The 461,373-nt window shown below is 34.4% G+C and carries 433 protein-coding genes, 3 tRNA genes, 3 pseudogenes and 2 riboswitches (2 of these 441 running past the window's edge); of the genes and pseudogenes, 222 read left to right on the top strand and 217 right to left on the bottom strand.

Going from position 1 to position 461,373, the window contains the following annotated elements:
• From smc to PMOB_RS06880, 9 genes are all read left to right on the top strand, one after another.
• On the top strand, window positions 1-643 hold the final stretch of the coding sequence (smc, locus tag PMOB_RS06920; RefSeq protein ID WP_012209153.1) for a chromosome segregation protein SMC. 2,882 nt of this gene lie to the left of the window's left edge; only the last 643 of its 3,525 coding nucleotides appear in the window; its start codon lies off the left edge, out of view; its stop codon occupies window positions 641-643.
• Window positions 640-1,251 (top strand): methylated-DNA--[protein]-cysteine S-methyltransferase, encoded by a 612-nt coding sequence (locus tag PMOB_RS10275; RefSeq protein ID WP_012209152.1) that lies wholly within the window; start codon window positions 640-642, stop codon window positions 1,249-1,251. Before smc ends, PMOB_RS10275 begins: the two co-directional genes overlap by 4 nt.
• The gene (locus PMOB_RS06910) at window positions 1,232-2,542 is read left to right on the top strand and encodes a nicotinate phosphoribosyltransferase (protein WP_012209151.1); all 1,311 of its coding nucleotides are present in this window, start codon (window positions 1,232-1,234) and stop codon (window positions 2,540-2,542) included. Before PMOB_RS10275 ends, PMOB_RS06910 begins: the two co-directional genes overlap by 20 nt.
• Before the next feature lie 12 nt (window positions 2,543-2,554).
• Window positions 2,555-3,178: a hypothetical protein gene (locus PMOB_RS06905; protein ID WP_012209150.1), complete on the top strand. Its 624-nt coding sequence runs from the start codon at window positions 2,555-2,557 to the stop codon at window positions 3,176-3,178.
• 15 nt (window positions 3,179-3,193) lie between these two features.
• On the top strand, window positions 3,194-4,135 hold the full coding sequence (locus tag PMOB_RS06900; RefSeq protein ID WP_012209149.1) for an enolase C-terminal domain-like protein: 942 nt from the start codon (window positions 3,194-3,196) through the stop codon (window positions 4,133-4,135).
• Between the two features lie 132 nt (window positions 4,136-4,267).
• Window positions 4,268-5,638 (top strand): ATP-binding protein, encoded by a 1,371-nt coding sequence (locus PMOB_RS06895; RefSeq protein WP_012209148.1) that lies wholly within the window; start codon window positions 4,268-4,270, stop codon window positions 5,636-5,638.
• A 426-nt stretch (window positions 5,639-6,064) separates the two neighbouring features.
• Window positions 6,065-6,562, top strand: coding sequence for a MarR family winged helix-turn-helix transcriptional regulator (locus tag PMOB_RS06890; protein ID WP_012209147.1), 498 nt, complete (start codon window positions 6,065-6,067; stop codon window positions 6,560-6,562).
• A complete protein-coding gene (locus tag PMOB_RS06885; protein WP_012209146.1) occupies window positions 6,559-8,292 on the top strand; it encodes an ABC transporter ATP-binding protein in 1,734 nt (577 codons plus the stop codon). Before PMOB_RS06890 ends, PMOB_RS06885 begins: the two co-directional genes overlap by 4 nt.
• Entirely contained in the window at window positions 8,289-10,304 is a 2,016-nt protein-coding gene (locus PMOB_RS06880; RefSeq protein WP_012209145.1) for an ABC transporter ATP-binding protein, read from the top strand. Before PMOB_RS06885 ends, PMOB_RS06880 begins: the two co-directional genes overlap by 4 nt.
• A 92-nt stretch (window positions 10,305-10,396) precedes the next feature.
• Here PMOB_RS06880 and PMOB_RS06875 read toward each other — a convergent pair whose 3' ends face one another.
• Window positions 10,397-12,121 carry a hypothetical protein gene (locus PMOB_RS06875; protein WP_012209144.1) on the bottom strand — a complete coding sequence of 575 codons (1,725 nt, stop codon included), beginning with the start codon at window positions 12,119-12,121 and terminating at the stop codon, window positions 10,397-10,399.
• Between the two features lie 368 nt (window positions 12,122-12,489).
• Here PMOB_RS06875 and PMOB_RS10670 point away from each other — a divergent pair, with 368 nt between their 5' ends.
• From PMOB_RS10670 to PMOB_RS06840, 10 genes are all read left to right on the top strand, one after another.
• Window positions 12,490-12,633 carry a hypothetical protein gene (locus PMOB_RS10670; RefSeq protein WP_155811084.1) on the top strand — a complete coding sequence of 48 codons (144 nt, stop codon included), beginning with the start codon at window positions 12,490-12,492 and terminating at the stop codon, window positions 12,631-12,633.
• 106 nt (window positions 12,634-12,739) lie between these two features.
• Window positions 12,740-12,901 (top strand): hypothetical protein, encoded by a 162-nt coding sequence (locus PMOB_RS10665; protein WP_155811083.1) that lies wholly within the window; start codon window positions 12,740-12,742, stop codon window positions 12,899-12,901.
• 114 nt (window positions 12,902-13,015) lie between these two features.
• Complete coding sequence (locus tag PMOB_RS06870) at window positions 13,016-14,419, top strand: radical SAM/SPASM domain-containing protein (RefSeq protein ID WP_012209143.1); 1,404 nt, start codon at window positions 13,016-13,018, stop codon at window positions 14,417-14,419.
• A gap of 2 nt (window positions 14,420-14,421) precedes the next feature.
• A complete protein-coding gene (locus tag PMOB_RS06865) occupies window positions 14,422-16,140 on the top strand; it encodes an ABC transporter ATP-binding protein (RefSeq protein WP_012209142.1) in 1,719 nt (572 codons plus the stop codon).
• Between the two features lie 195 nt (window positions 16,141-16,335).
• The gene (locus PMOB_RS06860) at window positions 16,336-17,385 is read left to right on the top strand and encodes a hypothetical protein (RefSeq protein ID WP_041534109.1); all 1,050 of its coding nucleotides are present in this window, start codon (window positions 16,336-16,338) and stop codon (window positions 17,383-17,385) included.
• Between the two features lie 294 nt (window positions 17,386-17,679).
• Complete coding sequence (locus tag PMOB_RS06855) at window positions 17,680-17,889, top strand: hypothetical protein (RefSeq protein ID WP_041534108.1); 210 nt, start codon at window positions 17,680-17,682, stop codon at window positions 17,887-17,889.
• Between the two features lie 78 nt (window positions 17,890-17,967).
• Window positions 17,968-19,026, top strand: a complete 1,059-nt coding sequence (locus PMOB_RS06850; RefSeq protein ID WP_012209140.1) for a DUF5700 domain-containing putative Zn-dependent protease — start codon at window positions 17,968-17,970, stop codon at window positions 19,024-19,026.
• Window positions 19,027-19,167: 141 nt separating this feature from the next.
• Window positions 19,168-19,305, top strand: coding sequence for a hypothetical protein (locus tag PMOB_RS10660; RefSeq protein ID WP_155811082.1), 138 nt, complete (start codon window positions 19,168-19,170; stop codon window positions 19,303-19,305).
• Between the two features lie 224 nt (window positions 19,306-19,529).
• Entirely contained in the window at window positions 19,530-20,291 is a 762-nt protein-coding gene (locus PMOB_RS06845; RefSeq protein WP_012209139.1) for an ABC transporter permease, read from the top strand.
• Between the two features lie 15 nt (window positions 20,292-20,306).
• Window positions 20,307-21,257: an ABC transporter ATP-binding protein gene (locus tag PMOB_RS06840; protein ID WP_012209138.1), complete on the top strand. Its 951-nt coding sequence runs from the start codon at window positions 20,307-20,309 to the stop codon at window positions 21,255-21,257.
• A gap of 19 nt (window positions 21,258-21,276) precedes the next feature.
• Here the strand turns inward: PMOB_RS06840 and PMOB_RS06835 are convergent, their stop codons facing one another.
• The 14 genes from PMOB_RS06835 to PMOB_RS06775 all read right to left on the bottom strand — a co-directional run bounded on the left by PMOB_RS06835 (window position 21,277) and on the right by PMOB_RS06775 (window position 38,789).
• Window positions 21,277-22,212 carry an ABC transporter permease gene (locus PMOB_RS06835; RefSeq protein WP_012209137.1) on the bottom strand — a complete coding sequence of 312 codons (936 nt, stop codon included), beginning with the start codon at window positions 22,210-22,212 and terminating at the stop codon, window positions 21,277-21,279.
• Window positions 22,213-22,280: 68 nt separating this feature from the next.
• Entirely contained in the window at window positions 22,281-23,312 is a 1,032-nt protein-coding gene (locus PMOB_RS06830; RefSeq protein WP_012209136.1) for an ABC transporter ATP-binding protein, read from the bottom strand.
• The gene (locus PMOB_RS06825; RefSeq protein WP_012209135.1) at window positions 23,305-24,276 is read right to left on the bottom strand and encodes an ABC transporter ATP-binding protein; all 972 of its coding nucleotides are present in this window, start codon (window positions 24,274-24,276) and stop codon (window positions 23,305-23,307) included. Before PMOB_RS06825 ends, PMOB_RS06830 begins: the two co-directional genes overlap by 8 nt.
• Before the next feature lie 6 nt (window positions 24,277-24,282).
• Window positions 24,283-25,674: an ABC transporter permease gene (locus PMOB_RS06820; protein WP_012209134.1), complete on the bottom strand. Its 1,392-nt coding sequence runs from the start codon at window positions 25,672-25,674 to the stop codon at window positions 24,283-24,285.
• Complete coding sequence (locus tag PMOB_RS06815) at window positions 25,671-26,720, bottom strand: ABC transporter permease (protein WP_012209133.1); 1,050 nt, start codon at window positions 26,718-26,720, stop codon at window positions 25,671-25,673. The genes PMOB_RS06820 and PMOB_RS06815 overlap by 4 nt, the downstream gene beginning before the upstream one ends.
• A gap of 91 nt (window positions 26,721-26,811) precedes the next feature.
• Window positions 26,812-29,115, bottom strand: coding sequence for an ABC transporter substrate-binding protein (locus PMOB_RS06810; RefSeq protein WP_196793021.1), 2,304 nt, complete (start codon window positions 29,113-29,115; stop codon window positions 26,812-26,814).
• Window positions 29,116-29,319: a hypothetical protein gene (locus PMOB_RS10855; RefSeq protein ID WP_196793020.1), complete on the bottom strand. Its 204-nt coding sequence runs from the start codon at window positions 29,317-29,319 to the stop codon at window positions 29,116-29,118.
• Between the two features lie 330 nt (window positions 29,320-29,649).
• Window positions 29,650-31,326, bottom strand: a complete 1,677-nt coding sequence (locus PMOB_RS06805) for an ABC transporter permease (protein ID WP_012209132.1) — start codon at window positions 31,324-31,326, stop codon at window positions 29,650-29,652.
• 17 nt (window positions 31,327-31,343) lie between these two features.
• Window positions 31,344-32,318: an ABC transporter permease gene (locus PMOB_RS06800; RefSeq protein WP_041534107.1), complete on the bottom strand. Its 975-nt coding sequence runs from the start codon at window positions 32,316-32,318 to the stop codon at window positions 31,344-31,346.
• A 76-nt stretch (window positions 32,319-32,394) separates the two neighbouring features.
• A complete protein-coding gene (locus PMOB_RS06795; RefSeq protein WP_012209130.1) occupies window positions 32,395-34,158 on the bottom strand; it encodes an ABC transporter substrate-binding protein in 1,764 nt (587 codons plus the stop codon).
• 18 nt (window positions 34,159-34,176) lie between these two features.
• Window positions 34,177-35,385, bottom strand: a complete 1,209-nt coding sequence (locus PMOB_RS06790; protein ID WP_012209129.1) for an ABC transporter ATP-binding protein — start codon at window positions 35,383-35,385, stop codon at window positions 34,177-34,179.
• Window positions 35,385-36,410, bottom strand: coding sequence for an ABC transporter ATP-binding protein (locus PMOB_RS06785; protein WP_041534368.1), 1,026 nt, complete (start codon window positions 36,408-36,410; stop codon window positions 35,385-35,387). Before PMOB_RS06785 ends, PMOB_RS06790 begins: the two co-directional genes overlap by 1 nt.
• 227 nt (window positions 36,411-36,637) lie before the next feature.
• Window positions 36,638-37,873 (bottom strand): replication-associated recombination protein A, encoded by a 1,236-nt coding sequence (locus PMOB_RS06780; protein ID WP_012209127.1) that lies wholly within the window; start codon window positions 37,871-37,873, stop codon window positions 36,638-36,640.
• Entirely contained in the window at window positions 37,848-38,789 is a 942-nt protein-coding gene (locus PMOB_RS06775; RefSeq protein WP_012209126.1) for an NAD-dependent epimerase/dehydratase family protein, read from the bottom strand. Before PMOB_RS06775 ends, PMOB_RS06780 begins: the two co-directional genes overlap by 26 nt.
• Window positions 38,790-39,238: 449 nt before the next feature.
• Between PMOB_RS06775 and hflK the strand changes: the two genes are divergently transcribed.
• The 13 genes from hflK to PMOB_RS06705 all read left to right on the top strand — a co-directional run bounded on the left by hflK (window position 39,239) and on the right by PMOB_RS06705 (window position 54,248).
• Window positions 39,239-40,234 (top strand): FtsH protease activity modulator HflK, encoded by a 996-nt coding sequence (gene hflK / locus PMOB_RS06770; RefSeq protein ID WP_012209125.1) that lies wholly within the window; start codon window positions 39,239-39,241, stop codon window positions 40,232-40,234.
• Window positions 40,231-41,091 (top strand): protease modulator HflC, encoded by an 861-nt coding sequence (hflC, locus tag PMOB_RS06765; RefSeq protein ID WP_012209124.1) that lies wholly within the window; start codon window positions 40,231-40,233, stop codon window positions 41,089-41,091. Before hflK ends, hflC begins: the two co-directional genes overlap by 4 nt.
• Window positions 41,092-41,093: 2 nt before the next feature.
• Window positions 41,094-43,016: a hypothetical protein gene (locus tag PMOB_RS06760; protein WP_012209123.1), complete on the top strand. Its 1,923-nt coding sequence runs from the start codon at window positions 41,094-41,096 to the stop codon at window positions 43,014-43,016.
• A gap of 505 nt (window positions 43,017-43,521) precedes the next feature.
• Window positions 43,522-44,220 (top strand): tRNA1(Val) (adenine(37)-N6)-methyltransferase, encoded by a 699-nt coding sequence (locus PMOB_RS06755; protein ID WP_012209122.1) that lies wholly within the window; start codon window positions 43,522-43,524, stop codon window positions 44,218-44,220.
• A gap of 441 nt (window positions 44,221-44,661) precedes the next feature.
• Window positions 44,662-45,654 (top strand): DNA-processing protein DprA, encoded by a 993-nt coding sequence (dprA, locus tag PMOB_RS06750; RefSeq protein ID WP_012209121.1) that lies wholly within the window; start codon window positions 44,662-44,664, stop codon window positions 45,652-45,654.
• An 18-nt stretch (window positions 45,655-45,672) separates the two neighbouring features.
• The gene (gene glgB, locus PMOB_RS06745) at window positions 45,673-47,859 is read left to right on the top strand and encodes a 1,4-alpha-glucan branching protein GlgB (protein ID WP_012209120.1); all 2,187 of its coding nucleotides are present in this window, start codon (window positions 45,673-45,675) and stop codon (window positions 47,857-47,859) included.
• A 463-nt stretch (window positions 47,860-48,322) separates the two neighbouring features.
• On the top strand, window positions 48,323-49,333 hold the full coding sequence (locus tag PMOB_RS06735) for a mannose-1-phosphate guanylyltransferase (RefSeq protein WP_012209119.1): 1,011 nt from the start codon (window positions 48,323-48,325) through the stop codon (window positions 49,331-49,333).
• A gap of 34 nt (window positions 49,334-49,367) precedes the next feature.
• A complete protein-coding gene (locus PMOB_RS06730) occupies window positions 49,368-49,640 on the top strand; it encodes a LysO family transporter (protein WP_012209118.1) in 273 nt (90 codons plus the stop codon).
• Window positions 49,637-50,209, top strand: a complete 573-nt coding sequence (locus PMOB_RS06725; protein ID WP_012209117.1) for a lysine exporter LysO family protein — start codon at window positions 49,637-49,639, stop codon at window positions 50,207-50,209. The genes PMOB_RS06730 and PMOB_RS06725 overlap by 4 nt, the downstream gene beginning before the upstream one ends.
• A gap of 670 nt (window positions 50,210-50,879) precedes the next feature.
• Window positions 50,880-51,332 carry a nucleotidyltransferase domain-containing protein gene (locus PMOB_RS06720; RefSeq protein WP_041534364.1) on the top strand — a complete coding sequence of 151 codons (453 nt, stop codon included), beginning with the start codon at window positions 50,880-50,882 and terminating at the stop codon, window positions 51,330-51,332.
• 3 nt (window positions 51,333-51,335) lie between these two features.
• Window positions 51,336-51,761 (top strand): type VII toxin-antitoxin system HepT family RNase toxin, encoded by a 426-nt coding sequence (gene hepT, locus PMOB_RS06715; protein WP_012209115.1) that lies wholly within the window; start codon window positions 51,336-51,338, stop codon window positions 51,759-51,761.
• 330 nt (window positions 51,762-52,091) lie between these two features.
• Complete coding sequence (locus tag PMOB_RS06710) at window positions 52,092-52,970, top strand: DegV family protein (RefSeq protein ID WP_012209114.1); 879 nt, start codon at window positions 52,092-52,094, stop codon at window positions 52,968-52,970.
• 291 nt (window positions 52,971-53,261) lie between these two features.
• On the top strand, window positions 53,262-54,248 hold the full coding sequence (locus PMOB_RS06705) for an Rpn family recombination-promoting nuclease/putative transposase (protein ID WP_012209113.1): 987 nt from the start codon (window positions 53,262-53,264) through the stop codon (window positions 54,246-54,248).
• Window positions 54,249-54,431: 183 nt separating this feature from the next.
• On the opposite strand, the gene PMOB_RS06700 is transcribed toward PMOB_RS06705, so the two are convergent.
• The 7 genes from PMOB_RS06700 to PMOB_RS06670 form a co-directional block, all read right to left on the bottom strand.
• On the bottom strand, window positions 54,432-54,659 hold the full coding sequence (locus PMOB_RS06700; protein WP_012209112.1) for a type II toxin-antitoxin system HicB family antitoxin: 228 nt from the start codon (window positions 54,657-54,659) through the stop codon (window positions 54,432-54,434).
• 4 nt (window positions 54,660-54,663) lie between these two features.
• Window positions 54,664-56,115: a lipopolysaccharide biosynthesis protein gene (locus PMOB_RS06695; RefSeq protein WP_012209111.1), complete on the bottom strand. Its 1,452-nt coding sequence runs from the start codon at window positions 56,113-56,115 to the stop codon at window positions 54,664-54,666.
• Window positions 56,108-57,319 (bottom strand): glycosyltransferase, encoded by a 1,212-nt coding sequence (locus PMOB_RS06690; protein WP_012209110.1) that lies wholly within the window; start codon window positions 57,317-57,319, stop codon window positions 56,108-56,110. Before PMOB_RS06690 ends, PMOB_RS06695 begins: the two co-directional genes overlap by 8 nt.
• Window positions 57,320-57,524: 205 nt before the next feature.
• Window positions 57,525-58,097, bottom strand: a complete 573-nt coding sequence (locus PMOB_RS06685; protein ID WP_012209109.1) for a hypothetical protein — start codon at window positions 58,095-58,097, stop codon at window positions 57,525-57,527.
• A 723-nt stretch (window positions 58,098-58,820) separates the two neighbouring features.
• Complete coding sequence (locus PMOB_RS06680; protein WP_012209108.1) at window positions 58,821-59,513, bottom strand: hypothetical protein; 693 nt, start codon at window positions 59,511-59,513, stop codon at window positions 58,821-58,823.
• Window positions 59,514-59,957: 444 nt separating this feature from the next.
• Window positions 59,958-60,185 carry a hypothetical protein gene (locus PMOB_RS06675; protein WP_041534104.1) on the bottom strand — a complete coding sequence of 76 codons (228 nt, stop codon included), beginning with the start codon at window positions 60,183-60,185 and terminating at the stop codon, window positions 59,958-59,960.
• 900 nt (window positions 60,186-61,085) lie between these two features.
• Window positions 61,086-62,537, bottom strand: a complete 1,452-nt coding sequence (locus PMOB_RS06670) for a lipopolysaccharide biosynthesis protein (RefSeq protein WP_012209107.1) — start codon at window positions 62,535-62,537, stop codon at window positions 61,086-61,088.
• Between PMOB_RS06670 and PMOB_RS11170 the strand changes: the two genes are divergently transcribed.
• Window positions 62,499-62,771: a transposase gene (locus PMOB_RS11170; protein WP_407946569.1), complete on the top strand. Its 273-nt coding sequence runs from the start codon at window positions 62,499-62,501 to the stop codon at window positions 62,769-62,771. The two genes, PMOB_RS06670 and PMOB_RS11170, sit on opposite strands and share 39 nt — an antisense overlap.
• Window positions 62,772-63,255: 484 nt before the next feature.
• Here the strand turns inward: PMOB_RS11170 and PMOB_RS10650 are convergent, their stop codons facing one another.
• From PMOB_RS10650 to PMOB_RS10840, 4 genes are all read right to left on the bottom strand, one after another.
• Window positions 63,256-64,407 carry a hypothetical protein gene (locus PMOB_RS10650; protein ID WP_012209106.1) on the bottom strand — a complete coding sequence of 384 codons (1,152 nt, stop codon included), beginning with the start codon at window positions 64,405-64,407 and terminating at the stop codon, window positions 63,256-63,258.
• 331 nt (window positions 64,408-64,738) lie between these two features.
• Window positions 64,739-65,443, bottom strand: a complete 705-nt coding sequence (locus tag PMOB_RS10850; RefSeq protein ID WP_196793066.1) for a reverse transcriptase domain-containing protein — start codon at window positions 65,441-65,443, stop codon at window positions 64,739-64,741.
• Window positions 65,401-65,802 carry a reverse transcriptase domain-containing protein gene (locus PMOB_RS11070; RefSeq protein WP_196793019.1) on the bottom strand — a complete coding sequence of 134 codons (402 nt, stop codon included), beginning with the start codon at window positions 65,800-65,802 and terminating at the stop codon, window positions 65,401-65,403. The genes PMOB_RS10850 and PMOB_RS11070 overlap by 43 nt, the downstream gene beginning before the upstream one ends.
• Entirely contained in the window at window positions 65,702-66,127 is a 426-nt protein-coding gene (locus PMOB_RS10840; protein ID WP_196793018.1) for a hypothetical protein, read from the bottom strand. The genes PMOB_RS11070 and PMOB_RS10840 overlap by 101 nt, the downstream gene beginning before the upstream one ends.
• 408 nt (window positions 66,128-66,535) lie before the next feature.
• Here PMOB_RS10840 and PMOB_RS06650 point away from each other — a divergent pair, with 408 nt between their 5' ends.
• The gene (locus tag PMOB_RS06650) at window positions 66,536-66,772 is read left to right on the top strand and encodes a hypothetical protein (RefSeq protein ID WP_041534102.1); all 237 of its coding nucleotides are present in this window, start codon (window positions 66,536-66,538) and stop codon (window positions 66,770-66,772) included.
• Window positions 66,772-67,365 (top strand): hypothetical protein, encoded by a 594-nt coding sequence (locus PMOB_RS06645; protein WP_012209105.1) that lies wholly within the window; start codon window positions 66,772-66,774, stop codon window positions 67,363-67,365. Before PMOB_RS06650 ends, PMOB_RS06645 begins: the two co-directional genes overlap by 1 nt.
• A gap of 348 nt (window positions 67,366-67,713) precedes the next feature.
• On the opposite strand, the gene wecB (PMOB_RS06640) is transcribed toward PMOB_RS06645, so the two are convergent.
• The 7 genes from wecB (PMOB_RS06640) to PMOB_RS06610 form a co-directional block, all read right to left on the bottom strand.
• On the bottom strand, window positions 67,714-68,823 hold the full coding sequence (gene wecB / locus PMOB_RS06640) for a non-hydrolyzing UDP-N-acetylglucosamine 2-epimerase (RefSeq protein ID WP_012209104.1): 1,110 nt from the start codon (window positions 68,821-68,823) through the stop codon (window positions 67,714-67,716).
• 391 nt (window positions 68,824-69,214) lie between these two features.
• Window positions 69,215-70,438, bottom strand: a complete 1,224-nt coding sequence (locus PMOB_RS06635) for a glycosyltransferase family 4 protein (RefSeq protein ID WP_012209103.1) — start codon at window positions 70,436-70,438, stop codon at window positions 69,215-69,217.
• 322 nt (window positions 70,439-70,760) lie between these two features.
• Window positions 70,761-71,273: a winged helix-turn-helix transcriptional regulator gene (locus PMOB_RS10270; RefSeq protein WP_012209102.1), complete on the bottom strand. Its 513-nt coding sequence runs from the start codon at window positions 71,271-71,273 to the stop codon at window positions 70,761-70,763.
• Between the two features lie 148 nt (window positions 71,274-71,421).
• Complete coding sequence (locus PMOB_RS06625; protein WP_012209101.1) at window positions 71,422-72,711, bottom strand: ISL3 family transposase; 1,290 nt, start codon at window positions 72,709-72,711, stop codon at window positions 71,422-71,424.
• 201 nt (window positions 72,712-72,912) lie between these two features.
• A complete protein-coding gene (locus tag PMOB_RS06620) occupies window positions 72,913-74,097 on the bottom strand; it encodes a hypothetical protein (protein WP_012209100.1) in 1,185 nt (394 codons plus the stop codon).
• 49 nt (window positions 74,098-74,146) lie between these two features.
• Window positions 74,147-75,220: a non-hydrolyzing UDP-N-acetylglucosamine 2-epimerase gene (wecB, locus tag PMOB_RS06615; protein WP_012209099.1), complete on the bottom strand. Its 1,074-nt coding sequence runs from the start codon at window positions 75,218-75,220 to the stop codon at window positions 74,147-74,149.
• A 34-nt stretch (window positions 75,221-75,254) separates the two neighbouring features.
• Complete coding sequence (locus tag PMOB_RS06610; RefSeq protein WP_012209098.1) at window positions 75,255-76,550, bottom strand: glycosyltransferase family protein; 1,296 nt, start codon at window positions 76,548-76,550, stop codon at window positions 75,255-75,257.
• Between the two features lie 83 nt (window positions 76,551-76,633).
• On the opposite strand from PMOB_RS06610, the gene PMOB_RS10645 reads away from it, so the two are divergent.
• Window positions 76,634-76,819, top strand: coding sequence for a hypothetical protein (locus PMOB_RS10645; RefSeq protein WP_155811079.1), 186 nt, complete (start codon window positions 76,634-76,636; stop codon window positions 76,817-76,819).
• A gap of 307 nt (window positions 76,820-77,126) precedes the next feature.
• Here the strand turns inward: PMOB_RS10645 and PMOB_RS06605 are convergent, their stop codons facing one another.
• The 10 genes from PMOB_RS06605 to PMOB_RS06560 all read right to left on the bottom strand — a co-directional run bounded on the left by PMOB_RS06605 (window position 77,127) and on the right by PMOB_RS06560 (window position 85,747).
• The gene (locus PMOB_RS06605) at window positions 77,127-77,963 is read right to left on the bottom strand and encodes an SDR family oxidoreductase (protein ID WP_269207901.1); all 837 of its coding nucleotides are present in this window, start codon (window positions 77,961-77,963) and stop codon (window positions 77,127-77,129) included.
• 28 nt (window positions 77,964-77,991) lie between these two features.
• Window positions 77,992-79,119: a non-hydrolyzing UDP-N-acetylglucosamine 2-epimerase gene (wecB, locus tag PMOB_RS06600; RefSeq protein WP_012209096.1), complete on the bottom strand. Its 1,128-nt coding sequence runs from the start codon at window positions 79,117-79,119 to the stop codon at window positions 77,992-77,994.
• Between the two features lie 50 nt (window positions 79,120-79,169).
• Complete coding sequence (locus PMOB_RS06595; RefSeq protein ID WP_012209095.1) at window positions 79,170-80,222, bottom strand: polysaccharide biosynthesis protein; 1,053 nt, start codon at window positions 80,220-80,222, stop codon at window positions 79,170-79,172.
• A 24-nt stretch (window positions 80,223-80,246) separates the two neighbouring features.
• Window positions 80,247-81,473 carry a glycosyltransferase family 4 protein gene (locus PMOB_RS06590; protein WP_012209094.1) on the bottom strand — a complete coding sequence of 409 codons (1,227 nt, stop codon included), beginning with the start codon at window positions 81,471-81,473 and terminating at the stop codon, window positions 80,247-80,249.
• Between the two features lie 503 nt (window positions 81,474-81,976).
• Entirely contained in the window at window positions 81,977-83,257 is a 1,281-nt protein-coding gene (locus tag PMOB_RS06585; protein ID WP_012209093.1) for an exopolysaccharide biosynthesis polyprenyl glycosylphosphotransferase, read from the bottom strand.
• A gap of 88 nt (window positions 83,258-83,345) precedes the next feature.
• Window positions 83,346-83,996: a CpsB/CapC family capsule biosynthesis tyrosine phosphatase gene (locus PMOB_RS06580; RefSeq protein WP_012209092.1), complete on the bottom strand. Its 651-nt coding sequence runs from the start codon at window positions 83,994-83,996 to the stop codon at window positions 83,346-83,348.
• Between the two features lie 566 nt (window positions 83,997-84,562).
• Complete coding sequence (locus tag PMOB_RS10640; RefSeq protein WP_012209091.1) at window positions 84,563-84,709, bottom strand: hypothetical protein; 147 nt, start codon at window positions 84,707-84,709, stop codon at window positions 84,563-84,565.
• A 331-nt stretch (window positions 84,710-85,040) separates the two neighbouring features.
• Window positions 85,041-85,250 carry a DUF2922 domain-containing protein gene (locus PMOB_RS06570; protein ID WP_012209090.1) on the bottom strand — a complete coding sequence of 70 codons (210 nt, stop codon included), beginning with the start codon at window positions 85,248-85,250 and terminating at the stop codon, window positions 85,041-85,043.
• Between the two features lie 17 nt (window positions 85,251-85,267).
• Window positions 85,268-85,468, bottom strand: coding sequence for a hypothetical protein (locus PMOB_RS06565; RefSeq protein ID WP_012209089.1), 201 nt, complete (start codon window positions 85,466-85,468; stop codon window positions 85,268-85,270).
• A 72-nt stretch (window positions 85,469-85,540) separates the two neighbouring features.
• The gene (locus PMOB_RS06560) at window positions 85,541-85,747 is read right to left on the bottom strand and encodes a hypothetical protein (protein WP_012209088.1); all 207 of its coding nucleotides are present in this window, start codon (window positions 85,745-85,747) and stop codon (window positions 85,541-85,543) included.
• 678 nt (window positions 85,748-86,425) lie between these two features.
• Here PMOB_RS06560 and PMOB_RS10835 point away from each other — a divergent pair.
• From PMOB_RS10835 to PMOB_RS06545, 3 genes are all read left to right on the top strand, one after another.
• Window positions 86,426-86,923 carry a helix-turn-helix domain-containing protein gene (locus tag PMOB_RS10835; RefSeq protein WP_012209087.1) on the top strand — a complete coding sequence of 166 codons (498 nt, stop codon included), beginning with the start codon at window positions 86,426-86,428 and terminating at the stop codon, window positions 86,921-86,923.
• Between the two features lie 79 nt (window positions 86,924-87,002).
• Window positions 87,003-87,599, top strand: a complete 597-nt coding sequence (locus tag PMOB_RS06550) for a P-loop NTPase family protein (RefSeq protein ID WP_196793017.1) — start codon at window positions 87,003-87,005, stop codon at window positions 87,597-87,599.
• Window positions 87,583-90,960, top strand: a complete 3,378-nt coding sequence (locus PMOB_RS06545) for an Eco57I restriction-modification methylase domain-containing protein (protein ID WP_012209085.1) — start codon at window positions 87,583-87,585, stop codon at window positions 90,958-90,960. Before PMOB_RS06550 ends, PMOB_RS06545 begins: the two co-directional genes overlap by 17 nt.
• Window positions 90,961-91,053: 93 nt before the next feature.
• On the opposite strand, the gene PMOB_RS06540 is transcribed toward PMOB_RS06545, so the two are convergent.
• From PMOB_RS06540 to PMOB_RS06530, 3 genes are read right to left on the bottom strand one after another with little or no spacing between them, the layout of a single operon-like run.
• Window positions 91,054-91,494, bottom strand: a complete 441-nt coding sequence (locus tag PMOB_RS06540) for a hypothetical protein (protein WP_041534098.1) — start codon at window positions 91,492-91,494, stop codon at window positions 91,054-91,056.
• Complete coding sequence (locus PMOB_RS06535; protein WP_012209083.1) at window positions 91,463-92,032, bottom strand: hypothetical protein; 570 nt, start codon at window positions 92,030-92,032, stop codon at window positions 91,463-91,465. The genes PMOB_RS06540 and PMOB_RS06535 overlap by 32 nt, the downstream gene beginning before the upstream one ends.
• Window positions 92,033-92,044: 12 nt before the next feature.
• A complete protein-coding gene (locus tag PMOB_RS06530) occupies window positions 92,045-92,443 on the bottom strand; it encodes a type II toxin-antitoxin system RelE/ParE family toxin (RefSeq protein ID WP_012209082.1) in 399 nt (132 codons plus the stop codon).
• Window positions 92,444-92,869: 426 nt separating this feature from the next.
• Here PMOB_RS06530 and PMOB_RS10635 point away from each other — a divergent pair, with 426 nt between their 5' ends.
• Both PMOB_RS10635 and ltrA (PMOB_RS06525) read left to right on the top strand, forming a co-directional pair.
• Window positions 92,870-93,028 (top strand): hypothetical protein, encoded by a 159-nt coding sequence (locus tag PMOB_RS10635; protein WP_155811076.1) that lies wholly within the window; start codon window positions 92,870-92,872, stop codon window positions 93,026-93,028.
• A gap of 75 nt (window positions 93,029-93,103) precedes the next feature.
• Window positions 93,104-94,522: a group II intron reverse transcriptase/maturase gene (gene ltrA / locus PMOB_RS06525; RefSeq protein WP_012209081.1), complete on the top strand. Its 1,419-nt coding sequence runs from the start codon at window positions 93,104-93,106 to the stop codon at window positions 94,520-94,522.
• A 60-nt stretch (window positions 94,523-94,582) separates the two neighbouring features.
• Here the strand turns inward: ltrA (PMOB_RS06525) and PMOB_RS06520 are convergent, their stop codons facing one another.
• The gene (locus PMOB_RS06520) at window positions 94,583-94,870 is read right to left on the bottom strand and encodes a thioredoxin family protein (protein ID WP_012209080.1); all 288 of its coding nucleotides are present in this window, start codon (window positions 94,868-94,870) and stop codon (window positions 94,583-94,585) included.
• A gap of 364 nt (window positions 94,871-95,234) precedes the next feature.
• On the opposite strand from PMOB_RS06520, the gene PMOB_RS10450 reads away from it, so the two are divergent.
• The gene (locus tag PMOB_RS10450; RefSeq protein ID WP_012209079.1) at window positions 95,235-96,059 is read left to right on the top strand and encodes a transposase; all 825 of its coding nucleotides are present in this window, start codon (window positions 95,235-95,237) and stop codon (window positions 96,057-96,059) included.
• 9 nt (window positions 96,060-96,068) lie between these two features.
• Here PMOB_RS10450 and PMOB_RS11030 read toward each other — a convergent pair whose 3' ends face one another.
• Window positions 96,069-96,197, bottom strand: a complete 129-nt coding sequence (locus PMOB_RS11030; protein ID WP_269207884.1) for a hypothetical protein — start codon at window positions 96,195-96,197, stop codon at window positions 96,069-96,071.
• A gap of 97 nt (window positions 96,198-96,294) precedes the next feature.
• On the opposite strand from PMOB_RS11030, the gene PMOB_RS06505 reads away from it, so the two are divergent.
• Window positions 96,295-96,561: a hypothetical protein gene (locus PMOB_RS06505; protein ID WP_041534095.1), complete on the top strand. Its 267-nt coding sequence runs from the start codon at window positions 96,295-96,297 to the stop codon at window positions 96,559-96,561.
• Between the two features lie 126 nt (window positions 96,562-96,687).
• Here PMOB_RS06505 and PMOB_RS06500 read toward each other — a convergent pair whose 3' ends face one another.
• From PMOB_RS06500 to PMOB_RS06480, 5 genes are all read right to left on the bottom strand, one after another.
• The gene (locus tag PMOB_RS06500; RefSeq protein WP_012209078.1) at window positions 96,688-98,079 is read right to left on the bottom strand and encodes a glycoside hydrolase family 13 protein; all 1,392 of its coding nucleotides are present in this window, start codon (window positions 98,077-98,079) and stop codon (window positions 96,688-96,690) included.
• Complete coding sequence (locus tag PMOB_RS06495) at window positions 98,076-98,906, bottom strand: sugar ABC transporter permease (protein ID WP_012209077.1); 831 nt, start codon at window positions 98,904-98,906, stop codon at window positions 98,076-98,078. Before PMOB_RS06495 ends, PMOB_RS06500 begins: the two co-directional genes overlap by 4 nt.
• Window position 98,907: 1 nt before the next feature.
• Window positions 98,908-99,837 (bottom strand): carbohydrate ABC transporter permease, encoded by a 930-nt coding sequence (locus PMOB_RS06490; protein ID WP_012209076.1) that lies wholly within the window; start codon window positions 99,835-99,837, stop codon window positions 98,908-98,910.
• Between the two features lie 94 nt (window positions 99,838-99,931).
• Window positions 99,932-101,158: a sugar ABC transporter substrate-binding protein gene (locus PMOB_RS06485; RefSeq protein WP_012209075.1), complete on the bottom strand. Its 1,227-nt coding sequence runs from the start codon at window positions 101,156-101,158 to the stop codon at window positions 99,932-99,934.
• A 56-nt stretch (window positions 101,159-101,214) separates the two neighbouring features.
• On the bottom strand, window positions 101,215-102,210 hold the full coding sequence (locus PMOB_RS06480; RefSeq protein ID WP_012209074.1) for a LacI family DNA-binding transcriptional regulator: 996 nt from the start codon (window positions 102,208-102,210) through the stop codon (window positions 101,215-101,217).
• Between the two features lie 84 nt (window positions 102,211-102,294).
• Between PMOB_RS06480 and PMOB_RS11165 the strand changes: the two genes are divergently transcribed.
• Window positions 102,295-102,720, top strand: coding sequence for a transposase (locus PMOB_RS11165; protein ID WP_081429261.1), 426 nt, complete (start codon window positions 102,295-102,297; stop codon window positions 102,718-102,720).
• Here the strand turns inward: PMOB_RS11165 and PMOB_RS06475 are convergent.
• Window positions 102,633-102,827, bottom strand: coding sequence for a hypothetical protein (locus PMOB_RS06475; protein WP_012209073.1), 195 nt, complete (start codon window positions 102,825-102,827; stop codon window positions 102,633-102,635). The genes PMOB_RS11165 and PMOB_RS06475 overlap by 88 nt on opposite strands.
• 93 nt (window positions 102,828-102,920) lie before the next feature.
• Here PMOB_RS06475 and PMOB_RS06470 point away from each other — a divergent pair, with 93 nt between their 5' ends.
• Together PMOB_RS06470 and PMOB_RS06465 are read left to right on the top strand one after the other, a co-directional pair.
• Window positions 102,921-104,183: an IS110 family RNA-guided transposase gene (locus PMOB_RS06470; protein ID WP_012208365.1), complete on the top strand. Its 1,263-nt coding sequence runs from the start codon at window positions 102,921-102,923 to the stop codon at window positions 104,181-104,183.
• Between the two features lie 103 nt (window positions 104,184-104,286).
• Window positions 104,287-104,598, top strand: coding sequence for a hypothetical protein (locus PMOB_RS06465; RefSeq protein WP_041534093.1), 312 nt, complete (start codon window positions 104,287-104,289; stop codon window positions 104,596-104,598).
• A 25-nt stretch (window positions 104,599-104,623) separates the two neighbouring features.
• Here PMOB_RS06465 and PMOB_RS11025 read toward each other — a convergent pair whose 3' ends face one another.
• Both PMOB_RS11025 and istB read right to left on the bottom strand, forming a co-directional pair.
• Complete coding sequence (locus tag PMOB_RS11025) at window positions 104,624-104,752, bottom strand: hypothetical protein (RefSeq protein WP_269207883.1); 129 nt, start codon at window positions 104,750-104,752, stop codon at window positions 104,624-104,626.
• A 313-nt stretch (window positions 104,753-105,065) separates the two neighbouring features.
• Window positions 105,066-105,704, bottom strand: coding sequence for an IS21-like element helper ATPase IstB (istB, locus tag PMOB_RS10830; RefSeq protein ID WP_269207900.1), 639 nt, complete (start codon window positions 105,702-105,704; stop codon window positions 105,066-105,068).
• 849 nt (window positions 105,705-106,553) lie between these two features.
• Between istB and wrbA (PMOB_RS06450) the strand changes: the two genes are divergently transcribed.
• The 5 genes and pseudogenes from wrbA (PMOB_RS06450) to PMOB_RS06435 form a co-directional block, all read left to right on the top strand.
• The gene (gene wrbA, locus PMOB_RS06450; protein WP_012209071.1) at window positions 106,554-107,168 is read left to right on the top strand and encodes an NAD(P)H:quinone oxidoreductase; all 615 of its coding nucleotides are present in this window, start codon (window positions 106,554-106,556) and stop codon (window positions 107,166-107,168) included.
• Window positions 107,169-107,398: 230 nt separating this feature from the next.
• Window positions 107,399-107,542 carry an arginase gene (locus PMOB_RS10625; protein ID WP_155811075.1) on the top strand — a complete coding sequence of 48 codons (144 nt, stop codon included), beginning with the start codon at window positions 107,399-107,401 and terminating at the stop codon, window positions 107,540-107,542.
• Between the two features lie 75 nt (window positions 107,543-107,617).
• On the top strand, window positions 107,618-109,036 hold the full coding sequence (gene ltrA / locus PMOB_RS06445) for a group II intron reverse transcriptase/maturase (RefSeq protein ID WP_012209070.1): 1,419 nt from the start codon (window positions 107,618-107,620) through the stop codon (window positions 109,034-109,036).
• Between the two features lie 281 nt (window positions 109,037-109,317).
• Entirely contained in the window at window positions 109,318-110,454 is a 1,137-nt protein-coding gene (locus PMOB_RS06440; RefSeq protein WP_012209069.1) for an RNA-guided endonuclease InsQ/TnpB family protein, read from the top strand.
• A gap of 132 nt (window positions 110,455-110,586) precedes the next feature.
• A pseudogene (locus PMOB_RS06435) lies at window positions 110,587-111,606 on the top strand (alkaline phosphatase); the annotation flags it as partial.
• 33 nt (window positions 111,607-111,639) lie between these two features.
• On the opposite strand, the gene PMOB_RS10620 reads toward PMOB_RS06435, so the two are convergent.
• The gene (locus tag PMOB_RS10620; RefSeq protein ID WP_155811074.1) at window positions 111,640-111,810 is read right to left on the bottom strand and encodes a hypothetical protein; all 171 of its coding nucleotides are present in this window, start codon (window positions 111,808-111,810) and stop codon (window positions 111,640-111,642) included.
• A 124-nt stretch (window positions 111,811-111,934) separates the two neighbouring features.
• Between PMOB_RS10620 and PMOB_RS06430 the strand changes: the two genes are divergently transcribed.
• The 3 genes from PMOB_RS06430 to PMOB_RS06415 all read left to right on the top strand — a co-directional run bounded on the left by PMOB_RS06430 (window position 111,935) and on the right by PMOB_RS06415 (window position 114,397).
• Window positions 111,935-112,011 (top strand) — tRNA-Ile (locus PMOB_RS06430).
• Window positions 112,012-112,314: 303 nt separating this feature from the next.
• Window positions 112,315-112,902: an RpnC/YadD family protein gene (locus PMOB_RS06425; protein WP_041534092.1), complete on the top strand. Its 588-nt coding sequence runs from the start codon at window positions 112,315-112,317 to the stop codon at window positions 112,900-112,902.
• A 499-nt stretch (window positions 112,903-113,401) separates the two neighbouring features.
• On the top strand, window positions 113,402-114,397 hold the full coding sequence (locus PMOB_RS06415; protein ID WP_012209066.1) for an Rpn family recombination-promoting nuclease/putative transposase: 996 nt from the start codon (window positions 113,402-113,404) through the stop codon (window positions 114,395-114,397).
• A 254-nt stretch (window positions 114,398-114,651) separates the two neighbouring features.
• Here PMOB_RS06415 and PMOB_RS06410 read toward each other — a convergent pair whose 3' ends face one another.
• Window positions 114,652-115,221, bottom strand: coding sequence for an ATP-binding protein (locus PMOB_RS06410; protein WP_012209065.1), 570 nt, complete (start codon window positions 115,219-115,221; stop codon window positions 114,652-114,654).
• Window positions 115,222-115,517: 296 nt separating this feature from the next.
• Between PMOB_RS06410 and PMOB_RS10825 the strand changes: the two genes are divergently transcribed.
• The 5 genes from PMOB_RS10825 (at window position 115,518) to PMOB_RS06385 (ending at window position 119,023) form a co-directional block, all read left to right on the top strand.
• Window positions 115,518-116,093, top strand: coding sequence for an RpnC/YadD family protein (locus PMOB_RS10825; protein ID WP_012209064.1), 576 nt, complete (start codon window positions 115,518-115,520; stop codon window positions 116,091-116,093).
• Between the two features lie 296 nt (window positions 116,094-116,389).
• Entirely contained in the window at window positions 116,390-117,400 is a 1,011-nt protein-coding gene (locus tag PMOB_RS06400) for an Rpn family recombination-promoting nuclease/putative transposase (RefSeq protein WP_012209063.1), read from the top strand.
• 176 nt (window positions 117,401-117,576) lie between these two features.
• The gene (locus PMOB_RS06395; RefSeq protein WP_041534090.1) at window positions 117,577-117,762 is read left to right on the top strand and encodes a hypothetical protein; all 186 of its coding nucleotides are present in this window, start codon (window positions 117,577-117,579) and stop codon (window positions 117,760-117,762) included.
• Window positions 117,763-117,809: 47 nt separating this feature from the next.
• Window positions 117,810-118,037 carry a UPF0175 family protein gene (locus tag PMOB_RS06390; protein WP_041534089.1) on the top strand — a complete coding sequence of 76 codons (228 nt, stop codon included), beginning with the start codon at window positions 117,810-117,812 and terminating at the stop codon, window positions 118,035-118,037.
• Window positions 118,038-118,189: 152 nt separating this feature from the next.
• A complete protein-coding gene (locus PMOB_RS06385) occupies window positions 118,190-119,023 on the top strand; it encodes a DUF4351 domain-containing protein (RefSeq protein ID WP_012209061.1) in 834 nt (277 codons plus the stop codon).
• Between the two features lie 137 nt (window positions 119,024-119,160).
• On the opposite strand, the gene PMOB_RS10930 is transcribed toward PMOB_RS06385, so the two are convergent.
• The 3 genes from PMOB_RS10930 to PMOB_RS06370 form a co-directional block, all read right to left on the bottom strand.
• Entirely contained in the window at window positions 119,161-120,549 is a 1,389-nt protein-coding gene (locus PMOB_RS10930; protein WP_231282460.1) for an ATP-binding protein, read from the bottom strand.
• Complete coding sequence (locus PMOB_RS06375; protein WP_012209059.1) at window positions 120,509-122,740, bottom strand: hypothetical protein; 2,232 nt, start codon at window positions 122,738-122,740, stop codon at window positions 120,509-120,511. Before PMOB_RS06375 ends, PMOB_RS10930 begins: the two co-directional genes overlap by 41 nt.
• Before the next feature lie 587 nt (window positions 122,741-123,327).
• A complete protein-coding gene (locus PMOB_RS06370; RefSeq protein ID WP_012209058.1) occupies window positions 123,328-125,076 on the bottom strand; it encodes a proline--tRNA ligase in 1,749 nt (582 codons plus the stop codon).
• Window positions 125,077-125,257: 181 nt separating this feature from the next.
• Here PMOB_RS06370 and PMOB_RS06365 point away from each other — a divergent pair, with 181 nt between their 5' ends.
• The 23 genes from PMOB_RS06365 (at window position 125,258) to PMOB_RS06255 (ending at window position 150,027) form a co-directional block, all read left to right on the top strand.
• Entirely contained in the window at window positions 125,258-125,464 is a 207-nt protein-coding gene (locus tag PMOB_RS06365; RefSeq protein ID WP_041534088.1) for a type II toxin-antitoxin system HicB family antitoxin, read from the top strand.
• Window positions 125,464-125,688, top strand: a complete 225-nt coding sequence (locus PMOB_RS06360) for a type II toxin-antitoxin system HicA family toxin (RefSeq protein ID WP_012209056.1) — start codon at window positions 125,464-125,466, stop codon at window positions 125,686-125,688. The genes PMOB_RS06365 and PMOB_RS06360 overlap by 1 nt, the downstream gene beginning before the upstream one ends.
• A 472-nt stretch (window positions 125,689-126,160) precedes the next feature.
• The gene (gene metG, locus PMOB_RS06355; RefSeq protein WP_012209055.1) at window positions 126,161-128,098 is read left to right on the top strand and encodes a methionine--tRNA ligase; all 1,938 of its coding nucleotides are present in this window, start codon (window positions 126,161-126,163) and stop codon (window positions 128,096-128,098) included.
• A 29-nt stretch (window positions 128,099-128,127) separates the two neighbouring features.
• Window positions 128,128-130,569, top strand: a complete 2,442-nt coding sequence (gene gyrA, locus PMOB_RS06350; RefSeq protein WP_012209054.1) for a DNA gyrase subunit A — start codon at window positions 128,128-128,130, stop codon at window positions 130,567-130,569.
• A 44-nt stretch (window positions 130,570-130,613) separates the two neighbouring features.
• Entirely contained in the window at window positions 130,614-131,231 is a 618-nt protein-coding gene (lexA, locus tag PMOB_RS06345) for a transcriptional repressor LexA (protein WP_012209053.1), read from the top strand.
• 16 nt (window positions 131,232-131,247) lie between these two features.
• A complete protein-coding gene (rpiB, locus tag PMOB_RS06340; protein WP_012209052.1) occupies window positions 131,248-131,682 on the top strand; it encodes a ribose 5-phosphate isomerase B in 435 nt (144 codons plus the stop codon).
• Between the two features lie 13 nt (window positions 131,683-131,695).
• A complete protein-coding gene (locus PMOB_RS06335; RefSeq protein ID WP_012209051.1) occupies window positions 131,696-132,685 on the top strand; it encodes a dehydroquinate synthase/iron-containing alcohol dehydrogenase family protein in 990 nt (329 codons plus the stop codon).
• A gap of 3 nt (window positions 132,686-132,688) precedes the next feature.
• The gene (locus PMOB_RS06330; RefSeq protein ID WP_012209050.1) at window positions 132,689-133,453 is read left to right on the top strand and encodes a hypothetical protein; all 765 of its coding nucleotides are present in this window, start codon (window positions 132,689-132,691) and stop codon (window positions 133,451-133,453) included.
• Window positions 133,450-133,965, top strand: a complete 516-nt coding sequence (locus PMOB_RS06325; RefSeq protein WP_012209049.1) for a ComEA family DNA-binding protein — start codon at window positions 133,450-133,452, stop codon at window positions 133,963-133,965. Before PMOB_RS06330 ends, PMOB_RS06325 begins: the two co-directional genes overlap by 4 nt.
• Complete coding sequence (locus PMOB_RS06320) at window positions 133,962-134,768, top strand: epoxyqueuosine reductase QueH (RefSeq protein ID WP_012209048.1); 807 nt, start codon at window positions 133,962-133,964, stop codon at window positions 134,766-134,768. Before PMOB_RS06325 ends, PMOB_RS06320 begins: the two co-directional genes overlap by 4 nt.
• Window positions 134,769-134,785: 17 nt before the next feature.
• Complete coding sequence (locus PMOB_RS06315; RefSeq protein ID WP_012209047.1) at window positions 134,786-136,174, top strand: DUF342 domain-containing protein; 1,389 nt, start codon at window positions 134,786-134,788, stop codon at window positions 136,172-136,174.
• 269 nt (window positions 136,175-136,443) lie between these two features.
• Window positions 136,444-137,649 (top strand): tetratricopeptide repeat protein, encoded by a 1,206-nt coding sequence (locus PMOB_RS06310; protein ID WP_012209046.1) that lies wholly within the window; start codon window positions 136,444-136,446, stop codon window positions 137,647-137,649.
• Window positions 137,650-137,729: 80 nt separating this feature from the next.
• On the top strand, window positions 137,730-138,431 hold the full coding sequence (gene thyX / locus PMOB_RS06305) for an FAD-dependent thymidylate synthase (RefSeq protein ID WP_041534349.1): 702 nt from the start codon (window positions 137,730-137,732) through the stop codon (window positions 138,429-138,431).
• 410 nt (window positions 138,432-138,841) lie between these two features.
• The gene (locus PMOB_RS06300) at window positions 138,842-141,103 is read left to right on the top strand and encodes a POTRA domain-containing protein (protein WP_012209044.1); all 2,262 of its coding nucleotides are present in this window, start codon (window positions 138,842-138,844) and stop codon (window positions 141,101-141,103) included.
• Window positions 141,104-141,132: 29 nt separating this feature from the next.
• Window positions 141,133-141,618 (top strand): HPP family protein, encoded by a 486-nt coding sequence (locus PMOB_RS06295; protein WP_012209043.1) that lies wholly within the window; start codon window positions 141,133-141,135, stop codon window positions 141,616-141,618.
• A gap of 72 nt (window positions 141,619-141,690) precedes the next feature.
• Window positions 141,691-141,870: riboswitch (Lysine riboswitch) on the top strand.
• 72 nt (window positions 141,871-141,942) lie between these two features.
• Entirely contained in the window at window positions 141,943-142,914 is a 972-nt protein-coding gene (locus PMOB_RS06290; RefSeq protein WP_012209042.1) for an aspartate-semialdehyde dehydrogenase, read from the top strand.
• 1 nt (window position 142,915) lies between these two features.
• A complete protein-coding gene (lysA, locus tag PMOB_RS06285; RefSeq protein ID WP_012209041.1) occupies window positions 142,916-144,157 on the top strand; it encodes a diaminopimelate decarboxylase in 1,242 nt (413 codons plus the stop codon).
• A gap of 165 nt (window positions 144,158-144,322) precedes the next feature.
• Window positions 144,323-145,201, top strand: coding sequence for a 4-hydroxy-tetrahydrodipicolinate synthase (dapA, locus tag PMOB_RS06280; protein WP_012209040.1), 879 nt, complete (start codon window positions 144,323-144,325; stop codon window positions 145,199-145,201).
• Window positions 145,198-145,836 (top strand): 4-hydroxy-tetrahydrodipicolinate reductase, encoded by a 639-nt coding sequence (locus PMOB_RS06275; protein WP_012209039.1) that lies wholly within the window; start codon window positions 145,198-145,200, stop codon window positions 145,834-145,836. Before dapA ends, PMOB_RS06275 begins: the two co-directional genes overlap by 4 nt.
• A gap of 13 nt (window positions 145,837-145,849) precedes the next feature.
• Entirely contained in the window at window positions 145,850-146,551 is a 702-nt protein-coding gene (dapD, locus tag PMOB_RS06270; protein WP_012209038.1) for a 2,3,4,5-tetrahydropyridine-2,6-dicarboxylate N-acetyltransferase, read from the top strand.
• Between the two features lie 34 nt (window positions 146,552-146,585).
• On the top strand, window positions 146,586-147,785 hold the full coding sequence (locus PMOB_RS06265; RefSeq protein ID WP_012209037.1) for an aspartate kinase: 1,200 nt from the start codon (window positions 146,586-146,588) through the stop codon (window positions 147,783-147,785).
• Complete coding sequence (locus tag PMOB_RS06260; protein ID WP_012209036.1) at window positions 147,782-148,921, top strand: aspartate aminotransferase family protein; 1,140 nt, start codon at window positions 147,782-147,784, stop codon at window positions 148,919-148,921. The genes PMOB_RS06265 and PMOB_RS06260 overlap by 4 nt, the downstream gene beginning before the upstream one ends.
• Window positions 148,918-150,027, top strand: a complete 1,110-nt coding sequence (locus PMOB_RS06255) for an amidohydrolase (protein WP_012209035.1) — start codon at window positions 148,918-148,920, stop codon at window positions 150,025-150,027. The genes PMOB_RS06260 and PMOB_RS06255 overlap by 4 nt, the downstream gene beginning before the upstream one ends.
• Here PMOB_RS06255 and ispD read toward each other — a convergent pair.
• The gene (gene ispD / locus PMOB_RS06250; protein WP_012209034.1) at window positions 150,024-150,707 is read right to left on the bottom strand and encodes a 2-C-methyl-D-erythritol 4-phosphate cytidylyltransferase; all 684 of its coding nucleotides are present in this window, start codon (window positions 150,705-150,707) and stop codon (window positions 150,024-150,026) included. The two genes, PMOB_RS06255 and ispD, sit on opposite strands and share 4 nt — an antisense overlap.
• A 272-nt stretch (window positions 150,708-150,979) precedes the next feature.
• Between ispD and PMOB_RS06245 the strand changes: the two genes are divergently transcribed.
• Window positions 150,980-151,930 carry an ROK family protein gene (locus PMOB_RS06245; protein ID WP_012209033.1) on the top strand — a complete coding sequence of 317 codons (951 nt, stop codon included), beginning with the start codon at window positions 150,980-150,982 and terminating at the stop codon, window positions 151,928-151,930.
• 147 nt (window positions 151,931-152,077) lie between these two features.
• Here the strand turns inward: PMOB_RS06245 and PMOB_RS06240 are convergent, their stop codons facing one another.
• Together PMOB_RS06240 and PMOB_RS06235 are read right to left on the bottom strand one after the other, a co-directional pair.
• On the bottom strand, window positions 152,078-152,914 hold the full coding sequence (locus PMOB_RS06240; protein ID WP_012209032.1) for a DegV family protein: 837 nt from the start codon (window positions 152,912-152,914) through the stop codon (window positions 152,078-152,080).
• A 431-nt stretch (window positions 152,915-153,345) separates the two neighbouring features.
• The gene (locus PMOB_RS06235) at window positions 153,346-154,443 is read right to left on the bottom strand and encodes a type II TA system antitoxin MqsA family protein (protein ID WP_231282459.1); all 1,098 of its coding nucleotides are present in this window, start codon (window positions 154,441-154,443) and stop codon (window positions 153,346-153,348) included.
• Between the two features lie 613 nt (window positions 154,444-155,056).
• Between PMOB_RS06235 and PMOB_RS10610 the strand changes: the two genes are divergently transcribed.
• The 8 genes from PMOB_RS10610 to trpA all read left to right on the top strand — a co-directional run bounded on the left by PMOB_RS10610 (window position 155,057) and on the right by trpA (window position 162,585).
• A complete protein-coding gene (locus PMOB_RS10610) occupies window positions 155,057-155,218 on the top strand; it encodes an Rpn family recombination-promoting nuclease/putative transposase (protein ID WP_231282497.1) in 162 nt (53 codons plus the stop codon).
• A 447-nt stretch (window positions 155,219-155,665) separates the two neighbouring features.
• Complete coding sequence (locus PMOB_RS06230) at window positions 155,666-157,144, top strand: anthranilate synthase component I family protein (RefSeq protein WP_012209030.1); 1,479 nt, start codon at window positions 155,666-155,668, stop codon at window positions 157,142-157,144.
• Window position 157,145: 1 nt separating this feature from the next.
• A complete protein-coding gene (locus PMOB_RS06225) occupies window positions 157,146-157,736 on the top strand; it encodes an anthranilate synthase component II (RefSeq protein WP_012209029.1) in 591 nt (196 codons plus the stop codon).
• Entirely contained in the window at window positions 157,729-158,763 is a 1,035-nt protein-coding gene (trpD, locus tag PMOB_RS06220) for an anthranilate phosphoribosyltransferase (protein ID WP_012209028.1), read from the top strand. Before PMOB_RS06225 ends, trpD begins: the two co-directional genes overlap by 8 nt.
• Before the next feature lie 13 nt (window positions 158,764-158,776).
• A complete protein-coding gene (gene trpC, locus PMOB_RS06215; protein WP_012209027.1) occupies window positions 158,777-159,538 on the top strand; it encodes an indole-3-glycerol phosphate synthase TrpC in 762 nt (253 codons plus the stop codon).
• Window positions 159,535-160,158: a phosphoribosylanthranilate isomerase gene (locus PMOB_RS06210; protein ID WP_012209026.1), complete on the top strand. Its 624-nt coding sequence runs from the start codon at window positions 159,535-159,537 to the stop codon at window positions 160,156-160,158. Before trpC ends, PMOB_RS06210 begins: the two co-directional genes overlap by 4 nt.
• A 472-nt stretch (window positions 160,159-160,630) precedes the next feature.
• Window positions 160,631-161,812 (top strand): tryptophan synthase subunit beta, encoded by a 1,182-nt coding sequence (gene trpB, locus PMOB_RS06205; RefSeq protein WP_012209025.1) that lies wholly within the window; start codon window positions 160,631-160,633, stop codon window positions 161,810-161,812.
• Window positions 161,809-162,585, top strand: coding sequence for a tryptophan synthase subunit alpha (trpA, locus tag PMOB_RS06200; RefSeq protein WP_012209024.1), 777 nt, complete (start codon window positions 161,809-161,811; stop codon window positions 162,583-162,585). The genes trpB and trpA overlap by 4 nt, the downstream gene beginning before the upstream one ends.
• A 32-nt stretch (window positions 162,586-162,617) precedes the next feature.
• Here the strand turns inward: trpA and PMOB_RS06195 are convergent, their stop codons facing one another.
• Both PMOB_RS06195 and PMOB_RS06190 read right to left on the bottom strand, forming a co-directional pair.
• Window positions 162,618-162,887 (bottom strand): acylphosphatase, encoded by a 270-nt coding sequence (locus PMOB_RS06195; protein WP_012209023.1) that lies wholly within the window; start codon window positions 162,885-162,887, stop codon window positions 162,618-162,620.
• 12 nt (window positions 162,888-162,899) lie between these two features.
• Window positions 162,900-163,571 (bottom strand): zinc metallopeptidase, encoded by a 672-nt coding sequence (locus tag PMOB_RS06190; protein ID WP_012209022.1) that lies wholly within the window; start codon window positions 163,569-163,571, stop codon window positions 162,900-162,902.
• Window positions 163,572-164,018: 447 nt separating this feature from the next.
• On the opposite strand from PMOB_RS06190, the gene aroF reads away from it, so the two are divergent.
• The 9 genes from aroF to PMOB_RS06145 all read left to right on the top strand — a co-directional run bounded on the left by aroF (window position 164,019) and on the right by PMOB_RS06145 (window position 172,892).
• On the top strand, window positions 164,019-165,038 hold the full coding sequence (gene aroF / locus PMOB_RS06185; RefSeq protein ID WP_012209021.1) for a 3-deoxy-7-phosphoheptulonate synthase: 1,020 nt from the start codon (window positions 164,019-164,021) through the stop codon (window positions 165,036-165,038).
• A gap of 35 nt (window positions 165,039-165,073) precedes the next feature.
• On the top strand, window positions 165,074-165,916 hold the full coding sequence (locus PMOB_RS06180) for a prephenate dehydrogenase (protein WP_012209020.1): 843 nt from the start codon (window positions 165,074-165,076) through the stop codon (window positions 165,914-165,916).
• Between the two features lie 179 nt (window positions 165,917-166,095).
• The gene (gene aroA, locus PMOB_RS06175; RefSeq protein ID WP_012209019.1) at window positions 166,096-167,394 is read left to right on the top strand and encodes a 3-phosphoshikimate 1-carboxyvinyltransferase; all 1,299 of its coding nucleotides are present in this window, start codon (window positions 166,096-166,098) and stop codon (window positions 167,392-167,394) included.
• Window positions 167,391-168,179, top strand: a complete 789-nt coding sequence (locus PMOB_RS06170) for a shikimate dehydrogenase family protein (RefSeq protein WP_155811073.1) — start codon at window positions 167,391-167,393, stop codon at window positions 168,177-168,179. The genes aroA and PMOB_RS06170 overlap by 4 nt, the downstream gene beginning before the upstream one ends.
• A gap of 1 nt (window position 168,180) precedes the next feature.
• Window positions 168,181-169,287, top strand: coding sequence for a chorismate synthase (gene aroC, locus PMOB_RS06165; protein ID WP_012209017.1), 1,107 nt, complete (start codon window positions 168,181-168,183; stop codon window positions 169,285-169,287).
• Window positions 169,288-169,298: 11 nt separating this feature from the next.
• Complete coding sequence (gene aroB / locus PMOB_RS06160; RefSeq protein WP_012209016.1) at window positions 169,299-170,786, top strand: bifunctional shikimate kinase AroK/3-dehydroquinate synthase AroB; 1,488 nt, start codon at window positions 169,299-169,301, stop codon at window positions 170,784-170,786.
• Window positions 170,783-171,208: a type II 3-dehydroquinate dehydratase gene (gene aroQ, locus PMOB_RS06155; RefSeq protein WP_012209015.1), complete on the top strand. Its 426-nt coding sequence runs from the start codon at window positions 170,783-170,785 to the stop codon at window positions 171,206-171,208. Before aroB ends, aroQ begins: the two co-directional genes overlap by 4 nt.
• 171 nt (window positions 171,209-171,379) lie before the next feature.
• Window positions 171,380-172,123, top strand: a complete 744-nt coding sequence (locus tag PMOB_RS06150) for an undecaprenyl-diphosphate phosphatase (protein ID WP_012209014.1) — start codon at window positions 171,380-171,382, stop codon at window positions 172,121-172,123.
• Between the two features lie 139 nt (window positions 172,124-172,262).
• Window positions 172,263-172,892 carry a lipid-binding SYLF domain-containing protein gene (locus tag PMOB_RS06145; protein WP_012209013.1) on the top strand — a complete coding sequence of 210 codons (630 nt, stop codon included), beginning with the start codon at window positions 172,263-172,265 and terminating at the stop codon, window positions 172,890-172,892.
• Window positions 172,893-172,970: 78 nt separating this feature from the next.
• On the opposite strand, the gene PMOB_RS06140 is transcribed toward PMOB_RS06145, so the two are convergent.
• The gene (locus tag PMOB_RS06140) at window positions 172,971-174,233 is read right to left on the bottom strand and encodes an IS110 family RNA-guided transposase (RefSeq protein WP_012208365.1); all 1,263 of its coding nucleotides are present in this window, start codon (window positions 174,231-174,233) and stop codon (window positions 172,971-172,973) included.
• Between the two features lie 93 nt (window positions 174,234-174,326).
• Here PMOB_RS06140 and PMOB_RS06135 point away from each other — a divergent pair, with 93 nt between their 5' ends.
• The 3 genes and pseudogenes from PMOB_RS06135 to PMOB_RS11155 all read left to right on the top strand — a co-directional run.
• The gene (locus tag PMOB_RS06135; protein WP_012209012.1) at window positions 174,327-174,557 is read left to right on the top strand and encodes a hypothetical protein; all 231 of its coding nucleotides are present in this window, start codon (window positions 174,327-174,329) and stop codon (window positions 174,555-174,557) included.
• Window positions 174,558-174,739: 182 nt separating this feature from the next.
• Window positions 174,740-175,672: an iron-containing alcohol dehydrogenase gene (locus tag PMOB_RS06130; protein ID WP_012209011.1), complete on the top strand. Its 933-nt coding sequence runs from the start codon at window positions 174,740-174,742 to the stop codon at window positions 175,670-175,672.
• Window positions 175,673-175,864: 192 nt separating this feature from the next.
• Window positions 175,865-176,041: pseudogene (locus PMOB_RS11155) on the top strand (MarR family winged helix-turn-helix transcriptional regulator); the annotation flags it as partial.
• Between the two features lie 20 nt (window positions 176,042-176,061).
• On the opposite strand, the gene PMOB_RS10925 reads toward PMOB_RS11155, so the two are convergent.
• Complete coding sequence (locus tag PMOB_RS10925; protein ID WP_012209009.1) at window positions 176,062-178,122, bottom strand: YcdB/YcdC domain-containing protein; 2,061 nt, start codon at window positions 178,120-178,122, stop codon at window positions 176,062-176,064.
• 1,133 nt (window positions 178,123-179,255) lie between these two features.
• Here PMOB_RS10925 and PMOB_RS06120 point away from each other — a divergent pair.
• The 6 genes from PMOB_RS06120 (at window position 179,256) to PMOB_RS06095 (ending at window position 182,732) form a co-directional block, all read left to right on the top strand.
• Window positions 179,256-179,462, top strand: a complete 207-nt coding sequence (locus PMOB_RS06120) for a hypothetical protein (RefSeq protein WP_012209008.1) — start codon at window positions 179,256-179,258, stop codon at window positions 179,460-179,462.
• Between the two features lie 71 nt (window positions 179,463-179,533).
• Window positions 179,534-179,734: a hypothetical protein gene (locus PMOB_RS06115; protein WP_012209007.1), complete on the top strand. Its 201-nt coding sequence runs from the start codon at window positions 179,534-179,536 to the stop codon at window positions 179,732-179,734.
• A gap of 17 nt (window positions 179,735-179,751) precedes the next feature.
• On the top strand, window positions 179,752-179,961 hold the full coding sequence (locus PMOB_RS06110) for a DUF2922 domain-containing protein (protein WP_012209006.1): 210 nt from the start codon (window positions 179,752-179,754) through the stop codon (window positions 179,959-179,961).
• A gap of 531 nt (window positions 179,962-180,492) precedes the next feature.
• Window positions 180,493-180,735 carry an RpnC/YadD family protein gene (locus PMOB_RS06105; RefSeq protein WP_231282458.1) on the top strand — a complete coding sequence of 81 codons (243 nt, stop codon included), beginning with the start codon at window positions 180,493-180,495 and terminating at the stop codon, window positions 180,733-180,735.
• A gap of 330 nt (window positions 180,736-181,065) precedes the next feature.
• On the top strand, window positions 181,066-181,929 hold the full coding sequence (locus tag PMOB_RS06100) for an ABC transporter ATP-binding protein (protein WP_231282496.1): 864 nt from the start codon (window positions 181,066-181,068) through the stop codon (window positions 181,927-181,929).
• On the top strand, window positions 181,926-182,732 hold the full coding sequence (locus PMOB_RS06095; protein ID WP_012209004.1) for an ABC transporter permease subunit: 807 nt from the start codon (window positions 181,926-181,928) through the stop codon (window positions 182,730-182,732). Before PMOB_RS06100 ends, PMOB_RS06095 begins: the two co-directional genes overlap by 4 nt.
• A gap of 5 nt (window positions 182,733-182,737) precedes the next feature.
• Here PMOB_RS06095 and PMOB_RS10435 read toward each other — a convergent pair whose 3' ends face one another.
• Together PMOB_RS10435 and PMOB_RS06085 are read right to left on the bottom strand one after the other, a co-directional pair.
• Window positions 182,738-183,172 (bottom strand): IS3 family transposase, encoded by a 435-nt coding sequence (locus tag PMOB_RS10435; RefSeq protein ID WP_081429255.1) that lies wholly within the window; start codon window positions 183,170-183,172, stop codon window positions 182,738-182,740.
• Window positions 183,169-183,567 (bottom strand): transposase, encoded by a 399-nt coding sequence (locus tag PMOB_RS06085; protein WP_012209002.1) that lies wholly within the window; start codon window positions 183,565-183,567, stop codon window positions 183,169-183,171. The genes PMOB_RS10435 and PMOB_RS06085 overlap by 4 nt, the downstream gene beginning before the upstream one ends.
• 234 nt (window positions 183,568-183,801) lie before the next feature.
• Here PMOB_RS06085 and PMOB_RS06080 point away from each other — a divergent pair, with 234 nt between their 5' ends.
• The 4 genes from PMOB_RS06080 to PMOB_RS06065 all read left to right on the top strand — a co-directional run bounded on the left by PMOB_RS06080 (window position 183,802) and on the right by PMOB_RS06065 (window position 189,551).
• Window positions 183,802-184,872 (top strand): aldose epimerase family protein, encoded by a 1,071-nt coding sequence (locus PMOB_RS06080; protein WP_012209001.1) that lies wholly within the window; start codon window positions 183,802-183,804, stop codon window positions 184,870-184,872.
• Between the two features lie 57 nt (window positions 184,873-184,929).
• Window positions 184,930-187,092, top strand: coding sequence for a Tex family protein (locus tag PMOB_RS06075; RefSeq protein ID WP_012209000.1), 2,163 nt, complete (start codon window positions 184,930-184,932; stop codon window positions 187,090-187,092).
• A 180-nt stretch (window positions 187,093-187,272) separates the two neighbouring features.
• Window positions 187,273-188,640 (top strand): MATE family efflux transporter, encoded by a 1,368-nt coding sequence (locus PMOB_RS06070; protein WP_012208999.1) that lies wholly within the window; start codon window positions 187,273-187,275, stop codon window positions 188,638-188,640.
• Window positions 188,641-188,666: 26 nt separating this feature from the next.
• Entirely contained in the window at window positions 188,667-189,551 is an 885-nt protein-coding gene (locus PMOB_RS06065) for a bifunctional enoyl-CoA hydratase/phosphate acetyltransferase (protein WP_012208998.1), read from the top strand.
• Window positions 189,552-189,554: 3 nt separating this feature from the next.
• On the opposite strand, the gene trhA is transcribed toward PMOB_RS06065, so the two are convergent.
• The 16 genes from trhA to hcp form a co-directional block, all read right to left on the bottom strand.
• Window positions 189,555-190,202 (bottom strand): PAQR family membrane homeostasis protein TrhA, encoded by a 648-nt coding sequence (gene trhA, locus PMOB_RS06060; RefSeq protein ID WP_012208997.1) that lies wholly within the window; start codon window positions 190,200-190,202, stop codon window positions 189,555-189,557.
• Entirely contained in the window at window positions 190,199-190,768 is a 570-nt protein-coding gene (locus tag PMOB_RS06055; protein ID WP_012208996.1) for a GNAT family N-acetyltransferase, read from the bottom strand. Before PMOB_RS06055 ends, trhA begins: the two co-directional genes overlap by 4 nt.
• A gap of 52 nt (window positions 190,769-190,820) precedes the next feature.
• A complete protein-coding gene (locus PMOB_RS06050; RefSeq protein ID WP_012208995.1) occupies window positions 190,821-191,669 on the bottom strand; it encodes a thermonuclease family protein in 849 nt (282 codons plus the stop codon).
• Window positions 191,666-193,165, bottom strand: coding sequence for a YifB family Mg chelatase-like AAA ATPase (locus PMOB_RS06045; RefSeq protein WP_012208994.1), 1,500 nt, complete (start codon window positions 193,163-193,165; stop codon window positions 191,666-191,668). Before PMOB_RS06045 ends, PMOB_RS06050 begins: the two co-directional genes overlap by 4 nt.
• A 29-nt stretch (window positions 193,166-193,194) precedes the next feature.
• On the bottom strand, window positions 193,195-194,334 hold the full coding sequence (locus PMOB_RS06040) for an MFS transporter (RefSeq protein WP_012208993.1): 1,140 nt from the start codon (window positions 194,332-194,334) through the stop codon (window positions 193,195-193,197).
• Between the two features lie 5 nt (window positions 194,335-194,339).
• A complete protein-coding gene (gene nfi, locus PMOB_RS06035) occupies window positions 194,340-195,005 on the bottom strand; it encodes an endonuclease V (protein WP_012208992.1) in 666 nt (221 codons plus the stop codon).
• On the bottom strand, window positions 194,995-195,483 hold the full coding sequence (ispF, locus tag PMOB_RS06030) for a 2-C-methyl-D-erythritol 2,4-cyclodiphosphate synthase (protein ID WP_012208991.1): 489 nt from the start codon (window positions 195,481-195,483) through the stop codon (window positions 194,995-194,997). The genes nfi and ispF overlap by 11 nt, the downstream gene beginning before the upstream one ends.
• A gap of 3 nt (window positions 195,484-195,486) precedes the next feature.
• Window positions 195,487-196,599 carry a DNA polymerase III subunit beta gene (gene dnaN / locus PMOB_RS06025; protein ID WP_012208990.1) on the bottom strand — a complete coding sequence of 371 codons (1,113 nt, stop codon included), beginning with the start codon at window positions 196,597-196,599 and terminating at the stop codon, window positions 195,487-195,489.
• Between the two features lie 90 nt (window positions 196,600-196,689).
• On the bottom strand, window positions 196,690-198,888 hold the full coding sequence (oraE, locus tag PMOB_RS06020) for a D-ornithine 4,5-aminomutase subunit OraE (RefSeq protein ID WP_012208989.1): 2,199 nt from the start codon (window positions 198,886-198,888) through the stop codon (window positions 196,690-196,692).
• The gene (locus tag PMOB_RS06015) at window positions 198,869-199,255 is read right to left on the bottom strand and encodes an ornithine aminomutase subunit alpha (protein WP_012208988.1); all 387 of its coding nucleotides are present in this window, start codon (window positions 199,253-199,255) and stop codon (window positions 198,869-198,871) included. The genes oraE and PMOB_RS06015 overlap by 20 nt, the downstream gene beginning before the upstream one ends.
• Window positions 199,252-200,670: a 2-amino-4-oxopentanoate thiolase subunit OrtB gene (gene ortB / locus PMOB_RS06010; RefSeq protein WP_012208987.1), complete on the bottom strand. Its 1,419-nt coding sequence runs from the start codon at window positions 200,668-200,670 to the stop codon at window positions 199,252-199,254. The genes PMOB_RS06015 and ortB overlap by 4 nt, the downstream gene beginning before the upstream one ends.
• On the bottom strand, window positions 200,663-200,965 hold the full coding sequence (ortA, locus tag PMOB_RS06005) for a 2-amino-4-oxopentanoate thiolase subunit OrtA (RefSeq protein WP_012208986.1): 303 nt from the start codon (window positions 200,963-200,965) through the stop codon (window positions 200,663-200,665). The genes ortB and ortA overlap by 8 nt, the downstream gene beginning before the upstream one ends.
• Window positions 200,966-200,979: 14 nt before the next feature.
• Window positions 200,980-201,996: a 2,4-diaminopentanoate dehydrogenase gene (gene ord / locus PMOB_RS06000; protein WP_012208985.1), complete on the bottom strand. Its 1,017-nt coding sequence runs from the start codon at window positions 201,994-201,996 to the stop codon at window positions 200,980-200,982.
• A 183-nt stretch (window positions 201,997-202,179) separates the two neighbouring features.
• The gene (locus PMOB_RS05995; protein ID WP_012208984.1) at window positions 202,180-203,514 is read right to left on the bottom strand and encodes a TldD/PmbA family protein; all 1,335 of its coding nucleotides are present in this window, start codon (window positions 203,512-203,514) and stop codon (window positions 202,180-202,182) included.
• On the bottom strand, window positions 203,514-204,926 hold the full coding sequence (locus PMOB_RS05990) for a TldD/PmbA family protein (protein WP_012208983.1): 1,413 nt from the start codon (window positions 204,924-204,926) through the stop codon (window positions 203,514-203,516). Before PMOB_RS05990 ends, PMOB_RS05995 begins: the two co-directional genes overlap by 1 nt.
• Before the next feature lie 158 nt (window positions 204,927-205,084).
• A complete protein-coding gene (hcp, locus tag PMOB_RS05985; RefSeq protein WP_012208982.1) occupies window positions 205,085-206,716 on the bottom strand; it encodes a hydroxylamine reductase in 1,632 nt (543 codons plus the stop codon).
• 164 nt (window positions 206,717-206,880) lie between these two features.
• On the opposite strand from hcp, the gene PMOB_RS05980 reads away from it, so the two are divergent.
• Both PMOB_RS05980 and fsa read left to right on the top strand, forming a co-directional pair.
• Window positions 206,881-207,543, top strand: a complete 663-nt coding sequence (locus PMOB_RS05980; protein ID WP_012208981.1) for a Crp/Fnr family transcriptional regulator — start codon at window positions 206,881-206,883, stop codon at window positions 207,541-207,543.
• Between the two features lie 50 nt (window positions 207,544-207,593).
• On the top strand, window positions 207,594-208,259 hold the full coding sequence (fsa, locus tag PMOB_RS05975; RefSeq protein WP_012208980.1) for a fructose-6-phosphate aldolase: 666 nt from the start codon (window positions 207,594-207,596) through the stop codon (window positions 208,257-208,259).
• A 1-nt stretch (window position 208,260) separates the two neighbouring features.
• Here the strand turns inward: fsa and PMOB_RS10265 are convergent, their stop codons facing one another.
• The 6 genes from PMOB_RS10265 to PMOB_RS05945 all read right to left on the bottom strand — a co-directional run bounded on the left by PMOB_RS10265 (window position 208,261) and on the right by PMOB_RS05945 (window position 214,236).
• A complete protein-coding gene (locus tag PMOB_RS10265; protein WP_012208979.1) occupies window positions 208,261-208,878 on the bottom strand; it encodes a phosphatase PAP2 family protein in 618 nt (205 codons plus the stop codon).
• 21 nt (window positions 208,879-208,899) lie between these two features.
• Window positions 208,900-210,078, bottom strand: coding sequence for a DUF401 family protein (locus PMOB_RS05965; RefSeq protein WP_369973672.1), 1,179 nt, complete (start codon window positions 210,076-210,078; stop codon window positions 208,900-208,902).
• 92 nt (window positions 210,079-210,170) lie between these two features.
• Window positions 210,171-211,793 carry a chaperonin GroEL gene (gene groL, locus PMOB_RS05960; protein ID WP_012208977.1) on the bottom strand — a complete coding sequence of 541 codons (1,623 nt, stop codon included), beginning with the start codon at window positions 211,791-211,793 and terminating at the stop codon, window positions 210,171-210,173.
• 23 nt (window positions 211,794-211,816) lie between these two features.
• Window positions 211,817-212,086 (bottom strand): co-chaperone GroES, encoded by a 270-nt coding sequence (groES, locus tag PMOB_RS05955; protein WP_012208976.1) that lies wholly within the window; start codon window positions 212,084-212,086, stop codon window positions 211,817-211,819.
• Window positions 212,087-212,508: 422 nt separating this feature from the next.
• Window positions 212,509-213,777: an RNA-guided endonuclease IscB gene (iscB, locus tag PMOB_RS05950; RefSeq protein ID WP_012208975.1), complete on the bottom strand. Its 1,269-nt coding sequence runs from the start codon at window positions 213,775-213,777 to the stop codon at window positions 212,509-212,511.
• A 261-nt stretch (window positions 213,778-214,038) separates the two neighbouring features.
• A complete protein-coding gene (locus PMOB_RS05945; protein ID WP_041534081.1) occupies window positions 214,039-214,236 on the bottom strand; it encodes a hypothetical protein in 198 nt (65 codons plus the stop codon).
• 161 nt (window positions 214,237-214,397) lie between these two features.
• On the opposite strand from PMOB_RS05945, the gene PMOB_RS05940 reads away from it, so the two are divergent.
• The 10 genes from PMOB_RS05940 to PMOB_RS05895 all read left to right on the top strand — a co-directional run bounded on the left by PMOB_RS05940 (window position 214,398) and on the right by PMOB_RS05895 (window position 225,555).
• Window positions 214,398-215,333: an aldo/keto reductase gene (locus tag PMOB_RS05940; RefSeq protein ID WP_012208974.1), complete on the top strand. Its 936-nt coding sequence runs from the start codon at window positions 214,398-214,400 to the stop codon at window positions 215,331-215,333.
• A gap of 10 nt (window positions 215,334-215,343) precedes the next feature.
• Entirely contained in the window at window positions 215,344-216,303 is a 960-nt protein-coding gene (locus PMOB_RS05935) for a carbohydrate kinase family protein (protein WP_012208973.1), read from the top strand.
• A gap of 427 nt (window positions 216,304-216,730) precedes the next feature.
• On the top strand, window positions 216,731-218,026 hold the full coding sequence (locus PMOB_RS05930; RefSeq protein WP_012208972.1) for a homoserine dehydrogenase: 1,296 nt from the start codon (window positions 216,731-216,733) through the stop codon (window positions 218,024-218,026).
• Window positions 218,013-219,077, top strand: coding sequence for a threonine synthase (thrC, locus tag PMOB_RS05925; protein WP_012208971.1), 1,065 nt, complete (start codon window positions 218,013-218,015; stop codon window positions 219,075-219,077). The genes PMOB_RS05930 and thrC overlap by 14 nt, the downstream gene beginning before the upstream one ends.
• A 565-nt stretch (window positions 219,078-219,642) precedes the next feature.
• A complete protein-coding gene (locus PMOB_RS05920) occupies window positions 219,643-220,062 on the top strand; it encodes an NADH-quinone oxidoreductase subunit NuoE family protein (protein WP_041534079.1) in 420 nt (139 codons plus the stop codon).
• An 11-nt stretch (window positions 220,063-220,073) separates the two neighbouring features.
• Window positions 220,074-221,288 carry a complex I 51 kDa subunit family protein gene (locus tag PMOB_RS05915; protein ID WP_012208969.1) on the top strand — a complete coding sequence of 405 codons (1,215 nt, stop codon included), beginning with the start codon at window positions 220,074-220,076 and terminating at the stop codon, window positions 221,286-221,288.
• Window positions 221,285-222,994: an NADH-dependent [FeFe] hydrogenase, group A6 gene (locus PMOB_RS05910; RefSeq protein WP_012208968.1), complete on the top strand. Its 1,710-nt coding sequence runs from the start codon at window positions 221,285-221,287 to the stop codon at window positions 222,992-222,994. The genes PMOB_RS05915 and PMOB_RS05910 overlap by 4 nt, the downstream gene beginning before the upstream one ends.
• A 205-nt stretch (window positions 222,995-223,199) precedes the next feature.
• Window positions 223,200-224,126, top strand: a complete 927-nt coding sequence (locus tag PMOB_RS05905) for an ABC transporter substrate-binding protein (RefSeq protein WP_012208967.1) — start codon at window positions 223,200-223,202, stop codon at window positions 224,124-224,126.
• The gene (locus PMOB_RS05900; protein WP_012208966.1) at window positions 224,123-224,857 is read left to right on the top strand and encodes an ABC transporter permease; all 735 of its coding nucleotides are present in this window, start codon (window positions 224,123-224,125) and stop codon (window positions 224,855-224,857) included. The genes PMOB_RS05905 and PMOB_RS05900 overlap by 4 nt, the downstream gene beginning before the upstream one ends.
• Window positions 224,842-225,555, top strand: coding sequence for an ABC transporter ATP-binding protein (locus PMOB_RS05895; protein ID WP_012208965.1), 714 nt, complete (start codon window positions 224,842-224,844; stop codon window positions 225,553-225,555). Before PMOB_RS05900 ends, PMOB_RS05895 begins: the two co-directional genes overlap by 16 nt.
• 74 nt (window positions 225,556-225,629) lie before the next feature.
• Here the strand turns inward: PMOB_RS05895 and PMOB_RS10430 are convergent, their stop codons facing one another.
• The 6 genes from PMOB_RS10430 to PMOB_RS05865 form a co-directional block, all read right to left on the bottom strand.
• Window positions 225,630-226,085 (bottom strand): RNase H family protein, encoded by a 456-nt coding sequence (locus PMOB_RS10430; protein WP_255408276.1) that lies wholly within the window; start codon window positions 226,083-226,085, stop codon window positions 225,630-225,632.
• Between the two features lie 13 nt (window positions 226,086-226,098).
• Window positions 226,099-226,359, bottom strand: coding sequence for a DUF3783 domain-containing protein (locus PMOB_RS05885; RefSeq protein ID WP_012208964.1), 261 nt, complete (start codon window positions 226,357-226,359; stop codon window positions 226,099-226,101).
• Window positions 226,360-226,574: 215 nt separating this feature from the next.
• The gene (locus PMOB_RS05880; protein ID WP_012208963.1) at window positions 226,575-228,092 is read right to left on the bottom strand and encodes a mannosylglucosyl-3-phosphoglycerate synthase; all 1,518 of its coding nucleotides are present in this window, start codon (window positions 228,090-228,092) and stop codon (window positions 226,575-226,577) included.
• Window positions 228,089-229,066 carry a glucosyl-3-phosphoglycerate synthase gene (locus PMOB_RS05875; RefSeq protein WP_012208962.1) on the bottom strand — a complete coding sequence of 326 codons (978 nt, stop codon included), beginning with the start codon at window positions 229,064-229,066 and terminating at the stop codon, window positions 228,089-228,091. The genes PMOB_RS05880 and PMOB_RS05875 overlap by 4 nt, the downstream gene beginning before the upstream one ends.
• 19 nt (window positions 229,067-229,085) lie before the next feature.
• Complete coding sequence (locus PMOB_RS05870; RefSeq protein WP_012208961.1) at window positions 229,086-230,228, bottom strand: zinc-binding metallopeptidase family protein; 1,143 nt, start codon at window positions 230,226-230,228, stop codon at window positions 229,086-229,088.
• A 208-nt stretch (window positions 230,229-230,436) separates the two neighbouring features.
• Window positions 230,437-231,129, bottom strand: a complete 693-nt coding sequence (locus tag PMOB_RS05865) for a DUF554 domain-containing protein (RefSeq protein WP_012208960.1) — start codon at window positions 231,127-231,129, stop codon at window positions 230,437-230,439.
• Window positions 231,130-231,404: 275 nt separating this feature from the next.
• Between PMOB_RS05865 and PMOB_RS05860 the strand changes: the two genes are divergently transcribed.
• From PMOB_RS05860 to PMOB_RS10260, 5 genes are all read left to right on the top strand, one after another.
• Window positions 231,405-232,955, top strand: a complete 1,551-nt coding sequence (locus PMOB_RS05860; protein ID WP_012208959.1) for an alpha-amylase — start codon at window positions 231,405-231,407, stop codon at window positions 232,953-232,955.
• Window positions 232,956-233,004: 49 nt separating this feature from the next.
• Complete coding sequence (locus PMOB_RS05855; protein WP_012208958.1) at window positions 233,005-233,790, top strand: hypothetical protein; 786 nt, start codon at window positions 233,005-233,007, stop codon at window positions 233,788-233,790.
• Between the two features lie 68 nt (window positions 233,791-233,858).
• Window positions 233,859-234,578 carry a hypothetical protein gene (locus PMOB_RS05850; RefSeq protein ID WP_012208957.1) on the top strand — a complete coding sequence of 240 codons (720 nt, stop codon included), beginning with the start codon at window positions 233,859-233,861 and terminating at the stop codon, window positions 234,576-234,578.
• Between the two features lie 10 nt (window positions 234,579-234,588).
• Window positions 234,589-235,971: a hypothetical protein gene (locus PMOB_RS05845; protein ID WP_012208956.1), complete on the top strand. Its 1,383-nt coding sequence runs from the start codon at window positions 234,589-234,591 to the stop codon at window positions 235,969-235,971.
• A 28-nt stretch (window positions 235,972-235,999) separates the two neighbouring features.
• Window positions 236,000-237,280, top strand: a complete 1,281-nt coding sequence (locus tag PMOB_RS10260) for a glycogen-binding domain-containing protein (RefSeq protein WP_012208955.1) — start codon at window positions 236,000-236,002, stop codon at window positions 237,278-237,280.
• 79 nt (window positions 237,281-237,359) lie between these two features.
• Here the strand turns inward: PMOB_RS10260 and pgl are convergent, their stop codons facing one another.
• Together pgl and zwf are read right to left on the bottom strand one after the other, a co-directional pair.
• Window positions 237,360-238,058, bottom strand: coding sequence for a 6-phosphogluconolactonase (gene pgl, locus PMOB_RS05835; RefSeq protein ID WP_012208954.1), 699 nt, complete (start codon window positions 238,056-238,058; stop codon window positions 237,360-237,362).
• Window positions 238,039-239,601, bottom strand: coding sequence for a glucose-6-phosphate dehydrogenase (gene zwf / locus PMOB_RS05830; protein ID WP_012208953.1), 1,563 nt, complete (start codon window positions 239,599-239,601; stop codon window positions 238,039-238,041). Before zwf ends, pgl begins: the two co-directional genes overlap by 20 nt.
• A gap of 489 nt (window positions 239,602-240,090) precedes the next feature.
• Between zwf and PMOB_RS05825 the strand changes: the two genes are divergently transcribed.
• The 4 genes from PMOB_RS05825 to PMOB_RS05810 all read left to right on the top strand — a co-directional run bounded on the left by PMOB_RS05825 (window position 240,091) and on the right by PMOB_RS05810 (window position 244,111).
• Window positions 240,091-241,290: an FprA family A-type flavoprotein gene (locus PMOB_RS05825; protein WP_012208952.1), complete on the top strand. Its 1,200-nt coding sequence runs from the start codon at window positions 240,091-240,093 to the stop codon at window positions 241,288-241,290.
• A 48-nt stretch (window positions 241,291-241,338) separates the two neighbouring features.
• Window positions 241,339-241,450: riboswitch (SAM riboswitch) on the top strand.
• 161 nt (window positions 241,451-241,611) lie between these two features.
• The gene (locus tag PMOB_RS05820) at window positions 241,612-242,439 is read left to right on the top strand and encodes a MetQ/NlpA family ABC transporter substrate-binding protein (RefSeq protein WP_012208951.1); all 828 of its coding nucleotides are present in this window, start codon (window positions 241,612-241,614) and stop codon (window positions 242,437-242,439) included.
• 34 nt (window positions 242,440-242,473) lie between these two features.
• The gene (locus tag PMOB_RS05815) at window positions 242,474-243,472 is read left to right on the top strand and encodes a methionine ABC transporter ATP-binding protein (protein ID WP_012208950.1); all 999 of its coding nucleotides are present in this window, start codon (window positions 242,474-242,476) and stop codon (window positions 243,470-243,472) included.
• Window positions 243,473-244,111: a methionine ABC transporter permease gene (locus PMOB_RS05810; protein ID WP_012208949.1), complete on the top strand. Its 639-nt coding sequence runs from the start codon at window positions 243,473-243,475 to the stop codon at window positions 244,109-244,111.
• Window positions 244,112-244,151: 40 nt separating this feature from the next.
• Here PMOB_RS05810 and PMOB_RS05805 read toward each other — a convergent pair whose 3' ends face one another.
• From PMOB_RS05805 to PMOB_RS05790, 4 genes are read right to left on the bottom strand one after another with little or no spacing between them, the layout of a single operon-like run.
• The gene (locus PMOB_RS05805; protein ID WP_231282494.1) at window positions 244,152-245,045 is read right to left on the bottom strand and encodes a glycine betaine ABC transporter substrate-binding protein; all 894 of its coding nucleotides are present in this window, start codon (window positions 245,043-245,045) and stop codon (window positions 244,152-244,154) included.
• Window positions 245,046-245,066: 21 nt separating this feature from the next.
• Window positions 245,067-245,717, bottom strand: coding sequence for an ABC transporter permease (locus tag PMOB_RS05800; RefSeq protein ID WP_012208947.1), 651 nt, complete (start codon window positions 245,715-245,717; stop codon window positions 245,067-245,069).
• Window positions 245,718-245,732: 15 nt separating this feature from the next.
• A complete protein-coding gene (locus PMOB_RS05795) occupies window positions 245,733-246,836 on the bottom strand; it encodes a betaine/proline/choline family ABC transporter ATP-binding protein (protein WP_012208946.1) in 1,104 nt (367 codons plus the stop codon).
• 27 nt (window positions 246,837-246,863) lie between these two features.
• Entirely contained in the window at window positions 246,864-247,520 is a 657-nt protein-coding gene (locus tag PMOB_RS05790) for an ABC transporter permease (RefSeq protein ID WP_012208945.1), read from the bottom strand.
• A 290-nt stretch (window positions 247,521-247,810) separates the two neighbouring features.
• On the opposite strand from PMOB_RS05790, the gene PMOB_RS05785 reads away from it, so the two are divergent.
• Window positions 247,811-248,128, top strand: coding sequence for a helix-turn-helix domain-containing protein (locus tag PMOB_RS05785; protein ID WP_012208944.1), 318 nt, complete (start codon window positions 247,811-247,813; stop codon window positions 248,126-248,128).
• 54 nt (window positions 248,129-248,182) lie between these two features.
• Entirely contained in the window at window positions 248,183-248,632 is a 450-nt protein-coding gene (locus PMOB_RS05780) for a hypothetical protein (protein WP_012208943.1), read from the top strand.
• Here PMOB_RS05780 and mgsA read toward each other — a convergent pair.
• The 5 genes from mgsA to PMOB_RS05755 all read right to left on the bottom strand — a co-directional run bounded on the left by mgsA (window position 248,629) and on the right by PMOB_RS05755 (window position 252,817).
• Window positions 248,629-249,009 (bottom strand): methylglyoxal synthase, encoded by a 381-nt coding sequence (gene mgsA / locus PMOB_RS05775; protein WP_012208942.1) that lies wholly within the window; start codon window positions 249,007-249,009, stop codon window positions 248,629-248,631. The two genes, PMOB_RS05780 and mgsA, sit on opposite strands and share 4 nt — an antisense overlap.
• 32 nt (window positions 249,010-249,041) lie before the next feature.
• The gene (locus PMOB_RS05770; RefSeq protein ID WP_012208941.1) at window positions 249,042-250,046 is read right to left on the bottom strand and encodes a M42 family metallopeptidase; all 1,005 of its coding nucleotides are present in this window, start codon (window positions 250,044-250,046) and stop codon (window positions 249,042-249,044) included.
• A gap of 17 nt (window positions 250,047-250,063) precedes the next feature.
• Window positions 250,064-251,086 (bottom strand): M42 family metallopeptidase, encoded by a 1,023-nt coding sequence (locus tag PMOB_RS05765; protein ID WP_012208940.1) that lies wholly within the window; start codon window positions 251,084-251,086, stop codon window positions 250,064-250,066.
• Window positions 251,083-252,123: a M28 family peptidase gene (locus PMOB_RS05760; RefSeq protein ID WP_012208939.1), complete on the bottom strand. Its 1,041-nt coding sequence runs from the start codon at window positions 252,121-252,123 to the stop codon at window positions 251,083-251,085. Before PMOB_RS05760 ends, PMOB_RS05765 begins: the two co-directional genes overlap by 4 nt.
• A gap of 91 nt (window positions 252,124-252,214) precedes the next feature.
• On the bottom strand, window positions 252,215-252,817 hold the full coding sequence (locus tag PMOB_RS05755) for a septum site-determining protein MinC (protein WP_012208938.1): 603 nt from the start codon (window positions 252,815-252,817) through the stop codon (window positions 252,215-252,217).
• 244 nt (window positions 252,818-253,061) lie between these two features.
• On the opposite strand from PMOB_RS05755, the gene yajC reads away from it, so the two are divergent.
• The 3 genes from yajC to secF are packed head-to-tail and all read left to right on the top strand — an operon-like array spanning window position 253,062 to window position 255,850.
• Window positions 253,062-253,487 (top strand): preprotein translocase subunit YajC, encoded by a 426-nt coding sequence (gene yajC / locus PMOB_RS05750; RefSeq protein WP_012208937.1) that lies wholly within the window; start codon window positions 253,062-253,064, stop codon window positions 253,485-253,487.
• A 36-nt stretch (window positions 253,488-253,523) separates the two neighbouring features.
• On the top strand, window positions 253,524-254,942 hold the full coding sequence (secD, locus tag PMOB_RS05745; RefSeq protein ID WP_012208936.1) for a protein translocase subunit SecD: 1,419 nt from the start codon (window positions 253,524-253,526) through the stop codon (window positions 254,940-254,942).
• On the top strand, window positions 254,942-255,850 hold the full coding sequence (gene secF, locus PMOB_RS05740) for a protein translocase subunit SecF (RefSeq protein WP_012208935.1): 909 nt from the start codon (window positions 254,942-254,944) through the stop codon (window positions 255,848-255,850). The genes secD and secF overlap by 1 nt, the downstream gene beginning before the upstream one ends.
• A gap of 46 nt (window positions 255,851-255,896) precedes the next feature.
• Here secF and PMOB_RS05735 read toward each other — a convergent pair whose 3' ends face one another.
• Window positions 255,897-258,287 carry a WD40 repeat domain-containing protein gene (locus PMOB_RS05735; protein ID WP_041534077.1) on the bottom strand — a complete coding sequence of 797 codons (2,391 nt, stop codon included), beginning with the start codon at window positions 258,285-258,287 and terminating at the stop codon, window positions 255,897-255,899.
• Window positions 258,288-258,464: 177 nt separating this feature from the next.
• Between PMOB_RS05735 and PMOB_RS05730 the strand changes: the two genes are divergently transcribed.
• Window positions 258,465-259,574 (top strand): alanyl-tRNA editing protein, encoded by a 1,110-nt coding sequence (locus PMOB_RS05730; RefSeq protein ID WP_012208933.1) that lies wholly within the window; start codon window positions 258,465-258,467, stop codon window positions 259,572-259,574.
• Between the two features lie 34 nt (window positions 259,575-259,608).
• Here PMOB_RS05730 and PMOB_RS05725 read toward each other — a convergent pair whose 3' ends face one another.
• Both PMOB_RS05725 and PMOB_RS05720 read right to left on the bottom strand, forming a co-directional pair.
• The gene (locus PMOB_RS05725) at window positions 259,609-260,292 is read right to left on the bottom strand and encodes a thioredoxin family protein (protein WP_012208932.1); all 684 of its coding nucleotides are present in this window, start codon (window positions 260,290-260,292) and stop codon (window positions 259,609-259,611) included.
• A 16-nt stretch (window positions 260,293-260,308) separates the two neighbouring features.
• Window positions 260,309-261,136, bottom strand: a complete 828-nt coding sequence (locus PMOB_RS05720; protein WP_196793015.1) for a cytochrome c biogenesis CcdA family protein — start codon at window positions 261,134-261,136, stop codon at window positions 260,309-260,311.
• Between the two features lie 226 nt (window positions 261,137-261,362).
• Here PMOB_RS05720 and PMOB_RS05715 point away from each other — a divergent pair, with 226 nt between their 5' ends.
• Both PMOB_RS05715 and PMOB_RS05710 read left to right on the top strand, forming a co-directional pair.
• Window positions 261,363-261,605, top strand: a complete 243-nt coding sequence (locus PMOB_RS05715) for an SHOCT domain-containing protein (protein WP_012208930.1) — start codon at window positions 261,363-261,365, stop codon at window positions 261,603-261,605.
• A gap of 85 nt (window positions 261,606-261,690) precedes the next feature.
• On the top strand, window positions 261,691-261,918 hold the full coding sequence (locus tag PMOB_RS05710; RefSeq protein ID WP_012208929.1) for an SHOCT domain-containing protein: 228 nt from the start codon (window positions 261,691-261,693) through the stop codon (window positions 261,916-261,918).
• Window positions 261,919-262,105: 187 nt separating this feature from the next.
• On the opposite strand, the gene PMOB_RS05705 is transcribed toward PMOB_RS05710, so the two are convergent.
• The 34 genes from PMOB_RS05705 to PMOB_RS05540 all read right to left on the bottom strand — a co-directional run bounded on the left by PMOB_RS05705 (window position 262,106) and on the right by PMOB_RS05540 (window position 302,682).
• The gene (locus PMOB_RS05705) at window positions 262,106-264,292 is read right to left on the bottom strand and encodes a TIM-barrel domain-containing protein (protein ID WP_012208928.1); all 2,187 of its coding nucleotides are present in this window, start codon (window positions 264,290-264,292) and stop codon (window positions 262,106-262,108) included.
• A gap of 72 nt (window positions 264,293-264,364) precedes the next feature.
• Window positions 264,365-266,095 carry a DUF4910 domain-containing protein gene (locus PMOB_RS05700; protein WP_012208927.1) on the bottom strand — a complete coding sequence of 577 codons (1,731 nt, stop codon included), beginning with the start codon at window positions 266,093-266,095 and terminating at the stop codon, window positions 264,365-264,367.
• Between the two features lie 17 nt (window positions 266,096-266,112).
• A complete protein-coding gene (gene galT / locus PMOB_RS05695; RefSeq protein WP_012208926.1) occupies window positions 266,113-267,123 on the bottom strand; it encodes a galactose-1-phosphate uridylyltransferase in 1,011 nt (336 codons plus the stop codon).
• A gap of 1 nt (window position 267,124) precedes the next feature.
• Window positions 267,125-268,576, bottom strand: coding sequence for a glycogen synthase (locus PMOB_RS05690; protein ID WP_012208925.1), 1,452 nt, complete (start codon window positions 268,574-268,576; stop codon window positions 267,125-267,127).
• Between the two features lie 182 nt (window positions 268,577-268,758).
• On the bottom strand, window positions 268,759-269,385 hold the full coding sequence (locus PMOB_RS05685) for a CBS domain-containing protein (RefSeq protein WP_081429248.1): 627 nt from the start codon (window positions 269,383-269,385) through the stop codon (window positions 268,759-268,761).
• Between the two features lie 38 nt (window positions 269,386-269,423).
• Window positions 269,424-270,647, bottom strand: coding sequence for a M20 family metallo-hydrolase (locus PMOB_RS05680; RefSeq protein ID WP_012208923.1), 1,224 nt, complete (start codon window positions 270,645-270,647; stop codon window positions 269,424-269,426).
• Between the two features lie 30 nt (window positions 270,648-270,677).
• Window positions 270,678-271,733, bottom strand: coding sequence for a magnesium/cobalt transporter CorA (gene corA, locus PMOB_RS05675; protein WP_012208922.1), 1,056 nt, complete (start codon window positions 271,731-271,733; stop codon window positions 270,678-270,680).
• Window positions 271,720-274,917 (bottom strand): UvrD-helicase domain-containing protein, encoded by a 3,198-nt coding sequence (locus PMOB_RS05670; RefSeq protein WP_012208921.1) that lies wholly within the window; start codon window positions 274,915-274,917, stop codon window positions 271,720-271,722. The genes corA and PMOB_RS05670 overlap by 14 nt, the downstream gene beginning before the upstream one ends.
• A 132-nt stretch (window positions 274,918-275,049) precedes the next feature.
• Window positions 275,050-275,778, bottom strand: coding sequence for an ABC transporter ATP-binding protein (locus PMOB_RS05665; RefSeq protein WP_012208920.1), 729 nt, complete (start codon window positions 275,776-275,778; stop codon window positions 275,050-275,052).
• The gene (locus tag PMOB_RS05660) at window positions 275,751-276,740 is read right to left on the bottom strand and encodes an ABC transporter permease (RefSeq protein WP_012208919.1); all 990 of its coding nucleotides are present in this window, start codon (window positions 276,738-276,740) and stop codon (window positions 275,751-275,753) included. Before PMOB_RS05660 ends, PMOB_RS05665 begins: the two co-directional genes overlap by 28 nt.
• Window positions 276,741-276,767: 27 nt before the next feature.
• Window positions 276,768-277,709, bottom strand: a complete 942-nt coding sequence (locus tag PMOB_RS05655; protein ID WP_012208918.1) for an ABC transporter substrate-binding protein — start codon at window positions 277,707-277,709, stop codon at window positions 276,768-276,770.
• Between the two features lie 308 nt (window positions 277,710-278,017).
• Complete coding sequence (gene cls, locus PMOB_RS05650) at window positions 278,018-279,478, bottom strand: cardiolipin synthase (protein WP_012208917.1); 1,461 nt, start codon at window positions 279,476-279,478, stop codon at window positions 278,018-278,020.
• 1 nt (window position 279,479) lies between these two features.
• Entirely contained in the window at window positions 279,480-280,178 is a 699-nt protein-coding gene (gene tmk / locus PMOB_RS05645; protein ID WP_012208916.1) for a dTMP kinase, read from the bottom strand.
• A 58-nt stretch (window positions 280,179-280,236) separates the two neighbouring features.
• Window positions 280,237-280,800, bottom strand: coding sequence for a chromate transporter (locus PMOB_RS05640; RefSeq protein ID WP_012208915.1), 564 nt, complete (start codon window positions 280,798-280,800; stop codon window positions 280,237-280,239).
• Entirely contained in the window at window positions 280,797-281,366 is a 570-nt protein-coding gene (locus tag PMOB_RS05635; RefSeq protein ID WP_012208914.1) for a chromate transporter, read from the bottom strand. The genes PMOB_RS05640 and PMOB_RS05635 overlap by 4 nt, the downstream gene beginning before the upstream one ends.
• Before the next feature lie 119 nt (window positions 281,367-281,485).
• Window positions 281,486-282,586: a TM0106 family RecB-like putative nuclease gene (locus tag PMOB_RS05630; protein WP_012208913.1), complete on the bottom strand. Its 1,101-nt coding sequence runs from the start codon at window positions 282,584-282,586 to the stop codon at window positions 281,486-281,488.
• A gap of 26 nt (window positions 282,587-282,612) precedes the next feature.
• The gene (gene glyS, locus PMOB_RS05625) at window positions 282,613-284,682 is read right to left on the bottom strand and encodes a glycine--tRNA ligase subunit beta (protein ID WP_012208912.1); all 2,070 of its coding nucleotides are present in this window, start codon (window positions 284,680-284,682) and stop codon (window positions 282,613-282,615) included.
• Window positions 284,672-285,535 (bottom strand): glycine--tRNA ligase subunit alpha, encoded by an 864-nt coding sequence (locus tag PMOB_RS05620; protein WP_012208911.1) that lies wholly within the window; start codon window positions 285,533-285,535, stop codon window positions 284,672-284,674. Before PMOB_RS05620 ends, glyS begins: the two co-directional genes overlap by 11 nt.
• A 52-nt stretch (window positions 285,536-285,587) precedes the next feature.
• Window positions 285,588-287,255 (bottom strand): DAK2 domain-containing protein, encoded by a 1,668-nt coding sequence (locus tag PMOB_RS05615; RefSeq protein ID WP_012208910.1) that lies wholly within the window; start codon window positions 287,253-287,255, stop codon window positions 285,588-285,590.
• A 17-nt stretch (window positions 287,256-287,272) separates the two neighbouring features.
• Entirely contained in the window at window positions 287,273-287,617 is a 345-nt protein-coding gene (locus tag PMOB_RS05610) for an Asp23/Gls24 family envelope stress response protein (RefSeq protein WP_012208909.1), read from the bottom strand.
• A 21-nt stretch (window positions 287,618-287,638) separates the two neighbouring features.
• Window positions 287,639-288,463: an AmmeMemoRadiSam system protein B gene (gene amrB / locus PMOB_RS05605; RefSeq protein WP_012208908.1), complete on the bottom strand. Its 825-nt coding sequence runs from the start codon at window positions 288,461-288,463 to the stop codon at window positions 287,639-287,641.
• A 31-nt stretch (window positions 288,464-288,494) separates the two neighbouring features.
• The gene (locus PMOB_RS05600) at window positions 288,495-290,579 is read right to left on the bottom strand and encodes a hypothetical protein (RefSeq protein ID WP_012208907.1); all 2,085 of its coding nucleotides are present in this window, start codon (window positions 290,577-290,579) and stop codon (window positions 288,495-288,497) included.
• A 129-nt stretch (window positions 290,580-290,708) separates the two neighbouring features.
• Complete coding sequence (gene htpG / locus PMOB_RS05595; RefSeq protein ID WP_012208906.1) at window positions 290,709-292,580, bottom strand: molecular chaperone HtpG; 1,872 nt, start codon at window positions 292,578-292,580, stop codon at window positions 290,709-290,711.
• A gap of 115 nt (window positions 292,581-292,695) precedes the next feature.
• Complete coding sequence (kamE, locus tag PMOB_RS05590) at window positions 292,696-293,493, bottom strand: lysine 5,6-aminomutase subunit beta (protein ID WP_012208905.1); 798 nt, start codon at window positions 293,491-293,493, stop codon at window positions 292,696-292,698.
• The gene (kamD, locus tag PMOB_RS05585) at window positions 293,490-295,046 is read right to left on the bottom strand and encodes a lysine 5,6-aminomutase subunit alpha (RefSeq protein WP_012208904.1); all 1,557 of its coding nucleotides are present in this window, start codon (window positions 295,044-295,046) and stop codon (window positions 293,490-293,492) included. Before kamD ends, kamE begins: the two co-directional genes overlap by 4 nt.
• Window positions 295,043-296,386, bottom strand: coding sequence for a lysine 5,6-aminomutase reactivase ATPase KamC (gene kamC, locus PMOB_RS05580; RefSeq protein ID WP_012208903.1), 1,344 nt, complete (start codon window positions 296,384-296,386; stop codon window positions 295,043-295,045). The genes kamD and kamC overlap by 4 nt, the downstream gene beginning before the upstream one ends.
• Window positions 296,374-297,348, bottom strand: a complete 975-nt coding sequence (gene kamB / locus PMOB_RS05575; protein WP_012208902.1) for a lysine 5,6-aminomutase reactivase subunit KamB — start codon at window positions 297,346-297,348, stop codon at window positions 296,374-296,376. The genes kamC and kamB overlap by 13 nt, the downstream gene beginning before the upstream one ends.
• Before the next feature lie 23 nt (window positions 297,349-297,371).
• On the bottom strand, window positions 297,372-297,779 hold the full coding sequence (locus tag PMOB_RS05570; RefSeq protein WP_012208901.1) for a MaoC family dehydratase: 408 nt from the start codon (window positions 297,777-297,779) through the stop codon (window positions 297,372-297,374).
• Entirely contained in the window at window positions 297,754-299,064 is a 1,311-nt protein-coding gene (gene kamA, locus PMOB_RS05565; RefSeq protein ID WP_012208900.1) for a lysine 2,3-aminomutase, read from the bottom strand. Before kamA ends, PMOB_RS05570 begins: the two co-directional genes overlap by 26 nt.
• A gap of 13 nt (window positions 299,065-299,077) precedes the next feature.
• Window positions 299,078-300,112 carry an L-erythro-3,5-diaminohexanoate dehydrogenase gene (gene kdd / locus PMOB_RS05560; RefSeq protein WP_012208899.1) on the bottom strand — a complete coding sequence of 345 codons (1,035 nt, stop codon included), beginning with the start codon at window positions 300,110-300,112 and terminating at the stop codon, window positions 299,078-299,080.
• Window positions 300,109-300,930: a 3-keto-5-aminohexanoate cleavage enzyme gene (gene kce, locus PMOB_RS05555; protein WP_012208898.1), complete on the bottom strand. Its 822-nt coding sequence runs from the start codon at window positions 300,928-300,930 to the stop codon at window positions 300,109-300,111. The genes kdd and kce overlap by 4 nt, the downstream gene beginning before the upstream one ends.
• 4 nt (window positions 300,931-300,934) lie before the next feature.
• Window positions 300,935-301,318 (bottom strand): 3-aminobutyryl-CoA ammonia lyase, encoded by a 384-nt coding sequence (gene kal, locus PMOB_RS05550; RefSeq protein ID WP_012208897.1) that lies wholly within the window; start codon window positions 301,316-301,318, stop codon window positions 300,935-300,937.
• Between the two features lie 60 nt (window positions 301,319-301,378).
• Window positions 301,379-302,029 (bottom strand): 3-oxoacid CoA-transferase subunit B, encoded by a 651-nt coding sequence (locus tag PMOB_RS05545; protein ID WP_012208896.1) that lies wholly within the window; start codon window positions 302,027-302,029, stop codon window positions 301,379-301,381.
• The gene (locus PMOB_RS05540) at window positions 302,026-302,682 is read right to left on the bottom strand and encodes a CoA transferase subunit A (protein WP_012208895.1); all 657 of its coding nucleotides are present in this window, start codon (window positions 302,680-302,682) and stop codon (window positions 302,026-302,028) included. Before PMOB_RS05540 ends, PMOB_RS05545 begins: the two co-directional genes overlap by 4 nt.
• Window positions 302,683-303,014: 332 nt before the next feature.
• Here PMOB_RS05540 and PMOB_RS05535 point away from each other — a divergent pair, with 332 nt between their 5' ends.
• The 7 genes from PMOB_RS05535 (at window position 303,015) to PMOB_RS05505 (ending at window position 314,315) form a co-directional block, all read left to right on the top strand.
• A complete protein-coding gene (locus PMOB_RS05535) occupies window positions 303,015-305,567 on the top strand; it encodes an ABC transporter permease (protein WP_155811067.1) in 2,553 nt (850 codons plus the stop codon).
• On the top strand, window positions 305,567-306,262 hold the full coding sequence (locus tag PMOB_RS05530) for an ABC transporter ATP-binding protein (protein WP_012208893.1): 696 nt from the start codon (window positions 305,567-305,569) through the stop codon (window positions 306,260-306,262). The genes PMOB_RS05535 and PMOB_RS05530 overlap by 1 nt, the downstream gene beginning before the upstream one ends.
• A 34-nt stretch (window positions 306,263-306,296) precedes the next feature.
• Window positions 306,297-306,371, top strand: a tRNA-Ala gene (locus tag PMOB_RS05525).
• A gap of 357 nt (window positions 306,372-306,728) precedes the next feature.
• Window positions 306,729-309,176 (top strand): type I restriction-modification system subunit M, encoded by a 2,448-nt coding sequence (locus PMOB_RS05520; RefSeq protein ID WP_012208892.1) that lies wholly within the window; start codon window positions 306,729-306,731, stop codon window positions 309,174-309,176.
• Window positions 309,163-310,452 carry a restriction endonuclease subunit S gene (locus PMOB_RS05515; protein ID WP_012208891.1) on the top strand — a complete coding sequence of 430 codons (1,290 nt, stop codon included), beginning with the start codon at window positions 309,163-309,165 and terminating at the stop codon, window positions 310,450-310,452. The genes PMOB_RS05520 and PMOB_RS05515 overlap by 14 nt, the downstream gene beginning before the upstream one ends.
• Window positions 310,436-313,639, top strand: coding sequence for a type I restriction endonuclease subunit R (locus PMOB_RS05510; RefSeq protein WP_012208890.1), 3,204 nt, complete (start codon window positions 310,436-310,438; stop codon window positions 313,637-313,639). The genes PMOB_RS05515 and PMOB_RS05510 overlap by 17 nt, the downstream gene beginning before the upstream one ends.
• 4 nt (window positions 313,640-313,643) lie before the next feature.
• Window positions 313,644-314,315, top strand: a complete 672-nt coding sequence (locus PMOB_RS05505; RefSeq protein ID WP_012208889.1) for a M48 family metallopeptidase — start codon at window positions 313,644-313,646, stop codon at window positions 314,313-314,315.
• 207 nt (window positions 314,316-314,522) lie between these two features.
• Here PMOB_RS05505 and PMOB_RS05500 read toward each other — a convergent pair whose 3' ends face one another.
• The 10 genes and pseudogenes from PMOB_RS05500 to PMOB_RS05455 all read right to left on the bottom strand — a co-directional run bounded on the left by PMOB_RS05500 (window position 314,523) and on the right by PMOB_RS05455 (window position 324,059).
• Window positions 314,523-315,812, bottom strand: a complete 1,290-nt coding sequence (locus tag PMOB_RS05500) for an ABC transporter substrate-binding protein (protein WP_012208888.1) — start codon at window positions 315,810-315,812, stop codon at window positions 314,523-314,525.
• A 13-nt stretch (window positions 315,813-315,825) separates the two neighbouring features.
• A complete protein-coding gene (gene coaE / locus PMOB_RS05495) occupies window positions 315,826-316,407 on the bottom strand; it encodes a dephospho-CoA kinase (protein WP_012208887.1) in 582 nt (193 codons plus the stop codon).
• Window positions 316,408-316,410: 3 nt separating this feature from the next.
• Window positions 316,411-317,784, bottom strand: a complete 1,374-nt coding sequence (locus PMOB_RS05490) for a glucose-6-phosphate isomerase (RefSeq protein WP_012208886.1) — start codon at window positions 317,782-317,784, stop codon at window positions 316,411-316,413.
• 34 nt (window positions 317,785-317,818) lie between these two features.
• Window positions 317,819-318,340, bottom strand: a complete 522-nt coding sequence (locus PMOB_RS05485; protein WP_012208885.1) for an adenine phosphoribosyltransferase — start codon at window positions 318,338-318,340, stop codon at window positions 317,819-317,821.
• 3 nt (window positions 318,341-318,343) lie between these two features.
• A complete protein-coding gene (galE, locus tag PMOB_RS05480; protein WP_012208884.1) occupies window positions 318,344-319,330 on the bottom strand; it encodes a UDP-glucose 4-epimerase GalE in 987 nt (328 codons plus the stop codon).
• Window positions 319,331-319,346: 16 nt separating this feature from the next.
• On the bottom strand, window positions 319,347-320,429 hold the full coding sequence (locus PMOB_RS05475; protein ID WP_012208883.1) for a DUF933 domain-containing protein: 1,083 nt from the start codon (window positions 320,427-320,429) through the stop codon (window positions 319,347-319,349).
• 7 nt (window positions 320,430-320,436) lie between these two features.
• Window positions 320,437-320,793: pseudogene (locus tag PMOB_RS05470) on the bottom strand (MazG nucleotide pyrophosphohydrolase domain-containing protein); the annotation flags it as partial.
• 69 nt (window positions 320,794-320,862) lie between these two features.
• Entirely contained in the window at window positions 320,863-322,173 is a 1,311-nt protein-coding gene (iscB, locus tag PMOB_RS05465) for an RNA-guided endonuclease IscB (protein WP_012208881.1), read from the bottom strand.
• 365 nt (window positions 322,174-322,538) lie between these two features.
• Window positions 322,539-323,693, bottom strand: a complete 1,155-nt coding sequence (locus PMOB_RS05460; protein WP_012208880.1) for a tetratricopeptide repeat protein — start codon at window positions 323,691-323,693, stop codon at window positions 322,539-322,541.
• Window positions 323,694-323,816: 123 nt separating this feature from the next.
• On the bottom strand, window positions 323,817-324,059 hold the full coding sequence (locus PMOB_RS05455; protein ID WP_012208879.1) for a hypothetical protein: 243 nt from the start codon (window positions 324,057-324,059) through the stop codon (window positions 323,817-323,819).
• A gap of 365 nt (window positions 324,060-324,424) precedes the next feature.
• On the opposite strand from PMOB_RS05455, the gene PMOB_RS10605 reads away from it, so the two are divergent.
• The 9 genes from PMOB_RS10605 (at window position 324,425) to PMOB_RS10915 (ending at window position 333,373) form a co-directional block, all read left to right on the top strand.
• The gene (locus PMOB_RS10605; RefSeq protein ID WP_155811066.1) at window positions 324,425-324,568 is read left to right on the top strand and encodes a hypothetical protein; all 144 of its coding nucleotides are present in this window, start codon (window positions 324,425-324,427) and stop codon (window positions 324,566-324,568) included.
• A 179-nt stretch (window positions 324,569-324,747) separates the two neighbouring features.
• On the top strand, window positions 324,748-326,115 hold the full coding sequence (locus tag PMOB_RS05450) for a radical SAM/SPASM domain-containing protein (RefSeq protein ID WP_012208878.1): 1,368 nt from the start codon (window positions 324,748-324,750) through the stop codon (window positions 326,113-326,115).
• A gap of 108 nt (window positions 326,116-326,223) precedes the next feature.
• Complete coding sequence (locus PMOB_RS05445; protein WP_049755288.1) at window positions 326,224-326,526, top strand: transposase; 303 nt, start codon at window positions 326,224-326,226, stop codon at window positions 326,524-326,526.
• On the top strand, window positions 326,527-327,213 hold the full coding sequence (locus PMOB_RS05440; RefSeq protein ID WP_041534075.1) for an ISL3 family transposase: 687 nt from the start codon (window positions 326,527-326,529) through the stop codon (window positions 327,211-327,213).
• A 637-nt stretch (window positions 327,214-327,850) separates the two neighbouring features.
• On the top strand, window positions 327,851-327,994 hold the full coding sequence (locus PMOB_RS10600) for a hypothetical protein (protein WP_155811065.1): 144 nt from the start codon (window positions 327,851-327,853) through the stop codon (window positions 327,992-327,994).
• Between the two features lie 655 nt (window positions 327,995-328,649).
• Window positions 328,650-329,591: an IS110 family RNA-guided transposase gene (locus PMOB_RS05435; protein ID WP_331270672.1), complete on the top strand. Its 942-nt coding sequence runs from the start codon at window positions 328,650-328,652 to the stop codon at window positions 329,589-329,591.
• A 52-nt stretch (window positions 329,592-329,643) separates the two neighbouring features.
• Entirely contained in the window at window positions 329,644-331,392 is a 1,749-nt protein-coding gene (locus PMOB_RS05430) for an ATP-binding cassette domain-containing protein (protein WP_012208876.1), read from the top strand.
• Window positions 331,393-332,054: 662 nt separating this feature from the next.
• A complete protein-coding gene (locus tag PMOB_RS10920) occupies window positions 332,055-332,708 on the top strand; it encodes an ABC transporter ATP-binding protein (RefSeq protein WP_012208875.1) in 654 nt (217 codons plus the stop codon).
• 2 nt (window positions 332,709-332,710) lie between these two features.
• Window positions 332,711-333,373: an ATP-binding cassette domain-containing protein gene (locus tag PMOB_RS10915; RefSeq protein WP_012208874.1), complete on the top strand. Its 663-nt coding sequence runs from the start codon at window positions 332,711-332,713 to the stop codon at window positions 333,371-333,373.
• A 70-nt stretch (window positions 333,374-333,443) separates the two neighbouring features.
• Here the strand turns inward: PMOB_RS10915 and PMOB_RS05420 are convergent, their stop codons facing one another.
• Entirely contained in the window at window positions 333,444-335,168 is a 1,725-nt protein-coding gene (locus tag PMOB_RS05420) for a hypothetical protein (protein ID WP_012208873.1), read from the bottom strand.
• Between the two features lie 366 nt (window positions 335,169-335,534).
• Between PMOB_RS05420 and PMOB_RS10590 the strand changes: the two genes are divergently transcribed.
• From PMOB_RS10590 to PMOB_RS10575, 5 genes are all read left to right on the top strand, one after another.
• Entirely contained in the window at window positions 335,535-335,678 is a 144-nt protein-coding gene (locus PMOB_RS10590) for a hypothetical protein (RefSeq protein ID WP_155811064.1), read from the top strand.
• Window positions 335,679-335,782: 104 nt separating this feature from the next.
• Window positions 335,783-335,938 carry a hypothetical protein gene (locus tag PMOB_RS10585; protein WP_155811063.1) on the top strand — a complete coding sequence of 52 codons (156 nt, stop codon included), beginning with the start codon at window positions 335,783-335,785 and terminating at the stop codon, window positions 335,936-335,938.
• Window positions 335,939-335,998: 60 nt separating this feature from the next.
• Window positions 335,999-336,451 carry a hypothetical protein gene (locus PMOB_RS05415; RefSeq protein WP_012208872.1) on the top strand — a complete coding sequence of 151 codons (453 nt, stop codon included), beginning with the start codon at window positions 335,999-336,001 and terminating at the stop codon, window positions 336,449-336,451.
• Between the two features lie 100 nt (window positions 336,452-336,551).
• Window positions 336,552-336,692 carry a hypothetical protein gene (locus PMOB_RS10580; protein WP_155811062.1) on the top strand — a complete coding sequence of 47 codons (141 nt, stop codon included), beginning with the start codon at window positions 336,552-336,554 and terminating at the stop codon, window positions 336,690-336,692.
• Between the two features lie 58 nt (window positions 336,693-336,750).
• Window positions 336,751-336,891 (top strand): hypothetical protein, encoded by a 141-nt coding sequence (locus tag PMOB_RS10575; protein ID WP_155811061.1) that lies wholly within the window; start codon window positions 336,751-336,753, stop codon window positions 336,889-336,891.
• A 110-nt stretch (window positions 336,892-337,001) separates the two neighbouring features.
• Here PMOB_RS10575 and PMOB_RS05410 read toward each other — a convergent pair whose 3' ends face one another.
• On the bottom strand, window positions 337,002-338,264 hold the full coding sequence (locus PMOB_RS05410; protein WP_012208365.1) for an IS110 family RNA-guided transposase: 1,263 nt from the start codon (window positions 338,262-338,264) through the stop codon (window positions 337,002-337,004).
• 93 nt (window positions 338,265-338,357) lie between these two features.
• Here PMOB_RS05410 and PMOB_RS10810 point away from each other — a divergent pair, with 93 nt between their 5' ends.
• The 4 genes from PMOB_RS10810 to PMOB_RS11020 all read left to right on the top strand — a co-directional run bounded on the left by PMOB_RS10810 (window position 338,358) and on the right by PMOB_RS11020 (window position 342,002).
• Complete coding sequence (locus PMOB_RS10810) at window positions 338,358-338,501, top strand: hypothetical protein (RefSeq protein WP_012208871.1); 144 nt, start codon at window positions 338,358-338,360, stop codon at window positions 338,499-338,501.
• A 90-nt stretch (window positions 338,502-338,591) separates the two neighbouring features.
• Entirely contained in the window at window positions 338,592-339,998 is a 1,407-nt protein-coding gene (locus PMOB_RS05405) for a radical SAM protein (protein ID WP_012208870.1), read from the top strand.
• Entirely contained in the window at window positions 339,985-341,649 is a 1,665-nt protein-coding gene (locus PMOB_RS05400; RefSeq protein WP_012208869.1) for an ABC transporter ATP-binding protein, read from the top strand. The genes PMOB_RS05405 and PMOB_RS05400 overlap by 14 nt, the downstream gene beginning before the upstream one ends.
• Window positions 341,650-341,867: 218 nt before the next feature.
• Window positions 341,868-342,002: a hypothetical protein gene (locus PMOB_RS11020; RefSeq protein ID WP_269207882.1), complete on the top strand. Its 135-nt coding sequence runs from the start codon at window positions 341,868-341,870 to the stop codon at window positions 342,000-342,002.
• Window positions 342,003-342,112: 110 nt separating this feature from the next.
• On the opposite strand, the gene PMOB_RS05395 is transcribed toward PMOB_RS11020, so the two are convergent.
• Window positions 342,113-343,375: an IS110 family RNA-guided transposase gene (locus tag PMOB_RS05395; RefSeq protein WP_012208365.1), complete on the bottom strand. Its 1,263-nt coding sequence runs from the start codon at window positions 343,373-343,375 to the stop codon at window positions 342,113-342,115.
• Window positions 343,376-343,468: 93 nt separating this feature from the next.
• Between PMOB_RS05395 and PMOB_RS10805 the strand changes: the two genes are divergently transcribed.
• From PMOB_RS10805 to PMOB_RS05340, 12 genes are all read left to right on the top strand, one after another.
• Complete coding sequence (locus PMOB_RS10805; protein WP_012208868.1) at window positions 343,469-343,612, top strand: hypothetical protein; 144 nt, start codon at window positions 343,469-343,471, stop codon at window positions 343,610-343,612.
• An 89-nt stretch (window positions 343,613-343,701) separates the two neighbouring features.
• Entirely contained in the window at window positions 343,702-344,694 is a 993-nt protein-coding gene (locus PMOB_RS05390; protein WP_041534074.1) for a hypothetical protein, read from the top strand.
• 59 nt (window positions 344,695-344,753) lie between these two features.
• Window positions 344,754-345,806: an NHL repeat-containing protein gene (locus PMOB_RS05385; RefSeq protein ID WP_012208866.1), complete on the top strand. Its 1,053-nt coding sequence runs from the start codon at window positions 344,754-344,756 to the stop codon at window positions 345,804-345,806.
• A gap of 109 nt (window positions 345,807-345,915) precedes the next feature.
• Complete coding sequence (locus PMOB_RS05380; RefSeq protein WP_012208865.1) at window positions 345,916-346,338, top strand: hypothetical protein; 423 nt, start codon at window positions 345,916-345,918, stop codon at window positions 346,336-346,338.
• A gap of 13 nt (window positions 346,339-346,351) precedes the next feature.
• Window positions 346,352-346,885 (top strand): hypothetical protein, encoded by a 534-nt coding sequence (locus PMOB_RS05375; RefSeq protein ID WP_012208864.1) that lies wholly within the window; start codon window positions 346,352-346,354, stop codon window positions 346,883-346,885.
• Window positions 346,886-347,182: 297 nt separating this feature from the next.
• The gene (locus tag PMOB_RS05370; protein WP_012208863.1) at window positions 347,183-347,824 is read left to right on the top strand and encodes a TetR/AcrR family transcriptional regulator; all 642 of its coding nucleotides are present in this window, start codon (window positions 347,183-347,185) and stop codon (window positions 347,822-347,824) included.
• 60 nt (window positions 347,825-347,884) lie between these two features.
• The gene (gene fabF, locus PMOB_RS05365; RefSeq protein ID WP_012208862.1) at window positions 347,885-349,117 is read left to right on the top strand and encodes a beta-ketoacyl-ACP synthase II; all 1,233 of its coding nucleotides are present in this window, start codon (window positions 347,885-347,887) and stop codon (window positions 349,115-349,117) included.
• Window positions 349,118-349,131: 14 nt separating this feature from the next.
• A complete protein-coding gene (locus PMOB_RS05360) occupies window positions 349,132-349,980 on the top strand; it encodes a DegV family protein (RefSeq protein WP_012208861.1) in 849 nt (282 codons plus the stop codon).
• Between the two features lie 5 nt (window positions 349,981-349,985).
• Window positions 349,986-350,405, top strand: a complete 420-nt coding sequence (gene fabZ, locus PMOB_RS05355; protein WP_012208860.1) for a 3-hydroxyacyl-ACP dehydratase FabZ — start codon at window positions 349,986-349,988, stop codon at window positions 350,403-350,405.
• A gap of 16 nt (window positions 350,406-350,421) precedes the next feature.
• On the top strand, window positions 350,422-351,375 hold the full coding sequence (locus tag PMOB_RS05350) for a nitronate monooxygenase (protein WP_012208859.1): 954 nt from the start codon (window positions 350,422-350,424) through the stop codon (window positions 351,373-351,375).
• A 3-nt stretch (window positions 351,376-351,378) separates the two neighbouring features.
• Window positions 351,379-352,254, top strand: coding sequence for an ACP S-malonyltransferase (gene fabD, locus PMOB_RS05345; protein WP_012208858.1), 876 nt, complete (start codon window positions 351,379-351,381; stop codon window positions 352,252-352,254).
• An 18-nt stretch (window positions 352,255-352,272) separates the two neighbouring features.
• Window positions 352,273-353,019, top strand: a complete 747-nt coding sequence (locus PMOB_RS05340; RefSeq protein ID WP_012208857.1) for a beta-ketoacyl-ACP reductase — start codon at window positions 352,273-352,275, stop codon at window positions 353,017-353,019.
• Between the two features lie 55 nt (window positions 353,020-353,074).
• Here PMOB_RS05340 and PMOB_RS05335 read toward each other — a convergent pair whose 3' ends face one another.
• Window positions 353,075-355,300, bottom strand: coding sequence for a sodium-translocating pyrophosphatase (locus tag PMOB_RS05335; protein WP_049755287.1), 2,226 nt, complete (start codon window positions 355,298-355,300; stop codon window positions 353,075-353,077).
• A 223-nt stretch (window positions 355,301-355,523) separates the two neighbouring features.
• Here PMOB_RS05335 and PMOB_RS05330 point away from each other — a divergent pair, with 223 nt between their 5' ends.
• Window positions 355,524-356,141, top strand: coding sequence for a cyclodeaminase/cyclohydrolase family protein (locus tag PMOB_RS05330; protein WP_012208855.1), 618 nt, complete (start codon window positions 355,524-355,526; stop codon window positions 356,139-356,141).
• 26 nt (window positions 356,142-356,167) lie between these two features.
• Window positions 356,168-356,353 (top strand): hypothetical protein, encoded by a 186-nt coding sequence (locus PMOB_RS05325; protein ID WP_012208854.1) that lies wholly within the window; start codon window positions 356,168-356,170, stop codon window positions 356,351-356,353.
• 63 nt (window positions 356,354-356,416) lie between these two features.
• Here the strand turns inward: PMOB_RS05325 and PMOB_RS05320 are convergent, their stop codons facing one another.
• From PMOB_RS05320 to PMOB_RS05305, 4 genes are read right to left on the bottom strand one after another with little or no spacing between them, the layout of a single operon-like run.
• The gene (locus tag PMOB_RS05320; protein WP_012208853.1) at window positions 356,417-357,175 is read right to left on the bottom strand and encodes an N-acetyltransferase; all 759 of its coding nucleotides are present in this window, start codon (window positions 357,173-357,175) and stop codon (window positions 356,417-356,419) included.
• A gap of 32 nt (window positions 357,176-357,207) precedes the next feature.
• Window positions 357,208-357,762: a nicotinate (nicotinamide) nucleotide adenylyltransferase gene (gene nadD, locus PMOB_RS05315; RefSeq protein ID WP_012208852.1), complete on the bottom strand. Its 555-nt coding sequence runs from the start codon at window positions 357,760-357,762 to the stop codon at window positions 357,208-357,210.
• Window positions 357,763-357,777: 15 nt separating this feature from the next.
• Window positions 357,778-359,100, bottom strand: coding sequence for a GTPase ObgE (gene obgE / locus PMOB_RS05310; RefSeq protein WP_012208851.1), 1,323 nt, complete (start codon window positions 359,098-359,100; stop codon window positions 357,778-357,780).
• A gap of 16 nt (window positions 359,101-359,116) precedes the next feature.
• Complete coding sequence (locus tag PMOB_RS05305) at window positions 359,117-360,088, bottom strand: cation diffusion facilitator family transporter (protein WP_012208850.1); 972 nt, start codon at window positions 360,086-360,088, stop codon at window positions 359,117-359,119.
• Between the two features lie 221 nt (window positions 360,089-360,309).
• On the opposite strand from PMOB_RS05305, the gene PMOB_RS05300 reads away from it, so the two are divergent.
• Both PMOB_RS05300 and PMOB_RS05295 read left to right on the top strand, forming a co-directional pair.
• Window positions 360,310-361,410, top strand: coding sequence for an NAD(P)H-dependent flavin oxidoreductase (locus PMOB_RS05300; protein WP_012208849.1), 1,101 nt, complete (start codon window positions 360,310-360,312; stop codon window positions 361,408-361,410).
• 127 nt (window positions 361,411-361,537) lie between these two features.
• A complete protein-coding gene (locus PMOB_RS05295; RefSeq protein ID WP_012208848.1) occupies window positions 361,538-362,704 on the top strand; it encodes an iron-containing alcohol dehydrogenase in 1,167 nt (388 codons plus the stop codon).
• Window positions 362,705-362,753: 49 nt separating this feature from the next.
• On the opposite strand, the gene hisC is transcribed toward PMOB_RS05295, so the two are convergent.
• The 14 genes from hisC to acpP all read right to left on the bottom strand — a co-directional run bounded on the left by hisC (window position 362,754) and on the right by acpP (window position 374,048).
• Entirely contained in the window at window positions 362,754-363,860 is a 1,107-nt protein-coding gene (hisC, locus tag PMOB_RS05290; protein WP_012208847.1) for a histidinol-phosphate transaminase, read from the bottom strand.
• Window positions 363,857-364,513, bottom strand: a complete 657-nt coding sequence (hisIE, locus tag PMOB_RS05285) for a bifunctional phosphoribosyl-AMP cyclohydrolase/phosphoribosyl-ATP diphosphatase HisIE (protein ID WP_012208846.1) — start codon at window positions 364,511-364,513, stop codon at window positions 363,857-363,859. Before hisIE ends, hisC begins: the two co-directional genes overlap by 4 nt.
• The gene (gene hisF / locus PMOB_RS05280) at window positions 364,500-365,258 is read right to left on the bottom strand and encodes an imidazole glycerol phosphate synthase subunit HisF (RefSeq protein ID WP_012208845.1); all 759 of its coding nucleotides are present in this window, start codon (window positions 365,256-365,258) and stop codon (window positions 364,500-364,502) included. The genes hisIE and hisF overlap by 14 nt, the downstream gene beginning before the upstream one ends.
• Window positions 365,258-365,962, bottom strand: coding sequence for a 1-(5-phosphoribosyl)-5-((5-phosphoribosylamino)methylideneamino)imidazole-4-carboxamide isomerase (gene hisA / locus PMOB_RS05275; protein ID WP_012208844.1), 705 nt, complete (start codon window positions 365,960-365,962; stop codon window positions 365,258-365,260). The genes hisF and hisA overlap by 1 nt, the downstream gene beginning before the upstream one ends.
• 4 nt (window positions 365,963-365,966) lie before the next feature.
• Window positions 365,967-366,557, bottom strand: coding sequence for an imidazole glycerol phosphate synthase subunit HisH (hisH, locus tag PMOB_RS05270; protein WP_012208843.1), 591 nt, complete (start codon window positions 366,555-366,557; stop codon window positions 365,967-365,969).
• Between the two features lie 11 nt (window positions 366,558-366,568).
• Window positions 366,569-367,105: an imidazoleglycerol-phosphate dehydratase HisB gene (gene hisB, locus PMOB_RS05265; protein ID WP_012208842.1), complete on the bottom strand. Its 537-nt coding sequence runs from the start codon at window positions 367,103-367,105 to the stop codon at window positions 366,569-366,571.
• Window positions 367,102-368,232, bottom strand: coding sequence for a histidinol dehydrogenase (gene hisD / locus PMOB_RS05260; RefSeq protein WP_331270671.1), 1,131 nt, complete (start codon window positions 368,230-368,232; stop codon window positions 367,102-367,104). The genes hisB and hisD overlap by 4 nt, the downstream gene beginning before the upstream one ends.
• A 51-nt stretch (window positions 368,233-368,283) precedes the next feature.
• Window positions 368,284-368,907: an ATP phosphoribosyltransferase gene (gene hisG, locus PMOB_RS05255; RefSeq protein WP_407946568.1), complete on the bottom strand. Its 624-nt coding sequence runs from the start codon at window positions 368,905-368,907 to the stop codon at window positions 368,284-368,286.
• A 5-nt stretch (window positions 368,908-368,912) separates the two neighbouring features.
• Window positions 368,913-369,698, bottom strand: coding sequence for an ATP phosphoribosyltransferase regulatory subunit (locus PMOB_RS05250; RefSeq protein ID WP_012208839.1), 786 nt, complete (start codon window positions 369,696-369,698; stop codon window positions 368,913-368,915).
• Between the two features lie 311 nt (window positions 369,699-370,009).
• The gene (locus tag PMOB_RS05245; protein ID WP_012208838.1) at window positions 370,010-370,618 is read right to left on the bottom strand and encodes a transglycosylase SLT domain-containing protein; all 609 of its coding nucleotides are present in this window, start codon (window positions 370,616-370,618) and stop codon (window positions 370,010-370,012) included.
• Window positions 370,619-370,655: 37 nt separating this feature from the next.
• The gene (locus tag PMOB_RS05240; protein WP_269207899.1) at window positions 370,656-371,828 is read right to left on the bottom strand and encodes an alpha-amylase family glycosyl hydrolase; all 1,173 of its coding nucleotides are present in this window, start codon (window positions 371,826-371,828) and stop codon (window positions 370,656-370,658) included.
• Between the two features lie 19 nt (window positions 371,829-371,847).
• Window positions 371,848-372,102, bottom strand: coding sequence for an alpha-amylase family glycosyl hydrolase (locus tag PMOB_RS11015; protein ID WP_049755282.1), 255 nt, complete (start codon window positions 372,100-372,102; stop codon window positions 371,848-371,850).
• Between the two features lie 19 nt (window positions 372,103-372,121).
• Complete coding sequence (locus PMOB_RS05235; RefSeq protein ID WP_012208837.1) at window positions 372,122-373,705, bottom strand: CTP synthase; 1,584 nt, start codon at window positions 373,703-373,705, stop codon at window positions 372,122-372,124.
• Between the two features lie 85 nt (window positions 373,706-373,790).
• Window positions 373,791-374,048 carry an acyl carrier protein gene (gene acpP, locus PMOB_RS05230; RefSeq protein WP_012208836.1) on the bottom strand — a complete coding sequence of 86 codons (258 nt, stop codon included), beginning with the start codon at window positions 374,046-374,048 and terminating at the stop codon, window positions 373,791-373,793.
• 260 nt (window positions 374,049-374,308) lie between these two features.
• Between acpP and PMOB_RS05225 the strand changes: the two genes are divergently transcribed.
• The 17 genes from PMOB_RS05225 (at window position 374,309) to PMOB_RS05145 (ending at window position 393,656) form a co-directional block, all read left to right on the top strand.
• Complete coding sequence (locus tag PMOB_RS05225; protein WP_012208835.1) at window positions 374,309-374,851, top strand: hypothetical protein; 543 nt, start codon at window positions 374,309-374,311, stop codon at window positions 374,849-374,851.
• Window positions 374,852-374,860: 9 nt separating this feature from the next.
• Window positions 374,861-375,541 carry a 16S rRNA (cytidine(1402)-2'-O)-methyltransferase gene (rsmI, locus tag PMOB_RS05220; RefSeq protein ID WP_012208834.1) on the top strand — a complete coding sequence of 227 codons (681 nt, stop codon included), beginning with the start codon at window positions 374,861-374,863 and terminating at the stop codon, window positions 375,539-375,541.
• The gene (locus tag PMOB_RS05215) at window positions 375,513-376,916 is read left to right on the top strand and encodes an exodeoxyribonuclease VII large subunit (protein WP_012208833.1); all 1,404 of its coding nucleotides are present in this window, start codon (window positions 375,513-375,515) and stop codon (window positions 376,914-376,916) included. The genes rsmI and PMOB_RS05215 overlap by 29 nt, the downstream gene beginning before the upstream one ends.
• Window positions 376,917-377,015: 99 nt before the next feature.
• On the top strand, window positions 377,016-377,288 hold the full coding sequence (locus tag PMOB_RS05210; RefSeq protein WP_012208832.1) for a hypothetical protein: 273 nt from the start codon (window positions 377,016-377,018) through the stop codon (window positions 377,286-377,288).
• 80 nt (window positions 377,289-377,368) lie between these two features.
• A complete protein-coding gene (locus PMOB_RS10570; protein ID WP_012208831.1) occupies window positions 377,369-377,674 on the top strand; it encodes an extracellular matrix/biofilm biosynthesis regulator RemA family protein in 306 nt (101 codons plus the stop codon).
• A gap of 3 nt (window positions 377,675-377,677) precedes the next feature.
• Entirely contained in the window at window positions 377,678-378,295 is a 618-nt protein-coding gene (gene clpP / locus PMOB_RS05200) for an ATP-dependent Clp endopeptidase proteolytic subunit ClpP (protein WP_012208830.1), read from the top strand.
• A gap of 165 nt (window positions 378,296-378,460) precedes the next feature.
• Window positions 378,461-380,914, top strand: a complete 2,454-nt coding sequence (mutS, locus tag PMOB_RS05195; RefSeq protein ID WP_012208829.1) for a DNA mismatch repair protein MutS — start codon at window positions 378,461-378,463, stop codon at window positions 380,912-380,914.
• A 54-nt stretch (window positions 380,915-380,968) separates the two neighbouring features.
• Window positions 380,969-381,421, top strand: a complete 453-nt coding sequence (locus tag PMOB_RS05190) for an Asp23/Gls24 family envelope stress response protein (protein ID WP_012208828.1) — start codon at window positions 380,969-380,971, stop codon at window positions 381,419-381,421.
• On the top strand, window positions 381,393-381,848 hold the full coding sequence (nusB, locus tag PMOB_RS05185) for a transcription antitermination factor NusB (RefSeq protein ID WP_012208827.1): 456 nt from the start codon (window positions 381,393-381,395) through the stop codon (window positions 381,846-381,848). The genes PMOB_RS05190 and nusB overlap by 29 nt, the downstream gene beginning before the upstream one ends.
• A gap of 61 nt (window positions 381,849-381,909) precedes the next feature.
• Window positions 381,910-383,754, top strand: coding sequence for a 1-deoxy-D-xylulose-5-phosphate synthase (gene dxs, locus PMOB_RS05180; protein ID WP_012208826.1), 1,845 nt, complete (start codon window positions 381,910-381,912; stop codon window positions 383,752-383,754).
• A 16-nt stretch (window positions 383,755-383,770) separates the two neighbouring features.
• Entirely contained in the window at window positions 383,771-384,292 is a 522-nt protein-coding gene (locus PMOB_RS05175; protein ID WP_012208825.1) for a hypothetical protein, read from the top strand.
• Entirely contained in the window at window positions 384,286-386,619 is a 2,334-nt protein-coding gene (locus PMOB_RS05170) for an endonuclease MutS2 (RefSeq protein ID WP_155811060.1), read from the top strand. The genes PMOB_RS05175 and PMOB_RS05170 overlap by 7 nt, the downstream gene beginning before the upstream one ends.
• A gap of 17 nt (window positions 386,620-386,636) precedes the next feature.
• Window positions 386,637-388,724, top strand: coding sequence for a cell division FtsA domain-containing protein (locus tag PMOB_RS05165; RefSeq protein WP_012208823.1), 2,088 nt, complete (start codon window positions 386,637-386,639; stop codon window positions 388,722-388,724).
• Window positions 388,702-389,061, top strand: a complete 360-nt coding sequence (gene acpS / locus PMOB_RS05160; protein ID WP_012208822.1) for a holo-ACP synthase — start codon at window positions 388,702-388,704, stop codon at window positions 389,059-389,061. The genes PMOB_RS05165 and acpS overlap by 23 nt, the downstream gene beginning before the upstream one ends.
• A 14-nt stretch (window positions 389,062-389,075) precedes the next feature.
• Window positions 389,076-391,082, top strand: a complete 2,007-nt coding sequence (ligA, locus tag PMOB_RS05155) for an NAD-dependent DNA ligase LigA (RefSeq protein ID WP_012208821.1) — start codon at window positions 389,076-389,078, stop codon at window positions 391,080-391,082.
• Window positions 391,069-392,199 (top strand): hypothetical protein, encoded by a 1,131-nt coding sequence (locus PMOB_RS10245; protein WP_012208820.1) that lies wholly within the window; start codon window positions 391,069-391,071, stop codon window positions 392,197-392,199. Before ligA ends, PMOB_RS10245 begins: the two co-directional genes overlap by 14 nt.
• A gap of 86 nt (window positions 392,200-392,285) precedes the next feature.
• Window positions 392,286-393,656 (top strand): cryptochrome/photolyase family protein, encoded by a 1,371-nt coding sequence (locus PMOB_RS05145; RefSeq protein ID WP_196793054.1) that lies wholly within the window; start codon window positions 392,286-392,288, stop codon window positions 393,654-393,656.
• A gap of 83 nt (window positions 393,657-393,739) precedes the next feature.
• Here the strand turns inward: PMOB_RS05145 and PMOB_RS05140 are convergent, their stop codons facing one another.
• The 3 genes from PMOB_RS05140 to PMOB_RS05130 all read right to left on the bottom strand — a co-directional run bounded on the left by PMOB_RS05140 (window position 393,740) and on the right by PMOB_RS05130 (window position 399,918).
• Window positions 393,740-394,756 (bottom strand): 6-phosphofructokinase, encoded by a 1,017-nt coding sequence (locus PMOB_RS05140; RefSeq protein ID WP_012208818.1) that lies wholly within the window; start codon window positions 394,754-394,756, stop codon window positions 393,740-393,742.
• A gap of 437 nt (window positions 394,757-395,193) precedes the next feature.
• Complete coding sequence (locus tag PMOB_RS05135) at window positions 395,194-397,176, bottom strand: sodium-translocating pyrophosphatase (RefSeq protein WP_012208817.1); 1,983 nt, start codon at window positions 397,174-397,176, stop codon at window positions 395,194-395,196.
• Window positions 397,177-397,254: 78 nt separating this feature from the next.
• On the bottom strand, window positions 397,255-399,918 hold the full coding sequence (locus PMOB_RS05130; RefSeq protein WP_012208816.1) for a calcium-transporting P-type ATPase, PMR1-type: 2,664 nt from the start codon (window positions 399,916-399,918) through the stop codon (window positions 397,255-397,257).
• Between the two features lie 341 nt (window positions 399,919-400,259).
• Between PMOB_RS05130 and PMOB_RS05125 the strand changes: the two genes are divergently transcribed.
• Genes PMOB_RS05125 through PMOB_RS05110 form a run of 4 tightly spaced genes read left to right on the top strand, consistent with a single transcriptional unit; the run spans window position 400,260 to window position 403,147 of the window.
• Window positions 400,260-400,661, top strand: a complete 402-nt coding sequence (locus PMOB_RS05125) for a Fur family transcriptional regulator (protein ID WP_012208815.1) — start codon at window positions 400,260-400,262, stop codon at window positions 400,659-400,661.
• A 48-nt stretch (window positions 400,662-400,709) separates the two neighbouring features.
• The gene (locus tag PMOB_RS05120) at window positions 400,710-401,597 is read left to right on the top strand and encodes a metal ABC transporter substrate-binding protein (protein WP_012208814.1); all 888 of its coding nucleotides are present in this window, start codon (window positions 400,710-400,712) and stop codon (window positions 401,595-401,597) included.
• Window positions 401,587-402,336, top strand: coding sequence for a metal ABC transporter ATP-binding protein (locus PMOB_RS05115; RefSeq protein ID WP_012208813.1), 750 nt, complete (start codon window positions 401,587-401,589; stop codon window positions 402,334-402,336). Before PMOB_RS05120 ends, PMOB_RS05115 begins: the two co-directional genes overlap by 11 nt.
• The gene (locus PMOB_RS05110) at window positions 402,329-403,147 is read left to right on the top strand and encodes a metal ABC transporter permease (protein WP_012208812.1); all 819 of its coding nucleotides are present in this window, start codon (window positions 402,329-402,331) and stop codon (window positions 403,145-403,147) included. The genes PMOB_RS05115 and PMOB_RS05110 overlap by 8 nt, the downstream gene beginning before the upstream one ends.
• Window positions 403,148-403,253: 106 nt before the next feature.
• Here the strand turns inward: PMOB_RS05110 and PMOB_RS05105 are convergent, their stop codons facing one another.
• The 4 genes from PMOB_RS05105 to PMOB_RS05090 all read right to left on the bottom strand — a co-directional run bounded on the left by PMOB_RS05105 (window position 403,254) and on the right by PMOB_RS05090 (window position 407,370).
• Window positions 403,254-403,445 (bottom strand): hypothetical protein, encoded by a 192-nt coding sequence (locus PMOB_RS05105; RefSeq protein WP_041534071.1) that lies wholly within the window; start codon window positions 403,443-403,445, stop codon window positions 403,254-403,256.
• 65 nt (window positions 403,446-403,510) lie between these two features.
• Window positions 403,511-404,629 (bottom strand): type I restriction endonuclease, encoded by a 1,119-nt coding sequence (locus PMOB_RS05100; RefSeq protein WP_012208811.1) that lies wholly within the window; start codon window positions 404,627-404,629, stop codon window positions 403,511-403,513.
• A 36-nt stretch (window positions 404,630-404,665) separates the two neighbouring features.
• The gene (locus tag PMOB_RS05095; RefSeq protein ID WP_012208810.1) at window positions 404,666-406,288 is read right to left on the bottom strand and encodes a cobalamin-dependent protein; all 1,623 of its coding nucleotides are present in this window, start codon (window positions 406,286-406,288) and stop codon (window positions 404,666-404,668) included.
• On the bottom strand, window positions 406,285-407,370 hold the full coding sequence (locus tag PMOB_RS05090) for an NAD/NADP-dependent octopine/nopaline dehydrogenase family protein (protein ID WP_012208809.1): 1,086 nt from the start codon (window positions 407,368-407,370) through the stop codon (window positions 406,285-406,287). Before PMOB_RS05090 ends, PMOB_RS05095 begins: the two co-directional genes overlap by 4 nt.
• Window positions 407,371-407,673: 303 nt before the next feature.
• Here PMOB_RS05090 and PMOB_RS05085 point away from each other — a divergent pair, with 303 nt between their 5' ends.
• Window positions 407,674-408,414, top strand: coding sequence for a sulfite exporter TauE/SafE family protein (locus tag PMOB_RS05085; RefSeq protein ID WP_012208808.1), 741 nt, complete (start codon window positions 407,674-407,676; stop codon window positions 408,412-408,414).
• A 3-nt stretch (window positions 408,415-408,417) separates the two neighbouring features.
• On the opposite strand, the gene PMOB_RS05080 is transcribed toward PMOB_RS05085, so the two are convergent.
• A complete protein-coding gene (locus PMOB_RS05080) occupies window positions 408,418-409,755 on the bottom strand; it encodes an alkaline phosphatase family protein (protein WP_012208807.1) in 1,338 nt (445 codons plus the stop codon).
• A 129-nt stretch (window positions 409,756-409,884) separates the two neighbouring features.
• Between PMOB_RS05080 and PMOB_RS05075 the strand changes: the two genes are divergently transcribed.
• Window positions 409,885-410,133 (top strand): DUF5320 domain-containing protein, encoded by a 249-nt coding sequence (locus tag PMOB_RS05075; protein ID WP_041534070.1) that lies wholly within the window; start codon window positions 409,885-409,887, stop codon window positions 410,131-410,133.
• Between the two features lie 25 nt (window positions 410,134-410,158).
• Here the strand turns inward: PMOB_RS05075 and PMOB_RS05070 are convergent, their stop codons facing one another.
• Genes PMOB_RS05070 through PMOB_RS05060 form a run of 3 tightly spaced genes read right to left on the bottom strand, consistent with a single transcriptional unit; the run spans window position 410,159 to window position 413,504 of the window.
• A complete protein-coding gene (locus PMOB_RS05070) occupies window positions 410,159-410,929 on the bottom strand; it encodes a fumarylacetoacetate hydrolase family protein (protein ID WP_012208805.1) in 771 nt (256 codons plus the stop codon).
• A 44-nt stretch (window positions 410,930-410,973) separates the two neighbouring features.
• A complete protein-coding gene (locus PMOB_RS05065) occupies window positions 410,974-411,615 on the bottom strand; it encodes an anaerobic ribonucleoside-triphosphate reductase activating protein (RefSeq protein WP_012208804.1) in 642 nt (213 codons plus the stop codon).
• Window positions 411,612-413,504 (bottom strand): ribonucleoside triphosphate reductase, encoded by a 1,893-nt coding sequence (locus PMOB_RS05060; protein WP_012208803.1) that lies wholly within the window; start codon window positions 413,502-413,504, stop codon window positions 411,612-411,614. The genes PMOB_RS05065 and PMOB_RS05060 overlap by 4 nt, the downstream gene beginning before the upstream one ends.
• A gap of 253 nt (window positions 413,505-413,757) precedes the next feature.
• On the opposite strand from PMOB_RS05060, the gene PMOB_RS05055 reads away from it, so the two are divergent.
• The 4 genes from PMOB_RS05055 to murB all read left to right on the top strand — a co-directional run bounded on the left by PMOB_RS05055 (window position 413,758) and on the right by murB (window position 417,933).
• Entirely contained in the window at window positions 413,758-415,335 is a 1,578-nt protein-coding gene (locus PMOB_RS05055; RefSeq protein WP_012208802.1) for a bifunctional aspartate carbamoyltransferase catalytic subunit/aspartate carbamoyltransferase regulatory subunit, read from the top strand.
• Window positions 415,336-415,431: 96 nt separating this feature from the next.
• Window positions 415,432-416,028, top strand: a complete 597-nt coding sequence (locus PMOB_RS05050) for an HAD family hydrolase (RefSeq protein ID WP_012208801.1) — start codon at window positions 415,432-415,434, stop codon at window positions 416,026-416,028.
• 20 nt (window positions 416,029-416,048) lie between these two features.
• Window positions 416,049-416,996, top strand: a complete 948-nt coding sequence (locus tag PMOB_RS05045; RefSeq protein WP_041534069.1) for a sulfotransferase — start codon at window positions 416,049-416,051, stop codon at window positions 416,994-416,996.
• Window positions 416,997-417,012: 16 nt separating this feature from the next.
• Window positions 417,013-417,933, top strand: coding sequence for a UDP-N-acetylmuramate dehydrogenase (murB, locus tag PMOB_RS05040; RefSeq protein ID WP_012208799.1), 921 nt, complete (start codon window positions 417,013-417,015; stop codon window positions 417,931-417,933).
• 1 nt (window position 417,934) lies between these two features.
• Here murB and rnr read toward each other — a convergent pair whose 3' ends face one another.
• From rnr to PMOB_RS04985, 11 genes are all read right to left on the bottom strand, one after another.
• A complete protein-coding gene (gene rnr / locus PMOB_RS05035; RefSeq protein ID WP_012208798.1) occupies window positions 417,935-420,148 on the bottom strand; it encodes a ribonuclease R in 2,214 nt (737 codons plus the stop codon).
• Between the two features lie 97 nt (window positions 420,149-420,245).
• Entirely contained in the window at window positions 420,246-421,616 is a 1,371-nt protein-coding gene (dnaB, locus tag PMOB_RS05030) for a replicative DNA helicase (RefSeq protein ID WP_012208797.1), read from the bottom strand.
• 15 nt (window positions 421,617-421,631) lie between these two features.
• Window positions 421,632-421,841, bottom strand: a complete 210-nt coding sequence (locus PMOB_RS05025) for a hypothetical protein (protein ID WP_041534068.1) — start codon at window positions 421,839-421,841, stop codon at window positions 421,632-421,634.
• A complete protein-coding gene (locus PMOB_RS05020; protein WP_012208796.1) occupies window positions 421,841-422,905 on the bottom strand; it encodes an alanine/ornithine racemase family PLP-dependent enzyme in 1,065 nt (354 codons plus the stop codon). The genes PMOB_RS05025 and PMOB_RS05020 overlap by 1 nt, the downstream gene beginning before the upstream one ends.
• Window positions 422,906-422,966: 61 nt before the next feature.
• Window positions 422,967-423,206: a hypothetical protein gene (locus PMOB_RS05015; protein ID WP_012208795.1), complete on the bottom strand. Its 240-nt coding sequence runs from the start codon at window positions 423,204-423,206 to the stop codon at window positions 422,967-422,969.
• A gap of 15 nt (window positions 423,207-423,221) precedes the next feature.
• Window positions 423,222-423,578 (bottom strand): RnfABCDGE type electron transport complex subunit B, encoded by a 357-nt coding sequence (locus PMOB_RS05010; RefSeq protein WP_012208794.1) that lies wholly within the window; start codon window positions 423,576-423,578, stop codon window positions 423,222-423,224.
• A gap of 61 nt (window positions 423,579-423,639) precedes the next feature.
• Window positions 423,640-424,080: a GatB/YqeY domain-containing protein gene (locus tag PMOB_RS05005; RefSeq protein WP_012208793.1), complete on the bottom strand. Its 441-nt coding sequence runs from the start codon at window positions 424,078-424,080 to the stop codon at window positions 423,640-423,642.
• A 6-nt stretch (window positions 424,081-424,086) separates the two neighbouring features.
• Window positions 424,087-424,458, bottom strand: a complete 372-nt coding sequence (locus tag PMOB_RS05000) for a hypothetical protein (RefSeq protein ID WP_012208792.1) — start codon at window positions 424,456-424,458, stop codon at window positions 424,087-424,089.
• Window positions 424,455-426,464, bottom strand: coding sequence for a ferrous iron transport protein B (feoB, locus tag PMOB_RS04995; RefSeq protein WP_012208791.1), 2,010 nt, complete (start codon window positions 426,462-426,464; stop codon window positions 424,455-424,457). The genes PMOB_RS05000 and feoB overlap by 4 nt, the downstream gene beginning before the upstream one ends.
• A gap of 36 nt (window positions 426,465-426,500) precedes the next feature.
• Entirely contained in the window at window positions 426,501-426,734 is a 234-nt protein-coding gene (locus tag PMOB_RS04990) for a hypothetical protein (protein WP_041534067.1), read from the bottom strand.
• A 3-nt stretch (window positions 426,735-426,737) separates the two neighbouring features.
• Window positions 426,738-427,196 (bottom strand): FeoA family protein, encoded by a 459-nt coding sequence (locus tag PMOB_RS04985; RefSeq protein ID WP_012208790.1) that lies wholly within the window; start codon window positions 427,194-427,196, stop codon window positions 426,738-426,740.
• A 240-nt stretch (window positions 427,197-427,436) separates the two neighbouring features.
• Between PMOB_RS04985 and PMOB_RS04980 the strand changes: the two genes are divergently transcribed.
• The 3 genes from PMOB_RS04980 (at window position 427,437) to PMOB_RS04970 (ending at window position 429,897) form a co-directional block, all read left to right on the top strand.
• Window positions 427,437-427,512, top strand: a tRNA-Pro gene (locus PMOB_RS04980).
• A gap of 164 nt (window positions 427,513-427,676) precedes the next feature.
• On the top strand, window positions 427,677-428,807 hold the full coding sequence (gene iadA / locus PMOB_RS04975) for a beta-aspartyl-peptidase (RefSeq protein ID WP_012208789.1): 1,131 nt from the start codon (window positions 427,677-427,679) through the stop codon (window positions 428,805-428,807).
• Window positions 428,808-428,829: 22 nt separating this feature from the next.
• The gene (locus PMOB_RS04970; protein ID WP_012208788.1) at window positions 428,830-429,897 is read left to right on the top strand and encodes a mandelate racemase/muconate lactonizing enzyme family protein; all 1,068 of its coding nucleotides are present in this window, start codon (window positions 428,830-428,832) and stop codon (window positions 429,895-429,897) included.
• A 45-nt stretch (window positions 429,898-429,942) separates the two neighbouring features.
• Here the strand turns inward: PMOB_RS04970 and PMOB_RS04965 are convergent, their stop codons facing one another.
• The 11 genes from PMOB_RS04965 to PMOB_RS04915 form a co-directional block, all read right to left on the bottom strand.
• A complete protein-coding gene (locus PMOB_RS04965) occupies window positions 429,943-431,016 on the bottom strand; it encodes a Gfo/Idh/MocA family protein (protein ID WP_012208787.1) in 1,074 nt (357 codons plus the stop codon).
• Window positions 431,017-431,041: 25 nt separating this feature from the next.
• Window positions 431,042-432,349, bottom strand: coding sequence for a nucleotide sugar dehydrogenase (locus PMOB_RS04960; RefSeq protein ID WP_012208786.1), 1,308 nt, complete (start codon window positions 432,347-432,349; stop codon window positions 431,042-431,044).
• A gap of 50 nt (window positions 432,350-432,399) precedes the next feature.
• Window positions 432,400-433,566, bottom strand: a complete 1,167-nt coding sequence (locus tag PMOB_RS04955; RefSeq protein ID WP_012208785.1) for a DegT/DnrJ/EryC1/StrS family aminotransferase — start codon at window positions 433,564-433,566, stop codon at window positions 432,400-432,402.
• Window position 433,567: 1 nt separating this feature from the next.
• Complete coding sequence (locus PMOB_RS04950) at window positions 433,568-434,215, bottom strand: winged helix-turn-helix transcriptional regulator (protein WP_012208784.1); 648 nt, start codon at window positions 434,213-434,215, stop codon at window positions 433,568-433,570.
• Window positions 434,216-434,400: 185 nt separating this feature from the next.
• Window positions 434,401-435,015 (bottom strand): NAD(P)H:quinone oxidoreductase, encoded by a 615-nt coding sequence (wrbA, locus tag PMOB_RS04945; RefSeq protein WP_012208783.1) that lies wholly within the window; start codon window positions 435,013-435,015, stop codon window positions 434,401-434,403.
• Between the two features lie 190 nt (window positions 435,016-435,205).
• Window positions 435,206-436,003, bottom strand: coding sequence for an alpha/beta hydrolase (locus tag PMOB_RS04940; protein WP_012208782.1), 798 nt, complete (start codon window positions 436,001-436,003; stop codon window positions 435,206-435,208).
• Between the two features lie 213 nt (window positions 436,004-436,216).
• Window positions 436,217-437,050 carry a carbohydrate ABC transporter permease gene (locus PMOB_RS04935; protein ID WP_012208781.1) on the bottom strand — a complete coding sequence of 278 codons (834 nt, stop codon included), beginning with the start codon at window positions 437,048-437,050 and terminating at the stop codon, window positions 436,217-436,219.
• Between the two features lie 26 nt (window positions 437,051-437,076).
• Window positions 437,077-437,952: a carbohydrate ABC transporter permease gene (locus PMOB_RS04930; protein WP_012208780.1), complete on the bottom strand. Its 876-nt coding sequence runs from the start codon at window positions 437,950-437,952 to the stop codon at window positions 437,077-437,079.
• Window positions 437,953-438,028: 76 nt separating this feature from the next.
• On the bottom strand, window positions 438,029-439,228 hold the full coding sequence (locus PMOB_RS04925) for a sugar ABC transporter substrate-binding protein (protein WP_012208779.1): 1,200 nt from the start codon (window positions 439,226-439,228) through the stop codon (window positions 438,029-438,031).
• A gap of 120 nt (window positions 439,229-439,348) precedes the next feature.
• Complete coding sequence (locus PMOB_RS04920) at window positions 439,349-441,709, bottom strand: GH36-type glycosyl hydrolase domain-containing protein (protein ID WP_012208778.1); 2,361 nt, start codon at window positions 441,707-441,709, stop codon at window positions 439,349-439,351.
• Window positions 441,710-441,947: 238 nt separating this feature from the next.
• A complete protein-coding gene (locus PMOB_RS04915) occupies window positions 441,948-442,973 on the bottom strand; it encodes a LacI family DNA-binding transcriptional regulator (protein WP_012208777.1) in 1,026 nt (341 codons plus the stop codon).
• A gap of 278 nt (window positions 442,974-443,251) precedes the next feature.
• Here PMOB_RS04915 and PMOB_RS04910 point away from each other — a divergent pair, with 278 nt between their 5' ends.
• Genes PMOB_RS04910 through PMOB_RS04900 form a run of 3 tightly spaced genes read left to right on the top strand, consistent with a single transcriptional unit; the run spans window position 443,252 to window position 445,716 of the window.
• The gene (locus PMOB_RS04910; RefSeq protein ID WP_041534313.1) at window positions 443,252-444,073 is read left to right on the top strand and encodes a fumarate hydratase; all 822 of its coding nucleotides are present in this window, start codon (window positions 443,252-443,254) and stop codon (window positions 444,071-444,073) included.
• A complete protein-coding gene (locus tag PMOB_RS04905) occupies window positions 444,060-444,557 on the top strand; it encodes a FumA C-terminus/TtdB family hydratase beta subunit (RefSeq protein ID WP_012208775.1) in 498 nt (165 codons plus the stop codon). The genes PMOB_RS04910 and PMOB_RS04905 overlap by 14 nt, the downstream gene beginning before the upstream one ends.
• Window positions 444,558-444,576: 19 nt before the next feature.
• Window positions 444,577-445,716: an NAD(P)-dependent malic enzyme gene (locus tag PMOB_RS04900; protein WP_012208774.1), complete on the top strand. Its 1,140-nt coding sequence runs from the start codon at window positions 444,577-444,579 to the stop codon at window positions 445,714-445,716.
• A 32-nt stretch (window positions 445,717-445,748) separates the two neighbouring features.
• On the opposite strand, the gene PMOB_RS04895 is transcribed toward PMOB_RS04900, so the two are convergent.
• Window positions 445,749-447,341 carry a DEAD/DEAH box helicase gene (locus PMOB_RS04895; protein WP_012208773.1) on the bottom strand — a complete coding sequence of 531 codons (1,593 nt, stop codon included), beginning with the start codon at window positions 447,339-447,341 and terminating at the stop codon, window positions 445,749-445,751.
• Between the two features lie 190 nt (window positions 447,342-447,531).
• Between PMOB_RS04895 and PMOB_RS04890 the strand changes: the two genes are divergently transcribed.
• From PMOB_RS04890 to PMOB_RS10240, 6 genes are all read left to right on the top strand, one after another.
• Window positions 447,532-447,981 carry a hypothetical protein gene (locus PMOB_RS04890; protein WP_012208772.1) on the top strand — a complete coding sequence of 150 codons (450 nt, stop codon included), beginning with the start codon at window positions 447,532-447,534 and terminating at the stop codon, window positions 447,979-447,981.
• A 5-nt stretch (window positions 447,982-447,986) separates the two neighbouring features.
• Window positions 447,987-451,232: a PD-(D/E)XK nuclease family protein gene (locus PMOB_RS04885; protein WP_012208771.1), complete on the top strand. Its 3,246-nt coding sequence runs from the start codon at window positions 447,987-447,989 to the stop codon at window positions 451,230-451,232.
• Between the two features lie 114 nt (window positions 451,233-451,346).
• Window positions 451,347-453,224 carry a GumC family protein gene (locus PMOB_RS04880; RefSeq protein WP_012208770.1) on the top strand — a complete coding sequence of 626 codons (1,878 nt, stop codon included), beginning with the start codon at window positions 451,347-451,349 and terminating at the stop codon, window positions 453,222-453,224.
• Window positions 453,225-453,323: 99 nt separating this feature from the next.
• Window positions 453,324-455,486 carry a GumC family protein gene (locus PMOB_RS04875; protein ID WP_012208769.1) on the top strand — a complete coding sequence of 721 codons (2,163 nt, stop codon included), beginning with the start codon at window positions 453,324-453,326 and terminating at the stop codon, window positions 455,484-455,486.
• Window positions 455,487-455,510: 24 nt separating this feature from the next.
• On the top strand, window positions 455,511-456,149 hold the full coding sequence (locus PMOB_RS04870; protein ID WP_012208768.1) for a CpsB/CapC family capsule biosynthesis tyrosine phosphatase: 639 nt from the start codon (window positions 455,511-455,513) through the stop codon (window positions 456,147-456,149).
• A gap of 112 nt (window positions 456,150-456,261) precedes the next feature.
• On the top strand, window positions 456,262-456,837 hold the full coding sequence (locus PMOB_RS10240) for a GNAT family N-acetyltransferase (protein WP_012208767.1): 576 nt from the start codon (window positions 456,262-456,264) through the stop codon (window positions 456,835-456,837).
• A 35-nt stretch (window positions 456,838-456,872) separates the two neighbouring features.
• Here PMOB_RS10240 and PMOB_RS04860 read toward each other — a convergent pair whose 3' ends face one another.
• From PMOB_RS04860 to PMOB_RS04845, 5 genes are all read right to left on the bottom strand, one after another.
• A complete protein-coding gene (locus PMOB_RS04860; protein WP_012208766.1) occupies window positions 456,873-458,324 on the bottom strand; it encodes a lipopolysaccharide biosynthesis protein in 1,452 nt (483 codons plus the stop codon).
• Window positions 458,317-458,490, bottom strand: a complete 174-nt coding sequence (locus PMOB_RS10565; RefSeq protein WP_155811055.1) for a hypothetical protein — start codon at window positions 458,488-458,490, stop codon at window positions 458,317-458,319. Before PMOB_RS10565 ends, PMOB_RS04860 begins: the two co-directional genes overlap by 8 nt.
• 130 nt (window positions 458,491-458,620) lie before the next feature.
• The gene (rfbB, locus tag PMOB_RS04855; RefSeq protein ID WP_012208765.1) at window positions 458,621-459,667 is read right to left on the bottom strand and encodes a dTDP-glucose 4,6-dehydratase; all 1,047 of its coding nucleotides are present in this window, start codon (window positions 459,665-459,667) and stop codon (window positions 458,621-458,623) included.
• A complete protein-coding gene (rfbA, locus tag PMOB_RS04850; RefSeq protein WP_012208764.1) occupies window positions 459,664-460,536 on the bottom strand; it encodes a glucose-1-phosphate thymidylyltransferase RfbA in 873 nt (290 codons plus the stop codon). Before rfbA ends, rfbB begins: the two co-directional genes overlap by 4 nt.
• Before the next feature lie 13 nt (window positions 460,537-460,549).
• Window positions 460,550-461,373: the 3' portion of a DegT/DnrJ/EryC1/StrS family aminotransferase gene (locus PMOB_RS04845; RefSeq protein WP_012208763.1), read on the bottom strand. Its footprint extends 274 nt past the window's final position; the window shows 824 of its 1,098 coding nt (coding positions 275-1,098); its start codon lies beyond the right edge, outside the window — the gene reads right to left on this strand; its stop codon occupies window positions 460,550-460,552.

Here is a 461,373-nt window from a genome sequence, read left to right as displayed (position 1 = left end):
TGGGAACAAACAAAAAGAATTGGAAAGTTCATTAAAAAAGCTAGGTTCGGTTGATTTAACTGTTTTAGACGAATACGAAGAAGTAGAAAAAGAATACCAAGAAAATCTAAAAAACAAAGAAGACATAATGAAATCCATAAATTCTCTTAAACAAAGTATAAAAAATCTAGACGAAGAAGCTCAACGACAATTCAACACATTTTTTAACAATCTGAACAAAGAATTCTCATTCTTCATCTCAAAACTTTTTCCAAATGGATACGGTGAACTCAGGTTAATTGGTGAGGGCAAAGAGTTTGAAAAAGGGATCCAAATATCTGTAAAAAAATCTGGGATGAACTTTCAAAAGCTCTCTCTCTTTTCAGGAGGAGAAAAAGCTCTCATAGCTATAGCTTTTCTCTTCTCACTCATGAATCTAAACCCGAGTCCTTTTTATATACTAGATGAAATCGATGCCCCTTTGGATGACCTAAACGCTGCCAAAATATCAGACTTAATATTAGAGAACTCTAAAAAGTCTCAATTTTTGATAATAACCCACAATAAAATAGTGATGGAAATTGCCGAGCTTTTTTACGGAATAACCATGAGGGAAGGAACTACGTACATAGTTCCCGTTGATTTCAAGGAGTTGGAAAGATGAAAGCCGTAATAGGAACTCCTATCGGTAGTGTGATAATCTATGTCAAAAATGACAAGATAACTAAGATAAGGCTAACCTTTCAAAAAGAAGGGTGGGCTGCAAGACAAAAGAATAAAGATTTTCCTTCCTTAGACGGGTCGGCTGCAAGACAAAAGAATAAAGATTTTCCTTCCTTAGACGGGTGGGCTGCGGGGCGAAGGGGCGTTAATAAAAATGAGAATTATTACAACTCGAAAACAAAGAAACATTTTGATATAATATATGCATATCTATATGGAGATCTCCAAAAAATCCCAAAAGAAATATTCGACTTCCCCGGTGAAACAGCTTTTGTAAAAAGGGTTTACGAAACTCTGTATAACACAAAAAAGGGAAGTGTAATTACCTACAAAGAATTGGCATCAAAGGCTGGAAATCCAAAAGCGTACAGAACTGTAGGAAATTTGATGAAGAAAAACCCTTTACCCATAATTATCCCGTGCCACAGGGTAATAAAAAGCGATGGTAGTATAGGAAAATTCACTCCAACTATCAAGTGGAAAAAATATCTACTCGATTTAGAAAAAAATTTATCAGAAGGTGGAAAAAATGGATTTAAACGATACTAATAAAAGATTACATCCAAAACTCTTTAAAGTACCCATCGACAAAATAAGAATGGGCTATTACACCGACAAATATTTCACAAGGTATGTAGAAGTCCTAAAAAAAGACAAGAGAAAAGTAAATGTAACCTATCAATTCTTCCCAAGGGCAGACTGTGTAGTAGTTGGACTAGACGAAGCGTTAGCTCTTTTAACTTACGGAACAGGTTACTACAAAGATGAAGAAAAGGCAAAAGAGATCTTTGATGAAATTTTAACCATAGAAAGAGCAATACAAGACGCCTCTACACGAATGGACAAAGAAGAACTTCTAAATTGCACAAATAAAAAATGGGACCTAAGAATGTTATTAAACAGTTTATGGGTAGATAAATGGGACGAAATAGAAGTATTAGCTTTAAACGATGGAGACGAAGCGAAGAGTATGGAACCTGTTTTCGTAATCGAGGGTAATCCTGTTTATTTTGGGTATTTGGAAACGCTTCTTTTAGGGGTAATGGCAAGGGCTTCTAGTACGGCTACCGCTGTAAAGAAAGTTGTCAATGCTGCCAAAGGAAAACCGATTTTATTTTTCAGTGCAAGATTCGACCATTTTTGGGTTCAAACAACCGACGGTTATGCAGCTTTGAAAGCTGGAGCCTTTGGGGTATCTACCGATGCAAACGCTGATTATTGGGGGGTTGAATCTCTAGGAACAATACCTCATGCCTTAATTGCCGCTTACAATGGTAACACCTCAGACGCAGCTATAGCTTTCAACAAATACGTAGATGGTCACGTAAATAGAATGGTGTTAGTAGACTGGGACAACGACGTTATCGGAACGACCATCAAAGTAGCAAAAGACTTTTACGAACACATATACGGTGAAAAACCCAATATTGACAGGGGAGACTTGTCTAAGATAATTGGTGAAGGAAAAGACAAAATTTGGGCAGTTAGATTCGACACATCCGGATCCTTAAGGGACAAATCCGTTATTCCAAAAGACAAATCATCTTTAGGAGTTAACCCGGAGATGGTCTGGCGGGCGAGGAGAAAATTCGATGAACTAGGAATGAACAATTTAAAAATAATGGTCTCAGGGGGATTCAACCAAGAAAAAATTGATTTATTTGAAACCCTTGAAGTTCCCGTAGATCTCTACGGTGTTGGATCATCGTTACTGAAACAAAAAGTTGACTTCACAGCCGATATAGTAGAAGTCGATGGTAGGCCTTGTGCGAAAGTAGGAAGAAAAAAAGGAGACTTCTCAAGATTAAAAGTCGTCGAAAAAAATTATTGGGAATACTAATGGAGGTATACTATGTTTTCAATGACACTCTTTCTAAGTCATTTTGTATCTGATTTTGCCTTTACCAACGTTTATTCTGATAAATTCTTGGATAAATCCAGTTATTATAAACATCTAATCTGGGTCTTATTGGTCTTTTTGGCTTTCAATTTTGATATGTTAACAGGATGGATGCTTTTAATAGTTTCACTTTCTGTCCTTCTTCACATAGGTATAGACTTATTAAGAATAAAAAACAAAAACACCAACATTTACTTCGAAATCATATTTTTAGGGGCTTTTTTTCTTTGGTCATACCTATTCAGAAACTTTTTTCAAGATTCCTTCTTATCCAATGTTTTTCAATTCTATATTGTAGGAATGATCGTAACAACAAGTTTTGGAAGCTTCTTATTCAGAACTTTCAACCTATTCGAAAAAGAAAGAAAAGACACAATCGGCGCATCGGAAAGGTTAGCGATATTCATTTTTATGATGGCTCAAAACTACCTATGGTCTATTATAGCACTAGGTGCTGGGTTGGCATACAAACTTATCTTTGTAAAAGAAAAGAATATAAAAGAGCTAATCTTATCGCCAACCTATGCAATATTAGTTTCCTTATTTTGGTTTTTACTCATGGAAAATATATACTAAGAAGGCTGAAAATTCATGAAAGAAAGAAAAAGAGACGTATATTACTGGCAAGAAAGAACAATCTTAAAAAATTTAAATATGGAATGGCAAGAGCATGCGATATTTAAATTCATAGACAAACAAGGAATTCAGGGGGTTGGGGCAGCCACCCCCAATTACTATTTTGGCGAAACATTTAAAACTACTATGGCGATATTGGAATTGATTAGAGACCTATTTGAAATGGAAGATGATATTGAAAATATCCCCAATATCGAAGAAAAATTCAATGAAAAGATAAAAAGAGACAACTCTTCAAAAACCGCTGTTTTTTTAGCCATTTTTGACTACCTAACAAACAAATACAATTACGACCCTATAAACTTACTCTTCCCCACTAAAAAAGGTATCTCACAAGAATCTCTCTTTAGGATTTTTTGGAAAAAAGACACCAATATCTTTGATTTACTTCCTGAAATTCAAAAAGATGAAGAAATTGTAAAGATGGAGTTCTTAGAAAAACCGTTGCTCTCAGAGTTTAAAAAAATATTGAAACTCTTCAAAAATAAAAAACTATGGATCGACCTGAGAGGATTATTCCCCCAACATGAAATCAGACTCATTCTAAAACTTCTAAAAACCTCGGAAATAATGGCTTTAGAGCAGCCAACACCAAAGTATAAAGAAAATACTTTAAGCAACCTAGATATAAACTACCCGATTTTTTGGGATGAATCCATCGAACAACCTGAGGATATTATCAGAGTATCAAATATTGCTTCAGGGGTCGTCTTAGACATCACCAAAGTTGGTGGATTAACCAACTTAAAAAAGCACTATGACTTAGCCAATACCCTCAACTTGGAAACAGTCATCTCCACAAGAATAGAACACCTCATAAACCTAAACTGGTCTAACAAAATAAAAAACGCATTCGATATAATAGATTTGAATATAGATCATTATATTGTGATATAATATACTGACGAGTAATATACTGATCAGTAATATACTCACCAGTATATTACTGATCAGTATATAAAAGTCGTGCGTCATGAACTTTTATGATTGGGCTTGCCCCCTTAACGTATCGGCGAAGGAGCGCTATAAATGAACTTTTATGATAGAGAAAAAGAATTAGAAGCTCTTACCAAAATCCTAAACTCTGAAGAAAAAAGATTCACGGTTTTATACGGAAGAAGAAGAATAGGAAAGACTTCTCTCATTAAAAAAGCCTATGAAAATCGTGAGAATTTTTTATATTTTTTTGTTGAAGTAAAAAGAGAAGAGGCACTGTTAAAAGAACTGAGTAGTCTTTTTTCTAAGGCAATTTACACAAATTGGTACGACCTTTTTACGGATCTTTTTGAAAGATTTGATCACATAATTTTTGATGAATTCCAAAATTTCTTTTTGGTAAATAGCGATATACTTTATTCTTTGCAACATGCTTGGGATGAAACAAAATACAACACAAAGCTTACGGTTTTGGGTTCATACACAGGACTCATCAAAAAAATATTTATGGAAGAAAAAATGCCCTTATTTGGAAGAGTGAATAACTTTATTAATCTCAAAAAGTTCAACTTAAAAAGCGGACTAGAGATGTTATTCGACTTTGGTTACGACACTGAAGAAGCTTTAGAAATCTATAGCCTTGTAGGTGGTGTTCCCAAATATTTGTGGGGCTTTAAAGACAAAGATAATTTAAAAAACAAGATATACGACTTATTCATCGCCGATTTTTCACCTTTCAAAGAAGAGTCTAAAAACATTTTAATTTTAGAATTTGGTTCTGAACATAGATCCTATTTTTCAATATTGGAAGCAATCGGGGGAGGCAATAAAACTCTCAAGGAGATAGAAGACATTTCAAAAATCCCTTCTACTTCCCTTTCAAAATATTTAAACGAACTAGTGAATAATTATGAGATTTTAAAAAAAGAAAACAGCATATTAGACAGAAAAAGAAGAAACGCAAGATATTCTATAAACGATGAATTTTTTGACTTTTACTTTAACCTCTTGGGTAGATACCTTTCAGAAATAGAATTCAATCCTAAAAGCGCATTAGAAAAAATATACCAACAATTGCCCACTCATATTGGCCATCAGTTTGAAAATATCTGCATACAATTTTTAAAAGAAAAACCCAATTATCCTGGTTTTCTCATTAATAATATAGGAAAAAGCTGGGGAAAGGTCCCTTATTCAAAAAACTTATCGTATGATATAGACATAGTAGCATATAACGACGACAACATCCTCTTTGGTGAATGCAAGTGGACTAATAAAAAGATGGGAATAAAAGATTTGGAGACACTGAAACTGAGAAGTAACTATGTAAACTTTGAAAACAAGCAAACAAAATACATCTTCTTTTCCAAATCTGGTTTTACACCAGAGTTACTCAAATTTCAAACTGACGACTTGTTTCTTTTAACTCCTGATAAAATGGTATCTGAATTATTTAAGGATTAATTGATCTTATGATACATTTGTTTAGTATTATAAATTTATCTTCTCGTCAACACTTCTCATAATGTTTTTAGCGCCCTTTCGCCAGGTAACTCACTCAAAAGATTAAGAGATGTATTCAAAAGATATAAACTATTAATCAAAATTTCAAATAAAACCTTGATATTTCAAAAAAAGATAGTATACTAATTATTAGTATGCTAATAGTTAGTGAGTTAATTATTAGCATACTAATAGAAGATTGACGCAGTCTTTGAAACTACAGATCTTTTCCTTAAATGGGTGGGGGCGGGGGAAGGGCGCTAATAAAGACTCTTTTCCTCACGGGTGGGGAGCGGGGTGAAAGGGCGCTAATAAAGACTCTTTTCCTCACGGGTGGGGAGCGGGGTGAAAGGGCGCTAACAATTATGAAATGAGAGGAGAAATGAAATGAAAGACAAAACACTTTGCACAGAAGATTTCCCTTTTGATGAACTTGATCCCTCAACGATCAACGTTGTCCAACAATTCTTTCAAGTAATGAACCTGCAAAGACAGTTAAATTTTAAAATCATGGCAGAAAAAGATGTCTATCCGGGGCAAGGAGTTTGCTTATGGCACATTTCGAAAAATCCTGGAATAAGTCAAATACATCTTGCAAAACTCATGAATGTAGCTCCTCCAACTGTTTCTTTGATTCTCAAAAGGCTGGAGAAAATGGGGCTCATACTCCGCCAATCTGATCCTAACGACATGCGTACTCTTCAGATCCATTTAACTGAAAAAGGAGAAGAAGAAATAAAAAATTTAAAAACATCCTTTTCAAAGATCGTGAGATACAGCTTTGAAGGGTTATCAGATGAAGAACTCAACACATTTAACGAGTTACTAAAAAAAATATCCAACAACCTATCAAAACATTTGCAAAAAGGAGAAGATCAAGGATGAGAACCATACTAAGCAAGTATTTAAAACAGTATTATAAAGAAGTAATTTTGGCATTGGTGTTACTCACCGTCCAAGCTGTCTCAAACTTATACCTACCAAACTTAAATGCAGACATTATCAACAACGGTGTTGCCAAAGGAGACCTCAATTACATCATGCAAGCCGGAGGAAAGATGTTGTTATTTTCCCTATTACTCGTTGGTGCTGCTGTAGGGGCGACATTTTTTGCCTCAAGAATCTCTGCAAAATTTGCCCAGGACTTACGCAGAGATCTTTATTATAAGGTAATGAGTTTCTCTCAAAACGATATAGACAAGTTTGGAACCGCCTCGTTGATAACGAGAAACACGAATGATGTATACCAAATTCAAATGTTGGTATTAATAATGTTAAACGTTATGATTCTTGCACCCATAATGGCAATAGGTGGTGCTATTATGGCTATACGTCAAGACGTTGTCCTTTCTACTTCGCTTTTAGTGATAATACCACTGATGGGAATTGTTGTATTCTTTCTAATGCGTAAGGCAATTCCACTATTTAGAAGCATGCAAGTAAAGCTTGATAACGTCAACCGTGTTCTACGTGAAAAATTAATGGGTGTACGTGTTATCAGGGCTTTTGTGAAAGAGAAAAGTGAAGAAAAAAGATTCGATAATGTTAATGACGACTTAACTCAAACCGCTATAAAAGTAAACAGATTATTAGCATTAGGTATGCCTCTTCTAATGCTTATTATGAACCTTTCAACCGTAAGTATTCTCTGGTTCGGTTCGATGCGAATAGACAGTGGAGCAATGCCAATAGGCAACTTGACAGCCTTCTTAACCTATATCATGGAAATACTCATATCAATAATGATGGCAATGATGATGTTTGTCATGTGGCCTCGTGCAGAAGCATCTGCCGATCGTATCAAAGAGGTATTAGAAACAGAGCCTACAATTACTGAATCAGACAATCCAGTTATTTTGAAAAGTAAAAAAGGCACTGTATCCTTCAAAAATGTAACGTTTAGGTACGAAGAGGCTGAGAGACCTGTATTAAGAAATATTTCTTTTGAGGCTAAACCAGGCAAAACTACCGCAATTGTAGGTAGTACCGGAAGCGGTAAAAGCACTCTTATAAACTTGATCCCACGCTTTTACGAAGTCACCGATGGGAAAATAGAAATCGACGGTGTAGATATTAGAGAACTGTCGATGGAAGATCTTAGAGACTCCTTAGGTTTTGTACCTCAAAAAGCTTATCTATTCAGTGGAACGATAGCTTCCAACTTAGCATATGGTAAGAAAGATGCAACAGAAGAAGAAATGTGGCATGCCTTAGAAATAGCCCAAGCGAAAGATTTTGTAGAAGAATTACCTGATAAACTACAAGCTCCTGTTGATCAAGGAGGAACGAACTTCTCCGGGGGTCAAAGGCAACGTTTATCAATTGCAAGGGCAATCGTCAAAAAGCCTAAGATCTATATATTCGACGATAGCTTCTCAGCTTTGGATAACCGAACCGATGCGAACCTTCGTGAAGCTTTAAAAGAAGAAACTAAAAATGCCACAGTTATAATAGTAGCTCAAAGGGTAAGTACTATACTTAATGCAGATTTAATAATCGTTCTAAACGATGATGGAACGATAGCAGGACAAGGAAAACATTCAGAACTTATGCGATCATGTGAAGTATATAGAGAGCTTGTAAAATCCCAGTTACCAGAGGAGGAAACAGCATGAGTCCCAATAACACAAAAACTTCTACAAGTTCAACTAACCAACCCAGGGGAATGGGAATGGGCAGACGAGGAGCAACCCCTGGGGAAAAACCAAAAAATTTCTGGGGTTCCTTAAAAAGATTACTTGGATATTTAAAACCTCAATTAGTACCTATTTTATTCGTTGTTTCTTTTGCCGTTTTGGCTACCGTTTTTATGATAACAGCCCCTAAGATAATAGGTAACGCCACCAATGTGTTATTCGAAGGTATAATAAGTAAAAATATGCCAGAAAATATGACAAAAGAACAAGCTATACAAATGCTTAAGCTCTCAGGGAACGATCAAATTGCGGAAATGATTGGACCAATGAATATAGTCCCAGGTCAGGGAGTCGATTACAACAAACTCGTACAAATCTTATTAACCCTATTAGTAATTTACGGTTTATCAGCCCTGTTCAATTGGCTACAGCAATATATGATGGCTGGTGTCTCTCAAAAATCCATCTATAGTCTCAGAAAAGAAGTTGATAACAAATTAGCAAAACTTCCACTTAAATATTTTGATAGTCATTCCCACGGTGATATTCTCAGTAGAGTGACCAACGATATTGATAATATAGGAAGGACGCTTCAACAAACGTTAATACAGATCATAACAGCTACTGTTACTATAATCGGTGTAATCGTTATGATGTTAACGATAAGTCCCTTGCTCACATTGATAGCGTTGACGTTGATTCCTTTATCTCTAATTGTCACAATGTTCATCGTAAAAAAATCTCAGAAACAGTTTGAAACACAGTGGGACAGCACGGGAAAACTCAACGGTCATGTAGAAGAAACATATTCAGGTCATAACATTGTAAAAGTTTTTAACAAACAAAAAGAAGCTAAAGAAACATTCGACAACGAAAATGCCAGATTATACCAAGCAAGTTTCAAATCTCAATTCATATCAGGCATAATAAGACCTGCAATAGCCTTTCTAAACAATCTTAACTATGTAGCCGTTAGTGTTATCGGCGGACTTAGAGTAGCAAACGGTCTAATGACACTTGGAGATGTCCAGGCGTTCATCCAATATTCAAGAATGTTCACCCAACCAATAGTTCAAACAGCTAATATTATAAATATTTTGCAATCTACTATCGCTTCTGCTGAAAGAGTATTCGAATTCCTTGATGAAGAGGACGAGGTTCCTGATCCAATCGATCCTGTAGAATTACCTGAAGTAGAAGGAAGAATAGCGTTCGAAAACGTATCTTTCAGTTATGATCCGAAAAACCCTTTGATAGAAGGCTTAAACTTAGTTGTTCATCCTGGAGAAAATGTAGCGATAGTTGGACCAACAGGTGCAGGAAAAACAACACTTGTAAACCTTTTAATGAGATTCTATGATGTCACAGATGGAAGAATCACCTTGGACGGTGTTGACATTAGGCAAATGAGAAGATCAGACCTCAGAAAAAACTTTGGTATGGTGCTTCAAGACACTTGGCTTTTTGGAGGCACGATTAAAGAAAATATCGCATACGGCAAAGAAGATGCCTCTGATGAAGAGATCATCGAAGCTGCTAAAGCAGCGTATGTGGATCATTTTGTTAGAACATTACCCCATGGTTACGACACAATAATAGATGAAGAAGCCTCAAACCTATCACAAGGTCAAAGACAATTGATAACCATTGCAAGGGCTTTCCTTGCAGACCCTAAAATTTTGATTTTGGATGAGGCAACGAGCTCTGTTGACACACGTACGGAAACATTAATACAACAAGCTATGGAAAAATTGATGAGAGGACGTACAAGCTTTATCATTGCTCATAGATTATCTACAATCAGGAATGCCGACACAATCTTAGTAATGGATCACGGTTCCATTGTAGAAACTGGAAATCACGAAGAACTAATGAAAAATGAAGGCTTTTACTACAATCTCTATATGAGTCAATTTTTAGGAATTGATTTAAAAAAACCAAGTAAAGAACCAAAAACATCACAAGAAAATATAGCATCTATCGAAAATTAAGACTTTCTCTCCCCAACTAAGTTGGGATGGAGAATGGATGAAAATAATAAAACAATTTCTGAAAAGGCGCCCAAAAAAGGGCGTTTTTTTAATTAAAAATTGCCAATAATTTCCACAAACTCTTCTCTATCTTCACCTTCAAAAACATAAAAAGAAAGAGCCAAAGGTTTTCTTTTCAACGTATATTTTTTCACGAATGGATTAATCTCTTCTGGCACTTTCGGTGTGAATTCTTTGGGGATATCCTTTAAATCATAGTACCTACCGTAATTCATTATGAACTTTTCTATCGTCTTTTTTTGTGTTGTATCAAGACCAATGTAATTTTCTATGAACTCTTTTAAATTCTTTTTATTTAAGTCTTTCATAAACCTTTTTACAACTTCTTTCCTTCCCAAATAAAAAGGATGTTCGTTGAAGGTTATATTTTTGTTTGTGTAGATTCTTTGTTTTTGAACGTTTGTTAGTAAAGAATTAAACTCTATCTTTGGATTTCTTTCAAAGATAGAGTTTATTAACTCTTTCGTGTAGTAATCACATCTTTCTTCAATTAAACTGTCATCTTCTATCTCTTTAATTACCTTTTTTAGATCAATCTCTCCTTTGTAGTAATGAATGAGGTAAGAGGTAAAGAATTCTGATATTTGTCTTCCTTTCGGAAGGTTTTTAAACTTTTCAAGGTTTATCTCAAACTTCTTATCTATATCCTTCTTTTTCAATTCTTTGATTATACATATAGGTGTGGATGTATCGATTTCAAACTCAAGAGCATCTATTATGTTTCTCAAGATACTTGGTTGAATGTACTGTGTCTCTTCAAATAAAAACTCTTTTAATGTTCTTTCAGAAATGTTTATTGAATCTATGGATATCTTTTCTTTTCCTATCTCTTTCCTTATGAAAGTCCTCAAGGTTTTTGTGTTTAAGTAATTTCTATTTCTATTTCTAATATTCAAAACAAAACATCTGACATCGTGAATGGTATATTCAAACTCATTCCAGATTATTTTTTTCTTATCACCACTCAACGACGAAACTAAACGTGAAAAAATGAAGGCGGTCTCATAAACCAAAGGATCTTTATTATTCTTCTGTACTTGAAATATAGTATCAAGTGAATTGAAAACATTAAAGTTATTATCATGAAAATAGTAACCAAGATAGAATCCTAATGGAAAAGAAAAAGCTAAAGCTTTTTCTTTGTTTGTATCTTTCAACCACCAAGATATATTATTTAAAGCTTGTACCATACCAGAAGGATGTGGAATGGTTTTTAAAATCTTAAATGCTTCGATGTTTAAAGAAACTGCTTCATCGTATCTTTCTTCGTTCTTTTTCTCTCTTGCTTTCGATAGTAATATGAAGCCTTTGGTGGCAGGAGTATTTTCATAACTTTCACTCCAATATCTTATCTTTTCCATATTTTCATCGGATTCATAATACAATTCATGTAGATTTTTTAGAGTTTCTACAACAAGTCTTCTGAGATAAACAGGTATATTATCAAAATTATCCTTTAGTTCCTCGAATACTTTTTTAACGTCCTCTTTCTGTTTAATTCTATTCAATATATAAATTTTTTGATCCAAAAAAAGATAATATAAACCACCTTTCTTCAACCCCTGTAACTCTCCATCTATTATCTCAAGGGCTTCATCGTATTTAACATCCCATTTTAATTTCAAAACGTTTATGTAATTGACGATGCTTTTATTTTTATCTGGTCTATCACTTTCTAAGTAATGAATAACATAATTTAAAATTGGTCTTATGAACTGCCCTTTACTCACAATTTCAATTAAAGATCGAAGATTCATTCTAAGAACCTCCCTGTCCTCATGAAATATTTACACAGCGTTATAATAATAGAATATTCGTTTACTTCTATTCAACATAGAAATTTTCTAAAAATAGATCGAAACCATTCAAACATAATTGTACCACGATACAGATAAAAAAAGAAAAAGAAAATATAAGTAATTTAAAGATAACAAAAATTATCGAGTTTGATTGTAACATAAGTATTTTTTTGACTGATCTCTGTAATACTTTATCAATAAATATTTGAAGTCGATTAAAAAAACAGTTGAAAATCATATGGAAAAGGGTATGATTAAAATGAGGGATTGAATTATTTGGGATATTAGTTTTAAATTAAAAGAATAATTCAAGGGGGTGAAAGAGGATGAAGAAATTTTTTGTTGCTTTGTTGATCACTGTTCTGGTGTTAGGGGGTATCTTTGTTTTTGGAGGAGATAATGATGGAGTAAATGAGACAAATGGTATAGAACCTCCAGAGATTGTAAATGTAGTGGAAGAAGTAGAGTAAATGCTTGTTTAGGTCAGTTACTCTAGACAAAAAACAACGCTTGAAAAAGCTTAGAAGATTTAAGAAAGTATCTAGATAAGTTTTTGAAGGAAAAGATTGTGAGGTTATGAATTATTTGCCGGCAAGAAGTAACCCTGCAGGGAAAGTAGAAAAAAGTAAAAATGAAAGGAGGTGGATAATAATGATAAAATTAAACACTACGAGCAGAGACGTCCCCGCTTGTGGATGTTTAATTGGTTCTTGTGGTAATCAACCTGCTCCTAAATAAAGCGGATTAGCAAATAAGATGGTAAGTAAGATCAAGGATTCCTTAAAAAAGGAATCCTTGATACATGATATAAGTTTAATTAATTAAAATCAAACTCGAAAGGATGTGAATTAATTGAACAAAGCACTCGATTTGATAATCACAAAAAGGGAACGGCTACAAGATCTTTTCTTGTTCCAAAAAAATGGAGCCACTGTTTTATGGGATAAATCAACTTTAAACGCATATTCATTAGATAAAAAGCATATGGAATTCTTTGACAAACTTCTAAAAATAGAGAATCAAGAAGAAATAAAAAAATTCGTTATAAAAGAAATAAATAAATCTCCTGAATTAGAAAATGAATTAATAGAGTTATTTCGAGATTTAAATTTTAAAAAAGAAAGTAAAAACTTACGTCGGCTCAATCTCTTAATATCCCAAAAATGCTTGTTAGGTTGCCTTTATTGCTATGCAAAAAAAGGAACATATGGTCACCCTTCTTTTATGAAACCTCTAATTGTAAAAAACAGCTTGGAATCTTTTCTTTCAATTTTTGATAATATAGGGATGATCCAGTTTTTTGGTGGAGAACCTTTATTAAATTTGGAACTAATAGAGTACACAATTAAATTAATACAAGAATTAGTTTCCGAAAAAATTATTCAGAAGAAACCAGATTTCCTTGTAGAAAGTGGATTAGGCGTACCTGAAGAAATAGTGAAAAAGTTTGCAAAACTATTACAAGATTATCCGGAAATACGATTGACAGTTAGCTGTGATGGACCTTCTGAAATTCAAAATATTTTAAGACCTTTTAAGAATGGTAAACCATCTTATAACTCCGTGATTGGTAATCTCAATTATTTAAAAAAATACGGTCAACCTCATGCGATCGAAGTTACTTATACAAAGATCCATTTTGACAAAGGAATATTACCATCAGATTTAATAAATTATTTTAAAGAAGAATTAGGATTAAAGGATTCATTGGTTTTTGTAATTCCTGTAATCTCTAAAGATCCTTCTTTGGCTTTGCCAAGAAACGTTGAAATAGAAATGTTGCATGAATATGATGTTAAAATGTTAAAGTCCTTAAAAAACATAACCTCTTATCCAAGATATAATATAGATGAGTTCAAAGAACATGTTGAAAATACTGTTCTAAATTATGCCCCCACTAAATATTTCTGTGATGGGGGAATAGAGAGTTATGCAGTAGACACATTTGGAGACATTTATTCCTGTCATATGTTAGTGGGAATGGAAAAATTTAGGATAGGAAATGTTGGGGAAAATATAGAAAAGTTAAAAATGAATTTAGAAACCTTTGCGATTAAGCAAAAAGCAATGGTTGAAAAGGCAAGATACGATAAATGTAAAAACTGTTATTTAGAAAATTATTGTTCTAGTTGCCCCTCCGCAAATTATCTGCAAAGGGGGAATATGGTTCCTTCTTTCTCTGATTGCGAAATTCGAAAACAAATTGTAAAAGAGTTGCTATTAGAATATGCCAAAAACACATCTCAGGAGGTATAAAATTGAAAAAAGAAAATAATCGAAGTTTGAGAAAATTGTTAAAATACTCCAAAAAATACTTAAAGTATCAGAAAACTCCTCTGATTCTTACACCATTATTGTTACTGGTTTCTATTCTAAGTCCCTTTTTAATCAAATATCTTATTGATGATATAATTGGTAACCATGAATTTTCGCAAATATTACCATTTGTTATCCTTTTTACCATCGTAATATTATCTGAAAGGTTAATTTCCTTTATTGTCAATTATGGCTATTACAAATCTACCAATTTAGCTGCAAGAGATGAACAAATTTATATGTTTAAAAAAATATTAACGATCCCTATAAAAGAGTTTTCCTATAACAAAATTGGTGATTTCATGTCAAGAGTGCTTTCCGATACGTTGGAAGTTTCTTTTTTCCTTGGAGCAGGAATCTCAGTAATCACCTATAATATTATACAACTCATCGTTGTTTCTTTGGTTTTGTTATATCTAAATTGGCAACTTGCTGTTATTACCTTCATCATGGTTCCTTTTTATTATTTTTCACTTCGAGCATTTGATAAAAATCTTCAAAAAAGTTCTGAGTTAGAAAGGATCGCTTACAGTGATCTTACTGAGGAATTGAGAGAAAAAATAGAAGGTCTTATGCCTATAAAATCTTTTTGTAAAGAAAATTTTTTTTCAAAACAATTCTCCTATATATCATGGATTTGGGTTAAGAAGAAAAACAGGCTAAATATGCTTAATCAATCTGCTGAAGATTTCATGTCTTTTATATATGAATTGATTCCTGTTTTGATACTTGGTTACGGTGCATATCTAATATTAAAAGGAAATGCTACTCTTGGAACCCTAATGGGGTTTTATGCATACCTGGGTTGGATATTTACTCCTATAAGAAATCTTAGCAGTTTCTATATTCAAATGCAAAGAGTCCGACAAGTTTCAGAACGTATCTTTGAAATACATGATTTCCCTGAAGAAAACATGAGAGAAGGAAAATCTTTTCCTAATAATGATTACCCTATTACCTATGAGAACGTTTGTTTTAAATATAAAGACAGCACTGTCTTGCATGATATAAACTTAACCATTGGGACAAAAGAAAAAGTCGCAATTGTTGGAACAAGTGGTGCAGGTAAATCCTCTTTTGTTAATCTAATCCCAAGATTCTACGAACCCGCTACAGGAAAAGTGATGATCAACGGTATAGATGTTAAAAAATATAATCTGAAGCAATTAAGAAAAAATATTACCATTGTTAGGCAAGATGATTATTTATTCAACATGACGGTCAAAGAAAACATAATGCTGGATGATGAATTCACCCAAGAAGAATTCATGAAGGCGGTAAAGAAAGCGAAGGTAGATAAATTCATAGGGCTTTTAGATGAAGGATACGACACGGTAGTGGGAGAAAGGGGAAGTAAGTTATCGGATGGGCAAAGGCAGAGAGTAGCGATAGCAAGAGCATTGATAAGGGAACCAAAGGTATTGATACTGGATGAAGCAACGTCAGGGGTAGATTCTCAAACAGAAGAAGAAATATTCGATGAATTGAAAGAGTACGAGATGACTTTGATAATAATATCCCACAGATTATCAACGATAAGAAAAGCAGACAAGGTGATACTGTTGAAAGATGGAGAGATAAGAGGAGAAGGAATGCACGAAGAGTTATTAAAAAATGCCCCCATTTACAAAGAAATAATAGAAAGTCAGTTGGTTGTATGAAAGATTAATTAGCCATTATGTTCGTGATAGAGTCAACCTTTAAAAAAACAGTTGAAAATCATATGGAAAAGGGTATAATAAAAGTAGGAAAGATGAAAATTGCTTGTAACAAGTGCTTTTTAAACAAAGATTAAATCAAAAGATGGGACTAGAACGTTGTTGGATGAGAAAGATTAAATACGAGAAGTAGGTTTAATGAAAATGATTATCAAAAAGAGGATGATGTTATTTGTTCTTTTATTTGTGTTTACCGCTTTTGGTGTTAGCAGTTTATTTGCTAACGAAACAAAGGAGAATATGTTTATGAATATTTCTCTATCTTCTACTTTATCTTTTGCTCCGGCCGGTGATAATTCTTCCCCAATTACTGATGCATTTTCTTTTTTCGATAATAAGTTTTATGTTTACTCAGATCCAGATAACCTCCTTGTGGAAAATTTTATCGAAATCTACTCAGTTCTCAAACCTGATAATTATGAACCACACAGTATTGCTCACACATTTCCGAAAGAAGAATATCAAGATTACGAATTAAGTAACTTAATCTTTGTAAAATTAGGATGGATACCAGGTGAAGGTTCAGAGTACTTTGTTGGTTATTCGGAAAAAATAAAGGAAGTAGTTGTTTTCTCTTTAGAAGGTGATTTAGTCAATACAATAGACGTAGGAATTGATTCAAAGAATGACTTATTACTTTCCCCGCCTACTAATGTATTTATTCAAAATGGGTCTTTCAAGAAAGAAGATTTTTGGTTTATCGATAAAAAGAAAAATGAAATTATCAGGATGACGATCTCAGGTGAGATTCTTTCTTCATTTCCTGCAACGGCAGGAATAAAATACGTAGGTATAGATGCCCAACAATTTGAAGAAGCCTTAACTTTTGAAAGAAGTTTATTTGTTAGAGATTCTTCAAACCATATTTTTCAATACACTTACCCCCAAGGATTTTTTGAGGTAATATTTGTCGAAGAATTGAAAGATGATGAGATTATCAGTTTTGCGATCGACTCATTAGGAAATATCTTCATACTTTACCATTCTATATCGGATAACAAGCTCAAAATGGCTGTACTTGTTGAAGAAGATGATGGGAAATATACAGCTAAAATATTTAACGAGGAACCATTTACAGAGAAACCGATAAAATTATTGGCGCACAGAGGATTTTTAATATTAGTTACCAAAGAAAACTACCAGATATATCAAACTTTACCAATAATAGAAAAATTAAAAGATGAATAAAAAAATATAAGAAACAAAAAAGCTTATAATAAAGGTTACCAGCTGTATCTTAAACATCTCAAGTAGTTTTTCTGTTGGAATATCTTTCAAAAAACGAAGGTAGAAAAATTAGATATTTATGTATTAGGTGATAAATAATTGTCATTAAAATAAGGAATTGGTTCTATTGTATTTATGTCTATGAGTTAACAAGCCTTTTTCATAGACACCTAATATGATCGAATGTGGGAAATGAAATTGACAAACAATTTAGTAGGGGAATTTCTATATTCAAGGAAAAGGGGGAAATTGTAGATGGTATCAAAAAACAAAGGGACACTTATCTCTGTTAAAACTTTAACAAAAGAACTTGGTGGTAACAAAATACCAAAAGGTATACCCTTCGATAAGAAAAAAGTATATTCTACACCTCACAGTAGTAGCGGAAAAAAAGATAACAAAAGAAACTGTAGTATTAACGATTCCAGATTAAAGGAATTTGAGGATAAAGTTCCTAATGTGTAGGGAGCGGGGTAAAGAAGTGGTAAAGAAGGGTTAGAGATTCTGAAGTCAGCAATAAATATCATATGAGGAGTGTGGATTATGAGTGTGAATTTTATTTACGATCAAGTAGAATGTGTCCTGAAAATATTAGGAAAAATGCATAATAACGAGACTATCACACAATCTGATTGGGAAGATTTATTTTTAAGCAAAGGATATCAGTGGTTAGCAAAAAGAGATGATGATATGTATGAAAAATTAAAGATAAAAGAAACTAATGAAAGTGATTTTAAGTCTTTTTTGCTGGGTGAGGGTCAAGTTAGTAAATACGAAAATTTTTTGAGATCTATGGGGATCTCCAAATCCAGTGATATGGAAAGTTTTATACTTGAAAGACCTCTGAAAGATTACGAAAATTTCTTGAGAGCTTATAAGTTACTCAAATCAATCGATATAGAACGTATTATTCTTGATACCAAAAATTATCTTCCGAAAGAGGCAAAAATTGAAACCTATATTATTCCTGTTATAAAACCTTTAAATAATAGCTTCGTACATACAATTGAAAATACGTTAGTTTTGTTTTTAAATTTAACACCGGATATCTCAAAAGAAAAATTGGAAAATACTTTGATACATGAACTACATCATATTGGTTTTTCTGACGTTCATAAACCTGAAAAATATAAATATCTATCAAAGCAAGCACAAATGCTAATAGAATGGACGACTGCATTTGCCGAAGGATTTGCAATGTTGGCGGCTGCTCGCGGCCCTGATAATCATCCAAACAAGTATTACAAAGACCTAAAAGAAATATGGGATGTTAATATAAAAAGATTTAATGAAGATTTCTCTAAAATAGAGAATTTTTTGTTAAAGATATTAAATGAAGAGTTTCCTGATAATGAGGAATTATATAAGGAAGGTTTTGAATTAATGACAAATAATGGGGGTCAAGGTTCTTGGTACACAGTTGGTTGGAAAGTTTCTGTAGTAATAGAAAAGGTTGAAGGAAAAGAAAGATTACTTGAATGTATGTCAGATTTAACCAAGTTATATTCAACGTACAACGAAGCCGTAATTACGTATAGCAAGAAATATAATGAAGAATTGAAAAGTTGGTCCAAAAAAATTATAGATGCTTTAAAAATGTGACTGTATTCTAATAAAACAAAGGTAAAAAATTGTAAGTACCTATGTAGTAATGTACATAAAATAATACGTGGAGATACATATACATTCTGATGGAACACAAAAGCTACATCGAATCGAAAGTAGGGAAGGGGTGAAATATTTATGACAATAGCTGAAAAGTTGAGAAATGAAGGAAAATTAGAAGGAAAACTTGTAAAAATTGTTGCTAATTTTAACAAACTCTTCTCTTTCTTCCCCTTCAAAAACATAAAAAGAAAGAGCAGAAGGTTCTCTCCATAATACTTTATCAATACATCTTTGAAGCCAATAAAAAAAACAATTGAAAACCATATGGGAAAGGGTATAATGAAATTAAAAAGTATAAAAATTAATTTTAGCAAGTGCTATTTAAACAAAGATTAAATCAAAGGATGGCCTTGAAACATTAGTAGATATTTGTTATTATCAAAAAATATATAAACAAAAGTGAGTTATTATTTTATTTTTAAATGGAGGGATGAAGGATGGTAAATGCTTTTGTTGCAAATTTCAGGAAAACTTTTATTGAAATGAAGAGATATTTTTTTGACACAGTTTCTTCATTCATAATACTTTTCATCATTTTCTATCTTATATTTTTTGGCTTTAAGATAGCAAGTGGGCCTGATTTTGGAGATACCATTGATGGAATCATTGTGAGTTATTTCATGTGGATAATGTTTTTAGCTTCGTTCCAAGGTGTTTCATACTGGATAATTCAAGAGGCAGAAAGAGGAACTTTGGAACAACTGTTTATGTCTCCAGTAAAATTTGAGTTTCAAATGATTTTTCATGTGATAAGTGATTTTTGTATAAACGTTCTAATGATAGTACCTTTAATGTATTTAGCAGCTTTTACAACAGGAAGAACTTTGAATTTTGACCTTGTTACTCTTCTCTATTTAATTATTCTTGGTTCAATTAGTGCCGTTGGTGTTGGTTTAATTCTGGGAGGAATGGCTTTGATATTTAAAAAGATTTCTTCATTCATTCAAATATGTACTTTTGCTTTCCTTGCAATTTTGATGTTTGAAGTTGATGCGCTTTGGTTTGAACTTTTGCCAATGGTAAAAGCAACGGGGATGATGAGAAGAATGGCGGTTACAGGGACAAAGTTTTATCAGTTCCCGATTCAAGACCACGTTATTTTGTGGATAGCTGCAGCGTTATTTCTTTTGGTTGGAATAGTTATATTCAGGGGTTTTGAAAAACGTGCCATGGTTAAAGGAACTCTGGGACAATATTAAAGGGTGGTGAAATAGATGAACGTTATTGAAGTTAATGACTTACTAAAAAGATACCCTCAAAGAACTTCAAAAGAAATGCTTACAGCGGTAGATAAGATTTCATTTCACGTGAAAGAAGGAGAGATCTTCGCACTCCTTGGCCCAAATGGTGCGGGAAAAACAACTACCATCAAAAGTATATGTGGCCTTCTTGTTTTCGATGAAGGAAAGATAAAAATAAAAGATTATGATTTGAAAACAGAGAGGTCTAAAGCTCTTAAACAGATAAGTGTAGTTTTGGAAGGGAGTAGGAACCTTTATCACAGGCTAACCCCAATTGAAAATATACAGTATTTTGTTGGAATCAGGGGAAAAAAGATATCGAAAAATGAAGCCTTAGATATTTTAGATTTTTTGGGAATTAAAGAAAAAGCCAACGAAGTGGTTTATACCCTTTCAAGGGGAATGCAGCAAAAAACAGCCCTTGCTGTTTGTTTAGCAGCGGATACTGATGTTCTCCTATTGGATGAACCTACTCTTGGGCTCGACGTAATTTCTAATGTAGAATTTAGAAAATTGTTAACAAACGTGAAACAAAAAGGAAAAAGTATTCTACTTTCTACCCATGATATGGCATTAGTTGAAGAAATAGCGGATAGAGTTGCAATAATAAACAATGGGAAAATAGTTGTGTGTGAAGATAAGAAAAAGCTAATGGATGTATTCAGTGCAACGGGTTATAAGATAAAAGTAAGATCAGAAGATACCTTAGAGAGAGAGCTTGATAAAATTGGCATTACAGAATTGACAAAAGAGGGTAACGTTTACGACCTTACAGTTGACTTCAAAACATCTTCAGAATTATATGAGGTTATGGATTTTTTCAAATCACGTAATGTAGAAATAGTAAGCATAGAAAAGCAAATGGTGAATTTCGAAAAGATATTCATTTCATATACTAATGGGGATAGGGGAAGACAAAACTAAACTCTTGGCGGGATTTTATTCACTCTTTCCCGCCAACTTTTATTCTAGGGTCAAGCACCCCGTAAATTAAGTCTAAAATTACAATACCGCAGATGTATAAAAGAGTTGTAAAAGACAAATTACCCAAAAGAACTGGAATATCATCTTGTTGAATAGCAGCCCAAAAAAGGTTCCCCATTCCAGGCCAATTAAAAATACCTTCGATGATCAATGCCCCAGAAAAAGAATCGAGCACAGATAAAACCGACATTGTTAAGATTGGAGGAGCAGAAGCTCTTAAAGCGTGCCCAAACAAAACTTTTCTTTCAGGAATGCCCCTAGCCCTTGCGGATATTATGAAATCATTCTGCAAATTTGCTAACACGATATTTCTTGATAAATATGCTCTACCCCAAAAACGAAAAAAAACAAGCGTAGTTAAAGGTAGAATTAAATGATACACAATATCTGCAAATCTTTTTATAAACCCCACAGGAGGCGGGATGCTAAATATACCACCAGAAGGAAATAAAGGCATTTTGAAAGAAAAAAACATGATCATTACCAGTCCAACCCACCATGTTGGAAGGCCGTAAAAAATCATGGTAAGTATGGAGGTTGTTTTGTCCATGAATCCCCCTGCTTTTTGAGCCTTTTTTATGCCCAAATACACCCCCAAGAAAATATCTATGATAATAGCCATAGTAAAAAGAAGCATGGTATTAGGTACTCTTTCTAAGATAATTTTAATGACGTCAGTTTCTCCTTTAAAAGATCTTATATACATAGATTGACCATAATTAAAAGTGATCGTATCGAACCAATCAGAGAAAATCTCGGGTAATATTGGTCCTTCCAAAAGGTAGCTATAGTGAAGTTTAAACATGACGTTGAAAAGTACAGCATACACAAAAATAATAACAAAATAAATCATAACACCCATTAACACCCTTTTAAAAGCATATCTCCAATACATCGACGTAACCACCTTAATATCTATTTATTTTCATCAAAATTAAAAAACCCCACATTTGTGGGGATTTTTCAAACCTTTTCTACTTCCTGATCTATCTCTTTGTACCTGTAACAGGCAACGTAGTGACCGTTTGAATCTTCTACCAACTCTGGATCATCCACATTCTCAAAACATTCAGGCTGTGCATAAATACACCTTGGATGGAATCTACATCCTTTTGGTATATTTGCTGCAGATGGGATCTCTCCTTTTATTGGTAATTCTTTTATTACGTTTTCTTTTCCAGGTAAAGGTTCTGGTACTGCTTCTATCAAAGCTTTGGTGTATGGATGTAGAGGTCTTTCAATTATTTCGTCAGCATCGCCTAACTCAACTATTCTTCCAAGATACATAACAGCAATCCTGTCGCAAAAATATCTCGCGGTTGATAAGTCATGAGTTATGTATAGATACGTAAGCCCTAAATCTTGCTGAACATCTTTCATCATGTGGAGAATTTCTGCCCTAGTTGATAAATCGATCATAGAAACGGGTTCATCCGCTATTATGAAATCCGGAGAAAGAACTAAGGTCCTTGCCGTTGCAACTCTTTGCCTTTGCCCTCCGCTGAGCATGTGAGGATATCTATCCATAAACTCTTCAGGAGGCGTCAATTTAACTTCATTTAGAACATTCTTTGCTATCTCTTCAATTTCATTAGGATCTTTGGTTTTGTTATGAATGATCAAAGGTTCTGCCAAAACATCTCTAACTCTAAACCTTGGATTCATCGAAGAGTAAGGGTCCTGAAAAATCATTTGTACATCTTCTTTATACTTCTTAATTTCCTCAGTGGAAGACAAAAAAGTAACATCTTCACCCTTAAATATTATTTGGCCCTCTGTGGGTTCTTCTAATTTCATCAATAATCTACCTGTAGTAGATTTTCCGCAACCAGATTCTCCAATTAAGCCAAATATCTCTCCCTTTCTTATATCAAAACTTACATTATCCACCGCTCTAACCCATCTTCGTTTGCCTTGAAATATTTCTGAAATGGTTCTTCGCAAGGGAAACCATTTTTTCAAATTTTTTACAGTCATTATAATTTCATCATTCATCAAAACACCTCCAACAAGCTGCAAAATGACCGGGTTCAATTTCCTTCAAAGGTGGTTCTTCTACTTTGCATCTATCGAAAGCAACCGGACAACGCTCATGGAATCGACAGCCACTGGGTGGATTGAGTAAATCAGGTGGTACACCTGGTATAAAAGCTAGTTCTTCAACTTTTTTATGTAAAAGAGGTGTAGCTCCCAGCAAACCTTTTGTATATGGATGTGCCGGTCCCTGAGGGCCATAAATATGATGATTCTCTCCTATTTCAGCTATCTTACCTGCATACATCACCATTATCCTGTCTGCTACTTCTGCCTCGGTAGCTAAATCATGGGTTATAAAGATAAAAGACAAATTAAGATCCTTTTTTAACCTTTTCAGAAGATTTATTATTTGAGCTTGAACGACAACATCTAAGGCTGTAGTAGGTTCATCGGCAATAATCACTTTGGGCTCTAAAAACAACGCTGTGGCGATTACAATACGTTGTTTCATCCCTCCCGATAATTCGTGAGGGTATCTCTTCAAAATATCCTCTGATAACCCCACTTGATTTAAATATTTTTTAATTATAGCCATAGCCTTTTCTTCTTCCATTTCCCTATGAGTTTGAAGCGTTTCCATCATCTGTTTTTTAATGGTGTAAACTGGCGTCAAACTATTCATAGCTCCCTGAAAAACCATGGAAATCTTTTCCCATCTGACTCTCTTACGTAAAACAGATTCTTTTAAAGGGACTATATTTTCACCATCTATATTAATCTCTCCACTTACGATTTTGCCTGGAGGACTTGGCATTCTCAAAAGACCCATGCCCAACGTTGTTTTACCACATCCAGACTCTCCAACAAGCCCTAAGGTTTCCCCTTCTCTCAGGGAAAAACTCACATCGTCCAATCCTTTTACAACACCTTTTCTTGTATAATAATACACTTTTAAATTTTTAACATTTAAAATCTCATTCATTCATATCTACCTCGTTCTCAATTTTGGATTTAAGATGGTGTCCATTGCAAAACCTAAAAAGGCAAAAGTCATACCTACTAAAGCAATAGCAATTCCAGGAGGTACAACCCACCACCAAAGACCGTTTGTTACGGCTCCTCCGTTCATGGCATCGTGGAGAATTTGCCCCCAGGTGACTATGGTGGCATCTCCTAAACCAAGCAAACTAACGGTTGCCTCGTAAAGAATGGCGCTCGGAACATTAAGTGCCATACTTGCAAAGGCGTATGGAATCAAGATCGGAACCATATGTCTGAAAATTATTCTTCTATGCGAAGCACCTAAAGCTTTTGCAGCTTCAACATAGGTTTCCTCTTTTATTTGCAAAGCCATACTTCTTACTGTTTTAACAGGGCCTACCCAAAAAAACAAACTCATCATAAGAATAAGGCTCCAAATAGAGGGCTTAAATATTGCTGATAAAACAATTAAAACAGGAAGAAGTGGTATGTTGATAAAAATTTCCCAGATTCTTTGCATTATAGAATCGACTATACCGCCATAATACGCAGAAACAACTCCATAAACCACGCCTACCGATACCGAAATAGCAGATGTCATAAGCCCTATGAACAAAGCCCATTTAATGCCTGCTACCAATCCACTCCATACATCTCTTTTAGAGTTATCCGTACCTAGTAAACCAGAAACACTTCCAGAAACAACTAACCTTGTATCTTGTATAGCAGTGTCCTCGGTCATTTTTATTAGATTAATATTTAGCTTGTAAGTTCCATTTAATGGAGTTGGATTTGAAAAAAGCTCATCGTTGGCTTGTGAAAAAAGCACGGTATTTACATCAACTCTTGGCGGTAAATTTTGCACATATCTCCTTGCAAAGCTTTGAACATTGTTATTTGCTTCATTAATAATTGATATTCTGAAGTCTTTTTCAGTGTTCGAACTAAAACTTTTGTTTACCAAGTTGATTTTATTACCATCAGGACGTTCCAAAACAATATTCATACTAAAGTTACCTTTAAAGGTCCCTCTATATATTAGATCAACGGGTGGAACGTCATAACCGTACTCATACTCTATAACTGAACTTAACATAGTTATTGGACCTGAAATGTTCTGTTCAGTATATTCTAAATCTTCAATATATTCAGTCGGTGTGTAATCTTTTTGAGAAAACCAATTTATCCAAACAGGGGGAACGCTTCGAGGGTTATCTTCCCAATAGGTAATATCCCTCCACCTTGTAGAAGCTTCAGGAAATGGGATTAAAAATTGTTCAAAAACCACTAAAATTACAAAAAGGATTAAAAGAATTATACCAGCTATACCAAATTTAACTTGCTTAAACTCATCCCAAAAATCTTTTAATTGCTTGGCAACACGATTTGTTTTATTCACGCTTTCCCACCAACTTTTATTCTAGGGTCTAAAAAGCCGTATATCAAATCCAAAACTACGATACCAGAAATGTATATAAGTGTTGTTATGGAAAGGTTACCCAAAAGAACAGGGATATCGTTCATCTGAACCGCTGCCCAATAAAGGTTACCCATTCCAGGCCAACTAAATATACCTTCAAACACCAACGCACCAGAAAAAGAAGCTAACAACGATAAAAGCGACATTGTTAAAATAGGAGGAGCAGAGGTTCTTAGAGCATGACCATATAAAACAGACCTTTCAGGAATCCCTCTTGCCCTTGCGGACATTATGAAATCTTCTTGAAGATTTCCTAAAACTATATTCCTTGTTAAATAAGCCCTTCCCCAAAAACCTATGAACACTAAAGTAATTACAGGTAAAGCCATATGGTATAAAGTATCAAGGAATCTTCCAAAAAAGGTTGTTGGAGGAGGGACACTGTTCATACCTCCTGATGGGAAAATAGGTATTGCAAACGCAAACAACATAATCATAACCATTCCAAACCACCAAGATGGCAGACCGTACACCCCCATGGTGATTATAGAAGTAGTCTTATCCATTAACTTTCCAGCTTTCTGAGCTTTTCTTATACCCAACCATACACCTATAAAAATATCGATAATTATCGCAGTAGTAAACAACATCAAGGTGTTGGGAATTCTTTCTAGAACTATTTTAATAACGTCTGTTTCACCTTCAAAAGATCTCATTACAGTTGAGTTCCCATAATTGAATGTTAACGTATCGATAGCTCTCCAAAAAATCCTGGAAAGTATGGGATCATCTAAGTGATACAATTGACGAAGCTCACTGATTCGCCTCTCTCTGTATTCTACCAAATATTCAGGATCTGTTCCAACCTGTGACATTTTCATCATTTCACCGTTTACTTGTTCAACTATTTGACTATTTAACGTCTGATCCATCACCGTGTTAAACAAGGCAGAATAAATGAAAATGACCACAACGTAAATAACAACACCCATTAATATTCTTCGAACAGCATATCTCCAATACATACGGTTAATCACCTCTGTATATAGTTCAACTTTTCTAAAAATAGGCTCCCATAAGGGAGCCCTTAAACTCTAAAATGACTTTTTTAGAAGATTAATACACAACGATTGTTGTTGAATAAGTGGATGGAATTGCTCCTTCCGACCTTGCAGTTACTACAACCGCATAAGTACCAGGTTCTAATGTATTAAGCACGTCTCCAGGTATAGTTGCTACAAATGTTCCAGCTGTTTCTACTTCAGCCTTGAAAGTTTTTGGACCCTCCGGTGTGATCAAGGAAACTTCCACGTCCCCTTGAGGAGCTGGGGAATATGTATCGTATGGGTAAAGAACTTCAGATACATAGATCGTAACCGGCAGGTCTAACCCTCTTATAGCAGCAAAAGCAAGCTCTATACTATCAACATTAAGTCTGACGGTTTCAAAGTACTCATTCCAGTATCCACGTTCGAATGGGTACCTCTCATCTCTAACAGCAGTTAATTCAACAAAACGTGCAGTTGGATCATATTGGGTCATCTTGAAAGGACCGTTACCTATATAAGCATGGTTGTATTCATTAACAAAATCAAGTGCCGTTTGATATCTTTCAACAGCTTCGTAAGGTGTGGTCATATCTTCAATGTAGACTGGCACGTACCTTTCATCGATCATCTTTTGTAGTTCTGCTTTAATATCGCTAACCGTGACAGGCTCAAGAACATCCACTTCGTAGACGTTTCCGCCTGCGGCTGTTGATGAGAATGTATACTCTCTTCCTGACACTCCTCCATGTTCAACCAATCTTGTCAAAGCTTCAACAATTTCCCATGAAACGCCTATTGGTTGCCCAGACATTGAAACTGACCAGCCAGGGGCTCCCCAAGAAGCTAAGTACATATCATCAACTGGGAAGTTGTAATCAAACCATACCGTTATTGAACCGTCTTCATTTACTTTTCTTGCAACCTCAACTTCCAATCCAGGCATTGCTGAAGCTGAATAAGTTGCATCGTACCTTGAATCGCCTTGTCCAGAATCAACCGAAAGGTCCCATACATATGCAGGAGCATACAAATAATCCACCAAGCTTTCAGAGATCCCATGGTTCCAAACACCGTATATTATATCGTAAGTAGCAACACTGATAGATGTAACACCTGGTCCTACAGGTACCCATTTTTTACTGTCTGGATCAACTCTAAGAGCATCTTCTGGGACCGGTATTAAACCAACCATCTCACCGTTTTCATCAATTTCAAATTTGGTATCCAACGTATCCATCCTTGGAACAACTTTTGCAGGAGTAAGATCAGCTGAAGCTGGACTTTCAAACATCCCGTAGTCGTACATGTTCGATGCAACGTTTATGGAATACATATCGTTGAATCCATCTGTTCCTATTGGATCCCAGGCACCCATGAACAAAGATCCTTGGGCAGAGAATTGAGTGACCCTCAAAACTCGATCTACCGTATCAGCTGTTAAAATGGACCACTGATTGAGTCCATCTCCAAGCCCATATACCATTCGCCTGTTGAATCTATCTTTGTTAGCAACATAGAAGTCTTCTTGATAAGTCAGATATATTCTAACGGAATCTCTTATACCCAGTTCAGTTGCCCTCAGAATCATATCCCAATACTCTTCTTCTGTTGCAAAATTCCCTGAATAAACCTTTTGAGTTAGTTCATCGATCTCATCTTGTTCATAATTCCAAAATGTTGGCTCTTGACCTCCTGGCATATTAGCATACCAAGGTGCATACATTTGAGCAACAATATGGTGCCAGTACTTTCTGGTAGCACCTGCACCCCAGCCTTCTGTGTACATATGCCATTGTAAGTCTGCAGGGTTTGAGTAATAAGCGATATCCACTGCTGCATATCTATCTATTTCTAATCTTTCAACCATTATACCAGCTTTTTCAATTTGATCGGCTATGTATCTACCTGCGGGCAACCTTCCTGTAGGATCATCTACACGAATTAAGAACTTTAACGTGACTGGTTGTCCATCAAAAGTCCACCATTGACCGTCTTTTACCAACCTTCCCTTATTTTCAGGCAAATTGGCAGCCTCATTCATAGCGTTTTCTATCATTTCAAGGGCTAGCTCTTGGTTACCTTCTGGAGTAAAACCCATATTTGCAGTTATATCAATGTAAGGTTGGGTCCCAGGTTGTCCGGGGGTTGCCATCGTATACATTACTCCACCTGCACCTTGAAGAATCTCGTCGACTAAATACTGTCGATTAATTAGGAAGTTCAAAGCAAACCTTACTTCTTGAATCGCCAACGGGTTAAAATACTCAACACCATCGACATTCACCGTATACGGAGGTTCGTTTGGTATAGGATTGAGCAATAAAGACCAAGAACCCGATGGAATGTTGTAAATATCTAAGTTTTCAAGCACTTATTGGGGCAGAGAATTAATCACTGGAGCCCCCACACCGTATAAAAAGACATCTACGTTTCCAGCTGCGACATCTTGTATTGCGACGTCTTGTTGCATTCTCACATCGAAATACACCTTATCCGGCATAGGTCCCTGTTCTGCTAAGGCAAAAGCAGAAATCAAAACAAACGTAACCACCAAAAAAGTCGCTACTTTTCTCATATTACCCCTCCTTTAAGATTTATAAAATCCTAATTGAAACCAACTTACCAACAACAAAACCAAAACTTAAAATAATATTATTACTACTTAACAATATTTTCTTTAGCATATATAATTATAGTCAAGTTTACAGAGTTTGTCAAGTTAGAAAAAACTAATTAACAATAATCTAAGGTATTTATTGCCGATTATTCCCGAATAATGAAAAAAATTTCATTAATGATAACTTTTTCAAATTTTCACTAAATTTCTTGGCTTTTACAAAAATATAAACCAAATACCATAATAAAAAGCCCCACAAAATACGTGGGGTTTATATTAATTATAGAATTACAAGCCTAAAGCTCGTGGATCCAATGCATCCCTTATGGCATCTCCAAACAAATTGAAGGCAAGAACCGTTATAATGATAAACAATCCTGGTAAAAGTACCCAAGGGTAACTGGTTAAAACTTGTATATCTTGAGCCTGGGAAAGCATCAAGCCCCACGAGGCTCCAGGTTCAGTTACTCCCACACCCAAGAAACTGAGACTAGCCTCACCTAAAATATATCCCGGTATAGATAACGTAGCGGAAACGATTACGTAAGTATAAGTGTTCGGTAACAAATGGTTCCAGATCACTTTTCTTGGAGGATATCCTAGGGCTATAGCAGCTTGAACAAACTCTGTTTGTTTCAATCCCATAGTCATCCCTCTTATGACCCTTGTCATTCCGGGCCAGCCAATAAAAGACAAAATCACAACTATCAGAAGATACCTAATCTCTGGCGATATACCTGTAGGCAAAACAGCACTTAAAGTTAATATCAAATAAAGGCTAGGAATGGACATCAATATTTCCGTAAACCTCATAGTCACTTCGTCTACCCATCCTCCAAAATATCCAGCCAAACCGCCTAAAAAAATACCTATTGTAAAAGTTAATAATATTCCAATCAACCCTATAGAAAGGGAAATTCGGGAAGCAAAGAATATCCTACTGAAAATATCCCTTCCATATTGGTCTGATCCCCATACATACAGTATCCCATCGTTTGAAAAATAATCAGATAATGAAGGTAATTTTGGTTTTTCGACTCCAAATAAATGTAAATTGCTAGGGAAAAGGCCTAAAAGCTTGTAATCCCAAGAATGAATGAAAAATTCAATAGGATAATTCTTTAAATTAACCGCTTGTAAATCTGAAGGGGTTAATACAACTGGTAAAAAGTCAAAATAAACATATATTTCTTCCAAAGTAGCAAAAGTATCTATGCTGATAATTTCTTGATTCATTATTTTAGGAGCGTATCTATAATCACTTTTGTAAGTATTAATTGCCATACTTCTGTTATCTTCTTTGACAACAATATCTTCTCCCATCAAAAGCTTTGAAAAATTAACGTCATAAAGACCATCTTCATATGAAGCTGGACCATTTAAGTTTTCTTCTTTTGTAAAATAAGATAAAGGTATCAGGGTCTGATCGTATTTACGATTGGTTGATAATTCAATGTACTCCCCATCTGCAGTTTTAGCCATGATAGTATTCTTAAAGGTATATGTAATGTCTGAAACTGTTGCATTGTAGGTTGGATTGTATGCACCTAATTCAAAGGTTATTAAATCACCTGTTTCGGGATCCCTTGCCCTAATTACATCCAAATGGGTTGCTTCTACATAATCACTCTGGTATGTTATTGGATCTCTTTCACTCATATACAGATAAGTGTGAGGTCCAACTCTATCTCCTGTGAATAAATCCTTTCTATAAATCGTAGACGGAGGAGCAAATCTATACTGAATATGGTTATTAAATGGATTCATTGGAGAGACGAAATCTGCAAATATAGCAAGTAAATATAAAATGATCAACACAACAAGTGATATCATTCCCAATTTGTGCCTTCTTAATGCCCTCCAAATAAGTGCAGGGGTTGACATGAATTCTCGCTCAAAAAGTTCTTCATCGTTTTGTGTGTTTTGGGGTGTGTTCTTCAAATTGTCCTTCTGCTTTTTTCTCACTTAAAAATCCCTCCAATTTAAGCACTCATTCTTAATCTGACACGAGGATCAGATGCAGCAAGTAAGATATCAGCGATCAAATTACCAGTAATTAATAGAATACCTTGCAAAAACAAATTAGCCATTACTAAATAAATATCTTGCTGGAAGATCGCATCTCTCATCAAAGTTCCTAAACCTGGCCATGAAAACACATATTCCGTTATCAACGCACCACCCAATATCGAAGATAAACTGAATCCCAATGAGGTAATTACAGGGTTTATAGCGTTTCTCAACGTATGCTTGTATATGACAACGTCTGAAGGCATTCCCTTTGCTCTTGCAAACTCTGCATAATCTTGGTTCATCTCATCTAAGATCTGTCCTCTCATAACACGCATAGTTCCAGCAAGAGATGCTGTCCCCAATGTAACTACAGGACCAGCCACATGCCAGAAGAAATCACCTATCTGTTTATACCAGGGAAGATTAGCAAATTCGCGTGATAGCATCCCCCCGATGGGAAATATTCCAGTATTTGCAGACCACATTAACCATAATAACGCAAAAAAGAAGTTCGGAATTGAAAGACCTATCAACCCAAGAGTTGAAAGAGCTTGGTCAGTAAATTTGTATTGGTGAAGCGCTGCTGTTATTCCTAAAGGTATACCAATCCCCCAGGTAAATATAAAAGTTGTCACTCCCAATAAAAGTGTGGCTTCAAGTCTTCTCAGCATCACTTGCCAAACATCTATTTTATAAACAAAAGAGTAACCCCAATCTCCCTTCATAATGTTTCCTAACCACAAGAAATACTGGGTTACAGGATTTTTATCCAATCCATACAATCTTTCTAATTCTTGAATCTGTTCGCGACTGATATTGGGGTTTATTCTATATGTATCCAAAAAGTCACCAGGTGCCAACTGCATTACAAAAAACGAGATAACCGATACTCCTAACAACACAGGTATAGCAAGAATAAGCCTTCTAATTATATATTTGAGCAAGATCACGAAGCCTCCCTACTATGATTTTAAAAAGGCAGAAGGTTTCCCTTCCGCCCTTTTTTAATAAACCTAACAATTACTGTTCTTTCCAGGCGTACTCAATTTTCCACAAACCTGGTGAGTAGGAATAACCGTAAGGGTTGATCGTTCCATATTTTTCTACAGGATACAAATGTAAAGTATTTTTATGCATGTTCAAGTAATTCTGTGAAATTGTGTAAACTAAGATCTGATTTTCCGCAACCAACATTTGCCATTCGTCCCAAAGCTCTTGGAGCTCATCTTTATCTAAAATCGAACGCTGAACTCTCATAATCTCATCAATTCTTTGCTCAGCAGGGTGTGCCCAATATTCATCTGGATCAACCCATTCCATAACTTCAGGAGACCAGTTCCAGAAATGTAACCCACCATCTAACAACCAAACGTTTGTACCCCATCCAGGATCGTCTCCCCCAACTAATCCAATGATAATTGCATCCCAGTTAGCTGAGTACATTTTTTGAACCACTGCGTTGAATTGCATTGGCCTGTAATTAACTTTGATTCCAAGTTTCCCTAGGGCATCCACTAAAATAACAGAAATTTCATTCCTCATCACGTTTTCACCATTGGTGTTCAATTCAAACTCAACAACATTTCCATCCCAATCGACTAACTCGCCTTTCTCATTCCAACTAAAACCTGCTTCTCTTAACAGTCTCTGTGCTGTAACAAGAGAATATCTGAATCCTAACTCCTCAATTTCAGGATTGTAGAAAGCTGAAGAATTAGTTCTTGGACCATAACAAGGTACGGCTAAACCGTTGTACAGCGTGTCTATGATAGTTTGTTTATCAAAGGCATATGCTACAGCTTTTCTGAAATTATCGTTTCTGAACCATGCCCTATGAACAGGATCGGCTGCGTTGAAATTGAAAGCTATAAAGTTTGACCCGGCGGTTGCTGGACCTACTATTACATTCCAACCTTTTTCCTCGGCTTGAGCTCTCAAAGCTGGGAAATCTTTAGCTGCAGGGCCATGCATATCTGTTTCTCCTGCCTCGAATCTTAATCTTTCAACATTAGTATCTGTCACTATTTCGAAGACAATTCTATCTAAGTAAGGAAGTTGGACCCCGTCTTTTGACTTTTCAAAGTAGTATGGGTTTCTTTCCAAAACTACCCTGACTCCTTCAGTGTACTCTGTAACTTTAAAAGGTCCACCAACTACTATTTGATCAACTTGTTCTACCGTCCAAGTGGACTGGAAGGTTTCTGCATCCGTTACTTTATCCTCTAAAGCGTGTTTCGGCATTATGGCGAATCCACCGACGGTTTCAAGCCCAAATCTGAATACTGTAGGATATTTGAACATTATTCTATTACCTTCGACAGTCAATTCTGGAAGATTACCTTCAGCGTCCATATAAACATCGTTACCATCTGCGGTTAAATCTGGGACTATTATCTTCTCCCATGTGAATACTACATCGTCGACGGTTAGTGGGTGACCATCGGACCATTTAACCCCTTCTCTCATCTCAAACCAGTAAAGTGTGCCTCCATCTGCTGTACGCTCAACACCCCAATCCTTTGCAAGCGATGGTTGTGTTGGTTGGCCATAAAAATCTCTGCTGAGTAACGATACACCACCTTGATTGATGATGATAGAAGATGATGTCTCTTGAGCCCAGTAAGTATTTAGAGTTTTTGGGCCAGAAGTTGTTGCAAGGTATAAGGTTCCACCCTTTTGACCACCTTCTACATCGGCGATAAGCCACTCGGGGTTGTAAGCTTCTTGCGCAAAAATCGTCAAAGCGCTTAAAGCTACTACTAAAAGTACCAACAACTTTCTCATGTGAATCCCTCCTTTAAGTTATTTTACCAACTTACCCTCTTTTTCTTGTGATAAACCTCTATCTCTATCCTCTTTGTATAAGAAACAAGCAACATAATGGTTTTCGTTTATTTTATAGTATTCAGGGTAATCTTTTTTACATATATCCATAGCGTAGGGACATCTTGGGTTGAAAAAGCATCCCTTAGGCCTATTAACTGGACTTGGTACTTGACCTTTAACCAAAAACTTTTTTCTATCTCTTCGTTTTCTTGGATCTGGAAGAGGAGCGGCATTTAGCAAAGCTTGTGAATATGGATGTAAGGTTCTATCAAATATTTCTGAACCGTCTCCAAACTCAACTAATCTTCCAAGGTACATTACCCCAACATGGTTTGAAATGAACCTAACAACCCCTAAATCATGAGAAATAAAGAGATATCCAACGTTGAACTCACTCTGTAAAGTCTTTAAAAGATTTATTATCTGTGCCTGTACTGAAACATCTAACGCAGAAGTAGGTTCATCCAAGATAATCAACTTTGGGTCTAAAATAATCGCACGTGCTACGGCAATCCTCTGTCTTTGCCCACCAGAAAATTGATGAGGATATCTGTCAGCATGGTAAGGTTTCAAACCAACTTTTTTCAACATATCAAGGGCGATATTTTTTGCCTCTATTTTATTTTTTGCCATCTTGTGAAACAACAGTGGTTCAATTAACGTCTGTCCTACAGTCATTCTTGGATTCAAAGAAGATGTAGGATCCTGAAACACTATTTGAACATTTCTTCTGAAATCTGCTCTTTTTCTATCTATATCTTTAAACATATAATCCAAAAATTTTTCTTTTCCATTATCATAGTAATATTGTATATACTTTCTCTCTTCTTCTTCAAGACTTTCAAGAACCTTCTCTTTGCTCCCTAACTCTTTTTCTAGTTCATGAGCGTATTCGATGTATTCCCTTTCCAAATACTTTGCTCCAGCTCTTTTATTCATAAAATAATGAGAAGTTTCTTCTCCGTTTAAAAAAATCTTCCCCGAAGTAGGATCTTCCAATCTCAAAATCGTTTTACCAATCGTGGTCTTTCCACAACCTGACTCTCCAACCAATCCATAAGTCTCATTTATATCTAAGTCCAAATTGACCCCATCCACTGCTTTAATGTACCCGACCGTTCTATCTATCAAAAACCCCTGTTTAATTGGAAAATACTTTTTCAGATTACGGATTTTTAAAAGCATCAAAGAGCCTCCTTCTTATCTATCACATCGTCATAATGAACAGGAGTAGTATCAGATATAGGATTGAAACATCTTATGTAATGATTTTCTTCAACTTCTGTTAACTCGGGCCATTCTTTCCTACACTTATCAGTGGCATATGGACATCTTGGCAAAAAAGGACACAATGGTGGAGGATCCAGCATAACAGGAGGTTGACCTTTTATAGGGTTTAATAGATCTACCTTTATATCGTGCCTGGGTATACAGGAAAGCAGAGCATGGGTATATGGATGCCTAGGTTTTTCAAAAAGTGTATAAATATCTGTCATTTCCATCTGTGTTCCACCATACATTACAATAACCTTATCGGCAACTTCAGCTATTACAGAGAGGTCATGAGTTATGTATATCATTCCCATATCATACTCTTTTTGCAAATCTTTCATCAACTCTAAAATTTGGGCTTGAATAGTAACATCCAAAGCGGTGGTAGGTTCATCGGCGATTAAAATTTCTGGATTGCAAGAAAGCCCTATCGCTATTACTACCCTTTGCCTTTGACCACCTGAAAACTGGAAGGGAAAGTCATCGATCCTTTCAGCTGGATTGGCAATCCCTACATCATCTAAAAGTTTTATAGCCCTTTCCCTTGCTTCTTCTATGGACACATTTTGGTGAAAAACAATAGTTTCAATCATTTGATCAGCTATTGTAAACATTGGGTTCAAAGAAGACATTGGGTCCTGAAAGACCATCCCAATATGTTTTCCTCTTATCCTTGTAAAATCTTTCTGTTTTAATTTTGCCAGATCAACGAACTCTTCCTTACCGTCTTTACTGAATTCGTTTGTTTTAAATAATATTTGACTCTCTTTGGTAATATAACCAGGGCTTTTAATCATCCCCATTACAGACTTCATGGCTACACTTTTTCCCGATCCTGTTTCACCAACGATTCCTAAAGTTTCATTTTTACTCAAAGTGAAAGAAAGTTGATTAACAGCTTTAACCGTTCCTTCAGCTACGGGAAAGTGAGTACTCATGTTTCTAACGTCTAAGATGATATCATTCAATATATTCACCTCATAGCATAATTAATCTTTAATTCTATTTCATATTATAATAAATATTAACCTTGATTGTCAAGTAGAAAAAAACTAATTAACAATAGTCTACAGGATTTATTGCAGATTATTCCCGAATAATGAAAAAAATTTCAATAATGCTAACTTATCTAAATTTTTGTGCAAAAAGTTTCATGACTCGTTGTTCAATAATTCTTCTTATCTTTCCAGAGATCTTTTAATCGTTCTTTTATGCGTTTTTCAATACCGATTTCCTTTGGCGTGAAAAATTGGGTACTTTCAAAACCTTCTGGCATGTAACTTTCTCTAACGAAACCTCCGTAATCGTGAGGATACTTGTACCCTTCTCCAAAGCCTTGTTTTTCCATTCTTTTATTCAAAGGATTTATCAATTTAGGGGGAATCTCGAAATTATTTTGGCTTATAAACTCTTTGGCTTTAGCGTAGGCTAGGTATGCTGAATTGGATTTTGGCGATGAACACAGATACATTGTAGCTTCAGATAACGGAAGGTAACATTCGGGGTAACCAACATGTTCAGTAGCTATCATAGCTGATACAGCTATATTTAAGGCGTTAGGATCAGCCAAACCAACATCCTCGGCAGATAAAATAACCATCCTTCTTGCTATATACATCGGGTCCTCACCGCTTTCAAGCATATAAGCAAGGTATAACAAAGCCGCATCCACATCGCTACCCCTCATACTTTTTATATATGCAGAAATGAAGCTGTATTTTGCGTTTTTATCGTAAGTTAGCCGATATCCGGTAAAATCTTTCAGAAATTCCAAATCAATTGAATTTATCCCAGCTTCATTTGCAGTCTCTATTAGATTCATTATCCTTCGGATGTCATTTCCAGCATATTCTATGAGTGCTTTGCGTGCTTCTTTTGTAATTTTTAAATCTTTGTAGTAATCTTCTATTTGTTGGAATAATTTTTCATAATCGTCAGTAATCAGTTCTTTAGTTTTAAAAACCAATACTCTTGATAACAAAGCAGGGTTGACACTAATAGCTGGATTTTCTGTTGTCGCCCCTATGAGAGTTAATTCTCCCGTTTCAACACTTAAAAGTAAGGTATCTTGCTCGGCTTTATTCAATCGATGTATTTCGTCGACAAATAATAATTTGGGTTTTGTAAAAAGATTATTTTTTTGCTCTATTATATCCTTTATTTTTTTCTTTCCTTCTATTGCCCCTGAAATAGAAAAAACATCGTAATAATCTTTTATTTCGTTTATTAAAGCCCTTACAATCGTAGACTTACCACTTCCAGGTTCCCCATATATAATGAAAGATCTAACCTTTTTATTTTTTATCCAGGTTTTAAGAATTTCTTTCAACTTTTCGTTACCCAATACCTCATCAACCTTTTTCGGTCTAATTATCTCATAAAGAGGTTGTGTACCACTCAATAGTGTTTTCCACCCCTTTTTCTAAATCGTAATTAGGCTCCCATCCTAAAATACTTTTTGCCTTCGCATTCGAAAGTAAGCTTATCTTCACATCCCCATCTCTTTCTGGCTTATAAACTGGGGCATTCTCATACCCTGTTTTCCTTTTCATCACTTCAAAAAGTTCGTTTACAGTTGTCTTCTTATTGGTTGAGATATTTATCGTCTCTTTATCAGCTTTATTTATTGATAAAAAATTGGCTTCAACGACATCAAAAACATGTACGAAATCCCGCACTTGTTCTCCATCACCGTAAATAACTATCTCTTTTTTTTCAAGCATATTTTGTGTAAAGATTGCTACTACCCCGGCTTCTCCTTTTGGAGTTTGTTTGGGACCATATACGTTCGCATATCTCAATATAGTGTAATTAAGATCATATTGGAGTGAATAAAATTCGATGTATTTTTCGCAAGCAAGTTTTGAAATGGCATACGGACTAATAGGATGTGGACAATAATCTTCTGAAGTGGGAATAGGAGCGTTATCACCGTAAATAGCCCCGCCTGTAGAAGAAAATATGAACTTTTTTATGTCATACTTAACGGATAATTTCAATAAATTCAAAGTACCCATCACATTGATTTCTGCGTCCCAGTTTGGGTCTTTAACAGAATCGGGAACAGAGATCTGCGCCGCCAAATGAAAAACATAATCAAACTTGTGGGTTTCAAATATTTTCTCCAAAACATTATAATCTCTAATATCTTGTTGATAAAAAAGAGCCATAGGTGACAAGAATTCTACATTTCCTGTGGAAAGATTATCGATAACAACTACGGAATGGCCTTCTTTCATCAATCTATCAACTAAGTTTGAACCTATGAAACCTGCACCTCCAGTAACGAGGATTCGATATTTGTTTTTATCAGCCATATTTTGCCTCCAAAAGTAATAATGATTTAGCGCCCCTTCGCCCCGCAGCCCGCCCATAAGGAAAGAAGTTGGTGGCTTTGCCCTGTGACCTTGTGTTATATTTATTATAACACTCTATAACCTCAAATGTATTTTTGAAATTTAAATAGATTAGATTAAAAAAGCTTCTAACATATGCAACTTTTATGTTATAATTAATTTTAGCCCTTTTGCTGATTTTTGCAAAAAGCTTTTTGCTGATCTGTGCAAAACAGTCTTTTTCGTAATGCTTTTGAGTAACTCTCCTAATCTCATTCGCTTTGCAAATGATGTATTGAATTTAGGGTTTTTAAGGGGGTACCCCTTAACGTCTGGGTTTAAAGGACCGCAGGTCCTTCCTCAGAAGGGTGGGCTGCGGGGGTAGGGCGCTAACACATAGTATCCCATACTTTTAAAAGAGGTGAGTAATTTTGGCTGAATATGAGATCTTCAATCCCAACGAAGAATTTAACGACGAAGGTAACAATCATGAAGGTCATAGATGGCGCAATATAATCATTATTGCCGTTATCATAGCGATTGGTATTTACCTTTTAACCGGTGTTTATCAGGTAGGACCTTCTGAAGTAGCATTAGTCAAAACGTTCGGTGAATACAAATCCACCGCAGGACCAGGCTTACACATTCATCTACCCTACCCTATTCAATCGCATGTTATAGTGGATGTAAGAACAATAAATAAAGTTGAACTAGGCTTTAGAACTACCAGCACCGGAAGAACCCCCACATACAGCACATACACTGATGAAGCAGAGATGATCACTGGAGATCAAAATATAATTAGTATAGAAGCGGTGGTTCAGTATAGGGTAAACGATCCTGTAGCGTATGCCTTCAATGTAATTCAGGGGTACGACTTAGTTAAATCTACCTCTGAAAGTGTACTTAGAGAACGTGTTGCACTGTCAGATTTAGAAAATGTCTTGACTACAGAGAGAGATCAAATAGCTATGGAAACAGCTGAAAGAGTTCAGTCCATACTGGACAGTTACAACTCCGGTATTCTCATACAAAACGTTTATCTCCAAGCAGTAACCCCACCAGAACCTGTGGTTCCTGCTTTCGATGATGTGAACAACGCACGTCAAGACCAACAAACAGCAATAAACGAAGCTCAAAGGTACGGCAATGACATCATTCCAAGAGCCGAAGGAGAAGCCCAAAGAATCTTAAACGATGCACAAGCTTACGCATATGAACAAGTTGCAAAGGCAACAGGAGAAGCGGAAAGGTTCAAAGCTTTACTGGAAGAATACCAAAACTCAGAAGACATTACTAGAAAAAGGTTAATATTAGACTCTGTACAACAAATGATTAAAAATTCAAAGATACAAGTAGTATCTGAAGAAGGAAACACCTTGAACTTCTTGGATTTAAGCGAAATTATTGGTGGTGATACACTTTGAAAAATACAACGCTATGGGCAGTAGTTATAATCGTAGCTTTTTTTGTAATTCTATTTAGTTTTACGGCTTTCTACATCGTTGATCAAACTCAACAGGCAATAGTACTTAGATTTGGGAATATTATAAGCATAAAAACAGAACCAGGGATTTACGTAAAAACTCCCTTTATAGACAACGTAGTAAAATTGGAGAAAAGAATCATGATCTATGACATACCTGTGGAAAGAGTAATAACTTCCGACAGAAGAACTATTTTAGCCGATACATATGCAATTTGGAGGATAGAAGATCCTCAAAAGTTCATTGAAACACTGAGGACCGTAGAAGTTGCGAAGACAAGAATCGACGACATAGTTTATTCTCATGCAAGAGATGTTATAGGAAATTACACATTCCCTGAGGTTCTTTCAATCGAAAGGCTTGCAATCTTGGAGGAAATTAAAAACCGCAGTGAGGCATCGCTGGAAGATTTTGGAATAAATGTAGTAGACGTAAGGCTCAAAAGAACCGATCTTCCTCAAGAGAACACCGAAGCTGTATACGAAAGAATGAAAAGCGAAAGATACGCTATGGCTGCTCAATTAAGAGCTGAAGGAGAAAAAGAAGCCCAAAGAATGAAAGCCGAAGCAGATAGAGAAGCAAGTAGAATTAGGTCAGATGCCCAAAGAGAAGCTGATATCATAAGAGGAACAGGTGAGGCAAGCGCAATAAACATTTACTCAGAAGCTTATTCCTTGGATCAAGATTTCTTTGAACTCCAAAAAATAACAGACATTTACAAAGACTCTTTCAACAACAGCGTATTAGTAATACCCAACGATTCACCTTTACTTGAACTTTTCTATGAGGTGGAATAGTCTTGAAGCTAGTTTCTAAGATGTTGTTATTCTCGATGTTAATAATATTACTCTTTGGTTGCCAATATGATGGTAATTCTAATATTAATTTTGAAATCGAAATTCCAACAAAAATTTCCCCAAATATCCCGTTAACGATAAAAACAAATTTTGACTATGATAATGTAGAAATAATTATCGATGGAGAGGAGGCTCCCTCCTCCCTCTTTTTGGATGAAGAGGGAACTTCTTCTTCACCTCTTTTGGGTGAATATGGAACTTCTTCTTCCTTCCTTATGGATGAAGAAAACGCTTCCTCCTCTATCCTTATAGATGAAGGGGGAACCCCTTCTTCTTCCTTCCTTATGGGTGGGGAGCGGGGCGAAGGGGCGCTAACAGAGAACCTTTTCCTCACGGGTGGGGAGCGGGGCGAAGGGGCGCTATACGACATCAGCGACGGCCCTCACAAAATCAACATCAAATTTTTAGATGACAAAAACAGAATTATCACCGAATATGCCACAAACATAACTTTTGATTCCACTCCACCAAAACCATCATATCTCAACCAAGAACTATCGGCAGGTAATTTAAATTTAGAATACAAAGTAGATGAAGAAGACTTTTCTAAAGTCTCCTTATACTACAACGAAACAGAATTAGCCTCTTCGACTTCATTACAAGACATTTTCTCAATAAAAATAACCAAAGATTCCGGAATTAAAAATTACGTTCTCCGGTTCAAAGATGATGTCGAAAACACTTACTATCACACGATCGAAATAGACACAAATATTGACAAACCGCCGGTTATAAATTCAGATATTGTAAGCGTTAATCTTTTTTCAGAAATAGACATGAAGATTTCTGACGACTGGGATGATAATTTTTTGGTCCTCATAGACGATGGAAATGAGATTAAATACACATCAGAATTGTTACTAAAGCCAACAACTGAAGCAACAATGATTGTTTTTGACTCCAACAAAAATAAAACCGAAAAATTTATAAATTTTAACGTTGACGATCAAATCCCTACCCCACCTGAAATTACTGCCAGACTAATCTCTGAAGACATGGATTATATATCCTGGCGATATGATCCAAACTATCAAAATTTCGTTGTTGAAAGCTATGATGAAATATTGGGATGGAAAAAAGTTTTTGAATTAAAAAATACGTTCCTTGAAAACCCAAATTATGATATTATTTTTGTAAGAAAAGTTACCAACAATGGAACACATGGGTTTCCTTCTGATCCAGTAATCACTCTCTCAGAGGCTCTTGTTCCATATGCCTCTGGTACGATAAACAAAGTAGACAAAAACCTTTTCTTGCCACAAATTAACACGCCTTTTGTTATAGATACTGATATACTCATACCAGAAGGAAAAACATTCTTGGTAGAATCTGGAAACGAGATCAGATTATATAACGGTGCGACTGTGGTTGTTGAAGGGCTAATGTTTTTAATGCCAGGATTTGATAAAACTCATATATTTGGGGAAGGGGAAATAGCGCTCAACGGTGGAACAATAATCGCCTATGACACAGACTTTGAAAACATCAAATTTACAGGCAAAGGAAGATTATTATTTCTTAAAAACTCAACCCTTGATAATTACAGCTCAATTGACACAAAAAGTATAGGTAGAGTTTGTCTTTACGACTCATCCTTATCTGACTACGTTAAAATAACAAACTCATCAGGTGTTTACATCGATAACACTTACTTAAAAGAAATATCGTTGAACAACGTGGCAGAATCACTATTTAAAAACTCAACAATAGACCTTTTCAACTCCTCTATTAACAGTAGAACAATAATGGAAACTTCTACTATAAAACTAATGAACATTGAAACATTCTCATTCATGAACAGCATCGATTCAAAAATAGAAAGACTAAATGTGGAAGAATATTCAATATTCCTACAAAGAGAATAAAAAGCGGACCCAATAGGGCTAGATACCGCAGGTCCTTTCCTTAATGATAGAGAGCTGGATATAAAGGACCGGAGGTCCTTCCTTAGATGGGTGGGCTGCGGGGCGAAGGGGCGCAAATAAAGACTAAGCGCAGCTTACAAAAAAACAACAAAATCATTAGTGTGTAAACTATGTTTTTAAATGATTTCGACCTTAATTTAGGGTTTTTAAGGGGAATCCCTTAATATTCGGGTTTAAGGGACCGCAGGTCCCTTCCTTAGATGGGTGGGGAGCGGGGTGAAAGGGCGCAAATAAAGACCCTTTTCCTCACGGGTGGGGAGCGGGGCGAAGGGGCGCAAATAGGGACTAAGCGCAGCTTACAAAAAAACTTATAATCAATCAACTCACAAAAAACGTTCCACTTTTAAAAAGGTTCACAGGGCGAAGCCATCATTCCAGTAGAGTTTAAGGGACCACAGGTCCCTTCCTAAAAAGGGTGGGGAGCGGGGTGAAAGGGCGCTAACACATGGACACAACCACCAAAATCCATCAAATAGACCAAATCTACAGATCACTAAAACTAAAAACAGCCAACAAACATCATCTACCAACACACGCAAGTGTACTATTATTAGCCACTCATCCGGCTAAAAACAACTCGACCATCGTCGAACTCGGAAGTGGCATAGGACACGTCAGCCTTGTAATTGGAAAAATGCTAACAAACAGTAAAATAATAGGCATAGAAATACAAAAAGAACTATATGAATACTCCTTACAAAACAAAGAAATAAACGAAATAAACAACGTAGAATTCCTCAATACAGAAGTAAAAAACGTCAAAAACTATTTTGACGCAGAATCTATAGACTATATAATCTCAAATCCTCCACACTACTTTGATGGATTAAAAAGTCAAATCAGCGATAGAAAAATCGCCAGATCAGCGGAAGACTTAAAAGTATTAGAAGATTTTATCTATGCTTCAAAATACCTTTTAAAAAACAAAGGATTAGGCTGTTTTATAATTCATCCTTACGTTCTTTCAGACGTATTAATAATCTTAGAAAAGAATAATTTAGAACCTCAACACATATATATCGCCTACGGAAACAAAGAAAAAGACGCCCAACTAATCTCGTTGACATTCAGAAAAAACGGAGGTAGAAATCTGCTCATTCACCCTCCAATCTTCCTCTCAGAATGGGGCGCGGAGCGCAGTTAAAGGAAAGCCCTCTCTTCCTTAAATGGGCGGGCTGCGGGGCGAAGGGGCGCAAATAATGACTAAGCGTAGCTTACAAAAAAACTTATAATCAATCAACTCACAAAAAACGCTCCACTTTTAAAAAAGTCTCAGGGCGAAGCCCTCATCCCAGCAGAGTTTAAGGGACCGCAGGTCCCTTCCTAAAAAGGGAGGGCTGCGGGGCGAAGGGCGCTAAATAAAGACCTCTTTTCCTTATGGGTGCGGACGGAGCCCTTAAGGGGTTTACCCTTCAATGTTTGGGTTAAAGGGACCGTAGGTCCCTTCCTTAAATGGGTGGGCTGCGGGGCGAAGGGGCGCAAATAAAGACTAAGCACAGCTTACAAAAAAACAATAAAAATCATTCCACAAAAACAAGAAATTGATTCTAGAGGGAACCAGGGAGGAAGGAGGCTTTCACAATCATTGAACATACTAGACATCATAACCCTCAAAGAAGTATATAAAAAATCCAACAAAGAACTCTTAGAATACACAGAAACAGACACATCACCCACTCTATTCAAAGAAGAGTTCGAAGAAAACAAAAGAAAAATCGTTCAAAGCTTAGACAAAATAAAAGATTTAGGCATAATCACTTACTGGGACGAAGAATATCCAGATCTCTTAAAAAACATCAACGACCCCCCAGTAATTCTTTACTATTTTGGTGATCCATCACTTTTAAAAAGCAAAACCGTCTCGATTGTTGGAACAAGAAAAACCACAGATTACGGAAAATCTATATGTATTGAAATCACCAAAGCCCTGAGCAGCTACACAGTAGTAAGCGGAATGGCATATGGAATCGACTCGATAGCTCAAAGAAACGCCAAAAAAACGATCGCCGTCTTAGGGAACGGGATTGACATAATATATCCAAAATCAAACGAATCACTCTACAACAAAATAAAAGAAGAAGGTCTAATAATATCAGAATATTTTCCAGGTACCAGGGCAACAAAGTACACATTCCCTTACAGAAACCGCATAATTGCAGCTCTATCAGAAAAAACCATAGTCGTTGAAGCAGCTAAAAAGAGCGGATCATTGATAACCGCAAGATACGCACTCGATTACGGAAGAGAAGTATTAGCCGTACCAGGGGATATAACAAGGTTAAACTCATACGGAACGAATTATCTAATCTACTCTGGTGCCACCCCCATAATATCTATACAACACCTCAAAGAGTTATTTGGAATAACTAACTTAGAAGTAGAAAACTACGATGAAAATCCTGAAGAAATGGAGTTAAAAGAAAAAATATTAAAACTAATAAACGAAGGGAATAATAATTTAGACTCGCTATGTGAAACCTTAAAAGAAGACGTCTCAGCAATTTTATCCACTATAATGCAACTAGAAATAGATGGGAAACTCTCACAAGAAAACGGCACATACTTTACCCTAAATTAAAAAAGGAGGTGGCAACACATGCCAATACTAACGGAAAAAGAAATAAATATGCTTGTTAATGCCGAATGTCACGACCCCTTTATCTATCTAGGCTTAAGAGAACTCGATAAAGAAAACTTAGTCATAAGGGTTCTACAACCCTTTGCAAAAGAAGCATATTTGATTTCTAAAAACACCACTATAAAACTCGATAAAATCCACAAAACTGGACTCTTTGAAAAAAAGATTCCAGGTTCACAAATATTTGAATACGAAATAAAATGCACAGACTACAACGCCAACACCTGGACTTACAAAGACCCCTACTCTTTTTTACCAGTCATATCTGAATACGACAGATATCTCTTCAATGAAGGGAACCATTACAAAATATACGAAAAACTAGGCGCGCACCCCATGAAAATAAACGGAATCGAAGGGGTTTTATTCTCAACGTGGGCACCAAACGCTAAAAGAGTCAGCGTGGTTGGAAATTTCAACAATTGGGATGGAAGAATTCATCAAATGAGGGTCTTAGGTCAATCAGGAATATGGGAAATCTTCGTTCCCGGTGTTGTTGAAGGAGACTTATACAAATTTGAAATCAAAACTCAAAATGGAGACATCTTGCTAAAAACAGACCCTTACGGAACTTACTTTGAAGTAAGGCCCAAAACAGCCGCCATTGTATACGACAAACAAAACAAACACACGTGGAACGACTCCAAATGGATGGAGGAAAGAAAAAATAAAAATTGGATAAAAGAACCGATGTCTATCTATGAAGTCCATCTAGGCTCCTGGGCAAGAAAAGAAGAAAATCAATTTCTAAATTATAGGGAACTAGCGGAAAAACTTTCAGCATACCTTAAAGAAAACCATTTTACTCACATAGAACTATTACCGGTAAGCGAACACCCCTTAGACATCTCTTGGGGATACCAGGTAACAGGTTACTATGCTCCAACAAGCAGGTTTGGAAAACCGGAAGATTTCATGTACTTTGTAGATAAAATGCATCAAGAAGGTATAGGCGTCATCGTTGATTGGGTGCCTGGACACTTCCCAAAAGACGCACATGCTTTGGGAAGATTCGATGGCACAGCCCTTTACGAACACCTCGACAGCAGATTGGGAGAACACAAAGACTGGGGAACTTACATATTCAATTACGGAAGAACCGAAGTTAAAAACTTTCTATTGGCAAACGCACTATTTTGGTTGGATAAATACCACATCGACGGCTTAAGGGTAGACGCTGTAGCTTCAATGCTATACTTAGACTACAGCAGACAAGATGGAGAATGGATTCCCAACAAATACGGTGGGCGAGAAAATCTCGAAGCCATTGATTTCATCAAACAACTCAACACCGTCGCCTATCAATACTTCCCTGGGATTGTAACCGTTGCAGAAGAATCTACGGCGTTTCCAGGAGTAACTACGCCGGTACACGAGGGCGGTTTAGGCTTTGAATTCAAATGGAATATGGGTTGGATGAACGACACATTAAGATACTTTAGCAAAGACCCAATATTTAGAAGATACCATCAAAACGACCTCACATTTTCCCTAGTATACGCTTTTTCCGAAAACTTTATCTTATCCATTTCTCATGACGAAGTCGTACATGGCAAAAGGTCCCTTTTGGAAAAAATGCCAGGTGATGATTGGCAAAAATTCGCCAACTTAAGGCTCTTTTACTCCTACATGTATGCCCATCCTGGCAAAAATTTACTCTTTATGGGAAGTGAAATAGCCCAAAGAAAAGAATGGGACTGCTCTAACAGTTTAGACTGGCACCTATTACAATACGAACCTCACAAAAAAACACAACTATTTTTAAAAGACTTAAATATACTGTACAAAAATCATCCCGCATTATTTGAAATTGATCACCGTTATGAAGGCTTCGAATGGATAGACTTCAACGATGCGGACAACAGTGTAATATCTTTTATAAGAAAATCAGAAAATGAAGATGAAATTATCGTCTGCGTCTTCAATTTCACACCAGTGCCAAGGGATAACTATAGAATAGGCGTACCAAAAAAAGGCGTATACCAAGAAATACTCAACACAGACTGGACACAATACTACGGAAGTGGAGTCGACAATCCAAAAGAAGTATACTCTCAAGACATACCCATGCATGGAAGAGAACAATCCATAATACTCACACTACCACCTCTAGGTGGTCTATATTTCAAATTCCTAATAAAATAAAGGTCCCTTCCTTATGGACGGGCTGCTAGGCGAAAGGAAAAGAACACGTTTCCTTAGATGGGTGGGGAGCGGGGGAAGGGCGCTAACAAAGAACCTCTTCCTTACGGGTGAAAAACAGGGTCTAAGGGACCGTAGGTCCCTCTTCCACATGGGTGGGCTGCCGGGCGAAGGGGCGCAAATAATGACTAAGCGCAGTTCACAAAAAATGCACTTTTTTAAAAAGGTTACAGGGCGAAGCCCTCCACCCCCCGGGTCTAAGGGGCCGTAGGCCCCTCTTCCACATGGGTGGGCTGCGGGGCGAAGGGGCGCAAATAAAGACTAAGCGCAGCTTACAAAAAACGCTCTACTTTTAAAAGGGTTACAGGGCGAAGCCCTCCACCCCCCGGGTCTAAGGGACCGCAGGTCCCTCTTCCACCTGGGTGGGCTGCGGGGTGAAAGGGCGCTATCACAAAAGGAGGTAATTATGAAGGCAATAATCCTTGCAGGAGGCTCAGGAGAAAGATTTTGGCCTCTATCAAACTCAAAAACACCAAAACAATTCCTAAAACTTTTCTCAGACAAAACCCTCATAAGAGAAACCTATGAAAGAATGCGCTACAAAATGGAACCCAAAGACATCTTTATCATTACATCAGAAAAATATCAACAACTAACTATGAAAGAAATTCCAGAAATACCCAAAGAAAACATCATCTTAGAACCAATTCCAAGAAACACCGCACCAGCCTGCATGATAGGAACTCTAGCAGCCCAAGATGATGAGATAGTAACAATACTCCCTGCCGACCATTACATACCTGACAAATCAAAATTTTGGGACACTCTATCAAAGGCAATACAAGGCGCCCAAGAATTCAACGGACTATTCACTTTCGGAATAACACCAACCAGGCCAGAAACTGGTTACGGCTATATAGAAGCAGGAAAACCAATAAGCAACTCAACATACAAAGTCAATTCATTCAAAGAAAAACCAGACCCTGAAACAGCTAAAACCTTTCTATCAAAAGGCAACTTCTATTGGAACAGCGGGATCTTTGTATGGAAAAAAAGCACATTCTTAAAACAAATGAAAAAACATTCTTCTGACATCTATAACAAACTCATAAACATCTCTCCATGGGACACAGAGAGCTTAAGAAAAATCATGCCCACTATCGAAAAAATAAGCATCGATTACGCCCTATTAGAGCGATCTGATAAAGTCTATGTAGTAAAAGCCGATTTTACATGGTCTGATGTAGGGCACTGGGTATCTGTAAGGGAACTGCAAGGATACTCAGACAACGACGAAAATGTTGAAGTCATAAATGGGAAAAATGTGTTCGTTAAATCCGATAAATTTGTAGGAATAGTTGGATTATCAAATATTATAGTGGTTGAAGGAGAAAACGGTATCTTAATCACAAAAGAAGAAAACTCACAAGACGTAAGAAAAATATCTGAAAAGCTGAAAAAAATGGGGAAATTTTAAAAATTATAAAGGCAGGGTGTGAGGTGGTTCCATTATGATGGTGGGAATACTTATAGCTTTTTCAATTGGCCTTTTCATGGGATTAAAAGGATGGCTTAAATGGTTGAAAAAAATTAAACCCGTTTTATGGTCAACGGTTTTGTTACTCTTTTTCATGGGTTATGAAATTGGCAACGATGACGTCTTGATTTCTCAAATTAAAGAAATTGGAATCACAGCTTTATACATAGCTGTTTTTTCCATTATTGGAAGCGTTCTTTTCACTTCCATTTACGAAAAGTTCTTTAAAAAGGAGAAAACTAAATGATATTGCTATTATCTGCAGTCGTTGCTGGAATAATATCTGGTATCTATTTTAACTTTAATATCCCTAGCAATTTAACAACTATTTTATTAATGTTTTTAGTTTTTAGTGTTGGGGTTGATATTGGCAGTGAAGAAAAAATACTCTCAAAATTAAAAGTCAACATGAAAAATATACTCTTTCAATCAATTTTAACTATATTAGGAAGTCTTATCTTTGGATCATTAGCAATATTTTTCACGAATTTAAATTTAAAAGAATCACTAGGCGCATCTGCAGGATTCGGTTGGTATTCACTTTCAGGGGTTATGATCAGCAATCTCTACTCTCCTGTTCTAGGAGCAATTTCTTTCACTGCAAATGTAATTAGAGAAATTTTAGCGATAGTTTTAATTCCTTTAGTTGCTAAATGGTCACCTTTAGGAGCAGCATCAATTGGAGGAGCCACTTCAATGGACACCATGCTTGGAGTAATATCAAAAAGCACTGATAAAGAAACTACTCTAATAGCCTTTGGACAAGGAGTAATACTTTCTCTTTCCGTCCCTATTCTTATAACACTAATTTTTTAAAAAAGTAAAGATTTCCTTCCTTAAAGGGGTGGGCAACGCTCTTCCTTAGATGGGCGGGCTGCGGGGCGAAGGGTGATCCCTCTTCCTTAAACGGGTGGGCTGCGGGGCGAAGGGGCGCAAATAACGACTAAGCGCAGCTTACAAAAAACACTCTACTTTTAAAAAGGTTACAGGGCGAAGCCCTTCACCCCCCGTGGGTTTAAGGGACCGCAAGTCCCTCTTTCCTTATGGGTGGGGAGCGGGGCGAAGGGGTGCAAATAATGACTAAGCGCAGCTCACAAAAACGCACTTTTTTAAAAGGGTCACAGGGCGAAGCCCTTCACCCCCTTGGGTTTAAGGGACCGCAGGTCCCTCTTCCTTTTGGGTGGGGAGCGGGGAAGGGCGCTATAAAACTTATTATACGGAAGTATATGATAAAATAACTCACCTTCAAAAAGATATGATATAATTAAAATAGCAAAAATCAATTTAATCCTCATATGGACGGGCTGCAGGGGAAGGGGTGCAAATATTGATCCTTTTCCTTATGGGTGAAAAACAGGGTTTAAGGGACCGCAGGTCCCTCCTCCTTTTGGGTGGGGAGCTGGGGAAGGGGCGCTGCATCTATCTTTTTAAAGTTTCCCAAGACAGTATAAGATTTAAATACAAAAGAATTAAGCAGGTGAACAACATGGTTCAGAACAAATTAGAATTTATAAAAGATTTGTGTAAAAAATATAAAATAGGGTTAGTTTATTTGTTTGGCTCGCAGAAAGAAAAGGCTTATCAGTTACTAAAAAACAATGATAATAACGATATAAAAATAGATGATCCCCTCACTGACATAGATGTGGGAATAGTATTTTTGTTTGATTTGGATAATATAAAGCATAGATACAAGCTTTATGCAAGTATATACAATGAATTAGAAGAATTATTCAAACCTTACAAATTGGATCTGGTTTTTTTGCAAGAAACTCATTCTGTATTCCAAACCGAAGCGTTAAAAGGCATATGCGTATATAGCGAATCAGAAAGTTTTAAAGATGAATATGAAATGATGATATTAAGGCGGGCTGCGGATTTTAAATATGTACTCGATTTATACACCAAGGAAGTATTAGAAAAGTACGAGGAGAAATGAAAGATGATAAATAAAGAGCTTATTAGAGATAGATTGATATTCATCAATGACTATCTAATTCAATTAGAAATACTATCTCACTTATCAAAAGAAGAATTTCTACGAGATAGAAGAAACCCTGCAGCCGCTGAAAGCTTTCTCCGAAGGTCTTTAGAAGCAATCTTTGATATTGGAAGGCATATATTAGCTAAGACAGGTAGCATAGACATGTCCACTGAGTATAAAGCTATTGCTTTGGGGCTTGGAGAAAAAGATATTATAAACAAGAATTTGAGCCAGAAATTGATTCAAATGGCTGGTTATCGGAATAGATTGGTCCATATGTATCACATGATCTCTGAAGAAGAGCTGTACGACATAATAACAGAAAATTTGGATGACATTAGACAATTCATTAAAAGTATAGAAAAATTCATCGAAAATAACTGATCAGATGGAGCCCTTTTCCTTATGGGCGGGGAGCGGGGTAAAAAGGAACAAATCCTTTTCCTTATGGGTGAAAAACAGGGAAAGGGTGCAAATAAAAATCCTTTTCCTTATGGGTGAAAAACAGGGAAAGGGTGCAAATAAAAATCCTTTTCCTTATGGGTGAAAAACAGGGTTTAAGGGACCGCAGGTCCCTCTTCCTTATGGGTGGGGAGCGGGGCGAAGGGGCGCTATAAAGCTCGTTTGCAAAAGTTATGTGATAGGGTGGTATATTTTTATTTATTAATTGATATATAATTATAATTGAAAAAACTATTTAAGGGAGGATTTTTTATGCCTAAAATAGCACAGATAGTTGATGCTGCAAGCAATTTACCATCAGAAATTCTTGAAAAATATAATATCGTAAAAATCCCTTTTTACATAACCTTTGATGAGAAAGAGTATCTTGTTCAAGGCAAAGATTATTCCGATGAAGAATTTTATAAGAAAATGGCTGAAAATCCAGACAAAGCTCCAAAAACTGCAGCACCAAATCCAGAAGATTGGTTCAACGCTTTTAAAGAAACATATGATAAAGGTTTCAAAGAGATAATAGTCACAACAATATCAAGCGATTTATCTGCAAGCTATCAAAATGCCAATATAGCAAAAAATGATTTCACCGAGAAATACCAAGACTCAAAAATAACCTTAATAGACACAAGAACCTGTACATGTGGTCAGGCTGCTTTGGAAATAAAAGTCGCTCAAATAATTAAAAGTGGGAAAAAATATTTTGAAGAAATCTCTAAAATAGCCAAAGAATCGATCAAAAAAACTAGTACAATATTCACTGTAAAAACCTTGAAATACATGAAAGCCGGTGGAAGAATAGGTGGCGCCACACAGTTCGTCGGTACTCTATTAAATATAAAACCGATAATGGAATTTGTGAATGGAGTAGTAAAACCGATAAAAGCAGTTAGATCAAGAAGAAAATCATTGGAAGAAATGGTTAATATAATTTCAGATAGAATAAAAGATCCTAAAAAAGCAATTATCTGTACAAGAAACGCCATATGTAAAGAAGACGAAGAATACATGATAGAAAAACTCAAAGAAAAACTAAACTATGAAGGTGAAATATACTCAGGTACGTTGGGAGCAGTAATTGGAGCTCACTCTGGGCCTGGGGCAATAGGAATAGGCTTCACAGAATTAGAAGAATAAAACAAAAAGATGTAGGGCAGGCTGCGGGGTGAAAAAAACAGACCCTTTTCCTTATGGGTGGGGAGCGGGGCGAAGGGGCGCTAAACAAAGAACCTCTTCTTTGTGGGCGGGCAGCGGGGGAAGGGCGCTATAAAACTCATTATACAAGAGTTACACGATAAGACAGCTCACCTTCAAAAAGATATGGTATAATTAAGTTGACAAAGAAAACACTTCACTAATTTTATGGGGTGGGCAGCGGGGCGAAGGGGCGCTAAACACAACAAAAAATAAACCAAAAAGGAGAAGCTTATGTCTAATCCAATAAAAGATTCGATATTCAAAGAATTATTTGAAGACAGAACCGTATTCTATGACTTTCTAAAAGCCTTTCTACCAAGAGAGATAACAAAACAAATAAAAGAAACAGATTTAAAACGTGAACAAACTGAACTAATAGGCAAAGACTTCTCCATAAAAAGATCAGACATACTATACAAGATAGAAAAAAGAAACGGTCAAGATGTATACATATACTTATTGTTGGAGCATCAAAGTAGAGTTGACCAACTGATGGCATTCAGGATGTTGGCATACAAAGTAAGAATATGGGAACAATATGTAAAAAGTCACAAAAAAGAATCAGAGCAAAAAGGATTCAAACTACCAGTCATAATAGGGATGGTCTTTTACGATGGAAAAGCGAAATGGACATCACCAATGGATGTAAAAGACAAGATAACAGAGATAAAAAACATGGAAGAATACTTAATAAAAGCAAATTATGAACTAATAAATTTAAGTAATATAAAAGAAGAAACGATAATAAACATGAAGAAGGCACTAGGGGTAATCTTATTAACGGACAAACCAAACGTAAGGATAAAAAACGCAGAAGAGTTGCTAAAGATTATAAATAAAGATATAATATCGAAGTTGCCACAAGAAGAAAAAGAAAAGTTTGATAAACACAGAAACGCATTCATAGAACTGTTCGGAAAGAGGACAGATTACGAAGAGATAGAAGAAAGGTTCGAAGAGCTAAAAGAAATGGAGGTGCCAAAAATGTTTAACACATTAGAAGAGATAGCAAAAAGAGACAGAGAAAAGGCTAAATTAGAAGGTGAAAGAGAAGGGAAACTTGAATTTGCAATTAGAATATTAAGCAAAAGATTTGGTAACCAACTAACTGAAGAAATAAAAGATAAGATAAGAAAAGCAGATGAGAAGACGATAGATTACATAGGAGATAACTTGTTGGAAATAACCATAGAAGAACTAAAAGAGTTATTGAAATAGTTTCTGAAAAGACGCCCGACGTGGGCGTTTTTTCGAATAAAAATTGCTGCTAATTTTAATGAACATTTTCAATTGCTAACTACTTTTCTTTCACTATGTGCATTTAACCCTATCTAACACAAAACCTTGCTTTTCAAGAATTTTGATAACTTGCTGAGGGGTAAGGTTTGGTAGTTTCGACATTTAAATTTCCACCGTTAATGTATACTCCATAGTTTCTTCTTCAGAAGGTATCTCCTCTCCGTGTTCTTGCAGGCTTTCTATGTATAATTGAATAGCTTCTTTCGCCATTTTTATTGCTTCTTCCATTGTATCTCCGTATGTAACACATCCTGGAAGAAGAGGGACTATAACGGTATAACCTCCTTCAGCTTCTTTCTTAAGTAAGATTCTATAACTTAGAATTTTCATAATTTCACCTACTAACTACCCTCTCCTTCACTTCCCTCACTAAACCAACCCCCAAATTAAACACATATTTTACCTGATCTCTATACACAAGCATCACAACAACCAAACCCAAAACAGCAGATACAACCTGAAAAACTATATTAGGAACAAAAGTGTTTATAAAAGCAACGACCACAAAAACAAACGTACTAATAAAAAATTTACCCAAATGATATTTCACAGGAAACAATCTTTTAGATATAAACGTCCTCATACAAAAGAAAACTATATACGACACCCCAGTAGAAAATGCTGCACCTTTTGCACCATATACAGGAACAAGCATCAAATTCCCAAACACGTTAACCCCTGCTGCCACAGTTGCTATCAACATATGCCAATATGTTTTTTTCTTAAAATTGATACCAACAACCGTCGTTTCAGAAACAGTATACATAATAGGCATCAAAATCAAAAAAGAGCTAATTCCAGCCGCCTGCCTATAAGAACTCTCTAAAAGCAAAAATATCACATCTTTAAACACAACTAATAGCAATCCAAACACAAACATCGCAGCGGCTATAAACACAGAGGTCTTCTCAAAAATCCCCTTACTCTCAGGTTCTTTTTCGTAGCTTTCATAAGAAACGGGAGTCCAAAACGTAGTAAAACCAGCTTGAATTAAGCTCATCACTGAAACTACTTTGAAAGCAGCAGAATACAAACCTATCTCCGTGAAATCAGAATAATTTCTTAACGACAACCTATCTATCGATTGAAAAAGCCAAGTAATTAAAAAAGTAGGAACAAAAGGGAGACCGTACCTAACAATCGCTTTTATAGATTTAAAATCAACTTTGAACTTACCAAACCACAATTCTCTTTCAAAAAAGATCGCTAATAAAGCGGTAACTATATGAGAAAAAAACAAACCAATGATAACAGCATAAAAACTTCTTGAAACAAAAAGGGCGTATAAAATTGTAAAAACCGCATTTGTTACTCCGTTTACTACCCTCAACGTAGAAAAAGCGATACCTCTTTTTTTCATCCGAACAGCCAAAGTGGAAAATCTCTCTAAAATACCGATTAATATGGTAACGCCCAACAAAAAAATCGGAAGAAAATGATTATAATCTCCAAAAAGAATGAAAGACAACTCTTTCCAAAAGATACCAATGACAACAAAAACAACAACGCCTATACTCAAACTCGGCAACAAAGAATCCCAAAGTAAATCCCTTCTCTTATCCTCAGACCTTTCATAAAACATACGAACAAAGCTCTGATCCGCTCCAAGAAGTGCAACGTTGAGAAGTAAATTGAAAGCCAAAGTAAACATCGATGCCTTACCAAACTCCTCTGGGATTATAAGCCAAGTGGTAATAGGAGTAGTGATGAAGGAAATCAAAGCAGCTATCCATTGACCCATTGAAAACTGAAAAAAAGATTTAATAAATTCTCTCTCTTTAGGCATTACTTCCTCCAAATCTATTTAAAGCTTCGTTATACACCTCTATTTCCTTTTCTACAATACTCTCCCACGAAAACCCCAAAGCCCTTTTTCTTAAATAACTACCATCAATTGGATTTTCTAACAACTTTACAACCGATTGAGCAAACCTTTTTTCAAAATCTTCTCCTTCTTCTACAACTATTCCTCCATCTCCAATTGCCTCAGGTATACCTCCGTTGCCGCTACCAACAACAGCTACCCCACATCCCTGTGCTTCCAATACAACGCACGGCCAGCCTTCATTCCTACTCGGAAGTATCATTACATCCATAGCATTCATATAATAAGGTACATCTTCATGAGAAACACTTCCAACAAACTTAACATGCAACTTTCTTTTCTTACATTCATTTTCAATATCTTTTCTTAACTCACCATCTCCAACAACTAAAAACTCAGCATCGTAGATTGAAGAAATGTAAGAAAAAATTTCGGGCAATTTATCTGCCCTTTTTACTTTCTTCAATCCACCTACAAACCCAACAACCTTTTTAGACAGCCCCTGTTCTTCTTTTATCTTTTCTTTATCCAAAGGTTTAAAGATATCTGGTTCGATTCCATTGGGAATAACAACAGAATTCTCACCAGCATATCCAAATGATTTAGCTTTGTTCAATAAGGCATTACTTACAAAGATAACCTTTGCAGCATTTTCTAAAACATCAACGTACAATTCTTTTGCCTTAGGCATCGCTAAGTTTATATCGCTACCATGGCAAGTAACTACATATGGAACACTTAACTTTTGCGATAACAGTTTCGCAACTAATCCAGCAGGTGCGTCATACATCCCATGGGCATGGATTATATCAAACTCATTATGCTTAATTTTATCAAATAGATCCTCTGCAACTTCTTTTGAATCTTTAATTTGATTATTTTTCTTCAATACTCTCGAATTAAAGACATCACCTAAACTTCTACTAAAAGACGCATATTTGTATTTTACACCATCGACTTCATAAAATGAATCAGTAGAATTTACGCTTGGTATAGAAAGAATCTTTTTTAAAAATTTTACTCCAAAAGAATCTTTAGAAGTAATACCATAAACATCGAAGTTTATATCAAAACTTTGCATAGTTTTAAGCCTATTTGTTATGAAAATCCCACGTGCAGGATTATGAGAAAATGGCAACAAATTTGTTATGAACAGTACCTTCACTATTTATCAACTCCGAATGTAATTTCAGTTTTAACATCAAAAAATCAGAATGCTTTTCGTTTATTAAATGCAAATGCCTTGACTATTATTCTGATTTTATTATTGTCCTTTTGATATTTCTGTGAATCCTCCATCGAATATAGCAACTTTAAAAATGTTTTTTTGAAAAGATCACCATCAATAAGGTCGGGATTCAGTATAAAACTTAGTTTTTTATTTCTTTGTTATTTTGATCTTCTGTATCTATTTCTGGTGTTTCTTCCAAATTCAAATCTTCCAAAACTGCTTCTAACAAATCTGTATCATCCCAATCTGTTTCTGCTATTTCTTCCAAATCTACTAATTCCGAATCTGTTTCTGTTAAATCCATATTTATAAGATCTGGTTCCTCTATTTCTTCCAAACCTTTCTCGGTTACTTCTAATAAAACTTCTACCCAATATAGGTACTGGCCTTTTGATAAAATACTGAAGCCATCTTGCGCCCCTAGTTCTTTTACTGCGCCTTCCAAGAAATAGATTCTACCAGGTTCTTCTAAATACCATTCTAACAGTCCTCTTGCAAAGACATTAGTCAAACTTTCTGCACAATCTTCCGGTTCGGCTTGTACATATCTTAATTGGTCTTCAATTTCTTCAATAGGTATTTCCGCTTCATCTGCTATATCTAAAATTTTGTCTAAAGCTTTTTTGTAATCCGCCATGCTTGCCCGACTGCCATTCTGGATGTTCAATTGTAAATTATCTAAAACTGTTTTTTTGAAGTCTCCAGCTTTCATTACTGTTACCTCCTTAATAATTTATTTTTACTGTCTTCAGAAACTCTAAAACATGCATTGCAACTAACTTTTAATACCTTCAATATTATGCTTTTTAACTCCTCACTGTATAATTTATTTGATACCATATCTTTATTGTTTCAACTGTACTTCGATTTCGTCTACTCTGATTATATGAAAGAACATTCTGAATTTAAGTATCTTCTCGATTTAATCGATATGATCGATTGGTCCGTTGTCCCAGATTTCAATAATAAGATGGGCAGAACAGGTACTCCCTTCGGGCTTTGCTTAGAGCTATCTTTGTTCAGAAGGTCAAGGATTTGGTTTCTTTTTTTAAGTTTTTCAAAGAGCGCTTAGGATAATTTCCTAATATTTTAGCTCTTTTTCTTATTGCCTTTACTTATTTTACCTTTTTTTAGTTGTACTTTCTACCTATTTCTGAAGAGGGTATTTTGTGTTTGTTAAAATACAAAAATCGTAAAATTCTTTTTTCAAATCGTCTGCTCTTTAATTTTTTAATCATTGCTTTTATATTTATTTCTTATTCTTTCTAATTCTTTATCATGTTCATCTCTTAGAGAATATCTATCTTCCCCTATCTTTGTTAATCTATTATATAGCACATCAAAAGAATTATTTGGATTATGTAAAAATAGGCTATATGTATTATCCAACTCAGGTAAATATGTTTCTTCATTTTCTATTATTCTATAAAGAATATCATGATCGATAATTTTTAAAAGATTTGTAAGGATGATATTTTTTCAGTTTTCTAACTTCACCATGATATTCTCTAGAAAATAAAGTATTATCTGAAATTAAATATAACAAACTCGCTAATGTCAAAAAAAAGTCATTTGCACTATAATTTTTTGGCAAAATAAAAAAATCAATCCTAGAAAAAACATCTTTTTTTACATTAATGATATTGTCCTTGGGTATTCCATCTTGAATTTTTTGAAATTTTATTGAATTATCAAAAAAATTTTTAGGAATATATAAGCTACAAATTGGAAATGGAAACAATTTATCGTTTTTAATTTTACCTTCATGTCTTATTTCTAAATCTTTTTGATTTTTTTGGTTTTTGAGATTTATAACTGGCATTTTTATATTTCCATTTTGATTATAACTAAATCCATGCCAAGATACCTTATAAATCGATTTTTTGAACTTTTCTTTGTGATTATCTTTTTGAAAATACAAATTATCAAAAGGATGATTTTTAATTCCATCCATCATTATATCTAATTCTCCGTCATAAGAATCATATTTGTCTTTATCTGGTTCTTTAATTTTTAATCGAAAAAGTATTTTATTATCTCTCACAACATAAATTTTATTATGGTCAGAATTCTTTATTGAAAATACCAAATCAGCATCCATATTATCACCACTAACAACTAATTCCATGTTCCTCTAGATAAACCATTTTTGTTATCTATAGTGCATCCTATCCAAATAGATTGATGTTTATATTTTATTGGGTTAAACCTTATCCTATTAGAATTTGCAAAATTCAAGGCACCGATACTTGATGGACCTTTCAAGGCCGTATTAGTAGGGAACGCCCTAGAAGAGGTCTAAGGATTAAGGCAGATCCTCAAACAATACTAAAGCGAGGTGAAACAATATGATCCTAACTATCATTACAAAGTACAAAATCAAGAACTGAGAGCTCATGGCAATTATACACGAAAAAATATTAAAAAGAAAAAGAACACATTAGTTAATATTAGATGTCCGTGAAAAAGATTGGTTAGATCATAATTCGATGTCTTTTAATTTTGCTTCATATTTTTATGATCTTCAATTATTATTTCAATGCATTCATCATTTCTATACATTTTCATAAAACTAAAGGATATCCCTTACGATAATTCCATATCTATTAATACTATAAATAGTTCCTCCACTATTTAAATTTGAATTACCCCCATCGATTCCTCTATTTTCTATAAAGCCATAACTAAACAAACTTTCGAGAACATCTTTATCAGCAATAGAATCACCCGTAGAAATAGTATCTTGATTTGAAAAACTTTTTAGCGCAAATAAATCTTTATAATAACTCCTATTAATCAAATAACTAATTCTAAAAAAATCTCTTTCATTTAGTTTTTCCTCATTCTTTATTGTTTTATCAACACATTTAAATTATAACTTATAGGGAAGCTACCTTTTTAAAAGCCAATAACAAAAATTAAAAGAAGAGTTCAAATAATATGGCTCAGTTCAAAAGACTCTTCATCGCTATACTTATGTGTCTACCCTTGTTTCCTTTATCCTTCTTTTTGATTGATACCAAGTTTCTCCTCTATCTCCCTTGCTTAATAGCTCTTTTAACCGTCGCTCTGTGTATCCCCATTTCTTTTGCTATCGCTCTTTGACTTTTGTGTTTGTTAAAATACAAAAATCGTACATTTTTTTTTACCAAATTCATTATACAGGATTTGTGTGATAGGGTGGTACACTTTTCGAGAAAAAGCTAGTAACTTAAAAATTAGAAAAATAGATAAATTTGTGAGTGGTTTAAAAAGAGATATGTAAGCGGTTAGAAATGCTATTGTATATGAATACAACAATGGGCTAGCAGAAAGTTCTGTGAATAAACTGAAAGTTATTAAAAGGATAATGTATAGAAGAAACAAATTTGAGATGCTGAGACAGAAAGTTCTTTTTCTAGAAAATAATGGATAGGATTAAACAATCAGTGGAAAGAACCCGTATTCGGTTAGGCATAGCACATAAAATCACCTGTTTTATTCTATTTAACAGAACCACCTCAAATCATTGCCTTAAAATAAGCTAAGTAATCTTACATAGGCAGATAAAAGACTCAACCAATAAAAAAGACGCCTTATTTAGATGCCTTGTATATTTTCAACAATCTAATATTTTATCTAATAATTAACTAAATCATTTACCCATATAGTATTCCATTAGTATTTCTGCGACCTCGGTAAAGCCCTACCAACTCCCCCTTCACCTGCTAGCAACCCTCTCCTTCACTTCCCTCATCAAATCAACCCCCAAATCAAACACATATTTCACCTGATCTCTATACACAAACATTACAACGATCAAACCCAAAACAGCAGACACAACCTGAAAAACCATATTAATAACAAAAGTGTTTATAAAAGCAACGACCACAAAAACAAAGGTACTAATAAAAAATTTACCCAAATGGTAATTAACAGGGAACAAACTCCTAGATATAAACGTCCTCATACAAAAGAAAACTATATACGACACCCCAGTAGAAAATGCTGCACCTTTTGCACCATATACAGGAACAAGCATCAAATTCCCAAACACGTTAACCCCTGCTGCCACAGTTGCTATCAACATATGCCAATATGTTTTTTTCTTAAAATTGATACCAACAACCGTCGTTTCAGAAACAGTATACATAATAGGCATCAAAATCAAAAAAGAGCTAATTCCAGCCGCCTGCCTATAAGAACTCTCTAAAAGCAAAAATATCACATCTTTAAACACAACTAATAGCAATCCAAACACAAACATCGCAGCGGCTATAAACACAGAGGTCTTCTCAAAAATCCCCTTACTCTCAGGTTCTTTTTCGTAGCTTTCATAAGAAACGGGAGTCCAAAACGTAGTAAAACCAGCTTGAATTAAGCTCATCACTGAAACTACTTTGAAAGCAGCAGAATACAAACCTATCTCCGTGAAATCAGAATAATTTCTTAACGACAACCTATCTATCGATTGAAAAAGCCAAGTAATTAAAAAAGTAGGAACAAAAGGGAGACCGTACCTAACAATCGCTTTTATAGATTTAAAATCAACTTTGAACTTACCAAACCACAATTCTCTTTCAAAAAAGATCGCTAATAAAGCGGTAACTATATGAGAAAAAAACAAACCAATGATAACAGCATAAAAACTTCTTGAAACAAAAAGGGCGTATAAAATTGTAAAAACCGCATTTGTTACTCCGTTTACTACCCTCAACGTAGAAAAAGCGATACCTCTTTTTTTCATCCGAACAGCCAAAGTGGAAAATCTCTCTAAAATACCGATTAATATGGTAACGCCCAACAAAAAAATCGGAAGAAAATGATTATAATCTCCAAAAAGAATGAAAGACAACTCTTTCCAAAAGATACCAATGACAACAAAAACAACAACGCCTATACTCAAACTCGGCAACAAAGAATCCCAAAGTAAATCCCTTCTCTTATCCTCAGACCTTTCATAAAACATACGAACAAAGCTCTGATCCGCTCCAAGAAGTGCAACGTTGAGAAGTAAATTGAAAGCCAAAGTAAACATCGATGCCTTACCAAACTCCTCTGGGATTATAAGCCAAGTGGTAATAGGAGTAGTGATGAAGGAAATCAAAGCAGCTATCCATTGACCCATTGAAAACTGAAAAAAAGATTTAATAAATTCTCTCTCTTTAGGCATTACTTCCTCCAAATCTATTTAAGACTTCGTTATACACCTCTACTTCCTTTTCTACAATACTCTCCCACGAAAACTTCAAAGCCTTTTTTCTTAAATAACTCAAACGGTAAAATAGAAGGTATGAACTCTAAACTTAGAGGATTTTCTAAAAGGGCTTTTGGTTTTAAAACATTAAAGAATTTAAAAATCACTATCTTTATTGCCCTTGGTAAACTTAATTTAATTCCAGCTTAATTACCCGCTATTTTCGTGATAGAACCCACTTTTTCATTTAAAAATTTTGTTTGCAACACTTTTGTTAATACGCTATATATTCCCCCTCGCTTTTTTGGAAGTGTAGACTTCCTTACTCAAAAATAATCAGAAAGTCCCTCTAAAACATCATCAGTAAATGAATCTAATACTTCTGCTATTATTAAAGCAACTTTAGTCATATTTTTTGTATTATCAATCTTTTTTGTAGTATCTTCAAGTTTATCTTGAAGTTTCTTCTTTACACTCGTAGCTGAAGATAATTTTAATGCTTTCAGGTATGTTTTTTTGCTTTCAAATTATCTTCTTCAAAGTATAATCCATCTCCCAAAACTTCAAGTATTGCTGAATTTTCCCCATGAACATTTAAATAATTTTCAGCTACTTTTTTAGCTAAGGACGCTGAGAGAGAAGTGAAGCTTATATAATGTAAATAATTTTTATATTCTCAATGACCGTTATATTATCAACAATTATTTAGACCTTCTTGGCGCCTGCAGAAAATGAAAAAATCAGCGGAAGACTCCTCAGGATATTTGTTTTTTATCTTACGAAATAATTCCCATTCTGGTGCGTTCTTTTCAATCCAATCAGTAAATCTTCTGTGTTTGATGTGAGGGGGGGTTCCTTTTGGGTTTTTATCTGTGTTTGAAGAATAGACGATAACAAATTTTTCTGCAGATAGGAATAAGTTTTGCATATATAAATCAAAATGCAAATCCTCAACCAGGTGGTAAATCACATCCAATGACAACGACATCTCAGCCTTAAAAAGAGATTTGTTGCTTTCTACCTCTTCTGGATTATATAAGAAAAAACTTTTTGTTTTTTCTTTCATAAAACGTTCTCTACACAAATTAACAGCAGTCTCTGAAACATCCAAACCAATATACTTTGGAAAGTCAAACAAAGATACTTGATTCCCATCTCCACAGCCAAATTCTACAATCGAATTAATTCTTTTCTCCTTTACAAAAGAATTTATTACTTCTGCTTTGAATTCTGCTAATTTTCCATAAGAACCTTGTCCTGAATTACCTCCTGTTTTGTATCTTTCTTCCCAATATTTTTTGCTTCCTGGAAAATATTTTCTGCTTCCTGGAAATCTAAAGATGTTACCAATGTAAGTTAGCCTGAGATCAAGTATCTGATAAATAATATTTTGAATTTTATTTTTATTTTTATTTTTACTTAATGAGATATAATCTGGTAAAATTATTTGTTTAGTAAAGTGGTTATACCAAATATTTTGCAATGCTAATTGTTGTCCCTTTTTATTTTTTACTATAAATTCAATAAGGCTAACCTCATCTGTTATTTCTTCTACCTTTCCAATTCTAATTCTAGAACCTTCAAAATCGAAAGAATCGATGTATTTGTCTGTGTATGGGGTAAATTCCATAAACTTGGAGACTATATTATCTAAAAATAAATCATACTGATCTTCGGCAACTTTTTTAGTTATTTTCTTATTGGCTTTTTCGATTTCTTTTTTGTTGAAGTGTATTAGTCCTTTTAAGTTGTATTTTTTCGGATCATCATCGGATATTTTTTCTATTTGTTCTTGAGCTTTGTTTATTTCTCCTGTGTTTATCATTTCAAAGATTTCTTCGTACATGGAATTTCCTCCTTTGCTTTTGAAGTTTAGTGTCTTCAGAAACTATAAAATACCCATTGTAACCAACTTTTAATACCTTCAATATTATACTTCTACCTCCTCACTGTATAATTTATTTGATACCATATCTTTATTATCTCGTAAGGAGGTCATTCAATTGTCATTGTCGAGTAGAGCAGTTGCGTAGTGGCCTTAGATTCTCCTTGGCTGTATCCACCGTTTCCAGTTTCGTGCCCGTTTAGGTTTACCTTAACCCTATTTCCACTGCCCCCTCACAGAACCGTACGTGCGGATTTCCCGCATACGGCTCTTCAGTAGTGCATCACTGTCTTCAGGACAGAGTGTAAGTTAAGTGATATATCTTTGGTACAGGCAAAGGATTAAAGTGGAGAAACTGCTGAAATTGTTCCCAGTTGTAACTCCTCTTCTGACTGCGTCTGTTTATCCACTTAAAAGCCAATCTTACGGTTTGTTTGTGGAACGCCCGTATCTTTCGCATGTTTCCGCTTATCCCATAGTAGCGAAAATGTCCTATTAACTTCAGTTTTAACACTTTCCACCATTCTTTCAACTCTACTTGGTTACGGACATCCTTTAACCACTGGTTCATTTCCTTTATTCCCTGTCTAAACTTTGCCTTTGAAGTCTTCCGTCCTAACTTAAAATAGCCTTTTCTTGTCTTTGTACAGTAATGGGTAAAACCAAGAAAATCAAAGGTCGCTAACTTCTTACCTTTCTTTCGTGCCCAGTAGTATGGGTAACGACCAAAGCAAATTATTCGGCTTTTCTCTTTCGATATTTTCAACCCAACTTTGTTTAGCCGTTCCCTCAACTCTTTTCCAAATGCTCTTGCATCATCAACCCTTTGAAAGCAGGCAACAAAGTCATCAGCATACCGGATAAGCTGAGAAAACCCCTTACTTTGTCTTTTTACTACCTTCTCAAACCAGTGGTCTAAACTGAAGTGAAGATAAATATTAGCTAGAAGGGGACTTAACACCCCACCTTGCGGCGTGCCCTGTCTATTTGGTAATATTTGCCTTCTTCCATTACCCCTGCCTTTAAGAAGCGTCCTATCAACCTTAAAGTGCCTGAGTCAGCTATCCGCATCCGCAGAAACTTCATCAACCATTTGTGGTTTACGTTATCGAAAAATTTCTCGATGTTCATATCCACTATATAGTTGACGGGCTTAGTCATTACCGCCTTGTCCAGAATATCCAGAGCTTGATGGCAGCTTCTTTTAGGACGAAAGCCATAAGATACATCAAGAAAGTCAACCTCATAGATTGCCTCAAGGATTTTCTTCAACGCCATCTGGACTAACTTGTCTTCCACGGTGGGGATGCCCAGCGGCCTTTTTCCTCCCCTGGACTTTGGGATATATATCCTCATCTGCCGTGAGGCTGTCTATCCTCCTTACAGGCTGAGGTTTATAACGTTTTGCCCTTAACTTCTCCACTAACTCCTTAAGGTTCTTCTCTAAGGTGACTTCGTACTCCTTAACTGTTACTCCATCTACTCCAGGAGCTTTATCTTTCTTAAGCTCCTCGAAGCACTCTTTGAGAAAGTCCACGGTGAGCAGATGAGCTAATGAGGTAAATTTCATCTGTGGATTTTCCCGAGCTAAAGCAGTTAGGGACGAGAGTTTTGTTGACTTCCTTTGTCCGTCTCTGTGTGCGGAGAAAGTGTCCCTTTCGTCCCAAGGCACTGCTGCCAACGCCTTCCCTCCACCCCCCATTACGGGGTTTCTTAGGTACTATGCATTGGTCCGACTCCCACAACGTCAACTGGACAACCTTGCCGTCTATAGGCTTGGCAGCCCATACCCTTTCACCAGGAACGTTGCGGGTCTCCCGAGTTCCCAGCTTGTCCCTTTGATACCGTGCCACGGCCTCGGACCCCGTCGGGTTCTCACTGCCTCGCTTATCGCCAGTAAGACTGCTGTCTTCCACCCTACATACAGCGTCGACCTCCGACACAATGGTTATTTCGGGGCTCAATACCTTCACTTGCGTTGCAGCCCGGTACCTTGTTCCCTCTGGCTTCATAGGTTCGTTACCTCCCACTATGCAGAGTTCCCTACTGAGGTGGTTGCTAACCTTTCCTCAGACCAGACTTTCACTGGTTGGACACGCTGAATTTTGCTCGGCACACATACGGTAACTCTTCTCAACTGTACTTCGATTTCGTCTACTCTGATTATATGAAAGAACATTCTGAATTTAAGTATCTTCTCGATTTAATCGATATGATCGATTGGTCCGTTGTTCCAGATTTCAATAATAAGATGGGCAGAACAGGGTACTCCCGCCGGGCTTTACTTAAAGCTATCTTCGTTCAGAAAGTTAAGGGTTTACAGTAATGGAGTTGATTCACTTCCTTAAGAGTAACCCTTCTTTTGCTAAATGCATCGGTTTCGATCCTATTATCAATTACGTTCCTTCTGAAGCTACTTTCTCTTCCTTTAAGAAGGAGTTTGGTCCTTCTTATTTGGATAAGGTTATCGTTTTTACCGTTCTTAAAGGTATCAAAGAGGGGATCTTTGATATCAGCTATCTTGTTGCTGATTCTTACCCCATTGTCTTTAATTCTTTCTTCAACAACAAGAAGAGTCACGGTAAATTCAAAGATTACAAAGAGTACTATCGTTCTCCTTTAGAAGCAAATTTTGGTGTTAAACCTGTTTCTAATTCTAAACCTATCTACGATAAGTACGGTAACCCAAAGAACGCTATGTCTTATCTTGGTTACAAGGCTCATACTATCACTTTCCTAAACGTCCCTATCTTCACCGTGGTTTCCCCTGCTTCTGCCAATGACAAGAATTATGCTTTGGAAGTCGAATGCAACCTTTCTAACCTTTTCCTTATCGCTTCTGCTCTCTTAGCTCACAAGATGGGTAGAGACGATTTATTGTCTTCTCCTAAAACACTTATGTATGAAACAGCTTCTTAGCTTGTTCCTTTAGAAGGTTTAAATCCTTTTCAATACTTCCCAAATGGACAGTTATTCAATAACTGTGCTTCTTTTATGCGTGTTTTTCCTAAAAAATTCTTCAATTCTAGTTACTTTTCAATTTTTTAAGAATTATCTCGATTTTCAAAGAGCATTTTGGATAATTATCCAATATTTTAGTTCTTTTTCTTCTTGCCTTAACTTACTTTACCTTTCGTTAATCGTTGGTTCTACCTGTTTCTGAAATGGGTAATAATCTCAACAATTTCGAATTTAAGATTAACTCTTTTTTTACTTGTAGGCTTAATAGTTAAACATTCACAGTAAAGAGTATTAATAGTACTTTTATTAAATATTAAATAGAATTGTTCCTTTCAAAAATTCAACGATTCTTTGAGATGCCTTCCCATCTCCAAAAGGATTGCTTGCTTTGCTCATTTGTGCATATTTTTCTGTTTCTAGTTCTTTCATGGCTTGATACACTTGTTCTTCTTGCGTTCCTATTAATTTTGCTGTTCCTGCTTCTATAGCTTCGGGTCTTTCCGTTGTTTCTCTTAACACCAACGTTGGTTTGCCCAATGTGGGTGCTTCTTCTTGTATCCCTCCTGAATCTGTCATTATGTAATGGCTTTCGTCCATTAACGCTATGAATTCTAAGTATTCTACTGGGTCTATCAGTATAGCTTTTTCTTCATTCCCAAGTATTCTATACACACTTTCTCTCACTATCGGATTTAAGTGAACTGGAAATACTATGTGCATCTCTTCGTTTTCATGTAGATACCTTTTTATCGCTTTCATTACGTTTTCTATCGGTTTTCCCCAGTTCTCTCTTCTATGCATGGTTATTAAGATAAACTTTTTGTTCTTTATGTTGTACTTTTCTTTTATCTTTTCTATATCTTTGTTTTTATTTTCTTTTACCCATAGTAATGCATCTATAACCGTGTTCCCTGTTACTATTATGTTTTTTTCTTCTACACCTTCTTTTAGTAGGTTATCTTTTGCCTTTTGGGTAGAAGCAAAGTGATGCTTTGCAATTGTACCTGTTAGTCTTCTGTTCATTTCTTCTGGGAAGGGGTTGTATATGTCGTTCGTTCTTAAACCCGCTTCCACGTGCCCAACAAATATTTTGTTGTAAAAAGCAGCGAGACTTCCAACAAAAGTGGAGGTTGTATCCCCTTGTACTAGTATGTAATCGAATGGTTCAATTTTTAGTATTTTATCTATCTCTGTAACTAGTTTTGAAGTTAGTTGTGGTAGAGTTTGATTTTTTGTCATTATATTTAAGTCGTAGTCTGGTTTTATTTCGAAAAGATTCAACACTTGATCGAGCATTTCTCTGTGTTGAGCGGTTGCTATTACTTTTACCTCCATATTTTCTTCTTTCATCTTTTTGTATAGCGGTGCCATTTTTATTGCTTCTGGCCGTGTTCCAAATATCATCGCTGTTTTCATTTGGAGAGCTCCTTAAAATGTAATTCTTGTAGTGAATTTTTCTTTTATATATAAACAATTTCGTTAACCACAAATTTTCAATTACGAGATTTAGAAACTAGAATTTATTAAATTACTATAATTAATTCTATCACGAAAATAGTGGGTAATTAAGCTGGAATTAAATTAAGTTTACCAAGGGCAATAAAGAAAAACAGAAAATACTTAACCTCATAAGAAAGTCCTTTGTAATTGAATGTCTTTTTGAACTTAGGTACCGTTGGGTAATGTCTGAGCTACATCAATATCCTGCTATCATCAACATATTGAGCTTAGCTTTCTCTTTTAACGGCAATTAATTATGATCTAAACTGTGTTTCATTTTTTCCTACTCACACTTTTCGAAAAAGAATCATATTTTATTTTTATGTGTTATATAATACTCTATAACCATATTTTTGAGAAAGTCAGGAGCTATTTCTTTAAAAACGTAATATACAGCTTTTTTTAATTCCTTATTTTCATTAGTTTTTATTTTATTTTCTATTTCTTTTTTCGTTAATATATTCAAAAGCTTGACTTGTTCAAAAATATCGTTCAATTTCGAAAAGTTTTTATATACGTTTAAGTTATTTTCTGCGCTTTCTCGAGCTTTTTTAGAAAAATAATCTAAATCTTTTTTATTTTCTATATAATATTTCATTTTTTCCGCTAAATCAGTTTCATCGACTATAGACAACGGCCAATAATAACCATCTGCTCTAGCAATAAGTTTCTTAACTTTTATTAACTTTCCGTTCATATCATTTACAAATTCATTCATTGGTGGCGAATTAGTTGTAATAACAGGCAAACCAGAAGCTAAAGCTTCCATAATAGTTAATCCTATTCCTTCTAACTTAGTGGGATAAACATAAACATCACCTAAATAATAGAGTCCAGGAGCGGTAACTGTTTTGTTAATTATTTGAATATTGAATCTTTCTAAATTCTTATACTTTATTCCTGTAATGCTATTTAAATTGTTTTGAGTATGTATCAATAACTTCGAACTTTGATATAAATTATTTTCAATAAAGGCATTAATTAAAACTTCTGTTCCTTTTCTATTTGACATCCCTTGAGAATGGAAGAATGTGATTCGTTCATTTTTAACTTTTTTTGAACTATTAAATAAAATTATATCAGTTCCCCACGGCACATAAAAACATTGAGGATGCCATGAAAAAACTTCATAATGCCTCTTTGTATTACATATTAAAAAGTCGAATACTTTGAAATTTTCAATTGTATCTAATTTATAATAGTCTATGTAAGAACCTAATATCAAATGAGGATATTTCTTTTTAATCTTATATACAGGGGTAAAATCTCGCTGCTCATTAAAAAAAATTATATCTAGCGAATTTTTTTCTATCCATTTTGAAATATCTGATAATGATATTTCCATCCCCATGCCAACTCTTTTACCCCATGTGACGTAAGGCAAATCCCAATTTGGGTCGTTTTTAGCGTAGGCTTCACCTCCTCTTGCATATACGTATATATTATGCTTTTCTTTCAAAAAATTAATATATGTTTTAGTTACATAAGCCGCTCCTCTTTCAAACCAGGTCGAAACAAATCCAATATTCATATTATCGTCCCCGTTCGGTTTTATTATATTTTGTCCAATTCTTTTTTTTCTACTGAATGTTGAATTTTCTTGATTCTTCTAGAGAAAAAAGAACTATCTATTTCAATATCTCGAATTTGTTACTTCTATTTATAACTTTCAGTTTTATTCACAGAAACTTCTGTCACTCTATTGATGCATTCATATATAATAACATTTCAAACCGCTTGTATATCTCTTTTTAAACCTGTTCACAAATCTCTCTACCTTTTTGATTCTTAGATTACTAGTTATTTCTATCCATTCTTCAACTTTTTCAACATTCTTTAATTTCATTATTTGTTTAAATACGATCCATCAAAAACCCACACTTTAACCCTTCGAGCTTCTCTCTATCCTCAACATTCCAGTATAGTACAACGTTAGTACTTTCTATTTTTTCAACTTCGTTTTCTGTTTTGTATTTAACTCTCAACTCTTTCAATATCCCTTCAATTATTTCCTTCATCTCTTTATCTTTCCCAAATAGAACGTAAGTTCTATTTCTTCCATATCTTTGTATTATTCTTTCTATGTTTTGTTTTATCAGCAATGTTCTTCTGTAGTATATTTTCATATACTCTATTGTTTTTTTACTCTTTTCTTTGAACCCTTCTGGGGTTAATATGTACCTGAAACTCTTGCTGTTCAACCTTTCTAATTTGACAAATCCTTTTTTAATGAACTTTTTTAAGAGTATGTTCACCATTCCCAAGGATAACCCTGTTTTTTCTGAAAGGTCTCTTTGAGTTATATTAGAGTTCTTTTCCAATTCTTCTAAAATGAGTATTTCATTATCTTGTATGATATTCAACACCTTCGTTCAATTTTTGAACAATACAAAAAGATTATAGCAACTATTTTAGTATTTGTCAAATGTTTAAGGCTCCTTGTCAAATATGGTTGATAGAATAGACTGAAGAGATGATGAAAAAGGTATTACAGAGATTTTTTGTTGAGTAATTTCAGCTCAGAAAGGATAACTGTTTACAATATGTTGTTCCTTCTGTGATGAAATTTGGTAGTTTTATGAATCTTTCTGGCATCACTCCTAATAGAACTTTTTTGGTATATCTCAAAACTTCCTTGAATCCAAAACTTATTCTTTTTATTAATTTTATGTGCGTATGACGTCCTTCTACTTTAACCGTCGTTGTTCTATTAACGAAATATTGGAGTATTTCTTTTTCCCACCTTATATATGTTTTGGCCCATCTCCATACCTGAGGATCTTCACTTTCTTCCATCTTCCCTATCAATATGTGTAATCTTCTTTTCCCTTCTTCATACGTTTCTGCTTTATACATCCATTTCAACATTAGTAGGTATCTATAATACTCTTTTAGATATGGATGTTCCTTCAATGTTTTGTATAATTTCTTTACCTTTTTCTTCTCTTTTAATAATTTCTTTCCATTCAAAAAGAACAATTTTACAGGTATCTTTTTATTGTTATTCGTTACTTCTTCTTCTATCTTTATACTTTCTCTTAGCTTTTTCTGTGCGTCTTTTACTACATGAAAATGGTCCGCTACTACTTTCACTCCAAGTAATTCTTCTTTGACTGCATTCTTAAAAGAGGTTCTCATATCGATAGCCGCTTCTGTTATCTTTTGTTTTATTTTATACGGTATTTTATTTAAAAATCCTTTCAACTCTTCTTTTTTGTCTGATTTTAATATCGCTATCGTGTTTGATGTGTTCAATTCTACTATCGTCGTCACCATCTTAAACCCTCTAAATGAGTGTTCATCTATCCCTAACTTTATATCTTTCATATCTTGAAATTTCGTCCAATCTACCTTTACTTCAATCGAATCTAATAAATTACTCACAGTTCTCACACTTACACCGTGCTCTTTCGCGATTGCCGATATGCTCATCTTACGCAAATTCTTTACAAGGTTTTCTGTCTCTGCTCTTGTTATTCTTTGCCATCTATAACTTATCTTCTCATTTCTGAAGCTTTTCCCTGTTTTTTTACACATGTATCTTTGTGGTCTATGTATCAGATATATTCTTTGTGTCCCAACTTTTCCGGCTTTGATAATCCTTTCTTTTGCTTTACCGTTACGTACTATGTATTCTCGCTTGTCTTTACATCCTTTACATTTATACGGACATTCTGGTATCCCTACCTTTTTCGAATATCTCACTTCAAAATAAATCTCTCCATCTTTTCTCAAATCTTTTCTCTCTTTTAACTTAAAACCTTTGTCAATACCCAGTATTTGTGCTATAATTTTGTTGCTCATGATATCACTCCTCTCTCTCTTTTTATTTTTTTGTTTTTTGTTCTATGAGGAGTGATATCTTTTTTTACCCCTTTTGTCAAGTATCTCATCAACCATTTTTATTATACAGCCATGTTTAGTAATTTCACTATCTTTTCCCCTGTTTTTCCGTTTCTATATATATTGCAATAATTTTCTTCCAAATTTTCTTAAAATATGATTTTATGAAAGCGCGCTTTTAGCCTTCGTCTCTTCTCTATCACTTTGACCAATTAAAGAAGCTAAAAAGAAAAATGCAAAAATCGCAGTGATTAATTGAATTCGAGCCACAAAAAAACCCAGCATAGCAGAATGCAAAATCACGATATAAAAACCGATTACTAAAAAAAGAAAAAGCCATTTTTTTTGTTCAAAAGACAATCTTTCGTTTTTGTATACAATTTTAATTGCCCATATTAAATATATAAGAAGATAAAATGCAACAAAAAAATAATTAGCATAATCTTCGATATTAGGAAGAAAGTTATAAATGTTCCCTTCAGGTACTATTTTCCCAGTAACTAACCATAATGATAAACCCGAAAAATTCTGAACGAATCTTTGAGGAAATTCTGATATAAATCTTTCTAAACCATACTGATTGTAGAGTAAAACAAGAATGATTATTAAAGTAAAAGTTGTAAAAATAATCGAACTGAATAATTTTTTCTTTTTTTGATTAGACATAAAAAAATGGATCATCATAAGCAAATGAGGAACTACCATATAAGCTCTTATAAACATTTGTAAAATGGTTACTATTAACCATCCAAAAAAGTTTTTGTTTTTTGAGAAAATCAATGAAAATAATAAAAGATCAATTATTAACAAATCTCTTAGCCACGATGCAGCTAATTGAAGAACAGGAGGAGAAAGGCCCAAAAACAACGTTAAAATAAATGCCTTACTTGAATTACAACCAATAATTTTGATTAAAATATAATATATTAATATTATAAACACAATATAATACGTAAATCCTGTAAACCAAAATAAGATCTGCCATTTAATACCTAATATATCCGTCAGAAAATAAATGAAGTAACCATAAAGATTTATATTAATTAATTGTTTGTCGTAGAATAAAATCTCATATCTATTTAAAAGTGCTTCTGAAAAGCTTTCGTAAGGAATAAAATTAAAATAGGTTAATTCATCAGTATAAAAAGGAGCATTACGATATTTCAACATATCGTAGCTTACAGTGAAATTTGGTGTCATACCTGCTTTGTTTGCTATTTCTATTCTTAAATAAATTAATAAAGATACAACTAAAACACACAAAAACACTAAACTAAACAATAAAGCCCAGTTTATGTCGATCTTCTTCTTATTTTTAATCAGATTTGATTTGCTAAAAGAGATCATAGAAAATTTAAAAGCCTCCTAACTCTTTCTTACGTTTTTCACAATTTTTTTACTTTACAATATTACTTTCTAGGTAGGTTACAACCTTTTCCCCTGCTTTCCCGTCTCCATATATATTTTCTACATTTGAAGATATTTCGTTGCTCATTATATGATGAAACTTATTTTTGATTTCATTAGGTTCACTTAGTACATTCCAACTTGCTTGTGTTAATTCTCTCCAACCTGTGTCTGGCATAACAACTATTGCTTTTTTCCCTGCAAAGTATGCTTCTTTTTGCAATCCTCCACTGTCTGTTATTACAAGATGGCTCTTTTGTACCAATCCCATCATACTTAAGTAATCTAGAGGTTCTATCAATAAGATATTTTTTGTGTATTCATTAAAATTAAATTCACCTATTCTCTTTTTGGTTCTTGGATGTATGGGAAAAACAACCTTTATTTCTTTTGTTATTTTGTCTAACTCTTTCAATATACTCTCTAGTTTTTCTTTACTGTCTGTGTTGAAATCCCTATGAATCGTAGTGACTATGTATTTATTTTCTTCCAAATTCAATTCGTCTATAATATCTTCTTTGAAATATGGCTTCATCTTTAAAAAGAGATCGTACATTATATCTCCTGTGAAATACACTCCTTCAGTAATACCTTCTTTTTTTAAGTTATTTACAGCTAGTTCAGAAGGACAAAATAGGTATTTTGATATACGATCCGTTAATACTCTATTTATCTCTTCAGGCATGTCTTTTGGTTCTTGCCTTATCCCTGCTTCCACATGGGCAACAGGGATCTTTAATTTTGCTCCAACTATTGCTCCCGCTAATGTAGTATTTGTGTCCCCATACACTAATATAATATCAGGATGTTCTTTTAATACAACCTTTTCAAACTCTATCATTGTTTTAGCCGTCATTTGGGCATGCGTTGCTGAACCTACCCCTAAATTGTAATCAGCTTTTCTTATGTTTAAAACTTTAAAGAACACATCTGACATATTGAAGTCGTAATGCTGACCAGAATGAACCAAGATTTCTTTTATTCCTTTTTTCTCAAATTCTTTATTTAGAATCGCTTCTTTGATTATCTGTGGACGAGCTCCTATTAAACTGAGTAGTTTCATGTAAATTCTCCTCGTCTTTTATAATTTGGGAAGTTCATTTGTTAATAAATGGAATTAGCTTGTTGTTTTGATATTCTCTTGAGAATTTATAAATATCTATATCCGAATTTCGAATAAGTCTATTTTTATGTTTTAAAATTAAATCTAAAGCTTTTTTAATTTCCTCTTTTTCATTTCTAGTTGTAAACCCAAGGTCGTATTTTTTTATCATTTTGTTAAACAAGACATTATCATCTCCAATTCCTAAAATTATTCTTCCACTTCTAATATAGTCAAAAAACTTGCCCGTATATACATATTTATTGGCGTTACTTTTTTCTGTGTGTAACAACAATAAAATATCACTTTGTAACATGTATTCAAAAGATTTTTGTTGATCTACTCTTTCAATAAATTCTATTTTTTCTCCCAATAATTTTTTATAAGAATTAGTATATTTATCTCTATCTACACCTATAAACCTAATTAAAAATTCATAGTTTTTTTCGTAATTATAAAAAGCTTTTAAAAATTCTGTTGGATTTCTATATCCACTATCTTTAAAGCCTATGGAACCAATATGAGATATTATAATTTTATCATTTGAGGTTTCCTTATTAATTTTAATATTTTTCCAGCTTTCTTCAGAATATCCGTTTCTTATGGTAATAATTTTTTTTCTTAAAGAACTTAAAGAAAATGAATCATTTAAATCCTTAGTTAAATTTTCATTAGGTGAGATAATTTTATCAGTGAAACGTAAGTACTTTTTTTCTCTATTTGTAGTTATTTTATTATTTAAATTATTCCAAAAATTCCAAGGATCTCTATAATCAAGAATTATTTCAATATTGGGAAACCTCTTTTTTATAATTTTTACTATATGAAAAATTGAAAAAGGAGGGCCGCTTATTAAAACCTTATTTATATTGTTTTGCTCTATTATTTGAAATACTTTATTTTTTATTTTTCTTGTCCATATAAAGGCTATAAAACCAATCCCTGGATTAGGTTCGTTAAATAAGAATTTATCAATTTTTTTATATATGTTTCCTAAAGAGTTTAAAAGTTTTTCTATGAGCTTCCTGCCTTTATTTTTATTATAATGAAAATAACTATTAGTTTTCTTTTCTCTATAAAATGTTTCAATATAATTTTCAATATAATAGATTTCAAAAGGAATCTCTTGTCCAAAATCACCATAATAATTTTTTTTCGCACTAATCATAAATACATTATTTGTTTTACTTAATTCTTTAGCAAAATAATAAACTCTTTGACATCCTCCCCAATTAGGAGAGTAAGGTATCATGTTATAAGTTATAATTAATATATTATTTATCTTGTTCATAATTCCCCCTCGTATAATATGCATGGATGTAAAACTCAAAAAATGCTACTAAAATATGTTTTTCGAAAGGCGGTTCTCAGTTTTTGGTTTTACAAAGACTTACACGCCATAGGTTCCATTTAGTTCAAACACATGTTTCTGAAAAGAATTGGATGCTTTCCAACATTTATCTGAAATTCAGTGAATTGGCTGTGAATAATAGGGATAAGCCCTTTTCCAATATATATGGTGCTACATCTTGGGCTGCTTTGACTGAGTTCTACTCTTAACTTCCTTTCATTCTCATGATCGTTTGGCTAAGTTTGCAAAACTAACATTAGGAAAACGTCAATCAGGGAGTTATTCCGCTTTTTCTTTTTTTCAAGTCTATTTTGTGTTTTTCTGAAAGTATGAGTATTGTCAGTTACGTTAATTTTTAACAAATTTTCTGATTTTTACTTCTTGACATATCATCGATTAGCTTATGTATTTTGTGTTTTCTTACATGATAACAGATTATTTTATCTTTTGTTCACAATTCATTTTTTCTACCCACATTACCCACACTTTTTGGAAGAGAACCAGATTCAGTTTTTTTTAATATTTGTATAAGTCAGCATGTTTGTCTATCCACTTTTTCATTTCTTCGATCATTTCTTTGTAATCAGGAACATTATAACTAAAATCTTTTCGTGTATTAATCAAGCTTTTATCGACAACGTAGTCCTCTTGTGGTAGTATAGTTATTTTTTTATCAAAAACTTCATTAAGGATATTTAATAGATCAAATTTACTAATTTTTGTATTAGGGACAAAATGGTATAAACCTGTTACGTTGTTTTGTACAAGAGCCTCAATCCCTTTAGCAAGTTCGATAGTTGTTACACCTGTCCAAAAGGCATTCTTATAACCATATATGCTATTTTTTTGCTTCATAAACCAATGGAAAAGTCCGATGCCATTTTCATTAATATCTGGACCTATAATAGAAGTTCTTATGGTCAGATCTTTTTCGTTATCTATCTCTCCCAGGGCTTTGGTCCTTGCATATATAGTTTCTCCATCTTTGAAAGAGTCTTCTCGATAATTTCCAGTTTTACCAGAAAAAACACAATCAGTGCTTATTTGAATTATTTTGGTCTTTGCATCTGAATATTTTTTTTCTAAGAATCTAGGTAGATAGCTGTTTAAAAGAATAGCTTTATCGGGATTTTGTTCAGCGGCTTGATTTAATATGCCTATACAATTAATTATAACATCTAAGTTTAATTCTTTTAAATAGTTATCGAATTCATAAAAATTGGTTACATCCATTAATTTTGTTTTTTCGTTGACTTTTATTCTGCGGGAAAGGTTGTATACGTTATAGTTTTTCTCTTCAAAATAATTTACTACAACATGGCCTAACATCCCCGAAGAGCCTAAAACTAATATATTTTTCGTTAGTATTCACCTCCACATTTTATGTGTGCTTAAACCATACTGTTCTGTTGACGTATTCTATATAACTGACGATTATTCTTATCACTTTCTGTGAAACATTTTTTGATTCGTAATCTGAGACTGTTTTTAACTCAAAGCCTTCTTTTGCCTGGTTTGTTACGATATTAATAGCGTTTATTATACTGTCAGAGTTAATTTCTGTCATTATTAATGTTCCTTCATCCATTCCTTCGGGCCTTTCATGAGCCTGCCTTAAGGTAACGGCAGGAAATTTCAAAATAGAAGCTTCTTCTGTTATAGTTCCACTATCAGATAATACACAAAAAGAGTTGGTTTCTAATTTAACATAATCAAAAAAACCAAAGGGCTTTAAAAAACTTATATTATCATCTTTGAAAAAAGTTGCATTTTGTTCAATCTTTTTTCTTGTCCTTGGATGAGTAGAAATAATTATTTTTTTATCATAGTATTTTTGAATATTCGACAGGGATTTTAGAAAATTATCGAAGTTTCTGGGATTATCAACATTCTCTTCCCTGTGAAGACTGATTACTATGTAATCCTTTTCTTTTAATCCTAATTCGTTCAAAATGTTTGAATTTTGTATCTTAGATTTGAAGTGCTCAAAAATTTCTACTAAGGAAGAACCAACCTTGATTATAGTTTCAGGGTTTATTCCTTCTCGAATAAGGTATCGCCGTGCATGTTCTGTCAGAACCATATTTATATCCGATAAATGATCTATGATTTTCCGATTTAATTCTTCTGGGACTCTCTGATCAAAGCATCTATTTCCTGCTTCCATATGAAAAATAGGTATTTTTCTCCTTTTAGCAGGAATAACTGATAAGCAACTGTTTGTATCCCCATATATTAAAATAGCTTCTGGTTTTTCTATTTCCATAACTTCATCTGATTTTTCTATTATTTTTGCAATGGTTTTTGCAAGATTTTCTTCTGCGACATTTAAGTAGTAATTTGGCTTTCTAATTTCTAAATCTTTAAAAAAAATCTGATTTAATTCATAATCATAATTTTGCCCTGTGTGGACTAATATATGGTTCGTGTGTTTATCAAGTTCCTTAATTACTAAACTCAGTTTTATTAATTCAGGCCTTGTACCAACTATTGTCATTATTTTATTCATTCATATTCTTCCTTTAATTTGTATTTTTTAAAGTTAATTTTAACTTTTAACTAAAACCCTTCACTCACTATTGGCTTAGTTCCGCCATTTTTGTAGTCTTCTAGTTCCTTTTGTATATAATCTAAAGAAAGAAGCTTCTCTTTTGTTTGTTCAACGCTTAGAATAATTGTGTTATCAGACCTATAATCAACATACTTTGATAAATCAGATGTCCCTTTTTCAAAGTATTTTTCGTAATTTAAATCTCTTGTGTCCGCTGGAATTCTGTAGAAATCTCCTAAATCCTCAGAAACAAGATGTTCTTCCTTTGTAAGAAGTGTTTCATGCATCTTTTCTCCATGACGTGTGCCAATTATTTTTATTTCGTTTTCCACTTCAAAGATCTCTTTCATTGCTTGGGCTAAGTCTCCTATTTTTGCGGAAGGTGATTTTTTAACAAATCTATCTCCTTGATTACCGTTTTGAAAAGCGTATAAAACCAGATCAACAGCTTCTTCTATGCTCATTAAAAATCTCGTCATGTCAGGATTCGTTACTGTAAGGGGTTTGCCATTTTTAATTTGTTGCACAAACAGTGGGATAACTGAACCTCGGGAAGCCATAACGTTTCCATATCTTGTGCCACAAATTAATGTCTTATCTGGTTCGACAGTTCGAGACTTTGCAACGAATATCTTCTCCATGAGAGCTTTAGACATCCCCATTGCGTTTATTGGATAAACCGCTTTATCCGTTGATAAACAAACTACTTTTTTAACACCAAATTCAATGGCAGCTGTTAGCACATTTTCTGTTCCTAAGATATTCGTTTTAACAGCTTCCAATGGGAAGAACTCACATGAAGGCACTTGTTTCAATGCGGCAGCTTGAAAGACGTAATCTACCCCATACATGGCGTTTCGAACGCTTTGAATGTCACGTACATCGCCTATGAAAAACTTTAATTTATCGTTTTTATAGAATCTTCTCATATCGTCTTGCTTTTTCTCATCACGAGAAAAGATACGGATTTCTTTAATATCTGTATTCAAAAACCTTCTAACTACTGCGTTACCAAAAGTCCCTGTTCCTCCTGTAACTAATAGAGTTTTATCCTTCAACATGTTAAAGCTCCTTTCTATAACTAATCAAAGTAAATTTTCAACAACTCGTAAATAACTTTCTAAAGCGACTTCTTTTGAATATTTATCTTCAAAAGCTTTTCGAGCATTTTTGGATAATTCTTTGTAATATTCTTTATTATTTTTTAGCATTAATATGTTTTCAATCGCCTCTTCCTCATTTAATTTGGTTATATTAATTCCAACATTGTTTTCTCGTAGCAAAATATCAACTTCTGAATTTACTGGAACATCAGCTAAAATCGGTTTTCCCCCACTTAAATAATAATAAGTTTTACTTGGAACAGACATCCCTTTAGATTCATCTCTCATTGATACAAGGCAACAATCAGAAAAATATATTAAATTTTGATAATCAGAAAAATCGTATACGTAATCAAAAAAATATACATTACTTGTTTCTTTTGCCATATTTATTAAGTAATCTTTCCTTCTTCCTTGGCCCACCAATATTAAATTAATAGAATTAGCGACTAACTTTTCATTTTTCATCAATTTAATAACTTTTTCCAAGCTTTTTACTTGTGCCTCTCCAATATTCCCTGCATATAGAACATTGAATCCTGGTTTATAATATTTTTCTTTTATAGAATCATTTTTTATAAAACTTTCTTTTAAATCTTTTGCCCAATTAGGAATAAATTCGATTTTCTCATTGCTAACACCATAATTTTCTTTTACATATTCTATCTGATCTCTACCTACAAAAATTGTTTTATCTGAATTTCGAAAAATGTAATTATTATATTTTTTCAATAATATTACTAATGGATTGTTTGGTGAAACTCGTTTCCATTTTACGAGTGAATCTGGATATAAATCGTGAAGTAAGAAAATAAATTTCTTCCCTTTTTTCTTAGTAACTTTTAATGTTTTATATGCAACAAAAAAAGGAGGTAAAATAGCCATTGCAACTTTGTAATTCAATTTTTTCAGAAATCTCTTTGCTTTAGTTGAAAATAGGTAAAAAAGTAAAATTTTTTGAAGGGCATTATTTTTATCGAGTTTAGGAACTTTTATTCTATGTACATGTATATCATCTATTATTTCGAATTCTGGATATCTTAGATTAGGTCGTTCAAAAGACCTATTTGGGGTAACTATCAGAACTTTTTTCCCCTTTTTTACCAGAAATTCCGCTAAGTCTGTCATCAGTTTTGCAGTTGCATCAACATCAGGATAAAAAGTTTGCGGAAATAAAACCAAGTCGTATTCTTCTTCATAATGCATCATCCAAGCCTCCGAATATTTCATAACTAATGTGATTTAACAATTTTTCTTCATTTTAAAGATTTGATGGCAAGTAAACCAGGTCCTTGTTTTTTATTTTAATATAGCCTTTTTCGAATATCTGTGAATTTAAAATATAGGATATATTACTTTAGATATTATTCTGATCATATCAATTTCATCGATATAATGAAATACTATCTTAAATTTTAGTTTCCATATTTTTTCTGTTATAAAAATTAAAACTTTGTGATCTTTAACTCCCTTTTTCCAAAATATCATAAACTTTATCTATTCGAATCTTGAACTTATAAAAGGCAATCACCTTTTAATATATCATAGAACTGGAATGTCTCATATAGTCTTATTGAAAGAATAATTTTACCTATTTTTATTATTCTTTACCTTATATTTGTTATTTACGAAGTTGCTTTGATTTTTCTATTTCTTCTATTTAGTTATTATACGCAACGATGGAAGCCGTAATTTGATATAATTTATTTGGTTTACCTTGTCCCCCTCATTCCTAACATTGTTTCAACTGTTTTGAGCATTATTTTAATATCTAGAAATATGTTCCTGTTTTTTATGTAATACAGATCGTATTCTGTTTTTTTTATGTAGTCTTCAAGGGTTGATGTGTGCTTGTAGTGTATCTGTGCCCACCCAGTTATTCCTGGGTTTAGTTTGAGTCTGTAATTGTAGAAGGGAATTTGATTTGACATCATGTTATGAAACTCCAGCATTTCTGGCCTAGGACCTACAATAGACATATTTCCTTTTATTATATTCAAAAACTGGGGCAGTTCGTCAAGTCTTAACTTTCTTATTGTTTTCCCACTTTTTAAAACACGTTTTTCTATATCTTTGTTTGGATCATTTGGATCTATTTCTGCTTCTTTCAAAGATCTAAACTTGTTTATAATGAATATTTGTTCGTCTTTTCCCATTCTTTTTTGTTTGTAAATAATGGGTTTGCCGTCTTCGATCAATATAGCTAGGCTTATTATCAACATAAACGGGGAGAATAGTATTAAAAGTAAAGTTCCAAAGAACTTGTCTATTATCTGTTGTGATGGAGATGGTTGAACGTTTTGAAACACCACCTCGTAATATTCTTTGAATTTTTGAGCGACTTCTATTGGTATGCGTTTTAAGTATTTTTCTACCATGTTCGGTAAGTATTGAATCTCTAAACCTTCTGCTTTGTAGTTTTGTATTTGTGGTTTTACCTTTTCTTCTAGTTCTGGGTCTGTTATTACTATGCCGTGTATTGTTTGGGTTAATGTTTTTTGTGTGTTTTGTTTTATTATTTCATCAAGTGTTACTGGGTTTGGGTTTATGTATTGTGTGAACTTTATTTTGTTGAGCGCTTTTTCTGAGATTTCTTCCATTATGTTGCCTATTTCTTCTTTTCTGCCTATTACGAGGTAATTTTTTACAGGCATGTGTTTTTCGTAGATATTGTATTCTATTTTGTGTATTATTGGTAAGAGGGCTATTGTGTACAATAGGTTGGTAAGGAAAAAGTATCTGTTGAAGTACTTACTTAGGAAGAAGTAGATAATTAGTATGACGATGAAACTCACAAGAGTTCCAACGGTGGTTTTTATTAGAGATTCTGTGTAACTTTTCATTGTTTCTGTGTCGTATGTTCTGAAGGAGTATATCCCGAGGTATATTATTAGAGATGAGATTATTGAGATGGTTATTGGTAGGTTCATTAAGAAGGCGTTCATAATGAATATGAGCGCTATGTCTAATAAGTGAACCGCTGCTTTTCGCATCTTCGAGTCTAACCCCCTGATTTGTTTTTCGAGATTTATTATAACATTATCTTAATGTTTAAATATTAAACGAATATTAAAAATTGTTTTATTCTGGTACATTGCTTATGTTCAATATGTCAAAGGCTTTTTCAGTTATTGGTGAGTATTTTTTAAACAGACTTAAGTTGATTTCTTTTTCGTTGTTGTTGGCTTTGTTGTTCGTTGCCAAAAAATCTAAACAATGTTTGTCTCGATAGAATTTTGCTGCTTTTGAGTTTAAGCCATTAAAGCTCAAACAGAAATAAACGTCCATTTCTTTTAGTCTGTGAAGGACGTCTTTCATTTCGAGTAGCCAATCGTATTTTTCAACTTGTAGTAGTACGATATCGTATCCATCCAACTGTAATTGAAAGATTGAGTCAAGGAGAAATATTGGGAAAGCTTCTGTTGGTAGGGTTATAAAAACAAAGTGATCGTTGAATGGAATGAATTCGTTATATTGTGGTGTTAGGTATAATTCAGATGCTAAATAGGTTTTTACACCGGTGTTGTATTCTATTGTTTCTTTAACTTCGGCGTATTTTTCCTTTATTTTTGTTATATCTGTTTTTATGGTTGGATGGTTTATGTGTGGGGTGAAGATAACATGAGTTATATCATGTTGTTTGTAATTGTTTAATTCTCTTAACGTTTCTTCAAGAGTTTGTGAGCCGTTATCAACATTGGGTAGAAGATGGGTGTTGATGTCGATATACATAGGGAGCCCCTCCCCCGAGAGATTTTGCTTAAATGAAAAAACGTTTTCATTGTTGTTATTATAACATAATTTTTTATGAAAACAAAATTTTTATTATAATTTCATTACATTTTGATTGAGGTTGTTGTTATTTTATATAACGGCCATTTTAAGCAAGGGACCTGCGGTCCCTTAAACCCGGGGGGAGGGCTTCGCCCTGTGACCCTTTTAAAAGTAAATTTTTATTTTTGTGAATTAATTTTTGTGTTTTTTTATTTAAGTTGTGCTTAGTCTTTGTTAGCGCCCTTCCCCCGCTCCCCACCCATGTGGAAGAGGGACCTGCGGTCCCTTAAACTGGCTGGGGGAGGGCTTCGCCCTGTGACCCTTTTTAAAAGCAGATTTTTACTTTTGTGAATTAATTTTTGAGTTTTTTTATGTAAGCTGTGCTTAGTCTTTGTTAGCGCCCTTCCCCCGCTCCCCACCCATGTGGAAGAGGGCCCTCCGTCCCTTTAATCCCCTAGTTCGATCATAAGGAAGGAAATCTTTATTTCTTTATTCTGAAGCCCGCCCTTTTATGGAAGGGAAATTTATTCATAATGAGCTAGGTCTTCTTCCACGATCATTACTTCTTCTAAGTTTCTTAGGTAAAAGGGGTACTCTTTTGGTACATAGGGCATTTTTGCTTTTCTTTTTCCAATGTCGTTTTTTATTTTTAGTTGTACAAATTTTTTCATGTATCCTGTGAAATTTCCTTTGAGATTGAAGTTGTCTATTGCACATAGGAAGAGGTAGGTTAAACTTCCAAAGCTGTCTTCAAAGTCTATCCCGCAACTTTGGGTGAGTTTGTTTGCTTCGTTGACAAGGAAGCCTTTGTATTTGGTGAATAGGGTTTCTTTTGATTTTTTGTCGCCTTTTTTGGAGAGTGATACTAGTTCTTGGTCCGTTAGTTTGGTGTAGTTTTGATGTTTTATAGTGGTTTCCCCCTTTTTTACAAGTATATTATACGTGCGTATACTAATATATCAAAAAAACTCATGCCCCGTCAAGAGGCATGAGTGTGTTTCTTTATTGAATGAGGTTGAATACTTCATTTGTCGTTGTTTCAACGATTTCTGCTTCGTCTACTTGTGCGGTTGTTGGTACTAATACACCTATCAAGCTTTGCATTATTGGTTCTATTTCTGCTTGCGTTAGTGTTTCTAATACTCCATCAACTGATAGGGTTTTGCTTTTTCCTTCTGCTGAGTCATAGAATTTCATTCTTAATCTTCTCATTCGCTATTTCCTCCTTTTTAGATTATTTCGTAACTTTCATCGAAGTAATAGACAGCGTTGGTGTTTTCACAGAGTGAGACTAATCCTTGTAAGGCGGTTTTTATGTCTGCTTCTACGTCGGTGAATAAATCATAGGTTTTATACTTTTTTTCTTCTTTTCCGTCTACTAGGCTTATCCAGACGATCTTTCCCTTTCTTGACTCTAAGTTCATTGCCATGTGTTACCACCTCCTGTGTGTTTTTGTTTTTCTTTGGTTTGTGTTGCCTTGCTTCCCCGGGGAGAAATCATTTTATGCTTTTTCTGGTTTTGGAAATAGTAATGCTACTACTCCGTCGATGAGTATGGAGATTATTAGGTCCATGATCGGAGAGTATTTGCCGATGGATTTTAGGAATTCTCTTACCGCGTTTAGGACGATTTCTTTTTTCTTTTTGCCGTTGCCAGGTACTTCCACCATTTTTACAAGGTCAGGTATTAGTCCTACTATTTCTTTCATTTTCTCACCTCCACTAATAGTATCCGTAAGAATACTTAAATTGTGGTAAATAATTGTTTACTGTTTTATCTATTCCCGCCCACCACCCCTAGTGGATGAAGGGGCTTCGCCCCTTATGATTCCTAAGCATTAAGGGGTTTTGCCCCATGTGATCCCTTTTTTTTCAAAGCTAATCAAGCTTTGGGGAGAGTTAAAGGGCTGCGCCCTTTGTGATACTGCTGAAGGCTAGGTAGCCTTAAAGGCTTGAGAGTATTTAAAAAAATTTTTATTATCTATTCCCGCCCCCCGCCCCTAGTGGAAGGGGCTTTGCCCCTTATGAACACTTTTTTAAAGGCTTTGACTTTAAGATTTATTATCTATTCCCACCCACCACCCTCAGAGGATAAATTTTTGATCCACCTGGGTCAAAAAATGGGACAGTTTTGGGTCAAATTTTGACCCAGGTGTGGGTCAATTTTTGGGACAGCCTATAAGGTATTATGTTATTAATATAAATATATTTAAAAATATATAATATATTTTTTCTCATTTTGTAGGGAGAAAACAAAGGTGAGTCGATTTTTTATTATCTTTTCCCGCCCCCCACCCCTTAAGGATTTCTTTTATTTTTTGAAAATTTATTTTTTTGCAGATATTACTATTGGGAAGAAAAAATTTTTGGAATGCTGAGGTGATTTTGTGAATGTTTTTAGTCTTTTGAACAATTTTTTCAGGGAAAATGAGAGGGAGAAGGTTTCTTCTTCTGCCACAAAGCTTTATTTCTTTTTGATTTATGAGGCTAATAAGAGTTATTGGGAGGGACCTTTGATGTTTTCTGAGCGAAAGCTTTCTTCACTTCTTTCTTTTAGCAAGAATACGGTGTCTAAGTGTTTGAGTGAGCTTGAGGATAGGGGATTGATTACGTGCTATCCGCGAAGAGTTAACAGCCTTACGGCGAACAAGGAAGACGGCCTGACGGCAAATGTGGAGGGCAAAGAGGCTTTTTCTAGTACTTTTTGGTTTGCTGATTTGCAATTAAGAGAGACAGCATCACGGCAAATAAGGAAGGAGAAAAAAGAGGTTTACAATAAGGGAGTGCGGTATAATGTTCACAGAGGAGAGAACAGCCTTGCGGCACATAAGGAAAACAGCCTCACGGCAAATAAGGGAGGTAGCAAGTATGCCAAATTCTTCTGAGAGGGATTGTTTTTGTAAGGATCCTGAGAATTGCCCGAGTCGCGGGATTTTAGATAATAAATATATGTGTTCGATTTTCATGAATTATTTGAATGGGAGTAGAAATTACAGAGATATTTCCCCAAAGATTTATCTTGATGCATCGTTTGATAATTTTCTTGCACTGAATGAGCATTTGAAGAAGGGTTTGCTAAAATGCCGTTACTTTGTTGAGGAGAAGTTGTGGGAAAAGGGTGTTGGTTTGATACTACATGGAGGCTACGGTACGGGGAAGAGTAGGTTAGGTTTTACTGTGTTGAAAGAGGCCGCTGTTATGGGTTGTTCTATTGGTGTCTTGGATATATTGAGGGATTTTGAGAATTTTGAAGGTGCCGATGCCGCTATTGAGAGAGCGTTTGAATCTGATTTGATTTTTATAGACGATCTTGGTGCCAAGAGTTATGAATGGATAGGGCAGAAGATAAGAATCGTTATAGACGAGGTCAATAGAAACCAAAAAAGCGTTATAATTTCTACGAACTTGAATCCAAAAGAGCTGGTTAATTTTTTGGATGATAGAACCGTTTCAAGGTTGATAGAGATCGTTCCAAAAGAAGGTTTGATTTATTTGGGCGAAGAGGATTTTAGGGTGAAAAAGAGAGAAGAGAAGGTGGCTTATTTTGAACAGATCCGTTAAAAAAATGGCTTTGGAGCTTAAGAGCATCCTGCAAAAAGAGGTCATAAATGAGGAAGACAGCCTCAAGCGCCCCGAAAGGGGTTCAAGGAAAGACAGCCTCACGGCAGGTGAGGGGAGAGTTTTGTTGGATGTTTTTTTGAGTTTTATTGTCCTAAGAGTTTTACAGGCAAAGGGAAACAGCCTCAAACGCCCCGAAGGGGGTTCAAGGAAAGACAGCCTCACCGCAAATATGGAGGGAGATTTACAACTTTTTGGAAAGAGTGGTTCAGATTCGAATCTGTTGGGTAGTTATCTTTCTGGGGTGCAATTTCTGAATAGAAATTTTGATTGTTGTTATTTAGTCGATGATATTAAAAGCAGAATTACTAGCCAAACAATAGAAAAAGTCAGAGATTTGTTTCAGAGTGTGAAAGATGAAGATTGGAAGAAAGAGGAAATTATTTCTTGGTCTTACGAGTATTTCAACGAAGCCAGCCTCAAGAGCCCCAAAGGAGGTTCAAGCAAAGACAGCCTCATGGCAGGTAAGGATTTAAAGGGTAAAAATGGTGTTATTTCACAGTTTTATACCCCAAAATGGATAGTGGATTATTTGGTGGAAAATACGTTGGGGAAGTATTACGGAAGAAACGGCCTCACGGCACATAAGGAAGACAGCCTCACGGCAGGTGATGATAAGGGAGTAGACCTTGAGGATGTTAAGATTATTGACCCTGCTTGTGGATGTGGGAACTTTGTTATAGGGGTTTACGATAAGTTGAGAGAGATGTATCAAAATAAAGGTTACGATGATGCTTTGATTCCAAAACTTATAATTACTAAGAATTTATACGGTATAGATATCGATGAGAACGCTGTTGAAATTACGAATTTGTTGTTGAGATTGAAGGCTTTAGAAGATGGAGCATATGAGAGGATTGAAACAAACATAGTAGCTGTTCCGAAAGAGAACAGCCTCAAGCGCCCCGAAGGGGGTTCAAGGAAAGGCAGCCTCACGACAAATGAAGAAGGGCAGAATGAGTATTTGAAGAAGTTTGAAAAGATTGGGAGCTTGATGAGAACAGAGGATGTTTTAAGTTTAAAGGAGTCAGGTATAAACGATGAACCATTGAAGAAAGCTTTAGATATTCTTTCTTTGAAGTACGATGTTGTTTTAACCAACCCTCCTTATTTGGATTCCTCTGATTATGATTTTGAATTGAAGAGGTACATAAACGAGGATTATAGTGAGTTTAAAAAAAATCTGTACGCCTGCTTTATTAAAAAGAGTTGCGAATTGGTGAAGATGGATGGATTTGTTGGTATGATTACCCCTCAAACCTTTATGTTTATTGGGAGCTATGAGAAGACAAGAAGGTTCATATTAGATAACTTTCAGATAGAGAGATTGGTTCATTTTGGCCTTGGAGGGGTGTTTGATAACGCTTTAGTGGACACAGCGATGTTTGTTTTGAGGAAAAGTAAAAACAGCCTCACGGCACATAAGGAAAACAGCCTCAAGCGCCCCGAAGGGGGTTCAAGGAAAGACAGCCTCACGGCAAGTGAGGAGAAAAGTTTGGGTGAATATATAAACTTGACCTCTTTTAACGGAAAAGATTCTAAGAAACGTGCTTTATTTTCTATTTGGAAAGACAGCCTCACGGCAAGTGAGGAAAAGAAGAGAGAGAATTATCTTTCTAAGTATGTTTTCAAGGTTGATAAGAGGGTTTTTACAAAGGTTCCGAGGTTTCCTTTCATTTATTGGGTGGATTCAGACGTTGTACGTACCTTTGAAAACGAACCTTTGGAGAAGTTTGCTGATGCACGACAGGGGATAGCTACCGGGAATAACAACAGGTTTTTGAGGTACTTTTGGGAAGTTAGAAGAGAGGATATTAAAGATGGAAAGAAATGGGTCCCATATGCCAAAGGTGGACCTTACAATAAATGGTATGGTAATTTGTGGTGGGTTATAGCCTTCGATGAAGAGAATTATAATCTATTGTCAAAAATGGGGAACTATCTTCCAAATAGAAAGTATTATTTTAAAAAGGGTATAACTTACACGATGACAACCTCGAAAGGGGCAACTTTTAGATATCTCCCCTCAGGATTCTTGTTCGATTGTAAGGGTAGTAGTTTGTTCTTTTCAAAAGATGAAGATATCTTTAGGTTTTTGGGCTTACTCAATAGTAGTTTGTTTTCTTATTTGGAGAGTTTTATTGCAGGAAGCGTGGATTTGGAAGTTGGGGATTTGAAAAAGCTTCCCGTTCCACAAGGTTTGTTTGAGGGTTCTTCTGAGACTCAGGCGTTAGAAACGCTTGCTAGATTGAACGTGGCAATTAAAAAGCAGAATACCGAGATATATCCAAACGAACTGCATTTCAACGAGGAGAGTATCGATGGCGTTTCTAAGTTTTATGGTTTCATAGAGAGTAAAAACGCTCTTGATACGTATATGCTTCTTTCTGAAGGTTTGATAGATATACTGGTGATGGAGTTGTACAGTTTGAAAGAAAGAAATTTTGAGGAGATTTATAAAACAGTGGGGATTCCTACGGCCTTTTTCCCTTTTTCTACCGATAAAGGTATAAAGGGTTTGCCCCCATTGAAAGAACTGTTGAAAAACCAGTATCTTTATGAATTTGGTTTGAATGAAGCTCAACTTACCAAAATAGAAAATTTTATTAAAGAGGCTTATAATAATAAAATCAGGTCTTTAATTTCCATTATTCCTTTTGATGAAGGTGTAACCAACTATCATCGAAGAGAGCCATACGATAACTATGTGGAAAGAAAAGCAGAAGAAAGTTTTCAAAGTCCTATTTCCGTTTACAACAGTATGAGTAACCAAGATCAGATTTTAGCAAAATTAGCTTTTGTAAGAATAGATAATGGGATCCAAAGGTATCTTTTGAATTGCGAAGATGGTTTTATCCCTTTTGGGTTTTCAGTTGAAGAAGAAAATAAACTGTTATCCTCAATATTCAAGGAGCGTTCTGAATTAGAGAGTATTGTGAAGAAAGATTTGAGGGATTATATCTTTAAAGATTACCTAAAACTTCATGAAAAGTTTTATAAAGATAGGCCTATTGTTTGGAAGTTGGGAAAGAGAGATTGTGGTTTTTTAGTTCATTATCATAACTTGAACGAAAAAACAAAGATCAATATCTTGAGCTTTTTGAGAAATAGGATCAAAGAAACGGCCTCACGGCAAATAAGGAAGACAGCCTCAAGCGCCCCGAAGGGGGTTCAAGGAAAGACAGCCTCACGGCAAAGAAGGAACGAGAACAAAAGTGTCAGGGATTTAATGAAGATGATAGAGTCGAAGAATTTTGAGGTGAATATAGACGATGGAGTATTGAAAAATAGAGAAATTTTTTAGTAATTCTTTATAATTCTTATGCGCCTTTAACCCTTTTAAAATCGAAATCTTATTTTTGAAAATCTTTTAAAAAAAGCTGTTTTTCAACAGCTTTTATTGGTTTGTTATTTTAGCTTTTTCTAATTCTTTTTCTACTAGTTCGTTAATGTTCAACATCGGAAGATATATTGGAGGAACAAACCCAAAATTTGCGGATATTGATATTATTTTTGCTCTTGATATCTGCAATAAGCTCATTATTCCAGATTTTATTACTAGTTCTTTGAATTCGTTTTCCTTTATTTTGGGGTTGCCATAAAATCCTGCTTCTGTTTCAAGTTCTAATTTTAATACTATTTTTTTTGATTCTTTCAAATGAAATTTTATTTTTAATCCTAATGTCCCAAAGTATTCTTTTTCTTTTGGTTGGAAATTTTGTGTAACCGAAATGTCTATATTTGGTGTTAGTTTTTTGTTGTTTAGACTTTCGTCTTTTAATTCATAATTTAATTTTTTAATTATGTCATAGCGCATTTGAATATTGCTCATTTTCATCTTTTTCACATCCTTTGTTAGGCAATGATAAGGTTATGCTTTGATTCCTGTGTGGCATCGATTCTAAAAATTGGTATAAATTTCGTTGCATGGCTATTTCTTCTTTTACTTCTCTTTTATCTCCAAATATTCTTATTGTATTGATTTCTTGATTTTTCAAAGAGGGGGTTAGTTTTTTTTGTATAAAATAATAGTTATTAAATTCTTTTAGGTCATAATATAATGGTTTTCTTCCAGGATTAATTGGGCTTATATTGTTTTCTGTGATAATTCTTTGGATATTTCTTATTGATTGTCCTGTCATTGTTGCTAAATCTTTTTGTGTGAAATATAATTTTTGTTCTTTTTCTTCAATGTCGTCAAATTCTTCATCATAATATAACAAGTCTTCTTTCATTTCTTTCAATATCTGTATAAACTCTTCAATTTCTTCTTTGTCTTCATATGTTTTAGGATTTGCTAAGAAATTATACAAAACTTCTTTATTTTTTGGCTTTAAATCAGAGAAAATATTTAATAATTCATGTATTTTAAGCATTGTTTTCCCTCCTTATATCCCTTTTTCATTTATTTGTTTTAATACAGATTTTCTTGATTGAAAGTATTTTTTTAAATTATCATAACTATCTTCTCTTTTCATTATATCTATATAAGTTATTATTATTTTCCCATCATTTACTACGTAATACGATAACCGGTAAGATACGCTATCATGTATGAATTTGTACGCCCTGATTCCTCTTAAATTTCCTGTTTTCATTTCACCTATTGTGTAATCATAATTTATTTCCAAGACTGATTCCAATATTTTTAATAGAAGGTTCCTATTGTTTATGTTTTTCAATGAGCGTTTGAAGATTGGGAAGGGTTGATTTTCAAGAGCTTTTATTATTTCCTCCTTTAGCTGTTTTGGGGATAATTCTTGCAAATTTTCTTCTCTTTCTCCCATTCTCTACACCTCATTATATCATTTTATTATTAAAATTCTATTAATTTTTACAACTTGTCGTTTTTTGTCGTTATTATACCTATCCTTACAGTCTATTTTACCATATAATAGATGCAAAGTGGTTTTTTAGTTTCTTAGGGTATTGAAAAATAGAGAAATTTTTTAGTAATTCTTTATATATTTTAAGCGCCTTTTACCCTTTTAAAATCGAAATCTTATTTTTGAAAATCTTTTAAAAAAAGCTGTTTTTCAACAGCTTTTATTTGGTGCGCCCAGCATGGGCAATAGCTAAGCGGTGAAAGCCCGTTGTGGGCCAGGTAGCGGGAACCACTAGTCGAAGGCAAGGGTGTCCATCGTGAGGTGGAATCTGAAGGAAGCCCAAGGCAAAGTCTCGGTCCGATGAACAAGAACCAGATACAAGGCTAAGTGAAGTGGACGAGTTTGCATTACAAAACGAAGTCCAACAGCTATCCAGAACTTCACAGAGTAAATCTGGCGGATAGATGGGATGAAAGTTATTGCACTTACCTGGGGAGATCTCAAGAACATGCTGATAAGGCAACCCATGCAGCAATGTATGGCTGAATCTTGAGAAGTCAGCAGAGGTCATAGTACTCATTGAAAGATGGGGAAGGACTGAACAACAGGAGGTTTCGAATCTTGAAAGATGCGAAGAGACACGGAAAAAGCATACAACTTCGATTAGAAGGTTTCCTACATGAAGATAAGGGAGAGCCTGAAAATAATGTAGAAGCGCCTAGTGTAACTTCTACGTCTGAAAGAGGAAGAAACGATGATAAAGGATACAGTGAAGGGATGCTTGAAAAGATATTATCCAAGGATAATATGAATAAAGCATATAAGAAGGTAAAGGCCAACAAAGGAGCCCCTGGAATAGACGGGATGGAAGTAGAAGAACTCTTTGAATATCTCAAACAACATGGAGAAGAATTAAGGCAAGAGCTCCTTGAAGGAAGGTACACCCCGAACCCGGTAAGGAGGAAAGAGATACCGAAACCGGATGGAGGGAAAAGACTACTAGGCATACCAACAGCAATAGACAGAGTAATCCAACAATCCATAGCCCAGGAACTGATACCGATTTATGAAAAGAAATTTGTAGATAACAGCTATGGATTTAGGCCATTACGAGATGCAAAACAAGCCATACGGAAAAGCAAAGAATACCTAAACGAAGGACACACGTGGGTAGTGGACATAGATTTAGAACGATACTTTGACACAGTCAACCATGACAAACTGATGAGGATAATATCAAAAGACGTAAAAGATGGCAGAGTGATATCCCTGATAAGGAAATACCTCAAGAGTGGGGTAATGGTAAATGGGGTAGTAATAGAAACAGAAGAAGGGACTCCGCAAGGGGGACCGCTATCCCCATTACTAAGCAACATAATGCTCCACGAACTTGACGTAGAACTAACGAAAAGGGGACACAAGTTTTGCAGGTATGCAGACGATTGCAACATATACGTGAAAAGCGAGAAATCCGCATATAGGGTGATGGAAAGTATAACAAAATACATAGAGAAGAAATTAAAGTTAAAAGTGAACAGGAAGAAAAGCAAAGTAGTCAAGCCTTTGGACCTCAAATACTTAGGGTTCTCCTTCTACGGGAAAGAAGAGCAATACGAAATCAGAGTGCATGAGAAATCCATCAAAGAATTTAAAAAGAAGTTAAAAGAAGAAACGAAAAGAAGCAGTGGAAGGAGCATGACATACAGGCTGTCAAAGATAAAACAAATAATAACAGGATGGATAAACTACTATGGAATAGCAAACATGAAATCGGCAGCGGAAAGTCTTGATGGATGGCTTAGAAGGAGAATTAGGATGTGTATCTGGAAGGAATGGAAGAAAATCAAAACAAGGTATAAAAACTTAGTCAAATTAGGACTAAACACATACAAAGCATGGGAATATGCAAACACAAGAAAAGGCCATTGGAGGATCTCCAACAGCCCGATACTTTCAAGAACACTAACTAATAAGCACCTTAAGGAAATTGGATTAACTTCGATCCTGGAAACATATAACCTAAAACATCAATTCTGTTGAACCGCCGTATACCGAACGGTACGTACGGTGGTGTGGGAGGACGGTAGATAAACTAATTATCTACCTCCTACCCGATTTTTGATCTAATATAGTAAAATATCTATCCAAAAAATTTCTTATCTCATTTGTACCAAAATATTGGGCAAATCTTTTTACTTCTTTACCTTCTTCATCAAGAAAAATAATCGTTGGAACTGTGAAAACGAGAAGTTGTGCAGATTTTTCTTGATTTTCAGTAACTTCGACAATTTCGTAAGGGATATTATATTCATAACAAATTTCTAGAAATTTTGGAAAAAATGCTTTACAAACAGAACAACTTTTATTTTTAAAGTAAAATGCTTTCATCTCTTGTACCTCCTGAATTATAATTCTTTACTGTCTTCAGAAATTCTAAAACACAGAATTTAACTAACTTTTAATACCTTGTGTTTGAAGTGGTTACCTCCCTACGTTATAATGTATTTTCTACCACAAATTTATTATCCCGTAAGGAGGTCAACCAGATGTCTCTTCATTCTGAATCCAATCAATTGTATTTCGATTTCGTTTATTCCGATTATTTTAATAAACATTCTGAGTTTAAATATTTAATCGATTTGATAAATCAAATAGATTGGTCTGCTGTTCCTGAATTTAACAATCCTCATGCTGGTAGAACTGGTTATTCTCGTCATTCTTTACTTAAGGCTTTGTTCGTTCAAAAGGTTAAATGTACACTTTTCGTTCCTTTTTCAACAATAAGAAGAGCCACGGTAAGTTTAAATATTGTAATGAGTATTATAACTCTCCACTTGATGCTGATTTCGGAGTTAAACCTGTTTCTAATTCTAAACCTGTTTACGATAAACACGGTAACCAGAAAAACTCTATCTCTTATCTTGGTTACAAGGTTCATACCCTTTCTTTTTTAAATGTTCCACTGTTTAGCGTTGTTTCTCCTGCTAGCCACCACGATAAGAATTATGCTTTCCCTTTATTGAATAAAGCTAAAGAACTTTTGAATCTTCGTGGGTTTAATTTCTTGGCTGATGCCGCTTACGATTCTTCTGACCTTTACGATTTTGTTCATTTGAAGAGTGAGTCTACCGCTTTTATTCCTCTTAGAACTTCATCTAAAAAACCTTTAGTGGGTGATTGTGGTAACCCTCTTTCTCTTCATTCTCACTATCGTGAGACTAAAAGGAATATCCTTAGAAATAAATACGTTTGTGATGATCCTTCCAATTGTCCTTTAAACAAAAATAATTGTTATGCCTATAGAAACTTTTCTAAAGATGATTTCCGTCGTTTTCTCAACAGAGATTCTTCTTCTTTCAAAAAGGTTTACAAAAAGCGTACCCTTATTGAGTCTATCTTTTCTAAGTTGGCTGATATGACTAATTCTACTTCTTTGAGATGTAAAAATGCAGTTGAAGTTGAATGTAACCTTTCTAACCTTTATCTTATTGCTTCAGCTTTCTTGGCTCATAGTATGGGTAGAGATGATTTATTAGCTTCTCCTAAGACTTTGATGTATGAGACTGCTGTTTGCTGATTCGTTATCTTAGTTATAATCAATACTTTCCAACAACCAGTTACTGACTAACTGAAGTCTTTTTATTTCTGTTTTTTCTTCAAAATGAGTACTTACTTGTATCTTTTTATCTTTCTTTAAGTTTTTTGACTTTTTCAAAGAACATTTTTCCTTGAAATTCAATATTTTAGTTCTTCTTTCCCTTTATTTAATCTTTTTTACCTCAGATTAACCATTATTTTTTGCTATTTCTAAAGTGGGTATAATATTTGAATATCCTGTATACAAAAAGGATATTACACCTTTAGGCTTTGAAATTGTTTCTCTTGGAAACAAAGTCAAACTTACAAATGGTTTATACAAAGTGAACCTAGATACCATAATTAAAGCAAAAGAACAGATTCTTGAAATTCTTTTTGATATTCATAAAGCAATAGAAAGTGTTCAAAAGAATTTTGAGTTAGGAAGAAAATATTTTTCCTACGATATGTTAGAGAAAAAACTGAGATATCAGATAAAATAAAAAAATGAAAAAAGATAAACCAATGATAATGCATTATTAATCAATAGTAGGGAAAAATTACTTAGTACATTATTTGAAAATAAAGTTAGATATTTCAGTAAAATTAATTATCTACCTTAATTCTTTTTAATAGATCCTTTTGTAAGGAGTGTATTTTGAAGTTTCTCTTTCGATATGTGGCATAAATATAGAAAATGAATTTGGAGAAATTTGACCAATAATTTTAGAATTCTCAACTTGTGCAATATTGTTACTAAAACAATCTTTTAAGATTGTTTTATTCATAAGAGAAGATTCTTGAGTATATAAAAGATAATTTTGGCGTTGTGAAGTAGGATTGGCAATAACAAGTCTAAGGTCTTCTATACTGTCGGTTGTTCTCAAAAAAGAAACAATATTCTCATTGTTAGAAAAAACAGCCTTTAGCGATCCTTCTTGTAATGCTTTTGAGTTTTCAAAAAATTTGATCATTTTTTTGTAAAAATTATAGGATTCATAATTCTCTTCAGACCAAGAATTCCATTTCATAGGAGTTCTACAATAAGGATCTCCTTCTGCCTCTAAGCCTATTTCTTCTCCGTAATATATTAATGGACTTCCCGGAAGCATGAATTGCAATGCAACTGCAATTTTCCAGTTTTTGCCATATCTTGTTCTTATTCTAGAAGTATCATGAGATGACAAAATGTTCCAACTTTTTAGGAGTTTGTTCCCACAAGAAACATAGAGCTTTTCAACAATTTGGGTAAATAATGTACCATCAATTTTCTGGTCAATAATGTTATCAATAAGATCTTTATAATAATAATTCATTATTCCATCTAAAACGCCTTCTTGAATCCATTTTTCGGGATAAGACCATATTTCTCCTATGAGAGAAATATGAAATGATTCTTTTAAAGAAGTATATATTTTATTTAAAATATCTTGACCCAATTCATAAGCACAATCTAATCTCCAACCTGCAATTCCAAACTTACTCCAGTATTTCATAGCAGAATTATTTCCGTCCCAGAGGATGGATTGCAATTCTAAATTTTCTAAGTTGAGTTCTACCAATTTTTCAACATTTGCCCAGTGGGTGAATTCTCCGCCTTTTATTCGAAAGTAATTATGTTCATTATTATTTGCCTTAGCTTTTTGAAACCATATACTATCAGAACCCATGTGATTTAGAGCAATGTCTAAGAATAATTTAATATTCTTTTGGGCAAGATTTTTACATAAAAGTTCTAGGTTTTGTTCATTTCCAATTAAGGGATCGATTCTAAAATAATTCGTACAATCATATCTATGATTTGTTTTTGCTTCGAATATTGGAGTTAAGTAAATAAAATCTATTCCAAGGTCGTAAAGATAGTCTATTTTTTCAGTAATCCCTAAAAGGTCGCCCCCATAAAAATCGTATTCTTGTTTTTCCTGTCCCTTAATTTTACTATCCCAAGGTATTGTATGATTTTTTTCCTGAGAGGAAAAAAATCTATCTACAAATATTTCATATCCAATTTCTGATCTCATTCCTTAACAGCTCCTTGAGTTAAACCTTTGGCAATATATTTTTGAAGCAATAGAAAAATTATCATTATTGGTAGTGAACCAATAATTGATGCAGCACAAAAAATAGTCCAGTTTACAGAATAGTTTCCTGAAAGGAAAGATTTTACCCCTACTCCTAGAGGATACTTCATTGGATCAAAGAGAAATAAAACAGAAAGCATATATTCGTTGTATACTCCAATAAAAGTTAATATAAATTGGGTAGCCAAAATAGGAAACATTAAAGGAAAAATAATTTTCCAAAATATTTTCCAGTGCGATGCTCCATCAATATAAGCAGCTTCATCTAAATTTCTTGGGATTGAAATTAAATAATTTCTCATTATCCAAATTCCAAAAGCAACATTGCCAAATCCTAGAATTAATATTAAACCAGTTAGTGTGTTAAGCAGTCCGAAAAATTGTAACATCTTAAAATAGGCAACCATGGCTACGGAAGTAGGAAGCATTTGAATTATTAGTAAGAGCAGAATACCATATTTTTTACCGGGGAACCTCAATCTACTAAAAGCATACCCACCAAACATTGTTATTATTACAGAGATAATTGCTGCAGAAATTCCCATTATCACTGAATTTTTCATCCATATCAAAAAATTGGTTTCGGAAAAAAGTTTTTTATAATTTTGAAAGGTAAATTCCTCTGGAAATATTGATGATGTGTAAAAAGATTGTCCCAACTTAAAAGATGTTAATAACACGTACACAAAAGGAAATAAAATTATTATAGTAAGTAGTATTGCAATAATTCTAGCAAATAATAGATTTTTTTTCTCTCTAGAATTCATTTTAAAACTCCTCCTTTAAACCCTTAATGAGAAAAGTTGACAAAATTAGAATAAAAACAGTCATTATAAAAGTAATAACTCCGTAAGCTGCCGTTAATCCATATCTCTGGACCTCTCTCATAATGTTGAATGTATAACTTACTAAAATATCAGTGGCTCCAAAATATTCTCCTAATGATTCTCTTGGGCCACCTCCAGTTAATAGATAGATCAAATTGAAATTATTAAATTGAAATGCAAATTGAGTAACCAAGAGAGGAGCTAAAATTCTGTTCAACAAAGGAAAAGTTATCTTTCTAAATCTCTGAGAGTTAGTAGCTCCATCTACTTTAGCTGATTCGTAAATTTCGGTAGGAATACTTTGTAAAGCAGCATTTGTAATAGTCATAAAATATGGAAAAGAAAGCCATACATTAACAGCAATTACCCAAAATCTAGCCCAAAAAACTTCATTTAACCAATTAATTGGAGAGAGACCTACTTTTGCCAAAATTTGATTAAATACTCCATTCATACTTAACATTCCATGCCACATTTGAATAGAAATAACTCCGGGAAGTGCCCAAGGTATAATCAGTAAAGTTCGATATATATTTCGTTCTTTAAGGTTTGGATTATTTAGCAATAAAGCTATGAACATACCTGAAAAATAGTTTAACAATGTACTAGCCACAGTCCATATTATTGTCCAGATTAAAACAGAAAAAAAAGGACTGTTCATGGATAATATTTCCTTATAATTACTCAGACCTATGAATTCGTATTCAAAATAGTGGTATAGTCCATAATTTGTAAAAGATATATAAATGTTGTAAATTGATGGAATGAGAGTTGCTAAAGTTATAGCTATCAAAGCTGGCAAAAGAAAAAAGTACGCAATCCTTGCTTCTTTTTTTAGATATCTGTTGTAATAATGAGCTCCATTTTTCATTTTCAAATCCTCCCTTTACATATTTTTTAACAAATAATACATGCGTAAAATCTACGCATGTATTATTTGATTAGTCATTTAAGTTGTATGGTATTTATTCTTGAAGGATTAGGATTTTTTCTCTAATAATTTCTACCAAATCATTTAAAGTTTCTTCAATCGGTTGTTTTCCTGAATACATTAAAGGCAAAGCATCTGCCCAAGCAGTCCAAACTACATTCATTTCAGGTATATTTGGCATAGGTTCTGCAACCATTGCCTGTTCAGCCCATGCTTTAATAATTTCGTTGGATTGAATTGCAGGATCGTTAATTACATCGATTCTTGCTGGGACACGATCTGTTGATAAAGAGAAATCTATCATCTTTTCTTTAGACGTTAAAAAGAGTGCAAAATCTAGTGCTTCTTTTTTATTTTTACTAAAGTTGTTTATTCCAACAAATTGAATTCCTAGAAAAGGTTTTGGATCTTGTCCATTCGGTAATACAGGTATTTTACTAACCCCATAATTAATTCCTCTTTCTTTTAGACCTGGAAGAACCCAAGGGCCATTCAATTGAATAGCAGCTTTTCCTTCTTCAAATGAACCTGTTGTTAAAGAATGTGTAGCTGTTCTATCCATTAATTCTATAGGCAGTATTCCATCATCAAATAATTTTTTAATAAATTTGATGGCCTCTATAGTTCCTTCATTGTTTAATCCAATATCATCAATTACATATTCTCCGTTTTCCCAGAAAAAAATGTATCCACCAAAACCTCTTATGATTGCGTACGAATGATATGGCTCTACAGCAGGAAAAACTATACCATAGAGACCTTCGGATTTTAGATTTTTAGACAACTCAATTATTTCATTCCAATCTTTTGGAGGAGTGCTGATTAGTTCTTTGTTGTACACCATTCCTATACTTTCTACACATAAAGGAAATCCATATATATCTCCTTTATAAGTTACTCCTTGAATTGAAGATGAGGTAAAATTGTTTAAAATTTCTTCATCGACTTGCCCATCCAATTTCATCAGAAGTTGCATTTCCGCCCATCTTCCTATTTGGTCATGTGGTGCAGTAGCAATAATATCAGGACCGTAGCCGGAAGGAGCGGCTATTCTTAGTTTTGTATCGAAATCGGTAAGATCTGTAACTGGAACGATATCGATGTTTATTTTGGTCTTAGAGGTATATTCTTTAGTATATTCAACCAGTTTCTTATATTCACTGGTTGTTTCTCCAAAGATAGTCCATAACGTTAATGTTTCTGAAAAAGAAAATACAGATAACAATAACACAAATACAATAACAGCTAAATCCCTTTTCATACTATTTCCTCCTTTTTTTGTTAAAATAAACTAACATACGTTAGTTTTAAACCTTTTTAATTCGTATTTCTTTCAATAAATTCTGGGATAAGAGACTTATGAATTTTATCTTCAAATTTATTATTAATTTTTTTTAATAAAAGTTCTGCAGATACTTTGCCTAGTTCTTCAATAGGTTGCCTTACTGTACTTAATTCAATATTTTCAGAATATGACAAATCATCGTAACCAATAATTGAATAGTTATCAGGAGGTTTTATTCCTAAAGTTTTCATTCCCTCAATGAAGCCAAAAGCTATAATATCAGAAAGTGCAAAAACACTAAATTTATGTCTTTGGTTTGGTGTAAATTTTTTTCCAAATTCATAACTTTCTTTCAAGCTTAGCCCCACTTTCATAATTACTATATTCTTTCTATTGAAACCTCTATTGTTAACTAGTTCGTCGATAAAACCAATAATTCTTTCACTAAACACACCGCTACTAAAAGCTTCATCTGGCTCATAGCCACCTAAAATATAAACTTTAGAATTCTCATATAACTTTATATTTTGACCAACTAATTTGCCTCCATAATAATTATCAATAAATGCGCAATCATTCAATGCATCTCTTGTATCCACCAAAATATAAGGTTTAGAAGTAGGAAGTGTTTTATTTTCAAACATTTTAGTTAAAGAAAGAGAAGATACGATTAGTCCATCAGTCTGATACAAGAAATGTGAAGGGTTTGAGAATCTTTTCAATCTTTCTCTTGATAGAAGAGAAAAAAATATGCTATCGTAACCATTTTCAGACAAAATTTGATCAATTGAAGAGACTAATCTTTCATGAAATTCATCACCTAACGTTGAAGACACTATTGAAATCATCTTTGTTTTTCTAGAAGACAAACTTTTTGCATAAATATTAGGAACGTAGTTTAATTGCTTGATAGTTTTTAATACTTTCTCACGGTTTTTTTGCTTGACCGTTGGATCATTATTCAAAACCTTAGAAACGGTACCTACACTGACATTTGCTAATTTAGCTACATCTTTTACGCTGGGCATTTGCATACCTCCTTTAATTATGAATCGATTCATATCCACTTCAGAAATTCTAAAACACAGAATTTAACTAACTTTTAATACCTTGTGTTTGAAGTGGTTACCTCCCTGCGTTATAATCTATTTGGTACCACAAGTTTATTATCCCGTAAGGAGGTCAACCATATATCTCTTCATTCTGAATCCAATCAACTGTATTTCAATTTTGTTTATTCCGATTATTTTAATAAATATTCTGAGTTTAAATATTTACTCGATTTGATAAATCAAATAAATTGGTCATTTGTTCCTGAATTTAACAATCCTCATGTTGGTAGAACTGGTTATTCCCGTCACTCTTTACTTAAAGCTTTGTTCGTTCAAAAGGTTAAAGGGTTTAATACTAGAGAGTTGATTCATTTCCTTAGATCATATCCTTTTTTCTCTCAAGCTATTGGCTTTAACCCTGTTGCTAACTTTGTCCCTTCTGAGTCTACCTTTTCTTCTTCTATGATATTTGATGATACAATATAAGCATAAACAACTATTTTCTTTAAAAAATGAGTGGGTAGTAGAACGCTTATTCTTTCTGAACTTTTAAGTTCGTTTAAAAGTTTGTTCGCTACCCACTTTCCGCCCATAAATCCGATACTTGATTGACCTTTCAAGGCCGTATTAGAAGGATGATTGCAAAAGGCGGATCCTCAAACAATACTAAAGCGAGGTGAAAAAATATGTATTTTGTAGGTATTGATATTTCTAAAAACTCTTTTCATTACTACATCTCCGATTCAGGTAGGACCAAAATCGATAGTGGTAAATTCAAACAGAATATGAGTGGTTTCACCACTTTCGACAAAATTCTTAAAAAGTTCAACAAAAGAGAGATTATAATTGGTATGGAATCCACTTCTATTTACCATCAACATTTGTTTTCTTATTTACTTAAACACGATTATGATGTCCATATCATTAATCCCCTTTTGTTGAAAGAATTCAGAAAAAGTGAAACTCTTCGCCATTCTAAAAACGACAACATTGATTCCAAGCTGATCTCCATTTGGCTGAAAGAAAAGTATCCAGACAACATCCCTTCTTCTAAGGAGATAGATAATTTCACTCAATACTCTCGCGAGATCATTAACCTTTCTGAGGAGATTTCAAGGGTTAAGAATGAAATCAAACGTTATGTCTACCTTTTGTTCCCTGAATTGGAATCTTTTCAATCTAATATCTTTATCAAGAGTTTAATGAATTTATTGTATAACTTCCCTTCTGCAAGGAAGATCGCTACAACCAACAAAAAACAGCTTATTGATGCGATGAAGATAGATAATCAATTGTATTTCGATGAAAATAAGTTGGACCAAATCATTGAACTTTCTAAAAATTCAATAGCAAGTGGCAACGATGCGCATGAGTTAGCTCTTCAAAAAAGAATAGAATTGTTGTTCAAACTTGAATCAGATCAAAAGCTCTTCAAAGAAAAATTGAAAGAAACTTTGAACAATTCATCAAACGATGTAATTAAAAACCAGGTAGAATTAATACAATCTCTTGATGGTTTCAATGAAACAGCTTTAAATATTGTAGCAGAAACAGGAGATATTAACCGATTCTATTCTGCTTCTGCCCTGGTGGCTTTCGTTGGCATCGATCCTCGTACAGAGGAATCAGGTCAAATGAAAAAAGGCTGGTTCATCAATAGAAAAGGTAACAGATACCTAAGAAAAGCTGTTTACATCGCTGCCATCGTTGCTATTCAAAACAATGAATACTTCAAGAATTATTACATGAAACTACGTACTCGAGGTAAATCACATACTGTTGCTGTGTTAGCCGTAGCGGGAAAATTGTTGAGAATAATATATTCACTGGTAAAGAGTGGGAAAAAATATGATTCTGACTATCATTACAAATTACAAAATCAAGAACTGAGAGCTCATGGCAATTATACAGCAAAAAAATTAAAAAGGAAAAGAGAAATAGTAACCTGAATAAACAACAACTGCTACTTTCAACCTAGAAGTATGACTGAATGAGGATTTTTTAAATAGAAAATATTTAAAATTTTTTTAATTAAATAGGGGACTATCATACTTGACTTTTAAGAAGTCTTTTGATACTTCTTTACTCGATGATATTATCGCTTCTACCGTTAAAAGAGGTATCGATATGGGTGTCTTTGATCCTAATAACCTTTGTAGTGAGTCTACCGCTTTTATTCCTCTTAGAACTTCTTCCAAGAAACCTTTAGTGGGTGATTGCGGTAAACCTCTTTCTCTTCATTCTCACTATCGTGAGACTAAAAGGAATATCCTTAGAAATAAATATGTTTGTGATAATCCTTCCAATTGTCCTTTAAACAAATACAATTGTTATGCCTATAGAAACTTTTCTAAAGATGTATGAGACTGCTGTTTGCTGATTTGTCATCTTAGTTATAATCAATACTTTCTAACAACAAGTTATTGACTAACTGGAGTGTTTTTATTCCTGTTTTTTCTTCAAAATGAGTACTTTCTTGTATCTTTTTATCTTTCTTTAAGTTTTTTGACTTTTTCAAAGAGCATTTTCCTTGGAATTCAATATTTTAGTTCTTCTTTCCTTTTATTTAATCTTTTTTACCTCAGCTTAACCCCTATTATTTGCTATTTCTGAAGTGGGTATTATGAATCGATTCATTTTAATGATATCATTATATTTTTTCCTAGTCAAGGCTGATTATTGAAAATTAGGAGCAATTAGAATCGTTCTAATCTAAATAATCATCTTTATGATTCAATTTCTTACTTTTAAAATAATTATATTTTTTATATTGACAAATACGTTCGATTTTCTTATGTAAAAGTCAATACTCGGATGTACAAAAAATAGAATTAAGAATTAGAAACATTTGAAAATAAATCAAGTTTTTCTTTTAGTCTGTAAGATTCGCCTTTTATTGAAATCACATGCGAATGATGCAAAAGTCTGTCTAAAATAGCTTGAGCTAACATTGGAGTACCAAATATCTCTTGCCAATCAGAAAACGGTGTATTTGTTGTTATTATGGTACTATGTTTTTCGTACCTCTCTGAAATCAATTGAAAAAACAAATTAGAACTGTCATTATCTATTGGTAAATAACCTATTACATCTATCACAAGTACTTTGTATTTTGCAAAATGTTTCAATCTTATCTCTAGCCTATTTTCCAACAACGCTTTTTTTAGTTGTGACATTAAGTCATAGAAATTGATAAAATAAGTCGAATATCTGTGTTTTGCTGCTTCTATTGCTATTGAAACTGCTAAGTGTGTCTTGCCTACTCCAGGTGTTCCTACAAACAATATATTTTCTTTGTTCTCTACAAATCTCAAACTTTTTAAATCCAATATCTCCTGTTTATTTATTGCTGGTTGAAAGTCAAAATCTTCCGTTCCTTTCAAGAAAGGAAAGTTTGCCACCCTTGCAAATGACCTCATTTTATTGTTTATCTTTCTAGCAGTTCCGTTGATGTCAACAACCGTTCCCATATTGTCAAACAATATCTCTTTTGGAACACCTCCCGTTTGCTTAAATGCCGATATTAAACATTCAAATACATCTTGTTGTGTCTTTTCTTTCCTGTATTCAAAGTAACAGTATCTCGAGTATCCTAACTTGTAGCTAAATACATTGAATTCAAATTTTCCTCCTGTTTTCGAATATAGTTTTATATCTTCTTTCCAATCTACCTGTGCTTGTAATCCTTCTAATGTTTCAAACCTTGGATGCCCTTTCACTGATTTCTCTGGTTTCATCTCCTTCCTTTTTACATATTTACTGAAATTAGAATATGTCCCTACGTCTAATCCGTCATCTTTCATCTTTTCATATACAGCTCTTATCGTAACCCCTTTTATTGAAAGTTTTAACTTGATTTCATCGTAATACTTATCTAATTTGCTCGGTTTATTCCTTTTCTTAGCTTTCCCTTCGTATCCTTCGTAATACTTTTTCACTGTCCTTCTATCTACTGAGTATATCCTTGCTAATTCAGAAAAATTCGGTTTCATTCCCATCACCTTTATTATTTCTATCTGCTTTTTCATCTCTTTCATCTCGATATCCTTCTCCTCCTTTTCCTAATTCAAATACTAAGAGAAGGATACCATTTTTATGTACATTTTTGTACATTTTTATTTGCAACTTTTCCTACATTTTTCTTTTACCATTTACATTTTAGAAAATTCTCATTTCTAAAGTCCCTATATAATCCTTAGTTTTAATCTATCCATTTAAAGATAAAATTAATCAATAAAAGTTATATCATTCAAATATTATTAATATATTACTGATATAATAAATACGACTAAATTTGTCGTAATAAAGGAGGATTTTTCATGGCTAAAGTAAATATTATTTTTTACAGTATGTATGGACATATTTATAGAATGGCAGAAGCTGAAGCCCAAGGAGCAAAAGAAGTTCCAGGAACAGATGTTAAAATATATAAAGTACCGGAAACAATTCCTGAAGACATTTTAATAAAATCTGGAGCTAAAAAAGTTCAGGAGACCTTCAGACATATACCAATAGCAACCTTAGATTCCCTAACGGAAGCTGATGCAATTATTTTTGGTTCTCCTACAAGGTTTGGAATGATGGCTGCTCAAATGAGACAGTTTTTGGATACAACAGGACCTCTTTGGGCTGGAGGAAGTTTAGTGGGGAAAATAGGTAGTGTATTCACAGCATCAAGTACTCAACACGGAGGTCAGGAATCAACGATCCTTAGCTTTCATACTACTCTTTTACATCATGGTATGATTATTGTTGGGGTGCCTTTTACCGAACCAAATTTAAGTGATTCTTCAAATATACATGGAGGTACTCCTTATGGAGCATCTGCTATAATTCCACAAGATGATGAGAATAGACCTAATAGCATAGAACTCGATATTGCAAGAATTCAAGGTAAAAGAGTAGCTGAACTGGCAAAAAAGCTTTTCGGATGAAAATATAAAAAGCAAAAAAATAAAAATTGACGCTCATAAAGAGCGTCTTTTTTATGTGCGCCCAGCATGGGCAATAGCTAAGCGGTGAAAGTCCGTTGTGGGCCAGGTAGCGGGAACCACTAGTCGAAGGCAAGGGTGTCCATCGTGAGGTGGAATCTGAAGGAAGCCCAAGGCAAAGTCCCGGTCCGATGAACAAGAACCAGATACAAGGCTAAGTGGAGTGGACAAGTTTGCATAACAAAACGAAGTCCAACAGCTATCCAGAACTTCACGGAGTAAATCTGGCGGATAGATGGGATGAAAGTTATTGCACTTACCTGGGGAGATCTCAAGAATACGCTGTTAAGGCAACCCATGCAGCAATGTATGGCTGAATCTTGAGAAGTCAGCAGAAGTCATAGTACTCATTGGAAGATGAGGAAGGACTGAACAACAGGAGGTTTCGAATCTTGAAAGATGCGAAGGGACACGGAAAAAGCATACAACTTCGATTAGAAGGTTTCCTACATGAAGATAAGGGAGAGCCTGAAAATAATGTAGAAGCGCCTAGTATAACTTCTACGTCTGAAAGAGGAAGAAACGATGATAAGGGATGCAGTGAAGGGATGCTTGAAAAGATATTATCCAAGGATAATATGAATAAAGCATACAAGAAGGTAAAGGCCAACAAAGGAGCCCCTGGGATAGACGGGATGAAAGTAGAAGAACTCTTTGGATATCTCAGACAACACGGAGAAGAATTAAGGCAAGAGCTCCTTGAAGGAAGGTACACCCCGAAGTCGGTAAGGAGGAAAGAAATACCGAAACCGGATGGAGGGAAAAGACTACTAGGCATACCAACATCAATTGACAGAGTAATCCAGCAATCCATAGCCCAGGTGTTGACACCTATTTACGAAAAGAAATTTGTAGATAACAGTTATGGATTCAGGCCATTACGGGATGCAAAACAAGCCATACGAAAAAGCAAAGAATACCTAAACAAAGGGCATACATGGGTAGTGGACATAGACTTAGAACGCTACTTTGACACAGTCAACCATGACAAACTGATGAGGATAATATCAAAAGACGTAAAAGATGGCAGAGTGATATCCCTGATAAGGAAATACCTCAAGAGTGGGGTAATGGTAAATGGGGTAGTAATAGAAACTGAAGAAGGGACTCCACAAGGGGGACCGCTATCCCCATTACTAAGCAACATAATGCTCCACGAACTTGACGTAGAACTAACGAAAAGGGGACACAAGTTTTGCAGGTATGCAGACGATTGCAACATATACGTGAAAAGCGAGAAATCCGCATATAGGGTGATGGAAAGTATAACAAAATACATAGAGAAGAAATTAAAGCTAAAAGTGAATAGCAAGAAAAGCAAAGTAGTCAGACCTTGGGACCTCAAATACTTAGGGTTCTCCTTCTACGTGAAAGAAGAGAAGTACGAAATTAGAGTCCATGGAAAATCCATTAAAGAATTCAAAAAGAAGTTAAAAGGAGAAACGAAGAGAAGCAGTGGAAGAAGCATGGCATACAGGCTGTCAAGGATAAAACAAATAATAACAGGATGGACAAACTACTATGGAATAGCAAACATGAAATCGGTAGCGGGAAGTCTTGATGGATGGCTCAGAAGGAGAATTAGGATGTGTATCTGGAAGGAATGGAAGAAAATCAAAACAAAACATGAAAACTTAGTCAAATTAGGACTAAACACCTACAAAGCATGGGAATATGCAAACACAAGAAAAGGCTATTGGAGGATCTCCAACAGCCCGATACTTTCAATGACACTAACTAATAAACGCCTTAAGGAAATGGGGTTAACTTCGATCCTGGAAACGTATAACCTAAAACATCAATTCTGTTGAACCGCCGTATTCCGAACGGTACGTACGGTGGTGTGGGAGGACGGTAGATAAATTAATTATCTACCTCCTACCCGATTAGTTATTTTAGCTTTTTCTAATTCTTTTTCTACTAGCTCATTAATGTTCAACATAGGAAGATATATTGGAGGAACAAACCCAAAATTTTGTGTTTTCAAACACGAGATGAATTCGATGTGCAAAAATTATATACATAGAGACTATATTAATTCGTTGTGTGATATAATTATAGTATACAATTATCTAACAAAGGAGAATTTAGGATGTTAAAAACATACAAGTTTAGGTTATATCTAACAAACGAACAAGTTGAGAAATTTAGCCAACATTTCGGACATACTCGATTTATATACAATTTATTCCTAGAATTCTCCAGTAATGCATATAAAAATACTAAAACGTCTATGGTTAACTACAACACATGGTGTAAAATATTGACAGTTCTTAAAAGATCTGAAAAATATCATTGGTTAAACGATGCTAACTCTCAATCATTACAACAGTCCATAAAGGATTTGGAGACTAGTTATAAACGTTTCTTCAAGAAACAAGCTAAGCACCCTAAATTTAAAAAGAAATCAAGTAGGCAATCGTTTAGAGTTCCTCAACATATACAACTATATGAAAATGAGGGTAATGATAAATACGGTATTCTTTTCGTACCAAAGTTTAAAGAAGGTATTAAAGTAAGAGTCCATAGAAAAATAGATCCAAATGCAAAGATAAAAAATTGTACATTCGTTAAAACTCCAACAGACAAATACTTTGTGTCAATAACCTTTGAAGTAGAAGGTTCTTACCCAGAAAGAGATATAGATTACGAAAACTCAATCGGTATGGATATGGGATTGAAAGATTTTGTTGTATTATCCGATGGAACAAAGTATCCAGCTCTTAAAGTTTTGTCTAAGTACGAAAGGAGACTAAAACATGCATATAAAATTTTTTCAAGCAAAGAACAAGGTTCTAAGAATTGGGACAAAGCAAAATTAGAAGTTGCTAGAATACATGAGAAAATAAAAAATACACGAGAGGATTTTCTGCATAAACTAACGAAAGAAATCAGCGAGAACCAAGCTGATCTCTTTGTTGTAGAAACTCTCAATATAAGAGGCATGTTAAAGAATCACCACTTAGCTAAAAGTATCTCAGATTCAGGATGGTATCAATTCAAAACGTTCCTAAAATACAAAGCAGAGAGACTAGGTAAGAAAGTAATTGAGATAGGAATGTTCGAACCTTCGTCTAAGGTTTGTAGTGTATGTGGGTATAAGAATGAAGGTTTAAAACTCTCTGATAGGGAATGGGTATGTCCTGAATGTGGAACTAAACATGATAGAGATGTAAATGCTGCCGTTAATATTAGGCAGTGTGGGATAAAACAGCTAGTCGCTGTATAAACTGACTCTACCCCAGGAACTGGGGGAAGTAAAGCCTTTGGAGACTGTGTAAGACGGGCATTCGTTGCTGCAATGGTCTATGAATTAGGAAGCTTACCTCTTTAGCGGTGAGTAGTTCACAAAACGGACAACGGGTTTATCGGAATGCTTCCAGAAGGTGAAGTCGTGCCAACAATAGCGGAAGTTTTAGCTGAGCAAGGCTACAAAACGGGTGTAGTTGCAACTTCAAGGATAACCCACGCCACACCAGCGGCTTATTATGGACATACGAACGATAGAGATGCCGAACAAGTATTAGCTGAACAGTTGGTTAATAGTAACCTCACCGTTGCTTTAGGAGGCGGTTGGAGATATTTTGATCCTACACAAAGATCCGATGGAAAAGATCTTATCTCTGTTGCAAAGGAAAATGGGTTCGATTATATTACAACCAAGCAAGAATTGATGGCATACTCTGGAGATAAAGTTTTGGGATTATTCTCTTCAAGTCATATGAATAGCGTTACAGAAAGAACACCTGCTGAGCCATTGTTACCCGAGATGACCGCCAAAGCCTTAGAGATTTTATCAAAAGATGATGCTCCTTTCTTTGTGATGATTGAAGGTTCTCAAATCGATTGGGAAGCTCACGATAACGATGTTTTTGGAATTTGGAAAGAAACGGTTGAATTTGATGAAGCAGTGAAGGTTGCTCTAGATTTTGCCAAAGAAAATCCTGATACCTTGGTAATTGTCACTGCTGACCACGAAACCGGAGGTTTGGGTTTGTCATCAGGTGGATACACGATGGATTTGGAAATGGTTAGAGATTATCAAAAAACTACGGATTGGGTTGTAGCTAATTCTCAAGATATGGAAGAACTAAAATCCAACGTGAAAGAGTATTATGGCTTTGATTTGTCAGAAGAAGAAGTCGCTTATTTGGAATCCGCCAAAAACAAAGTGGATGCTTTAGGAGAGATTACAAGCGCAAGAGCAAGTATTGGCTGGACAACACATGATCATACTGGTGCGTTAGTACCTGTATTTGCTTTTGGACCTGGAGCTGAGGAATTTGTAGGTATTATGGATAACACAGACCTTCCTAGAAAAATAGCCAGTTTGGTGGGAGTTGAGCTTTCTTACCCTTTAGTGAATGTACCAAATAATTAAAATTAAAATTAAAGGGCTGATCTAATCAGCCCTTTAATTTTTTAATAGCTTGATGACTTCGTTTTCTAAACTTTCGAGATCTATATTTTCTTCGTTGTCTAAGAGATTGAAGACCGCCTTTAGTACTATAATTCTTGGATATTTTTGTATTAGCGTTTTAACAGGGTCATCTTGGTTTTTTAGGCTTTCAACGTTGTTGCTCATTTCACAAATTGCTCCTTTAAGAAGTATTTATCCCTCCAAAAACCACAATAACATATGAAAATTGTCTTTGTTAGAAAAAGTATTGACAAATGTTTTTTTAAATGCTATAATAATCTACGTAAACGGGCTCGTAGCTCAGTTGGTTAGAGCTTCCGGCTCATAACCGGGTGGTCGGTGGTTCGAATCCACCCGAGCCCACCAATAAAAGCCAAGGGTTCCTTGGCTTTTATTTTTTTATACACTTCAATTTTACTATTTTTAACAGCTTTTGTCAACTTTTTTCACAAACTTATCTTCCAAAAGAAATGGTATAATTAAGTTAACAGAGAAAACACTTCACTAATCTTATGGGCTGGCTGCAGGGTGAAAAGACAAAAGAATCTTTTCCTTATGGTTGAAAAGCTGGGAAAGGACCGCAGGTCCCTCTTCCTTGTGGGCGGGCAGCGGGGGAAGGGCACTATAAAGCTCATTATACTTAATTTAGAAGAAATGGGGGTGTTAAGAATGGAAACATTAGAAGAAATATCAAAAAGGGAAAGAGAAGAAGCTAGATTGGAAGGTGAGAAAGAAGGAAGAATCATAGGAAGAATTGAAGGCGAAATGGTAGGTATTCAAATAGGAAAACTTCGAGAAAGAAAGGAATTTGTAATTAGAATATTAAGTAAAAGATTCAGTAACCGGTTGAACGAAGAGTTAAAAGACGAGATAAGAAAAGCCGGTGAAAAAACGATAAGCAACATAGAAAACAACTTATTAGAAATAACAATAAAAGAACTAGAAAAAATTAAGATCACAAATGTATTTGACACATTAGAAAAAATGATTAAAATGGGCAAAGAAAAGGCTAGATTAGAAGGTAAAATAGAAGGTTTTAAAAAAGGAAGAATCGAAGGCGAAGAAGAAGGCATTGAAAAAGCTAAACTTGAAGAAAGAAAAGAATGTGAAATTAGATTGCTAAGCAAACGATTCGGTAGAAGATTAACTAAAGAGTTAAAAGCTAAGATAAGAGAAGCAGATGAAAAGACGATAGATTACATAGGGGATAACTTGTTAGAGATAACCATAGAAGAACTAAAAGATTTAGTAAAGTAGTTGTAGAAAGGCAATTCTATACCAATCTCAAGAATTCGAGATATAATTCTGTTCTTAAAAAATATCACTCCTTTGTTGTGATTGTTTCAATGAGGAGTGATATTTTTTTGCCTCCTGACATTAGCTGTTATGACAAAATATTTATTCATGCCTGTTTTAGAATTCTTACGTTTTTGTAACTGTCAAATTTGCCTATTGGCTCTTTTTTGGCTCAATTGGCTCATTATTGGCTTTTTTTTGGCTCAATTGATAATATATTTGTCTTTTAGCTTCCCCCTGAATTATAACTATTCCTTTCTCAACAAGATTGCGAAGGCCTCTTGTCGCTGTTGGTTTTGATGTTTTATTTAACTCTTGATACGGACGCGGACGGACTGCGAGGCAAAGGGACGCTATAAAATTCATTATACGAGAGTTATATGATAAGATAACACACCTTCAAAAAGATATGGTATAATTAAATTGACAAACAAAATCTAACAAAAAAGAGAGGCCAGACATGAATGAATTAGTGCACAATCCTCACGATCGATTCTTCAAACTAATTTTCAGTGACAAAGAGATAGCTCGAGATTTCTTACAAAATTACTTACCTCAAGAAGCTGTAGAAATAGTAGACCTAGATTATTTAATTCCTGAAAACAACAGTCATGTTGATGAAAACCTAAGAGAAAGCCTCTCGGATATGTTGTATAAAACAAAGATAAAAGGACAAGATGGCTATATATACATTCTGATGGAACACAAAAGCTACATTGAAGGGAAAGTAATCTTTCAACTGTTGAGATATATTACGAGCATCTGGGAAGAAAAATACGATCCCAAAACAAAAAAGGTACCAATAATAATACCGATGGTAATATACCATGGGAGAGAAATCTGGAACGTAGAAACGAATTTATTAAATATGGTGCAAGGGATAGAAGATTTACCAAATGAACTAAAAACATACTTACCTACATACCGATATGAAATATGTGATTTCTCGATCAAAAGGAAAAAAAGGATAATAGGATTAACAGCGATGAAAGTTGCAATAGAAGCAATGAGAGCAGGAACGGCAATGACCAAAGAAGAATTTAAAGAAAGATTAAGAAGGGTATTCGCATACATAAAACAACTACCAAAAGAACAGGTACATGAATGGTTTGAAGAGTGTATGATCTACTTACTAAACGTAAGGGAAGATGTAACGATAGAGGAGATATTAAAAGTACAAAAAGAAATAATGCCTGGAAGGGGTGAAATAGTTATGACAATAGCTGAAAAGTTAAGAAACGAAGGAATGGAAAAAGGGAAAATTGAAGGTGAAAGGAAAGGAAAACTTGAAGGAGAAAGAGAGTTCGCAATTAGAATATTAAGCAAAAGATTCGGTAACCAATTAACCGAAGAAATAAAAGATAGGATAAGAGAAGCAGACGAAAAAACGATAGATTATATAGGAGATAACTTGTTAGAGATAACCATAGAAGAACTAAAAGATTTAGTAAAGTAGTCGTAGAAAGGTAATTCTATACCAATCTCAAGAATTTGAGATATAATTGTGCTTTTAAAAAATATCACTCCTTAGTTGTGATTGTTTCAATGAGGAGTGATATTTTTTTATGTCCTGTCGTTGATTGCCGGAACAGAACATTTATTCATGCCTGTTTTAGAATTCTTACGTTTTTGTAACTGTCAAATTTGCCTATCGGCTCTTTTTTGGCTCAATTGACTCATTATTGGCTCTTTTTTGGCTCAATTGGCTCATTATTGGCTCTTTTTTGGCTCAATTGGCTCATTATTGGCTCTTTTTTGGCTCAATTGATAATATATTTCTCTTTTAGCTTCCCCTTGCATTATAACTATTCCTTTATCAACAAGATTGCGAAGATCCCTTGTCGCTGTTGGTTTTGATGTTTTATTTAACTCTTGATATTCCTTATTAGTAATCTTTCCCTTTTCTTTTACATACTTTACTGCCTTGATTTGCCTTTCATTTAACCCAATTTTTCTTAAATTATCTTCTGTATAAATGTCTTTATAGAAATAAACTGCAAAACCGCCAAACTCCTCTTTAAATTCTGGTTCCGGTAATCCTGCTTTTTTACATTCATCAATAATTTTTATGGTTCCTCTACCCCAGGCCTCTATTAATCCAGCTTTGAAAAATACATCTGCCAACAATTCATTTCGAAGTGCACTACCTTTTAAACGAGGTGATAAGTTATTAAGTTCGATGGCATTAAATTTAAAAGAATAATTTATGCGATTCTCTACCAAAAAGTGTCTGCTTAACTTTCTCAAAAATGCAAAAAAGTAACATAAATAAAATATCATAACTTTGTTAAATTTTTATTAATTTCTTTATATGCAACAACATTATTGGTACCTATTCAGTCTAACGCTGCCAAGGATGGCTTGAGAAAAATGTTGACAAACTGCAACAATTGAAAGGACGGTAGATTTAGTTAAGGAAAGTTTTTTGAGTTATAATATCTGTATATAAGTACGTCCTTATGGACGAGCTGCTGGGTTAAATGGACAGGAGGTTTCTTCCTTAGAAGGGTGGGGAGCGTGGCAAAGGGGCGCTATAAAACTTATTATACTTGAGTTAGAAGAAATGGGGTGCCAAGATGGACACATTAGAAGAGATAGCAAAAAGGGAAAGAGAAGAAGCTAGATTGGAAGGTGAAAGAAAAGGGATACTTGAAGAAAGAAAAAGATTTATTGAATTCATTATGAAAAGCCTAAAAAAAACATTAGATAACCATTTAACCGAAGAATTAAAAAATAACCAATTAACCGAAGAGTTAAAAGATGAGATAAGAAAAGTGGATGAAGAAACGATAAACTACATAGAAGATAATTTATTAAAAATGACAATAGAGGATGTAGAAAAAATTAAGATCTCCAATGTATTTGAAATATTAGAAAAAATGGTTATAATGGACAGTGGAATAGCTAAATTAGATGGTTTACGAGAAGGTTTTAAACAAGGAATAATCGAAGGCGAAAGAAAAGGTATTAAAAAAGGAAAACTTGAAGAAAGAAAAGAAATAGCTATAAAGTTATTAAGTAAACGATTTGAAAAAGATTTTACAAAAGAGATGAAAGAAAAGATAAAAGAAGCTGAAGAAGGAAGAGTAAACCAAATAATCGACAATATATTTGAAATAACTATAGAAGAACTAAAAGAGTTATTGAAGTAGTTGTAAGTAGACGAAACCCTCCCCTCTTCCTTAATAGTAAGGAAGTGAGATCTAAGGAGCTGCAGGTCTCTTCCTTAAATGTGCGGGCTGTTTTAGGTGAAGCCCTTTTCCTACTTCTTTAGAAGGGTGGGTTACACCTTCAAAAACATATGGTATAATTAAATTGACAAAGAAAACACTTCACCAATTTTATAGGCTGTCAGCGGGGTGAAGGACAAAAGAATCTTTTCCTTGTGGGCGGGGAGCGGGGGAAGGGCGCTAAAAACAAACAAAAAATAAACCAAAAGGAGAAGCTTATGTCTAATCCAATAAAAGACTCCATATTCAAAGAATTATTTGAAGACAGAACCGTATTCTATGACTTCCTAAAAGCCTTTCTACCAAAAGAGACAACAAAACAAATAAAAGAAACAGATTTAAAACGTGAACAAACTGAACTAATAGGCAAAGACTTCTCCATCAAAAGATCAGACATACTATATAAGATAGAAAAAAGAAACGGTCAAGATGTATACATATACTTATTGTTGGAGCATCAAAGTAAAGTTGACCAATTGATGGCATTCAGGATGTTGGCATACAAAGTAAGAATATGGGAACAATATGTGAATAGTCACAAAAAAGAATCAGAACAAAAAGGATTCAAACTACCAGTCATAATAGGGATGGTCTTTTACGATGGAAAAGCAAAATGGACATCACCAATGGATGTAAAAGAGAAGATAACAGAGATAAAAAACATGGAAGAATACTTAATAAAAGCAAATTATGAACTAATAAATTTAAGTAATATAAAAGAAGAAACGATAATAAACATGAAGAAGGCACTAGGGGTAATCTTATTAACAGACAAACCAAACGTAAGGGTAAAAAACGCGGAAGAGTTGTTAAAGATTATAAATAAAGATATATTATTGAAATTGTCGGAAGAAGAACAAGAGAAATTTAATAAACACAGAAACGCATTCATAGAACTGTTCGGAAAGAGGACAGATTACGAAGAGATAAAAGAAAGGTTCGAAGAGCTAAAAGAAATGGAGGTGCCAAAAATGTTTAACACATTAGAAGAGATAGCAAAAAGAGACAGAGAAAAAGCTAAATTGGAAGGTAAAGCGGAAGGAAAAGTAGAAGGAAAACTTGAAGAAAGAAGAGAATTAATCATAGAAATTCTAAACCAAAGGTTTGGAGAAGATTTTGATAAAAGTTTAGAAGAAAAGATCAGAAATGCAAATGAAGAAACCATAAACCAAATAAAGAAAAATATTCTTAGTATTACATTAGAAGACCTAAAAGAAATATTGAAGTAGTTGTAGAAGGGTAATTCTATACCAATCTCAAGAATTCGAGATATAATTCTGCTTTTAAAAAATATCACTCCTTTGTTGTGATTGTTTCAATGAGGAGTGATATTTTTTTGCCTCCTGACATTGGCTGTTATGACAGAACATGATGTGATAAAATTATTTCGAAAGGAGCAAAAAGTATGATGGAAATTAAATACACTCCCATTGAGATAGTTCATTCCCCATTTAAAGAAACAAAAGGTACACCTATACAGCCTAACGCTGCCAAGGATGGCTTGAGAAAAATGTTCACAAACTGCAACAATCAAAAGACGACGGTAGATTTAGTTAAGGAAAGTTTTTTGAGTTATAATATCTGTATATAAGTATATCCTTATGGGTGGGGAGCGAAATATTATATGAAGAGCCTTTTATGAAAACTATATCTGTAAATCTTCCAGATTTTATCGATTTAAATGAAAAAGAAATTAAATTGTTGATAGCCTCAAAATTATATGAAGAAGGCAAGTTATCCTTAGGAGAAGCTGCACAACTAGCAGAACTTTCCAAGAGAGCTTTTATTGAAATATTGGGTGGTTTCGATATCTCGCTATTTAATTACAACACTGAAGAATTAAGAAATGATGTAAAAAGAGCCTAATTACAAATCTGACACAAGTTGTCTAATTGTTTTAGCGTGAGAAATAAGAGGTATAGTTTGGAATGAATGTATTTATGTTTAAGATCTAAAGCGATTTTCAAAAACATATGATGCAATTTAAATACTTCAACAAACTATCGAGGGGGGAAACAATGAAAGACACAAACAGAACGGGTGACATTCACAAAGACGAACCCGCTGAATATCATGAACTCAACTTTCCAAAGATAATTTCAGTAAAACCAATAGACATACCAGTAATCAACGTATCAAACCAAAACCCGGATTTTGTATTTGAACTAGAAGACAACTCACTGTTACACTTAGAATTTCAAACTACATGGAAAAAAGCAGACTTACTAAGATTTGCACAATACGATATAGCGTTATACCAAAAAGAAAGAAGAAGGATAAACACGGTGGTAATGTACTCAGGAAAATACGAAAGTGCAGAAAGTGAATTGGACATGGGTTCAAATAAATACAAAGTACAACAAATATTCATGATAAAGTACGATGGAATAAAAAGGTATGAAGAGATAAAAGAAAAGATAGAAAAAGAAGAAGAACTAACGGATAAAGATCTAATGGATTTAGTATTCTTGCCCTTGATGAGAAACGAAAAAAGTGAAGAAGAAGTGACAAAAGATGTCTTTGAGTTAGCGATCAAAATACCAGATGAAGACAAAAAAGAAGCGGTAATAGGATCGTTATTAGGGTTCTCTGATAATTATGTAAGGGATGAATACATAAACGAACTGAAAGAGGTGATACGAATGACAAAGATCGGAACTTCATTATTTGAAGAAGGCGTTGAAGAAGGAGAAAAAGAATTGACAATTAAAATATTAAACAAAAGATTTGGTAGACGATTAACCGAAGAAATAAAAGATAGGATAAGAGAAGCAGACAAAAAGACAATAGATTATATAGGAGATAACTTGTTAGAGATAACTATAGAAGAACTAAAAGGAATACTGAAGTAGTTGTAGAAGGCTGATACTAATGCCAAGTATAAGGTTTATAATTCTGTTCTTAAAAAATATCACTCCTTTGTTGTGATTGTTTCAATGAGGAGTGATATATTTTTGCCTATTGGCTCTTTTTTGGCTCAATTGGCTCATTATTGGCTCTTTTTTGGCTCAATTGGCTCATTATTGGCTCTTTTTTGGCTCAATTGATAATATATTTGTCTTTTAGCTTCCCCCTGCATTATAACTATTCCTTTATCAACAAGATTGCGAAGATCCCTTGTCGCTGTTGGTTTTGATGTTTTGTTTAACTCTTGATATTCCTTATTCGTAATCTTTCCCTTTTCTTTTACATACTTTACAGCTTTTATTTGCCTTTCATTTAACCCCATTTTTCTTAAATTATCTTCTGTATAAATGTCTTTATAGAAATAAACTGCAAAACCGCCAAACTCTTCTTTAAATTCTGGTTCTGGCAGTCCAGCTTTTTTACATTCATCTGTAATTTTTATTGTTCCTCTGCCCCAAGCCTCTATTAGTCCAGCTTTGAAAAATACATCTGCCAATAACTCATTTCTTGGATAAGATGAATGGTTTTTCTTTAATTCATCAACCTTGATTTCTTTTGGAAGTGTGCCAACATTCCAAAGAATTATTTTATCAGGATAAATTTTTAACTGGGTATGTGGACCGATATAATCTCTATGTATAACCGAATTAATTATGGCTTCTCTCAATGCTTCTTCTGGATATTCAAGTTCTTCTTTACGATAAATTCCTTCAAATCTTATTTCAGATATAAGATATTTAGTCCGCAATAACTCCATTGTTTTTTCAACCTGTTCAAAGAGATTTCCTTCAATATCATCAGAACTTATAATATCAGTATCCGTTAAGAATTTACCCACTTTTATATAGGAGCTTGTCCAGAATCTTTTTGGATTTTTACCGAATAGTAAAAGGGCAGCCCTTGTTAATTTACCATTTTTAATCAAATTTAATTTCTCAAGCACCTTTATCGGCTCATTTTCATCTTTCACAAGTGGAATTCTTTTTATCGCGATTTGTTTGAGTTTTTCAATTGTCTCATTATTTATATCCTCAATAGAAGCATTTTCCTCAATATACTCTTCCCAGTGCTTGCCTGAGTTGGATATTAGAAACCTGGTCAGGTCCTTGCCTTTTAGTTCCTGAATTGTGCTTCCGCTTCTAACATAAAATCTCCCATGATATGAAATTGGTACATAGGAATGCTCAACTTCTATTATAATTATTTCCTTACCGTTTTCCTTTTCTAATCGGACACTTGGTATAATGCCAAGGGTATCTCTTAATTTATTGGGTAAATCCTCAAGTAATTTCTTAGAGTCTTCGACGCCAACAGGCTTACCATTATCATCAACTCCGATAAGCAATCTTCCGCCATCGGTATTTGCAAAGGCACAAATCCATTTTAGATATTCGTCCCGCCATGAGGACTTGAATTCGGTTGTATGAGATTCAACTGATTCTAAATCCATATTTCTTTTCTCTTTTTTCAAAGGCTATCTGACCTCCCTCCAGGACTTCACAAACATGTTGGCGGATACCCTTCCTGAATAATATAGCTTTTTGTTTAGCTTCTGGCAACTCAAAGGAGTTTTCTAAGGCTCCTGAAATATACTCAAACTTGAACTTTTTATTATCTCGCCCTTTTTCCTGTCCTTCTTGATTTGCGACGATAACTTGTTCAGCGTCTGCTTTTGACTCAAGCTTTTTCTTTTCAAGGTCTATTTTGTTTAACTTGTTCTGCTCATCACTTATGGCCTTATTCTTCTTTTTCAACTCATCCTGTAATTTAACCTTTGCCATAAACGGAATAAGATCATTTTTGATTTTTTCTAACTCTTTTTGGTAGGCTACAATACTTGAATTGACAAATTTTATTACTACATCAGTGGCTGTTAAAAGGTCGGTTTTCAATTGTCTAATTTTAGCAAATTCTTTTGTGAATTCTTTTTTGATTTCATCATTACCCAGATAAGACGACTGTTCATTGTACAATTTCTCTAAACTTTCTAACTGCTGCATTAGATTTTGTTTGAAAGACACGAGACTCTTTTTATCGTCAGATAAAACAGTAATGCTTGTGGTTGTTTCTTTCTCTTTTTCAAGTAATGCCTCATAATCTGTTATTTCTTGATTGGATAGCCCAGATTTACTTTTGATGTCCTCAGCTTCTTTTTTCAATTGGACGATGTATGTTTTTATACCATTCTCTTCACCAAATTTCTTAATGTTTTCTTCTACCTCTTTAATTTCCTGTTTTATTTGATAAAGATCTGCAACATTGGTAGGTATTAATTTAGTTAATCCCTTAATTCTCGTAAGATTGTTTTCATAATTTTCTCGGACAGTTTCATCTTGCAGAAGAACATCTTTGACGAACTTGTTTATAGTATCGCGACTTCCAGTGTTTTCCTCCGAAAGTCTGTTAAGGTAATTTTGGGGTATATACAAAATTTTTCTTTCGTCCGAACCATTGCTGCCTTCCGTGTTTTTAAGATACATTCTAGCACCATCTGACCAAACCACTTCAAAATTAAAATCAGCTGATTTATCAAAATCATATTGGGAAGCTTCGGAAAGGTCGGCAAACCTGGTTTCTACTTCTTTTCTGTCAATTGTTTTAGCTATGTAGTAAAGAAGTAATGACTTCCCCGTTGATTTTCCGCCAATTATGGTTACCAAATTTTGGTTTATTTCAATAGCATCAGAGGAAAAGTTGTCTTGTCCAGTATTATCAAGAAATCGCACTTTATCGATAAGATAGTAAGGCCTTTTGAGTTCCGGTTTTTCGAAACCAAAAGCAACCCGATCAAATGGTTCAAAAATAATCTGTCTCAAGCCCTCAAAGTTTGGATCGGCTTTTATCCAGCTAAAACCGTATCTTTCAAGGTCTTTCCCCTCATTGTTTGGTACTGGATATTTTTTCCCTAATCTATTCTTGCAATCCTCAAGAGTATGGCAATCAGAAATAGAAACAACCGGTTTCGCCTTTGCTTTTAAGCTTTTATTCTCATATCTACTTTCGTTTAGATAATATTCTCTATTTTCCTCACAGCCAAAAAATAAATCGCAAAAATCATCGAAAATATCCGATAATTCCTTTTTGATGTTTGAATTGGCAATTGCTCTATTACTGCCCATACCACTGGCTACACCAGCGATTAAGAATGGGCGATCATTTCCAAAAGAACCTTTTAAAGATTCTTCAAGTTTTTCTTTCGTTATACTAATTTTATCGTAACCGCCACAGGCTGTAATGTCATCCTCAGTACAATAAGCAACAGCACCGTTTGGCATTTTATTCTTCAGAGGAAGATGAGCGAGAAAATCCTTTATTTTGTTAATATCGTAATTACTATCAAAAATTAAATGGCATTGTAATTGCTCTGAATCTATATTAACGTTGATATCCAGTCGAAGTTCGACGCAAGGAAAAAACTGCTTATTTTTCAGTTCTTCAATATTTTTGATTTTATCTCGAAATGTCTCATAACCAGCAACAGAATAATAATCCGTAATACCAAAAACAGATATATCAGAATTTTTGATATATTCAATAAATTTTTCCCAAACATCATTACCTTTTTTTGTGCTGTACTGGTCTGCATGTTTAGATCCTGGAACGTGAATTTGTAAATCCCATTTTCTCCATTCTGAACCTTTTGGAAAGTTGAAGTTACTCATATCCTTTCTACCCCCCAATCAATGGTTTAATAAGTTTGTAATCCAAGTTTTTTATTAATTTCTTTTCCACCATCAAATTTCAATGCTACTCCAGCGACTTTCTAACCATTTATCAATATTCATTAGATCATATTAGGTGTTCATGAAAAAATTGGTTAGATCATAATTCGATGTCTTTGAAAGGTTGTTATAATAATAAATAAAACACACAAAAGTTTGAATATGGTAAAATAAAGCGAAGAAATAAAAGTTCTTATGAATAAATTATATAACATTCATTTAACGAAAAACAAATCAATTTCAAAGACATGAATACAATCTAAACATCACCCTATTTCGATGACAATTAATTATGATCTAAAGCGGATGAGAAGACAATAGATTATATAGGAGATAACTTGTTAGAGATAACCATAGAAGAACTAAAAGAAATATTGAAGTAGTTGTTGCAGGTAGATTTTTGAGTATTTTTAAGTGAATTGTGGTAGTAATAGAGATATCACTCCTCATAAAACTAAAAAGAGGAGTGATATTTTTTAATAATTTTATTAGCGCCCTTCCCCCGCTGCCCGCCCATAAGGAATGTGTTAGATTGTTAAATTTTGAGTTGGATCATAGTTTTCTAATTTTTCTTTTACTTTATCGTATAACTCTTTTACATTTTTGAACTCTATCAATGTGCCTTCTTCTTTATCTCTTTGTTTTAACTCAATTTTTCCTTCTTTTAAACGTTTGCCGATAATAATTTTTATCGGTACTCCGATTAGATCTATATCTTTGAACTTAAATCCAGCGGAGACTTCTCTATCGTCTATAATGACGTCGATTCCTTCTTTTAAAAAGTAATCGTAGATCTCTTGCGATGTGCTTACAATTGCTTCGTCGTTCATGGCAACCGGTATTATTGCCACTTCAAAAGGCGCAACGCTTTTTGGCCAGATTATTCCGTTTTCATCGTTTAATTGTTCGACTATTGCCCCTAAGGTTCTTGATACCCCCCATCCATAGCATCCCATTATGTAAGGTTTTTGTTCTCCATTTTCATCGGTGAAGACTGCGTTCATTTTTGAAGAGTATTTGTCTCCTAATTCAAAAATTTGACCAACTTCTATGCCTCTTGTTCGTTTGAGTGTAGAATTACATCCTTGGGTTGGACATTTTTCGCCTTCTTTTACGTATCTAATGTCTGCAAATAAATTTATTCTGAAATCTCTTTCGGCGTTTGCATTGATGTAATGGGCTTTTTCTTCCATAGCCCCTATAACCCCATTTTTTATGGATTTTACACTTAGATCTGCAATAATCTTGACATTTTCAGGTATGTTTATTGGGCCTATAAATCCAACGTTTACACCAAATTCTTTAAGAACGTCTTGCGGATCGGCTAGTTCTAAGCTTTGATCTTGAAGAACCGATCTGACCTTTGCGAGGTTTATCTCATAATCTCCTCTAATTAGTGCCATCACCCATCCTTTGCTGGATCTTAGCAGTATAGATTTTATCAACTTCTTTTCAGAAACATTCAGGAATTTGGCGACTTCTTCGATGGTTTTGGCGTGTTGGGTGTCTACTTTTTCCATTTCTTTGAAGGCTTCATTTTCGTCTACTGAAAAATCTTCACCCGATCTTGCCTTTTCATCACTGGCTGCATAACCACATTTTTCACAGTAAAATATTTCTCCCTCGCCATTTTGCGCCAATACATGAAATTCATGAGAAAAAGATCCACCAATTGCACCGGTATCCGCTTCTACAACGACATATTTTAAACCTATTCTTTTTATGATGTTTTCATAGGCATTATAGAAATGTTGATAAGATTCATGCAATGAGTTGTAGTCGGTATGAAAGGTGTAGGCGTCTTTCATGATGAATTCTCTTGCCCTTAGCACCCCAAACCTTGGCCTTATTTCATCTCTAAACTTAGTGGCTATTTGGAAAAGGTTGACCGGGAACTGTTTGTACGATCTAAGCTCATTTTTCATCAAAAATGTGACTATTTCTTCATGTGTGGGACCTAAAGTAAACTCTCTATCGTGTCTGTCCTTAAGTTTCATCAATTCTGGTCCGTAATCTTCCCATCTTCCGGTCATTTTCCACAACTCTGCTGGATGTATTATGGGTAGCATGATCTCTTGAGAACCTATCTTTTCCATTTCTTCTCTGACTATCTGTTCGATTTTTCTTATGACCTTCCATCCAAGGGGAAGATAACTGTAAACACCTGATGAGATCTTTCTAATAAACCCTCCTCTGATCAATAACTCGTAACTTTTTATATCAGAATCAGATGGTGTTTCTTTTAAAGTAGGAGCATATAGTTTGGAAAATCTCAAGATTATCCCTCCGATTTTTTTAGCATATTTAATTTTTTGTACTTTGAGAAATTATATCATAGAAATATTGTTAAGTTAAATTTTTACTGTAATAAAATATATTGAGTCTTTTGGTATAATTAAAATAATAAATAAAAAGATCCTTTTATACGAGAACCTTTTGTACGAGGAGGGATAAACTATGAAATTTATCGTAACAATTGATCGGGATGAGGATGGCATGTTCGTAGTAGAATGTCCTTCTATCCCTGGATGTGTAAGTCAAGGAAAAACCGAACAAGAAGCGATTGAGAATATCAAAGATGCAATAAAGCAGTGCCTTGAGGTGCGAGCCGAAAGAGGTATGCCTCTCACCGTTAGTATGCGTGAAGTAGAGGTATCGGTTTAATGGAAAAACTTCCACTTTTAAGCGGGCGTGAAGTTGTAAAAGTTTTTGAACGTCTTGGATGGGAAGTAGCAAGGCAACGAGGTAGTCATATTATTCTTGTGAAGGGGAAACACATTGCCACACTATCTGTCCCTGATCATCGTGAAGTTGCAAGAGGAACTTTGAGGTCACTCATTGCTCGTGCTGGTATAACAGTTGAAGAGTTTTTGTCTGCGATGAAATGAGAAAGAAAGCCCAAAATTGCCTAACAGCGGATAAAAGGCTGCGTTTCTTTTCGCCCAATTTGCTGGTGGTAGATTTTTTTATCCGCACAACGTCAAGCGACATGCTCTAAATATTTTCACAAAGGGGCTAAAAATGCCAATTTTCCTAAGATAATCCCAGTAAAACCAATAGAACTACCAATAATAAACTTATCAAACCAAAACACGGATATAGAAGAACTAAAAGAAATATTGAAGTAATGGTAGTAGAGAGATTCTTGAGTTTTTAAAATAGATATCACTCCTATATCTTTTATGAGGGGTGATATCTTTTTAATGATTTGATTAGTGTCCTTTCACTTTGAAGTTTGCTGAAAGCTTAAACTTCTAGAGAATATATGAGAATACCAAAACAATCTCAATGTGATATAATAGGATAGGCTTCACAATTCGACAAAGGAAAGAAGGTAGAACAGTTTTGGAGGTGCCATTGATGGATAAGTTTTACGTCACTACACCGATTTACTACGTTAACAGTGAACCACATATTGGTTCAGCGTATACGACGATAGTTGCGGATATAGTAGCGAGATTTAAGAGAATGATGGGGTACGATGTTTTCTTTTTGACTGGAACGGATGAACATGGGCAAAAGGTGTTACAGGCAGCAAAAGAGAAGAATATACCTCCACAGGAGTATGTTGATTCGCTTTCTTCAAAATTTAAAAATTTATGGGATGAAATGGGGATTAGTTACGATCATTTTGTTAGAACAACAGATGCTTATCATGTAAAGACCGTGCAGATGTTTGTTGATAAGATGATGGAGAATGGAGACGTTTACAAAGGAAAGTACGCCGGTTGGTATTGCATACACGATGAATCCTTTTGGGATGAATCTGAGATAGTCACGCAAGATGGCGTTAAGCTTTGCCCTGAATGTAATAGAGAATTGAAATGGGTAGAGGAAGAGAATTACTTTTTTAAACTTTCCAAATATACCGAACCATTGTTGAAGCATTATGAAAATAATCCGGACTTTGTGGAACCATCTTTTAGAAGAAATGAGATGTTGCAAATTTTGAATGATGGGTTAAAAGATCTCAGCATCACTAGGACTACCTTCGATTGGGGAATACCTTTAAAGAGTGATCCAAAACATGTGGTGTATGTTTGGGTGGATGCGTTAATTAATTATGTAAGTGCGATAGGCTATTCTGACGATCAACAGAAATTCAACAGGTACTGGCCTGCAGATTTACACCTTATTGGAAAAGAAATAAATAGGTTCCATTCGCTAATTTGGCCCGCTATGTTGATGTCAGTGGGGTTGCCTTTGCCGAAGAAGGTATTCGCACATGGGTGGCTAACGGTCAATGGACAAAAGATTTCAAAATCTTTGGGGAACGCCGTTGATCCAAGGATTCTGATGGACGCATATGGTAGAGATGTTATAAGGTATTATTTGTTGAGAGATATCGCCTTTGGTAGGGATGGAGATTTTTCGGAAGAAAACTTAATTACTAGGTACAACGCTGATTTGGTCAATGATTTAAGTAATTTAGTGCATAGAACACTCACGATGGTTGAAAAGTATTTTAATGGTGTCATACCAAAACCTGAAAGAAAAGACAAGGTGGATGAAGAACTCTTAGAACTCCTAGAGAGTAAGAAAAACGCTTATTTGAATTTGATGGAGCGGTATCAGTTTACACAAGCCCTTGAAAATCTATGGGAAGTCATACGTTTTTCTAATAAATACATCGATTTAACTGAGCCTTGGATCTTGGGGAACGATCCAAATGAAAAAGATAGATTGTCCACCGTTTTGTACAATCTGCTCGACGTTATTCGAATTATTTCTATTTTGATTTATCCAATTATGCCAGATACTTCTGAAACGATGTTAAAAAAGATAGGTTATGGTTTGGAAATTTTAAATCGAGAGAACCTTGAAAAGGGCCTTTTACACAGTGGAGTTAAAGTTGTGAAAGGTGATCCTATATTCCAAAGAATCGATGTGAAGAGTTGGAAAAGAATAATTAAAACGGTAAATATCAACAAGGAGGACGAAGTAATGCCAGAAAATGAAAACGTTCAAAATATAGTAGAAATAGAGGATTTTAAAAAGATAGATTTAAGAGTTGCCAAAGTGGTAAAGGCAGAAAATATCGAAAAGTCTAACAAACTACTGCGATTACATCTTGATTTAGGGCAGATGGGTGAAAGGCAAGTGATCGCAGGCATCAAGAGCTTTTATTCACCTGAAGATTTAGTTGATAAGAAGATAATAATCATTGCTAATCTAAAACCCGCCAAATTGATGGGGGAATTATCCGAAGGTATGCTTTTAGCCGCTAAAGATGGAAACGGTAATTTGAGTGTACTGACGGTAGATAAAGATGTTGAACCTGGTTCAAAGATTTCTTAAAAGATTTTTAATGGAGGTAATACTAATAAATGGACGATAAAATATTTATCAAAGATTTTACTGAAGAATTAAAAACTTCTTACTTACTTTATTCATTAAGCGTTATTGTAAGCAGGGCTATACCCGATGTTAGAGATGGGTTGAAACCTGTTCAGAGAAGAATACTTTACTCAATGAGCGAATTGGGGTTGAAACATAACTCTTCATTCAAAAAAAATGCCCGTATCGTTGGTGAAGTGATGGGTAAGTATCACCCACACGGAGATGCGGCTATTTATGATGCCTTAGTTAGAATGGGGCAACCTTTTACTATGAGGTATCCTTTGGTTGAGGCACAAGGAAATTTTGGCTCGATTGATGGTGATCCTCCTGCGGCTATGAGGTACACAGAAGCCCGTATGCCTGAACTTGGAGAGTATATGCTCAAGGATATCGAGAAAGAAACTGTAGATTTTAGGGAGAATTTCGATGGTTCTCTGAGTGAGCCCGTTGTTTTACCTACAATGGTGCCTAATCTTTTGATGAACGGAGCAAGCGGGATAGCCGTGGGAATGACTACCAATATCCCGCCTCATAATTTAAACGAACTTGTAGCAGCTTTGAAATTGTTAATAGAAAAACCCGAATCTGAAGTAGCGGATCTGTTGAAGCATATTAAAGGACCTGATTTCCCAACAGGTGGCCAAGTTGTGGACGGAGAAGGGTTGAAAGAACTCTATGAAACAGGTAGAGGGAAGATAACGATTAGAGGAAAGTACAGAATAGAGGACGAAGGTAAAGGAACCTCTATCGTTTTTGATGAGATTCCCTACAACGTTTCTAAAGCCGATATCATCGAACAAATTGTAAGATACGTGGTTAAGGCTAAGGAACAAAAGAAAGATGTCGGGATAAAAGACGTTAGAGATGAGAGTGATAAAGAGGGAATAAGACTGGTAATAGAGCTGAGAAAAAACGCTAACGTTAAGAAATTGATCAACGATTTGTTCAAGCACACAAATCTTCAATCCTATTTTTACGTTCAAATGAATGTAATCGATAACGAAAAGCCCTCTTTGATGAATTTGAAGGGGCTTTTACAGAGCTTCTTGGATCACAGGGTTAACGTCATAACAAGAAGAACAAAGTACGAGTTAGAGAAGGCAAGGAAAAGGGCTCATATAGTTGAAGGGCTTATCAAAGCGGTTCAAGGTATTGATACGGTGGTTGAGATCATACGAAACTCAGAAAATCCTCAGGAAGCTTTGAAAAATCTTCAAGAAACAATAGGTGTGAGTGAAGAACAGGCAAAAGCTATCGCAGACATGAGATTGATCAGTCTTTCAAAACTTGAAAGTACCAATTTGAGTGAAGAATTGAAGAACCTATACAAAGATATAGAAAATGCCATGGATATTCTGCAGAAAAAAGAAAGACTGTTAGGAGTTATTAAAGAAGAGCTGGACGAAGTAGCAAACAAGTTTGGTGATAAAAGAAGAACGGAGATACTGTATAACAAAGGGGATTTAGCCGAAGAGGTTGAAATGATTCAAGATGAAGATGTGGTAATAGTTTTGACCAAGTGGGGATATCTCAAAGCCATTCCTTCTTCGGAATACAAGGTTCAAGGGAGAGGCGGAAAAGGAGTAAAAGGATTAAAAATTTCTGATGAAGATGACGTAAAAGAGGTCATATACACTAACAAATTATCCAAATTAATGTTATTTAGTTCCGCTGGTAAAGCGTATCAAATAAACGCATACGAGATAGAGACTACTTTGAAAAATACAAAAGGCAAGCATATCGCTAACTTCATCAGTTTAGATGAAGGGGAAGAGATAAAAAGCATCGTTGCCATATCTTTAGACGGTGATTACGATAAGGATATTCTCATTTTTACAAAACAAGGCAAGGTGAAGAGAACCTCTTTGAGAGAGTTCAGCAGTGCACGAGCTTCCGGTATTAGAGCAATCAATCTGGTTGATAAAGACGTAGTTGTGGATGTAGTTTTGCTTGACGGATCAGATAGAGATTTGTTAATTGTGACAAAGCTAGGGATGTCGTTAATGTTTAACTCTTCCCAGGTACGTACGATGGGAAGAACCGCAATGGGTGTCAACTCAATTAAATTGCGCGAAGGCGATGAAGTGATCAACGTGGTAAAGGTCGACGAAGGTAAAAAACTTTTGTTGATCACTGAAAGGGGTTATGGGAAGAGAGTTTCTTTCCATTCTTACAAACCGCAGAATCGTGGAGGAATTGGTGTAAAAACGGTACGAGATATATCTAGAATAGGTCCAATAGTTGCTACTATGAGTGTCGAAGATGGGAGAGACATACTGATATTTACTAAAAAAGGTAAGGCTATTAGGGTAAATGTAAATAATATAAATGTTTTAGGAAGGATCACCCAAGGTGTTATAATTGTAAGACTGGATGAAGACGATTCAGTTGTCGGGGCGATTGAAGTTCAAGCAAATGATGAAGAGTAGTGTTATAATAATTATAATTATTAAGCATGGAAGGGGTTAAAAAGATGGAGGAATTGACAAAAAGGCAGTCACAGGTCCTGGACTTCATAAAATCTTATATGGAAAAAAACGGTTTTGCTCCAAGTATCAGAGATATTATGAAACATTTTAATTTTAAAAGCCCTAGAGCGGCACATAAGCATCTCATAATTTTAGAAAAAAAGGGTTATATAGAGCGTAAAAACGTCTCACGCGGAATAAAGATGATGCCAAAATCGGGAGAAATTTTTGCCACTGAGACTTTGGCTCCTGTTTCAGGAAAGATAGCAGCAGGAGATGCCATTGAGGCTATACAAACAATTAGCGATTATATTCCCATACCTACCAATTTTTTCCCTAAAAATTACGAATATTTTTCACTCAGAGTTGAAGGAAATTCGATGATAGAAGCACAGATCAAAAGCGGGGATTTTGTTTTAATACGTAAACAAGATTACGCAATGGATGGAGACATAGTGGTTGCATTGATTGATGGAAACGATGCAACACTTAAAAGGTACAAAAGACTCAATGAAGACGAAGTGCTACTTATCCCAGAGAATAAAAGTATGAAAGAGATAAAGGTCAAAGCTGATCATTTAAAGATACAAGGAAAAATGGTTGGCTTAATAAGAGTGCTATAAAAAGGAGCGAATTTTCATGAAAATTGCAATTGCCTCCGATCATGCCGGATATGAGATGAAAGAACAGCTTAAGAATTATCTTTTAGAGAAAAAATTCAATATAATAGATTTGGGAACTAATTCCAATGCCAGTGTCGATTATCCTGATTATGCCAAAAAACTTGGTGAAAAGGTAACCAAAGGTGAAGCTGACTTCGGCATTGGTATCTGTGGTACTGGAATAGGTATGTCAATCGCAGTGAACAAAGTCAAAGGCGTTAGAGGCGCTCTTTGCTTGTATCCATCGATGGCAGAATACGCCAGAAAACATAACGACGCCAACGTTTTGGTTTTGGCAGGTAGGCTTATGGGCATCGATTTAGCCATTTGGACCGTAGTGAAGTTTTTATCGACAGATTTTGAAGGTGGAAGGCATAAAAGGCGTGTCGATAAAATCGACGAAATCAAGTAAAAAGGACAAAAAAATGAAAAGTATTAGTTTTTCAAAGGGTATTGAAAAAGACATTAATATTAATATAAGCCAAGGGTATTACAAAGAATTTTCCAAAAGATACGCGTCGAAATACGGGACTTTGATGATAATTGATTCCAATTTGAAAAATCATTTAAATCCAGGCACTGATAAAAATATCTTTTATGTAAAAGGTGGCAATGAGACCAAGTATTTCGATAAATATTTAGAACTTTGTAAGGTCATTGTGGAAGGTAGTTACAGCAATTTAGTGGTGATAGGTGGAGGTTCCTTGATAGATATGGTTGGCTACGTTTTTCATACTTTGGATTTTCCAACCGGGACCCTCACAGTTATGCCAACAACGCTGTCTTCTATGATATATTTACCCGTTTCGGGAGAGTTCTATTTAGATATGAATTACACTAGGAATTTTTTGAAGGTAAGAGGTTATCCCGATCTAGTGTATATAGATCCGTATTTTTGCAAATTTTTAGATAAAAAAGATATGAAAAACCATTTTTTCTTGGGGTATATTTTGGGGCTTCTATTCGATAATAACTTTGCCAGCTTATCTTTGAAGTATTCCAAAAATTTCATCCGTTTAGATTTAGAGGATTATCTTTATTCTGCTGTTAAGTTTGTTTTATCGCTTTATTCTAATGATTTACCTTTCCCTGGGACCAAATTGATGAAATATATAGCAGATACCTCCGTAAAATCTGATTTCGTTCAAAGCGAGAGTTTGTCTTTTGCGTTTCTTTTGTATTTGAGTTTTAAATTCGGCTATATACATGAAGAAAGTTTTCAAGAGATATTTGAAAAGATCAGAAGTTTCGAAGATCTGAAATCATCAAAAATCCAAAATATCAAGGCTAAAGTGAACAACGTGCCTATAAGAGAAATATTACTTAAAGAGGATGGCTTTGTGGATTTGCTTTTGAATTTTGGCGAGCTGAAAGATCTTCTTTTGGAGTTTAAGTCTCTTTTGAGAGGTGTGTAGTCAATGGCAAAAAATAATTCGCCTTGGTTCTCAGTTATTTTAATCCTTGTTTTTATTTTACCTTTGATAACCTTCGCACTGACAACGTATACGATATATTTAAAAAACCAGATGAAAAATCTTGAGCTTAAAATAGAAGAGTTAGATAATAATCAACTAAACACACTAAACGAAGTTGAATCAGCTTCCCAATCTGCGGTGTTAGAAGACTTGGTATTGCCACAGATTGAGATTGGCAATACAATGGCAAGGGCAAGTTACACTATCCAAGAACTTGATTACCAAGTATTGCTAAATAACTCGGTTACAATGTTAAAGCCCTACAATGAAGGTGCCGTAAAAGTTTTTTACGATCAACGCGAGGTTTTTGAAGAGGCGTTGTACGCTTTAAACAACGATATACCTTACTTTGTTTTTCAAAATAGGGACAAGTATTACTTGTACCGTTCGGATTATTCTTTGGAAGGGGAAGCAGAAGAGCAGTACTTATTTTCCATTCAAATTTACCTATACACTACTCCAGCACCAGCTATGTTCCCTACGATGGCGTTAAGACAAGGGGGTATCCCCGCTTTTGTTTTCAACGGTAAGTTTCAACAGAGTAATGAAGATTATTGGGCGATACTCGTGGGCCTGTTTGACGACTACAACGAGGCACAAACTTATTTGAAAAACATGGATGAAGAGCTTGTTTTTGAATTAACTGGACTGAGTATAGCAGACAGATTCACTAAAGGTATCTACTTTACCGGAGTAGAAACTGAATGAGAAAAAAGCTTCTTTTCCCAGTATTAAGTATAATTGTAATAATTTTGCTTGGAATTTTAACGGTTGATCGATATCAATCGGGTGAAGAGGATAGACTTAATTCTTATCAGGAAAATAAAATAGACCTTTTGACGGCGTCAGTTGAAGAGTTGATCAGATTACCTGGAATCGGACCCGCCAAGGCACAAGCGATTATAAATTATAGGCAAGAGAAGGGTTTTAGAGAAATAGAAGATATTATGAACGTTTCTGGGATCGGTGAAAAAACATTTTCAAATATTAAAGATTATATTTATCTTTCAGAGGTTATTTATGAAATTGTTGATGAAAAAATAAATATAAATGAAGCATCCAGTGAAGAATTGGAAAGTTTACCTGGAATAGGAAAAGTTTCTGCCCAGAAAATTATCGAGTATAGGGCTATTAAACCTATTAGCTCTTTAGATGATCTAAAGAAATTAGGTATTCCATCATCTACGATAGAAAAAATAGAAGGGAAGATAGAATTTTGAAGATTTTCTTACATGTTTGCTGTGCACCTGATCTAACGGTTTCTTACAGGAAATTAGTAGAACAGGGATTCGAACCTGTTGTATTTTTTTACAACCCCAATATTTATCCCCTTCAAGAATATTCCAAGAGATTTGAGGAAGTTAAAAAATTAAGAGATATTTGGGGGTTCCAACTCTACGTAGGAGATTATGAACCTGATAAGTTTTTAGAACGTATAAAGGGGAAAGAACACAGCCCGAACAGATGTTATGAATGTATGAAGTTGAGGCTTGAAAAGACCAAATCTGAAGCTAAACGGATGAATTTTTCTATCTATTCAACGACTCTTCTTGCTTCCCCTAGAAAGTCTCATGACGATATTTTAGAAATAACTGATAATTTGGATATGGAAGAAAATCCGTCTTTTAAGTATGTAAATTTCAGATCGAATAATGGTGTTCATATGGCAGCACAAATATGTAAAACTTACAATATTTATCGCCAAAATTACTGTGGTTGCTCTTTTTCTTTAGAAGAATCAAAAAGATACGAAGAGGAGTCCAAACAGAAAAATTACAAGAGTTTAGTTGAGATACTTGGAGAAGAATTAACCCAAAAATACTTTAAATATTACAAAAAAGACTTGCTTAGAATTCCACAAGATATTCCAGCAAAGTTTTTAGAAAAGGTTGGTTTGCAATTTTTTAAATATTTGAAACCTCAAATCATCTTAATAAAAAAAGAAATAGCCCAAGATTTTAACATCTTTACAAGTTCCAGATACAAGATAGATAATTGGAAAGGGAAAGTAATATTATGGTGAAAGAGAGGTAGTCTAGATTGGCTAAATACGATCTGCGTATCTCTGAAGATGGAATGGTGGCATCTTTGAAATTAATAGACGATGGGCGTCCACCTACTATTGGCGGAATAAAGGCTTTTCTAAAAGATAAAAGTGTGATAGTAGGAATAAAATCAGAAACTATTGAAGAAATCGTCTCTGAACCTAGATTTGATAAGGAATACGTTGTTGCATATGGAATACCACCCAAGGTTGGAAAGGACGCACAGCTAATCTTTCAGCAAAATATTGAAGAAAAGCTTAACAGTACCGAAAATAGCTATGTTGACTTAAAAGAAAGTAGCCAATTGATAATAGTAAAAAGAGGAGATATATTGGCTGAGATAATTCCTCCAACGCAAGGCGAACCAGGAAGAACAGTACGGGGGGAAAAGATCGAAGGTATTGTGGGAAAAGAGTTAAAACTAAAGCTAGGTAATAACGTTGAAGTAAACAACAATAAAATAATTTCAAAGATAGATGGAAAGTTTGTCAGTAAAGAAACATCGAATGGTGAGATAAATTTAGATGTTTCTGACGAGCATAAGATAGAAGGAAATATAGACTATTCTACGGGTAATGTGCGTTTCCCCGGGAAGTTAATCATCGATGGGGATGTTAAATCAGGTTTTCATGTTGAAGCTACTACTTATTTAGAGATCAAAGGTGTAGTTGAATCCGCTTCAGTGTTTTGTGAAGGGGAAGCCACCATATTCGGAATAAAAGGTGCAGGTAAAAGTTCTATAAAAGTTAAAATTTTAAGATGCAACTACGTTGAAAACGCCAATATTGAAGCGGAAGAAGATGTAATTGTTAAAACAGCCATCGTCAACTCTAACATCAAGGCAGGGAAACACGTCATTGTTGAAGGAGGAGCTGGAAAGATTTCTGGTGGATATATTTTAGCCACTAACCTTATCGAAGCGGAAATTTTAGGAAGTGAAATGGGTGTTAGAACTGTCTGTGAAGTGGGGGTTTTACCTGATCTAAACGAAGAGTTAATCAAATTAGAGCAAAAAATTGCCCTCGATATGGAGAATCTTAGGAAACTCAATTCTATAATCAAAGGAATCCAAGCTCTAAAAGAAAAAGGCAAAATAGACGAAGCCAGGTTAGAATACTACAAGAAATCTTTCAACACCTATAAAATGCTCATGTCAGAGGTAAAGGATGATGAAGAAAAGCTCGAAATGATTAAAAATAAAATCCAATCATCTAAAGAATCTGCCTTTATCATCGCAAAAAAAGTGGCATATCCCGGAACTGAAATAATCATACACAAGAAAAAATTTATGCCGACAAAGCCAATTACCAAGGTAGTGTTCCAACTCGAGGATGATGAAATAGTTCCTCACGGTTATCAATCGGAATCAAATGTTTCCCGATAAACAGCCAGGGCGGGTCACGAGACGAAGGGGACTATAGATAGTTTTATAAAAAAGTTTTTGATTTTAGAAGGGTCACAGGGTGGAGCACTCCCCCACCAAAGTCTAAGGGACCGCAGGTCCCTTCCATAATGGTAGGCAAGCTGGGTTAAGGGACCGCAGGTCCCTTCCTTAAAACGGGTGGGGAGCGGTGTGAAAGGGAAAGATCTCTTTTCCTTATGGGTGGGCTGCGGGGCGAAGGGGCGCTAAAAAATAATTAGGAGAACTGACACATGCTTCGACTTCTTAAAAAAATATCATTTCTAATACTTTGCATTTTTTTTATAACTTTGAATATCTATGCTGGTAATTTGGACAGCTATGTTTACAATTTTGATAGTGACCAATTATTAGTATCATCCCAAAGAAGTTTAAACGTTTTAGGCTTATATTTAAAATATTATGAAACAGGTAACGAAGAATACAAAACAGCTGCTAATCAAACTATGCCTTATATTCTTCCTTCTTTAAAACCCGATGATTCAGCAGCTTTGAACGTTCTTTCTGAATACTTTCCCGGTAACGAAGTAGAAAGTATCAATAGAATTGAGATATTAACCAATAATTATCCAAATTCTGTGATCGTTAACGCCCTCAATGTTTTAATGAATTATGAAGTGTACCAAAAATCCAAAAATACCGAAGCGTTTAAGAAAATTTTAAGTTCCATTGATATAATAGAGGAAACAATTGGGGAGAATCCTTTCTCTACTTATTACAGATCGGTTCTAATGTGGGAAACGGCGAGCCCTCAAGAAAAAGAGAATATATTCAAAAATTTGGAAAAAGTTCATTTCTCTTATCCCTTAAACAGAGACATTCATGAATTACTGATAATTGAAGCGTTTGAATTAGGCAAGTATGAAGACGTTAAACAACTATCAATGAACTATGTGAATCTTTCACAAAAAGATGAAAGGATCATGTTTTTAATAGCCCTTTCGTATTACAATTTGGATGAAAAATCAGAATCAAGAAAAATTGTCGACTGGATTCTTCAAAATTCTAATAAAAAAGCTGTTCTATCGAAAAGTTATGAGCTTTTGGGCGATATTTCGGAAACGAACTCTCAGAAGATCAATTATTATAAAACCGCTATCGATCTCGATCCTGAGAATGCAGAAGCTTTAGCTAAACTTGGAACAACTTTGTACGAGAGTAATAGATCCACCACTGACAATTTGACAATTTCAAGAATTTATTTAACCAAAGCGCTCATGTACGATCCAGATAACTCTGATTTAAAAGAAACTCTGAACACTATAGACAGAAAACTCACTACGAGAAATTTTTTGACCACGCTGTTGCCATTATTTATAGTGATTTTGGCTATATTCTATATAGTATTCAGATTTGGTAGTAAGGGAAGCAACCTCAAGCGCCCCGAAGGGGGTTCAAAGGAAGACAGCCTCACGACAAGTAAGGAGGAAAAAAATTGACTATAACCGATGAAGAAAATAACCCCAAACGCCCCGAAGGGGGTTCAAGGAAAGACAGCCTCACGGCAGGTAAGGAATCTATCAAAGTGCTTGATAAAGGCTTTGTTACCCTTGTTGATATGATGGGAGATGACAGATCAGCGGTTAGGGCTGCCAGAGTCTCACACGGAAAAGATATATCTACCGATGAGAAAGATAGGAAACTCATAGACTACTTGATGGAACATGGGCATCTCTCTCCCTTTGAACATATTACTTTTACATTTCATGTAAAAGCACCCATCTTTGTTGTTAGGCAATGGTTTCGCCATAGGATAGGAATGTCTCCCAATGAGATAAGCAGAAGATACACCTCAAAAAACGTCAACGAGTTTTATGTCCCTGACCATATCAGAGTACAGGATACAAAAGACAAACAGAGTAGTAATACATACTCTGATGAACAAGGGAAAGAAGGCAGCCTCACGGCAAATAAGGAAGAGGCTCTTGAAATTATAGAAGAAGTTTACCAAAAAAGTTACGAGGCTTATGAAAAACTTATAAATATGGGTGTAGCTAGAGAAATGGCACGTATTATACTACCCGTAGGGGAATACACTGAGTTTTATTTAACTACCAATGCCCGAGCATTAATGCATTTCTTGGATTTAAGGGCGTCTTCTCACGCACAATGGGAAATTCAAGAGTACGCTAAGGCTTTGGCACTATTTTTTCAAAAAACTTGCCCATGGAGTTATGAGGCATATTTGAAGTATCAGTATAAGGGAGATCTTTTAAAGTAACTACAATAGTGGGCTCCCCCCATCGGGTTAGGGACCGCAGGTCCCTTTCTAAGAAGCGTGGGAGGCGCGGTATAAGAGCGCAAAAATACGCTTTATAAATCAGCTTTTGTTTTTGGAAGGGTCACAGGGCGGAGCCCTCCACCCCCCATCGGGTTAGGGACCGCAGGTCCCTTTCTAAAAAGGCGGGGAGCGGGGTGAAAGGGAAAGATCTCTTTTCCTTATGGGTGGGCTGCGGGGCGAAGGGGCGCAAATAACGACTAAGCGCAGCTTACAAAAAAATGTTTTAAAAGGGTCACAGGGCGGAGCCCTCCACCCCCCATCGGGTTAGGGACCGCAGGTCCCTTTCTAAGAAGCGTGGGAGGCCGGGTATAAGGGCGCTAACAAACTACAAAAAATTAGGAGGTTTTAATATGAAAAAACATTTTCTACTATTTACCGTCTTTCTCATCGCAGGATTCGCATTTTCAATAACCCTTTTAAACGACATTTCCTACAATGTTGACATATCTTATGCAGCAACGGATGTGGAAAGGGTGTTAACAAATTATGGTATACAAGAAGGCTCCTATGTAGGAGATATAGACATTAGATTGGCTATACAAGAAATATTAAAATCAGGTTATTTTACCTCTGTATCTTACAATTTGGACGAAAATGGGAATCTGGAATTCATATTTAAGCCCAACCCTATTGTAACAAATTACGAAGTTGAGATCTTAGGTGATGAATTGATCAACAAAGAAAATATTCGTTCTTCGATCAGTTTAAATACCAATGTCCCTTTGAGTCTAAATGATTTTCAAACCTCGATGAAAAATATACAAGATTTGTACATAAAAAACGGTTACCAATTCGTTGATATATACTCTAATCTAAAAATGTCTGGAGATGAGATCACCTTAGAGGCAACTGAGATAAACAATAAAGAATATTCATCAGATACCTTGGTTTTCATCGTTAAAGAGTATTCTCTTTGGGATTTAGAATTAAGGGGAGAATTATCTCAACTGGATAAAGAAAACATAAAGGAAAGAATCGGTTTTGATTTTAGAAAAGATTGGAATAGCAAGTTCTTCTTGTTTAGACCCAACGCCAAAGAAACCTACCCAAGTTTTCAAAAGGTTCAGATCATATTGAACTCGTTAAATCAAATTCCGTTTTTCTCCGCTGACACGAATTTACGTTTCGAAGTAACCGAAATAGAAGAAAATAAAGGTGGAGAGTTATTACTGGTTTTAGAAGGCAGCTTAAGAAAAATTATTCCCCAAGAGCCAGTAGTAATAAACAAAATATCTTTTGTCGGAAACGAAAGTTTAGAAGACTTCAGATTGAATGAGGTTGTGAATGAGTTTGTTCCATTAGGAAACCCTGTGAGTAACTTAGACGTTCTTTACGCTTACGATAACCTCCAAAAGGCTTATTACGACAATGGATATATTTACACGTTAATTATCCCTAAATACCAAGATGAGGCATTAATTTTCGAAATAACGGAACCTAAGGTTGGAGAGGTTGAAATAACTCAAGAGGCAACCGCTAAAACCCAACCGTACATAGTTGAGTCCTTAGTGAAGATAAAACCAGGCGAGGTTGTCAACCAGCAAAAATTACAAGATACCTACACATCCTTCATGGGAACAGGATTTTTTCAAGATGTTATGATACAACCTATTCAGCAAGCCGAAGATGTGATAGGCTTTAGGATAACCCCCATAGAAAGCGAAAAACTCGGAAAATTAATGGGTGGTGTCACCTGGAGCTTACCAGAAGAAGGTCAAGAATGGTATCAAGGTTTTACTGGTCAGCTTGAGGTTCAGTGGTTAAATCCTTTTGGATACGGACAAACATTTTCTCTCAACTCAGATTTGAATCCTTTGGGGAATTACTATTCTTTTGGGTTCGATTACGATGTTATTAAGTTGGCTGGTAGTGATCTTGATTTAGGCGCCGGCATACATTATACGGTAAGCGGTGATGGAGAGTATTATTCGAACATCGGAGAAGATGCGACGAACTATCTGTCCTTATCTGTTGCTCCAAGATACAGTATACAAGACTTCTCTTATATAACAAGTTCCTTTACCTACAATAACTACAAATTATTGGATGAAAGTAATCTTAATCTACTTTCTGGTTCAATCGGGTATCTATACAATAGCTTAGACAGCCCTTATAGGCCTTATAATGGTCAATATTTCCAAATAAACGGTATCGGTGGGGTTGAAACAAGCAATGCCAATTACTATGTTGGTGCCAACACTGAAGGTAAACTGTTTTACAGTTTCTATAAATTCACATTGGGAAGTAGACTGAAACTGGGTACCGTCTATAATTCTAACATCGATTCTAACCTGCATTATCAGTACAATGTAGGAGGGATGTACTCTGTAAGGACTTCTGATTTTTACGAACAAGAAGGAGAAAATTTACTTTTATTCAACACAGAATTGGCTTACGAGCTTGCCACGGGTCAAGTCCCATTGGATCTCATTGCCTATTTTGATTACGGTAGCGCTCAAGATGACATCAGTAACCTTATTGGTGGTGGTATCTTGTCTTTTGGTGGCGGATTAAGATTCACAGTTCCTTTATTGGGTCAAATTGGCTTTGGATATGGATGGGATGAGGCTTTACAAGGACAGGTCTGGTTCGGTTTTGGTCAGACATTTTAAATTTATGTTCCCTTAGGGGGAATTTATAATTGAATGAAATTTCTAATATTTTTTTAAAGTTTAAAAAGAACTGGAAGAAGTATGTTTTTCAAAGTTTATTGGCTACCATCACGATCTTTTTCATACTTTTGATTTTGAATGTTCAAGACAGGCCTATAATAGTTAGTTCGTTAGGGGCATCGACTTTCATAGTTTTTGCGATGCCAAAAAGTATGGTCGCTAAGGCTAGAAACTTGGTTGGTGGACATGCGGTAGGATTTATATGCGGAAGTATTTTTTCTCTTTTCCTTAACGGTAATTTTGTATTCTCTAATTTATCGTATGCCCTCGCCGTAGGTTTGTCTATATTTCTTATGGTTGTCATCGATACAGAACATCCACCCGCTGCGGGTACAGCACTGAGTTTGAGTATAACAGGATTTAGTTTAAATGCATTTCTATCTGTTTTTATAAGTGTGGCAATCTTGGCGGTTGTCCATCATTTCCTAAAACCTTATATGATAGATTTAATTTAAAACGAAATGGAAAAGTAACTTTTATTTATTCTTTGTGTTATTTCAATATGTTATCTTATAACAAAATTAATTATTTAAAGCGGAGGCGCAACCGAGAATAGTAACTTCTTCTTTTAAAAGAGGGTAATTTGGAAGAAGCGAAAGGCGAGGTTGCCGAAGAAGTAAGAAGAAAACCCTCATCTTCGGACTTCTGGGTATGTGGGGAATACCTGCATAACTGTCACGTGAAGAACGTGGAGAGCCGCTAAAAATGAGAAAAATATATTTTCTTATTATTAAGACCTCTCCACAGTGAGAGGTTTTTTGATTTTGGAGGTGCTTTTTTTGAAAATTGGAGTTGTCGGAGCTACCGGTGAGGTAGGAAGAACATTTTTGAAGCTATTTGAAGAATACAAACTAATTAACGAAATTTCCGAATTACGGTTGTTTGCATCGGAAAGATCTCAAGGGCAAGAGATCAAAGTAGGTTCTAAAAGATACACCGTGGAAAAGTTGCAAGAAGATAGTATGAAGGAGAAGTATGACTACCTTTTTTTCTCGGCTGGTGCCTCGGTGTCAAAAAAATTCGCCCCCATAGCGCAAGAATCAGGGAATGTTGTAATAGACAATTCATCACAATTTAGGATGGACGAAAAGATTCCCCTTGTCGTTCCAGAGGTTAATGCAGAGTTGTTGAAAAATTACAGAGGAATAATTGCGAACCCTAACTGTTCAACCATTCAAATGGTTTTAGCCCTTAACGGCATACATCGTGATTTAGGTTTAAAAGAGATAGTTGTCTCTACATATCAGGCGGTATCTGGGGCTGGAAACAAGGGCATAATCGAGCTTTTAAACCAAGAAAAAGGGATAAATGAAGTGAAACATTTTCCAAAGGTCATAAAGAACAACGTTATACCATTGATTGGTGAAAAAAAGGAAAACGGGCTTACTTTTGAAGAAGAAAAGATGATAAACGAAACTAGAAAAATTTTTTCTGACAAAGAAATTAAAGTATTCCCTACAACCGTTAGAGTGCCTGTACTCTACGGTCATTCCGAATCGGTTTTCTTCAGAACGAAGTTGGATTCTTCTGTTGATGAGATTATGAAATTGGTTGAATCGACTCCAAACGTCGAGTACAACGAGGAAAAAATTACTCCCATAGAAGTTGCGGGAAGTGATATTACATTTGTCTCTAGAATAAGAAAGATCGAAGAAAAAACCTTTTTGATGTGGGTTATAGCGGATAATATAAGAGTTGGTGCTGCTACCAATGCAATTAGAATACTTCAAAAACACAGGGAATTGAATTGAGGTGCGGGGTTTGAAAAAAGAACTTCCCTTTTCAGAGAAAGAGTTAAATAATCTATTAAAGAGCGTACAAACACCTTTTTATCTCTACGATGAAAAAGGTATAAGAAATAGAATAAAAACATTAAAAGATGCCTTTTCTTGGGCTGATTTCAAAGAGTTTTTCGCCGTGAAGGCAACCCCTAATCCCAACATATTAAAGATTACAAAAGAAGAAGGTTGTGGAGTAGATTGCAGCTCAATGGCAGAACTGGTGGCAGCAGAAAAAAGTGGATTTGTGAATAACGAGATCCTATTTACATCCAACGATACCCCTTTGCAAGAGTATGAAAAGGCTTTATCTTTAAACGCCATTTTGAATCTTGACGATGTAAGCCATATAGATTTATTAAAAGAAAAATATAAGTTGCCTGATTTGGTGTCCATCAGATACAATCCAGGCGGGGATTTTGGAAACGAGATAATAGGGAATTTAAAGGAATCAAAATTCGGAGTACCTAAAAAGGATCTAATAAACGGATTCGCAAGGCTCAAAGATTATGGGGTTAAAAGATTCGGACTGCATGCGATGTTGATTTCAAATGAATTGAATCCTCAAAATATAATAAAAGTCGCCCAATTTCTTTTTGAAACCGCTGTGGAAGTGAATAAAAAATTGGTGATAGATTTTGAATTTATAAATCTCGGCGGCGGTTTTGGTATACCTTATAAACCCGAAGAAACGGAACTTGATATATACTACATCTCACGCCAAATAAAAAAATTGTATGAGAATGTTTTACTGGAAAATGGACTAAAACCTCCAAAGATATATATGGAGCACGGAAGATACATCACTGGACCTAATGGCTACTTAATAACAAAAGTCTTGCATATAAAAGAGTCCTACAAAAAATACGCTGGAATTGACGCTAACTCTGCAAATTTACTGAGACCCGCTATGTACAAGGCTTATCATCATATAACGGTATTAAATAAAAATTCCGATGAAAAAACAGAGTTGTACGATGTGGTAGGATCGTTATGCGAAAATAACGACAAACTCGCAACAGATCGATTATTACCAGAGTTGAAACGTGGAGACGTCTTAGTTTTTCATGATGTCGGTGCACATGGATACTCCATGGGATATAACTATAATGGAAAATTAAGATCCGCTGAGTATTTGTTCACCAAAGATAGAGCATTCAAAATGATAAGACGAGCCGAAACGTTGGATGATTACTTTGCAACCTTCGATTTTTAATTCTATTATGGGTGGGGAGCAGATTTTAAGAACCACATGTCCCTTCCATAATGGTAGGCAAGCTGGGTTAAGGGACCGCAGGTCCCTTCCTTTAAACGGGTGGGGAGCGGGGTGAAAGGGCGCTATAACCAGAGATATAAAACTTTTAAGAAGGAGGAATTCTCAATGTTTAAAGGTCTTGGAACAGCTATGATCACACCTTTTGATAAAGAATTGAACGTCGATTATAATTCATTAAAAACTTTCGTTAAATATCAGCTTGACAACGGTGTTGACAGTTTAATAGTTTTAGGAACTACTGGAGAAGCACCTGCTATTGAAGAAGAAGAAAGAGAAAAAATAGTCAACACGGTAGTAGAAATTGTCAATAAGAAAATTCCCGTTATTGTGGGAACGGGAACAAACAACGTGAATCATGTTTTGAAAAACAATAAAGTAGCTGAAAGTGCTGGTGCAGATGGTTTATTAATCGTTACCCCTTATTACAATAAAAGTACGCAAAAAGGATTGGTAGAGTATTTTAAGTACATCTCTGAAAGAACAACTTTACCAATAATAATGTACAACGTACCTTCAAGAACCGGCATGAATATACTCCCAGAAACAGTCGTTTCTATCCACGAAAACTGTAAAAACGTTATTGGAGTGAAAGAAGCTAGCGGTAATATATCTCAAATAGGAGAATTATTTTCTATAAAACCGGATTCTCTTAAGGTGTTTTCAGGAAACGACGATCAAGTCCTTCCTATAATGAGTTTAGGCGGAGATGGACTTATTTCAGTTACGTCCAACGTTGCCCCACGACCTTTCGTTGAATTAACCCATAGCATTCTTAACAACGATTTAGAAAAGGCTAGAAAATTAAATAATCAATTTATGAAACTCAACAAACTTTTATTCAAAGAGGTTAATCCCATTCCTGTCAAATATGCCGTTTCTTTGTTAGGTTTATGTGAAAATGTCGTGAGATTACCATTGGTGAAAGCAAGTCAAGAAACAGAGAAACTTCTAAAAGAAGAGATGGAAAGGTTGGATCTAGCATGAAGATAGGTATAGTAGGATACAAAGGACGAATGGGAAAAGAGATAAAAGACCTCTTTGAGGAGAAGAACCATGAATTTGTCTGGGGATACGATAAAGATGGTGAATATTTTCAAGAAAAACCTCAACTTATTATCGATTTTTCACTTCCTGAAGTTTTCGAAAAAACGGAAGATTATGTGAAAAAATTTAAAGTTCCATTGATCATTGGAACAACAGGACTTCAAGATGAACAAATTGAAGCTTTAAAAACTTTATCTAAAGACGTACCAGTAGTACAAAGCTACAACTTTTCGATCGGCATACAATTATTTTTAAAGATGGCGGACCTTTTGAAAGATAAAATCTACGGGTGGGACGTCGAAATAGTTGAAACACACCATAGATTTAAAAAAGATAAACCTTCTGGAACAGCCAAGATGATAAAAGAAAGTTTGGATAAAGATGTACCGATAAGCTCATTAAGGTTGGGAAATGTAGCAGGCGATCATGTGTTGTACATGGCGAATTTGGGTGAGGTTCTTAGTATTTCTCATAGGGCTTTATCAAGAAGAGCCTTCGCAGAAGGGGTTCTTAAGTCCGCAGAGTTTGTAATCAATAAAAAGAATGGGTATTTCACCTTTACCGACGTAATTTGAAAAGGAGGTCATCATGAACACCGAAGAAATAATAAATTTAATAGCAAACTCAAAGAAAAAGAATCCTTTGAAGGTCTACCTTAAAGGTAACCTCAAAGAAGTAGATTTTTCCAATGTAGAATTTTATGGTAACGATGAATTCGGAATCTTGTTTTGCGAAGAAGAAGATTTCAAAACAATTTATGAGACTTATAAAGATTCTATAATTAATTACAGAATAGAAAGGGATAGAAAAAATTCTGCCATTCCTTTGGCAGATTTATCTAAATACAATGCGAGAATAGAACCAGGTGCCATAATAAGGGATCTTGTGGAGATAGGCGACGGTTGTGTTATTATGATGGGTGCCGTTATCAATATAGGAGCCTGCATTAAGGAAAACACCATGATAGATATGAACGTCGTTATAGGAGGGAGGGCTCAAATAGGGAAAAATTGCCATATTGGTGCAGGAGCAGTTATAGCAGGGGTCATAGAACCTCCCAGCGCTCAACCAGTGGTGATTGAGAATAATGTTCTTATTGGAGCTAACGCAGTGGTATTAGAAGGAGTGAAAGTAGGTCAGGGATCAATAATCGGAGCCGGTTCTGTGGTAATTTCTGATGTCGAACCATACTCTGTGGTAGCAGGAGTCCCTGCAAAATTCATTAAAAAGGTTGACGATAAAACAAAAGCCAAAACTCAACTTGTAGAAGGACTTAGAAAGTTGAAATAATTTATTCATATAAATTTACCGGGGTGGATTAAACATGCAGTTGATAGTTCAAAAATATGGAGGAAGTTCTCTTGCGGATTCTGAGAGATTGAACAATGTTGCCAAGAGAATATGTAACAAGATAGAAGAAGGGTTTAAAGTATTAACTGTGGTTTCTGCAAGAGGAGAGACCACCAATAGATTGATAGCATTAGCTAAAGAAACAGTTAAGAATCCTAATCCAAGAGAATTGGATATGCTTTTAGCTACTGGAGAACAGATCAGTGCTTCTTTGTTGTCTATGATATTGAACGATAGAGGTATCAAATCAAAATCCATGAATGCCTTTCAATTAGGATTATTAACCACTTCTGACTACAATGAGGCTCAGATCAGAGCGATAAACAAAGAGGTAATTCACAAAAACCTTGCAAAAAATGATGTTTTGGTTATCACAGGGTTTCAAGGTATTACGGAAGAAGGAGATTTGACAACCTTGGGAAGAGGAGGTTCTGATACTTCTGCTGTTGCCTTAGCCGCTTCTTTAAACGTTAAGTGTGAGATATACAGTAATTTTGCCGGTATTTATACAATCGATCCAAAGATTTATCCTAATGCAAAAAAATTAAAGTACGTTACTTACGATGAAATGCTGGAAATGGCGGCTTTAGGAGCAAAAGTGTTGCACCCAAGGTCTGTAGAAATCGCTAAAAAGTTTAATGTGGAGTTATACTGTGCATCGTCTTTTTCAGATGAGGAGGGAAGTTACGTAGTGGATAATTACAACGAATATTTAGAAGAACCTGTTGTAACAGGCTTAAGTGTGGCTGAAAATCAAACCCAAGTCACTATTTTAAATCTTCCGACGGATCATTTTTTTATTAATAAAATTTTTGAAATCGCTGCCAACAAAAATTTAAACATTGATATGATATCAATAATAAAAAATAATGAAAAAGCTGATATCTCTTTCAGTATCGTAGATAGCGTAATCGATAATTTTCGAGAAGTTTTAAGTGATTCTCTTAAAAATGATCATGAGAATTTTATTGATTTTAAAAATGATTTAGTCAAAATATCGGTAGTCGGAATTGGTATGAGGAAGGCAAGAGGAGTGGCTTCCCGATTTTTTAAAGCTATTGAAGATATCCCTATCTTTTTGGTGACTACTTCGGAAATAAAAATTTCATGTTTGATTCCAAAAGAGTATAAGCAAAAAGCCGTGGAAAATATAGCAAAGGAGTTTGATTTATGAGCCTAATACAAGTCTACAACCCGTTTCCAATAAAAATTGATAGAGCGGAAGGTTGTTACATTTACGATAAAACAGGGGAAGCGTTTCTGGACACATTTTCTGGTATAGGAGTAATGAGTTTTGGGCATTCTCATCCATCTTTGTTAAAAGTGTTGAAGGAAAAGATGGATAGATATATGCACACTTCTAATTTTTTCCTCGATGAAGATGCCATTTTTGTATCAGAAAAACTAGTCAATTTCACTGGGAAAAATGGCACCGTTTACTTCAGTAACTCTGGAGCAGAGGCTACTGAAGCTGCTTTAAAAGCCATAAAAAAAAGAGCAACAGATAAAAGAAATAAGATTGTTTTTTTCGAGAACGGTTTTCATGGTAGAACTTTAGGCGCACTTTCTATAAACGGTTTTAAAGACTTAAGAGAACCGTTTGAACCTTTGCTTCCCAACACGATAGAACTAAAGTACAACGATGTAGAGGATTTAAGTAGATACTTCGATCTATTCGGAGAAGAAACGTTGGCTGTTTTTGTAGAACCCATTCTGGGATCAGGCGGAATAGTATCAATCAAACCAGAATTCGCATCTTTGATAGAGGACTTAAAAAGGAAATATAATTTTATTTTAGTCTGCGATGAGGTTCAAGCTGGGCTTGGGCGAACGGGAAAAATTTTTTCATACCAACATTTTGGGCTATCTCCAAATATTATAACCATCGGTAAATCCATAGGCGGCGGTTTGCCTTTGGGAGGTACGTTATTTCTTGAAAATATATCTCAGGCTTTTGAAAAAGGAGAACACGGTTCAACGTTTGCCCCAAATCCTGTAGCCCTTGCGGGAGCTAGGTTCATTGTGGAAAATATCCCTTCTCTTCTGAAAGACGTTGAAGAAAAAGGAAATTACATAATGCAATATTTAAAAGAGAAAAATTTCGAAAAAGTAAAAGAAGTTCGAGGCAAAGGTTTGATGATTGGCATAGAGTTAAATGAAGAGGACCCTCAAATGAGAGGAAAAGGTCTACAAGAGGGTCTTTTGTTGAATGTACTTCATAACAGTGTGATTCGTCTATTGCCTCCTTTAAATATTGAATATAACGACATCGAAAAGATGCTGGTAAAATTAGAGAAGGTTTTAAAATGATCATTCCACCCTACGAATTGAGACATAAAATACATGAGAATCCGGAATTATCTCTTGAAGAGTATCAAACTACCGAATTATTGGAAAAAACCATAAAAGAAGCCGCCACCTTTTACAACGTTGACATTAACGTATATAAACCTTTAAAAACTGGACTTATTGTTGAGTATAATGGTGGCAGCGGTGAGGAGTACCTTCTTTTTAGGGCAGATATCGATGCTTTAAATATAAAAGAAAAGACCAAAGTTGATTTCAAATCAAAAAATGAATACATGCACGCATGTGGTCATGACGTTCATACCGCTATTTTGTATGGTTTTTTTCTCAACGTGATAAAAAATAAAGTAAATAAAAATATAGTTTTTTTATTTCAACCTGCAGAAGAATCAAAGGGTGGAGCCCAAAGGGTTATCGAAAGTGGAATATTGGATAAGTACAATATAAAAGCGGCTTTTGCACTACATGTCAACGATGAGTTCCCTGTGGGGACCATAGCCTCAACGCGTGGTACGCTTTTTGCTTCAGCCCTTGAGTTCTTTGTGGATTTTGAAGGGGTTTCTTCACATCTTGCCTTTCCCCATCAATCCAAAAATGCGTTGAATGCTCTTCGCATATTTTTAGATGTGCTTGATAAACTTCCAAAAAATCCCATGGAACCTTTTGTAATCGGCGTTGGTAAAGTAAATGCTGGTAGTGCGATTAACATACTACCAGGAAATTCCCATGTCGAAGGAAGTATAAGAGGCGTGAATTCTGAAAATAACCTAAAATACTTCGAAGATATGAGAAACGTACTGTCAGGGATAAAGATCATGACAGGGGTTGATTACTTGTTGGGCAAAGGTTCTTTTTATCCCGAAGTTACTAACGATTCGTTACTATATGACAAGTTTATTCCTAAACTTTCTAAAACATTTACATTTATTGATTGTGGACTAAAAATGACGGGTGAAGACTTTGGCTTCATATCAAAAAAATACCCTTCACTAATGTGTTGGTTAGGAAGTTCTAAAGGTGAACACCATGGTCTTCATAACCCTGAATTTTTGCCTCCCGATGAGGTAATAGATGTTGGGATCCAGGTTTTTGAAACATTTTTAGACTAAGAATTTAATTCAAAAATACATTTTGCAAGTTCAAAATCCTCTTTTTTTGTGAGCTTAATGTTATTTTTGTAATCTTCCACAATCGCCGTTTCATAACCCGCATGGATAAATATAGAGGCATCATCGGTAAAAGAAGATAGGATCTTTTCTGCTTTTTGGTAAGCTTTGAGTAGTTTATTGAAATCAAAAGTTTGAGGGGTATGGTGAAGATAAATTTGGGATCTTTCTAAAGTTTTTACAATCCTTCCATTATTCACCTGTGAAATTGTATTTTCAGCCATTTCTGCTAATACAGCCCCGCCTATCTCTTTTGCTTTGTAGATGCTTTCGTCTATTTTATTAGTATCAACGAAAGGTCTGACGGCATCATGAATGCAAACAAAATCAGGCTTATTCTCTTTTTTGCCCAAATACATTAGGGCATTATAAACACTTTCTTGCCTGTTACTTCCGCCAATTACAACATTCTCAAATTTTGAAAAGATTTTAACTTCTTTTTCTGTTAAATCCACGTAGTTTCTGTGAGATACGACGAGAAACTTATCTATTGATGCTGAATTCTGGAATTTTTCAGCTGACATTCTCAATATGGTTTTGTTATTTAATTTTACAAATTGTTTTGGAATTTCAAATCCCGCTCTTTTTCCTTCTCCAGCTGCTACTATAATTGCATAGACCATTTTCTTCACCCTTTATTATTTGTAGTATTTTAAAAAATAGATTTAGTAGAACTTCATCTTTTTTTTAAATAATTAATTTAACTTTTGATATAATAGATTGATAAACTTATTATAATATATTTTGCGGTCTTGTGCAAAAAGCTTTTTTTAAAATAAACTTTGATTTTGAGGATTTTAAGGGGCGAAGCCCCTTAATGTCCAAGGGTGGGCTGCTGGGCAAAGGGGAGCAAATATAGTAGAAGACAGCAAATACACTTCAAGGAGTGATGACAATGTTGGTAGTAGGAATCGATTTGGGAGGCACTGAGATAAAAGCCGGATTAGTCGATGAAAAAAAAGGAATAATTAAAAAGATTTCTAGACCTACAGAAGTTGAAATGGGAAATGCCCAAGTAATAGCTAATATAACAAAAACCGTGAAAGATTTAACGGAAAACACTGAATTTTCAGCAATTGGAATAGGTTCACCAGGTTCTATAGATAGAAAAAATGGAATTGTGAGATTTTCTCCAAACTTTCCAAACTGGCGAAATTTTGAATTGGTTCGCTTGATAAAAGAAAATATAAACGTTGACGTCTTTTTAGAAAACGATGCCAATGCCTTTGCACTTGGTGAATGGTATTTTGGTAAAGCAAAGGGTTTGCACGATTTCATCGCTTTAACCATAGGAACAGGCATAGGTTCCGGAGTGGTTTGTAACAACACATTTTTAACCGGTAAAGACGGTCTAGCCCCAGAATTGGGACATGTTGTAGTTGTACCAAATGGTCCACAATGCGGTTGCGGTAATAGGGGATGTGTAGAAGCTACTTCTTCTGCGAAATATATAGCATTAGAAGCCAAAAATTTGATAGATAGGTACCCAGACAGCCTTGTTTTAAAATTAGCCGGAAAAAAAGAAAAGATTGAATCAAAGCACGTTTTTCAAGCTTATGAAAAAAATGATCCTCTTGCCAGAGTAGTTTGTAACTTTGCCATCGATGCACTTGCACGGGCTATTGGAGGATATGTTCATGCCTTTAACCCAGAAAAAATTATAATCGGTGGGGGGTTAAGCAGAGCAGGTGATGCTCTTTTTGTTCCATTAAGAGAAATGACGAAAAAATATGTAATGAGCAGTTTCGCAGATACTTACACTATAGAACAATCATCTTTAGTAGAAGATGCTGGAATTTTAGGGGCAGCTTCTGCAGCCTTTTATGCCGAAGAAAACCCCCTATAAGTCATAATCAAAAATCTCTTATCTAGAACCGAAAGAAAATTTCACCTGCATTCATTCTTGCTGTATAATACAAAGATAAATGCAAAAAAACTTTTTATATATTATCCCCGCCTATAATGGCGGGGATTTTCCAAAATTTAATTCACTTTAAAAAGCAAGTATAACTCCGCCTTCATTAGCATAAACAGTACTTATCCCTGCAGTTTCCACAATAATTATATCTCTAAAATTATATCTTTTAGCTGCTTCTTTTTTGATATACTCAGCTCTCTCGAGAGCATTGCAGTGAGCAATTCCTAAAACTTTATCTTTCAAATTATTCCCTACTTCTCCTATTTTATCAATTAGCTTTTTAATCGCATTTTTGCTTCCTCGTGCTTTATCCAATAAAGTTATAGTACCTTCTCTAGTACCAGCCAGAATAGGTTTTATATTCAATAAAGATGCAAATTCACCTTTCAATCTACCCATACGCCCTGCCTTGATAAGGTTATCTAGCGAATCAAGCACAAATAAGGTCTTCATCTCTTCTATATATTTTTCTGCTTTATTTATTATTTCTTCCCTACCGAGTTTTGCTTCAATTAATTCACCAATTTTGTAAGCAATCATTGTTTCACCGACAGAAGCGCTAAAAGAATTGAACACTTTCACGAATTTGTCTTTAGCTTCTTCCAATAAAATATTCTTAGCGAGAACCGCATTCTGATAACTCGAACTTAACTCCTTAGATAAGGTAACTACAAAGGTATTTTCATATTTCTCGTATAAATTTAGAAATGGCTTAGGCCCTGGACTGGCGGTTTTAGGAACTTCGGTAGAGTTTCTCATTGCCTCCAGTAGTTTTTCACGGTCTAGATTCTCATCATCTATAAAATGTTGATCATCAATATCAATAAATAATGGAACTGTCGATATATCAAATCTTTCTTTAATTTCTTTTGTTAAATCACAACAACTGTCAACTACTATTTTAAACTTCACTATTTTATTACCTCCGTTGAATTTAGATATATATTTAATCAGCTTCATAGTATATTATACCAAGATATAATAAAAAATAGACTTTTTAATTAAATTTTTACTATAAAGATATTTTAAAATCGATTAATCATAGTACATCCCCCCAAAGGATAAAAAACTTAGATTGTGAAGCATAAGGGCTAACTATGGACCGGGCTGCGAGGTAAAAGAACGCTAATAAAGATCCTTTTCCTTATGTGTGAAAAACAGGGTTAAAGGGACCGCAGGTCCCTCTTCCACACGGGTGGGGAGCGGGGGAAGGGCGCTAATAAAGATCTTTTCCACACGGGCGGGCTGCGGGGCGAAGGGGCGCTATAAAACTCGTTGCACAGCATTTGTGTGATAAGGTGGTATATTGTTATAGATCAGAATTATCCATAAAAAGTTTGACCCTAAATCACTATCTCTTCATCATAATTTGAACTTTTATAAGCCACGTCATTATGTGATACTTCAACTAATTCGCTAGCACTCAATCCTCCATACTTTTTAACAATCTTTTCTACAATCTTTCTTTCTTCATCTGTTAAATTCCTTAAAGGAGTTTGATCCACCAAACCAATCTTATACGTCTCTTGCAAAAACTTTTTAGAAAAATCGATATTCATTCTTATTAAATTTGTCTTTATCAAATAATCTAAAAGAACGCCCTCTTCATTTTTTGCTCCTTTAGGAATCGGACCATAATTATAATGAATGAATTTCAAATTAGCAATTTGCCTGCCAAGGCTTTTTTTAGATTCCTTTTCCACTAACCATAGCAATTTAAAAAAGACGGTTTTGTATAAAAAATCCTTGTGATGATATTTATTTGAATAATAAAATAATCCAGCTATTAAGCCTTTCATTTTTTCAATGTCTATTTCAGGATGTTTAATATACAAAATTTTTTCCAATTCCTGAACTTCAAGTTTATTTTCAAACTCTTTAAGAATTCTCTGAATGTTTCCTAAGATCCTCTTATACTCGATATCAGGAATATTATCTTTGTTACTTTTTAAAATCTTATAAAATTCAATCGGTTCGGAAACTCTCTTGATCAAATCGCTATTAACTTTGGTTGGTAATGAACCCATCTCATAACGTTGTATAGTAGCTTCTCCTAAACCTAAAATCAAGGCAAATAGTGTCTGAGAGACATTATACTTACTTCTAATTTCCTTGATCTCTTCAGGTAACACCAAATTATTCAACTCAGCATATTTTCTGTATGCTGCTTTTAAATTCTCATTCTCATAATAGGGTTCAAGTAACTCAGCCCCACATTCTTCACATATAGCAACAGTACGTTCGACTTCAATAGGGTAATTCTTAACGTTATAATTCTCTTTCTTTTTTATTGTTTTATATCCCACCAATTTTCCACATTGCTCACAGAACAACCTTTCTTTTGGTTTTTTCAATTCATACATTTCCTTCGCCCTTTTCACGAGCTGTAATTGATTATTATTGATAAATTGTTTCAATAATTCTAGAAAAGATTCAACCATTTTATAACTCCTACACTCATATTATACCATCAATTGATGGTATAATATATTAAATATTGTTAAAAATATATCTTTATATTACCCTCCTCAATGACACAAACTAATATTTTTTTAACTTGTAGGTTAACGGTATGAGCTTTTTATGAAATGTTTTTACGTAGCACCCTATCAAATTTCATCTTAGGACTTATATTTGAACTACTTAATATATACCTCTATGAATGAACACTTCTTCTCTCCCAAACGTTTTTCAATCAACCCTATTATACCATTACCTTTCTTATTTTAAAACGCGAAACTTTAAAACCCAACTTGCCTACTTTTTCTTCCTAAAACGGGTGGGCCGCGGGGTAAAAAGGAACAGGCCCATTTCCTTATGGTTGAAAAGTGGGGAAAGGGGCCACAGGTCCCTCTTCCACACGGGTGGGGAGCCGGAGAAGGGTGCTAATAAAGATCCTTTTCCTTATGTGTGAAAAACAGGGTTAAAGGGACCGCAGGTCCCTCTTCCACACGGGTGGGGAGCGGGGGAAGGGCGCTATAAAATTCATTATAAGAGAGTTATATGATAAGATAACACACCTTCAAAAACATATGGTATAATTAAAAAGACTCCCTGTTCAAAGAATTATTTGAAGACAGAACCGTATTCTATGACTTCCTAAAAGCCTTTCTACCAAAAGAGATCACAAAACAAATAAAAGAGACAGATTTAAAACGTGAACAAACTGAACTAATAGGCAAAGACTTCTCCATAAAAAGTTCAGACATACTATAAATAGGCATCGCCAATGGATCTAACAAACCGGTTACGAAGAGCTAAAAGAAATGGAGGTGCCAAAAATGTTTAACACATTAGAAGAGATAGCAAAAAGAGACAGAGAAAAAGCTAAAGTGGAAGGAAACTTGACAAGGTTAAAAAATTATGTTATACTAAAATTAAATTGATATTAACGGGGTAATAGCATGTTTGATCAAGAAAAGCTTTTTTTTAAATCACCCAAGTTAAAAAACAATACAATAAATATAATTAATTGGTGGTGGCATCTCGGATAGGGATGCCTGTGTGAATCTGCCTAAAAAGTAATCAAAGGGCATCCCTTCAGGGATGCCCTTTTTTAATTAAGGAGGTCTTTTTCCTATTAAAAAAGGGATAAAAGGACCTCCTTTTATTTTTTTAAAAAGCACAAACTAAGCAAAAATTAATGCCGAGAAGGAGGGGAATATGTATACTAAAAGGTCTGTAATAAATCAAACAATTTTACCAGTTATAGAAAAAATAAGCCTGGAAAATCCTGATCCAACAGTAGTTTATAAAAAAATTGCTTTAAATAATCAATATTCGTTTATATTAGAAAATCTTTCGATCAACGAAAAAAAGTATTCCTTAATAGGAATCACTCCATTAAAAGTCGCGAAATTAAATTATACAACCAAGAAGAAGACAAGACTCCATTTTTTTGAAAAAGGTAAAGCTTTTCTTGATGAAAATACAGATTACATATCTTTTTTAAAGGAACAGTTAGAAAGTATTCAGTATGAAAGTATTCTAAATATCCCAGATTTATTTGCAAGTTTTGTAGGATACTTCGGTTATGAGATTATTTCCATTTGGGAAGATATATACCATAATGAAATGGATAAAGATCTCAAACATGGAGATTTACCACTATCTATCTTAGTATTTCCAAGAATCTCATTGATATTAGATCAAAATGAAAAATTGGGATATTTGGTTAATGTTGTGAATAGCGGGTCAGAAGAAGATATAGAAAGTCGAATTTCTTTGGCTAAACATGAAAATCATCAGATATTAAAAGATTTGGAAAAAACTTCTACTCAAGGGGAAGAAGAAAGAAATAATGATCAAGTCAAATTGAAGATCAAACACCACACAAGTAAAGAAGAATTCGTCGAAAAAGTAGAAAAAACAAAAAATTATATAAACGCTGGTGAGGCTTTTCAAATCGTCATATCTCAAAGGTTTTCTTGCAAAATAACGCAACATCCTTTTGAAATATATGAAAATCTAAGAAAGATAAACCCTTCACCTTACATGTTTTATCTAAATTTTCCAGAAGCAACCATTATTGGCTCTTCTCCAGAAATGCTAGTAAAAGTTGAAGGGCAAAGAGTAATCACCAGGCCCCTTGCTGGTACAAGAAAGAGAGGGGAAACTCCCCAAGCAGATGAAGCCATAGAAAAAGAACTCTTACGTGATGAGAAAGAAAGGGCGGAACACATAATGCTTGTTGATCTTGCAAGGAACGATTTAGGCAGGGTATGTAAAGAAGGAAGTGTTAAGGTTACAAAATTTTTTGGAATTGAAAAATATTCACATGTGATGCACATCTATTCGCAAGTTGAAGGTTTAAAAAAGAATTATTTAAACTCACTTGATGTATTGAAATCTTTGTTCCCAGCCGGGACCGTATCAGGAGCTCCAAAGATTAGGGCTATTGAAATAATCGATGAATTGGAAGACGAACCAAGAGAAATCTATGCCGGCGTAGTTGGATACATTGATACAAAAGGAAATTTAGATACAAGTATTGCAATAAGGACGATGGTGTGCAAAGAAAATGAAGTAAGGATACAAGCTGGTGCTGGTATAGTGTCTTATTCGATTGCTGAAAATGAGTATTATGAAACAGTCAACAAGGCAATGGCAATGTTCAAATCTTTAGAAAAGGGGGATTGTTGAGATGATTCTTTTGATAGACAATTACGACTCATTCACCTACAACATATATCAAACAGCGTGTGAGTTCGATGATGTTTTGGTCTATAGAAACGACAAAATAACTGTAAAAGATATTGAAATGCTCAAGCCTTCTCACATAATAATTTCTCCGGGACCAGGTGTTCCCAAAGATGCTGGGATTTCCATCGAAACCATTAAACACTTTAAAGGAGTAATTCCAATTCTTGGAATCTGTTTAGGTCATCAGTGCATTGCGGAGGCTTTCAATGGAAAGGTTGTCAGAGCAAAAGAGATATTCCACGGAAAGACTTCTAAGATATATATCAAAGAAAAAAAGGATATATTTCAAGGTATAGATAGCCCCTTTGAAGCTACCAGATACCATTCACTTATCGTGTCAAACGAGATGTTCCCGAAAGAATTAAAAATAACGGCCTCTACACAAGACGGAGAGGTCATGGCCTTAAGGCACATTAGTTACCAAATATATGGGGTACAATTCCATCCAGAATCTATATTAACAACAGTAGGACCGAGATTAATAGAGAATTTTATAAATATTAAAGTTGAAAGGGGTGTCAGCTATGTTTAATTACTATCTTCAAAAAGTTGTAAAAGGAGAAAATTTGAGTTTGGACGAGATGGAACAGGCGATGGAGATGATTATGGAAGGTAAAGTAACACACAGTCAACTTTCTGGTTTTTTAGTTGCTCTGCATATGAAAGGAGAAACGGTCGAAGAAATCACAGCAAGTGCAAAAGTTATGAAAGAAAAGGCTACACCAATAAGTATTGAAAGCGGCGAACTTATGGATACATGTGGAACAGGTGGAGATGCTAAGGGAACCTTCAACATTTCTACCGCTGTAGCCTTTATCTTGGCAGCAGCTGGGGTTGTTGTTGCAAAACACGGTAACAGATCCGTATCAAGTAAAAGTGGGAGCGCGGATGTATTGGAGTCTCTTGGAATCAATATATCATTACCCCCTTCTTCAGTTGAAAGATGCTTGAAAGAGATAAATATAGCCTTTCTTTTTGCTCAAGATTTTCATAAAGCTACTAAACATGCTGCTGTACCAAGAAAAGAATTAGGAATAAGGACCATTTTTAACGTCTTAGGACCCTTGACAAATCCTGCAAATATAAAATATCAATTAATGGGCATATACGATCCAAAATTGGTTTACCCTATAGCAGAGGTTTTGAATAACTTGGGAGTTAAAAGGGCGATGGTTGTTCATGGCTCGGAAGGCATAGATGAATTTTCCCTGTCAGGAAAGAATAAAGTGGCGTTTTTGAATGAAGGTAAGATAGAAAAGTTAGAAATATCCCCGGAAGATTTAGGGCTTGAAAAGTACAGCATACAAGAGATCCAAGGCGGAAGCGCAGAAGAAAATAAAAGAATAATATTAAACATATTTAACGGTGAAATGGGTCCCAAAAGGGATGTAGTCGTTTTGAATACAGCAGCCGGGTTATATGTGGCAAATAAAGTCAACAGTTTAGAAGAAGGTATCAATTTTGCACAAGAGATAATTGATAGTGGAAAAGCGATGAAGAAATTGGAAGAGATGGTAGAGTTTACTAACTTTCTATCTTTACAAGCAAAAACTTCTTGAAAAGGAGGAAAAGATGTATTTAGAAAAGATAGTAGAAACAAAAAGGGAAGAAGTAGCAAAGCTAAAAGAAAAGAAAATCTCCTTAAAAGACTCCTTCCAAAAAGGAAAATTAACTTTAATAGCGGAAATCAAAAAAGCCTCGCCAAGTAAAGGGATCATTTCAACGAATTTTGACCCACAAAGGCAGTTAGAGTTATATATAAAAGGTGGTGCAGATGCTATTTCTATTCTAACTGATGAAAAATATTTTCAAGGTAGTACAAATATTTTAAAAGAATTAAGACCCAAAACAAACCTTCCTATTTTAAGAAAAGATTTCATAATCGATCCTATACAGATCTACCAGTCGTTATTTCTGGGGGCCAACGTTATTTTACTCATAGCTTCAATACTAACAAAAAAAGAGATTTCTAATTTTCTTAAGATATCAAAAGATATAGGTTTAGAAGCCATAGTCGAAGTTCATAACCATCAAGAATTAACAAAGGTTTTAGATACCGAAACTGAAATTTTAGGGATAAACAACAGAGATTTGAGTGATTTTTCTCTTAGCCTAAGAAACACGGAAAAATTACTTGAAGAACTTGAAAAATTAGGTAAACGAAGAGATTTTTATGTGATTTCAGAAAGCGGGATTAAAGAAAAAAGTGACATCGATTACCTTAGAAGTTTAGAAGTAGATGGGGTATTAATAGGAGAAGCTCTAATGAAAGAAAACGATCCTGTTTTGAAGATTGGAGAACTATTTCCAGAAAAAAGGAGTAATTTACAGTGATTAGGATAAAAGTTTGTGGGATCACAAACATTGAAGACGCCATTAACATATCCAAAGCTGGGGTAGATGCTTTAGGTTTCATTTTAGCTGAAAGCCCAAGAAAAGTTGAATTATCGAAAGTTCTTGAAATATCTAAAGAGTTACCACCCTTTGTAAGCAGGGTAGCGGTGGTAGTTAATCCTGTCAAAGAAGAAATTGAAAAAATTGAAAGAAGTAAAGTATTTGATTACGTTCAATTTCACGGATCAGAAGATGTAAATATAATTAAAAATTGCAAGTTAAAAACAATAAAAGCTATTAAAATTGAAAATAAGAGCTCTTTGGAAGAAATATCCAAGTACAATGATTTTGTGGATTACTTCTTATTTGATACAAAAATTGGTGAAAAGATAGGTGGTACAGGACATACTTTCAATTGGGAGATTTTAAAAGAAGCTAATATAAAAAAACCGTTCATCTTAGCGGGTGGTTTGAGCCCAGAAAACATAGTTGAAGCTATAAAAACAATCAGACCCAATGCCGTTGATCTAAACAGCAAAGTTGAATTGTATCCAGGTAAAAAAGATATTAGGTTAATAAAAGAAACTATCGATAGGATAAATTCTATCAAAATAAAATAATAAAATTAAAAGGGTGGGAAGCGGGGCGAAGGGTCTTTAACGTACGTTTTAGAAACAAGATTTTGATTTTAAAAGGGTCACAGGGCGGAGCCCTTTTGCAGCTTTGTGCAAAATGTTTTTTATAAAGCTTTAGAAGTAACTTCCAAATTCTCATTTGCGCAGCATTTTGCAGCCTTATGCAAAACGCCTTGTTCATAATTCCTTTGAAATAATTTCCAAATTCTCATTTGCGCAGCAAATGATGCACGGGGATCTTAAGGGGTTTACCCCTTGTTTGCTGCACTATGCAAACTGTGTTTTTAGATGAATTTGACTTTGAACTTGGTTTTGGGGATCTTAAGGGGCGAAGCCCCTTAATGTATGGGTTTATGGGACCGCATGTCCCTTTCTAAAGAAGGGTGGGAAGCGGGGCGATGGGGTGCTATAACAAACTTTTTAATTGCAAAAAAATAAAAAAGGAGGATGAAATTTTATGAAAAAAGCTTATTTTGGTCAGTATGGAGGTAGATACGTTCCAGAGACATTGATTCCAGCGCTCGAAGAGTTGGAGGAAGCTCACGAAAAATATTCAAAAGATCCTGATTTTATAAATGAATACCAAGGTTTGTTGAAAGATTACTGTGGAAGGCCCACCCCTTTATATTTTGCTGAAAGATTTACCGAATATCTTAATGGTCCAAAAATATATCTAAAAAGGGAAGATTTAAACCATACGGGGGCGCACAAAATTAATAACGCGTTGGGGCAAGTATTACTTGCAAAAAGAATGAATAAAAAAAGAATAATAGCAGAGACCGGTGCAGGCCAGCATGGTGTGGCAACAGCAACCGCTGCAGCTAGATTTGGGTTGGAATGTATAGTTTACATGGGGGCAGAAGATATCAGAAGACAAGCGCTCAATGTATACAAAATGAGGATGTTGGGAGCAAAAGTAGTGCCTGTATACAGCGGTAGCCAAACTTTAAAGGAAGCCATAAATGAAGCTATTAGAGACTGGGTTACAAACGTAGAAAACACCCACTACGTTATAGGTTCTGTTGTAGGACCACATCCATACCCTAAAATAGTTAGAGATTTTCAAAGGGTTATTGGTGATGAATCTAAAAATCAGATTTTAGAAAAAGAAGGAAGGTTGCCTGATTATATAGTTGCATGTGTTGGCGGAGGTAGTAACGCTATGGGTATATTCTACCCTTTTATAGAAGATAAAGATGTTGAATTGATAGGAGTGGAAGCTGCAGGAAAAGGATTAGAAACTGGCCAACATGCCGCTTCTTTAACTGCGGGGAAAATAGGGGTCCTTCACGGGAGTAAATCTTACGTCTTACAAGATGATGACGGTCAAATTCAACTGGCATATTCTATTTCTGCAGGTTTAGATTATCCGGGTGTGGGACCTGAACATAGTTATCTACATGATGAAAAAAGAGCTCAGTATGTATCGATAACAGATGAAGAAGCGTTGAAAGGTTTTGAACTTTTAACGAAATTGGAGGGAATCATCCCAGCATTTGAAAGTTCCCATGCAATAGCTTACGCTATGAAAATTGCACCATCACTTGATAAAGATAAAATCATGGTAATAAATCTTTCTGGAAGAGGAGACAAAGATGTCGATTCTTATATAAAACTTGGTAGGGAGGCACTAGAATGAGCAAAATAAGTGAAGTTTTCAAAAATAGCAAGGCTTTAATCACCTATGTAACAGCCGGAGATCCGAACTTAGAGGTTACAAAAGAAATTATATTAGAATTGAACAAAGATGGTGTTGATATTATAGAGGTAGGAATACCTTTTTCCGATCCTTTAGCAGATGGACCAATAATTCAAAAAGCAAGCCAAAAAGCTTTAAAAAATGGGGTTACCCTTAAAAAAATTTTTGAAACCTTGAATGAAATCAAAGAAGAGGTTACTTGCCCACTCGTTTTAATGGGTTATTACAACTCAATTCTCAATTATGGTATCGACAATTTTATAACAGAAGCCGTGAATACAGGCATCTCTGGAGTAATAATTCCTGATTTGCCTTTTGACGAAGAAGAGGAATTTTACGCAAAAATAAAAGAAAACGGTATCGATCCTATTTTACTAGTTGCTCCAAATACCTCTGAAGAGCGACTAAAAGAAATCTCTAAGGTATGTTCTGGATTTTTGTATTGTGTATCTATTATGGGAGTAACAGGGGATAGTCAAGCACCTATGGAGCATTTGAAAGAGTATTCACAAAGAGTGAGAAAGTATGTTAATATACCTTTAGCTATCGGTTTTGGAATAGATAGCCCGACAAAGGCTAAAAATATTATTGAATACTTCGATGGAATAATTGTGGGAAGTGCCCTAATAAAAATAATCGATGAAAACAGTGATGACAAAGGTAAGTTGCTTAAAGAAATAAAAAGATTTACTAAAAGTTTGAAAGTATGGTGAAAAAAATAGAGGCTACTCGCCTCTATTTTGGTTTAATACTCTATATGAAAACTTCCATAATTCCCTATGGGGAAATCTTCTTCTTGAACATCTTCTAATCTACTGAACCCATTTCCTTGTAAGATGATAGTTTTTAGTTTCAAAACTTTTTCTTTTTCTCCTTGTGCAACCACCTCAACCGAACCGTCGGGTAAGTTTCTAACGTACCCTTCAAGTTGAAGCCTTACTCCATGCACTCTTAAAAAATGTCTTAATCCAACACCTTGAACTCGCCCATACAGTATCCATCTTTTGCAAACCATAGAAGATATACCTTAATTTCTTGAACGAGCTAACACCAGCATTCTCAAGAGTTGAGCAATCGACATCAACGCAGCTGCCACGTAGGTCAACGCAGCGGCTGATAACACCTTTTTTGCACCTGATACTTCTTCTTTAGACATGCCCATAACGGGTAAAAGTTTCAAAGCCCTACTACTTGCATTGAACTCAACTGGTAACGTTATAACTGAAAATAAAACCACGAAAAGGAACAAGAAAATTCCTGCATTCAGTAAGAAAGGTGTAGAAAAAATAAGTCCAATAAAGAATATAATCCACGCCATATTAGAACCAAAACCTGCCAACGGCACAGCCAGATTCCTGAGAATTAAAGGTTTATAACCCTTAGCATGTTGTATAGCATGACCTGCTTCGTGAGCCACAACTCCTAATGCCGCTATAGACGAACTGTTATAAGTGGAGTCAGAAAGTCTCAAAACTTTGTTAGTAGGGTCATAATGATCACTCAAAGTACCTCTTACTCTTTCGACTTTAACATCATATAACCCAACGGAATCAAGTAATCTTCTGGCAAACATATAGCCTGGCTCGCCAATTGATGCCTTTACTCGAGAATATTTGTTGAAAGTGCTACTAACTCTTGCTTGAGCCCAGATAGCTAATATCAATGGTGGTATCAACAACAACATAGTAGTATAATACATGACTATTCACCTCCATTTACTTTGTAAATAAGCATTTTAAATCTATACTTCATAAAAAATTTTAGCACCTTTTCATTTAGTCTATTTTACAGAAGTGTATACTTTTAAGCCTATTAATTTTGAATTATAGAGAAAAATTCGCTTTTTTAGTTGACAAAAATATTTTTTCTTGATAAAATAAATTTAAAGAAAAGTTGAGGAGAGAGCACAAATGGTTACAAAGGTCTTAATCGAAAATGAAAATAAATATTATTGGTATTTTAGCAAGACACCCATTTTGGTGGCTTTGTTTTGTCGTATGAAAACATAGTCCACAAAGATTCCAAAATGGGTGTCTACTCTTTTAGTAGGCACCTATTTTTTTTATAACAGTTTTAGCAACAAGATTTTGCTCTTTAAAGGGGTACAGGGCGATAAAAAATTTTTTAAATTCGGAGGTGAATTCTGATGGTAATCGTAATGGAGGAAAATGCAACAGAAGAAGAAGTTAGAAATGTCATTAAAAAGGTGGAAGAAGTAGGTTTTAAAGCTCATCCTGATAAAGGAGAAAATCACACGATTGTTGGGGTGGTAGGGGAAGGTGACAGGGAATACATTTTAAGCAACATTGAAACATTTCCGGGGGTTGAAAGGGTTGTAGAGATAACTCAACCTTTCAAATTAGCAAGTAGAACATTCAAATCTAAAGATTCAATATACGACATAGGAGGGATAAAAATAGGAGGAGAAAATTTTTTAACGATTGCTGGACCTTGTGCAGTAGAAAGTAAAGAACAGGTTTTAGAAACCGCTCTATTCTTAAAAGAGAAAGGGGTTAAATTCCTAAGAGGTGGAGCTTATAAACCAAGAACTTCTCCATATTCTTTTCAAGGCTTAAAAGAAGAAGGATTAAAAATTCTCAAAGAAGTAAGTGAAGAAACTGGTCTAAAGATAGTTACAGAAGTTATGGACACCAGAGAGGTCGAGTTGGTTTCAAGATATGCTGATGTTTTACAGATAGGAACAAGAAACATGCAAAATTTTGTGCTTTTAAAAGAAGTAGGTAAGCTCAACAAGCCAGTTTTACTTAAAAGGGGTCTATCAGCTACATACAAAGAATTTTTAATGTCAGCAGAATATATTATTTCTGAAGGGAACAACCAAGTTATACTGTGTGAAAGAGGAATTAGAACATTTACTGATGAAACCAGAAATACCTTGGACATCAGTGCAATACCTGTAATCAAAAGATACAGCCATTTACCTATTATAATCGACCCAAGTCACGCCAGTGGAGATTGGAGGTACGTCGCTCCTCTATCAAAAGCTGCTGTAGCAGCTGGTGCTGATGGGTTAATAATTGAAGTCCATCCGGATCCTAAAAACGCTCTCTCTGACGGTAAGCAATCTCTAAATTTTGAGCAATTCAGTGAATTAATGGATCAAATAAAAGCCTTATTAGAAATAGACAGTAAAATCTTAGCCTGAGACACAAACAACGTTGTTATTGGGAGGAACGATTAATGTTATTCAATACCGCAATAATTGTTGGCACTGGATTGGTTGGAACTTCATTAGCTCTAGCCTTTAAAGAAACAAAAGAAGTTAAAAATATCATTGGATACGATATCGATAGTAACTCTTTAAAAGAAGCTTTAAAGTTAGGAGCCATCGATGAACCTGCCAAAATATCAGAAATTTCAAAAGCGGATTTAATAATTTTTGCAACGCCAGTAGAAAGTATAAAAAGTATTTTACATGATACAATTAGTCTAGTAAAAGAAAATACAGTTGTAACTGATGTGGGTAGTACTAAATATGAAATTATGCAACTCTTTGATACTTTTAAAAACAAAAGGGTCAATTTCATAGGAGGTCATCCATTGGCAGGATCAGAAAAGTCTGGTCCATTAAACGCCAAGGCGAATTTATTCAAAGGCAAAAAATATGTATTGATAAAAAGTGCTAATTGTGACCAAATATATTTTAATAAGTTTGAAAGGTTGATCACAAAAATCGGAGCCATTCCAATAATAATAGATGCTAAAACTCACGATGAAATTCTTTCAACAACAAGTCATCTGCCGCAGATAATTGCTTATTATCTAGTAAAAACTCTGATGAATTTAAAAGAAGATAATGAAAATTATCTAAAATTAGTCGGAACTGGTTTTAAAGACACAACAAGGTTATCAAAAAGCGATCCCCAAATGTGGATCGATATATTCAAACAAAACAAAGAGAATATACTGCGTGCCATAGAGAATTTTGAAAAAGAGTTAACTGCCTTCAAGAAAGATTTAATCGAAGATAAATACAATGAAATAAAAGATGATTTGATCAAAATCAGCAAATTTGAGTTGTAAAGGCAATGTGTTGAAATGGACAAGGGGGTACTAAAACGAGTTTCAAGAATTAGATTTAGATTTTTAAAGGGGTACGGGGTGCCTTCCTTAGAAGGGTGGGGAGCGGGGTGAAAGGGCGCTATTTATAAAGTTTTCAAAATTTCTAGGGGAGGCAAAAAACGAAGTACAAGGAGGTAAAGATGAAAATTGAAGTAACTCCAACAGAAAATATAAATGCAGAGATCACCCTACCAGGTGATAAATCAATATCACACAGGGCACTAATCATTGGTTCCCTCGCTGAAGGTGAAACAAAAATACACAATTTTTTAAGTTCTGAAGATACCTTAAGTACGTTAAATATATTAAATTCAATAGGCGCCAGTATCAAACAAATTAGCGAAGATGAGGTAATTGTAGAGGGTAAGGGAAAGGATAATTTCATTGAACCATCAAACGTTCTAAACGCAAAAAACTCTGGAACCACAATGCGCTTAATGATGGGTGTATTATCGGCTCAAAATTTTTACAGTGTAATTACAGGGGACGACTCTTTGAGGGAAAGGCCTATGAAAAGAGTCATAGATCCACTAAGTAAAATGGGTGGACGTTTTTTTGCCAGGAAAAATGGCGAATTTGCTCCCATCACAATATTGGGGACGAAAGATATATCCCCCCTTGTTTATAAAACTCCAGTTGCAAGCGCCCAAGTTAAATCTGCAATTTTGTTGGCAGCTTTGTATGCAAAAGGAGAAACTCAAGTAATAGAACCCGCCAAATCTCGTGATCATACTGAAAGGATGTTAAAATATTTTGGTGCTGATATCGCTCAAAAAGATACAACTGTTGTTATCCGAGGTCTCACTAAAAATCTTGAAGGTCGGGAGTTCTTTGTACCGGGTGATCTATCATCCGCATCCTTTTTCATAGTTGCTGCCCTTATAACAAAAAACTCGACGTTATTGATAAAAAATGTGGGAATCAACCCAACTAGAACTGGCATATTATCCGTGTTGAAGATGATGGGAGCGGATATAAAGATAATCAACGAAAAAACATTAAACAATGAGCCAGTTGGGGATTTACTCGTAAAAAGTAGTTCGTTAAAAGGTGTTGAAATAAAAGGTGAGATGATTCCTTTGATTATCGATGAAATCCCTATACTGGCGATAGCTGCTACCCAAGCGAAAGGGAAAACAACTATAAAAGACGCAAAAGAATTACGTTACAAAGAAACAGACAGAATAAGAGCAATCACCAGAGAATTAAAAAAATTAGGCATAGATATTTTAGAAAAAGAAGATGGTTTTGATATAATTGGCAATCAGAAAATACGAGGAAACTGTACTTGTGAAAGTTACAACGATCATAGAATAGCCATGTCACTTGCTATAGCCGGATTGATCGCAGATAATCCAATAGAAATTGATAATTTTGAATGCGTGAATATATCTTTCCCGGAATTTACAGAGATTTTTGAGAAGATAAGGAGTATATGATGAAAAAATTCGGATTATTAGAATACCCTCACAAAGAAAGCTTATCAAAAAGGGTTTTTAATGAATACTTTAAAAAAGCTAACATCGATGCTGTATATGAAGATATTGTTATAGCACCTGATAATTTTGATGATGAAATTAACAAATATATTGATTCTTACCATGGACTCAACGTTACGGTTCCATTCAAAGAAAAAGTGATTAAATACGTCGAACCTGTTGAAGAAGCCAAAGAAATAAATGCGGTTAACTGTATTTTCAACAATAAGGGTTACAACACAGATTGGAAAGGCTTTTATAACTCGTTAAAATCATCGATGCTGCAAGAACCAGTACTTTTAGTTGGAGCGGGTGGTGCGAGTAAATCCATCATCTACGCTTTGTACAAAATGGGTATAAAAAAGTTGTTTCTTGTAAATCGAACGGTAGAAAGAGCAGAAAAATTAAGAAAGATTTTCTTGTCAAAAATAGATATAAAAATAGAATCTTTTGACCACCTACAAAGCATAATCCTTAGTTCTAAAACCTTCATAAACGCCACTTCTATTGGAATGTTTGGAGAATCATTTAATTTAGAAGTTAGCGATCTTTCCAATCTATCTCTAATTTACGATATTGTTTACAATAATACCCCTCTCCAAAAGATTGCAAAAGAAAGCAATATTAAATGTATAGATGGACGTACTTTTTGGTACCATCAAGCAATTGAAAATTTGAAGATTTGGCAGATTTATACACCAGAAATATTCGATGAAACTTTTAAAACTTTTGCTCGAGGTGAATAAAATGCAAGTAAAGATAGCTGGAGATTCACATGGTCCACAGATGATTGGATTAATAGAAGAAATACCAGCAGGGTTAAAGATAGATATAGAAAAAATAAACACAGACCTAAGAAGAAGACAGTTAGGGTACGGCCGTGGGAACAGGATGAAATTAGAAAAAGATGAAGTAATAATCGTTTCCGGATTATGGGAGGGAATAACTACTGGAGCTCCATTGGTTTTAATTATAAACAACAAAGCAAAAAATCCCATTAAAGAAGAAAGACATATTCCAAGGCCTGGACATGGGGATTATTCCTGTTGGTATAAATACAGATTAGATGACTTGAATATATACACGGAAAGAAACAGCGCGCGCTGGACAAGTGTACTCACTGCGATAGGGAGCGTTGCCAAACAATTTCTTGAAAATTTCGGTATTACAACGATGAGTTTTGTAAAATCGATCGGAAAAGTCAGTGTTGAAGAAGAAAGGTTCGAAGAAATCCAAAAAGATTTCACTTACTATATTCAAAAAAGAAATGAATCGGAAGTTCAATGTCCTTTTGAAGATATTTCTGAAAAAATGATGGAAGAAATAAAAGAAAATGCCCTAAAAAAAGCAACCACCTTGGGAGGCAGTGTAAAAACATTCGCCACAAATGTGAAACCTGGATTGGGAAGTTACGCCGATGTTTTGAACAGAGTTGATTCAAAAATAGGAAAATACTTTATGTCGATCCCTTCTGTGAAAGGGGTTTTTATAGGCAAAGAAGATGTAAGTATACCTGGCTCTGAATTCCAAGATCCTTTTACAGTTGAAGATGGGGTTATACGAAGAACAAAGAATTACGCAGGTGGCATAGAAGCGGGGATAACAAATGGAGAAAACATAGTCGTTACTACGTACTTCAAACCTATTTCAACACTTGCAAGTCCTCTGCCTTCTGTGGATCTTAAAACCAAAGAATCAAAAGAAGGCCCTTACATAAGATCTGATTCTGTTATTATTCCCGCTGCGACTGTAATAACAGAATGCACTCTGGCTATTATATTGATGGAAGAAATTATAGACGGATTTGGAAACGACAACATTGAACTTATAAAAGATAGATACTTCAAGAAATAAGGTGATATTCGATGAAAATCTTCTTGGTAGGAATGATGGGGTCTGGAAAAACTACCCTTGCAAAAAAGATTTCAAAAGTACTTTCCATACCCCATATCGACACAGATGATGAAATTGAAAAAAATGAAAATCTTAAAATAAAAGATATCTTTGAAAAATACGGTGAAGAATACTTCAGAAAACTGGAAAGTACTATCCTCGAAAAATTAGCTGAAAACACTAATTCCTTCGTTGTATCAACTGGAGGAGGAATAATCTTAAGTGCTAAAAATAGAGCTATATTAAAAAAAGAAAATGCCATATATCTGAAAGTAACTCCTGAAAAGCTTAAAGATCGCGTAAGTTTAGAAAATAGGCCCCTTCTTGCAAACAACAAAGAAAATATTATAAAGATCTACAAAGATAGAAAAGAATTGTATGAACAATTCAAAACGGTTGATATCACAAATTTGACTGAATGGGAATCGGTGGCTAAAATCCTCTACCAATACGATATTAAAAACCATTTTGAAATTGATTCATCTTTTCAAAAAGTATCAATAAATGCAGGAAGCCTAAAGTCTCCCCCCCCAGATTCCATAGTTTTCACCAGCGAAAAGGTCAATGAACTATACGGAGAGTACCTGCCACAGAAAAAACTTGTCTTACCGAACGGGGAAAAAACAAAAGACATCTCTCTTGTAATAAGGGCTTACGAATATCTACTTGAAAACAATGTCTCTAGAGATAATTTGCTTCTTGGGATTGGTGGAGGAACTATAACCGATTTTACAGGTTTTGTTGGCTCCACTTACAAAAGGGGAATGAACTTTTCATTTTACCCTACCACACTTCTTTCTCAGATCGATGCTGCAATAGGCGGAAAAAATGGAATAGATTTCAAAAAATACAAAAATGTCGTGGGAACGATAAACTTACCCATAGAAGTGGTTATAGACCCACTTTCCATATTATCTTTAGATGACGAAACATTCATAGAAGGTTTAATCGAAGGTTATAAAATGGCATTGATCTCAGGGAATGATTTTTATGAGTATTTTAAAGAGAATTTGCAAGAAATACTTAACAGGAATCTAGATAAATTATCTTTTTTTATTAAAAGATCCGTAGAGGAAAAACTTCGTATAGTGGAACAAGATTTCAAAGATACGGGGTTGAGAAGTTGTTTAAATCTTGGACACACTTTAGGTCACGCCTTTGAAGCCACTACAGGAATCGCACATGGGTTATCGGTTGGATGGGGTTTGATCAAAGAAATAGAGTTTTTTTACAAGAAAAAATATTTGGAAGAAAAAGATTATCTAGAAATTAAAGATACATTAGAAGCACTTGTTCCTGAAAAAGTTAGAAACATTCAAATAGATGAAAAAGACATATATTATTATTTATCAAATGACAAAAAAATAGGGGCAAATCAAAAAATAAAAATGCCAATTTTAAAGTCACCAGGAAATATTATAATAGAAGAAATCACAATAAAAGAAGGTGAAATCTTTTGATTCTGATAATAAACGGTCCTAACTTGAATATGTTAGGGAAACGTCCTAAAGATATCTATGGAACTGAAACCTACGAAGATTTAAAAGACCAGATAAACCATTTTGCACAAAATAATAGTATAGATGTTGAGTTTTTTCAATCCAATTCGGAAGGTCAAATCATTGATAGAATTCAAAAATTGGATTTTGAAGCTTTAATAATCAATCCTGGTGCTTATACACATTATTCTTATGCGATAAGAGATGCCTTAGAAATTGTAAATGTGCCGAAAGTGGAGGTTCATCTAACAAATATCATGGCAAGGGAAAGTTTTAGGCAAACATCTGTTACCTCTTCCTCATGCGATGGGGTCATATCTGGACTAGGATTCTATGGATATATATTAGCTTTAGAATACCTAAAAGAAAAGTTGAAAGGTTGAAGTGGGGAGCGGGGCGATGGCTTACCAAACCTTTCCTTATGGGTGGGGAGCGGGGCGATGGCTTACCAAGCCTTTCCTTATGGGTGGGGAGCGGGGCGAAGGGGCGCTATCTATCAAGTTTTTAGAGCTTATAAAAATACTATAAAAATCTATCAACTTAGGAGGTAAAAAGTGAGAGAAATCATTTTAGGAATCGTACAAGGTCTAACGGAATTTCTACCAGTATCCAGTTCAGGACATCTGGCATTATTTTCATCCTTTATGAACATCGACACCAACGTACCGTATTTCGCCCTTCTTCATTTATCCACCTTTTTTGCCGTATTGTTCTTTGTTTGGAAAGAAGTTGTCAATTTGATCAAGGGACTCTTTAAATGGGAAAAAGAATCACTTACTCTAATCCTTAAATTAATCATTTCCTCAATCCCAGCTGCTGTTGTAGGTTTTACCTTGGAATCTTTGATCGAATCAGCCTTTTCTTCTCTTACATTGATTGGAGTTTTTTTAATGGTAACAGCCGTCTTTTTATTAATTTCTGACACACTAAAAGGTAAAAAGAGTTTAACACAGATAACTTATGTTGATGCCTTGATTATAGGTCTCATGCAAGCCCTTGCAATATTTCCAGGGATATCTAGAAGCGGTGCAACGTTGTTCGGTGCTCTTTTAATGAAAACAAAAAGGGAAGATGCCCTAAAATATTCCTTTTTGATGAGCCTTCCTGTAACCTTTGGGGCGGGTATTTTTGAAATAAATAAGGTTACTTTTTCTCCTTGGGTAATTTTAGGAGGGTTGTTTGCGTTCGTGTTTGGTTTGTTTGGTCTGTATCTACTGAAAAAAACGGTACTGGTTGGAAAACTAAAATATTTTTCATATTATTGTTTTGCTATCGGACTCGTAGCCATTATTATTTAGTAATAAATACATCGTTTTTAAATAATCTTTTTATTTGATATAATATTAAGAGAGAATCGAAAAAGTAAAAATTTTTATTAGACTAATCAGCCTTAAAGTTTCTAAACAAAGTAAAGTTTTAAAAGCGAGGGGATGAAAAATGAAAAAAAGTATTTTAGCAACTCTCATTATCCTACTGTTTTCATTTAGCTTATATGCCACTGCTCAAGATACCGTAGAAGAAGCTCTCTTAGCTGTAGAAGAGTTATTATCAAAACCAGATAGCGGAGCTTTTGTTCAATTAGTAGAATTGTCAGAAGGCTTAGTAATCTTTCCTACATTTTATAAATTGGGTTATGTGGTTGGTGGACAGTATGGTGAAGGCATTGTATTAAGAAAAGACAGTGAAACAGGAAAATGGTACGGGCCGTCATTTGTAAATATATATGGATTAAGCTGGGGAGCACAAATAGGAGTACAATCCGCAGCGTTAATCTTAGTTGTAATGAATGAAAAAGGAATGGAAGGGTTCATGGGAAACAACTTTACCTTAGGAGGTTCAGTTGGTATTTCTGCTGGACCATTGGGTAGACAGCTTTCTGCAGATTTAGATTATAAATTACAAGCCTCCATTTATTCTTATTCAATTGCAAAGGGCTTCTACGCTGGAGTGTCTGTTGAAGGGGCTTACATAAGAGCAGATGATAATGCGAATGAGGATTATTATAATGAACCTCTTTCACCTGAAGAAATTTTAAAAGTCAAGTATGATAGTCCCCTATTTAATTAAAAAAATTTTAAATATTTTCTATTTAAAAAATCCTCATTCAGTCATACTTCTAGGTTGAAAGTAGCAGTTGTTGTTTATTCAGGTTACTATTTCTCTTTTCCTTTTTAATTTTTTTGCTGTATAATTGCCATGAGCTCTCAGTTCTTGATTTTGTAATTTGTAATGATAGTCAGAATCATATTTTTTCCCACTCTTTACCAGTGAATATATTATTCTCAACAATTTTCCCGCTACGGCTAACACAGCAACAGTATGTGATTTACCTCGAGTACGTAGTTTCATGTAATAATTCTTGAAGTATTCATTGTTTTGAATAGCAACGATGGCAGCGATGTAAACAGCTTTTCTTAGGTATCTGTTACCTTTTCTATTGATGAACCAGCCTTTTTTCATTTGACCTGATTCCTCTGTACGAGGATCGATGCCAACGAAAGCCACCAGGGCAGAAGCAGAATAGAATCGGTTAATATCTCCTGTTTCTGCTACAATATTTAAAGCTGTTTCATTGAAACCATCAAGAGATTGTATTAATTCTACCTGGTTTTTAATTACATCGTTTGATGAATTGTTCAAAGTTTCTTTCAATTTTTCTTTGAAGAGCTTTTGATCTGATTCAAGTTTGAACAACAATTCTATTCTTTTTTGAAGAGCTAACTCATGCGCATCGTTGCCACTTGCTATTGAATTTTTAGAAAGTTCAATGATTTGGTCCAACTTATTTTCATCGAAATACAATTGATTATCTATCTTCATCGCATCAATAAGCTGTTTTTTGTTGGTTGTAGCGATCTTCCTTGCAGAAGGGAAGTTATACAATAAATTCATTAAACTCTTGATAAAGATATTAGATTGAAAAGATTCCAATTCAGGGAACAAAAGGTAGACATAACGTTTGATTTCATTCTTAACCCTTGAAATCTCCTCAGAAAGGTTAATGATCTCGCGAGAGTATTGAGTGAAATTATCTATCTCCTTAGAAGAAGGGATGTTGTCTGGATACTTTTCTTTCAGCCAAATGGAGATCAGCTTGGAATCAATGTTGTCGTTTTTAGAATGGCGAAGAGTTTCACTTTTTCTGAATTCTTTCAACAAAAGGGGATTAATGATATGGACATCATAATCGTGTTTAAGTAAATAAGAAAACAAATGTTGATGGTAAATAGAAGTGGATTCCATACCAATTATAATCTCTCTTTTGTTGAACTTTTTAAGAATTTTGTCGAAAGTGGTGAAACCACTCATATTCTGTTTGAATTTACCACTATCGATTTTGGTCCTACCTGAATCGGAGATGTAGTAATGAAAAGAGTTTTTAGAAATATCAATACCTACAAAATACATATTTTTTCACCTCGCTTTAGTATTGTTTGAGGATCCGCCTTTTGCAATCATCCTTCTAATACGGCCTTGAAAGGTCAATCAAGTATCGGATTTATGGGCGGAAAGTGGGTAGCGAACAAACTTTTAAACGAACTTAAAAGTTCAGAAAGAATAAGCGTTCTACTACCCACTCATTTTTTAAAGAAAATAGTTGTTTATGCTTATATTGTATCATCAAATATCATAGAAGACAAGATAAGAAAAGCGGATGAAAAAACGATAAACTACATAGGGGATAACTTGTTAGAAATAACCATAGAAGAACTAAAAAAGTTGTTGAAATAATGGGGTAGGAGGTAGATTAATTAATTTATCTACCTCCTTCCCGATTTTAGCTACATATTTTTCATGGCATTATATACTATGGCACAGAAATCAGAAAATGTCAGCAAATCGTAGGGTTTGAATTCTCCATCTTTTACATCCATTACCTCTAACGCAGTTACTATCGCTATGCTGTTTTTGAATTGGGATTACAAAATGGGGCTCAAGCAGTTATTGGAATTGGTGGAGGAAGTCCAATTGATACAGCAAAAAGTGTTGCTATTTTGCTTGAATATCCTGAAAAAACTGCTGAAGAGCTTTATGAAGGTTTATTTACTCCAGAAAAAGCAAAACCAATAATTGCAATAAATACAACACATGGAACAGGAACTGAAGTAGATAGATTTGCTGTTGCTTCAATTCTTGAAAAAGAGTACAAACCATCAATTGCATACGATTGTATTTATCCACTTTATGCAATTGATGATCCACAATTAATGGTTACACTACCAAAGGGTCAAACTGTATTTACCTCAATAGATGCAGTAAACCATGTTACTGAGGCAGCAACAACTTTGGCAGCAAGCCCATACTCAATTTTACTTGCGAAAGAAACAATAAGATTAATTGCTAGATATCTTCCTCAAGCAGTGGCACATCCAGATGATCTAACAGCAAGATATTATCTTTTATACGCATCAGCAATAGCAGGCATATCATTTGATAATGGAATGTTGCACTTTACACATGCACTTGAGCATCCATTGAGCGCTGTAAAACCTGATTTAGCACATGGACTTGGTCTTGCAATGCTTCTTCCAGCAGTTGTTAAACATATATACATTGCAAAACCAGAAGTTTTAGCAGATATATATGAGCCAATTGTTCCTGGACTAAAGGGTGTTCCAGGAGAAGCGGAAAAAATTGCTGCTGGAATTGAAAAATGGTTGTTTAATTTGGGCGTAACTGAAAAATTGGAGGATATGGGCTTTACAGAGAATGATGTAGAAAAGTTAACAAAACTTGCCCTTGAAACTCCTTCCCTTGGTTTGTTACTAAGCATGGCACCTATAAAAGCAGATGAAAAGACAATTGCTTCCATATACAGAGATTCTTTAAAGCCTATTTCAAGATAATCTTTTAAGCTATTACATTTTAGTGCCGGTATTATCCGGCACTTTTTTATTGACAAAATAAATAGTTTGATATAAAATAGTTTTATGTAAAACTATTGGAGGTGGAAAGTGGTGGATAATTTTGAATTTTCTTCTACTTTTTTACTTTTTTCTGAGATAGAAAGATTAAAGTTTCAAATTTTAAAAAGTGAAATGGATAAATACAAGATTCATCCAGGTCAAATCCCGATATTTTTTATAGTTAGGAAAAATCCTGGAATTTCACAAAAAGATTTGGCAAAAAAAGTTATGCTTTCAACTTCTACAGTTGCAATTATGCTTAGAAGAATGGAAAAGGCCGGTTTTGTAAAAAGAATTCAGGATGAAAGTGACAGAAGATTTTACCACATTTATTTAACTGATAAAGCATTGAAAATAGTTGATAAAATTTTTAAGAGATTGAAGGAATTTGAAAGGCAAAGCTTTGAAAATTTTACAAGGTCATTGATATCTTTTGCCGGTAATATAAAGCATATATCCGAGTCTACAAGTTTACCATAACCCGCAGCTCTCGAAAGCCATAGGGCAATCTGGGCTCTTGTAACGGCATCGGATGGTTTTACATCCTCTTTTATCACACCTTGTTTCATTAAAGCTTTCAAGGCGATTCCTTCAGGCGTAGTTTCTACAGCCCCTTCCTCTGTTCTGGGCTCTGGCGTTGAATAATAATTTGGAATAAATGCCTTAGTAAGTATTAATGCAGCCTGGCCTACCGTCACATTTTCACTAACCTCTGGTACCGGTTGAGGCATAATACCTATATCAATGAAAATCTTTAAGATCTTCTCATTCTTATCTCCGATTACTCCAGTATAAGGGTCGACCTTTCCTCCTGGCATAGGCAAGGTGGATTCACCATATCCTACAAACTCACCCGTCTTGGCGTCTATCCCAAAGCCGTTGATATCGGAGAGTTGATAAACAGGAATCGGTTCCCCCACAGGATCTCCTGTATACTGATCTCTCGGTAAAGCAAAGGAGAGCTGAAGTTTTTGATACTGAGACAGCTTTACCTCGGCTTCTTCAATGGTAATAATTCCAGTAGTATCGATCTTCTCGATGTCACTGTAATTAATATTAAATCGAATTACTTTACCCTCGTTATCAACATTGACATTAACCGTATTAACGGGGTATAAGACTCCCTCCTGATACATGATGAAGTTTACTGTGTAGTTGTAATCTTTGCCAGACATAACTAACATGTTTTCAAAAGGAAGATTTACCTTGGATAAATAATCCTTTGCAATTTCCACTGCCTTTTCTATTCCTATGCCATTATCGGTATCAGGGAAAGTCGGCTGATTTAACCCTTTGCCATAATTAAGGCTTATTATCTTCCCTGTCTCCATCTCAATTACTGAGTTAAAAGTGATGTTGCTATCTTTATCCCCATGATTAGCAAAAATATTATATACGTTTATATTTTGGTCGTTATAGTTTTCATTTATACTGATATTTAGATTGAATTTTTCTGGGTCATTACCCATGCTCTTCAGATATTCCTCCACAAAATCCTTTGCTTTCTTTTCATCCATCTTCCCCAGGGAAGACATTTTATTTACATTGGTTACTTTATACTCTTCCCTTTCGCCCATCTCAAAAGTCTGACCGGTGTAGTTTACGGGCTCCCCCGTTCTAGCATTAATCCCCATTGGCAAAGGATATAAGCCAGCGCTCTTGGCCGGAGCATACAAGAGCTTATTTTCGAGAGGGAAGTTCTCTCTCCATATCTCCTTCTGGACAAGGAAGGTACCCATTATTTGATCCATTTTCTCTAAAGCTTCATCTTCGCTCAGTAACCCATCGATGTCAACCTTAGATATGTCTGTCCAGTTAATGTAATAATTTGATACCTTTCCGGTTGCGGCATCAATGCTTATATCTATCCCTTGGTTGACATCTATCCCGTCGTTGATACCACATAGCTGTTCAATGTTTCTCTTGAAATGATAGGTATAATTTGTCTGCCCGCCTTTATAATAATAAAAACCATATTGAAAATCAGGGGCTTTGTCTATCTGGTCATACTTGTCGGGTGCGTATCTCTTTATGAAGTTTAAAGCATTGTCTTTGAGCTCATCCCTTGTGTAGTTTGGCACATTGCTATCTTCGCTGCCCGGATAATTGTTTTTGTAGTACCAATAGCTCACCAACTCACCGGTGGAGGCATCCACCATAGCATTGACAGTTATTTCTTGATCCCAATAGTGAATATTCCAAGCCTCAGATGGTACATCGTACCTATAACTCAGGTCGGCATTAAACTTTGCTGCATCGATACCTGAGATCTCTGATACTAAGTTTTTAGCCTGCTGGGAAGAATACGTCGGCTCGACAGCAAAGACGCCCAGTGCCAACATGCTTATGAACATAACAGTTGTAAGAACAACTGATAAAATATTTTTCATTGTTTACCATCTCCTCATATTTGCCTTCACTCCGAAGAGGATTCAAAGAAATAAATCTTCTTGTGGATAAATTATACAACATTCAAATAACAAAAAGTAAATCAAGTTCCAAGACAATAATTACTATCTAGCCATTATCCTATTTCGAGGACAATTAATTATGATCCCAAACGGATAGTAAGAATTCATACTCCATCCAAAGAAATAAGCGACTTCTTGCCTTAAGGAGATTAAAAACAATCACAAAATTACCTCAGCATTTCAAAGAATTTTTTCCTTCCATTAGTAGTATCTGCAAAAAAATCAAAAAAATAAATCCTCTAGGGGCAATGGGCCTCATAAAAAAAGAAATCCTTAAGGGGTGGTGGGCGGGAAAAGATAATCAAATAAGCTTCATAAATCGAAAGTAATTTAAAGACAAAGCTTCCAAAAAAACTTATCAAAAGACTTTTTTACCTTAGACTGCAAATTTTTATTTCTCTCTACAAAATGAGAAAAGATATATTATATATTTTTATATATTTATATTAATAACATAAAACCTTATAGGGTGTCTCAAAAATTGACCCACAACTGGGTCAAAATTTGACCCAAAACTGTCCCAATTTTTAACCCACCTTGTCCCAAAAATTTATCCTCTGAGGGTGGAGGGTGGGAATAGATAATCAAATAAGCTTTATAAACAACGGGAATCTTAAAGGCTAAGCCTTTAAATAAGGGATCACAAGGGGCGCAGCCCCTTCCACTAGGGGCGGTGGGCGGGAATAGATAATAAAAATATTTTAAAAAACGCTTACGTCTTTAAGGCTACCAAGCCTTCAGCAAGATCACAAAGGGCGCAGCCTTTTGCTGGTTTCTGCAAAAAGCTTTTTTAGGTTGCTGCACTGTGCAAACTAGTTTTTAAATGATTATGACCTTGAATTTGGGGATTTTAAGGGGGGACCCCCTTAATGCTTAGGGATCACAAGGGGCGCAGCCCCTTAATCCACTAAGGCCTCTCCGGCCTTTATTCAGGGATCAGAAGGGACGGAGTCCCTTCCATAAAGGGCGGCGGGCGGGAATAGATATAACAGTAAACAATTATTTACCACAATTTAAGTATTCTTACGGATACTATTAGTGGAGGTGAGAAAATGAAAGAAATAGTAGGATTAATCCCTGACCTTGTACAAATGGTGGAAGTACCTGGTAACGGCAAAAAGAAAAAAGAAATCGTCCTAAACGCTGTAAGAGAGTTCTTAAAATCCATTGGCAAATACTCTCCGATCATGGATCTAATAATCTCCATACTCATCGACGGAGTAGTAGCATTACTATTTCCAAAACCAGAAAAAGCATAAAATGATTTCTCCCCGGGGAAGTAAAGCAAGGCAAACCAAAGAAAACAAAAACACACAGGAGGTGGTAACACATGGCAATGAACTTAGAATCAAGAAAGGCAAAGATCATCTGGATAAACATAGTAGACGGAAAAGAACAAAAAAAGTATAAAAGCTATGACTTATTCACAAACGTAGAAGCAGACATAAAAACCGCCTTACAAGGATTAGTCTCACTCTGTGAAAACACCAACGCGGTTTATTACTTCGACGAAAGCTACGAAATAATCTAAAAAGGAGGAAATAGCGAATGAGAAGATTAAGAATGAAATTCTATGACCCAGCAGAAGGAAAAAGCAAAACCCTATCAGTTGATGGAGTATTAGAAACAATAACGCAAGTAGAAATAGAACCAGTAATGCAAAGCTTGATAGGCGTATTAGTACCAACAACCGCACAAGTAGACGAAGCAGAAATCGTTGAAACAACGACAAACGGAGTATTCAACCTCATTCAATAAAGAAACACACTCATGCCTCTTGACGGGGCATGAGTTTTTTTTGATATATTAATTTAAAGTGTATATATGTATCTCATATTTCCTCTGAGGAAGGTGGAAGGAAATAGATAATAAGAAAAATAAAATATGAACAAATGATTAAATAATTTGGTATCATTTAGTAAGAACATCAAAGATACCAGATAAGAAAGAATACCTAAATTCTTGAAACAGATAGTGAATATAACAAAGCCAGCCTAGATAGCAAAGATAATATTTTATAAATTCCATGTTCTTAAGGTATTAAGTGGACAATTTTATAAAGCGAGAATCATAAAGGATAAACCAAGTACCATTATTTTCGTAAGAGAACTAAAAAATGATCGGAAGATAAACTTGGGTATGGAACCGGGTAATTAAAAAACACAAGTCCAACAAAATCACCATTTATTTAACCTATTAAAGCTTTTTATTTATACAAGGTAAGATGTAACGATAGAGGAGATATTAAAAGTACAAAAAGAAATAATGCCTGGAAGGGGTGAGATAGTTATGACGATAGCTGAAAAGTTGAGAAACGAAGGAAAATTAGAAGGTGAAAGAGAAGGTATTGAAAAAGGAAAACTTGAAGGCGAAAGAGAGTTCGCAGTTAGAATATTAAGCAAAAGATTTGGTAACCAACTAACTGAAGAAATAAAAGACAAGATAAGAAAAGCAGATGAGAAGACGATAGATTACATAGGAGATAACTTGTTAGAAATAACTATAGAAGAGCTAAAAGAATTACTGAAATAATTTCTGAAAAAGCGCCCTCCATGGGCGTTTTACTTTCTTTGTTTTTTCAAAAGTGGCTCTACATATCCTTATTTCCCTTTATTTATTAAAGTTTGTATAGTAATTTGATTAAATCTTTTCTTTTTACCTTTTTCTTGAATCTTCGATTTTTAAATTTCTTTTTCGATTAGTAAGATCAATATAAAATATTAATCTTCAAAGGAATGGTTCCCCTATCTATTTTTATATTTTGGAAACATAATTCTCTATATTCTGGCAACATAATTTTGTTAAAATTTGCATCAATTATATAAAATTAATTCAAGGTAGGAGGCCCCAGATTTGATAAAAGTGGAGAATATCAAAAAATACTATGGAAAATACCTCGGAGTAGAGGACATTAGCTTTAAAATAAAAAAAGGTGAAATATACGGCCTTATAGGACCTAATGGTGCTGGGAAAACAACGACTATAAGAGCTATGATGGGTATGATTTCAATTGATGAAGGGCGAATTACAATTGGGGATAAAAACATCCCACACGACTTGAAGCATATAAAAAATAAAATAGGATACCTCCCTGGAGAAGTCAATTTTTATGAAAATATGAGAGTAAAAGATTTTTTTGATTTTAACGATAGATTTTATAAAAATATTGATAAGAAATATGAAAACGAGCTAATAGATCTATTAGAACTTGAAACTAACAAAAAGTTCAAAGAACTTTCAATGGGAAACAAGAAAAAAGTTGGAATAATACAAGCCATTGTACACAGACCCGAGTACATAATTTTTGATGAACCTACCAACGGTTTAGACCCTCTTTTGCAGCATAAATTATATAATATTTTAGAAAAAGAAAAAGAAAGAGGCGCTACAATTCTTTTTTCATCACATATTTTATCGGAAGTTGAAAAAATTTGTGATAAAGTAGGGATAGTAAAAAAAGGAAAAATAATAAAAGAAAGTGATATTGAAGAGATATCTAAGGTATCAAAAAAAACAATTACGATCTACAAACTCAAAGAAAGAAATAAATTCAATGATTTTGAAATAAAAGAACAGACGGATTCTTTTATAACTTATCTAGTAAAAAATGATGATTTAAATAGTTTTTTTGAAATTTTATCTAAATGTTCATATGAAGACATTGAAATTAAAAGACCGTCTCTCGAAGAAATATTTATCGATTATTACAGGAGTGATGAAGAATGAACTTCAATTTATTAAAAAAAGAGCTTAAATTCACATATAAAAATACAATATTATGGTCATTGTTGTTTGTTTTATTTACCGGTATGTATATACCTATGAGTAATCAAATCCTTTCCCAGTCTAATAATGTATTAGAACTAATTAATAATATGCCCAAATTTTTACTCGAATCTTTCAACTTTAGCGAACAAATATTTACTAAACCAGAAGGCATATTCGGGTCAGAAGGTATGAGCTTTGTTTATTTATTGGGAGCTGTTTTTTCAGCGATGCTTGTGGGAAAAGTTTTTGCAGATGAATATGAAAAAGGAACCATAGAATATTTGAGCGTAAAACCAATAAGTAGATCAACTTTATACATAACTAAATTCACGAATATAATGATAAATATATTATTTTTAAACATTATTTTTACCCTTTCGGTTGTTTCTATGTACGCTATTTTTATGAAATATGAATATAATCCAGAAATATTGTTGGCTTTTGGAATATATTCCCTTACAGTACAAATATTTTTCTCTTCAATTTCTGTGATAATAAGCATACTCACCCAAAACAATTCTTCAAACCTGGGTATCTCACTTAGTATACTAATTTTCATGTATTTTGGAGATACTATGGCAAAGACTATAGAGGCAACAAGTTGGATAAAATACTTCAGCATATTTAACTATATTCCTTTGATGGAAACCGTTTTAGAGGAAAAAATCTTTTGGGTAAATTCCTTAATAATTTTGCTAATATCTTTTGGAATATATTATTTTTCTTATTACCTATTCAAAAATAAAGATATTAATGTATGAAATTTTCAATGTTTTGTATATTTTCCAACCAAACCGATTTCGTGTTTCAAACGTCTCATCTTTTTATGATTGATAATTATTCCATAATTTTTCCTAAAATACGCACACAGCTTAGTAGAACCTATAGTTTTTTGCTTTGAGACATACATATTGAGATGTTCCTTGATTTTTATCAGTTCAGCGATTACAAATTCATCAGGAACCTTATCGCCATTCACAGTATAGCAAAAACCTCGAGTTTTAGAATTAGAATGCTTTTTCTTTGACAAAGAACTGGTATCCAAGAAGAACCTCGTTTTGTAATGATAAGTGCTGGAGTTTACGTTGAACTCTTCAAAAAGATAAGAAAGAGAAACGCCGTACTCTCGATGTAACCTATTGATATATAGGATATCTAAAATGGGTGTAGATTTAAAATCAGCGTGTCTATTTTCCATCATTTTCTCTGATTCAAATTTTTTTTTACAAACTCAACTTGTTCTCTAAGAACTCTGATCTCCATATCCTTTTCGATCACCAAATTCTTCAAAGCTTGAAGAGTCTGAGCGAGATCGGGGTATTCCATACAAAGTCGAGAAATCTCATCCAAATCGACACCGGAATTCTCGTAAACCACAGGAGGAACCTTAGAACCACGAGAAACGATGGAATTTTTGTTAAAAGAGCCATTGAAAAAGCAAGAATAATTCTCACCAGAATCTCTAAACTTCTTAACCCACTTATAGATATTTCTGGTAGGGATGTTGTAAGTTTTACTAAGTTGAGAACAAGAAACACCTTTTTCGACATGCTCTTTAACAACGTTAGCTTTTAACTCTGGAGGGTAAGACTTCACAAAAATCACCTCTTTTAAGAATATATATTTATTATACTACCACGCCCCTCAAATAAGAAAATGTCATAAGGACCAATCGTAAGCGTTTTTTAATTAAAAATTACCGCTAACTTCAATAAACTTTTTTTCTTTTCAAAAACACAAATAAGAAAGAGAGGATGGTTTTCTGACAAGGTATCTCCCTATATGATATAATATTATTGGATATTAGAAAAAATAAAAGGGGGATATCGAGTGTCAATTTTAGAACATATTGAAAAAAATCAATGGGGATATACAACAGAAGGCATTCCAGTAACTTTGTTCACATTAAGAAACGAGAATGGAATCACGGTACAAGTAACAAACTACGGTGCTACTTTGGTTTCTTTGTACTTACCTGACAAAAAGGGAGAAATGGAAGACATAATTTTAGGATTCGATACTGTTTCAGATTATGAAAAACCCACTCCACAGAATCCCTTTTTCGGTGCTACAATAGGGCGACATGCAAACAGAATAAAAAACGGGCAATTCTCACTTGAAGGTAAAAATTACACCTTGGCTCAAAATAATAATTCAAACCATCTTCATGGGGGATTAAAGGGGTTTCAAAAACAGATATTTCAAGCGACAGCTTTTACAACTGTCGAAGGACCTTCTGTTCGGTTCAAACGTTTAAGCCACGATGGTGAAGAAGGTTATCCAGGAAACTTACGTGTAAGCGTTACTTACACATTAACCAACGATAATGAATTAAAGATTTCTTATACCGCAACTACTGATAAAACTACTATTATAAATTTGACAAATCACAGTTATTTTAATTTAGCAGGTGAAGGTAGAGGAAATATTTTTGATCACCAGTTGGAACTTTTTGCTAATCATTATACACCTGTAGAAGAAACGTTAATCCCCACCGGAGAAATAAAAAGTGTCAAAAACACACCCTTTGATTTTACAGTCCCAAAAATTCTCGGTGAGGTGCTCAAAGATCTGAAAGATTCTCCGTTAGAAGGAATAGATCATAATTTCGTATTAAACAAAGAAAATAGCAAAATATCCTTAGCTGTAAGGTTGGTTGAACCCACAAGTGGAAGAGTGATGAAGATATACACAACCGAGCCTGGGATTCAAGTATATACAGGTAATTTTGTTGACACATACGGAAAAGAAGGAAAACACTACGGAAAATATTCTGGAATAGCTTTGGAAACACAGCATTTTCCAAACTCTCCAAATCAGAAAAACTTTCCTTCCACAATTTTAAGGCCCTCAGAAGTGTACTCTTCTACAACAATTTACAAATTTTCTATCGTGAATTAGAGAAAATTTAGATTTTCTAAAACCAGTAAAATACATTGTTTTATGGAGGTAAAAGTATTGGATATAATCAAAACAATAACAGAGGATTTAAACATAAAACTATTTCAAACTGAAAACACTGTAGAATTACTAAATGAGGGAAACACCGTACCTTTTATCAGCAGGTATCGAAAAGAAAGAACAGGTAATTTAGACGAAGAAAAGATTAGGCGAATAGAAGAGTTATTTAAATATTATCAAAACTTAGAAGGCTACAAAAAAACTGTCTTAAAAAGCATTGAAGATCAAGGTAAATTAACAGATGCGCTAAAAGAAAAGATCATCAACACTAAAAAGATGACTGAATTGGAAGATCTGTATCTTCCTTACAAAAAAAGAAAGAAAACCAATGCCGACAAAGCTATAGAAGCTGGTCTTGAACCTGCAGCAAACAAAGTGTTATTAGGTAATATCAAATCTTTAGATGAATTAGAAGAATTTGTATCTGAAGAATACGATAATATAGATAAAGTGACAGAAGGAATTTCCTACATAATAGGTCAAACCTTTGCCCATGACAAAGAAAATCGGGAAAGTCTAAGAAAGCATTACGAAAAATTTGGTAAGATTCACTCTGAAAAGAAGAAAGAGTTTGTCGAAGAAGCCACTAAGTACGATATGTATCACGAATTCACACAAGAAATTTCAAAAATCCCAAATTACAGAGTTTTAGCTTTAAACAGGGGAGAAAAAGAAAAAGTTTTAAATGTAAAACTAATTATTGATGATGAGTGGCTTGAAAAAGAAAAATCTAGATACAAAACAGGAAATGAGATCTGCGATAAAATTATATCCAAAGGTTTGATCTATGGATTCACAAATATGTTAAACCCATCAATAGAAAGAGAAATAAGACAAAATCTAACAGAAAAAGCAGAAGAAGGGGCGATAGTTCTCTTTGCCAAAAATCTCAGGCAATTATTACTAACGCCCCCTTTAAAAAACAAAAGGGTCTTAGCAATTGATCCTGGTTTCAGAACGGGATGTAAAGTTGTGGCATTGGATGAAATGGGAAATTTTCTCGCTAACGATACGATATTCCCCGTTCCTCCACAAAACGATATAGAAAACTCAGAGAAAATTATGATGGGTTTAATTCAAAAGTATAATGTAAATCTAATAGCGATAGGTAACGGAACCGCCTCACGAGAAACTCAACAATTCGTCGTTGACTTAATAAAGAAAAATAAGTTGAATCTTAAGTACATATTCGTCGATGAATCTGGAGCTTCTGTTTATTCCGCTTCTAAGTTGGCAAAAGAAGAGTTCCCAGAATACGATGTAACTGTCCGAGGAGCTATAAGTTTAGGAAGAAGAATACAGGATCCTCTTGCAGAATTCGTAAAAATTGACCCAAAATCTATAGGTGTTGGACAGTATCAACACGATGTCAACCAAAAAAAGTTGAAAGAAAAACTCGACGCAACTGTGGAAAGCGTGGTTAACCTCGTTGGTGTTAATTTAAACACAGCCTCATATTCTTTATTAGAATACGTTTCAGGAATAACCAGTAGCCTGGCAAAGAAAATTGTCCAATACCGTCAAAAGAACGGTTCATTCAATAAAAGAGCCGATCTCTTAAACGTAAAAGGCTTTGGAGAAAAAGCTTTTGAACAAAGTGCAGGATTTTTGAGAATAATAGATGGGGAAAACCCGCTAGAAATAACGGGAATACATCCAGAAAGTTATGAAGCAGCGGAAAAATTAATAAATATACATGGCTACAGGTTGGATGATTTAAAAATCAAAGAAAAATTGGACCCATTAAAATTAAAGGTTTCTCAACTTTTAAACGAAAAAGAAAATCTAAAATCAATATCCGAAGAATTGGAAATAGGGGAATATACATTGATCGATATACTTAAAGAACTTCAAAAGCCCGGCAGAGATCCAAGGGATGAAATGCCTCAACCTCAACTTATGGATGATATTCTAAAATTTGAAGATCTAAAAGAAAGTATGAGATTATCAGGTAAAATAACTAACATTACTGATTTTGGTGCCTTTGTAGATTTGGGAATAAAAGAAAACGGCTTGATTCATAAGTCAAACCTTGCTGAAAGATTTGTAGCTCATCCTACGGATATTGTGCAAATAAACGATATCGTAGAAGTGGAAATAATAAACATTGATAAAACAAGAAGAAGAATTGGTCTAAGATTAGTTAGTATTCAAAGATAAAAACTTTATCTTCATTTTGGGCGTCCTTTTTTATGGACGCTTTTTTATTTCTTTGTTTTTTAATAGTATCTAACTACTAAGCTTAAAATATATACCTTTATTCTTAACCCAAATCTCAAATAATTTGATAAAATATTAATAAGGATAGCGAATTAATTTTTACATTAAAGGTGATAACGAATGAAAATCAAAGATACAGGAAAAGTTGATGTTTTAAAAACATCCATATGGAAAGCTTTATTTACCTTAGCCTGGCCAATTATTTTGACAAATATGATGCAAGCGATATATAATATAACTGATGCTTATTTTTTGGGAAAGTTAGGTCCTTTGGAATTATCTGTTCCTACTGTAGTTTGGCCGCTGATCTTTGTTTTTATATCTTTTGCCACAGGATTTTCCTACGCTGGAACCTCTTTGATAGCCCAATATACAGGATACGGCGATCAAAGAAGAGCTGAAAAATCGGCAGCTCAAACTATTTTGGTAATGACTTTCGTGGCTTTATCCATTATGGCAATAGTTTTGATCTTTAGCAAGCAATTATTATCTCTTTTACAATTGGATAAAAACATATTCGAACTTAGTAATACGTATCTAAAAATAATGGCATTTAGCTTACCTTTCATTTTTTTAATGCAAACGGTAGCGGGTATATTTAGGGGATGGGGAAATTCATTTATAGCCCTGAAATACAACGGTATATCAATCTTGTTGAATGTGGCCCTTGACCCTCTTTTCATTTTCCAATTCAATTTAGGCGTATTTGGTGCAGCGCTAGCAACTATGTTATCTCAAGTTATAATATCTGTTGTATTTTTATTTGTATTGTTCAAAGGTAGAGAGGGTTTTAAATTACACGCCAAAGATTTTGTCCCTGATCCAAAACTTATAAAAAAAGTGTTATCGGTTGGCTTACCTTCTTCTATTGGCGAATCTTTTACAGCTATAGGATTTGCTATAATTATGGGAGTTATTGCACAATTTGGGCCTATTGTTATTAGCGGATACGGAATCGGAAATAGAATGAACAATTTAATAATTATGTTCGCTATGGGAATATCTTTGGCAACGGCTACTATGACAGGTCAATATGTAGGTGCAAACCAACCTGAAAGGGCTGAGGAAACAGTTAGAAAAGCTTCTTTGGCAACTTTACTGATCGTTGGTAGTGCTTCAATGGTTATGTTTTTATTTGGTCACAATATAACGAAATTTTTCATAAATGACCCCGAAGTAATTAAAGTTGGAGAGGAATTTTTTAGATATGTTTCTTTCTCACTTCCGTTCTTCTCGTTAGTTTCTGTTTTTCTTGGTACTTTAAGGGGTACAGGGCATACGATTCAGTCAACCATTATAGATATGGTAAGATTGTGGGGAATAAGGGTACCCTTGGTTTTTTTCTTAGCCCAAACTCACGGTTACATAGGTGTTTTCATAGCAATGATAATAAGCAATTTTTCTGCGGCTATATTAGCTTTAGGATTTCTAATTTTTGGGAACTGGAAAAAACCTGTAATTGAAGAAGCTTCTCAGAGAAATGCTTAGTATAGTCAACAAAGGAGGACTCTTTCATGAAAAACTTTGAAGAATTGTTGAATAGAGCAAAGTCCAAACCAACAAAGAACGTCGTTCTTGTCTGTGCTGAAGATATTGAAGCTTTGAAGGCTTTATCAAAAGCAAGTGAAGAAGGGTTTGCAAACCCTGTCTTGGTTGGAAATAAAGAAGAAATTAAAAAAAATTTGGAAATTGTTGGAAAGGAATTTGACATTATAGAGGCAGAAACTCCACAGGAAGCAGCAGAAAAAGGTGTTCGTCTCGTTTCAAGTGGGGCTGCTGATCTGCTCATGAAGGGTAAGATAAAAACTTCTGAGTTGCTAAAAGCTGTTTTAAACAACGATTGGGGATTAAAAACAGGAAATTTGCTTTCTCATGTTGCGGTAGTAGAAACACCTTATTTGGATAGATTACTTTTGATAAGCGATGGTGGAATGATAATCCACCCAGATTTAATGCAAAAGGTTCAAATTATATACAACGCCCTTGAAGTAGCCAAAAACCTTGAAATAAAAACTCCCAAGGTAGCTTTATTAGCGGCGGTCGAAGTAGTTAATCCCGATATGCCCGAGACAGTAGATGCCGCGATATTGACCCAAATGAACAAAAGAGGCCAAATAAAAGGGTGCATTGTCGATGGTCCTCTTGCCCTTGATAACGCTATAAACGAACAAGCTGCCAAGATTAAAAATATAAACAGTGAGGTTGCAGGTAAAGCAGATATTTTAATTGTTCCAGATATCCATTCGGGGAACTTGTTAGGAAAATCTGCTGTATATTTTTCAGGAGGAAACGTGGCAGGGATTGTAGTGGGAGCAAAGGCTCCCATAGTATTAGTATCAAGAGCCGACAACGATCAATCGAAATTGGCAGCTCTGGCACTTGGAGTTTTAAACTCCTGAGACTCATATAACATAAAAAAACACTGAGAAAAAGTGGCATATACTTCCTGCAAGTACTATCAAATGCCATAAAGCATGATGATATGGGATTTTTCTCCACACGTAAAATATGGTCCCGAGTGTGTAAAGAATGCCTCCTATAACCAACCAAAAGACTCCCCAGAAATCCAAGTTTGTAACTAAAGGTTCCATAGCAAACACAACCAACCATCCCATGGCTATGTATAAAATTGTTGAAAGGATCCTAAACCTTTTAACGAAAAATATTTTAAAAATAATGCCTATAGCTGCCAAAACCCATACCACAGAAAATATAATCCAACCTAGCCTTCCACTCAACGTAATTAGTGCAAAAGGTGTGTAAGTACCGGCTATTAAAATATAAATTGCAGAATGATCGAATATTTCAAAGAGATCTTTGATTTTTTTACGTTGAAAGCTGTGATATAGTGTTGAAGATAAATAAAGAATAATCAACGATGAACCATATATAACCGAACTGAAAATACTCCAAGGTTGTCCGTTAATCGCTGAAAAAACTACCAATAACACCAGAGCAGCTATACTCAACAATGCTCCTATACCGTGTATAACGGCATTAGCTACTTCTTCACCAGTGGTGAATTTTTCGATATTGTCTAAATCTTTCACCCTATTGCTCCTTTCCCATCTTTTATTTCAAGAAATTCTTCTCTCAAAATGTCCATAAATATTATATCGTATCTATTGTTTTTAAAAAACTTTGCTTGCCTTCGCCTACCTATTTCTTTAAATCCAGCTTTTTGGTAAGATCTTATGGCCCTTTTGTTGTATTCAAAAACTTCCAACATGATATTATTTAAATTTAAAACGTTGAATCCATAATTCAAAAGCAACTTAATGGCTTGGGTACCATATCCTTTAGACAGATATTCTCTATTCCCAATAAAAATTCCAAGGACAGCCGATTGATTAATTCTATTAATGTCATGCAACCCACAATTACCTATCAGCTCTTCTGTTTCTAAATCCACTATGGCAAAAAAAACATCGTTGCCTTTAGCCATTTTTTCTAAAATGTCTTTTTCTTTAAGCAAAGAAATAATATTATCCTCTACCATCATGTTTTCTGATATTTCTGGGTCATTTAACCATTCCGTGTATTTTTCAAAATCGTCAGGATTAACTGGTGACAAAAAGCATTTTTCTCCTACTACTTTTTTAAAATATTTACCCATACTGTTTATCCCCCTCTTATTCTGTTATACGATCTTTAAAATAAACTTTAAACTAAACTCCCTCTTCTCCCTGCACCCCATTCACAAATCTTTTTATCTCAAAAGGAGCCCTTCCCAGTATTTCGTATTGCCCAGTTCGCTGATCAAACCATATTTCTCCCCAGAACATAACTTCTTCCCCAACTAAATCATAGATATCGTAACCATCAAAAAAGGCATCAAATTCCTGTTTTCTTATTCCATAGTAAAAATCTTCGCCTTCAGAGATAATTTTATAGTAATTTCCGCCTTCTTTTATAACATCCTTTACTTTGACCTTCACCCACCTCATTCTACCTAAATCCTTTTGGGTTAAGGCATCAGATTCCACTACTATGCTTTCATCATCGTATTTTTCAAAGATCCCTTTTCTATCTTCATATGCTTGGATATAAGCTTTAACAAATATTTCTTGCTTTTTTGAAGTATCTTCGTAAAACAACGGTCGGGCTAATCCATTTTTTAATAATTCCTCGTTTAATAATATTAAGTTACCTTCTTCATCCTCATAATAAACATACGCCAAAACTCTGCCATAATTGTCAAACTTATCCTCATCAAACTCTAAATATACGTTTCTGTTTGCAACATTTATTAGTCTATCTTTCACAAATTGATACGACTTATAGCCATACTCGCTAATAGGCTTACTACCAGCTTTGATCTCTGGTGCGTCTATCCCTATCAACCTGATACTTTCAGCGTATTGGTAAGTGTTAATTGTGTCTCCATCCAATATAGAAGAAACTTTTACTTTTTCTAGGTTTTCTATATCTGGTATTGTTATTAACTCTTGTGAATTAGCATAAACTGCACTTAATACCAATAAAAGTAACAGAAAAAAAGAAGATATTTTTCTCATATGATTTTTCTCCCTCTGTAATTCAGGGCTTCCGAAACATGACTTATTTCCACATTTTTTGAATCAAAAGTGTCAGCTATAGTTCGTGAAATTCTTACTACCCTGTTTACCGATCTAGCGGTTAATTTTAAATTGATAGCTGCTTGTTTTAGAAAGTCTTCCGCTTTTTCACTAAGAACAGCAAATTTCTTCAGCTCTTTATTGCTAAGTTTTCCATTCAATTTATTTTGCCTTTTTATCTGTATTTGGGAAGCTTTTGAAACTCTTTCTTTAATCTTTTCGGAGCTTTCTCCGTCTTCTTTGGACATGAGTTCATCTATTTTTACCCTTGGTGTATCTATTCTAATATCTATTCTGTCCAATATGGGTCCTGATATTTTTCTGTTGTAATTTAAGATCTGGTTCAAACTACACGTACATTCTATCTCCTTATCTCCATAATATCCACATGGACAAGGATTTTGAGATGCTATAAGCATGAACCTTGCAGGAAAATTAGCAACGGATTTTGCTCTTGTTACCGTCACTTCTCCGTCTTCTAAAGGCTGTCTTAGAGATTCTATTACATCCGTACGGTACTCGGGGAACTCATCCATGAATAACACACCATTGTGAGCCAAGCTTATTTCACCAGGTTTCGGAACGGCTCCTCCCCCTATTATTGAGGCTGTCGAGGCTGTGTGGTGAGGTGATCTGAAGGGCCTTTTATCAATTATCGTGTTCATATATCCAGCAACTGAATAAATCATCGTAGATTCGATGATTTCTTCCCTCGTCATATCTGGTAATATTGTTGGAACCCTTTTAGCTATCATTGTTTTTCCTGAACCGGGAGATCCTCTCATTAAGACATTGTGAAATCCACTGGCTGCTATCTCTATTCCCCTTTTGGCAAATATTTGACCTTTGATTTCACGAAAATCTAAGTTGTAAGATGGTTGTACAATATCCTCATACTTTGGAGAGTAATCATCCAAAATACCTAACGATATATTTTCGATATCTTTCAAGCTATCTATAACGATAACCTCGTTCTTTTCTACAAATTTACTTTCCCCCTGATTTCCCCGTGGAATTATGAATTTTGCTTGTTGATTTCTTTCTTTTATATACATCAAGAAAAGAGATATCCCAGAAACTGGTCTAACTTCTCCATTCAAACCAAGTTCACCAAATATATAGTAATCTTCACTTAATTCTTTTATCTGACCTGACGCCTCCAACAAGGAAACGGCAATTGGTAAATCAAAATGTGAGCCGTCTTTTCTCATAGAGGTGGGTGAAAGATTCGCAACTATCGATCCGTTAGGAATTGTAAACCCAGTATTTCTAATGGCACTTGTAACTCGTTTCTCACTTTCTAAAACTGATGTGGAGGGCATGCCTACTATTTTGAATGTCTGTTGGGTAGAACGGGAGTTTACGTCGATTTCTACTAAGATATTTTCTACTTTAAACCCGTCTATGCAACCAGTTTTTATCTTAGAATATTTCATTTTTCCCCCTTTTTGTACATTACTTAATTTCACTTATCACTTTCTAACTTTTCCTTACCCAATTTTTGTGTGATAAAAATGATGATAGTAAAAGTTAAAAAGGGAATGGTATATGAGATATTAAAATTAATATCACCAATTACTCCCATGGAAGTTGCAATTATCATAGCCCCAATCCCAGTAGAACCAAAAGCCAACCCGTTGTACATCCCTAAGATTCTCTTTGGGAGATTTTGATTGGTGTATTTTTGAATGCTTGGAAAAATGGCAGATAAACTAAAACCAACGAAAAGAAAGAAAATAAAGTGCTGAAATATTAGCAAAAATGCAAGACTTATTATAAGAGAAATAGAGAAGTACAAAATGGTTCCCAATTCCGTTAATTTTCTGTTTAAGAATTCGGTAATAGCTCTACCAAAGGTAAAAACTACCCAAAATAAACTTATAATTACAGATGAAAATTCTTTAGAATAGTTAAAAACATCATGGAAAAGGTTTCCGCTCCATGTTATTATGCCAATTTCACTTCCGGAATAGAATAAAAATATCAACAATGATAAATAAACAAATCTTTTTCTAATTATACCGGTGGCTTCTTTAAATTTAATCGCTTCATACTTTATGTTTTGAATGGGCTTATAAATTAAAACAAAAATGAAAAGTAACGAAATTAAGATTAAGTGTATAAAATACACAAATCTAAAATCTAATTTCATAACTAAAAATAAGCTAACCAAAAGGGGTGCTATTATTCCCCCAATTCCAAAACTCGCATTTAAAAATCCAAAATTTTGGATTTTTCTATCAAGGTGTGAAAAAGCGGAAGTTAAAGTCATAAAAGTTGCCCCAGTCGCTACCCCCAATAAAAAAGCTGATAATACAATCATAGGAAAATTAATTGCGGTTACGAATAAAACCAAACCTAAAATTTCAATTATAAAAGCACCGGTCAAAAAACTTTTATAACCTATCTGGGCGATAAAAAAGCTGCCTATAAAGTTGGATATCATGGTACCAAAGGTACTTATAAACGGTAATGAAGAAGAAATAGTTATCGAAACAGAAAATCTTTCTTGAATGGAAGTCATAAGAGGAGCAAGAGTATTCATGACCATCGAAAATAGAATCATTGAGATGTATATAAAATTTCGCGTGTTCTTTTCGGTCAACAACGTCACCTCTGCTTTAAACTTTGAGTGTATAAGTGTGCCTTTCGAGTTATCTCTGGAATTTTATACTTTGTGGCGAAATGATAAGTGAAATCTAAAGCGTTATTGAAATCAACCAAGTTGCCAGGAGATACAAATACAGGTTTCACATTGTCTCTTGTTCTCAACACTATTCCTATTTTCTCATCTTTATGGTACAGAAATGTGAATTCACCTTTTTTCTTTCCGGGTTCTTCGTATTCACCAATTAACTTAGATTTAGCAATTCCTATAGTAGGCTTTTCAATAAAAAAAGACGCATGTGTAGCTATGCCCATCCTTCTAGGATGGGCATAGCCTTGACCATCAAAAAAAACTATATCAGGTTCAATTTCAAGTTTTTCCCAAGCCTTTAAAAAGATAGGAAGCTCTCTAAAAGCAAGAAGGCCAGGTATATATGGTAAGGTAATCTTATCCACGGCATATGTTACATCGATCACCGATAATTTTTTAAAATCCATTGTTACAATTACAGCTAATCCTTCGTCTTTTGGAAAGGAAAGATCAACACCGCTTACTAAGTTTGGTTCATCCGAAAAATGGATTAATTTTACCTCTTTAGCTAATTGTTTTTGCACTTTTATCATATCTTTAGGAGACATATCGAACCGATGAACAGGTTTATATTTCATCTATCTCACCTAAAATGGTACAATAAACTTCTATACCTTGGTCATTTCCTCCAACCCCCAGACCATTACCACTTTTCCCTTTTAAGTTTATTCGACTTACTTCTAAATTTAAGATACACGAGGTATTATTTTTGATTTGACCTGTTATTGAACTGATATTTACACTCTTAGATATGATCACCACATCTATATTATTTATCTTAACAATATATCTTTTATTAATCAAATCTATAGTCTTTTCTAATAGGATTGAGCTACTAATATTTTCAAACTCTTTACTTTCAGGAAAGTACTCCCCTATTGACCCCAAACCGCACATCCCTAATAAACTATCAATTAATGCATGAAAAAAAACGTCTCCATCCGAATGGCCCAATAATCCATAACCTTTTGGATGATTAATTACAACTCCACCCAATATTAATCTTCTATTTTCAGCAAAAGGATGAACATCGTAACCAAACCCAATTTTTAACATGTTTCAACTTTTCCTTTTTGGCATTATTATGAACATGTAACTGTTGTCTTCCAAAGGTTTTAAAATGGTAGGTTTTTCCTCATCGGATATATCAAATTCAAATTCCACTGTCTCTATTCTTTCTAACGCTTCCCTGAAATATCTTGGGGAATAAGCAATCTCAATATTTTTACCCTCTTGTTCGACATCAATCTCTTCTTTTGCTTCACCAACATCCGGAGAACTCGCATAAAACTGTATTCTTCCATCTTCAATATTTAATAAAGTATATTCCTCACTTCCGGCTGTTATAGACATCCTTTTCATAATAGCCAAAAATTCTGAGGTCTTAGCCTTGATCTTTGTGATAAAACTCTCGGGAATTATACTCAAATAATTAGGAAATTCAGCATCTATAACGTTATAAATCAGCTGGTTATTATCTTCTTCAAAATCAAAGAGAATTTGAGAACCACTTTGGACCACTCTTACCTTCTCCGTTTTTGCGGAAGAAAGTATCGTTTTTAATTCATCCATACTTTTTAGGGATAAAAGGAATGGTGAAAGAATATTATCATCTTCCAACTTACTTTCAGAAAGGGCTAATCTATATGAATCGGTTGCGACTAAGTTCAAAAAGCCACCTTGTCTAAAATCCCAGTAAACGGCATTTAAATTGCGCGAAAGGGAAGAAGAATCTTTTAAAGCACAAAAAACAACCTTATCGATCATATTAGTAATAATTGTTCTATCTAACAAAATTGAATTCCCTGTAACCTCGAAAGCAAGAGAAGGAAATTCATCAGGGTCCATGGTAGGTAATCGAAATACAGAATTGCCACCTGAAATCTTCAAGACTCCATCCAAAGTGATCGTAATTGTGTCAGAAGTGAGATTCGATAGAATTTCCAAGAATATCGTCTGTTCCACCACTGTAGAAAAGTTTTCATCACTATCTTTAACCTTCAGCCATTTGTGAAAACCGGTCTGCAAATCTGTAGCATAAATGTGTAACTCATCGTCTTCTACAGCCAATTTTATTCCTTTCAAAATAGGGTTAGCTGTTTTTCTTGAAACAGCATTACTGGTTAATTGAACAGCATTTTTTAAAACCCTTGTATCTATTTCAAAAGACATCAAGTTTTCCTCCCTTTGGAAGAATTAGGGTTTCACTATCTCAATTTTACACTAAAAAAAAATTTAAAGCAAGAATAAATTAATTAAAAATTATTCGTTTTGCTCTCTTTCTTTTAGTTTCTTAGCCAAAAATGTGGCAACGTGATTCCCTTTGGTACCTCTTCCAAAGCCAGCGTCCATGTAATTATTGATCGCTAAATCATTGGTTATCTGAGTTCCTCCAACGATAAGTAATAATTTATCTCTAACTCCTTTTTCTACAGCAATTTCATGTAATTTTTTCATATTTTCCACATGAACTTCGTTATGAGTAATAATCATAGAAGCTAAAACCGCCTGGGCTCCAACTTCTATCGCACTATCTATGATTTTTTCTGGGGGCACAGAAGTACCAAGGTAAACGTAGCTTATTCCATATTTTTCTATACCTCCATGTTTTATATCCAGAATTTCTCTGATACCAATGTTGTGCTCATCATTACCTATCGTTCCGGCTACTACTTTGACCTTGTGTTTACCAAAAAATTCAAAAAGCTCGTCATCACTCATCACTTCGTTCTTTTGGGGAAGCTCTAATTCATCCTTTTTAACAAAGAAAGGTACCTTTGCCTTCAATTCGAGATACGTTCCTTCTGATGGATGTAAAATGGCAGAATGAATAACATGAATATCTTCGAGTCCCATTTTTTTACATATTTCAACCGCCGCTGCTTTGGCGTATTCTTCAGATTCAGGGATGGTCATGTCCAATTGTATCCAACCATCATAACTCCATTCAACTTCTGGTTTTATAAGATTATTTTCTTTGTATTCTTTTATTTCTTGCAATCTTTTTTCGACATTATCACTCTCATCTAACTCGTCAATAAATTGAATCTTTTCTCTATTATGTAAGGTACAACCACCGATTAAATCACAAGGTTTATCTAATCCTTCAGGTAAGGCGTTGTACCCAAAATGTTCACAAACGGGTGCCATATAATCTTTATCCCTTGGTACAACAGAGCCTGCCGCAATTTCTCCGTTCTTTTTTCTGACTATTCCGTCTCCTGCTCTTTCAGGATAGTACCCGTTATCTACGAACATGCCATTTTCCAATGCTTCAAAATATCCTCCCATTTCTATGATTTCTTCGAGCATCAATATAGCTCTCATCTTCAATTCTCTTACTTCTTTTCTAACTTGTTCTTCATCGATTTTGAGGTATTGTTTAATATTATCCGCTGATATCAATGTATGTTTAGCCGTTTCGACACCTCTAATAGAATTAACGTGCCATGGAACATTTCTACCTTCGTCGGGAGTAATAGTTGATTGAATGTCTGCAGAGGTTAACCGAGAAATGAGGGTATTTAAAACGTGAATCCTTGTGGCATCGAATAAATCAGATTCGATGTACCTTGTGTTCATTTGAGCTCTGAACTTGTAGCCTTTAAACAGTTCTCTCAATGTAACGGCATAGACCAAGTTGATTCTGAACTCAGGAGAAGGGGAAACTACAGGGGGAACGGTTGATAAAGCGATATTTTCTTTTTTCATGCCTACTTTTAATGAAAATAGCGAGTTTATAGCATGTTGGACCAAAAGCTCCGGCATCACGTTTCTAGCTTTTTTAGCAGATGCGTTAGCGTTATGGGCACCATCTATTTGGAGTATATTCGCCCAAGCCATCACTTTTTTTGCAACAGCGGCATCCACAAAAGATCTTATAGGATTGATACCTCTGTACAAAATATTGTACTGTGGATCTTGGTGAGCTCCATTAACCCCCTCTTCGGCAAACATTACAGCTATTTCAGGGCCTGCTACACCTGAAACATAACTGTGAAAGTTTATGGGTCTACCTACTTCGTCTTCAATTAGATCAAGCGCTTTTCTAGTTGCCCTCAACTGTTTTCTCGTTATCGGTATCCCACCAATACCTTCAGGGGTCCCTTCCATAAGACCGTCTATATGGCTTTGCCCAAGTGTTCTTATGACCATAATATGATCTGCTCCGTGCCAGGCAGCCATGCGCATTCTTCTAACATCTTCCTCAAATCTTCCTGAAGCGATTTCCGATGTTATCACCGTGTCTGGTTGTGGGTCTAGGTTATCAAAGTAATGGGCCGCAGGAAGAGGAATCGAGTTTTTCAAATCCTCACTTATCTCATAGTAATTAAAATCGCTTTTTTTGGTTCCTTCAGGTAATTTTTTTCTCCAAGTCCATCCTTTTCTTCTTGGTGTGTAATGTTCCAAATCGTTTAAAATCTCTTCTATGTTGATCTTTTCATTTGGTTGAAGTTTCACTTGTATCACCACCTCTAAAGATATTCTCAACATCATCCCAAAAACGACCGTTTAATAGTGCCTCTCCCGCTTCCATTATTCCTATATTTTTTTGTTTTGCGATTTTGTAGACCACATTCCCTGCTCCTTTTGATAATAAATTTTCTTGTACAATCTTATCAACCAACGCCTTTGCCTGAAGGGAATTAAACCCCATTCTCAGCAAGACAGATCTTTCTATAGAAGGAGAGGTATGTGTTTCTGCCAAATTTACTAAGGGATCTACTACCTTTCCAACTAAATTCCAAAAATAATTGTCTAATTCCTCATCAGTCAAGTTTTGAAGTTTCTTTGACCTTTCCTGAAAGTCATCGGCTCTTTCTTTCACAAAGACTCCTCCTTTGCCTTTTTAATCAAGTTTATTACCGAATCTTCATCTTCCCTTATTTCCTCTGATATGAATTGAATTTCTTTTTGAGTGAAATCAGTTTTTCCAAGTCTTTTTATAAGCTGGTTTACATACGATTCTTTCAATTGAGACATTGGAATTTCAATGTAGCCTATTTGTGAAGGATCTTCAGGTATCACGATTCTTTCCCCTGGTTTATCATCTTTTATTGGATCGCCTGATATTACTTGAATCCCATTTTCTTTGGCAAAAGTGAGTTGGGCACTTGGTAACTTCCCTGCTCCTGTGTATTCTGTTTCGTTTACAACTATTATTTCATCCTCATTCATTTCCCTTGCCAAAGCAAAAGCTGCCACCAGCGAGGTATTACCAGCAGGTCCTCTTTGTAGCCCTTCGAGTTTTGCGAGTAATTCAGTCATATAGAATACTTCTCCTTGAGTTACAAGAACATATCTGTCCATATACCTCAACACCCTTGCCGCATTCCTTGGAACATCGGATCTGTCAGGAAAGACCGCAAACGGGATCCCAAATCCTGTGTGTCCTGTAGTAAAAGATTTTCTATTGAAATCTTTATCAGAAGCCATATGCAAGCCTCTTAAATCAACGCTTGCCCCAACAATCTTGGTTGAATCTGCCCCAGCTTTTTTTAATCCTCTTGCAGTTCCAGTGGTCAAACCTCCTCCTGCATGGGTACTTACAACAAGATCTGGGAATTTCCCTGTCAATTCTTTGGTTTGATTAGCTATCTCCACCCCCAACGTTTCTATTCCGGTAATGCCGTAAGGTGAGTAAAGCGATGCATTAAAAAATCCTGTTTCTTCAAGAAGAAGAAGGGTATAATAAAATAATTCTGGTCCTACACTTACTTGAACAACTTCACTTCCATAAGCTGCACACGACCTTTCTTTTTCTAAGATCTCAGGTTGACCAACACCTCGAGAATCGAAACATTCTTGAATTATAATAGATTTTAAACCTCTTTTAGCTGCTTGAGAAGCTACAGCGGCACCATAATTACCACTTGTAGCTGCTATAACGCCTTCATACCCTAATTTTTTTGCCATATATACACTTATAGAAGCCCTTCTATCTTTGAAAGAACCGGATGGGTTAGTTTGTTCATCCTTAACGAAGATCCTTGCACCTTTCCCTTTATCAGACAATTTTTTAATCAATTTGTTTATATTTTTTAGTTCAACAAGGGGAGTGTTTCCAACACCTGTTTCTTTTTGGATTCTTACAACTTCTTCGATTGAAAAACCCGATTCATTCATCATCTTTTCATAATCAAAGGCGATTCCTTCTATTTCATATTTATTGTAATCAAGTCCTACAGATTTTTTGATGATCTCTACCTGTCTTTCCATCACCGCTTTGTAAGATTTATCCATTTCTTTCACCTGCCAACAAATCATCTTTATTAATTTTTAACAATTCGGGAATAGGTTCCCCAAAGTTATGCTCGTATTTAGGATTAACTTTTTCCAATTTTCCTTTAACTATTCTTCCAATAGGGGTTTTAATGGTGACGATATCGCCTATTTCAGCCTTTTCATCTTCCAAAAAACCTTTTATTCTAACTTCAAAAGGTACTTTTTTGGTGTCTTCCGGCAAATGTGAAGCCCTTTCTTCAGGATTTAAAACAATGTAATGAATTTGAACCCAGTCACCCTTTTTTATCTTCATAAATCTGACCTCCTTCAGTGAACCTCTGCAAGTAAAGCCCTTGGTATTGGCAAATCCACCATGGTTAACAGACCAGGCCGAGCTTCAACTACAGAGGGAATCATATTGGTAGCTATGGCAATGGTACCTTTGCCACCTGGTATTTCAGGATTTATACCCATTGAAATATCAGGATCCCCCTGAATTGTTATATAATCTCCTGTTTGAACGTTTTCTAAATGGGGAAGTACCTGCTGAGGATGCTCAAGTTCTATCAACAGTTCATTTTTGTAAAATGCCTTTGCGGTATGATTACACCCTGCTACCATCCCTGGTTGAACCTTAACATACTTTGTTTCCCTCATGACATTAGAAATAATAGGTTCTCTTTTTTGTTCGATGCGATCAATTTCCCATCCCAAAGCCTTGGCTATCATGTGTATTGACTGTTCAAACCCTATATGACCTACTATCTTTCCGCTTTTTATTCCTTGTTTAAACTCTTCTGGTGTTGTTCCAACACCTTGTGTTTCCATAACCGTTGGTCCAAAAGGCGAAAGATCATTAATTCTGGCAGCCTTAATTCTCTGCACATTCAAACATATTCCTGTCAACGTTATAATTAGTGTATCAAGGACAAACCCTGGATTTACGCCAGTCCCTAAAACCGATACATTATGATCCTTCGCAACGGTGTCAATTTCATTTGCAGCTTTTGGATCTTTTGAAAAAGGAAAGGCCATTTCTTCAGCAATGGTAATTACGTTTTTGTTTTCTTTTAATATAGAAATAATCTGATCCTTCACCACTGAGATAAAAGAGTTAGTAGCGATTACAACAAGATCTGGATCCGTTTGCTTAACCATTGTTATAGGATCAGGGTAAACTTTTATTCCAATTTTTCCTAAACCCAACAACTCTCCAACATCTTTTTCGATATATTCTTCCCTGAAATCGTGAACACCAACTAATTTTAGATTTTTCTTACTTAATATATTTTTTGCTATACCACTCCCCATTGCTCCAAAACCCCAAATACCTACTTTGTACAATTTAAAAACCTCCTTGCAGTGTATTTGCTACAATGTGTGAAATTTTTTTCATTATCAATTATATCTTACAACATTATACCTTCTTTCTCAAACTAGATAATTCCCAATTAAGACGAAAAAAAGGCGTTTAAACGCTTTTAAAAGCGATTAAACGCCTTATACTCCTTTTTTAGACTTCTTCTTCTATTTACCGCCCACGCTTAAATCCCTTATCAACATAGTAGAACCGGCTACTGGACCTAAATACTTGAAATCAGAACCTATATATTCTAAATTATTCAACAACTCTTCCAGCGTTCCAGCTAAGGTCATCCCTCTAAAACTTCTTACAAACTCTCCGTTTTCAATTAATCTTCCACTTATTTGCACAGAGAATCTTCCAGAAACCGGATCGGCGGTATGCATACCCATTATGTTGGTGACATAAAGAGCTTTTGGAACATTCAAAATATCTTTTCTCGTCTTGTTAGCGATAAAATGAAGGTTTATCGTTCCAATGGAAGGATTTGGAGATTCCACCGATGCAAAACTGTTGCCGGTTGGTTTTGCACCCAACTTTTTTGCAGAATATATATTATGTAAGAACCCTTTTAGGACACCATTTTCTATAACGTTGAATCTTGAGGTATTGGTTCCTTCATTGTCAAAGGAGGCTATGATTGGTGCAGAACCATTCATAGGATCATGTATGAGGGTAACCGTTGAATTGGCTACTTTCTCACCTAATTCATCTTTCAAAAAAGATTTACCCTTGTAAACATTTTCTCCCGACAAAGGAGTTATCAATGTCCCTAGGAACATACTAGAAGCGAAAGGACTCATGACAATATCGTATCTACCAGAACTTAAAACCTCTGATTTTAAACCTGATACCGCCATTTCTACAGAATTTTTCACTATGCGGTCTATGTCTATAAGCCTGTAGCTTTGAGATAATTGATAATCAAAACCAAATGAGGAATCTTCTCCTTCAATTGCTGCTAAACTAATCGAACTGGCAGCGTTTGTAAACAAAGCGTTTTTGTAAAGACCATTCGTATTGCCAAAATGAATCCTGGTTAATGCAACTTCATACTCAGCACCACGAACAAATTTTATCCTTTCATCTTCACTCTTAGCCTTTTTTTCTAGTTCTTGAGCTAATTTCATAACCTCGTCTAAATTCATATCCTTTGTGTCTGCATCGAAAGCCCAATCTATGTATGTAAACTGTTCGTCATTTGATATGTCGTTTGCTTCGTCTTTTTCTGTATATTTAGTCATTTCAATTGCTTTTTCAACAGCTTGCATTATTCCTTCTTCTGTTAAAATATTAGATGACGATGTGGCTGTTCTTCCATCGGGAGAAATAACTTTGATACCTGCTGCTCCCTTTTCTCCTTCGGTTAACTGTTCTAACTTTCCATTACTGAAAGAGGCATTCTTACTTTCAGTGGAAATCACATTTATCTGTCCTTTAAGCCCTTTACTTTTTATCTCTTTCATGGATTTTTCTATAATTGATTTTATATTAGTCATTAATTGTTACCCCCTTTTACTATTCCACCAACAATTAACTTCGGTATTCTTATGGTAGGCTGGGCATCGGAAACTGGAGCCCCTTGACCGTCTTTACCACAGGTTCCAACACCATATCCCAAATCATTACCAACCATATCTATGCTTTCTAAGACTTTTAATCCGTTGCCAACTAAGCTCGCTCCACGGATCGATTGCTTTATTTCACCATTTTCTATAATATAACCTTCATCAACTCCAAACTGAAAATCACCACTTATTACATCAACTTGTCCTCCACCCATCTTTCTAACAAATATACCGTATTTTACAGATTTAATTATATCTTGTGGATCATCTTCTCCTGGTAAGATCATCGTGTTTCTCATCCTAACGATGGGTAGCACCATATAAGATTCCCTTCTACCGTTACCTGTGGGTTCAACACCAAATTTTTTGGCAGTTATTTTCGAGTGCATGTATCCTTTTAACACGCCTTTTTCAATTAAAACGGTCCTCTGGGTAGGAGTTCCCTCGTCATCATAATTAAGGGTCCCTCTTTTGTTTTTATCTGTTCCATCGTCTACAACGGTAATTTTTTCCGAAGCGATTTTCTTTCCAACTTTTTCTCTGTACACAGAACCGGAAAGTACCAAGTCTGCTTCCATACCGTGCCCACATGCTTCATGTATCATGGTTCCTCCAGCTTCAGAAGACAAAACAACCGTGAATTCGCCTGCAGGAGCATCCACTCCTTCTATTTGTGAAACTACTTGTCTGACGGCGTCTTTTGCTACTTTTTCTATCATCTCATCTGTAAAAAATTCAAATCCCATGTTTGCTCCATCGGAGGAATAACCTCTGAACAAATTCCCTTCTTCGTCCTGTGCAAATATTATAGCAGCATAACGTGGATAATTTCTAATATCCTCAACTATTTTCCCTTCTGAATTCACTATTTTTACCTTTCTACTACTATCTGCATAGGAAACGGTGATCTGTTTGATGCGTTTATCGGCATTCTTAAGTAATTCTACACCTTTAAGAACCTTTTCTACTTTTTGTTCTACAGGTACATTGTCGAAAGGTATTTCAAATGGTGCAAAATCCCTCTTTTCTGCCTCTTTCAATTCTTCAACCTTTACGATATCATTAGAGCCAAATCTTTCGCTTGCGTTCTTTCTCAAAGTCTCAGCAAGACTCATAAGATTCTCGTATGTGGGATCGTTAGTATGAGCAAAAATCGTTTCTTCAGCTGATACAACCCTTATACTTGCACCTTTTGTACTTGAAAAATTTATTTTTTCAATTTTACCGTTATCGTAAACAATCGAGGTACCATAAAAATCTTCATAGAAGATTTCTGAATACTCTCCCCCCGATGAAAGAGAATGGTTTAAAATCTCTAAGTATTGAGCATTACTTAAATTCACTTCTATCCCTCCTATAAAAAGTTAGCAATCCTTCCTTTCATATTATATCATATTTATTCCTCTTGGAACTTGTATTTGTATCAGTAATTATAATTGTAACCACTAAAAAAAAAAGAAAGGCGCCAAAGATTGGACGCCTTTTATACGTATAAAATTATTTATATAGTTTTTATATCAAAAGTTTTTGCGACCGTCTCCAAAACGTTTGGTGATAGAAAGGCAGGTAGTGTTGGACCTAATCTTATTCCCTTCACTCCCATATACAACAATGATAACAAAACAGTTACAGCTTTCTGCTCGTACCAAGCTATGTTGTATTCAATGGGTAGCTCGTTTATATCCTTTAAATCGAATGCTTCTTTCAATTTTAAGGCCGTTAAAACTAAAGAATAAGAATCATTACATTGCCCTGCATCTATAACCCTTGGTATTCCATCAATATCCCCCAAATCTAGCATATTGTACCTGTACTTGGCACAACCTGCGGTTAAAATAACGGCACTTTTTGGGAGATCTTTGGCAAAATTAGTATAGTATTCACGATCTTTGTTTCTTCCATCACAACCACCCATGACGTAAAATTTGGTTATTTTACCAGATTTTACTGCCTCGACAATTTTATCAGCAACTTGAGCTGTCTGTTCATGAGCAAATCCAATAGTTATAGCTTTTCCCTCTCTTTTTTTGATGGGGCCAATTTCGAGTGCTTTTTGTATTACGGGAGTAAAATCCTTTTGACCGTCCTTTTTTCTATTTGGTATATGTTGAACATCTGGCCATCCCACAAGTCCGGTTGTGAAAATTCTGTCTTTGTAGGAATTTCTTGGCTTTTGAATACAATTCGTTGTCATTACTACAGCTCCACCAAAATCTTCAAACTCTTGTTGTTGTTTCCACCAAGAACCTCCAAAATTTCCTGCTAAATGTTCGTACTTTTTTAATCCTGGATAGGCGTTTGCTGGTAGCATTTCTCCATGTGTATATACTTTGATTCCTTTACCTTTAGTTTGTTCTAAAATTTCATACAGATCTAAAAGATCATGGCCACTGACAAGAATAGCGGGTGTTTCGTATGTTCCTGTGTAAACTTGGGTTATTTCAGGATTTCCAAAGGTAGAAGTATTTGCCTCATCTAGTAAAGCCATGGCGTTTACCCCATATTCGCCTATTTTCAGCACTAAATTCATTAATTCATCAACGGTGATATCTTCACGTAAGGTTTCTGCCAAAGCCTTTTCTATGAATGCAAGTATATCGTCGTTGGAGTGTTTTAAGATATAGGCATGATCGGTGTAGGCAGCCACTCCCTTTAAACCAATTACAAGAAAATTCTTAAGCGATCTTATATCCTCGTCTGATTCCGATAAAACACCTACTTCAACGGCTTTATTTAAGTATTCGTCTTCATTGTTATCTTTCGGATTCCATACTGCGGCATCAGGTACTTTTTCCTGAAATTTTTCGTTGTATTTTTTTTCATAAACTTCTTTGAATTTATTTTCTATGATTCTTCTTTTATCTACTGCTTCATCAATGTATTCAACTATTCTTCCTTCATCAAAGTTAACATTCGTTATTGTTACAAACAAGCCTTCTGCAACAAAAAGGTCAACACTTTCATCTTCTACGTTCAATTCCCTTGCTTTATTAGCCCAATAGGAAATCCCTTTTAGTACGTAAATCAATAGATCCTGCAAGTTTGCAGTTTCCGGACTTTTTCCACATACACCTTGAGCAACACAAGCCTCATTTCTTAAGGTTTCCTGACATTGATAACAAAACATCTCCATCTTTTCTTTCCTCCTATCTGAAATTTTATTTTTTTACCACTGAAACCTTTCTTTATTGAAGAAACTTTGAATTTCCTTTCATTTTAAGTATAATTAAATCGGAGTAATTTTGTCAGTAACAAATGTTACGCACTTTGTTTTTTAAATTTTGAGGTGATTGAATCATGGATAGCTACATTGATAAGATAGGTAAATTAAAGATATTTAAAAATTTTTCAAAAGCTGAATTGATGAAAATTTTTGGTAATGTTCGCTATTCAATTAAAAAATTTTCAAAAGGTTCCCTTATCTATACTTCTGGGGAAAAAGTTGAAAAATTAATGATCTTAATCGAAGGAGAAGTTATCACAGAAATGGTTGATTTTAATGGGAAAATTTTAGAAGTAGAAAGGATGAAATCTCCGGATATTTTAGCTTCTGCCTTGTTATTTTCAAAAGATAATTTCCTACCTGTCGATGTTTTAGCGGTTAAAGATGTTGCTATACTTTATATTGAAAAAGAAGATTTAATAAGATTATTTCAAAGTAACAATGTTCTTTTACTTTCATTTCTTGAAGATATAGGCGAAAAGTTTCAGTTCGTAACTGCAAAATTACGGGTAAACGCTTTTCATACAATAAGAGAAAAAATCACAATGTATCTTTTAAACCTTTACAATCAGCAAAATAAATCCAACGAGTTAACTATACCTCTAACTTTAGAAGAGTTAGCCAACTTATTCGGTGTAACAAGGCCTTCTTTATCGAGGGCATTTTCGCAGATGCAAAAAGAAGGTTTATTCGTTAAAAATGGGGATAAAATAATCTTAAGGAAATTGAAGACTTGATTATGCTATAATTGTTATGACAAAAATCATAGTAGGGAGGGAATTTAGAAATGGAGATCTTTTTAGACACCGCAAATATAGAGGAAATTAGAAAAGGTGTAGCTTGGGGAATAGTTGACGGTGTGACAACGAATCCAACGTTGGTTTCAAAAGAGAATGCAGTATTTGAAGAAAGAATCAAGGAAATTTGTGAAACTGTAGAAGGGCCAGTAAGTGCCGAAGTGGTATCCACAGATTACGAAGGAATGGTAAAAGAAGCCAGAGAAATAGCAAATTTAAGTGAATTTGTGGTTGTTAAAATACCTTTGATTCCCGATGGAATAAAAGCGATAAAAACTTTATCCAAAGAAGGTATAAAGACCAACGCGACTTTAGTTTTTAGCCCTTTACAAGCTCTTCTTGCAGCCAAGGCAGGAGCTACATACGTGAGTCCTTTCATCGGTAGAATGGATGACATAGGAAACACTGGAATGGATATAGTAGAAGAAATTGAAGTTATCTTCAGCAATTACGGATATGAAACTAAAATTATCGTGGCTAGTGTTAGACATCCTCAGCATGTTTTAGAAGCAGGTTTGATTGGAGCAGATGTTGTTACTATGCCCTTTGAAGTGCTTGAGAAAATGTTCAAACATCCCATGACGGATATAGGTCTTGAAAGATTTTTGAATGATTGGAAGAAGTATCAGGATTATCTAAAAAGCAAAAATAATTAATTTAAAAATAATAGACGTAAGATGCCGTATAATACCCCAGGAAAGAACCAGCTACTACGTCTGAGAGCCAATGCACATCTTCATAGATGCGAGAAAGCGATATACTTGTTGGTATAATATAAATCCACCAAGTGTACTCTTTCGCATATGGGGTGTATACAGACCAGGCAATGGCAGAATGTCCTGAAGGAAAAGAAGTATAAGTCGCCCCTTGAGTGAGGGGAGCGAATGGCTTAAATGAAAATGAACCATCTTCAGCATATGGCCTTTCTCTACCAACGACAATTTTTGTTAGCAAGGTTATTCCTCCACTAATAACGGAAGATATAATAGCATCTTCAGATACTTTTTTTAGCCTGTAATCGTTTGTAAGATAACCAACTGTGTATCCCACCACTGGTGTTGCAACAAGAAAGTAATAATCATATGTAGTTAAAAAATTGGAAATTATATCTAAATAAGAATTAGTATTATGCTGAACTAGGTTTCTGCTTAAATCATCTAAATTGAGAGTGAACTTAGACGTGGGGGTACTCTGTTTAGTTACAGTATCTTCAGCGGTAATTATGCTTGAAAAAACAAGAATCACTATTAAGAAAAGTATAAAACGTTTTCTCATGTGAATTCCTCCACCCTTTGATTAGAAGATGAAAAATAGCATTACTACAATATAACCCATTATAGCACAAAAAATGGGAATTATTATTTTTTTTATAACACTAAACATATCGACTTCAAAATATTTTGATGTAAGTAAAAGACAGAGATGTACAGGTGATAGAAGAACCCCCAATACAGAGAAAAAATATGTGGTAATTGCAACCGGTACCAAAGAAATAACTCCCGCTTCAACGAACGACAAAGCTATCGGCATTGTAACCGCAAAACCTGCTTGAGTTATTCCAGTTATCAATCCTATAATAATCGGAGAGATCATTATTATCCACCATGGACTTACTCCCCAAGTAGTTAGATTTTCTACAAAATCGTTGGATAAATTTGACACAGTTACAAAATTTTTGTACCAAAAAACGAACAATAGCAACAACACCGTTTCCCATCTTATATTTAGAAGATCTTTGTAGTTTTTATGATAAAAGGTATATATTAAAGATACCGCTAAAACAACAAGCCAACCAGGTAAAGAAGCAATTACCCCGATGATTATAATTAATATGGGAAGAATCGATTCAAAAAGTTCTTTCCATAATTTTTTGTCTTTTTTTAAACTGATTTTACCGTTTTTGAAGTATATCCAACCTCCGATAATTGCAAATAATCCTATAGGAAGTTGTATTAACAATAATTTTGTTAAACTTATCCCCGTAAGAGCGCTTTCTAAAATTAAAGCAGGATACAGTATCCAAAAGAACTCCATACTATGCCTGAACCAATAGTTCATTGCCGTAGCTTCGACCCTATTAATATTGCTTTCTTCGGCTATATCTTTAACCATTGGTGCAGTGAACATTGCCCCTCCTGGCATGGGGAGTAACCCCAGTAACATAGGCATCAATCCGACAGCCTGCCTTGAATTGAATAATGTTCTTATGTTTTTGGCGAATTTTTGTGAGTTTCCACTTGCCTTCATAGTATCTGATAGTAGATATATTCCAAAGATAACAACTATCACTTCGTAAAAATCGCTTTGTGTAATAGTTTCTAGGAAACTACTACCAATATAATTCAAATTCAAAGAAACTAGCGCAGTTACAATTGTTGCAACAAGAATAGCCCAATGGACTTTTTTTATCAATTTTATAGATATCACCATACTAATCAAACCTGATAATATGGAAACTACAGCCAAATTTTTCACCTCGTTTTTTGTTAGTGAAACATACTATTTTATTATACCATAAAAAAACGTGCCATATTCAATGGCACGCTTGTTTTTATTACTGTCTAAATTTAGTACATATCTGGTGTTGCTGGCATTTCTGGACCTTTTTCTTCTTTTGGTTCTTCCGCTACCAAAACTTCCGTTGTTAGAAGCATGGAAGCAATCGATGCAGCATTTTGAAGTGCACTTCTTGTAACCTTAGTTGGATCAATTATTCCAGATTCAAACATATTTACATATCTTTCTTTCAAAACATCATATCCATATTTTGAATCATCTTTTTCAATTATTTTTTCAATAATTATAGCAGGTTCTAAACCGGCATTTCTGATTATCTGTTTTACAGGAGCGTCTAAAGATTTTGCTACTAATTGTGCGCCTATTTTCTCATCTCCTGATAATGTGTTTGCGAATTCCTCAACAGCTTTCTTTGCTCTGAGTAACGTTACTCCTCCACCTGCAACGATCCCTTCTTCTACAGCTGCTCTTGTTGCAGATAAAGCATCTTCTATTCTATGCTTCTTTTCCTTCAACTCAGTTTCTGTAGCCGCTCCAGCTTTAATTACTGCAACTCCACCAGATAATTTTGCTAATCTCTCTTGTAATGTCTCTTTCTCGTAATCAGAACTTGTATTTTCAATTTGAGCTTTTATCTGTGCTATTCTTTCTTTTATTGCTGTAGGTTCACCTTTTCCTCCAACAATGATAGTATCTTCTTTTGCGACTCTTACCAAATCAGCTTGACCAAGATCATTAATGGAAATATCTTCTAAGGTGAGACCAATTTCTTCGGATATTACAGTACCACCGGTTAAAATTGCAATATCTCTTAGCATTTCTTTCCTTCTGTCTCCAAAACCAGGAGCTTTAACAGCTACTGATTCCAATGTTCCTCTTAGCTTGTTGAGAACCAAGGTAGAAAGGGCTTCCCCTTCCACATCTTCAGCAATTATTACCAACGGTTTCCCAGCTTGAGCAACTTTTTCTAAAATTGGAACTATTGATTTTACAGCTGAAATCTTTCTATCTGTAATTAATATATAAGGTTCTTTCATTTCTGCTTCCATTTTTTCTGTATTTGTTACAAAATATGGAGAGATGTATCCTCTATCGAATTGCATTCCTTCTGTGAATTCTACATAAGTTTCAAGAGTTTTAGAGTCTTCGACGGTTATAACTCCATCCTCTCCGACTTTGTCCATAGCTTCTGCAATAATATTTCCAATTTCTTCGTTATTAGCAGATATAGAAGCAACGTGGGCTATGTCTTCTTTGCTCGATAACTTTCTGCTGGCATTCCTTATCTGTTCTACAGCTTTGTCTGTAGCCTTAGCGATACCGTTTCTCATCAATATTGGATTAGCACCGGCTGCAACATTTTTCAATCCCTCTTGAATCATAGCTTGGGCTAAAACTGTAGCGGTAGTTGTTCCATCTCCCGCAACGTCATTTGTTTTGGAAGCTACTTCTTTAACTAACTCTGCTCCAAGTGCTTCAAATTTATCTTTCAATTCAATTTCTTTAGCAATGGAAACACCATCATTTGTGATAGTTGGAGATCCCCAACTCTTTTCTAAAACTACGTTTCTTCCTTTAGGTCCCAAAGTTATTTTAACAGCATCTGCAACTGTATTAACGCCTCTTTCTAAAGCTCTTCTTGCATCTTCATTAAATTTCAACATTTTTGCCATCTTATCTCAACACCTCCTGTTTTTTAGTCTTCTACTTTTGCTAGTACGTCTTCCACATCAATGATGATATAATCCTCATCATCTATCTTGATTTCAGTTCCTGCATATTTAGAAAAGATTACCTTGTCTCCCACTTTTAAATCATAATCTTCATCTAGTTTCCCAACTTCTTTAACTTCTGCCTTTTGAGGTTTTTCTTTTGCTGAATCTGGTAGTACTATACCACCTTCAGTTTTTCTTTCTTCAGTAATGGGTTTAATGAGTAGCCTGTTTCCTAATGGTTTCACTGTCATGTGATGATACCCCCTTTTTTATTTTAATTATTTTATTTCAATTTTTTATTTTTGTTTTTTAGCAATCAAATATTAAGAGTGCTAATTTTCATATGTATCATAACACATATTGGTAAAAGTATCAAGAGTCAAAAAAGACGATTATGGGTGATTAAAGACGATTATCGGAGATTATTTTCGATTAGAAGGCTAAATCTCTTTTTTTCTCGTTTTTTCTCCAAAATGCTCGTTTTTGCTGCTTCTTTAACGTTTGTGTAATTATTTTAATACATATTTTTAAACTTTTCTGCGATCTTGACAAACACTTTTAATACTTCAGGGTCGAATTGCTCTGGAGAAGTTCGGTTGTCTCCTTCTAATAATATTTTCATGAAAAATATCTGCAGGAGACTCACTAGAAAACGGGCTTCCGCCACACAGCCTTACGGCAGATAAGGAAGCGGTGAGAGGAATGCAGAATTTTCTCTCCTTTCCCATAGTAAAGTTTTAGCTTTGCTTACCAGGATTAAATCTTTGCTTTTTGCACTTCTATGAATTACTGTACCATCAAGTTTCCTTATATCAAAATATCCAGTTGAACGTCTCCCAAATATGAAACATTCGATACCGTTGTATCTTACTTTATCAAACAATCTAAAACCATGTACTAGATAAGGTGCTTGGTTAAGCTTCCTTGTTCCTCCCTTTAGAATGTTAGCTTTGTGTATTTGTCTATTGTGTCGTCTAACTTCTTTAATGTGATAATAGTAATCTAATTGTTTTGCTTGAGGATGACCACTAATACATAAAGCGTCTATTCTATGTGTTTTAGGTAGGTTGTTCTGTATTCTTGTATTTTTAGTGATATATCCGTAAGTTAGATGAACGTTAGAATACAAATCTTTCAATCTATTGTATAATGTCCATCTCATAATACCCATAAATGTAGCATCTTTAAACTTTTGTCCTCTTTTAAAATTCAATTTAATCTTTCCATTATGATAATCTCTATGGCATGTTTCACACAATGTAATTAAATTACTCGGTGCGTTTCCACCTATTTGTCTACTTTCGATGTGGTGAACATTGAGTCTTTTATCTTTACTTTTGCCTTTGCAGTGTTGGCAGGTATAGTTATCTCTCCATAGAACATATTCCCTTACATTCCAAAAATCTAATTGTTCACCTTGTTGGTATTGTTTGCCTTCAATATTAGGATTCTTAATCTTTTGTATATCGAAACTTGCAACTTCTACTACAATTTTTGTAATAGGAAGCAAACGATAAACTAGATCAATCAGTTTAATGTGCGATTTTATTTTATGTTCTACCGATGGTGCAATCCATCCTTTGTTCTTACTGTGAACACGATTTAAAAAGCGTGGTTTCCTGTACCTTGTTTTTCTTAAACGTCTATCTCTACGATACTGTCGTTTTTGAGATATAAGTTTAGTTATATCGTCCCTTATTTCAACTTCTGATGCAAAAAGTTCTTTCTTTTTAGTAGTAGCAGACAATCCTACAGTTTTACTTCCTGCATCTACTCCCAAAGTAATAGGTTGTTTATAACCGCTACTACCATAGAGCAGTTGAATAGTAAAGGGTTCTTTTCTAACAACCTTGGCTTTACCATCTTTAAGTAGCTTTCTTGCCTTTGAAGATTTACAAGGCATAAGAGGTTCCCCATGTTTGTTTAAAACGTACACTAACATAAAGTGTACCTCCTTAATAGGCGGAAGCCCGTTTCTTTTTCCTTAACGGAGTTATTCTCCTTCCCCAATGTTATATAGGCTTTTTACGTTTAGCTCACTATCCCTACCCCTCAGGATTGTTTAAAGCTAAACAACAGAGCGACAGACTAGGAGAAACATCCGAAGGTGTTATGACCTATATAACGTAGCCCGATGATCTTCCTTTAGAGATGGAAGCCCGTTTCTTCATACGGCTGAGGGTAGCCAACTAAGGCTTGTTCATCACAAGCCCCCGTCTTTAGACGGTGGGTAGTTGACGCTTTCTTCGTGAGAAAAAGATTTTTTATATGGTCTTTCACTTCTGAGTTCATCGTATACATCTGGGTAATATTCGCCTAAAATGATATTAAGTTTTTCCGAAAAAGCAAAAATTGTGATAGTAGTAAAAATTATAGTTATAATAACACTTTTAGGTTTCAAAATAGGTGAACTCCCTTTGATTTTTTTATTTTATAATCAATTTTACCATATCTGTGAAACTAATTATCAAACTAACAAATTTTTCTATATGTTATAATAATAACAAGGAATATCTGGAATTTTTTTGATTTAAAAATCAAATTAGAAAAGGAGTGGTTTTCGTGAGGTTCAAAAAGTTTGGAAAGACAGATATGAGCGTATCTGTTGTAGGATACGGAGCCTGGGAATTAGGCGGAAATTGGGGACCTATTGAAAAGGAAAACGGTGTTAAGATATTGAACTTAGCTTACGACAATGGAGTTAACTTTTTTGATACTGCACCTGCATATGGTCGAGGTCAATCGGAAGAAATAGTTGGTGAATTTTTGAAAGGAAAAAAGAGAGAAGATCTTTACATCGCTACTAAATGCGGATTAGAATGGGACCAAAAGGGAAGAATTAGAAATAATTTAAAAAAAGAAAGAGTATTGAAAGAAATAGATGATTCACTGAAAAGACTAAAATGTGATTATGTTGATCTATATCAAATTCATTGGCCCGATCCCAACACTCCATTAGAAGAAACTGCAGAGGCGATACAACAGATTTTAGATAGCAAAAAAGCTAGATACATCGGTGTGTCTAACTTTAGTGCGCAACAAATAGAAACGTTGATAAAGTATGTGGATATTGTTTCCACACAAAATTATTACAACTTATTGGTTAGAGACGTTGAAAAGGAGCTGTTTCCAGTCGTTGATAAGTATGATTTAACGGTGATTCCCTACAGCCCTCTTGCCAAAGGGTTGCTGACAGGAAAGATTTCCAAGGATTATGAACCACCGAAGAAGGATCCTAGAGCTATGGATGAAATATTTAAAAATAGGGAGCTTTTTGTCAAAAGTGTAGAAAAAGTTGAGGAATTAAAGATTTTAGCCAATAAAATTGGAAGGTCCTTGTCTCAAATGGCAATAAATTGGTTATCACATCACAAACAAGTATCGACAGTTATCGCTGGTTCAAAAGATGAGAAGCATGTTTTGGAAAATATTGAAGCGGGAAGTTGGGAGCTTAGCGAAGATATTTATCTAAAGATCGAAAAAATAGTTGGTGAATAGGAGGCAATATATGGCTATTCTCTGTGCTGGTGAAATTCTCTTTGATTTTATATCGAAATCTCCAAACAAAGGTCTTGGAGAAAGTGAGCTTTTTGAAAAACGACCAGGAGGATCTCCTTTTAATGTAGCTGTAGGACTTGCAAAATTGGGTGCAGATGTTTCTTTTTTTACGAAGATAGCCCAGGATCAATTTGGTAAATTTCTTTTTGAATACTTGAAAGAAAATGGAGTGAATACTGACTATTCTTTTACGGCTGAGGGGTTGAAAACTTGTTTGGCTTTTGCAGCGGTTGATGCCCAAGGAAAGGCTGAGTATGAGTTTTATCGAGATAATGCAGCGGATACACAGTTAAAATTAAAAGATGTAGAGAATTTGGATTATGAAAAATTTAATATCTTTCACTTTGGTTCTATAGCCCTTATAGATGAACCTACATCGAGTACTTTGATTAGATTGTTTGACAATTTTATCTCTCGAGGTTTATTGACCTCTTTTGATCCTAACGTTAGAAAGTCTTTGTTGAAAAATAGGGAAAGTTACGACAATCTTGTGAAGAGTATAATTAAAAAGGTTGATATATTGAAGATGAGCGATGATGATTTGTTTTATATAACTGAAAAAAAAGATGTTGAAGAAGCTATTAGCACACTTTCTATCAAAGAAGGTTCTATTTTGTTTGTAACTTTAGGAAGTGAGGGTTCCTTGGTTTATAAAGATGGTGTGAGTAGAAAAGTTCCAGGTTATAAAGTAAAAGTTGTTGAAACGGTAGGTTGTGGAGATTCTTTTATGGCAGGTATTCTGTATAAGTTAAAAGATTTTTCTAAAGATGATCTTCAAAGTATTTCTTTAGAAAAACTTGTTGAATATGCAGATTTTGCCAATAAATGTGCTGGTATTGTTGCTACAAGACAAGGGGCTGCGAGTGCTATGCCAACTTTATCTGAAGTTAGTCAGTTTGAATTTTTATAAAGTTGTTTTTATATTTAATTATGTGATAGTAGTGAAGATAGTGTAATGTTGATAGTTCAAAAGTTCTGTTTTTCTTTGTTAATGAGATTTTATTTAAGTTCAAAAGTGCCAAAAATTTTGAACCTCGTTATCAACTTAAATGTTCAAAAAAAATTTTAAAGTATTTTATCGAATTTTATGTTGATAACTTTGATTGTCAACTCTGTTTTCGACTAAGATATCGACAAACTTAGTGGAAAAAAACTTTTGAACATTGAAAGTTGAAAAGTATGTCGATAAAATTGTTGAAAAACCAAATTATTATTGAATTCATTCCATTAAAAACGTTTTAAACAGTCACTTTTATAACTCAAGAAAATAGTTTATAACTTTTTCAACTATCAACATCCGGGGTTAGGTATTATGAGTGAAAAGGGAGGGAGTTACAATGATTAAAGTCGGACTTCTTGGGTACGGTACGGTTGGAGGAGGGGTGTACAATATTCTCACAACCAAGAAAGAAGATATAGAAAGAAAACTAGGTGAGGAAATTCAGATCAAAAAGATCTTGGTGAAAGAAAAGGACAAAATGAGAAAGTACGGTGTGGATGCTTCATTGCTTACTGTAGATTATAAAGAGATCGTAGAAGATCCTGAAATTCAGATCGTGGTGGAGTTAATTGGTGGAGAAACACCGACATTAGATTACATTAAAGAAGCTATCAACCGAAATAAAAATGTTGTAACAGCCAATAAGTTAATATTAGCCAAGTATGGTAGAGAGATATTTCAACTAGCAAAGAACAATAATGTCAAAGTGTATTATGAAGGAAGCGTAGGTGGAGGAATCCCTATAATTAAAACTCTGAAAGAGTCCATGATTGCAAATAAAATTGAAAGAATTTATGGAATTCTAAACGGGACCACAAATTACATTTTGACTCAAATGACAGAAAAATCTATTAATTTTGAAGAGGCTTTAAAAGAAGCTCAAAGTCTAGGTTATGCAGAAAACGAACCATATTTTGATGTAAGCGGTTTGGATAGTGCATATAAAATAAATATTTTGTCTTCACTAGCGTTTGAGAGTTTTATAGATGTTGATTCAATCCATGTAGAAGGAATTGAGAAGATAGAAAGGGAAGACATAGAAATAGCAGAGGAATTAGGATATATTATCAAATTATTGGCTATTGGAAAAAGGTACGAAGATAAGATGTTGGATATAAGGGTCCATCCAACTTTTATTCCAAAAAGTAGTCCACTTTCAAAAATCAACGGTGTATACAACGTCGTACAGATTCATGGGGACGCCGTTGGAGATATAATGATCTACGGACAAGGTGCCGGGGAAATGCCAACTGCAAGCGCGGTTGTCGCAGATATTATGGAAGCCGCCAAGAGTATTAAATACCATATTGAAAACGAATATAGTACCGGAAGGTTAAACGGTTTGAAGTTAATTGAAACAGATGAGATTGAAAACTCTTTCTATATAAGATTGAGAGTGAATGACAAACCCGGTGTTTTTGCGAAAATAGCAAAGGTTTTTGGAGATAACGAAGTTAGCATCGCTTCTGTAATTCAAAAGCACAGACTTAATCCTGTTGTGCCAATATTTTTACAGACGCATCTAATCAAAGAGAGAAAACTGAAAAAAGCAATTGATTCGTTGAACGAATTAGAGGATGTGATAGAAATAAAAAATATAATAAGGGTGGAGGATTTTGGTGAGAAATTTTAGTTTTTGGCCGGGTATAATAAATGCTTATAAAGAATACATGCCCGTCGATGAGAAAACAGAGATAATTACGTTGCAAGAAGGGAACACTCCTTTGATATTCGCAGAAAAAATGAGTAATATGTGGGATATTGAGCTTTATCTGAAATATGATGGTGCTAATCCCACGGGATCTTTTAAAGACAGGGGAATGTGTTTAGCCGTAACCAAAGCCCTGCAGAACGGTGATAAAGCAATAATCTGTGCTTCTACCGGTAACACTTCTGCCTCTGCTGCGGCTTATGGAAGTAGAGCAGGATTGAAAACAGCGGTCATAATCCCTGAAGGGAAGATCGCCTTGGGGAAATTATCTCAGGCCTTAATGCATGGGGCTATAGTTATACCGATAAAAGGTAATTTTGACGTTGCCTTAGAGATTACAAGAAAGATCGCTGACAACTATCCTATAACTCTGGTTAACTCACTTAATCCATACAGGATAGAAGGTCAAAAAAGTGCTGCTTTTGAGGTATGTGATCAATTAGGTGGTAAATCTCCTGACATATTGGCAATTCCAGTGGGGAATGCGGGAAACATCACAGCTTACTGGAAAGGGTTCAAAGAATACTTCAAAGATCACAAAACGGATAAGTTACCTAAGATGATTGGTTTTGAAGCGGAAGGATCAGCTGCTATCGTAAAAAATCAGGTTATAAAAAACCCAGAAACCGTAGCAACAGCTATAAGAATAGGTAATCCGGTCAATTGGGAAAAGGCCGTAGAAGCTGCAAAAGAATCTGGAGGATTTATAAATTTTGTTACCGACGAGGAAATCTTGGACACGTATAAAGAATTGGCATCCCTCGAAGGTGTGTTTGCAGAACCTGCTTCTGCAGCTTCGGTAGCGGGCGTTAAAAAAATGATCAAATTGGATAAGATAAAAAAAGGAAGTAAAATTGTTGCGGTACTCACGGGACATGGATTAAAGGATCCCGATACCGCGATAAGTGTGATACCAAAGGTCAATCCAGTAGAACCAGAAATGGAAACTATATTGAAATTGATAGGGCTGTAATTTTCAAGAGGTAATGGTTTAAATAGTACTAAGAGTTTTGGAGGTGATATTTATTCCCATATACAAACATTCAATCTTCATTGTTTCCACAGGACCGGTACTAAGTTCATAGGTAAAGTCGTGTTAGATCATAATTAATTGTCGTTGAAATAGTGTAATGGTTAGATAGTATTTATGTCTTAGAAATTGATTTGCTTTTTGTTAGTTGAATGTTGTATAATTTATCCACGAGGACAGGCTTCCTCCTCTTAAGGATGTTTATTTCCTTGAACCCCTCTGGGGTGTTTCTTCTCTCAATTTTACCATGTTTAAACTTTCATATGTTTCCTTTGGTTGAGATTTAGTTTTTTCGTTAACAATATTGCTTTCAAGCAACTATTGGTATGGAGACTTAGGTTTCTCATATTCTTTTTTTAACAGCGTATATAATATTGATATTATTTTAGCGTTTTTTTCATATAAATATGTTAAAAATGGATCAATTTAGTGAAAATATTAACAATCCAGATTCTGTTAATAAATGCCTCAAAGTTTTTGTATTTCAAAACTAGAAGGAGGAGATGGAATGGAAAAGTATTATGAAAAAGAACTCTTGGAAGAACTCCATGATATTCAAGAAACGTATGGATTCATCTCTGAAGAGGATATCTTGAGAATCGCGCAAAAAAGAGACATCCCTAAAGCTCGTTTGTACGGAGTGATCAGTTTTTATTCTATGTTTCATCTTGAACCAACGGGAAAATACATCGTACGTGTCTGTGACAGTGTCTCATGTAGATTAAACGAGTCCGCAGACTTAGTTAGAGCCTTGAAAGATTATCTCAAAGTGGAAGAGAATGAAACCACAAAAGACAAAAAATTCACCTTAGAAGTAGCTGAATGTTTAGGACATTGCGATGAAGGACCTGTTATGATGGTTAACGATACGTATTACACTCATCTAACCGTTACCAAAGCGATTCAAATACTCGATTCACTGGAATAGGAGGGAAATAAATGGAAAAAATCTTTCTAAAAAAGGACTTGGGTAAAAGTTTGGAAGAATACGATTTCCCAGGCTTAAAAAATGCTTTGAATATGGAACCCCAACAAGTTATCAACAAAATAAAAGAAAGTGGTTTAAGAGGAAGAGGGGGAGCCGGTTTTCCTACAGGTATAAAATGGGAAACGGTGCTTTCAATTGAGGATGACACCAAGTTTATCATATGTAATGCGGATGAAGGAGAACCAGGAACTTTCAAAGACAGATTCTTGTTGGAAAATCTACCCTTTAAAGTTTTGGAAGGTATAATAATCAGTGGTTATGCCACTGGATCAAAATATGGTTATATTTACATTAGAGGTGAATATGTAGAGGCAATAAAAATCATTAAGAAAGCGATCGAAAAACTTTATGAAAAAAATATATTGGGAGAAAATATTCTAAACTCAGATTTCTCGTTTGATTTGAAGTTGGTGAGAGGTGCAGGCGCCTACGTATGTGGGGACGAAACATCTTTAATCAATTCCATTGAAGGAGACAGAGGAAAATCTCGTATAAAACCTCCCTTACCAGTTTTTGAGGGATTGTATGGTAAACCGACCGTTGTCAATAACGTTGAAACATTGGCCGCGGCAGCAGAAATAATGAGTTACGATAACAACCCTTATTCAGAAATGGGAACAGAAAAAAGTAGAGGCACAAAATTAGTCTCTATCAGTGGTGACGTCAACAAACCGGGCGTTTACGAAGTAGAATTTGGAAAATTAACAGTTAAAGATATCGTACAAGAATTGGCAGGAGGAGTTAAAGGAGAAAAAATTGGTTTTGTTATCCCAGGAGGAATTTCCACTGAAGCATTAACTGAAGAGGAATTAGATGTACCTTACACCTATGAAAATCTTCAAAAAATGGGGAGTAACATCGGATCTGGTGGAATGATCGTAGTTTCTTCACAAAGAAATTATTTGGAAATCGTGAAAAATGTCTCTGACTTTTTCCGAGACGAAACATGTGGAACGTGTTTCCCATGTAGAGAAGGAAACAAGAATATAAACAAAATCGTATCGGATATATATAAAAGAGGATATCCAACTTCAAGGGAAATAGAAATAATCTCTGATATACAGTACGCCGTAAGCTCTGCAGCACGTTGTGGATTTGGAGAGTCTTCTTTAAACCTTATTCTTTCCATATTTGAGAAATTTTACACAAAGAAGGTGGAAATATGAAAGTAAAGATAAATAACAGAGAATATGAATTTGATCATGAAATTAGTATTTTAGATGCCACAAAGAAAGCTCACATAAAAATACCTACACTTTGTTATTCTGAAAAACTTGAACCTTTTGGAAGTTGCAGACTTTGCTCAGTTGAAATAAAAGGTGAAAGAACCTTGAAACCAGCTTGTGTAACAAAAATTACCGATGGTATGGAAATCTTTACTCATTCTCAAAGAGTAAGAAAAACAAGAAAAACTATCATTGAATTGATAATAGCTTCTCATGGGATAAACTGCAACTTAAATTGCCTTACTTGTTCAAAATCCGGCAGCTGTGAGATAAAAGAGGTTGCTGAAGAAATAGGTGTAACTGAAATAAGGGTCCCTCCAATATCTAATGGTTTACCGGAAGATAGAAGCAGTTATTCAGTTGTGAGAGAACCTCAAAAATGTATCGTTTGTAACCGTTGCGTCAGAAAATGCTCAGAGGTCCAGTCGGTTAACATATTAACGATTGCAAACAGAGGGCCAGATACATACGTTACAACTTTCATGGACAAAGGTATGGGGAACGTAGATTGTACAAATTGTGGACAATGTATCTTAGAATGCCCCACAGGAGCCTTACATGAAGTTTATCAAATGGACCAAGTTTGGACTGCTCTCTCTGACGAAAGTAAATATGTAATCGTGCAAACAGCTCCTGCCGTTAGAGTTGCAATAGCCGAAGAATTCGATGCAGAACCAGGGAAAATTGCCACAAAACAAATGGTGGCAGGATTAAGATTGTTAGGATTTGATAAAGTCTTCGATACTAACTTTGCTGCTGACTTAACAATAATGGAAGAAGCGAATGAATTCATTGAAAGATTCAAAAATAATGGGAAGCTTCCTTTATTCACGTCTTGTAGCCCAGGATGGGTTAAATTCTTAGAACATAATTATCCCGAATTTATTGATAACCTCTCATCATGTAAATCACCTCAACAGATGTTTGGAGCTATTGCCAAGACATATTATGCAAACAAATTAGGAATTTCAAAAGAAGATATGGTTGTCGTTTCTGTCATGCCATGTACCGCCAAGAAATTTGAACGGGTTAGACCAGAAATTAAGGGCGATGTCGATTACGTATTAACTACCCGTGAACTGGCAAAAATGTTTAAACTTGCTGGTATAGATTTGCTGAACGTTCCACCGGAGGAGTACGATGAACCCTTAGGTATCTCTTCTGGTGCCGGCGCAATTTTTGGGGCAACGGGTGGTGTTATGGAAGCCGCTTTGAGAACTGCATACGAAGTAATAACCGGTAAGGAATTAGAAAAATTGGACTTTGAAGCTGTTAGAGGCATTGAAGGAATAAAAGAAGCAACGGTAGAAATTGATGGAATAAATTTAAAAGTTGCTGTCGTGAATGGTTTAGGGAACGCCCGAAAGGTTTTAGAAATGATCAAAAGCGGTGAAAAAGAGTATCACTTTGTGGAATTCATGGCATGTCCAGGTGGATGCATTGGTGGCGGTGGTCAACCTATCCCAACAAACAGCGAAATACTTCTAAAAAGGATGCAAGCGATATACGAAGTAGACAGATCCCTGCCAATAAGAAAATCTCATGAAAACCCTGCTATCAAAATTTTATACGAAGAATTTTTAGGAGAACCATTAAGCGAGAAATCTCATGAATTGTTGCACACAACATATCTTGCAAGGAGTTAATACGGACCTTTGTCCCTTAATTATTTATCAATGGGCAAAAATAAAGAAAACAGAATCCCTTTTCCGACTTCACTATTGTCAATGAAAAGGAAAAGAGTTACAATGATTAAAGTTGGTCTTCCTGGCTGCGAGGTAAAAAGGTCTATATACAAAGTTTAGAGTTTCTAAAGCTATTAAATTAGAGAGATACAGGAGGAAAATAACCATGAAAAAATTAACTTTGTTAATCGTCTCTTTTTTCTTTACACTCTTGATTTTTTCTGTTACAATAACTAATCCTTTAGGTCCAACCGTTGTTCCGGTAACAGGGTTGATGGCGAATACGATAGAAGAAGAGGTAGAAATAAATGTGAGTCTTTGGAAGGATGCCAATGAAGCGGTAGCGTTACTGGTATCCAATCAAGCAGACTTTGCCGTGCTTCCTATAACCGTTGGTGCGAATTTATACGCTCAAGGTTTAGAGTTAATATTGTTAGGCGTTCACGAGTGGAAAGCATTTTATTTGGTAGGAAGTAGCAATGTTGATTTTGAAGATGTAAAAAATTTAAAAGGTCATGAAGTCTATTCTCCTCATGGTCGAGGTCAAACCGTCGACATTTTGATGAGGTATCTTTTGGTGAAAAATGGTTTGGTTCCCGATAAAGATGTAAAATTCAGCTACCTTCCTCCCCAGGAGATAGTTTCTCTGTTTAAAGCAGGTAAGGTAGAATATGCCGCTTTACCAGAACCATTTGCCACATTGGCTGTAACAGGGACCGAAGGAGAAATTGTCTTAGATTTTCAAGATGAATGGAATAAAATCTCAGGTTCAAAGTATGGCCTTCCTATAGCTGGACTTTTTGTTAAAAAGGAGATTTTGGAAAGTGAACCGGATATCGTTTCAAAAGTTGAAAGCGCTTTTTCTGAAAGCGTTGATTGGGCTAATACAAATTTAGATCAATCATTGAAAATAACCAACGAATATTTAACTATCCCTGTTCCAGTACTTAAAGAAGCGATGAATAGATTGGTTTTTGAATACATTCCGATTGTGGAATGTAAAGAAGAAGTAGATAACTTTTTAAACACGATGCACGAACTTTATCCGGAAGGGTTACCAACTTTACCGACAGAAGGATTTTATTATCGATGAAAACTATTTTTGGAATTGTGTTGATCGTTTTACTTTGGTACTTTTTTTCTTTTGTCATAGGTTCTTCTTTTGTGTTGCCTTTCCCTCATGAAGTTTTAGTCAATTTAATAAATCAGCTAAGTACACCGAGGTTTTATGTGGCATTATGGAACACGGTATGGAAAACTTTGATTGTTTTGTTTCTTTCCTCTTTTATCGGAATAATTTTGGGGTTTTTAATGGGGATGAGCGACACGATATACGAAATTTTTAGGCCCATGCTGATGATGATACAAGCTATTCCGGTGGTTTCTTGGCTTGCTTTTGTCGTATTTCTGTGGGGTGTTGGATGGCGTGGTCCTATTTTAATAAGTACCATGGCTATTTTACCTAACACAGTTTTTACGACAGCATCTGGAATTAAGAATATCGATAGAAAATTGTTAGAGATGGTGCACTTGTACAAAGTATCGAGGTCTAAAATATTTAGGCATGTATACTTAGCTTCGATCGTTCCGTTTGTAATTGCAGCGGTTGAAGTTTCGATAGGGAATGTATGGAAAGTAGTGTTAGTAACAGAGTTTCTAGTTGGTGGAAATGGCTTAGGGGTAGAACTTGCTTGGGCGAGACAGTATGTCGAAGTTCCTAGGATCTATGCCATTACTATCATAGCCGTTATATTAGGTATAACCACAGAACGTGTATTTAAAATTATTTCAAGAAGGATGTTAGCAAGATGGGAAATGTACTAAAAGTAGATCGTTTAACTAAAAGGTTTGGAAATCTTCTGGTTATAGATAACTGGAGTCTTGAGTTGCAAGAGGGTGAAAAAATCGTTTTGTTGGGGCCGTCTGGCTGTGGAAAAACTACTTTTTTTAGGATCGTTTCAGGATTAGAAAAGCAAAGTGAAGGGACAGTTGAAACCTTTGTCGATAAGATAGGTTACGTTTTCCAAGAACCTCGATTATTGCCCTGGAGAACGGTTTACGACAACCTGAAAATAATTTTAGACGATGAAAAGAAAATTAAACAAATTATCGGTATGATAGGTTTAGAAGGTTTTGAAAATCTTTTACCCTCTAAATTAAGTGGGGGTATGAAACAAAGGGTGAATATTGCCAGATCTTTATTAGTTGAGCCACAGATCTTGCTAATGGACGAACCTTTCACATCTTTGGATCTCAATATTAAACTATCGATAATAAAAGATATGGAAAAGATGTGGAAGAAAAGTTATTTTTCAATATTGATGGTTACCCATGACATAAAAGAGGCATTGATGTTGGGAAATAAAATAGTTATTTTATCGCAACGACCTTCTAGAATATTAAAGGTCTTTAATATAAATCTTTCGGAAGAAGAGAAAAGTATTTATGATAAAAGCTTTTTAGAGTTAGAAAGCCAGATTACAAAATTTGTTATGAGTCAATCTGAAGAGGTAATGGTTTAGAAAGTATAAAGATTTTTGAAGAATTTATTTTCTTTTTTTAAAATCAGCATGAAACCTTCGGCTTTTTCAAAAAATTAGGAGTTCAAACCGGTTTTATGGAGATATTTCGTTATTAAATCTCGGAAATTTTTGCTTTCTAATGCTTTTTTCGCTAGTTGATCGGCCAAGGTGTTGTAATGGTCTCCTGAGTGTCCCCTTACCCAATTGAACTGTATCGTTAAAAATTTACTAAAATAATCATAGCAATTTTTATAGGCTATGGTTATTTTTTTATTCGTCTTCCATTCTCCGTTACACCATTTCTCTAATCCGATGTAATCATGGTTTATTATTATCTTTTCGTAACCTTTTTCTTTAGCGTATTCCATTGCGTAGATGGATGCACTTATCTCTCCAGCAACATTTCGGCTAGATGAGTATTCTGGGTTATTACCAGAAAAGAAGAAATGTTTTTCTTCACCATCTAGAAATACTATGCCGCTACCGTATATTTTGGTTTCTACGTCATAACTTCCATCGACATAGGCGATGAGAGTTTTATCTTCACTTGCTGTCTTTTTTGTAATTGTCGTATACCCCTTTTTTGAGATTTTCTGTTACTTTTTTCATTTCTATGTCTTCCTGTTTTAACTCTTTGATTAATTCTTCAACTGTCCATTGAGAACTTGTAGGAGTAATGGAAGCAAAAATTATATTTTCGGGTAAGTTTTCCATATTTTTTATCGTTTTCATTATTTTGAGTATCTGTTCTTTAGACATACCGTTAATTATAATTGTGGGAATGTTTTTTATATCTTCATACATGTGAATAGCCTCCTAAGTAGTGTTAGCGCCCCTTCGCCCCGCTCCCCACCCATAAGGATAGAAAATCTTTATTCCTTTACCCTGCTGCCCACCCATAAGGATAAAAAATCTTTATTCTTTTACCCTGCTTTCTACCCATAAGGATAAAGAATCTTTATTCTTTTCCTCAGCTCTCTACCCATAAGGATAAAGAAGTCTTCGCTCTTTTATCCTGTTCAATAAGAAAAGAGTAATCTTATATTATCTATTGTTAGAAAGGATTTTAGAATATTTTCGTCAATTATTGTATCTTCTATTTCCTTTGTACTTCCTTGAACCCCCTTCGGGGCGTTTCCTCTAGCTTGTACTTTATCTAATAATAAAAATATTTTACTTTTATACGCCTTCAATGAGAAATCTTCCAAGTTTATCCCTTGATCAATGTGATTTGTGGAAGTCAACATTTCTATTTTATCAAATATTTCTTTGTTAATTTCTTTCAAATCATTAAGTTTTGCTTCTTCTTCCATACAGAATTTCTTCTGAAGTTCGACGGGGAGAAATGAAAAATCAATTAAATCTTTATCAAATTTATTGTTTAAATCTTGTCTTAAATGATTTTTGTTCTCTTCGGAAATAGGTATCTTGTTAATTTGTTCTTCGTATTTTTCTTTTACTTTGTTTATTTCTTTAGGAGAAAGACTAACCAAAAATCTATCGTAATAACTTATTTCTTTTATGTTTTTGAAATCTTCTATCACATCTAATTTTCTCGTTAAAAAGTTTTTTTCGTTGAATTTTGATTCTAAATATATCATTCCAAATCCTTCTAATACGGAAGAAGAAAAGAACAGATCAGATATATTCAGAATGTATGGAAAAAGTGAAGGATCTTTTGCTGAAATAGCCCAAGCTCCCTTAACTTTTTCAGATTCAAAGGTTTCTTTTACAACTTTTTCATATGGCCTTTCTTTATCAGAGTTAGCTGGTAATGTGACAAGGAGATTACTCTTTCCATATAAGCGATTTATAAGCACCGCTTCTAAGATATTTTTTCTTCTTATCGTTCTTGTTGGATACAAAATGTTTTTATTTGTGGGATCAACGTTATATCCCAATTTCTTTAGTTTATTTATGACCTCATCTTTGTCGATATCATCTATTTTATCTTTATTTTTAGCAAATTCAACAGCATTTGGGAGATAAAAAGCATTTTCTGAAGGTATACCACATTTTATAAGTCTGTTGTAATCGGATAGATTGATAGTAGCATACTGTATATTCTTCCTAATAGGATACAGTGAAGAATTTATGAATTTTCTTATAAAAGAATAGTTTTCCCATCTTGCACATTCAGGAAAGTCGTGAATTTGAATTATTGTGGGGATATTTTTTGTTGTGATAAATTCTTTAAACGCTTCTGTAAATGCGGGATTTTTGCCTAAATTATAGTTATGAGCCCAGTATATAGCCCTCTCATCGTGATAATTGTTCAATTTGTTTTTTATCGATTCTTTGAGTTCGAGAAAAGTTTTATAATCGGTGCTGTCATAATAAATGTATCCGAGCTCTGGGAAATCAATAAAATCAACATTTTCGTAAGATAAGACCTCTTCTATCCCATCTATCCCCATTTTTTTTGAACCAAAGAGAGTAATTTTGTATGCGTCTTTTAGAGATTTTACGATATTTCTAACAACGGTTGAAACTCCGCCTTTTATGTAATGGTAGTGGAAGATGTAAAGATTGTTCATACCTTCTCCTCTTTTGAAAACTTTTCTTTGTACTCTGGGATAGTAATCATAGGAGGTCTTTCAACACTTAGTATCTCCGTTGGAACTAATACCTTCTCATTTTCTTTTTTTTGAATCATTATATGTTTATCGGTCAATTCGGTATTTAAATCTAATTTTCCATATTTTTCCAATCTTTTTAATACTACTTTTGTGAGTTCAAAAGCCATTTTACTCAGTGAGTGTAAGGGTTGATTGTCATGAATTCGAAGTTCAAGATCGACTTGAGCTATTATCTCACTACCAAATTTTTCAGCTATGTCGATGAGATGCGCAATTTCCACACCGTATCCCACGAAAAAAGGCAGCTTTTCTAAAATTTCCCTTCTTCCTGCATATTCACCACTTAGCGGTTGAATTATCGTTGATAACTCCGGGTAAAACAAAGAAAATAAAGGCCTTGCAACCAATTCGGTAACCCTTCCTCCACCTGTTGGTTGCATCGCCGATTTTCCCACAATGGGTCTATCATAAAAGGCCTTGACGTAACCTATTTCTGGATAATTCAACAAAGCACCAACTAAACCGTATACGAATTTTGGATGTATGTTCTCTATATCTGAATCCACCCATACGATTATATCGCCATCAAGTGCGTATAAACTTTTCCATAAATTTTCTCCTTTTCCCTTGTAAAACCCGTACTCTGGTAAAATATCACTTGAGTAAAAAACTTTTGCACCGTACTCTTTTGCTATAGAAACCGTTTCATCTTCTGAGCCAGAATCAATTACAGCAATTTCATCCAATAAGGGATATTTTTCCATAAGTTCTGACTTCATAATGATTATCTCTTTACCAATAGTTTTTTCTTCGTTTAAAGAAGGAAAGGCAAGGGATATTTTTACATCTTGTTTTTCTTTTAATTTAACGAGCTCTTTAATGTTCTCAAACTTTGAATGGTGAAAAGAACGTTTTAAAATATTATCCTTCATTTTAGATCTTCCTTTCTGTTTAATCTTTTTCTTCTCCTATAATGTCCTGATCTATCTCTTCTTCAGCAAAGTTTTCTGTTGTTACATTATCAACCACCATCAAAATTTGATGCAGACCTTTCATCACACCATCTCTTTCGAAGTATTCTGTGCCATCTAATATCTCACCTTTTGCTATCCCTAGGGAAACTGCAGGGACACCGGATTTAATTATCAATGCCTCGTCTTTGTCTAAAGGAGCTAAGTTAGTTTTAATGTTTAAATGGTTATGAACTTCTCTGATCTGTTCGATCAAAGGATGCTCCTTTGGTATGAAAGTGGTCGGAATGTATGAAAGTAGATTCAATTTGATCTTTAAATTGTATCTTTCAGCCAATTCCGTGACGGTGGCTCTTAAATTTTCACTTATAGTTTCTAAATCTTGGTCTCCTTCGCTCTTTATCTCCATTATTACTTCGGTATTGTCTTCGAATCTGTCGAGTTTTAAGATGATTACAGACGTACCTTCCATATCTGCATTCTCTTTCAGATTAGAAGTTATTCTGTACAATATCTCTAAAGTTGATGGAGATTTAGAAGTTTTGTGTATTGAATCTCGGGAATAAAACTTTAATTTATAAACATATTTTCCCAAAGAACGATGACCGAGGTCTCCCAAATTGATGCCATTGATTTTGATAGCATAATCCAAACTTTTGATATTTTCCTGTAAAAACTCTCCTAAACTCAAAAATTTGTTTTTTCTTGCCTGGTTAAGAAAGAGGAAAAATACATTCTTTCTTAAATCTACTTTTTCTAGGTGTAAAAACTTTATCATAGTTAAAAGAGCTGCAACTTTAAGTGAAGACGAAACGATTTTTAAACCTTCTATTTTTCCTTTTAATACCCTGGCAAATCTTTCAACAAGTGGATCTTGTATCTCATCTATAGTTGTGAAAACAAGAGCCGTAGGAGATGTATCATCGTTAACAAACGAGACATATACGTTCCCTTCATCATCTTCCTTAATATTGGGTAGATTCATTTCTCGCAATTTGCTTATTATAAAGTTTTTTTGCTCATTGGGGTTTTTTAAAGGAAGCTGATTGAAAAGTATCGTATTAGATAGCAATTCATCCTCATATTTTTCCAGTTTCCATAAGGCATTTTCTAATCTAAGCATTTTGATTCCTCCTTTTCACATTTTTATCAAGTAACAAAAATTAATCCCTTTTAAAAAAGGTTTTGCGATTAATTTTGTTTAATTCATCTGTATTAGAAATATGGACGAATAAAGTATGAGTAGTAGAGATATGAATAGTAGTTTAAATAAGAAGGAAATATTTATTAATCTTTCTATCAATTATTATAACATATTTTGTAGGAATTTGTCAAAACCTGCCAAAAAAGGTAAGAATATAATTTATCAAAACGACAATTATTAAAGAAGGAAGAAAATTTCCTACTTTTATATCTTTTATCTCTAAAAGTCTTATTCCAATGGCAATTATCATTGCGCCTCCTACGGCTGTAAAATCATTCAAATAGTAAGGATCCGAAAGAAAAGAAAGCATTCCAGCCAAACTAACTATTGACCCTTGAATCAAGAAAACACTCACAGCAGAGAATGTAACCCCCACGCCATAAACCGAGGCTAAGACCATAGAAGAGATTCCATCCAGAACAGATTTTAAGAAAATAACAGAGTTATCTCCCGAAAGACCCGCATTTAGACATCCGATTATCGTCATAGGGCCAATAACAAAAAGAACAGTGGCAGTAATAAATCCCCTTACAAACGGTGTTTCTCCTTGTGACCTTTCAACGATGTTTGCTAATTTTCCCAGACCGTTTTCAATTCTCAATAACTCTCCAATTACCCCTCCAAGCGCCAAAGATACTAAAACCACGATCAAATTGCTTGCATCTAACCCCATCCCTACTCCAATCAAAAAGGTAGTTAGACCAACACTTTGAAATAAAATCAGTCTCAAATTATCCGGCAATTTATTTCCTACAAGCGTTCCCAATGTGCCTCCAATCAAAACGGCTAAAGTGTTAACTATGACAGCTATGTTGAACACTTCTAATTCCCCTCCCTCTTTGCGGAATTAAATCCATTAAAAGTTTTTTAATAATTATACCAAAGAATCAAATGGATGTTTAATTACAAAAAACTTACAAAAATGAAGAAATTTTAAGATTTACCTTTCTAATTGCATTTATTTTTCTCTAAACTCTCATAAACGTCCATAATCGTTCTTATTCGGGTTTGTGGAAATGTTTCCATTAGTGCTATAATTGAATGGAATCATTTCCATTTATGACTTTTATTTTTAAAGTTAAGGAGATTTATTTTTTGAACAAAAGAAAAGTTTTTACCGGCATATTAATTTTTCTACTGACCTTTGTACTTTTTGGATGCAGTGGTGTTTTTTTTAAACTTCCTTTTGATCAAGAGATTCCATCAACTCAAAATGAAACGATTCTTCAAGCCTTTTACTGGGAGATGGCAACAGGTAATTACTTAGTACGTCATCCGGAAGAAGAAGATTTATGGGTCCTATTGGAAGAGAGAGCTTCTGATCTATCAGAAAAGGGTTTTACAGCGGTTTGGTTACCTCCTGCCAACAAAGCTATGAATGGAACATACGATGTAGGATATGCAACATACGATCTGTGGGATTTGGGGGAATTTTATCAAAAAGGTACGATACGCACAAAGTATGGTACAAAAGAACAATTAGAAGATGCGATTTCTTCACTTCATTCGAACAACATAAAGGTTTATTACGATGCGGTATTGAATCATAGAATGGGTGCGGATGATTACGAAGAGGTTAAGCTAAGTGACAGTAGCCCTGACAAACCAGGTGAAACTATACAAGCATGGACGGTTTTTAATTTCCAAGAAGGTAGAGGCGATAAATACAGTGATTTTACGTGGAATTGGCAATCTTTTGATGGGGTTGATTGGGACCGACAAACCCAAACAAGTGGCAAGTATTTGTTTGAAGGCAAAAATTGGGATTATACATTTTATTGGGATGATGATTACTTGATGGGGTCAGATGTCGATTATGAAAATCCTGCTGTGAAAGAAGATGTTACCAACTGGGGGAAGTGGATTGTAAACAATATAAACTTTGATGGATTTCGCTTAGATGCCGTAAAACATGTTGATTATAGGTTTGTAAATGAATGGATAAACGATGTACAAGACAGTTCAACAAAAGATCTGTTTTATGTTGGAGAAGCATGGATAGAAAATACAAACGAATTAGCTAGGTTTCTTGACACTGTAGGTAATGAGAGTTTGAAAGTATTCGACTTTCCTTTGAGAACCTTTTTCGAAGATATGATCGATGGTGCAGATTTAAGAAATCTACAATATGTCGGATTGGTGAACAAAGATGGGTATGAGGATAGGGCGGTTACTTTCGTTGAGAATCACGATACTAATAGGGACAAAGACAATAAGCCTGGAATCTACAGAAGAAAGTATCAAGCTTACGCGTATATTTTAACCAGAGAGTACGGAACACCGGTTGTTTTTTGGAAAGACTACTACATATATGGAATGAAAGAAGGATTAGACAAACTATTAGAAGTTAGAAGAGACTACGCATATGGGCGAGGATATGAAATTGATAACAACGATGAAGATGTGTACGGATATGTAAGAGAAGGGTTACCTGAGGTTGAAAAAGACGGGCTTGTTTTGTTGATTTCAGACGGAGAATCAAATGAAGTGAGAACAAAACGTATTAACTCACGTCAGCCTAACACAACATTCTACGATTATACGGGCCATATACAAGGTACAGTAACAACTGATGAAAATGGGTATGGAGATTTCAAAGTTATAATGAGTGAAAATGAAGGTTGGTCAGTATGGGTACCTCTTTGATTGAAAGGAAAAAATCAAATACCAAAATCTTAAAAAGGGGGTTATGAGTATGAAGAAAAAGTGGTTAGTAGTTATGTTAGTAAGTTTTTTAAGCGTTTTTGTACTTTTTGGATGTTTACCGACTCAGTCGGAAGAAGAACCGGAAGAACAGCCAGAAGAAGCAGTTATGTTAAAAGTGTATCTTCCTGAAACAACACCAGAAGCTAGTCCTGTTTACTTGATGGGAAGTTACAATGGTTGGGATATTACTTCTGCAGCAACATCTGAAGTAAAAGAGGCTGACGGTAAAAAGTATGCAGAATTTGATATTTCAACTTTGTTCGAAGATGAGGATTATCCGGTAAAATACAAGTACACTTGCGATGTCCCTTGGGATTTTGTGGAAGTAAATGAAAATGGAGTTGAATTTGGTGGTACTAATGGTACTAGAAGACTAGACATACCTCCCGAGAGTGATGTTGAAGATGTCGTTCTTAATTGGAAAGGGATGGAGCTCATTCCTTATACCGATTTGCAACAAGAGGTAACAGTTAATTTCATTGTACATGTACCAGAAGGAACAGTAGATGATGATGGAAAAATATATATGGCAGGGACGTTTGCTGATAATTGGGCAACTTTTGTACCTTTAAACAAAGATCAAACTACTGGGTATTATACAACCGAGGCAACAATGACCTCTTATACGGCCCAAGAATATAAGTTCTTACGCGATGATGCAACAGACTGGAGTTATGTTGAAAAAGACGCCGAGGGTGAAGAAATCGGTAATAGAACGATTGTTTTAACTGGTGATGCAACAATTGTGAACGTTGTAGAAAGTTGGGCTCAGTAAAAAAGTACTAAAAAACCAAGAAGAAAGTCCTTAGGGGCTTTCTTCTTTCAATAACGGAGGTGAATTTTTTGAAAAAGAAAATTTTTTATGTACTTCTGGGCGTTCTCGTTGTACTTACCTTATCTGGTTGTATGATGAACTTACTTGATATTACCCTTGATCCAGGGATTTATTTGGGTTACTCCAAAAACAACAATATACCGACTACGGACGATCTTTTAACTTACGATGAAAGTTTGGGGCTTTATACAATCACCATACCCACTTCAGATCTCACCTATGAAGAAATAGATGAAGGAGGGGCGATATTTGAATTAAGCTATTACAAGATTTTCTACGTTAAAAGCGATGGTAATATAGCATCTGCTTCGATACCTATTTGGAAGGACGTAGTAGAAGATAATAATTTGGAACAAATAACCATCTACTTAGATACAACAAAGATGGAAGAAGGAAAAGCAGTAGGTGCTGGAGATGATACCAAGTTATTACAGGATTGGTATTTTGCAGGTAGTTGGGGAGCAAAAACTTGGGATGAGGATGCTATAAAGTTTGAAAGGCAAGGGGATGTTTTAGTTGCAACAATCAGCAAAGAGTTCAAAGCGAATGATACAATAAAATACAAGATAAAACCAACTCCAGGTTGGCAACCTTGGCATATGATATTCAACGGGGAAGTTTATTCAGACGCTTCTGACGATGCAGTTTATACTTTAAAAAGCGATACCAATGAACTTACCGTTAAATTTTATCCTAAGATAAGTTACATAGAGTTTGAAGAAAAGTGAGGTGAAATTGGTGAGAAATAAAAAAACTCCATTAATTTTTTTGATGATTGTGATTGCAACCATATTCTTTGGAAGTATTAATCTCAATGGAAGTGTAGAATTAAATTTAAATTATGATTACTCAGATGAAGAAGACGCCTCGTTCTATGATAATTTCAACAAAGCAGATCTTTATTTTAAATTCTTTGGTGAAGGCTTGCGTGGCGAATTCAATTTAAACAAGGATTCAAGCGATCAGTTGTGGGTTTCTTCTTCCGAATTTACATATGAATTAGAGAACTTAGATCTCACTACTTATTGGAACAGAAAAAGTGTTTCAACGGATGATTGGTTGAAAATAATCAACAATGAAAAGGTTGGATCTGTGAATGGTCTAAAGTTGTATGCTGATTTAGATAACTTTGGTAATATGAATTTCTATGCGGTAGATAAAAGTGGGTATCTTTTTAATTTGTTGTATTATAGGCTTCCTGAGCTTGGAGGAGTAAATTCAAGCGTTTTATATTTGAAAGATTACAAAAACGAATCTTTAGATTATAATGAGATGATGGGATTTGATTTCAATGTTGGAACTTTTGAAGGTGTAAAACCTTACGGAGAAGTCGTTGTTTCTTATCAACAAGATGTAGAAACCCCTTCATATAGTATAGAAGATAATTATCTTTTGTTTGGTGGGGTAAGAGGAGAATTAGGTGAATTTGAGTATAATTTCAATACAACATACATTTCAGATAATTTTTATAAAGGATATTCTCCAAATAGTTTAATGGAAAACATATATTTGGAAAGTTCCTACAACGATATAAGATTGACAAATAAATTGGAGTTGGATTTTGGCACCGAAACCTATATAGATAGACTTAGAACTAATTTATACATCGACAATTTAGAGTTGTATGTATCTGGAGATTTCGATGGTACCTTCTCCGATTTCGTGATGGATGGATCAGAAATGTCAATTACCTATAGCCAAGATCTTTCTATCCCATTTTTAACTTCCTACAAAGCATCAATTTACAAGAGAGGATGGGAGGATGATTGGAGTGAAATTACCTCATACAAACCCTTTAGGTTGTATTTAGAAGGGAATTATGACCTTTTTGATTTTAAAGGTAATATTAAATATGCTTTTGGTAATCCAGTTTCAGAAGAATCTTTTCAATCGTTGGGAGAACTTTATTATGCAGATATTTCAAGGAACTTTGATCAATTTTCCGCTATGGCAAAAGTTCAGTATATACAAGGGATCATCGAGAAATATTTCACTGCATACGGCGAGATAACTTACTATGTGCCAAAAGGTAATATCAAATTTTATATAGGCAATGGCGACTTTGACAATGTTTTATCGTTTAAAAAACAAATAGGTGTTACTACTACTTTCAATTTTTAAAAAATAGGGAGAATATGGAGGTGGAAAGATGAAAAAAATAGTTTTTGTTCTTTTATTTTCTTTGTTGGTAGTGGTTTCTTTCTCTGAGGTATATGTTGAGGATGGCAAAGTAATTTTTGAATATGAAAATGAAACCGCTGATACGGTATTTTTAGCAGGGACTTTCAATAACTGGAGTACGACCGCTTGGGAAATGGAATACATTGATGGGGTTTGGATTTATGTAGCAGATGATTTACAACCTGGTGTTTATGAATACAAATACGTAGTAAATGGAACTGATTGGTACGAGGATCCGGAATCTCCTGATTACGTGCCAGACCCATATGGGGGAAGGAACTCTTCCTTTGAGTTGGTTTTAGTGAATGGAGAGCTGCAAATCGCTGCGCCTGCGGCTGAAGCAGCAGCAGAGAAAACGTCCATTATTTCAGGAGAATATGAATTTAATTTAAAAGCTAAATTAGAGGAAGAGACAGGGTTTTTAAGCGATCCAGTTGTTTCAAATGAGGTTATATTGAGCATAAATCCAGATATTGAAAACACCGATTTAGAATTAAAAATAGGCGCTTCATCTTCTAACTACCAGTTTAAGGTTTACGGTATGAAAGCGTTATGGCTACAAGATATGTATTCTTTTGGTGCATTTTATAAGACAGAAGTAAATTCAAAATATAATTTTGATTACGAAAATCCTGAAGAGAGTCTTGCCGGTTTTGCTATTTTCTTAAATTGGAACAATTTTAATGTAGGATTAGATCTATTTTCTCAAAACGATAAGTTTAAATCTGGAATCTTTGGTTCTTATTCTACGGATAAGTATGCTCTAAGTGCTTTGTTCGATACCGTGGATGCAACTTCTTTGGTTGTTAGGGCTGATGCATATGGTTTATACGGTGAAGTCGATCTCGAAGATTTTGAATTCGATAAAGTGTCAGTAGGTTACGAAAAAGAAGATACGTTTTCAGTTAAATTGAAATATTCAAATTCAAATAAAGACGTAACTGCTGAAGCCATAGCAAATTATCAAAGCTTTGATTTGGATGCAGCTGTTTATTATGAAATGGAAGAGGGCAATTTTTATGCTCTTAAGGTTGGTGGCGGTTACGAGTTCTTAGAATCTTTTAGAATTGGTGGAGATGTTTACTACAACGCAGATGAGAATTTTGGATACGATGTTAACTTCAAAGCAGCGAATGAAGAAATGCCAGTCGAGTTAATGCTATTATTCGGAAATATTATAGATACAGCAGATTTAGCAACTTTTAATGAGGATAAGTACCTTTCGATATCAATGGTTGCAGAATTTTAGCTAGTCTCTCCCTTCTACATATACAAAGAGATCTTTGCTTTTGATAATTATTAAATTAATAGGGACTGTAAAACAGTCCCTATATTTTTATAAAAAAATAAGTATTTTTAACTTTTATTTTTGCAGCAGGATATTTTTCTTCTGCTATCTTTGGGTTGTTTAGGATTTCATCTATTACCTGCTCTTTTCTTTTGTATGAACTTAGAAAAAGAATATTTCTTGCATTGTTCAACAATTTGTAAGTGGCGGTAATTCTTGGTACTTTAGGTGTTCCAGAAGGTGGTGTGACTGTGAATAGCTTTTTGTTTTCTTTTAAAGTGTCACTTGAAGGGAACAAAGATACCGTGTGGCCATCTTCTCCTATGCCTAGTAATATCAGATCAAAAAGGGGATTTTGTTCTCCAAAAAAATTGATTATCTCTTTTTCGCACTCTTGTGATGCTTTTTCTATAGGTAGTTCTGTTTTTATCCTATGTACATTATTTGTTGGAATATTAATTTTGCTTATTAGCAAATCGTGTGCCCATTTGTAATTACTGTCTTCACTTTTTTGATCGACGTATCTTTCGTCTCCCCAAAAAATGTGGACCTTCTCCCAATTTATTTTATCTTTGTACTCAGATGCCAATTTTTCGTAAATTGGAAGTGGTGTTCTTCCGCCTGAGAGCATTAAGGTGAATAGTTTATTTTTTTCTATGCTCTCTTCATATAGCTTATAAATTAAATTTACAGCTTCATTGTGAAACGTTTCGGGATCATCAAAAAATTTTGCTTTCATACAGATTCTCGCTTTCAAAGTCTAAGTTACGCCAACTTCTGTTGTCTTTTGATAATAGTTCAAAAGATTCTTTTGGTCCCCAGGTACCAGCTTTGTATAATCTCAATCCATTGTGTTTTTCTTCTTCCCATTTTTCTAAAACAGGGGTGAAGATTTTCCATGAAATTTCCATAGCGTCACTTCTTACAAAAAGTGTTTGATCTCCCAACATGGCATCCAAAAGTAGCCTTTCATAAGCATCTGGACCTTTGAATTTGAAGAATTCGTCGTAATTGAAATCCATGGTTAGCGTGTTCAAACAAAGCTTGGAGCCAGGTTGTTTGGCTTGGATCTTCAGTGAAAATCCTTCATCTGGTTGTATATTTAAAATGAGAGCATTTTTCTCTAAGGTTATATCGTTTTTAGCAAATATCGAATGAGGGACGTCTTTAAAGATTATGGCGATTTCTGTAACTTTTCTTTTCAACCTTTTTCCTGCCCTTAAATAGAAAGGCACCCCGCTCCATCTCCAATTATCGATTAAAAATTTAGCCGCTACAAATGTTTCTACAAAGGAGTCTGGATTAACATTCTTTTCTTCTTTATAAGCTGGAACTTCTTTTCCATTGATCATTCCCTCAATATATTGGCCCCTTACAAAGTATTCGTTTATTTTTTCTTTTTCAAATGGTCTTATAGCTTTCAACAGTTTTGTTTTTTCGTCCCTGACGCTTGTATCTTCAAGGGATGCAGGAGGTTCCATAGCTACCAAAGTTAAAAGCTGCATCATATGGTTTTGAAACATGTCTCTTAATAAACCAGCTTGTTCAAAGTATCCAGCCCTATGTTCTACGCCTAATGTTTCAGCAACAGTTATCTGAACGTTATCTATGTATTTGTAATTCCATATGGGTTCAAAAACAATGTTTGCAAATCTGAGCATCATTATATTTTGAACGGTCTCTTTACCAAGATAATGATCAATTCTGTATATTTGGGTTTCATTTAGATACTTATGAAGTTCCTCGTCTAATTCTTTGGATGTGTTAAAATTACTGCCAAAAGGTTTTTCTATTATTATTCTTGAATAAGAATTTTCACTTTCTTTGGTCAAGTTAAACTTCCCCAAACGTTTAATTATTTCTAAATAGACGTTTGGAGGTGTTGAAAGATAAAAAAGATGATTTTCGTGGGTGTTAAAAACTTTATCTAAATAATTTAGTTTATTTTTTAGATCCAGGTACAGGGAATCATCGTCGTAGAAACCTGAAATGTAAAAGACTTTTTCAATGAATTTTGAAATTATAAAGTTATCTTCGTTTTCTTCCAATAATCTATTTTTTATTTCTTGGCGGTATTCCTCCTCGGTGAATTTAGACCTAGCTACTCCCAGTAAGAAAAATTCGTTGGGTAAAAGGTTCTTTTTGAACAACGTATATATAGAAGGGATTAATTTTCTAAAAGTTAAATCTCCTGAGGCTCCAAATATTATTAAGGAAGAGGCCCCGGGTTTTATTTCTTCACAAATATTTTTTCTTGAAAGATGTTTTGTTATTTGGTCCATGTACTAATGTCCACCTCTTTCTATAGAATATTTTATTGTCCTTAGAAACACTAAAAGCTACTTTAAACAGATTTTTTAGAATTCAAAAATTTTGAAAACACCTGCATCAATCTAAGTTAAATCTAGTCTGCTTTAGCGCCCCTTCGCCCCGCTCCCCACCCCACAGTGTTTCTAGAATATTTTATAATTCAATCGTTATTTACATTATAACACGACAAAAAAGATAATAATTTACAAAATTTTGAATTGTTTTATTTTGATAATATTGCCTTGAAAAAAAAGGAACTTCAAACAATTTAACGATTTGTAAGGTGAAAGTTAGTTAAAATCAACCATAAAATGAGCTGGATTATGTGATAAAATATATTTTGAAGAAAAGGCTGGAAAAGATTCCTACCTCATTCGATTATATCAAAATCAGAACGACAAAATATTAGAGAAGTTGAGTAAGCTAACTTTAAAACTTAAAATTCAAAGGAGGATGAAAGTATGAATGTTTCCATAAAAATTAGCGATAGTATTTACTATGTTGGGGTAAACGACAGAGACACTCAGCTTTTTGAAGGTTTATGGCCCCTTGAAAGAGGGGTTAGCTATAATTCTTATTTAATCTTAGATGAAAAAACAGCTTTAATCGATACGGTTAAAGAATGGAAGGTGACTGAATTTTTTGATAAAATCAGGCATCTTTTAAACGGTAAACCTCTTGATTATTTAATCATCAACCATATGGAGCCTGATCATTCTGGAGCTATTCCAGAACTTTTGCAAAAATTTCCCAATTTAAAAATTGTAGGTAATAGAACCACTTTTCAATTTATAGAAAACCTTTATAAGGTTAAAGATAATTTTCACGAGATAAAAGATGGTGAATCTCTGAATTTAGGAAAGCATAATCTGAAGTTTTACTTAACTCCAATGGTTCATTGGCCAGAAACGATGGTGACCTATGATGAAACGGATAAAATTTTGTTCTCAGGGGATGCCTTTGGCGGCTTTGGAACCTTAGATGGAGGAATATTTGACGATGAAGTAAAAATAGATTTCTTCGAAGATGAAATCAGAAGATATTTTTCTAATATAGTCGGAAAGTTCTCTCCTATGGTACAAAGGGCGTTAAATAAATTGAATGAAGCTAATATAGATATAAAAATAATCGCTTCTACACATGGACCAATTTGGAGAAAAAATCCAGAGAGAATTTATTCTTTGTATGATAAATGGAGTAAATACGAAACCGAAGAAGGTGTTGTAATAGCTTACGGTTCGATGTATGGTAATACAGAAGAAATGGCAGATTATGTTGCAAGAAAATTGGCTGAAGAAGGCATTAAAAAGATCAAAATAATGAATGTATCAAAAACGCATATTTCTTATATAATTAACGAGATTTGGAGATACAAGGGGCTAATACTTGGAAGCTCAACGTATAACCAAGGTCTTTTTCCTTATATGGAATCGTTAGTTCAATGGTTATCCCATACCAATATAAAAAATCATGTTTTAGGTATCTTTGGTACATATGGTTGGAGCGGAGGCGGAGTATCTACTATAGTTAAGTACAATGAGCAAATGAAATGGCCGCTTGTTGCTGAACCCGTTGAAGCAAGGTTATCCGCAAAAGAGGAAGATTTTAAGAAATTAAGTGAATTGGCAAAAGCGATGGCAAAAGAGATAAAATTGGCTTGACTTTCAAAAAGAAATATGATAGTATAGGTTAAATTAATAAGTTTTGATTCCTTATCGAGAGAGGCGGAGGGACTGGCCCGAAGAAGCCCGGCAACCTGCATAATTTAACAAAATTATGCAATGGTGCTAAATCCTGCAGAGAAATTCTGGGAGATAAGGAGAGGATAAAAATCATAAAATATAAACCTCTTCCATTCTACCGGAAGAGGTTTTTTATATAAAGTTCTAATTAGAGAGTTTTTTCAAGAATAAGATTATGATTTTAAAAGGGTTACGGGGTGACAGGGCACTAAAACATATATTACGAGGGAGGGATTTAGTATGAAAAGAAGTAAGAGTGTAGTAAAGGTTTTGGTTTCATTATTTGTTTTTTTAACATTGTTTTTCGTGGAAGGGTATGCTTTGTTTGGTCTTGGTGGTAATACCTTCAAAGTTGGAGCTACTCCAGTTCCCCATGCCGAGATCTTAGAGTTCGTAAAAGATGATTTCAAAGAAAAAACGGGTGTCGAACTGGAGATAGTGATTTTTACAGATTATGTTCAACCTAATTTGGCTTTGGAAGACGGTTCTATAGATGCGAATTACTTTCAGCATGAACCATATTTAGAAACTTTTAAAAGGGAACGTAAGCTGCCAGATTTGGTATCTGTCGCTAAGATCCATGTTGAACCTATGGGGTTTTATTTAAAGAAAGAGTTAAAGGACCTTAAAAAAGGCGATTTAATCATAGTTCCTAACGATGTTACCAACGAAGGTAGATCTTTGTTGCTTCTTCAAGAATATGGAGTGATTAAGCTTAGGGAGAGAGAGGATCCTTTAGTGGCAACTATCAAGGATATTGTTGAAAATCCATACGGTTTGGTATTCAAAGAGCTTGAAGCACCGTATTTGCCTAGGACTTATAAGGAAGATAAAAATGTTGTCGGGGCTATAATTAACACAAATTATGCTATAGAAGCTGGGTTGAATCCATTGGAAGATGCGGTATTCTTTGAAGGGGCTCAATCTCCATATGCCAACGTAATAGCTGTAAAAGAAAGCCGTGTCGACGATGAACTAGTAAAAGCTTTGGTTGAAGTTTTAACAACCGATAAGGTTAGAAAATTTATTTTAGAAAATTATAATGGTGCGGTAGTACCTGTATTTTGAACTTTCATAAAATAATACAAAAGGAGAAACGTAGTTGTTAACAATAAAAAATCTTAATCTCATATATGATGACAAAAATCATGTCTTAAAAAACGTAAATTTTACAGTTGAAGATGGAGAAATTCTGGGGATTATAGGGTTATCTGGAGCGGGTAAAACGTCTCTTTTGAGAACGATGAACCTGCTCCAACCTCCTACTTCCGGGGAAATTTTCTTGGATAAAGTAGATCTAACAAAATTAAATAATAACCAATTGAGAAACGTGAGAAAAAAGATTAGTATAGTATTCCAACATTTCAACTTGTTGAGTTCTAGAACGGTATATGAAAATGTGTCTCTTCCCCTTGAAATTGAAAAGGTACCTAAAAAAGAAATAGAAGTTCGTGTTAATAAGTTATTGGAAGAGGTCAACCTTCTTCATAAAAAGGATTCTTATCCTTCACAGTTATCGGGAGGAGAGAAGCAAAGAACAGCTATAGCAAGGGCATTGATAAATAATCCTGATATTATTTTGTTTGATGAACCCACATCATCTTTAGATCCAAGCACAACACAGAGAATTTTAGATCTTATATTGGAAATCAATAAGAGTATGAAAAAGTCAATTTTGATTGTTACTCATGAGATGGATGTGATTAAAAAGATTTGTGATAAAGTTGTTTATTTAAAAAATGGAACCGTTGATTTTTTTGGTAAAGTTCACGAGTTTTTTATTGAAAAAGAAAATGAACTGAATAAAGAATTTTATCAAGAAATAAACATAGATTGGAAAAGGGTAAAAGAGGTGGTTAAGGGAGAAAACGATAGGTTGATAAAGATAGTTTTTTGGGGAGAAAAGACACATGAACCTATCTTACATAATATTACCAAAAAATATGACATCACATTGAATATACTTTACGGTAAGATAGAACATTTGAAAGACAATCCCTATGGGACTTTGATAGTTGAGGTTATTTCCACACAAAGGGAAATGGAAAAGTTTTTAGAAGAGCTCTCTGCTAATGTTTACAAAGTTGAGGTGTTGAAATAAATGATCCAAGATCTATTTATAGCTACTTTTGAAACGTTATACATGACTTTTGTGTCTGGCTTTATAGCTATTTTGTTGGGTATTCCTTTGGGTATAGCGCTCTACATGTTGTCTAAAAGTGATAAAAATGCAACAAAAACTTGGTATTCCGTTTTAGATTGGATTGTAAATATATTTAGATCAATACCTTTTATCATCCTTATTATTTTGATAATCCCTTTAACTAGATTATTAACAGGAACAATAATCGGATCAACCGCAGCGATTGTACCATTGTCTATAGCAGCCATTCCGTTTATGGCAAGATTGGCTGAAACTTCTTTTAACAATCTTTCACAAGGTTTACTAGACACGTCTGTGTCTATGGGTATGACCAACAGACAGTTTATATTGAAAGTATTATTACCTGAGACCGCTCCGGAAATGGTTTCAAATATCACTTTGTTGATTATAAATCTAATAACTTATACGGCTATTGCTGGAGCTGTTGGAGCCGGAGGCCTGGGGGCAATGGCAATAAACTACGGATATCAAAGGTTTAGAATGGATGTGCTTCTATACGACGTGGCAATATTAATCTTCTTAACTCAGATAATTCAATTTGTTGGTTCAAGATTGTCGAACTCTTTAAGAAAATAAAAAGCCAGGAGATTCCTGGCTTTTAATGTGATAACTGAGATTATTCTATTAAACCTAAACCTTGTAAATAATCTCTTGCAACAACTTCTGGTTCAACACCATCAACATCTACTCTGTAATTGAGTCTTATTAAAATGTCTTGGTTTAGGTACTGTGTGAGAGGTCTTAAAATTTCTTCAATTTCAGGGTATTCATCAAGTACATCTTTTCTAACCGCGTAAGAAATATGGTAATAAGGCCAGAAGTTTTGGTCGTCTTCTAGTACATGTAGATTGTATCTTAAAATTTTTGGATCGGTAGCAAAAACCATAGCGATATCTATTTTATTGTTTGAAATTGCCTCGTAAGTTAATCCAAGTTGCATGGTTGATACTTGGGAATCTTGAATATCTAAACCATAGTGGTCAGCAAAGGCAAAGAAACCATCAGGTCTTTCATAGAATTCATAGTCAACTCCTACCACAAACTCATTTGGATGTTCGTTCCAGTAAGCAACTAAATCAGAGAGGGTTTCGAAACCATATTTTTCGTAATCTTCTTGACGAATAGCGAGGGCATAAGTATTGTTAGCGTTTATTCTATCAAGCCAAACGACACCATTTTCAGCATCTAATTCTCTGACTTTTTCTAAAAGTTCATCTGGATCATTTATAATTTCTTCTTGATCTAAATAAGTTACCCACGCGGTTCCAGTGTAATCTGGATATAAATCAATCTGTCCTGTTGTCAAACCTTGTCTAGCAACGAAGGAACTAAGGCCGAACCTTTCAACAACGTTAAAGCCATTCTCTTCAAGTAGCAGTGAAGCCAAATTTCCAAGAACATACTGTTCTGTGAAGTTTTTTGCACCTACGGTTAAAGTTGCACCAAATAGCGCAGTTAAAGAAAACGCTACAACTAACATAAGTACTGCCAATTTTTTCAATGTTAACACCTCCATTTAAAAGTTTTTTCATTATTCATTTTGTAATTTAATACCTTCCGAAGTCATTTTGTTTTGTATTAAAGCGAGTATGAAATCAATTAAAACGGCCATTATTGAAACTGGAATAGCTCCAGCTAATATCATCTCGAATTTAAAGGTCCCAAGACCTATAAAAATTAATTCTCCCAATCCTCCAGCACCTATGGCTGACGCGATTGTAGCTGTTCCTAAATTTATTATGGCTGCATTTCTTATTCCTGAAAAAATAGTAGGTATCGCGTTTGGGATTTCTACTTTCCACAGGATTTCCCTTTTAGTCATTCCCATTCCTCTTGCTGCTTCTTTCATACCTTTATCAATGCCGAAAAGTCCAGATGCCGTGTTAAAAGTTATAGGAACTATGCTGTATAAAAACAGGGCAAAGATCGCCGGGGCTGGGCCTATTCCCATGAATAAAAAAACCAGAGCTATGACGGCAATACTTGGGACCGCCTGGGCTATTCCTGTGATTGAAAGTGCTATTCTTCCACTCTTCTCTTTCCCGGGGCGGGTAACATAGATTCCTATCGCCATTCCCACAACTATGGCAATTGCCCAAGAAGATGCAAACAAATAAAGATGTTCCATAGTCTTTATTCCCATATAACCAAGATTTTCAGCAACGTATGTAAAAAATTCCATATTATCCTCCTCTTATCAAACCTCTGCTTTATTTGACATTTGTTCAAATATAGCTTTTAAGTTGATCACTCCTATTACCTTTTGCTTATCTGTAACCACAGGGATATTTGTACTTGAAGAACTTAGTATTTTGTTTAATGCTTCATAAAGGCTTGATTTTTCCGTAACGTGATCTTTTTTCAAAGAACTTTTCAATTTAGATGAATCATTAATTCTATTCACTCTTTTAGTTTCTATAAACCCTTTATAGTTGTTATTTTTATCAACAAAAATGGTGATAGGATAATTACTCTGTACTGTATTTTTAATCTTTGAAAGATCCTCATCAATTTTAAAGACTTGAATGTCTTTATACAATCCTTCGCTAACCTTAACAAATTCCAAAGCTTTGAATTGGCTATCTTCCCCCAATATGTCCTTAACAAAATCGTTTTTCGGGTTTTGAACAATATTTTGTGTATCATCGTACTGTACTAATTCACCGTCTTTGAAGATCGCAATTTTATCACCCAATTTAATAGCTTCCCTTATGTCATGTGTGACAAATATAATAGTCTTTTTGATCTTTTCTTGAATTTCAAGAAATGCATCTTGTAATGTTTCTCTATTTATAGGATCAATCGCACCAAATGGTTCATCCATGAGCAATATGTCAGGATCAGCTGCAAGTCCCCTTGCTACTCCCACTCTCTGTCTTTGACCTCCAGATAGTTGTGCTGGAAACTTATAAGCGTTAACGTCTGGATCAAGATTTACTAAATCTAATAGATCGTATACCCGCTTTTTTATTTTTTCTTCAGTCCATTTCAAAAGCCTTGGAACTACAGCGATGTTATCGAATACAGTCATATGAGGGAATAATCCAATTTCTTGTATAACGTAGCCTATACTTCTTCTTAATTGTATGGGATTTATATCGTCAATCGATTTTCCATCGAAGAGGATATCGCCTGATGTTCTTTCAATCAAACGATTGATCATCTTTAAGGTAGTTGTTTTTCCACATCCAGACGGACCTATTAGAATAGTTAATTTATTGTCTTCAAATTCGATATTTAAATTATTAACGGCGGTAAAATCACCATACTTTTTTGTGAGATCAACTAATTTTATTGCCATTTTAATGTTCCTCCTATGATTTTTATCTTATTCTTTAATTTTAAGACCCTTTGGAGTAATTAAATCCTCAAATTTTAGTAAAAGATAATTAGCTAAAACACCCAAAATTGAGACCAATATTACCCCTGTTATTACCATTGGATACCGTGACCTGCTTAACCCAGCAAAAATAAAGTATCCTAATCCTCCTGAAGCAACAAAATATCCTAAAGTAGCAACGCCGACTCCCATTACTACAGCATTTCTTACCCCAGACATTATAGTAGGGATCGATAAAGGTAAACGGATCTTGAATAATATTTGAGATTCGGTCATTCCCATTCCTTTAGCAGCCTCTATCATTTGTGGGTCTAGGGCTTGAATAGCTGTTAATGTATTTCTTATAATTGGAAGTAAAGAGTATATAATCAGAGCAATCACGGCAGGTGTAACCCCTAAGCCAGCTCCAAAAGGAGACAAAATTACAACCATAATCCCAAAAAGGGCCAAACTTGGGATAGTCATCAGAATACTGGCAATGTAGATAACTATGTTTGCGGCTTTAGGATGCCTTGATATAAAAATTCCTGTAGGTACTCCTATACCTATGGAAAAAGGTAAAGATAAACCTATGATTTTCAAATGATTTAGAAACTCTCTAATTATGATACTTGAACTACTAGAAATATATTCGAAGAATTCCACTGTTTCACTCCCTTCTTCTCATTGTAAATTATTTTGTTCATCATTGCGATAAATATTATAACACATTTTTAATCTTTTTAGAATATAAGTAAGTTACAATTAAGTAAAAATATAAAATTAAAAATCTTTTAAGATATTTTATATTATAATTAGTTTGCTAATAGTATGTTTTCAAAAATATTGTGGGGGGACGTTTAAAAATTTTTGAATTCTAGAAATTCTCTTTAAAATAGGTTTTAGAATTTCTAAAAGCTGTATAATAAAATATAGTGAGATTGGAGGTGAAAACTTTGAATGAAAATGAGAAGAAATGGGAAACTATAGATAAGAAAGCTTTATTAGACTTGGTATATGAAATTAAAAAAAGAAGGTTACAAATGGGAATTACACAAAAAGATCTAGCTGAGAGGATGGGGACAACGCAGGCGATAATTTCTAAATTTGAAAAAGGAAATTACAATCCAACATATTTGTTTTTGCAAAGATTGACAGAAGTGTTGGGAGGGAGTATCAAATTATATTTTGAGCCTAGAGATGATAAAGAGATAAATAGTGATGACGTTTCTAAAAATGATAATTTTGAAACAATATTTCACTTAAAATTATAAAAAGAAATAAAGCTACTAATGACAAAAAATTCATAAACTTTGGGAGGAGTTTTTATGAAAAAAACTGATAAAAAAATAAGTATATTGAAAGATATAATTTTAAAGGATATTTTTTTGGAAAGTGTATTTTTCGAGAGAACAAGTAAAGAAGTAGTTGAAAAAATTTCTGAAATATCTATCGAAAGAGGATATGTGTATGAACAAAAAAATATTGACTTAAATTTAATTGTTACTTACAGGATCTTTTTAGAAGGGGAAAAAAAGAGAATAGCATATTATGTTGTGACCTTCAGAGAGATTTTCGAAACAGGTATAGATTTTGGAAGTTTTTCAAAAAACAAAAGGGCCAAAAAGTATTTCCTTAAAAATTTTGTAGATGGTGTACTTTGGCCCTATATTAGAATATATTTGGACGAAATTTTAATAAAAGCTGCGTTACCAAATATTGTTCTGCCATTAAGTATAGGCAATCATCAAATTGATAGTCAAGATAATAAACTTTAATTATTAAGTTTTTTTTGAATTTCTAGAACTATCGCTTCAGCGGTTGCTAAATTAGTAGCAAGTGGAATATTGTGTACATCGCAAATCCGTAAAACAGCGGATACATCAGGTTCATGGGGTTGGGCAGTCAACGGATCCCTTAAAAAGATCACAAAATCTATTTTCCCACTGACAGCAAGAGCGCCTATTTGTAAGTCTCCTCCCAATGGTCCAGATTCAAAAGTTTGTATCTCTAACCCCACTTTTTCTTTTAAAATCTTTCCAGTGGTTTTTGTAGCATAAAGTTTGCAATTTTTAAATACATCCTTCCATTCTTTGGCAAAGAGCGCAAGGTCTAACTTCTTTTTATCGTGAGCTATTAACGCTACATTGACCATGATTTTCCTCCTCAAACGTAAAAAATAAGCTTCTAAAAATTCGTTTTACTAAGCGTATTCAATAGTTTCACCGTGTTTTCAACATCGCTATAGGATAACATCTCGTGAGGTGAATGTATGTATCTAGTAGGAATAGAAATAGTACCACTAGGAATTCCAGATTTAGTTCTTTGATAGCCCGCGGCATTTGTTCCTCCGAAGGTTAATACCTCGAACTGATAGGGTATGTTGTTTGCCAAAGCAGCATTTTTTATCCATTCTACAACTTCTCTGTCACTTACAGAAAGATTGTCTTTTATTTTAATACAAGGTCCTTTTCCCAAAGCCATGCTCATTCTTTTAAGAGCCTTAGGAGTATCCAAGGAATCCGTGACATCTATAGCTATTGCTCTGTCGACTTCGTAATCATAAGCCGAAACAAAAGATCCGACTAAACCTACTTCTTCTTGGATAGTAAAAGCAAATAAAACTGTGTGTTGATTATCTTTCATATTTTTGATGGTTTCTATTAAAATGGCGCATCCAATTCTGTCATCCATGGCTTTTGACATACAATAATTACCATAATCGACGAAACCTTCCGCAAAGGTTCCAAAAGTGCCAATAGGGGCAATTTTTTCCGCTTCTTCTTTTGAAGATACGCCTATGTCAACAAATATATTGTCTAAAGATAAGTTTTTATAATTATCTTTTAATTCTTTTTCACTTTCTCCCTCAACTCCAACAACCCCTATTCTTCCATTAAAAATCAACCTGGAACCGATCAAATTTACAGGGTTTTGACCGCCGACTTGTTCTACTTTTAAAAAGCCTTTGTCTAAAATGTGTGTAACAACAACCCCTATTTCATCCATGTGAGCGTCAAATAATATGGTTTTTCCAGAGTTGCCTTTTTTTGTGGCGATAAGATTTCCTAACTTGTCTGTTTTAATATCATCCACATGATCTTTGATCTGTTCTTTTATAAAATCTCTCACTTGATCTTCTCTTCCACTTGGTCCATAAAGTTCCGTAATATTTTTTATTAGCTCTTTCAATTTTTTTGCCACCTCTCTTAAAATGGTGTATTAACGACTAATTGTTTTACCAATTGGTAGGTATTTTCATAATCTTGTAAATTCATTATAGATTGTGGAGAATGAATATATCGGCATGGAACGGATATTACCCCTGCTGGAATTCCATAAAGGGTCTTTGCGAGTCTGGCGGCGTTTGTTCCTCCTGCTGTTCGCATTTTGTATTGAAATTTAATACCTAATTTCTTTGCAGTATCTACAATTTTTTCGAAGATTTCTTTGTTGAGTACTAAACCGCTATGCATGAATGTTAAGACGGGCCCATTTCCGATATGGGTTGCCCATTTATCCGGGGTGTTTTCAGGGTTGTCACCAGCAGTTGTACCTTCTAATACGATAGCGAAATTTGGCTGTATTTTTGAAGCTGCAGTTCCTGTACCTCTCAACCCCGTTTCTTCCTGAGTAGCAAAATTGAAGTATGTATCGTAAAGAGGTTTCTCGTTGTTCTCAAAAAAATAGTCAATTATATCCATCATAATAGAACATCCAACCCTATCATCAAAGGCTTTGGCTACAGCATAGCTATTTTCCTCATAATAAGTAGTATCAAATGTAACCATATCGCCCAAATGGACCTTTTTAGATGCTTCCTCTTTGTTGGAAAATCCAGCGTAGACCTTTATACTTTCATACTGTTCAACTTTGTCGGTTTCTTTTTCTAAGTGAATGGGTGTAGAATTGACAACAGCAGATATTTTTTCTTCGATTTTTAATCTCTGACTTTTTACTACCCTTGGGTCAACTCCTCCAACGGGAGATATGCCAAAAGTACCGTCTTCATTTATTCTGGTGATCATAAAGCCAACTTCATCCATGTGTGCGTCAAGCATTAATTTTTTGGAAGAATCTTTACCTTTAATTAAACAAATTAGGTTTCCCATGTTGTCTTCGGTAATTTCATCGACCTTGTTGGCAACATTTGATTTGATGTACTCTCTTATTTTTTCTTCTCTTGAAGATATACCGGCAAGATTAGTTAAGTCTTTTAAATACTTCCTCATAAATTTCTACTTCCTTTCCAAGTTAAGCTGGTGTTTAAAGCAAAGAAAGATAATAATTTTGCGCTTTCTTCCACATCTTTTACATCTACAACCTCGTTGGGAGAATGCATGTTAAGGATTGGAACTGAAACAACACCTGTTTTTACTCCGGTAGAAGATATTTGAACTACATCCGCTTCGGTGCCACTGCCTCTAGTAAAAGTTTCTAATTGGTATTTGATATTGTTACTTTTTGCAGTTTTTGTTAGTTCTTCGAAAATACTTCTGGTAACGGTGGTACCTATACCTATAACTGGTCCTTCACCAAGCTTGATAGGCTCAAAGTTTTCTGGTAGTTTTTCGCCAAAAGTTACATCAACTACTATGGCAAAATCTGGTTTTCGGTGGTGAGCGCTACCTTGTGCTCCAACTAATCCCACTTCCTCACCTTTGTTAAAAGACAAAGTCAATTGTCCTTCAAATTTAAGATTTTGTAGGTACTCCAAAGACTTAATTAGTACCGCAGCACCTACTCTGTTGTCTAAAGATTTATTTGATATCTTTCCATTTTCAAGTTCAACAGCCTGGACTTGTATAACGCCCATATCACCAACGTTGATATTGCTTGTTCCCCCTGAAATTGAAAAATCGACGAAAAGCTCATCAAAGGAGGGAGATTTTTCTCTATCTTCCTTTTTTTGAAGGTGAGGGGCTAAAAACCCTATTACACCTATTTTTTCTGCATCTTTCGTTTTAAAAAGAACCCTTTTTCCTACCAAGGTTCTTGGATCGACTCCACCAACGGGAGAAATACGAGCGAAGTGTTCATCGATTATTTTTGATATAACTATTCCAATTTCGTCTACATGTGCGAAAAAGGCAATTTTGGGACTCTCATTTCCATAAGTTGCCACTAAATTACCTATTCCTACTTTTTCTAATTTTATATCTGGTGAGATGTTTTTTAATTCTTCTTCAATCAAAGGAAAGGTGTAATTTTCAAAAGAAGACACCCCAAAAGTATTGGATAAATTTTTTAGTAAAGTAGAAGTATCCATTCGTGACCTCCTTTTTGGTTTTGACACAGGATAAATAGTATTTTAAAGATTAAAAAAAATTGATTTAATATCTCTTTGCTCCACTATATTTTTACAGTTCAACCGGTTCAACCAATGCTTTATTTTCTTCTATTCTTATTGAAACAGGTGACTTTGGCCATTCATAGTTGAAGAAAGGGATACCCGCGATTTCTACTAATGGTGAATTCAATTCGTAGGCTATAATGAAAGCGTTTTTTTTGTTGGTAATTCCTGCTCTTAAGGTTCCAAATACCTTTCCAAATATTATAATACTTCCACCCGCGTTCACTTCTGCGCCTTGATTTACATTTCCAAAAACTATAATGTCTCCAGGATTTTGTATTACTTGGCCGGATCTTAAATGTTTTCTATAAATTTGGGTACTCGAAAGGGTTAACTCTTTGTTTCCTACTTTCCCTTCGGGAAGCTTTCCAAAATATGCTCCAGCAACGTTCAATTCAAGACTGTTGGCAAATTTTACGATTTTATTTAATAAATTATGCTGAGAGCCGTCTTCAAAATATACGTAAAAACTATCCCCAATGTTAAAAAAACTTTTCATCTTAACAAGTTCTTTTTGAAAATGTTCGAAAAGATCTTTTTGCGTGTTTCCCTTTGAAAAATAAAAGATTATGTCTCCGTCCATAATTTTTGCGTATACGGGTTCATCCATCTAAACCCCCCCTAATACAATTTTAAGTCACCATAAAAAATTTATGACCATATATATAATAACATAAAATATAAGAAATATTACATAAACAAAAATTATTTGACAAGTTGGTTGTAAAGAATTCATTGACCATAAAAGAAAAATATGATACAATCTAACAGTAAGCAATTTTTGCATTAACTTATATTATAACAAAAACGCTTAACGACAAAATTCTTTAAAGAATAATTTTGGAGGTGTATTTATGTTAGAAAGAGTATTAAATTTTATAAACTTTGGCCCAGCAGGCGCTACTGATGCTGCCAACACGGTCGAACAAGCACAAGCGGTCCCGGCAAGTGGTGGTGGATTAAGTGGAATGTTGTTTTTTTTAATAATCATAATCTTGATGTGGGTCTTGTTGTTCCTCCCACAAAGGCGACAAGAAAAAAAGCATAAGGAAATGCTTTCTGCTTTGAAAAAAGGTGATAAAATTGTTACATCATCGGGAATCATAGGAAAGATAATATCTATAACTAACGAGAGAATCAGAATTTCAACGGCAGACAAAACAGAAATCGATATAACAAAGAATGCCATTGCAGGGGTTCTTTCTAAAAGTGATAAACCCGAAGCAACGCCAGAAGAAACTGAAACTGAAACTGAAACTGAAACTGAAGATGATAAATAGTTCTTTAACATTGATTTTGTTCAGGGGGTGAAATAGTTGAGAAATCGAAGAATAAGGATACTATTTACTGTAATAGTTTTTGTTTTTGCACTATTAGGATTAATTCTACCTTTATCGGGTAATGTGAATGATATAAGCATACTACGGTTTTTCCCAAATATTAATTTAGGCCTGGATATTCAAGGTGGGGTGCTTTTAGAATATAGCTTTGATGTACCTGAAGGTGTCAATACTTCTGAGGTTGTAGATAATGTAATCACAGTTCTAAGGAGAAGAATGGACAATGCTGGTTACACAGAGGCGATAGTTTCCGAAGTTGTTTCCGGTGGAGAAAGCAGAGTTCGGGTTGAGATTCCAGGTATATCAGATACTCAAAGGGCTGAAGAACTTATAGGTAGCAAGGGGAAACTTTACTTTGCAGAAGTATTGGAAGTTGTGGAATCTACAACAACTCCAGAAATTACAAGAAATAGAACTATACAAATAAATGGTGAAGAAATAGAAATGTATAGTTACGTTAAGGATAGTAATAACCCTAACCTTTGGTATAGGGTAAAAAATGTTTTCGAATTTGGAGATGCTCCATTTCAGATTACCGGTTTAGATGTCACTGATGCCGTAGCTTCTCTAAACAGTCAAGGAGCAGGATTCGTAGTTAATTTGAATTTTAGTAATGAAGGAAGACAAAAATTTGAATTAGCAACCGCGAATTTAGTGAATGAAAGAATTGCGATTATTTTAGATGACGAGGTTATAATTGCACCTGTTGTTAGAGAAAGGATTTCACAAGGAAGAGCCGAAATCAGCGGAATAGAAAGTATGGAAGAAGCACAAAACATTGCTGTTTTGATAAAATCTGGGAATTTACCTGTAGATTTGGTTAAATATCAAGAAAGGACACTTGGTCCTACTTTGGGAAGAGATATTGTAACTACGATTATAAACGCTGGAATCATTGGGCTTATAATAGTAATGATTTACATGATTATATTTTATAGATGGATGGGAGTAATTGCTGATATTGCGCTAATATATAATACATTTTTGTTAATGGGAATTTTAAGTTGGACAGGAGCGATATTAACTCTACCAGGTATTGCTGGTATAATTTTAACTTTTGGTACCACAGTAGATGGAAATATTATTATATACGAAAGAATAAAAGAGGAACTTAGAATAGGAAGGCCCCCTTTAACCGCAGTAAAGTTTGGATTTAATAAAGTTTTTTCAACTATTTTTGATGCCAATATAACAACTATTTTAGCAGGATTAGTTTTATTCTTTGTAACAAGTGGAAGTATTAGAGGCTTTGCGGTCACACTCATAATAGGTGTTTTAGGTGCTATGTTTACTAACTTGGTGGTTAGTAGGTTGCTATTAGAAAGTACTTCCCACTTTTTGAAGCCTGAAAAGTATGTGAAAGGAATTGTTGTGGAAAAAGGGGGGACTAAATAATGCCAAATATAGATTTTGTTGGTAAGAGGAGTTTTTTCATTTATTTATCAATTGCTTTGATACTTTTTTCTGTAATAGTGATTTTTGTAAAAGGATTCAATTTAGGTGTTGATTTTTCTGGTGGTAGTGAAATCATCGTGTCTTTTGATAAAAGTTATACAATTGATGAATTGAGAAACGGTTTACAAACGATAAATCAAGAGTATGCTACCGCTAAGATCATTCAAACTAACCCAGGTGGAGGAGCTTCTGATCAATTCTTTTACATAATTACCGTAAGAGATTCTTTCCCTACGTTGGAAGAAAAACAAATGTTCATAAATAGTTTAGAAGAATCTTTTTCTGATTCGAGCTTAAATATTGAACAATTCAACGATGTTTCAGGTTATGCTGCTAGGGAAATTCGATCGTATGCTTGGTATGCTGTAATTATTTCTCTGATAGTTTTGCTAGCTTATATAACCATCAGGTTTCAATTTTCCTACGGTGTGGGAGCGATTTTAGCTTTAGCTCATGACGTTATAATCACCTTAGGATTTTATTCCCTCTTTGGTATAGAAATGAACTTAACCGCAATAGCCGCATTTCTTACTTTAGCAGGTTATTCCCTAAACGATACTATCGTTGTTTATGATAGAATAAGGGAAAACAGATCTAAAAATCGTGGGATGGATATAGAAAGTATAACAAATAAAAGCATTAACGAAGTTATTGTAAGGTCATTGAACACTTCCTTGACAACATTCCTAGTTGTTTTTATGATGTTCCTTTTGGGAGGTAGGTCAATAGCTTCATTTGCTTTCGGATTAACTGTGGGAGTTATAATTGGGACTTATTCTTCGTTATATATTGCGAGTCCAATTGTCATAGGTATGGTAAAAAGACGTAAGAAAACACAAAAAGCTTAATTAATAAGATAATAAAATTAAAAAGCCCTCATCTTTGAGGGCTTTTTTAAAACACGACAAATGCTTTTTTAATATATCCCTCTTTGTCAATATATTCTACTTTATAAGTATCTCCTAAGACTCCTTTTAATTTTAGGATGTCTCCACGAGTTGCAATCGCTATTATTTCTCCTTCCTCGTTTGTAATTTCTGCTTGATTAGTGAATACTTGAAGATATATATTCTCAAACTTCAAATGAACGTATTTTGTGGATTTATTTCCATCGTTGTCATAAGCAGATATTTCAAGCATATTTGATGTAAGTTTTTCAGGATTTATTTCTAAAGATAGATAGTAAGATTGGCTGTTAACTAAAAAAGTTTGACCTAATATTTCAACTTTTGTAATTAGATTATTATCAAAAACGCTGAGAAGCAAAGAGTTGTTTTTATCTGATATCAAAAATTCTGACGGTACATTTATAACAGGACCCTCTAAGATAGGAATGCTTATAAATTCTTTCCTTTCGAAGGTTACAGCTTCGAAAAGGCTTATAGGATTATTTTTGTAGAAAAATTTGCTTTCTTCTTGTTCAGGGATATTAGTGGTATACTCCCCATTTTTTCTATAGGAAACAGAATAGCCTTTTTCAAAAATAATACTTTGCAAAGGTATATTGTTTTGCTGAAGATCTATAAGGCTCAATAAATTTCCTTTACTCAAGGCATACAAATACCTTTCATCATTACTCCAAGTTAAATCAACAATTTCACCATTCGAAATATTCATAGTTGATTCTAAGTTTCCATTTTTACTGTTCCATATATAGACATTTCCATCAGTTGTTCCAGTGGCTACGTAATTATCATCAGGGCTCCATTCAATTGCCTTTATTGGAGCTGTAATAATCTCAAATCTCTTATAGAATTGATTAAATCTTCCATCCCACAGTCGTAAAGCCCCTTCAAATCCTCCCATAGAAAGAAAATTTGAATTACTAGCCCAATCCAGTGACCAAATAATGTAGGGGAATTCTTCGATGTAAATTGTATTTTCAAAGTCGGGAAAAACTGATATGCTTACTTTTTTATCTAAGCTTGCCACTGCTATCTTAGTTTCGTTGTAATTAATAGAAATATCTTTTATCCAATTGCTATGAAGATTTTCAACTTCCTTATAAACGCTCAAATCAGGTAGGGTAACTACATAAACATTATTTTCCCATCCCCCTGCAATTAAAAACTTTTCCGAAGGGGAAATCTCCAAAGTGGTTAATTTAAAATCACTTATCTTCTTATTTTCTATTAATATACCCTCAGGGTCGTAAAGCGACAGGTATCCAGAATTTTCTGAAAGTATCAAATATCCATTTTTTGTTATTTCAAAGTCAACTACTTCTTCAGAAAAAGAAAAATGAGTCTCAACTACTCCTGAATCAATATTAAAAATACCTATTTCACTGTTGGAAGTTAAGTAATAAATAAGATTATTATTTCTTGTAATTTTTAGAACATCGGGTTTTTTTAATTCCAATAATTTTTCAATTGATTTTGAATAGACATTTAAAGAGTATAGACTAACTCCATCGTTTAGGTAAAGTGTATCGCTTTTGTCATGACTCCATTCAAGAGATTTTATATTAAAATTATCAAGCTTTAGTTCTTGGAGTATTTTTAAAGTTGAAGAATCAAAAAGGATGATCTGATTATTCGTAGTCAAAACAGTAAAATTTTCATTCGATGGTGAAAATGCGACCTCTTTAATTGTTAAACCTAATGAAAAAGAATTTATTATCTTCAAGTCTTTATCCAATACATAAATATTTCCATTCATTGAAAAAGCAAGTGTATTATCATTTACCATCGCTAATTTAATTATTGAATAATTATCAATTTTGATGGATCTTACTTCTTTATTGTTTAAATAATCAATCAAATAAATATTACCTAAATGGTCTGCTACCAATATTGTACCCTCATCGTAAAATTCTGCAACCGTTGGTATAGTTGAAAACCTCCGTTGAAATTCTACCCTTCTTTTGGTAATATTGTATACGTAGACCGTTTTATCTAAGGAAGTAAATACTATTTTATCTCTAAAACTAGATAAAGAGGAAATAGATTCGTCGGTTACGTTTATTTTGTAATTAAGAAGAGAGGTATCGTTGTTAAACACTTCTATTGTCCCATTACTTTCTGCGATTATAGTATATTTATTGTCGAGGATCCATTCTACATGAGTCGGTATAGAAGAAGCTGAGTAATAACGATTAATGCACTTTTCCTTCAAATCATAAGTTTTAAGGTAGTTATTCTCTACAATTGTGGAAATATCGCCAGTGTTTTTATTTACAAAAAAATCAATAATGTCTGAATGTTCAAAATTATTTACTATTAAATTGGAGAAGATGTTAATACTCAAAATAATCAAGAAAAAAATTACGAAGAATTTTCTCAAAGCACTCAACTCTCTCTCAAAGATTTTTGATTCTCTACTAACTATTATATTATATAATAAAATGATCTTAAAAAGAATCCAAGAATAAAAATTAAAGACTTTAAAAAATGAACAGTGCTGGGTGCGGACGGACTGAGCGGGGCCAGGGGCGCTAAGCAAGATAAGGAGGCTTTAAATTTGAGTGAAAAAGTGAAAATAATTAATGTAATAAAACAAGGGGATAACTATTTTGCTACCATAGAGAATAACCCTTTTTATCCTGATGGAAAAGGTGGGCAACTTGGAGATAGGGGTAAAATTGATATCGCTGAAGTTTTAGGTACCACAGAAACAGGAGTTATCTTAAATAAGCATTTAAACCCAGGTGAATATTTTTATGAAATAGATAAAAAAAGAAGATTTGATATAGCTCAACAGCATACTGGACAACATATATTGTCAGCCGCTTTTGAAAGAATAGGCTCATTAAAAACCGTTAGTTTTAAGATGGGTGAAGAATATTCCACTATAGATTTAGATGGACAGAATATTGAAGAAGAATTGTTGAATAAAGCCCAAGAACTTTCAAACGATATAATTTCTAAGTGCATAGAAGTGGAAGAAATATATACGGATAAAGAACGAGCCCAAAAATACAATTTAAGAAAACCTCTAAGTGATAAAATAAGTGGTGAAGTAAGGCTGATAAAAATCGATGATTTTGATATATCTGCCTGTGGTGGTTTCCATGTGAAAAACACAGGAAATATCAATCTTTTAAAGATAACAAATACAGAAAAAGTAAAAGGGAATTTAACGAGGGTATATTTTTTAGCGGGTCTTAGAGCCATTAATGATTATTCACAAAAAGATTCGATTTTAAAAAACATTTCTTCTATCTTAACATCTGGGTTGTATGATTTGGAAAACAAAGTAGAAAGTCTATTAAATGAAAACAAAGATTATAAGAATCGTATGAAGAAGTTAGCAGAAAAAAATGCTTATTATCTTGCAAAAGATTTAATCGAAAAGGCGCTGGTAGTAAATAAAAATAAAATAGTTTATTATAAAAAAGAGGATGAAACAGCAGATTTCTTACACAAATACGTCGATTTGAAAGATTACACACTCATTGTTGAGGATGAAAAGGACAAAACCTTTTCTATTTTCTCAAAAAATATTAACTGTAAAGAGTTAATAGAAAAATTAAAAACAAATAACAACATCAAAGGTGGGGGAAGCGAAGTAAGAGGTAACATAAGCGGCGACATAAAACTTGAAGATATTCTCAAAATATTAGAAAAATAGCCCAAGGTTGGGCTATTTTTCAGAAATAAACCTTCTAATTCTTAGATTCAAATATTTTCACGTAAAAATTCTCTAAGTTTTGTTCGTTTGTGTTGTTCTGAAGTAAAACTATATTTGTATACGGATCATAATTTTTACCGGGTTCATAGACTTTGGAATTTGGATCCAAGTCCAATAATCTTTCTATTTGATCTTTTGATAAACGAAGAGTTTTTGGAAGAATATGTATGTTTTTACCTAATCCATCCTCTATAAATTTATCGAGGCTAATCTCTTCATTTTTTTCATAAGATACATATTTCAGGATATCTATAAATATATCAGCTGGATATCCCCCTGTGATTGCTCCAAAAGGATTTTGTTGTTCGTCAAAGAATACAAAGGTTGGTGTATATCTTGCACCAAAGGCATAAAACAACTGGCCATAATTATATTCTTCTCCTTGAAATGTGGCTTTTTCAGTGGTAGGAAAGATTTCAACAAAAACAAATTCTGTGCGTAGCCATTTTTGAATCTCTTCATCCAACAGTGTTGTTTCTTTGAATTGAGTACACGCTGGGCATGTAGGTGATGAAAACATGACTACTACTTTTTTGTTTGTTAATTCGGCAACTTCGAAAGCTTCATTGAAATTTTCAAAAACAAATTCCTCTAATGGGACAGAAAATATTGTAATTACTGATAAAATAAATAACGATACAACGAAAAATTTTTTCATAAGGCACACCTCCGTTTTATATTACACTTATATTGTTAAAAATCCCAAAGGAAACCATAGTCCCCACTACCATAAGCGCAATACCGCCAATAATTCTCAAGGATTTTTGCCATTTAGGTTCTCCTAAAGTTACTTTAGATAATATTTTACTGACAATACCGCTAAAGAATAGAAACGGGATGGAAATTCCCAGAGAATAAACAAAAAGCAAAAGGGCTCCTCTCAATGCTTGGCCTGTAGTCGTTGCTAAGGTTAGAATCGAAGCCAATATTGGACTTGCGCACGGGATCCATACTAAAGAAATTAAAATCCCAATTAAAAAGGCGGAGAAAAAGGAATTATTTTTATTGTATTTTCTTAGGTCTATATTCTTTGCAGAAATCAAACTTTTATTCATCAAAAACAGAAATCCAAATAATATTATTAAAACACCAGCAACTATGTTAATAACGCTTTGATACATTGCAAGCATCATACCAATACTACCAGAAATACTGCCTAACAAGGCAAAAAAGAGAGAAAGGCCAAGAAAAAAACCCAAACTCCTTTTGATGACCAAAGGGGTGTTTGAGATATCAGGGATCACCAATGCAAAAAAAACGGGTATTAAAGGGAAAACACATGGGCTAAAAAATGATAATAACCCACCAGAAAACGCAGTTAAAAAACTAACAGAATTTGTTATGGCAAGAGAATTCATCCGATTTACTCCTTTTTCCAAATTATAAAAAGTTAGCCATACCCCGCCACGGTATTTTAATTGTATCACATAAAATAGAGTTTTAGCAACAAAGATTTGTATTTCTATAGCTAACCTAGTAAGAAATATTTGTTTTTTCTTCAATGAATAGAGCCTCATTTTTTGTCCGATGGGTTTACTACTTTGGTAATCAATATTAATTTGAATGTAATAAAAATCGTTTATAATTCTTATACCCTCCCCCAGTGGGATGGATAAAAAGAGACAATTTTATGAAACACGAAAAGATTCTTAGAAAACTTAAAACAGTGCGTGGTTAAATTGATGCAGCTATAAAAAGTTACAATAATTTGGAAAGGAGTGATAAATTATGATGGGATTCGGTTTGGGAATGATGTGGGGAGGATTTTCTTTGATTTTCTTGATAATAATTATCATAGCAGCGATTTATTTTATTAATAATAAGAATGACGATAATTCGAGTTCATATCACAACAATAATAATGACTTTCCTCATCAAGTTGATAGAGCTGAAGAGATCGCTAAAGAGCGTTATGCTAGAGGTGAAATAAGCAAGGAAGAATTTGATCAGATAATAAAAGACTTGAAATAGGATTAAAAAAATAAAGGTTGTAGGGACAAAAGGGCTTGACTATGAGGAGCATGAGTAAATAGATTTCTGGAGAGGAGTGTATATTATGGGATATTGTTATCTGTGGGGTGCTTATGGTCAGAGTATTCTAGGTGGATATTGGTGGATTATACCTTTGCTTTTCTGGGGATTGCTTGCAACGGTAGTTGTGCTATTGTTTAGGGCAAACAAAAAACGCAGCAGCTATAATGCTCTAGACATTCTCAAACAAGAATATGCTCTGGGGCGGATTTCCAGAGAAGAGTATTTGACCAGGAAAAAAGATTTAAAGTAATATTTAAGTAATATTTAAATAATAAAAGTCGGGAGATCGAATCTACCGACTTTTATTAGTGCACCCAGCATGGGGCAATAGCTAAGTGGTGAAAGTCCGCTGTGGGTCAGGTAGCGGGAACCACTAGTCGAAGGCAACGGTACCTACTGTAGTGTGGGAGAAGGTAGATAAATTAATTATCTACCTCCTATCCGATGATCATATCTTTTTTGATGACACTTCCATCACTGTCGTATATTTCGAAATGGATCTTTTTTATTTTCAAAATATTTACTGGGTCGTAGGATTTCACATCTATTTTGAAATCGTTGTCTGCTTTTGTTATATCTATTATTAAATTACCAAACTCTCCTTTTGTGAAATTGTAAGTGGTTCCATCGTCATCATAATAATTGTAAACAGCGTGATCGCTAACCAAACCAATGACTGTTAGTTCTGTAATTTCTTTTTCACCAACATAATTCATAGGCTCGGATAGAAGTATCAAGCTATTCTCTTTTATGAAAAGAGGAATTTCATTTAAATCTGCTTCAATGTAATAATCTCCCGGTTCATAAACTTTCATATTTCTTTCTTCGTATTTAGAAGCTGTCCAATTAAGCCACTTCACTTCTGGCAAGTGTAAATATCTTCCCTTTTTGTTTTGTTCATAAACGGGTGCTACCATCAAAGATTCTCCGTACATGTACTGATCTTCTATATCTTTCACCCTATCGCCTTCAAATACAAAAGATAAAGGTTTTACAAATGGAACAGATTCTTTTACGGAGTTCATATATTCTGAGTAAGTATACGGTAGAAAAGCGTATCTGAGCCTCACTATGTCTCTCATGATGTTCAAAGATTCTTCATCGAACTGCCAAGGCTCCTGAGGCCTTGTATTTAGTGCAGAATGGTTTCGATAAAATGGTGTGAACGCTCCTAACTCCATCCATCTTATGACTAATTCAGCAGATGAATCAGCTCCAAAGCCACCAACATCAGCTCCCGTATAGAAAAATCCCATCATATTTAAAGATTGCAGCATTCTTATATTAACAATCATGTGTTCCCACCAAGATTTATTATCCCCCATCCATATTGAAGCCATCCTGTGGAGGCCTGGATAACTGCTTCTTGAGAGTAGCAGGTATCTTTCATTCGGGCATAACTCTTTCAACTCATCTGCAGTAGCTTTTGTCATGTTGAATCCGTATAAGTTATGAACCATATCGTGATTTATTAAACTACCATCGTCTAATTTATGGTAGAAGCTTTTATAATCTTCTCTGTTATTAGCTATTTTCAAAAGTGTTTCTCTTGCCAAGAAAACTTCTATACCGGCATTTTCCTTATTTTTTTCCAAACTTTTTAACAGTTCGATGAGATTGTCTAAACCTTTAGGGGTATAAAATATTGAAGGTTCGTTCATATCGTTCCAAAAGCCTTTTATTCCCATATCTGTAAAGAGCTTATACTTCTTGCCCCACCATCTTCTGACTTCTGAGTTCAAAAAGTTTGGAAAGTGCGTAGGTCCTGGCCAAACAGCTGCAACAAAATCATTACCGTTTTCATCCACACAGAAAAATCCTTTTTCCTTGCCTTCTTCGTACATTGAATAGTCTTTTTCTATTTTTACCCCGGGGTCTATGATCGGTATAACTTTTATTCCCATTTCTTTTAGGTCTTTCACCATCCCTTCGTAGTTAGGGAATTTATCTTTGTTTATAGTGAAAACCTTGTAACTATCCATGTAGTCTATATCTGTGTAAATGACGTCACAAGGAATTCCCGTTTCTCTAAATTTTTTTGCTACATTTCTAACTTCCTCTTCAGAGAAGTAACTCCATCTTGATTGCTGAAACCCAAAAGCCCATTTTGGAGGGATGTAAGGTTTTCCAGTTAAATTAAAGTATTCCTTTATTATGGATAGCTTTTCATCAGAATCAAAGATATACAAATCAAAATCTTTTGAAGGGACGGTTATCTTTAAAATATCTTTATCTGTAAAACCTATGTCAAAGATAATTTCGGAAGGATAATCAATGAACAATCCGAAAGTATTTTTTCCATCCAAGATCATAAAAGGGTGAGAACCATATAAAGACATTTTTTCAGGGGTATGTTCAGGATCATCAGTGTTGTAGAATCTGTATATTTTACCTCTTTTGTTCAATGCCCCTAAAGTTTCTCCTAATCCATATACAACATCTTCTTTTGACATCTTGTATATGAAATTTATTTTGTTGTTTTCTTCTTCAATTTGGAAATACGGGATAGTATCGTTCTGTTGGAAATCGTTGCTTTCTAAGTCAACTATCACCGCCCCAGTTTTAAAAGGTTTGCCACTTCTGTACAAAGTAGTGTATTGCGTTAACTGCGTCTTTGTGAACATAATAGATAAATCCTCCTCCGGTCTAAAAAATATATGGTTTTTAAAAACTTTAAGACTTTATAGATAGTGTTTTTACAGGCTACTTTCTATTAATTTTTCTTCTTTTAATCTTTGCAGATAATGTTCGACTTCTGCCTTTAAATCTTCCTCAATTCCCAACTCTGCTTTTGCTATTAAAATAGCTTCTTCTTTTGAAAATCCTAGTTCAAATACGTTCAAAAATATATCTAAGAAATCTCTAAAGTTAGGTACTTTTTCTCTAACTTGGTTCATCCATTTTATATCTTCGATATTGTACCACGAATCAGAAATTGGCCCAATATTTTTTCTTATCTTTCTTTTTTGTGAAGGGATCAAATTAAAGTCAATTTTTTCCTTAAAAAATTCAATTAATTCTTCTTCAACGTCTCCATATTTAGAGAGTTGCTGTAGTTTTAGGTACGTCATATAATTTACATAATTGGTGATGAGTTTGCTTTGAACATTGGCTAGCTTGAAATGATTGTTTATAATTTTGCCTTTTACTTGTGCCGAAACTTCTTGACTCATATTGTCTAAGTCGTAGATAGTTTTTAAAACGGCTTTTCCTATCCAGTCAAGGGTATTTTTTGAACAATTATCAACCGTGTCGTCACTTGAATGGTAATACCTATCTGGCCAATTCGTTAATGACACAGCCGGTATTCCCAAGTTTGGATCTGAAAACATGTAATGGTCCGAACCTCCTGAATATCTTTCGAAAGATAATCTAAAAGCAGGATATTCTAAGTTCACGTAAAGAAGTTCTCCTAAAAAAGATGGTATTGCCCAAGGGGAAGGAGTTAATTTAAGAGTTGATCCTGTTTTAAATTGATCTTCCCCAACCATATCTAAGTTTATAACATAAGCGTTTTTTGGAAATTCTGTTGTTAAATAAGCAGCTGTACCGTACATCTCTGCTACCCAAAGACCAATAATTTTTCTGTTTAAGTGATTTTGGAATTTTTCTAATACTCTCATTACTTCTGACAGTAGTGCAGAGCCGCTTGCATTGTCGTTAGCTCCCGGTTTTGGATGACACAGATGAGCAGTTAAAATAATAGCTGGTTGGTCGGTATCTTTACCTATATTTTCTTGTAAGACTTCTAGGGTATTTGTTCCTTGATCTGCATCCAAAAAGGCTTCTATGTAAACTTTTTCTTTTTTAAGCTTTTCCCTTAATTCTTGAAATTGATCGTAAGATAATGCGTAACCATAGGCGTACTTATTTTTAAAACTTGGGAAAGAAGTATAATTAATGGTATCAGGTAAAAGATTCGGAGTTCTTCCTATGGATTTGTCTTGAGCTTTCATATAATAACTGAGGACACATCTTGCGTTGAATTTTTCTATAGCATAGTGGTAGACTAGGGTGGGATTACCATCAGCCAATACCGCATTTCCCGGTTCAAAATTTTTGTAGTCTTCCTCTGTTTCTCCCTTTCCTACATCGAAGACTTCCAGTTTCTCTACACCGTCAGTTTTATCTGATAAGAATATTGCCGAGATAGGTGTTAGAGAAAGATCAGAGACGATGTATTTTCCATTTTGATATTTTAAAAAGCCTCCGTTTAGATTCCAACTTGGAGGACTTTGCCATGTGTTGTAAGTTTTGTCCATAGGGAAGGTAAGCAAAGTTGAATTTTTCAAATAATTTTGAATTATCTCCCTCGCTTTGGAATATTCCAAGCTACCTTTTGCTCTGTGAAAACCAGAGATTTTTCTAATTAATTCCAAGGCATTTCTCGAAGAAAATTCGTAAAATATATCTTTTAAGTCTATCATTTCGTTCCCCCCCGTTTTCAAAGAATGTCTTTTTCTTCTATAAGGTCACTGCAGGCTTGTTCGGGAGAAACATGGTTTATATGAAAGCCTGTACCCCATTCAAAACCAGCAACATTAGTTAATCTAGGTAATATTTCTATATGCCAATGATAATATAGTTCCACTCCGTCTATAAACGGTGAAGTGTGTATGAATAAATTAAATGGGGGATCGTCGAGTTTTTTATCAAACCTTTTGGTTATAATAGAAATGGTTTTTGCTAGATCTTCAACTAATGTCGGTTTGTTTTCTAAGGATCCGAAGTCATGTGAATGTTTTAGTGGAAGTAACCATGTTTCGTATGGAAATCTGGAGGCGTAAGGTTCTATAACAATGAACTCATCTGTTTTGAAAACTACCCTTTGTTTGTCCTTTAACTCTTGGCTTATTATGTCACAATAGACACATCTTTCTCGAAAGTCATAATAAGATTTGGAGCCTTCTATTTCGGATTTAATCGTAATAGGAACGATAGGAGTAGCAATGAGTTGTGAGTGCGGATGTAAAAGGGAAGCACCAGCTTCTTCTCCTTTGTTTTTGAATATTTGAACGTATTTTATTCTTTTATCTTTTCTTATTGTTTGGAACCTTTTTATGTAAGCCCATATTATTTCTTTTATTTGATCTATTGGCATATCTGCAAATTTTGCGTTATGTTGTGGAGTTTCTATAATGACTTCATGATATCCATAGCCAGACATTTGGTCATATATCCCGATACCTTGTTTTTTGAGTTCGTTTTCAGAGTGGAGTGCTGGAAATTTATTTGGAACAACACGAACCCACCATCCTGGGGAGTTTGGAGTAGAGTTAGCATCTCTAAAGGCTATTATTTCTTCCGGGGTACTGTATTCATTTCCATAATCAAAAGGGCAGAATGAGTCTTCTGATTTTGGCTGTTGTTTTTTGAAATCCATGGGTCTTTTCGATCGTTCGGAAGATATTATAACCCATCTTTTTATTATAGGATCTTTTCTCAATTCCATCATTTCAGTAACCTCGTTTTTTGTCAAGGGCAATTTTGTATAATTCGATGTATTTCTTGGCGGTTTTTTCGTAAGAGAAGTCTTCTTTCATACAGTTTTCAAAAATATTTGTCCAATCATCTTTCCTTTTTTGGTGAAAGTATATGGCTTTCATTAAAGTGTATAATAAATCCGCTTCTTTGTATTCATGAAACCCAAACCCTGTTCCTTTTTTATCTTTAGGGTTGTATTCTGAGACGGTATCTTTCAACCCTCCAGTGTATCTTACAACAGGAACGGTACCGTATCTCATTGAGTACATTTGGCCTAATCCACATGGTTCATACTTAGAGGGCATCAAAAATATATCAGATCCTGCGTATATCTTTTGAGCTAAATCAACATCGAAGGTTATGTTTATGGATATCTTTTTAGGATAAAGCTTTGTCAACGTAACAAAGTATTCTTCATATTTTTTATCTCCTGTTCCTAATAGCACAAATTGAATATCATTGAGTAACAATAAGTCCATTATTTTTGAAATTAAATCGATTCCTTTTTGCTCAAAGAGCCTACCAATAAAAGAGATCAGGGTTATATTTTCATCCTTAGTGAGCCCTAAGTATTCCTGTAAACTTGTTTTATTTTTTAACTTGTCTTCGTATGATTCAATGGGATGAAAAATATGAGGATCTTTTAAGGGGTCATAAATGCTATAGTCAATGCCGTTTAATATACCAAACAAATCCTCAGATCGAACCTTTAATATACCTTCTAGCCCATAACCGTATTCTTCGCTTTGTATTTCTTTTGCATACGTGGGACTCACGGTATTTATTATATTACTGAACAAAATTCCGCCTTTCAACACATTTACTTTTCCATAATATTCCAGAGCGTTCATGTTGAAGAGGTAATTTGGTAATCCAGCCTGATTTAATACTTCAGGGTTAAAAAGTCCTTGATAACCTATGTTGTGAATAGTTAATATTGTTGCTATCTTTTTTAAAATGTTGTCTTGTAAATAATGGGTTTTTAGATATACAGGTATAAGAGAAGTGTGCCAGTCGTTTATGTTGATAACGTTTGTGTCGGGTTCGCATTCTTTTATAGTTTTTAAAGCAGAATCACAGAAGTATGAAGTCTTCAAAAAGATATTTTCTTCATCATATATGTTTTTTGAATCATAGAGAGAATCGGTTTTTATGAAATAAATTACTACAGAGGAACCTTCTAAATAACTTTTATAAACACTGAAAGGAGATTTATGTGTATGAGAATCAGGTATTAAGCCTGTTTTTACAACCTCAAATTTAGAAATATCATAATTATTTTCTATGTTTTTATGAAAAGGCATCACAACGTATATATCTTCTCCTGCATTTTTAATATATTTTGGTAAGGCTCCAGCTACGTCTGCCAAGCCTCCAGCTTTAGCAAATGGAGAGACTTCGTAGGATACGTAAGCTATTTTCATAATATGTATCGCCTCCTAGTGAGTAATTCTGTCTTTTCTTTAAAGATTCTAAAAACTTGTTTTAGCGCCCCTTCGCCCCGCTCCCCGCCCATAAGGAAAGGTGGAGTAGGGCTTTGCCCTTTCACCCCGCTCCCCACCCGTAAGGAAAGGTAGAGAGGGCTTCGCCCTTTCACCCCGCTTTTTTACCTGTCTTTGTCTCCATTTTCTTCGTATATACCTTCATACTCTATATTTTCTTCGTCCAATATATCAGAAATGAGGTCGATATTTTTAATGCCTAATTTGAGACTGATCATTCTCTTTTCGTCACTTATTTTGGCGGTCATTAGAGAGAGAAGGTTGATTTTTCGATTCGCAAATATGCTCAAGAGTTTGCCGAGTTCACCAGGAACGTCATTTATCTTTATTAAAGCTCGTGTTCCTGTTTCATCAATAGCTGAGATGGTTTTAAAGGCTTTTAAAACTTCAAAAAGTCCAAAGATTCCTACAGGGCGCATTTCATTGTTAACAACGGGTAAAACTCTAGCTCTGTTTTCTAACATCAAAACTAGAGCATCTTCTAATAAGTCAGTGTCAAATAAAAAAGAGTCGGTAGGATCTAATATTTCTATTAATTTCGTATCTAAGCCATAAGAAGAAAATGTAGTTGTTATATCGTTGAAAGTAATGAGGTTGTACAGAGTCCCATCTCGTCTCACAACGACCAAATTTTCTTCTTCACTGCTTATTTTATCAAAGGCTTTTTGCAAGGTTTCGGTATATTCAATTGCTTGAAAAGTATCATTTTGCCATAATTTTACATACATCATACAACCCCCAATATAATCTGTAAGACTAAAAACAATAATTATAAATTATTCATAAGGTATGCGAAAACTTGGGTATCTTTAATTAAATTGTCAATTTTCACGTATTCGTTAGGTTGATGTGCTGTTCCATCAATTGTTGACCAAACAGCAGCAGGAAACCCTGCCCCACGGACTATCGCTGCACAGGTACCTCCACCTATTCCACCAACTTCAGCTTCTATATTTCTAAGGTCCCTTATACTTTCTTTCAACATTTCTACACAGGGGTGGTCTTTTGGAGTGGGTTTTGTTGATTTTTCAATATGTTCCCCTTCAATTATTATTTTGACATTCCATTTATTCTCGTATTCTTTTGACAGGTTTTTAAGGTTGTTTATTATTTGTTCAACGTCATAATTTGGAAGAATTCTTCCATCGAAATATATGATATCAGTGCCGGGAATGGTATTTATATTTTCAACATTTGATACTTTCTTTGTTGGTTCAAAAGAAGAGTAAGGATAATTAAAGAGGTCGTCTTGTAGGTTATAATTTTCGTGGAAATATTTATCCGCTGCAATTGCAAAATCCATACCAGCTCTATGGGCGTTAATGGAGATATTGGGCATAGATGCATGGCCTTGTTTTCCAATAGTTGTTATTTTTAACCACATAATCGATTTTTCCGCAACTTCGATGAAGCTTCCATCAGATTCCCCGGCATCTGGTACGTAGAACCAATCCCCTTCTTTAAATAATCCTTGTTTTAATAAGTATTTTATTCCAAATTCTGAACCCGTTTCTTCATCTGAAACCAAAGCTAAGGCAATGTTGTTTTTTGGCCTCACTTTTAAATCCATAATACTTTTCACGGCATATAATGTTGATATTAAAGAGGCTCCATTGTCTTCGCTTCCCCTTCCAAAAATCTTTCCGTCTTTTACTACCGGTTGAAAAGGATCTGTTTCCCACAATTTGATATCACCAGCAGGTACCTTGTCCATGTGCGTTACAAACCAAATAGTTCTTTGTGGATTTTGACCTTTATAGGTTGCAACAATGTTTGGCCTGTATCCATATTCAACAGCATCGTCTGGAGCGTCGTATCTTTTAATTTCATCAAAATTCCAGCCTTTAATCAAAGATTCCAGCCATTCTGCAGCTTCCTTTTCTCCAGGTCCTCCCGCACGTGGGTTGACAGAGTCAATTGATATGAACTTTTTTGAACTTTCAATAATTTCTTCTTTTAATTCTTCTACTTTTTTAATTATACTTTCCTTCATGTAATTAGCCCCCTTATAGGTATTTGTAATTCAAAACCATTTTTTCTTTTTGAATATAATTATCATAATCACAGCTATAGTCGCCATGATACCTAAGATTAGGAAATAGCCAAATTTCCAATGCAGTTCTGGCATATTCTCAAAATTCATGCCGTATATTCCCGCTATAAAAGTTAGTGGGATGAAAATAGTTGATATTATGGTGAGTATTCTCATTATTTCATTTAAACGGTTGCTCACTATCGACAAGTAAATCTCTGTTAAGTTATTTAAATTCTCTCTCAATAAATCGATAGATTCGTTTATCCTTATGGTATGATCGTAAAGGTCGATAAAGTATACCTCATTACTTTCATTTACGAATCCCTTTTCTTTTTTTTGTATTTGAAAGAGTATGTCTTTTAAAGGGAATACAAATCTTCGGAACCTTAATATTTCCTGCTTGATTTTCTTTATTTTTATAAAATGCTCTTCTTCAATCTCTTCTGTGATTTTTTCATCAATTTCTTCCGTATGTGAAATATAGTTATTTAATTTTGATAAGTAACTATCAACTACTATATCCATTAAAGAGAAGGTTAAGTAACCTACGTCTTTTTTCCTTATATCTCCTGCGTTTGTCTTGAGCTGTGTTTTTAACAAATTTGTGGCAAAATTCTTTTCTTCTGAGAAACTAATCATTATGTTTCCTTGTATAATTATACTGAGTTGTCTAAATTCTAGCTTTTCGCTTGAATCGGAGATTAATTTTATGACTAAAAATGTGTAAGAATCATAGAACTCGATCTTAGTTCTTTGATTGACATTAATTATATCCTCTAAGGTTAACTTGTGAATATCAAAGATTTCGCCAATGGCTTTTAATTGATTTGAGTCAGAGACGTTTTCAAAATCGATCCAGTGTATTTGGTTTTTATCTAGGGTTTTTATAAGGTCAAGGTCGACATTTTCATTTAGATTATAAGAGTGTTGATCATACGAAAAAACGTTGATGATTGCGTTTGATGGTTCTAATTTTCCTGTGTAAATAAGCTCTCCAGGAGGGTTCCCAACTTTACTTAAATTTTTTCGTTTAGCTGAATTCATAATAATTTCCCTCTTTCAAAAGTTGTGAGATCAATCTCTCTTCAAACTTGGGATCGTATTCAAAAGTTATGGGATCTTGTAATGTTTTGATACTTATTATGTGACCACTTTTTGGATTCCCAAAGTCGGATAATAGATAAAGATAGAATAAAATTTGAAATTGATAATCGTTGATTTTTTTTGGATCTCTCAATTCTGAGTATTTGTAATCCAAAATCTCGATATCACCGTTTTCTATGATGACTTTATCAGGAATCCCAAATAACATGTATTCTTTTTTTCCTAAATTCAATTTTTTCATGAGTCTCCATTCATTTTTTATTATTTTATTCTCATTGGGTGTGAAAGCTTTTTTCACTATATCTAATTCATCAAAACGCTGTGGTAACTCGCCATTTTTTATCATGTTTTTTATGTGACTTATGTTTTGAGCACTTCTTAGTTTAGAGTGTAAAAAAGACCCTCTGAAGATAAGCTCTTGGTCTGAAAAAATGTTTTTTGGATCAAAATAAGTTGAAGGAGATGTAATGGTTCCACTGAGGTCTTCGATTAAATCTAATTCTTCAGTTTTTATTTCCTTGATTATGTAAGTTGGGGCTATATACTTTTTATACGAGAGATTGGTTAAGTCTTTAAGATTTTGTTGTGGTATATCTTTAAACAAAGAATTTTCTCCCTCTTGGTTCAGAGGTTCAGGGGTGTTTTCTTGTACTTGCTGAATATGATCAGATTGAATTATATCTATCATATCTGAATTTTTTACAGTTAAGAAGAAATTATTTAAAGTATCAGCTTTCTCGTTGGACACTAAAATGGGTAGCAACAAGTCTTTCGCTCTTGTTATTCCCACATATACTAATCTATTGGCTTCGGTTTTATCCAAAAATTCGTTGTTTTTAAACCATTTGAGAAGCCAGTGATCACTGTTTTCTACGCTCTCTTTATATATATTGTTTAAGATGTAATATCTATTTCCCTCCGCATTAGGGATTGAAAATTCTGCATTAGAACCATTTTTTGTGTTTGAGATAGAGTTGTGTAAACCAATCATTAATACAATAGGAAATTCCAAACCTTTAGATTTATGGATGGTCATTACTTTTACACTGTTAGATGTTTCATCTTCAATAGAAGCTTCTTCTTCAGAAATATTAGAGGCATTTTTCAAAAATCTCACCAATTCAGAAAAGGAATTTGCCATATTGTTGTATTCTTCAGCTTGATTTATAAGTTTTTTTATATTGGATATTGAAACTTCAGGATCGTTTGTTAAAGCGAGTTTAGAGAAGTAATTGTTATCGTTTATTATACCTTTCAGTATAGAAGAAGGAGTTAAATAATATTTGAGATCCTTGTACTTTTTAAGCACTTTATAACTTTCTACTACATCTTCAGGGAATTCATTTTTTATGTTTTCAAACGTTTCAAAAAAACTTCCCTGACTTTTTTCTACTAATTTGGAAAGATCTTGAAAACTCATACCTACTAGAAGTGACATCATATATCTGACAAACTGGTAGTCGTTGAATGGATTTTGAATTGAGTTGAGGGCAGCGAAAATAGCTTGAATTTCTGGTCTATTGTAAAAAGATTTGCTGCCGAATATATAAAAGGGTATATTATATTTAAAAAAAGTGTTTCTAAGTATTTTCTCTGTATTTTTTAATTCTTTTGAAAGGACAGCGATATCTTTTGGTTCTATTTTTCTTCTTTCGTAATATACTTTATTATTTTTTCTTACCTTGAAATCCATTTCTTGTCCTAACAACTTTTTTATCACTTTTGCCAACGTGTCAATTTCAATAGCAAGGCGATTTTCTTGGTTGTTTAAACCATTTTCCTCTGTAGGTTCAATTAATATGTATTTAACTCTTTTAGTATCGTCTTCACTCAATGTAGGAATTGTTTCGGTCTCTTGGGGAGGAATTTCGGGTTCTGATATATCTTCTTCTTGGAAGGAAAGATTTTCTAAAAGTTTGGGATCGATATCTGGCATCTGTAAATTATCTCTTTTAAATAAAGAAGTTTCAGAAAGATGATTTGCAAAATTTATTATTTGTTGGTGGGACCTTCTGTTTTTAGTTAATTTTCCCAAAAGAACTTCTTCATCAGAGTTTTCAGCTTCTGTTAAAGAACGAGAAAACACAGACACATCCGCTCCTCTGAAACGATAGATGGATTGTTTCCTATCTCCAACGTAAAAAAAGTAATTATCTGTGGTATGGAGTTTGTCAAAGATTTCTTTTTGAAGATAATTGGTATCTTGAAATTCATCAACTATGATGTATTTAAATTTGTTTTGGTACTTTTTAAGAAGGTCAGGGTTATTTTCGAATTCTTCTACAACCTTTTCTAAAACCGCTTTGAAATCGTATAAAAAATTATCGATGGTTAATCCCAAATAGAATTCACTAGCGATGAGAGAAATAATTTTGACAAGCCATAAAAAGTTCTTGTAAAGTTCGGAAAGTTCTTTATCTGCTAATTCTAAATCATTAGTTAATAAAGCTCTTGACATTTCGATGCGCCAGTTGGAAACAATATCTTGAATTATTTTTTCAAACTTGTCCAGTCCTATTTCAGAAAGTATAGTTTTAAAGGTTTCTTTAAATTTTGTTTTTTCTTCATTTAAAGCTTCGACATACTTTTCTATTTTTTCTTTCCTTTTTGTGGATAAGAAGTTGAGCCAATCTATTTCCTTGTCTTGATATATTTCTAAGGCGACTCTTAGAGCAGAATAAACCGATCTTTCAACTTCTCGATCTCTTTGAAAATCGCTTATTATACTAAAATTTGGGTCTACTCCCACTGAAATGTTGTTTTCCCTTATTATTCTTGAACAAAAGCTGTCTATAGTTTTGATCCAGGAGCGTGATAAATTAATTTTTACTTCGTTCCAATATTGATACCATTCTAATTTGCTGGCGCCATATGGGGGTTTTTTATCCAATTTATTGGAAACCTCTTCCATAATTCTATTCTTCATTTCGGAGGCAGCTTTATTTGTAAAGGTCACCGTAAGAATGTTATCAACTATGTCAGCATTGGGAAAATTCTTTTCTAACACTTTTATAAAATATTGTGTAAGAATATAAGTTTTGCCCGTTCCAGCTGATGCCGAAATGAAGAAATTCCTGTTTGGATCATCTATCTCTTTGTAAACATCAACTTTTTTTACAGTCATTTAGTATCTTGTCCTTTCAAATTTTGAACCAATCTGTTTTAAATATTATACCATATTCTATTATTGATTAAAAAAGTAAAAACGCTCTATGGTATAGAGCGTCTAGAAGATAAGTTATAATTATTTGATTTGTCAATTAGCTGTTACTTTTTTTAGTTCTTCTGTGTTATGCGTTTTTTCGTAGACGAAATCTTTTGTAACTTTGCCATCTTTGATCTCCACTATTCTGCTTGAATATTTTTCCACTATTTTCATGTTGTGTGTGACCATTATTATGGTTAATCCTAACTCTTTATTTATCTTCATAGTTAGTTCCATTACCTTTTCAACATTTTTTGGGTCAAGAGCCGCTGTATGTTCATCTAACAGCAGAAGGTCAGGCTTTGTTATAGAAGCAAGAACCATGGCGAGAGCCTGTTTTTGCCCTCCAGAAAATTCTTTGACTTTTGTTTTAAGTCTGTTTTCTAATCCCATGTTTAAAGATTTCAACAATTCTAATCCTTCGTATTTTCCAAATGAAAAGAATCTATTTCCTTTTTTGGATCCCAAGATCAAATTTTCTTCGAGGGTTAGATCAGGAAATACACCTCTATCAGGTTCTTGATACACTATGCCAACATTTCGAAAGAGCTTGTAGGGTTTAATTCTTTTTATGCTTTTGTTATTTAATGTAAAGCTTCCTTGATCTAACGCTACTTCTCCAGTTAAGACTTTAAGAAGCGTTGTTTTACCAGCACCATTGGGACCTATGATAGTGACGAATTCTCCCTTTTTAATACTTAACTCAAATTTGTCCAATGCTTTTTTTTCATTAACTTGATTTTTATTGTATACTACTCTGATGTTTTTAAGCTCAACCATTTTTTAAATTCCACCCTCCTCAATCCTATTACTATTATTATGAACAACGCAGTTATTAGTTTCATATCGCTTGATTGGAAGCCTATCGTGTAACCATATCTCATGGCTAACGCCAGTAAAAATTGATAGACAACAGCTCCAATAATGGGGCATAACATGTTATAGAACAGATTTAGCCTCCCAAATATTATTTCCCCCAAAATAACCGCCGCCAAAGAAGTTACAACTATGCCTTGCCCCATATTTACATCTGAAAATCCACCGTACATAGAGAACAAGGACCCCGACAACCCCGCAAAGAAATTTCCTAAAAATAATCCTATTATACTCATAATTTCAGGGTTCATACCAAGGTTTTTGATTCCTGCCTTGTTACCTCCGTATCCCCTAAGGGCAATTCCTAATTCCGTTCTCAAAAAGATTATTGTTAAAAGAGCAGATACAAATACCACCGATCCTATTAAGATGGTAGAATTATATCCAGAGTTTTCTCTGAATGGAGATAAGGTTTTTTTGGTTTCGTTTATTTGTAAATTGCTTTGATTCTCCTTTAAGGTACTCATACCTAAAATGTCATCTAATTTTGTTCTCTCTGTGTATTGTGCTTCTTGCTGTGCGCTTATTTCTTTTGGAACAGAAACGTTCGGTCCATCCATGACCCTTATGTTTATCGAATAGAGCATGGTCATCACCAATATGCTGGCTAACAAGGAATTTACTTTTAATTTGTTATGTATCAGTGCGGTTACTATCCCAAAAAAACCAGCCATTATACCACCAAGGATCATACACAGTATCCAAGGCAGACCTGCGTACATAAACGCAACGGTTACCGCCCCTCCTAATACATATGATCCATCAGGTGTTAAATCTGGAAGGTCGATGACTCTGAAACTTATAAACACACCCATTGCAACTAGGGAGGCTATTAATCCTTGTTCTAATATACCTACTAAATCCATAATTTTCCTCCTAAAATTCTTTCCAGATCATAGTGTATCTACTATTTCATCTGCAATATCTATAAATTGTTGAGGTATGTTTACATTTAGGGCTCGGGCTCTGTCCAAATTTATATAAAACGTTAGTGAGTCTGCACTTAATATCCTTGACTCAATTTCGTAAGGTTTTTTACCGTTTATGAGATCAAAAACAATTTTTCCTGTCTCTATTCCTACTTGATAATAGTCAAAGCCAAAACCTAAAACAGATGTTTTTTTTGCTATATCAATATCTCCAGCAACTACAGGAATTTTATTTTTTTCAAATACTTGGCCTAAGATTTCGGCAGATGAAGCAACCAAATTATCTGTGTATAAATAGGCAACATCTATCCTGTTCGCTTGAGCGTTTAAGGAAGTAACAAGTTCGTTGGCGTTCGTTCCTGTAATTTCTATTACATTGAATCCAAGTTGAGGTGCAAATTTCTTGGTTTGATCTGCTAAAAAAACCGAGTTAGCTTCTCCGGTATTGTAAAGTATCGCTAAATTTTTGGCATCAGGAAATATTGTTCTCATGAGGTTTACATGTGTTTCAACAGGAACCATATCACTTATTCCAACAACATTTCCTGGATTTTTACCGAATTTAGGTATCAAACCCGCACTGAGTGGATCTGTAACGGCGCTGAATACTACAGGTTTGTCTTTTATTTCCGTCGCAGCTGCTTGAGCGGAAGGTGTAGCTATTGCAACTATTATATCTACATCTGTTTTGAATTTGTTAGCTATAGTTATCGCATTTTGAAAGCTATTTTGAGCGCTTTGATGTTCATACTCGAAATCTACACCCGAATCTTCAAGATAATCAATTATCCCCTGATAAATCTTATCTAAAGCTGGATGTTCCACAATTTGTGTGATGCCAATCTTTACGCCGAAAGTAAATGTGAACAAAGAAACAATAACCAAAGTTGTTAATACTTTTTTCATACCCTCACACCTCCTGGAGATTTTGTTTTTTTGTGTTTTATTAAAAAAAAGGTGTCTACTTTTTCGTAGACACCCAATTTGTTCTTCTTATACCTACTTGCTAGCTAATAGGTAATGGAAGGCACCAAGTTGGGTGTCTTTCCAATACCAAAAGTAGAAATATTGATTATTTTTTGATTTTAAAGTATCGAGAGTATTTGTTAAAAAGTGCAATGAAATTTTTTTCATAGTAACCCTCGCTTAATTGAAAGTTAATTTTTATGATTATACACCAACAAATAAAGGTTGTCAAGTAAAAATTGCACTTTTTACAAAAGATTAGAGAAAATCTTACAGAATGCTTCTGTAAATTTGATAAGGAAAGGCTGAGCATTAAAGTAATCTTGAGATATGCGGGAACTAATTTTTAAATCCTCATGAAAAATATCTTCTATTTGTTTAGTTTTTTCTCTATCGTATATTAAAAGGTTTGCCTCATAATTTAGTTCGAAGCTTCTGATATCTATATTTGCGGTTCCAACGGTTGATATTAAGCCATCTATCGATACAAATTTGGAGTGTATGAACCGGTCTTTTCTGTAAAAGTACACTTCAACACCATATTTTATAATTTCTTCTAAATAAGTCCTTGAAGCAAAATATACTAAAAAATGATCCATCTTTCCAGGAAATAAAATTTTTACTTTAACACCGGAAAGGGCCGCTATTTTCAAGGCAGAAAGAATGCTATCATCTGGAATGAAGTACGGGGTAGCTATGTATATATGGTCTTTAGCAATAGTAATCATCTTATGGATGGTTTGCATTATCGATGAATTTTCTGATTCTGGGCCACTCACCGCTATTTGTATTAATGAGTCTCCTTTTCTCTCTTGTTTTTTAAAGTATTTACTAGGATCTATTTTTTCTTTTTTTCTCTCTGCCTTTACAATTGTTTGATAGTCTTCAAAGAAAATTTTTTGAAGTCCGTTTACAGCCTCTCCCCTGACTTTTAAGTGAAGGTCTCTCCAATATCCCAAACTACTTTTACCAATGTATTCATTTCCAATGTTTATTCCACCAATAAAGCCGATTTCAGAGTCAATTATCGCTATTTTTCTGTGATTTCTGTAATTAACCTGAGTATTTAGGAATTTAAGCACCGGCGATAGAAAATAGCTGTAAAAAGCAATTTCAACTCCTGCACTTTTTAATTGCTTTATATAACTTTTCTTTAGACGCCCTGAACCTATTTTATCCATAATAAATTTAATTTCCACGCCCTCTTTAGCCTTTTTTATCAGAAGATCTTTGAGTTTATTACCGGTTTCATCGTCTTTTACAATATAGTATTCTAAAAGGATAGATTCTTTTGCATTTTCAATTTCTTTAAAAAAAGAAGAAAATTTTTCTTTCCCATTATTAAAAATTTCTATGTCATTTCCTAAAAATAAAGGCGACTTAGAGTTCCTTTTTAAAAGATTAATTAGTTGTAAATATTGAGTATCATTTTCCCCAAGTACCTTAATTAGCCATTTTTCTTCTTCTTCTGATAAACTGGGTTTTGAATCCAGGTAAATATCACTGGTAAGTTTTCTTCTTTTCCAGTTTCTTCCAAAAAAAAGATAGATTACAAATCCTATAAGTGGGATTACGGCAAATATTAAAAGCCAACTTATGGTTTTTTCTGGTCTTTTTCTTTCCAAGATGATAACAGTCGTAGCAACAAATGCATATATTAATACAAAAAAAGTCCAAAATCCAAATTTGAAAATTATAGCAAAGGCCATTTTATATTTCTCCTAAATCTCTTATTTGTTTCCATATAGAGTAGATCTCTTCGTGAATTTCTTCGATTGATTTTAATTCTTCGTTTTCTTTTAAACAGTTTATTATTGTCCAATTGTACTTCTGGGCGATATATTTTGCATTTTCGTATGTCTTGTTTATGTACTCAATATTTTTTTCATGGATATCTTTTCCTGTTAGGTCTATTATTTTTTCCTTTCTTTTTCTCAGCAATTCTATACTTATTTTGGGAGGAATATCTAAAAATATTACGTAATTAGGTTTTGGCAAATTAAATTTGTTGAATTCCAAATCCCAAAGCCATTCCAAAAATTCATCTTTTTCACTTTGATTTTCGAATTTTGAAGATTGATATATCATGTTGGAGGTTGTGTACCTATCGGATATTAAAATTCCACCAGATTCATATAAGGGTTTCAATTCTTTTTGATAAGTTGCGAATCGGTCCACGGCAAAAAATGTGGAAGCAGCGTATGGATTTATTGCTTCAGGGTTTTCCCCAAATTCACCTTTTAAATACATTTTTATCAAAGCGGAAGAGTCACTTTTGTAATTTGGAAATTCAACTTTGTATGCCTTAATTTTTTCATCTTTTAATCTTTGTGATAATATTTCTGCTTGTGTTGCTTTGCCACTTGCGTCTGTCCCAGATTCTATTACAATAAGCATTCCTTTTTTCATAAAATATCCTCCTACCGTTTAGGTGCTTGTACCAAAGTTATTTAACCAATTTACCAAGTTAAAACTTAAAAATTATTCCCACAGCCGCTCCTAAAGCCAAATAAACTACAGGATGCTTTCTAAACCGTTCCATTAGATAAATGATGATCATAAACAATATTATAGCCTTGAAATTGAAAATAGAAACCAAAGTTTGAGTTTCTGTAAAACTCTCAAGATGAAATAAGGAAACTTTTGCTACTTCATACGCTGCTGCACCTATTAGACCAACTACCGCCGGTCTTAAAGCATAAAATCCATTTTGTATAAATGGTTTTTCATTGAACCTTTGAAAGTAATGGGCAATTATAGTAATAATTATTATTGAAGGTGTCACTATCCCCAGTACAGCTATTATACCACCAAAAATACCTCCGAAGTTATAACCAACAAATGTAGCTGTGTTTATTCCAATAGGTCCCGGCGTAGATTCGGATATAGCTATATAATCAGCTAAGTCATTAAGGGTTAACCAATCATACTTACGAGCTAGATCTTGAAGAAAAGGTATAGTTGCCAAACCTCCACCTATAGAAAAAAGTCCTATTTTAAAGAATTCAAAAAAGAGTGTAATGTAATTCACTTTCTATCATCCTTGGACCCCTTTTGGGGCGGTTCTATCCTATTTTGCTGTATAATCAATCCGACTATGAAAGATGTTATCACAACTACAACTGGGGATAATTTTAAGAAAGCAACAACAATAAAAGCAACTGAAAATATAATTATACCTATGTAATCTTTGACAGACTTTTTCCACATATTTATTATAGCGTTCAACATTAGTGCAACTACAACTACCCTAATACCACCGAAAGCATGTTGTACTATTTGCAAATCTTGAAATTGTTCGAAAAATATGGCAATAATGGTTATTATTACGATAGAAGGGAAGACCATCCCTAATGTAGCAAATATTCCTCCCACTACCCCTTTTAATTTGTAACCTACGAAAGTAGCTGTATTTATAGCAATTATTCCAGGCGTACTTTGACCGATGGCATAATAATCAATTACTTCCTCATCGGTTGCCCAATTGTGTTTTTTAACGACTTCCTCTTGAATCATTGGTAACATTGCGTAGCCACCACCAAAAGTTAGGCTCCCGATTCGAGCAAAAGTTATAAATAAATTCCATAAATCTTTCATAGATACTATTAGCTCCTTCTATATAATTTTTAGAATTGTTTATACTAACATTAAAAAAGACTTATGTACAGCATTGGATAAACCATACATAGGTCTTATTTAGAGGGTTTATGAACGTACTAAATGGCCCTAAGGCTTTCTAATACTAATTTTGTAGCTCTACAATCATCTTCATTGTATTTAAAAATATTTTTCAAAGCATTTCTATTGCCGTTCAGATAACTTTTGTACTCGAGTATAACCGCAAAACCATTTAACTCTGTTTTCCAATTAAAACCAAAGTATTTACTTATATCTTTTAATGAATAAGAGACAACGGGTAAACTGTAATTTTTTCTTATTATTTCGTATAGATCACACGTTTTTGAGGAAATTTTACTTAATTTATCTCTCAATAGAGGATATTTAGATGAAAGTTTTTTTAAGGCTGTGAGATCATTTTTATCGTAATGCAATAGCACTTTGTCTTTTTCATACAGGAAATCTACCATTTTTGCAGCGATTTTGTATGTGTTTTTTTCTAAAAAGAAAGGAACGTAAGTTTCGTTTTCCAAAAATCCGAATAAAAAGTCTTTGTTTAAGTAAGTTTCTACGTCAAAGACTATATAATCTTGTGGAAAAGAATGCTCATCAATAACGTAAACTTGGTTTTCAATTAGAGATTTTAGATTGTATAAAGGTTTTTTGAATCTTTTGTCCAATTTTTCTATTTGATTGGTTTTTATAACTGTCAATGGTTCCAAATTCATATTTTTTAAATCCTCAACCATAGATTTACTTAAGTTAGGGACTATGGAATAATCTCCTTCCCTTAAAAATTCCAAATGGCATTGGTTTTTAATTTTGCAGAATTTACAATGTGGCCCATGGACTTTTTTAGTTGATTTAAGATCGTTAAGTTCTTTCGTTATCCATTTTTCTCTTAAAAGAATATCTGAAACATTTATTTCATAACTTCCATTGGATGTTTCTAAAACAATTCTTTTTATAGGTTCACCCTTATCTTTGAAATATTTATATACGGTATATATATGTAACCAATAAGATTTTTTAAAATTGTTCCCCATTCTAATGATTTTTACTACACCGTTGTTGATGCTTTCATAATTAGCTTCAACCTTCAAACCATTTATATTAATATCAAAGTATGAACCTTGTCTTTTATAGGTAGGAACGAAATAACTGCAACTTTTAAAATTTTCATAGTAAAGTAAATCCATTGTTTAAACACGCCTTATCTTAAAATTTAGCCTTTGTATAGTTTTTCCACGTCTCCAATTTCATAAAACAGCGCTGATAAAGATTTTAAAAAACCTAGTCTATTGCTTCTTATAGATTCATCTTCAGACATAACAAAAATGTTATCAAAATACCTGTCAATATTTTCTTTTAAAGAGATTAAGCTTTCAATCGCTCCATCGTAATCTAATTTTTTCAAACAGTTTTCAAATTGAGACTTCACTTCCAAATATTTTTGAAATAACGTTTTTTCCTCTTCTTCTACGAATAGTCTGCCATGATATTCTTGGGAATAATGGTTTTTTGAAATGTTGTTTACCCTTTGAAACGCTGTAATAAAATCTTGAAATTCTTCTTTTTTTATAAACTTATCCAATGATTTGGCAGCCAAGTAAGCTCTTAAAGGTTTATATACATTTATTAAAACCGAATTTATTGCCTCTGCGGATATGTTTTCTCTTTCTAAGATGGTTCCTAAACGGTTGGATAAGAAACTTTTTAACTCAACTTCTACAGGTTTTATAGATATGTTAGATTTCCCACTTTCGGCGAACACTTTTTCTGATAAGTCGATAAGTTCTTTAAGGTTCAGGTCCCATTCCATCGATATCAAAATTCTTAAGATTCCAAAAGCTTTTCTTCTCAATGCAAAAGGATCTTTTGATCCTGAAGGGATCTTTCCTATACCAAAATATCCGATTAGGTCATCTATTTTGTCCGCTATGGAGACGATATTAGCAACTAAATTTTGAGATATTTCATCATTTTCCGAAAGAGGTTTGTAGTGTTCTTCGGCTGTTAAGAAAACATCTTCATTTTCTCCTTTGTGTTTCAAATAGATTCTTGCCATAATTCCTTGCAATTCAGGAAACTCATATACAACTTTTGAAGGGATGTCAATTTTACATAACAAGCCGGCTCTTTTAACTACATCTAAATTTTCAAAACCAAGTTTTTCGGCAATTTTTGAACTGAGTGTTGATATTCGCTCACATTTTTCTCTGTAATTTCCTAATTCTACTTGATAAGTAATACTCTTTAAATCTTCAAGCCTCTTCTGTATATCCGTTTTTAAGTCGTCTTCATAGTAAAAAGCTGCATCGTCTAATCTTGCGTTTATTACTCTAGTATAGCCATTAGTAACGTTGCTTTTTCTGCCAAATCCGTCCTGGAAAGCTATGTATTTGTTGATTACCTTTCCATCTTTCATCGCCACAAAACTTCTTTGATGGTGTCTTACAGTGACAATGATGATTTCTGGTGGTAGAAAAAGATATTTTTCATCAAAACTTCCAACTACCCCTTTAGGAAATTCTGTCATTTTGGCAATTTCTCGAATTAAATCCTCGTGCTCTTCCAAAGAAATCTTGATATTATATTCATCTTCTAGCTCTTGAATTTCTCTCTCTATTACTTCTATTCTTTCTTCATATAGGGGGATTACATAGTTCTTTTTTAATTCACTAAAGAAAGTTTGAGGATTTGTAATTATCATCTCTTCGCCAAAAAAACGATGACCATAACTTTTGTTGGAGGATTTTTCATTGAACATTTCGAATTCTAAAATCTCTCTATTGTACAAACCTAAGACCCAATGTACCGGTCTTACAAAGGTGTAATTACCTTTTCCCCACCTCATACTTTTGGCAAAATTCATGTTTGTTATCAATTCTGGAATGATATTTTGTAAAATAATTTTGGTAGGCTCTCCCGCTTTAACAAACTCTATATATGCGTATTCTGCGCCGTCATTATTTTCAAATTTTACATCTTTTACCTGAACACCTTGGCCTTTTGCAAAACCTTCGAGTGCTTTTGTAGGTTGGTTATTTTCATCGAAGCAAATCTTTTTTGGAGGACCTTTTCTTTTTTCTTTTTTATCGGGCTGTTTATCTGGAAGGCCCACGATGTAAGCTCCAAACCTACGAGGGGAAATGAAGATATTCATAGACAAAAAATTCAAATCATTTTTTTCCAAGGATTTTTTTAATCCTTCTTCCAATTGAGTTAGTATATTATCAAATTCTGATGGGGGTAAATCTTCAACACCTATTTCAAAAATTGCCCTATTCAACATCAATTACCTCCGCATTTGAACTGTCTATATATAGTTTTGCACAGCTTTTCGCCATATTCCTTATATCCAATATGTATTGATGCCTTTCGTTAACTCCAATGGCATTTCTTGCGTCCATTAAGTTGAATACATGTGCTGATTTTGCTAAATAGTCGTATGCAGGTAAATATAATTGTTTTGCAATTAGCCTTTGAAATTCTTTTTTATACATATTGTAAAGTGTTTTAAGCATATCTATATCAGCTTCTTCAAAATTATAGTAAGAAAACTGCCTTTCGTTTTCTTTGTATATGTCTTTGTATTTTACATTTTTATTCCATTTAGTTTCATAAACGTTGTCGATGTTCTGTAAATACATAGCTATTCTCTCAATTCCATACGTAAGTTCAACGGGAATATAAGTTAATGGGATGCCTCCCATCTGTTGAAAGTACGTGAACTGAGTGATCTCCATACCATCTAACCATACTTCCCATCCAACCCCCCACGCTCCTAAAGTAGGAGATTCCCAATTATCTTCTACGAACCTTATGTCATGTTCCTTAGGGGATATCCCTAAAGATTCCAAAGACCTAATATATAGATCTTGGACGTCTTTGGGTGAAGGTTTGAGAACTACCTGGTATTGATAAAATCGTTGCATTCTATTTGGGTTTTCACCGTATCTACCGTCTGTTGGCCTTCTACAAGGTTGAGTATAGGCAACTCTCCATTCATTTGCCCCAAAAGATCTAAAAAAAGTGGCAGGACTGTATGTCCCTGCCCCCATCTCTATATCGTAAGGTTGGTCTATAACACATCCAAAATCGGACCAAAATTTTTCTAAGTTCATAATCACATCTTGAATGTACAAATCAAATCCTCCATTCTTCCAGCAGAATTAATTGTTTATTATTTGTCAGATTTTACTCAACGGAAATAAGCAGTGGATAATGTCTCTGCCCACCGTTGTGAATTTCTATCTCTATATTGGCGTATTTTTGGGTCAGATTTTTTACTAGTTGATCGATCTTTTCTTTTTTGGCACCTTCACCGTAAATTATGGTAATGATTTCATAACCTTTTTTTATTAGTTCCTCTAAAACTTTTTCCGTTTCTTTATAAACGTTCTTTCCATGAGCTTTTAACTCTTTTCCAAGAAATATCAAGTACTCGCCTTTTTTTATCTTTTCACCCTTAATGGTGGAATCCCTGACCGCATAAGTAACTTCAATCGGGACGATAGATTTAACGTATCCCATCATGGATTCTTTTAATTCTTCTTTGTCCATATTGTCATCGAAACCAAGCAAGGCACTTATGCCTTCTTGAATGTGTTTTGTAGGTAATATCAATATTTCTTTATCTGTTAACTCTGCAGCTTTTTCAGCAGCCAGAATAATATTTGGGTTATTGGGGAGTATGATCACTTTTTTTTGTGGAACTTTATTAATCGCATCTGAGAAGTCTTTTACACTAGGGTTAGTGGTTTGACCTCCAAAAATAACTTGATCCACTCCCAAACTTATAAAGATATCTGAAATACCTTTTCCTGGAGAGACTGCAATCACACCCCAATTTTTATTATTCAGATTATTGTTAACAGCCACTTTAGCTTGCTCTATATCGGCTATTTTGCCCTCTTTTTGTTTTTCTATAATATGTTCGTGTTGTGATTTCATATTGTCTATCTTTGTTTTGATCAATTCGCCATGTTCTAAAAACTTTTCAAAGACTAATCCTGGATGATTTGTGTGTATGTGTGTTTTTAATATGTCATCCTGATTAACTAAAACAATGGAATCTCCTAGACCTTCCAAAAAACTCCTTATTTCTTCTAAGGTCTTTTTTTGTATAGGCTGTTTCTGGAATTTTACTATCGCTTCTGTGCAATACTGGTATGTTAGTTCTTCATAGGCTATTTCTGTTATTTGTTCAGGTGTGGCAGATTCTAATTCCTCAAGTTCTACTTCAATATCGCCGTGAAGTGCATCATTCATCCCTTTTAAAATGTAAGCAAGTCCTTTTGCTCCAGCATCCACAACATTCGAATCGCGTAATTTTTTCAAATATTTTGGGGTTTCCTCTACTATTTCAAATGAATACTTTACTATCGCATCGAAAAAAACCAAAAAATCCTTTTCTTCGGACATACTTTCTTCCATCTTTTCTGACAATCTTCGAATTAAAGTCAGCATTGTTCCTTCAACTGGTTTCATAACGGCGTTGTAAGCTCTATCTTTAGCGTTTTGAAGGGCTTTTATAAAATCTTGGGTGTTGATTCTTTTCTTTTTTTCGAGAATTTCAGTTATTCCACGAAATATTTGTGACAAAATAACACCTGAGTTACCCCTTGCTCCTAGTAAAAGACCTCTTCTCAAACTTTCCATCATAGATTTCATATCGTCTTTATCTTCAACTTCATCCATACTTTTACAAGCTTCGAGCATACCTGCTAACATATTATTACCCGTGTCTCCATCTGGGACAGGAAAAACATTAAGGGCGTTAATTTCATCTTTGTTTTTAGCTAATTCTGCTGCACCTTTTTTTAGAGCTAAATATAGGTCTTTTGCATACAAAAACTTGAGCATTCAATAGACACCTTCTCTTAATATTTCAAGCCAGATATGCTCACATTTACTTTGATATTATCAAAATTTAGCATAGATGTGACTCTATGGTGAACATTCTCTTGTATATTTTGAGCTACCTTTTTAATGGGAAGGCCATATTCAAAAACGAGGAAGAGATCAATTACTATACTTTCTTCATTTTCTGATACGTTTATTCCTCTATCTTCACTTTTTGACCAAAAACTTGATATCCTATCAAAAAAACCTTGCTTTCCAGAGATTTCAACCGTGCCGTAGGATTCGATAACAGCCTTATAAACCAATTCTTTTATAACATCGTTTTTGATATCTACAGTACCAAATTCTGTTTCTATTAACATGAGGTTCACCTCCGTAGTTTGTTATTTTTGCAAATTACTAACTATTGCGGAAAGGTATCCAACTACCGCTTCATAATCACCGCTTATTAGGCCACTCGTAGTGTGGTCAATTATTTCAATATCAGTAAATCCTATACTTAAAAGAGCAGCCACGGGACCGTATCCACACATACTTATATTATATCTTCTTATTGTATCATACATTTCTTGCAGATTCATATTTTTTAATGTTTCTATAACTTTTTCATCTTTTAGCAATGTTTTTTCGTGACTTTCGTAATGATTCATATCAGAAGAAGCTATGATCAAATCTCCTTCTTCTATGATATCTGCTAAAATTTCTCCAAGGTTTTTGGAGGTTTCTAAACTTTGATCCATCATACAGATGGGTACAATTTCAAAATCATTTCCTATAGCATACTGAAGAAAAGGCAGTTGTACCTCTAATGAATGTTCTCTCGAATGTGCAGATTCATCGTTATAAATGTCTAACTCTTTCAAAATTTTCCCTGCGGTTTTTCCGTCAACATTTATCGTTCCCAAGGGAGTTTTCCAACTACCGCTTGTGAAAACTGATATTTTAGAACCTAATCCTGTATGATTAGGCCCTAATAAAAATACTCTTTTTGCTATACCTTTCTCAAATACCTTTTTGTAAGCTTTTGCTGCGGTTTCTCCAGAATATATGTAACCAGCATGAGGTACTATTGCTCCCATAGGGGGAATTAATTTTTCGGTATTTACTTTAAAACTATCACCAAAAAAACTTTTTAGAAGGTTTTTTAATTTTTCTGGATTCGAAGGGTAAAAAGTACCTGCAACCACAGGATTTCTAACCTTCTCCATATTTCGAATCGCCTCCTGAGAGACTGATGTTTCAGAAATAATTCTCAATTTCGGGTTTATTTGATACTTCAACATGTATGAGTATAACTAAATCGTATACATTTTCTGTTTTTTCATAAGAAGTGAACAATTGTCCTATTACGGGTATTTCTTTAAAAATAGGGATGCCGGTTTCATTTTCAACTATGCTGGTAAAATTAAGCCCACCTAATTTTATAAAACCACCGTTGGGGATGATAAATTTACTGTTCATATTTCTTTCATCAACTATGTTTTTATCTTCGTTTTTCAATTCGCTTATGCTTATATCTAATTCAGTGTTGACCATTTTTGTAATATTGTCATATTCACCACTTACTTCCATTATAAAACCTGATTCTATTTTTGATACTATCTTACCTTCCTCATCGAATACGGGAACCGACAAGACGGATTTTATTGATGCTCGCCCACCTTCATTAACGTATATTACTGGTTTTGATATTAACGAAGCCTTATCTTTGCTACCATTTATTATACCATCAAATTGTAAAGTTAATAAGTAGAGCTCTTCCACAGAGAATCTATCCACATTTTGTCCAGAGAAAACGAAAATCTCGTATTTTAATAGTTTTTTCTGTTCATAAAATCTAAGGGTATTATGCCCGATATTCTCATACCAAATGTCTTGGGATACCAAATAAGGCTGTAACGATGACATATCTAAATTAAAGTCATTGATGGTTACCTTTTTATCGTTTTCAAAATCTGATATAACGTTTATAGATTGTGCTTTTGCTACCAAGGAAATTAACTCTTTTAACGAAATTTCAACACTGCCCTCTTCATAAGGAAATGAATCCAGAATATTTTTCAAAAAGCTTGTTTTGGATTCTTCGTATTCCAACATATATAGAACATAATCTTCCTGCTCTGTAATATTTGAAAATTCGATATTCTCCTGGATTAAAAGTTTCTCAAAAATTGTACTCTTTTCAAAAGGAATGGTAACGAGTTCTTTGTTAATTATAGGTTTAAACATTTCAGGTATAATTTGGGGTTGAACAAGTTCATTTATTTTTTGGGCTATTTTTATAGATTCACTACTTCCCATTAAAAAGAAATGTTGTTCGTCTAACTTGTAAGTCTTTACAGGTAGAATCTCTTCTAAAAATGTCATGTCGTAGACGGAGGTTAAAACAACATAACTTTCATCTTCGTAATTTTCTTTCTTTTCAATAGGAGTGGATGGTTCGCTAATTTCTTGTGGTGTTATAGGTAAAACATCTTTTGTTTCTGGAATTTCGTTCAAATAATTTATCAGTTCGTTAATTTGGTCTTTTTCGCCTTCTCTGGCAAGGATTGCGTAGTAATTATCCTCAAAAAAGGCTACTTTACAATCAAAGATTTTTTCTAAACGGGTTAGGTCATACTTTGATTCAAAGAAAAGCAAATATTCTTGGTTTCTATCTAAAGAATCTTCTTTTGAAGAGGCTAGCATAAAATTGGTTGAGGAACTTTCTTCAGAGATATTTTCATTTTCAATGAATAAAGGCAGATTATTTTCAAAGGCAGAGGCTTGTTTACCTACCAATACGGTATCTTCATCGTAAAAGATTGTGTTTAAAGAGTAAACTTCATTCAGCATTCTTAAAAAATGTTCTATGTGTATTTCATTTGAATTTATAGCGAAAAAAGTGTCGGGCAATTCTTCCGTTTTTATCCAATTCCAGCCAATGTAAGTAAACAACAAGTCTATAGCATCATCTAACTTTATTTTTTCAAAGTTTATCTTTTGAAAAGTGTATGGTTCATATCCATAAAAAATTATCCTATCGTCCTTTATTTCTAAATTGTTCATTGGATAAAGAAATTTGATCGTAATTACATTTTTTAACGAAGAGACTTCTTTTACAGGTCCTTTACTAATTTTGTAATTAGCTTGCTCAAAGATTTCCCCTTCGTAAAAAAGTTTGTAAATGGTCTTTGAATCGTTTGAATAAATTTCAAACTTACTTTGCGTTTCAAAAAATACAATATTGGCGTTAATGGATGAATCATAATCTATGAAAAAACCAAAGAAAAATGAAGGTAATAGTAAAAAAATAAAGAAAAGAGCTTCCTTCGGTTTCGGCATGAGACCCCCTCAAAATATTCCCTTATTACTTCAATTATACCATAAAAACTCAGAAACTCTGTTTAATAGTCTTTCACCCTGTAACCCTTTTGAAAATGAAAAACGCCCATTTGGGGCGTCTTTAATTTTTTATTTTATCATTAGCTTTGTTATGAGTTTTGCAAATGTAGCTTTATCTTCGATTTCTAATCCTTCAAGTAACAAAGATTGGTTGTAAAGTAATTCAGCGTAATCTTTAATTTCTTCTGAGTTAGGATCTTTGTGGTATATATCTGTTAATATTTTAAATACTTGATGATCAGGATTTAGCTCTAAGATCTTTTCAGCTTCAAAGGGTAGTTGCTCTAGATTTTTTAAGGTCTTTTCCATGTTTAAGGATATTGCTTCATTGGCGCTTACTATACATGCGGGGGATTCCTTCAATTTATCTGTTAATCTAACATCTTTCACTTTGTCTTTAAGGTATTCTTTTATTTTTTGGAGCAAGTCTTTGTTTTCTTCTTCTTTTTCTTTAAATTTCTCATCTATTTTTACATTTGAACTGCTGATCGATTTGAATTCTTTTCCTTCGTAGTCGTGCATCAATTTGATGAGGAATTCGTCTATTTCATCTGTTAAATACAACACCTCATAACCTTTTTCTTTGAAGGATTCCATTTGAGGTAGGTTTTCAATAATATCTTTGCTTTCCCCCACTGCGTAATATATGTAATTACCTTGATCTTCTTTCATTTTTGAAATATATTCTTTAAGGGTTACCATATTTTTATCAGACGTGGAACTTTCGAATAAAAGCAGATCTTGAACTTTTTCTTTTTCTTGTATATTCTGATATAATCCTGCCTTTATAACCTTTCCAAATTCTTTCCAAAATTCCACGTACTTTTCTCTTTCGTTTTCAAGTTTTGATTTTAAAGCGTCTAATATCTTTCTTTCAATATTTTTTCTTATTACTTTAAGTTGCTTGTTTTTCTGGAGTATTTCTCTTGAGATATTCAAAGAGAAGTCGGGAGAGTCCACCAATCCTTTAACAAAACCCAAATAATCGGGGAGAACTTCTTCACAGTTTTCCATTATAAAAACGTTCTTTGAATAGAGGTTCAACCCTCTTTTGTAATCTTTGCTGAAAAAGGTAAACGGCAACTTAGAAGGAATATAAAGCAATGCGGTGAATTCAACCGTAGTTCCTTCAGCTTTGAAATGAATAACATCGAAAGGATCGTTCCAATCGTAAAAATGTTCTTTGTAGAACTCGTTGTATTCGTTTTGAGTTATTTCTTCTTTGTTTTTGTTCCATAAGGGAACCATCGAATTAAGTATTTTAACGGTTATCTTCTGTTTACCTGCTTCCACTTCTTCTTCCCATTTCATTTTTATGGGATATTTTATATAGTTGGAGTGTTTTTTGACTAATTCTTGAATTTTATATTGGTCCAAATAATTTTCATCCTCATCTAAATCGTCTTTCAATATTAAGGTAATCTTAGTTCCTCTATTGGCTTTTTCACATTCTTCAACTGAATAAGTTCCTGTTCCATCGGATTCCCATCTTACACCTTTATCTTGATCCCACTTTTTTGTTTCTACAATAACTTTTTTAGCCACCATGAATGCGGAATAAAATCCAACACCGAATTGACCTATTAGGCTTATTACAGTGTTTTCAGATTGAGCCTGTTTTAGTTGGTTCAGAAAGTTTTTGGTGCCTGATTTTGCAATAGTTCCTAAGTTTTCGATTACCTCTTCATAAGACATTCCGATACCGTTATCTTCAACTATCAAAGTGTTGTTGTCTTTGTCTATATCGATTCTAATTTGCAGTTCGGTATCATTTTGTAAAATGCTAGGGTCTTTCAAAGATAAGAATCTGATTTTATCAAGCGCGTCTGAGGCGTTAGAAATCAGCTCTCTTAAAAATATATCTTTGTGTGTGTAAATGGAGTTTATTATCAAGTTGAGCAATTGTTTTGTTTCTGCTTGAAATTCTTTTACTTCCGGCATTTATTTTTCCCTCCTGCTTTTTAGAATTACTTGCCTTAAGAAGCTCTAACTAATATATAATTATATCGAATCTTTTTGAAGGTTAATTTTCTCTATTTTTATTATTTTTATTAAGTTATTGTTTGTTTTCCTGTAATCTCTGAAATAATTCTTGTGCTATGTAAGATGCAACGTCTTCGGGATATGTGTTTGGTCCAAATCCTGCATCAAAACCTATTTCTTTGGCTAATTGATGAGTTATTCGGGGACCTCCTACGATAAGAATTACTTTGTGTCTGATTCCTTCGGCTTCCAATAATTCTACTAATTCTGTGAGGTTTTTTACATGTATATTTTTTTGAGTGACAGTTTGAGAGACGAGTAAGGCGTCGGCTTCAAATTCTAATGCTTTGGCAACGAAAACCTCATTCAAAACTTGACTTCCCATGTTCAGGGTTTCAAACATTTCGTATCTTTCCAAACCATAATGTCCAGCGTATCCTTTACGGTTCATTATTGCATCGATACCCACAGTATGCGCATCTGTTCCAGTTGAAGCCCCTATTACCTTTATTTTCCTACCTATATACTTTCTAATGTATTCGTCTATTTCTTCCATTGACATTGTTTTAGTTTTTATGTGAGGAACTTGAATTGCAGTATAATCAAGAGTATGTGTGCAACTTCCATAGCAGATGAAAAAAGTGAAACCCTTGGTCAACTCCTTGTGATAAACAACCATAGGTTCTTCTAAACCCATTTTCATCAGTAATTGTTTCGCAGATTCTATCGCCTCTTCTCCATCAGGAACAGGTAATGTGAAGCTTAATTGCATTTTTCCATCGTTCATTGCGTCTCCATACGGTTTTATGGCTTTTAGGTTTAGAGTTTCATCGAAACCTTTTTTTTCTGTTGAGTATGATCCTCCGCTCATCTTTGTTTTCCCTCCAACATTTTTGTTATAAAAGGGTTAAAGTAATGTTTCCCTTTTTCAAATACACCTTCCAAACCTTTCCCGCCATCGATGGGTCTTTTAATGTTTGCAAAGGTGCCCTTAGAAAGAGAAACGAACAGTCCATCTTCATTCATTTTTTCCAATAGTGCAATCGATTCGTCTAGTACTTGCTGGGCTCTTTTGTGAATGATGCCATCTTTTTTGAATTCGATTTCATCAGCAATATTTCTTAGATTGTTGAATATGTATTTTGCGTTTTCTATTGAGAGATATCTATCAGACATAAAAGGTGTATGAATAGCCTCTGTGAGCATGCCTAACAATTGTATCCCTTGTTCAGTTATGATTGAAACTACGTTGAACATAGCGTTTTGTATATGCCCTTTGAAGATGTTACCTGTCATATGTTTTGTTGGCGGCATATACTTTAAGGGAGATTTTGGAAATATTTCCCTTGCCATTTGAGCTTGGGCCAACTCGTATAAAAAGCCGTTCGTAATATCCGGATCCATTTCGAAAGCATGGCCTAATCCCATCTGCTCTTCAGGTATGCCGGCAATTAATGCTAACTGTTCGTTTATGAATTGAGAGGTTAAGACTGTGTGAGCTTCTTCATATGCATCGGCAGTTGTTAAGTAGTTATCTTCTCCGGTATTTATTATAATATCAGCAAAACCGTTAATAACTCTTGAAAAGTATTGGTCTATTATCGTTCTTTTCATGTTGATGTCTCTGAATAGGATACCGTATAAAGCGTCATTTAACATAACATCTAATCGTTCCATCGCCCCCATAGCTGCTATCTCAGGCATGCATAATCCTGATGCATAATTCACAAGTCTTATGTATCTACCTATCTCTTCCCCAACTTCATCTAAAGCTTTCCGCATTATTTTAAAGTTTTCTTGTGTAGCAAAAGTGCCTCCAAATCCTTCCGTAGTTGGACCGTATGGGACGAAATCCAAAAGGCTTTGACCTGTGGACCTGATTACTGCAATTATATCTGCTCCTTGTCTTGCAGCAGCTTGAGCTTGAACAACGTCTTCATATATATTACCTGTTGCTACGATGACGTATAAGTATGGTTGAGGACCTTCGCCTAATTTTTCTAAATAAGTTTTTCTTTTTCTTTTGTTGTTTTCTATCAAATTAATCATTGAATCAACATAGGGGTCCAATGCTTTTTGAATTTTGATGTCGGTGTTTATTTTAATCTTTGATAAATCTAATTCTTCAACCGATATTTTTTCTGCTATCTCTTGAGGGGTTAACCCCGTTTCTTTTAAAGCGTTACCAATTAAGTATGCAGCTCCTTCGTTCAGTAGACCTATCTCTTTTATATGTTCTACAACTCTGTTGGGGAGGGGTACATCATTTTTATCTACACCATCTATACCTAATAATCTGCATATCGCTCTTTCGGTTGAAACAGTGGATCTTTCCTCAACATATTTTTGAACATCCAAGGCGATATTTTTAGCTAAGTTTCTGGCATGTTCAATTTTATTTTGATCCAAATTTAATTTGTTCACAATTGGTCCTCCTTTTTCAACTCTTCGATGGTATTTATAAATTCTTTATCAATATTGAGCATTTTTGCAATTGTTAATGCTTCTTCTGGGACTTTTCCCTTCTTGTCTTCTATTAAAGAGTAATCCATTAATTCTGTGATGTCTGTTGGAGAAATATACATTTTAAGTAGAGATTTTTTAATTCCTTTAATTCTAAATTTTTTTATATTTTTTTCCGCAACGTTGTTGAAATGGGTTGTAACTACCGATATAGAATGGTAATTGTTGAGAATTTTAATGACAGCTTTCACAATTAATCTACCCTCATGAGGATTTGTGTTTCTTGCTATTTCATCAAGTAATATCAATGCTGAATCATCTTGCTTAATGTACGTTAATATTTCATTTAATTTTAAAATCTCGGCGGCGTATGAAGATAAACCACTTAAGATCGATTGATAATCACCTGAAACCAAAAATATTTTATCAACCGGTTTGATTTTTGCATGCCTTGCGGGAACGTAGAACCCATATTGAAAAAGATATTGGGATAATGCCAAAGATCTTAGTATTACTGTTTTTCCTGTCATGTTTGCCCCGGTTATTAACGTTGTTCCTTTACCTAATTTTATGTTTATCGGTTGATATATTTGGTTCGTTTTTTCTAATTGTTCTTTGATGAGTGGATTGAATAATCCCTCATATTCTATATTGCTTGAAAGTTCGGGTTTTGAAAGCTTTAGGTTCATTGCTAGTTCTGCTTTAGCTAGTATGAAATCTAATTCCTCTAGGTCTTTTAAGGCCTGTTCCAATTCTGACGAATATTCTGTCAATTTTACAGAAAGGTTATATCTTATTTTTTCTTCTATTTCCATTTCTTTTTGGTATAATAAGTCTTTTTCTTCTTGAGGAGCGTTTTTTCTCTTTCTTCTGATCGATGCAAGTTCACGAGAGTATGAATTGTAAATGTAAAATGTTGGAAGTTTGTTCCCTTCTGGATCCAGAATGGCTATCACTTTTTCCAAAGAAGGTAGTTTTAAAAAAGAGAAATTGACTAGTTTCCTTATTTCTTCATAATATATAGAAAAAAATTTTATTTCAAATAGTTCTATATCATCCAAAACCTCGCAGTTTTTTAGTCTTCCTATAATGTAGTTAATGTCTTTTATGTATTTGAGGTTGGATTTGATTTTGCTTAGTGATTTCTTTTCCCTTTTGATTGCTAATATAGCTTCCTCAATTTTATCCAGTTCTTGTTTTATTTGGATAGTATTGGTATAAAATTCTAAATTTTTTATTTTTTTTACTCCTAAGGGAGTAACAACATCTAACTTTTGAAGTATATATTCTAAATCATCCATGATTGACTTTCCCTCACGTTTATTATCGGTATGTTTATTGCTTCTTTTAATCTCTTTATGATTTCATCTGAGTCCATAGTATATCCGTATGGAGAGATAGGATTAATAGTTATAGCCAATAATTTTGTACTGTGGAGTACCTTTATTTTTCCGCCTTTTTGTATAAATGTGTAATAAGTTTCTGGTTTTACAAATATTTTAGTGAAATCTTTTACTATTAATTCTACTTCGTTTAAATTTTTTTCCTTAGATAGATACTTCAAAAAGCTTTCCCCCAAAGCACCACATATATAAAACTTTTTCCCGTAATCAAGAATTGGCTTGTCACATTCTTCAAAAGAGAGTAGTGATCTTATGGATAATTTAATAGCTCTTTCATCTATTGCATATATTCCATCTGTCAGATTTTCCAATTCGCTGTTATTCTCTTTTTCTAATTGGATCAAATCTGTAACAAATTTGGTTTTTTTAACAAGTTCATTTATGTTTAGACTTACAGCTGCTCCTGTTGCAAGTATCATAGCATCAGTAATAACTGGTGAAGCGGGAGTGAGTCTCGATAACGCGCCATCTATTAAGACTATCTGTGCTCCTAATTTTAACATTTTTTCTATGAGAGTTTTTATGTCTTTGATCTTTTGAGGGCCGGCCAATATTACCTCGCCATTTTCAAGTGCCTTGGATACAACTATTCTTCCTAAAGGTGTTCTTAAATCGTCATCAACGGACAAGATTTCAGAATGAAATCTTTTTAGTTTGTAATATTTTTCAGCGGTAGCAAAGATTGTTCCTTTTACAATTCCTATGTGAGGTTTTGGCAAAGAAGTTAATTGATCTATTGGTTCGCCATCTAAGCCGATAGAAGTAATTCCAACTCTTTTATTGAGGGTTTTTAATAAAAAATTTATCGTTTCTGTTTTTCCGGTATTTTTTTCAAGACCAACAATAGAGACACTTTTCAAATTTATAACTCCCTTTACAATATTCAGCTTTTGAATAATACCAAAGCTTCACCATCTATCCCCAAAGATCCATCCTCTTTTATTATTTGTGTTGCAAGTACTAATCTGAATTTTTCCTCTATTTTGTCCTTCACAGTTATTTTAACCGTTATTTTTTCATCGATGTATATGGGTTTTAAGAATTTTACCTCTTGCTTCATATATATAGTTCCTGGACCTGGGAACTCCATGCCAAGAATGGACGATATTATACTCACGCTCAACATTCCATGAACTATTCTTTTTTTGAATAAGGTGTGAGATGCAAATTCTTCGTCTAAATGAATAGGGTTTTTATCGCCTGTTATCTCTGCAAAAGATTCTACCATGTTGGCGGTTATTTTTTTATCCGTTTCATAAGCTTGATTAATTTTTATCTCTTCGTATTTCATTTTTACCCCCTAGTTCTTCATATTTCTTGCGTTTTTTTACTCTTTCATGTCTTTCTAAAAGATCAGGTTCCAAGCTTAATTTTTCTTTATCATCGAATAGTCTTGCCACCCCAAACCACTCATATTTTTCTCTGTAAAGTGAATCATCAACGTCAGTGGTTGTATCTTTGGGCTCGTGGTAGGTTGATATCACACCTTCGTAATTTCTTAAGATTACAGTATCCTTGTTTTGTGATATCAAATAGTTTGGCATTATTCTAATCTTTCCCCCACCCCCTGGTGCATCTACGACGAACTCAGGTATGGCAAATCCGGATGTATGGCCAATAAGGGATTCCATAATCTCTATACCTTTTGATACCGATGTTCTGAAATGTTCTATACCTTGCGATAAATCACATTGGTATAAGTAGTATGGCCTCACCCGTATTTTCACCAATTCATGCACTAATTCCATAATAATATATTTGCTGTCGTTCACCCCCCTTAGCAGTACTGATTGGTTTCCAAGTGGGATCCCAGCATCGGCTAGTTTTCGGCAAGCTTCAGCAGATTCCGGGGTTATTTCTTTTGGATGATTGAACTGAGTGTTGAGCCATAAAGGATGGTATTTTTTGAGTACGTTAACTAAATTATCTGTAATTAGTTGAGGGAATACCACGGGAACTCTCGTCCCTATTCTTACTACCTCCACATGGGGTATTTTCTTCAACTCACTTAATATATATTCTAGAATAGGTATTCCAGCCATTAAGGCATCCCCACCGGATAAAAGTACGTCTCTAACTTGAGGGGTATCTCGTATGTATTGAAGTGAGGCATCGATCTCGTTCCTTTTTCTGTTGGAATCTGTCTGACCGGCGAACCTTCTTCTAGTGCAATGCCTGCAGTACATCGAGCACATATCAGTTATTAAAAATAGCACTCTGTCGGGATATCTATGAGTAAGCCCGGGTGCGGGCGAATCTGCATCTTCATGGAGTGGATCTATTTGGTCCCATGGGCCCTTTATCAATTCTTTTGAGCTGGGTACGGCTTGCCTTCTAATCGGACATTTGGGGTTATCAGGATCCATTAGAGTAGCAAAATAGGGTGTAATAGCCATTCTCAAAGTTTTTAAAGTGTTTTTAATCCCTTGTTCCTCTTCAGGGGTTAAATTGATTATCTGCCTTAATTTTTCGACATCTGTAATTCTGTTTCTGAGTTGCCAATGCCAATCTTTCCATTCTTCTTCGGTCACATCTTTCCATAAGGGTATCTCCTTGTAATTTCTAGGGATATTCATAAATGAGTCCTCCTCATGCATATAATTTTTCAAACAAAGATCTTATTTCACTTGACTCTCTCAATATTTGAAGGGTTAAATCCGCATGACCCTTTGTGTAACCATTTCCTATGATCATGGTTAAATCCTTTCCAACTCCTTCTGCTCCCAAGGCTGCCTTGGTAAAAGATGTTGCCATAGAAAAAAAATAGACCACGCCTTCATCTTTCGTTATTAAAATCGATGACATTTCGGTATTAGGGACGTTCACGTTGTTAATCGTTACATCGCAAAGTTTCCCATTGTTTTTTTCCAATACTTTTTGATATACTTCAATTGGTTTGGTTGCATCTGCAATTATCAATTCATCTGCTAAATTCAACTCTTTTATCCTTTTTGCATTTTCTCCAGAATATTCGACAACTATAACTTTCCCTTTTTCTCTAGTAATTTTCATTGCTTGGTAAGAGCATAGTATTCCTGATTTTCCTCCACCGCCAATGATGCAAACTGTGTCCCCTTTTTTAACTAATTTAGATGTTTGAGCAGGAGCTCCAGCAACATCCAAAGCCGATAAGGCTAATTTTTCTGGGATATCTGTTGGTAAAATAGCATAAATTGCGCTTTCAAATAATATGGCTTTACCTTGTATATCTACCTGTTCATTTTCCAATTTTATTTTTTTTATTTTGTTAATTTTTAGAGGTGTGGCTGATAGGGAAACAAGGGTGGCAATTTTGTCTCCAACTTTTAAATCTTTGTGTGGAAAATCTGAACCAATTTTTTCTACTATCCCTATAAGCATTCCCCCGGAACCGGTAACGGGATTTTGCATCTTTCCTTTTTCGTTTACTATTTCTATAATTCGCTCTTTTATTTTCTCAACATCATTTTTACATGATTCTTTTATCTGGGTAAAACTTGCGGAATCTATATTTAAGGTTAGTACATCTATTAATATCTCATTTGAATATATTTCTGGTGAGTTATCTATTTTGTTTGCGGCTTGAGGCAACAACCCTTTTGGTTCGATAACTCTATGAGAGCCGAATGGACAACCTTTTTTCATCCTTCACCTCCAATGTTTAATATTTTTCGGGCTTCTTCAGGTCCAGCAACTTCTCTACCTAATTCTATAGATATTTTGGCTATTCTTTCGACTAATTGGGCATTAGATTTGGCAAGTTCTCCTTTTTTAAAGTATATGTTATCTTCGAATCCTACCCTTACATGCCCACCCATCAATATGGCATGAACCGCAAGTGATAGTTCATACTTCCCTATTCCCGCCACCGTCCAGGTACTATTTGGTGGGATATGACTTACAAGATATATAAGGTCATCAATTTCACCAGGTATCGCCCCTGGAACACCCATTACAAAATCAAAGTGAATTGGTCTGTCTATTAAGCCTTTTTTTTCTATCCTTAGAGCGTTATTTATATGTCCCCTTTCAAATACCTCTATCTCTGGCTTGATTTTTCTCTGTTTCATCTCGTGAGCAAATTTTTCGATGTATTCCTCCGTGTTTAGAAAAATATCTTTTCCAAAGTTTGTTGTTCCGGCCGATAGAGTAGCCATCTCTGGGTTTAGTTCTAATGGCTGTCTTCTTTCTTCAAAAGTGTGATAAACAGCCCCGCCTGTAGAGGGTTGAAAGATGATGTTACATCTACTTTCTATCTCTTCTTTAATCTCTTTATATACATATATAGATTGAGTTGGATTTCCTTTTTGATCTCTTGCATGGACATGAACGATAGAAGCACCAGCTAAATAACAATCGTAAGCTGCTTGGGCTATTTCTTGAGGAGACATCGGCAAGGCAGGTTGTTGTTCCCTAGTTACTTCGGCTCCTGTTAAGGCTGCAGTGATAATTAACTTTTCCATTTTTTCACTTCCTTTTTTTATCTTTTGGAACTACACATGTACCGCTCGCCTTACAAACTATTATGGGTTTTTCAAGGTAATCCGCAGCCGAATCTGATATATCGGTTCTCTTTGTTATAACCTTTCTAGCTTCAAAACTCATAGTTCTAGAGGTATTTCCAACCTTTGTTATCTCTCCTTCTGCTTCGATATAATCCCCTGCATAAACGGGAGAGATAAATTCTACATTATCGTATGCTTTAAATAAACCTTCATCACCATCATGTTTTATGAGCAACTCTGTTGCAACATCTCCAAATAATTGTAGGATTTTTGCTCCATCTACTAGGTTACCTCCATAATGAGCGTCTTGCAAACCCATTCTTACGCGTATAATCGCTTTTTCCATTTATTGTTCCCCCCTTTGAAATATTGAATATAAAGGTTTCAAGCTTGGTTTTCCCTATAGTTAGAATTCCATAAGTTTTAAGTCGTCTGGAACTATTAGTTCTGCTTCAGTTATTTCCTTTAATTCTTCTAAAGTAATGTCAGGGGAAATCTCTTTTAATAATAACCCATTATCAGTTGGTTCAATGACAGAAAACTCGGTTACTATCAAATCAACCCTTCTGATTGAGGTTAAAGGTAAAGAACACTTTTTAATTATTTTAGGTGTACCTTTTGAGGTGTGTGTCATAGCTATTATTACCTTTTTTGCACCGGTAACTAAGTCCATTGCTCCACCCATGCCAGCGATAACTTTTCCGGGGACCATCCAGTTTGCTAGGTGTCCTTCCTGATCAACTTGAAAAGCTCCAAGAACCGTTACATCTATATGACCTCCTCTAATTAACGCAAAAGAAAAAGCAGAATCAAATATCATTGCACCGGGTATTATATCCACATATTTTCCGCCTGCATTGATTAAGTTGGGGTTAGATATTTCTTCAGGAATCTCTGAAGCTATTCCGAGAATCCCGTTTTCTCCTTGGAAAAATATTTCAGCATCTTTAGACACAAAGTTAGATACCAAAGTCGGCAAACCGATTCCTAAGTTGACAATATTTCCTGGTTTCAATTCTTTTGCTACCCTTTTAGCGATCCTTTCTTTTTCATTCATCTTTTTTCACTCCTTATAACAACGTAATCAACAATAGCTCCAGGAATATGAATTTCATCAGGACATATACTACCTGTTGGAACAAGTTCATCTACTTCGGCAATAACGATGTCACAAGCTAGGGCCATAACCGGGTTAAAGTTTCTTGCGGTGAATGAACATTGTAAATTTCCAAGATGATCGGCTTTACTGGATTTAACAAGCGCTACTCTTCCTCTAAGAGCTTTTTCAAGAATATATTTTTTCCCCTCTATCTCAATGAGTTGTTTATTTTTTTCTCTTATAGTTCCTATCCCGGTTGGAGTTAATATGCCTCCAAGCCCAGCCCCCCCAGCTCTAATTTGTTCTATTAATGTGCCTTGAGGGACAAACTCAACTTCCAACTCGTTTTCTATACATTGTCTTTGAGTTTCTTTGTTCGTTCCAATATGGGAGGTTATCACTTTTTTTACGAGTTTGCTAGCAATTAATCTACCGATACCCTTGTCTTCAAAAGAAGTATCGTTGCATATAACTGTTAAGTTACTTTTCCTTTTATTTATTAGTTCGTCTATCAAAGTTTCTGGTGTTCCAACGCCCAAAAACCCCCCTATCATTAAGGTAGTTCCTTCAGAAATGAAGGAAATTGCTTCTTGTGGGCTGACGATTTTCAATTCACTCACCCCTTCTGTAATGTTTTTGTTATACTTTTATCAAAAAATTTCTTAACTTTTTTATACATGTAATATTTTACCTCTTTTTTTACATTTTTGTATGTAAAGATGTGACATAAAAGAATTCGAAGAGATTGAGATTAATAGAGAACTTTATTGAGCTCACAAACTCATTTTATTATGTAATCGATTTTGATATATTTTTTGTAAAACTATAGTATTTTTGAAAGTAATTTGATAAAATAACACTATGCACTGAATAAAGCATTTTGGGAGATGGTTTAGTGTTTTTTTGGAAATTTGCCTTTCGCAATTTTTTAAAGAGATGGCAAGTGAGCATTTTGTTAGTTTTGGGGGCTATCATTCCTTCTTTGTTAACTGTTTCTTCTCTTTCACTTAATGATTCGATAGTTTCTTATAGAAAAACTCAGCTTGAGGTTAATTTTGGTCAAGCAGATGCCTTTGTTGTTAATAACAGGACATCACTATTTCTCTCTTTTCCCTTGTCACAAATGATATTAGATGATCTAAAAAGCAATCCCCAAGTAAAAAACATTTTACCGGCTTCAGAAAGTTTCGGAAGAATAGAAAATAATGGACGTTTTTTGGAAGTTTTGGTTGTTGCGGTTGAAGGAGAAGATCTTTCGAACTTTATAGGTCAAAATATTGATTTAAGTCCAGGTAAAGTAGTTGTCTCTCAAGAGATAGCTAACGAAATTGGAGTTAATGAAGGAGAAACCATTGTAATTCATATGCCAGGGGGTTCAAAGAATTTAGAGGTTTCCCATGTTGGTGAGAAAGGTTTTTTGAATTACCGAGGAGAGATGGCGCAATATCCGGGATCGGTTTTTGTTAATGTGTTGGATTTCAAAGGTAATACAGTTTATCCTTCAAAGGCGTATGTGGATTTTGTTGAATCCGAAAATGTTGATATTTCCAATATTTCCCTTCCTTCAAATTTAGAGATTAATAATATAAAAGAAGATTTTTTGAATTCCCCAGTAAATGAAATTCTGGGATATATTGTTTTTGCCTTTAGTTCTTTTTCAATATTGGCGGGTTTAATATTAGTTATTGTTTTCGGGAACAATTTTGCAAACGAGCAAGAAAAAACGGTAGGTATTTTAAGAATTTTAGGTTTTAAAAGATTTAAGATCTTACTTCTTTTCTTTATGGAAGCTTTGTTATATTTTGGGATATCTTCAGCAATAGGAGTTATTTTGGGGGCGAAAATAGGAGCTGTTCTATTAAATCAACTTGGTGAAATTGCATCAGGTCTAACTTTCGAAACTTTGGGAAGTTTTACAGTCGTTCCTTATGAATTAAGTGTTAGAACAATAATATTTGGTTTTTTAATAGGTATTGTAATACCATTGATCATTTTTATGATTAAAGGGTTACAAATTTCCAACAACTCTCCTGTAGAATCCTTGAAAAAAGATGTGGAGGCATATGTGCCTCATGGTATTAACGGATGGTTTTCTCTTCTTTTTATTATATCTGGTGTTCTTTTAATGTCCTTTGCAAATGAGTTTGAAATTCTGGCATTAATTTTGATTTCAGTGGGATTAGTATTTGTATTCAAAAACCCCTTGTTTAATGTTGGGTTATCCGTTTTTCTTATGATCCTTAGTAAAACATTTTTTTCTCTCTCTTCGGGAGCATTATCTTTTAATTTTATTTTTCAAAGATCTTTTTTATTCGGTTTCATCGTTGTTCTTTTTTTTACTTCTATAATTCCAATTTTAAAAAGGTTTTCTAAAGTGTTTTCCTCAAAGAAGAGTGTTCCTTTTCTTTTGGGATTTTCGTATGTTGAAAGATTCCCAGTTAGAGTTTTAATGCTTTCTTTAATGTTTGGTATAATTATTTTTGGTTTGATTGTTATTTCTTCCATACCAGCGAATTTGGTTAGGTTTGTTGATACTTCTATGCAAGAAGGATTATTTGGATATAATTTTTTGGTTGTATCAAATCCTATAAAAAACCTATTTTTTTCTGATGATATAGCTGTTTATGAAGGGATAGAAAAGCCAACAAAGGTTCAAATTGCCATTCTCGATTCACAGATCATAGCTTTTGTAGACGATACTTTTCTTGAATCGGCGATAATTCCATCGGAATCAGTAACAGATTGGAGAGAGGAACTGAAAAGTAAAAATACCGTTCTTTATGGAAAATTTAGTGATGAAGAACAAATTCCAGAGTACGTGAAGGGTAATCTTTCCTCCATTACACCCTTAGGTGGAGTATCTAATGTTTCTTACGATGTCGTTGGTTTTTTTAACTTAAAAGATATTACAATTCCTGTAAAATATGTAGCAAGTATAGTATCCAAACCTAATAGCGTAAAAAGTGTCGATATACTTTTAGGGAATGTGCCTAAAGAAAATATTGACGAAGTCAAGCAGAAATATATGTCAACTTTTGATTATCCTATTTTTATAGAAGAGGAATTACAGACTATTTATAATGGGATAGATGGTATAATTTCTCTAGCAACTGGAATGCTTTATCTTGGATTGATTAGTGGATTTTCAGGACTGGCACTGTACTCTGTAAGATCATGCATAATTCGCCAAAGAATAATCGGAACTCTAAGAGCAATCGGTTCAAGCTCAAAAGATATAACCAAGGGGCTTCTCATTGAAAATTTCAGCATTGTTTCCGTAGGAGCTTTCATTGGTCTTGTTGGAGGTTACCTAGTCGCGAAGGATATTATTTTCGCCATCTTTCAATTTTTAGGAAATGTTGATTTTTATTTTCCTTTGTTGAATGTAGTGGGAATAATTGGAATGGTGTATTTAATCACTTTTCTAACCTTGATGATACCTTCGTTTTTAATAACTAAAATCACACCAGCAGACAGTTTGAGGGAGATTGGATAATGGAAGTTGAGAGCAAAAATAGCGCTTTGATAAAAGCAATTGAATTGTACAAAGTGTACAACGACAAAAGAATAAAAGTAGAAGCTTTAAAGAACGTTACCTTAACTATAAAAAAGGGTGAATTTATTGGTATATTAGGGCCTTCAGGTTCAGGTAAAACGACATTGCTTAATTGCCTTTCTGCAATTGATAATCCTACCAGCGGAGAGATTTACTTTAAAGGGGTTCCATTCCAAAATTTGAAAGAAGAAGAACGGACTTCCTTCAGAGCCAAAAACATGGGTTTTGTGTTTCAATTTTTTAATCTTATTCCAGTTTTGACGGTTTTAGAAAATGTCCAATTGCCTTTGTTGATCTTAGGAGAAAAGAACAAGACCTCAAAAGAAAAAGCATATGAAGTTTTAAAGAAAGTTAAGCTTGATAATAAAGTAGAAAGATTCCCATATGAACTATCCGGTGGTGAACAACAAAGAGTTGCTATTGCAAGGGCTATAATACATTCTCCAGAGGTTATATGGGCTGACGAACCAACTGGAAATCTTGACAGTGAAAATGGTGAAATAATAATAGAACTTTTGGAAGGGATAAGAAAAGAAAATGGAACTACACTTGTAGTAGTTACCCATGATTTGAATATTGCAAAAAGAGCCGATAGAATTATCCAAATTAGAGATGGAATTATACAAGAAATTTAATTCTTTCATGAATTTTGATATAATATAAAAAGAAGGGGTTGTAGCGCAGCGGGAGCGCGTTGCCTTCGCAAGGCAAAGGTCGTGGGTTCGAATCCCATCAACTCCACCATATTGAATTAGCCGCCTCACCCTCGGCGCCTAAATTTCCCAAATTTTTCTCCCTTCTGTCGAAAAAACTTCTCATAAGCCGAAATGTTAGTGAAATTCCTTATATTGCCGAGATATGAGGAGGAAAAGTTGCATTTTCACTATTACTCTTTCTATCAGATTCGGTTTTCTCCTTTCAAAGCTGGTAAAGTCTAAACTTGAGGCTGTTAAAGAAACGGATAAAAGGCTACGGTGCTATGAACCTTTGTCAGAATTGCCTTTGTTAACTTCTTTTATCCCTAAAACGTTATATAATATGCCCAAACCCATCTTAGAAGGGTTTAAGATATAGAATGCATAATATATGAAGGATGATACTATGAATAATGGAAAGATAACCATTAGACAGCTTGAAACGCATCTTTTTAAAGCTGCAGATATTCTTAGGGGGAACATGGATGCCTCTGAGTATAAGGAATATATTTTTGGTATGCTCTTTTTAAAACGTGCTTCGGATGTTTTTGAAGTAAGTAAGGAAAAATTAAGAAACAAATTCAAAGCTCAGAGTTTTACCGATGAACAGATTAATGAACTTTTGGAAGATCCTGATTTATATTGGGATACCTTCTTTGTTCCCGAAAAAGCAAGATGGCGAAATATTCTTACCTTGAAGGAAGATGTAGGGAACCACTTAAATAAAGCATTAGCTGCATTAGAAGAGGCAAACCGTGAATTGGATGGTGTTTTAAAGTATATTGATTTCAATGCCATAAAAGGGAAAACTCGTCTTAAAAGCCAACAACTCATTGACCTGATTCACCATTTTAATAAATATAGACTTACAAACGAGGATTTTGAGTTTCCGGATTTGCTTGGTGCTGCATACGAGTATCTTCTTAAAGAATTTGCCGACTCTGCAGGTAAAAAGGGCGGTGAATTTTACACCCCTACATACGTAAAGAAACTAATGGTCAGACTTGTTAAACCACAAGAAGGCATGACAATCTATGATCCTACAGTTGGCTCGGGGGGATTCCTTATAGAATCAAGACATTATATTGAAGAGCAGGGGCAGGATCCCATAAACATAGCTCTTTATGGGCAGGAGCTGAACGGATTGACATGGTCTATATGTAAGATGAATATGATTCTCCACGGGATTTCAGATGCGCATATAGAAAATGAAGATACTTTAACAACCCCTATGTTTGTAGAAAATGGATACATAAGGCATTTTGATAGGGTTCTAGCCAATCCTCCATTTTCTCAGAATTATACTCGTACAAACATGCAGTTCCAGGAAAGATTTAAGTATGGTTTTACTCCGGAGACAGGCAAGAAAGCAGATTTAATGTTTTTGCAACATATGATTGCCAGCTTAAATGATAATGGCGTTATGGCAACTGTCATGCCTCATGGTGTATTGTTCAGAGGTGGACAGGAAAAGGTCATTAGAGAAGGTATAGTGAGAGATAATTTAATTGAGGCTATTATTGGTTTACCCTCCAAACTCTTTTACAATGTAGGTATTCCAGCATGCGTGATAGTTATCAATAAAAACAAACCAGAACATATGAAAGATAAAATTTTATTCATCAATGCAGACAGGGAATACGGAGAGGGGCGGAATCAGAATTATCTAAGACCAGAAGACATCGAGAAGATTGTAACGGTGTTCGACGAGAAAAAGGATATACCAAAATACTCGAGAATCGTAGATATTATGGAGATTGAAGATAATGATTTTAATCTGAACATCAGAAGGTATTTGGACAATTCTCCAGACCCTGAGATTGAGGATGTTCATGCTCATCTTGTTTGTGGTGTTCCAAAGAGGGAGGTTGAACTTTATAAGGAACTATTCCAAAGTTTTGACCTTTCCCTTAACCGTCTTCTGAAAGAAAAAGATAAAAATTATTTGGAGTTTAATGACAATATTGAGGAAAAAAGCAAGCTTAGAGAAATCATTGAGAGCGATGATAATGTAAGGGTCACCATCTCAAAGCACAGAGAAAAACTACAAGAATGGTGGGATAAAGTAACACCTGAGATTGAGCGGTTTCATGGAAATAACAATCTCTGGGACTTCAGGAATAGAACTATGAAACTGCTAAAGGAGAGATTTCGACAGCTTGGTTTACTTGATGAGTTTAAGATTTCTGGCATATTTGTGAACTGGTGGGAAGATCTCATGTATGATTTTAAAACCATAGTTTCTACTGGTTGGAGCAAAAATCTGATTGAAGATGAAATGATAAAAGAGAAATTTTTCAGGGCAGAAATGGAAGAGATCGAAAAGTTGGAAAGCAAAGTAGCAGAGATTGACGACGAACTAAACGAGCTTTTAGAAGAGGTTGAGGACTGGGATGAAGAGGAACAGGGTAATAAAACGGCTAATAAGGTTAAAAAGTACTTAGAAGAAATTGTTAAGGATTTAAGAGCAAACAAAAGCGCGTCAGTATTTAAAGAAGCTGCAAAATGGCAGAAATTGCTCTCTGGGATTAAGCAGAAAGAGAAGAAGTTAAAGGAAGTTAATAAACAACTAAAAGATAAAGAAAAAGAGATTGAGAATAAGACAATACAAAAAAGAGAATCATTGTGCGAGCAAGAAGTAAAGGAGTTACTTCTGAAGAAATTTTATGAACTTATTGATACGCAACTTGAAAAATATCTGAATGCAGAGAAAAAAGAAATAATAAAGATTTTTGAAAACTTGTGGGATAAGTATAAGGTTTCTTTGATAGAGCTGACAGAAGAAAGAGAAACAGAAGTTAAAAAACTGGACGAGTTTTTAGAAAGGTTGGGGTATTACAATGGCAGAAGTTAAAGAAATGGAAAAACTGCCAGAAGGGTGGAAAATTTCGTCAGTTAAGGATTTGTTTATAGATGGAAGAGGGAGGGTTATTAGTGAAGAAGAAATAAAAAATAAAGAAGGGATATATCCAGTATTTTCTTCTCAAACAAAGAATAAAGGCGAACTGGGAAAAATAAATACATATGATTTTGAAGGTGAATATATAACTTGGACAACAGATGGAGCTAATGCGGGAACTGTTTTTTATCGCAATGGAAGATTCAACTGTACAAATGTTTGTGGTACTCTGGAGGCAAGAAATAAAGAAGTCTGTTCAAAATACTTTGCTTATTTACTTTCTAACGTTTTAAAGAAATATGTCTCTTATATTGGGAATCCTAAGTTAATGAATAACGTAGTAAGAGGGATAAAATTAGTTCATCCTGCCAATTATTTTGCACAGTGCAAAATCGCAGAAATTATAAAAACCGTTGATAATGCCATAGAAAAGACCGACAAAATTATAGAGAAATATAAACGCATAAAGCAAGGGTTGATGCAGGATTTGCTAACAAAAGGAATAGACGAAAACGGGCAAATCAGAAGCGAGGGGACGCACAGATTCAAAGACTCGCCACTTGGAAGGATACCAGAGGAGTGGGAAGTAGTGGAACTTATCAAAGGTCTAGGTAATAATCCAAGTTTAATTGTTGCTGGACCATTTGGATCTAGTCTAAAGGTTGAAGACTATAAAGAAATAGGAATACCAATCCTGAGATTACAAAATGTAGATGAAAATAAATTTATAGATAAAGATATTAAGTTCATCACTGAAAAGAAAGCAAAAGCATTATCATACCATTCATTCGAGGAAGGGGATATAGTTTTAGCAAAATTAGGAATGCCTGTAGGAAAAGCGTGCATAGTTCCTGAGAAATACAAGTATGGGATTGTAGTTGCCGATGTTGTAAGAATCAGGGTAAGTCCAAAATTTGCAAATAAAGAATTTATCTCTTATATACTAAATTACAGCATTTGCAGGAAACAATTAAATGCCTATATAATTGGAACAACAAGACCAAGAGTTAATTTAACTCAAATAAGAAATATATTAATCCCTTTGCCGTCCCTCCCCGAACAACATCGCATTGCTTCCATCCTCTCCCAGATAGACGAGACCATAGAGAAGGAGCAAAGATACAAAGAAAAACTTGAACGAATAAAGCAGGGGTTGATGGAGGATTTGCTTACAGGTAAAGTCAGAGTTAATCATTTAATTGAAGGTGTTGAAAATGTATCGCAGACTTGATGAAGAACATTATGTAGAAAATCCTTTCCTCGCTCAGCTTCTGAGGTTGGGCTGGAAAGTTTATAGACAGAATAAGGATAACCCTGAAGATGTAAAAGAAATCAAATCTTTTAACTCATCCTCTGAACCTGACTATAGTGAAAGCATAAAATTCAGGGAAACATTTGGAGAGGTAATTCTCGAAGAGGAACTCATAAGTTCAATCAAAAGAATAAATCCATGGATGGAAGAAGACCAGATAAATGAAGTTGTAAGAAGGATAAAAACGCCTTCAGCAAACTTTCTTCTGGAGGCGAACAAGGAAATTCACGATTTGTTACTTGAAAATACTTCTGTATCAGAGAACAGGAAAACAGGAGAAAAAAGTCCAACTGTCAGATTTATAGATTTTAGAAACCCAGAAAATAACTCATTTATTGCAATTTCCCAGTTTAAGGTAAATATACCAGGGACTGAGAAGCATATAATACCCGATATTGTTCTTTTTGTAAATGGTTTGCCTTTGGTGGTCGTGGAATGTAAATCTCCAGCCATTGCAGACCCAATTACAGAGGCGATAACCCAGCTTAGGAGATACTCCAACAGAAGGGGAGAAAAAGAGGGGAATGAAAAACTCTTCTGGTATAATCTCTTTACGATTGCTACATCTAATCAAACTGCAAAGTATGGTACTATAACTGCAGAATATGAACATTTTGTCGAATGGAAAGATCCGTACCCTTACACTCTATCAGACATAAATCCTGAGAGAAGTGTAACTAGTCAACAGGTTTTAGTTCAGGGAATGCTAGCAAAGGGCAACATCTTAGATCTTCTCCATACGTTTACCATTTTCAAAGAGGATTCTAAGGGCGGTGTTATAAAGGTTGTGGCAAGATACCAGCAGTTCAGAGCAGTTAAGAAGATCGTAAAAAAGATAAAAGAAGGGAAAACCCCTGAAGAAAGAGGGGGAATTATCTGGCATACCCAGGGCTCTGGAAAATCATTAACCATGATGTTTACTGTTAGAGAAATGTATCATAACCCTGAATTTGGCAACTTCAAGGTTATTTTTATAACAGACAGAAAAGATCTAGAAAGACAATTAAAAGAAACATCAAAAAGTGTTGGCTTTACGGTCCATCCTGCTGGGAGTATAAAAGAGTTACAGAACCTTTTAAAGACTGACACTCCAGACCTTGTTATGGGCATGATTCACAAATTTCAAGAAAGAGAACTTAAAATAGAATTTCCTCTGTTAAATACATCCCCGAACATTCTTATCATGATAGACGAAGCACACAGAACACAATACAAATTCCTGGGGGCCAATCTGAGAAAAGCCCTCCCAAATGCTCTAAAAATAGCCTTCACAGGCACACCAATTGAAAAAACTGAAAAAACTTTTGGTGAGTACATAGATAAATACAGTATAAGACAAGCGGTTGATGATGGTGTAACCGTGGAAATCGTTTATGAAGGTAGATCACACACCGCAGAACTTTCTGATGAAGAAGCTGCAAATGCAAAGTTTGAGGATGTTTTCTCCATGATTGATGCAGATCAGAAAGCCAAGATTATGGGGAGATACACATGGCAGGCTTATCTTGAAGATGAGAATGTGATAATGGACAAGGCGAAGGATATGATAAATCACTACGTTGCCCATGTCTTTCCAAATGGATTTAAGGCTCAGGTTGTAACTGTTTCAAGGCTTGCTGCAATAAGATATAAAAAAGCCCTTGAGAATGCATTGAAGGAAAAAATAGAGGAATTAAAAAAGAATACTCTGAGTAAAATAGATATAAATCAGCTTGAGAAATTAAAAGTTGGCGTGGTTATTTCTGGATTGGCTAATGATCCTCCAGAGTACCAGCCTTACACCGACACAAACGAGCATGAAAAGATAATAAAGAGCTTCAAGTTTCCCTTTGATAAAACTGATGATGGAGGCATTTCTGGTGATGTTGGTATTTTAGTTGTTCAGAGTATGCTTATTACTGGATTTGATGCCCCTATTGAACAGGTTATGTATTTAGATAATGTAATTAAAGAACACAACTTATTACAAGCAATTGCCAGAGTGAACAGAGTTTACAAAAACAAGAGTTGTGGTTTTATTGTGGATTATGTTGGAGTTTTAAAGCATTTAAGAGAATCTCTTGCCATTTATGCCGATGAAGATATTGAAGAGATCACGCAAGTTGTTAAGGATAAAGCCAAAAGCATTGATGATTTAAAATTTATCCATAGCCTTATCGAAGATTTTTTTAAAAAGTATGAGATTGAAAACTGGAGAGATAACATAGATGAATGCATAGATCTTCTTGTTGATGAAGAGGTGAGAAATGAATTTATAATGCTTATAAGAAGCTTTAATAGCGCAATGGATGCTGTGCTTCCTGACCCAGATGCTCTAAAATACGTCACGGATCTAAAGATTCTCAATTTCATAAAAGAGTCCGCAAGGAACAGGTATAGGGACGACAAGTTAAGCATCAAGGATGCAAGTAGAAAGATAAGGGAGATTGTTGAAGAGTATCTAATATCAAAAGGTGTTGATCCAAAAATACCACCAACTCCTCTTCTTGAAGATAAATTCATCAATAAATTAGAAAAGAAAAAATCGAGCAAAGCGAGAGCTGAAGAACTTAGGTATGCCATTGTAGAACACATTGAAAAGCACTATGAAGAAGACCCTGAGTTTTACGAGAGGTTTTCTGATAGGTTAAGGAGAATCCTTGAAGAATACAAAGATAACTGGGACAATCTTGCCATCGAGCTTAAAAAGTTTAGAGAAGCTATAAAAAAAGGAAGAGAAGCAGAAGAGACCTTTGGTTTTGAACCAAAAAAAGAGATGCCATTTTTCGGACTGATAAAACAAGAAATATACGGTGTAAAACCTATCGAAACACTGAGCGATAAAGATATTGACTTTTTAGTTAGTTTAACCAAGGATGTGATTGAAATCGTAAGAAGAGAGAGTCAAGTGGTTGACTTCTGGGAGAACTACACCAGGCAAAAGATATTAAAATCTTTTTTGATATCCAGGTTACTCTCTTCTTATTCCCAATCCCGAAACGAAGAGTATGTGTTAAGGGAAAATCCTGCTCCGTATTTAGCAGAGGAGAACAAAGTGATATTTGGAAAAAGAAATGAAATAGCCCAGAAGTTGATGGAACTTGCTTATCACATTTATGGGAAGTGATTTTATGGATATTGAGATCGAAAAAATAATACGGACAAAAAGAAGAACAATCGCTTTGCAGATAACAGATGATGCTACGTTAATTGTACGGGCTCCTTTTAATGCAAATAATAAAACAATTATGGGGGTCGTTCATAAACATAAAAGATGGATCGAAGAAAAGAAAAGAGAAATAGAGGCGAGAGATCCGAAATTTTCTCCGAAAGAGTTTGTTAATGGAGAAGGCTTTCTCTATCTGGGGAGATATCACAAATTAAAAATAGTGGATAACGAAGAAGTACCGCTGAAATTTGAAAACGAATTCTATCTTTCGAGAAATTCATTATCACAAGCTAAAGAAGTATTTATTGAATGGTACAAGAAGATGGCTTACGAAAAAATTTCTGAGAGAGTTAGATGGTACGCGCAGCAAAGAGGTTTTAAATATAGCAAAGTTAACATTACCAATGCACAAAAAAGGTGGGGTTCCTCTTCTTCCAATGGAAATTTAAATTTCTCATGGCGGCTTATCATGGCCCCTTTGCCCGTGATAGATTACGTTGTTATTCATGAACTTGTTCATTTGGAAGAAAAAAACCACTCAAAATCCTTCTGGAATAAGGTTAAAATGTTGATGCCAGACTATGAAAAATATGAGGACTGGCTAAAAAAGAACTCCTATTTGTTGAGGTTATAACAGGAAATCAAATTAGGCGGGCTTGGGCACTCTATGGCACTTAGTTCTGACCTTGTCTGACTCATCGCTCTTTTTGTCGCTACGGTGCTATTGCCTTGAACTTTGAAGAGCAGATAGAAATTTAAGAATTTCAATCGTTCAGTAAATACCACCCAAAATAAAACCCCAGGTTTTGGTTTTACCTGGGGTTTTGATAATTATTACTTATTATTCAGCGTATTCGCCTGTCTCCTTTAATCCTGTTTCTAAAGTATTCACGATGGCATCGTATGTCTCATCTACAGTTGCCATATCGTTTAGGAAGTTAGCAAATAATGTACTGATATCATTTCTTATATCGTTCCATGCAGCTGGTTTTGGATCTGGGATAGCGGTTTCTAATTCGTTAAGTGCAATACTTGGCTTATCATCTGTTGCTGTATAGGCTTGCCACTGTGGAACCTCTTCAACATCTCTTCTTATTGGAACATATCCAGTATTTATAGACCAGTATGCAACGTTAACGGGATCCATCAAAAATTTCAAGAATCTCCAAGCTGCGTCTTTTTGCTCTTGGCTTACCCAGTTAAACATTATCACATCAGTTCCAGCTATAGGAGAGTGAGGGACACCATCTACAGAAGGTAATGGAGCCCAAGCAACACCGTGTTTTCCTCTGGACGATTGTTCAGCATAAGTTAAACCTGCAACCGTTCCCATGTATGCGGCTATTTCTCCAGAGCCAAACTGGGGATCCAAATATGCGTTTTGGAACAAAGCGTATCCAGAATCTTTCAGGTTCTTTATGAATGTTAAAACTTCTTTTGTTTCTTCTTCAGGTAAAACAACTCTGTATTTGCCATCGCCGACGTATTCTAAAAATGTTGCGTTATATGCATATAAGAATATTTGAAAATCGTCGATAAAGTTTCTCGCACCTAATCCATATTGATCCGTTTCTCCATCCATGTCTAAATCCATTGTTAAAAGTTCACTTACTTCCCATAATTCATCCATAGTTTTTGGGGGATCGATTCCAAATAAGTCAAATAGATCAGGGTTATAATAATAAACATAAACAGATTTGTTAAATGGGATTCCATATACTGTGTCTCCCCATGTAACTAAATCCTTTAGAACAGGGAATATCTGATTATCCCAAGCTTCTTTAAACTCAGGATCCTTTTCAATATATCCGTTGAGTGGTTGCACTACATCAGAAAACAGGTACATTGCGGTCCAGTTTCCATAAGCTTGAGATAAAGTTGGAAGGTCTGTGGTACTTCCTTGGGAATAAGCGGTGATCGTAGAAAGTAACTTTTGGTTTAATGCACTGTAGTTTCCCACATATATGGCTGACACATGAACATCTGGGTTTTCCCTATTAAAAGTATCGACTAAGGAATTCAGAGTTTCTCCCAGCTGTCCTCCCATGCCATGCCAAAACTCTATCTCGACTTGAGAAAAAGCAAAAGAAACAAGTAAAACCGTGAAAAGAATAGAAACAACTTTCTTCATTCCGAACACCTCCTCATAAGTTTTGGATAATTTTTTCTGTTTCTTTGTACAATTGGTCAAAATTACCAATATTCAATATTTTGAAATCACAACGCTTAGAGTTTATGTGTTCTTGGGATTTGACGATGTTTTTTGCCTTCTCCAAGGGGATACCACGTTTTTCTGACAGCCTTTCAATACGTAATTCTTCTGGGGCATCTACGTAGATAATTTTATCGCATAATTTGTCCAATCCTATTTTGAAAAGCAAAGCTGCATCTATGATTATTATATCATTTTTATTTGAAATTTCTTTCAGTATTTGTTCAGTTTTATTAAGAATTTCTGGATGGACTATCTGATTCAATAATTCTAACTTTTCTTGATTTGAAAAAACTATTTCGCCAAGTTTTGATCTAGAAATATTGTTATCATCATCGAATATTTCTTCTCCAAAATTTTCTTTCAATTTCTCTTTGATAAAAAAATAGGTTAAGACCTCGTGTCCTAACCTATCCACATCGATTATGGATGCCTTATCTTTGTATATTGTTTTTATTATCTTTGATATAGTGCTTTTTCCAGATCCAGCCGGGCCTGTAATTCCTATTACCATTTTTTACATCGTCACCTGTTTTTTGTTTTTAAGTTTGTTTTCTACTTCGATGTTAAAATCTTCGTACCCTTTCCTGCCCATCAAAGCATAAGTAACCTTTTTACCTAATTCGACGCCTGGTTGGTCATAAGGGTTTATATCTAAAAGATTTCCCATTACTGCTGTTTGAAATTCATATGCGAATATGAATTGTCCCACATTGAAGGGATTGATCTGAGGGAAAATAACTTTTAGATTTGGTCTATTGTTTTCTGTTAAAGCGTATTCCGTACCAGCTAATTCTGTATTCAAAAGGGCTGAAAGATTTTTACCTCCCAGATATGATAGCTCGGGAAGGTCACAGTGTATATTAGGGATTTTTATGTTTCGTTCAAAATTTTCTAGTTGTATGAAAGTGATTACCTTATCGTATGGACCTTCGTTGTATAGTTGAACTTGGGAATGTTGGTCTGTTGTGCCTAATGCTTTTATTGGAGTTTGCCCAACGTTGACTACTTCACCTTTTAAATTGTATTTTTTTCCAAGGCTTTCTGCCCATAATTGTCTGTACCAATCAGCTAGTAGAAACAATTTGTTTGAGTAGGACATCATTACGGAAATATTGTAACCTTTCTGGTAATATAGATAATGCACTAAGGCGTTAAAAGCCGCAGGATTTTCCCAAATATTTGGATTGGTAACCCTTTTGTGCATTTCTTTTGCACCGTTGTATAGATCAATTATATCTATTCCACTTGCCAAAGCTGATAATAAGCCAACAGGGGTTAAAACGCTGAATCTACCGCCAATTGAAGGAGGTATATCCAAGGTTTTGATTCCTTCTTCTTCGGCTATTTTCTTTAATATACCTTTTTCAGGATCGGTGGTGAATAGGAAGTGTTTTTTTGGATCTAATCCGTATCCTTCGATTATTCCTCTTGCAACCAGATAATTTGCCATGGCTTCTGCTGTTGTTCCAGATTTTGAAATAACATTGAACAAGGTAGTCTTTGGATCGATTTGGTCCAAAACTGATGCTATAAAATCGGGGTCAACATTATCAAGGATGAAAATCTTAGGGGTTTTTCTTATTTCTTTAGATAAAGCGTTATAATGCAATGGATTAAGGGCTGTTTGCAGCGCCTGATTTCCTAATGCAGAACCACCTATGCCTAAAACTACTACACTTTCAAAACTTTGTATCCACGTTTTTAAATCCAAAACTCTATCTATGTAAACCCTTGTGAAGGGCAGATTTAAAAAGCCAGGATTGTTTTGTATTATCGTTTCCACAATATCTTGAACTCTATTGCCTTGGTCGTTTATTTCTTCTTCCGTTAAGCCATTTTCAATATTGGGATGGAAAACATTTGAAAAATCAAATTTTATACCATTCATCTTTTTTCCCCCTTCTTACGTTTAAATTAAACTTTCAATATCGTATCAAGCTGGCAATTTCCAAATCTTTTAAATTTTCTCTTGGATTTAGATAGGTTAATTCAGCAAGGCAGACAACTCCAACGGTTTTGCCTCCGGCTCTGTCTACTAATTCTTTTATCGCTTTTGTAGTACCTCCGGTGGCTAACACATCATCAACGACTATCACCTTTTCTCCTTTATCTATCGCGTCAACATGCATTTCCAGGGATGTTTGACCATATTCCAGTTCATAAGAGATCGAATAGGTTTTGTAAGGCAGTTTTCCTGGTTTTCTTATGGGAACGAATTCTTTATTCATGAGGTAAGCTAAAGGTGTAGCAAATATAAACCCCCTTGACTCGGGGGATACGATACAATCGAAATCCCACTCTTTTATCAATTCAGCGATTTTTTCGACCGAATACTTAAAAACTTCAGGGTTTTTCAAAAGTGGTGTGATATCTCTAAATATAACTCCTTTTTCTGGAAAATCTGGTATATCTCTTATCCATTTTTTTAGGTCTACTATCTCCATGAGTTATCCTCCTAAAACATTTTTGTCTTTATTTTTATGCCATTTCCATGCATCAGATATTATCTTTTCTAATTCTTTATTTTGAGGGTGCCAGTTTAAAACTTCCTCTGCTTTCTTTGAGGAAGCTATTAAAACAGCAGGATCACCAGGCCTTCTTTCTACTACTTCGTAATTTATTTTTTTTGAAGTTACTTTTTCAGCTGTTTTAATAACCTCTAAAACGGTAAATCCTTGACCATTACCTAAATTAAAAACGTCAGATTTTTCATTTTCCTTCATCCATTTCATAGCTAAAATATGGGCATCTATCAAATCCATTACATGGATATAGTCTCTAACGGCTGTTCCGTCCTTGGTTGGGTAATCATTGCCATAAACGTACAGTTGGTCTCTTTTCCCTAAAGCTGTTTCAAGAACTAATGGGATCAAGTGAGTTTCAGGTTCGTGGGCTTCGCCTATACTACCATCATAATACGCCCCAGCGGCGTTGAAATATCTTAAAGCTACATACCTTATAATATCAAGTTTAGAATACCAATTGAGAATATCTTCAATCATTAATTTTGATTGACCATAGATGTTCGTAGGATTCTTAGGTTGATTTTCAGTGATGGGGACTTTTTCTGGTTCTCCATAAACAGCTGCGGTAGAAGAAAAAACTATGTATCTACATTTATGTTTTTGCATGTTTTTTAAAAGGTTCAATGTTCCACAAATATTGTTATTAAAATATTTATTAGGTTCTGTCATGGATTCACCAACTAATGAAAAAGCCGCGAAATGATATACCTCGTCTATTTTGTAATTTTCAAAAGCGTAATCAATGTCTTTTTCGTTTCTAAGATCTCCTTCAACGACTTGTACATCTTTAACAGCCCACCTATGGCCTTTTTCGAAGTTATCAAAAACTACTACTTCTTTATTTTGATCTTGCAGCCTTTTCACCAAATGAGAACCTATGTACCCAGCTCCTCCTGTAACAAGTATCATTAGGTCACCCCTCAAATCAAGTGCTAGCTCTAATGTTTAATATTTCACCATCTTCCAATATTTCATCTTTTCCCGCCAGCCTCCAAAGTCCCTGTTCTTTCACTTTTTCTTCGCTTCCGTATTTAATTAGGTCCTCATATTTCATAACCTCTGCACGAATGAAGTTCTTCTCGAAATCAGAATGTATTTTTCCAGCGGCTTCCTTCATTGTACTACCTTTTTTTACCGTCCAAGCTCTTACCTCGTCTTTTCCGACGGTGAAGAAAGAAATTAGTCCAACATGATTATACACAATTTTTGCTAATCTTTCAACACCAGGTTCTTTAATTGATAAATCTTCTAAGAATAGTCTTTTTTCTTCTTCGTCCTCAAGCTCGTTTATTTCTACTTCTATTTTTCCGTCTATTTCAATGTAGGCAAAATTTTGCTTTTTACATTCTTCAATTACCTGTTCCTTATATTCGTAGCTATTTTTTGAAAATTGGTCATCATCGACGTTGACACATACGATAATAGGTTTTAAAGTGAATAAAGCTAAAGAACCAACTAATTTTTTATCCTCTTCACTCAATTCCATCTTCGAAACGAAAACCTCATCCTCCAAAACTTCTTTTATTTTCAACAAAATTTTTTCTTCGTTTTCTTCCGTCACTGAGAATTTTGTCTTTTTCTTTTGCGTTTCAAGCCTCTCTAATCGATTTTCTACAATTTCTAAATCTCTGAGAATTAGTTCTGTTTTCAAAATTTCTAGTTGTTTTATTGGATTATCAGCATTTTCAGGCCAAGGTACCGAGGGGTTTTTAAACGATCTTATAACCAAAAGCAAGGCATCAACATTCTGTATCATCTGAAAAATTCTCGTTTTTTCTTTAGGGTCCCCTTTGTGGTCATAGCTTGGAATATCGATAAAATCTAAACTAGCAAAGATAATCTTTTTAGGATTGTATAAACGTGCAAGAGAATTAACTCTTTCATCTTTTATAATTGCCGTTCTTTTTATAGCCTCTCTTTTATAACTATCCTCTATTTTATAATCAGTTAAAAGGGAAAAAATAGTAGTTTTACCCGTTAACGGAAGGCCGAATATGCCTATTTCCACCTAATTTTCACCTCTTTTCCTCTTTTTTAATTAATTCCCAATATTTATCTAACTCTTCTAAATTTAAAGCTTCAAATTCCTTTCCATCTTTTTCAATCGCTTTTTCCATCTGAGTGAACCGTTCTATAAACTTCTCACTTGCCTTTCTTAAAGATACTTCCGGATCTATCTTTAAAAAACGAGCCAAGTTAACCAGCGCAAACAACAAATCCCCAAACTCTTCTTCTACTTCTGCTTGGGTTTTTGCTTCATTAAGTTCTTCCACTTCTTCTTTTACTTTATCGAGCACATCTTTAACTTCTACCCAGTCAAACCCTACCGCAGCAGCATTTTCTTGAATTCTTCTTGCTAAAGAGAGTGCAGGATCGCAACCTTTTGGTCCCCTCAATCTTTTCATGAAAAATATCTGCAGGAGACTCACCAGAGAACAGCCTTACGGCAGATAAGGAAGTGGTGAGAGGAATGCAGAATTTTCCCTCCTTTCCCATAATAGAGTTTTAGCTTTACTTACCAAGATTAAATCTTTGCTTTTTGCACTTCTATGAATTACTGTACCATCAAGTTTTCTTATATCAAAATATCCAGTTGAACGTCTTCCAAATATGAAACATTCAATACCCTTGTATTTTACTTTATCAAACAATCTAAAACCATGTACTAGATAAGGTGCTTGGTTTAGTTTTCTTATTCCTCCCTTTAGAATTTTAGCTTTGTGTATTTGTCTATTGTGTCGTCGAACTTCTTTAATGTGATAATAGTAATCTAATTGTTTTGCTTGAGGATGACCACTAATACATAAGGCGTCTATTCTATGTGTTTTAGTTAAACTATTTTGTATCCTTGTATTTTTAGTGATATATCCATAAGTTAGATGAACGTTAGAATACAAATCTTTCAATCTATTGTATAATGTCCATCTCATAATATTCATAGAGGTAGCATCTTTAAATTTTTGTCCTCTTTTAAAATCCAATTTAATTTTTCCATCGTGGTAATCCTTATGACATGTTTCACACAATGTAATTAAATTACTAGGTGCGTTCCCACCTATTTGTCTACTTTCGATGTGGTGAACATTGAGCCTCTTATCTTTGGACTTATCTTTGCAGCGTTGACAGGTATAATTATCTCTCCAAAGAACATATTCTCTTACATTCCAAAAATCTAATTGTTCACCTTGTTGGTATTGTTTGCCTTCAATGTTAGGATTCTTAATCTTTTGTATATCGAAACTTGCAACTTCTACTACAATCGTTGTAATAGGAAGTATGCTATGAACTAGATCGATCAGTTTAATGTGCGACTTTATTTTATGTTCTACTGACGGTGCAAGCCAGTTCCCTTGTCTGCCGTAAGGCTGTGTGGCGTCAGCCTGTTTCTGTTTTTTTCTACTGTGGACACGGTTTAAAAAGCGTGGTTTCCTATACCTTGTTTTTCTGAAACGTCTACCTTTACGATACTGTCGTTTCTGAGATATAAGTTTAGGTATATCATCTCTTATTTCAACTTCTGCTGCAAAAAGTTCCTTATTTTCAGTAGTAGCAGACAACCCTATACTTTTACTTCCTGCGTCTACTCCTAAAGTAATAGGTTGTTTATAACCACTACTACCATAGAGTAATTGAATAGTAAAAGGTTCTTTTCTAACAACCTTGGCTTTTCCCTCTTTAAGTAGTTTTCTTGCCTTTGAAGGTTTACAAGGCATAAGAGGTTTCCCGTATTTGTTTAAAACGTACACTAACATAAAGTGCATCTCCTTAATGGAGTTATTCTCCTTCCCCAATGTTATATAGGCTTTTTACGTTTAGCTCACTATCCCTACCCCTCAGGATTGTTTAAAGCTAAACAACAGAGCGACAGACTAGGAGAAACATCCGAAGGTGTTATGACCTATATAACGTAGCCCGATGATCTTCCTTTAGAGGCGTGAGCCCGTTTCTTCTTCCTTAAGAGGCGGAAGCCCGTTTCTTCAATCGGCTGAGGGTAGTCAACTAAGGCTTTTGCAAGCCCCCGTCTTTAGACGGTGGGTAGTTGACCACTTTCATAAGCTCTTCAAATTTTTCGCCTAATTCCAAAATAATTCCTCCTGTATTGTACTTATTAGCTTCCCTATTTATTATTCTGCTCTTTAAATATCCGATTGTGCTCCTTGATCTTCCTTTTTTTATCCAAATAATATAGCAACCATAATGCAAAAGCTACTCCTAACAGCAAGGGTAATAAATATTTAAGGAAAATTTCGAATACAACTCTCGATCTCAATTCTTTTAGAGCTTTTTCCATTTCTTCGGTGACATAGTTACGACTTTGAGCACCATTGAGAAAGTATCTAGCTAATTGGCCATATTCTTTTTTATCCCAATGATAGTAGGTTAATCCCAATTTAGACATTATTCTTCCATTTTCCTTGTCGTGGGTTAAAGCTTTTTGATAATATTCTATCTGTTTTCCGTAATTGTTTTCTATGTCACCTAAAAATTCGTATGTTTCAGATAGAATTGATGAGTCCTTTGAAACTGGAATTAAAGAAAGGGCTATTTCCTTAGATTTTTCCGTTTCTCCCATGTTGTAAAAAATTTTTGAAAAGTACAGTAAAGTTTGAGCATTTTGCCCTTTTAAATCCATATAACTATTATAAAGGTCTTTTATAATTTCGTAGTTATTTGTTTGAAAACTTATTTCTACCAATGATTCAATTATTTTTTTATCATAATTGTAAGTGAGATAGATTTCTTTTAAGTCATTATAAGCTTTTTGAGGATCATTATATATTTTAGATTTTGATAAGATTTGTCCTTGGTAATAAACAGTATAGGGAGTTTTCCCTCCCACAAGCCTTTCGATTTTTTCAGAATATTCAAAGATTTCTTTCGCTACAGATGGGTCCAAAGAATTTTGCCAATATTGGAAGTTGAAAAAAAGATACATAGAATTTATTATTATTGAATCAGGGTATTCTCTTAGGGCTTCTTCAAACAATTCGGTAGGTTCAAGGTAAAAATAAGGGTCTGACTCTTTTAATATCTTTAGGGTTGTCTCATCATCAGGAAACAGCACTAGATTTGAAAGTTGCAAATTATCTACATACATCGATAATCCCGTTTCCCATCGTTTCAACAAGCCTCCAAGGATCTTTAAATATGGATCATCTGATTCATACATTGTTTGAAGATCTACGTAGTAAACAAAATCATCAAAAACTGTGGCAAAGGTCGATAACGTAAAAATAATAAAAAAAAGCAACACAAATAATTTTTGTCTCAAAACGTTCCTCCTACAATGTCAAATAGTTTTAAAAGCTTTTTGAAAAATTTTCATCAATACATTTTTGTAGTAATAATTATATCATAAAGCCACTTCTTAAGAAAGCGAACGCATTAGATAATATTACATGTCCGTAAAAAAGATTGGATAGATCATACATGCGCAATAGGGAGCGGAGGCTTCATCTATTATCTCAAGGGCTTCATCGTATTTAACATCCCATTTTAATTTTAAAACGTTTATGTAATTGATGATGTTTTTATTTTTATCTGATCTATCACTTTCTAAATAATGGACAACATAATTCAAAATAGGTCTTATGAACTGTCCTTTACTCACAATTTTATCCAGTAGTTTAATGTTCATTTCTCAACCCTCTTTCCTTTCCCCAATAGCAACAAAAATATAAAATAAAATTTACTTCAAAAACCCTTCCTTTGGAATGTTAATAACACTTGAAGCTTCTATATTTTATTCTAAAGTTCATTATATCATAACTCTCTTATAATAACTAAAAGAAAGACAAATGCATTATATCCGATAAAAATCATCGTAAATAATTTTAACGTTAGTTTTTTGACCGATCTCTGCAATGCTTTATAAATACATATTTGAACCCACTTAAAAAACACTTGAAAATCATATGGAAAAGCGTATGATTAAAATGAGGGATGGGATTATTTGAGATATTAGTTTTAAATTAAAAGAATAGTCTAAGGGGGTGAGGAAGGATGAAGAAATTTTTTGTTGTTTTGTTAATCACTGTTCTGGTGTTAGGGGGTATATTTGTTTTTGGAGGAGATGATGATGGAATAGATAAGACAAGTGGTTTAGAACCCACAGAGATTGTAAATGTTGTGGAAGAAGTAGAGTAAATGCTTGTTTGGGTCATTTACTCTCTACAAAAAACAACGCTTTTAAAAAGCTTAAAAGATTTAAGAAATTATCTAGATAAGTTTTTGAAGGAAAGAGAAAAAATTTAAGATTTTTTGCTACTAAGTAGTGTAGTAGAGATATTATCAACAATAACAAAATGGAAGGAGTGAAGAATTAAATGATAAGAGAAAGTAATTATAATTTCAAAATTCCTATAAAAGATGGAAAACTTCTTTTGTACAACACCAAAACAGGGGCAGTTGCAGCGGTGAAGGAAAATATTTTACAAAGTTTGAATAACCCAAAAGAAAACTTACCAAGCGATGTCATAATGATGTTGAAAACAGAGGGCTTTTTAATTCCTGAAGAAAAGGATGAAATAGTTGAAATACAAGAATGGCACAACAAACATATTAATGATTCGTCTTTAATTAGTTTAACCTTACTTCCGGCTGAAGCGTGTAATTTTGCTTGTCCTTATTGTTTTCAGTATCGAAAGCGGAATAAACTGATGAAGACGGAGGTATATGATGCTGTATTGCGATTAGTGGAACGGATGGCTTTAGAAAATTATAAACAAGGGAATAAAACATTTCTAAAGATTTTGTGGTTCGGTGGTGAACCTCTCCTGGCAACCAATGCAATTTTGAATTTCCATAAAAGGGTAAAAGAACTTTGTGAAAAATTCCCAATTAATATTAGTGGATCAATTGTAACAAATGGTTATTTTCTAGATTCAAATATATTTAAACAATTGGTCCATGCTGGAATTAATGATTTTCAAGTAACTCTCGATGGAGAAAAATCAACTCATGATAAACTTCGTGTACTCAAAAACGGAGGCCCTACTTTCCAAAGAATTTATAATAATCTGAAAAGCATTCACAATATCTCTCAAGAATTAAAATTCAATCTTGCAATAAGAGTTAATTTCCTAAGAAGTACGCTTCAATCCGTTCAAAATTTGGCTCGAAGATTTGTGAAAGACTTTGGAAACGACCATCGATTTATCATGTATTTTCGTCCAGTGTATAATTTTGAAACCACTAGAAATGATATTCATAGCTTATCAGAAGATATTTTAAGTTACAAAGATGGTATACGACAACAGTTATCTTTAGCTCTAGAGATGTTCAAAGAATTAAAGTCTCTCAGACCTGAGGCAGATCTTCTCTCTCCTTATGGAAAAATGCTTGAACTATTACCAATGCCCACTCCCTGTTGGTGCGAATCAGAACGAAGATATAGTTACATAATAGGAGCCGATGGTTTACTTTTCCCGTGTGATACGTATGTCGGTAGCAAAGAACACAGCATAGGGTATCTGGCTTCTAGTGGTGAGACTATTTACAATCAAAATTTTTCACAATGGAAAAAGTCCCTATTTTACAGTAGAGATAATCCGTGTTTAAGTTGCAGACTCCTTCCTATCTGCATGGGAGGGTGTCGTCGAACAAGAATGGCCTCTCCAAACAAAACAGCCTGTTTTCTTACAGAAGATGATATTATTTTTTCTATGCATGAGTACGCTAAGCTTTTAAATTGAAAAAAAGTTCTCTTCCAAAAAGTGTGGGTAGAAAAAAAGTAATATGAACAAATGATTAAACAATCAGGTACTATATAGGAGAACACAAAATACATAAGATGATACCAGATGAGAAAAGAGCTACCCAAATTCTTTGAACAGATACTGAATATAACAGAGCCATGGTTCATAAAAAAGATAGAGCAACAAGGAAATACAATCAACATATATGTGGATTTCAAAAAAGATGCAAAGTTTGAATACAACGGTAAATATTACAGTGCGTACGATACGGTTCAAAGAAGCCAGAAACACTTAAACCTATTCCAATATGAAACATACATACATGCGAGGGTAGCTAGGATAAAAACAGATGATGGGACAAAGACTGTAGAGGTTCCTTGGGCTCGAAAAAACTCTGGATTCACCTGATTGTTTGAAGCGTTTATCCTCGAGTTGTACAATCACATGACGGTTGCTGAGATAGCTAAAAAGTATAATATAACCCAAAATAGGTTGTGGAGAATATTAGACTTTTACTTTTCAAAGGATATGTCGGTACCTTTCAAAGTTGGAGCAAGGAAACATTTCCCCAAAGCAAAGATAATATTTGACAAATTCCATGTGCTTAATGTATTAAGTGTCCAACTTGATAAAGTAAGAGCCAGAGAGAATAAAGGGTACCATGAGATACTCAAAAGGACGAAATACTTGCTATTAAAAAATCCTAACAACCTTACCAAGAAAGATAAAGTTAAACTCGATGAATTGATGGAATATCAACATCTTGACACAGTTCAAGCCTACGGATTGGTACTTGAGTTTAAAAAGATGTTCGATTACAAAAAACCTTCTTATGCAGCTAAGTATTTTAATCGATGGTATGAAAAGGTAATGAAATCAAATATACCCGAAATGATTAAAGCTGCTAAGACTCTTTTAAATCACATAGAAGGTATCTTGTTGCACATGAAAACGAATATCTCAAACGGTAAAATAGAAGGTATGAACTCTAAACTTAGAGGATTTACTAAAAGGGCTTTTGGGTTTAAAACATTAAAGAATTTAAAAATCACTATCTTTATTGCCCTTGGTAAACTTAATTTAACTCCAGCTTAATTACCCACTATTTTCGTGATAGAACCATCTTTTTTATATATGTTTAAAGACTTGAGAAGTAATTAATTTCTAATAATAAGTTTTGAAGGGGTATATAGGAGAGAACTATCTCTACCATTGAAGTAGGCTGCTAGCCGAAGGAGAACTAGGGAAAATCAGGTGTATTACGTTGGTGGGTGTATTTTAAGAACTTTCGAATGCTCGAGATTTGATTTAAAACAAGCTTTAGAAATTCTAAAGACAGTAACTAAGCATATTATGGAAAGGAGGTGATTAGCATGGAAGTTCTCCGAAAGGGAGTGCATATTGAAGAGGATCTAAGTATTTTCGAGTGGGAATGCTTTCACTTCGCCGGTCTATGCTGCTTAGCAGGATTTTGTTGTAAAGGCGGAGGCGGTGGTAATTCCGCATTTTTTCCATGATCATAAAGTTTCAGGAGGGGAAGACTCCCCTCTTTTCCTTGTGCGCCCAGCATGTGCAATAGCTAAGCGGTGAAAGTCCGTTGTGGGCCAGGTAGCGGGAACCACTAGTCGAAGGCAAGGGTGTCCATCGTGAGGTGGAATCTGAAGGAAGCCCAAGGCAAAGTCCCGGTCCGATGAACAAGAACCAGATATAAGGCTAAGTGAAGTGGACGAGTTTGCCACTCAAAACGAAGTCCAACAGCTACCCTGAACTTCACGGAGTAGATCTGGCGGATAGATGGGATGAAAGTTATTGCACTTACCTGGGGAGATCTCAAGAATATGCTATTGAGGCAACCCATACAGCAATGTATGGCTGAATCTTGAGAAGTCAGCAGAAGTCATAGTACTCATTGAGAGATGAGGAAGGACTGAACAACAGAAGGTTTCGAATCTTGAAAGATGCGAAGGGATACGGAAAAGGCATACAACTTCGACTAGAAGGTTTCCTACATGAAGATAAGGGAGAGCCCGAAAATAATGTACCAAGCGCCTAGTATAACTTCTACATCTGAAAGAGGGAGAAACGATGTGAAGGGTCTTATACATCAAACCTGTTGAACCGCCGTATACAGAATGGTACGTACGGTGGTGCGGAAGGACGGCAGATAAATTAATTATCTACCTCCTACTCGATTTAAACATGATTTCCATTTATAAAGGAGATGATATGATAAAAATCAAGAGGTGACAATAACTCCGGATAAATAAGGTAAAATATAATAAAATATAATATCCGGAGTGGATAGGTAGTAGGTTGGATTCTTGACCGGGATAAAGATCCCGTAAAAGAGATTAATCAGACCTATTACCGAATGGTCACCATAGGGCAAAGACCCTGAATAGGAGGATGGTGAGTCACCAGTAAAGAATCTACTCCGAAAAAAATAGGAGGTAAAAGGGATGAAGTATGTAGGGGTAGATTTACACAAGAATCAGTTTAGTGTGTACTGGAAGACATAAGAAGGTAAAGGAATATTCAAAAAATATCCGATGACGAAAAAAGGAATAGAAGAGTTCAAAAAGAATTTAGACAAAGAGACAGAAGTGGCAGTAGAAGCAACGGGTAACAGCAGATTTTTCTACAACAGTATAGTTAGCCAGGTAAAGAAAGTTCGAGTAATAAATTCGTCGCAGTTCAAGGTAATAAGTGAGAGTGTGAAAAAGACTGACCGACATGATGCGGAAATAATAGCGGAGTATTTAAGCAAAGGGTTATTGCCAGAGGTAAGAGTAATGAGTAAAGAGAATAGGGAGTTAAAGAGTTTAATTCAGACAAGAAACAAACTAGTAAAGCTACGCAGTACCTTAAAAAATAAGATACATGGGATATTAATGGAATATGGAATAACGACTCGCCGGGAAATGTTTTCTAGTGAGAAGGCGTTAGAAGAAGTTAGAAATGCGGCAGTGAGTGAAACAAGCCGGTTTGAGATAGGGGTAATTGTTGACCAGATAAAGTCGTTAAATGAGGGTATAAAGAAGATAGAAGAGAAAATAAAAGGAAACGGAGAAGGATTGAAAGGCCAGAAAAATCTGCGGAGTATAACACGGATAGGTAAACTAAGTTCAACAATAATTCTGAGCAATATTGGTGACATTAATGATTTTGATAATTCTAAGAAATTATGTGCTTATGCTGAACTGGTACCCCGTGTATATGATTCAAATGAAAGTATAAGACATGGACGAATAACCAAACGAGGCGATAAGATATTACGTACTACCCTGGTACAAGTAGCGCTGATAGCGATAAGATATAGTCCATATATAAGAGGTTTTTACGAGCGGTTGAAACATAAGAAAGGTAGCGGTAAAGCAATAATCGCTACCGCACGTAAGATGTTAAGCATAATTTATGAGACCTTAAAAAACGATTGGGTCTTTGAGGATTTTAATAATTTCATATTAGCATAAAAAATAGGATAGATTCTTTACTAAAATCTTGATTTTCATCATAGGAGGAGAAATGAATTTAACAAACTTGCGTAAGATAATATCTTTTTATTCTTTGATTGGGAAACGAAGGCTTATACCCATATTGATTGGTGGCTTTCTTGCAACATCATCAGTTGTATTCGGTTTTTTCATTCCATTGCTGGTAAGAAACATCATAGACGGGTTAACTATAAATATGCAAATGGAATGGAACTCCATTTATCTTTTAGCTATCTTATACACTACCTCGTTTATCTTAACCTACATTGGCGATCAAATTTATTTACGTGAAAAATTCAAAGCTGCCGCGGATCTATCAAATCGTATTTTCAAACTCTCTTTCTTTTTCCCTTGGAAAAAACTTAAGCAACAAGGTTCGGCATACTATGCCTCTTTGATTAATAATCAACTTAACGAAGCTTTTGTCGTTCTTGATTATGGTTTTATTCGCAACATTTTTGTGCTTATACGAATGGTACTAATTTTGGTAATGGTTTTCGCTTGGAGTAAATTCTTTTTCTTCTTGTATGTGGTGAATGTGGCAATTGTAGGTCTATACACAAATATTATTGATCGAGTAAGCCATCGCCCTTACTCCCGAGGGTATGAATTAATGAGACAAGCAACGAATTTCATAGTTGAAACTTTCGAAAATCTCCATGAAATTTTTGCTGGAGAAGCAAAATCAAAACGTGAAAATGAATATGAAAGAATATACCAAAAGATTACAGACTCAGTGGTGGAAGCAGAAATACCAAGATCAAGGTTTGATAAATTGATGGTTGATCTGCCAGATTATTTTTCTCGTCTAATAATCTTGGTATATGGAAGTTTTTTAGTAATTAATGGACGTATGACCGTTGGAACAATATGGGCATTGTGGACATATTTTTCCTTTGTGACGGAACCTTTATACCTATTTAGGGAATTGGCCCGAATTGCAGTACGTGTTTCTGCAAATCTTGATACCATCCTTAATTATTTCGACGAAGCAGAACATGCACAAAAGAATTACACGAAGCATGAAATATTTCCGGTTCCAAAGGCTCCCGTATATAGTCTGAAAGATGTCAGTTTTGGTTTTGAACCTGATAAACCGTTTCTAAAAAAAATTTCCTTAAACGTTCAGCATGGGGAAACAATTGCTATTGTAGGTTTATCAGGAGAAGGAAAATCCACTTTACTCAATATACTACTTGGATTAGAGCAAAACTATGAAGGAGAAGTAAAACTCCTAGGTAATGAATTAAAAGGGACCTACCCCCTGGCAGTGTTCAAATATGTTGGATATTACTCTCAAACTGTTGGAATTTTCAATGAAACGCTTGAAAGCAATATCGTTATGGGAAGAAAGTTAGACGAGGAACGATTGGAAAAAGTAATCGATGATCTTAAATTGGATCATTTAAAAGGAAGACTTTTAGGAGAAGGAGGTAGTTTTGTTTCGGGCGGTGAAAAACAACGGATACAACTTGCAAGGTTATTTTACGCTGAAAAAGATGTAGTGGTGGTTGACGAACCACTTACTAATCTAGATACCATAAACGAAAGTATTTTACTTGAAAAACTTGAAGATTATTTATCCACACGTTCTGGGATTATTATTTCCCATAAACCAAATGTTATTAGTCTTGCAAATAGGGTATTTGTGTTAAAAAATGGAACGGTTGCAGCAACAGGTAGTTTTAGTGAGCTTATGTCTGGAGATGATACTTTCAAAGGAATAATTGAAAGCTATCTATCAAGTGCTAACGAGATCGGACGAAAGAAGATGGGATAAATCATTTGGATCTCTTTCAAAAAGTGAAGGTAGAAAAATTAGGAACTTGCGTACTAGACTATAATTAATTGTCATTCAAATAAGGAATTGGTTGGAATGTATTTATGTCTCTGGTCTAACCAATCTTTTTCACGGACATTTAATATTATCTAATGTGGACGGGGCTGTATAATAAAAATGGTTGATTAGGTACTTGACAAAAGGGGTAAAAAAAGATATCACTCCTCATAGAACAAAAAACAAAAAAATAAAAAGAGAGAGAGGAGTGATATCATGAGCAACAAAATTATAGCACAAATACTGGGTATTGACAAAGGTTTTAAGTTAAAAGATATTTAAATTCAGAATGTTCTTTCATATAATCAGAGTAGGCGAAATCGAAGTACAATTGAGAAGAGTTAGCGTTTGGCACAGTTCAAGCCGAGGGATTAGTACTTGAGTTTAAAAAGACATTCGATTACAAGAACATTCTTAAGTAAATATTTTCTATTTTCCTTTATTGCCGTTGATAAACTTAATTTAACTTTAGCTTAATTACCCACTATTTTCGTGATAGAACTTTGAATCTTTAATATTAAAGGTATTAAAAGTTAGTGAAAATCCATGTTTTAGACTTTCTGAAGACACTATTAATAACTTATAAAAAGGAGGAGATTTATCCAGTGAAATCAAAAATAATTTCTTCTAACGTTAAAAGATTTTTCGAATATTCAAAAAAGTACAAAAAGGTTCATCTTAATCTTTATCTTTTTTCAATTCCACTTACGTTTTTTTTCATAGCCAATCCCTATATCTTGAGATACATGATCGATGAAGTTATATTTCAAAACAAGTTTTCTCTTCTCTTACCTTCCATGTTGGCGTATTTAACTGTGGTAGTAGGCCAAGTGGTTTTGGGCTTTTTTGAAAATTATTATGCAAGTGCAAGTGAAGCAGATGTGATAAAGAATGAACAATTGACTTTATATGAAAAAGTTCAAAAGATTCCTTCTGCTTACTCCTCAGACAGCCAAATTGGAGATTTCCTTGCCAGAATCACATCTGATATAGCTGAAATAGCCAACTTTCTCGTACTAACAAAACCCGTGATAATATTAAACATCATAGATGTTTTCATTATTTTAATTGTTTTATCAACTTTTAGTTGGCAGCTTACTTTGTTAGTTATTGCAACGATACCGTTATATTACTGGATATTAAACCATTTCAATAAAAGATTATTAGATGCTTCAAAGAAGGAAAGAAAAGAATACAGCAAGGTCATGGAAAGTCTGAGAGAAAAGATTGAAGGGATCAATATTATAGAAACGAGATAGTTTTGAAAAACATAAATCTCTCCATTGACAAAAACGAAAAGGTAGCGTTGGTAGGAACGAGTGGATCCGGCAAAAGTACGATGGTGAGTCTTCTTGTGAGATTATATGATCCCACAAACGGTAAAATACTATTAGGGAATAAAAACATAATAGATTACAAATTACAAGAAATCAGAGAAAAGATAAAGTTAGTCAGAGGTAACGAACCCTTATTCAACATGACGGTCAAAGAAAACATAATGTTGGATGATGAATTCACTGAAGAAGAATTCATGAAGGCGGTAAAAAAAGCGAAGGTAGATAAATTCATAGGGCTTTTAGATGAAGGATACGATACTGTAGTAGGAGAAAGGGGAAGTAAGTTATCAGATGGGCAAAGGCAGAGAGTAGCGATAGCAAGAGCATTGATAAGGGAACCAAAGGTATTGATACTGGATGAAGCAACGTCTGGTGTAGATTCACAGACAGAAGAAGAAATATTCGATGAATTGAAAGAGTACGAGATGACTTTGATTATAATATCCCACAGACTATCGACGATAAGAAAAGCTGACAAAGTGATACTATTAAAAGATGGAGAGATAATGGGAGAAGGAGTACATGAAGAGTTACTAAAAAATTCTCCCCTTTACAAAGAAATAATAGAAAGTCAGTTGGTTGTATGAAAGACTAATTAGCTATTATTTTCGGGAGAACCTAATTTCTGAAAAGACGCCCAACATGGGCGTTTTTCAATTAAAATTTGCCAATAATTTCCACAAACTTTTCTCTTTCATCCCCTTCAAAAACATAAAAAGAAATGGTAGAAGGTTTTCTTTTCAACGTGTATTTTTTCACTAATGGATCAATCTCTTTTGGTACTTTCGGTGTGAATTCTTTGGGGATATCCTTTACCTTTAAATCATAGTACCTACCGTAATTCATTATGAACTTTTCTACTGTCTTTTTTTGTCTTGTATCAAGATCAATGTAATTTTCTATGAACTCTTTTAAATTCTTTTTATTTAAGTCTTTCATAAACCTTTTTACAACTTCTTTCCTTCCCAAATAAAAAGGATGTTCGTTGAAGGTTATATTTTTGTTTGTGTAGATTTTTGGTTTTTGAACGTTTGTTAGTAAAGAATTAAAATCTATCTTTGGATTTCTTTCAAAGATAGAGTTTATTAACTCTTTCGTGTAGTAATCACATCTTTCTTCAGTTAAACTGTCATCTTCTATCTCTTTAATTATCTTTTTTAGATCGATCTCTTCTTTGTAGTAATGAGCGAGGTAAGATGTAAAGAGTTCTGATATTTGTCTTTCTTTTGGAAGGTTTTTAAACTTTTCAAGGTTTATCTCAAATTTTTTATCTATATCCTTCTTTTTCAATTCTTTGATTATACATATAGGTGTGGATGTGGTGATTTCAAACTCAAGAGCATCTATTATGTTTCTCAAGGTACTTGGTTGAATGTACTGTGTCTCTTCAAATAAAAACTCTTTCAACGCACTTTCAGAAATGTTTATTGAATCTATGGGTATCTTTTCTTTCCCTATCTCTTTCCTTATGAAATCTCTCAGTTTTGGTGTACTTCTGTGTTGGTTGTTATCCAAATTGAATACAAAGCACTTTAATTGGTTAATGATATCTTTAAAAGTATTTTTTATCGGTTCACTTTCCACTTTATTTAGTTGAGACAAACACCTCGAAAAAATAAAGGCGGTTTCATAAACCAAAGGATCGTTATTATTCTTCTGTACTTGAAACATAGTATCAAGGGAATTGAAAACTTTTAAATTATCATCATCGAAATAGTAACCAAGATAGAAACCCAATGGAAAAATAAAAACTAAAGCCTTTTCTTTTTTTGTATTTTTCAACCACCAAGATATATTATTTAAAGCTTGCACCATACCAGAAGGATGTGGAACGGTTTTTAAAATCTTAAATGCTTCGATGTTTAAAGAAACCGCTTCTTCGTATCTTTCTTCGTTCTTTTTTTCTCTTGCTTTTGATAGCAATATGAAGCCTTTATCAACAGGGTTCTGTTCGTAATTCTCACTCCAATATCTTATCTTTTCCATACTTTCATCTGGTTCATAATACAATTCATGTATGTTTCTTAAAGTTTCTACAACAAGTCCTCTGACATAAACAGGTATATTATCAAAATTATCCTTTAGTTCATCAAATACTTTTTTAACTCCCTCTTTCTGTTTAATTCTATTCAATATATGAACTTTTTGATCCAAGAAAAGGTAGTACAAGCCACCTTTCTTCAACCTCTGTAACTCTTCATCTATTATCTCAAGGGCTTCATCGTATTTAACATCCCATTTTAATTTCAAAACGTTTATGTAATTAACGATGTTTTTATTTTTATCTGGTCTATCACTTTCTAAGTAATGAGCAACATAATTCAAAATTGGCCTTATGAACTGTCCTTTATTCACAATTTCAATCAATACTTTAATGTTCATTTCTCCACCCTTTTCCTTTACCTGATAGCAACAAAAATATAAAATAAAATTTACTTCAAAAACCTTTTCTTTGGTATGTTAACAACTCTTGAAGCTTCTATATATTATTCTAAAGTTTATTATATCATAATTCGCTTATAATAACCAAAAGAAAGACAAAGGTATTATATCAGATAAAAACCATCGTAATTAATTTTAACATAAGTTTTTTTTACCAATCTCTGTAATACTTTATCAATACATATTTGAAGCCAATTAAAAAAACACTTGAAAATCATATGGAAAAGCGTATGATTAAAATAAGAGGTTGGATTATTTGAGATATTAGTTTTAAATTAAAAGAATAATTCAAGGGGGTGAAAGAGGATGAAGAAATTTATTGTTGCTTTGTTGATCACTGTTCTGGTGTTAGGGAGTATATTTGTTTTTGGAGGGGATGATGGGGGAGAAAATGGCACATCTGGTTTAAAACCAACAGAGATTGTAAGTGTTGTGGAAGAAGTAGAGTAAATGCTTGGTTGGGACTTTTACTTTACAAAAAACAACGCTTGAAAAAGCTTAGAAGACTTAAGAAAGTAACTAGATAATTTTTCAAAGGAAAAGAATGTGAGGTTATGAATTATTTGCCGGCAAGAAGCAACCCTGCAGGGAAAGTAGAAAAAAATAAAATAGGAGGAGGCGAGGAATCTTCCCTCGCTAATCATCCTGGTACTATTTTAGCATTAGGGCATCTCTTTGCAAAAGAAATAATGAAAAAGAGCAAAAAATAGATTTTTAGTACCATTTTTTAAGTTTCATATCCATACATATTATACGAGGGGGAAATAAAAATGAAAAAAGAGGTTATTTTGATCATCTTTTTTAGCGTTTTATCGTTGATTGTATTTTCTAATGATTTTGGATTGGGAATAAAAATTGGAAAAGTAACTGAAAAACCAGCGGGAGTTTATATGAGAAGCTATATTGGAGAATCCAGTTTTATAGGATTTACTCTTACTTGGACAAATTCTGATTATTTACGAATTGACGGAGATTTAGAATTCACTACTCCAGTTTATGCTTCTGATAGCAATAAGGGTCGTTTTTTTAGTTATGGAGCTTCCCTTAAATTTGAAGCCGAAGAAAATTCAATTAATTGGGGCATGTATCTCCCTTTAACTTACAACCAGGACTCACCTGAAGAAACGATATTTTTCTTTATAGAAGTAGCGCCGGGTTTCATTTTTTATCCTGAATGGAATGTCGATTATAGAGGGGGATTTGGATTTGGTTCTAAATTTTAATTCAGATTGTTAATTTCTACTGTTCGGATAATTGTTTATAAGGTTTTTAGGTTTTTTCTATTAAGAAAAGGGAGAAAGCGAAAGAGAAGGAGGTGAAAAAATGGAAACCACATTAAATCCAGATTATACTTCTCCAGAGTCGGAAGTTTGTTATTCTTGTCTTGGGTGCATTGCATGTTTTTTTCCAAGTCTTTCGGGTTTTGGAGCTTTTGGCATAATCGGAATTGCAGACGTTGAATGAATGATTTCACGTAAAAGCAAATTCATTACGATTATCAGAAAAGGAGGTGAATGAAAATATGAATAATCTAAATCCTGAATACACCATTGAGGGGGTTGAATGTGCTGGATGTTTTATTTGTGGTGGTTGTTTAGGGACAGATGCAGATTGGTCTGCACTTATGCTCATTGGTTTAGCTACTATGGTATACGTTGGTTAAAAGTCAAGTATGATAGTCCCCTATTTAATTAAAAAAATTTTAAATATTTTCTATTTAAAAAATCCTCATTCAGTCATACTTCTAGGTTGAAAGTAGCAGTTGTTGTTTATTCAGGTTACTATTTCTCTTTTCCTTTTTAATTTTTTTGCTGTATAATTGCCATGAGCTCTCAGTTCTTGATTTTGTAATTTGTAATGATAGTCAGAATCATATTTTTTCCCACTCTTTACCAGTGAATATATTATTCTCAACAATTTTCCCGCTACGGCTAACACAGCAACAGTATGTGATTTACCTCGAGTACGTAGTTTCATGTAATAATTCTTGAAGTATTCATTGTTTTGAATAGCAACGATGGCAGCGATGTAAACAGCTTTTCTTAGGTATCTGTTACCTTTTCTATTGATGAACCAGCCTTTTTTCATTTGACCTGATTCCTCTGTACGAGGATCGATGCCAACGAAAGCCACCAGGGCAGAAGCAGAATAGAATCGGTTAATATCTCCTGTTTCTGCTACAATATTTAAAGCTGTTTCATTGAAACCATCAAGAGATTGTATTAATTCTACCTGGTTTTTAATTACATCGTTTGATGAATTGTTCAAAGTTTCTTTCAATTTTTCTTTGAAGAGCTTTTGATCTGATTCAAGTTTGAACAACAATTCTATTCTTTTTTGAAGAGCTAACTCATGCGCATCGTTGCCACTTGCTATTGAATTTTTAGAAAGTTCAATGATTTGGTCCAACTTATTTTCATCGAAATACAATTGATTATCTATCTTCATCGCATCAATAAGCTGTTTTTTGTTGGTTGTAGCGATCTTCCTTGCAGAAGGGAAGTTATACAATAAATTCATTAAACTCTTGATAAAGATATTAGATTGAAAAGATTCCAATTCAGGGAACAAAAGGTAGACATAACGTTTGATTTCATTCTTAACCCTTGAAATCTCCTCAGAAAGGTTAATGATCTCGCGAGAGTATTGAGTGAAATTATCTATCTCCTTAGAAGAAGGGATGTTGTCTGGATACTTTTCTTTCAGCCAAATGGAGATCAGCTTGGAATCAATGTTGTCGTTTTTAGAATGGCGAAGAGTTTCACTTTTTCTGAATTCTTTCAACAAAAGGGGATTAATGATATGGACATCATAATCGTGTTTAAGTAAATAAGAAAACAAATGTTGATGGTAAATAGAAGTGGATTCCATACCAATTATAATCTCTCTTTTGTTGAACTTTTTAAGAATTTTGTCGAAAGTGGTGAAACCACTCATATTCTGTTTGAATTTACCACTATCGATTTTGGTCCTACCTGAATCGGAGATGTAGTAATGAAAAGAGTTTTTAGAAATATCAATACCTACAAAATACATATTTTTTCACCTCGCTTTAGTATTGTTTGAGGATCCGCCTTTTGCAATCATCCTTCTAATACGGCCTTGAAAGGTCAATCAAGTATCGGATTTATGGGCGGAAAGTGGGTAGCGAACAAACTTTTAAACGAACTTAAAAGTTCAGAAAGAATAAGCGTTCTACTACCCACTCATTTTTTAAAGAAAATAGTTGTTTATGCTTATATTGTATCATCAAATATCATAGAAGGAAGATAAGTAATTTATTATTACAGGGAAGAGGAATTTTCCCTCTTCCTTGTAAGAGATTCATTTTTGTATGAAATATAAAGAAAGGGGTGAATAAAGGTGTATGATATCAATAAATACGCAATTTTAAATAATCATTACAAACTTTTAGAATTCCCAACATATGGTGTTTTACAGGTGAAATCAGATAATATGAAGAATAGAGATAGAATAATTCAAATAGATGGAAAAGAAAATATTGAAAAAGGTTTGTTTCTGAAACAAGCCTCTTCTTTTATAAATCACGATGCTGTGGAATTGTTTAAACTTTGCAACGGCAGTAAAACGCTCAAGGAAATATTTGAAATGTTTTCAAATGACGATAAAATTAGGCAATTTTTATTTAGAGCCATTGAAAGAAATCATGTGAGTTTGGTCGATAAACCTTCTGTTGATGGTTTAGATGTAAGAGGAACAAAAGACTTTTTCCTACCTTTACATATGTCAATAGAACTAACCGATGGATGCAACTTAAATTGTAAATACTGTTATAGAAGAGAAGATATAAGAAAAAGTACTTTTATCGATTCAGAAAAATTAAAAGTAATGGTTGAAAAATTGAATAAAGAAACTCTATCTATGGTTGAAATAACTGGTGGAGAGCCTACTTTACATCCGCATTTTACAGAGATTTTAAAGTATATCTTGGAAAGAGGTATAACGGTTGGAGTACTAACAAATGGAGTTAAATTACCAGAAAATTCAACGGAAGAGTTGGAACCATATGCAGATAAAATAATATGGGGGGTTAGCTTAGATAGTTACGATCCAGAATATCATGATAAATTTAGGGGCAAAAAAGGGGCTTGGGAATCTACTGTTAAAAACATCAAAAAATTGGTAAACCACAATTTCTTTGTTAGAGTAGCGATGGTGGTAACACCTGAAAATATCGATCATTTGGATAAAACTGCAGAATTGTCTGTGAATTTAGGCGCAAGATTTTTCACCTTTTCTGCATCACTTCCTTTCGGAAAAGGGAAAAATATCGAATGGAAAGAGGAATATGCACTAAAACTTTTTGAAGAAGGGAACAAAGTAATAAAAAAATACGAAGGAATTATACCCATAGTACAAGAAGAATCTGGGGATCTATTGAAGCATTCAAAAAATTGTGGAGCCGGTTGGAAGAACTTCACCGTTGGTCCTGATTTTGCTGTGAGACCATGTGTTATGTCAGAACCAAAAAGAGACGTTATCGGAATAATCGATCCTGATAACCCAACGAAATTTTTTGAGGATCACAAAGAAGAAACTTTTTTCTATTCTAAAATTGTTCCTCCCAATAGGGAAATTTGCGGTGATTGTGTGTTACTCCATTTCTGTTGGCCTTGTATTTTAAGAGCTAGAAAAGCGGGTGAAGATGGATTGATGGATATTGATAAATGCAAGTGGATGAATGATTCGTATGTAGAATTTTTAAAGGTAAAAGTACCAAATAGAGGAGATAAAGATGGCCTTAAATAAATTCGGTACTTTAAGTTTTGTTTTTAAATACGTAAAAAGGAGAATATGGCTTTTTATCTTAGGCATGATTCTGTTGATTGCACTCACGTTGGTTGCTCTTTTACCACCCTATCTCACAAAACTCGTTTTTGATGAAGGGATTATGGCAAGAAACATGAATGTTCTTATTAAATATGTGTTGATCCTTGTTGGTACCTATCTTTTACAAAGTATACTTAACTACAGTTCTTCCGTGTTGTTCACTTTTTTAAATCAACATACGCTTCTTGATATGAAGAAAGATCTCAACAAAAATATTTTGAATCTTCCATTAGAATTTTTTACGACCAACGAAAGTGGATATATCCTTGCCCGAATGAAAGAAGTTGACTCTTTGAGTTCCTTTTTCTCCATGAATACTCTAAGAACGATCATAAGCATCTTTGAATTTGTAGGTGCTCTTTTTATTATGTTTTCAATGAACTTCAAGCTTACTATTCTACTACTTTTAATGGTTCCTGTATTCGGTATAGTAACAAAAATCTTTGGAAGATCTCTTAAAAAATTCACTCATTCCTCTCTTGAAAAAGGTGCAATGTACAGCGGGAAATTGCAACAAGCGATTTTAGGTGGAGAAGAAATAAAGAGACTTGGCATAGAAGAAAAACAGGTAAAGGAGATAAACCAAGCGAGTGAACAATTTGCAAAGACGATGATAAAAAGGGGAATCTCGATGTCAGGGGGAACGGAGTTATTGACACTTTTTTCTTCTCTTGCAAGTGTATTTTTGCTATACGTTGGAGGAAGTGCAGTTCTAAATGAAAATATCTCTATCGGTACCTATATGGCATTCGCAGGTTATTTTTCGAAATTATATGCCCCTGTTTTAAATTGGAACACAACGATGTTGACTATTCAACCAGCCTTCGTTGCTTTGGAAAGAATTAGAAATTTTTTCTTCAAATACCAAAAAGAGGAAGAAACTGGTGATGAATTAGAATTAAACCAAATAAATGAGATAGAGATGAAAAATGTAAGCTTTAAATATCCTGATGGTAATGATTATGTGATAGAAAACTTTGATTTAAATGCCAAAAAAGGTACTAAAATACTTTTAAAGGGTCCAAATGGAAGCGGTAAATCGACGATAATAAGATTGCTTTTAGGGTTTTATAACAACTATGATGGGAAGATATTGGTCAATGGAACAGACTCGAAAAAGATCTCAAAAAAATCGTTAAGAAAACTTTTTTCAATCGTATCGCAGAGAATTTTTCTCTTAAACTCTTCGATAGCAGAAAATATAAAAATCGTTGATGAACTAGATGAGGAACAATATCAAAAGGTTTTACTTAAATCGGGCTTAAAGGAATTTGTGAATTCTCTACCCTTGAAAGACAAAACACCTGTGGGGGAAAATGGGATAAAATTATCAGGTGGACAGATCCAAAAGATAGCAATAGCTCGAGCTATCGCAAAAGCTAATTCGGACGTTTATGTTTTTGATGAAGCTACCGCACATCTAGATAGTGAAACAAGAGAGTTGATAAAGAGATTCATCAAAGAAGAATTGAACGATAAAATATGTTTAATAATAGATCATTCAAATAACTTTGATGATATTTGCAACAAAATTATAGATCTAACGAAAGAAGAACAATTAAAAAATTGATTTTTATTTCTAATTTTAAAAAAAATAGAGTAAAATCTTCCAAAAAACTATATCATAATAGGAATAAAAGAAGGAAAAGAGAATATAAAATAATTTAAAGATAACAAAAATTATCGAGCTTGATTTTAACATAAATTTTTTGTCCGATCCCTGTAATAGTTTATTGATGTATATTTGAAGCCAATTAAAAAACCTTGTACGAGGAGGTGAATGAAAATATGAATGATTTGAACCCCGAATACATCATTGAGGGAGTCGATTGTGCTGGATGTTTTATTTGTAGTTTTTGTTTATTAGGAGGTTGGTCCGCACTTATGCTAATCGGTACAATTAGTATGGTATACGTTGGTTAAAAGTCAAGTATGATAGTCCCCTATTTAATTAAAAAAATTTTAAATATTTTCTATTTAAAAAATCCTCATTCAGTCATACTTCTAGGTTGAAAGTAGCAGTTGTTGTTTATTCAGGTTACTATTTCTCTTTTCCTTTTTAATTTTTTTGCTGTATAATTGCCATGAGCTCTCAGTTCTTGATTTTGTAATTTGTAATGATAGTCAGAATCATATTTTTTCCCACTCTTTACCAGTGAATATATTATTCTCAACAATTTTCCCGCTACGGCTAACACAGCAACAGTATGTGATTTACCTCGAGTACGTAGTTTCATGTAATAATTCTTGAAGTATTCATTGTTTTGAATAGCAACGATGGCAGCGATGTAAACAGCTTTTCTTAGGTATCTGTTACCTTTTCTATTGATGAACCAGCCTTTTTTCATTTGACCTGATTCCTCTGTACGAGGATCGATGCCAACGAAAGCCACCAGGGCAGAAGCAGAATAGAATCGGTTAATATCTCCTGTTTCTGCTACAATATTTAAAGCTGTTTCATTGAAACCATCAAGAGATTGTATTAATTCTACCTGGTTTTTAATTACATCGTTTGATGAATTGTTCAAAGTTTCTTTCAATTTTTCTTTGAAGAGCTTTTGATCTGATTCAAGTTTGAACAACAATTCTATTCTTTTTTGAAGAGCTAACTCATGCGCATCGTTGCCACTTGCTATTGAATTTTTAGAAAGTTCAATGATTTGGTCCAACTTATTTTCATCGAAATACAATTGATTATCTATCTTCATCGCATCAATAAGCTGTTTTTTGTTGGTTGTAGCGATCTTCCTTGCAGAAGGGAAGTTATACAATAAATTCATTAAACTCTTGATAAAGATATTAGATTGAAAAGATTCCAATTCAGGGAACAAAAGGTAGACATAACGTTTGATTTCATTCTTAACCCTTGAAATCTCCTCAGAAAGGTTAATGATCTCGCGAGAGTATTGAGTGAAATTATCTATCTCCTTAGAAGAAGGGATGTTGTCTGGATACTTTTCTTTCAGCCAAATGGAGATCAGCTTGGAATCAATGTTGTCGTTTTTAGAATGGCGAAGAGTTTCACTTTTTCTGAATTCTTTCAACAAAAGGGGATTAATGATATGGACATCATAATCGTGTTTAAGTAAATAAGAAAACAAATGTTGATGGTAAATAGAAGTGGATTCCATACCAATTATAATCTCTCTTTTGTTGAACTTTTTAAGAATTTTGTCGAAAGTGGTGAAACCACTCATATTCTGTTTGAATTTACCACTATCGATTTTGGTCCTACCTGAATCGGAGATGTAGTAATGAAAAGAGTTTTTAGAAATATCAATACCTACAAAATACATATTTTTTCACCTCGCTTTAGTATTGTTTGAGGATCCGCCTTTTGCAATCATCCTTCTAATACGGCCTTGAAAGGTCAATCAAGTATCGGATTTATGGGCGGAAAGTGGGTAGCGAACAAACTTTTAAACGAACTTAAAAGTTCAGAAAGAATAAGCGTTCTACTACCCACTCATTTTTTAAAGAAAATAGTTGTTTATGCTTATATTGTATCATCAAATATCATAGAAGAAAGATAAGTGATTTATTATTGCAGGGGAAGAGGAATTTTCCCTCTTCCCTATAAGAGATTCATTTTTGTAGGGAATATAAAGAAAGGAAGAAAAAAATGAAAATGTTGAGAGGGCAATTTTTGATAATGTTTATTTTGATTTCTATCACCTTCACTTTTTCAGTGAGTTTAGAATTCGATAAAAGCTTTATTGTTAATCTGCTTGACAATGAAAGCGAAATATTGGATATAGCTAGTCAAAATGGTAATGTCTATCTTTTGTCAGAGAACGGCTTAGTGTATTTCATAGATTCAAAAGGAAAGATCAACAATATAATTGATTTAGAATTGGAAAGTTACGGGAAAGTTCCTGTGAAAATCATTTACAATGGTGAAGAAATAGAAAAATATCTTTTGACCGCGGGTGGAATGGATATTTACGATGATTCTTTATATGTAGCTTTCTACAACATAGTAAAAGTTTTCAATTCAGAAGGAGAAATTCTGAACACGATTACATTAAACAACGATCTTAGTATAAGCAATGTAAAAATAATTGATTCAAAAATATTCGTTTTAGATCAAATCAAGGGCCTTTTTAAAGTGAAAGGTGATACAATAGAAAGGGTATTCCCTGAACTAGGCCAAGAATCACCTGGTATGAATTATACCAATATAGAAGTAATAGGGGATACGATATACTTAGGTTACATGTATGGTAAAACTGAACAAGTTGGTCCGAAAGCTTACGCCACTTCAGAACCTTTTGTACAAGGGGTATATAAATTATCAAATAAAGATGGAAAATACATGGAAGAAGAAAATAAAGAATTAGGAGAAAATGCTGTTATCAATGAATCATTTGTGACTTTTGAAAACCATTTAATCTTGTCAAAAGGTGAAGCGGAAATATTCGTATTAGATGAAGACCTGAATATAAGATTGTATATAAATAGTCCAAATTTGCTTTACTATCCGAAGTTTGCCTTTGATGAAAATGTAAATGCCGATGGGAAAAATATCCTCTATATTTACAATCACAGAGACCTTAAGAGATATTTCTTTGAGTTTTCTCTACCACAAAAAATATGTAAATGGGAAACTTTTTAAATAATTAAAAAGTTGAAAGAGGAAAGGAAGCATGATGGAATAAAATAGGAGGAGGTTTAATGAAAATGATTATTGAAAAGAGGATGTTGTTATTTGTTCTTTTATTCATGTTTACCGCTTTTGGTGTTAGCAGTTTATTTGCTAACGAAACAAAGGAAGATATGTTTATGAATATTTCTCCATCTAAAACTATGTCTCTTACTTTAGCTGTTGATAATCCTTCTCCAATTACTGATGCATTTTCTTTTTATGATAATAAGTTTTATGTTTACTCAGATCCAGATAACCTCCTTGTGGAAAATTTTATCGAAATCTACTCAGTTATCAAACCTGATAATTATGCACCACACAGTGTTGCTCACACATTTCCGAAAGAAGAATATCAAGATTACGAATTAAGTAACTTAATCTTTGTAAAATTAGGATGGATACCAGGTGAAGGTTCAGAGTACTTTGTTGGTTATTCGGAAAAAATAAAGGAAGTAGTTGTTTTCTCTTTAGAAGGTGATTTAGTCAATACAATAGACGTAGGAATTGATTCAAAAAATGACTTATTACTTTCGTCGCCTACTAATTTTGGATTTATTCAAAATGGATCTTTAAAGAAAGAAGATTTTTGGCTTATCGATAAAAAGAAAAATGAAATTATCAGGATGACGATCTCAGGTGAGATTCTTTCTTCATTTCCTGCAACGTCAGGAATAAAATACGAGGGTATAGATGCCCAACAATTTGAAGCAGCCTTAACTTTTGAAAGAAGTTTATTTGTTAGAGATTCTTCAAACCATATTTTTCAATACGTTTACCCCCAAGGATTTTTTAAGGCAATATTTGTAGAAGAATTGAAAGATGATGAGATTATCAGTTTTGCTATCGATTCATTAGGAAATATCTTCATACTTTACCATTCTACATCAGACAACAAGCTCAAAATGGCTGTACTTGTTGAAGAAGATGATGGGAAATATTCAGCTAAAATATTTCACGAGGAACCATTTACAGAGAAACCGATAAAATTGTTGGCGCACAGAGGATTTTTAATATTAGTTACTAAAGAAAACTATCAGATATATCAAACTTTACCGATAATAGAAAAACTAAAAGATGAATAACAAAAATACAAGAAATAAAAAATAGCTTGTAGTTAAGGTCAAGCAAAAAAGAAATAAAATATTTAATTTGTATTCATATACAACATTTCTTCAAAAGAGGAGATGGGATATGATTAGAAGAAAAGTTATGTTTTTGATGTATATTTTGCTAAGCTTATCTCTTTTAGCTAATTCTTCTAACATCTATTGTGTAATTGAAGAACATGTTAAAGCACTAGACACTTATGACAAAAGAATTTTCAGTAACCAAGTGAATCAACTAACCATGGAAGAACAATTAATTAATTTTAATGCCATTCCATCAACAACTTTCACTTTTAATCAAAACGACTATAGTATAAATATTTCTAAGGACTTAAGAGATATCTTGTATATGGGGAAGATAAAAGAAGAAAAAGAGAAAGAAATAATCAAAGCAAAATTTCAAGAAATAAATGTGGAACAAGAACTTATAATTTCTGTATTCTCGTCATTTTTGAATTACTTCATTCAAGGAGAAATATTAAAAAATTATCAAAATTACTATTCTTAATTATTATATCACATTGGCCCCAAAATATTATACCAATGCTCCCAGTATATCCTCCAATTTAACTTACAGAAATTCATATACATTCGATGATCCAAATATTTCATATTCGTTAAATCTTGAAAATACTTTTAATGTGGGGGATTTCTTCTCTTTATCTCCAAATATATCTTATAACGTCTCAAATGGTTTTTCTGTTGGAATATCTTTCAAAACTATATCTACTTTCCCTCCGCAGAATAATATCGATGATTTAAGACTATTAGTGGAAGAGCAAAATAACAATCAAATAATGAATATTTATAATATTCAAAATAATATCGATAAATGGGAATCATCCGTTGAAATCTATTCTATGAATTTAGAACAATTAGAATATTTATTAACTCGTTATCCTAATGATTTAAAACTAATATCAGATTATTTAATAATATACTCTTCTCTTCTAAATGCAAAGGGTAATTTAGCTTATTATTGTTTCCTTATGGAATGTGAAGTTAATACGTTAGAAAAGAAATATAATTTAATTACCAACGAAAAAGAGGAATAAAATTAGTATCCTCTAATATATGTTTCAGATTGGAATAGGTTTAAATGTCTCCAACTCCTTTGAATCGTATCGTATCGTATGCTGGGTTGGTCTTTTCCCATCGAATATCAATCGTGATATATTTTGTGTTTTTCAGAATGAAACCATATTATTTAATCCTTTGTTCATATTCAATTTTATCTACCAGCACTTTTTGAAAGAGAATCCTGCGAAAACTTGAAATAGATTTTTTGTTGTGGTATAATCTTATGAAAGTGATGACCTTTGGTCATTTTTATTTTATTAGAGGGTAAAAATATGAGGCGAAATAGTTTGGAGAAGAAAAATAAAGAGGGAAAATTGAATTTAATAATGAATGTAGCAGAAAAAATTTTTGTTGAAAAAGGTTATGAGAAAGCTACAATGACCGAAATTGCAAAGAAAGCTAATCTTGCAAAAGGGACGTTGTATTTGTACTTTTCAAGCAAAAAAGATCTATATTTTACCTCTGTTGAAAGAGCGTTATCTGCTTTGCTCAGGTCTATTATTGAAAAATTTTCCTCTTGTAAAAACGGTTTTGAAAAGGTTGTATCAATGGGAGAAACATACGTATCATTCAGCCTTGAATATGTTGATTATTATAAGTTGATATTGAATTATGAAACCTTGGAAGTTCGTTTCGATGACAAAGATCCCCATGTGAAGAAGGCATATGAAAAGAGTGAAGAGATTTTTAAGTTGTTAGTTAGTTCCGTTGAAGAAGGGATAAAAGATGGTTCAATAGACGAAAGATTAGAGCCTATAAAGATCGCAATGGTTTTGTGGAGTGAGATAACAGGAATGGTTCAGCAAGCAAGTCTTCGAGAGACATTGTACAAAAAATGGGCGGGGTTGAAACCTCAACAAATATATGAGTATTACATAGAAGTAACAAAAAAGATGTTGGCTTCTTCATCATAATCACACATCTATCAAGAGAGCTTTTACAAATTCATAAAATAACAGTCAGGAGGTATGTGGATGCACAAAGTCGTAATAACTGGTATGGGAACAATAAACCCGATAGCAAAGAACACACAGGGATTTTTAGAAGGTTTAAAAGAAATGAGAAGCGGCATAGATAAAATAACTCAGTTTGATACCTCTGATCATAAAGTTAAGATAGCTGCTGAAATAAAAGATTTTGACCCCGAGGAGTACATGGATAGGAAAACTGCCAAACGTTATGATAGGTTTTTGCAATTAGCTGTTGCTGCCTCAGATGAAGCTATTGAAGATGCCGGATTGTCTCAAGATCAAGATTGGAGAGAAAATGCTGCAGTAATAATAGGTTCAGGAATAGGCGGTTTTAAAACTCTGTATCATGAGTTTGGAGTAATGAACGAAAAAGGTCCGAAGTATGTTAGCCCTTTTTTAATACCTATGATGATTGCCGATATGGCAAGTGGAGTTGTTTCTATAAGGCATAAATTAAAGGGACCAAATTTTACTACTGTTAGCGCCTGTGCTTCAGCTGTCCATTCAATAATAAGTTCTGTTATGTTGATAAGAAGTGGAGAAGTTGATGTGGCAATAACGGGAGGTTCCGAAGCGGTTATTGATCCTATGCCAATAGCAGCTTTTGCCAACATGATGGCTCTTTCTCAAAGAAATGATGAACCACAAAAAGCATCAAGACCTTTTGACAAAGATAGAGACGGGTTTGTGATGGGAGAAGGAGCTGGGATATTAGTTTTAGAATCAGAAGAACATGCAAAGGCAAGAGGAGCAAAGATTTATGGATATATAGCAGGATATGGAATGACAGGGGATGCTTACCATATTAGTCAATCTGATCCGGAAGGTGAGGGGGCTGCAAGAGCAATAAAGAACGCCTTAAAAATGGCTGAATTAGATCCTTCTAAGGTGGATCTTATAAATTGTCATGCTACCAGTACCCCTGTTGGAGATAATTCAGAAGTAAAAGCTATTAAAAAAATATTCGGTGAATTTGCGGATAAACCGTATTTACAGTCAACTAAAACTTTAATAGGACATACTTTAGGAGCTGCAGGGGCAATTGAATTAATAGCTTCAATAATAGAAAGCCATAATCATTTTGTTCATGGAATGCCAAATTTAGAAGAGCCTGATGAAGAGATGAAAACGCTCAATATCCCAAGAGAGACTCAAGACGCTGAAGTAAACGTAATTTTAAAGAACTCCTTTGGTTTTGGGGGACACAATGCGTCTCTAATTTTTGTTAAATCATAAAAGGGGGCACAATTATGCCTAAAATAGGAATAGTAACCGATAATACCTGCGACATTGATCCAAAACAATTAGAAGAAATGGGGATAGGCTGTGTTTCATTGTATGTAAAGATGAAAGACAAGTTTGAAAAGGCTGTGGATATTGATGTAGACGACTTCTATGAGTTTTTAAAAACGTCTGACTATATACCAGCCACTTCACAACCCACGCCTCAAGATTTTGAAGAGGTATACAAAAAAATGCTTAAAGATTACGATGAATTGATATCTGTCCATCTTTCAGGAAAACTTAGTGGCACCTATAATTCTGCTAGGATAGCCGCTAAGGAAGTAGATGAAAAAAGGATCCATATAGTGGAAAGTTATGAAGCTACATGGGGATTAGGTTATGTAGTACTAGAATTAAAAAAGCTTATAGATTCAGGAGATTATAGTATAGAAGAGTTGAAGAGTTTTGTGGAACATTTTCAAGAAAAAGTGAATGTATACTTTACCGTAGGAAGTTTAAATTATCTTGCAAAAGGTGGAAGAATAGGAAAAGCAACTGCTTTTGTGGGAAGCATGTTAAACATTAAACCATTGTTAAAACTGGAGAATGGTGAAATATTGCCCGTTAAAAGGATTAGAGGATACAATAAAATAATTAAAGAGCTTACTACATTGGCAATGGAAGAAAAAGGCAGAGGAGAGTTAAAGAATATAACCGTTGAACATACAGGGAGCTTAAAAATAGGTGGCGATTTGTTGGATGAAGTAGTTAAATTGGGAGTACCGAGGGAAAAGATAATCTTTGAACCGATGGATATAATAATAGGTATGCATTTAGGGCCTGATTCTGGTGGAATAGTAACTACATGGGAGTGAAAATTATGAATATAGAGGAAATAATGAAAATATTGCCCCACCGTTACCCTTTTTTGCTTGTTGATGGGGTTTTAGAATTAAATGAAGAAAAGATCAAGGCGTTTAAAAACGTTAGCATTAACGAATCTTTTTTTCAAGGTCACTTCCCAAATTATCCCATAATGCCGGGAGTACTTATTGTTGAGGGTATGGCTCAAACTGCTGGATTATTGCTTCTAAAAGATACCGATGAGAATGTAATTCCTTTGTTTACGGGTATAGATAAGGCTCGATTTAAAAAGGAAGTAAGACCTGGAGATAAATTGATATACGATCTAGAAATTCTACAGAAGAAAGCAAACATGTTCAAATTAAAGGGAATAGCTACAGTGGAAGAACAGGTATGTGCACAAGCAGAGATAATGGTAGGTATCAAAAAGAGTTGAAGATGGAGGTGCCGAATTGGAACCAGTAAAAAATAGGGTTACTGACTTATTGAAAATTAAATATCCCATATTAGAAGGCGGAATGGCATGGGTGGGTACTGCAAAATTGGCTGCAGCTGTTTCTAATGCTGGTGGATTAGGAACTATAGGTTCTGGAAACATGGATGCAAAACTTTTGAAGAAACAGATTGATTTAATAAGAGAGATGACCGATAAACCTTATGCCGTAAACGTTATTATGCTTAATCCTCATATAGATGAAGTCATAGATTTGATAATTCAAGAAAAAGTGCCTGTTGCCATTTTAGGAGCTGGAAATTCTAGCAAATACATTCCCTTGCTTAGAGAAAATGGGATAACAACATTAGCCGTAGTCTCATCGGAAAATCTAGCTTTGAGGTTAGAAAATGCTGGCGCTGAAGCTATAATAGGTGAAGGAATGGAATGTGGTGGACACATTGGAGATGTAACCACTATGGTTTTAGTTCCAAAGCTTTCCAGTATCTTGTCGGTTCCTGTAATCGCAGCAGGTGGAATTGCTAACGGGCCTGGTGCGGTTGCAGCCTTATCCTTAGGAGCAGAAGGCATTCAGATGGGGACTCGCTTTATAGCCACATATGAATGTGAAGCCCATGAAAATTACAAAGAAAAAATAATAAATGCGGGTATTAGAGACACCATAATTACTGGTCAGAAAATGGGTCATCCAGCTCGCATAATAAAAACAAAGTTCGGTAAAAAAATAGCGAAGCTAGAAGCATCTTCACCTGAAGAAGCAGAAGAAGCTTTGGTAGGCAGCCTTATGAGGGCTTTCTTGTACGGTGATGAAGAAAGCGGGTCTTTCATGGCGGGACAATCCTCTGGTTTGATCGATGAAATAAAAAGTGTTAACGAAGTTATAGAAGATATAATGTCGTATATCTTGAAAAATTACGACTTAGAGAAAAATGTCGATGAAAGGAGGAGATAAGTTTTGCGATGTTTTGTGTTTACGGGGCAAGGATCCCAATACCTGGGAATGGGAAAGGATATATTAGAAAAAAAGCCTGAATATGAGTTATATTTTGATAAAGTAAAAAATAAGATTAGAGTAGACATAAAAAGTATAATATTTGGAACTGATGAAAAAGAGCTTACCTTAACCCAAAATGCACAAGTTGCCATACTAACAATTAGCTATATGAAATATTTGAATGCTTTAGAAGAAGGTCTCAAACCTGATGTGGTAGCTGGTCATTCTTTAGGGGAATGGACAGCACTTTTAGCAGCAAACGTGATCAATTTTGAAGAGGCAGTTGAAGCAGTTTATTATAGGGGATTGTACATGAGTGAAGCTTTTGAACCAGGAAAAGGCGGTATGGCAGCTGTAATAGGCATGGATTTAAATGAGATTGAAAAAGTTTTAGCCAATTATCCAAACGTTCAAATAGCTAATTACAATTCTCCCTCACAAATTGTAATTAGTGGAGAAATGGAAGAGCTTTTGATCTCTATGGAAAAGCTCAAGGAAGGAGGAGCCAGAAAGGTCGTACCGTTGAATGTAAGCGGTCCGTTTCATTCGAAATTTCTAAAAGATGCAGAAGAAAGGTTAAGAAGAAAAATTGAACATTTAGAATTCAAAAAACCAAGGGTTCCCATTGTTCAGAATGTGACGGCGAAGTTTGAAACAGATCCTGTTTTCATCAAGGAAAATGTAATTAAGCAAATAACTTCTCCCGTTAGATGGATAGAGTGTATTGAGGAATGTGTGAATAATGGTGTGGATGAATTTGTTGAAATTGGACCTACAAATGTGCTCACAAAATTTATTAAACAAATAAATAAAACCGTTAAACTACTTAATATATAAAAATTGGGGGTGTTCCCTTTGAAATTAAATCAAAAGATTGCGATCGTAACAGGTGGCTCTAGAGGAATAGGGAAAGAAATATCTCGGAATTTCATAAAAGAAGGTGCCACCGTAATAGCGATCGCTATAGATGAAAGACCTCAAATAGAAGAAAATGAAAAAAGTGATTTTCCAGAAGATAGGTTCATTTATTACCAAGCAGACATAACCGATTTCAATGCGATTAGCGAAATTGTGACTGAGATATATAACAAATACCAAAAAATAGACATATTAGTAAACAATGCCGGAATGGCAAAAGATAACTTCTTGGTTATTATGAAAGAAGAAGATTTTGATAAGGTAATTCAAGTGAATTTAAAAGGAACTTTTGTTATGACAAAAGCGGTTGCAAAGATAATGAGAAAACAAAAGTTTGGGAATATAATAAGCATGGCGAGCGTGGTAGGAATTGAAGGTAACATCGGTCAAACTAATTATTCGGCAGCAAAAGCAGGTATAATAGGAATGACAAAATCTTGGGCGAAAGAACTTACAATGAAAGGAGAAAATATCAGAGTAAACGCTATTGCGCCAGGATTTGTTAGAACAGGGATGACCGAAAGTTTAAAGGAAGAATTAATAGAGTATGTTGTAGAGAATACGTGTTTAAAACGATTGGGAGAACCTCAGGATATAGCAAAATTAGCCGTATTTTTAGCCAGTGATGATTCTTCCTTCATAACGGGACAAGTTATAAGGATAGACGGTGGATTAAGAATTTAATTATACTGAATTAAAATCCCGAGGCAATTAAATGTACAACCTCGGGATTTTGTTTTCAAAATAGATGATACACTTTAAAGATTGAAACGGTTATAAGGGAAGTTACCGCCATAATCTTGATTAGTATATCTAGAGAAGGGCCAACAGTATCTTTCAGTGGATCTCCAACTGTATCACCCACAACTGCTGCTTTATGGGCATCGGTACCTTTCCCTTCTCCTTCAACGCCTCCAGCTTCTATTCTCTTTTTTGCGTTGTCCCAAGCACCTCCAGAATTAGCTGTAAATATTGCTAACATAACACCACTGAGAGTAGTTCCAATCAAAAGTCCTCCTACAAAGTTTGGTCCTAGTAAAAATCCAGAAATTATAGGGGTTAGAGTGGCGATAAGGGCAGGGAATTTTATTTGACTTAGCGAACCTTCACTACTAATCCTGATACATCTTTCGTAATCTGGATCTGTTGTGCCCTCCATCAATCCAGGGATTTCTCTAAACTGTCTTCTTACCTCATCCACCATCTTGTTAGCTGCATTTACCACGGCATTTATTAGAAAAGAACTAAAAAAGAAAGGTAATGCCGCGCCGAAAATAGCACCGGCTATTGTTCTAGAATCTATCATGTTCAAGATCAGAATATTTTCTAAATGCCCTACTCCTCCATCTCCAGGACCAGCTTGAGAATAAATAAAAGATGCGAAGAGAGCTAATGCCGCTAAAGCAGCCGAACCGATAGCAAAACCTTTTCCTATAGCAGCCGTTGTGTTCCCTACAGAGTCTAGTTTATCGGTTATCTCTCTAACTTCAGGCGGCAATTTTGCCATTTCGCTTATCCCACCAGCATTATCTGCTATTGGACCGTACGAATCAACTGAAACCGTTGTGGCAACGAAAGAAAGCATACCCAAAGCTGCCATTGCTACACCATACAATCCTGCTATTTCGAAGGACACAAGAATTCCCAACATCAAAAGGAAAACAGGCAAAAGAACGCTTTCCATTCCCAACGCTAATCCTTTTGTAATGACAATAGCTGAACCACCCTTAGCGAATTCACTCAATTCTTTTGTAGGATGGTATGCATCATTAGTGTAATATTCTGCTATAAGTCCCATAAAAATACCGTCTACTATACCGATGAAAGCTGCCAACCAAGGGGAGAAGTATCCCAATCTGAAACCGATATTTTGAAATTCGGTAATACTGATGCCCCTCAAGTAGAAAAAGCTAAGGAAAAAAGTTAAAATTACAGTTAAAAATGCTGATGTCATCAAAGATATATTCAAATCTCTATGGGGATCATTTGAAGGTTTTTTTAAGATTATATACAATATTCCAATCATCGAAGAAATTAATCCTAAAGATATAAAAAGTATAGGATAGTAAGTTAATCTCATTGTGGAATCATAAGAAAAGTTTTGAGGTCCCAAAAGGAAATGAGTATATAATATTAGAACTATAGATGAAATTACCGCACCTACATAACTTTCCAACAAATCTGCCCCAAGTCCTGCAACATCTCCAACATCATCTCCCACGTTATCGGCGATAGTTGCGGGATTTCGTGCATCATCTTCCGGTAAAGCCAATTCTGTTTTTCCAACCAAGTCTGCTCCCATGTCCGCAGCTTTTGTGTAAATTCCTCCACCAACCCTATCAAACATAGCGATTATTGAGCATCCAAGGGCATATCCTGAAACAGTCATGGTGAAAGGAATATAATTTATTCCCAACCAATTGACTTTGATTACCAAATTTTCTGCAGAAAGCTGTCCTAACCAATTTCCAAAGATAATATATACTAAAAATAAACCTAATAGAGCCAATCCAGAAACGCTAAGACCCATAACGCTTCCACCTTGAAATGCAACTTTCAGAGTTTTTCCAATACTTTTCTCTGTACGAGCTTTATTGCTAACTCTGACGTTAGCGTAAGTAGCTATTTTCATACCTATGTATCCAGCAAGGGCACTCATAAAAGCCCCCATTACAAAAGCGGCTCCAACATACCACTCTACCACGATACCTAAAGCTAAAGCGATAAATATTCCATAAATCGTCAATACTTTAAGCTCGTGGTTAACAAAGGCGGAAGCACCAATTCTAATAGCCTTTGCAATGTGTTGCATCTTCTCTGTACCTTCGTCTAAAACAACGACCTGTCTAAAGTTAACACTTGCAAATATTAAAGCTATTACTGGAACTATTGCCAGAATCCATAGACTACCCACTGTTTCACCTCCAAAGTGTTGTGAAATTTGAAGTATAACATTATACCCCATTTTATTATACCATCCTCTACTCAAAAAAATAAGTTTTAAAAATGGCAGTTAAATGTGATTAGGAACAATTAAACGACTTTAGAAACAATTAGAAGGATATTTCTTCCAAAGGGTATTTATTGTTTTTCAATTCACTTTTGATAGAATATATAGTAGTAATAGAATTTTTCAGGAAAACTAATATGCCTATTGCGTTAAATATCACAAAAAAGGAGGAGTTAATTTGTTGTCGGAAATGAGTTTAAAAGATTTTTTAGAAAAGCTTTCGTCAAACGAACCAGCTCCCGGCGGCGGAAGTGCTGCGGCATTGGCGGGCTCTATAGGAGCCAGTTTGGGATGCATGGTGGCAAATTTAACTATCGGCAAAAAAAAGTACGAAGATGTGGAAGAAGAAATGAAAGATTTGAAAGTAAAGTTTGAAGAGTACAGAGACAAATTCCTTCAACTCATGGAGGAAGATGCGCAAGCTTTCAACGAGGTGATAGAGGCATTAAAACTTCCAAAAAGTACCGAAGAAGAGAAAAGAGCAAGAAATGAAAAAATCCAAGAAAAAACAAAAAAGGCAACACTTTTACCCCTGCAGATAGCCAAAGACGCGTTGGAAGTTATGGAACTTTCGGGGATTACAATAGAAAAAGGGTACAAAATGGCTAAAAGTGACGCAGCAATTTCTCTTGTAATGGCAAAAGCAGCGGTTGATGGTGGATTATACAATGTAAAAATAAACCTTCCATCTATTAAAGACGAAGATTTTCTAAGAGACATTAACAGTCAAATTGAAAAAATTGAAGGAGAAGCGAACACTCTTGAATTAAGGCTGCTTTCCAAAGTTTATATATAATAATTTAATTAAGGGGGTGGAACATAATGGCCGAAGAAGAATATTTAAGAGAAGAATTAATAAAAAAGAAGAAAACTTTAGAGGCACAGAAGAAATCTATAGAAAAGTACATGGGCCCTCATGAGCATGATGAATCTCTTGAAAAAGAATGGGAAAGGATTAACCAAGAGTTAGAGCAAATAGAAAAACAGCTTAAAGAAATAGAAAATTAATAAAACATTGGCCGGGTTTTTCTTCCCGGCCCTTATGTTTATAAAACTCATTTGATTGGGATTTTAAGGGTGAAAATAAGTTTGATTTTCTAATAATTCTTCGATTGGGACGTTTCGAATTTCCCTCGCGGGAACGCCAACGTATATTTTTTTTGGTTCTAAATTTTTAGTGACTACGCTCCCTGCACCAACCAAAGCATCCTCTCCAATTATTATTCCTGGTAATATTGTTGCATTAGCTCCTATTCTAGCCCCTTTTTTGATAGTAGGACCTTTGAAAAGTGTTTTTCTTTTCTCCGTTCTCCCCAAAAATTGATCGTTGGTAAAGGTAACTCCCGGAGCTATGAAGCAATAATCTTCTATTGTAGAAATGGCGGTAACGTAAGCCTCTGTTTCTATTTTTACGTAACTACCTATTTTGCTTTTATTTTCTATTGTTGCGCCTTTTCCGATGATAGTATGTTCTCCGATTTCCACATCTTCTCGGATGGTCGCCAAATCTCCAATAAAAACGTCATTTGATATTTTAGTACCTTTATATAAGATACAACATGCTCCCACGATTACATTATTGTTCAAAATTAAGGGAGAAAGATCTTTTGTTTCGGTTGTGGCAGAATTTTTAGCTTTAAGGGGTGATTTACCTATTATACAATTATCCGATATTGTACAGTTTTCTCCAATAATACTACCTTCTTTAATTATTACATTGTTTCCAATGATAGTACCTTTTTGAATAACAACATCTTCTTCAATTATTACATTGTAACCTATTTTAACGCTAGTATCAATTTTGGCACTTTTGGCTATATAAGACGACATTTTTATCCCCCTTAGTCTTATAAAAATTGATTTTAACTGTACTCTTTTAAAACTTCCTCAAATATCTTATCGTCTATCAAACCTTTAACAGTTTTTCCCTTTTTGATCCTTTGTCTGATATAAGTGGAAGATATTTCAACGATAGGACTTTCCAATTTTACATAATCAAAGTCTACACTGTATGAATTTTTTTCTTCGAAATATCTGGGATAAACTACTAATTTTACTTTCTTTAATATTTCTTCCCATTTATACCATTTGTGAAAGTTTTTAAGGGAGTCTTCACCTATCAAAAGATTAATGTTTTTATCAAAATTTGATAAATATTCTATGGTCCTTATTGTGTATGATGGTGAGGGTAGTTTATTTTCTATATCGCTTACTTCGAAATAATGTTCAAAAAAAACCCTCTCACACCAAGAATACCTCTTGTCGAAATTTGCTATGAAATCTATGCTTTTGTGTGGGGGATTTTTAGACGGTACTATTAAAAACCTATCAGGGTTAAATTCATCATAAGCTATTTCGGCAATTATTCTATGACCTATATGAGGAGGATTAAAACTACCTCCAAAAAGCATTAGCATAATAAACACCTTTTCTTATGGTATGTATTCAAAAGAAAAATTTCCAATGTACACCGTGTCTCCTTCTTTAACTCCTGCATTTCTTAGAATTTTATTCAATCCGTTTTTTTCTAATGTATTTAAAATTAACAGACGAGAATCTTTTTGATGGATATCGTATCTACTTAGCAACTTTTCAATGCCGTCTCCCACAACTTCAAATGTTTCATTATCCAACTTTACAACGTTGATTTTTATAAAAGGATCGGGTTCATAGTTGACAGGTTGTATTTTTATTTTTTCTGTGACATTGGATTTTAACCTTTTTTGGAAGAACTTTTGCTGCTCAATTTTTTCTTTGCTTATATGACTCCATACCATAGTTATGAGCTCTTGAATGTTTTCACCAGTATAAGCGGAAATTGGGAAAATATCTTTTCCCGTTCTATTTTTGAAATCCGTCAATCTCTTTTCGAGGGTGTCTTTGTCTACCGCATCTATCTTATTTGCAACAATAATCTCTTTCTTTTTCAAAAGAATATGAGAAAAAGACTCTAATTCTTTTCTAATATTTATATAATCCTCTACCGGGTCATCTCTTTCAAAACAAGATATATCGATAAGATGTACTAAAACAGAACATCTTTCAATATGCCTTAGAAATTGATCTCCTAGACCTTTTCCCAAATGTGCTCCCTCTATAAGGCCGGGGATATCAGCTACTACGAAAGAATAATCTGTGTCGACTTTTACCACACCTAAATTTGGAACTATAGTTGTAAAAGGGTAATCAGCGATTTCCACTTTGGCGTTTGAAATCCTTGAAATTAATGTTGATTTACCAACGTTAGGATAACCAATCAAGCCAACATCTGCGACAATTTTTAAAATGAGCTTTAGATTTTTGACTTCACCTTCCACACCTTTTTCAGCGATCCTTGGAACTTGTAGAGTTGAAGTTGCAAATCTTGCATTTCCTCTGCCACCCTTACCACCACGAGCAACAACCAAATATTGCTGTGGAGCTTTTAAATCTGAAAGCAGTTCGTTGGTTTCAAGATCATAGATACAAGTGCCAACAGGTACCTCAATCAAAACATCTTCTCCGGCTTTTCCAGCTTTATTTTTATTTTTACCGTTTTCCCCGTTTTCTGCTCTAAAAATCTTCTTGTATTTAAAATCTACCAATGTATTTTTATTGAGGGTTGATTTGATGATGATCGAACCACCATCTCCTCCGTCTCCACCATCTGGTCCGCCTTTTTCTACAAATTTTTCTCTTCTAAAGCTTACAGCTCCATCGCCTCCTTTTCCAGCAATCACTTTGATGTTCACCTCATCTACAAAATCACCGATCAAAACGTTACACCTCCACTTATTTATCAAAAATTCTTTTAATAGAATTTTTATCGAATCCAAATTCTTCTTCCTCGTTGTTCCCTAAAGGTTCTACGTGGATCATCACATCTTTTATGTAAGGATTTATTTTCTTTAATTCCTTTTCAACTTGCGACGCTGTTTCATTAGCTTCTTTTACGCTCATTTCTTCTTCGACTTCGATATGAAGTTCGACAAAATAAACATATCCTGCTTTTCTCACCCTGATTTTATGAGGATTATTGGCTTTGCTAACTTTTTCAACGGCTTCTAAAGTATTGTAATAAATTTCTCCTAATTCTTTTGAACTACCCATAAACTCATCTGAGGTTTCTAGAAACATCTTTATTCCAACTCTGAATATGAACGCGGATACAATAATCGCCACCAGCGAATCCACCCACATTATGTTTAACGTAAGGTAAAATATAATGCCAATTAATACAGACAAAGAAGTTAAAATGTCATTTCTCATATTTAAAGCATCCGCCACTATAGAAGAGTTTCTTATTTTATTTCCGACGGAGAATTTATATTTGTATAAAAAATATTTGGTAAATATCGAAATCAAAGAAATCCATAGCACTAAATAAGGCCTATAAATTGAAAAACTATGGGTTATTATACTTTGAATGGCACCTATGAGAACTTGAAAACCGGCGTAAATAATCACTAAAGATAAAACCTTAGTAACTATCGTTTCAGCTCGTTCATGGCCAAAAGGATGGCTATCATCTGCGGGTTTACTTGAAATTTTCGATGCAATTAAAGTTAGTATGGAAGTTATTATATCCGTTGTAGTATCTATTCCATCAGCTAAAATCGCCATGCTCCCCGTAATGAAAGAGATAACTAATTTAAAAAAAGCAAGAGCACCGTTTATTATTATTCCCATCCAGGAGGCATTTGCGGCTAATTTTTCTCTTGTTGAATTAATCTGAAAATTTTCTTCATTTAGTGTTTTCTTCAAATAGTATTCTCCTTTGTTGACTTCAGTGAATGTCAGCTAAAATTGAAATTCAATACACCTATGTGCATTGCTTATTATACCACAAGTAATATTCTTTGAATGCAATTTTTTTTCACATAAAGTTCTTTTATGATATAATTTAAATGAGTAATTAAATGGGTGAGCAGTGGGGCGAAAAGTGCCAAAGCAACTAAAAGCTGTATAGAAGACAAAAAAGGAGAGTGAATCTAATAAATATTTTAAACATCAATGGTTTAGTTCCAAAGTTGCCAATAATCCAAGGGGGCATGTCCGTTGGTATTTCCCTTGATAATTTAGCATCTGCGGTAGCAAACGCCGGAGGGATTGGAGTAATAGGTACTGCAGGAATCGGCTTAATAGAAAATCCTGAAACGAGAAAAGTGAAAGAAGCTAATATAGAAGGCCTCAAAAAGGTTATTAGAAAGGCAAGAGAAAAGACAAAGGGAATAATTGGCGTTAATATAATGACCGTTTTGACTGATTATAAAGAGCTTGTGAAAACAGCGATAAAAGAAGAAATAGATTTAATAATATCTGGAGCAGGATTGCCTTTAAGTTTACCTGAATTTCTAGATAAAGAATCTAAAACAAGGTTAGTTCCTATAGTTTCTTCTTTAAAAGCTGCCCAAATAATATTCAAAAAATGGTGGATGAAATATAAGTACATTCCTGATGCATTTATTGTGGAAGGTCCAAAAGCCGGAGGACATTTGGGATTTAAAAAGATGGATATAGAGAATCCTCAATTTCAACTCGAAGTTACCGTTCCTCAGATAGTAGGTTTTTGTGAGGAAATTAAAAAAGAATACAATAAAGAAGTACCTGTAATAGCTGCTGGTGGTATCAATAAACCTGAAAAAGTAAATGAAATATTTGCATTAGGTGCGAAGGGGATACAAGTAGGAACTCCTTTTATAGCCACGCAAGAGTGTGATGCCGATATAAAATTTAAAGAGGCTTTGATAAATGCTAAAGAAGAAGATATAGTAATAATTGAAAGTCCCGTAGGCCTTCCGGGAAGAGCTATCAAAAACAAATTTATAGAAGATGTTTCAAAAGGGATTAAAAAGCCATTCAAATGTCCTTATCACTGTATTAAAACGTGTAATTTTGTTGATGCTCCTTATTGTATAGCCCAAGGGCTGCTTAACGCGGCAAAGGGGAATTTAGATGACGGATTTGTTTTTAGCGGACAATACGGTTACAAAATCGATAAAATTACAACGGTACAAGAAGTAATAAACTATCTTTTTGGAATCAACGTAGATAAAGTGAAAGAGCCGTCTCCTCAACGCTCATAGAGACGGGAATTTGTGACGAGTTCAGCTAGTCACAAAAGTTGAGAAGATTCATTCCATGCGAAGAGGTTCTAAGTATAAATTTAAAAATTTTAAAGGCAACAAAAAATAAAAAAGAGGAGGTCGCGTTATGTTAAATTTTGAATTTGTAAGTCCTACACGAATAATCTTCGGAAAAAATGCCGAGGAAAAGGTTGGGGAAGAGGTAAAAAAGTACTCCGGTAAAATTTTATTCCACTATGGGCAAGGAAGTATTAAAAAAACAGGTTTATATGATAAAGTTGCAAGATCTTTGAAAAATGGAGGGGTTGAGTTTGTTGAATTGGGGGGTGTTCAGCCCAATCCTAGGTTAAGTTTGGTGAGAAAAGGGATTGAAATATGTAAAAAAGAAAATATTAATTTTATACTGGCTGTGGGTGGAGGAAGTGTAATAGATTCTGCAAAGGCTATAGCAGCAGGAATGAAGTATGAAGGAGACGTTTGGGAATTGTATGAAGGGAAGGGAACTTTGAAAGAAGCACTTCCTGTTGGTGTCATTTTAACCATACCTGCTGCAGGTAGTGAAGCTAGTATGGGTTCGGTTATTACAAATGAAGATGGATGGTATAAAAGATCGATAAATTACGATATTTTAAGACCGGTTTTTGCAATAATGAATCCTGAATTAACTTATACTCTACCACCTTTTCAAACAGCTGTTGGAGCGGTGGATATGTTAACTCACGTAATGGAAAGATACTTCACCAACACCCATCATGTGGAGTTAACGGATAGATTGAGCGAAGCTACAATGAGAACTATAATTCACAATGCACCTTTGGCCCTTAAAGATCCTTACAATTATGACGTCAGAGCTGAAATTATGTGGGCTGGTACCGTTGCTCATAACGGTTTATTAGGAACTGGAAGGGAAGAAGACTGGGCAACTCATGATATAGAACATGAAGTAAGTGGCATTTACGACGTTGCCCACGGAGCAGGTTTAGCTGTCTTATTTCCTGCTTGGATGAAATATGTTTATAGGCACGATTTAAACAGATTTGCTAGGTATGCTGTAAATGTTTGGAACGTTGAAGCTGATTTCTTCAATTTAGAAAAAACAGCTTTGGAGGGTATTAATAGGCTTGAAAAATATTACAAAGAAGATTTAAAATTACCAATCACCTTGAAAGAATTGAAAGTTCCCGATGACAGATTCGAGGAAATGGCGCAAAAGGCAACGGAAAGAGGACCTGTCGGTAATTTTGTAAAACTTTACAAGGAAGATGTTCTAAATATCTTAAAATTGGCAAGGTAAAAAAGGGCTTTACGCCCTTTTTCCATTTTTAAGGATATTCTTCTTATCGTTATTGCTTTTTAACGTTCGTAAGTCTTGATCTGTTATCATAATTACTAGTTAATTCTTTAAAAAGAGCTAAAAACTTTTGATTTTCTTCTTTGGTTCCAACGGTTACTCGAATTTTATTTTCTAAAGTCCCAGAGTATCTTCTCAAAAGCATTTTATTTTCTAAAAAGTAGTTGTAAACAGCTTTAGCTGTTATACCTTCTATTTTATCGAAATCCAAGAGTATAAAATTAGCATCACTTTTTAAGGCAACTCGTCCAAGCTCTTTTGAAAGCTTATTTCTTTCTTCGATGATGTAATCAATTTTTTCTAAAATGAGATTATAATTTTCTATTATGGTTTCTACCATCTTTTCAGTTAATACGTTGAAACTGTAAGGGGATTTTATTTTCATTATTTGTTTAACTATTTCTTCATTGGCTATTAAGATACCTGCTCTGATACCTGCCAATCCGAACGCTTTGGAAAATGTTTTTAATATTATAAGATTTGGGTAGTCTTTTAAATGTTGTATCATGCTTATTTTTGAGAAATCTGCATATGCTTCGTCAACAATTACAGGGACTCCTGTTTTTAAGGCTTTTAAGATCTCTTTTTGGGGTTGCAAGTTTCCGGTAGGATTGTTTGGCGAACAGATGAATATCATACTCGTTTGATCATCTACGGCTTTATCTATGTCTTTTATTTCGTAATTGGTATTCAAAGGGATTTTTTTTACTGAAAAGCCATTGAGGACGGAATAAAATTCGTACATTTCAAATGTAGGCGGACAAATTATTACATCCTTTCCAGAAAAGATTTTAACCAAGTAAGATATCGTCTCGTCACTGCCATTACCCACCACTATGTTGTTCATGTCAAGATCTATATTATATCTTGAAAAATATGAGTTTAAGAAAGTCGCTATTTTTTGTCTGATGTTGTCAGCGGTTAATTCGGGGTATCGATTTATGTTTGTTTCTGTTATCTTTTGGAAAAAGATCTTTTTAAGGTCTAAAGAAAGGTCGAATGGATTTTCATTTTTGCTGAGATCTATGAATCCATCGTTGATATAAGTATTAGAAGGTTTGTATTCCTCAAAACTTTCTAAAATTGGGTTGAATTTCAACTTTGCTTACCTCCCTCTGGCGAGTGTCTCTTTTTTAATTCTTGAACAACTTCTCCTATATCTATTCCTTCGTAGGTTAATAACACCAACAAATGATAAATCATATCAGCGGTTTCGTATATTGTTCTTTCCCTATTTGGAGCAACTAAAACTTCAACTGCTTCTTCTCCAAACTTTTTATAGATTTTTTCCTTTCCTTCATTAAACAGATAAGTTGTGTAAGATCCTTCTTTTGGGTTCTTTTTTCTTTCTTTTATAATTTCCTTTAATTGGTTCAGAAAATCTAGTGAGTAATCTATATTAGATTCAGGTAGTTTGTCAATTTGTTCGATTTTTCTAAAACAACTTTTCGTTCCTAAGTGGCAAGCTGGTCCTGTTTGATCAACTTTTAAGAGCAATGTGTCGTTATCACAATCTACAAACGCTTCTTTCAATTTTTGATAGTTCCCGCTTGTTTCTCCTTTCATTCTGATTCTTTCTTTGCTTCTTGAGTAATAATGAACATATCCTGTTTGTAGAGTTTTACTAAGAGCCTCTTTGTCTGTATAACCTAAAGTTAATACGTCACCATCGAGACCTTGAACTATTACAGGTATGAGGCCATTGTTTTTTTCCCAATCTAATTTGTCTATTATTTGTTTATAATCTAACATTTATTCCCACCTTCTTCAATTGGATTTTGAGGTCTTTTGCAGTGTAGATACCATAATGGAATATGGATGCAGCAAGAGCAGCATCTGCACCTATTTGAAAAACATCGATGAAATCTTTAACTTCTCCCGCTCCACCTGAGGCGATAACTGGGATTTCTACAGCATCAACTATTTGTTTGGTTAAATTCAAGTCATACCCTTTTTTTACTCCATCGGTGTTCATAGAAGTAACCAGTAGTTCCCCTGCTCCCAACTCTTGACATTTTCTAGCCCACTCAACAGCGTCTAAATCCGTTTTTTTACTTCCTCCGTGTGTGTATACGTAATACTTTTCACTTTCGACGTCTTTTTTTGCATCTATCGCTACTACTACGTTGGAGCTCCCTATTATTTTTGAACTTTCTTTAATTAAATTTGGATTTTCAACGGCAGCTGAATTTATGAACACTTTATCTGCTCCACATTTTATTATTTCTACCATTTGTTCGACTGTTTTTAATCCACCACCCACGGTGAAAGGAATGAATAGTTCTTTGGCAATTTCCTCAACAAGATTTTTGAGTATATTGCGTTTTTCTTTAGAGGCCGTTATATCTAAGAATACGATCTCATCAACCCCATCTTTTTCATATTTTTTGGCAAGTTCCACAGGATCTCCCGCGTCCCGTATGTTCTCAAATTGTACTCCCTTTACGACTCTTCCTTCTTTTATATCCAAGGCGGCTACGATTCTTTTTGTCAACATTATTGTTCACCCCTTAACTCCTGCAAATTGATTTTACCTTCGTAAAGAGCTTTTCCTATTATAGCCCCATCGAAACCTATATTTTCCAATTTTTTTAAATCTTCTTTTTTACTTACACCCCCGGCGTATATTATTTCTTCATCTTGCCAGAATCTTTTTATGTTTAAAGAAACACCTTCTAAAGTTCCGTCTTTATTTGTGTCTGTATATATGAATCTGTTGGTGTATTTTTTAAAAATAGAAAAAGCATCTTCTAAGGTAATTTGTGAGTTTTCTAACCAACCTTTTGTTTTTAAAGTTCCGTTCTCAACATCCATACTTATGGTTATATTGTTGAAAGCACTGGTAACTTTTTCTAAGAATTCTAAGTTAAAGGCTGCTGTACCTATGATCACATAAGTAACACCTATTTCGTATGCATCTTTTATGCTCTCAAAAGTTCTTAATCCTCCACCCAGTTCAACTTTCAACCCGGTTTTTTGGATTATTTGTTTTACGACATCTAAGTTTTTTACAGATCCTTCAAAAGCACCGTCTAAGTCAACAATATGAATTAGGTCGACATATTTTGAAAATTCTTTGGCTATTTCTATGGGATCTCCGTATTCTTTTATTTCGTTTTTACTCCCTTTATAGAGTCTTACCGCTTTTTTATTCATTAAGTCTATTGCAGGTATTATTCTTATGTTGTTGATAGATTTCACCTCGTTATAAATTTTTGAAATTTTCTAATAATTTAATTCCTTTTTCGCCTGATTTTTCAGGATGGAACTGTACTCCGAATACGTTTTCTTTTTGCACGCTTGATGTGAATTTACAGGTTTTTCCTCTGCTTTCATATTCTGTGTATGAAATTGTGTATTGATCTTCAGTTGTTATGTAATAAGAGTGTACAAAATAGAAGAAACTTCCATTTTCTATTCCTCGAAAAATCAGAGAATCTTTTGAAAATTCAACACTGTTCCAACCTATGTGAGGTACTTTCATGTTTTTAAACTTAACCACTTTTCCAGGTAAATAAGAAAGTCCTGTGCCTTCACCTTCTTCGCTACTTTCAAATAACAGTTGCATCCCTAAACATATACCTAAGAAAGGCTTGTTTTTGTCGATATGTTCCAATATATAATCTTTTAGAGGAATTATATTATTTGAAACTATTCCAAAAGAGCCTACCCCTGGAAGTATGATTTTATCTGCTTTTTTTATGTCATTTATTTCATTGCTAATAATACCTCCGACAGCTTTTTGGACATTTGAAAAGTTACCAACTCCACCATTTAATATGACTATTTTCTGCATATCTACCACCTCTATACTTCGTAAACCCTATTTGTACTTTCGAGTTTGTCACTTGGTTCAAGGGCCGTTTTTAAAGCGCTACCCAATGCCTTGAAAGAAGCTTCAATTATATGATGAGCGTTTTCACCATTTATTTGCTTAATATGGATAGTTGATTGCAAATACCTTGACAACCCTAGAACTAATTCTTTGAAGTTACCTAATTCAAAACCTTTTTCAGCATCTTTGATGTTGATATCTATGTTTGTATAGGATCTTGAAATATCAATCGAAACGAGAATAAGGGCATCGTCCATCGGTAAGATGGAGGTCCCAAACCTTTTTATTTTCTTACCTTCCACTTCGTTCTTTAAAAATTGGCCGATTGTTATTCCCATATCTTCCCATAAATGGTGATTAAGGTCGAACTTTGCCTTGATGATTACGTCCTTTTCCATGTAGTAGAATAGAGTTTTCAATAAATGATTTAACACAGGATCCCCGGTATCAACAAATAATTCTTTAGAATAATTTATTTCTATGTCTGTTTCGTCAGTTTTTCTTCTCATTTCCTCACCTCCATAGATTTTTTGTGTTGGTACATACCTTCGATTTCCGCCATTCTTATACCTAAGTATCTCTCTTTTAACAATTCTTCTTTACTCACTTTTGCGATGGATATTTTTTTTGTAAAATCTGATAGGTTCAAAACGGAGGAGAAACGTGCTGCACCACCTGTTGGCAGTACGTGGTTAACACCTAAGAAATAATCCGCCGCCGGTACCGGCGTGTAATCTCCCAAATAAACAGCTCCAGCATTTTGTATGAGAGGTAGTACTGATTCAGGATCTTTTGTCATTATCTCTAAATGCTCAGGCGCTATTTCGTTGGTTTTAGCTGCACAATCTTCTATACTTTTGAAAAGGTGTCTATCTATCCCTTCTCTTTCACAATATTCGTATAATTCTTTTGATGTAGTGACCAAGAAAGCTTTAGATTCATAACCATGTTCAAGTTGGGAGAGCAAGTCGTTTAGAATGTATTCTGGTTTTGCTGTCTCATCAGCTATCACACAGATTTCTGATGGTCCTGCCAAACTGTCTATCCCGACTTCTCCAAACACCTGTCGTTTTGCTTCATTCACATATTGGTTCCCAGGACCAAATATTTTATCTACTTTCTTCATGCCGATGCCGTATGTCATAGCGGCTATTGCTTGAATTCCACCAATTTTGTAAATTTCTTTTATCCCTAACTTTTTTGCTATATAGATAATGTAAGGGTTTATTAACCCATCTTTTGGAGAGGAAGTGATCAACATTTCTTTTACCCCTGCAATCTTGGCGGGAATAGCTACCATCAACAAACTCGAAGGTAAGGGTTTACCTCCTGGAACATAGATCCCTATCCTGTTTATTGGTCTATTAATCAGTCCATAAGTTGAGTTGTATTCATTTGAATACATAATATCTTCTGTTTTTTGTTTTATATGGTAATTCTCTAACCTTTGAATCGTTCTTTCTATAATTTCTTTATCTTGCGCGGGGATTACTTCGTCAATATCCCATTCTTCAACTTTTAATTCTAAATCACCATCATAATTATCGAACTGTTTTGAATACTTTTTTACTGCAAGCATTCCGTTGTTTTTAATGTCGTTTAATATCTGTGAAACGTAGCTCTGTAATTCCATTATTTTTCCCTCCTTCGATTTTTGGCACTGACCTTAGCAACTGTAGGATTTGCTTTAGTGCCCTTTCACCCCATTTTTATAATTCTTTGCTTTATTTATTAAATCGTTTATAAAATCGAACTTCGTCTTTTGGGTTATCCTGTTTACCAAGAGTACTGCAGAGATATCCATTATCTTGTAAGCTTCTTTTAAATTGTTTGCTTTTATAGTGTTCCCGGTGTCAACAATATCTACTATGGCATCCGCTATACCGGTTTTTGCTGCCAATTCTACCGCTCCATTTAACTTGAGTATCTTCACCTTTAAACCCTTTTCAGAAAAGAAATTTTTTGTAATTTCAGGGTATTTGGTCGCTATTTTGTATCCTTCCATATTTTGAAAAGATATTTCTCTGTTTTCTGGTAAGATGATACTCATTCTACATTTACCAAAAGGTAGTTCTAATGGAATATACACTTCATTGTTTCTTTCAAGGACAACATCACTTCCGCATATCCCAATGTCTACTCCATTTTCTACGTATACAGGAACATCAAAAGCTCTTGGAAAATAAAAGGCATAACCATTTTCATATGATATAAGCTCTCTCTTCGCAGGTTCTTTAACATTTATACCTATCTTTTTTAGAAAAGCCTTACTGTCTTCCAGCAATCTTCCTGATGGCAATGCGGCTGATATTGTTGTCATCTCATCATCTCCCCTATAATATCCAAATTTAAAGCCATTCCACACGAATATTTGCCGTTTATCTTGTATTGGCCACCGTTGCCTAAAAGGTAACCATTATCCGGTGAATAAATTTCAAATACAACATCTTCATAGTAATTCATGTATTTCATTGTTCCAAGGTCTATGTATATTCTGGGGTCGTTAATGTTTTTAATTATTGTGTTTAATTTTGGAATATTTGTTTCTTTTCCTCTGTAATTGAAAAGAGTAGCTATAGATGCTTTTACCCCCTCATCCAGCGGAAGGTTTTCAATGATCTCAAAATTTCTCAACTCAACAGCCCTTAAAATTTTGTCTCTGTATTGTGGGACTGCTTTTAAAATTCTCTCCCAACTCCTTATTGAGCTTACGTCTATAAAGAAATTTTTTATATCCAACAGTGATAAAATTTCGATGGTTAAACGCAAAATTTCTTCTTCGATTTTGACTTCTTCTCCATTTAATATTTCAAATCCAAACTGCCAGACACCGGATAAATTTTCATCTAAAACTTCCGAAATGTAAAATACTTTTTCTTTTTCTTCTACTTTATCCATGTCTATCAACCAAGAAGTCACATCGGGTTTTAAAAGGTAAAAATTTCTTCCATCAGCAAATTTCAGCCCCTTTATTAAATTTTCAGAATACTTTGTTATAGAAGGGGGAAACAGTTCATAAAAATCGTGTTTAAATAGGACACTCCTAATTTTGCTAACGATATTTGATAATTTTTGAGATTCAGTAAAGATGTCTTTTTTCATTTTAAACCCCTTTCTTTTGTATTTTAAAAATAAAAAACCGGTCACGATTTCTCGTGACCGGTTATTACATTTAGCCTTGTATGCAGTGATTTACAAATGACAACATACATGGCATGTGTTAACTCGGCCACGCCATGTATGATGATGAATATTTAAATTAAACAATGTTTTTGGATTGATGTTCGTTTTAAAATTAGACATTATATTTACCCCGTTTATAACAAATAATCAAACCAACTAACAAAATTTTATCATATATTTGCAACAATGTCAATCAAATAAATTGTTTGAACAAAAGTCAGATAGCTTTTTTAAATAATGGGATATTTAATGGCAATCTTATTTATGTTATAAACTACTTTATTTGCGTAATAATCATTTCCGCCGCCATTGTACCACCCTAGGGCTTTGTAAGGATCGCCGTGAGTTTCCATCAAATACTTCAAATAAGCTGTCCCGACAAGTATGTTGTACCTAGGATCTAATAAAAGTCTTTCTTCAATCCAATCCAAACTCGTTTCAGTATAATTCAAGCTTGCAAAAAGGTCATAATATTTGTTTACAACAAACTGCGCGGTTGATGGTCTAAGCTGCATGTAACCTACTTCTCCGTAACTGCCAATAATATTTTTGAAATTTGTTTCAGTGTCTATTATTGCCGCTATCATCAAAGGGGATATTTCAAAGATTTTTGAAGCTTCCATAATGGAGGAAACAAGTAATTGCAACCTATCTTGTGGCATATCTTTCCCGACTGCTAGTTTGTATTGTGATGAAATAAAATCGAATAAAACGGTTTTAATAGTTATATCTTCTTTGACATCCTCTTGATTGTTAACATTTACATAGGGGGATAAAGAGAACGCTGCCAACGAAAGCGTTAAGAGCATTATAATAGTAGTGTATCGTTTTTTGTGCATTTTTGTATCACCTCTCTAATTGACCCCCACAATCCCTTCAACTTTTTTTGATTAAATAAACACCGTAAGGTGAAAGTTCAACATAACCTTGTGCTGCTTTATTGTTTCCAATAGACAATAATTCTTCTCCATTTTCAAGCAAAACGGAGCATTTGGAAGATTTTAGGTTATAATAAGCTATAAATTCATTTAATTGACTATAACACCTTAATTTTACCATATTTTGGTCAAAATTCAAAATCTCGATCCGTGCATCGTCAATCCATGGGTTAGACTTTCTAAATCTAATCAAATTTTTTATGATATTTAAAATCGAATTTTTCTTGTTTATCTGCTCTTCAAAAGATTCCCCCGAATATGGAGGGTTGAATTTATACCCTTTCCATTCTGTTTGACCAGGTCCAAAACCATTTTCGTACCAATGAAATGGTTCTTGACTGTCTTCGGTAAAATTAACGTCAAGGGGTATGCCTTTCATTCCTGTTTCCTCGCCATAGTAGATAAAAGGAATCCCTGGAAGGGTATAAAGAATTGAAAAACCTAACTTTACTTTCTCCTCGTCTTTTAAGTCAGACAGAATCCTTGTCATATCGTGATTAGTTAAAAAATTACCTGACATAGATAGAACCTTACCATTTGGTAGATACTCTGTCATACATTTTTTCAATGTTTCTACTAGTTCCTGAGGTGATTCGTTCTTTAGCGTCATCTTTAAATCCTCTGCAAGAGGAAAATTAAAACTTATATCGAATATTCCTTCGTACTTTCTTACTATTTCCGGTGCATCCCAGACCTCACTTATAACTAAAGCATCGTTTTTTATGGATTTTATATAGCTAACCATCTCTTTCCAGAATTCAATATTTTTTTCATGTTGGTAATGGAATCTCATCTTTTCAATGTCAAAATCAAAAATGTGTTTTGCAGCGTCCAATCTAAAACCATCAAAACCATTGTCTAACCAGAATTTAAAGATCCTTTTTATCTCTTCCCACAATTCTTTGCTTTCAAAATTAAGGTCAGGAGAGGCAGGACCGAAGATGCCGTAAAAATATCTGTCTCCTATCTTTTGCCAGATTTTACTTTCATCCCAATGCCTTTTTTCTTCTAAATCAGCTTTCTCGTTAGCCCAAATGAACCAATTTTTGTAGGGCTCTTCTCCCCTAAGTGCGCGTTGAAACCATTCTGATGTTACTGCAACATGGTTAATAGGAAGATCAAGGATAAATTTAATACCTTTTTTTGTGGCCCTCGTTTAATGTCTCTCTTAAATCTTTTAAATCCCCATAAACAGGGTTAACCTCAAAAAAATTGGAGACTGTATAACCATGAAAGGCTGGAGATTTCATAATTGGTAAGAACCAGACATGATCAACTCCCAAATCACAAAGGTAATCCAGTTTTTGTTTTAATCCCTGTAAATCTCCCAGGCCGTCACCATTTGAATCATAAAAAGAACGTAAATATAATTCATAAAAAGTCATTTATTTTCCCCCTTTTCATTTATTTGTTTTTTTCAATCGCTTCAATAAATGCTTTGAAGATAGGATGCGGATCTCCAACTTTTGTTTTAAATTCCGGATGGTATTGAATGCCAATATAAAAAGGATGAGAATTCAATTCAATGGCTTCAACGAAATCTGTCATAGCTGAAATAGAAAGTTTATTAGGAACATTTTTTCCTTTTTCAAACATATTCTCGAACTCTTTGTAATTGACTTCATAACGGTGTCTGTGCCTTTCAAGGACAGAATTTTTTTCTCCATAAATCTTGTGAAGTTTCGTGTTTGGAAATATTTCAATTTTTTGGGCGCCTAGTCTCATAGTACCACCCAAATTCAACATCTTTTTTTGTTCTTCCATCAAATCTATAACAGGATAAGGAGTATTTTCATCGAATTCTGTAGAATTTGCTTCTTTGTAGTCGAAAACATTTCTGGCATATTCAATGACCATTAGTTGCATACCTAGGCAGATCCCTAGAAGAGGAACATTATTTTCACGAGCATATTTTATAGCCTTTATTTTTCCTTCTATTCCTCTTGATCCAAATCCACCTGGGATAATTATACCTTCGTATTTACTTAAAAGTATTCTAATTTCCTCTTCATTCATTTCTTCCAGTTCTTCGGAGTTGATTAGATCGGGCCTTTTAGTGCCACTTAAAAAAACACTTTCCATTATGCTCTTGTAGGCATCATCGGTACCTAAATACTTGCAAATCATAGCAATTTTTAGGTTTTTAAATGTTTTGGGACATTTCCAACTTAATTCTCCTACTTCTTTTGATATTTCCAGATTCAATTTACTTGAGATAAGCACATGAATATTCTTTTCATATAGCATTTGAGGAACTTCATAAACATTAGCTAAATCAGGAAGGTTGACAACGTACTCTAAAGGGACGCCGCCAAACAGAGCTACTTTTTCAAGACTGGAAAGATCTATCTCTTTTTCCGTTCTTACCAAAAGCATATCTGGTTGGATTCCTATTCTTCTTAAAAGTTGAATAGATTGTTGAGTTGGCTTGGTTTTAAACTCGTTGGTTACATGTAAATAGGGAACAAAGGTTACATGTATAAACATAAAATTTTCTCGGCCTTTCTCAAAGGATAGCTCTCTTACTGCCTCTAAAAATATTTCACCTTCAATATCGCCAACGGTACCCCCTATTTCAATGAGCAAGACTTCTGTGTCTATCTCTTCGATTCTTTCTTTTATTCTTTCGGTGACGTGAGGCACCATCTGAACGGTGGCTCCTAAATACTTTCCTTCCCTTTCTTTTTCGATAACGTATTTATACACTTGGCCAGCTGTCATATTGTTAAAACTTTTCATCTCTATTCCTAAAAATCTCTCGTAATGTCCCAAATCAAGGTCTGCTTCGTAACCATCTTCGGTCACAAAAACTTCTCCATGTTGATTGGGATTCATAGTTCCTGCATCTACGTTTAGATAGGGATCTATTTTCAAAGAATTGACTTTTAATCCCAATTCTTTTAATAGCCTTCCTATTGAAGCGGAAACGACTCCTTTTCCTATGCCACTGAGCACGCCGCCAGTTACTATAATATATTTTTCAGCCATTATTTTTTCACCTCTTTTTTAAGAAAAAATTACCATATTTTAAAAAACAAGGGGGAGCGAAAGCTCCCCTCTTTTTGTGATTAATTCAATCCTCATCGTCGATGTTCAATTTTTCAGATAATAAATTAACCGCATTTTCAACGGTTTTGATTTTTTCTAACTCTTCATCCTCTATCGTTACTCCGAATTCAGACTCAAAAGCCATGGTCAAATCTACTAGCTCTAAAGAATCCGCGTCTAAATCATCGGTAAATGAGGCATCCAATGTAACTTCATCCTCGTCGACACTCAATGTATCTACGATTATTTCTTTTACTTTTTCGAACAACTCATCCTTTGTCATATTCGTTTACCTCCTTAGCCATAATTTATCATCTTCCGAACGTTGGTCATTGATAAAATTCGTGTCAATTATAATGAGTTATTTTGGTTTTGTCAAGTTTCTTATTTTCATAAAAGTAAAATATTTATGAAATTTCTCTTTTTTATGACCTAAAAATTCTTTTTCAAGGATATTTACCAAGATTTTGAGCGTTTTTCAAAGAAAATGGCGTTGATATGGTATAATTATATATATACAAGTTAAGTAAAGAGGAGATTGCATTGAAATATGAAAATGAGAGAAAGTATAGAATACTCGATAAATATATATTTAAAAAATTAGTCTCACAGGCCTTTGATGAATGGCTTATACTTCAATGGTACGATAAAAATGGATTGAGAACGCGGTTAGAGATTAAAAAGGGCAAAAAAGTGTGGACTACAAATCTTAAAAAGGAAATTACAAAGGGATTAAGAGAAGAGGAAGAAGGGTTTATAAACGAAAAAGAAATCGACTTTGATAATTTAAAAAGTCAAAGGATGGTAATGAAAAAAAGATATCTTTTAAATAAAGACCCGGAAATAGTGGTAGATGAGTTGTTAAACCCTGATAGTTGTATAAGGTATAAAAAAGAATTTTCGGAGATAATGTATCTTCTAGAAATAGAAGAAAAGGGAAAAAAGGTTGATTTAACTAAGTTCTTGATGGATTTTTTAGGCGACATTTTCTGGAAATTGGAAGACTTAACTTATTTAGACGGATACAACAATTCTGACTTTGCAGGGGAACATGAATGCGATTTAAATAAACTTATCAGGATGTGAGAAATCAAAATGGGGAAATTAATTCTAGTTGGCACACCCATAGGTAATTTAGAAGATATTTCTTTAAGAGCTTTAAAAACCTTGAAAGAAGCTGACTTGATACTCACGGAGGATAAAAGGGTTACCTTGAAATTGATAAATCATTTTGAACTGGGCAAAAAGGAGTTATTCACTTTCAACGAGGCAAACTCAGAAAAGATTATGGACACAGTTCTATCTTTGATTGAAAGTCATAATATAACAGCCTTAGTATCAGATGCGGGTATGCCTGTTTTAGCAGATCCTGGCTTTAACTTAGTACAAAGATGTTGGGAAAAAGGTATTCCAATAGATGTGGTGCCAGGCCCTTCAGCCTTAACTTCTGCTTTAGCTGTGAGTGGATTCCCTGCTTCGAAGTTTTTGTTCTTAGGTTTTTTACCTCGGGATAAAAAATTGAGAAGACTTTTGAGAGAGATAAAAGAGTTCGAATATCCAATAGTTTTTTTTGAATCTCCAAATAGAATAAAAAAAACCTTGCAAGAGATTTTGGAAATTTTTGGAGAGATGGATGTACTTGTTGCCCGAGAAATGACGAAGCTGTATCAAGAATTTTTTAAAGGGAAGATTTCTGAAGGGATAAAATTTTTTGAATCCAAAGATCAAGTGAAAGGAGAGCTGACCGTTGTTATTTCCCCAGCAAGAAGAATTTAAATTTGAAAGTATACAAGAGTTAATAGAATATTTGAACAGTATATTCACCAGTTCTCCTCTTTACAGGCAAGAAATCGAGGTTATCGGAGATGTCACTCATGCAAAATACAGTAAAAGAGGGGACCTCTACATTGAACTTTCTCAAAGAGTGAGAAGTTCAAATTATTCAATAACAGTTGTTTTCAGCCAAACTGTTGTTCCATATGTTTTTGAACATTGCGGTATTGACAACGAAAGGGAACTCTTCAACAAAAGATGGAAGTTTCAAGGGGTTGTTAATTTTTGGAAAAGAGAAGCTAAGTATGTAGTATCTGGTTCATCAATAATACCTTTAGGCGCTTCTGAAATAGAAAAGAAGAAAAAAGAAATATTGGAAAAGTTGGAAAAGAGCAATCTTCTAAGAAAAGTGGAACATGAACTAATAGAACTTGATCCAATAAAAAAGATAGCCGTTATTACTTCACCAACCGCCGCAGGTTTTGGCGATTTTCAAAAAAACATTAATCATTCTAGGTTCATTCCTATTGTACACTTATATCCCGCTCCTATGCAAGGTGCAGAAACGGTACCTGGGATCAAAAAAGCCCTGTTTGCTATTTTAAAGTCGGGAATCGATTATGATGTGGTCGTTATAATCAGGGGAGGCGGTTCAAAAAGCGACCTGATGTATTTTGATGATTTTGAGCTTGGTTCTCTTATAGCAAAGTTTAACCGAAAGATTCCTGTTCTTACAGGGATAGGGCATGAACAAGATTCTACAATACCTGATTTTGTTAGTTGGAAAAACTATTCAACACCTACGGAAGTATCAAGAGATATAGTCAATCAAATTAACTATTTTACAGATAATCTAGAAACCCTAGAAAAAAATATAACCTATTCTTTTACCAATGTTTATTACCAAATGGAGAACTTACTCTCTTTCAATACGATTAACAACATTAAATATTACCTTAGTAGGGAATTAATTAATTTGTTCAGAACTTTGGACGAGGATCATCTTAATATTACTAGAAAAGTTAACCAAATGATTGAAAGTAGTGAAAAATCAATATCTCTCAACAAGTTGGACTATATTCAAAGGTTCATAGAATATAGCATCAAAACTTACAACCAGAACATAATAAGTACAACGAATGAAATTGTTTCTGAGTTGAAAAGTAAGTTCGAAGTATCAGAAAGGCTTTTATTTAGTACTTTTCAAGAGCTCACTAAGTCGAGTCCTTTTGCTGCTTTTTTAAATAACGGAGTTTTGGTAAAAAAAGGTGAAGAGATCATTGATAGTGTTGAAAAATTACAAACAAAAGACGAGGTTAAATTAATATTTAAAGATGGAGAAGCTGAATCTAGCATAGAAAAGATTCAAAAATGGTGATAACTTTAGATGGGCGGGCTGCGGGGCGAAGGGGCGCTAAACATGGTTAAAGTTTCTTAAAGCAAGAAGAAATTCAATGAAAGGGGTGAATAAAGAAGGATGGAAGAAATAATTAAACTCAGTGAGGAAGAAATTAAAAGTTTGAGCTTCAAAGAACAATTAAAACTCTTGGAACGTATCAACGATTACTTTCAAAATGAAAAGCAAGACGAATTGGATGTTGAAAATGCCCTTGAAATTTATAAAAAAGCATTGGATATACTTACCTACGCAAGAGAAAAATTAGTTGGCTTAAAGGAAGAAAAAGCACAAATTGATGAAAAATACGAAAAGATAAAAAATCAATTGAGCGAGTCGGCTGATATCGATTAAGGATAATTTAATCAAAAAATAATATTTGTTGTGTATAATTAATTTAGCGAAAAGCATATGGAAGAGGAAGATTGATAGAAATGTTTATATCGGTTGGGAAAGGTGTTTTTGTGCCTACTGAGAGGATTCATTCTATAGTTCCAGATTCCTTTGTTCAGTTTGGCAAAATAAAAAAGATTTATCATGGAATAGATGTAGTTACTCAGTTTGGAGATGCAAACGAGTTAGAAAATTTGCCTCCACCTTTAACTGCTTCTGTTAGTTTAATTGATGCTTCATATGGCAAAGCAGTTAAATCGATTATTTACATGGATAGCGGTCAAATAGTGTTATCTACACTTGAAGCCAAAAAAATTATAGAAAAGATCAAGAAAGGAAGGCGATAAATTATGTCAATACCTATGCCGGTAGTTATAGAAACTGAAGGAAGATACGAAAGGGCTTATGATATCTATTCTAGATTGTTGAAAGATAGAATAGTTTTTTTAGGGACACCCATAAACGATGATGTGGCTAATGTAATAATTGCCCAATTACTCTTCCTAGAATCTCAGGATCCAGACAAAGATATATTTTTATACATAAACTCTCCAGGAGGTTCTGTAACCTCAGGATTAGGAATATACGATACGATGCAGTACGTAAAGCCAGATATTTCAACTATATGTATAGGTCAGGCTGCCTCAATGGGAGCGGTATTATTGGCTGCTGGTGCAAAAGGTAAAAGGTATTCTTTACCTTATTCAAGAATAATGATACATCAACCTTGGGGTGGCGCCGAAGGAACAGCGATCGATATACAAATACACGCTAGAGAAATTTTAAGATTAAAAGATGATCTAAACAACATACTTAGCAAACATACTGGACAATCTTTAGAAAAAATAGAAAAAGATACCGAGAGAGACTTTTTTATGAATGCACAAGAAGCTTTAAACTATGGTCTCATAGATAAAGTAATAACAACCAAGAGTGAAGCAACCGCTAAAGAAAACAACGAAAAATAATGAAACACCGGTTTAATTAACACCAACCAAATTTTATTAACTTTTCAAATCAAAAGAGGGCGCCTGAAATAATGCGTCCTTCTTTTGGTTAAAGAGATGATATATTAGTAATAAACCAATTGTTAAAAGGTAACATGGCGTCAAAGAATGTGAGGAGGATCAATTATGAGTGACTTAACTCCGATGATAAAGCAATATCTAAAGATAAAGGAAGAATATAAAGACTCTATTTTACTTTTTAGACTCGGAGATTTTTATGAAACCTTTTTTGAAGATGCCAAAAAAGTCAGTGAAATATTGCAAATTGTCTTAACGAAAAGAAATGGTAATCCTATGGCAGGAATTCCATACCATGCCTTAAACAACTATTTAAAAAGACTTTTAGATGCTGGGTATAAAGTAGCTATATGTGAACAGATGGAGGATCCTCAAAGTTCAAAAGGTATAGTCGATAGAAAAGTAACTAGAATACTGACGCCTGGTACCATCATAGACGAAGGAATGTTGGAAGAAAGTAACAGATTTGCCGCCTTGATTACCAAAAATGGGAATTTGTACAAAATAGCTATTTTTGATTTTTCAACCGGTGACTTCTATTTAGATTCATTTGACTTCAAAGAGGATGAACTATTGGACTTTATTTCCTCTTTTGGTTTGGTACAGATTTTGTTATCTAAAGAACTTGAACAACTATCAAAAAAGATAAAAAATTTAACCAACGAGATTTATGTAGAAATATTGGACGAATGGTACTTTTCAAACAATTTCAAAGATCATTTGAAAGAAACCTACGAAGTTTTAAGTCTTGATCATTTGGATTACGACGATGATGAATTAAAAGTAGCCGACGCTGTTTTAAAGTACTTAGAAGTCACACAATTTTCAAAGATTAAACATATGAGACTTCCAAAACGGTTTAAGACAAAAAACTACATGTTTTTAGATTCCAATACTATAGAAAATCTTGGTATTCTTCCCACCAATTCAAACAAGGGGAAAACTCTTTACGACATTCTAAAATTAACAAAAACCAGTATGGGGAATAGGAAATTGAGAGAATTCATCCTTACTCCTTTGACCGATAAAGAAAATATAGAAGAAAGGTTGAACAAAGTCGAACATTTAGTTGAAGATCCTCTTTTATTGGAAGAACTAAAAGAATATTTGGCATCTGTAAAAGATCTCGAAAGGATCTCTTCCAGGATTTCTTTGATGAAGGCAACCCCAAAAGACCTTATAGCCTTAAAGGATTCTTTGGAAGTGGTTCCCTATATAATTGAATCTTTAACTTCAAATCCAGGATTGTCTGATTTTTTTGATGGTGTAGATGTTCTTAAAGAAGCTAAAGAGTTTATCGAAAATACCATTATTGAAGAACCTGCTATTGCTCCTGGTAACGGGAAAGTAATTAAAGAAGGTGTTTCAGGAGAGTTAGATGAGTATAGGAACCTATTTAATAACTTAGATGGCGTTTTGAAAGATATTGAAAAGAGGGAGAAAGAAAAAACTAAGATTAGCAGTTTGAAAGTTGGAAGAAATAAGATCTATGGTTTCTATATAGAAGTTTCAAAAGCGCAGTCCTCCAAAGTTCCGGATAATTACGTTAGGAAACAAACGCTGGTTAATACGGAAAGGTACACTATAAAAGAATTAGAGGAAGTTGAACAACGCTTAGCATTATCAGAAGAGAAAATAAAGGTTATTGAAAAAGATATTTACGATAAGGTATTGACACATCTAAGCCAATACGTAGATAAAATAGAAAAACTATCCAATAAGATCGCTGAATTGGATGTGTTTAGGTCTTTTGCAGAGGTTAGTAGAGTTTACAATTACAAAAGGCCAACTTTTGTGCAAAACTCCAAAGAAATCAAAATAATCAACTCAAGACATCCAGTGGTGGAAAGATTTGTAGATGAATTTACTCCTAACGACTTATTTTTAAGCGAAGACAAATTTTATATAATTTTGACAGGTCCAAATATGAGTGGAAAATCAACTTTTATAAGACAAATAGGGCTTATAAGTGTGATGGCACAAATTGGTTGCTTTGTTCCCGCTGAGAAGGCTGAAATTCCCATTTATGATGGTATATTTACAAGAATCGGAGCAAGGGACGATATAGTTAGCGGAAAATCAACCTTTTTAGTCGAGATGCTAGAGGTTTCAACTATATTGAATAAAGCGACGGATAACAGTCTTGTCCTCCTTGATGAAGTGGGAAGAGGTACGAGTACGTTAGATGGTATTTCTGTTGCATGGGCAATCTCAGAATATTTATTTCAAGTTAAAAGATGCAATACAATCTTCGCTACCCATTATACTGAGTTGACTTATATGTCACATATATACGAAGAAGTTGCTGCAAAAAGGATAAAAGTTTTAGAAACTATGGATGGGGTTATATTTTTACACAAAATTGAAGATGGCACCAGTGACAACAGTTACGGTATAGAAATAGCAAGATTGGCAGGATTTCCCATAGAAATAATTGAAAGATCAAAAGAAATATTGTCTCAACTGTCAAATAGAGTTGACTTGGAAAGTAGGTTGAAGAGAATTAAAAATATTAACAAGAAAAAATATGAATCACAGGAAAATCAGTTAAAAATGTTTTAATTTATGATATAATTACAAAATAGGTAAAATATTAATCTTAAGGAGGGAAAAACAATGCCTTTGAACGAGGAAAATGATTTTGGAGAAATAAGCATTTCAGAAAATGTGTTAAAAGATTTAGTTTTCAAAAGTGTAGAAGGTTATCTGAAGGAACAAAAGGTGTATAACGAGAAAATTCAAAAAGATTTGCAAAAAAGTATAAAGATTACAATTAATGACGACGCCAGTGTTAGTATTTCGTTAAAAGTACCTGCTAAATACGGGCAAAACATCGTTGAATTTTCTAAAAATATTCAAAAAGTGATTAAAGACGATCTTGAAAAAATTGCGGAGGTTTATGTATCGAATATTGACGTATCCATCGAAAATCTTGTAAAACCAGAAGAGTTGGAAGAAGAATACGAAGAAATAGAAGAAACGGAAGAAACGGAAGAAGAAACCTTGGAAAATGAAGAATCCCCTGAAAGTGAAAAGGAGGATGACGAACAAAAGGACAAGAATGAATGAAAACATACCGAAAAAAAGGATGATGAGAAAGTTAATTTTTGAAAGTCTTTTCCAACTATCTATAAAGGATGTTAAATTAGACAACATATTATTCACTTTTGAAAAATTAAACGAACAGGCGCATCTAGAAGAAAGTTATTATTTGGAAGCTAAACAATACATTGAAGATATTTATAAAAATAAAAATGAGTATGATGCGTTGATCAACAAATACTCAGAGGGTTGGCGCGTAGAAAGAATAGGAAACATTGAAAAAACCGTAATGAGAATCTTTATCTACGAGCTAATTAACAAAAAAGATATACCCGTCAAAGTAATATTAAATGAATCAACGGAGTTAACCAAAACTTATGCGACTCAAAAAGCCGCAGCTTTTGTTAATGGAATTATGGATAAGATCGCACGTTCACAAGCATCGATTATGTAGAGCCATAAAATTGAAAGGGGGGAAGTATAGATTTTAAGTAACTAAAATCTATACGACATGTATGACCTCGCAAAATACTCCTCTGTATAATGCACTTAAGAACATGAGTTACAAAGAATTAGAAGAAATAGCTCAAGAAATTCGAAAGTATATTTTTAACGTTGTATACAACAACAATGGTCATCTTGCTTCGAATTTGGGCGTTGTGGAATTAACAATTGCATTGTACAGGATATTTGACCCCATAGAAGACGTTATTATTTGGGATACCAGTCATCAATCTTACGTGCACAAACTTTTGACGGGGCGTTGGAAAGATTTCAAAACCATACGTGAAAAAGGTGGCATAAGTGGGTACACAAATATCTACGAATCACCAGCGGATAGATTCGGTGCTGGGCATGCAGGGACTTCCATAGCAGCCTCTTTGGGTTATGCACTATCTGATAAGATAAAAAACAGGAAAAGGAATATAGTTGCTGTTATTGGAGATGGAGCCTTAGGTTGTGGGATGGCTCTTGAATCGTTAAATCAGTTGAACTATCAAGATGTAAAAGTTAAAATAGTTCTAAACGATAACAACATGGCTATTTCAAAAAATGTAGGAACGATTTCCCAATTGTTGAATAATTTTAGAATAAAAAAAGAGTATACCCAAGCAAAAGAAATTTTAAAGAGTTCTTTAGAAGATTCTTCTTTGGGTAAGGATGTAGAATCAGTTTTAAAAAAAGTCAGAAACGCTTTAAAATTCTCTATTTACGATACTCCAGCATCACTGTTTGAAGAGTTAGGAATCAAGTATTATGGACCCGTCGATGGACATGATATCAAAAAAATGGAAGAGTTTTTAGAATTCATTAAAGCTTATGATGAGAAGTCTGTAATACTGCATGTTGTTACCACCAAAGGCAAAGGTTTCGAAGAAACCGAGAAATCTCCCACCAAATATCATGGCGTATCCAAAAAAGAACTGAACAAAGTCTCTTACAGTAAAATTGTTGGGCATACGTTATCTCATTTAAAAGATTATGAGTTTTTAGCTTTTACGGGAGCCATGTCCGATGGGACTGGGCTAAATGTCCTTCAAGAAATATGCCCTGACAAGGTCATCGATATGGGTATCACCGAACCAAGTATAGTCACTACGGCGTCTGCTCTGTCTTTAGGTGGGGTCTTGCCGGTTGTTGATATTTACTCTACTTTCATGCAAAGAGCGTTTGATTCACTTATTCATGATGTAGCCTTACAAAAGATCCCAGTTCTATTTTTGTTGGATAGGGCCGGTTTGGTTGGAGAAGATGGTCCAACTCATCATGGGGTTTTTGATATAGCATATACGAGGTTAATTCCAAATGTTGAAATCTGGACGCCGTTGAACGCCCAAGATTTAGCTAATATGATTTACACTTCCGTAATAAAGGGTTTGAAAAAGCCTCGGTTTATTAGATTTCCAAGAGATGGAGAAACGATAGAAATACAAAATATACTCGACAATCTTCAAATAGTAGATGGTGAGTGGAAGTATCTAAAAATGGCCGATTCTAGGATATACGCCCTTGCCGTTGGAACTATCTCGCAAAATGTTTATGAAGCTCTTAAAGATTATGACGTTAATATAATCGGGGTACGAAGTGTCAAACCTTTAAATGAATACTTTTTGGAAATATTAGAACAAAGGGCTGAATATATTTTTGTTTATGAAGAGGGAAGTTTGAAAGGTGGTTTCAACGAAGAGATATTCAAACTGAGAAATAAAAAAATTTACCCATTTGGTGTGAAAGATGAGTTTGTTTCTCATGCAACAAGAGAAGAACAATTAGACGAATGCGATCTTTCTATAAAAGCGATAAAGGAAAACTTTGAAAAAATTATCTCCAAGGTTAAAACTCAATCATCTTATGAATAAAAGGGAGAGTAAAAAAATGATAAAAAATAAACTTTTTTTAGTACTTTCCATATTCTTTATCATAACTACTGTCACGTATGCTTTTGAGTTATTACTAACCCCGTCATACTCCTACACACTTGATTCAACAGGTACCACAGACATTCAAAAGAGTTTAGATTACACAGGGGGAAGGATTTCTTTTTTAATTCCAACCGAAGATAGTGAAGAAATTTCTTATGGTCCTTATTTGGGATTTTTCTACAATTACAATTTATTAGAGAGCTTGGAAAGTGTAGAAGATGTTGGAATTTCTCTCGGTTTGAATATGAAATATACTACCAATATAATCGGCAATTTAGATTTTTTGGTAACCGCTTTCGGAGGCGTACACACGGAAGACTATTTTAAAACCTTTAAAACGGAAATACTTATTAATGGAGGTATCAGCTACAACAATTTATCTCTGTCTGTTGGTTACGAGACACGGTACTACGAAGAAGAAAGTCTAACCGTTAATTATCTACCAATCTCGTTGGGAGTGAGTTTTAAATTTTAGAAAAAACCTACAAGGATTTGGAAATCGAAAAAATATTAAATTTAATTTCAACCTATAGTCACACCGATTATGGGAAAGGTTATTTTTCAAAAAATGTAAAAATGTACAAAGATCTAACAGAATTAGACCGAGAAGTGAACATTTCTCGAGTTTTTTTTGATATGGCGATTAAAGGTACATTAAAAGATTTGTATGGTTTAAGTTATATCCCTTCGATAATTGAAAAGATCGGCAACAAAGAAAGTGTTGAAGGTAGAGAATTCAGAAAGATTGGAGAGTTTTTGCAAGACGGTTATGCCATCCACAAACATTACAACGGTATAAACGATCTACTCACTGATAAGATATCAGATTACAAACCTTTACTTGAGTTAAAAGATCAGATCTTTAAAGTTTTTACTCCTGAAGGAGAAATTAAAGATAACGCCTCAATCGAATTAAAAAGAATAAGAAACGGCATAGACACGGTAAAACGTCAATTAAATATAGAATTCAACAAGATAAAAAGTAAGTATATTAAATACCTTTCTTTAGATCAGCCTGTGGAAAGAAACGGAAGATTATGCATAGCGTTAAAGAGTGAAAGTAGAAATGTTATAAAAGGTATTACCGTTGGAAGATCCGATTCCGGTGCTACTTTGTTTGTAGAACCAGATACGATTATAGAACTGAACGAAAAGCTTACAGATTTATTCTCACAAGAGAAGAACGAAATCAATAGGATACTCTCAAATTTGACCTTTGAACTTCAAAAAAACAAATTTAAAATAGAAAAAAATATAGAAATAATAGAATATATAGATGCCAATATAGCGAAAGCCAGATACGCCAAAGATATGAATGCAGTATTCACTCTACCCCATACTACTAAAAAGATTCTTCTCAAAGAACTAAAACATCCATTAATACCAAAAGAAAAAATAGTCCCCATAGATGTAGAACTCGATAAAAACGGGATGATAATAACGGGCCCCAACACAGGGGGTAAAACGGTTTCTTTGAAATCAATTGGATTAGCTTTTTTTATGGCTCATTCTGCTTTACCAGTCTTAGCTTTAAAGGCTGAAATTCCTTTTATAGAAGAAATTTACACGGATATAGGAGACCAACAAGATATATCTCAAAACCTAAGCACTTTTTCTGCCCATTTGTTGAATTTAAAAAATATACTTGAAAGTGTTAGTGAAAAATCTCTTGTATTGATAGATGAATTAGGAACAGGAACCGATCCCATTGAAGGAGCTGCCTTAAGCAAAGCTATTTTGAAGTATCTGCTAATGAAAGGGCCCATAATATTTGCTACTTCACATCTGTCTGAGATCAAAACATTCTCTTTGGAAGAAGAAAAACTACTCGCCGCTTCTATGTCTTTTGACATTGAAACACTTAAACCTACATACAAACTAATTGTAGGCGTACCCGGAGCATCCCATGCCATTGAAATAGCCGAAAGATTGGGCATTGACCCTAAAATTATAGAAGAAAGTAAAATAAATCTCAACGAAGAATTTTCACAAAGTGAAAAAATACTAAGTAGATTAACTTCTATCCACAATGAATACGAAGAAAGTTTAGAAAGGATCAAGAAAAAAGAAGAAGAAATCGATAAAACGAAAAAGGAGTACGAAGAAAAACTACAAAAACTAAAGAAAAAAGAGATAGAAAGTCTTGAACCCGAGTTGTATCAACTTAAAGAACAGATAAAAAATATGAGAAACCAAATTCAAACCGTATTAAAAGAAATTAAGCAAAAAAAAGATCAAATCGATTCACAAGAAATCAGCAAAAAACTAAAAGAATCTGAAAATATGGCTTCACAACTTGAAGAGATGAGAAAAGCGTTATCTCAAAATCAAAAAGGGCGAAAAATCGAAAAGTCTAAGATAAAAGTTGGAATGAAAGTAAAAGCATCCAATAATATTCAGGGGACGGTAAAAAGGATTACAAACTCCAAGATAACCGTTCAGATTGATGGTTCTCCGATAGAGATAACTTATAGTCCAACGGAGATTGAGCCTATAATTAACTCAGATAAAGAAAAAAGTGAAGAAAAAAGGATTTACGTTAAAATAGATCAAAAGAAAAGTGTAAAATCCGAATTAGATATTAGAGGTTATACGGTAAATGAGGCTATACCCGAAATAGAAAAATTTATTTCGGATTTAATAAGTTCTGGAATAAAAGAGGGAAGGATAATACACGGAAAAGGAACTGGGAAACTAGCTATGGGGATTTGGGATTATTTAAGAAAATCATCTCTAATTAAAGATTTCAAAATCGCTCGAAGTGAAGAAGGGGGAACAGGGGCGACAGTAATAGAAGTTTAAATAATGGGGGAATGGAAATGCTCTTTGGACTTGATATAGGTACAAGGACTCTTGTAGGGATATTAGCAGAATATGATGAAGAAACGGAAAGTATAATAATCAAGCATTTTGCAGAAGTTGAACACGAAAATAGAGCGATGCTTGACGGACAGATTCATGACGTCAACAAGGTTGCAAAAGGTGTTTTCAAAATAAAGAAAACACTGGAAGAGGAAAGTTCCATCAATCTTTCCGAAGTTGCCATCGCTATAGCTGGTAGGTTTCTAATCTCTTCAATTGGCTCATACAGCCTCGATATTTCAACTCATGGTTATTTAGATAGTGAAACAATCAAAAAGATGGAACTCGAAGCAGTCAAAGCATCTACAGAAAAATTAAACTACTCACAAGAAATGTACTGCGTAGGATACTCAATACTTTACTACAGTCTTGATAATCAATGGATTAAACATCTAGAAGGGCAAAGAGGTAATCAAGCAAAGGTAAAAGTTTTGGCAGCTTATCTACCAAAAAATGTTGTAGAAGCTATGATGTCTGTATTGGATAAAGTAGGATTAAAACCTATCCATGTCACATTGGAACCGATAGCCGCCACAAGTTTAGTTGTACCTGAGGACTTGAGAAACCTGAATGTTGCAATGGTGGATGTGGGAGCAGGAACAAGCGACATATCTATATCGAATAAAGGGGTAATAACCGGCTATGGAATGGTACCTCTAGCTGGAGATGAGATAACAGACATTATATCTCAACAACTATTGGTGGATTTCAAAACCGCTGAAATGATTAAAAAACAATTATCTCAAAGCGATGAAATTACCTACAACGATATCCTGGATAGTCCACAAATTGTAAGAAAAGAAGAAGTAATTAAGATAATAACCCCTATTATAGACAACATAACGGATAAAATAGCTAAAGAAATATTAAATCTAAACGGGAAACCTCCCGTTGCTGTGATGGTAGTAGGTGGAGGAGGGAAAGTACCAACTTTTACCGAAAAATTAGCCAGTAAACTTGGGCTTCCCAAAGAAAGGGTATCTCTGAAAACTACCAAAAACTTGGAGAATATAATTTTTGAATCAAAAAGGATGGAAGGTAGTGAATACATAACTCCTTTAGGTATAGTAAATGTCGCACTGAAAAAACAGGGTAGTGTATTCAATACCATCAAAATAAACGGAAGAAATGTAAATATGTTAATCATAGGTAAAGACATGAACGTCTTACAAGCGTTACTACAATCAGGTTATTCGCTAGACAAATTGGTTGGACTGCCCTCCCCTGCGATAGCTTTCGAACTGAACGAAAAATTACAGATAAAAAAGGGGAATATGGGCGAAAAGGCAAAAATAACAGTAAACGGCGTATCTGCGGATATACATTCTCCCATTAAACCAGGAGACCACATTGAAATAGAAGAACCCAAAAACGGCAAACCTGTCAATTTGAAATTGAAAGACGTAATTCAACCCATTGAATTTTACTTAAATGGAGAACCCAAAACTGCTTATCCCACTGTAATAAAAAACGGTGAAAAAGTAGAAAGTTTAGAAGAAGAGATCAAAGATGGAGATAAAATATTTACTTCACCTCCAAAAATAGAAGATGTATTTAAAGAGTACAACGAGAAAATTTTCTTCACAATAAATAACCTTCCATATGAAGTCCCAGTGGGGACTATTATCATGAAAGACGAAGAAATCTTAGATAAAGATTATCAAATAAAAAATAGAGATCTTCTAAAAACAAAAGCGGTAAAGCTCCCCAAGATAAAAGAATTCTTGGATATCGAAACCGAAAAGATGAAAGTATTTTTAAATGGGAAAGAGGTTCATTTAAACAAAGAAGAAATAATCGCATCCTATGATGGAAAAATAGTTGACATAGAAGAAGAAGTGAGCAATGGAGCTAATTATTCAATTAAAAAGGTAAAAAAGGATGTTCAATTAATAGATGTATTTTCTCATCTTTCCATAAACACTGAAGAAATTCAGTCTTATGAAATTTACTTAAATGACCAAAAAGTTGAAAGTTTTCTACAAAAGATCGAGCCAGGTGCGAATGTGAGGTTGCTAATCAATGATCAGAGGAATAGGAGTTGACATCGTAAAAGTCGACAGGATCAACGAAAAAAACGTCCAAAAAATTCTCTCTCAGAAAGAAAAAGAAATATACGATACGTTTAAAGGGCAAAAAAGAAAAAAAGAATATGCAGCGGGTCGTTTTGCAGTAAAAGAATCTTTAATAAAATGTTTCAAAAGGTTTATCCCTTACTCACAAATTACCGTATTAAACAAACAAAGTGGAGAACCGTATTTAGATGAAGAATCGGTGAAATATCTATTTGAAAAGTTTGGAGGTAACGGAACGATACACATATCTATAGCCCATGAAAGAGAGTTTGCCGTAGCAACAGCGGTTGTGATAGATGAGGACTAAAGGGGGATTGTAATTTGGACATACCAAAAAACATAAAAGAACGATACGAAAAGTTAAAAGCAGAAATAGAAGAACATAACTACCGATACTACGTATTGGCTGATCCTATTATCTCGGATCAGGAATACGATAAACTTTTTAAAGAACTAGTGGAGCTCGAAAAAAAATATCCCGAATTGAAAACCCCTGATTCTCCAACTCAAAGAATCGGTGGTATAGTTGTTGAGGGATTCAATAAAGTAAATCATTTGATACCGATGTTATCTTTAGATAACACCTACAACGAAGAAGAAATTTTAGATTTTCACAAAAGAGTTTTAAAGAACTTGAGTTTAAACCATGTTGAGTACTTTTGTGAACTAAAGATAGATGGAGTATCGGTAGCTTTAAGGTACACCGATGGAGTATTAACTCAAGCTATAACCAGAGGCGATGGAACAACCGGAGAAGATATCACGCAAAACGTAAAAACGATCCCCTCTATTCCTTTAAGATTGAGGGAAAATCTAACTATTGAAGTACGTGGAGAAATATACATGCCAAAAAAAGAATTTGTGAGAATAAATTCAGAAAGGGAAGAAAAAGGGTTACCTGTTTTCGCTAATCCTAGAAACGCAACAGCGGGCACTTTAAAACTTTTGGATAGTACAGAAGTGGCAAAAAGAAAGTTAAGCTCTTTCATGTATTACGTTATCTTCCCTCAAAATTACAACTTAGAAACTCAAGAAGAAGCGATAAATTTTCTGAAAGAAGTTGGTTTCAGAATCAATCCTAATTACAAAAATGCCCAAGATATCGGACAAGTTATAGAATTTTGGAAAGAATGGAATCGAAGGAGAAAGGAATTAGAATACGAAGTAGATGGGATAGTAGTTAAGGTGAACAGTTTTGAACTGCAAAGACTCCTTGGTGAAACCGCCCGATCCCCACGATGGGCAATTGCTTTCAAATTTGAAGCCGAACAGAAAGAAACGAAACTAAAAGCTATAAAACTGCAAGTTGGGAGTACAGGGATAATAACTCCTGTTGCAGAATTTGACCCCATACAACTTGAAGGAACAATAGTAAAAAGGGCAAGTTTGCACAACTTTGATTATCTAAAAGAAAGAGATATAAGGGAAGGCGATTATGTATTAATTGAAAAAGCAGGTGGCATAATTCCCCAAGTTATAGGGCCCGTTAAAGAAAAAAGAACTGGGGAAGAAAAAATAATCCGACCCCCTGAAAAATGCCCTGTCTGTGGTGGAAAAGTTGGAAAAATAAAGTCATCAGAAGTGGCAATAAGATGTTTGAATCCCTCTTGCCCAGAAAAGCTTTTAAGAACGTTGGAAAATTTCGTTTCAAGAAACGCAATGAATATTCAAGGGCTTGGGCCAAAGATATTAAAAAGAATGGTAGATGCAGGTTTACTTAAAGATATAGCCGATCTTTATTATTTAAACGAACAAAAAATTAGAAGCTTGGGAGAAGGTATAGGAGACAAAACAGTAGAAAATATATTGACACAAATAGAGCAATCCAAAAATAGAGAACTGGATAGATTAATTAACGCTCTTGGTATACCAAATGTTGGTTCAAAAACTGCGAAAGACCTTGCAAATCATTTTAAAAATTTAGACAGTTTAATAGATGCAAAATTCGATGAACTTGTAGAAATAGAGGGAATTGGTGAAGATATAGCAAATGCAATTATAAAGTTTTTTTCACAGGAAGAAGTTAAAAAGATCGTTAAGAAATTAAAAGATGCAGGAGTCAACATGGGGAAAAAAGAAGAAGAAAAATTAGAAGGACCTCTAAAAGGTTTAGTTATATGTCAAACCGGTGCTCTTTCTAAAATGACAAGACAAGAATTCGCCGAATACGTTGAATCTAAAGGTGGAACCTTCTCTGAAAACGTGACGAAGAAAACGAATATCCTAGTCGTTGGAGAAAACCCTGGTTCTAAACTAGATAAAGCTCAAAGTTATGGAATTACTATAATGAGTGAAGAAGAGTTCTTTGATAAATATGGAGAAAGTTAGAAAAATAGTAACGCTTCAAACATTAGTACTTATCTTCATTTTTTTTAATACGAAGGGCTTCTCTGAGATAACTGCAAACGAAGTTTATCTACTATCTTCAATATACACAGGAAAAGATTTTACAAACATAACACCTTATCCAATAAATTCAAACGATGATTTTGAAGTTTACCCTGGCTTCTTCTACAAATCTTTTGATCCTCTGTGGCTGATTGGTGGAATATTTGAAACGAATTGGTCAGATTTGGAAAGAGGGGTATATCTATCTGACTCATTACCCTATGTTACTGGGTTCATGGGTGGATACGATGCCGGAAGTATGAGAATTGTCTCAGCCATGTACTTCTTCGACCCTTACTTAACTGAAGATGAGTTAAAAAGGCAAAAAGATACCTCTTTTGATGGTAATTCTGATAGATCTGGATTGGAAGATTTTGGGTATTCTGATCCTTTAAAAACTTTGTTTATACACAGATTAGAATTTAATCTTTTCGATAGAGTTAGACTTTCTTTGAACGAATTAAATTTGATCGGCGGTAAATATCCTGACCTTTCTGATGCTAACCCTTTTGGTATAGCTCATAACAACCTTGGTGAAGGATTCTCAAATAATATGTTGGGAGTAGATGCTTCTATCATTCCTACCAAGGGTTGGCAAATATACGGGCAATTTGCGATGGACGATTTTGTTGTACCCGATACTGAAGGGGGAGCAACAGATTACAAACCGACCGCATTCGCTTGGGGAGTAGGAACAAGATTAGTAGGTAAAACTTCGCAATACTACATATCTCCAAAAATTGAGTATTATAAGATTTACACTTGGATGTACAATCAATGGGCACCTTACTTGAAATATACCGCCAAATACGATGAAGAAGATATTCCCATAGGCTTTGACTACGGGAACGACATGGAAGGTTACTTAATAGGATTGGATATTGCCAACGAAACAACCAGATACAAAATTACCTTCGAACACTACCTCAAAGGTGAAATAGATTTAGAAACACCCTACGATGATGAGAGAAAAGAAGATGTGGAAGGTTGGCCTGGACCGTACGGAGAAACAACGCCGTTTATCAAAATATCCTTTTCAATTGAAGTAGGGTTTTAAAATTCTCAATACTTTAAATTTATCTATCTACTAATAAAGTTAGCAAGTTCTATTTAATTATAAAAGGCATGCTAAAGGCATTAGAGGTGATAAAAATATCGAATTATAAATATAAAATTGGGTTGCACATATTCAGACGAGATCTTAGGTTAGAGGATAATACTTCTCTCATAGAAGCACTTCAAAGTTGTGAAAGAGTCATACCTGCTTTTATATTTGATGATCGACAGATTAAAGATAACGATTACAAATCAGACAATGCGGTTCAATTTATGATCGCCTGTCTGAAAGAACTCAATGATCAGCTACACCAATTGAACGCTAGACTATATTTTTTTGAAGGACTTACTGCTAAAGTAGTTGAAAGTTTAATTAAAACATTAGGAATAGAAGCAGTTTTCGTGAATAAAGATTACACTCCATTTAGTAAGAAAAGAGATAACGAAATAAAAGCCATTTGTGAAAGGGAAAGAGTAGATTTCAAGGAACATTTTGATGTTTTATTACATGAACCCACAGAAGTTTTGAAAGATAATGGTATGCCATATATAAAGTTCACCGATTTTTTAAAAAAATCCAAAAAAATAGATGTGCGAGAACCGCAGAAGAATAAATTTAAAAATTATTTTACAGAAGAAATTAGCTCAAGTATTGCTCTTCAGGTTGATAAATTTCCTCAAAATGAAAATTTAATATTAAAAGGTGGGCGAAAAGAAGGGTTAAGTTATATAGAGAGAATAGTCAAACTAAAAAATTACAGTGAAACTAGAAACACGCCTTCAATCGATGGAACAACAAAGTTATCTCCCCATCTTAAATTTGGAACAGTTTCTGTGAGAGAGGTATATGGAAAAGTAAATGAAAACTTCGGTAATGAACATGAAATTATTACACAACTTCACTGGCGTGATTTTTTTACTCATATCCTTTATCATTTCCCTCATGTTTTAGGCAATTCCTTTAAGGAGAAATATAACCAAATACAGTGGGAAAATGATGTGGATAAATTTAAGGCTTGGTGTACAGGGAGAACAGGTTATCCTATAGTTGATGCTGGAATGAGGCAATTGAATCTAACGGGATGGATGCATAACCGAGTAAGAATGATAACAGGGAGTTTTCTTGTTAAGGATTTACATATTGACTGGCGATGGGGAGAGAAATACTTTGCACAAAGACTAGTTGATTACGATCCTGCAATTAATAATGGTAATTGGCAATGGGTTGCTTCAACAGGTTGTGATGCGCAGCCTTTTTTCCGAATATTTAACCCAATTTTGCAACAGCAAAAATTTGATCCTGAATGTAATTACATAAAGACTTGGTTACCAGAATTAACCAATCTTAACTTAGAGCAAATACATACTTTGAACATTCCAAAAGACATCGATTATCCAACACCTATTGTCGATCATAAAGTAGCTTCAGAAAAGGCTAAAAAACTTTATAAAATATGATCAAAAAGTCAAGCAAGTTTATTATTTGTGGATTTTAATAATGCGTTTAAAAATAGCGGTGCAAAAAGCACCGCTAAATATTTTTAGAAGAAAAGTCTACCCATTTCGTATAATTCTCTACTTATCTCTTTGTTCTTCAAAATTTCGTGGGTAAATGGTTTTTCCACAACATCAAAACCATCCAAACCTAAAGCCACATTAGATTTTCCTTTTTTAACAGCGTCTATAGCCGAAACACCGAATTTGAAAGCCAGGTATCTATCAAAAGACGAAGGTGTTCCTCCTCTTTGTAAATAATCTAAATCAACGGTTCTACATTCAACATTTTGCAGATTAGCTTTTATGTACTCTGTGATTAATTCTGCTGGTTTCATGTATTGACGAACCTTTGGATCGCCTATTATATTTTGAACTTCTTCGGGGAGTTTGACTTTTTCTTCTACTACAACTATGGAAAATCTTCTACCTGCAGAATATCTCCTTTTAATATTTTCAATCATATCTTTAGGGTCTAACTTGAACTCTGGTACTATTATATAATCAGCACCACCTGCCATACCACCAATTGTTGCTAACCATCCTGCTTCGTCTCCTCCGGTTTCTACAACTATTACCCTATGACCTGCACTCGCAGTTGAATGAAGTTTATCTAATGCATCGGTGACGATCTGTAATGCCGTTAGAAAACCAACGCTAAGATCCGTCCAGTATAAGTCATTATCAACGGTAGCAGGTATTATTATCGAAGGTATACCTTCATTTGCCAATTTTAAGGCGATATTTGCTCCGGTATGGCCTGTTAACAATATAAGACTAGTTATCTGATATCTCTCAAAGTTATTTTTCAACTTTTTCAAATCGTTTGGATTAACAGTAGGATCGTATTTTGACGAACCCAAAATTATGCCACCTTCAGGTAATTTACCTGAGACATGTTCTTTAGCTAAGATTGTTAATTTATCTTCCACGAGACCTAGAAAACCGTCGTAAACGCCGACAACTTCGATATCCTCTTCGGCGCCTTTAACGATGAGTGCCCGGATTACGGCATTTAATCCTGGACAATCTCCACCTACATTTAAAACAGCGACTCTTTTCATTATATACACCTCCACATTTTAATTTGATTATACTAACTTTAGGAACTCTAAAACCTTGTGTTAGCGCCCCTTCGCCCCGCTCCCCACCCATAAGGAAAAATGGTATTCATTCTCTTGCCCTGCTGCCCACCCTTCTAAGGAAGGGACCTGCGGTCCCTAACCCAGCAGGTGGGAGGGCTCCGCCCTGTAACCCTTTTAAAATCAAAGTCTTATTTTTGAAAATAGTTATATTTCAAAAACTTTGTGTTAGCGCCCTTTCCCCGCTCCCCACCCGTACGTTAAGGGGTAAACCCCTTAAAAACCTCATAATCAAGTTCAAAATCAAAATCATTTAAAAACATGGTTTGCACAGTGACGCAAACAAGGCTCCGTCCTGTAACCCGTTTCCTACCCAGAAGGAAAAATGGTATTCACACCAACCATTTTAACTAAGAGTTTCACTCAAAAATTCTGATTAAGACAGGAATAATCACTATAGAAACTATGGACATAAGTTTTATTAAAATATTTATGGAAGGTCCTGCTGTATCTTTTAAAGGATCCCCCACAGTATCTCCTACAACAGAAGCCTTGTGAGCCAAAGACCCTTTTCCACCATATTTTCCTGTTTCTATTAACTTCTTAGCGTTATCCCAGGCACCTCCAGAGTTAGCCATGAATATCGCTAACATAACGCCTGAGCCTGTTGTTCCAGCTAACATTCCAGCAACAGCTTGCTTGCCTAACAAGAGATAAATAATTATTGGAGCTATTACAGCGATTAAAGAAGGAAGTATCATATATTTCAAAGCACCATCGGTAGCGATCTTTACACACTTACCGTAGTCTGGATCAGCTTTTCCTTCCATTAATCCAACAATTTCTTTAAATTGCCTTCTTACTTCTTCAACCATAAGATTTGCAGCGTTACCAACTGCTTTCATTACCAAAGAGGAAAACAGAAATGGAAGCATGGCACCGATTAACATTGCTGTGAACACATTTGCATCATTCAAATCAACTACTGAAATATTTGTTACTTGCAAATAAGAAGCGAACAAAGCCAATGCCGTTAATGCAGCAGATCCTATTGCAAAACCTTTTCCCATAGCCGCTGTGGTATTTCCAACAGCATCCAACTTGTCCGTTCTTTCTCGAACGTATGGTTCTAAATGAGCCATTTCTGCAATTCCACCTGCATTATCAGCGATAGGACCGTATGCATCGATTGATAAACTCATACCCAGTGTTGAAAGCATTCCAACAGCAGCAATAGCTATTCCAAAAAGACCGTAAACGTAGAATGAAATTACAATAGCTGCTCCTATTAAAAGAATAGGGATAAGCGTTGATTCCATCCCTAGGGCAAGACCATTGATAATCAACGGAGCCGAACCTGATGGAGCGCTTTTAGCTAGCTCTATTACAGGTTTTTTTGCAGTGTAGTATTCAGTGGAAACCCCTATAAGAATTCCAACTACCATACCTAAAATAACAATTAAACCGCCAGAAAAATCTCCGAATACAATTTTAGATAAGAAAAAGACAACTATCGATTGAAGAAATGTCGTCATATATGTACCAAAGTGTAGGACCTTTTCAGGCTCAACTTCCTTTGCTTTTTTGATGTAGTAATTAACAAAAATAATACCAAAAATTGATAATATCAAACCTGATGAAGCAACAAAAAACGGGAAAAGTGCTCCCTTAGCAGAAAAAACGATACTTCCTAAGACTGAGGCAGAAAAAATAGAACCAACGTAGGATTCATACAGATCAGCTCCCATACCTGCAACATCTCCCACATTATCTCCGACGTTGTCAGCGATAACTGCCGGATTTCTTGGATCATCTTCTGGAATATTTGCTTCAACCTTACCAACTAGATCAGCTCCTACATCGGCGGCTTTTGTGAAAATGCCCCCTCCCACTCTTGCAAAAAGTGCCACAAAAGATGCTCCCATAGCATAACCACTCATTAGTTCAGTATTTCCTTTGCCAAGAAAAAATATACCTCCCAATCCCATTAATCCTAAAGAAGTAACAATCATACCCATAACCGCTCCGCCATTAAAAGACACAGCCAATGCGTCTTTTAAATTGTTTATCGCTGCATTGGTTGTTCTGGCATTGGCTCTGGTGGCTATTGACATCCCTAGAAAACCTGATAAAACAGAAAATACTGATCCTAAAATAAAAGACAAAGCCATTTGATAAGAACTTACAAGCCACAGAAAAGCTGCGAATAAAAATATAACAACAAAAAGGATCCTATATTCAGAGAATAAAAAAGAGCGAGCTCCCACTTGAATAATTTTTGAAAGTTTCTGCATTTTTTCATTCCCAGGGGATTTTTCTAAAATATTGAACACCAAAAAAACGGTAAAAATTAATCCGATAAACCCAGATATAACCGATATGATTTGAGAAATAGCACCCATACTTTTCCTCCTTTGATAATTTAATTAATTATACCATATGTTTTTGAGTGATAGATAAAAAAATACTGATGAGGTAGATTAAGATACCTTATGCCTAATAAATATCTTTACTATTTCATTAACTACCAAAGGAACTATAGATAGTAATACAACAATTGACCAGTCATAAAGTCTTAAATCGAAGACCCCAAACACATTTCTGAGAAATGGAACTGTTATGACAATTTCCTGGAGGAATATCCCAAATAGGATAGAGGCGATAAGGTACTTGTTTGTAAACCAACCAACTTGGAATATGGATTTGGTTGGATGTCTCATATTCAAAGAGTGTATTAGTTGAGATACACTTAACACTACAAACGCCATGGTTTGTGCGTGAGTTAACGCATCATCTGAAATATTCGCAGGAAATATTGGGAATAAATTAGTAGTACCTGTATAAACTCTTGCCCCAATCACAAAGGCGGTTAATGTTACTAAACCAATTAATGCCCCGTTTAGTATTAAACTTACTCCTGTACCGCCTGCAAACAAACTGTGATTTGGATTACGTGGTTTTTCTTTCATAACATCTTTGTCCCCTGGCTCTACTCCAAGAGATAGCGCCGGGAAAGTGTCAGTTATTAAGTTAACCCATAGTATGTGTATAGGCTTTAACGGTGTAGCCCAACCAAATAATATGGCAAAGAACAACGTAATTATTTCACCAATATTACATGACAGCAGGAAGACGATGGACTTTTTAATATTGTTGTATATATTTCTTCCTTCCTCAACAGCAGAAACTATAGTGCTAAAGTTATCATCTGTTAAGACCATGTCAGAAGCACCCTTTGCAACATCTGTACCTGTAATCCCCATTGCAATCCCAATATCTGCAGCCTTTAATGAGGGAGCATCGTTTACCCCATCTCCAGTCATGGCAACGATGTTATCTTTGGCTTTAAGAGCTCGAACTATTTTTACCTTATGTTCAGGTGAGACTCTTGCAAATACTCTCAAGTTATCGATCTTACTAATTAACTCCTCCTCGGTAAGCTTATCTAGTTCAACTCCGGATATTACCTGTGAAGGATCATCAGTTATACCAAGTTCTTTTGCTATAGCAAAGGCAGTATTTTTATGATCACCTGTTATCATAATAGTCTTTATACCAGCCTGTTTGCATAAAAATATAGAATCCTTCACCTCGAGTCTTGGCGGGTCAATCATACCTATTAAGCCTATAAAGGTTAAGTCGGTTTCTAATTTATCAATATCTCCGTGAGGAGTATCTATTTTTTTGAAGGCTGCTCCTAAAACTCTAAGGGCATCCTGAGACATTGAATTTACTTTATCCATTATGTTATCTATAATTTCCTGTGTTAGTGGAACAATCTCACCATTGACAAATGCATTGTTACATATCTTAAGAAGATTATCCGGGGCTCCCTTAGTAAACACTAAATACTCATTATCATATTTATTTACAGTGGACATAAGCTTTCTATCCGAATCAAAGGGTACTTCATTTACTCTTGGGTGTTGCTCTTCAAAAGCAGTTTTAAATATATTGAATTTAGCTCCCATCTCAAGTAAGGCTGTTTCAGTTGGATCACCAGTCTTTGATTCCTGCGAATAAGTAGCATCGTTACATAGTACCAAACTCTCCAAAAGGAGTTTATGAGCTGGATTATTAATATTAAGTGAGTCAACATCGCCAAAAGCATTGTCTGCGTAGAATTTTACCACAGTCATCTTATTTTGAGTTAAGGTACCCGTTTTATCAGAGCATATTATGTTTACAGAACCTAAAGTTTCAACCGCTGGAAGCTTTCTAATTATGGCGTGCTTTTTAACCATCCTTTGAACACCCATAGCAAGTACTATTGTAACTATTGCAGGAAGTCCTTCCGGAATTGCTGCTACTGCAAGACTTATTGCCGTAAAGAACATTTCAAATAAAGGTCTTCCTTGGATGATACCGACAAGGAACATAGCAATAGAAATTCCAAGAGCTGCAAAGCCAAGTATTTTACTAAGCTCAGTAAGTTTCTTTTGAAGTGGAGTTTGTTCTGTGTCAGTTTCTTCGAGCATCTTAGCAATTTTACCTATTTCTGTTTTCATACCAGTAGCTACTGCAACCCCAACACCTCTGCCATAAGTAGCAAAAGTTGACATGAAAGCCATATTCTTTTGGTCTCCAAGGGGAGTATCAAGCGTCTCTAAGATTAAATCAGCATTTTTATCAACAGGTACTGATTCACCTGTAAGGGCAGATTCGTCAATTTGAAGGTTGACAGTTTCGATAAGTCTTAAATCACACGGAATATATCTTCCTGCATCAATAATAACTATGTCTCCAGGGACTACCTCTTCTGAAGGAATTTCAAGAATTTTTCCATCTCTTTTAACGATAGACTTAGGTGTAGAAAGCTTTTTTAAAGCCTCCAAAGCTTGTTCAGCTCTATACTCTTGTATAAGTCCGACTACTGCATTTATTAAGATAACAACAGCAATTATTATTGCGTCACTGAGTTCCCCCAATATTGCAGAGATCAAAGCTGCACCCAACAAAACATAGATCATTGCATCATTGAGTTGAGCAAAAAATAATTGTAGCAAGCTCCTGTTTTTTTGGGTAGCAAGTTTGTTTTCCCCATATCTGCTCAAACGTTCCTTTGCTTCTTGGGTTGAAAGTCCTTGAATAGTATTAACCTGAAGATCTTTGATAACTTCGTCTTTGCTTTTTGTAAACCACACAAACTTCACCTCTCTCAGATTATAAATAGAAAAAAATTATTTGATAAACAAAAAAAGACCTTTGCTCACTAATAAGAACAAAGGTCTTGCAATCTCTTTATGAGCTAACCGTCCGGGCTTGCGCCGTACTGACGAACAGTTAGAAGCGAAAAGCTTATGCTACTCCCCTTTTTTTGAATTATATCATAAGGTAATTAAAAAGACAATATAACAAAACTTGACATTTTAAAATTTTTGTTGTATAATGCTTATGCAAATCAGTTGCAAAAACAAATCGTTTGCATTTTATGCTATAAACAGTTTAACATCATTCATGTTTATCCCGAAGAGGTGAACTTTTCATGAGAAACACTAAAGCTCGCAGAGACATTTTAGGCGTGTTAGATGAGTACGATTATCCACTCAACGCCGAACAGATTTATGAAAAACTCAACGAAGATTACGATAAATCTACAATTTACAGAAACTTGAAAAATTACGAAGAAAACGGAGAGATTAAATCCATAGTTTTTTCCGACAAAATCAAATATTTTTTCAAGGGACAAGGGCATTTCCATTTCATATACTGTATAAAATGCAAGAAATTTGAAAGGTTCGATCTATGCTACTCTGAACAAATGAGTAAATATATAAAAGAAAGATTGGGCTTCAGAGTTTTGACTCATACGCTTTATTTTGAAGGAATATGTAAAGAATGTCAGAAGATTACAAAAGACAACCAATATGATAATTTCGATGAGTAGAAGGATTTTTGAAATAATCAAAAATATGAAAAGTAGGTGAGAGAAGGTATGAAAAAAACGATTTTAACAACCATCGTTTTATTAGCTTCATTCTTAGTATTCGCTTTAAACGTTTCAACGTCGATATTACCCTATTACTATGTAAGTAAAGAAATAGTACAAGAAAAAGGTCAAGTGAACCTTGTTGTTCCTCCAGGCAAGAGTCCACATACATACTCGCCAACACCAAAGGAACTAGTGCCCTTGTACGAATCTGATATTTTAATTACAAACGGTTTAGCTTTAGAAATTTTTATCTCTAATCTAACCAAGAATCTGGAAAATCAGGGTGTGAAAATAATTGAAGTTTCCGATTTTATTCCACGTGAAGAACTTATAAGTATGAGCGGAATTGACGAAGATCATGAGCATGAAGATTTTGCATACAACCCGCACATTTGGTTAGATCCATATATTATGTATACTTACATCATTCCAGGTTTGGCAGAGGTTTTTGGAGAATTAGACCCTTTAAATAAAGATTACTACACTCAAAACGCTGAAAGATATATAAACAGATTGATTTTGCTTGATAAATACCTTGCTGAAAAAGCGAAGGTCATCGATGGGTCAATATTTACGCTTCATAACTCCTACGATTATCTCGCAAGAAGATACGATATAAAAATTGCTGGTGTAATTCAACTTTCTCCCGGGGTAGAACCAACTCCAAAGCAGTTAGTTGAATTAACGAACGTTGCTAAAGAGGAAAATGTTAAGGCTATTTTCAATGAACCTCAACTCAGTGATAAGGCTGTGAATGCTGTAGCTGAAAATTTGAATTTAAGTATAGGGGTTTTGGATCCTTTAGGAAGTGTTGAAAGAGTATTCGATTTAGAGTCTTTATACATATACAATTTGTTTGAAATTATACGGGTGGTGAATTATGGCTACTGATCCTTTAATATCCGTTAGAGATTTGAATTATTCAGCTGAAAACAACAATATACTGATCAATATATCTTTCGATATTTATAGAGGGGACTTTGTAGGGATAATTGGACCTAACGGAGCTGGAAAATCAACCTTAATAAAAACTCTAATCGGGGAAATACAAGATTATACGGGAGAAATAAAGATAAATGGAAAAATAGGATATGTTCCACAATCCGAGGAAAGGGAAAGAGATTTTCCGATCAAAGTATATGAAGTCGCTTTAATGGGTTTGTACAATGAAGTTGGACCATTTAAAAGGTTTAAAGAAGAACATTATGAAAAAGTAAGACAAACCCTCAGACTTTTACAAATTGATCATCTATACGACAGGCTGGTGGGGAAATTATCTGGAGGAGAGTACAGAAGATTGATGGTCGCTAGGGCTTTGGTTTCCGATCCCGATATATTAATATTGGACGAACCTGAAGCAAATATCGATAAAGAGGGACAAAATATACTTTATGGAACTCTTAGAGATCTCAAACATAATAGCAATATGAGTATAATTTTAATTAGTCACGATTTGAACATGATTTTCAAAGAAACAAACAAAATTATGTGCATGAACAAAACACTGCATTGCCATAAAAACACCGCTGATCTCGATATCAATGATTTACGAACTTTGTACTCCAAAGACTTTGAACTATTTATTCACATCAATGAAAAGATGAAGGTGGTTAGCAATAAAGATGATTGATATTCTAAGTTACCCTTTTATGAGATACGCCTTAATTGGTGCCATTCTTTCAGGTTTTGGCAGCGCGTTGTTATCAAATTTCATAGTCCTAAAAAAGATGGAGTTTATTGGAAACGGAGCGGCCCATGTGGCGTTTGGTGCTATCGCCTTTGCTCTTTTCTTTGGATTAAATATGAATCTTTTGTCTATAATAGTTGCCATTATATTTGCAATAACTATACATCAACTGGGGAAGAAAGAAAGAGTGCAAGAAAATAGCGTGATAGGTATGCTCTTATCGCTTTCTATGGCTATAGGTATAATTTTACTTTCATTCAAAAAAGGATACGTTCCCGAAATCGATAGTTTCTTATTTGGCGACGTATTAATGATAACTCAAGAAGATTTGATTTTATTGGGAATTTTTGACTTACTTATTCTTTTTATGGTTATTTTTTTAAACAAGGAGCTTAAATATTACTCGTTCAATCAAAGATTAAGTAAAATATTTGGGGTACCCGCAAACATAATAAACTTAGTGTTTTTAACGATCACATCTGTTACAATAGTTGTTTCCGTTAAAATAATAGGTATCATACTAATAACGGCTCTACTTATAACCCCTGGTGTTATAGCGAAGCTTTATGCAAAAAGTATAAACCAAATGCTGATAATATCCGTAATAGTTGGTGTTTTCTCATCTGTTTTGGGTATTTTTTTATCTTACTACTTAAACGTTCCATCAGGTCCAATGATAGTCCTGACAATGTTTCTAATATTTCTAATTGCATATCTTTTAAGAAAAACTGTTCTAAAGTCTTTTGCTCAATAGATACTTTTTGCTTTAAGTCACAAATTGCACTATAAATAAAATATTCTGCTCTTTTTAAGATACTACTGAGAGAGCAGAATATTTTTTCTTTTAACTAGTTAATATCTTATTTTAGACGTTTATCGATTGTTCCATCCGGTAGCATATTGTCTGGATGGTACCTCCCCGTTTCTTCCATTTGGTAGCGTACGCAACTTTTATAGTCACCATGACAATAATTTTCTATCCACTTTTTATCTAATTTACCCTCATCATAATATCTCTTCATTGGACAAACTAAATACCATTTGCAAGTCATAATAATATTCTCCTCGTTTTTTTGAGTTTCTTTTTTATCCCTTCTTTTGGAAAAGAACTAAATACTCATTTTGATTTGTTTTCTTCAAATGATTTTTGTATTAGACTCTTGGCATTTTGAAATCTCTCGAGACTATCGATTGTTAACTCAACATCTCCAACTCCCAAGTGTCCGATATTTGAAACATCGCGAACATATTCAGCTGGACTCTCTAAATCTGAATAATTCAATTTCAACCAAACACGAAGTCCACTTTTGTGAATATGAACACAACAAAAAATGTTATTACCATGTGTATATTTTATGTAGTGTTTAAGAGCTTCTCTTTGGACGTCCCTTGGATCAAGTTCTCTACAAAATTTATCAAATGTCTTAAATAATTCTACGACTTCTTGCGGTTTTCCATTTAGGTGATGCTCTTCATTATACTCTTTTACTTTAGATTCTGATGAAGGAACTGGCTTTTTAGTATGTTTATAAGTTGAAGGTATTTCTTTTTCCGATGGTTGGATCCAAAGCACCTTGAGGGCTTTCTTGATTTGAACTGGTTTAATGGAATCGTCCTCTAATGTTGAGCGTATAAGCTTAATTAATGTGTTTGGGGGGTCCATAAAAAGTTTATCTAAAGCTTTTCTTATCTTTCCTGTCGTAAAGATTTGTTCACCAATTTCATCAAGCAGACCTTTAGCCATTGAATCACGTGAAAAACGTGCAAATTGTTCTGCAACTTGCTGAATCGACATGCCTTCTGTTTCTTTTGGATCAAGAGAAATTTCAAAAAGTAGTTTGTTCGGGGCCTCTGCCTTTTCGGTACTATGATAAACCTTATAGTTAATACCGTTGGTAAGGATACACCATTCCACACCGGCATTGGCAGCGTAACCAACTACCTGTGTAATGGCTTTGACATCTGTAAGTGGATCATTTAACGCTTTCGCTTCGATGAATAAGACAGGCTTACGGTTTATTTTTGCAGCATAGTCAACAGACTTTCCATCAATACTGGGATACTCAAGTTCCACTTCATCCGGATCTTTAATATCCCACCCGAGAGCTTGAAGTAATGGGTCTACAAATATCGTGCGTGTTGGATATTCTTTAAGACCACCCTTTCGGTACTTATTCAGTTTCATACGAAGGTCTTCGATACATCTAATTAAGGTATTTATTTTTATAGAATCCATTTTTTCCATCTCCTCAAGTTTCTGGATAATTCTAATTTACTTTATTCCACGGTTTCTTTCAGCTTCTCTTAGCACTTCGCCGTTTTCATTTATGGCCTCGTAAGCTCCATTAATTACAGCGGATTTTATTTGTCCTTTGGCAACAGAGTTGCCTTGTAAACCTACTGCATCTAAAATCCCTTTTTTTACCGCTAAATAAAGAGTTTCAGGATCGGTTAAAGGATCCTCTTTTTGAGGAGAGAGACTTTTAATTTTTTCTATTATGACCATGGCTTCTTCTTTCAATAAATTTACCCTTGCTTTGATCTCGGGATCACTGGCAAAATCAGGTAATCCACGAGATGCTAAAGAGTTTGCCCTTTTTACCATCTTCACACTTTCTATTATTTCTTTTGAAGTCGCCCTTTTCATTGCTTCACAGTACGCCACCACATGGATTATATGTGGTTGTAAGTAAGATGAATAAAACATGGAAGAAACAAGTTGACCCATTGCGCTGTTTGGGTCGGCTGGAAAAGAAAGGAGTCCAGTTCTAACCATTCTGTAAGGTGTAAAGGTTTCATCCTTTAGGGTCTCTACCAATTCTAATTTGGCTAAAGACTTAGCTATATCCATCTTTGGAGATAACTTTGGAGGAGTGTTCATCATATATTGTTGAACATACCATCTTACCCCAAGTTTTTTGGCTACATAAGCAGCTAAATAAGTAGTTGCAACAGCTAAACTGTCGTGCGCGTACCTTAGTTCCCATTGGTGGGCGTCGTTAATTTCTACCGGTATGTTGTTCCTGGCGTTCCACTTTATTCCTTCCATATTTTCTTTTATCGCATCTAATAAGTTCCTTTCGGATCTTCTATCAAGTTCAGAATACCAAAAAATGGGTATCGCTGCCCATGCGTTGTTGACAGTTCTTTTTAACACTTGGGAAAATTCGACCATGTGGTTGGTTCCTGAGTAACATCTTACCAAAGGATAATTCCCTCTTCTACTTGCTTCATACATGGTAACAAAATCTTTTTCATTTCTAATAGGATCTCCTCCTGCCCCGTCTTGGTTGGGGTCCATCTTTTCTTGATCAAAAAAGTATTGTTGGCAGTTTTGATCCGGTGCCAAAGAGATGATATCCAAGAGTTCGGATTCTGCAAGTTTTTTGATTTCCTCTATGGTTTCCTCCATTGTTTGAAGTCCAATATGGTGTCTAATTAGCGGATATGGGGATTTAAATTCAATCCTTTCAGCTAAGGTTGATGGGAAATTTTCCTCTTCTTTATATTTGATTTGACCTCTTAAAAATAAAACCACATCTTCTTCTTCCTCTGAACCATCAAAGATCTTTTTGAAGAAGTTGTATTTTCTTGCAACCTGTGAGGTTTCAATCGTTCCTCCGAAGATAAAATCAATTTTTTCATAGTTTTTTAATTTTTTAGCCTTTTCTATAAATTCTTTTATAAGATTTTCGAAGGCATCGGCTCCCAACCGGTAACTTATTGAAACTACATCAGGGGTTTCTTCATCTATCTTTTTAATAATTTTCTCGATCGGAACCGCTCCACCTAAGTAAATAACCTCATATCCTTCATTTCGTGCCAATTCCAAAAAGTTTAAAATACCTGCTGTATGTACATCACTTCCCATAGAAGCTCCAAGAATTTTTTTCATGATTCTCCCTCCTCAACAAGTCTTATTATATCTTCTATGCTCATTCCTTCTAAGCCCAAATCTTTTACCGTTCTACCTTCTTTCCAAAAATTTTTCCCCATCATTATATTGGCAAGATTTATAATAGAATCGATTACAGGGGTCTTCACACCATATTCTTCTCCAAAAGATGAGATAGGTACAAGACTCATTGGAAGATCTTCAAGAATATACCTGTTATCCAACGTTGGCGGTGCATATATGCCCCTATAACCAACATTGTTCCTAATAGCTTCGTATAGAGAGTTTCCTCTTACATCGTATGCATAGTTTAGCCAATCCTTTGCAGTCATAGGTTCCGCGTTAAAAAGCTCCATAACCTTACATCTTTCCTCATCTATCTTTTCCAAAACTTTTGCTACGGAAGGGGAGATCCCTTCGAAGTAGAATTCAAACTTTCCTGCCGTTGTTTCAACCCTTGCTGCGTTCAGTATTAACGTTGCCGGGTGAAAAACAACGCCAATATTGTTAAAACTAGTGTAAATTACATTCTTAACTATTTCAAACTCAGGTATTGCATTACACAATACTTCTTCTAATTCGGCATTTCTGGTGGCGGGTAGTGCAGAAACAGGAACGGCATTTTTTATTCTAAACACTTTAGCCACCCCTGGATTGGACATTCTTGAGGCAAAAATGAAAGTTTGGGCTTCAGCTACTATAACGTCTTTTTTCACGTTCTCTTCTTTCAATACATTGTTGAATTCTAAAGCACCACCTGTCCTGCCAGGGTTCAACACTATTATTTGACCATCTTCTAAATAAGGAGCCATCCTCTTTGCTATCTCTTTATGTGCGAAGGCAGGAACAACTACCATAATCAACTTTCTGCCCTTTATCGCTTCTTCCATATTTGTTGTGGCAAAAGATATATGATATTCACCTACTACTTGACCTTCTATTTTTATTGAATGTGAGTCTATGATGGGAGATATTCTTCTTTTTGATCTATTAAAGAGAGATACATCGAAGCCTTTCATGGCTAAATATCCAGCTAATGCCTGGCCTCCATTCCCCGCTCCAACTACCGCTATCTTAACCATGTAACCACCTCCATATTGTAATTCACTGTGTAGATATATATTATAGCAAGATAAATTGATTGTTGCAAAAATTACCTTTTCATTATATATTTTACATCATTTTTAGAAAATTATTTATGTTGTCTTTTAAAGCTCTAAAACTTGCTTAGCGCACTTCCTCTAGCACCCGCCCATGAGGAATTATAAGGGCTTAGCATGAATTTTAAGGGATTAATTGAAAATTAAAAGTTTACTTGACTTTACACTCTGATTGGAGTATGATACTCAATAAGGAGTATTAATTATGGGACGGAGGGATACAGATTGCAAACTTTATGGTTTTTTATAATCGTTGGATTCCTTGCCCAAGTCGTAGATGGGGCTTTGGGAATGGCTTATGGTACTATTTCAAATGCTTTATTGTTATCCGCTGGTGTACCTCCCGCTATCTCAAGTGCTTCAGTTCATTTTGCTGAGATTTTCACAACATCTATATCTGGATTTTCTCATCTAAAACTTGGTAACGTTGATAAGAGCCTTTTCAAAAAACTTTTAATACCTGGTATAGTAGGAGGAGTTTTGGGGGCTTATATCTTGACAAATATAGACGGAGACAAAATCAAACCGTTCATTGGTATCTATTTATTGATTATGGGGGTAAGAATATTGTACAAAGTTACCACCATGCATAAATATTCCGAAGAGAAAATTACGAGAAGGAGACATTATTCAATCTTAGGTCTTTTAGGAGGTTTTTTTGATGCCATTGGAGGTGGAGGATGGGGACCAATCGTCACATCAACGTTAGTTTCTGATGGAAAGAATCCGAGAAAGACTATAGGTTCAGTGAATGCTGCCGAGTTTTTTGTCACTATTTCTGAAGTTGTGACATTCTTTGCCTTGCTATCACAATTCAATTGGAGTGTTATTATTGGATTAATTATTGGAGGAAGTTTAGCTGCTCCAATCGCCGCTTTGATAACCAAGAAAATTCCTGCTAAAGTGTTGATGATTTCTCTCGGTTGTATTATTACTTTTCTAAGCGTTAGAATGATCGTATTTTAATTTTCATTCAGACAAATAATTATAGACTATTGAATTAAAGAAGTCCGTAATTTTGTTGATTTTTAACATTTTATTGCTACTTATAAAAATCCCATGGCTGGCGTGATTCGCATCATCAGGACCAATGTCGTTATCGTGTGTGTAAATGCTTTTATTGCCGATGCTACCTTGACACCTCCAAGATAGATCATCAAAGTAAACAATCAAATCGGGGGGAATATTATTTACCTTATTATAAATTTTTTGGGGTTCATAGACCTTTGTATCCATCGCATTGCCATCTTCATTCTTAATGTCTTTCAGCTCTTTTATAAGTTTAGTTTTGAAATTATCTAATTCATTTTTTTCAATTACTCCCAAAGGTTCCCTGCCTTTTATGTTAAAAAATAGCTTGCCATGGTAGCCACCATTTCCCCACACCTTGGTTTTACTCCAATCTATCTTTTTTTCTCTTATCACTTTGTTTATAGAAACAGGTTTTTTTGGATACTCTTTTAAAACCAAATAACCTTTCTTGAAGAGCCAATCGTTAATGGCTATGCCACCGTACATAGGTTTTATGCCGTGATCGGATACTATTATAACGTCGAAATCGCCTTTTATACCATTCAAAAATTCTCCTATCTTTTTATCTAAGTGAATATAATAATCTCTAATAGCTGAATTAAATTTGCTTTTTATATATTTAGGATGTTTTTTATCGTGCAAAGCCCAAAATCCGTGGTGAATTCTGTCTGTCCCCATTTCAACCATGACAAACAAATCCCAGGGTTTGTTTCTTGCTAAATAATTCGCAATTTTAAAATGATTATCCGTCATTTCGTAGATATCTTTTAACAATCTTTCTTTATCTTCGGTTCTGAAATCATTTACATCAAAAATGAAATGCCCTGTATTGGCTAGTAATTCATTTTTTAAATGTTTTGGATAGGTATAATTAGATTCAAAAGAGGGCGTTAAAAATCCGGTAATCATATGTCCTTTCAAAGGAGAAGGGGGGTAAGTCAACGGTACGCCTATCACGATGTTTTGCTTGCCTTTTTGTGTAAAAATATCCCACAATTTTTTATATTTCACGCTTTTGGAAGAAACCAACGAGAAAGAGTGATAATCATAATTTTGCCTATTTGTAAAGCCGTATATTCCAAGCTCACCAGGATCTTTACCTGTAAACATGCTCATCCAGGCTGGTACAGTTATTGGAGGAATAGTCGACTCTAATGCATTGTAAACTCCATTTTCCATAATTTTTTTTAAATTGGGTAAATCATCAAAAAACTCATCAAAGATTAAATTTGGTGAAGCACAATCTAATCCGATGATTACGATTTTTTTGTTCATTAAGACACTTCCTTTAAAGAAGCTATAGACAAATAATAACATAAAGATCTTTCAAAAAGAAAAACCTTTGATTAATCAAAAACGACGTGATATAATACAGTTAAAAGAATCATTTGGAGAGTGACTTTCATGTCTGATAAGGTGACCTTAAAAATACCAAAACCATTGTATGATAAACTTAAATCTATAATAGAAAATACTGGTTATTCAAGTGTTACAGAGTTTGTTGTGTTTGTGCTTAGAGATTTGGTATCTTCTGAGGAGATCCAGCAAACCAAAAAGAATAACAAATCAACTAACCAAATTGAAACATTGACTGAAGAGGAAATAAAGGCGATTAAAAAACGATTGAAGAATTTGGGATATTTAGATGAGTGATATCAACTATTCACTGCATCTATAATCAGAGCCTAGATGCATAGTTTCTAACATAATTTTCTAGTATCCCTATTTTCTCTATTTTAACTGCCACCTTATCTCCAACATTCATTGGTCCCACCCCTGAAGGTGTACCTGTGGCAATTACATCACCAGGATTCAAGGTCATTATTTTTGATATGAAACTTACGAGTTTTTCCATAGAAAAGATTAATTGGTTAGTATTTGAGTTTTGCTTGATTTGATCGTTGAGTAAAAGTTGAATATTTAGGTTACTTGGATCAATATCTGTTACAATTGTGGGACCAAAGGGCGCAAAAGTATCAAAGGATTTTGCTCGTGTCCATTGTCCATCTTTCTTCTGTAAATCCCTGGCGGTAACATCGTTAAAGCAAGTATATCCTAAGATATGTTCTTTTACTTGGTCTTCTTCTATGTCTTTGATTTTGTCTTTAATTACAACTGCCAGTTCTGCCTCATAATCTACTTGATTGCTCATTTTTGGGTATATAATACTTTCTTTTGGCCCAATCACAGCCGTTGACGGCTTTATGAAGAGAACCGGTTCTTCTGGAATTCTATCCTTCATTTCTGCCGCATGATCTCGATAGTTTAAGCCAACGCAAACGATCTTGCTAGGATTACAAGGAGCCTTTAACGTAACCTCAGTGAACGGATAGATATTATCGGTAACTGTGAATTCGTCAAAGATATCGCCGTTAATAACTTTTATAATGTTTTCTTCCAAAACGCCGTAACTTATTTTTCCATCTTTTTGAAATCTGACGAGTTTCATAATTTTACCTCCGTTTTTGTTTTTGATAACCGCCTTGAGAAATTCTAAAACCTTGTATATAGCGCCCCTTCACCAGATACTTCGTTGTGTTCTTTTATATATTTTTCAAGGGTTTTAATGTCTCTGTATTCATTATACATCCAATCTGAGTATTTTAAATCATCCGGAATAATTGATTTCATTTCTTCTAAATCGTCTTTTGTTGTCATGGGTGGGTATAGTGTGGTTCTTAAAATCAGATCACCTTTGAAATCTTTTAGTAGATTTAAGCTTTCTTTTAGTATAACACAATTTCCACCGATAGTTTTATACTTTTGGCAGCTGGTTTTTATGTCTATCGCTATCATATCTACAATATCTATAACCGTATTTAAAACTTTTGGATTGTGACCATTGGTATCAAGCTTTACTAAAAATCCCATATCTTTTATTTTAATGATAAAATCTCTTAAATCTTTTTGTAAAGTTGGTTCCCCTCCAGTGATGACAACCCCTTCTACAACTCCGACTCTTGATTTCAAATAAGAAAATATATTTTCTTCGTCAACCAATTTGCCTGTGAAAAAAACTAATTCAGGATTATGGCAATAGGGGCATCTTAGATTACAATAGGGACAAAATAGCACGGCAGCTATTTTGTCCGGGTAATCAATAAAGCTTACTTTTTGCATAGATGCGATTTTCATACTCTGTACTCAAGCCTTTCTTTGAATTCTTGTTGCTTTCCTTTATTCCAACTTTTCACAGGCCTGTAATATCCAACAACCCTTGAATAAACTTCGGTAGGTTTGCCACAAATGGGACATTCAAAATGTTCTCCTGCAATGTAACCATGGGTTTCGCAAATGGAAAAAGTTGGCGTTATAGTCATATATGGAACTGGGTATTGACTAAAAGCTTTTTTAATAAAAGTTTTTAAAGTACTTGCTTGGGGTTTTTCCTGCAAAAAGATATGTACTACTGTACCGGATGTGTATAAAGTTTGTAATGGTGCTTGATGCTCAAGTACTTCAAACGGGTCTTCAGTGATTCCAACTGGTAAAAATGTCGAATTTGTGTAGTACGGTTCATCGTCACCTGAAGTTATTATGTCAGGATAAAGTTGTTTGTCTTTTTTAGCTAACCGATAAGATGCTCCTTCTGCAGGTGTTGCTTCTAGGTTGTATAAATTTCCAGTTTCTTCTTGATAATCTTTCAAAACTGATCTCATATAATTCAAAACTTCTATTGCAAATTCTCTTCCTTCGTTGGTTTCAATACCTCTCCCCATGAAATTTAAAAGTGACTCATGCATTCCTATTATTCCTATGGTTGAAAAATGGTTGTTGAAATGGCCCAAATAAACTTTTGTATAGGGCATAAGATTTTTGGAAAGATTTTCTTCTATCACGTATCTTTTTATTTCTAAAGAAGTTTTAGCCAAATCCATCATTGATTTTAAGTTTTCAAAATATTCTTCTTTAGTTTTAGATATATATCCTATTCGAGGAAGATTGATTGTTACTACACCTATGGAACCTGTTTTGTCTGCTGAGCCAAAAAGGCCCCCACCTCTATTTTTTAATTCCCTTAGATCGAGTTGTAACCTGCAGCACATACTTCTTACATCGCCCGGGTTCAATGAACTTGAGATGAAGTTTTGGAAGTAGGGTAACCCATATTTGGCTGTAGCTTCCATCAATAAATCGACATTTTCACCTTCCCAATCGAACTCTTTGGTAATATTGTAAGTTGGGATGGGGAAAGAAAAAATTCTGCCATTTGCATCTCCTTCAAGCATAGTTTCTAAGAAGGCTTTGTTCACCATATTCATCTCTTTTTGATAATCTCCATATACTCCAATTTCCTTTCCGCCAACAATTGCAGGTTCGTTTTTTAGATCATCAGGAACTGTCCAATCAAGTGTAAAGTTTATAAAAGGTGGTTGCGATCCCCATCTAGAAGGTACGTTCATTGCGAAGACCATTTGTTGAATGAACTGTTTCACCTCATCATAACTTAATTTATCCGCTCTTACAAAGGGTGCGAGCAAAGTGTCTACAGAGTTAAAAGCCTGGGCACCTGCAAATTCCATTTGCATAACACCCAAAAAATTCACCATTTGTCCAGTTAAGGCGGAAAGGTGTTTGGCAGGCTTGGCATTGATTTTCCCTTCTACACCCCCAAAACCTTTCTTTATTAGATCCATAAGTGACCATCCGGCACAGTAAGCGACTATACCATGGGATAAGTCATGAATATGTAAAGCACCTGATGAATGAGCCTGTGATATTTCTGAAGGGTATATTTCGTTTAACACATAATTTGCTAAAGCGCTCCCAGCTAAGTGTAAGTACAAACCCGGATAAGAATAAGTAGTGTTTGAATTTTCGTTGGTTCGCCAGTCTTTCATTTCGATATATTCATTTATCGTTTTCCTTACATCAAAACTCATTTTTTCTGCATTTGAATAATTCTCTACACTGCGTTTTTTTTGTTCTTTAATTAAATTTTCTTTCCTTAATTCTCCTTCTTGGCGTTTATTTATAGTTACTGGTTTCAACAACAAACTGTCTTTGATAGAATCTAAATCCATATTTTTCAACCCCCTTATAGTTAAATGTCAAAATGTTTTACAAAAGACTCAATTTATTGTGTTATATTTTATATCATACCACTGTATATTGTATTTGTCAATGTTGTTTATCTTACAAAAAAATGGTATAATACAAAAAGTAATTTTACTTAGACTCATAAGAAATTTGGGGGGGCCACAGGGCGAAGGGGTACTAAAAGAGGCTTTAGAATTTTAGAGAGAGTAGAAGAGAAATTACTTGGGAGGGATTCTTATGAAAAATGATTTTTTAGGGAGAAGTTTAACGGTTATGAATGATTTAACGGTTGAAGAGCAGTTATTTCTTTACAACCAAACAAAAAGGCTAAAAGCAAAATGGGCAAATAAAGAAGATCTTACTGAGTTTCAAATAAAAAATCAAACAGGTATTTATATAGTATTCCTCGAATCAAGTACCAGAACCAAAGAATCCTTCATTAATGCTTCTAAATTCCACAAAAACGCTAAAATCAACATCTTCGAATCAGAACACTCCTCGTTTAATAAAAATGAAAGTTATATAGATACCTTCAATATGTTAACGGGCTATTCGGATTATTCTATATTCATTATCAGATCAAAACTGGAAGGTACTTGCAAGTTATTAGACGAAAAGGTATCAGAATTTGCTTCAAGGCATAACCTACCACATCCTTCTTTTATAAATGCCGGAGATGGTAAGCACGAGCATCCTACTCAAGAGATTTTAGATGAATTCACATTTTTAGAACAGATGGATTTCAACAACGAGTACATTCATATAGCCCTTATTGGGGATCTCCTTCATGGAAGAACGGTCCATTCCAAAGTGGAAGGTTTAAAAATATTTAAAAATGTTGAGGTTGATTTGATAGCGCCAGAAGAATTACAGATGCCAAAACACTATATAAGCAAAATGAAGCTAAAAGGGTACAACGTTAGAATCTTCTCTTCAATAGAAGAGTACCTAAAACAGAGTAAAAAAGCGAACATTTGGTATTTCACAAGGCTTCAATTAGAACGAATGGGTGAAGATATTCTAGAAAAAGAACATATTTTGAGAAAAAGTGTGACTTTTACAAAAGAATTTCTCCCCCTTATTTCCGAAAACGTAAAATTTTATCACCCCCTCCCTCGTCATAAAACTTACCCCACTATTCCAACCTTTTTAGACCCCTTACCGCTTAACGGCTGGGAAAAACAGGCAATAAACGGATATTGGACAAGGATAATCTTACTTTCTATGTTAGGTGGAGCTTTAACCGCCCCCTTTGATACCTCAAGAAAAAATCTTGAAATTAATGAAGAGGATTTCATCATACCCGCTCCGATAAAGGATGGTAAAAAAGGGTTGTTGAGTGAAGGAAAAAGAGGGATCAAGCCAATTGAAAATGGGACGGTAATAGATCACATAGCCAAAGGGCAAAAGTCGGAAAAGATATATGAGACTATCATGAAGATAAGGAAGATTTTGAAGTTTTATAATATTGATAGTGCAGACGGAATATTTAGATCAGCCGATGGTAGATTAAAGGGTTATATTAGTTTGCCCGACGTTCATCTATCAAAGAAAGAAATAAAAAAGCTTTCAGCTATATCTCCAAACACAACTGTGAATATTATTGAAGGTGGAAGAGTAAAAGAAAAATACAGAATTTCTTTACCGCCTATTATATACGGTTTCGAAGAGTTAAGGTGTAAAAATGAAAACTGTATAACCAACCCTCAAAACAACGAAAACGTACAGGTCTCTTTCATTAGAAATGAGGAGAATGAGTTAATATGTGAATATTGTGAAACCCCTCATACCTTTGAAGAAATATGGCGCTTTTAATAGTAAAAAATCTTTTTTTATCTTTGTTTTTAATCTTTTAATATTTTTGTGATAAAATTTAGTCGAAGGGTAAAGACTAAAGAAGGGGGATTTTTTTTGAGAAATATCGTTTTTGATTTGGGAAATGTCCTTTTTAAATTCGATCCTGATGAGATTTTAGATGGTCTTTTCAAAGATCCGCTTATAAAAAGGAAGTTAAAAGAGGCTGTTTTTAAAACAAGCATATGGAAAGAATTGGATAGGGGAACCTTGTCTTTTGAGGAAGCCAAAAAGATTTTCATCGAGAAAAATCCTGATTTAAAAGAAGAAATAGATATATTGCTCAAAGACTGGAAGAATTATCTTCATCCCATAACTGAAAACATAGAAATTCTACCTGAATTGAAAGAAAACAACAAACTTTTCATCTTATCTAATTTTCATAAAGAGGCCTTCAATTATATAAGAGGGAAATACTCTTTTTTCGATATCTTTGATGGAATGATTATTTCCTACAAAGAGAAGCTATTGAAACCTGAAAAGGAAATTTATCAACTTTTGCTTAATAGGTATAATTTGAAACCAGAAGAAACTTTTTTTGTGGATGATATTGTTGAGAACATAATGGCTGCCGAAGAAGTTGGAATTAAAGGTATATTATATACGGATCCTGAATCCTTGAGAGAATTGTTAAAAAGAATAGGTGCCTTATAATTGTGAAAGGAGGCAATGAAGTGGATAATGTTTTTGATAAACATTGTGTATTTATCACTTCAACCGGAAGGACAGGTACGAGATTTCTCGCAAAAAGTCTTTCAAAAATGGTTGAAGATTGTTATGCGGTCCATGAACCTGCAAATGTGTTTATTAAAGATCTAAAAAAATGGAGTGATGATATAAAAAGGTTCGGTTTTTATCAAATGACCGTGGGGCAGTTTTTACCTTCCAAATCCATGTGCAAGTTGAGTACTTACAGGAGAAGGGGAAAAATAACAGATGAAAAAACTAAAGAGTATATAAAAGGTTTGAGAAAACAAATTTTGGAGGAAACAAAAGAAAGCTTATACGTCGAATCAAGTAACCATCTTCACGGAGTTATAGATCTATTGGGAGATGTCTTTCCCAATAGTAAAGTCGTGTTTATTATAAGGGATCCAAGAACATGGATCCGTTCAGCCATAAGTTCTCCTGTTTATTTATTGTATAGTAAAGTTGATTTTTCATTTTTGGGAATGAGCATGAGAGCTTTCCATTTCAAAGATGATCCTTACTCGACGAAATGGAATAGTATGAGTAAATTTGAAAAGTTTGCCTGGTATTATAATAAACTGAATACCTTGGTATTGGAATCTATGAAAAATAAAAATAATTTCAAGTTATATCGCTACGAAGATTTGTTCCTTGGTGAGAAAAAAGAAGAAAATTTTATAGATTTATTAGAATTTTCTACAAAGTTTGATGATGGGTTCAGTAGAAAGTATACTTTTGAGCCTTCTTTCCTAAAGAAGAAAATAAACTCTGCGTCGGATGAGTATAAGATACCACATTGGAAAAATTGGGATAAAAAGAGGGCTCAGATACTTCAAAAACATTGTGGAAATTTGATGGATATGTTTGGTTATGGAAAGGAACCCGAGTGGTTAGAAAAGTTGAATTCAAATTATAAAGAAGAGTACGCATAATTTATAGGAGCGTTCAATGATTTCAGAAGATCTTAAACTCAGCTTGTACGCAGAAGGATGCGATATTAAGCAAAATGAATTTCTCAAATATTATACGAGTTTTAGAATAGGTGGACCTGTTCCATATATATTATTTCCAAAAACTCTAAATGCTTTTGTGAATGCTTTATCGCAATTAGTTAAAAGGGACATTCCTTTCAGAATTATAGGTCAAGGAACCAACCTCATCATAAGTGATGAGCCCTTAAAATTTGTGGTACTTTCCACGAAATACTTAAATAAAATGAATTTTGAAGAAAAAAATAATATGGATTTGATTGTAGAAGCGCAGAGCGGAGTTTCTTTATCTGCTCTTTCTTTTTTGCTTTCGGAAGATGGATACTCTGGACTTGAATTTGCGTGCGGCATTCCAGGAAGTGTAGGCGGAGGTGTTTACATGAACGCCGGGGCTTACGGGGGTGAAATGAAGGATGTTGTTTTGGAAACAACGGTATACGATTTAAGGGATGGAAAAGTAAAGACTTTAAATAAAGGTGATTTAGAGTTTGGTTATAGAACCAGCATTCTCCAGGAAGGTTCTTTCATTCTGTTATCCACTAAATTCTTACTAAAAAAAGATGAGCTTAAAAGGATCAAAAGTAAATTGATAGATTTTTCAACCCGCAGATGGGAGAAACAGCCTATCGATTTACCATCTGCGGGAAGCATATTCAAACGACCGAAACCAGATTTTTTTGTGGGAACTACGATAGAAAATTTAGGATTGAAAGGCTTTTCGATAGGCGAAGCTCAAATATCAACAAAACATGCAGGTTTTATAATCAACAAAGGTAACGCTACTTTCAAGGATGTGATTTCATTAATTGAGTATGTGAAACGTATTGTAAAAGACAAATACAATGTTGATCTACAGGTTGAACCAGAGATTTGGAAGTGAATTACGATTTTTTCCTTTTTTTCTTATTTTTTTTGTTAACTTTTATTTTGGCATGGGGATGTTCCCTTTTCAATTTTTCAAAATCATCTTCCGTATATGGGATAAAATCTACTTCAGTTCCGATTTTATCCGCTCTTACCACTTTGGCTTGTAACTTGTCTCCGATCCTATAAACGTTGCCGGTTCTTTCACCTTTCAACGTATTGTCACGTTCATCGTAGATATAATAATCATCGCTCAACTCTGATATATGTATCAATCCACTTATCATCTTTTGGGGGATTTCTACGAATAAGCCAAACCTTGTGACGCCTGTTATGTACACCCAAAAGACTTCTCCTATATGTCTTGAAATGTATTCAACTTTTTTCATATCTATTAGATCCCACTCGGCTTGGTCTGCGACTCTTTCCATTTCAGAAGAATTTTTAGCTATTTCAGGAAGCATTTCGGAATACTTCTTTATTTCTTTTTTTGAAAGGGTTCCTTTATATTTGATGAACTCTTTCAACAATCTATGAACCACTAAGTCAGGATATCTTCTTATTGGTGATGTGAAATGTGTATAGGATGATGAAGCAAGACCAAAATGCCCTACGTTTTCCTCGGAGTACAACGCCCTTTTCATAGATCTAACAAGCATCATCTGAATATTTTTACTTAAAGGATGGTTCTTTGTTTTTTCCAATATTTCCTGTAGGACCTTCGGATGAATATTTTGAGGAAATTTTACATTTATTCCCAACATGTCCAGATAATTTCGTAACTGAAGCAATACATCAGGATCCGGATTTTCGTGGATTCTATAGATAAAAGGCAAACCTTGAACATCAAAGTATGAAGCAACTGTTTCGTTGGCCAGGACCATGAACTCTTCAATCATTTTTTCTGATAGGCCTCTTTCCACAGGGATGATATCTTTTACATATCCCTTTTCATCGAATTCAAAGTGTACTTCATTGCTTTCTATGTCGATTATTGAACCTCTTTCTTTTCTCTTTTCAGAAAGTAATTCCATTAATTCTCTCATCATCTCAAGCTCTGGTTTTAAAAACTCTATCTCTTTTTTTACTTCTTCACTACAATTGTCAGATAGGAGTTCATTAACTTTTCTATAGGTCAACCTCTTGGCACTTCTTATTACTCCGTTGTATATTTTTGAGTTTACCAAGTTCCCATAAGGGTCAATTTCCATCAGGAGAGACATTGTCAATCTATCTTCACCTTCAACCAAAGAACATATCCAGTTGGATAACTCAAATGGAAGCATTGGAATAACCGTGTCGATTAAATAAACGCTTGTACCTCGTTTGTATGCTTCTCTATCAAGAGCACTGTTGCTTTTCACATAATGAGATACATCTGCTATATGCACCCCAAGTAAATAATTGCCGTTATCTAACTTTTTTATACCAACGGCATCATCAAAATCTTTTGCTGTATCACCATCGATAGTAAATATGGTTTCTTTTCTAAAATCTTTTCTGCCATTAATTTCATTTTCAGAAAGTTTTTTTGGAAGTTCTTTAGCCTCTTGTAACACCTTTGGAGGAAAATAACCAGGTTCAGGTAAACCATGTTTGAAGATCACTATTGGCAAATCAATGGAAGGGTCATCTTTGTCCCCAAGGACATCGACTATCTCGACCTCTGGCTTTTTCGTGGGAGATTGATATTTTGTTATTTTTGCTTTCACTATTTGACCATTTTTAGCCTTTCCTATACCTTCTGGGGCTACGTAAAAATCTGTATTTATTTTTGCATCAATGGGTATAACGAATCCAAAAATTCCTTTTCTTACGAACTCACCCACTACATATTTTAACTCTCTTTTTAATATTCTAACTACCCTACCTTCTTTTAAATCACGCCATTTCCCTATTATTTCAACCAAAACTAAATCTTTATGTAAACTGATTCCAGAATTTTCAACCTTTACAGCAATTTCGCTTCCATCAGAGCATTGAACAAAAGCCATATTTCCACTTTTGGTGAATTCGATAGTTCCGACAGCCATGTTTTCATCTAATTTTCTGTATTGGTTTTGTGAATCTTTAATTATTTTCCCTTCACTTAGGAGTTTATTTAGTATTTTTCTAATTTGAGCCTTTTCCGATTTTTCAAGTGCATTTAGGCTTTCATATAGTTCTTTTTGTATCGTAGGATTTTTGTCTATTATTTCTAATATTTGTTTTTCTAAGTTGTCTTCATTCATATTTTACCCCCTTTCAATGTAATTATACTTTTTAAAAAAGCTAAAACTTATTTCAGCACCCCTGTAACCCTTTTAAATCAAAATCTTGTTTCTAAACTTACTGATATCCTCTATCAGAGGTGTAAAAAGTTGCAAGTTTAGGATTGAAAGTTAGTTTTATGGTTCCAACGGGCCCGTTTCTTTGCTTACCTACAATAAGTTCTGCTTCATGTTCATCATTTAAAGTATCTTTTCCTGGCTCATCTTTTTTCCTTTTGTAATATGAATCTCTGTACAAAAACATAACGAGGTCGGCATCCTGCTCAATTGCTCCTGATTCTCTGAGATCACTTAATCGAGGCCTTTTATCTTCTCTTTGCTCAACTGCACGAGAAAGTTGAGATAAAGCAACGACAGTGATATTTAACTCTCTAGCGAGCAATTTCAAGGATCTTGATATCTCTGTTATTTCTTGTTGTCTGCTCTCATAACCTTTAGATCTAGAAGTCATCAATTGTAAGTAATCGATAAAGATTACTTCAATGCCGTATTCTCTTTTCATTCTCCGTGCTTTAGCCCTCAGGAGTCTAGGGGATAAATCTGGTTCGTCGTCAAAAATAAGCCTTGACTTTGATAATTCTCCTGCTTTTTGAACTAATTTTTCCCACTCTTCGTCAGAGATTTGTCCAGTTCTAACCTTGTGTAAGTCTACTTTTGCTTCAGAACATAAAATCCTGTTAGCTAACTGTTCTTTCGACATTTCCAAACTAAAGATTGCCACGGCAATATTTGCCTGTAAAGCCATGTTGGTTGCAATATTTGCGGCAAAAGAGGTTTTACCCATTGATGGTCTAGCGGCGATGATAATTAACTCAGATCTATGAAATCCTGAAGTCATCCTGTCCAAAGGTTTGAATCCAGTAGAAACCCCAGTAACAAGATTTCCCTCACCTTTTTGAGCCCTATTTTTCAATTCTTCTATCTGTTCAAAAACATCATGCATTACGTTGGATAAAAGATCATACGTTCTGGTGGCACGGGCTTCGGCTATAGAAAATATTCTCTTTTCGGCATACTCTAAAACTTCTTGGGCATCTCCAATATTTCTTACGGCATCAACTATCTCGGAAGATGCGTTTATTAAAGCTCTTAAAAGGGCTTTCTCTTTGACAATTTGGGTATAATACATCACATTAGCCGTTGTTGGAACAACCTGAGCTAAATAAATTATTGTATCTTCTCCACCGATTTTCTGTAAAAGGTTAGATTCTCTTAATTTTTCAATAACGGATACGGTATCAACAGGTTCCCCTTTGTCGAAAAGTTCTTCCATAACTTTAAATATTGTTTTATTATTTTCGTAGTAGAAGTCTTCCCATCTTACCTCTTCGATTACGTCAGGAAGTATGGAAGGGTCTAAAAAGATGCTACCTATGACCGACTCTTCAGCTTCTTTACTATTAGGAGGGGTAAAAGAAGTAAGTTCCATTTGCATACACCTCGATCAAACTAATAAGCTCAAAAAATAAGATAAGGCAAAAATTCCAATACTTATTAAAAGGCCTAACAGTCCATTTTTGTCCATTTTTTTTACGTCTTCATCAGAACTTTTACTACCGTTTCTTATCATTTTAGCAGATCTCCATAAAAATACCGTTGAAATTATAAAAAGGATCATTGATATTACAAAAAGAGTGTTTACAAAAGCAAACATTACAGGATCACCTTTTCAACATAAGGACTTGTAAAAGCCCTCAAAACAGAGGAGTAACCTAGCCTAAATCTTATCTTATCCCCTACTTTATACCTCACTTTAGATTCAGTTAAGTCTACGATCGTATGATCACTACTTGCATGGAGTATTTCAATATCGTCGTCCAAGGGATGCATGCTAGTAGGATCAACATCTTGTTCCCCCACCGCTAAAATGCCTTTTATTCTATTACCTTTGTCTTCAAATGTTGGTTTACGACCAAACGAATCATAACCGATGTTGCCATATGGGACGGAAGGTTTTACTTTTAATTCCACAATTTCTGCTTCAAAGATTATCGTATCCTGCCTTGCACCTGGAACGTTGCGGTTGTTGGTTGCGTCCGTTCCGCAGATGATTGATTCCCCCAATCTAAATTGGTTTATACCCTTTGGCAAACTTCCTGCTTCAATTAGGGGTAAGGCAGCGGTATTTCCACCGGAAATTATATCTAGAGTTCTTCCAGTTTCTCTTTGGATTTCTTCTTTTATTTTAACAAGTCTTCCCATATTACTTTCATCAGGGATTACTCCACCAAAACACCCTAAGTTTGTTCCTATTCCAACAATCTCTATTCCTTCTATATCAAGGGCTTTTGAAATCTCAGAAACAGCTTTTTCAAACCAAACTCCTTCTCTTAGATCTCCAACGTCAACCATGTAGATGATTTTAGATCTCTTATTGAATTTAGAAGAAACAGTCCCTAATTTCTTAGTTATCTCTAAGTCACTTATTAACGTATAATCAACATAATTTGCTACATCATCAAGTTCAGAAAACATGGGTATGCGAAGTAACATAAAAGGTCCTTTTATACCAGAATTCCTCATTTTCTTTATGTTTTGAATCCTTGAATCACCCAGTATATTAATTCCACATTCTTTAAGTGCACGAGCAATTGTAGGTTCACCACAAACTACTTTAGTGACACCTACCATTTCAACACCCGAATCAGCACACAATGATTTTAAATATTTTGCATTTTCTTGGATCCTTTCCAAGTAAGCGTAAACCTTTGGATACAAGGAAAATCCTCCTTTATTTAAAATTGCGGGCAATCTTGGCCCGCAATTATGAAAATTTTACTTACGTTAAAACGTCTAAATTTTGACCCTGATACAACTCACCAACGGTTCTAACTAATTTCATCGAAATTCCAGTTTGTTTGTAAATTACAAGAGATAAAAGTTTTTCCATCTCTTCCTTGGACATTGTAGGACTCTGGTTAATGTTTTGACTACTCGTGTGAGGAAGTTGATCACTTCCATAATCAAAACTACTTAGATAAAGTGGCTTGTATTGTTGAGAGGATATAGGATCGATCAATTTGATCCCCCCTTTTTAATTCTGTTTTAGTACTTTTAAAATTTTAGAATCGTCTTCCCCGCTTTCTTCATATATTTTGTTCAATTCGTCAACAGACATCTTAGATATTTTCTCCAAAAGTTCTGGGACACCTTGAGATTTGCCAGGAACACAACCGTCTTTTCCAACCTCACCTTTGACAAACGCCTTTGCGAAGGCTGCACATCCAGGATAACCACAAGATCCACAGTCATTACCTGGCAATACGGCTTTAACAATAGCTTCTCTTGGATCTTCCTTTACTTCAAATTTTTTTGCAGCAAATGCTAAAAAAGTACCGGAAGCAAACCCTAAAATCCCTAATAATAACACCGAATAAACTATTGTGAGCACTGCAAAAAACACCTCCAAAGAAATTCTTTCTAATATTATTATATCACATATTAGTTATATGTTAATTTAAAAGTGTCGACAGTATTTCACTTATTTTCTTTCCATCGGCCCTTCCTTGAACCTTTTGAATTACTAATTTCATAACTTTGCCAAAATCTTTTTTTGATGTTGCATTGACTTCGGTTATAGTTTCTTCTATTATTTTTCTTAACTCTTCGTCAGAGAGCTGTTCAGGAAGATAACCTTGTAAGATCTCAGCTTCTTTTCTTTCTTTTTCAGCGAGATCGTTTCTATCTGCTCTTTCAAACTGTTCAATGGAATCTTCTCTCATTTTTATCTGTTTTCTTATCAATTGGACTATTTCTTCCTCTGTTAACTCAGCTGCTTTTTCAACCTCTTTATTTTTAATCTCTGATATTATTGATCTAACCGCATTTAAAGCAAGGGTATTTTTCTCTTTCATATATTTTTTCAAATCTTTATTTAATACATCTTTTAACATTTATAATCACTCCTTATTCAAGGCTTCATTTCTCTTTCTTCTAAGGTATCTCAATTCTAAAAAGAATATCAATATACTTAATACACCAAAGATTATAACATAAATATTTAAATTTATTTCTGAAAATTCACCTACTAACATATTGGACAAAATATCCAAGATTTCATAAGCTAAAAGAAATAGACCGATAAAAGAAGAAACTATTATATGGGCAGATTTATGATACCATATTCTATTGTCATTAAAAAAACCGTAGATCGAAACTAAGAATATAACAAAAAAAGAAAAGACATAGAAAAAGCTTTTTTGTATATTTAGCAACATAAAAATGATTGATAATATTGCTATCAAAGAAAGTGTGAAGTTTTTATGCTTCATAGGAAAATACCTCCTACAAAAAACACCACATTAGCTATAATATAAGCAACAACGGTGGTGTAAATAAAACTAAAGATAACCCATTTCCAGCCATTTGTCTCCGCCTTAATCGTGGCCAACGTTGCAAAACAAGGAATATAAGCCAAAACGAAGAATATTAGCGCTAAAGCAGATGCCGGGGTTAATGCATTTTGTAAGGCATAGGTTAAAGAGCCTTCTCCAACATTAAAAATTGTGGCATAAGAAGACACGACTATTTCTTTGGCAGCGACACCAAAAATCAAGCCGGTGTTTATTCTCCAATCCCACCCCAAGTGATTAGTTAAAGGTTCAAACACTCTCCCAATAGAAGCGGCAAAACTACTGTTTATATCTGTTCCAAAATTAGGGAAGAAAGACAAAAACCAAATTACTATGGTGGCTATTAAAATTATGCCTCCGGCTTTTTGCAAAAAGTGCTTTCCTCTGTTCCATGTATAAATTGATAAATTTTTGAAAGTAGGCATCCTAAACCTTGGTAGTTCTATGATAAATGGGATATCTTCTGATTGGGTAATGAATCTTTGTAAAAATTTTGAGGATAGTAAAACTAAAGATATACTCGATAAATAGACTAGCAACATTATAGTTGCTGCGTGCGTTGAAAAGAACGCGCTTATTAAAAGTATGTAAACCGGTAACCTTGCACTACACGATGCAAAGGGAAGGCTAATAATTAAAGCTAATCTTTCTTTTTTATTAGCAATTGATTTAGTAGAGATAATGGCTGGAACATTACAGCCGAAACCTAAAATAATAGACATAAAAGATCTACCACTTAATCCAAAATTTCTCGCAATTCTGTCAACTAAAAAGGCTGCTCTTGGCAAATATCCTGATTCTTCCAAGAATCCTAAGAAGAAAAATAAGATAAAAATCTGTGGAATAAAAATCAAAACCCCACCAACCCCAGCTATAACACCATCAACTAGTAGTGACTCCAACCAAGGAACAGTTACAAGTCCGCTGATAGAGTTACCTAAAAAAGTAAAAGCCGAATCCAGCAAATCCGATAATGGTTGAGCGAGGCTGAATGTTAGAGAAAACACTGCAAACAAAGCAAAGACATATATCAATATTCCCAAAACCTTATGAGTAAAAACGTGGTCTAAAATATCTCTCAGAGACCAGTCTATGCCTTCTTTTATTATGGAAGAACTAACCAGATAAGAAATGAAATTAAACTTCCAATTTAAATATTTGTTTTTAAGTTCTTCTATATCAAAATTTTCTTTTAATTCAGCCAAAAAATCTTTGGAAAGCTCCAAATCTTCATTTCCAAACTCTAAAAAGTAGATTGGTAACCAACTACTATCTATATAATTTTGATATTTTGAACTTATCTTAGGATACTTTGAAACTTTGTCTTGAAAAAACTCGATAAAATTCTCTATTTCTTCCGGATACATTATTTTCTTTTCTGTAAGATTTTTTTCTTTAGAAAGATTGTATGCTTCTTCTAAAAGTTCTTCCTTACCTTCCCCTGTCTTGGCGGAAGTCAATATGACAGGGATGTTTAAAGTTTTGGAAATTGGGGATGGATCGATGATTCTCCCTTTTTCCCGAGCTTCATCTACAGCGTTTATAACCAAAATAGTCTTCACGCCAATTTCTATAAGTTGAAACAATAAAAACATCGAACTTTCCAAGTTCAAGGCATCTGCTACAACAATTACTATCTCCGAACTATTACTTATTAAATAATCCTTAGCAACTCTCTCGTCTTCACTTTTAGCTGAAAGAGTGTAAACACCTGGAAGATCGACTAATTTAAAGGTTTTTCCTTTATACTTAAAATTTCCAACTTTCTTCTCTACTGTAACCCCTGGCCAATTAGCAACATATTGTTTAGTGCCCGTCAAAAGGTTGAATAGAGAAGTCTTACCAACGTTAGGATTTCCAATGATTGAAATCTCTGCTTCCTTGTTAACTGTTTCAACGTTATCTTTGAGGATATCCTTGCTCATTTAAGCTCCTCCCATTATTAAATTTGTTTTGAAAAGTTATTTAGTATAATAACAGTTGTTTAATAGGCCTTTTCCACATTTATCTGTCAATGGGCAACTTTTACATACGGGTTCTATTTTATCTATTTTTTCCATTCCAACATTCATGGACCTTAAGAAAGGAATCAAAATGTTTAATTCACTTTGATTTAAGTGAAATTTCTCTTTTAATTCCAAAATGTCAACTTCTTTATTCTTTTTCATGTATTTTTCTAAAGCCGATATATCCATTTTCTAATCCACCTTTTTACAGAATATCTTGGCAGCTCTTCCTCTACCCAATTCGTATTTGCTTCCATCAACCTCAACAATTATCCTATTTCCAAGCTTATTAACTAAATTAATATTAACCCCCTTATACAACCCCATGCTTTTCATTTCCTCTATGAAGTTGTTTCCCCCTTTAAGATCGATAATTTCATATTTTCCAGTTTCACTTTCCAAAAGGTTGAATACTTTGTAAGGAACATCGACAAGGATCTTAGAAGCTTCGCTTTTTCTTAAAACTACTTTTTTTTCTCCAATTTTAAATACCAAAGGATCTCCAAAAGGAGAAACATGAGCTAATTCTATAGATTTACCTGGCGTGATTCCCATTGCAAGAAGACGATTTTTCGTACTTTCTTCTTCATTGTTTAAACTCACTATCTTACCCTTTTGCCCAATAAACAAATCGTGTAAAGGAATTAGCAAATTATAATCACCTCTTTCGAATATTTCAATTCAATTATAACACTTTTTAAAAGAGTTAGCTGTGCCTAAAATTAACAATAAAATGAACTATTATAACGCAACAGTTAAGTTATATACGGATATGCGGTTTGTAGTAACTTCACCGATGCTATTAAACAAATTGATTATTCCTCAATTTTTTGGTTACTATTCACTTCGATTAAAAAATATGATAAAATCAATTATAGAATAATAAGAATTCGGGGCGTAGCGCAGTTGGTAGCGCGTTGGTTTCGGGAACCAAAGGTCGCTGGTTCAAGTCCAGTCGTCCCGACCATTATCAAATTCTTTTTCTATGAAAGCTCAAAATCTTTTTCGGATTTTTGAGCTTTTTGTTTTTTATTTAAAAATTATTGGTAGAATGAGTTAACTTGACTTTTTAATATTCTCTGTGGCATGATTTAAATAAAACTTATAATCATAAAAAAGGAGAAGAGCATTTTGCTTACCCTCATAAAGAATGCAACAGTTTACTCGCCTAAAGCTTTAGGGGAAAAAGATATATTAATTGGTGGAGAAAAAATCTTAGAACTAGTCGATTCGATAGAATTAAATTCTAATCTTAAAGTTGAGATTATCGATGCTGAGGATTATATAGTAGTTCCAGGTTTTATAGATTCACACGTTCATATAACAGGGGGAGGTGGAGAAGGGGGATACAGCACAAGAACTCCCGAAATATCCCTTTCCAAGATAATAAGTTCTGGAATTACTACATTAGTAGGTGTTTTGGGAACCGACAACGCAACTCGAAGTATGCAAAACTTAATTGCAAAAGCAAAAGCATTAAAACAAGAAGGGATAAGCTGCTATACGTATACGGGTTCTTATCATCTACCAGTAAAAACTTTTACCGGCAGAATTATAGACGATTTGGTTTTCATTGAAGAAATAATAGGTGTTGGAGAGGTTGCTATTTCAGACCATAGAGGTTCCCAGCCAACCTTAGAAGAGCTGATAAGATTGACTTCAGAAGCTCGAGTGGGTGGAATTTTATCAAAAAAGGCGGGCATTGTAAATATTCACGTTGGCAGAGGAGAAAAATTCATTCAGATATTACTAGATGTTGTTGAAAATTCAGAATTACCTATTACACAGTTCCTTCCAACTCACATGAACAAGGGAGAAAAAGCTCTTCAAACATGTAAAAATTTCATAGAACAGGGTGGAAGGGTAGATTTCACAACTAGTTCGTCAAAAAAGAAAGACAAAGAGGATCCATCAAAACCATCTAAAGCCTTGAATCTTTTACTTGAAGATGGGGTAAATATTGACAATATATCTTTCTCATCTGATGGACAGGGGAGCTTACCACAATTCGATGAAAAAGGAAATTATATAGGTCTAACAGTAGCAGATGTAGGCACACTCTTTGAAGAAGTAAAGGATTGTGTAATACAAGAAGATATCCCTTTGGAAGAAGCTTTGAAGGTAATCACTATCAATCCTGCAAATTTTCTTAAATTGGAAAACAAAGGCCAAATAAAAGAAAACTTTGATGCAGATATAGTGTTCTTAGATAAAAGTACTCTGGAAATAAAAAAAGTTATGGCAAAGGGTCGCACTATTTAAAAAATCTTGTGGAGGGCAGAGAATGAAAATAACAGATTTAAAATTTGAAAAAATCAAAATTAAACTCAAAAAACCTTTTGTTATCTCCCGAGGATCAACGGAGTATTGTGAATCGGTGCTTGTAAAAATAACTACTGATGAGGGATACTTCGGCTTTGGAGAAGCTACTCCCTCTCGTTCAGTAACGGGGGAAAGCATCGATAGTGTAACAGCAATTCTTCCGACTTTCAAAGAAATATTAATAGGGCAGGATCCACTCGCAATAGAAAGAATTCATTATATATTAAACAAAGCAATCGCAGGAAATACAGCAGCAAAAGCAGCGGTTGATATCTCTCTCTACGATATAAAAGGGAAAGTAATGCAAGAACCCCTTTATAAGCTTCTTGGTGGATTTGAAAGCAAAGTACAGACAGATATCACGATAGGGATTGGTGCGCCACAAGAAATGGCAAATGAAGCCAAAGAGAGCGTAGATAAAGGATTTAATATATTAAAAATCAAAACTGGCGTTGATCTTAAAAACGACGTTGAAGCTATCAGGCTAATAAGAAATAGGGTGGGAGATAAAGTAAGATTGAAAATAGATGCCAACCAAGGATGGAATATACACGATACATTAACTGCAATTAAGATGATGGAAAGTTACAACATTGAAGCCTTTGAACAACCATTAGCCGACTGGGATTTTGATGGATCTGCACTTTTGAGAAAAAAGGCTGATATGAAGATAATTTTAGATGAATCAGTTCATAACGCTCACGATGCGATGCAGGCAATAAAAAAAGATAGTGCCGATATGATCAACATAAAACTGATGAAAAGTGGAGGGCTTTACGAAGCAGAAAAGATTAACACAATTGCAGAATCTGCTGGAATTAATTGTATGGTTGGATGTATGGTAGAAACAAAGGTGGCCCTTACTGCTGGAGCAAGCTTAGTTGCAGCCAAGAGAAATATAAGAGACGCTGATTTAGATTCTTTCATGTATTATGAAGAATACGAAGGAGTAAAAGGAGGATTTGAAGTAGAAGGAGATACAATAATTCTTTCGGACAAACCTGGTTTAGGGATAGAAATCAATATGTGAAAAAAAGAGGGGAGTAGATCTTGATTATAACAAGATCTAGACTGACTATATATCCCTCTTCAATTCCATAGTTGAAAAATCGATTGGAAATTTCACAGGTCTGTCCAAAAGGGCAGACTTGTAAATTCCCAAAACAGCTTCTACAGCCTTTTTCCCTTCTTCGCCATTAATAAAAGGTTCTCGATCCTCTTCTATCGAGTGATAAAAATCTCTGTACAGTGGAATGTGCCCACTACCATAAACGGTATCAGGATCGGGGAGATTTTGAAATGGATGCCCATCTTCTCCTTCAAATCTCCAATATTTTATCTTATTCACCGCTAAGCCGCCGATAACCACTGTGCCTTTTTCTCCAAATATCGATAGAGTTTCTTCCAAGTTTTTTGGATATATATTTGCTGACCCTTCTATAATTCCTACGGAACCGTTTTTAAATTTTATTATTGCCCCTCCAAAATCCTCGGCTTCTATATAAGGATGGGTGAAGTTCTGAATAACACCGTATATTTCATTTATTTCAGAGCCCATATTCCACAATAACAAGTCTATATTGTGAGTACATTGGTTCATCAACGTACCACCGTCGTATTCCCAAGTGCCTCTCCATTTTGCTTGTTTATAATATTCTTCGTTTCTATTCCACCTAATGGAAGCTTGACCGTGAAGAATTCTTCCAAAGGAATTTGTTGTAATTTTTTTTCTTAATTCTTGTATAGGTGGATTGAACCGATTTTGAAAGCAAACCCCTAACTTTAAATTTTTTCTTTTTGCAAGCTCTATCATCTCATTCATATGTTTTGTCGATAGGGCCATTGGTTTTTCCACTAACACATGTTTGTTGTTTTGCAGAGCTGCCATGGTGAGTTCATAATGTTTCCCACTTTCGGTAGCGATTGCCACGGCGTCTATATCCGATCTTTTCAACAATTTTCTATAGTCCGTGTATATCTCTGGTTTCTTTAACCCAGAATTTTCAACCTTACTGGCAAATTGTTCTGCTCTCTCTTCTTTTAGATCGCAAACAGCCACATTTTCAATGATATCAGAATTTTTTATAATTGCTTCTGAGTGTTTTGTTTGAGCAATTCTTCCACAACCTATTACAGCCAATTTAAGCAAAGAATATCACCTACTTTTAAACTTTTCATAATAAAGAAACTTTTTCTGGATACTTCTCTCTAAGTCCTTTTGTGACATTTTTTGTATCAAAAACTATATTGGCATTTTCCAAAACGAAATTGTAATCCACCTTTTTGTGCCCCGTAGTAATTAAGACAGCATCTGATCCCTCTAACAATTCTTTTGTTAAGTCTACCGTTTTATACGCTATTCCTTTGTGAGAAAAACTTTTTATATAAGGGTCATGAATCCTAACTTCTGCACCCTTTCTTTCCAAAAGCTCCAAAACTTTCAAAGCAGGAGACTCTCTTAAATCGTCTATATCGTTTTTATAAGTCACCCCTAACATCAATATTTTGGAACCGTTCAAACACTTTTTATTTTCGTTTAAAATGTCCATTAGTCTTTCAATTACATACTCAGGCATATAATCGTTTATTTCCCCAGCCAATTCTATTATCCTTGTGTGATAGTCAAACTCTCTAGCTTTATACGTTAAATAAAAAGGATCTATTGGAATACAATGCCCGCCCACACCTGGTCCTGGATAAAAGGGCATGAATCCAAAAGGCTTTGTAGCAGCTGCATCTATGACCTGCCAGATATTTATTCCCATTTTCTTTGCTAAGATAGCCATTTCATTTATGAGACCAATATTGACTATTCTAAAGGTATTTTCCAAAATTTTTGACATTTCTGCTTCCTTAGGGGATGAAACGGTGAAAACTTCTGCGTTTAATACGTTTTCATAGAGGGTTTTTGCATGTAAAGTGCATTTTTCGGTAACTCCACCGACTACTTTTGGAGTATTTTTCGTCTTGTAAATCAAATTTCCCGGATCCACCCTTTCTGGGCTAAAAGCTAAATAAAAATCTTTTCCAACCTTGAACCCATACTCTTGTAATAACGGCAGAATTACTTCTTCGGTAGTTCCCGGATAAGTAGTGCTTTCTAAAACAATCAACATTTCTGGATGAAGCCTTTTGGCTACCTCTTTGGTTGAATCAACAACAAAACTTAAATCAGGTTGTTTGTATTTATCCAAAGGAGTTGGAACACATATTGTTACACAATCGCACTCCTTTATTCTATCATAATCGCCTGTAGCGCTTAGATAACCATCGTCAACCAGCTTTTCTAACTCTGAATTTACAACATCTCCGATATAATTTATCCCTTTGTTGACCTTTTCTACTTTTTCTTTTTGAATATCGAACCCTAAAACGTTGTACCCTGCCTTCGCCTTTTCCACCGCAAGAGGTAAACCAACATAACCCAAACCTATTACCCCTATCTTTGCAGTTTTATCTTTTATTTTATCCAATAATGCCATTTTTTAGTCCTCCTCTTTCTAAAATATCGCTATCTTTAGAAACTCTAAAACTATTTTGAAAAAAACTCTTTAATACTTTTAACTACGTATTCCAGCTCCTTTTTGGTGAGCTCTGGAAACATTGGCAAGGCTAACGTCGATTTAGATGCATTTTCAGCTACAGGGAAGTCCCCTTCTTTATAACCCAGGTTCTCAAAGCACTTTTGAAGGTGCAAACCAAGAGGATAGTATATCGATGTTCCAACCCCTTTATTTTCTAAGAATTTTTTCAATTTATCCCTATCTTTGGGGTTATTCAAAGTGACTACGTATTGGTGATAGACATGGGTTCTGTCGTTAAAATAAGCAGGATAACTTAAATCTTCGTTGAGGTTATGTAATTCAAATAATTCTTCATAATTTTTTGCCTTTTTTATTCTTTTATCAATGTATTCATCTAAATTGTTTAGTTTTATTCTCAATATTGCAGCTTGAACTTCGTCTAATCTTGAATTGTAACCAACTTCATCGTGATAATATTTTTTTGCAGCACCATGAACTCTTAATTTTCTGATCCTATCTGCCAAATCCGCATTGTTTGTAACAACCATTCCACCATCACCATAACCACCTAGATTTTTTGTTGGGAAGAAGGAAAATATGCCCAAATCTCCGATGCTGCCACTAAATTTTCTTTCACCATTCTTAAAGTGCCATACAGATCCAATAGACTGAGCGGCGTCTTCTATAATTTTTATGTTGTAATTCTCTCTTATTCTTTCCAATCTCTCTAAATCAACGGTTTTTCCAAAAAGGTGTACGGGAATGATTGCTTTAATTTTTTCTTTTTTTGGATGATTCTCAAGCAAATCTTCGACTTTATCCAAATCAAGGTTGTAATATTTATCTTCTACATCCACAAATATAGGCGTGGCACCATTCAGTAAAATTGCACTTGCGGTTGCAAAAAAAGTATATGGTGTGGTGATAACGTAATCTCCTTCTTTTATACCTATAGCTTGAACGGATATCCTTAAGGCATCAGAGCCATTGGCAACACCAATAGCGTACTTTACGTTTATATACTTTGCAATTTCCTCTTCTAAGGCTTTTACATTACTTCCCATAACCACATTTCCAGAAGTGAAAACAGCATCCAACTTTTTTAGAACATTTTTTCTCAATTTTTCGTATTGTCGTGTTAAATCAAAAAGAGGAACCTTCATCTTGTCTTCCATCTCATCTCCCCTCCAAAGAAATATTGCCTTCCTCATCTATCTTAAAAACATATAATTTTTCCAAATTTTTTTCAGTTGCCTTTTCCAAAATTTTTTCTGACTTCCTAAAAGAAGCTATTATGAGTGCATCGTAGGTTAGCTCTTTGGCTTTTTCCGGAGGGTAAATATCTATTCCTTGAAGTTTATCACCTTGTTTTAAAGGGGAATCATCCAAAAATCCAATTATATTAATATTTTCATCCTTCAAAACCTTCAATACAATTCCTCCAACAACCCCCGCACCATACAAAAGAATATCCTTTAAATTATCTTTTTTAAGAGTTTGAAAAACTTTTTTGAATGAGTCTTTGGTTTCTGTATATAACTCAGAAACCTCGTCAACGAAACTGAGGGTTAAAAATTGCAACCTCTTTTTTCCTGCCTCTGTGAGCTCATAACTCATATTGCGTTTGTTTTCACCGCTTTTTATGATATTTCCATTCTCTTCAAAATCTTTTAAGTACTTGTTTATCATAGATGGAACGACCCCTACTTTTTTTGCCATTGTATCTTGAGAAATATCATTTTCTTGAGAAATTAACTTTAAGATCACCATTTCTCTAAAATTCGGAGAAGGATTAAAAAATGTGTAATTTTGTATATTGAGCATTAAGAAAATCACCTCTAATCATTTCATTCATACACTAAGTGAATAATCATAATTAATTATATCAGGTATTTTTTTAAAAGTCAATTGAAGTTTTAAATTCAAAAAAAATAAAGACGCACAGATCGTGCGCCTTCAAAAGTTTTTAAAAGTCGATATTTTAATTTTACAGTTTATACTCTGAAGTATCACCCAAAAAGCTTTTTTGCTATTTCAGCTACTCTTCTTCCTTGACTTTTTGCAATGTTGAGGTCTATTTCATTAGGTCTATTTTCCTCGCCTTGGATAATAATTGCCGAGGCACCATATGGTGTACCTCCATGAATATTCGACACATCGCTCAGACCTGGCTCATTGAAAGGAATTCCCACAATAATCATCCCATGATGCAATAACGTTGTATGAAAATTTAAAATGGTAGATTCTTGACCTCCATGTTGAGTACTGGTAGAAGTGAAAACACTACCTATTTTTCCAACTAAGCTTCCCCTTGCCCAAAGTGGACCTGTTGTATCAAGAAATTGCCTCATTTGTGCCGCCATCATGCCAAATCTAGTGGGAGTTCCAAAAATTATTGCATCAGCTTCAACAAGTGAATCCAAATTTGCTATTGGAATATGGGAAAATTGTTCTTGTGCCTTTTTAGCACCGGATTGGATTAGAATATCTTCAGGAACGGTTTCAGGGACTCGGTAGATCTTAACATCTGTTCCTTCTACTTCTTTTGCGCCTTCTGCTTCGGCTTTAGCCATTTGATAAATATGACCATACATACTATAGAATATAACGTTGACTTTTGCCATCTAATGGCCTCCTTTATAAAATGTCTTCTATGATATCTGTTGTTACAATACAAGCATAAACGAACTTTGCTTATTCGTCCTGTCCACTTATCTTTTTTAATGGGAGGATCCAATTTTTCATATAACCAGTGGATCTTAGATTTCAATTGTTAATAATTTTTTTTATAGCTTTTTTTATTTTTATATTCCTTTACGAAGGTTTTTTCAATGGAAGCCAGTCAAGCACTTTTTCGATGTAAGTATCCCAAAATTCCCACGTATGTGCACCTGGCCCTTCTTCATAAGTTAAATCCACATTGTTTTCAATAAGAAAATCCCTGAAATCACGGTTAGAGTTTATTAAATTATCTTCGGTGCCACAAGCCATATACATTTTAGGGAACTGGCCCAATGGATTTTCTTTGATATTCTTCACAAGAACCTTTGGATTCTTATCTGACAAAATAGCTTCCTTAGGATCTCCGAAGGCGCTCTTCTTACAAGCAATCACTTGATATGATTCATCAAGCATTTGCTCAAAATTCAAAGCACTGGAAAGTCCAGCAACACAGCCAAAAGTTTCATGGTATTTTAGGCCATTTCTAATGGCACCGTAACCTCCCATAGAAAGTCCTGCAATAAAAGTATCCTCTTTTTTTCTTGACAAAGGAAACATTTTTCTGGTGATATTAACAAGTTCTCTTCCTATAAATTCACCATAAAAATTTCCAGATTCTGGTTGGTCCAGATAAAACGAATTCTCACCAGAAGGCATTACAACAGCCAGATTCCTTCCCTCAGCCAATCTTTGAATTCTTGTTTCTGATACCCAGTCAGAATAATTACCGAATATTCCATGAAGAAGATATAGTGTTTTGAAAGTATTATTGTCATTGTCTGTGATTTCAGACTTACCTGAAAGATTCGCTTTATCCATTGGTAGGACCACCATAATTGGTACTTTCCTCATTAATGACCTCGACATAAAGTTTACCTCTAGTAAAGCCATAATATCTCTCCTTAAAATCAAATTCTGCTTCTTTTATTGGAATATTTGTTCAATATTTTAGGTTTCTTTCTTCTCCTATGAACTTATTCTACAATTCGTTAAAAATAATTTTAGTTATTTCAAAAATGTTATTTGGATAAATTTAGTCCCTTTTATTATACAGGTAATTTATTAACAAGATTTGAATAATATTATAAATCTGGTCATTTCACTTTAGCCTTTCATACCGGTAAATGTAATTCCTTTTATGAAATATCGCTGAGTGAATAAAAATACGATGATAAGAGGTAAAATTACAATAACTGAACCGGCCATTTGCATTGCTATGTTTTCACCATACTGTCCTTGTAATACAGATACAGCAACTGGAAGTGTGTACATGCTTTCATCAGTCGCTAGAATTAATGGCCATAAAAAACTGTTCCAAGCACCCGTAAAAGTGAAAATAGTTATTGCTGCCATGGCTGGCCTAGCTAAAGGTAAAATTACTCTAAAAAAGATCCATCCTTCATGTGCCCCATCCATTTTAGCCGCTTCTATTAGTTCATCAGGTATGCCCATAATGTATTGTCTCATGAAAAATATGTTGAAGGCGTTTGCTATAGCTGGTAATATTAACCCCAAATAGGTGTTCAACAGATTCAACTGTGACAACAATAAAAATACTGGAATCATAGTTATATGACCCGGTACCATTATCGTTCCCAAGATGAACAAAAACAGTAAATTTTTATTTTTAAAATGGAATTTAGCAAAGCCATAACCTGCCATAGTAGCTACTAAAACCGATAAAAATGTTGTAGAAAGAGACACAATAACGGAGTTCAAAAATGGCCTTCCAAAATTCATTTCTTGAAATAAATCTATATAATTATCAAAAGTAGGATTTCTGGGGATCCATCTTGGAGGAAATATATAAATTTCTCCAGGGCCTTTAAAAGAAGTCGAAACCATCCATACAAAAGGTATAACTGAAATTAATAGCCAAATAATCAATATTCCATGCACGGCGACTTGCTCTATGGGAGAAACTTTTCTCGATCTCATTATTATCACTCCTCACCAATACTCTTTTATACTTCTGATCTTCTTGCCCTCATTTGTATATAGGTTAAGGCAAATATTATTAAAAATAGCACGAAGGCAATCGAAGAGGAATACCCTAATTTGAAGAACTCAAAGCCCTGCCTATATAGATAGAGAACTATAGATAAAGTAGCATTCAAAGGTCCGCCTGAAGTTAGCATATATGGTTCCTCAAATAATTGCAAATAACCTATTACAGTCATAACTGTAACGAAAAATATTGTTGGCCTCAACGATGGTATTGTCACATGCAAAAATTGTTGGAATCTTGAAGCACCATCCAATTCGGCGGCTTCGTATAGATAGTCTGGTATATTTTGTAAACCCGCCGTGAAGAGAATAATGTTGTAACCAACTGCTTTCCAAACTACAAGCATTATTACCGACGGCATTGCCCAAAGGGGATCACCCAACCAATTAGGACCTTGTATTCCAAACAAACCTAGAAACCAATTTAATAATCCGTAATCAGGATTGAGCATCCAAGCCCATACGATAGCAATTGCGACAGTATTTGTTATGGAAGGTAGATAAAAACTCACTTTAAAAAAATTCTTAAAATACGTAGCTTCCCTGTTTATAAGGGCAGCAAAACTTAAAGACAAAACTATCGTTATTGGCATTGCAACAACTAATGCATACAGCGTATTTAGTAATGCCCTCCAAAAAAGAGGGTCATGCATTAAGTTTACATAATTTTCAAAGCCTATAAAACTAGCATTTCCCCAATTATATATAGCATAAACGTCGAAATCAGTGAAGCTTATCACCAAAGAAACTACTATAGGTATTAACATGAAGATCAACAATAATATTATTGAAGGTCCTATGAAACCGATAATTGCTCTTATTGGGGTCTTCAATTTTATCTCTCCTCGATAATCAAAAAGTTTTGATCAAAGCCCCTCTTTTTGCATAAAAAGAGGGGCATGAAACAAATTATTTCAGTATCTTTTCAATTTCTTTTTTCAAATCCTGAGCTGCTTGTTCCGGTGTTTTTCTGCCATAAATCACTTCTTGAACCATCCTATCAATTGCAGCTGCAATCTCATGAAATTCGGGAACGTTTACAGGAGCTTTAGCATCATTCAACTGTTCACCGAACGTTGCTATCATGGGATCTGCTTGTAATAAAGGATCTTCCCATGCTTGTCTGGCTGCAGGTAGTTCATTTGTAATTTGATAGGCCAACAGTTGGTTTTCAGGTCTCGATGCAAACTCTATGAACTTCCAAGCACCTTCTTTGTTTTTGGAATCCCTGAAAATTACTAAATCACTACCTCCCATAAAGGATGTTCTACTTTTTTTCTCAGGCATTAACGCAACATCCCACTTACCATCTATTTGGGGTGTTTGATCTCTAGTCATATTAATCATCCATGGACCTGAAAAATAAATTGGGGTATCTCCTGAAGCAAAATCTTGGAATATGTTACCGCTTCCCGAAATAGGGGTCAACCCTTCTGTGAAAAATCTCGTATAATACTCAAGAGCCTCAACGAATTCATGTTGATCCACTGTCACATTTCCTTGGCTGTCTAATATATCTCCTCCATTTTGCCAAACAAAGGGGAAAAAAGTTTGGTAATTATCCTGAGGTTGGTAAAGCGCTATGCCATATCTACTGCCGTTTTCATGTAGTTTTTTTACCGCATCGTACAACTCATCCCAGGTTTGAGGAGCATGATCGTAACCTACTTGTGCTAATAAATCTGTTCTATAGAACATAGCTCTAACATCCACATGCCAAGGAATACCAAACTGCTTTCCATCAACTATTCCTGTTTCCCATGCTCCCTCGAAAAAATTCTCTGGTTTTACAACTTCTGAACTTTCAATATATGGAGCTAAATCTTCAAATGCCCCCATGCTTCCAAACGGAGCCATCCAAGTTGTTCCCATCTGTGCAACATCCGGGACTTGTCTGCCAGCGATTGATGTTAAAATTTTTTCGTAGGCATTTGACCAAGGTATGGCTTGGAAATCTACCTCATATTCGGGGTATTCTTCCATAAAAAGTTTTGACAATTGCTCCAAACTTTTTCCCTGACCCATACCCCACACTGTTATCTTTGTTGCACCAAAATTCAAGGAAACCAACATCATCACAACACTCAAAACAACCAAAGTCTTTCTCATCTTTCCACACCTCCTACTAGTAATTTTACTGTTTTTTTAAAACTCTAAAACTTGTTTATCTTTATTCCTTCCCAACCCATAATCCCTTTATTTCTTAAATTTCTAAATTTTGATATTTTTCTAAAAAAGTACCTCAACTTCCAAAAAACTTTCTTCAAATAATTCTGGCTTAATAATGTTTCCATCGATTTTCACACCGTTAACTATGATTTTTTTCTCATCACTTTTTTTGTAAGTTATGTTCAATTGTTTTCCCCTGTACATTCTCTTTACTTTTACTTCTTTCCAATCTTCTGGGAACAAGGGTTCTATTTTTAATCCTTCCCATTCGGCTTTTAGTCCAAAAATTCCCTCAACTGCTACTATGAAATACCAAGCTGCCGATCCTGTATACCAAGTCCACCCTCCTCTTCCAAAATAGGGAGAATCTGGTCCATCAACGTTACCTGGAGTAACATATGGTTCAGCTAAGTATTTATCAGGTTCCAAACCCCTATAAATGGGCATGAAACTTTTGTAGATTTTATATGTATCAGGATCTTTCATCTTTGCAGCTGCTAATATCGCCCAAGTACCTGCGTGAGTGTATAACCCACCATTTTCTCTAACTCCCGCGGCGTATCTGCTTAGATATCCAATTTCTGGATCAGGTTTTGCAAATGCCGGTTGAAAAAGAAGTGGACCATAATCTTTAAACAGGTACTTTTTTGCTGATTGATAAGCTGATTCACTTCGTGTTTGTGTTGCAGTACCGTTGATTATTGCCCAAGTTTGTGCATTTAAAAATATCTTACCTTCACTATTTTGTTTGCTTCCAATTGGTTCCCCGTTGTCTTTGAATGCCCTTACGTACCATTCTCCATCCCAGGCGTATTTGTTGATGTTTTCTTTAAGCTTTTCAGCTTCGTCCATAAACCTTTGCGTATTTGCTAAATCTCCCATTTTCTTACAGACAACAGAGAAATCTTTTAAAATACCGTACAAGAAATGTCCAAGCCAAACACTTTCCCCTTTACCCTGGGTGCCAACAGCGTTCATACCATCATTCCAGTCTCCATCACCTATTAAAGGAAGTCCTCTTTGGCTCATATGATTTAAATTGTAGTGAATTGCTCTAATACAATGGTCGTATAAAGAAGATTCCCCACCATCCAGGAACTTTATATTTTCTCTCAAAAATTCTAAATCATTAGTTTCTTTTAAAAACCTTAAGACAACAAAAGGCAACCATAATCTGTTATCCGATATATTATTCTTGTAACCGAGTTCAGAAATCGGATGCCACCAATGGTAAACACTTCCATCTTTGAATTGGTGAGCTGCGTGAAGTTTTATTTGATTTTTGGTTTGTTCAGGATCCACATACAAAAATATCTGACTATCTTGAAGTTGATCTCTAAAGCCGTACGCTCCACCAGTTTGATAATAAGCAGACCTTCCCCATAACCTCCCTGAAATAGCTTGGTACTTTAACCAGTTATTCAGCATAAAATTCAAGGCTTTATCGGGGGTTTCAACAATAAACTTTGAAAGCATTTCTCTCCACATATCTTTTACTTTTTCGAATTCTTCGTCTACCTTTTCTACCGTCTGATATTTTTTAACAAGTGAACTCACGCTTTCGTTTGTATTTTTTTTGGAAACAGCCCCAAGTAGATAAATCAACGTTTTTTCTTCTCCTGGTTTTAAAATTATTTCATTTTTTAAGCTGGCAATGGAATCTTCCCACTTTCCATAAGTGTTTGAAATTTCTCCTGTAATAAGAGCATTTGGATTAGAAATACTTCCATACTGTCCTAAAAATTTTTCCTTTGACCCTTCAAATTCGTTCACTTTCTCGTTAACTGAATGAAAAGCGGTATATTCCCAGTTCCTGTTCCAATGTTGACCTTTTTCATTTGGAATCTCCCACATTCTTTTTTCAGCTGTTATACAGTTTAAATCATTTAAAAAATCTGTTTCTATAAAAGTTTTGTGAAACTCTCTGTGCCAGTCGGGAGCAGCCCCTAAATTCCATTCTAAGTAGGTGTAAACAGACAATTTTCGTTCTTTTTCAGAAGTATTTTTTATAGTTAACTTCCATATTTCAACTGGATCATCCTTAGATACAAACATAGTTAAATTTGTTTTTATATCGAAGTATTTTGTTTCAAATATTGAATAACCTTGGCCATGTCTTGCTTCATACTCTTGTGGTTCTTTACAAGTGGGCTTCCAACTTGGAGACCAAAAATCTCCTCTTGTCTCATCTTTTATGTATATATATTTGCCCCATTCATCCTTTATGAGATCTTGTTCCCACCGTGTAATTCTATTTAAACTTGCATGTGTTCTCCAACTATAACCAGAACCACTTTGAGATATAATCATTCCATAATCTCCATTAGAAATAACGTTTATCCAAGGTTTAGGAGTTTTAGGTGTAGTTATAACGAATTCTTTTCCATCATCTGTGAAATACCCGTATTTTGTCTCGAACATATATTCCCTCCTGATTTTTAAAATTACTGTTATAAAGTCTATTAAAACTGATTTCAGCGCCCCTTTGCCCCGCTCCCCACCCATAAGGAAAATAAAACTTCACGTATTTCTTCTGTTTCTACTAACAAAGAAAAGGAATTGGGAATTTACCTATTAGTAACCTCTCATATTATTTCTCAAGTGTCTCTTGAAAGCTCTATCTATAATTACTTAATCGGTTAAGTTATCTCTAAAAAATTTATATTTTTGTACAAGAATGTCTTTCAATTAATTTTGTTTTTAACATATATCTTTTTTCTTCTATTGTTTCTCCATTTATCAAAGCTGTTATTATATCTACAGCCTTTTTACCCATTTCATATATAGGCTGTGAAACAGTTGTTAGAGGGGGTTCTATTATAGAACTTGCCTCGATGTTATCAAAACCCACAATAGAGACATCTGTTGGAATTTTGTACCCACTTTCTTTTAAAGCCCTTATTGCCCCTATAGCCATTTGATCGTTCGAAGAAAAGACAGCTGTGAATTTTTCTCCTTTTTCTAACAACCTTTTTGTAGCGGTATATCCCTCCTCTTTTGTAAAATTACCATTTTCAACCAATTCTGGGTTGAATTTGATCCCATGAGTTTCTAATGCCTTTAAATAACCTTTGAATCGTGCCTTTGAATCCCACGCAACTTCTGGACCTTCTAAAAACGCTATTTTTTTATGCCCAAGTTTTATCAAATATTCTGTCGCCTCAAAAGCACCATTTTCGTTGTCAACCATTACGGAATAAATATCTTCATCTTTTGGTGGGTAATCGATGAAGACAAAAGGGATCTCTCTTTCTTTCAAAGATTGTATGAAATTATCAGTAATAAAATAAGCCATTATAATTAATCCGTCAACCATACTTTTATTCAACAGTCGAACTACTTGTTGCTCTCTTTCTGGTCTTGCGTGTGTGGTAAATAGATTGAGAAGATATTCTTTTTTATTTAAAGTTTTTTCTACTCCTCTAATAATATTTGCATAAAACATATCAGAAATATCAGGGATAACTAAACCAACAAAATTTGTTTTTTCACCTGCTAAACCTCTTGCTGCAGAATTAGGGAAATAATTAGTTTCCTCAATTATATTTTTTATTTTATTTCTAACTGGTTCACTTACACCAGGTTTATCGTTGATCACATAAGAAACAGTAGCTTTAGAGACTTGTGCGATCTGTGCTATATCTTCAATAGTTATTCGAGAATTTTTGTTTCTCTTTGGTGGCATTGTTTTTCCTCCAATATTTGATTATAAGAGTACTTAACCGCTTAACTATTCATATTATAACTCTTATATTCTTAAAATAAAAATCCGATTAAATGAGATTATAGACGATTAAAGTCGATTGTAGACGATTAGGACTTAAAAACTTAAAAATTCTTAATTTTTCATTTTTTATGCTAAAATTTCAACAAGATGGAAAAATAGTCGATAAAATAGAAGCTTTAGAAATTAAACAATTAGAATTGCTTAAGACAGTAATCCATTGTAAAAAGGAGATTGGCATGATATATAAGCGTGAAATATTCGAAAAGTTGTCAAACCATATAGTACAGGCTAATGAAACGATAAATCCTGAGGTAAAAGCTTACATAGACGGATACAGTGGTCCATTTTCGCAAGCGCTAAAAGAAAATTACAAAATTGCAGAAGCTGAAAAATTACCTCTCTGTCAGGATACAGGTATTGTTGAATTCTTTGTTTTTTTAGGGAACGAAGTTGTACTTGAAGAACCAATATTTACCACTTTGAATGAGGTAGTTGAAAAGGTATATGCAGAAAATCCATTTCGATTTTCAGTTGTGAATGATCCCCTTTTTGAAAGAAAAAACACTAAGAACAACACTCCCCCTGTGGTACACATATTCCAAATTTCTGGGAAGAGTTTAGAGATCAAATTTTTGGTGAAAGGTGGGGGAAGTGAAAATCTCTCAGCCTTGTTCATGTTAAAGCCGTCAATCAGAGCTCAGGAGTTAAAAGATGTAATAATTGGGCATGTGAAAGAAAACGGTGCAAAAGGCTGTCCACCTTTACATGTTGGAATAGGAATAGGTGGAACTTCCGATAAGGCGATGATTTTATCCAAATTGGCATTGACAAAAAGTTTCAAAGAAAGAAATCAAAATCCTACTTATGCAGACTTTGAAGAAGAGCTTTTAAAAGATTTAAATACTTTAAATATAGGTTTTCAAGGACTAAAGGAAGGAGTTTCAGTTTTTTCTGTACATATAGAGTATGCTCCCACTCATATTGCTACACTTCCAGTTGGGGTTTCCTTAGATTGTTACCTTTGTAGAAAAGGTGTGGTAAAATTTGAAAGTAAATGAAATTGAAAAATTAAAAATCGGGGAACTCTTACAATATACAGGTGAATTGATAGTTATGAGGGATGCTGCCCATCAAAGACTTTTAGAATTACTTTCAAAAAATTCGCAGCTTCCTGTAGATTTAAATGAAAAAATTGTATTTTATGCAGGTCCTGCAAATCCTCCAAAAAACTCTAAGATAGGTGCTATAGGTCCGACAACGAGTGAAAGAATGGATAAATATCTTGAAATGATCTTTAAATTAGGCGTGTTAGCAACTGTTGGAAAGGGGAAAAGAAATGATTTAGCAGTAAAGCTATGTATAAAATACAAGCGAGTTTATTTTATAACTCCAAGTGGTGCAGCTGCTTATCTTTCTAAGTGTGTGAAGGATATAAGGGTTCTAGCCTTCGCGGAATTAGGGCCAGAAGCAATTTACAACATAAACGTAAAAGATTTTCCTTTAATGGTGGCAATAGATACAAGCGGCAATCAGATATTCTAACTTTTAAGGGGTGTTAACCTTGGACGCAAAAGAATTACACAAAATACTCAGAGGAAAAATCAAGACAATTTCAAATGTTGACAATTTGAACGAAGAATCGTTATCCCTACTATACACTCCAGGTGTAGCAGATGTTGCAGAAGAATGCTCTAAAGATCCAGAAAACACATTTTTATACACAAGACGTTGGAACACCGTTGGTATCATTTCAGACGGGAGTGCCGTATTAGGGCTTGGTAATATAGGCCCATATGGTGCGCTTCCTGTTATGGAAGGTAAAGCCTTGCTTTTTAATCTTTTTGGTCAACTTGATGCCTTCCCAATTTGCCTTAATACACAGGATCCAGAAGAAATTGTTTCAATTGTGAAAAACTTGGAACCTTCTTTTGGAGGTATAAACTTAGAAGACATCTCTGCTCCCAGATGTTTTCAAATATTAGAAGAATTGAATAAAACAATGAATATTCCGGTTTTTCATGATGATCAGCAGGGGACTGCTGTCGTAGTGACTGCCGGATTGTTGAATGCATTGAAATTAACGGGGAAAGAAGCAAAAAATATTAAAGTTGTTATTAATGGTATAGGGGCAGCGGGATACAATATAGCCAAGTTTTTAATGGATTTTGGGGTCATAAATCTTGTTTTAGTTGACAAAAATGGGGTCTTGAATAAAAATGTTCCAGAAAGTTGTTTACATGAATATCATCAAGAATTAGCAAAGATAACGAATCCAGAGAATATAAGTGGGGATCTCTCAGATGCTCTTTTTGGTGCAGATGTGTTCATAGGAGTATCCAGGGGGAATATTTTGAACGAAGAGATGGTAAAAAAGATGAATAAAAATCCTATAATATTTGCACTTGCCAACCCTTTACCGGAAATAGATCCAATATTAGCAAAAAGCTTCGGGGCAAGTATAGTGGCAACTGGCAGATCAGATTATCCTAACCAACTCAACAATCTCATAGCCTTTCCAGGAATAATGAAAGGAGCGATAGAGGAAAAATCAAAAATAACTAAAAAAATGCTCCATTCTGCAATACTTGCAATTTCAAATTCATGTATTCCTACACCTAACAGAATTTTACCCGAAGCTTATGATAAAAGATTACATTTAAACGTATACGAAGCGGTTAAAAATGCTTCTAGTTCGAACTAAATGTTTCTATAATCCGTTTATGACTTCACTTTCTAATTTCTTTTGGACTTAGCTTGTACTACAAGTGGTCTTTTTCTATTTGATTTTTGCTTAAATATCTCTATTATTGCTTCAGCTTGTTCAGAAGGAACCGTTACAAAAGAAAATTTTTCCATTACTTGTATATCTTTTATTTTTTTAATGGTTACACCAGTTTCCCTTTCGATAAATTCAGCAAGCTTTTTCGGTGTCATTTTGCTTGAACTACCTAATGCAACAAACAATCGTTGGTCCTTGCTTTTTGAAGAATTTTTAACTTCCTTTATTTTGTTATAATTTTCTTCTTTCAAGATTCCGCCATAAAAATACTTTAAAATAGAAGCAATTATTTGGCTAGGCTCTTGATCAGTTTCTTCTAAGATTGTTTCCGCCAAGATTTCATAAATGGGATCTATATCTTTGGCAAGATTAGATTTGATCTCATCTTTTATTTTTTCAACTTTTGCGTTAACAATATCTTTAGCTTGTGGTATTTTAGCTTCTTCTATTATGGCTTTTGAAGAATGCTTGATGAACATAAATCTTCTGTACTCTGTTGGTGTGACAAAAGTAATAGCTGTACCCTCATTCCCAGCCCTCGCAGTTCTTCCTATACGGTGTATGTAATTTTCTGGATTTTGTGGAAGAGAATAATTGATCACGTATTTAAGATTGTCTATATCTATACCTCTGGCTGCAACATCTGTGGATATTAAAATTTTTATTCGTTTGCTCTTAAATCTATCCATTATTCTTTCTCTTTGATTTTGAGAGACATCTCCATTTAAAGCTTCTGCTTCGTAACCTTTTTTGATTAATTCATTTGCAATTTCTTCTGATTGGACTTTTGTTTTAGTAAATACAAGACCGTAAAAATTAGTGTCTATATCTATAAGCCTACTCAAAAGTTCTATTTTATTAGACTCAGAAATCATGTAATAAATTTGTTTTGCCTTCTTTACAGTTATGTCCTCTTTGTTTTCTTGAACGGTTGTTACCGTTTCAAAATTCCCCATATGCTTTCTAGCGAGGGTAACAATCCTTTGAGGCATCGTAGCCGAAAACATCAAAATCTGCTTTTCTTTATTAGTTTTTGAGAGAATCATCTCCACATCTTCTATAAAACCCATATCTAACATTTCATCGGCTTCATCAATGACTAAATACTTGATTTTAGTAATATCTAAAGTACCTCTGTTCAAATGGTCTATTATTCTTCCAGGTGTACCTACTACTAAATCAACTCTTCTCTTAAGGGCTCTAATTTGATTTCCAATTGAGACCCCTCCATACACGGGAAGAAGATTCAATCTTTTGTTTCCTTTCAATGAGTCGATTTCGTTACAAACCTGCAAAGCTAACTCTCTCGTGGGTGTTAATACTAAAGCTTGAACGTCGTTTGCTTTTTCGTCTAATCTTTCAATTAGAGGTATACCAAATGCTGCAGTTTTTCCTGTACCAGTTTGAGCCTGACCGATTACATTATTCTTACCAGATAAAAGAAGGGGGATAACCTTTTCTTGGATAGGAGTTGGTGCTTCGTACCCTTTTCTATCAATCGCGCTGAGTATGTTATCAGAAAGGCCCATTTGTTGAAATTTTGTCATGTTTTTACTCCTTTTTTATTTTTTTGGGCCAAAATAACCTTTTAGATTATACCATAAGTTTCGTGAACAAATGATATTTGTTTAAGAATTTAAATAACAATTACCTTAAAAATCTTTATGTGAATTAAGATAATAAATATGATATAATAAACTGAAAACAGAGTTACACCATTAAAGAGGTGAAAAAGAGTTGAAAGGATTTTTAGAAATCTTACTTCCCTTTGCAATAATTCTTTTGCTTTTTGGTTTTTCTTCACAAAAAGCCTCGACAACAGCTCAGCCATCTCCTACAACAGCCCCAGAAATACCTTCGTTTTCAGAAGAAGATGAAAATTTGTTCGAAGTCACTTTTATAATCACTTCCGTTCCAGAAGATACACCAGAAGATGCTTCAATTTATATGATGGGAAACTTCAACAATTGGTTGGTGGGAGATGAAAATTATAGGTTTGATAAAGTGGATGACGGAACGTACCAATTAACTATAAAAATGCCTCCAAATACTGAAATAGAATACAAATATAACCTTGGCAACTATGACTATATAGAGAAGGATTTCTTTGGGAACGAAAGGGAAAATAGGACTTACAGATTTGAATACAACTTCGATGAAGTGAGAAACGAAATAGAAAGCTGGTAGAAAAAATGAAAAAGGTCTATTTATTTGACTTAAATCCTGAACATTTTAAAAACGTTGGAGATCTTATACTTCCTTTTTACAACGAAGACCCTCTGAACTTTTTGTTTCTAGGGCCTTCTGGTTTTTATGTGAAGCAAGTGGCAGAATATATTGCATCACAAACAAAAAAAACTATAAATCGTGATGCCTTCAGGGTTATAAACCAATATGTAACTGAGACGCTAAAAACATACCAACCACAATCTGTAATACTGAACAGGGATTTTTTGAAGGTATACATCGAAAATGAGATAATGGATTTAATAGAAGCAGAGAAAAAAGACGAAGAATTTTCTGAATATCTAAACGTTATATCCAAATCTCAAAAATCAGTAGAGTACATATTAGATATTTTCGAGAAAAAATGGGAAATTTCAAGGGTTGAAGATGAAAAAATCGTTGAATCCTCTGAAGAATACAAGTTGCTTGATGATTCTATAGATAACAATTCTAATTTGTACATGCTTTACACAAAATTAGAAAAAAAACTCGAAGATATTTTAGAAACGAAGTTCGATATGTCTATTAAATATCAAAGAAATTACGATCCCGTCAGTGTGTACAAATGGTTTTATGAGATTTTACCAACTAGATTGAAAGAAGAGGGGAAAAAATATATAGGAAAAAGGGTCGTTATTTCGGGTTTTTTTGATATTTCTCCAGCCGTTAACAAAACACTTAAAGCTTTATTTGATCTATTTGAAGAGGTTCATTTTATTACTTGGGTCAACATAGAAGACAGAAGTTTTGATTCAATAACTAACATACACAACTTTTTAAAAAATGAAGGGTTTGAGTTCCAATCGAAAAGGAAAGGCTTAAAACGGATTTTTGAAAATACTAATATTGAAATCTTTCCCATGAACAACGATGTTTCTGAAATAGAAACACTTACAAAAGAAATAAAAAGAAGATTGATAAGTGAAAATCTTTCACCCGATGATTTGGGGGTCGTTGTTCCCAATAATTCTACTGCAAAATTATTGGCGGATTATTTGGAAGATGCCAAGGTACCTTACAGGTTCAAAAACGATGTTCCGCTAAACGAAAGCCAAATAGTTTTGATTCTTCTTCAACCGATTAAAACACTGGTCAGAGGTTGCGAAGTTGAAGATATTTTGGCGATGATTGAAAGTGGTTACGGAGGAGTAACTGAGCTGACAATGGAGCAGATAGAAAATTATCTAAAGCATTTAAACTTATTCTACGACATACAAAAATCCTCACTCAAAAACCGAAAAGAAAAATGGATGAATACCGTTGAGAAAGAAATAGATAAAAGAAGTTCTCAACTTAAAGGTACAGAAGAAATAGAAAGAATAAGTGAAGAACTCAAAGACTTAAGGGAATTAAAAAAATGTCTTGGAAACATATTTTCTCTTTTAGAAGATATCCAAAAAAGCAAAGATCGAAAAAGGTACTTCAGTGTTTCTGATTACAGAGAGTTGGTGAAAGAATGGATAAATACTTACCTATCTCATTTCAACATACTGAAAACATACGAGGATGTACTCCCCGTTGAGAGTCAATTAAATGCATTAAAAGCCTTCGAAACTTTAGTATTCAACGTCGAAGAAAATTTGGAAAAAATTCTAAAGTCAGATAAAAATTTAGGAATTGAAAAATTCTACAAAATACTTTCTTCTCTAATTCAGATTGAAACATATAGAGAATCTGAAAGGTACGATAATACGGTAGAAATAATGAGCCTTGAAGACTCAAGATTTGTAAAGAAAAAATACAAATATTTTGTTGGTTTCACCGAAGAAAACTATCCTTCAATAAAGGTCAATCCTTTCATCACTTCTATGAGTAACGAAGGGACCTCAATCGCCAGACATTCAGAAAAGATTAGTAGAAGAAACTTGTTTATCTCCATGATTTTCGCTGATAATATTATATTTACATATCCAAACGCTAAACTAAGTGGAGAACCAATACTACCCTCTCCATACGAAAAAGAGTTTAGGAACAACTTTAAAAACGTTAAATATTCCAGTGAGTTTCTCTCTAAAAAAGAGATCCTACCAAAAGATCCGGAAAATATATTCTCTGAATCAGAAGCTACTATTTATTACATATTGAACGGGAAGAAAGAATATTTACAAAGTAAACACTGCACTGATATTGAGAGATTAAAAAAAGAGATAACTAATCCAAGTTGGCAATTGTATAAAAATACCGATCTTGGACGGTTAAGCCATACAAAAATTACTACTTATGTGGATTGCCCGTTTAAGTATTACCTAGGTATAGAAGGTCGATTAAATGGAGATAAAGATTTTGGGAAGTTTTTCGATGGACTTATAAAGCACAGGGTGATGAAAGAGATATTTTCCAAATACAAAAATTATGAAGTTATGTCCCAAAAAATTCTCAACAAAGAAGAATTGAAAGAAGAAATAAAAAAAATCATTGAAGATATTTGGGAGGAGTATACAGACGATTTTTTACAAACCTATCAAGCTATAAAAGATGTGGAAAGTGAAATAATAACAGAAGATATTTTAGAAACCATAGAAGACATACATCGAAATTATATCCATTTCAAAAAAGGTATAGATCTGACATATTCTCAAGTTATAGCTACAGAGTTGGAGGTAAATTCAAAGATAAATATCGGAAATTTTCATGATGTAGACTTAACATCGAGAATAGACAGGGTAGATCTTTTAAACGGTAACTACGCATACCTTCTTGATGAATTCGACGAACAACTATTGCCAGGAACGTACTCAATTATGGATTACAAAAGATCAAAAAATTTCCAAAGTGAACAATTGCTAATTTATTACCTAACCTTATTAAATAGCGAAGAATGGAAAAACAAATTAACAAATTCTGATGTATATCTAAAATTTCAAGTAGTATCAAAGAAAAAAGAGCATAAAAATGATAATTTTATAAAAATACAGAAAGGCCAGATTATATATAAAGAGCACAAGTCTAAAGCAAAATACGTATCTTTTGATATTAAAGAATTCTACACATGGTTAGAGAAAGTTTTTCAAAACATCAACAAATCTGATTTCACTCCTATAGCAGTAAAAGAAAGAGAAATAAGAAGGTTTTTAGAAGAAATGTATGATAAATACAACAACGCAAAAACAGGGGAAAAATATTACGACTGCTCTTCTTGCCAATTCAGAAGTTTATGCGAGTTGATACAGTACAAAAAAGATTTTAATATTAACATAAAAAAATACCTTTGAAATAACTCAGCCATATGGTAGAATATTTTGCATAGAATAAAATACGGGGGCGCTAATAGCAACTTTTAGAATTTCTAGACACAGTAAAAAATAACTAAAAATTGGAGGATAGAAATGGAAGAAGAAAAGGAACTAACCTTTTCAGACATACTCAGAATTTTTAAAAGAAGGAAATGGACCTTTTTAATTATTTTCTTTTTAACCATCTTTTTAACAGGGATTTATCTATTTTTCATCGCAACTCCCAAGTATGAAGCGAAACAAGTTATAGAGTACAAATCAAGTTCTTCCCAACCAACGGTCTCTTTAGGGTCTATGTCTTCTGCCGCAAACTTGTTAGGAATCAGCCAACCTTCTGACTCTGGTTTAACCACTGAAATTGAAAGGATGAAAGCCGATTGGGTGTTGGCAAACGTTGTAAAAGAGCTCAATCTTGTAGAAAAAGCAAATGAGAACAAAGGGTTAATTGCCCGATTAAGAGGCACAGAAATAACAGAAAGATATCTCATTGATTCACTAAAAGAAGATATAAATATACAAAATGTGGAAGAAACTAATATGATAGAAATAAGCTACCAAAGTTCTGATCCAACTATTGCTGCTTCGGTTGTCTCACTTGTGTATTCTTACTACACCGATTATGCGAAAAACCTTTATTTTGAGGATTCTCAATCTTATTTGAATCAAGTCGAAACTTTATTTGAAGATGTTTCTCATCAATATGATCAGATTAATAAAGAGGTTTTGGATTTCCAAACCAAAAATAAACTACAGGGGACTACTTTAGATCCTTCATCAGAGAGCACTCAAGGTGTGGATCCCTTAATTAATTACTACTCAGAAACCTATATGAATATACTCAAATTAGAAGCAGACAAAAACCAATTAGAAATCAGAAAGCAGGCTATTGAAGATAATATTTTCAAAATGAGTCCAGAAACTAAAGAGTTTATACTAACAAACACAGAAAAAGACACACCTGTTAAGGATATAAAATCCAAATTAGTAAGCGATAGAATAGAATTAGAAACTTTAAAATTAAATTCTCCTAGTTCTCCAAGAATCGGTGCTTTGGAAGCCGAAATATCCGTTTTAGAAAATGAATTGGAAAATAACCTTGAAGCGATTTTTTCCAACGATCTAAACTTTCTTGCATCGATCGATATGGCAACTTTTAATGAGTATACGGGGATAATTACACAACTACAACTTTTCGATGTAACAAAACAAGTGTACGAAAATATGCTCCAACTTATAGATGATGAAATTGCGAAAAGATCCCCTATTATGTACGAATACTTCCTTTTGAGAAAAGATCAAGCTATACTTCAAACAAGGTACAACACTTTACTAACGGTTCTAGAGCAAGAAAGGATGAAAGCATCACTGTACGATAACAAATTTACAGTAATAACCTCCGCTTACATACCAGAAAATCCTGTAGCACCAAATACTACCCTCATTTTAGTTATTGGAGTAGGGGTAGCTATAGCCTTGGGGATTTTGAGTGTTTTCGTAAGAGAAGTAAACGACAAAACGGTGAAAGATCTATACGAATTTGAAAGTTTATTTGGAGTTCCTGACATCATTTTAGATGACTCAAACGATGCAGAAAAAATAGTCAATTATGTTTATAAAAAAGATTTTAAAAAGTTTGGGTTGTTGTTTTTGGGAAATTTCTCAGTTGCCCAGAACCTTTCCCAAAGAATTTACAACATCTTAAATACCATAAAACCTTATAAAACGGAGTATTTCACTTCGATAGAAAACGAAGATTACAAAGAAAAGTTTGAAAAATTTGAAAAGTTTAAAAACACTAATGAGGCTTTTATTATGTTTGACAATTTCAACAACAGTGATTATATACTATACAGAGATGATTTAGAAAAAATTATTATATTTATAGAAGAAAAAACAACCAATTTGGAAGATATAATGGAGATTTTAGAAAAAGAAAAGGATCCCACCGTTGTTTATGTGAAAAAATATTAAGAGATTAAATAAAATTCATCAAATTTGGTATAATGATTTTATACAAGGATTTATTACTCAATTATGAAAAAACCTAAAGGCCCGCAGGGAGGTTTGAAGATGGAAAATGAGTTGACATTCGAGGACATTTTAAAGATATTCAGAAAAAGATTCTGGTGGTTTTTTTTAACCGTAGTTGTAACGGTAGTAATTACTTTAATCTACCTTTTCAATGCTACTCCAATTTATGAAGCAAATACAACCTTGAAAATTGACCCCTCTCAACAGAGTTCCGTTGCAGATATTTTTGGTACGCAGATAGGGTCAACCTCATCTAAGATATCGACAGAAATTGAATTGATAAAAAGTAGAAGAAACCTTGAAAAAGTAATTGACAATTTAAACTTAATGGAATATTTTCAAGCAAAATCTGAAAACCCAGAAGAGGTCACAAGAAACAGCGTTGTTCGTACCCTTGAAGAAATGATCACAGTATCACCTGTTAGCGATACAAATGTCGTAAGGATATCGGTTCAAAGTGAAGACAAGGAGCTAGCAAGAAGCATCGCCGATAATTTAGCGATTGTGTATAACGATTTGTTAAAAAGTTTGTCTCAAAACGAGTACACTGCAAGAAGAATGTTTATAGAAGAGCAAATTCCATTAGCTGAAAGCGATTTGAACGCTGCTCAAGACGATCTCAGAAATTTTAAAGAGGAAAATAATATTTTTTTGTTGGACGAAGAGGCAAAATCTATATTACAATTTCTGGTTTCCTACGATCAACAGATAAACACTTATCAGATCCAAATGGAAGAAACAAAGATAAGGCTGAAAACGTTAAATGACACCTTAAAAAGTATGGATCAAGAGATCATTTCATCTGAAACAATATCGATAAACCCAGTCGTAAGTAATTTAAGAAATCAGATAGTTAATATCCAGGTTCAGCTAGCAGGCTTGGAAGGTACTAAATCTCCCAGCGATCCTGAAGTTCTGAGATTAAGGGAAGAACTGAGCCAAGCCCAAGAGATGCTAAAAAATGAGATAAGTACTATTGTAACTTCCCAAGTAAAAACTGCTAATCCGCAGTATAGTAGCTTGTACTCACAATTAATTGAAGAACAAGCTAGGCAACAAGTTCTTCAAGGCACAATACAATCTTTAACAACGTTAAGAAACACATATCAATCCCAATTGAACCAATTACCTGCATTGGAGCAAAGACTCATGAATTACGAAAGAGAGGTAAGAGTAAAAGAAAACCTTTATGTTCTTCTTTTAGAAAAATTAGAGGAGGCTAAGATTGCTGAAGCCGGTGTAATTGGTACAGCAAATATAATAGACCCTGCCTTTGTTTCTCCAAATCCTGTTAAACCAAATAAAACTCTGACTGCAGCAATAGGAGGGGTTTTAGGAATTTTTTTAGGTATACTTGTAGTTTTTCTCATCGAGTATCTGGATAAAAAGGTTAAAGATGAAAATGAATTGAAGATGATTGTTAAGGGTTATCCCGTTCTTGGCAGAATACCTCATTTACATGTAGACAACGAAACAAATGATGAATTAATAATTTTAAGAGATCCGGTCTCCCCAATCTCTGAAGCTTACAAGATGTTGGCTACCAATATTAACTTTTCTAACGCCAAAGAACCTAATGTTATTACCTTTTCAAGTGGTGGACCCGCTGAGGGTAAAACAATAACCGCAGCAAATGTTGCTATTTCATACGCCCAAAGTGCTAAAAAGACCTTGTTGATAGATGCCGATATGAGAAGACCAAGAGTTGAAAAGATTTTGAATTTAAAAAGTAAGAACGAGGGGCTTGTTAACTATTTATTGAGAGGTGCTTCTATAGAACAATCTGTAAAGAAACCTTTTGAGACTCTTGATAACTTTTTTGTTTTGCCTGTTGGAACTTTACCTCCAAATCCCACAACTGTATTAACTTCAAATGAATTTAAAGAATTACTCGATAAACTCAAGGAGTATTACGATAAGATAATTATTGATCTTCCACCAATAATGGTTGCTCCTGATGCCATGATTGCATCCAGGTATTCAGATGGGTTGGTATTAGTGACTCGTTATGGGCAAACTTTGAAACCGACTTTAAAAGCTGCAATTGAAAACATAACAACATCGGGGGTAAAACTCATTGGAACGGTTATAAATGATGTAAACGAAAAATCTTCTAATTATTATTACTACTATTACTATTATTACTCTGATGATGGGGATAAAAGTAAGACAAAGAGGAGAAGAAGAAAAACCAGAACATAGGGGCCATAAAGGGGGTAAAATAAAATGTATATCGATATTCATTGTCATCTATTACCTGGAGTTGATGACGGGGTAAAAACTATTGAAGAAACATTAAATGAACTGAAAAGGTACAGAGAAAACGACATTACCGATGTTATTTTTACACCTCACGTTAATCATCCCTCGGTTAAAACAGATATAACCAACATCAAAGAAGTTTATAAAAAGATAAAAGATAAAATAGAAAATGAAATTGGTTTAAGGACTTATCTTGCCTCAGAATTATATCTAACTCCAGACCACAAAGATTTTATTCCTTTTAATTCATTTGTCTGGATAGAATTTCCAACAAAACCTATGCCTATTTACGCCCTAGATTCGATATTTAATTTACAATTGGATGGTTATGAAGTTATTCTCGTACATGTGGAACGATACAAATGGTTATATGAAAACAAAGACATCATTCAAAGAATGAGAGAAATGGGTGTGCTTTTCCAAGTCAATTTTGAAGGATTAAAAACTCAAGAAGGTAAATATTATTTTGATAATTATTTGGTGGATTTCTTAGCCACTGATAATCATGGAAGTTCGAATAGAGAAGAAGTGGATTTAAGTTTATTCAAAAAATTTTCCGAAATAACCAAAAATGCCTTTGAAATTTTAGGGATAAATTCTTAATTAAAACCTTCTAGAATGATTCTTAATCAATTTTTTTGATAATTCCTGAAGTAGCTAATTTTAAGTAATTCCTAATGGGGCGGTGGGCGGGAAAAGATAAAATCCTTTGGAGGTGTCGGTAACGAAGCTCGAATTGATGAGCAAAGAAGAGTTTGAAATATACAAAAAGAAAATGTATGAAGAATATGCAAAAGTTTTGGCTGAGAATTTGTTGATTCCTTACGAGGAAGCCTTGGCAAGAGCTGAGGATCAAATCGATACCATCTGGAACGAAGATATTAAAAAAGGGAAAAACTGTGGCTATAATGTTATAACTGGTAATAACGAACACGTCGGAAGAATATGGGTTTTTGTTAATTATAGTTCTAAAAAAGCTTTTATATACGATATTAGGATTTTTCCACAGTATCAAAAAAAGGGACTTGCAAAGAGTGCTATAAAAGAATTAGAAGAAACATTAAAGAAAGAAAACGTAAAATCTCTTGAATTGAATGTCTTTGGAAACAACAAAGTTGCGTATAATTTGTATAAAAATCTTGGATTCACCGAGACATACATTAATCTGATGAAAGGCTTTCAAAAACAAAGAGTTGTTACTTTACCAAAATTTTTGAAGTTTTTAGAGACTCTCTTTTTAAAATCAGGATATAGAATAGTCGCAATTGAAATGAGAAAAAAAATAAAATAACAACAGCGTGGGCAGCGGGGCGAAGGGCGCTAATTTCACCTACTAACTACCCTCTCCTTCACTTCCTTCATCAAACCAACTCCCAAATCGAACACATATTTGACCTGATCTCTATACACGAACATCACAACGATCAAACCCAAAACAGCAGATACAACCTGATAAACCATATTAGGAACAAAAGTGTTTATAAAAGCAACGATTACAAAAACAAAGGTACTAATAAAAAATTTACCCAAATGGTAATTAACAGGGAACAATCTCTTAGATATAAACGTCCTCATACAAAAGAAAACTATATACGACACCCCAGTAGAAAATGCTGCACCTTTTGCACCATATACAGGAACAAGCATCAAATTTCCAAAAACGTTAACTCCTGCTGCCACACTTGCTATCAACATATGCCAATATGTTTTTTTCTTAAAATTGATACCAACAACCGTCGTTTCAGAAACAGTGTACATAATAGGCATCAATATCAAAAAAGAGCTAATCCCAGCAGCCTGCCTATAAGAACTTTCTAAAAGCAAAAATATCACATCTTTAAACACAACGATCAGCAATCCAAACACAAACATCGCTGCGGCGATAATCACAGAAGTTTTCTCAAAAATCCCCTTACTCTCTGGCTCTTTTTCATAACTCTCGTAAGAAACGGGAGTCCAAAACATAGTAAACCCCGTTTGAATTAAATTCATAACTGAAACCACTTTGAAAGCAGCAGAATACAAACCTATCTCCGTGAAATCAGAATAATTTCTTAACGCCAACCTATCTATCGATTGAAAAAGCCAAGTAATTAAAAAAGTAGGAACAAAAGGAAGTCCATATCTAACAATCGCTTTTATAGATTTAAAATCAACTTTGAACTTACCAAACCACAATTCTCTTTCAAAAAAGATCGCTAATAAAGCGGTAACTATATGAGAAAAAAACAAACCAATGATAACAGCATAAAAACTTCTTGAAACAAAAAGGGCGTATAAAATTGTAAAAACCGCATTTGTTACTCCGTTCACTACCCTCAACGTAGAAAAAGCGATACCTCTTTTTTTCATCCGAACAGCCAAAGTGGAAAATCTTTCTAAAATACCAATTAATATAGTAACCCCCAACAAAAAAATCGGAAGAAAATGATTATAATCTCCAAAAAGAATGAAAGACAACTCTTTCCAAAAGATGCCAATTACAACAAAAACAACAACGCCTATACTCAAACTCGGCAGCAAAGAATCCCAAAGTAAATCCCTTCTCTTATCCTCAGACCTTTCATAAAACATACGAACAAAGCTCTGATCCGCTCCAAGAAGTGCAACATTGAGAAGTAAATTGAAAGCCAAAGTAAACATCGACGCCTTACCAAACTCTTCTGGGATTATAAGCCAAGTGGTAATAGGGGTAGTAATGAAAGAAATCAAAGCAGCTATCCACTGACCCATTGAAAATTGAAAAAAAGATTTGATAAATTCTCTCTCTTTAGGCATTACTTCCTCCAAATTTATTTAAGACTTCGTTATAAACCTCTATGTCCTTTTCTACAATATTCTTCCACGAAAAACCCAAAGCCCTTTTTCTTAAATAACTTTCATCAATGAGACTGTTGTTATAGCTAACAAAATACTGGTACTTTCCACTAATTGTTAAACTCAAACTATATCTGTTAAGAGAGAGTTTTCTATAAAGAGGTAAGAAAGAAACTATTCACAAAACTTACAGCTAAAGCTATAAAATTTGCAGTAAAAACTTTTAGTAAATTCTTTTTTAGATCCATTATCGCAATCTAACTACCATAATTCCTCCTATAAAACTCCAAATACTCCCCTGTTATAACCTTCTCCATCCATTCTTTGTTTTCAAGGTACCAATCTATCGTTCTTTTTATCCCTTCTTCAAACTTTGTCTCTGGTTCCCAACCTAACTCTTCTTTTATCTTCGTTGGGTCTATCGCGTATCTTCTGTCATGTCCTAACCTGTCTTTCACATGTTTAATCAAACCTTCGTTTATCTTTTCGCCTTTTGTTTTTTCTTGTAAGTATTCTATTATTATTTTTACTATTTCTATGTTTTCTTTCTCGTTGTGTCCACCTATGTTGTATACTTCTCCACTTCTTCCTTTTTCAAATACAAGCTCTATCGCTTTGCAATGATCTTCCACGTACAACCAGTCCCTTATCTGTTTGCCATCTCCATACACAGGTAACTCTTTGTGGTTTAACGCGTTGTTTATCATCAGCGGTATGAGCTTTTCTGGGAATTGGTATGGTCCATAGTTGTTTGAGCATCTTGTTATGTTCGTATTTAGTCCATATGTATCGTGGTAAGCCTTTACTATCAAATCTGCACTCGCTTTACTTGCAGAGTATGGACTGTGTGGATCAAGGGGTGTTTTTTCTGTGAAGTATCCCGTTGGTCCCAACGCTCCATACACTTCATCGGTTGATATTTGTAAGAATTTCTGTCTTTTTCTTTCATCGTAGTATTTTTTGAATACATGCAACAACGTTTGTGTTCCCAGTATGTTTGTTTTTAAAAATATCTGAGGATCGTGTATTGATCTGTCAACATGACTTTCGGCAGCGAAGTTTATTATCCCTTCTATTTCGTTTTCTTTGTATATCTTTTCCAACAGTTCTATATCGTTTATGTCACCTTTTATGAAGGTGAACCTATTTTTTTCTTCTTCATTTAATTTGGATAGGTTATCCAAATTCCCTGCATAGGTTAGTTTGTCTAAACCTATTATCTTTTTGTCTTTGTGTTTTCTTAAGTAGTAGTATACGAAGTTACTTCCTATGAATCCAGCTACCCCTGTTACTAAGATACTCAATTTATATCACTCGCAAATCTAAGAATGTATTGACCATATTCAGTCTTTTCATATTCTTTACCCAATTTAATCAATTCTTCTTTTGTTATCCATTTGTTCCTGTAGGCTATTTCTTCCAAACAAGCGATGTATAAACCAGTTCTTTTTTGAATGGTTCTAACAAAGTCAGCGGCATTTGCAAGTCCATCGTAAGTACCTGTGTCTAACCATGCTATACCTCTTCCTAAGACTTCAACATTCAATTCATTTTCTTCTAAATATATTCTATTCAAATCGGTTATTTCTAGCTCTCCTCTATCTGAAGGTTGGAGATTTTTTGCTTTTTCTACTACAGTGTTATCATAAAAATATAATCCAGGTACTGCGTACTTTGACTTTGGATTCGAAGGTTTTTCTTCTAAACTAACCGCTTTGTTATTTTCATCAAATTCTACAACTCCAAATTCTGTTGGATTATTTACATAATATCCAAAAATGATAGCACCTTTTTCTAACTTTGCGGCTTTTTTTAATTTTGGAACAAAGTCTTGCCCATAAAAAACATTATCTCCAAGGATTAAACAAGCACTATCTTCACCAACAAAATCTTCGCCAACAATGAAAGCGTCGGCTAGCCCTCTTGGTTTTTCTTGAATTTTGTATTCTATCTTTAGCCCTAAATGACTTCCATCGTTTAATAGTCTTTTGTACATATCAATATATGCTGGATTAGAAATTATTAAAATTTCTCTTATCCCTGCCAACATTATCGTTGATAGTGGATAGTAGATCATTGGTTTATCGTATATCGGAAGAAGTTGTTTACTTAGCCCTTTAGTGATAGGGTAAAGTCTTGTGCCATTTCCCCCTGCAAGGATTATGCCTTTCACAATATCACCTCATTCAAATATTTCTTATAATATCACATATTCGATCTACATCTGATAATTCTAAATCAGCATATAAAGGCAAGGTTAAAATTCTTTCCGAGACATATTTTGCAGTAGGTGTTTCTTCTACGTTGAATTTATTTTTATAGCACTGTGCATCGTTAGTTAGTGGATAAAAGTATTTTCTAGCAAAAATATTATTTTTCTTTAGCTCTTCAAATATTTCATCTCTAGTTGCCTTATAACCATCAAATAAAACAGGAAAGTATGCATAATTACTTTTGACATTTTCTTTTTCTTCATAAAGTTTTATACCCTTAATATCTGAAAGTCTTTCTCTATACCTTTCAACTACTTTTTTTCTCTTTTCTATTTCATCATCTACATGCCTTAAATTGCATATACCCATGGCAGCTTGAAATTCATTCATTTTGGCATTTCCGCCCACAGATTCAATGCTTTCTGGCCCCGTAATTCCAAAATTTTTTATTTGATCTAGCTTTTCTTTTAATTCGTTCTTTTTATATGTAACGGCTCCACCTTCAATAGTATTGAATACTTTTGTAGCATGAAAACTAAATATTGAGGCGTCTCCAAGATTTGATACATTTCTTCCATCAATTCTTTCACCAAAAGCATGAGCAGCATCGTAAATAACTATTAAATTGTACTTTTTTGCTATTCTATCTATTTCCTGATAATCACAAATGTTACCATATACATGAACTGGTATTATAGCTGATGTTCTTTCTGTTATTAAATCTTCTATTTTAGATACATCTATTGTATAGTCATCATAACTAATATCACAGAATACTGGAGTCAAACCACTTCTAA

This window comes from Petrotoga mobilis SJ95 (assembly GCF_000018605.1).
GTDB classification, from domain to species: Bacteria; Thermotogota; Thermotogae; order Petrotogales; family Petrotogaceae; genus Petrotoga; species Petrotoga mobilis.
This window is presented reverse-complemented; position numbering and strand designations above follow the sequence as displayed.

What these genes read in the sequence shown, in the direction of transcription:
- PMOB_RS10275 (WP_012209152.1), top strand. Translation starts at nt 640, where the DNA reads ATGAAAGCCGTAATAGGAACTCCTATCGGTAGTGTGATAATCTATGTC.
- PMOB_RS06910 (WP_012209151.1), top strand. Translation starts at nt 1,232, where the DNA reads ATGGATTTAAACGATACTAATAAAAGATTACATCCAAAACTCTTTAAA.
- PMOB_RS06905 (WP_012209150.1), top strand. Translation starts at nt 2,555, where the DNA reads ATGTTTTCAATGACACTCTTTCTAAGTCATTTTGTATCTGATTTTGCC.
- PMOB_RS06900 (WP_012209149.1), top strand. Translation starts at nt 3,194, where the DNA reads ATGAAAGAAAGAAAAAGAGACGTATATTACTGGCAAGAAAGAACAATC.
- PMOB_RS06895 (WP_012209148.1), top strand. Translation starts at nt 4,268, where the DNA reads ATGAACTTTTATGATAGAGAAAAAGAATTAGAAGCTCTTACCAAAATC.
- PMOB_RS06890 (WP_012209147.1), top strand. Translation starts at nt 6,065, where the DNA reads ATGAAAGACAAAACACTTTGCACAGAAGATTTCCCTTTTGATGAACTT.
- PMOB_RS06885 (WP_012209146.1), top strand. Translation starts at nt 6,559, where the DNA reads ATGAGAACCATACTAAGCAAGTATTTAAAACAGTATTATAAAGAAGTA.
- PMOB_RS06880 (WP_012209145.1), top strand. Translation starts at nt 8,289, where the DNA reads ATGAGTCCCAATAACACAAAAACTTCTACAAGTTCAACTAACCAACCC.
- PMOB_RS06875 (WP_012209144.1), bottom strand. Translation starts at nt 12,121, where the DNA reads ATGAATCTTCGATCTTTAATTGAAATTGTGAGTAAAGGGCAGTTCATA.
- PMOB_RS10670 (WP_155811084.1), top strand. Translation starts at nt 12,490, where the DNA reads ATGAAGAAATTTTTTGTTGCTTTGTTGATCACTGTTCTGGTGTTAGGG.
- PMOB_RS10665 (WP_155811083.1), top strand. Translation starts at nt 12,740, where the DNA reads ATGAATTATTTGCCGGCAAGAAGTAACCCTGCAGGGAAAGTAGAAAAA.
- PMOB_RS06860 (WP_041534109.1), top strand. Translation starts at nt 16,336, where the DNA reads ATGAAAATGATTATCAAAAAGAGGATGATGTTATTTGTTCTTTTATTT.
- PMOB_RS06855 (WP_041534108.1), top strand. Translation starts at nt 17,680, where the DNA reads ATGGTATCAAAAAACAAAGGGACACTTATCTCTGTTAAAACTTTAACA.
- PMOB_RS06850 (WP_012209140.1), top strand. Translation starts at nt 17,968, where the DNA reads ATGAGTGTGAATTTTATTTACGATCAAGTAGAATGTGTCCTGAAAATA.
- PMOB_RS10660 (WP_155811082.1), top strand. Translation starts at nt 19,168, where the DNA reads ATGACAATAGCTGAAAAGTTGAGAAATGAAGGAAAATTAGAAGGAAAA.
- PMOB_RS06845 (WP_012209139.1), top strand. Translation starts at nt 19,530, where the DNA reads ATGGTAAATGCTTTTGTTGCAAATTTCAGGAAAACTTTTATTGAAATG.
- PMOB_RS06840 (WP_012209138.1), top strand. Translation starts at nt 20,307, where the DNA reads ATGAACGTTATTGAAGTTAATGACTTACTAAAAAGATACCCTCAAAGA.
- PMOB_RS06835 (WP_012209137.1), bottom strand. Translation starts at nt 22,212, where the DNA reads ATGTATTGGAGATATGCTTTTAAAAGGGTGTTAATGGGTGTTATGATT.
- PMOB_RS06830 (WP_012209136.1), bottom strand. Translation starts at nt 23,312, where the DNA reads ATGAATGATGAAATTATAATGACTGTAAAAAATTTGAAAAAATGGTTT.
- PMOB_RS06825 (WP_012209135.1), bottom strand. Translation starts at nt 24,276, where the DNA reads ATGAATGAGATTTTAAATGTTAAAAATTTAAAAGTGTATTATTATACA.
- PMOB_RS06815 (WP_012209133.1), bottom strand. Translation starts at nt 26,720, where the DNA reads ATGTATTGGAGATATGCTGTTCGAAGAATATTAATGGGTGTTGTTATT.
- PMOB_RS10855 (WP_196793020.1), bottom strand. Translation starts at nt 29,319, where the DNA reads ATGAGAAAAGTAGCGACTTTTTTGGTGGTTACGTTTGTTTTGATTTCT.
- PMOB_RS06795 (WP_012209130.1), bottom strand. Translation starts at nt 34,158, where the DNA reads ATGAGAAAGTTGTTGGTACTTTTAGTAGTAGCTTTAAGCGCTTTGACG.
- PMOB_RS06790 (WP_012209129.1), bottom strand. Translation starts at nt 35,385, where the DNA reads ATGCTTTTAAAAATCCGTAATCTGAAAAAGTATTTTCCAATTAAACAG.
- PMOB_RS06785 (WP_041534368.1), bottom strand. Translation starts at nt 36,410, where the DNA reads ATGAGTACTCACTTTCCCGTAGCTGAAGGAACGGTTAAAGCTGTTAAT.
- PMOB_RS06775 (WP_012209126.1), bottom strand. Translation starts at nt 38,789, where the DNA reads ATGGCTGATAAAAACAAATATCGAATCCTCGTTACTGGAGGTGCAGGT.
- PMOB_RS06755 (WP_012209122.1), top strand. Translation starts at nt 43,522, where the DNA reads ATGGACACAACCACCAAAATCCATCAAATAGACCAAATCTACAGATCA.
- glgB (WP_012209120.1), top strand. Translation starts at nt 45,673, where the DNA reads ATGCCAATACTAACGGAAAAAGAAATAAATATGCTTGTTAATGCCGAA.
- PMOB_RS06735 (WP_012209119.1), top strand. Translation starts at nt 48,323, where the DNA reads ATGAAGGCAATAATCCTTGCAGGAGGCTCAGGAGAAAGATTTTGGCCT.
- PMOB_RS06730 (WP_012209118.1), top strand. Translation starts at nt 49,368, where the DNA reads ATGATGGTGGGAATACTTATAGCTTTTTCAATTGGCCTTTTCATGGGA.
- PMOB_RS06725 (WP_012209117.1), top strand. Translation starts at nt 49,637, where the DNA reads ATGATATTGCTATTATCTGCAGTCGTTGCTGGAATAATATCTGGTATC.
- PMOB_RS06720 (WP_041534364.1), top strand. Translation starts at nt 50,880, where the DNA reads ATGGTTCAGAACAAATTAGAATTTATAAAAGATTTGTGTAAAAAATAT.
- hepT (WP_012209115.1), top strand. Translation starts at nt 51,336, where the DNA reads ATGATAAATAAAGAGCTTATTAGAGATAGATTGATATTCATCAATGAC.
- PMOB_RS06710 (WP_012209114.1), top strand. Translation starts at nt 52,092, where the DNA reads ATGCCTAAAATAGCACAGATAGTTGATGCTGCAAGCAATTTACCATCA.
- PMOB_RS06705 (WP_012209113.1), top strand. Translation starts at nt 53,262, where the DNA reads ATGTCTAATCCAATAAAAGATTCGATATTCAAAGAATTATTTGAAGAC.
- PMOB_RS06700 (WP_012209112.1), bottom strand. Translation starts at nt 54,659, where the DNA reads ATGAAAATTCTAAGTTATAGAATCTTACTTAAGAAAGAAGCTGAAGGA.
- PMOB_RS06695 (WP_012209111.1), bottom strand. Translation starts at nt 56,115, where the DNA reads ATGCCTAAAGAGAGAGAATTTATTAAATCTTTTTTTCAGTTTTCAATG.
- PMOB_RS06685 (WP_012209109.1), bottom strand. Translation starts at nt 58,097, where the DNA reads ATGAAAGCTGGAGACTTCAAAAAAACAGTTTTAGATAATTTACAATTG.
- PMOB_RS06680 (WP_012209108.1), bottom strand. Translation starts at nt 59,513, where the DNA reads ATGGAATTAGTTGTTAGTGGTGATAATATGGATGCTGATTTGGTATTT.
- PMOB_RS06670 (WP_012209107.1), bottom strand. Translation starts at nt 62,537, where the DNA reads ATGCCTAAAGAGAGAGAATTTATTAAATCTTTTTTTCAGTTTTCAATG.
- PMOB_RS10650 (WP_012209106.1), bottom strand. Translation starts at nt 64,407, where the DNA reads ATGTACGAAGAAATCTTTGAAATGATAAACACAGGAGAAATAAACAAA.
- PMOB_RS11070 (WP_196793019.1), bottom strand. Translation starts at nt 65,802, where the DNA reads ATGAGGATATATATCCCAAAGTCCAGGGGAGGAAAAAGGCCGCTGGGC.
- PMOB_RS06645 (WP_012209105.1), top strand. Translation starts at nt 66,772, where the DNA reads ATGGAGTTGATTCACTTCCTTAAGAGTAACCCTTCTTTTGCTAAATGC.
- wecB (WP_012209104.1), bottom strand. Translation starts at nt 68,823, where the DNA reads ATGAAAACAGCGATGATATTTGGAACACGGCCAGAAGCAATAAAAATG.
- PMOB_RS06635 (WP_012209103.1), bottom strand. Translation starts at nt 70,438, where the DNA reads ATGAATATTGGATTTGTTTCGACCTGGTTTGAAAGAGGAGCGGCTTAT.
- PMOB_RS06625 (WP_012209101.1), bottom strand. Translation starts at nt 72,711, where the DNA reads ATGAGCAACAAAATTATAGCACAAATACTGGGTATTGACAAAGGTTTT.
- PMOB_RS06620 (WP_012209100.1), bottom strand. Translation starts at nt 74,097, where the DNA reads ATGATCTCTTTTAGCAAATCAAATCTGATTAAAAATAAGAAGAAGATC.
- wecB (WP_012209099.1), bottom strand. Translation starts at nt 75,220, where the DNA reads ATGAAACTACTCAGTTTAATAGGAGCTCGTCCACAGATAATCAAAGAA.
- PMOB_RS06610 (WP_012209098.1), bottom strand. Translation starts at nt 76,550, where the DNA reads ATGAACAAGATAAATAATATATTAATTATAACTTATAACATGATACCT.
- wecB (WP_012209096.1), bottom strand. Translation starts at nt 79,119, where the DNA reads ATGAATAAAATAATGACAATAGTTGGTACAAGGCCTGAATTAATAAAA.
- PMOB_RS06595 (WP_012209095.1), bottom strand. Translation starts at nt 80,222, where the DNA reads ATGTTGAAGGATAAAACTCTATTAGTTACAGGAGGAACAGGGACTTTT.
- PMOB_RS06590 (WP_012209094.1), bottom strand. Translation starts at nt 81,473, where the DNA reads ATGATGCATTATGAAGAAGAATACGACTTGGTTTTATTTCCGCAAACT.
- PMOB_RS06585 (WP_012209093.1), bottom strand. Translation starts at nt 83,257, where the DNA reads ATGCGAAAAGCAGCGGTTCACTTATTAGACATAGCGCTCATATTCATT.
- PMOB_RS06580 (WP_012209092.1), bottom strand. Translation starts at nt 83,996, where the DNA reads ATGTATATCGACATCAACACCCATCTTCTACCCAATGTTGATAACGGC.
- PMOB_RS10640 (WP_012209091.1), bottom strand. Translation starts at nt 84,709, where the DNA reads ATGAAAAAATTTGTACAACTAAAAATAAAAAACGACATTGGAAAAAGA.
- PMOB_RS06570 (WP_012209090.1), bottom strand. Translation starts at nt 85,250, where the DNA reads ATGAGAAGATTAAGAATGAAATTCTATGACTCAGCAGAAGGAAAAAGC.
- PMOB_RS06565 (WP_012209089.1), bottom strand. Translation starts at nt 85,468, where the DNA reads ATGGCAATGAACTTAGAGTCAAGAAAGGGAAAGATCGTCTGGATAAGC.
- PMOB_RS06560 (WP_012209088.1), bottom strand. Translation starts at nt 85,747, where the DNA reads ATGAAAGAAATAGTAGGACTAATACCTGACCTTGTAAAAATGGTGGAA.
- PMOB_RS06550 (WP_196793017.1), top strand. Translation starts at nt 87,003, where the DNA reads ATGAATTATTTGAATGGGAGTAGAAATTACAGAGATATTTCCCCAAAG.
- PMOB_RS06540 (WP_041534098.1), bottom strand. Translation starts at nt 91,494, where the DNA reads ATGAAAATGAGCAATATTCAAATGCGCTATGACATAATTAAAAAATTA.
- PMOB_RS06535 (WP_012209083.1), bottom strand. Translation starts at nt 92,032, where the DNA reads ATGCTTAAAATACATGAATTATTAAATATTTTCTCTGATTTAAAGCCA.
- PMOB_RS06530 (WP_012209082.1), bottom strand. Translation starts at nt 92,443, where the DNA reads ATGGGAGAAAGAGAAGAAAATTTGCAAGAATTATCCCCAAAACAGCTA.
- PMOB_RS06520 (WP_012209080.1), bottom strand. Translation starts at nt 94,870, where the DNA reads ATGAAAGCATTTTACTTTAAAAATAAAAGTTGTTCTGTTTGTAAAGCA.
- PMOB_RS10450 (WP_012209079.1), top strand. Translation starts at nt 95,235, where the DNA reads ATGTACACTTTTCGTTCCTTTTTCAACAATAAGAAGAGCCACGGTAAG.
- PMOB_RS06500 (WP_012209078.1), bottom strand. Translation starts at nt 98,079, where the DNA reads ATGAGATCAGAAATTGGATATGAAATATTTGTAGATAGATTTTTTTCC.
- PMOB_RS06495 (WP_012209077.1), bottom strand. Translation starts at nt 98,906, where the DNA reads ATGAATTCTAGAGAGAAAAAAAATCTATTATTTGCTAGAATTATTGCA.
- PMOB_RS06490 (WP_012209076.1), bottom strand. Translation starts at nt 99,837, where the DNA reads ATGAAAAATGGAGCTCATTATTACAACAGATATCTAAAAAAAGAAGCA.
- PMOB_RS06485 (WP_012209075.1), bottom strand. Translation starts at nt 101,158, where the DNA reads ATGAAAAGGGATTTAGCTGTTATTGTATTTGTGTTATTGTTATCTGTA.
- PMOB_RS06480 (WP_012209074.1), bottom strand. Translation starts at nt 102,210, where the DNA reads ATGCCCAGCGTAAAAGATGTAGCTAAATTAGCAAATGTCAGTGTAGGT.
- PMOB_RS06475 (WP_012209073.1), bottom strand. Translation starts at nt 102,827, where the DNA reads ATGGGCGGAAAGTGGGTAGCGAACAAACTTTTAAACGAACTTAAAAGT.
- PMOB_RS06470 (WP_012208365.1), top strand. Translation starts at nt 102,921, where the DNA reads ATGTATTTTGTAGGTATTGATATTTCTAAAAACTCTTTTCATTACTAC.
- istB (WP_269207900.1), bottom strand. Translation starts at nt 105,704, where the DNA reads ATGGGAACGGTTGTTGACATCAACGGAACTGCTAGAAAGATAAACAAT.
- wrbA (WP_012209071.1), top strand. Translation starts at nt 106,554, where the DNA reads ATGGCTAAAGTAAATATTATTTTTTACAGTATGTATGGACATATTTAT.
- PMOB_RS06440 (WP_012209069.1), top strand. Translation starts at nt 109,318, where the DNA reads ATGTTAAAAACATACAAGTTTAGGTTATATCTAACAAACGAACAAGTT.
- PMOB_RS10620 (WP_155811074.1), bottom strand. Translation starts at nt 111,810, where the DNA reads ATGAGCAACAACGTTGAAAGCCTAAAAAACCAAGATGACCCTGTTAAA.
- PMOB_RS06425 (WP_041534092.1), top strand. Translation starts at nt 112,315, where the DNA reads ATGGAAACATTAGAAGAAATATCAAAAAGGGAAAGAGAAGAAGCTAGA.
- PMOB_RS06415 (WP_012209066.1), top strand. Translation starts at nt 113,402, where the DNA reads ATGAATGAATTAGTGCACAATCCTCACGATCGATTCTTCAAACTAATT.
- PMOB_RS06410 (WP_012209065.1), bottom strand. Translation starts at nt 115,221, where the DNA reads ATGATATTTTATTTATGTTACTTTTTTGCATTTTTGAGAAAGTTAAGC.
- PMOB_RS10825 (WP_012209064.1), top strand. Translation starts at nt 115,518, where the DNA reads ATGGACACATTAGAAGAGATAGCAAAAAGGGAAAGAGAAGAAGCTAGA.
- PMOB_RS06400 (WP_012209063.1), top strand. Translation starts at nt 116,390, where the DNA reads ATGTCTAATCCAATAAAAGACTCCATATTCAAAGAATTATTTGAAGAC.
- PMOB_RS06395 (WP_041534090.1), top strand. Translation starts at nt 117,577, where the DNA reads ATGATGGAAATTAAATACACTCCCATTGAGATAGTTCATTCCCCATTT.
- PMOB_RS06390 (WP_041534089.1), top strand. Translation starts at nt 117,810, where the DNA reads ATGAAAACTATATCTGTAAATCTTCCAGATTTTATCGATTTAAATGAA.
- PMOB_RS06385 (WP_012209061.1), top strand. Translation starts at nt 118,190, where the DNA reads ATGAAAGACACAAACAGAACGGGTGACATTCACAAAGACGAACCCGCT.
- PMOB_RS06375 (WP_012209059.1), bottom strand. Translation starts at nt 122,740, where the DNA reads ATGAGTAACTTCAACTTTCCAAAAGGTTCAGAATGGAGAAAATGGGAT.
- PMOB_RS06365 (WP_041534088.1), top strand. Translation starts at nt 125,258, where the DNA reads ATGAAATTTATCGTAACAATTGATCGGGATGAGGATGGCATGTTCGTA.
- PMOB_RS06360 (WP_012209056.1), top strand. Translation starts at nt 125,464, where the DNA reads ATGGAAAAACTTCCACTTTTAAGCGGGCGTGAAGTTGTAAAAGTTTTT.
- metG (WP_012209055.1), top strand. Translation starts at nt 126,161, where the DNA reads ATGGATAAGTTTTACGTCACTACACCGATTTACTACGTTAACAGTGAA.
- gyrA (WP_012209054.1), top strand. Translation starts at nt 128,128, where the DNA reads ATGGACGATAAAATATTTATCAAAGATTTTACTGAAGAATTAAAAACT.
- lexA (WP_012209053.1), top strand. Translation starts at nt 130,614, where the DNA reads ATGGAGGAATTGACAAAAAGGCAGTCACAGGTCCTGGACTTCATAAAA.
- rpiB (WP_012209052.1), top strand. Translation starts at nt 131,248, where the DNA reads ATGAAAATTGCAATTGCCTCCGATCATGCCGGATATGAGATGAAAGAA.
- PMOB_RS06335 (WP_012209051.1), top strand. Translation starts at nt 131,696, where the DNA reads ATGAAAAGTATTAGTTTTTCAAAGGGTATTGAAAAAGACATTAATATT.
- PMOB_RS06330 (WP_012209050.1), top strand. Translation starts at nt 132,689, where the DNA reads ATGGCAAAAAATAATTCGCCTTGGTTCTCAGTTATTTTAATCCTTGTT.
- PMOB_RS06325 (WP_012209049.1), top strand. Translation starts at nt 133,450, where the DNA reads ATGAGAAAAAAGCTTCTTTTCCCAGTATTAAGTATAATTGTAATAATT.
- PMOB_RS06310 (WP_012209046.1), top strand. Translation starts at nt 136,444, where the DNA reads ATGCTTCGACTTCTTAAAAAAATATCATTTCTAATACTTTGCATTTTT.
- PMOB_RS06300 (WP_012209044.1), top strand. Translation starts at nt 138,842, where the DNA reads ATGAAAAAACATTTTCTACTATTTACCGTCTTTCTCATCGCAGGATTC.
- dapA (WP_012209040.1), top strand. Translation starts at nt 144,323, where the DNA reads ATGTTTAAAGGTCTTGGAACAGCTATGATCACACCTTTTGATAAAGAA.
- PMOB_RS06275 (WP_012209039.1), top strand. Translation starts at nt 145,198, where the DNA reads ATGAAGATAGGTATAGTAGGATACAAAGGACGAATGGGAAAAGAGATA.
- dapD (WP_012209038.1), top strand. Translation starts at nt 145,850, where the DNA reads ATGAACACCGAAGAAATAATAAATTTAATAGCAAACTCAAAGAAAAAG.
- PMOB_RS06265 (WP_012209037.1), top strand. Translation starts at nt 146,586, where the DNA reads ATGCAGTTGATAGTTCAAAAATATGGAGGAAGTTCTCTTGCGGATTCT.
- PMOB_RS06260 (WP_012209036.1), top strand. Translation starts at nt 147,782, where the DNA reads ATGAGCCTAATACAAGTCTACAACCCGTTTCCAATAAAAATTGATAGA.
- PMOB_RS06255 (WP_012209035.1), top strand. Translation starts at nt 148,918, where the DNA reads ATGATCATTCCACCCTACGAATTGAGACATAAAATACATGAGAATCCG.
- ispD (WP_012209034.1), bottom strand. Translation starts at nt 150,707, where the DNA reads ATGGTCTATGCAATTATAGTAGCAGCTGGAGAAGGAAAAAGAGCGGGA.
- PMOB_RS06245 (WP_012209033.1), top strand. Translation starts at nt 150,980, where the DNA reads ATGTTGGTAGTAGGAATCGATTTGGGAGGCACTGAGATAAAAGCCGGA.
- PMOB_RS06235 (WP_231282459.1), bottom strand. Translation starts at nt 154,443, where the DNA reads ATGGTTGAATCTTTTCTAGAATTATTGAAACAATTTATCAATAATAAT.
- PMOB_RS06230 (WP_012209030.1), top strand. Translation starts at nt 155,666, where the DNA reads ATGTATACTAAAAGGTCTGTAATAAATCAAACAATTTTACCAGTTATA.
- PMOB_RS06225 (WP_012209029.1), top strand. Translation starts at nt 157,146, where the DNA reads ATGATTCTTTTGATAGACAATTACGACTCATTCACCTACAACATATAT.
- trpD (WP_012209028.1), top strand. Translation starts at nt 157,729, where the DNA reads ATGTTTAATTACTATCTTCAAAAAGTTGTAAAAGGAGAAAATTTGAGT.
- trpC (WP_012209027.1), top strand. Translation starts at nt 158,777, where the DNA reads ATGTATTTAGAAAAGATAGTAGAAACAAAAAGGGAAGAAGTAGCAAAG.
- trpB (WP_012209025.1), top strand. Translation starts at nt 160,631, where the DNA reads ATGAAAAAAGCTTATTTTGGTCAGTATGGAGGTAGATACGTTCCAGAG.
- trpA (WP_012209024.1), top strand. Translation starts at nt 161,809, where the DNA reads ATGAGCAAAATAAGTGAAGTTTTCAAAAATAGCAAGGCTTTAATCACC.
- PMOB_RS06195 (WP_012209023.1), bottom strand. Translation starts at nt 162,887, where the DNA reads ATGGTTTGCAAAAGATGGATACTGTATGGGCGAGTTCAAGGTGTTGGA.
- PMOB_RS06190 (WP_012209022.1), bottom strand. Translation starts at nt 163,571, where the DNA reads ATGTATTATACTACTATGTTGTTGTTGATACCACCATTGATATTAGCT.
- aroF (WP_012209021.1), top strand. Translation starts at nt 164,019, where the DNA reads ATGGTAATCGTAATGGAGGAAAATGCAACAGAAGAAGAAGTTAGAAAT.
- PMOB_RS06180 (WP_012209020.1), top strand. Translation starts at nt 165,074, where the DNA reads ATGTTATTCAATACCGCAATAATTGTTGGCACTGGATTGGTTGGAACT.
- aroA (WP_012209019.1), top strand. Translation starts at nt 166,096, where the DNA reads ATGAAAATTGAAGTAACTCCAACAGAAAATATAAATGCAGAGATCACC.
- PMOB_RS06170 (WP_155811073.1), top strand. Translation starts at nt 167,391, where the DNA reads ATGATGAAAAAATTCGGATTATTAGAATACCCTCACAAAGAAAGCTTA.
- aroC (WP_012209017.1), top strand. Translation starts at nt 168,181, where the DNA reads ATGCAAGTAAAGATAGCTGGAGATTCACATGGTCCACAGATGATTGGA.
- aroB (WP_012209016.1), top strand. Translation starts at nt 169,299, where the DNA reads ATGAAAATCTTCTTGGTAGGAATGATGGGGTCTGGAAAAACTACCCTT.
- PMOB_RS06145 (WP_012209013.1), top strand. Translation starts at nt 172,263, where the DNA reads ATGAAAAAAAGTATTTTAGCAACTCTCATTATCCTACTGTTTTCATTT.
- PMOB_RS06140 (WP_012208365.1), bottom strand. Translation starts at nt 174,233, where the DNA reads ATGTATTTTGTAGGTATTGATATTTCTAAAAACTCTTTTCATTACTAC.
- PMOB_RS06135 (WP_012209012.1), top strand. Translation starts at nt 174,327, where the DNA reads ATGGGCGGAAAGTGGGTAGCGAACAAACTTTTAAACGAACTTAAAAGT.
- PMOB_RS10925 (WP_012209009.1), bottom strand. Translation starts at nt 178,122, where the DNA reads ATGAAAAATATTTTATCAGTTGTTCTTACAACTGTTATGTTCATAAGC.
- PMOB_RS06120 (WP_012209008.1), top strand. Translation starts at nt 179,256, where the DNA reads ATGAAAGAAATAGTAGGATTAATCCCTGACCTTGTACAAATGGTGGAA.
- PMOB_RS06115 (WP_012209007.1), top strand. Translation starts at nt 179,534, where the DNA reads ATGGCAATGAACTTAGAATCAAGAAAGGCAAAGATCATCTGGATAAAC.
- PMOB_RS06110 (WP_012209006.1), top strand. Translation starts at nt 179,752, where the DNA reads ATGAGAAGATTAAGAATGAAATTCTATGACCCAGCAGAAGGAAAAAGC.
- PMOB_RS06105 (WP_231282458.1), top strand. Translation starts at nt 180,493, where the DNA reads ATGACGATAGCTGAAAAGTTGAGAAACGAAGGAAAATTAGAAGGTGAA.
- PMOB_RS06095 (WP_012209004.1), top strand. Translation starts at nt 181,926, where the DNA reads ATGAACTTCAATTTATTAAAAAAAGAGCTTAAATTCACATATAAAAAT.
- PMOB_RS10435 (WP_081429255.1), bottom strand. Translation starts at nt 183,172, where the DNA reads ATGATGGAAAATAGACACGCTGATTTTAAATCTACACCCATTTTAGAT.
- PMOB_RS06070 (WP_012208999.1), top strand. Translation starts at nt 187,273, where the DNA reads ATGAAAATCAAAGATACAGGAAAAGTTGATGTTTTAAAAACATCCATA.
- PMOB_RS06065 (WP_012208998.1), top strand. Translation starts at nt 188,667, where the DNA reads ATGAAAAACTTTGAAGAATTGTTGAATAGAGCAAAGTCCAAACCAACA.
- PMOB_RS06055 (WP_012208996.1), bottom strand. Translation starts at nt 190,768, where the DNA reads ATGGGTAAATATTTTAAAAAAGTAGTAGGAGAAAAATGCTTTTTGTCA.
- PMOB_RS06050 (WP_012208995.1), bottom strand. Translation starts at nt 191,669, where the DNA reads ATGAGAAAAATATCTTCTTTTTTTCTGTTACTTTTATTGGTATTAAGT.
- PMOB_RS06045 (WP_012208994.1), bottom strand. Translation starts at nt 193,165, where the DNA reads ATGAAATATTCTAAGATAAAAACTGGTTGCATAGACGGGTTTAAAGTA.
- nfi (WP_012208992.1), bottom strand. Translation starts at nt 195,005, where the DNA reads ATGAAATATAAACCTGTTCATCGGTTCGATATGTCTCCTAAAGATATG.
- ispF (WP_012208991.1), bottom strand. Translation starts at nt 195,483, where the DNA reads ATGTTAAAAATTGGGTTTGGTTACGATGTTCATCCTTTTGCTGAAAAT.
- dnaN (WP_012208990.1), bottom strand. Translation starts at nt 196,599, where the DNA reads ATGTCTTTTGAAATAGATACAAGGGTTTTAAAAAATGCTGTTCAATTA.
- ortB (WP_012208987.1), bottom strand. Translation starts at nt 200,670, where the DNA reads ATGGATAAATCTTACAAAGCGGTGATGGAAAGACAGGTAGAGATCATC.
- ortA (WP_012208986.1), bottom strand. Translation starts at nt 200,965, where the DNA reads ATGAAGATAAAAAAGGGTGACTGGGTTCAAATTCATTACATTGTTTTA.
- PMOB_RS05995 (WP_012208984.1), bottom strand. Translation starts at nt 203,514, where the DNA reads ATGACTAATATAAAATCAATTATAGAAAAATCCATGAAAGAGATAAAA.
- hcp (WP_012208982.1), bottom strand. Translation starts at nt 206,716, where the DNA reads ATGGAGATGTTTTGTTATCAATGTCAGGAAACCTTAAGAAATGAGGCT.
- PMOB_RS05980 (WP_012208981.1), top strand. Translation starts at nt 206,881, where the DNA reads ATGGATAGCTACATTGATAAGATAGGTAAATTAAAGATATTTAAAAAT.
- fsa (WP_012208980.1), top strand. Translation starts at nt 207,594, where the DNA reads ATGGAGATCTTTTTAGACACCGCAAATATAGAGGAAATTAGAAAAGGT.
- PMOB_RS10265 (WP_012208979.1), bottom strand. Translation starts at nt 208,878, where the DNA reads ATGAGAAAACGTTTTATACTTTTCTTAATAGTGATTCTTGTTTTTTCA.
- groL (WP_012208977.1), bottom strand. Translation starts at nt 211,793, where the DNA reads ATGGCAAAAATGTTGAAATTTAATGAAGATGCAAGAAGAGCTTTAGAA.
- groES (WP_012208976.1), bottom strand. Translation starts at nt 212,086, where the DNA reads ATGACAGTGAAACCATTAGGAAACAGGCTACTCATTAAACCCATTACT.
- iscB (WP_012208975.1), bottom strand. Translation starts at nt 213,777, where the DNA reads ATGTTAGTGTACGTTTTAAACAAACATGGGGAACCTCTTATGCCTTGT.
- PMOB_RS05935 (WP_012208973.1), top strand. Translation starts at nt 215,344, where the DNA reads ATGGCTATTCTCTGTGCTGGTGAAATTCTCTTTGATTTTATATCGAAA.
- PMOB_RS05930 (WP_012208972.1), top strand. Translation starts at nt 216,731, where the DNA reads ATGATTAAAGTCGGACTTCTTGGGTACGGTACGGTTGGAGGAGGGGTG.
- PMOB_RS05920 (WP_041534079.1), top strand. Translation starts at nt 219,643, where the DNA reads ATGGAAAAGTATTATGAAAAAGAACTCTTGGAAGAACTCCATGATATT.
- PMOB_RS05915 (WP_012208969.1), top strand. Translation starts at nt 220,074, where the DNA reads ATGGAAAAAATCTTTCTAAAAAAGGACTTGGGTAAAAGTTTGGAAGAA.
- PMOB_RS05910 (WP_012208968.1), top strand. Translation starts at nt 221,285, where the DNA reads ATGAAAGTAAAGATAAATAACAGAGAATATGAATTTGATCATGAAATT.
- PMOB_RS05905 (WP_012208967.1), top strand. Translation starts at nt 223,200, where the DNA reads ATGAAAAAATTAACTTTGTTAATCGTCTCTTTTTTCTTTACACTCTTG.
- PMOB_RS05900 (WP_012208966.1), top strand. Translation starts at nt 224,123, where the DNA reads ATGAAAACTATTTTTGGAATTGTGTTGATCGTTTTACTTTGGTACTTT.
- PMOB_RS05895 (WP_012208965.1), top strand. Translation starts at nt 224,842, where the DNA reads ATGGGAAATGTACTAAAAGTAGATCGTTTAACTAAAAGGTTTGGAAAT.
- PMOB_RS05885 (WP_012208964.1), bottom strand. Translation starts at nt 226,359, where the DNA reads ATGTATGAAGATATAAAAAACATTCCCACAATTATAATTAACGGTATG.
- PMOB_RS05880 (WP_012208963.1), bottom strand. Translation starts at nt 228,092, where the DNA reads ATGAACAATCTTTACATCTTCCACTACCATTACATAAAAGGCGGAGTT.
- PMOB_RS05875 (WP_012208962.1), bottom strand. Translation starts at nt 229,066, where the DNA reads ATGAAGGATAATATTTTAAAACGTTCTTTTCACCATTCAAAGTTTGAG.
- PMOB_RS05870 (WP_012208961.1), bottom strand. Translation starts at nt 230,228, where the DNA reads ATGCTTAGATTAGAAAATGCCTTATGGAAACTGGAAAAATATGAGGAT.
- PMOB_RS05855 (WP_012208958.1), top strand. Translation starts at nt 233,005, where the DNA reads ATGAAGAAAAAGTGGTTAGTAGTTATGTTAGTAAGTTTTTTAAGCGTT.
- PMOB_RS10260 (WP_012208955.1), top strand. Translation starts at nt 236,000, where the DNA reads ATGAAAAAAATAGTTTTTGTTCTTTTATTTTCTTTGTTGGTAGTGGTT.
- pgl (WP_012208954.1), bottom strand. Translation starts at nt 238,058, where the DNA reads ATGAAAGCAAAATTTTTTGATGATCCCGAAACGTTTCACAATGAAGCT.
- zwf (WP_012208953.1), bottom strand. Translation starts at nt 239,601, where the DNA reads ATGGACCAAATAACAAAACATCTTTCAAGAAAAAATATTTGTGAAGAA.
- PMOB_RS05825 (WP_012208952.1), top strand. Translation starts at nt 240,091, where the DNA reads ATGAATGTTTCCATAAAAATTAGCGATAGTATTTACTATGTTGGGGTA.
- PMOB_RS05820 (WP_012208951.1), top strand. Translation starts at nt 241,612, where the DNA reads ATGAAAAGAAGTAAGAGTGTAGTAAAGGTTTTGGTTTCATTATTTGTT.
- PMOB_RS05810 (WP_012208949.1), top strand. Translation starts at nt 243,473, where the DNA reads ATGATCCAAGATCTATTTATAGCTACTTTTGAAACGTTATACATGACT.
- PMOB_RS05800 (WP_012208947.1), bottom strand. Translation starts at nt 245,717, where the DNA reads ATGGAATTTTTTACATACGTTGCTGAAAATCTTGGTTATATGGGAATA.
- PMOB_RS05795 (WP_012208946.1), bottom strand. Translation starts at nt 246,836, where the DNA reads ATGGCAATAAAATTAGTTGATCTCACAAAAAAGTATGGTGATTTTACC.
- PMOB_RS05780 (WP_012208943.1), top strand. Translation starts at nt 248,183, where the DNA reads ATGAAAAAAACTGATAAAAAAATAAGTATATTGAAAGATATAATTTTA.
- mgsA (WP_012208942.1), bottom strand. Translation starts at nt 249,009, where the DNA reads ATGGTCAATGTAGCGTTAATAGCTCACGATAAAAAGAAGTTAGACCTT.
- PMOB_RS05765 (WP_012208940.1), bottom strand. Translation starts at nt 251,086, where the DNA reads ATGAGGAAGTATTTAAAAGACTTAACTAATCTTGCCGGTATATCTTCA.
- PMOB_RS05760 (WP_012208939.1), bottom strand. Translation starts at nt 252,123, where the DNA reads ATGGATACTTCTACTTTACTAAAAAATTTATCCAATACTTTTGGGGTG.
- PMOB_RS05755 (WP_012208938.1), bottom strand. Translation starts at nt 252,817, where the DNA reads ATGGATGAACCCGTATACGCAAAAATTATGGACGGAGACATAATCTTT.
- yajC (WP_012208937.1), top strand. Translation starts at nt 253,062, where the DNA reads ATGTTAGAAAGAGTATTAAATTTTATAAACTTTGGCCCAGCAGGCGCT.
- secF (WP_012208935.1), top strand. Translation starts at nt 254,942, where the DNA reads ATGCCAAATATAGATTTTGTTGGTAAGAGGAGTTTTTTCATTTATTTA.
- PMOB_RS05725 (WP_012208932.1), bottom strand. Translation starts at nt 260,292, where the DNA reads ATGAAAAAATTTTTCGTTGTATCGTTATTTATTTTATCAGTAATTACA.
- PMOB_RS05715 (WP_012208930.1), top strand. Translation starts at nt 261,363, where the DNA reads ATGATGGGATTCGGTTTGGGAATGATGTGGGGAGGATTTTCTTTGATT.
- PMOB_RS05710 (WP_012208929.1), top strand. Translation starts at nt 261,691, where the DNA reads ATGGGATATTGTTATCTGTGGGGTGCTTATGGTCAGAGTATTCTAGGT.
- PMOB_RS05705 (WP_012208928.1), bottom strand. Translation starts at nt 264,292, where the DNA reads ATGTTCACAAAGACGCAGTTAACGCAATACACTACTTTGTACAGAAGT.
- PMOB_RS05700 (WP_012208927.1), bottom strand. Translation starts at nt 266,095, where the DNA reads ATGATAGACTTAAAAGATATATTTTACGAATTTTCTTCGAGAAATGCC.
- galT (WP_012208926.1), bottom strand. Translation starts at nt 267,123, where the DNA reads ATGATGGAATTGAGAAAAGATCCTATAATAAAAAGATGGGTTATAATA.
- PMOB_RS05690 (WP_012208925.1), bottom strand. Translation starts at nt 268,576, where the DNA reads ATGAAAATAGCTTACGTATCCTACGAAGTCTCTCCATTTGCTAAAGCT.
- PMOB_RS05685 (WP_081429248.1), bottom strand. Translation starts at nt 269,385, where the DNA reads ATGATGTATGTAAAATTATGGCAAAATGATACTTTTCAAGCAATTGAA.
- PMOB_RS05680 (WP_012208923.1), bottom strand. Translation starts at nt 270,647, where the DNA reads ATGAAGGAAAGTATAATTAAAAAAGTAGAAGAATTAAAAGAAGAAATT.
- corA (WP_012208922.1), bottom strand. Translation starts at nt 271,733, where the DNA reads ATGAATTCAGCTAAACGAAAAAATTTAAGTAAAGTTGGGAACCCTCCT.
- PMOB_RS05670 (WP_012208921.1), bottom strand. Translation starts at nt 274,917, where the DNA reads ATGACTGTAAAAAAAGTTGATGTTTACAAAGAGATAGATGATCCAAAC.
- PMOB_RS05665 (WP_012208920.1), bottom strand. Translation starts at nt 275,778, where the DNA reads ATGGTTGAGCTTAAAAACATCAGAGTAGTATACAATAAAAATCAAGTT.
- PMOB_RS05660 (WP_012208919.1), bottom strand. Translation starts at nt 276,740, where the DNA reads ATGGATTTAGTAGGTATATTAGAACAAGGATTAATAGCCTCCCTAGTT.
- PMOB_RS05655 (WP_012208918.1), bottom strand. Translation starts at nt 277,709, where the DNA reads ATGAAAAAAGTATTAACAACTTTGGTTATTGTTTCTTTGTTCACATTT.
- cls (WP_012208917.1), bottom strand. Translation starts at nt 279,478, where the DNA reads ATGGCCTTTGCTATAATTTTCAAATTTGGATTTTGGACTTTTTTTGTA.
- tmk (WP_012208916.1), bottom strand. Translation starts at nt 280,178, where the DNA reads ATGAAAAAAGGAATGCTTATTGTAATAGAATCTGGGACAGACGCAAGT.
- PMOB_RS05635 (WP_012208914.1), bottom strand. Translation starts at nt 281,366, where the DNA reads ATGAAAGATTTATGGAATTTATTTATAACTTTTGCTCGAATCGGGAGC.
- PMOB_RS05630 (WP_012208913.1), bottom strand. Translation starts at nt 282,586, where the DNA reads ATGGATTTACTTTACTATGAAAATTTTAAAAGTTGCAGTTATTTCGTT.
- glyS (WP_012208912.1), bottom strand. Translation starts at nt 284,682, where the DNA reads ATGTTGAATAGGGCAATTTTTGAAATAGGTGTTGAAGATTTACCCCCA.
- PMOB_RS05615 (WP_012208910.1), bottom strand. Translation starts at nt 287,255, where the DNA reads ATGCTCAAGTTTTTGTATGCAAAAGACCTATATTTAGCTCTAAAAAAA.
- PMOB_RS05610 (WP_012208909.1), bottom strand. Translation starts at nt 287,617, where the DNA reads ATGTTAATAGAAACAGAATTTGGTACTGTAGATATCAAAAACGATGTT.
- amrB (WP_012208908.1), bottom strand. Translation starts at nt 288,463, where the DNA reads ATGGAGAAGGTTAGAAATCCTGTGGTTGCAGGTACTTTTTACCCTTCG.
- PMOB_RS05600 (WP_012208907.1), bottom strand. Translation starts at nt 290,579, where the DNA reads ATGCCGAAACCGAAGGAAGCTCTTTTCTTTATTTTTTTACTATTACCT.
- htpG (WP_012208906.1), bottom strand. Translation starts at nt 292,580, where the DNA reads ATGCCGGAAGTAAAAGAATTTCAAGCAGAAACAAAACAATTGCTCAAC.
- kamE (WP_012208905.1), bottom strand. Translation starts at nt 293,493, where the DNA reads ATGAGCGGAGGATCATACTCAACAGAAAAAAAAGGTTTCGATGAAACT.
- kamC (WP_012208903.1), bottom strand. Translation starts at nt 296,386, where the DNA reads ATGGATGATTTAGAATATATACTTCAAAAGTTAGATGTTGTTACTCCC.
- PMOB_RS05570 (WP_012208901.1), bottom strand. Translation starts at nt 297,779, where the DNA reads ATGAAATACGAAGAGATAAAAATTAATCAAGCTTATGAAACGGATAAA.
- kamA (WP_012208900.1), bottom strand. Translation starts at nt 299,064, where the DNA reads ATGAATATCCCTAGAAATTACAAGGAGATACCCTTATGGAAAGATGTG.
- kdd (WP_012208899.1), bottom strand. Translation starts at nt 300,112, where the DNA reads ATGAAAAAAGGTTGTCCATTCGGCTCTCATAGAGTTATCGAACCAAAA.
- kce (WP_012208898.1), bottom strand. Translation starts at nt 300,930, where the DNA reads ATGGAAAAGTTAATTATCACTGCAGCCTTAACAGGAGCCGAAGTAACT.
- kal (WP_012208897.1), bottom strand. Translation starts at nt 301,318, where the DNA reads ATGGAAAAAGCGATTATACGCGTAAGAATGGGTTTGCAAGACGCTCAT.
- PMOB_RS05545 (WP_012208896.1), bottom strand. Translation starts at nt 302,029, where the DNA reads ATGAATGAAAAAGAAAGGATCGCTAAAAGGGTAGCAAAAGAATTGAAA.
- PMOB_RS05530 (WP_012208893.1), top strand. Translation starts at nt 305,567, where the DNA reads ATGGAAGTTGAGAGCAAAAATAGCGCTTTGATAAAAGCAATTGAATTG.
- PMOB_RS05520 (WP_012208892.1), top strand. Translation starts at nt 306,729, where the DNA reads ATGAATAATGGAAAGATAACCATTAGACAGCTTGAAACGCATCTTTTT.
- PMOB_RS05515 (WP_012208891.1), top strand. Translation starts at nt 309,163, where the DNA reads ATGGCAGAAGTTAAAGAAATGGAAAAACTGCCAGAAGGGTGGAAAATT.
- PMOB_RS05510 (WP_012208890.1), top strand. Translation starts at nt 310,436, where the DNA reads ATGTATCGCAGACTTGATGAAGAACATTATGTAGAAAATCCTTTCCTC.
- PMOB_RS05505 (WP_012208889.1), top strand. Translation starts at nt 313,644, where the DNA reads ATGGATATTGAGATCGAAAAAATAATACGGACAAAAAGAAGAACAATC.
- PMOB_RS05500 (WP_012208888.1), bottom strand. Translation starts at nt 315,812, where the DNA reads ATGAAGAAAGTTGTTTCTATTCTTTTCACGGTTTTACTTGTTTCTTTT.
- coaE (WP_012208887.1), bottom strand. Translation starts at nt 316,407, where the DNA reads ATGGTAATAGGAATTACAGGCCCGGCTGGATCTGGAAAAAGCACTATA.
- PMOB_RS05490 (WP_012208886.1), bottom strand. Translation starts at nt 317,784, where the DNA reads ATGAATGGTATAAAATTTGATTTTTCAAATGTTTTCCATCCCAATATT.
- PMOB_RS05485 (WP_012208885.1), bottom strand. Translation starts at nt 318,340, where the DNA reads ATGGAGATAGTAGACCTAAAAAAATGGATAAGAGATATACCAGATTTT.
- galE (WP_012208884.1), bottom strand. Translation starts at nt 319,330, where the DNA reads ATGATACTTGTTACAGGAGGAGCTGGGTACATAGGTTCTCATTTGGTG.
- iscB (WP_012208881.1), bottom strand. Translation starts at nt 322,173, where the DNA reads ATGTTAGTGTACGTTTTAAACAAATACGGGAAACCTCTTATGCCTTGT.
- PMOB_RS05455 (WP_012208879.1), bottom strand. Translation starts at nt 324,059, where the DNA reads ATGAACATTAAACTACTGGATAAAATTGTGAGTAAAGGACAGTTCATA.
- PMOB_RS10605 (WP_155811066.1), top strand. Translation starts at nt 324,425, where the DNA reads ATGAAGAAATTTTTTGTTGTTTTGTTAATCACTGTTCTGGTGTTAGGG.
- PMOB_RS05450 (WP_012208878.1), top strand. Translation starts at nt 324,748, where the DNA reads ATGATAAGAGAAAGTAATTATAATTTCAAAATTCCTATAAAAGATGGA.
- PMOB_RS05445 (WP_049755288.1), top strand. Translation starts at nt 326,224, where the DNA reads ATGAGAAAAGAGCTACCCAAATTCTTTGAACAGATACTGAATATAACA.
- PMOB_RS05430 (WP_012208876.1), top strand. Translation starts at nt 329,644, where the DNA reads ATGAATTTAACAAACTTGCGTAAGATAATATCTTTTTATTCTTTGATT.
- PMOB_RS05420 (WP_012208873.1), bottom strand. Translation starts at nt 335,168, where the DNA reads ATGAACATTAAAGTATTGATTGAAATTGTGAATAAAGGACAGTTCATA.
- PMOB_RS10590 (WP_155811064.1), top strand. Translation starts at nt 335,535, where the DNA reads ATGAAGAAATTTATTGTTGCTTTGTTGATCACTGTTCTGGTGTTAGGG.
- PMOB_RS10585 (WP_155811063.1), top strand. Translation starts at nt 335,783, where the DNA reads ATGAATTATTTGCCGGCAAGAAGCAACCCTGCAGGGAAAGTAGAAAAA.
- PMOB_RS05415 (WP_012208872.1), top strand. Translation starts at nt 335,999, where the DNA reads ATGAAAAAAGAGGTTATTTTGATCATCTTTTTTAGCGTTTTATCGTTG.
- PMOB_RS10580 (WP_155811062.1), top strand. Translation starts at nt 336,552, where the DNA reads ATGGAAACCACATTAAATCCAGATTATACTTCTCCAGAGTCGGAAGTT.
- PMOB_RS10575 (WP_155811061.1), top strand. Translation starts at nt 336,751, where the DNA reads ATGAATAATCTAAATCCTGAATACACCATTGAGGGGGTTGAATGTGCT.
- PMOB_RS05410 (WP_012208365.1), bottom strand. Translation starts at nt 338,264, where the DNA reads ATGTATTTTGTAGGTATTGATATTTCTAAAAACTCTTTTCATTACTAC.
- PMOB_RS10810 (WP_012208871.1), top strand. Translation starts at nt 338,358, where the DNA reads ATGGGCGGAAAGTGGGTAGCGAACAAACTTTTAAACGAACTTAAAAGT.
- PMOB_RS05400 (WP_012208869.1), top strand. Translation starts at nt 339,985, where the DNA reads ATGGCCTTAAATAAATTCGGTACTTTAAGTTTTGTTTTTAAATACGTA.
- PMOB_RS11020 (WP_269207882.1), top strand. Translation starts at nt 341,868, where the DNA reads ATGAATGATTTGAACCCCGAATACATCATTGAGGGAGTCGATTGTGCT.
- PMOB_RS05395 (WP_012208365.1), bottom strand. Translation starts at nt 343,375, where the DNA reads ATGTATTTTGTAGGTATTGATATTTCTAAAAACTCTTTTCATTACTAC.
- PMOB_RS10805 (WP_012208868.1), top strand. Translation starts at nt 343,469, where the DNA reads ATGGGCGGAAAGTGGGTAGCGAACAAACTTTTAAACGAACTTAAAAGT.
- PMOB_RS05390 (WP_041534074.1), top strand. Translation starts at nt 343,702, where the DNA reads ATGAAAATGTTGAGAGGGCAATTTTTGATAATGTTTATTTTGATTTCT.
- PMOB_RS05385 (WP_012208866.1), top strand. Translation starts at nt 344,754, where the DNA reads ATGAAAATGATTATTGAAAAGAGGATGTTGTTATTTGTTCTTTTATTC.
- PMOB_RS05380 (WP_012208865.1), top strand. Translation starts at nt 345,916, where the DNA reads ATGATTAGAAGAAAAGTTATGTTTTTGATGTATATTTTGCTAAGCTTA.
- PMOB_RS05370 (WP_012208863.1), top strand. Translation starts at nt 347,183, where the DNA reads ATGAGGCGAAATAGTTTGGAGAAGAAAAATAAAGAGGGAAAATTGAAT.
- fabF (WP_012208862.1), top strand. Translation starts at nt 347,885, where the DNA reads ATGCACAAAGTCGTAATAACTGGTATGGGAACAATAAACCCGATAGCA.
- PMOB_RS05360 (WP_012208861.1), top strand. Translation starts at nt 349,132, where the DNA reads ATGCCTAAAATAGGAATAGTAACCGATAATACCTGCGACATTGATCCA.
- fabZ (WP_012208860.1), top strand. Translation starts at nt 349,986, where the DNA reads ATGAATATAGAGGAAATAATGAAAATATTGCCCCACCGTTACCCTTTT.
- PMOB_RS05335 (WP_049755287.1), bottom strand. Translation starts at nt 355,300, where the DNA reads ATGGGGTATAATGTTATACTTCAAATTTCACAACACTTTGGAGGTGAA.
- PMOB_RS05325 (WP_012208854.1), top strand. Translation starts at nt 356,168, where the DNA reads ATGGCCGAAGAAGAATATTTAAGAGAAGAATTAATAAAAAAGAAGAAA.
- PMOB_RS05320 (WP_012208853.1), bottom strand. Translation starts at nt 357,175, where the DNA reads ATGTCGTCTTATATAGCCAAAAGTGCCAAAATTGATACTAGCGTTAAA.
- nadD (WP_012208852.1), bottom strand. Translation starts at nt 357,762, where the DNA reads ATGCTAATGCTTTTTGGAGGTAGTTTTAATCCTCCTCATATAGGTCAT.
- PMOB_RS05295 (WP_012208848.1), top strand. Translation starts at nt 361,538, where the DNA reads ATGTTAAATTTTGAATTTGTAAGTCCTACACGAATAATCTTCGGAAAA.
- hisIE (WP_012208846.1), bottom strand. Translation starts at nt 364,513, where the DNA reads ATGTTAGATTATAAACAAATAATAGACAAATTAGATTGGGAAAAAAAC.
- hisF (WP_012208845.1), bottom strand. Translation starts at nt 365,258, where the DNA reads ATGTTGACAAAAAGAATCGTAGCCGCCTTGGATATAAAAGAAGGAAGA.
- hisH (WP_012208843.1), bottom strand. Translation starts at nt 366,557, where the DNA reads ATGCAGAAAATAGTCATATTAAATGGTGGAGTTGGTAACTTTTCAAAT.
- hisB (WP_012208842.1), bottom strand. Translation starts at nt 367,105, where the DNA reads ATGAGAAGAAAAACTGACGAAACAGACATAGAAATAAATTATTCTAAA.
- PMOB_RS05250 (WP_012208839.1), bottom strand. Translation starts at nt 369,698, where the DNA reads ATGAAAAAAGACATCTTTACTGAATCTCAAAAATTATCAAATATCGTT.
- PMOB_RS05245 (WP_012208838.1), bottom strand. Translation starts at nt 370,618, where the DNA reads ATGCACAAAAAACGATACACTACTATTATAATGCTCTTAACGCTTTCG.
- PMOB_RS11015 (WP_049755282.1), bottom strand. Translation starts at nt 372,102, where the DNA reads ATGACTTTTTATGAATTATATTTACGTTCTTTTTATGATTCAAATGGT.
- PMOB_RS05235 (WP_012208837.1), bottom strand. Translation starts at nt 373,705, where the DNA reads ATGGCTGAAAAATATATTATAGTAACTGGCGGCGTGCTCAGTGGCATA.
- acpP (WP_012208836.1), bottom strand. Translation starts at nt 374,048, where the DNA reads ATGACAAAGGATGAGTTGTTCGAAAAAGTAAAAGAAATAATCGTAGAT.
- rsmI (WP_012208834.1), top strand. Translation starts at nt 374,861, where the DNA reads ATGGGGAAATTAATTCTAGTTGGCACACCCATAGGTAATTTAGAAGAT.
- PMOB_RS05210 (WP_012208832.1), top strand. Translation starts at nt 377,016, where the DNA reads ATGGAAGAAATAATTAAACTCAGTGAGGAAGAAATTAAAAGTTTGAGC.
- PMOB_RS10570 (WP_012208831.1), top strand. Translation starts at nt 377,369, where the DNA reads ATGTTTATATCGGTTGGGAAAGGTGTTTTTGTGCCTACTGAGAGGATT.
- clpP (WP_012208830.1), top strand. Translation starts at nt 377,678, where the DNA reads ATGTCAATACCTATGCCGGTAGTTATAGAAACTGAAGGAAGATACGAA.
- mutS (WP_012208829.1), top strand. Translation starts at nt 378,461, where the DNA reads ATGAGTGACTTAACTCCGATGATAAAGCAATATCTAAAGATAAAGGAA.
- PMOB_RS05190 (WP_012208828.1), top strand. Translation starts at nt 380,969, where the DNA reads ATGCCTTTGAACGAGGAAAATGATTTTGGAGAAATAAGCATTTCAGAA.
- nusB (WP_012208827.1), top strand. Translation starts at nt 381,393, where the DNA reads ATGACGAACAAAAGGACAAGAATGAATGAAAACATACCGAAAAAAAGG.
- dxs (WP_012208826.1), top strand. Translation starts at nt 381,910, where the DNA reads ATGACCTCGCAAAATACTCCTCTGTATAATGCACTTAAGAACATGAGT.
- PMOB_RS05175 (WP_012208825.1), top strand. Translation starts at nt 383,771, where the DNA reads ATGATAAAAAATAAACTTTTTTTAGTACTTTCCATATTCTTTATCATA.
- PMOB_RS05165 (WP_012208823.1), top strand. Translation starts at nt 386,637, where the DNA reads ATGCTCTTTGGACTTGATATAGGTACAAGGACTCTTGTAGGGATATTA.
- acpS (WP_012208822.1), top strand. Translation starts at nt 388,702, where the DNA reads ATGATCAGAGGAATAGGAGTTGACATCGTAAAAGTCGACAGGATCAAC.
- PMOB_RS10245 (WP_012208820.1), top strand. Translation starts at nt 391,069, where the DNA reads ATGGAGAAAGTTAGAAAAATAGTAACGCTTCAAACATTAGTACTTATC.
- PMOB_RS05140 (WP_012208818.1), bottom strand. Translation starts at nt 394,756, where the DNA reads ATGAAAAGAGTCGCTGTTTTAAATGTAGGTGGAGATTGTCCAGGATTA.
- PMOB_RS05135 (WP_012208817.1), bottom strand. Translation starts at nt 397,176, where the DNA reads ATGGGTGCTATTTCTCAAATCATATCGGTTATATCTGGGTTTATCGGA.
- PMOB_RS05125 (WP_012208815.1), top strand. Translation starts at nt 400,260, where the DNA reads ATGAGAAACACTAAAGCTCGCAGAGACATTTTAGGCGTGTTAGATGAG.
- PMOB_RS05120 (WP_012208814.1), top strand. Translation starts at nt 400,710, where the DNA reads ATGAAAAAAACGATTTTAACAACCATCGTTTTATTAGCTTCATTCTTA.
- PMOB_RS05115 (WP_012208813.1), top strand. Translation starts at nt 401,587, where the DNA reads ATGGCTACTGATCCTTTAATATCCGTTAGAGATTTGAATTATTCAGCT.
- PMOB_RS05110 (WP_012208812.1), top strand. Translation starts at nt 402,329, where the DNA reads ATGATTGATATTCTAAGTTACCCTTTTATGAGATACGCCTTAATTGGT.
- PMOB_RS05105 (WP_041534071.1), bottom strand. Translation starts at nt 403,445, where the DNA reads ATGACTTGCAAATGGTATTTAGTTTGTCCAATGAAGAGATATTATGAT.
- PMOB_RS05100 (WP_012208811.1), bottom strand. Translation starts at nt 404,629, where the DNA reads ATGGATTCTATAAAAATAAATACCTTAATTAGATGTATCGAAGACCTT.
- PMOB_RS05095 (WP_012208810.1), bottom strand. Translation starts at nt 406,288, where the DNA reads ATGAAAAAAATTCTTGGAGCTTCTATGGGAAGTGATGTACATACAGCA.
- PMOB_RS05090 (WP_012208809.1), bottom strand. Translation starts at nt 407,370, where the DNA reads ATGGTTAAGATAGCGGTAGTTGGAGCGGGGAATGGAGGCCAGGCATTA.
- PMOB_RS05080 (WP_012208807.1), bottom strand. Translation starts at nt 409,755, where the DNA reads ATGAACAAAAAAATCGTAATCATCGGATTAGATTGTGCTTCACCAAAT.
- PMOB_RS05075 (WP_041534070.1), top strand. Translation starts at nt 409,885, where the DNA reads ATGTCTGATAAGGTGACCTTAAAAATACCAAAACCATTGTATGATAAA.
- PMOB_RS05070 (WP_012208805.1), bottom strand. Translation starts at nt 410,929, where the DNA reads ATGAAACTCGTCAGATTTCAAAAAGATGGAAAAATAAGTTACGGCGTT.
- PMOB_RS05065 (WP_012208804.1), bottom strand. Translation starts at nt 411,615, where the DNA reads ATGAAAATCGCATCTATGCAAAAAGTAAGCTTTATTGATTACCCGGAC.
- PMOB_RS05060 (WP_012208803.1), bottom strand. Translation starts at nt 413,504, where the DNA reads ATGGATTTAGATTCTATCAAAGACAGTTTGTTGTTGAAACCAGTAACT.
- PMOB_RS05055 (WP_012208802.1), top strand. Translation starts at nt 413,758, where the DNA reads ATGAAAAATGATTTTTTAGGGAGAAGTTTAACGGTTATGAATGATTTA.
- murB (WP_012208799.1), top strand. Translation starts at nt 417,013, where the DNA reads ATGATTTCAGAAGATCTTAAACTCAGCTTGTACGCAGAAGGATGCGAT.
- rnr (WP_012208798.1), bottom strand. Translation starts at nt 420,148, where the DNA reads ATGAATGAAGACAACTTAGAAAAACAAATATTAGAAATAATAGACAAA.
- dnaB (WP_012208797.1), bottom strand. Translation starts at nt 421,616, where the DNA reads ATGGAACTTACTTCTTTTACCCCTCCTAATAGTAAAGAAGCTGAAGAG.
- PMOB_RS05025 (WP_041534068.1), bottom strand. Translation starts at nt 421,841, where the DNA reads ATGTTTGCTTTTGTAAACACTCTTTTTGTAATATCAATGATCCTTTTT.
- PMOB_RS05005 (WP_012208793.1), bottom strand. Translation starts at nt 424,080, where the DNA reads ATGTTAAAAGATGTATTAAATAAAGATTTGAAAAAATATATGAAAGAG.
- PMOB_RS05000 (WP_012208792.1), bottom strand. Translation starts at nt 424,458, where the DNA reads ATGAAGCATAAAAACTTCACACTTTCTTTGATAGCAATATTATCAATC.
- feoB (WP_012208791.1), bottom strand. Translation starts at nt 426,464, where the DNA reads ATGAGCAAGGATATCCTCAAAGATAACGTTGAAACAGTTAACAAGGAA.
- PMOB_RS04990 (WP_041534067.1), bottom strand. Translation starts at nt 426,734, where the DNA reads ATGGATATATCGGCTTTAGAAAAATACATGAAAAAGAATAAAGAAGTT.
- PMOB_RS04970 (WP_012208788.1), top strand. Translation starts at nt 428,830, where the DNA reads ATGAAAATAACAGATTTAAAATTTGAAAAAATCAAAATTAAACTCAAA.
- PMOB_RS04960 (WP_012208786.1), bottom strand. Translation starts at nt 432,349, where the DNA reads ATGGCATTATTGGATAAAATAAAAGATAAAACTGCAAAGATAGGGGTA.
- PMOB_RS04955 (WP_012208785.1), bottom strand. Translation starts at nt 433,566, where the DNA reads ATGGAAGACAAGATGAAGGTTCCTCTTTTTGATTTAACACGACAATAC.
- PMOB_RS04950 (WP_012208784.1), bottom strand. Translation starts at nt 434,215, where the DNA reads ATGCTCAATATACAAAATTACACATTTTTTAATCCTTCTCCGAATTTT.
- wrbA (WP_012208783.1), bottom strand. Translation starts at nt 435,015, where the DNA reads ATGGCAAAAGTCAACGTTATATTCTATAGTATGTATGGTCATATTTAT.
- PMOB_RS04940 (WP_012208782.1), bottom strand. Translation starts at nt 436,003, where the DNA reads ATGGCTTTACTAGAGGTAAACTTTATGTCGAGGTCATTAATGAGGAAA.
- PMOB_RS04935 (WP_012208781.1), bottom strand. Translation starts at nt 437,050, where the DNA reads ATGAGATCGAGAAAAGTTTCTCCCATAGAGCAAGTCGCCGTGCATGGA.
- PMOB_RS04925 (WP_012208779.1), bottom strand. Translation starts at nt 439,228, where the DNA reads ATGAGAAAGACTTTGGTTGTTTTGAGTGTTGTGATGATGTTGGTTTCC.
- PMOB_RS04920 (WP_012208778.1), bottom strand. Translation starts at nt 441,709, where the DNA reads ATGTTCGAGACAAAATACGGGTATTTCACAGATGATGGAAAAGAATTC.
- PMOB_RS04915 (WP_012208777.1), bottom strand. Translation starts at nt 442,973, where the DNA reads ATGCCACCAAAGAGAAACAAAAATTCTCGAATAACTATTGAAGATATA.
- PMOB_RS04910 (WP_041534313.1), top strand. Translation starts at nt 443,252, where the DNA reads ATGATATATAAGCGTGAAATATTCGAAAAGTTGTCAAACCATATAGTA.
- PMOB_RS04895 (WP_012208773.1), bottom strand. Translation starts at nt 447,341, where the DNA reads ATGACAAAATTTCAACAAATGGGCCTTTCTGATAACATACTCAGCGCG.
- PMOB_RS04885 (WP_012208771.1), top strand. Translation starts at nt 447,987, where the DNA reads ATGAAAAAGGTCTATTTATTTGACTTAAATCCTGAACATTTTAAAAAC.
- PMOB_RS04880 (WP_012208770.1), top strand. Translation starts at nt 451,347, where the DNA reads ATGGAAGAAGAAAAGGAACTAACCTTTTCAGACATACTCAGAATTTTT.
- PMOB_RS04875 (WP_012208769.1), top strand. Translation starts at nt 453,324, where the DNA reads ATGGAAAATGAGTTGACATTCGAGGACATTTTAAAGATATTCAGAAAA.
- PMOB_RS04870 (WP_012208768.1), top strand. Translation starts at nt 455,511, where the DNA reads ATGTATATCGATATTCATTGTCATCTATTACCTGGAGTTGATGACGGG.
- PMOB_RS04860 (WP_012208766.1), bottom strand. Translation starts at nt 458,324, where the DNA reads ATGCCTAAAGAGAGAGAATTTATCAAATCTTTTTTTCAATTTTCAATG.